This is a genomic window from Hymenobacter actinosclerus, assembly GCF_900111515.1.
GTDB lineage: Bacteria > Bacteroidota > Bacteroidia > Cytophagales > Hymenobacteraceae > Hymenobacter > Hymenobacter actinosclerus.
Genome location: NZ_FOHS01000002.1, coordinates 113,202 through 570,422 on the forward strand (window position 1 = coordinate 113,202; position 457,221 = coordinate 570,422).

At 63.2% G+C, this 457,221-nt stretch carries 388 protein-coding genes, 4 tRNA genes, 3 pseudogenes and 1 riboswitch (2 of these 396 running past the window's edge); of the genes and pseudogenes, 193 read left to right on the forward strand and 202 right to left on the reverse strand.

Annotated features, from left to right (window positions below):
• The 3 genes from BMY67_RS06870 to BMY67_RS06880 all read right to left on the reverse strand — a co-directional run.
• Positions 1–676, reverse strand: the 5' portion of a protein-coding gene (locus BMY67_RS06870) for an SDR family NAD(P)-dependent oxidoreductase (protein WP_177189730.1). 200 nt of this gene lie to the left of the window's left edge; only the first 676 of its 876 coding nucleotides appear in the window; it begins with the start codon at positions 674–676; the stop codon falls past the left edge of the window.
• Between the two features lie 186 nt (positions 677–862).
• Positions 863–2,203 carry a leucine-rich repeat-containing protein kinase family protein gene (locus BMY67_RS06875; protein ID WP_092769861.1) on the reverse strand — a complete coding sequence of 447 codons (1,341 nt, stop codon included), beginning with the start codon at positions 2,201–2,203 and terminating at the stop codon, positions 863–865.
• 193 nt (positions 2,204–2,396) lie between these two features.
• Positions 2,397–2,822: a DUF3127 domain-containing protein gene (locus BMY67_RS06880; RefSeq protein WP_092769863.1), complete on the reverse strand. Its 426-nt coding sequence runs from the start codon at positions 2,820–2,822 to the stop codon at positions 2,397–2,399.
• Positions 2,823–2,989: 167 nt separating this feature from the next.
• Between BMY67_RS06880 and BMY67_RS06885 the strand changes: the two genes are divergently transcribed.
• Positions 2,990–3,949 (forward strand): isoaspartyl peptidase/L-asparaginase family protein, encoded by a 960-nt coding sequence (locus tag BMY67_RS06885; protein WP_092769865.1) that lies wholly within the window; start codon positions 2,990–2,992, stop codon positions 3,947–3,949.
• A 173-nt stretch (positions 3,950–4,122) separates the two neighbouring features.
• Here the strand turns inward: BMY67_RS06885 and BMY67_RS06890 are convergent, their stop codons facing one another.
• Positions 4,123–5,061, reverse strand: coding sequence for a cyanophycinase (locus BMY67_RS06890; RefSeq protein ID WP_092769867.1), 939 nt, complete (start codon positions 5,059–5,061; stop codon positions 4,123–4,125).
• Between the two features lie 207 nt (positions 5,062–5,268).
• Positions 5,269–7,095, reverse strand: coding sequence for a M1 family metallopeptidase (locus tag BMY67_RS06895; protein WP_092769869.1), 1,827 nt, complete (start codon positions 7,093–7,095; stop codon positions 5,269–5,271).
• 332 nt (positions 7,096–7,427) lie between these two features.
• Between BMY67_RS06895 and BMY67_RS06900 the strand changes: the two genes are divergently transcribed.
• From BMY67_RS06900 to BMY67_RS19295, 3 genes are all read left to right on the forward strand, one after another.
• Positions 7,428–9,203: a L,D-transpeptidase family protein gene (locus tag BMY67_RS06900; RefSeq protein WP_092769871.1), complete on the forward strand. Its 1,776-nt coding sequence runs from the start codon at positions 7,428–7,430 to the stop codon at positions 9,201–9,203.
• A gap of 441 nt (positions 9,204–9,644) precedes the next feature.
• Positions 9,645–10,256 carry a helix-turn-helix domain-containing protein gene (locus tag BMY67_RS06905; RefSeq protein ID WP_092769873.1) on the forward strand — a complete coding sequence of 204 codons (612 nt, stop codon included), beginning with the start codon at positions 9,645–9,647 and terminating at the stop codon, positions 10,254–10,256.
• 913 nt (positions 10,257–11,169) lie between these two features.
• The gene (locus BMY67_RS19295) at positions 11,170–11,340 is read left to right on the forward strand and encodes a hypothetical protein (RefSeq protein WP_177189731.1); all 171 of its coding nucleotides are present in this window, start codon (positions 11,170–11,172) and stop codon (positions 11,338–11,340) included.
• Positions 11,341–11,433: 93 nt separating this feature from the next.
• Here BMY67_RS19295 and BMY67_RS06910 read toward each other — a convergent pair whose 3' ends face one another.
• Together BMY67_RS06910 and BMY67_RS06915 are read right to left on the reverse strand one after the other, a co-directional pair.
• Positions 11,434–11,916 carry a hypothetical protein gene (locus tag BMY67_RS06910; protein ID WP_092769875.1) on the reverse strand — a complete coding sequence of 161 codons (483 nt, stop codon included), beginning with the start codon at positions 11,914–11,916 and terminating at the stop codon, positions 11,434–11,436.
• A 221-nt stretch (positions 11,917–12,137) separates the two neighbouring features.
• Positions 12,138–13,562 carry a DEAD/DEAH box helicase gene (locus BMY67_RS06915; RefSeq protein WP_092769877.1) on the reverse strand — a complete coding sequence of 475 codons (1,425 nt, stop codon included), beginning with the start codon at positions 13,560–13,562 and terminating at the stop codon, positions 12,138–12,140.
• Positions 13,563–13,775: 213 nt separating this feature from the next.
• On the opposite strand from BMY67_RS06915, the gene BMY67_RS06920 reads away from it, so the two are divergent.
• The gene (locus BMY67_RS06920; protein ID WP_092769879.1) at positions 13,776–14,288 is read left to right on the forward strand and encodes an NUDIX domain-containing protein; all 513 of its coding nucleotides are present in this window, start codon (positions 13,776–13,778) and stop codon (positions 14,286–14,288) included.
• Between the two features lie 84 nt (positions 14,289–14,372).
• Here BMY67_RS06920 and BMY67_RS06925 read toward each other — a convergent pair whose 3' ends face one another.
• Complete coding sequence (locus tag BMY67_RS06925; protein ID WP_143069723.1) at positions 14,373–14,933, reverse strand: hypothetical protein; 561 nt, start codon at positions 14,931–14,933, stop codon at positions 14,373–14,375.
• A gap of 207 nt (positions 14,934–15,140) precedes the next feature.
• Here BMY67_RS06925 and BMY67_RS06930 point away from each other — a divergent pair, with 207 nt between their 5' ends.
• Positions 15,141–17,183: an OmpA family protein gene (locus BMY67_RS06930; RefSeq protein WP_092769883.1), complete on the forward strand. Its 2,043-nt coding sequence runs from the start codon at positions 15,141–15,143 to the stop codon at positions 17,181–17,183.
• An 18-nt stretch (positions 17,184–17,201) separates the two neighbouring features.
• Here the strand turns inward: BMY67_RS06930 and BMY67_RS06935 are convergent, their stop codons facing one another.
• Both BMY67_RS06935 and BMY67_RS06940 read right to left on the reverse strand, forming a co-directional pair.
• A complete protein-coding gene (locus BMY67_RS06935; protein WP_092769885.1) occupies positions 17,202–17,795 on the reverse strand; it encodes a TMEM175 family protein in 594 nt (197 codons plus the stop codon).
• A 321-nt stretch (positions 17,796–18,116) separates the two neighbouring features.
• Complete coding sequence (locus tag BMY67_RS06940; protein WP_092769887.1) at positions 18,117–18,401, reverse strand: hypothetical protein; 285 nt, start codon at positions 18,399–18,401, stop codon at positions 18,117–18,119.
• 359 nt (positions 18,402–18,760) lie between these two features.
• Here BMY67_RS06940 and BMY67_RS06945 point away from each other — a divergent pair, with 359 nt between their 5' ends.
• The 5 genes from BMY67_RS06945 (at position 18,761) to BMY67_RS06965 (ending at position 29,577) form a co-directional block, all read left to right on the forward strand.
• Complete coding sequence (locus BMY67_RS06945; RefSeq protein WP_143069724.1) at positions 18,761–25,126, forward strand: carboxypeptidase-like regulatory domain-containing protein; 6,366 nt, start codon at positions 18,761–18,763, stop codon at positions 25,124–25,126.
• Positions 25,127–25,302: 176 nt separating this feature from the next.
• Entirely contained in the window at positions 25,303–26,196 is an 894-nt protein-coding gene (locus tag BMY67_RS06950) for a hypothetical protein (RefSeq protein WP_092769891.1), read from the forward strand.
• Between the two features lie 4 nt (positions 26,197–26,200).
• Positions 26,201–27,139 carry a hypothetical protein gene (locus BMY67_RS06955; RefSeq protein WP_092769893.1) on the forward strand — a complete coding sequence of 313 codons (939 nt, stop codon included), beginning with the start codon at positions 26,201–26,203 and terminating at the stop codon, positions 27,137–27,139.
• 2 nt (positions 27,140–27,141) lie between these two features.
• Positions 27,142–28,350, forward strand: coding sequence for an adenylosuccinate synthetase (locus BMY67_RS06960; RefSeq protein ID WP_092769895.1), 1,209 nt, complete (start codon positions 27,142–27,144; stop codon positions 28,348–28,350).
• A gap of 270 nt (positions 28,351–28,620) precedes the next feature.
• Positions 28,621–29,577, forward strand: a complete 957-nt coding sequence (locus BMY67_RS06965) for an ADP-ribosylglycohydrolase family protein (RefSeq protein ID WP_092769897.1) — start codon at positions 28,621–28,623, stop codon at positions 29,575–29,577.
• A gap of 40 nt (positions 29,578–29,617) precedes the next feature.
• On the opposite strand, the gene BMY67_RS06970 is transcribed toward BMY67_RS06965, so the two are convergent.
• A tRNA-Asp gene (locus BMY67_RS06970) sits at positions 29,618–29,691 on the reverse strand.
• A gap of 531 nt (positions 29,692–30,222) precedes the next feature.
• Here BMY67_RS06970 and BMY67_RS06975 point away from each other — a divergent pair.
• Positions 30,223–30,489, forward strand: a complete 267-nt coding sequence (locus BMY67_RS06975) for a DUF1648 domain-containing protein (RefSeq protein WP_177189732.1) — start codon at positions 30,223–30,225, stop codon at positions 30,487–30,489.
• A gap of 59 nt (positions 30,490–30,548) precedes the next feature.
• On the opposite strand, the gene BMY67_RS06980 is transcribed toward BMY67_RS06975, so the two are convergent.
• Positions 30,549–30,622 (reverse strand) — tRNA-Asp (locus BMY67_RS06980).
• Between the two features lie 247 nt (positions 30,623–30,869).
• On the opposite strand from BMY67_RS06980, the gene BMY67_RS06985 reads away from it, so the two are divergent.
• The 5 genes from BMY67_RS06985 to BMY67_RS07005 all read left to right on the forward strand — a co-directional run bounded on the left by BMY67_RS06985 (position 30,870) and on the right by BMY67_RS07005 (position 35,157).
• Complete coding sequence (locus BMY67_RS06985; RefSeq protein ID WP_092769901.1) at positions 30,870–31,823, forward strand: acetyl-CoA carboxylase carboxyltransferase subunit alpha; 954 nt, start codon at positions 30,870–30,872, stop codon at positions 31,821–31,823.
• A 134-nt stretch (positions 31,824–31,957) separates the two neighbouring features.
• Entirely contained in the window at positions 31,958–32,806 is an 849-nt protein-coding gene (locus BMY67_RS06990) for an MBL fold metallo-hydrolase (RefSeq protein ID WP_092769903.1), read from the forward strand.
• Between the two features lie 161 nt (positions 32,807–32,967).
• Complete coding sequence (locus tag BMY67_RS06995) at positions 32,968–33,771, forward strand: patatin-like phospholipase family protein (RefSeq protein WP_092769904.1); 804 nt, start codon at positions 32,968–32,970, stop codon at positions 33,769–33,771.
• Positions 33,772–33,889: 118 nt separating this feature from the next.
• Positions 33,890–34,459, forward strand: coding sequence for a 1-acyl-sn-glycerol-3-phosphate acyltransferase (locus tag BMY67_RS07000; RefSeq protein WP_092769906.1), 570 nt, complete (start codon positions 33,890–33,892; stop codon positions 34,457–34,459).
• Positions 34,460–34,530: 71 nt separating this feature from the next.
• Positions 34,531–35,157 (forward strand): hypothetical protein, encoded by a 627-nt coding sequence (locus BMY67_RS07005; RefSeq protein ID WP_092769908.1) that lies wholly within the window; start codon positions 34,531–34,533, stop codon positions 35,155–35,157.
• Between the two features lie 103 nt (positions 35,158–35,260).
• On the opposite strand, the gene BMY67_RS07010 is transcribed toward BMY67_RS07005, so the two are convergent.
• Positions 35,261–35,935: a DUF4159 domain-containing protein gene (locus BMY67_RS07010; RefSeq protein ID WP_092769910.1), complete on the reverse strand. Its 675-nt coding sequence runs from the start codon at positions 35,933–35,935 to the stop codon at positions 35,261–35,263.
• Between the two features lie 157 nt (positions 35,936–36,092).
• Between BMY67_RS07010 and BMY67_RS07015 the strand changes: the two genes are divergently transcribed.
• The gene (locus tag BMY67_RS07015) at positions 36,093–37,550 is read left to right on the forward strand and encodes an RtcB family protein (protein ID WP_245744936.1); all 1,458 of its coding nucleotides are present in this window, start codon (positions 36,093–36,095) and stop codon (positions 37,548–37,550) included.
• Positions 37,551–37,802: 252 nt separating this feature from the next.
• Here BMY67_RS07015 and BMY67_RS07020 read toward each other — a convergent pair whose 3' ends face one another.
• Positions 37,803–38,543: a 16S rRNA (uracil(1498)-N(3))-methyltransferase gene (locus BMY67_RS07020; RefSeq protein WP_092769912.1), complete on the reverse strand. Its 741-nt coding sequence runs from the start codon at positions 38,541–38,543 to the stop codon at positions 37,803–37,805.
• Positions 38,544–38,699: 156 nt separating this feature from the next.
• On the opposite strand from BMY67_RS07020, the gene BMY67_RS07025 reads away from it, so the two are divergent.
• Positions 38,700–40,001: an SDR family oxidoreductase gene (locus tag BMY67_RS07025; RefSeq protein WP_092769914.1), complete on the forward strand. Its 1,302-nt coding sequence runs from the start codon at positions 38,700–38,702 to the stop codon at positions 39,999–40,001.
• Between the two features lie 124 nt (positions 40,002–40,125).
• Here the strand turns inward: BMY67_RS07025 and BMY67_RS07030 are convergent, their stop codons facing one another.
• Both BMY67_RS07030 and pckA read right to left on the reverse strand, forming a co-directional pair.
• Positions 40,126–40,911 carry a S1/P1 nuclease gene (locus BMY67_RS07030; protein ID WP_092769916.1) on the reverse strand — a complete coding sequence of 262 codons (786 nt, stop codon included), beginning with the start codon at positions 40,909–40,911 and terminating at the stop codon, positions 40,126–40,128.
• A 153-nt stretch (positions 40,912–41,064) separates the two neighbouring features.
• Positions 41,065–42,681 carry a phosphoenolpyruvate carboxykinase (ATP) gene (gene pckA, locus BMY67_RS07035; RefSeq protein WP_092769918.1) on the reverse strand — a complete coding sequence of 539 codons (1,617 nt, stop codon included), beginning with the start codon at positions 42,679–42,681 and terminating at the stop codon, positions 41,065–41,067.
• 258 nt (positions 42,682–42,939) lie between these two features.
• On the opposite strand from pckA, the gene BMY67_RS07040 reads away from it, so the two are divergent.
• On the forward strand, positions 42,940–44,559 hold the full coding sequence (locus tag BMY67_RS07040; protein WP_092769920.1) for a peptide MFS transporter: 1,620 nt from the start codon (positions 42,940–42,942) through the stop codon (positions 44,557–44,559).
• Between the two features lie 123 nt (positions 44,560–44,682).
• Here the strand turns inward: BMY67_RS07040 and BMY67_RS07045 are convergent, their stop codons facing one another.
• The 14 genes from BMY67_RS07045 to BMY67_RS07110 form a co-directional block, all read right to left on the reverse strand.
• Positions 44,683–45,522: an aldo/keto reductase gene (locus tag BMY67_RS07045; protein WP_092769922.1), complete on the reverse strand. Its 840-nt coding sequence runs from the start codon at positions 45,520–45,522 to the stop codon at positions 44,683–44,685.
• Between the two features lie 147 nt (positions 45,523–45,669).
• Entirely contained in the window at positions 45,670–47,316 is a 1,647-nt protein-coding gene (gene groL / locus BMY67_RS07050; protein ID WP_092769924.1) for a chaperonin GroEL, read from the reverse strand.
• A 53-nt stretch (positions 47,317–47,369) separates the two neighbouring features.
• The gene (gene groES, locus BMY67_RS07055) at positions 47,370–47,660 is read right to left on the reverse strand and encodes a co-chaperone GroES (RefSeq protein ID WP_092737305.1); all 291 of its coding nucleotides are present in this window, start codon (positions 47,658–47,660) and stop codon (positions 47,370–47,372) included.
• Positions 47,661–47,973: 313 nt separating this feature from the next.
• Positions 47,974–48,345 carry a preprotein translocase subunit SecG gene (gene secG, locus BMY67_RS07060; protein WP_092769926.1) on the reverse strand — a complete coding sequence of 124 codons (372 nt, stop codon included), beginning with the start codon at positions 48,343–48,345 and terminating at the stop codon, positions 47,974–47,976.
• Positions 48,346–49,845 (reverse strand): hypothetical protein, encoded by a 1,500-nt coding sequence (locus tag BMY67_RS07065; RefSeq protein ID WP_092769928.1) that lies wholly within the window; start codon positions 49,843–49,845, stop codon positions 48,346–48,348. It abuts the gene before it with no gap.
• Positions 49,846–49,991: 146 nt separating this feature from the next.
• On the reverse strand, positions 49,992–50,450 hold the full coding sequence (locus BMY67_RS07070) for an LptE family protein (RefSeq protein WP_177189733.1): 459 nt from the start codon (positions 50,448–50,450) through the stop codon (positions 49,992–49,994).
• Positions 50,451–50,580: 130 nt separating this feature from the next.
• Positions 50,581–51,903, reverse strand: a complete 1,323-nt coding sequence (locus tag BMY67_RS07075) for a sigma-54 interaction domain-containing protein (RefSeq protein WP_092769930.1) — start codon at positions 51,901–51,903, stop codon at positions 50,581–50,583.
• 155 nt (positions 51,904–52,058) lie between these two features.
• Complete coding sequence (locus tag BMY67_RS19830) at positions 52,059–52,361, reverse strand: four helix bundle protein (RefSeq protein WP_394333365.1); 303 nt, start codon at positions 52,359–52,361, stop codon at positions 52,059–52,061.
• Positions 52,362–52,401: 40 nt separating this feature from the next.
• The gene (gene miaB, locus BMY67_RS07085; protein WP_092769932.1) at positions 52,402–53,865 is read right to left on the reverse strand and encodes a tRNA (N6-isopentenyl adenosine(37)-C2)-methylthiotransferase MiaB; all 1,464 of its coding nucleotides are present in this window, start codon (positions 53,863–53,865) and stop codon (positions 52,402–52,404) included.
• A gap of 247 nt (positions 53,866–54,112) precedes the next feature.
• The gene (locus BMY67_RS07090) at positions 54,113–55,387 is read right to left on the reverse strand and encodes an anthranilate synthase component I family protein (RefSeq protein WP_092769934.1); all 1,275 of its coding nucleotides are present in this window, start codon (positions 55,385–55,387) and stop codon (positions 54,113–54,115) included.
• Between the two features lie 157 nt (positions 55,388–55,544).
• Complete coding sequence (locus BMY67_RS07095; protein ID WP_143069725.1) at positions 55,545–56,879, reverse strand: tetratricopeptide repeat protein; 1,335 nt, start codon at positions 56,877–56,879, stop codon at positions 55,545–55,547.
• Between the two features lie 228 nt (positions 56,880–57,107).
• Positions 57,108–57,860: a zinc ribbon domain-containing protein gene (locus BMY67_RS07100; RefSeq protein WP_092769938.1), complete on the reverse strand. Its 753-nt coding sequence runs from the start codon at positions 57,858–57,860 to the stop codon at positions 57,108–57,110.
• Positions 57,850–58,950, reverse strand: coding sequence for a Nif3-like dinuclear metal center hexameric protein (locus BMY67_RS07105; protein ID WP_218144604.1), 1,101 nt, complete (start codon positions 58,948–58,950; stop codon positions 57,850–57,852). The genes BMY67_RS07100 and BMY67_RS07105 overlap by 11 nt, the downstream gene beginning before the upstream one ends.
• A gap of 83 nt (positions 58,951–59,033) precedes the next feature.
• Positions 59,034–59,714: a uracil-DNA glycosylase family protein gene (locus tag BMY67_RS07110; RefSeq protein ID WP_092769940.1), complete on the reverse strand. Its 681-nt coding sequence runs from the start codon at positions 59,712–59,714 to the stop codon at positions 59,034–59,036.
• 199 nt (positions 59,715–59,913) lie between these two features.
• Here BMY67_RS07110 and lpxK point away from each other — a divergent pair, with 199 nt between their 5' ends.
• From lpxK to BMY67_RS07135, 5 genes are all read left to right on the forward strand, one after another.
• Complete coding sequence (lpxK, locus tag BMY67_RS07115; RefSeq protein WP_092769942.1) at positions 59,914–60,996, forward strand: tetraacyldisaccharide 4'-kinase; 1,083 nt, start codon at positions 59,914–59,916, stop codon at positions 60,994–60,996.
• On the forward strand, positions 60,989–62,971 hold the full coding sequence (locus BMY67_RS07120) for a putative porin (protein ID WP_177189734.1): 1,983 nt from the start codon (positions 60,989–60,991) through the stop codon (positions 62,969–62,971). Before lpxK ends, BMY67_RS07120 begins: the two co-directional genes overlap by 8 nt.
• A gap of 76 nt (positions 62,972–63,047) precedes the next feature.
• Entirely contained in the window at positions 63,048–63,638 is a 591-nt protein-coding gene (miaE, locus tag BMY67_RS07125; RefSeq protein WP_092769946.1) for a MiaE family protein, read from the forward strand.
• 105 nt (positions 63,639–63,743) lie between these two features.
• The gene (locus BMY67_RS07130; protein WP_092769948.1) at positions 63,744–64,211 is read left to right on the forward strand and encodes a hypothetical protein; all 468 of its coding nucleotides are present in this window, start codon (positions 63,744–63,746) and stop codon (positions 64,209–64,211) included.
• A gap of 64 nt (positions 64,212–64,275) precedes the next feature.
• Positions 64,276–65,055, forward strand: a complete 780-nt coding sequence (locus BMY67_RS07135; protein WP_092769950.1) for a DUF4261 domain-containing protein — start codon at positions 64,276–64,278, stop codon at positions 65,053–65,055.
• A gap of 88 nt (positions 65,056–65,143) precedes the next feature.
• On the opposite strand, the gene BMY67_RS07140 is transcribed toward BMY67_RS07135, so the two are convergent.
• Positions 65,144–66,421: an asparagine synthetase B gene (locus BMY67_RS07140; protein ID WP_092769952.1), complete on the reverse strand. Its 1,278-nt coding sequence runs from the start codon at positions 66,419–66,421 to the stop codon at positions 65,144–65,146.
• A 253-nt stretch (positions 66,422–66,674) separates the two neighbouring features.
• Between BMY67_RS07140 and BMY67_RS07145 the strand changes: the two genes are divergently transcribed.
• From BMY67_RS07145 to BMY67_RS07155, 3 genes are all read left to right on the forward strand, one after another.
• On the forward strand, positions 66,675–67,913 hold the full coding sequence (locus BMY67_RS07145; protein WP_092769954.1) for an ABC transporter permease: 1,239 nt from the start codon (positions 66,675–66,677) through the stop codon (positions 67,911–67,913).
• Positions 67,914–68,101: 188 nt separating this feature from the next.
• Complete coding sequence (locus BMY67_RS07150; RefSeq protein WP_143069726.1) at positions 68,102–68,677, forward strand: hypothetical protein; 576 nt, start codon at positions 68,102–68,104, stop codon at positions 68,675–68,677.
• Positions 68,678–68,819: 142 nt separating this feature from the next.
• Positions 68,820–69,731: a helix-turn-helix domain-containing protein gene (locus BMY67_RS07155; RefSeq protein ID WP_245744938.1), complete on the forward strand. Its 912-nt coding sequence runs from the start codon at positions 68,820–68,822 to the stop codon at positions 69,729–69,731.
• Positions 69,732–69,940: 209 nt separating this feature from the next.
• Here the strand turns inward: BMY67_RS07155 and BMY67_RS19595 are convergent.
• Both BMY67_RS19595 and mtaB read right to left on the reverse strand, forming a co-directional pair.
• Positions 69,941–71,020, reverse strand: a pseudogene (locus BMY67_RS19595) (aldo/keto reductase).
• A gap of 181 nt (positions 71,021–71,201) precedes the next feature.
• Positions 71,202–72,545, reverse strand: a complete 1,344-nt coding sequence (gene mtaB / locus BMY67_RS07165) for a tRNA (N(6)-L-threonylcarbamoyladenosine(37)-C(2))-methylthiotransferase MtaB (protein WP_092769960.1) — start codon at positions 72,543–72,545, stop codon at positions 71,202–71,204.
• Between the two features lie 138 nt (positions 72,546–72,683).
• On the opposite strand from mtaB, the gene BMY67_RS07170 reads away from it, so the two are divergent.
• Entirely contained in the window at positions 72,684–73,304 is a 621-nt protein-coding gene (locus tag BMY67_RS07170; protein WP_092769962.1) for a hypothetical protein, read from the forward strand.
• A 190-nt stretch (positions 73,305–73,494) separates the two neighbouring features.
• On the opposite strand, the gene BMY67_RS07175 is transcribed toward BMY67_RS07170, so the two are convergent.
• Positions 73,495–75,360: an LTA synthase family protein gene (locus BMY67_RS07175; protein WP_092769964.1), complete on the reverse strand. Its 1,866-nt coding sequence runs from the start codon at positions 75,358–75,360 to the stop codon at positions 73,495–73,497.
• Positions 75,361–75,666: 306 nt separating this feature from the next.
• Here BMY67_RS07175 and BMY67_RS07180 point away from each other — a divergent pair, with 306 nt between their 5' ends.
• The gene (locus tag BMY67_RS07180) at positions 75,667–77,856 is read left to right on the forward strand and encodes a glutamine synthetase III family protein (protein WP_092769966.1); all 2,190 of its coding nucleotides are present in this window, start codon (positions 75,667–75,669) and stop codon (positions 77,854–77,856) included.
• A gap of 130 nt (positions 77,857–77,986) precedes the next feature.
• On the opposite strand, the gene BMY67_RS07185 is transcribed toward BMY67_RS07180, so the two are convergent.
• From BMY67_RS07185 to BMY67_RS07195, 3 genes are all read right to left on the reverse strand, one after another.
• The gene (locus tag BMY67_RS07185; protein ID WP_092769968.1) at positions 77,987–78,406 is read right to left on the reverse strand and encodes a hypothetical protein; all 420 of its coding nucleotides are present in this window, start codon (positions 78,404–78,406) and stop codon (positions 77,987–77,989) included.
• 178 nt (positions 78,407–78,584) lie between these two features.
• Entirely contained in the window at positions 78,585–78,947 is a 363-nt protein-coding gene (locus tag BMY67_RS07190) for a hypothetical protein (protein ID WP_092769970.1), read from the reverse strand.
• A 120-nt stretch (positions 78,948–79,067) separates the two neighbouring features.
• Entirely contained in the window at positions 79,068–79,568 is a 501-nt protein-coding gene (locus BMY67_RS07195; protein WP_092769972.1) for a hypothetical protein, read from the reverse strand.
• 148 nt (positions 79,569–79,716) lie between these two features.
• Here BMY67_RS07195 and BMY67_RS07200 point away from each other — a divergent pair, with 148 nt between their 5' ends.
• The 3 genes from BMY67_RS07200 (at position 79,717) to ispG (ending at position 83,760) form a co-directional block, all read left to right on the forward strand.
• A complete protein-coding gene (locus tag BMY67_RS07200) occupies positions 79,717–80,691 on the forward strand; it encodes an NAD(P)H-quinone oxidoreductase (protein ID WP_092769974.1) in 975 nt (324 codons plus the stop codon).
• Between the two features lie 106 nt (positions 80,692–80,797).
• Positions 80,798–81,460 carry an NAD(P)H-binding protein gene (locus BMY67_RS07205; RefSeq protein ID WP_245744940.1) on the forward strand — a complete coding sequence of 221 codons (663 nt, stop codon included), beginning with the start codon at positions 80,798–80,800 and terminating at the stop codon, positions 81,458–81,460.
• Between the two features lie 227 nt (positions 81,461–81,687).
• Positions 81,688–83,760: a (E)-4-hydroxy-3-methylbut-2-enyl-diphosphate synthase gene (ispG, locus tag BMY67_RS07210; protein ID WP_092769976.1), complete on the forward strand. Its 2,073-nt coding sequence runs from the start codon at positions 81,688–81,690 to the stop codon at positions 83,758–83,760.
• 5 nt (positions 83,761–83,765) lie between these two features.
• Here ispG and BMY67_RS18860 read toward each other — a convergent pair whose 3' ends face one another.
• Positions 83,766–84,338, reverse strand: a complete 573-nt coding sequence (locus BMY67_RS18860; protein ID WP_143069727.1) for a DUF6642 family protein — start codon at positions 84,336–84,338, stop codon at positions 83,766–83,768.
• Between the two features lie 55 nt (positions 84,339–84,393).
• Between BMY67_RS18860 and BMY67_RS07215 the strand changes: the two genes are divergently transcribed.
• The 8 genes from BMY67_RS07215 (at position 84,394) to BMY67_RS07245 (ending at position 89,187) form a co-directional block, all read left to right on the forward strand.
• On the forward strand, positions 84,394–84,612 hold the full coding sequence (locus BMY67_RS07215; protein ID WP_092769978.1) for a hypothetical protein: 219 nt from the start codon (positions 84,394–84,396) through the stop codon (positions 84,610–84,612).
• A complete protein-coding gene (locus tag BMY67_RS07220; protein WP_092769980.1) occupies positions 84,609–84,875 on the forward strand; it encodes a Txe/YoeB family addiction module toxin in 267 nt (88 codons plus the stop codon). The genes BMY67_RS07215 and BMY67_RS07220 overlap by 4 nt, the downstream gene beginning before the upstream one ends.
• Before the next feature lie 58 nt (positions 84,876–84,933).
• The gene (locus BMY67_RS07225; protein ID WP_177189735.1) at positions 84,934–85,599 is read left to right on the forward strand and encodes an NAD-dependent epimerase/dehydratase family protein; all 666 of its coding nucleotides are present in this window, start codon (positions 84,934–84,936) and stop codon (positions 85,597–85,599) included.
• Between the two features lie 289 nt (positions 85,600–85,888).
• Positions 85,889–87,658 carry an AMP-dependent synthetase/ligase gene (locus tag BMY67_RS07230; RefSeq protein WP_092769982.1) on the forward strand — a complete coding sequence of 590 codons (1,770 nt, stop codon included), beginning with the start codon at positions 85,889–85,891 and terminating at the stop codon, positions 87,656–87,658.
• 89 nt (positions 87,659–87,747) lie between these two features.
• Complete coding sequence (locus BMY67_RS19300) at positions 87,748–87,921, forward strand: DUF6728 family protein (protein ID WP_177189736.1); 174 nt, start codon at positions 87,748–87,750, stop codon at positions 87,919–87,921.
• A 320-nt stretch (positions 87,922–88,241) separates the two neighbouring features.
• The gene (locus BMY67_RS07235) at positions 88,242–88,601 is read left to right on the forward strand and encodes an MmcQ/YjbR family DNA-binding protein (protein ID WP_092769984.1); all 360 of its coding nucleotides are present in this window, start codon (positions 88,242–88,244) and stop codon (positions 88,599–88,601) included.
• 30 nt (positions 88,602–88,631) lie between these two features.
• Positions 88,632–88,865 carry a hypothetical protein gene (locus BMY67_RS07240; protein ID WP_092769986.1) on the forward strand — a complete coding sequence of 78 codons (234 nt, stop codon included), beginning with the start codon at positions 88,632–88,634 and terminating at the stop codon, positions 88,863–88,865.
• Positions 88,855–89,187 (forward strand): type II toxin-antitoxin system RelE/ParE family toxin, encoded by a 333-nt coding sequence (locus tag BMY67_RS07245; protein ID WP_092769988.1) that lies wholly within the window; start codon positions 88,855–88,857, stop codon positions 89,185–89,187. Before BMY67_RS07240 ends, BMY67_RS07245 begins: the two co-directional genes overlap by 11 nt.
• Positions 89,188–89,281: 94 nt before the next feature.
• On the opposite strand, the gene BMY67_RS07250 is transcribed toward BMY67_RS07245, so the two are convergent.
• Positions 89,282–92,272 (reverse strand): leucine--tRNA ligase, encoded by a 2,991-nt coding sequence (locus tag BMY67_RS07250; RefSeq protein ID WP_092769990.1) that lies wholly within the window; start codon positions 92,270–92,272, stop codon positions 89,282–89,284.
• Between the two features lie 188 nt (positions 92,273–92,460).
• Between BMY67_RS07250 and BMY67_RS07255 the strand changes: the two genes are divergently transcribed.
• The 3 genes from BMY67_RS07255 (at position 92,461) to BMY67_RS07265 (ending at position 96,259) form a co-directional block, all read left to right on the forward strand.
• Positions 92,461–94,338 carry an SWIM zinc finger family protein gene (locus BMY67_RS07255; protein ID WP_092769992.1) on the forward strand — a complete coding sequence of 626 codons (1,878 nt, stop codon included), beginning with the start codon at positions 92,461–92,463 and terminating at the stop codon, positions 94,336–94,338.
• Positions 94,339–94,602: 264 nt separating this feature from the next.
• Positions 94,603–95,688, forward strand: a complete 1,086-nt coding sequence (locus BMY67_RS07260; RefSeq protein ID WP_092771601.1) for an AAA family ATPase — start codon at positions 94,603–94,605, stop codon at positions 95,686–95,688.
• Positions 95,675–96,259, forward strand: a complete 585-nt coding sequence (locus tag BMY67_RS07265) for a hypothetical protein (RefSeq protein WP_092769994.1) — start codon at positions 95,675–95,677, stop codon at positions 96,257–96,259. The genes BMY67_RS07260 and BMY67_RS07265 overlap by 14 nt, the downstream gene beginning before the upstream one ends.
• Before the next feature lie 198 nt (positions 96,260–96,457).
• On the opposite strand, the gene BMY67_RS07270 is transcribed toward BMY67_RS07265, so the two are convergent.
• Complete coding sequence (locus BMY67_RS07270) at positions 96,458–97,144, reverse strand: spheroidene monooxygenase (RefSeq protein WP_245744942.1); 687 nt, start codon at positions 97,142–97,144, stop codon at positions 96,458–96,460.
• 232 nt (positions 97,145–97,376) lie between these two features.
• On the reverse strand, positions 97,377–97,892 hold the full coding sequence (locus BMY67_RS07275; protein WP_092769996.1) for a pyridoxamine 5'-phosphate oxidase family protein: 516 nt from the start codon (positions 97,890–97,892) through the stop codon (positions 97,377–97,379).
• 149 nt (positions 97,893–98,041) lie between these two features.
• On the opposite strand from BMY67_RS07275, the gene BMY67_RS07280 reads away from it, so the two are divergent.
• Entirely contained in the window at positions 98,042–98,644 is a 603-nt protein-coding gene (locus BMY67_RS07280) for an acyl carrier protein phosphodiesterase (protein ID WP_092769998.1), read from the forward strand.
• Between the two features lie 79 nt (positions 98,645–98,723).
• Here BMY67_RS07280 and BMY67_RS07285 read toward each other — a convergent pair whose 3' ends face one another.
• Together BMY67_RS07285 and BMY67_RS07290 are read right to left on the reverse strand one after the other, a co-directional pair.
• The gene (locus tag BMY67_RS07285; protein WP_143069729.1) at positions 98,724–99,326 is read right to left on the reverse strand and encodes a hypothetical protein; all 603 of its coding nucleotides are present in this window, start codon (positions 99,324–99,326) and stop codon (positions 98,724–98,726) included.
• A 155-nt stretch (positions 99,327–99,481) separates the two neighbouring features.
• Positions 99,482–99,997, reverse strand: a complete 516-nt coding sequence (locus BMY67_RS07290) for an FKBP-type peptidyl-prolyl cis-trans isomerase (protein WP_092770002.1) — start codon at positions 99,995–99,997, stop codon at positions 99,482–99,484.
• A 207-nt stretch (positions 99,998–100,204) separates the two neighbouring features.
• Here BMY67_RS07290 and BMY67_RS07295 point away from each other — a divergent pair, with 207 nt between their 5' ends.
• Together BMY67_RS07295 and BMY67_RS07300 are read left to right on the forward strand one after the other, a co-directional pair.
• Positions 100,205–100,879 carry a Dps family protein gene (locus BMY67_RS07295; RefSeq protein WP_245744943.1) on the forward strand — a complete coding sequence of 225 codons (675 nt, stop codon included), beginning with the start codon at positions 100,205–100,207 and terminating at the stop codon, positions 100,877–100,879.
• Positions 100,880–100,981: 102 nt separating this feature from the next.
• Positions 100,982–102,142 (forward strand): SMP-30/gluconolactonase/LRE family protein, encoded by a 1,161-nt coding sequence (locus BMY67_RS07300; RefSeq protein WP_092770004.1) that lies wholly within the window; start codon positions 100,982–100,984, stop codon positions 102,140–102,142.
• 134 nt (positions 102,143–102,276) lie between these two features.
• Here the strand turns inward: BMY67_RS07300 and BMY67_RS07305 are convergent, their stop codons facing one another.
• The 4 genes from BMY67_RS07305 to BMY67_RS07320 all read right to left on the reverse strand — a co-directional run bounded on the left by BMY67_RS07305 (position 102,277) and on the right by BMY67_RS07320 (position 107,932).
• Positions 102,277–104,259, reverse strand: a complete 1,983-nt coding sequence (locus BMY67_RS07305; protein WP_317040327.1) for an AAA domain-containing protein — start codon at positions 104,257–104,259, stop codon at positions 102,277–102,279.
• Positions 104,260–104,362: 103 nt separating this feature from the next.
• On the reverse strand, positions 104,363–104,827 hold the full coding sequence (locus BMY67_RS07310) for a DUF6896 domain-containing protein (protein ID WP_092770008.1): 465 nt from the start codon (positions 104,825–104,827) through the stop codon (positions 104,363–104,365).
• 288 nt (positions 104,828–105,115) lie between these two features.
• Complete coding sequence (locus tag BMY67_RS07315) at positions 105,116–105,406, reverse strand: NifU family protein (RefSeq protein WP_092770010.1); 291 nt, start codon at positions 105,404–105,406, stop codon at positions 105,116–105,118.
• Between the two features lie 231 nt (positions 105,407–105,637).
• Positions 105,638–107,932, reverse strand: coding sequence for an efflux RND transporter permease subunit (locus BMY67_RS07320; protein ID WP_092770012.1), 2,295 nt, complete (start codon positions 107,930–107,932; stop codon positions 105,638–105,640).
• A gap of 257 nt (positions 107,933–108,189) precedes the next feature.
• On the opposite strand from BMY67_RS07320, the gene BMY67_RS07325 reads away from it, so the two are divergent.
• The 5 genes from BMY67_RS07325 (at position 108,190) to BMY67_RS07345 (ending at position 111,310) form a co-directional block, all read left to right on the forward strand.
• Positions 108,190–108,417, forward strand: coding sequence for a hypothetical protein (locus tag BMY67_RS07325; protein ID WP_092770014.1), 228 nt, complete (start codon positions 108,190–108,192; stop codon positions 108,415–108,417).
• A 112-nt stretch (positions 108,418–108,529) separates the two neighbouring features.
• On the forward strand, positions 108,530–109,642 hold the full coding sequence (locus BMY67_RS07330) for a type I restriction endonuclease (RefSeq protein ID WP_092770016.1): 1,113 nt from the start codon (positions 108,530–108,532) through the stop codon (positions 109,640–109,642).
• 177 nt (positions 109,643–109,819) lie between these two features.
• Positions 109,820–110,113, forward strand: coding sequence for a TIGR03643 family protein (locus BMY67_RS07335; RefSeq protein WP_092770018.1), 294 nt, complete (start codon positions 109,820–109,822; stop codon positions 110,111–110,113).
• 100 nt (positions 110,114–110,213) lie between these two features.
• A complete protein-coding gene (locus BMY67_RS07340) occupies positions 110,214–111,008 on the forward strand; it encodes a thymidylate synthase (protein ID WP_092770020.1) in 795 nt (264 codons plus the stop codon).
• A 77-nt stretch (positions 111,009–111,085) separates the two neighbouring features.
• Positions 111,086–111,310 carry a hypothetical protein gene (locus BMY67_RS07345; RefSeq protein ID WP_092770022.1) on the forward strand — a complete coding sequence of 75 codons (225 nt, stop codon included), beginning with the start codon at positions 111,086–111,088 and terminating at the stop codon, positions 111,308–111,310.
• A 29-nt stretch (positions 111,311–111,339) separates the two neighbouring features.
• Here BMY67_RS07345 and BMY67_RS07350 read toward each other — a convergent pair whose 3' ends face one another.
• The 3 genes from BMY67_RS07350 to BMY67_RS07360 all read right to left on the reverse strand — a co-directional run bounded on the left by BMY67_RS07350 (position 111,340) and on the right by BMY67_RS07360 (position 113,963).
• Positions 111,340–112,188, reverse strand: coding sequence for an aminotransferase class IV (locus BMY67_RS07350; RefSeq protein ID WP_092770024.1), 849 nt, complete (start codon positions 112,186–112,188; stop codon positions 111,340–111,342).
• Positions 112,189–112,301: 113 nt separating this feature from the next.
• Positions 112,302–113,429 carry a DNA-processing protein DprA gene (dprA, locus tag BMY67_RS07355; protein WP_092770026.1) on the reverse strand — a complete coding sequence of 376 codons (1,128 nt, stop codon included), beginning with the start codon at positions 113,427–113,429 and terminating at the stop codon, positions 112,302–112,304.
• Positions 113,430–113,603: 174 nt separating this feature from the next.
• Complete coding sequence (locus tag BMY67_RS07360; RefSeq protein ID WP_092770028.1) at positions 113,604–113,963, reverse strand: MerR family transcriptional regulator; 360 nt, start codon at positions 113,961–113,963, stop codon at positions 113,604–113,606.
• 251 nt (positions 113,964–114,214) lie between these two features.
• Between BMY67_RS07360 and alaS the strand changes: the two genes are divergently transcribed.
• The 5 genes from alaS (at position 114,215) to gatB (ending at position 121,182) form a co-directional block, all read left to right on the forward strand.
• Positions 114,215–116,899 (forward strand): alanine--tRNA ligase, encoded by a 2,685-nt coding sequence (gene alaS / locus BMY67_RS07365; RefSeq protein WP_092770030.1) that lies wholly within the window; start codon positions 114,215–114,217, stop codon positions 116,897–116,899.
• A gap of 156 nt (positions 116,900–117,055) precedes the next feature.
• Positions 117,056–117,730 (forward strand): energy transducer TonB, encoded by a 675-nt coding sequence (locus BMY67_RS07370; RefSeq protein ID WP_177189737.1) that lies wholly within the window; start codon positions 117,056–117,058, stop codon positions 117,728–117,730.
• Between the two features lie 24 nt (positions 117,731–117,754).
• Positions 117,755–118,726, forward strand: a complete 972-nt coding sequence (locus BMY67_RS07375; RefSeq protein ID WP_143069730.1) for an LIC11966 family surface protein — start codon at positions 117,755–117,757, stop codon at positions 118,724–118,726.
• A gap of 77 nt (positions 118,727–118,803) precedes the next feature.
• Positions 118,804–119,598 (forward strand): energy transducer TonB, encoded by a 795-nt coding sequence (locus BMY67_RS07380; protein WP_092770037.1) that lies wholly within the window; start codon positions 118,804–118,806, stop codon positions 119,596–119,598.
• Between the two features lie 123 nt (positions 119,599–119,721).
• Positions 119,722–121,182 carry an Asp-tRNA(Asn)/Glu-tRNA(Gln) amidotransferase subunit GatB gene (gatB, locus tag BMY67_RS07385; protein WP_092770039.1) on the forward strand — a complete coding sequence of 487 codons (1,461 nt, stop codon included), beginning with the start codon at positions 119,722–119,724 and terminating at the stop codon, positions 121,180–121,182.
• Positions 121,183–121,277: 95 nt separating this feature from the next.
• Here the strand turns inward: gatB and BMY67_RS07390 are convergent, their stop codons facing one another.
• Together BMY67_RS07390 and BMY67_RS07395 are read right to left on the reverse strand one after the other, a co-directional pair.
• Complete coding sequence (locus tag BMY67_RS07390) at positions 121,278–122,138, reverse strand: SDR family oxidoreductase (RefSeq protein ID WP_092770041.1); 861 nt, start codon at positions 122,136–122,138, stop codon at positions 121,278–121,280.
• Positions 122,139–122,308: 170 nt separating this feature from the next.
• A complete protein-coding gene (locus tag BMY67_RS07395) occupies positions 122,309–123,175 on the reverse strand; it encodes an AraC family transcriptional regulator (protein ID WP_177189738.1) in 867 nt (288 codons plus the stop codon).
• A gap of 215 nt (positions 123,176–123,390) precedes the next feature.
• Between BMY67_RS07395 and BMY67_RS07400 the strand changes: the two genes are divergently transcribed.
• Positions 123,391–123,903, forward strand: a complete 513-nt coding sequence (locus tag BMY67_RS07400; protein ID WP_177189739.1) for a peroxiredoxin family protein — start codon at positions 123,391–123,393, stop codon at positions 123,901–123,903.
• 165 nt (positions 123,904–124,068) lie between these two features.
• The gene (locus BMY67_RS07405; RefSeq protein WP_092770045.1) at positions 124,069–125,226 is read left to right on the forward strand and encodes a redoxin domain-containing protein; all 1,158 of its coding nucleotides are present in this window, start codon (positions 124,069–124,071) and stop codon (positions 125,224–125,226) included.
• 695 nt (positions 125,227–125,921) lie between these two features.
• Here BMY67_RS07405 and BMY67_RS19305 read toward each other — a convergent pair.
• The 3 genes from BMY67_RS19305 to BMY67_RS07425 all read right to left on the reverse strand — a co-directional run bounded on the left by BMY67_RS19305 (position 125,922) and on the right by BMY67_RS07425 (position 128,435).
• Positions 125,922–126,860 carry a hypothetical protein gene (locus tag BMY67_RS19305; RefSeq protein ID WP_177189740.1) on the reverse strand — a complete coding sequence of 313 codons (939 nt, stop codon included), beginning with the start codon at positions 126,858–126,860 and terminating at the stop codon, positions 125,922–125,924.
• Positions 126,861–127,069: 209 nt separating this feature from the next.
• A complete protein-coding gene (locus tag BMY67_RS07420) occupies positions 127,070–127,624 on the reverse strand; it encodes an acyl-CoA thioesterase (protein WP_092770049.1) in 555 nt (184 codons plus the stop codon).
• Positions 127,625–127,778: 154 nt separating this feature from the next.
• Positions 127,779–128,435 carry a protein-L-isoaspartate(D-aspartate) O-methyltransferase gene (locus BMY67_RS07425; RefSeq protein WP_092770051.1) on the reverse strand — a complete coding sequence of 219 codons (657 nt, stop codon included), beginning with the start codon at positions 128,433–128,435 and terminating at the stop codon, positions 127,779–127,781.
• A 187-nt stretch (positions 128,436–128,622) separates the two neighbouring features.
• On the opposite strand from BMY67_RS07425, the gene BMY67_RS07430 reads away from it, so the two are divergent.
• From BMY67_RS07430 to BMY67_RS07445, 4 genes are all read left to right on the forward strand, one after another.
• Complete coding sequence (locus BMY67_RS07430) at positions 128,623–130,044, forward strand: sugar transferase (RefSeq protein WP_245744945.1); 1,422 nt, start codon at positions 128,623–128,625, stop codon at positions 130,042–130,044.
• Between the two features lie 118 nt (positions 130,045–130,162).
• Positions 130,163–130,549 carry a GxxExxY protein gene (locus tag BMY67_RS07435; RefSeq protein WP_092770055.1) on the forward strand — a complete coding sequence of 129 codons (387 nt, stop codon included), beginning with the start codon at positions 130,163–130,165 and terminating at the stop codon, positions 130,547–130,549.
• Positions 130,550–130,658: 109 nt separating this feature from the next.
• The gene (locus tag BMY67_RS07440) at positions 130,659–131,249 is read left to right on the forward strand and encodes a riboflavin synthase (protein WP_092770057.1); all 591 of its coding nucleotides are present in this window, start codon (positions 130,659–130,661) and stop codon (positions 131,247–131,249) included.
• Between the two features lie 81 nt (positions 131,250–131,330).
• Positions 131,331–132,386, forward strand: coding sequence for a serine hydrolase domain-containing protein (locus BMY67_RS07445; RefSeq protein WP_092770059.1), 1,056 nt, complete (start codon positions 131,331–131,333; stop codon positions 132,384–132,386).
• A 12-nt stretch (positions 132,387–132,398) separates the two neighbouring features.
• Here BMY67_RS07445 and BMY67_RS07450 read toward each other — a convergent pair whose 3' ends face one another.
• Positions 132,399–132,962 carry a flavodoxin family protein gene (locus tag BMY67_RS07450; protein WP_092770061.1) on the reverse strand — a complete coding sequence of 188 codons (564 nt, stop codon included), beginning with the start codon at positions 132,960–132,962 and terminating at the stop codon, positions 132,399–132,401.
• Between the two features lie 175 nt (positions 132,963–133,137).
• Here BMY67_RS07450 and BMY67_RS07455 point away from each other — a divergent pair, with 175 nt between their 5' ends.
• Positions 133,138–133,728, forward strand: coding sequence for a hypothetical protein (locus tag BMY67_RS07455; RefSeq protein ID WP_143069731.1), 591 nt, complete (start codon positions 133,138–133,140; stop codon positions 133,726–133,728).
• 133 nt (positions 133,729–133,861) lie between these two features.
• A complete protein-coding gene (locus BMY67_RS07460; RefSeq protein WP_092770065.1) occupies positions 133,862–134,062 on the forward strand; it encodes a hypothetical protein in 201 nt (66 codons plus the stop codon).
• 90 nt (positions 134,063–134,152) lie between these two features.
• Here BMY67_RS07460 and BMY67_RS07465 read toward each other — a convergent pair whose 3' ends face one another.
• Both BMY67_RS07465 and hemF read right to left on the reverse strand, forming a co-directional pair.
• Entirely contained in the window at positions 134,153–134,743 is a 591-nt protein-coding gene (locus BMY67_RS07465; protein ID WP_143069732.1) for a phosphatase PAP2 family protein, read from the reverse strand.
• A complete protein-coding gene (gene hemF, locus BMY67_RS07470; protein ID WP_092770069.1) occupies positions 134,740–135,750 on the reverse strand; it encodes an oxygen-dependent coproporphyrinogen oxidase in 1,011 nt (336 codons plus the stop codon). The genes BMY67_RS07465 and hemF overlap by 4 nt, the downstream gene beginning before the upstream one ends.
• Positions 135,751–135,966: 216 nt before the next feature.
• Here hemF and BMY67_RS07475 point away from each other — a divergent pair, with 216 nt between their 5' ends.
• On the forward strand, positions 135,967–137,106 hold the full coding sequence (locus BMY67_RS07475; protein WP_092770071.1) for an MBL fold metallo-hydrolase: 1,140 nt from the start codon (positions 135,967–135,969) through the stop codon (positions 137,104–137,106).
• A gap of 181 nt (positions 137,107–137,287) precedes the next feature.
• Here BMY67_RS07475 and BMY67_RS07480 read toward each other — a convergent pair whose 3' ends face one another.
• Both BMY67_RS07480 and BMY67_RS07485 read right to left on the reverse strand, forming a co-directional pair.
• On the reverse strand, positions 137,288–137,824 hold the full coding sequence (locus BMY67_RS07480; protein WP_092770073.1) for a GNAT family N-acetyltransferase: 537 nt from the start codon (positions 137,822–137,824) through the stop codon (positions 137,288–137,290).
• A gap of 77 nt (positions 137,825–137,901) precedes the next feature.
• The gene (locus BMY67_RS07485; RefSeq protein WP_092770075.1) at positions 137,902–138,510 is read right to left on the reverse strand and encodes a DUF1877 family protein; all 609 of its coding nucleotides are present in this window, start codon (positions 138,508–138,510) and stop codon (positions 137,902–137,904) included.
• A gap of 134 nt (positions 138,511–138,644) precedes the next feature.
• Here BMY67_RS07485 and BMY67_RS07490 point away from each other — a divergent pair, with 134 nt between their 5' ends.
• A complete protein-coding gene (locus BMY67_RS07490) occupies positions 138,645–140,825 on the forward strand; it encodes an alpha-ketoacid dehydrogenase subunit alpha/beta (protein WP_092770077.1) in 2,181 nt (726 codons plus the stop codon).
• Between the two features lie 159 nt (positions 140,826–140,984).
• On the opposite strand, the gene tamL is transcribed toward BMY67_RS07490, so the two are convergent.
• The gene (gene tamL / locus BMY67_RS07495) at positions 140,985–143,597 is read right to left on the reverse strand and encodes a translocation and assembly module lipoprotein TamL (protein WP_092770079.1); all 2,613 of its coding nucleotides are present in this window, start codon (positions 143,595–143,597) and stop codon (positions 140,985–140,987) included.
• A gap of 20 nt (positions 143,598–143,617) precedes the next feature.
• Between tamL and BMY67_RS07500 the strand changes: the two genes are divergently transcribed.
• Positions 143,618–144,364 carry a TrmH family RNA methyltransferase gene (locus BMY67_RS07500; protein ID WP_092770081.1) on the forward strand — a complete coding sequence of 249 codons (747 nt, stop codon included), beginning with the start codon at positions 143,618–143,620 and terminating at the stop codon, positions 144,362–144,364.
• An 89-nt stretch (positions 144,365–144,453) separates the two neighbouring features.
• Here the strand turns inward: BMY67_RS07500 and BMY67_RS07505 are convergent, their stop codons facing one another.
• The 4 genes from BMY67_RS07505 to BMY67_RS07520 all read right to left on the reverse strand — a co-directional run bounded on the left by BMY67_RS07505 (position 144,454) and on the right by BMY67_RS07520 (position 147,872).
• Entirely contained in the window at positions 144,454–145,629 is a 1,176-nt protein-coding gene (locus BMY67_RS07505) for an outer membrane beta-barrel protein (RefSeq protein ID WP_092770083.1), read from the reverse strand.
• 122 nt (positions 145,630–145,751) lie between these two features.
• A complete protein-coding gene (locus BMY67_RS07510; protein WP_092770085.1) occupies positions 145,752–146,633 on the reverse strand; it encodes a hypothetical protein in 882 nt (293 codons plus the stop codon).
• Positions 146,614–147,201 (reverse strand): RNA polymerase sigma factor, encoded by a 588-nt coding sequence (locus BMY67_RS07515; protein ID WP_092770087.1) that lies wholly within the window; start codon positions 147,199–147,201, stop codon positions 146,614–146,616. The genes BMY67_RS07510 and BMY67_RS07515 overlap by 20 nt, the downstream gene beginning before the upstream one ends.
• Positions 147,202–147,512: 311 nt before the next feature.
• Positions 147,513–147,872, reverse strand: coding sequence for a CoA-binding protein (locus BMY67_RS07520; RefSeq protein ID WP_092770089.1), 360 nt, complete (start codon positions 147,870–147,872; stop codon positions 147,513–147,515).
• Positions 147,873–148,287: 415 nt separating this feature from the next.
• Between BMY67_RS07520 and BMY67_RS18865 the strand changes: the two genes are divergently transcribed.
• Positions 148,288–148,974, forward strand: a complete 687-nt coding sequence (locus BMY67_RS18865; RefSeq protein WP_143069733.1) for a hypothetical protein — start codon at positions 148,288–148,290, stop codon at positions 148,972–148,974.
• A 300-nt stretch (positions 148,975–149,274) separates the two neighbouring features.
• Here BMY67_RS18865 and BMY67_RS07525 read toward each other — a convergent pair whose 3' ends face one another.
• On the reverse strand, positions 149,275–150,864 hold the full coding sequence (locus tag BMY67_RS07525; RefSeq protein WP_092770091.1) for an NAD(P)/FAD-dependent oxidoreductase: 1,590 nt from the start codon (positions 150,862–150,864) through the stop codon (positions 149,275–149,277).
• A gap of 58 nt (positions 150,865–150,922) precedes the next feature.
• Positions 150,923–151,339: an acyl-CoA thioesterase gene (locus BMY67_RS07530; protein ID WP_092770093.1), complete on the reverse strand. Its 417-nt coding sequence runs from the start codon at positions 151,337–151,339 to the stop codon at positions 150,923–150,925.
• Positions 151,340–151,545: 206 nt separating this feature from the next.
• Positions 151,546–151,754: riboswitch (cobalamin riboswitch) on the reverse strand.
• Positions 151,755–151,919: 165 nt separating this feature from the next.
• Here BMY67_RS07530 and BMY67_RS07535 point away from each other — a divergent pair.
• Positions 151,920–152,486, forward strand: coding sequence for a DUF2911 domain-containing protein (locus tag BMY67_RS07535; RefSeq protein ID WP_092770095.1), 567 nt, complete (start codon positions 151,920–151,922; stop codon positions 152,484–152,486).
• A gap of 16 nt (positions 152,487–152,502) precedes the next feature.
• Here the strand turns inward: BMY67_RS07535 and BMY67_RS07540 are convergent, their stop codons facing one another.
• The 3 genes from BMY67_RS07540 to BMY67_RS07550 form a co-directional block, all read right to left on the reverse strand.
• Positions 152,503–153,327, reverse strand: coding sequence for a M23 family metallopeptidase (locus BMY67_RS07540; protein WP_092770097.1), 825 nt, complete (start codon positions 153,325–153,327; stop codon positions 152,503–152,505).
• A 145-nt stretch (positions 153,328–153,472) separates the two neighbouring features.
• On the reverse strand, positions 153,473–153,832 hold the full coding sequence (locus tag BMY67_RS07545) for a hypothetical protein (RefSeq protein ID WP_143069734.1): 360 nt from the start codon (positions 153,830–153,832) through the stop codon (positions 153,473–153,475).
• A gap of 51 nt (positions 153,833–153,883) precedes the next feature.
• Positions 153,884–154,870: a tryptophan 2,3-dioxygenase family protein gene (locus BMY67_RS07550; protein WP_092770101.1), complete on the reverse strand. Its 987-nt coding sequence runs from the start codon at positions 154,868–154,870 to the stop codon at positions 153,884–153,886.
• 213 nt (positions 154,871–155,083) lie between these two features.
• Here BMY67_RS07550 and sdaAB point away from each other — a divergent pair, with 213 nt between their 5' ends.
• From sdaAB to BMY67_RS07585, 7 genes are all read left to right on the forward strand, one after another.
• Entirely contained in the window at positions 155,084–155,764 is a 681-nt protein-coding gene (gene sdaAB, locus BMY67_RS07555; RefSeq protein ID WP_092770103.1) for an L-serine ammonia-lyase, iron-sulfur-dependent subunit beta, read from the forward strand.
• A gap of 172 nt (positions 155,765–155,936) precedes the next feature.
• Positions 155,937–157,460, forward strand: a complete 1,524-nt coding sequence (locus BMY67_RS07560) for a TolC family protein (protein ID WP_092770105.1) — start codon at positions 155,937–155,939, stop codon at positions 157,458–157,460.
• A gap of 124 nt (positions 157,461–157,584) precedes the next feature.
• The gene (locus tag BMY67_RS07565) at positions 157,585–158,973 is read left to right on the forward strand and encodes an efflux RND transporter periplasmic adaptor subunit (RefSeq protein ID WP_092770107.1); all 1,389 of its coding nucleotides are present in this window, start codon (positions 157,585–157,587) and stop codon (positions 158,971–158,973) included.
• Between the two features lie 140 nt (positions 158,974–159,113).
• Entirely contained in the window at positions 159,114–160,103 is a 990-nt protein-coding gene (locus BMY67_RS07570) for an NAD(P)H-dependent glycerol-3-phosphate dehydrogenase (RefSeq protein WP_245744946.1), read from the forward strand.
• A 301-nt stretch (positions 160,104–160,404) separates the two neighbouring features.
• Entirely contained in the window at positions 160,405–160,608 is a 204-nt protein-coding gene (locus BMY67_RS07575; protein WP_143069735.1) for a hypothetical protein, read from the forward strand.
• A gap of 22 nt (positions 160,609–160,630) precedes the next feature.
• On the forward strand, positions 160,631–161,116 hold the full coding sequence (locus BMY67_RS07580; RefSeq protein ID WP_092770111.1) for a DUF4259 domain-containing protein: 486 nt from the start codon (positions 160,631–160,633) through the stop codon (positions 161,114–161,116).
• A 1-nt stretch (position 161,117) separates the two neighbouring features.
• Positions 161,118–161,558 (forward strand): EamA family transporter, encoded by a 441-nt coding sequence (locus tag BMY67_RS07585; RefSeq protein WP_092770113.1) that lies wholly within the window; start codon positions 161,118–161,120, stop codon positions 161,556–161,558.
• Between the two features lie 226 nt (positions 161,559–161,784).
• Here BMY67_RS07585 and BMY67_RS19730 read toward each other — a convergent pair whose 3' ends face one another.
• Together BMY67_RS19730 and BMY67_RS07595 are read right to left on the reverse strand one after the other, a co-directional pair.
• Positions 161,785–163,809, reverse strand: a complete 2,025-nt coding sequence (locus tag BMY67_RS19730) for an ATP-binding protein (RefSeq protein WP_092770115.1) — start codon at positions 163,807–163,809, stop codon at positions 161,785–161,787.
• 188 nt (positions 163,810–163,997) lie between these two features.
• Positions 163,998–165,242, reverse strand: coding sequence for a carboxypeptidase-like regulatory domain-containing protein (locus BMY67_RS07595; RefSeq protein WP_092770117.1), 1,245 nt, complete (start codon positions 165,240–165,242; stop codon positions 163,998–164,000).
• Between the two features lie 193 nt (positions 165,243–165,435).
• Between BMY67_RS07595 and BMY67_RS07600 the strand changes: the two genes are divergently transcribed.
• The gene (locus BMY67_RS07600; RefSeq protein WP_092770119.1) at positions 165,436–167,925 is read left to right on the forward strand and encodes an MG2 domain-containing protein; all 2,490 of its coding nucleotides are present in this window, start codon (positions 165,436–165,438) and stop codon (positions 167,923–167,925) included.
• A 126-nt stretch (positions 167,926–168,051) separates the two neighbouring features.
• Here BMY67_RS07600 and BMY67_RS07605 read toward each other — a convergent pair whose 3' ends face one another.
• Positions 168,052–171,075 carry a chemotaxis protein CheB gene (locus BMY67_RS07605; protein ID WP_092770121.1) on the reverse strand — a complete coding sequence of 1,008 codons (3,024 nt, stop codon included), beginning with the start codon at positions 171,073–171,075 and terminating at the stop codon, positions 168,052–168,054.
• A 209-nt stretch (positions 171,076–171,284) separates the two neighbouring features.
• On the opposite strand from BMY67_RS07605, the gene BMY67_RS07610 reads away from it, so the two are divergent.
• Positions 171,285–172,295, forward strand: a complete 1,011-nt coding sequence (locus BMY67_RS07610; RefSeq protein WP_245745009.1) for a chemotaxis protein CheB — start codon at positions 171,285–171,287, stop codon at positions 172,293–172,295.
• A 28-nt stretch (positions 172,296–172,323) separates the two neighbouring features.
• On the opposite strand, the gene BMY67_RS07615 is transcribed toward BMY67_RS07610, so the two are convergent.
• From BMY67_RS07615 to BMY67_RS07630, 4 genes are all read right to left on the reverse strand, one after another.
• Positions 172,324–174,387: a tetratricopeptide repeat-containing sensor histidine kinase gene (locus tag BMY67_RS07615; RefSeq protein ID WP_177189742.1), complete on the reverse strand. Its 2,064-nt coding sequence runs from the start codon at positions 174,385–174,387 to the stop codon at positions 172,324–172,326.
• Positions 174,388–174,500: 113 nt separating this feature from the next.
• Complete coding sequence (locus BMY67_RS07620; RefSeq protein WP_092770127.1) at positions 174,501–175,052, reverse strand: TlpA family protein disulfide reductase; 552 nt, start codon at positions 175,050–175,052, stop codon at positions 174,501–174,503.
• Between the two features lie 33 nt (positions 175,053–175,085).
• Entirely contained in the window at positions 175,086–175,463 is a 378-nt protein-coding gene (locus BMY67_RS07625) for a cupredoxin domain-containing protein (RefSeq protein WP_092770129.1), read from the reverse strand.
• Positions 175,464–175,535: 72 nt separating this feature from the next.
• Positions 175,536–177,869, reverse strand: a complete 2,334-nt coding sequence (locus tag BMY67_RS07630) for a heavy metal translocating P-type ATPase (protein WP_092770131.1) — start codon at positions 177,867–177,869, stop codon at positions 175,536–175,538.
• Positions 177,870–178,147: 278 nt separating this feature from the next.
• Between BMY67_RS07630 and BMY67_RS07635 the strand changes: the two genes are divergently transcribed.
• The 5 genes from BMY67_RS07635 (at position 178,148) to BMY67_RS07655 (ending at position 185,617) form a co-directional block, all read left to right on the forward strand.
• The gene (locus BMY67_RS07635) at positions 178,148–178,354 is read left to right on the forward strand and encodes a heavy-metal-associated domain-containing protein (protein WP_092770133.1); all 207 of its coding nucleotides are present in this window, start codon (positions 178,148–178,150) and stop codon (positions 178,352–178,354) included.
• Positions 178,355–178,560: 206 nt separating this feature from the next.
• Positions 178,561–180,660, forward strand: coding sequence for a heavy metal translocating P-type ATPase (locus BMY67_RS07640; RefSeq protein ID WP_092770135.1), 2,100 nt, complete (start codon positions 178,561–178,563; stop codon positions 180,658–180,660).
• 258 nt (positions 180,661–180,918) lie between these two features.
• A complete protein-coding gene (locus tag BMY67_RS07645) occupies positions 180,919–181,443 on the forward strand; it encodes an ASCH domain-containing protein (RefSeq protein WP_092770137.1) in 525 nt (174 codons plus the stop codon).
• A 185-nt stretch (positions 181,444–181,628) separates the two neighbouring features.
• A complete protein-coding gene (locus tag BMY67_RS07650) occupies positions 181,629–183,263 on the forward strand; it encodes a sensor histidine kinase (RefSeq protein ID WP_092770139.1) in 1,635 nt (544 codons plus the stop codon).
• Between the two features lie 293 nt (positions 183,264–183,556).
• On the forward strand, positions 183,557–185,617 hold the full coding sequence (locus BMY67_RS07655) for a PAS domain-containing sensor histidine kinase (protein WP_092770142.1): 2,061 nt from the start codon (positions 183,557–183,559) through the stop codon (positions 185,615–185,617).
• A gap of 63 nt (positions 185,618–185,680) precedes the next feature.
• Here BMY67_RS07655 and BMY67_RS07660 read toward each other — a convergent pair whose 3' ends face one another.
• Positions 185,681–186,055 (reverse strand): DMT family protein, encoded by a 375-nt coding sequence (locus BMY67_RS07660; RefSeq protein WP_092770144.1) that lies wholly within the window; start codon positions 186,053–186,055, stop codon positions 185,681–185,683.
• Positions 186,056–186,418: 363 nt separating this feature from the next.
• Here BMY67_RS07660 and BMY67_RS07665 point away from each other — a divergent pair, with 363 nt between their 5' ends.
• From BMY67_RS07665 to BMY67_RS07685, 5 genes are all read left to right on the forward strand, one after another.
• The gene (locus BMY67_RS07665; RefSeq protein WP_092770146.1) at positions 186,419–187,246 is read left to right on the forward strand and encodes a universal stress protein; all 828 of its coding nucleotides are present in this window, start codon (positions 186,419–186,421) and stop codon (positions 187,244–187,246) included.
• 46 nt (positions 187,247–187,292) lie between these two features.
• Complete coding sequence (locus tag BMY67_RS07670) at positions 187,293–188,156, forward strand: universal stress protein (RefSeq protein WP_092770148.1); 864 nt, start codon at positions 187,293–187,295, stop codon at positions 188,154–188,156.
• Between the two features lie 115 nt (positions 188,157–188,271).
• Positions 188,272–189,189, forward strand: coding sequence for a universal stress protein (locus tag BMY67_RS07675; protein ID WP_092770150.1), 918 nt, complete (start codon positions 188,272–188,274; stop codon positions 189,187–189,189).
• A gap of 248 nt (positions 189,190–189,437) precedes the next feature.
• Complete coding sequence (locus tag BMY67_RS19315) at positions 189,438–190,046, forward strand: cation transporting ATPase C-terminal domain-containing protein (RefSeq protein ID WP_092770152.1); 609 nt, start codon at positions 189,438–189,440, stop codon at positions 190,044–190,046.
• Positions 190,047–190,149: 103 nt separating this feature from the next.
• Positions 190,150–192,036, forward strand: a complete 1,887-nt coding sequence (locus BMY67_RS07685; protein ID WP_092770154.1) for a pyruvate kinase — start codon at positions 190,150–190,152, stop codon at positions 192,034–192,036.
• Between the two features lie 322 nt (positions 192,037–192,358).
• Here BMY67_RS07685 and BMY67_RS18895 read toward each other — a convergent pair whose 3' ends face one another.
• Positions 192,359–192,703 carry a hypothetical protein gene (locus tag BMY67_RS18895; RefSeq protein ID WP_143069736.1) on the reverse strand — a complete coding sequence of 115 codons (345 nt, stop codon included), beginning with the start codon at positions 192,701–192,703 and terminating at the stop codon, positions 192,359–192,361.
• A gap of 260 nt (positions 192,704–192,963) precedes the next feature.
• Positions 192,964–193,305 (reverse strand): YbbN family protein, encoded by a 342-nt coding sequence (locus tag BMY67_RS07695; RefSeq protein ID WP_092770158.1) that lies wholly within the window; start codon positions 193,303–193,305, stop codon positions 192,964–192,966.
• Between the two features lie 206 nt (positions 193,306–193,511).
• On the opposite strand from BMY67_RS07695, the gene BMY67_RS07700 reads away from it, so the two are divergent.
• From BMY67_RS07700 to BMY67_RS07710, 3 genes are all read left to right on the forward strand, one after another.
• Positions 193,512–195,116, forward strand: coding sequence for a sensor histidine kinase (locus BMY67_RS07700; protein WP_092770160.1), 1,605 nt, complete (start codon positions 193,512–193,514; stop codon positions 195,114–195,116).
• A gap of 73 nt (positions 195,117–195,189) precedes the next feature.
• Positions 195,190–196,248 (forward strand): response regulator, encoded by a 1,059-nt coding sequence (locus BMY67_RS07705; protein WP_092770162.1) that lies wholly within the window; start codon positions 195,190–195,192, stop codon positions 196,246–196,248.
• A gap of 181 nt (positions 196,249–196,429) precedes the next feature.
• Complete coding sequence (locus tag BMY67_RS07710; protein ID WP_245744947.1) at positions 196,430–197,188, forward strand: cupin domain-containing protein; 759 nt, start codon at positions 196,430–196,432, stop codon at positions 197,186–197,188.
• Here BMY67_RS07710 and nhaA read toward each other — a convergent pair.
• The 4 genes from nhaA to BMY67_RS07730 form a co-directional block, all read right to left on the reverse strand.
• On the reverse strand, positions 197,185–198,543 hold the full coding sequence (gene nhaA, locus BMY67_RS07715; RefSeq protein ID WP_092770164.1) for a Na+/H+ antiporter NhaA: 1,359 nt from the start codon (positions 198,541–198,543) through the stop codon (positions 197,185–197,187). The genes BMY67_RS07710 and nhaA overlap by 4 nt on opposite strands.
• 61 nt (positions 198,544–198,604) lie before the next feature.
• Positions 198,605–201,175, reverse strand: a complete 2,571-nt coding sequence (locus BMY67_RS07720; RefSeq protein WP_092770166.1) for a cation-translocating P-type ATPase — start codon at positions 201,173–201,175, stop codon at positions 198,605–198,607.
• Positions 201,176–201,356: 181 nt separating this feature from the next.
• Entirely contained in the window at positions 201,357–201,674 is a 318-nt protein-coding gene (locus BMY67_RS07725; protein ID WP_092770168.1) for a hypothetical protein, read from the reverse strand.
• 36 nt (positions 201,675–201,710) lie between these two features.
• Entirely contained in the window at positions 201,711–202,544 is an 834-nt protein-coding gene (locus BMY67_RS07730; protein ID WP_177189743.1) for a universal stress protein, read from the reverse strand.
• A gap of 201 nt (positions 202,545–202,745) precedes the next feature.
• Between BMY67_RS07730 and BMY67_RS07735 the strand changes: the two genes are divergently transcribed.
• The 9 genes from BMY67_RS07735 to BMY67_RS07775 all read left to right on the forward strand — a co-directional run bounded on the left by BMY67_RS07735 (position 202,746) and on the right by BMY67_RS07775 (position 215,241).
• Positions 202,746–203,831 (forward strand): 2-hydroxyacid dehydrogenase, encoded by a 1,086-nt coding sequence (locus BMY67_RS07735; protein ID WP_245744949.1) that lies wholly within the window; start codon positions 202,746–202,748, stop codon positions 203,829–203,831.
• Positions 203,832–204,102: 271 nt separating this feature from the next.
• Complete coding sequence (locus tag BMY67_RS07740; protein WP_092770172.1) at positions 204,103–205,458, forward strand: sigma-54-dependent transcriptional regulator; 1,356 nt, start codon at positions 204,103–204,105, stop codon at positions 205,456–205,458.
• 413 nt (positions 205,459–205,871) lie between these two features.
• Positions 205,872–205,949 carry a potassium-transporting ATPase subunit F gene (locus tag BMY67_RS19835; protein ID WP_394333366.1) on the forward strand — a complete coding sequence of 26 codons (78 nt, stop codon included), beginning with the start codon at positions 205,872–205,874 and terminating at the stop codon, positions 205,947–205,949.
• A gap of 84 nt (positions 205,950–206,033) precedes the next feature.
• On the forward strand, positions 206,034–207,731 hold the full coding sequence (kdpA, locus tag BMY67_RS07750) for a potassium-transporting ATPase subunit KdpA (protein ID WP_092770176.1): 1,698 nt from the start codon (positions 206,034–206,036) through the stop codon (positions 207,729–207,731).
• Positions 207,732–207,883: 152 nt separating this feature from the next.
• Positions 207,884–209,926: a potassium-transporting ATPase subunit KdpB gene (kdpB, locus tag BMY67_RS07755; protein WP_092770178.1), complete on the forward strand. Its 2,043-nt coding sequence runs from the start codon at positions 207,884–207,886 to the stop codon at positions 209,924–209,926.
• Positions 209,927–210,158: 232 nt separating this feature from the next.
• On the forward strand, positions 210,159–210,722 hold the full coding sequence (gene kdpC, locus BMY67_RS07760; protein ID WP_092770180.1) for a potassium-transporting ATPase subunit KdpC: 564 nt from the start codon (positions 210,159–210,161) through the stop codon (positions 210,720–210,722).
• An 84-nt stretch (positions 210,723–210,806) separates the two neighbouring features.
• Entirely contained in the window at positions 210,807–211,907 is a 1,101-nt protein-coding gene (locus BMY67_RS07765) for a porin (RefSeq protein WP_092770182.1), read from the forward strand.
• Between the two features lie 201 nt (positions 211,908–212,108).
• Positions 212,109–213,263, forward strand: a complete 1,155-nt coding sequence (locus BMY67_RS07770) for a histidine kinase (RefSeq protein ID WP_092770184.1) — start codon at positions 212,109–212,111, stop codon at positions 213,261–213,263.
• A gap of 199 nt (positions 213,264–213,462) precedes the next feature.
• A complete protein-coding gene (locus BMY67_RS07775) occupies positions 213,463–215,241 on the forward strand; it encodes a HAMP domain-containing sensor histidine kinase (RefSeq protein WP_092770186.1) in 1,779 nt (592 codons plus the stop codon).
• 117 nt (positions 215,242–215,358) lie between these two features.
• Here the strand turns inward: BMY67_RS07775 and BMY67_RS07780 are convergent, their stop codons facing one another.
• The 11 genes from BMY67_RS07780 to BMY67_RS07825 form a co-directional block, all read right to left on the reverse strand.
• Entirely contained in the window at positions 215,359–216,468 is a 1,110-nt protein-coding gene (locus BMY67_RS07780) for a VWA domain-containing protein (protein WP_092770188.1), read from the reverse strand.
• Between the two features lie 101 nt (positions 216,469–216,569).
• Positions 216,570–217,109 carry a CbrC family protein gene (locus BMY67_RS07785; protein ID WP_092770190.1) on the reverse strand — a complete coding sequence of 180 codons (540 nt, stop codon included), beginning with the start codon at positions 217,107–217,109 and terminating at the stop codon, positions 216,570–216,572.
• A gap of 24 nt (positions 217,110–217,133) precedes the next feature.
• On the reverse strand, positions 217,134–219,437 hold the full coding sequence (locus tag BMY67_RS07790; RefSeq protein WP_092770192.1) for a DUF5682 family protein: 2,304 nt from the start codon (positions 219,435–219,437) through the stop codon (positions 217,134–217,136).
• Between the two features lie 35 nt (positions 219,438–219,472).
• On the reverse strand, positions 219,473–220,018 hold the full coding sequence (locus BMY67_RS07795) for a prolyl hydroxylase family protein (RefSeq protein WP_092770194.1): 546 nt from the start codon (positions 220,016–220,018) through the stop codon (positions 219,473–219,475).
• Positions 220,019–220,249: 231 nt separating this feature from the next.
• Positions 220,250–220,945 carry an SMI1/KNR4 family protein gene (locus BMY67_RS07800; protein WP_092770196.1) on the reverse strand — a complete coding sequence of 232 codons (696 nt, stop codon included), beginning with the start codon at positions 220,943–220,945 and terminating at the stop codon, positions 220,250–220,252.
• Between the two features lie 218 nt (positions 220,946–221,163).
• Entirely contained in the window at positions 221,164–221,643 is a 480-nt protein-coding gene (locus tag BMY67_RS07805; RefSeq protein WP_143069737.1) for a hypothetical protein, read from the reverse strand.
• 106 nt (positions 221,644–221,749) lie between these two features.
• Positions 221,750–222,331, reverse strand: coding sequence for an SMI1/KNR4 family protein (locus tag BMY67_RS07810; RefSeq protein WP_092770200.1), 582 nt, complete (start codon positions 222,329–222,331; stop codon positions 221,750–221,752).
• Positions 222,332–222,415: 84 nt separating this feature from the next.
• Complete coding sequence (locus BMY67_RS18900; protein WP_143069738.1) at positions 222,416–223,357, reverse strand: hypothetical protein; 942 nt, start codon at positions 223,355–223,357, stop codon at positions 222,416–222,418.
• Between the two features lie 37 nt (positions 223,358–223,394).
• Positions 223,395–224,480: an ATP-binding protein gene (locus tag BMY67_RS07815; protein ID WP_092770202.1), complete on the reverse strand. Its 1,086-nt coding sequence runs from the start codon at positions 224,478–224,480 to the stop codon at positions 223,395–223,397.
• 165 nt (positions 224,481–224,645) lie between these two features.
• On the reverse strand, positions 224,646–227,780 hold the full coding sequence (locus BMY67_RS07820; RefSeq protein ID WP_092770204.1) for a DUF5691 domain-containing protein: 3,135 nt from the start codon (positions 227,778–227,780) through the stop codon (positions 224,646–224,648).
• A gap of 256 nt (positions 227,781–228,036) precedes the next feature.
• A complete protein-coding gene (locus BMY67_RS07825) occupies positions 228,037–230,253 on the reverse strand; it encodes a catalase (RefSeq protein ID WP_092770206.1) in 2,217 nt (738 codons plus the stop codon).
• 474 nt (positions 230,254–230,727) lie between these two features.
• Here BMY67_RS07825 and BMY67_RS07830 point away from each other — a divergent pair, with 474 nt between their 5' ends.
• The 3 genes from BMY67_RS07830 to BMY67_RS07840 all read left to right on the forward strand — a co-directional run bounded on the left by BMY67_RS07830 (position 230,728) and on the right by BMY67_RS07840 (position 233,844).
• Positions 230,728–231,567 (forward strand): DNA/RNA non-specific endonuclease, encoded by an 840-nt coding sequence (locus BMY67_RS07830; RefSeq protein ID WP_092770208.1) that lies wholly within the window; start codon positions 230,728–230,730, stop codon positions 231,565–231,567.
• A gap of 354 nt (positions 231,568–231,921) precedes the next feature.
• A complete protein-coding gene (locus BMY67_RS07835; protein WP_092770210.1) occupies positions 231,922–232,872 on the forward strand; it encodes an IS481 family transposase in 951 nt (316 codons plus the stop codon).
• Between the two features lie 12 nt (positions 232,873–232,884).
• Positions 232,885–233,844 (forward strand): hypothetical protein, encoded by a 960-nt coding sequence (locus BMY67_RS07840; RefSeq protein WP_092770212.1) that lies wholly within the window; start codon positions 232,885–232,887, stop codon positions 233,842–233,844.
• 111 nt (positions 233,845–233,955) lie between these two features.
• Here BMY67_RS07840 and BMY67_RS07845 read toward each other — a convergent pair whose 3' ends face one another.
• Positions 233,956–234,702, reverse strand: coding sequence for a dolichyl-phosphate beta-glucosyltransferase (locus tag BMY67_RS07845; RefSeq protein WP_177189744.1), 747 nt, complete (start codon positions 234,700–234,702; stop codon positions 233,956–233,958).
• Positions 234,702–235,670, reverse strand: coding sequence for a radical SAM protein (locus tag BMY67_RS07850; RefSeq protein WP_177189745.1), 969 nt, complete (start codon positions 235,668–235,670; stop codon positions 234,702–234,704). Before BMY67_RS07850 ends, BMY67_RS07845 begins: the two co-directional genes overlap by 1 nt.
• Before the next feature lie 308 nt (positions 235,671–235,978).
• Here BMY67_RS07850 and BMY67_RS07855 point away from each other — a divergent pair, with 308 nt between their 5' ends.
• The 3 genes from BMY67_RS07855 to BMY67_RS07865 all read left to right on the forward strand — a co-directional run bounded on the left by BMY67_RS07855 (position 235,979) and on the right by BMY67_RS07865 (position 240,306).
• Positions 235,979–237,001 (forward strand): sensor histidine kinase, encoded by a 1,023-nt coding sequence (locus BMY67_RS07855; protein WP_092770219.1) that lies wholly within the window; start codon positions 235,979–235,981, stop codon positions 236,999–237,001.
• Positions 236,998–237,750 carry a LytR/AlgR family response regulator transcription factor gene (locus tag BMY67_RS07860; RefSeq protein WP_177189746.1) on the forward strand — a complete coding sequence of 251 codons (753 nt, stop codon included), beginning with the start codon at positions 236,998–237,000 and terminating at the stop codon, positions 237,748–237,750. Before BMY67_RS07855 ends, BMY67_RS07860 begins: the two co-directional genes overlap by 4 nt.
• Positions 237,751–237,834: 84 nt before the next feature.
• Entirely contained in the window at positions 237,835–240,306 is a 2,472-nt protein-coding gene (locus tag BMY67_RS07865; RefSeq protein WP_143069739.1) for a M1 family metallopeptidase, read from the forward strand.
• A 67-nt stretch (positions 240,307–240,373) separates the two neighbouring features.
• On the opposite strand, the gene BMY67_RS07870 is transcribed toward BMY67_RS07865, so the two are convergent.
• The 6 genes from BMY67_RS07870 to BMY67_RS07895 form a co-directional block, all read right to left on the reverse strand.
• Positions 240,374–241,297, reverse strand: coding sequence for a pirin family protein (locus BMY67_RS07870; RefSeq protein WP_092770225.1), 924 nt, complete (start codon positions 241,295–241,297; stop codon positions 240,374–240,376).
• A gap of 107 nt (positions 241,298–241,404) precedes the next feature.
• A complete protein-coding gene (locus tag BMY67_RS07875; RefSeq protein ID WP_092770227.1) occupies positions 241,405–241,713 on the reverse strand; it encodes a UBP-type zinc finger domain-containing protein in 309 nt (102 codons plus the stop codon).
• 149 nt (positions 241,714–241,862) lie between these two features.
• Positions 241,863–242,885 carry an MlaD family protein gene (locus tag BMY67_RS07880; RefSeq protein WP_092770229.1) on the reverse strand — a complete coding sequence of 341 codons (1,023 nt, stop codon included), beginning with the start codon at positions 242,883–242,885 and terminating at the stop codon, positions 241,863–241,865.
• Positions 242,886–243,105: 220 nt separating this feature from the next.
• A complete protein-coding gene (locus tag BMY67_RS07885; RefSeq protein ID WP_092770231.1) occupies positions 243,106–243,885 on the reverse strand; it encodes an ABC transporter ATP-binding protein in 780 nt (259 codons plus the stop codon).
• A 178-nt stretch (positions 243,886–244,063) separates the two neighbouring features.
• The gene (locus BMY67_RS07890; RefSeq protein ID WP_092770233.1) at positions 244,064–244,822 is read right to left on the reverse strand and encodes an MlaE family ABC transporter permease; all 759 of its coding nucleotides are present in this window, start codon (positions 244,820–244,822) and stop codon (positions 244,064–244,066) included.
• Positions 244,823–244,976: 154 nt separating this feature from the next.
• The gene (locus BMY67_RS07895) at positions 244,977–245,285 is read right to left on the reverse strand and encodes a hypothetical protein (protein ID WP_092770235.1); all 309 of its coding nucleotides are present in this window, start codon (positions 245,283–245,285) and stop codon (positions 244,977–244,979) included.
• Between the two features lie 590 nt (positions 245,286–245,875).
• On the opposite strand from BMY67_RS07895, the gene BMY67_RS07900 reads away from it, so the two are divergent.
• A complete protein-coding gene (locus BMY67_RS07900; protein WP_092770237.1) occupies positions 245,876–247,051 on the forward strand; it encodes an MFS transporter in 1,176 nt (391 codons plus the stop codon).
• A gap of 199 nt (positions 247,052–247,250) precedes the next feature.
• On the opposite strand, the gene BMY67_RS07905 is transcribed toward BMY67_RS07900, so the two are convergent.
• Together BMY67_RS07905 and BMY67_RS07910 are read right to left on the reverse strand one after the other, a co-directional pair.
• Positions 247,251–248,495 carry an amidohydrolase family protein gene (locus BMY67_RS07905; RefSeq protein ID WP_092770239.1) on the reverse strand — a complete coding sequence of 415 codons (1,245 nt, stop codon included), beginning with the start codon at positions 248,493–248,495 and terminating at the stop codon, positions 247,251–247,253.
• A 141-nt stretch (positions 248,496–248,636) separates the two neighbouring features.
• Positions 248,637–248,840, reverse strand: coding sequence for a hypothetical protein (locus BMY67_RS07910; RefSeq protein WP_092770241.1), 204 nt, complete (start codon positions 248,838–248,840; stop codon positions 248,637–248,639).
• 466 nt (positions 248,841–249,306) lie between these two features.
• On the opposite strand from BMY67_RS07910, the gene BMY67_RS07915 reads away from it, so the two are divergent.
• The 10 genes from BMY67_RS07915 to carB all read left to right on the forward strand — a co-directional run bounded on the left by BMY67_RS07915 (position 249,307) and on the right by carB (position 261,102).
• Complete coding sequence (locus BMY67_RS07915) at positions 249,307–249,465, forward strand: hypothetical protein (RefSeq protein ID WP_177189747.1); 159 nt, start codon at positions 249,307–249,309, stop codon at positions 249,463–249,465.
• 68 nt (positions 249,466–249,533) lie between these two features.
• On the forward strand, positions 249,534–250,568 hold the full coding sequence (locus BMY67_RS07920; protein ID WP_092770245.1) for a quinone-dependent dihydroorotate dehydrogenase: 1,035 nt from the start codon (positions 249,534–249,536) through the stop codon (positions 250,566–250,568).
• 738 nt (positions 250,569–251,306) lie between these two features.
• The gene (locus BMY67_RS07925; protein ID WP_092770248.1) at positions 251,307–252,287 is read left to right on the forward strand and encodes an aspartate carbamoyltransferase catalytic subunit; all 981 of its coding nucleotides are present in this window, start codon (positions 251,307–251,309) and stop codon (positions 252,285–252,287) included.
• A gap of 216 nt (positions 252,288–252,503) precedes the next feature.
• On the forward strand, positions 252,504–253,784 hold the full coding sequence (locus BMY67_RS07930) for a dihydroorotase (RefSeq protein ID WP_092770250.1): 1,281 nt from the start codon (positions 252,504–252,506) through the stop codon (positions 253,782–253,784).
• Between the two features lie 73 nt (positions 253,785–253,857).
• Positions 253,858–254,385, forward strand: a complete 528-nt coding sequence (purE, locus tag BMY67_RS07935; RefSeq protein WP_092770252.1) for a 5-(carboxyamino)imidazole ribonucleotide mutase — start codon at positions 253,858–253,860, stop codon at positions 254,383–254,385.
• Between the two features lie 23 nt (positions 254,386–254,408).
• Positions 254,409–255,617, forward strand: a complete 1,209-nt coding sequence (locus BMY67_RS07940) for a 5-(carboxyamino)imidazole ribonucleotide synthase (protein ID WP_092771615.1) — start codon at positions 254,409–254,411, stop codon at positions 255,615–255,617.
• A 177-nt stretch (positions 255,618–255,794) separates the two neighbouring features.
• Entirely contained in the window at positions 255,795–256,880 is a 1,086-nt protein-coding gene (gene carA / locus BMY67_RS07945) for a glutamine-hydrolyzing carbamoyl-phosphate synthase small subunit (protein WP_092770254.1), read from the forward strand.
• An 81-nt stretch (positions 256,881–256,961) separates the two neighbouring features.
• Positions 256,962–257,372: an Imm50 family immunity protein gene (locus tag BMY67_RS07950; RefSeq protein ID WP_092770256.1), complete on the forward strand. Its 411-nt coding sequence runs from the start codon at positions 256,962–256,964 to the stop codon at positions 257,370–257,372.
• A 44-nt stretch (positions 257,373–257,416) separates the two neighbouring features.
• Positions 257,417–257,707, forward strand: a complete 291-nt coding sequence (locus BMY67_RS07955) for a GIY-YIG nuclease family protein (RefSeq protein WP_092770258.1) — start codon at positions 257,417–257,419, stop codon at positions 257,705–257,707.
• 161 nt (positions 257,708–257,868) lie between these two features.
• Positions 257,869–261,102: a carbamoyl-phosphate synthase (glutamine-hydrolyzing) large subunit gene (gene carB / locus BMY67_RS07960; protein ID WP_092770260.1), complete on the forward strand. Its 3,234-nt coding sequence runs from the start codon at positions 257,869–257,871 to the stop codon at positions 261,100–261,102.
• Positions 261,103–261,318: 216 nt separating this feature from the next.
• Here the strand turns inward: carB and BMY67_RS07965 are convergent, their stop codons facing one another.
• The 5 genes from BMY67_RS07965 to BMY67_RS07985 form a co-directional block, all read right to left on the reverse strand.
• Positions 261,319–262,929 (reverse strand): MutS-related protein, encoded by a 1,611-nt coding sequence (locus tag BMY67_RS07965; protein ID WP_143069740.1) that lies wholly within the window; start codon positions 262,927–262,929, stop codon positions 261,319–261,321.
• Between the two features lie 289 nt (positions 262,930–263,218).
• On the reverse strand, positions 263,219–263,596 hold the full coding sequence (locus tag BMY67_RS07970) for an Arm DNA-binding domain-containing protein (protein WP_177189748.1): 378 nt from the start codon (positions 263,594–263,596) through the stop codon (positions 263,219–263,221).
• Between the two features lie 137 nt (positions 263,597–263,733).
• A tRNA-Thr gene (locus BMY67_RS07975) sits at positions 263,734–263,806 on the reverse strand.
• 160 nt (positions 263,807–263,966) lie between these two features.
• Positions 263,967–266,312 (reverse strand): DUF349 domain-containing protein, encoded by a 2,346-nt coding sequence (locus BMY67_RS07980; protein WP_092770265.1) that lies wholly within the window; start codon positions 266,310–266,312, stop codon positions 263,967–263,969.
• A 194-nt stretch (positions 266,313–266,506) separates the two neighbouring features.
• Positions 266,507–267,073, reverse strand: coding sequence for a YqgE/AlgH family protein (locus BMY67_RS07985; protein WP_092770267.1), 567 nt, complete (start codon positions 267,071–267,073; stop codon positions 266,507–266,509).
• A 234-nt stretch (positions 267,074–267,307) separates the two neighbouring features.
• On the opposite strand from BMY67_RS07985, the gene pdxH reads away from it, so the two are divergent.
• The 3 genes from pdxH to BMY67_RS08000 all read left to right on the forward strand — a co-directional run bounded on the left by pdxH (position 267,308) and on the right by BMY67_RS08000 (position 270,063).
• Positions 267,308–267,964 carry a pyridoxamine 5'-phosphate oxidase gene (pdxH, locus tag BMY67_RS07990; RefSeq protein WP_092770269.1) on the forward strand — a complete coding sequence of 219 codons (657 nt, stop codon included), beginning with the start codon at positions 267,308–267,310 and terminating at the stop codon, positions 267,962–267,964.
• Positions 267,965–268,139: 175 nt separating this feature from the next.
• On the forward strand, positions 268,140–269,462 hold the full coding sequence (locus tag BMY67_RS07995; RefSeq protein WP_092770271.1) for a DUF1015 domain-containing protein: 1,323 nt from the start codon (positions 268,140–268,142) through the stop codon (positions 269,460–269,462).
• Complete coding sequence (locus tag BMY67_RS08000) at positions 269,455–270,063, forward strand: Maf family nucleotide pyrophosphatase (RefSeq protein WP_092770273.1); 609 nt, start codon at positions 269,455–269,457, stop codon at positions 270,061–270,063. The genes BMY67_RS07995 and BMY67_RS08000 overlap by 8 nt, the downstream gene beginning before the upstream one ends.
• Positions 270,064–270,107: 44 nt before the next feature.
• Here the strand turns inward: BMY67_RS08000 and BMY67_RS08005 are convergent, their stop codons facing one another.
• The 4 genes from BMY67_RS08005 to parS (BMY67_RS08020) form a co-directional block, all read right to left on the reverse strand.
• A complete protein-coding gene (locus tag BMY67_RS08005; protein ID WP_092770275.1) occupies positions 270,108–270,752 on the reverse strand; it encodes a flavin reductase family protein in 645 nt (214 codons plus the stop codon).
• A gap of 191 nt (positions 270,753–270,943) precedes the next feature.
• Positions 270,944–271,516 (reverse strand): fasciclin domain-containing protein, encoded by a 573-nt coding sequence (locus tag BMY67_RS08010; RefSeq protein WP_092770277.1) that lies wholly within the window; start codon positions 271,514–271,516, stop codon positions 270,944–270,946.
• A 187-nt stretch (positions 271,517–271,703) separates the two neighbouring features.
• Positions 271,704–272,165: an RES family NAD+ phosphorylase gene (locus BMY67_RS08015; RefSeq protein ID WP_092770279.1), complete on the reverse strand. Its 462-nt coding sequence runs from the start codon at positions 272,163–272,165 to the stop codon at positions 271,704–271,706.
• An 83-nt stretch (positions 272,166–272,248) separates the two neighbouring features.
• The gene (parS, locus tag BMY67_RS08020; protein ID WP_092770281.1) at positions 272,249–272,701 is read right to left on the reverse strand and encodes a type II RES/Xre toxin-antitoxin system antitoxin; all 453 of its coding nucleotides are present in this window, start codon (positions 272,699–272,701) and stop codon (positions 272,249–272,251) included.
• Between the two features lie 137 nt (positions 272,702–272,838).
• Between parS (BMY67_RS08020) and BMY67_RS08025 the strand changes: the two genes are divergently transcribed.
• The 6 genes from BMY67_RS08025 (at position 272,839) to BMY67_RS08050 (ending at position 280,828) form a co-directional block, all read left to right on the forward strand.
• Positions 272,839–273,510 carry an HD domain-containing protein gene (locus BMY67_RS08025; protein WP_092770283.1) on the forward strand — a complete coding sequence of 224 codons (672 nt, stop codon included), beginning with the start codon at positions 272,839–272,841 and terminating at the stop codon, positions 273,508–273,510.
• Between the two features lie 29 nt (positions 273,511–273,539).
• Positions 273,540–274,250 (forward strand): HAD family hydrolase, encoded by a 711-nt coding sequence (locus BMY67_RS08030; RefSeq protein ID WP_092770285.1) that lies wholly within the window; start codon positions 273,540–273,542, stop codon positions 274,248–274,250.
• A gap of 50 nt (positions 274,251–274,300) precedes the next feature.
• Entirely contained in the window at positions 274,301–274,567 is a 267-nt protein-coding gene (locus BMY67_RS08035) for a hypothetical protein (RefSeq protein ID WP_143069741.1), read from the forward strand.
• Between the two features lie 215 nt (positions 274,568–274,782).
• Positions 274,783–277,395 (forward strand): DNA gyrase subunit A, encoded by a 2,613-nt coding sequence (gene gyrA / locus BMY67_RS08040; protein WP_092770289.1) that lies wholly within the window; start codon positions 274,783–274,785, stop codon positions 277,393–277,395.
• 96 nt (positions 277,396–277,491) lie between these two features.
• Entirely contained in the window at positions 277,492–278,631 is a 1,140-nt protein-coding gene (locus BMY67_RS08045) for a tetratricopeptide repeat protein (protein ID WP_092770291.1), read from the forward strand.
• Positions 278,632–279,781: 1,150 nt separating this feature from the next.
• Positions 279,782–280,828 carry a hypothetical protein gene (locus tag BMY67_RS08050; RefSeq protein ID WP_092770293.1) on the forward strand — a complete coding sequence of 349 codons (1,047 nt, stop codon included), beginning with the start codon at positions 279,782–279,784 and terminating at the stop codon, positions 280,826–280,828.
• A gap of 229 nt (positions 280,829–281,057) precedes the next feature.
• On the opposite strand, the gene BMY67_RS08055 is transcribed toward BMY67_RS08050, so the two are convergent.
• On the reverse strand, positions 281,058–282,650 hold the full coding sequence (locus BMY67_RS08055) for an ArnT family glycosyltransferase (RefSeq protein WP_177189749.1): 1,593 nt from the start codon (positions 282,648–282,650) through the stop codon (positions 281,058–281,060).
• 236 nt (positions 282,651–282,886) lie between these two features.
• Positions 282,887–283,852 carry a glycerophosphodiester phosphodiesterase gene (locus BMY67_RS08060; protein WP_092770297.1) on the reverse strand — a complete coding sequence of 322 codons (966 nt, stop codon included), beginning with the start codon at positions 283,850–283,852 and terminating at the stop codon, positions 282,887–282,889.
• Positions 283,853–284,103: 251 nt separating this feature from the next.
• On the opposite strand from BMY67_RS08060, the gene BMY67_RS08065 reads away from it, so the two are divergent.
• Positions 284,104–285,081, forward strand: a complete 978-nt coding sequence (locus BMY67_RS08065) for a GDP-mannose 4,6-dehydratase (protein ID WP_092770299.1) — start codon at positions 284,104–284,106, stop codon at positions 285,079–285,081.
• A gap of 64 nt (positions 285,082–285,145) precedes the next feature.
• Here BMY67_RS08065 and BMY67_RS08070 read toward each other — a convergent pair whose 3' ends face one another.
• From BMY67_RS08070 to hisF, 5 genes are all read right to left on the reverse strand, one after another.
• On the reverse strand, positions 285,146–285,841 hold the full coding sequence (locus tag BMY67_RS08070; RefSeq protein ID WP_092770301.1) for a lipid-A-disaccharide synthase N-terminal domain-containing protein: 696 nt from the start codon (positions 285,839–285,841) through the stop codon (positions 285,146–285,148).
• 17 nt (positions 285,842–285,858) lie between these two features.
• Positions 285,859–286,644, reverse strand: a complete 786-nt coding sequence (locus BMY67_RS08075; RefSeq protein ID WP_092770303.1) for a glycosyltransferase — start codon at positions 286,642–286,644, stop codon at positions 285,859–285,861.
• Between the two features lie 51 nt (positions 286,645–286,695).
• Positions 286,696–287,658, reverse strand: a complete 963-nt coding sequence (locus BMY67_RS08080) for a gliding motility protein GldB-related protein (RefSeq protein ID WP_092770305.1) — start codon at positions 287,656–287,658, stop codon at positions 286,696–286,698.
• Between the two features lie 65 nt (positions 287,659–287,723).
• Positions 287,724–288,362 (reverse strand): bifunctional phosphoribosyl-AMP cyclohydrolase/phosphoribosyl-ATP diphosphatase HisIE, encoded by a 639-nt coding sequence (gene hisIE, locus BMY67_RS08085; protein ID WP_092770307.1) that lies wholly within the window; start codon positions 288,360–288,362, stop codon positions 287,724–287,726.
• Positions 288,363–288,456: 94 nt separating this feature from the next.
• Positions 288,457–289,215 (reverse strand): imidazole glycerol phosphate synthase subunit HisF, encoded by a 759-nt coding sequence (hisF, locus tag BMY67_RS08090; protein WP_092770309.1) that lies wholly within the window; start codon positions 289,213–289,215, stop codon positions 288,457–288,459.
• Positions 289,216–289,276: 61 nt separating this feature from the next.
• Here hisF and BMY67_RS08095 point away from each other — a divergent pair, with 61 nt between their 5' ends.
• A complete protein-coding gene (locus BMY67_RS08095) occupies positions 289,277–289,711 on the forward strand; it encodes a hypothetical protein (protein ID WP_092770311.1) in 435 nt (144 codons plus the stop codon).
• 2 nt (positions 289,712–289,713) lie between these two features.
• Here BMY67_RS08095 and hisA read toward each other — a convergent pair whose 3' ends face one another.
• The 6 genes from hisA to hisG all read right to left on the reverse strand — a co-directional run bounded on the left by hisA (position 289,714) and on the right by hisG (position 296,296).
• Entirely contained in the window at positions 289,714–290,430 is a 717-nt protein-coding gene (hisA, locus tag BMY67_RS08100) for a 1-(5-phosphoribosyl)-5-[(5-phosphoribosylamino)methylideneamino]imidazole-4-carboxamide isomerase (RefSeq protein ID WP_092770313.1), read from the reverse strand.
• A gap of 119 nt (positions 290,431–290,549) precedes the next feature.
• Positions 290,550–291,143, reverse strand: a complete 594-nt coding sequence (gene hisH, locus BMY67_RS08105; RefSeq protein ID WP_092771617.1) for an imidazole glycerol phosphate synthase subunit HisH — start codon at positions 291,141–291,143, stop codon at positions 290,550–290,552.
• Positions 291,144–291,365: 222 nt separating this feature from the next.
• The gene (hisB, locus tag BMY67_RS08110; RefSeq protein WP_092770315.1) at positions 291,366–292,493 is read right to left on the reverse strand and encodes a bifunctional histidinol-phosphatase/imidazoleglycerol-phosphate dehydratase HisB; all 1,128 of its coding nucleotides are present in this window, start codon (positions 292,491–292,493) and stop codon (positions 291,366–291,368) included.
• A 148-nt stretch (positions 292,494–292,641) separates the two neighbouring features.
• Complete coding sequence (gene hisC, locus BMY67_RS08115) at positions 292,642–293,691, reverse strand: histidinol-phosphate transaminase (protein WP_092770317.1); 1,050 nt, start codon at positions 293,689–293,691, stop codon at positions 292,642–292,644.
• Positions 293,692–293,848: 157 nt separating this feature from the next.
• Positions 293,849–295,180 (reverse strand): histidinol dehydrogenase, encoded by a 1,332-nt coding sequence (hisD, locus tag BMY67_RS08120; protein ID WP_092770319.1) that lies wholly within the window; start codon positions 295,178–295,180, stop codon positions 293,849–293,851.
• A gap of 264 nt (positions 295,181–295,444) precedes the next feature.
• Positions 295,445–296,296, reverse strand: a complete 852-nt coding sequence (gene hisG, locus BMY67_RS08125; protein ID WP_092770321.1) for an ATP phosphoribosyltransferase — start codon at positions 296,294–296,296, stop codon at positions 295,445–295,447.
• Between the two features lie 576 nt (positions 296,297–296,872).
• On the opposite strand from hisG, the gene BMY67_RS08130 reads away from it, so the two are divergent.
• The 3 genes from BMY67_RS08130 to BMY67_RS08140 all read left to right on the forward strand — a co-directional run bounded on the left by BMY67_RS08130 (position 296,873) and on the right by BMY67_RS08140 (position 299,406).
• A complete protein-coding gene (locus tag BMY67_RS08130; protein WP_143069742.1) occupies positions 296,873–297,862 on the forward strand; it encodes a DUF2911 domain-containing protein in 990 nt (329 codons plus the stop codon).
• Between the two features lie 106 nt (positions 297,863–297,968).
• Positions 297,969–298,535, forward strand: coding sequence for a Crp/Fnr family transcriptional regulator (locus tag BMY67_RS08135; RefSeq protein WP_092770325.1), 567 nt, complete (start codon positions 297,969–297,971; stop codon positions 298,533–298,535).
• A 70-nt stretch (positions 298,536–298,605) separates the two neighbouring features.
• Complete coding sequence (locus BMY67_RS08140) at positions 298,606–299,406, forward strand: sterol desaturase family protein (RefSeq protein WP_245744951.1); 801 nt, start codon at positions 298,606–298,608, stop codon at positions 299,404–299,406.
• Between the two features lie 211 nt (positions 299,407–299,617).
• Here BMY67_RS08140 and BMY67_RS08145 read toward each other — a convergent pair whose 3' ends face one another.
• The 3 genes from BMY67_RS08145 to BMY67_RS08155 all read right to left on the reverse strand — a co-directional run bounded on the left by BMY67_RS08145 (position 299,618) and on the right by BMY67_RS08155 (position 303,361).
• Positions 299,618–302,197 carry a TonB-dependent receptor gene (locus BMY67_RS08145; protein ID WP_092770327.1) on the reverse strand — a complete coding sequence of 860 codons (2,580 nt, stop codon included), beginning with the start codon at positions 302,195–302,197 and terminating at the stop codon, positions 299,618–299,620.
• 9 nt (positions 302,198–302,206) lie between these two features.
• Entirely contained in the window at positions 302,207–302,905 is a 699-nt protein-coding gene (rpe, locus tag BMY67_RS08150) for a ribulose-phosphate 3-epimerase (RefSeq protein WP_092770329.1), read from the reverse strand.
• A gap of 135 nt (positions 302,906–303,040) precedes the next feature.
• On the reverse strand, positions 303,041–303,361 hold the full coding sequence (locus tag BMY67_RS08155; protein WP_092770331.1) for a hypothetical protein: 321 nt from the start codon (positions 303,359–303,361) through the stop codon (positions 303,041–303,043).
• Between the two features lie 435 nt (positions 303,362–303,796).
• Between BMY67_RS08155 and BMY67_RS08160 the strand changes: the two genes are divergently transcribed.
• Complete coding sequence (locus BMY67_RS08160; protein ID WP_092770333.1) at positions 303,797–308,425, forward strand: T9SS type B sorting domain-containing protein; 4,629 nt, start codon at positions 303,797–303,799, stop codon at positions 308,423–308,425.
• A 117-nt stretch (positions 308,426–308,542) separates the two neighbouring features.
• Entirely contained in the window at positions 308,543–309,514 is a 972-nt protein-coding gene (locus BMY67_RS08165; protein WP_092770335.1) for a PorP/SprF family type IX secretion system membrane protein, read from the forward strand.
• 141 nt (positions 309,515–309,655) lie between these two features.
• On the opposite strand, the gene BMY67_RS08170 is transcribed toward BMY67_RS08165, so the two are convergent.
• The 3 genes from BMY67_RS08170 to mnmA form a co-directional block, all read right to left on the reverse strand.
• Entirely contained in the window at positions 309,656–311,371 is a 1,716-nt protein-coding gene (locus tag BMY67_RS08170) for a S8 family peptidase (protein WP_143069744.1), read from the reverse strand.
• A gap of 100 nt (positions 311,372–311,471) precedes the next feature.
• Positions 311,472–312,245 (reverse strand): hypothetical protein, encoded by a 774-nt coding sequence (locus BMY67_RS08175; RefSeq protein ID WP_092770339.1) that lies wholly within the window; start codon positions 312,243–312,245, stop codon positions 311,472–311,474.
• 93 nt (positions 312,246–312,338) lie between these two features.
• Positions 312,339–313,481, reverse strand: a complete 1,143-nt coding sequence (mnmA, locus tag BMY67_RS08180) for a tRNA 2-thiouridine(34) synthase MnmA (protein WP_143069745.1) — start codon at positions 313,479–313,481, stop codon at positions 312,339–312,341.
• A 287-nt stretch (positions 313,482–313,768) separates the two neighbouring features.
• On the opposite strand from mnmA, the gene BMY67_RS08185 reads away from it, so the two are divergent.
• The gene (locus BMY67_RS08185) at positions 313,769–314,410 is read left to right on the forward strand and encodes a beta/alpha barrel domain-containing protein (protein WP_092770341.1); all 642 of its coding nucleotides are present in this window, start codon (positions 313,769–313,771) and stop codon (positions 314,408–314,410) included.
• Positions 314,411–314,606: 196 nt separating this feature from the next.
• On the opposite strand, the gene trmB is transcribed toward BMY67_RS08185, so the two are convergent.
• The 8 genes from trmB to BMY67_RS08225 all read right to left on the reverse strand — a co-directional run bounded on the left by trmB (position 314,607) and on the right by BMY67_RS08225 (position 325,786).
• Positions 314,607–315,278, reverse strand: coding sequence for a tRNA (guanosine(46)-N7)-methyltransferase TrmB (trmB, locus tag BMY67_RS08190; protein WP_092771623.1), 672 nt, complete (start codon positions 315,276–315,278; stop codon positions 314,607–314,609).
• A 93-nt stretch (positions 315,279–315,371) separates the two neighbouring features.
• Positions 315,372–316,673, reverse strand: coding sequence for a bifunctional folylpolyglutamate synthase/dihydrofolate synthase (locus BMY67_RS08195; RefSeq protein WP_092770343.1), 1,302 nt, complete (start codon positions 316,671–316,673; stop codon positions 315,372–315,374).
• Positions 316,674–316,794: 121 nt separating this feature from the next.
• The gene (locus BMY67_RS08200; protein WP_092770345.1) at positions 316,795–317,679 is read right to left on the reverse strand and encodes a hypothetical protein; all 885 of its coding nucleotides are present in this window, start codon (positions 317,677–317,679) and stop codon (positions 316,795–316,797) included.
• A 109-nt stretch (positions 317,680–317,788) separates the two neighbouring features.
• Positions 317,789–318,193 (reverse strand): ExbD/TolR family protein, encoded by a 405-nt coding sequence (locus BMY67_RS08205; RefSeq protein WP_092770347.1) that lies wholly within the window; start codon positions 318,191–318,193, stop codon positions 317,789–317,791.
• A gap of 110 nt (positions 318,194–318,303) precedes the next feature.
• The gene (locus tag BMY67_RS08210; RefSeq protein WP_092770349.1) at positions 318,304–319,038 is read right to left on the reverse strand and encodes a MotA/TolQ/ExbB proton channel family protein; all 735 of its coding nucleotides are present in this window, start codon (positions 319,036–319,038) and stop codon (positions 318,304–318,306) included.
• Positions 319,039–319,241: 203 nt separating this feature from the next.
• Positions 319,242–320,462: an HU domain-containing protein gene (locus tag BMY67_RS08215; RefSeq protein ID WP_092770351.1), complete on the reverse strand. Its 1,221-nt coding sequence runs from the start codon at positions 320,460–320,462 to the stop codon at positions 319,242–319,244.
• A gap of 210 nt (positions 320,463–320,672) precedes the next feature.
• The gene (locus BMY67_RS08220) at positions 320,673–322,358 is read right to left on the reverse strand and encodes a TonB-dependent receptor (protein ID WP_092770353.1); all 1,686 of its coding nucleotides are present in this window, start codon (positions 322,356–322,358) and stop codon (positions 320,673–320,675) included.
• A gap of 272 nt (positions 322,359–322,630) precedes the next feature.
• Positions 322,631–325,786 (reverse strand): tetratricopeptide repeat protein, encoded by a 3,156-nt coding sequence (locus BMY67_RS08225; RefSeq protein ID WP_092770355.1) that lies wholly within the window; start codon positions 325,784–325,786, stop codon positions 322,631–322,633.
• 269 nt (positions 325,787–326,055) lie between these two features.
• Here BMY67_RS08225 and BMY67_RS08230 point away from each other — a divergent pair, with 269 nt between their 5' ends.
• The 4 genes from BMY67_RS08230 (at position 326,056) to BMY67_RS08245 (ending at position 331,114) form a co-directional block, all read left to right on the forward strand.
• A complete protein-coding gene (locus tag BMY67_RS08230) occupies positions 326,056–329,058 on the forward strand; it encodes an Eco57I restriction-modification methylase domain-containing protein (RefSeq protein WP_092770357.1) in 3,003 nt (1,000 codons plus the stop codon).
• 138 nt (positions 329,059–329,196) lie between these two features.
• On the forward strand, positions 329,197–329,856 hold the full coding sequence (locus BMY67_RS08235) for a helix-turn-helix domain-containing protein (protein ID WP_092770359.1): 660 nt from the start codon (positions 329,197–329,199) through the stop codon (positions 329,854–329,856).
• Positions 329,857–329,916: 60 nt separating this feature from the next.
• On the forward strand, positions 329,917–330,336 hold the full coding sequence (locus tag BMY67_RS08240; RefSeq protein ID WP_143069747.1) for a hypothetical protein: 420 nt from the start codon (positions 329,917–329,919) through the stop codon (positions 330,334–330,336).
• 172 nt (positions 330,337–330,508) lie between these two features.
• Positions 330,509–331,114 (forward strand): 2,3-bisphosphoglycerate-dependent phosphoglycerate mutase, encoded by a 606-nt coding sequence (locus tag BMY67_RS08245; protein WP_092770361.1) that lies wholly within the window; start codon positions 330,509–330,511, stop codon positions 331,112–331,114.
• 17 nt (positions 331,115–331,131) lie between these two features.
• On the opposite strand, the gene BMY67_RS08250 is transcribed toward BMY67_RS08245, so the two are convergent.
• From BMY67_RS08250 to holA, 5 genes are all read right to left on the reverse strand, one after another.
• Positions 331,132–331,398 carry a hypothetical protein gene (locus BMY67_RS08250; RefSeq protein ID WP_092770363.1) on the reverse strand — a complete coding sequence of 89 codons (267 nt, stop codon included), beginning with the start codon at positions 331,396–331,398 and terminating at the stop codon, positions 331,132–331,134.
• Between the two features lie 87 nt (positions 331,399–331,485).
• Positions 331,486–331,938 (reverse strand): RES family NAD+ phosphorylase, encoded by a 453-nt coding sequence (locus BMY67_RS08255; RefSeq protein WP_092770365.1) that lies wholly within the window; start codon positions 331,936–331,938, stop codon positions 331,486–331,488.
• Between the two features lie 12 nt (positions 331,939–331,950).
• On the reverse strand, positions 331,951–332,421 hold the full coding sequence (gene parS / locus BMY67_RS08260) for a type II RES/Xre toxin-antitoxin system antitoxin (RefSeq protein WP_092770367.1): 471 nt from the start codon (positions 332,419–332,421) through the stop codon (positions 331,951–331,953).
• Positions 332,422–332,535: 114 nt separating this feature from the next.
• A complete protein-coding gene (locus tag BMY67_RS08265) occupies positions 332,536–333,033 on the reverse strand; it encodes a GyrI-like domain-containing protein (RefSeq protein ID WP_092770369.1) in 498 nt (165 codons plus the stop codon).
• 28 nt (positions 333,034–333,061) lie between these two features.
• Positions 333,062–334,138 carry a DNA polymerase III subunit delta gene (gene holA, locus BMY67_RS08270; RefSeq protein ID WP_092770371.1) on the reverse strand — a complete coding sequence of 359 codons (1,077 nt, stop codon included), beginning with the start codon at positions 334,136–334,138 and terminating at the stop codon, positions 333,062–333,064.
• A gap of 196 nt (positions 334,139–334,334) precedes the next feature.
• Here holA and tyrS point away from each other — a divergent pair, with 196 nt between their 5' ends.
• On the forward strand, positions 334,335–335,657 hold the full coding sequence (gene tyrS, locus BMY67_RS08275; protein ID WP_092770373.1) for a tyrosine--tRNA ligase: 1,323 nt from the start codon (positions 334,335–334,337) through the stop codon (positions 335,655–335,657).
• 271 nt (positions 335,658–335,928) lie between these two features.
• Here tyrS and BMY67_RS19775 read toward each other — a convergent pair.
• Positions 335,929–336,096: pseudogene (locus tag BMY67_RS19775) on the reverse strand (histone H1); the annotation flags it as partial.
• Between the two features lie 240 nt (positions 336,097–336,336).
• On the reverse strand, positions 336,337–337,587 hold the full coding sequence (locus tag BMY67_RS08285) for an aminotransferase class I/II-fold pyridoxal phosphate-dependent enzyme (protein WP_092770377.1): 1,251 nt from the start codon (positions 337,585–337,587) through the stop codon (positions 336,337–336,339).
• Between the two features lie 332 nt (positions 337,588–337,919).
• On the opposite strand from BMY67_RS08285, the gene accC reads away from it, so the two are divergent.
• Both accC and BMY67_RS08295 read left to right on the forward strand, forming a co-directional pair.
• Entirely contained in the window at positions 337,920–339,434 is a 1,515-nt protein-coding gene (accC, locus tag BMY67_RS08290; RefSeq protein ID WP_092770379.1) for an acetyl-CoA carboxylase biotin carboxylase subunit, read from the forward strand.
• A gap of 44 nt (positions 339,435–339,478) precedes the next feature.
• Positions 339,479–339,676 (forward strand): hypothetical protein, encoded by a 198-nt coding sequence (locus BMY67_RS08295; protein ID WP_092770381.1) that lies wholly within the window; start codon positions 339,479–339,481, stop codon positions 339,674–339,676.
• A 112-nt stretch (positions 339,677–339,788) separates the two neighbouring features.
• Here the strand turns inward: BMY67_RS08295 and BMY67_RS08300 are convergent, their stop codons facing one another.
• From BMY67_RS08300 to BMY67_RS08340, 9 genes are all read right to left on the reverse strand, one after another.
• On the reverse strand, positions 339,789–340,499 hold the full coding sequence (locus tag BMY67_RS08300) for a hypothetical protein (protein WP_177189750.1): 711 nt from the start codon (positions 340,497–340,499) through the stop codon (positions 339,789–339,791).
• A 281-nt stretch (positions 340,500–340,780) separates the two neighbouring features.
• The gene (gene bshB1, locus BMY67_RS08305; protein ID WP_092770383.1) at positions 340,781–341,506 is read right to left on the reverse strand and encodes a bacillithiol biosynthesis deacetylase BshB1; all 726 of its coding nucleotides are present in this window, start codon (positions 341,504–341,506) and stop codon (positions 340,781–340,783) included.
• Between the two features lie 119 nt (positions 341,507–341,625).
• Complete coding sequence (locus tag BMY67_RS08310; RefSeq protein ID WP_245744953.1) at positions 341,626–342,759, reverse strand: M23 family metallopeptidase; 1,134 nt, start codon at positions 342,757–342,759, stop codon at positions 341,626–341,628.
• Between the two features lie 133 nt (positions 342,760–342,892).
• A complete protein-coding gene (gene trxB, locus BMY67_RS08315) occupies positions 342,893–343,837 on the reverse strand; it encodes a thioredoxin-disulfide reductase (protein ID WP_092770387.1) in 945 nt (314 codons plus the stop codon).
• A gap of 305 nt (positions 343,838–344,142) precedes the next feature.
• Entirely contained in the window at positions 344,143–345,006 is an 864-nt protein-coding gene (locus BMY67_RS08320; RefSeq protein WP_092770389.1) for a sigma-70 family RNA polymerase sigma factor, read from the reverse strand.
• A 145-nt stretch (positions 345,007–345,151) separates the two neighbouring features.
• Entirely contained in the window at positions 345,152–347,311 is a 2,160-nt protein-coding gene (gene pnp / locus BMY67_RS08325; RefSeq protein WP_092770391.1) for a polyribonucleotide nucleotidyltransferase, read from the reverse strand.
• A gap of 193 nt (positions 347,312–347,504) precedes the next feature.
• Positions 347,505–347,780 carry a 30S ribosomal protein S15 gene (gene rpsO / locus BMY67_RS08330; protein ID WP_092770393.1) on the reverse strand — a complete coding sequence of 92 codons (276 nt, stop codon included), beginning with the start codon at positions 347,778–347,780 and terminating at the stop codon, positions 347,505–347,507.
• 140 nt (positions 347,781–347,920) lie between these two features.
• Complete coding sequence (locus BMY67_RS08335) at positions 347,921–349,354, reverse strand: LptF/LptG family permease (RefSeq protein WP_092770395.1); 1,434 nt, start codon at positions 349,352–349,354, stop codon at positions 347,921–347,923.
• A 115-nt stretch (positions 349,355–349,469) separates the two neighbouring features.
• Positions 349,470–349,883: an START-like domain-containing protein gene (locus BMY67_RS08340; RefSeq protein ID WP_092770397.1), complete on the reverse strand. Its 414-nt coding sequence runs from the start codon at positions 349,881–349,883 to the stop codon at positions 349,470–349,472.
• Positions 349,884–350,019: 136 nt separating this feature from the next.
• Here BMY67_RS08340 and BMY67_RS08345 point away from each other — a divergent pair.
• Together BMY67_RS08345 and BMY67_RS08350 are read left to right on the forward strand one after the other, a co-directional pair.
• A tRNA-Met gene (locus BMY67_RS08345) sits at positions 350,020–350,093 on the forward strand.
• A 176-nt stretch (positions 350,094–350,269) separates the two neighbouring features.
• Complete coding sequence (locus BMY67_RS08350) at positions 350,270–350,716, forward strand: hypothetical protein (RefSeq protein WP_092770399.1); 447 nt, start codon at positions 350,270–350,272, stop codon at positions 350,714–350,716.
• 98 nt (positions 350,717–350,814) lie between these two features.
• Here BMY67_RS08350 and rplT read toward each other — a convergent pair whose 3' ends face one another.
• The 8 genes and pseudogenes from rplT to BMY67_RS08390 form a co-directional block, all read right to left on the reverse strand.
• On the reverse strand, positions 350,815–351,159 hold the full coding sequence (gene rplT, locus BMY67_RS08355) for a 50S ribosomal protein L20 (protein WP_092770401.1): 345 nt from the start codon (positions 351,157–351,159) through the stop codon (positions 350,815–350,817).
• 165 nt (positions 351,160–351,324) lie between these two features.
• Positions 351,325–351,519: a 50S ribosomal protein L35 gene (gene rpmI, locus BMY67_RS08360; protein WP_092770403.1), complete on the reverse strand. Its 195-nt coding sequence runs from the start codon at positions 351,517–351,519 to the stop codon at positions 351,325–351,327.
• A gap of 234 nt (positions 351,520–351,753) precedes the next feature.
• Positions 351,754–352,311, reverse strand: a pseudogene (gene infC, locus BMY67_RS08365) (translation initiation factor IF-3); the annotation flags it as partial.
• A 202-nt stretch (positions 352,312–352,513) separates the two neighbouring features.
• Complete coding sequence (thrS, locus tag BMY67_RS08370) at positions 352,514–354,463, reverse strand: threonine--tRNA ligase (RefSeq protein WP_092770405.1); 1,950 nt, start codon at positions 354,461–354,463, stop codon at positions 352,514–352,516.
• A gap of 167 nt (positions 354,464–354,630) precedes the next feature.
• Positions 354,631–355,752: a tetratricopeptide repeat protein gene (locus tag BMY67_RS08375; RefSeq protein WP_092770407.1), complete on the reverse strand. Its 1,122-nt coding sequence runs from the start codon at positions 355,750–355,752 to the stop codon at positions 354,631–354,633.
• Between the two features lie 44 nt (positions 355,753–355,796).
• Positions 355,797–356,681, reverse strand: a complete 885-nt coding sequence (locus tag BMY67_RS08380) for a tetratricopeptide repeat protein (protein WP_177189751.1) — start codon at positions 356,679–356,681, stop codon at positions 355,797–355,799.
• Positions 356,682–356,864: 183 nt separating this feature from the next.
• The gene (locus BMY67_RS08385) at positions 356,865–359,798 is read right to left on the reverse strand and encodes a DNA gyrase/topoisomerase IV subunit A (RefSeq protein ID WP_245744954.1); all 2,934 of its coding nucleotides are present in this window, start codon (positions 359,796–359,798) and stop codon (positions 356,865–356,867) included.
• A 94-nt stretch (positions 359,799–359,892) separates the two neighbouring features.
• Positions 359,893–361,803, reverse strand: coding sequence for a DNA topoisomerase IV subunit B (locus BMY67_RS08390; RefSeq protein WP_092770411.1), 1,911 nt, complete (start codon positions 361,801–361,803; stop codon positions 359,893–359,895).
• 195 nt (positions 361,804–361,998) lie between these two features.
• Between BMY67_RS08390 and BMY67_RS08395 the strand changes: the two genes are divergently transcribed.
• The 3 genes from BMY67_RS08395 (at position 361,999) to BMY67_RS08405 (ending at position 365,510) form a co-directional block, all read left to right on the forward strand.
• Complete coding sequence (locus BMY67_RS08395) at positions 361,999–363,186, forward strand: AI-2E family transporter (protein ID WP_245744956.1); 1,188 nt, start codon at positions 361,999–362,001, stop codon at positions 363,184–363,186.
• A 125-nt stretch (positions 363,187–363,311) separates the two neighbouring features.
• A complete protein-coding gene (locus BMY67_RS08400) occupies positions 363,312–363,779 on the forward strand; it encodes a ferritin-like domain-containing protein (RefSeq protein ID WP_092770413.1) in 468 nt (155 codons plus the stop codon).
• Between the two features lie 216 nt (positions 363,780–363,995).
• Positions 363,996–365,510 (forward strand): exonuclease domain-containing protein, encoded by a 1,515-nt coding sequence (locus BMY67_RS08405; protein WP_092770415.1) that lies wholly within the window; start codon positions 363,996–363,998, stop codon positions 365,508–365,510.
• Here BMY67_RS08405 and BMY67_RS08410 read toward each other — a convergent pair.
• A complete protein-coding gene (locus BMY67_RS08410) occupies positions 365,503–365,931 on the reverse strand; it encodes a hypothetical protein (RefSeq protein WP_092770417.1) in 429 nt (142 codons plus the stop codon). The genes BMY67_RS08405 and BMY67_RS08410 overlap by 8 nt on opposite strands.
• 175 nt (positions 365,932–366,106) lie before the next feature.
• Here BMY67_RS08410 and BMY67_RS08415 point away from each other — a divergent pair, with 175 nt between their 5' ends.
• On the forward strand, positions 366,107–366,532 hold the full coding sequence (locus BMY67_RS08415; protein WP_143069748.1) for a hypothetical protein: 426 nt from the start codon (positions 366,107–366,109) through the stop codon (positions 366,530–366,532).
• A 172-nt stretch (positions 366,533–366,704) separates the two neighbouring features.
• On the opposite strand, the gene BMY67_RS08420 is transcribed toward BMY67_RS08415, so the two are convergent.
• Together BMY67_RS08420 and BMY67_RS08425 are read right to left on the reverse strand one after the other, a co-directional pair.
• Complete coding sequence (locus tag BMY67_RS08420) at positions 366,705–369,980, reverse strand: hypothetical protein (RefSeq protein WP_092770421.1); 3,276 nt, start codon at positions 369,978–369,980, stop codon at positions 366,705–366,707.
• Positions 369,981–370,127: 147 nt separating this feature from the next.
• Entirely contained in the window at positions 370,128–371,735 is a 1,608-nt protein-coding gene (locus tag BMY67_RS08425) for a hypothetical protein (RefSeq protein WP_092770423.1), read from the reverse strand.
• 245 nt (positions 371,736–371,980) lie between these two features.
• Here BMY67_RS08425 and BMY67_RS08430 point away from each other — a divergent pair, with 245 nt between their 5' ends.
• Positions 371,981–373,579 (forward strand): hypothetical protein, encoded by a 1,599-nt coding sequence (locus tag BMY67_RS08430; RefSeq protein WP_092770425.1) that lies wholly within the window; start codon positions 371,981–371,983, stop codon positions 373,577–373,579.
• A 190-nt stretch (positions 373,580–373,769) separates the two neighbouring features.
• On the opposite strand, the gene BMY67_RS08435 is transcribed toward BMY67_RS08430, so the two are convergent.
• Positions 373,770–374,882, reverse strand: a complete 1,113-nt coding sequence (locus BMY67_RS08435; protein ID WP_092770427.1) for a DNA topoisomerase IB — start codon at positions 374,880–374,882, stop codon at positions 373,770–373,772.
• 294 nt (positions 374,883–375,176) lie between these two features.
• On the opposite strand from BMY67_RS08435, the gene BMY67_RS08440 reads away from it, so the two are divergent.
• Together BMY67_RS08440 and BMY67_RS08445 are read left to right on the forward strand one after the other, a co-directional pair.
• Positions 375,177–375,986, forward strand: coding sequence for a M48 family metalloprotease (locus BMY67_RS08440; RefSeq protein ID WP_092770429.1), 810 nt, complete (start codon positions 375,177–375,179; stop codon positions 375,984–375,986).
• Between the two features lie 150 nt (positions 375,987–376,136).
• Positions 376,137–377,270: an App1 family protein gene (locus tag BMY67_RS08445; protein ID WP_092770431.1), complete on the forward strand. Its 1,134-nt coding sequence runs from the start codon at positions 376,137–376,139 to the stop codon at positions 377,268–377,270.
• 170 nt (positions 377,271–377,440) lie between these two features.
• Here the strand turns inward: BMY67_RS08445 and BMY67_RS08450 are convergent, their stop codons facing one another.
• Both BMY67_RS08450 and mtgA read right to left on the reverse strand, forming a co-directional pair.
• Positions 377,441–377,908: a YybH family protein gene (locus BMY67_RS08450; RefSeq protein WP_092770433.1), complete on the reverse strand. Its 468-nt coding sequence runs from the start codon at positions 377,906–377,908 to the stop codon at positions 377,441–377,443.
• Positions 377,909–378,079: 171 nt separating this feature from the next.
• Complete coding sequence (mtgA, locus tag BMY67_RS08455) at positions 378,080–378,826, reverse strand: monofunctional biosynthetic peptidoglycan transglycosylase (protein ID WP_092771629.1); 747 nt, start codon at positions 378,824–378,826, stop codon at positions 378,080–378,082.
• 207 nt (positions 378,827–379,033) lie between these two features.
• On the opposite strand from mtgA, the gene BMY67_RS08460 reads away from it, so the two are divergent.
• Together BMY67_RS08460 and BMY67_RS08465 are read left to right on the forward strand one after the other, a co-directional pair.
• Complete coding sequence (locus BMY67_RS08460) at positions 379,034–379,666, forward strand: LON peptidase substrate-binding domain-containing protein (protein ID WP_092770435.1); 633 nt, start codon at positions 379,034–379,036, stop codon at positions 379,664–379,666.
• 102 nt (positions 379,667–379,768) lie between these two features.
• Positions 379,769–381,004, forward strand: coding sequence for a metallophosphoesterase (locus tag BMY67_RS08465; protein ID WP_245744958.1), 1,236 nt, complete (start codon positions 379,769–379,771; stop codon positions 381,002–381,004).
• Here the strand turns inward: BMY67_RS08465 and BMY67_RS08470 are convergent.
• Both BMY67_RS08470 and BMY67_RS08475 read right to left on the reverse strand, forming a co-directional pair.
• Positions 380,976–381,911: a diacylglycerol/lipid kinase family protein gene (locus tag BMY67_RS08470; protein WP_092770437.1), complete on the reverse strand. Its 936-nt coding sequence runs from the start codon at positions 381,909–381,911 to the stop codon at positions 380,976–380,978. The two genes, BMY67_RS08465 and BMY67_RS08470, sit on opposite strands and share 29 nt — an antisense overlap.
• A gap of 113 nt (positions 381,912–382,024) precedes the next feature.
• Positions 382,025–382,834, reverse strand: coding sequence for a M48 family metallopeptidase (locus BMY67_RS08475; protein ID WP_092770439.1), 810 nt, complete (start codon positions 382,832–382,834; stop codon positions 382,025–382,027).
• A 176-nt stretch (positions 382,835–383,010) separates the two neighbouring features.
• On the opposite strand from BMY67_RS08475, the gene BMY67_RS08480 reads away from it, so the two are divergent.
• Complete coding sequence (locus tag BMY67_RS08480; RefSeq protein ID WP_092770441.1) at positions 383,011–383,205, forward strand: hypothetical protein; 195 nt, start codon at positions 383,011–383,013, stop codon at positions 383,203–383,205.
• Between the two features lie 103 nt (positions 383,206–383,308).
• On the opposite strand, the gene BMY67_RS08485 is transcribed toward BMY67_RS08480, so the two are convergent.
• Entirely contained in the window at positions 383,309–384,157 is an 849-nt protein-coding gene (locus BMY67_RS08485; RefSeq protein WP_092770443.1) for a murein L,D-transpeptidase catalytic domain family protein, read from the reverse strand.
• 129 nt (positions 384,158–384,286) lie between these two features.
• Here BMY67_RS08485 and BMY67_RS08490 point away from each other — a divergent pair, with 129 nt between their 5' ends.
• Positions 384,287–384,688, forward strand: coding sequence for a hypothetical protein (locus BMY67_RS08490; protein ID WP_143069749.1), 402 nt, complete (start codon positions 384,287–384,289; stop codon positions 384,686–384,688).
• 180 nt (positions 384,689–384,868) lie between these two features.
• Here the strand turns inward: BMY67_RS08490 and BMY67_RS08495 are convergent, their stop codons facing one another.
• Together BMY67_RS08495 and BMY67_RS08500 are read right to left on the reverse strand one after the other, a co-directional pair.
• The gene (locus tag BMY67_RS08495) at positions 384,869–385,267 is read right to left on the reverse strand and encodes a hypothetical protein (protein ID WP_143069750.1); all 399 of its coding nucleotides are present in this window, start codon (positions 385,265–385,267) and stop codon (positions 384,869–384,871) included.
• Positions 385,268–385,628: 361 nt separating this feature from the next.
• Positions 385,629–386,102 carry a DUF4199 domain-containing protein gene (locus BMY67_RS08500; RefSeq protein WP_092770450.1) on the reverse strand — a complete coding sequence of 158 codons (474 nt, stop codon included), beginning with the start codon at positions 386,100–386,102 and terminating at the stop codon, positions 385,629–385,631.
• Between the two features lie 287 nt (positions 386,103–386,389).
• Between BMY67_RS08500 and BMY67_RS08505 the strand changes: the two genes are divergently transcribed.
• Together BMY67_RS08505 and BMY67_RS08510 are read left to right on the forward strand one after the other, a co-directional pair.
• The gene (locus BMY67_RS08505; RefSeq protein WP_092770452.1) at positions 386,390–388,012 is read left to right on the forward strand and encodes an ABC-F family ATP-binding cassette domain-containing protein; all 1,623 of its coding nucleotides are present in this window, start codon (positions 386,390–386,392) and stop codon (positions 388,010–388,012) included.
• A gap of 122 nt (positions 388,013–388,134) precedes the next feature.
• Entirely contained in the window at positions 388,135–388,968 is an 834-nt protein-coding gene (locus tag BMY67_RS08510) for a hypothetical protein (RefSeq protein ID WP_092770454.1), read from the forward strand.
• 115 nt (positions 388,969–389,083) lie between these two features.
• Here the strand turns inward: BMY67_RS08510 and BMY67_RS18905 are convergent, their stop codons facing one another.
• On the reverse strand, positions 389,084–389,242 hold the full coding sequence (locus tag BMY67_RS18905; RefSeq protein WP_019946626.1) for a lmo0937 family membrane protein: 159 nt from the start codon (positions 389,240–389,242) through the stop codon (positions 389,084–389,086).
• Positions 389,243–389,583: 341 nt separating this feature from the next.
• On the opposite strand from BMY67_RS18905, the gene BMY67_RS08515 reads away from it, so the two are divergent.
• Both BMY67_RS08515 and msrA read left to right on the forward strand, forming a co-directional pair.
• Positions 389,584–390,471, forward strand: coding sequence for a 3-hydroxyacyl-CoA dehydrogenase family protein (locus BMY67_RS08515; protein ID WP_092770456.1), 888 nt, complete (start codon positions 389,584–389,586; stop codon positions 390,469–390,471).
• A 175-nt stretch (positions 390,472–390,646) separates the two neighbouring features.
• Positions 390,647–391,186 carry a peptide-methionine (S)-S-oxide reductase MsrA gene (msrA, locus tag BMY67_RS08520; RefSeq protein ID WP_092770458.1) on the forward strand — a complete coding sequence of 180 codons (540 nt, stop codon included), beginning with the start codon at positions 390,647–390,649 and terminating at the stop codon, positions 391,184–391,186.
• A gap of 109 nt (positions 391,187–391,295) precedes the next feature.
• Here the strand turns inward: msrA and BMY67_RS08525 are convergent, their stop codons facing one another.
• Both BMY67_RS08525 and BMY67_RS08530 read right to left on the reverse strand, forming a co-directional pair.
• The gene (locus BMY67_RS08525; RefSeq protein WP_092770460.1) at positions 391,296–392,093 is read right to left on the reverse strand and encodes a hypothetical protein; all 798 of its coding nucleotides are present in this window, start codon (positions 392,091–392,093) and stop codon (positions 391,296–391,298) included.
• A gap of 275 nt (positions 392,094–392,368) precedes the next feature.
• Entirely contained in the window at positions 392,369–393,193 is an 825-nt protein-coding gene (locus tag BMY67_RS08530; RefSeq protein WP_092770462.1) for a 2,3,4,5-tetrahydropyridine-2,6-dicarboxylate N-succinyltransferase, read from the reverse strand.
• A gap of 183 nt (positions 393,194–393,376) precedes the next feature.
• On the opposite strand from BMY67_RS08530, the gene BMY67_RS08535 reads away from it, so the two are divergent.
• The 4 genes from BMY67_RS08535 to mnmE all read left to right on the forward strand — a co-directional run bounded on the left by BMY67_RS08535 (position 393,377) and on the right by mnmE (position 398,052).
• Entirely contained in the window at positions 393,377–394,627 is a 1,251-nt protein-coding gene (locus tag BMY67_RS08535; protein WP_092770464.1) for a glycosyltransferase family protein, read from the forward strand.
• Positions 394,628–394,723: 96 nt separating this feature from the next.
• Positions 394,724–395,743 carry a 3-oxoacyl-ACP synthase III family protein gene (locus tag BMY67_RS08540; RefSeq protein WP_092770466.1) on the forward strand — a complete coding sequence of 340 codons (1,020 nt, stop codon included), beginning with the start codon at positions 394,724–394,726 and terminating at the stop codon, positions 395,741–395,743.
• Between the two features lie 116 nt (positions 395,744–395,859).
• Positions 395,860–396,519 carry a metal-dependent transcriptional regulator gene (locus tag BMY67_RS08545; protein WP_092770468.1) on the forward strand — a complete coding sequence of 220 codons (660 nt, stop codon included), beginning with the start codon at positions 395,860–395,862 and terminating at the stop codon, positions 396,517–396,519.
• Between the two features lie 141 nt (positions 396,520–396,660).
• The gene (gene mnmE, locus BMY67_RS08550; RefSeq protein ID WP_092770470.1) at positions 396,661–398,052 is read left to right on the forward strand and encodes a tRNA uridine-5-carboxymethylaminomethyl(34) synthesis GTPase MnmE; all 1,392 of its coding nucleotides are present in this window, start codon (positions 396,661–396,663) and stop codon (positions 398,050–398,052) included.
• Between the two features lie 11 nt (positions 398,053–398,063).
• On the opposite strand, the gene BMY67_RS08555 is transcribed toward mnmE, so the two are convergent.
• Positions 398,064–398,963, reverse strand: coding sequence for an aldo/keto reductase (locus tag BMY67_RS08555; RefSeq protein WP_092770472.1), 900 nt, complete (start codon positions 398,961–398,963; stop codon positions 398,064–398,066).
• Between the two features lie 245 nt (positions 398,964–399,208).
• On the opposite strand from BMY67_RS08555, the gene BMY67_RS08560 reads away from it, so the two are divergent.
• Positions 399,209–400,504, forward strand: a complete 1,296-nt coding sequence (locus tag BMY67_RS08560; protein ID WP_092770474.1) for a citrate synthase — start codon at positions 399,209–399,211, stop codon at positions 400,502–400,504.
• Between the two features lie 137 nt (positions 400,505–400,641).
• On the opposite strand, the gene BMY67_RS08565 is transcribed toward BMY67_RS08560, so the two are convergent.
• The 7 genes from BMY67_RS08565 to lepA form a co-directional block, all read right to left on the reverse strand.
• On the reverse strand, positions 400,642–401,007 hold the full coding sequence (locus tag BMY67_RS08565) for a hypothetical protein (protein ID WP_092770476.1): 366 nt from the start codon (positions 401,005–401,007) through the stop codon (positions 400,642–400,644).
• Between the two features lie 186 nt (positions 401,008–401,193).
• On the reverse strand, positions 401,194–401,562 hold the full coding sequence (locus BMY67_RS08570; RefSeq protein WP_092770478.1) for a hypothetical protein: 369 nt from the start codon (positions 401,560–401,562) through the stop codon (positions 401,194–401,196).
• A 339-nt stretch (positions 401,563–401,901) separates the two neighbouring features.
• Positions 401,902–403,851, reverse strand: a complete 1,950-nt coding sequence (locus BMY67_RS08575; protein ID WP_245744960.1) for an OmpA family protein — start codon at positions 403,849–403,851, stop codon at positions 401,902–401,904.
• A 26-nt stretch (positions 403,852–403,877) separates the two neighbouring features.
• Complete coding sequence (locus tag BMY67_RS08580) at positions 403,878–404,459, reverse strand: 7-carboxy-7-deazaguanine synthase QueE (RefSeq protein ID WP_245745010.1); 582 nt, start codon at positions 404,457–404,459, stop codon at positions 403,878–403,880.
• 269 nt (positions 404,460–404,728) lie between these two features.
• A complete protein-coding gene (locus BMY67_RS08585) occupies positions 404,729–405,637 on the reverse strand; it encodes a bifunctional 5,10-methylenetetrahydrofolate dehydrogenase/5,10-methenyltetrahydrofolate cyclohydrolase (protein WP_092770482.1) in 909 nt (302 codons plus the stop codon).
• A gap of 19 nt (positions 405,638–405,656) precedes the next feature.
• Entirely contained in the window at positions 405,657–405,878 is a 222-nt protein-coding gene (locus tag BMY67_RS08590; protein ID WP_092770484.1) for a hypothetical protein, read from the reverse strand.
• Positions 405,879–405,981: 103 nt separating this feature from the next.
• Positions 405,982–407,769 (reverse strand): translation elongation factor 4, encoded by a 1,788-nt coding sequence (gene lepA / locus BMY67_RS08595; RefSeq protein ID WP_092770486.1) that lies wholly within the window; start codon positions 407,767–407,769, stop codon positions 405,982–405,984.
• Positions 407,770–407,973: 204 nt separating this feature from the next.
• Between lepA and BMY67_RS08600 the strand changes: the two genes are divergently transcribed.
• From BMY67_RS08600 to BMY67_RS18910, 6 genes are all read left to right on the forward strand, one after another.
• Positions 407,974–408,324 carry a hypothetical protein gene (locus tag BMY67_RS08600; RefSeq protein ID WP_092770488.1) on the forward strand — a complete coding sequence of 117 codons (351 nt, stop codon included), beginning with the start codon at positions 407,974–407,976 and terminating at the stop codon, positions 408,322–408,324.
• A gap of 62 nt (positions 408,325–408,386) precedes the next feature.
• On the forward strand, positions 408,387–408,791 hold the full coding sequence (locus BMY67_RS08605; RefSeq protein ID WP_092770490.1) for a GlcG/HbpS family heme-binding protein: 405 nt from the start codon (positions 408,387–408,389) through the stop codon (positions 408,789–408,791).
• Positions 408,792–408,917: 126 nt separating this feature from the next.
• On the forward strand, positions 408,918–409,523 hold the full coding sequence (locus BMY67_RS08610; RefSeq protein ID WP_245744962.1) for a Uma2 family endonuclease: 606 nt from the start codon (positions 408,918–408,920) through the stop codon (positions 409,521–409,523).
• A 1-nt stretch (position 409,524) separates the two neighbouring features.
• Positions 409,525–409,968, forward strand: coding sequence for a hypothetical protein (locus tag BMY67_RS08615; protein ID WP_092770494.1), 444 nt, complete (start codon positions 409,525–409,527; stop codon positions 409,966–409,968).
• A gap of 93 nt (positions 409,969–410,061) precedes the next feature.
• Positions 410,062–413,559, forward strand: coding sequence for a methylmalonyl-CoA mutase family protein (locus BMY67_RS08620; RefSeq protein ID WP_092770496.1), 3,498 nt, complete (start codon positions 410,062–410,064; stop codon positions 413,557–413,559).
• A gap of 76 nt (positions 413,560–413,635) precedes the next feature.
• On the forward strand, positions 413,636–414,085 hold the full coding sequence (locus tag BMY67_RS18910; RefSeq protein ID WP_143069751.1) for a hypothetical protein: 450 nt from the start codon (positions 413,636–413,638) through the stop codon (positions 414,083–414,085).
• A 168-nt stretch (positions 414,086–414,253) separates the two neighbouring features.
• Here BMY67_RS18910 and BMY67_RS08625 read toward each other — a convergent pair whose 3' ends face one another.
• Complete coding sequence (locus BMY67_RS08625) at positions 414,254–414,697, reverse strand: helix-turn-helix domain-containing protein (protein ID WP_092770498.1); 444 nt, start codon at positions 414,695–414,697, stop codon at positions 414,254–414,256.
• A gap of 8 nt (positions 414,698–414,705) precedes the next feature.
• Positions 414,706–414,945 carry a type II toxin-antitoxin system HigB family toxin gene (locus BMY67_RS08630; RefSeq protein ID WP_245744963.1) on the reverse strand — a complete coding sequence of 80 codons (240 nt, stop codon included), beginning with the start codon at positions 414,943–414,945 and terminating at the stop codon, positions 414,706–414,708.
• 401 nt (positions 414,946–415,346) lie between these two features.
• Between BMY67_RS08630 and BMY67_RS08635 the strand changes: the two genes are divergently transcribed.
• From BMY67_RS08635 to BMY67_RS08645, 3 genes are all read left to right on the forward strand, one after another.
• Positions 415,347–417,179, forward strand: coding sequence for a peptidoglycan D,D-transpeptidase FtsI family protein (locus BMY67_RS08635; RefSeq protein WP_092770500.1), 1,833 nt, complete (start codon positions 415,347–415,349; stop codon positions 417,177–417,179).
• A gap of 177 nt (positions 417,180–417,356) precedes the next feature.
• On the forward strand, positions 417,357–418,310 hold the full coding sequence (locus BMY67_RS08640; RefSeq protein ID WP_143069752.1) for a hypothetical protein: 954 nt from the start codon (positions 417,357–417,359) through the stop codon (positions 418,308–418,310).
• 187 nt (positions 418,311–418,497) lie between these two features.
• Entirely contained in the window at positions 418,498–419,610 is a 1,113-nt protein-coding gene (locus BMY67_RS08645) for an OmpA family protein (protein WP_177189752.1), read from the forward strand.
• A gap of 96 nt (positions 419,611–419,706) precedes the next feature.
• Here the strand turns inward: BMY67_RS08645 and BMY67_RS08650 are convergent, their stop codons facing one another.
• The gene (locus tag BMY67_RS08650; RefSeq protein WP_092770506.1) at positions 419,707–420,246 is read right to left on the reverse strand and encodes a hypothetical protein; all 540 of its coding nucleotides are present in this window, start codon (positions 420,244–420,246) and stop codon (positions 419,707–419,709) included.
• Positions 420,247–420,526: 280 nt separating this feature from the next.
• Here BMY67_RS08650 and BMY67_RS19320 point away from each other — a divergent pair, with 280 nt between their 5' ends.
• The 6 genes from BMY67_RS19320 (at position 420,527) to BMY67_RS08675 (ending at position 427,759) form a co-directional block, all read left to right on the forward strand.
• Positions 420,527–420,664: a hypothetical protein gene (locus BMY67_RS19320; RefSeq protein WP_177189753.1), complete on the forward strand. Its 138-nt coding sequence runs from the start codon at positions 420,527–420,529 to the stop codon at positions 420,662–420,664.
• A gap of 265 nt (positions 420,665–420,929) precedes the next feature.
• Complete coding sequence (locus BMY67_RS08655; RefSeq protein ID WP_092771633.1) at positions 420,930–421,571, forward strand: BamJ family beta-barrel-assembly machinery protein; 642 nt, start codon at positions 420,930–420,932, stop codon at positions 421,569–421,571.
• Positions 421,572–421,633: 62 nt separating this feature from the next.
• On the forward strand, positions 421,634–422,326 hold the full coding sequence (locus BMY67_RS08660; RefSeq protein WP_092770508.1) for a hypothetical protein: 693 nt from the start codon (positions 421,634–421,636) through the stop codon (positions 422,324–422,326).
• Between the two features lie 130 nt (positions 422,327–422,456).
• Positions 422,457–424,391 carry a KUP/HAK/KT family potassium transporter gene (locus BMY67_RS08665; protein WP_092770510.1) on the forward strand — a complete coding sequence of 645 codons (1,935 nt, stop codon included), beginning with the start codon at positions 422,457–422,459 and terminating at the stop codon, positions 424,389–424,391.
• 224 nt (positions 424,392–424,615) lie between these two features.
• Positions 424,616–425,977 carry an IS4 family transposase gene (locus BMY67_RS08670; RefSeq protein ID WP_177189754.1) on the forward strand — a complete coding sequence of 454 codons (1,362 nt, stop codon included), beginning with the start codon at positions 424,616–424,618 and terminating at the stop codon, positions 425,975–425,977.
• Between the two features lie 186 nt (positions 425,978–426,163).
• Positions 426,164–427,759, forward strand: coding sequence for a S8 family peptidase (locus BMY67_RS08675; RefSeq protein ID WP_092770514.1), 1,596 nt, complete (start codon positions 426,164–426,166; stop codon positions 427,757–427,759).
• A gap of 122 nt (positions 427,760–427,881) precedes the next feature.
• Here BMY67_RS08675 and BMY67_RS08680 read toward each other — a convergent pair whose 3' ends face one another.
• Positions 427,882–429,693: a M61 family metallopeptidase gene (locus BMY67_RS08680; protein ID WP_092770516.1), complete on the reverse strand. Its 1,812-nt coding sequence runs from the start codon at positions 429,691–429,693 to the stop codon at positions 427,882–427,884.
• Between the two features lie 220 nt (positions 429,694–429,913).
• Here BMY67_RS08680 and BMY67_RS08685 point away from each other — a divergent pair, with 220 nt between their 5' ends.
• The 3 genes from BMY67_RS08685 (at position 429,914) to BMY67_RS08695 (ending at position 432,542) form a co-directional block, all read left to right on the forward strand.
• Positions 429,914–430,576: a C40 family peptidase gene (locus tag BMY67_RS08685; protein ID WP_092770518.1), complete on the forward strand. Its 663-nt coding sequence runs from the start codon at positions 429,914–429,916 to the stop codon at positions 430,574–430,576.
• A 728-nt stretch (positions 430,577–431,304) separates the two neighbouring features.
• Positions 431,305–431,742 (forward strand): DUF2147 domain-containing protein, encoded by a 438-nt coding sequence (locus tag BMY67_RS08690; protein WP_092770520.1) that lies wholly within the window; start codon positions 431,305–431,307, stop codon positions 431,740–431,742.
• 161 nt (positions 431,743–431,903) lie between these two features.
• Positions 431,904–432,542 carry a hypothetical protein gene (locus BMY67_RS08695; RefSeq protein WP_092770522.1) on the forward strand — a complete coding sequence of 213 codons (639 nt, stop codon included), beginning with the start codon at positions 431,904–431,906 and terminating at the stop codon, positions 432,540–432,542.
• A gap of 93 nt (positions 432,543–432,635) precedes the next feature.
• Here BMY67_RS08695 and BMY67_RS08700 read toward each other — a convergent pair whose 3' ends face one another.
• The 4 genes from BMY67_RS08700 to BMY67_RS08715 form a co-directional block, all read right to left on the reverse strand.
• Positions 432,636–434,654, reverse strand: a complete 2,019-nt coding sequence (locus BMY67_RS08700) for a M1 family metallopeptidase (RefSeq protein WP_092770524.1) — start codon at positions 434,652–434,654, stop codon at positions 432,636–432,638.
• 217 nt (positions 434,655–434,871) lie between these two features.
• A complete protein-coding gene (locus BMY67_RS08705; RefSeq protein WP_092771635.1) occupies positions 434,872–435,516 on the reverse strand; it encodes a cytochrome c oxidase subunit 3 in 645 nt (214 codons plus the stop codon).
• A gap of 169 nt (positions 435,517–435,685) precedes the next feature.
• Complete coding sequence (locus tag BMY67_RS08710) at positions 435,686–436,033, reverse strand: hypothetical protein (protein ID WP_092770526.1); 348 nt, start codon at positions 436,031–436,033, stop codon at positions 435,686–435,688.
• Entirely contained in the window at positions 436,026–436,271 is a 246-nt protein-coding gene (locus BMY67_RS08715; RefSeq protein ID WP_092770528.1) for a hypothetical protein, read from the reverse strand. Before BMY67_RS08715 ends, BMY67_RS08710 begins: the two co-directional genes overlap by 8 nt.
• A gap of 251 nt (positions 436,272–436,522) precedes the next feature.
• Between BMY67_RS08715 and BMY67_RS08720 the strand changes: the two genes are divergently transcribed.
• The 4 genes from BMY67_RS08720 (at position 436,523) to BMY67_RS08735 (ending at position 440,645) form a co-directional block, all read left to right on the forward strand.
• On the forward strand, positions 436,523–437,332 hold the full coding sequence (locus tag BMY67_RS08720; protein ID WP_092770530.1) for a TapB family protein: 810 nt from the start codon (positions 436,523–436,525) through the stop codon (positions 437,330–437,332).
• Between the two features lie 37 nt (positions 437,333–437,369).
• Positions 437,370–437,885, forward strand: a complete 516-nt coding sequence (locus tag BMY67_RS08725; RefSeq protein WP_092770532.1) for a DUF4920 domain-containing protein — start codon at positions 437,370–437,372, stop codon at positions 437,883–437,885.
• Positions 437,886–438,017: 132 nt separating this feature from the next.
• Positions 438,018–440,132, forward strand: a complete 2,115-nt coding sequence (gene ligA / locus BMY67_RS08730; RefSeq protein WP_092770534.1) for an NAD-dependent DNA ligase LigA — start codon at positions 438,018–438,020, stop codon at positions 440,130–440,132.
• Between the two features lie 78 nt (positions 440,133–440,210).
• Positions 440,211–440,645, forward strand: coding sequence for a rhodanese-like domain-containing protein (locus BMY67_RS08735; RefSeq protein WP_092770536.1), 435 nt, complete (start codon positions 440,211–440,213; stop codon positions 440,643–440,645).
• Between the two features lie 5 nt (positions 440,646–440,650).
• Here BMY67_RS08735 and BMY67_RS08740 read toward each other — a convergent pair whose 3' ends face one another.
• Complete coding sequence (locus BMY67_RS08740) at positions 440,651–442,030, reverse strand: glycoside hydrolase family 2 TIM barrel-domain containing protein (RefSeq protein WP_092770538.1); 1,380 nt, start codon at positions 442,028–442,030, stop codon at positions 440,651–440,653.
• A gap of 544 nt (positions 442,031–442,574) precedes the next feature.
• Here BMY67_RS08740 and BMY67_RS19325 point away from each other — a divergent pair.
• On the forward strand, positions 442,575–444,938 hold the full coding sequence (locus BMY67_RS19325) for a glycosyltransferase family 2 protein (protein WP_092770540.1): 2,364 nt from the start codon (positions 442,575–442,577) through the stop codon (positions 444,936–444,938).
• Positions 444,939–444,974: 36 nt separating this feature from the next.
• Here BMY67_RS19325 and BMY67_RS08750 read toward each other — a convergent pair whose 3' ends face one another.
• Positions 444,975–445,898: a polysaccharide deacetylase family protein gene (locus BMY67_RS08750; protein ID WP_092770542.1), complete on the reverse strand. Its 924-nt coding sequence runs from the start codon at positions 445,896–445,898 to the stop codon at positions 444,975–444,977.
• A gap of 136 nt (positions 445,899–446,034) precedes the next feature.
• On the opposite strand from BMY67_RS08750, the gene dapA reads away from it, so the two are divergent.
• Positions 446,035–446,904: a 4-hydroxy-tetrahydrodipicolinate synthase gene (gene dapA / locus BMY67_RS08755; protein WP_092770544.1), complete on the forward strand. Its 870-nt coding sequence runs from the start codon at positions 446,035–446,037 to the stop codon at positions 446,902–446,904.
• A 255-nt stretch (positions 446,905–447,159) separates the two neighbouring features.
• Here dapA and BMY67_RS08760 read toward each other — a convergent pair whose 3' ends face one another.
• From BMY67_RS08760 to BMY67_RS08775, 4 genes are all read right to left on the reverse strand, one after another.
• Positions 447,160–447,897, reverse strand: a complete 738-nt coding sequence (locus BMY67_RS08760; protein ID WP_092770546.1) for a (Fe-S)-binding protein — start codon at positions 447,895–447,897, stop codon at positions 447,160–447,162.
• Positions 447,898–448,045: 148 nt separating this feature from the next.
• Positions 448,046–448,900, reverse strand: a complete 855-nt coding sequence (locus BMY67_RS08765; protein ID WP_092770548.1) for a hydroxymethylglutaryl-CoA lyase — start codon at positions 448,898–448,900, stop codon at positions 448,046–448,048.
• A gap of 95 nt (positions 448,901–448,995) precedes the next feature.
• Positions 448,996–449,412, reverse strand: coding sequence for a response regulator (locus BMY67_RS08770; protein WP_092770550.1), 417 nt, complete (start codon positions 449,410–449,412; stop codon positions 448,996–448,998).
• Between the two features lie 66 nt (positions 449,413–449,478).
• The gene (locus tag BMY67_RS08775; protein WP_092770552.1) at positions 449,479–451,482 is read right to left on the reverse strand and encodes a sensor histidine kinase; all 2,004 of its coding nucleotides are present in this window, start codon (positions 451,480–451,482) and stop codon (positions 449,479–449,481) included.
• A gap of 169 nt (positions 451,483–451,651) precedes the next feature.
• Between BMY67_RS08775 and BMY67_RS08780 the strand changes: the two genes are divergently transcribed.
• From BMY67_RS08780 to BMY67_RS08800, 5 genes are all read left to right on the forward strand, one after another.
• Positions 451,652–452,980 carry a M23 family metallopeptidase gene (locus tag BMY67_RS08780; protein WP_092770553.1) on the forward strand — a complete coding sequence of 443 codons (1,329 nt, stop codon included), beginning with the start codon at positions 451,652–451,654 and terminating at the stop codon, positions 452,978–452,980.
• A gap of 276 nt (positions 452,981–453,256) precedes the next feature.
• Positions 453,257–453,739: a thioredoxin family protein gene (locus BMY67_RS08785; RefSeq protein ID WP_092770554.1), complete on the forward strand. Its 483-nt coding sequence runs from the start codon at positions 453,257–453,259 to the stop codon at positions 453,737–453,739.
• Between the two features lie 21 nt (positions 453,740–453,760).
• Entirely contained in the window at positions 453,761–454,789 is a 1,029-nt protein-coding gene (locus BMY67_RS08790) for an FAD:protein FMN transferase (RefSeq protein WP_092770555.1), read from the forward strand.
• A gap of 58 nt (positions 454,790–454,847) precedes the next feature.
• Positions 454,848–455,096: a DUF4266 domain-containing protein gene (locus BMY67_RS08795; protein ID WP_092770557.1), complete on the forward strand. Its 249-nt coding sequence runs from the start codon at positions 454,848–454,850 to the stop codon at positions 455,094–455,096.
• A 59-nt stretch (positions 455,097–455,155) separates the two neighbouring features.
• Positions 455,156–456,454, forward strand: a complete 1,299-nt coding sequence (locus BMY67_RS08800; RefSeq protein ID WP_092770559.1) for a DUF3570 domain-containing protein — start codon at positions 455,156–455,158, stop codon at positions 456,452–456,454.
• 360 nt (positions 456,455–456,814) lie between these two features.
• Here BMY67_RS08800 and BMY67_RS08805 read toward each other — a convergent pair whose 3' ends face one another.
• On the reverse strand, positions 456,815–457,221 hold the 3' portion of the coding sequence (locus BMY67_RS08805) for a hypothetical protein (protein WP_092770561.1). It continues 196 nt past the right edge of the window; only the last 407 of its 603 coding nucleotides appear in the window; the start codon falls outside the window, past its right edge; its stop codon occupies positions 456,815–456,817.

Sequence of the window (457,221 nt, forward strand, 5' to 3'; positions counted from 1 at the left end):
ACCACAGGGTCTTCATTACGGCCGAGGTATCCGGGCGCATCAGGGCCGTATCCACCATGCCCGGATGCAGGCAGTTGGCCGTAATGGACGTCAGGTCGAGGCGGTGGGCCAGCTCCTTGGTGAACAGAATGTTGGCCAGCTTGGAGTCGGCGTAGGCCGTCAGCCAGCTGTATTTTTCGGGTGAGTTGCGCACCTGCTGGTCGGGCTCAATCTCGCCCACCCAGTGCGCCACCGACGACACGGTGACTACCCGGGCCCGCGCGGCAGCTTCGAGCAACGGCAGCAGCAGATTGGTGAGGGCGTAGGGGGCCAGGTGGTTGGTGGCCCAGCTCAGCTCGTGGCCCTCGTCGGTGAGGGTGAAGCGGCCGGGCATGATGCCGGCATTGTTCACCAGAATATCCAATTGGCTGAATTCCTGCTGCATCTGTTCGGCCAGCGTATGCACGTTGCGCAACAGCGACAAATCGAAGCACTTCACATGCACTGCCGCCTCGGGCCCGGCCGCCGCCTGAATGGCCTGCTGGGCCCGGGCGGCCTTGTCAGGGTCGCGGCCGACCAGCACCACCTGGGCTCCCTGGCGGGCCAGTTCGCGGGCCGTTACCAGCCCAATGCCACTCGTAGCACCGGTTATAAGGGCCGTCTGGCCCGCCAGCGGCCGCAAGGAATCTGAACTCATACGAGGGAATAGGCTAAAATGCTCGGTAACCAAGAAGGGCCGGCGCGGTAGTCGGGCTGGGTAGCCAAACGGGCTGCATCCGGCCGGCAGCGCCCGAAGAGAAGTGCGCGCCGCCCGCCGGCTATCAACAATTGCGCCAGCGCAGATAGAACGTAGAAAACCCATCCCGGGGTTTCAGCCGGTCGGTCAGCCGGCCGGCTGCTGTTGCAATTCGGTTAGCCGCTGGCTTACCGTGGCTAGTAGGGGGCGGGCCGCCACCTGCGGCTGCTGGCAGCGAACCTGCCAGTCGCGTAGCTCGGTTACGGTGGCGGCGGTTTCGGGCCGGGGCGGGCAACGGTCGAGCAGCTCTTCCAGCAGATTGCCAAAGGCCCGGCTTTCCAGGCGCGGCAGCAGCTCGGCGGCTTGCGCATCATCGGTCGGCATGAAACCGGCCGCCCCAAAGTCGCCGAGCAGGGCCGCGCCCGCGCCGGTGGCCAGAATGTTGTGGGCGTACAGGTCGCCGTGCACAATGCCGCGGCCGTGCAGGTGGGCCGCGGCCGCGGCAATGCCACCGGCCAGCCGCAGCAGTTCGGGCAGCTCGAACCGGGTGGCGGGCGCGTACTCGTCGCGGGTGCAGCTGGCCAGGGTGGGCGGACCGGCCAGGTTGGCAAAGCCGGGCGCAATCAATTCCAGCACCAGCCCCTCGGTGCCGGTGGGGTGGCCGGTTAGCTGGCCCTCCACGGCAATCAGGTTGGGATGGAGGCCGGCGCTCAGGCAGGCCAGCATTTCGGAGTGCGGCAGTCCGTCGCTCGTTACGGCGCCCTTAAACAGCTTCAGGGCCACGGGGCGCGGCCCCGCCCCGCCCTTCTGCCATTCGGCGCGGTAAATCATGCCCGACGCGCCTTCACCCAGCAGCTGCTGGAGTTCCAGCTGACTCCAGGCAATGGCCGGGCGGGCGGGGTGGGCAGCAGCGGCAGCCTCGGCTTGGGCGGCCAGCGGGTTGCCGGCGAAGGCCAGCCAGCTTAGCCGGGGCATGGCCAGGAGCCAGGCGGGCAGCTTGGGCAGCTCGTTGGCGGCCAGGCGCAGCAGCTCCAGGCTGGTGCAGCGAGCCAGTTCGGGCGGCAGGCTGCGCAGCCGGTTGCCGGCCAGCATCAGCTTCTGCAAGCGCGGGCAGTTGCCGATTTCCGGCGGCAGCGCCTCCAGGGCATTGTCGGTAAGGATAAGCCAGCGCAGTTGCGGCGGCAGCGCGGCGCCCGGCAACTCCCGGATGCGGTTGGCCTTAAAGCCCACCATTTCCATGTTCGGGCACTGGCCCAGCACGTCGGGCACGCGCTCAAACTGGTTGTCGGAGGCAAACAGCACCCGCAGCCGGTGTAGGCGCGGCAGATCGGCGGGCAGCTCGCGCAGGGCGTTGCCCGAGAGGTTGAGCACTTCGAGCGTATCGGCCAGCGAAAATATTTCCGGCGGAAACCCGGTCAGGCCCTCGGCCAGGTCGAGGCGGGTAGCCCCGGCCAGTTCGCCGGCCCGCAGTTGCGTAAGCGTGTGCATAGGTTGAGTGGGGTGGGAGGACAGGCCGCGCAGCGGGCGCCGGGCGTCGGCGTCCGTTGCGCGGCCCGCACGAAAAAGCCGCTGCCAGGAGCGGCAGCGGCTTTTTGGGGAGGGGTTAAAAGGTAGAAGCTAGAACGGAGCCAGCATAAGGCAGAATATATTCTAACTCCTGGCTTCTATCTCCTAGCTTCTCCTAGAAGGGCAGGTCGTTGTCGTCGTCCGAGGCAATCGGGGCGGCCGAGGCGCGCAGGTTGGGGTTCTGGTTCTGGGCCGGAGCAGCAGCGGCGCGCGGGGCGGCCTGCTGGTAGCCACCACCCTGCTGAGGAGCGGCAGCGCCGCCGGCCGAGTTCTCGATGCGCCAGGCTTCAAGGTTGGTGAAGTAGAGCATCTGGCCGTTCTTGTTGAAACCGCGGCCGCGCAGGTTGAAGGAAACCTTCACCTCGTCGCCCACTTTAAACGGGTCGATGAGGGCCGTCTTGTCCTGCACCGTCTGGAACTTGATATGCTCGGGGTACTGGCCGTCGATGACCTCCAGCACAAATTCACGCTTGCGGAATTTTTCGCTCACCTGCTGTTCGTCGAAAATTTCGTGCAGGCGGCCGGTAGCTTCGTAAGCCATAGTAGTAGGTCTAGGGGAGTGTTGGGGATGTTGAAACAGTAAACCAAACCTACGAAAAAAAACGCGGTTGGTTCGGGCCCGTTTGGGGTCCCGGCCCGGCCGCCGGGCCCATCGGGCTGCCTACCTTTGCCTTGCGCTTTTACCCGTCCACCCAAATCTTTTTGCCCATGACCCCTTTCTTCTCCCTGGCCCTGCACGGCGGCGCCGGCACCATTTCGCCCGCCCTGATGACGCCCGAAAAAGAGCAGGCCTACCAGGCCGCCCTGCACGAGGCGCTGCGCGGCGGCTACGCCGTGCTGGCCGGCGGCGGCTCGGCCCTCGATGCCGTGGAGCAGGCCGTGCTCCGCCTCGAAGACCACCCGCTGTTCAATGCCGGCCGGGGTGCGGTCTTCACCCACGAAGGCCACCACGAAATGGACGCCGCCATCATGGACGGCCGCAACCGGGCGGCCGGGGCCGTGGCCGGGGCCCGGCAGGTGCAGAACCCCATCCGGGCGGCCCGCCTCGTGATGGAGCAGACCGAGCACGTGCTGCTGGCCTGGCCCGGCGCCGACGAGCTGGCCCGCGAGCATGGGCTGGCCCTGCAACCGGCCGAGTACTTTTTCACCCAGCACCGCTACGACCAGTTGCAGGAGGCCTTGCAGGAAGGCCGCATGCGCCTCGACCACTCGCAGGCCCAGCCGACGCATGATGAGGACCCGAAAAAGAAAATGGGCACGGTAGGGGCGGTAGCCCGCGACCAGCACGGCAACCTGGCCGCCGCCACCAGCACCGGCGGCATGACCAACAAGCGCTACTCCCGTATCGGCGACTCGCCCATCATCGGCAGCGGCACCTTCGCCGACAATCGCACCTGCGCCATCAGCTGCACCGGGCACGGCGAGTATTTTCTGCGCGCCATGGTGGCCCACGATATCAGCTGCCTGATGGAGTACCGGGGCCTGAGCCTGGCCGAAGCCTGCCGCGTGGTGGTACACGACAAGCTGGCGCCCATCGGGGGCGAGGGCGGACTGGTGGCTGTGGATGCGGCCGGCAATGTGGCGCTGCCCTTCAACTCCGAAGGCATGTACCGCGCCAGCCAGACCTCGCAGGATGCCGCGCCCTTCGTGGCCATTTACAAGAGCTGAGCAGCGCCGCTTTTCTGCGCCCTATATATAAGGAGTGGCCGCGCCGGCCGGCATGGCACCGTCGTTCGTCCTCAGGGCTACCAGCGAAGCGGCGAAAAGGCAGCCTGAATTAAAAACGAAAAAGCCTGTTTCCGCATGGATAACAGGCTTTTTATACATTTGGATAAGCTAGTTTACCTGACTGGCGCCGGCGCGTTGGCGGGCTGAGTCGCCTCAATCTGCGCCGATTCGGCCGCCTGCTGGCGAAGTTTCGTGTCGGGGTAGAAGCGGCGCTGCTCCACGTCGTAGAGGTTGCGCTGCACCAGCACGTGCAGCAGCATATTCTCCACCGAAATACCTTCGCCCTTATGGGCGGCGGCGGCGTTGCTGTGCTCCAGCTGATGCCCGTCCATAATCACCACCATGTTCGAGCCGATGGTTTCGAGCTGGCTGCCGCCGGTGATGAGCATGCCCGTATCCTCGCCCAGCCCGATGCCGATGAGCTTGGGGTGCAGGGCTACGGCCTCGATGAGGCGGCCGAAGCGCCCGCGCTTCACGAAGTGCGAGTCGATGATGACGTTATCAATCAGGCCCAGGCCGCTGCCCATCTTCACGGCGCCCTTCATCAGGGCATCGGGCACGCTGCCGCCCTTAATCATGGTTTTCGACATGGCCATGGCCCCGGCCGAAGTACCGGCCACCACGAAGTTGGGCGTCGTCTGGTAGCGGTGCTTGAGGGCGGCCAGAAACTCGGTGCCCCCGAAAATATCCACGAGCCGCGACTGGTTGCCGCCCGACATCATCACGATGTCGGCCTGGCGGATGCGCTCCACGTAGTCGGGCCGCAGGGCATCTTCGCGGGTGCGGATGTCGAGGATGTTCACGTTGTTGCAGTTGAGCATCGTGAACGAGGAGATGTAGACGCGGGCCACCTCATCGGGAATCATGGAGGCCGTAGTGATAACCTCGATGCGCGGGTCTTCCTGGCCCGATTCGAGCACGACACGCTTAAGAATGCCTAGCTCGAAGAAGTTGAGGTAGTATTTTTTCTTGGTGCGGGGATTGGGGTAGGTACCCTTGTCCTCGTTGCCACCAATGGCAATGAGCTTGCCGAGCGGTCTGACGTTTTTCAAAACTGAAAGCAACTTTAAACGACGGAAGAAACGGAATCCGGAGCCCGGACCGAAGCAAGGTTCGGGCCACGCCGGCTTCTTCCCGGAAAACAAAAGAACAAATATGCCCCCTGGCCGGGGAGCCCGGAGGCGCCGAAAGGTGGTGGGGCGAAGGGGTAATAAACAAAAAAGCGCCGAAAAGGGTCCGGTTTTTCGGAAGAAACTGCGTTAGGCGCCGGCCGGGCGGCCCAGCAGCGCATCGAGGGTGCTGGTGGCCACGGCGTGGTAGTTGGGCCGGGCCTCGGCGTAGAGCCGGCGGGCCCGGGCGGGGCCATCGGCGGGGGCGGCCAGCAGGGCTTTGTAGAGCGGGGTGAGAAACTTGCGCCGGCCCACGCGCGTCAGAAAGTCGTGCAGGGCCCCCTCGGCCGGGCCATAGCCGGCCGCAATGGTGCGCGGCAGCCAGGCCGCCAGCATTTCGGAGTTGCCCGAATTGGTAAAGCCAAAGGCGGCGTCCAGCTCGCCCAGCTGCGCGGCCGTGGCGCCGGCGGGCAGGTGGTGCAGGAAGCGCACCCATTCGTGGCTGCTCCAGTCGGCGGTGGGCAGGCGGCTGGCGGGGGTACCATCCTGCCAGCTTTGGCCGGCCGCATCCACGGCCGCAAACCGCGCCGAGCCGATGGGCGGCGCATTGTCCGGAATTCCGGGGCCGTAAATCCATTCCTCGGGCCGGAGCCGGGCTTCGAGGCCCGGGTGCCGGTCGAGCAGCTCGCGGCGCAGGTATACCAGAAACGAAGCCGTATCCATGCTCTGGAAAGCGTGGCGGGCGAAGTACTCCTTAATAAAGGTGTCGAGGGCGGGGCGGCCCACCAGCTGCTCCAGCGTCAGCAGGAAGTAGTCGCCCTTCTCGTAGGCAATATCGTTCATGCCCTCGTCGGGGTCGCGGCCGGCCAGGTCTAAGTACAAATGCGTGTCGGGGCTTTGGGAACCGAGGTCGGCCATCGTCTGCCCCAGTTCGGCGTGGCCCAGGGCCTGGAGCATGGCGGCGTAGGAGGGGCCGTAGAGGCGCTCCATGATGCGCCGCTCGAAGTACACGGTAAAGCCCTCATTCAGCCAGAAGTCATTCCAGGTGGCGTTGGTCACGAGGTTGCCGCTCCAGGAGTGAGCCAGCTCGTGGGCCACGAGGCTGGTCAGGCTTCGGTCGCCGGCCAGAATGGTGGGCGTGACGAAGGTGAGGCGCGGGTTTTCCATGCCCCCAAACGGGAAGGAAGGGGGCAGCACCAGCAAATCGTACCGCTGCCAGCGGTAGGGGCCGTACAGTTCCTCGGCGGCAGCTACCATCTGCTCCAGGTCGGCAAACTCATCCACGGCGCCGGGCAGCGTGGCCGGCTCGGCGTACACGCCCGTGCGCGCACTCAGGGGCGCAAACTGCAAATCGCCCACGGCCAGCGCCATCAGGTAGGCCGGAATGGGCTGCTCCATACGGAACTCGTACTGGCCGCTCGCACTGAGCTGCTGCGGATTGCTGGCGCTCATCAGGGCCAGCAAATGGGCGGGCACCGTAATTTGGGCTTCGTAGGTGAAGCGCACACCCGGCGAATCCTGGCAGGGCAGCCAGGTGCGGGCCAGAATAGCCTGCGACTGCGTGAACAGAAACGGCTGGGTACCGGCCGTCTGTTCGGGCCGCAGCCATTGCAGGGCCGCCGCGCCCGGCCCGGTGCGGTAGCGCACGGTTACGGTCGTGGTGTCGGGGCGGAGCTGAATGCGCAGGGCCTGGCCCAGCACCGGGTCGGCGGGGCCCAGCTCGAACTCCGTGGGTGTGCCGGTGTCGGCCTCGCCCAGCAGTACCTGTTCGATGAGCAGGTCGCGGGAGTCGAGCCGCAGCTCGGAGGCCGCGGCACCGGGCCGGTTCAGCTGCCAGGTGGCGTGGCCGGCCAGCGTTTGGGTGGCGAAGTCAACGGTGAGGTGCAGGGCCAGGTGCCGGACGCTGACTTCGGCGGGGCGGCTGTGGCTGTGCGGATCGGTAGGGCCGGAAGGCAGAGGGCCGGAAGAATCGGGCATAGGTTCAGGAGTTGAAAATCGAAGGCACGCACCAGCGCGTACCTGAAGTAGGAGCGGGGCCGGCCGGCCGCCGGGCGGGCGTGCGACCCGGCCGTGGCCGGCCCCCGCAACTGATACGCCTGCCGTGGCAGAATCGATGCCGCCGGCAGCCGCAACGGCAGCGGCGGCGGCCCGAGTCAGACGAAATCTGCTAACTTGCGACACTGGGAAAGATGCGCCTGAGTGGCAACTCCGCTGTTGCAAACGCAGTAGAAAGCCCGAACCCCGACGGCCGGCCTTGCTGGCATGAAAGTGGTTTGTGTTTCGCTGTTTCTTTCCCGATTTCCCTACTCATGATTCCATTCTCCCGTTCTTTTTTTAACACCGCCTTCGGCTTCTGGCTGCTGAGCCTGTTTGTGCTGACGGCCACCACCTCGTGCAGTCAGGACCAGCAGGCCCGCGTGAAGGAAGGTGTGCAGGCCGCGCTGCCCGATGCGCTGAGCAAGCCCGTTGGCCCCCAGCCCACGCTCGACAGCGTGTACATTGTGCAGTACATGACGGCTGAGCCCCGCTTTAAGCCGCAGATCGACTGGGCCAAGAAATTCTATAAGGCCCGCGACTTTCGGCTGGGCTGGTTCCGTAACCACGAGCTGGTGCCCCAGGCCGAAACCATGCTCGGCGTTATCGGCAAGGCCGCCGATGAAGGCCTGAACCCCAGGGATTACCAGGTCGTGAACTTCGATCCGCTGCTGAAGGAGCTGGAGGCCGCTAAGTCGGATACCACTCGCCGTAACGCGCTGGAAAAGAAGATTGATGTGGCCCTGTCGGCCACGTACTTCAACTACGCCTCCGACTTTTACCGGGGCACTGTCGACCCGCGGGCCGTTAAGTCCATCGACTGGGATGTGAAGCGCAACAAGGTGAAGCTGCACAAAGCCCTGATGACCATTCTCAAGGAGCGCGAAAGCACCTACGGCTACTACGATTTCGAACCCCTGCACCCCGAATACGACCGGCTGAAAAAAGCGCTGGCCGAGTACCGGGAGCTGGAGCGTAAAGGCGGCTGGCCCGTTATTCCGGCCGGTACCAGCCTCAAGCCCGGCGCCAGCTCGCCGGCCGTAGCCGCCCTGCGCGGCCGCCTCATGGGCCCTGGAGCCGCCGCTCCGGCCGCCGCCGAGACGCCGGCCGTAGCCGTATCCAACAAGCCCGGTCAGCCGGCTGCCGCGGCGCCGGCGGCTCAGAAGTACGATGCCGAGCTGTTTGCGGCCGTGAAGGAGTTTCAAAGCCTCAACGGCCTCAGGCCCGATGGGGTAGTGGGGGGCGAAACCCTGCGCGAGCTCAACGTGCCGCTGGGCCAGCGCATCCAGCAGATCATGATGAACATGGAGCGCTGGCGCTGGATTCCGAAGAAATTCGAGCCCGACTACCTGCTGGTAAACATCCCTGAGTACACCCTGCACGTGGTGGAGGACAACAAGGAAGTGTTCAAAATGCCCGTTATCGTGGGCAAGAAATTAAACGCTACGCCCATCTTCTCCGACAAAGTGGAGTTCGTGGTGCTGGCTCCTTACTGGAACGTGCCCTTCAGCATCATCGACAAAGAGCTGCGCCCGAAGCTGGCCGCCAACCCCCAGGGTACCCTCGACCGCCTCGATATGGAAGTGGTGAAAGGCTGGGGTGCCAAGGCCACGCCCGTCGACGCCAGCAGCATCGACTGGGCCAACCTGCAACAGAAGGACTGGAAGTACACGCTGCGCCGCCGCCCCGGCCCCAAAAACGACCTGGGCAACGTGAAGTTCATCTTCCCCAACTCCAACGATATCTACCTTCACGACACGCCCAACGACCAGCTCTTCAGCCAGACCAAGCGGGGCTTCAGCCACGGCTGCGTGCGCGTGGCCGAGCCGCTTAAGCTGGCCGAGTACCTGTTGCGCAACAAGCCGGGCTGGGATGCCAATACCATCGACGAAACCATTGCCACCCGCGAAGAGAAGTACGTAACGCTGCCCGAGAAGCTGCCCGTTTACCTGGTCTACTTTACCACCTGGGTGGATGACGCCGGCAAGGTGCATTTCCGCGACGACATCTACGGCCACGACAAGGCCCTGGCCAAGCAGTACTTCAACTAGCGCGCCGGTCCTGCTGCAGGGGCCGCTTGCCAAGCACCCTCAAACCCAAAGCCCCCACCCCGCAATAAGCGTAGGGTGGGGGCTTTTTTGCGGCGGTAAGGAGCAGCAGGGCTATTGGCAAGCTAGCACCCGCCAGGCACGCTATTAGGGTAAGGCATCAGGGGAAACAACAAGTGCGGCCCGCCCGCGTGGCAGGGCCAGCGTGCTTCCACTCGCTGCTCATGCGCGCAGTTTGCCAAGGTTCTTGCCCGCCAATAGGGATGAGTATAGAAATCTGCACGGGTAACAGTTGTTAACGGTTTATCGCTATTGTTTATAATTGTTTACAGGAGGAAACTACGCTTTACGTGCGTTAACAGGTGTAAAGAGCTTGTGACCTCTCGGCGGGCAATATTCTGGTTTACCTGAAATGGCTACATTTGTAAACCAGTCAAATTGCTTATGCTCGACCGAATTCAGGAGTTGCTGCAAGTGCGGGAGCTTAGTGCTTCACAGTTCGCCGATGCTATTGGCGTATCCAGGCCCGTAATGAGCCATATCCTGAGCGGGCGCAACAAGCCCAGCCTGGAAGTAGTGCAGAAGATTATTGCAGCCTTTCCTGACCTTTCTATTAGCTGGCTGCTGAATGGCGCAGGCCCCATGCTGGAGCGTCCGGCAGCCGCCGCGGCAGTAAAAGCCGGCGTAGCCCCTGTTTCGGCCATTCCTGCCACCTCTGCCAGCCTTACAGCGGTAACACCAGCAGCAGCGGCTCCGGTAGCGGCCCCGGCCCAGCCGGCTATCAGCGAACCGGCTGCGGTTGTTGCCTCAGCGCCCACCGTAGCGCCTGTGGCTACCCCCACGCCTCCCGCGTCCCCCCCGGAGCCCATAGAGCCGCTTAAACCGGCCAGTCAGCCCCGTGTGGCGGCCGCGCCCGTATCTTCCCCGGCTGCGGCGGCACCGGCCGGTGCCGACCTGGCCTACGCGCTGGCAGAGCCTGGCAAGACTATCCGCCGGATCGTGCTCTTCTATCAGGACGGAACGTTCGCCGATTTCCGGCCAGAAAACGGGGCGTAGCGCCTGAAGCAGCCGCTGTAATTCGCTCCGGCTATAGCCATGCCCACACCCGGGAGGTAATATCGCGGGTGGCCATACTAGTGCTTTTCGCGTCGGAATGAGTTCTGGAACTGGTTGTCTGCTAGATGCTTATTTCCAGTTAAAACGTCAGTGAAGCTGCTTGTATATGGCCGTGCGGGCATTGCTCATGCGTGCTGCCTTATTGGCTTGGAGTGGTAAACCAGCTACTGCTACTAGGGCCGTAGTGCAATTTGGCAGTAGGCGTTTCCAGTATGTGTTGGCCGGCGTAGTACTACCTCTATTTTATTGGCCAGCACTGCCCGGCGAAATACCCTCAATTCATGGAAATATCCTGATGAACTATCTGCTAACATCTTTACTAGATTCACTTATTGAGGTTGTGTAAAGTGCTTTTATTCAGATTGTAGGAACCGGTAGTGTGAACTGAAGATGAAGGTGGTAAGTTTTGGCAGCCATCTACTGGAGTATGCCAATAGCTACATCTTAAAAGGGGCAATTTTTACTTCCTGATTCCGATGTAGCATGGCTTCCGCTTGCTAATAGGTTTGTCGGGTGCCCGGGGCTGCAAAGTGCTACTTACCACTTTATCGGCGGCGCTAATGGACTTAGCGAAGCAAAGTTTCTTCCGGGCCGGTGTGGTTGGCGGCGGAGCTAGTAGCCAAGACGTGGTTGTTGACTGCAGTTAGCCACTAAAACCCATTGCGGAATCAATCATTTTTAAGAAGGCGCCTGTTGCTGATTGTAAACTGCCACACTGGCCGGCTACACCCGGCGCAGGAACTGCAGCTTGTTTACATTCGTTACAACGACTTCCTGCCAAGCCTTAAATAGTAAACGGAAAGCGGGTAAGGATGGATTTGCCCGGTTTGGGTCTGGTGCGTACCTTTGGGACATGAAAAATCTTCGTCTGCTCGTTCTGCTCGCCGCTGGCGCTTCCCTTGTTCTGTCGTCCTGCACCCAGGCCCCCGACCCGGCAAAAGACCCCAACGCCGATGCGGCCTATAAGCGCAGCCACCGGCCGCAGGAGTACCGCGAGGCGCAGCGTAGCAACGTCAACTACTAATACTTCTTCCGCTCCGGAAGTCAGGTTAAATGAAAAGCCCCGCCGGCAGCTGCCGGCGGGGCTTTTATGCTTCTGCTGGTGCCAGCTTAGGGGTTATGCCCCGGCCGCTACCAGCGTTGCGGTTGGTGTCGTCAGGCTAGGGAGTTCAATGGTGGCCAGCAGTTCGGCCTCCAGCAGCCCGGCCCAGGTGCGCAGGTACAGCACCACATCGTCGCGCTGGTTGTGGCGCAGCGCGTTGCGGCGCTCAAAGTCAATAGCCGCCCGGATGGTCGGGTCGGAGAGGCGCTCCAGGTGCGTAAGGTCGGCGCGGCTGAATCCCAGGGCCAGCATCTCATCGATGGTTTCATCGATGGGCAGGCCACTGGTGGGGCAGTAATCCTGAATTTGCCGCTCCCAGTCGCCGTAGCGCTGCATGGCCCGGGTATGGATTTCGGCCTTGGTGAGCCGGGTAACAGTTTGGGCCAGGTGGCCGCAGTTGCAGCTGCCCATGTGGCCCCACTGGTAGGGGGCCTGGGTAGCGAGGCGCTGGGCCGTATCGCGCAGGGCCTGAATGACGGGAAGGGTGCGTTGAGCCATAATCGAAGAAGAAAAACAGTCCTGGGAGCGTTTAATAATCGTAATAATAAGCTATCTGCCAGCTTTTTGTTTCTGGCAGCCCACACAAAACACCCGGGCCCGGCCTAACCGAGCCACAAACAAAGCGCCCCACTGCCGTCCGCCTGGCGGATAACAGTGGGGCGCCTGCTACTTAAGCTACCGGGCTGGCTGAAGCTGGGGTGGCGGCAACCAGAGCGTGCCTACCGGCTGCCGCCGCGGCCCCGACCGCTGCCGCTGCCGCCGCGCGACAGGCCGCCGCTGGCGGGGTTGCGCTGGCTTTCTCCGCGGCCGGCCTGGCTGCTGGTCTGGCTGCGCGGGCTGGCCTCGCGGCCCCCGCCACCGGCGGGGCGCTGGCCCTCCCGGCCGCGGCCACCACCACCTGGCTGACCACCTTCGCGACCCGGACGGGCGGGCCGACCGGCCGGACCTTTAGGGCGCTTAATGGGTGGTCCGCCAGTCAGGGGCACGGGCTGCACCGCCGACGTGGCGTAGGGGTGGCTCTGCACCACCGGCACCTGCCGGCGGATGAGCTTCTGAATGTCCTGCAGGTAGGCGCGCTCCTCATCCTCGCAGAAGGAGAGGGCCGTGCCGTCGGCGCCGGCGCGGCCGGTGCGGCCGATGCGGTGCACGTAGGTTTCGGGCTCGTTGGGAATCTCGTAGTTGATCACGTGGGTCAGCTCGTCCACATCAATGCCGCGGGCGGCAATATCGGTGGCCACCAGCACCCGGGTCGAGCCGGCCTTGAAGTTGGACAAGGCGCGCTGGCGGTGGTTCTGCGACTTGTTGCCGTGGATGGCTTCGGCCGGAATGTTGGCCTTAGCCAGCGTTTTTACCACCTTGTCGGCCCCGTGCTTGGTGCGCGTAAACACCAGCACCCGGCGGATATTCTTGTCCTGGAGCACATGTTCGAGCAGGTCGGCCTTGTCGTTCTTGTCGACCATGTACACGGCCTGCGTAACGGTTTCGGCGGTGCTCGATACGGGCGTCACGGCCACCTTCACCGGATTGGGCCGCAGAATGCTGCCGGCCAGCTCCTGAATCTGGCCCGGCATGGTGGCCGAGAAGAACAGCGTCTGGCGGCTGGTGGGCAGCTTGGGCAGGATGCGCTTGATATCGTGGATGAAGCCCATGTCGAGCATGCGGTCGGCTTCATCGAGCACGAACACCTCTACCTGGCGCAGATCAACGAAACCCTGGCTCATCAGGTCGAGCAGGCGGCCGGGCGTGGCAATCAGTACCTCCACACCCCGCTTGAGGGTCTGGACCTGCGGATGCTGGCCCACGCCACCGAAAATAACGGTGGAGCGCAGCTTGGGCAGATGCCGGCCGTACGATTTAAAGCTTTCCCCGATCTGGATGGCCAGCTCGCGGGTAGGCGTAAGAACCAGACAGCGGATACGGCCGGGCGCGTGGCGCTCTACCTGGGCCGTCTGGTGCAGAATCTGAAGAATGGGCACGGTAAACGCGGCCGTTTTGCCGGTACCGGTCTGGGCGATGCCCAGCAAATCGTGGCCTTCCAGCACCTGCGGGATGGCCTGCTGCTGAATAGGGGTAGGGGTAGTGTAGCCTTCCTCGTGCAGGGCACGGAGGATGGGCTCAATCAGGTTGAGTTCGTCGAACGACATCTAGGAAAAAAAAGCAGCCGCCACGCGGCGGCGAAAATGACTAAGGGAATATATCCGCCGGCAAAGGTCGGGCTTTTTAACTTACAGCGCCGATAAAGGCGTATAATGGGCCTTTGGTAGGCGAGCCGGCGCGGCACAGGACGTCCGGCCGCTGCGCCAGCTCGTCGCAAATAACCGGCCACCTTTTCTTAACCCTTTGATTTAGCGCAATTCATGCATATCATCGACCAGCAGACCGCCTACGATGGCCACTACAAGCTCAGCCAATTACGCGTTCAGGACGGAGATAAGGTACTTAAGCGGGAGCGGTTCGAGCCGGGCACGGCCGTGGCCGCACTGGTGCGCCATACTGGCAGCGGGGCGTATCTGCTGGCCCGGCAATACCGCATCGGGCCCGATAAAGAACTGGTAGAGCTGGCCGCCGGAATGGTTGACGGGGGCGAGGAGCCGGCCACGGCCATTCGCCGCGAGATTCAGGAGGAACTGGGCTACGACGTAGACCACCTGGAGCAGATTGCGCGCATCTTCCCCTCGCCCGGCAACAGCGCCGAAGTCATCACCGTTTTCTATGCCGAAGTCAGCCAGCAGTCGGGGCCCGGCGGGGGGCTGGCTTCGGAAAACGAACGGATAGAGGAAGTGCAATTCTCCGCCGATGAATTATTCTCGGCCGAGTTTGAAGACGCTAAAACCATCATTGCCGTGCAGTGGGCCCGGCTGCGGAAATAGGTTGATTACCGTATAGTCCAAATGTATAAAGCCCGTAATTCCTGGAGTTACGGGCTTTATACATTTGGGCTATACGGTAATCAGTTACTGGGCTTTGATGATGTATTCGAAGTTCTGGCGGGTCTTGGCATCGTTGATAGTCAGGGATACATCCTGCTCCCCCTCAACTTTAACAAATGGGATAACACGCTTGCTCATGTACAGGTCGCGGTTCCAGAAGCGGCCCTGGCCGGCGGGCAGCTCGGGCAGGTTAAGCAGCTCCTGGCCGGCCTTGTTTTTGGCCAGCAGGCTCAGGTAGCTGGGGTCGGCGTTCTTGGCTCCGCGCCGGTACATTGTTACCGTAAGCTGGCCGCCGGCCGGCAACTGGGTCAGGCGGCGCTGGTAGGTGGTATCGGCCCAGCTGTTGATGCGCTTCAGCTCATTGATCTGGGCCAGCAGATCGGCGTAGGGCAGGTAGGCCACGCGGGTTACGCAGGCATCTACCTCGGCCTCTTCGTCGGTGTTCTTGGTTACGTTGAGCACGTAGGTGCTTTCGTCGTCTTTCTTAGGAAAGGTGTATTTCTTGCGGGGCTTGCCGGCCATGTACTGCGCCGAAGCCGCCAGCGTACTGGTCAGCAATAAGGAAAGGAGAAGCGTTTTTTTCATATGGGTAAAGCTGGGGCGGCAGGTATTTTGCCGCGGGCAAGGCCGTAAAGGTAAGCAATAAACCTGCTGCCGGGCGGGCCTTATTTTGGCGGCCAGGGCTAGCCGCAGTGGCTCCTGGCGCCACCAGTCCGCACCCGCCGCCGCGCCCGGCGGCCTGCACCGGGCCGGCGCCGGCAACATCCGGCCGGGCTGCCTATTTTTGAGGCAATGACGTGGTTCGCACATTCGGCTTGGGAAAAGATTTGGCTGCTGCCACTACTACTACTGCTGCTGGCCGCGGCCGCGCCCGATAGCGCCCGGGCCCAGGGCAGCACCGCCGGCCAGGTCTATACCGATGCCCGCGGCGGCTACCAGCTCGGCTACCCGGCGGGCTGGCAGGTGATGCCCGGCGAAAACCACCGCACCACGTTCTACGTGGGGCCCGACTGGGAAACCACGCCCGCCACGGCCACCATCAGCCTGCACCCGCTGCCCGACGAGCGCAAGGGCCTCAACCTGCTGCAGGCCGGCCAGCTCGACTCGGTGTGGCGCTACGTAACGGCCGGGCGGCCCCGCGCCCGGGTGTACCGCCTCGAAGAGCGCGACGAAGACCGTTTCCAGGAGCTGCGCTACGACTATGCCTTCGACGATTCGGCTCGCGTTACCGGAAGTGGGCCCCGGCGGACGCGGGTGCTGGGCCGCCGGCTCTGGCGCGAAGGCTACGAGTACCGCCTCGAATACCGGGGCCCCGACGGCCCCGACCCCTACCGCGCCGCCGCCCAGCAGCTGCTGGCCTCGTTGCGGCTCGTGAGCCCCGGTCCGCCCAGCCGCCGCCCGCCGCCGCCGCCGCCCCAGGGCTGCGACGATAAGTTCTACGGCATTGCGGCCCTGCGCTACACCAACGACATCTGGGAAGACGACTGCCGCACGATTCACGAGTTTTCTAGCCTCGACCCGGCCCAGCCGCCCATCATCCACCGGCGGGTGCTGCCGTTTCAGTCGTATGCCCTAGCCAAAGGCTTCGATAACTGCCTGTACGCCGTGAGCAAGTCGCCCACCAACACCCCCGAGCTCGTGTACCGCTACAACCCGGCCACCCGCCGGGGCGAGTATACCAGCTGGCGGCTGCCGGCCCAGGGCCCCGGCGGCGTCTGGATTTCGGGTGGCACCGACGACCGGGGAGACCTGTACTTCAGCACTTCCGACGGCAACCTGCTGGTGCGCGTGCAGCCGGCCAGCGGCCAGGTCAGCACCGTCTGGAGCCAGGACCCGCTGCGGCGGGCCAGCTACTTCAAAGCCCTGGGCTTTGCCGGGGCCGGCACCCACGCCAACTTCTGCTTCGACGCCCGCCGCACCATCTACCAGGTGTACAGCACCGACGGCTCGCTGCTGCGCATCAACGTGGATAGCCGCCAGCCCGCCCCCGACATTCAGCCCCTCGATGGGCTGCCCGAGCGTGGCGGCTACAGCGGCATTCTGCTGCAGAACGACGAGTTTGGCAACCGCCGGCTGTTTCTGGCCGGGCCCAAGGCTATTTACCAGATCGATATGGACAGCAAGGTGGTGGCCCGCATCCGCCGGGGCGTGTACACCGACCTGGCCGGCTGCAACCTGTTTCGTAAGGCTGCCGACGAGCCGCTGAGCCCCGCGCCGGTGCGGGCGCCGTGGCGGGGCCGGGTGCTCGATGCCGTGACGCTGCAGCCGCTGCCCCGTGCTGGCCTGCGCCTGCGCCCGGTTACGGTTTCGGCCCGCGCCGATACGGCCCTGGCCCTCACGGCCGGCGGCGCGTTCAGCTTTCCGGCCCGCCCCAGCAACCTCTACGCCGCCCAGCTGCGCCTGCCCGGCTACGTGCCGCTCGACACCACGTTTGCCGCCGCCACCGGCCCCTACGCCCAGGATGTGCTGCTGCGGCCCCTGGGCGTGGGCGCCACGCTGGAGCTGGAAAACGTGCAGTTCGCCCGCGGCCAGGGCGAGCTGCTCACCACCTCGTTTCCGGCCCTCGATACGCTGGCCGCCCTGCTCACCTCTTCGCCCGGCCTCACCATTGAGCTGCGCGGCCACACCGACAACGTGGGCGACCCGCAGAAAAATGTGGAGCTAAGCCAGCGCCGGGTGGCCGCCGTGAAGGCCTACCTGGTAAAGCGCGGCGTGGCCCCGGAACGCATCAGCGGCGTGGGCCTGGGGGGCAGCGAGCCCAAGGCCAGCAACGCCCAGGAAAACACCCGCCGCCTCAACCGCCGCGTCGAGTTCCGGGTGACAGGGCTGCGGTAGGGGGGTGGTGGCTGGCGGTCAGACCTCGGTAGTGCCTTCTTGCGCCAGGCTGCGCCCGATGCGCGGATCGGGCACCAGCCAGAGCAGCGCCACCGCCACGTAAATCAGCCCTGCCACCTCCACATGCCAGAAGCTGGCCGCAATGCCCAGCGCGTAGAGCAGGGGCGAGATTTTGCCCTTCCAGTCGGAGCCCAGGGCGCGGGCCAGCCGCGAATCGGGCCCCTGGGCCCGGATGAGAGTGGTTTTCAGCAGGAAATATGCCAGCGCCGCCATCAGCAGCACGAAGCCGTAAATGGCCATGGGCAGCGGGGCAAAGTTGTTTTCGCCCATCCAGCCCGTAGAAAAAGGAATCAGCGAGAGCCAGAACAGTAGGTGCGAGTTAGCCCACAGCACGCTGCCACTGATGTGGTGGGCGCTACCCAGCATCAGGTGGTGGTTGTTCCAGTAGATGCCCACGTACACGAAGCTCAGCACGTAGCTCAGAAACACGGGCAGCAGGGGCCGCAGCGCCGTCCAGTCGGTGCCGTGCGGCACCTTGATTTCCAGCACCATGATCGTGATGATGATGGCCAGTACGCCATCACTGAAAGCTTCGAGTCGTCCTTTGGTCATAAAAGCAGTTAGCCGGTTTTGGAGTCGGGAAGTTAGAAAGGAAAGCAGATTCTGGCAGAACACAAGGATTTCTCACCCCACCGCGCCGCCCTACTGCCGGTGCGGTGCCTGTGTGGGTAGTCGGGCCGCCGAGCTGCTGAGTAGCCGCTGGTACCGTTGCGGCGGCAGTACCAAGCACAACCGTGCCCGTAAGGCATGCCGATGAAGAGCCGGCAAACCGCAAGCCGGATGCGGTCGGAACAGCCCGAAAAAAAGCAGTCCTTCCCCCGCTGAAGAGGGAAGGACTGCTTTGACAGGGCTACGGGCAACCGCCGCCTGGGGCTATTGGCTGTTGCCAATAGTGGTGTTGCGGGAGCGGCGCGGGGCGCGCTGCTCGGTTTTCTTGCGCTTGCGCCAGAACTGGAACCAGCGCTGCCGGTACCGGACGGTACGTTTCATGCGGGCTTTGCGGCCGCCGCCTTTATAGGTGCGGTAATTGGGCCGGTGCACGTACACTTTGCCGCGCATTTTGGCGCGGGCGGCCGGGCCGGGAGGGGCGGCCAGCGCCGGGCTGATGTCGGCCAGGCCCATCACCAGCAGCATGAAGAAGAGAAGAAAACGCGTCATATGAGTAAAAGGTAAAGCCGCAAAAGCCACACGAAGGTAAGGAGGGTGTTGGCAAGTATTCAGCCAAAAATGAAATCCTGCGGCAAAAAGCAGATTTTAGTTCCCCGGCGGGGGCCGCAAAGCAGGCGCCCCCCGGTTGCTGCCGGCCAGTGCGGAGTGGAAGTACGGCAGACAGGGGGCGGTTGATTCATCCAACCGGCCGGAATATGGCCCTTTACTGCAGGAAAGCGCTACCAGCGCAGATACGGCCATAAAAATCAATTCTGAGAAGTGAAATTGTCGGCCGGCATGTGGAATTTGCCGGGCCGGGGCATCAGTAGAGCAGGGGCCGACCTTGTTTTACCGCCCCGCTCCCGCCTATGCAACCACGCTTACCGCTGCTACTGCTGCTATTGGTTTTGTTCGCCGGCCCCACGTGGGCCCAGCCCCCGCTGGCCCGCGCCCGCCAGCAGAGCTACCTGACCAAGGTGTTCCGCCTCACCGATGCCCAGACCCGCCGCCTCTACGAGCACGGCCTGGGGGCCGCTCGGCCCGATTTTTTCGCCCAGCCCGTCGATTCGTTCCCGACGGGCCAGGCCGACAGCCTGGGGCCCCGGCGGCTGGCGGGCCGGCCGCCGGGCTACTACCTGGTGGCGCGGGCCGAGGGGCCGGAGCTGGTGTACTGGCTCTTCAGCCGCACCGGCCGCCAGCTTACGGTGCTCGACAACCAGCAGGATTTGAGTCTGGTGCTGCGCGACTCGCTGGGCCGGCTGCTGCCCCAGGCCCGCCTCAGGCTGCCCCACGGCCGCCGGGTGCCCTTCGATGCGGCCACCCAAACCTACCGGCTGGCCGGGCGCGCCAGTCGAGCCGGGCTGCTGGCCGTGGAAATCGGGGGGCGCACCACTTACCACATGCTGGAGCAGCGGTTGCCGAGGCGCCGCCGGGGTGGGCAGGGCCTGAGCTGGCGCGGGGCCTACCAACGGGTACTATACGGGTTCCCGCTGGGCTATCTGGGGCGGCCGGTGCGTAATCTGGTACGTGAGCTGCGCTACGCTTCCGAGGTCGATACCGGCCCTGTAGGGCTGCTGCGCTCCGTTTTTAATCCCGATGTGCGCGAGGACCGCCAGGACCGGCGGGCCGAAAAGCGGGCCCAGAAGGAGGCCGCCAGGTGGCGCGCCTACCTCGTGCTCAGCAAGCCCCGCTACCGCCCCGCCGCCGATACGCTCCGCCTCAAGGCCCGGGTGCTGAGTCGCCGGGGCCGGCCCTACCGCCGCCCGCTGGAGCTGTGGCTGAGCGACAGCCAGCAGCGCCAGCCCCGCCGCCTGGCCCGGCTGCGGCCCGTGCGGCCCGGCTCCTACGAGTTCACCCTGCCGCTACCCGACACGCTTAACCTGCGCCCCGACCAGCAGGTGCAGCTGAGTTTGCGGCCCGTGGGCTCCGGCCCCGAGGGCCCCGGGCTGGCCGAGGGCAGCTTTCGGCTCGAAGACTATGAGCTGAGCGCCACCCACTACAGCCTGCGCCCGCTGCAAACCACGCAATCAGCAGGAGAGCCCCAGGCCGTGTTTTTGCGGGGCCAGGATGCCAACGACCTCAACCTGCTCGATGCCCGGGTGCGCCTGCGGGTGCTGCCGCTGGCCGTGGGCCGGCTGGCGGCCCCGGCCGTGTTTGTGCCCGACACCCTCTGGACCCACGCCCAGCACCTGGACGCGGCCGGCGAAACCCGCGTGGCCCTGCCCGATTCGATGCTGCCCGCCGCCGAGCTGACTTATCAAATCGAGGCCGAATTTCTCAATGCCGACCAGGAGCGCCACCTCGAAAAAGCCACCGTCAGCTACCAGCCGCGGCAAACCGGCCAGCTCACCCTAGCCCTGCGCCAGGATTCGCTGCGGGCCGGCTACGCGGTGGCCGGGCAGGGCCGCCCCCGTCCGGCCGTGCTCGAAACCACCCGCCCCACGCCCGAACAGGGCCCGGTAATCAACACCGAAACCGTGCAGCTGCCCCTGGCCCGGCCCCTCGACCCCGCCGTGAGCCGCTACCGGCTGCGGGCGGGGGGCGGGCTGGAAACCAGCCTCGATTTGGACGCCGGCAACGCCGGGCTGCAGCTGACCTCGGAGCGCACGGCCGATTCGCTGGTGCTGGGCGTGGACAACCCGCGCCGGCTGCGGTTCTGGTACTACCTGTACCGGGGCAGCCGTTTGGTGGAGCGCGGCTACGATTCGGCGCTGACCCGGCGGCGGCCCGCGGCGGCGGCCGATACCTGGTACGTGTCGGTGCATTATTTCTGGGGCGGCCAACTGCGCACGGCCGAGTACCACGTGGCCCCGCCCGGCCGCCGGCTCTCTATTGAGGCCGAGCAGCCCGAGGTGGTGTATCCGGGCCAGAAGATTATGCTCTCCTACACCGTGCGCGACGAGGCCGGCCGCCCCGTGCCCGCCGCCGACCTCACGGCCTACGCCTACACCAGCCAGTTTGCGGCCCCGGCGGCCCCCGGGCTGCCCGATTTCACGCCCCAGGTAGTGGGCAGGGTGTCGCGGCGGCGGTTTGGGCTGGCGGCGGGCCTGGCCAACGAGCCCTGGCAGCCGGCCCGCCGGCCCCTGGCCTGGGGCGCATGGCGGCAGCGGCTGGGGCTCGATTCGCTGCGGTTTTACCAGTTTCTGTACCCCGCTGGCGGCACGTTCGCCGAGTACCAGTTGGCCCCCGGCGGCCTCACCCAGTTGGCCCCGTTCGTGGTCGATTCGGGGCGGGTGCAGCCCACCGTGGCGGTGTACGTGGATGGGGTGCCGGTTTTCGTGGCCCGCGTGAACGGCGACGAGCCCTTCGCGCTGGTGGCCGACACCGGCCGGCACGTGGTGGCCATCCGCACGCCCGACCGCCTGCTAACGCTGCGCGACGTGCGGCTGCGCCACCTGCACAAGCTCACGCTCAGCATCGACCCCAACCACGCTCGCCCCGACCTGAGAGTGGAGCGACGCGGGCCGCTGGCGGGGGCCGAGCAGGCCGATTTGCAGCGCTACCTGGCCCTTATCGACCGGGCCGCGCCCCTCGACCAGCTGCGCCTGCGCCAGGGCAACCGCCTGCAGGTGCTCGGTGCGGGCCGCCCCGCACTGCCCGGCCGGAATACGTTGCGTATTCAGTTGGAGAATCAATACGACTACAACCGCCACCAGCTAACCTGCCTGGCCGGCCCCTTCCGGCCCGATTCGGTGCTGCTGCGCCGGGCTTCGGATGGGTTGCGGCAGCGGTTTTTGTTTGAGCCGGGCTACCGCTATACCTTCGGCGCGGGCCTGCTGAAGATGAAGAGCCTGAGCAGCGGCGGCGGCGAGTATGGCGACCTGCGCCAGTCGGTAAGCTTCGCGGGCCGCCTGCCGCTGGCCGATTTCGCCCTGACCGAAGCCGACCTGCAGCCCTCGGCCGCTACTGGCTACTACCGCCCCGCCCCGCCCGAACCGGTGCTCGATACGCCCACTAAAACGCCCCCCGGCCAGGGCCGGCTGGTAGTGCGGGCGGCGGCCCCCGGCGCTGCTGGTGCGGGCAGTCGGGCCGGCTACTTAACGGGCCTGAATAGCCAGTACGGCCCCGGTAATGCCAGCGGGCCGCCGGTACTCTATACCCTGCTTACCCAACCTAATCAGCCCAATCAGTTCGGCCAGCCTGCGTTTCGCCGGCTGCTGCGCTACCTGCCCCAGCCCCTGCACGCCCTGCCGCCCGGCCGCTACCAGCTGGCCCTGCTGCGGGCTGATAGCTCGGTGCTGGCCCCCCGCCGGCCCATGCAGGTACGGGCCGGCGGCACCACCTACCTGCAGCTCGATTCGCTGGACCAGCAGCCCCTGCCCGAAGCCGCCGCCCGCCGTTGGCGGCAGCTTTTCCGCGAGCAAATAGCTGCCCACCGCTACCAGCCCGGCCCGCCCACGCAACTCGATTCGGCCACTGCCCGCCGCGAAATTCCCGTAGTGCCAATGCTGATGACGCCCGCCGGCTGGCAGCAGGTGCGCGGCCGGGTAATCGAACGCGCCACCGGCGAGGGACTGCCCGGCGTAACGGTGCTCGTGAAGGGTACGACCGTGGGCGTAAGCACGAATTCGGATGGCAGCTACGTGCTGCCCGTGCCGCCGGGCGGGGTGCTGGTCTACTCCTCGATTGGCTTCGTATCGTTGGAGCGGCCGGTGAACGGGACGGATGTGCTGGTGGAACTTACTACCGACAGCAAGCAGCTCAGCGAAGTGGTGGTTGCTGGTTTTGGAATGTCCCGCCGCTCGTCGCTGACGGGCTCCGTAAGTACCGTGGAAACTGCCCTGCAAGGCCGTCTGGCTGGCGTTGTTATAGAAGGACAACCCGGCAGCGCCCGCATCACGCTGCGCGGAACCCCGAGCATCACCTCCGGCAAACCACCTCTTATTATCGTGGATGGCTTACCCTACAGCGGTTCACTGGCTGACCTGAACCCGGATGATGTTCTCACGACAGAAGTGTTGAAACCTGAATCGGCCGCAGCCATATACGGCTCGCGGGCCGCGAGTGGGGTGCTTATCATCACCACTAAAAACGGCCGGGTGAATGGCCGGGCCACCGGCCCGGCCGGCCTGGCGGGTCCCGCGGGCCTGGCCGACGACTTGGCTTCGGCTCCCGGCCGCGACCCGCGCCTGGCGCTGCGCCGCCGTTTCTCCGATGTGGGCTGGTGGCGGCCCACGCTCGTTACCGACCAGCAGGGCCGGGCCCGCACCGAAGTTATCGTGCCCGACGACCTCACCGGCTGGGATACCTTCGTGCTGGCTTCCGACGACCACGCCCGCACGGGTTCCTTCACGCAGCGGCTGCGCTCGTTCAAGGCCCTGGCCGCCACGCTGGCGGCCCCGCGCTTCCTGCTTCAGAACGACCGCCCCCAGGTTATCGGCAAAATCCTCAACTACCTGCCCGACACGGCCCAGGTAAGCACCACGTTCCAGGTGGGCACCGGCCCCGAGCGCACCCTGCGCCACCGCGTGGCCACCGCCGTGCTCGACACGCTCAGCTTCCTGGCCCCCGCCGATGCCGATTCGGTGGCCGTGCGCTACAGTCTGCGCCGGGCCGATGGGTACGCCGACGGGGAGCTGCGCCGGCTGCCGGTGCTGCCGGTGGGCACCCGTGAGCGGGTGGGCACTTTCGTGGTGCTCACGGCCGCCGATACCACCCTCACGCTGCCCGTGCGCCCCGAGCTGGGTCCCGTGACGCTGCGGCTGGAAAGCGACCCGGTGCCGGTGGTGCTGGCCGAAATCCGCCACCTCCAGAACTACGCCTACCTCTGCAACGAGCAGCTGGCCTCCAAGCTGCGCGGGCTGCTGCTGGAGCAGCGCCTGCGGGCCGTGCTGCGCCCCGGCCAGCCCTTCGCCGGTACCGCCGATATCAACCGGCTCGTGCGGCTGCTGCTGCGGGGCCGGCCAACCGCGCAGCCGCTCTGGGGTACCTGGGCCACCGCGCCGGCCAGCGCCTGGGCCTCGCTGCATGTACTCGAAGCGTTGCTCGAAGCCGAGCAGCAGGGCTACAAAGTGGCTCTTGACAAGGAAATCCTACGCCAGTACCTGCTGCGCGAGCTGGATAACGCCTTCGCCGATGCCGCCGTCCGCCGCGCCCTGACTGCCGCTACCGCCGCCCCGGCGCGCAACTTCCCAACGGCCAGCGCCCCCTTCCACACCCCCGACGACCGGCTGCGGCTGCTTCAGCTGCTGCGCCACCTCAGCGGTCCGGTCAGCAGCAAAACTGGCGCCACAATTAGTGGCTTAACTGACGGCTCCCTGGGCAGCTCCGCACCCGATTTTGCCGCCCTGCTCAACCGGCTGGAGCGGGAGCCGGGCCGCCGGGCCCTCGACCAGCAGCTGGCCCTGCTGGAGCTGCGCCAGCAATTGGGGCTGCCCTACACCCTCGATTCGTTGCGCCGCTACCGTCAGGGCACGGCGCTGGGCAGCGTGTTTTATGCCGATACGCTGCGGGCCAGCACCTACTACCGCTACCTGCTGCCCGAGCGCCTGGGCACCACGCTGCTGGCCTACCGCCTGCTGCGGGCCCGGGGCGGGCCGCTGGCGGGCCGGGAGCTGGCGCGCATCCGGGCCTTTTTGCTGCAGCAGCGCGGCCCCAGCGGCCACTGGGCCAGCACCTACGAGGCCGGCCAGATTCTGGCCACCATCGGCCCCGACCTGACCGGGCCGGCCAGCGGGGGCCTGGTAGCCCGCGCCCAGCTCAGCGGCGGCCTTAATCAGCAGGTGAGCGAGTTTCCGTTTGAGGCCGTGCTGCCGGCCGGGGCGGGGCCGCTGGTGCTGCGCAAGCAGGGCGGGCTGCCGGTGTACGCCACGGCCTACCAAACCCGCTGGAACCCCGCGCCCGCCGCCGTGGCTACGCCCTTTAAGGTGCGCACCCGGCTGGCCGGGCAGGAGGGGAGCCGGGTAGTGCTGAAGGCCGGCCAGCCCGCTGAGCTGGAAGTAATCGTGGACGTGCCCGCCGAGGCCCACTACGTGTTGCTCGAAGTGCCCATTCCGGCCGGCTGCTCCTACGCCCCCGATAAAGCGCCCGGCAACGCCTTCGAGGTGCACCGCGAGTACCTGCGCCACCAGGTAGGCATCTTTGTAGATGAGCTGCCAGCCGGCCGCCACGTGTTCCGGGTGGCCCTGCAGCCCCGTTACCGGGGCCGCTACACCCTCAACCCTGCTAAAGCTGAGCTGATGTACTTTCCCACCCGCTTCGGCCGCGCCGCCAGCAAGCAGGCCGTGGTGGAGTAGGGGAAGCGTAGAACGACTTGGTTGGGGCCTTCTGCCGCATTGGGAAAAGCCCCGGCAAAACGGTCTGCACCGGGCATGCCGCCACAGGGGTTATGTATGGCCGAAAGGTGGCCAGCCGGCTGCGTAACAGCAGCTAACAGTTGGAGAAAATACTACCTTCGGGCCCACCGCCGACCATGAACAGCCCGCCTCCCGACATTCCGGCCCTGCTGGCCCGCATCCTGGCCTCGCGCCAGCCGGCCGACGTGTTTACGCTGCCCGACTACCGGCCGCAGTACCTGCTGTTTCTCAAGCTGCTGCACCCCGATGTGTGCGCCCTGCCCGGGGCCCACGACGCCGTAAGCCGCCTCAACCACTACGTCGAGCTGCTAACTGCCCGCCTCTCGTTTACCGACGATGCCGGCCCGGTGCGGGTGCTGCCCGACCACCGGCTACGCTTCGAGGGCGAGGCCGCCACGCTCCGCCAATCGGCCACCAACTACGCGCGGCTCATGGCCCTGCACGACCCGGCGGCACAGCATTTCAAGCAGTATTTACCCAGCGGGCTGGTTGCGGATGGGGCTGCGCTGCTGGCTACCCCGCCCGTGCGGGTGGTGCCGCTGGCGGGCCTCACGCTGCCCGTCGAGCACGTGGCCTGGGTGCTGAGCCGGCTGCTGGAGCTGACGGCCTGGCTGCATCAGGCCGGGTTCTGCCACGGCGGCTGGCAGCCCGAAAGCCTGGCCCTGGCCCCCAAAACGCACGGGCTGGTGGCCCTCTCATTCTACCACTTGGCCCCGCTGAACGGGCGTTTGCGCACGGTGTCGGGCCGCTACCGGCACTGGTACCCCGACGCGCTGTTCGTGGAAAAGCGCGCCACGCCTGCCATCGATTTGCTGCTGGCCCAGCGCACGGCCCTGGCCCTGCTCGGCGACGCCTCGGGCCACGGCGTGCGCCTGCGCGGGCGGGTTGACGAGCGTTTGCTTACCTTTTTGCTCCGGCCGCAGCACAACGCCTACGCCATGCTGGTGGCCTACCGCCAGCTGCTGCGCCAGCTCTTTCCTGTCCCGCAGTTTCACCCTCTAAACCTCTAACCCTATGGGCTATTCCCGCTGGTCAGACGATGCGTTTGACTTCCTCTCCAACTCCCGCGTGGGGGCCAACACCGACGACATTTTCGCCAACAACCGCCGGGGCCGCGCCAGCGACCAGATGCTGCCCACGGGCCTCAAGTTCCGCGAGAGCCGCGACTCCGACGTCCACCCCGAGTCGCTGGCCATTGCCGTGTTTCTGGACGAGACGGGCAGCATGGGCCGCATTCCCGAAATAATGGTGCGCGAAAAGCTGGGCCCATTGATGAACACGCTCATTGCCCACGGCGTCGAGCACCCCCAGATTCTGTTCGGCGGCATCGGCGACCATCACTCCGACCAGTACCCGCTGCAAGTGGGTCAGTTTGAAAGCGGTACCGATGAGCTGGACCAGTGGCTGACCGGCATCTACCTGGAAGGCAACGGCGGCGGGCAAAGCCGCGAGTCGTACACGCTGGCCTGGCTGGTGACCGCCCGCCACACGTCCATCGACTGCTTCGAGAAGCGCGGCGTGAAGGGCTTTTTGTTTACTATCGGCGACGAGGCCGCCTGGGACGTGCTGCAAGGCAAGGCGCTGCAAAAGCTGCTGGGCTACGCCGAGGCCGATGACGTGACTGACCGGCAGCTGCTGGAAGAGGCGCAGCGCAGCTACCACGTCTTCCACATCCACGTGAATGAGGGGGCTTACCGCGACGATGCCAACGTGCTGGGCTACTGGAAAAAGATGCTCGGCGAACGGCTCATCATCCTCAACGACTACAACGCCATTGCCGAAACCATTGCCTCGACCGTTGCCCTGGTCCACGGCGTGCAGCTGAGCGATATTCTGGCCTCATTCGACCAGAAAACCGCCGGCACCGTACGCCACGCGCTGGGCCCGGTCAACAGCAGCCTCATCACGCAGGCCAAGGGCTCGGCCAGTAAGGGTGGCGTGGTAAGCCTCTGAGCATGAGCGCGCCGCAAGCCTACATCGTGCTGGGCCTGGGCTACGGCGACGAGGGCAAGGGCCTGGCCACCGACTGGCTCTGCCGCCGCCTGCGCCCCGGCCTGGTGGTGCGCTTCAATGGCGGGGCGCAGGCGGGCCACACGGTGGTTACGGCGGAAGGTAAACACCACGTGTTCAGCTCCTTTGGGGCGGGCACGCTGGCCGGGGTGCCCACGCTCTGGTCGGCCCACTGCCCCTTTGCCCCCGGTCCGGCCCTGGCCGAGCTGGCGGCCTTGCAGCAGCTGGGAGTGGCCCCGCAACTGCTGGTAGATGCCGCCTGCCCGGTTACCACGCACTACGACGTGCTGTATAACCGGGTGCTGGAGAGCCGGCGCGGGGCCGGCCGCCACGGCAGCGTGGGCGTGGGCTTCGGGGCCACGCTGGCGCGGCACGAGGCCGGCCCGGCCGCGCGACTCACGGCCGGGCAGCTGCTGAAGCCCGGGGCCCTACCCGCGGCGCTGGCCCGCATCCGGGCCTACTACCGCGCCCGGCTGGCCACCGAAGCGCCGGAATTTGCCTTCGACAGCGTCGCCCACGACACGGGCGACGACCGGCTACTGGCGGCGGCGGATACGCTGGCCGGGCAGCACCGGGCGGGCGGCCCCGTGCGGTTTGGGGCGGGCGCGGCGGCCCTGGCCACGGTAGCGGCCCGCGGGCAGGCGGTGGTTTTCGAGGGCGCTCAGGGCATTCTGCTCGATATGGACGCGGGGGAATTTCCGCACGTGACCCGGAGCCACACCACGAGCCGCAACGCGCTGGCGTTGGTGAGGGCGCATCTGCCGGGCTACACGGCCCGTATTCAGTACGTTACCCGCGCCTACCACACCCGCCACGGGGCCGGCCCGCTGCCCGGCGAAGCGCCCCTGGCCCTGCGCCACTACGAGCACGAAACCAACCGGCCCCATCCTTACCAGGGCTGCTTTCGGCTCGCTCCGCTGTACCTGCCCAGCGTCCGCCACGCCCTGGCCGCCGACGCGCCCCACGCCGCCGGCCACGCCCGCCACCTGCTCATCACCTGCCTCGACCAAACCCCCGACCAGCACGTGCTGTGCTCCGAAAACGAGGTGCCCGGTTCAGCCGCGCCCGGTCAGCTCCCGGCCCTGCTCGGCGTGGCCTTCGATTCGCTGCAGCTGGCCTATGGGCCTACTGCCGCAACCGTTCGGTTGGGTTAGTAGGGTATTGGGAGTTGATTGGACTGGTGGTAGCAGTTTGGCGAATTACAGACGGCTGTTACGCACAGAACGCCGCAGGGGCGGGGCTTGCCCCCGCCCGCCGTTAAACGATTATCGTTGCAACGATACGCACGGCGGGCGGTATTACAGATTTGTAGAGACGCATCTTTGCGTCTCATCGTTGAACGGCACCGGTGAACGACGACGGAACAACGGCGCGCACGACCAGACGCAAAGATGCGTCTTTACACCCCTCTAAACTTCCATCCTATGCCAACCTCTTCCCTTGAATCCCAACTGCGCGCGGCCCTGCTGGGGCTGGCCGTGGGCGACGCGCTGGGCGTGCCCGTTGAGTTCCAGAGCCGCGCCGCCCGCCGCCTCGACCCCGTGGTGACCATGCGCGAATACGGCACCCACCACCAGCCCGCCGGCACCTGGTCTGATGATGCCTCGCTCACCTTCTGCCTGGCCCAGGCCCTGGCCGACGGCTTCACGCTCGGCAAAGCCGCCGAATACAGTCGCCGCTGGTACTACGAGCAGCTCTGGACGCCCCACGGCGTCGTGTTCGACATCGGCATCACCACCCGCGAGGCCCTGAGCCGCCTGCAGGCCGACGACGACCTTGTCCTGGCCGGCGGCACCGATGAATACAGCAACGGCAACGGCGCGCTCATGCGGATTCTGCCGCTGGCTTTTTACCAGGTTGATGCGCCCCTGAAAGAGCGTTTCCAGCTCATCCACGACGTTTCGGCCATCACCCACGGCCATATCCGCTCGGCGGTGGCGTGCTTCCTGTACCTGGAAATGGCCCGCCACCTGCGTGCCGGTCTGGCCCCGGCCGCTGCCTACGCCGAGCTGTGCCGGCAGGCCCCGACCCAGTTATATGAATTGCAGATTTCCGCAGCCGAGGCCGACAAGTTTGAACGCCTCCTCAGCGGCCGCCTGCCTGATGTTGCCGCAACGGCCATTGACAGCGGCGGCTACGTCATGCACACACTGGAGGCCGCCCTCTGGTGCCTGCTGCGCCACGAAACCTACGCCGAAACCGTGCTGGACGCCGTCAACCTCGGCGACGATACTGATACCACCGGGGCCGTAACCGGCGGGCTGGCCGGGCTGTACTACGGCGAAGCCGCTATTCCGCCCGAGTGGCTGGCCGTCCTGGCCCGCCGCGCCGATATTGAAGCCCTGGCGTCGGCCACGGCAATAGGGGCGGGGGTAAGCTGAAAAAGCAAAAGGCCCTTCAGACGAATCTGAAGGGCCTTTGCGGTCCGGACGGGACTCGAACCCGCGACCTCCGCCGTGACAGGGCGGCATTCTAACCAACTGAACTACCGAACCGGCTATCAATTCGGGGCGGGCCGTGTGCCTTTCCCTTTTGATGATGCAAATATAGCAGAGGCGATTTGACTTCGACAAGCCCGCCGCAATAAAAAACTGCTTTGTAAGGCTGTAAAGGACGTTTTGGAGATGATATAGTTCTGCTGGTAAATAGGATAGCCTCCGAAAAAAAACTTGCAGCTGCTGCTTTAAGAGAAGCGCGATATCAGCTCCTATATTGGTTTAAGAGGAAAAGGGCACGCGAGCTGGCCTGGCAGTTAAAAGACAGGAAAGAGGCATCAGGTGGGATAGGACCCTGGATGCAGTAGCCGCAAATCGGGGCTGCTTCGGGGCAGGACCAGCAAAAGCGGGACGCAGTTCAAGGAAAAACCAGCACTAAATAGCCTCCGGGGCCCCTGCAGGCGTATCAACTTTCTGCCAGCTAGCCCGAAAGACATGAACCCGGGCAGTACGTTATGTTACATTCATCCCCGGCTAATTAAAACCGACATGGAAGACAAGGCCCCTGCCACCCCGCGCTATTCCTTCATAGTGCAGCTACTCATATTTCTGCCCCTGGCCTGCCTGCTGGTGCGCTGGTCCAGGCTGCCGACGCTTGTCCCCGTGCACTTTACCAGCGAGAGTGCCGATTACTATGCCGATAAACGTACGCTGTTTATCTATGTGCTGCTGCCGGGGCTGATTTACTACACGGCGCCTTACCTGGATACTGAAAACCGGCGCCGCTCGCTTATAAGGGGAGTAGCCCTGTTTCTGAGCTTCGTGCTAAGCGTTTCGATTCTGGCCGCCGCCGCTTAACTCCTGACTGCTTGCCGGGAAAAGCAAAAGGCCCTTCAGACGAATCTGAAGGGCCTTTGCGGTCCGGACGGGACTCGAACCCGCGACCTCCGCCGTGACAGGGCGGCATTCTAACCAACTGAACTACCGAACCAGGTTGTTCTATTTCGCGGCTCAGGGAGCGTTGAAGTGGTGCAAAAGTAGCAGGCTGATGGCAGGTGCGCAAGAGCCGCCGCGAAAAAAGCGAAAAAAACCTGTGCCGGTCTGCGTGGCGGGCTGCTAGTCAGGCAGAAAGATTTTTCGTGCGGCCAGGATAAGAAGGGGCTGGCCGGAATCGGCCCCGTCGCTTACCTTTGCTATCTTCCGTTCTCCCCCTCGCACCTCCAAAACCCGCCTCTGCCGTGGCTCAGCTCCTCGATTTCGAACAACCCATTGCCACCCTCGAAGGCAAGCTTCGCGAAATGCAACAACTGGCCCTCGACAGCCAGGTAGATGTATCGGCTGCCGTAACGGCCCTCGAAGCCAAAATCAACGACCTCAAGAAGGAAACCTACCAGAACCTCACCCGCTGGCAGCGCGTGCAGCTCTCGCGCCACCCCGGCCGCCCCTACACCTTCGACTATATTCTGGGCATGAGCCAGAAGTTCGTGGAGCTGCACGGCGACCGGACCGTGCGCGACGACAAGGCCATGGTGGGCGGTTTCGCCGAAATCGACGGCCGGACCGTGATGCTCATTGGCCAGCAGAAGGGCCGCAATACCAAGGACCGGCAGTTCCGCAACTTCGGCATGCCCAACCCCGAGGGCTACCGCAAGGCCCTGCGCCTGATGAAGCTGGCCGAGAAGTTCAACACGCCCATCGTCACGCTCATCGACACGCCCGGCGCGTTTCCGGGCCTGGAGGCCGAGGAGCGGGGGCAGGGTGAGGCCATTGCCCGCAACCTCAAGGAGATGTTCCTGCTCAAAGTGCCCGTCGTCTGCATCATCATTGGTGAAGGCGCCTCGGGCGGGGCCTTGGGCATTGCCATTGGCGACCGGGTGCTGATGCTGGAAAATACCTGGTACTCCGTTATTTCGCCCGAGTCGTGCAGCAGCATTCTGTGGCGCTCCTGGGATTACAAGGAGCAGGCCGCTGAGGCCCTCAAGCTCACGGCCAACGACATGCTGGGCAACAAGCTCGTCGACGGCATCGTGCCTGAACCCCTGGGCGGCGCCCACACCGACGCGCCCGCCATGATTCAGACGCTCAAGCAAACCATCCTGAGCACTCTGGCCGAACTTGACGCCCTCTCGCCCGAAGACCGTATCAGCCAGCGCATCGACAAGTTCTCGGACATGGGCGTGGTCGTTGAATAATTTCGAATTTTAACTTAGGATTTTACATTCCGTTCATAAGAATTCTATCCAATAGCGTCTTGTTTTTCAGCCTGAGAAATAGCGGGTCAGGCTAATACATAATTTGAAATCCATAATTCAAAATTATCTGAAGAATGAAGGTTCATACGCTCGATACCGGCTTGTTTAAACTCGATGGCGGGGCCATGTTTGGGGTGGTGCCCAAGAGCATGTGGCAGAAGCTCAACCCCGCCGACGAGCACAATATGTGTACCTGGGCCCTGCGCTGCCTGCTGGTGGAGGACGCGGGCCGGCTGCTGCTCATCGACACCGGTATCGGCGAGAAGCAGGACGAGAAGTTCCGCGGCCACTTTTACCTGCACGGCGACGATACGCTCGAAAAGTCGCTGCGCCGCCACGGCTATACCGCCGCCGATATCACCGACGTACTGCTGACCCACCTGCACTTCGACCACTGCGGCGGCGGCGTGGTGCGCACCGCCGCCGACAAGCTGCAACTGGCCTTCCCCAACGCCACCTACTGGAGCAACGAGGACCATTGGAACTGGGCCACTGCGCCCAATCCGCGCGAAAAAGCCAGCTTTCTGAAGGAGAACATTCTGCCCATCCAGGAAAGCGGGCAGCTGCGCTTCATCGACCCGCAGGCCGGCGTACCAACCGAGCTGGGCAGCCTCCAGAACCTGATCTTCGTGGACGGCCACACCGAGAAAATGATGCTGCCGGTGCTGCGCCACAAAGGCCGCACCGTGGTGTTTGCCGCCGACCTGCTGCCCAGCGCCCACCACGTGGGCCTGCCCTACGTGATGAGCTACGACGTGCGCCCGCTGGTTACGATGGACGAAAAAGCCCGCTTTCTGGAACAGGCCGCCGCCGAGAACTGGGTGCTGGTGCTCGAACACGACCACCAGACCGAGTGCATCACCGTCGAGCAAACCGAGCGCGGCATCAAAGTAGCCGAGCGGTTCCGGCTGGAGGAGTTATAACAGTTAAGGGGTAGGATTAGATGAATTAATGGCGGGGTAGGGTGCGGGGCTTGTTCCTGCCCGCCGTTAGAACAACCACCGCTTGCACCGTTCAACGCGGGTGGGGACAAGCCCCGCACCCTACCCCGTTTTCTCATCTCGCTTTTTACAATCTCGTACTCATGTCTCAACATCACCTCGGGTTAGCACTTTCCGGGGGTGGGGCGCGGGGTATTGCGCATTTGGGCGTGCTGGCGGCGCTCGATGAGCTGGGGCTGCCGGTGGGGCGGTTGGCGGGGGTGTCGTCGGGGGCTATTGCGGCTACTTTTTACGCCGCCGGAGTGCCGCCGCGCGAGATTATGCGGCTCTTGCAGGGCATCAGCATTCCGCGCCTGACCCGGGTGGCCCTCAGCCGCTACGGCCTGCTACACATGGACGCGGTGGGTCGGCTGTTCGAGCAGCATCTGGGAGTCGGCGCCACGTTCGAGCAGCTGCGGCTGCCCATTACGCTGGTGGCAACCGATATTGAGGCGGGCGAGTCGGTGCGGTTTTCGAGCGGGCTGCTGGTACCGCCGCTGCTGGCCTCGTCGGCCGTGCCCATTCTGTACCGGCCGGTGCGCTACCAGGGCCGGCAGCTGGTAGATGGGGGCCTGCTGAATAACCTGCCCGTGGAGGCGCTGCTGGAGGCCGAGCACCCCGGTTTGCGGGTAGTGGGCGTGCACTGCAACCCGCCCAATCCGGCCGCCCAGGTCAGCAACATGCGCGGGCTGGTAGAGCGCACGCTCAACCTGGCCATTGCCGGCAACACGGTGCTCAGCAAGCAGCGCTGCCACCTGCTGCTCGAACCGCCCGAGCTGCGTGCCTACCGCACGATGAGCTTCCGGCAGGCCGCCGAAATTTTCGCCATCGGCTACCGCTACACGCTGGCCCAGGCCCCGCAGCTGGTGGCGCTGCTCGAAAACGAGCTGCCGGCCCAGCCGGACTGAGCGCCGAACCGCGCTTATTTGGGCTCTGCCGGCGCTTCGCTGCGGCAAATCAGCTAGCTTTGACCTCTGGCAGCCCGTAGGTGGCGCCATACTTCTTCGTTTCTCCTGTTTTCCGCTTATGGCGCGTCGGACTTCTACTTTCTGGTACCTGTTTTCGAAAACCCTGTTCTGGATTACCGGCTGGCGCCTGGGCTCGGTGGTGCCGCCCGGCATCAAGCAGGGAATGATGATTGCCGCTCCGCACACCAGCAACTGGGATTTCCTGTTCGCCCGGGCCGCGTTTTTCCTCATGGACATCGATGTGAAGGTGACCATCAAAAAGGAGTGGACCACCATCCCGGTACTCGGCGCCCTGGTGCGCAGCCTGGGCGGTTTGGCCGTGGACCGCAGCCGCAACAACAGTCTGGTCGATGGCATGGTGCAGCTGTTTAAGGAGCGCGAGGAGCTGGTAATTCTTATCACTCCGGAAGGCACCCGCAGCTACCAGCCCAAGTGGCGTAAGGGTTTCTACCACGCCGCCGTGGGGGCCGGCGTGCCCATCATGCTCGGCTACCTCGACTACAAACACAAGGAAGCCGGCGTGGGCCCCGTGTTCTGGCCCACCGGCGACTACGAGAAGGACGTGGAGGAAATAAAAGCCTACTACCGCACCAAAACGGGCCGCTTCCCCGAAAAAGGCGTACGTTAGGGCAACCGACTATTCCGCTCGGTGGTCGTCGGCTGATGGCTGCTTGCCCGCTGCGGTGCTAACTCTCTGGTATGGACGACTTCAAAGGATTTATCTGGATAATAGCGGCCATCGGCTTCTTTATCTGGCGCATGGTGCAGAAGGCATCCGAGAAGTTCAAGGAGGCGCAGCTGGAGGAGCAACGGCGCCAGGCCCGTACAAGTGGGGGCGGGGCCGCGCCCCGGCCGGCCCCATCGGTGCCGGCCGTGTCGTTTGAGGAGCTGCTGGCCCAGATGCAGCGCCAGAACCAGCAGGCTGCCCAGCCGCCCCTGGCCGAGCGCAATCCGCCCCAGGAGTGGGAGCAACGCCAGCAGCAATGGGATGAGGAGCAGCGGTGGGGCCAGGAGCCGCAGCCCGAAGCGCTGCCCGACCGCCCCAGGCCGGTTGCCCGCTTCGGGCGCGCCCTGGAAAAACCCGAAGAACTTTACTCTCAGGAACTCCCCGCCCCGGAAGCCCGCTCGCTCGAAGCGCCCAGGCGTGCGCTGCGCCGCGGCTCGGCGCTTCCCCGCACCAGCACCGAGCACGGCAGCGAGGATTTCTGGAGCCAGGAGAAGGTTTCGCCCAAGCAAACCCGCCGCACCGTCAACGAGCTGCTCCGCAACCCCGCCGACATCCGCGCCGCCTTCGTGCTCAGCGAAATCTTCCAGCGGCGGTATTAGCTGAAGTCAACGAGAAAAGGTCAAAAGCAAAAGCCGTTGAACGTCCACACTGGGCTTGTTCAACGGCTTTTCCTTTTGGCGTTTTCTCGTTGACTTTTCTGCGCTAATCCTGCGTAAGGGCGTAGGAAACCAGGTTGGCGCCCATTTTGAGGGCGGCTTCGTGGGTGGCGGGGGTGTCTTCGGGGTAGGTGCCCAGGTCTTCCCAGCCGTTGCCCAGGTCGCACTCGAAGCTATAGAAACACACCAGCCGGCCCTTATACAGCAGCCCGAAGCCCTGGGGGCGCTTGCCATCGTGCTCATGGATTTTGGGCAGGCCCCGCGGAAACTGGAATTTCTGGTGGTAGATAGGGTGGGTGAAGGGCAGTTCCACGAACTCCAGGTCGGGAAACACCTTCTTCATTTCGGGCCGGATGAACTTGTCGAGGCCGTAGTTGTCATCGATGTGCAAAAAACCGCCCCCGATGAGGTAGCGGCGCAGGTTGCGGGCGTCGGTGTCGGAGAACGTGACGTTGCCGTGGCCGGTCATGTGCACGAAGGGGTAGGTAAGCAACTCGGGCGAATCGAGCTCTACGGTGGCCTCGGCGGGCGCGATGTTGGTGCCCAGCGTCTGGTTGCAGAAGCGGATGAGGTTGGGCAGGCTGGTTTTGTTGGCGTACCAGTCGCCGCCGCCACCGTAGTGCAGCTTGGCAATGCGGAAGCTGGGAGCAGCTGCGGGCGGCGCGGCGGCCGTGAGCGAGAACAGCAGGAGTAGCAGCGCGACGAAGAAGTATTTGGGCATACGGGAATGGAAGCAGGGCAGAGGCAGGCGCCTCCCAGGCAAAGTAACGCAGAACCGGGAAAGTTCAGGCCACCAGCCAGTGCCGCCGGCCCGCCCCGCCCCAGACAGGTGCTGAACCTGCTTTATTTCGCTTTCTTGTTGACCAGATCCAGTATACATGCTCAACTACGACAGGAAAATGATAACGGGCAACGATTTAATTGCGCAGGGCCTACCGCCGGGCAAGTGGTTCAAAGAAGCCCTGGAGTACATCAACGCCCACAACCTGGAAGGCGAGGCCCTCACGGCCTACCTCGATACCGTAAAGCCCGCCCCCACCATTCCGCTGCTGGCCCAGCCGGTGGCCTTCCACGAGAACATCAGCGCCGATTCGCCCATCGAGCAGGATAATATTGACTACGTACGCAAGTCGATGAACCTGCTGATGCGCACGCCCACGGTAGTGGGCGGGGCCATTATGCCCGACGCCTGCCCGGCCGGCCCGCTGGGTACCATTCCGGTGGGCGGCATCGTGGTGGCCCGCCAGGCCATCCACCCCGGCATGCACAGCGCCGACATTTGCTGCTCGGTGATGCTGACCAACCTGGGCCCGGCGGCCGACCCCAGGCAGGTGCTCGACGCGGCCCAGCAGCTCACCCACTTCGGCCCCGGCGGCCGGCCCCGTGACCAGCAGTTCGCGCTGCCCGCCGACATCGAGGCCGAGTTCCGCGCCAACGCCTACCTCAACTCCCGGCGCAGCCTGAGCATGGCCCGCGAGCACCTGGGCACCCAGGGCGACGGCAACCACTTCCTGTACGTGGGCGTCTCGCGCAACACCGGCGACACCATGCTCATCACCCACCACGGCTCGCGGGGGCCAGGGGCGCTGCTTTACAAGGAAGGGATGAAGGTGGCCGAGCACTTCCGCAAAGCCATTTCGCCCGAAACGGCCCCCGCCAACGCCTGGATTCCGAGCGAGTCGGAAGAGGGCCGGCGGTACTGGGCGGCGCTGCAAACCATCCGCAAGTGGACCAAGCAAAACCACCTGTGCCTGCACGACGCCCTGGTGGAGCAGCTGGGGGCCCCCGTGCAGCAGCGGTACTGGAACGAGCACAACTTCGTATTTCGCGACGGCGAGCTGTACTACCACGCCAAGGGGGCCACGCCGCTCGACCCCAAGTTCATGCCCGACATCACCGGCCCGCGCATCATCCCGCTCAACATGGCCCAGCCGATTCTCATCGTGGAAGGCACCACGACCGCGAACAACCTGGGCTTCGCGCCCCACGGGGCTGGCCGCAACCTGAGCCGCACCGGCCACAAGCGCAGCAAGCTCGGCCAGACCAAGGAGGAAATCTTCGCCGAAGAAACCCAGGGCATCGACGCCCGCTTTTTCTTTAATCAGATCGACATCTCGGAGCTGCCCAGCGCCTACAAAAACGCCGCCGACGTGCAGCAGCAAATCCTGGACTTCGGCCTGGCCACGGTCATCGACGAAATCCGCCCCTACGGTTGCCTCATGGCCGGCGACTGGGAGCAGGACTCCCCCTGGCGCAAGAAAAAGCTGGCCAAAGCCGCTGCCAAACTAGCCGCCGAAGATGCGCAGGCCGACACTTCGGCGCTGGCAGCGGAATAATTAACCCAAGTTGCGCGGTAGGCTAGGACTAGCAACTAGCTCCCTTCCTTGGAAAGGAGGGGCTGGGGGTGGTTGATTAGCGTTGAACAGCCGCTAGAAACTAGCTCTAGTCATCGTTCTGCCGTCATCAACCACCCCCAGCCCCTCCTTTCCAAGGAGGGGAGCTAGTTTCTAGTCCTAACTATAGCTCACGCCAACTGCTCTAGCTTTAAAGGCTAAAAATTAGTCCCCCCGCTCTCCGAGGAGAGGGGGCTAGGGGGTGAGGTCCTCGCCAGAACAAACCAGTTCCCGCGCCACGTGTACGGTGTGTACGGCAGCCAGGGCGGCGGTTTCGGTGCGCAGGCGCGAGCTGCCCAGCGTTACGGGCCGGATGCCCAGGGCGAAGGCGGCTGCAATTTCGGCGGGGCTGAAGTCGCCTTCGGGGCCGATTAGGATGGTGCAGCCGGTGGCGGTGGCGGCCACGTGGCTTAGTGGGGTTCGCTCGCCGTCTTCCAGCAGGTGAGCGATGAAGGTGGTGGCCGGCTCGATGGTGGGCAGAAAATCGGCCAGGTTCGTCAGCTCCGTCAGGCGCGGCAGCCAGGTCTGGCCCGATTGCTTGAGGGCGCTGATGGCTATTTTCTCCAGCCGCTCCAGCTTCAGCTCGCGCCGCTCGGAGTGGGCGCAGCGTAGAAACGTGATGGTATCGACCCCAATTTCAGTGACCTTTTCCACCAGCCATTCCATGCGGTCGAGGTTTTTAGTGGGCGCCACGGCCAGGTGGATGGGAGCGGGGCGCGAGGCAAAGTGCGTGTGGCCGCTGATGCGTAGCGCGCAGCGCTTGGGGTTGGCGTCGGCTACTTCGGCCCCGAACACGTCGCCCCGGCCGTTTACCAGCACTACGGGCGCCCCGTCGGCCAGGCGCAGCACTCGCACGGCGTGCTTGCTTTCGTCTTCGGGTAGGGTGTGGGCGGTGGCGTCGGCTGCCAGGTCGGGGGCGAAAAAGGTGTGGGGCATGGGGCAAAGGTACGCGGCCGGCCGGCGGTTTGGGGACGTTTGGAAAGGGGAGGCCGGAATGGCAGGATAACGGCCCGCTGGTTTTTCGCGTAAGCCAGCCATATCCATCCCGCGACCCCGCGGCCCCTACCAACCACCTATTAATCCGCTAATCAGATGAAAGCCAAGCTCAAAAAACTCTCCGACCAAACCATTGTCATCACCGGCGCCTCGTCGGGCATCGGCCTCGTAACGGCCCGGCAGGCGGCCAAAGCCGGCGCCAAGCTCGTGCTGGCCGCCCGCAGCGAAGCGGCCCTGCGCCAGCTCACCGACGAGCTCAGCCAGCAGGGATGCGAGGTCATCTACGTGGTGGCCGACGTTAGCAAGCAGGCCGACGTGAAGCGCATTGCCCGCGAGGCCAAGCAGAAGTTCGGCTCCTTCGATACCTGGGTGAACAACGCCGGCGTGTCGATGTACGGCAAGGTGGTGAACGAATCCATCGACGACATGCGCCAGCTGTTCGAAACCAACTTCTGGGGCCTGGTATACGGTTCGCTCGAAGCCGTGGAGCACCTGCGCCACCGGGGTGGGGCGCTCATCAACGTGGGCAGCGTGCTGTCCGACGTTACAGCTATTTTGCAGACTATGTACAGCGCCAGCAAGCACGCCGTGAAGGGTTTCACCGACGGGTTGCGTACCGAGCTGGAAATGGAAGATGCGCCCGTGTCGGTTACGCTGATTCAGCCGGCCGCCATTGATACGCCCTACCCGCTGAACGCCAAGAACTACCTGGATAAGGTGCCCCAGCACGCGCCGCCCGCTTACGCCCCCGAAACGGTGGCCGAGGCTATTCTCGGTTCGGCCACTTCGCCCCAGCGCAATATTCTGGTGGGTGGTGCCGGCAAGCTGTTTAAGGGCATGGAGCAGTGGACCCCGGCCCTGCTGGATAAGTTTATGGAGAAGGCCTTCGCGCCCATGTCGAAATCCGACAAGCAGGACCACCGTAACCGCCCCAGCGGCCTCTACGAAGGTGCGGGCCAGTTGCAGGAGCGCGGCAACTACCCCGGCCGCACCCGCGAAATCAGCACCTACACCAAAGCCAAGCTGCACCCGGCCGCCACGGCGGCCATTGTGGCCGGCACCGGCCTGGCCGTGGCCGCTCTCGTGAATGCGTTCGGCCCGGATAGCAAGGACGGCAAGAACAAGGATGGCAAGAAGAAGTCGGACAAAGACGCGAGCAACGGCACCAGCCAACGCCCCGACCAGGATAAACAGGATAAAAAGCTGAAATCGAATTCCGATAAAGCCGCCAACCCAACGGCTGGCCAGGGCTCCGACAACGTGGAGGACACCGGCAAAGGCGCCAACGGCGACGGCCGCGCGCCCCGCGCCGGCTCGGCCGAGGCCACTCCCAGCGACGTCCGCGGCCCCGTCGCCGACAAGTCCAAGCAAGGCAAGCCATCAGGAAGCAAGAGCTAACCCATTCGCTGCCCTATAGCAGATAGTTTACAGAAAAAGCCCGTCTGGCAGTTGCCAGACGGGCTTTTTCTGTAGAAATAATTGGTTCTGGTTGCCCAATGCAAACGGCATCAAGCACTAAATATTAGCCCAGAAGGCCATTCAGCACCCCGGCCAGGCGCACGCCGGCTTCCTGAATGCGTTGGCGCATCAGCACGCTGTGGGCGGGGTAGTAATCGTACTTTACCTCGGTGCCGTTGGGGGTGAGGGGGTAGAGCTGCTCGGAGGCCTGGTACGACTCCCAGAGCCACTCGGCGGGTGGGGCGGCCTGCATGCGGCGCACAGCCGAGCGGGATATGCCGCAGTTGTACTGCTGGGCCATTTCGGTGTAGGTCAGGCCCTGGTAGTCGAGCAGGCCCGAGTCCCAGAGGCTGTGCAGGTTGGTGTCGCGGCCCCGGAACTTGAGCTTGATATCGTTGCCGCCCTTGTCGTCGGCGTGGCCCGTGTGCATGGGCTGGTGAATGTCGCCCACGATGTGGATGACGTACTTGAGCGCGTCGCGGCGCTGGGCCGGGGTCTTGCTCTTGTCGGCCACTAAGGCCATCTGGGTTTGCAGGGCGGTGTAGGCGTTGGGGCCCACCTGGGTGCGCAGCTCCGTCAGGTACTGGGCGTGGTCGAGGCCGGAGGGCGTGTTCACGTAGTGCCAGGGGCCGGTGTCCTTGCCCTCGGGGTAGTAGCGGATTTCGTCGGGCCAGGTGCTGACCATCGTCATGCTCTCGGTGCCCAGCAGCTGCTGCACCTGCTGGCGGGCGCGGCGCGAGAGGTGGTGCTCGGCAATTTTGGCAATGGCCCGGTGGCCGTCGGCGCCCCAGGCCCACAGGCTCAGCGGCGAGAGAAACAGAAACAGCAGCGGAAGCAGAAGTTTACGCATGGTGGGGCGGCAGTGAAGTGACGAATAAGGACGCAAAAGTAGCGCAAGTAAACGCAGCTAAATACCCGGCCGGCCGAAAAACCTTTCCGCCACAAAAAACCGCCCCGCCGGCACAAAGCCAGCGGGGCGGTTTTAAGCTAAAACAACTGCTGCCTAGGCGCCGGCGGCTACCTGCGCTTTCGGAGCGCCGGCCAGAATTTCTTCGTTGGCGTAGTCAGCGTACTTGCCGAAGTTGTTCACAAACTTCTCGGCCAGCGAGGAGGCCGTTTTATCGTACTCCTCCTTGGAGCTCCAGGTGTTGCGCGGGTCCAGAATTTCGGTGGGCACGCCGGGTACCGAAACCGGCACCTCCACCCCGAAAATGGGGTGCTTGGTGAATTCCACGTTGGTCAACTCGCCGTTGAGGGCAGCCGTAATCATGGCGCGGGTGTACGAGAGCTTCATGCGCGAGCCCGTACCGTACGAACCGCCGGTCCAGCCCGTGTTAACGAGCCACACGTTCACGTCGGGGTTCTCGTCCATCTTCTGGCCCAGCATCTCGGCGTACTTGGTGGGGTGCAGGGGCAGGAACACGGCACCGAAGCAGGCCGAAAAAGTCGTCTGGGGCTCGGTAATGCCCATCTCCGTGCCGGCCACCTTGGCGGTGTAACCCGACATGAAGTGGTACATGGCGTGGCTCTTATCGAGCTTGCTGATGGGAGGCAGCACGCCGAAGGCATCGGCCGTCAGGAAGAAGATGTTCTTGGGCGCGTCGGCCACCGAGGGCTCGATGGCGTTGTCGATGTAGTTGATGGGGTAGGCCGTGCGCGTGTTTTCGGTTACGCTCTTGTTGGCGTAGTCCACGGTGTGGGTGCCCTCAATGAAGCGGGTGTTCTCCACGATGGAGCCGAAGCGGATGGCGTCCCAGATCTGAGGCTCCTTCTCCTGGCTCAGGTCGATAACCTTGGCGTAGCAGCCACCCTCGAAGTTGAAGATGCCGGCGTCGGGCGTCCAGCCGTGCTCGTCGTCGCCGATGAGGCCGCGGTTGGGGTCGGCCGAGAGGGTGGTTTTGCCCGTGCCCGAGAGGCCGAAGAATACGGCCGTGTCGCCGTCGGCGCCCACGTTGGCCGAGCAGTGCATGCTGAGCGTGTTGTGCTCGTGGGGCAGCAGGTAGTTGAGGACGCCGAAAATGCCCTTCTTCATCTCGCCGGCGTAGGCCGTGCCGCCAATCAGAATCATCTTCTTGGTGAAGTTGATAATGGCGAAGTTCTTCTGGCGGGTGCCATCCACGGCTGGGTCGGCCTCGAAGCCGGGGGCGCAGATGATGCTGAAATCGGGCGTCCAGCTGGTGTCGGCACCCTCGGCGGGGCGCAGGAACATGTTGTAGCAGAACAGGTTGTGCCAGGCCATTTCGTTCACTACGCGCAGCTTCAGCTCGTAGTCGGGGTTGGCGCCGGCGTAGGCGTCGCGCACGAAAATCTCCTTGTCTTCCAGGTACTTCACCATCTTCTGGTGCAGCTGGTCGAACTTATCGGCGTCGAAGGGAATGTTGATATCGCCCCACCATACGCTGTCGGCGGTGTTGGCATCCTTCACCACAAACCGGTCTTTGGGCGAGCGGCCGGTGAAGACGCCGGTATCGGCCATCAGGGCACCGGTGTCGGTGAGCGTGCCTTCGTTGCGGCGCAGGGCTTCTTCGACCAGAGCGGCCGGCGAGAGGTTGAGGTGCACCTGGGCAGCGGTGGAAATACCCAGAGGGGCGAGGCGGGCGTTGGCGGCAGTATCTAGCATAGGGGGCCGAAAACGGGTGTGGGGTTGGGTGGAAAAATCCGTGGGAATACAGGGGCAAAAGTAGCGAAAAAGCTGACGAAAAACCCGGAAAAGCCAAAATGATAGCGAAAATTCGCCGTAAAACCACCCCTTCCAGCCGGGCGCCGGCAACGTCCCGCAACGGGTTTCGGGCGGGTTAGGAAACTTTTGTAGTTTTACCAACCCCATTCCGGTTGCAGCCGGACCGTTTCTCTTTTCCCCATCTATTAGTTACCCTTCATGCACTCACCCTCCGCTGCCCAGCAGCTCGTGTCAACCTCATCGTCGCACCCAAAGGGGCTGTACGTTCTCTTTGCCACCGAAATGTGGGAGCGGTTCAGCTACTACGGCATGCGGGCCCTGCTCATTTTGTACATGACGCAGGCGCTGGTATTCGACAAAGAGTACTCCTCGCTTATCTACGGCAACTACACCAGCCTCGTGTACCTGACGCCGCTGCTGGGCGGCTACGTGGCCGACCGCTACTGGGGCAACCGCCGCTCCATTCTCATTGGCGGCCTGATGATGGCCCTGGGCCAGTTTGCGCTTTTCTTCTCGGCCTCGATGTACGTGAGTGGTCAGGCCACCGCGCCCCAGATGCAGCTGATCCTCTTTCTGCTGGGCCTGGGCCTGCTGATTTTTGGTAACGGTTTCTTCAAGCCCAATATCTCCTCGATGGTGGGCTCGCTCTATCCGGCCGGCGACAGCCGCATCGATTCGGCGTACACCATCTTCTACATGGGCATCAACCTGGGCGCGTTCTTCTCGCCGCTGGTCTGCGGCACGCTGGGCAACACCGGCCACCCCGAAGACTTCAAGTGGGGCTTTCTGGCCGCCGGTATCGGCATGCTGGTGGGTTCGCTCACCTTCGAGCTGTTCAAAAACAAGTACGTGGTAACCGCCGACGGGTCCGCCCTGGGTGCCAAGCCCGAGCAGGCCGTGGCCCAGTCGCCGGTTGTGCCGGTGGATACCGACGGACCGGTGCGCGCCGAAGCCATCGACCAGCCCGCCGCCAAGAGCTTCGCCAGCAAGCTGCCCATGCTCATTGGCCTGTTTGTGGTCGTGTACGGCGCTATTGCCTGGCTCATGAGCTACGACTGGGTGGGGGCCTTTGTGTTCGCGGCCATGATTGTAACGCCCGTCGCCGTACTGGCCGACGACTCGCTCACGACCCGCGAGCGGCAGAAAATCTACGTCATCCTGATTCTCAGCTTCTTCGTGATTTTCTTCTGGGGCGCGTTCGAGCAGGCCGGCGCTTCGCTCACGTTCTTCGCCGACGAGCAGACCAACCGCCAGCTGGGTTCCTACACCGTACCGGCCTCGTACTTCCAGTCGGCTAACGCCCTGTTCATCATCCTGTTCGCCCCGGTGTTCGCGCTGGTCTGGACCTTCATGGGCAAGCGCGGCATCGAGCCTTCGTCGCCGCTGAAAATGTCCATCGGCCTCATGTTCCTGGCCATCGGCTACCTCATCATTGCCTTCGGTGTGAAGGGCGTGGATGCCAGCACCAAAGTGAGCATGTTCTGGCTGATTACCATGTATCTGATGCACACCTTCGGCGAGCTGTGTTTGTCGCCGATTGGCCTGGCGCTGGTAAACAAGCTGGCCCCGCTGCGCTTCGCCTCGCTGCTGATGGCCGTGTGGTTTCTGGCCACGGCCGCCGGCAACAAGTTCGCCGGCGTGCTGAGCGCCCTGTACCCCGAGCCCGGCAAGCCCGCCCCGTTCTTCGTGGGCTTCGAAATCACCGGCCTCTACGAGTTCTTCATGATTTTCGTGGGCCTCTCGGCTGCCGCCTCGCTGGTGCTGTTCGTCATCTACCGCAAGCTGACGCAGATGATGGCCGAGCCGGTTAATCACTAATTTTCGCGGATTAGCCGTGATTTCGCCGATTTTCCGATTGGCTGACACGGTAGCTTCGCGCCACATAAAAGCCCCGCCGGATTTTGGTCCGGCGGGGCTTTTTGGTTTCCGACAGCTGGCTGCTTACTTCGGGAAAACGTCCGGGTCGGGGCCGAGGCGCTCGTGGCGGTCCAGGCTGTCGATGTAGGCCAGCTCGTCGGCGGTCAGCTCGAAGTCGAACACGGCGGCGTTGCTGATGATGTGGGCCCGCTTCACCGACTTGGGAATCGTGACCACGCCGCGCTGTAAATCCCAGCGCACCAGAATCTGGGCCGGCGACTTGCCGTACTTGGCGGCCAAATCGTTCACCACGTCCTGCTCGAACACCTTGCCCTGCATCAGCGGCGACCAGGCCTGGTACTGGATGCCGTGCTGCCGGCAGTAGGCCTGCAACCCGGGCTGCACCAGCCACGGATGAAACTCCAGCTGGTCAACCATCGGCTTCACCTGGGCGTCTGGCAGCAGGTCTTCCAGGTGGTGTTGCAGGAAGTTGCTGACTCCAATGGCGCGCACCCGGCCGTCGGCGTACAGCTGCTCCAGCGCCCGCCAGGTTTCCTTGTATTTGCCGGGCACGGGCCAGTGAATCAGGTACAGGTCGAGCACGTCCAGCTCCAGCAGCCGCATCGACTCATCGAAGGCCCGCAGCGTCGAGTCGTAGCCCTGGTCCGTGTTCCATACTTTGCTGGTCACGAACACCTCCTCGCGCGGCACGCCGCTTTCCCGGATACCCTGCCCGACGCCCGCCTCGTTCTTGTACACGGCGGCCGTATCAATGTGGCGGTAGCCGGCCTCCAGGGCCCACTTCACCGCCTGCACGACCTCCGCACCGTCTTCGGCCTGCCACACGCCCAGCCCCAGGTAGGGTATTTCCACCCCGTTAGCCAGCGGCCACGTTCCTTTAATGTCAGTTATCTTCTTCTCCATTTTATCAAGCAAGTAGTAAGCACTGCTGCCCTGTACGCACGAAAAAGCCCCGCCGGACGAAATCCAGCGGGGCTTTCTGCTATTAGCTTCAGAACGGGTGACGTTCACGTCAGCGTAATCAGCGCAAAAATCAGCGCCAATCAGTGATTACATCATGCCACCCATGCCGCCGCCCATGCCACCCATGCCGCCGCCGGCAGCTGCGCCGCCTTTGTCGTCCTCGGGCTCATCGGAAATCACGCACTCGGTGGTCAGCAGCAGGCCGGCAATCGAAGCGGCATTCTCCAGGGCCAGGCGCGTTACCTTGGTCGGGTCCAGAATACCAGCCGACATCAGGTTCTCGTACTTGTCCTCGCGGGCGTTGTAGCCGAAGTCGCCTTTGCCTTCGCGCACCTTCTGCACCACTACCGAACCTTCGCCACCGGCGTTGGCCACGATGGTGCGCAGGGGAGCCTCCAAGGCCGTGCGGATGATGTTCACGCCGGTGCGCTCGTCGCTGTTGAGGGTGTCAACGGCTTCCAAAGCATCGAGGGCGCGCACCAGGGCTACGCCGCCGCCGGGTACCACGCCTTCCTCCACGGCAGCGCGGGTAGCGTGCAGGGCATCGTCTACGCGGTCCTTCTTCTCCTTCATCTCTACTTCCGTCGAAGCACCGATGTAGAGGATAGCCACGCCGCCCGAGAGCTTGGCGAGGCGCTCCTGAAGCTTCTCCTTGTCGTAGTCGGAAGTGGTGGTGCCGATCTGGGCCTTAATCTCGTTGATGCGGGCCGTGATGGTTTCCTTCTCCCCCTTGCCGTTGACAATGGTGGTGTTGTCCTTGTCGATGATGATTTTCTCGGCCTGACCCAGGTATTCCAGAGTAGCGGCGTCGAGCTTGTAGCCGCGCTCTTCCGAAATCACGGTACCGCCGGTCAGCACGGCAATGTCTTCGAGCATGGCCTTGCGACGGTCGCCGAAGCCGGGAGCTTTCACGGCCGCGATTTTCAGCGAGCCGCGCAGTTTGTTCACTACCAGCGTGGCCAGGGCCTCGCCGTCCACATCTTCGGAGATGATAACCAGGGCTTTGCCGGTCTGCACGACCTGCTCCAGCACGGGCAGCAACTCCTTCATGGTGCTCACCTTCTTGTCGTAGATGAGTACGTAGGGGTTCTCGAACTCGGCCTCCATCTTCTCCGGGTTGGTCACGAAGTAAGGGGAGAGGTAGCCACGGTCGAACTGCATGCCCTCTACCGTTTTTACTTCGGTTTCGGTGCCGCGGGCTTCTTCCACGGTAATCACGCCTTCCTTGCCCACTTTGTCCATGGCGTCGGCAATCATTTTGCCGATTTCCATGTCGTTGTTGGCCGAAATAGCGCCTACCTGGGCAATTTCCGACGAGTTCTCAATCTTCTTCGACTGAGCCTTGAGGTTGGCAACCACAGCCACAACGGCCTTGTCGATGCCGCGCTTCAGGTCCATGGGGTTGGCGCCGGCGGCTACGTTCTTCGAGCCAGCGGCGTAGATGGCCTGGGCCAGTACGGTAGCGGTGGTCGTGCCGTCGCCGGCCTGGTCGGCCGTCTTGCTGGCTACTTCCTTCACCAGCTGGGCGCCCATGTTTTCTACGGGGTCCGAAAGCTCAATCTCCTTGGCCACGGTCACGCCGTCCTTGGTGATGCTGGGAGCCCCGAACTTCTTGTCGATAACCACGTTGCGGCCTTTCGGGCCCAGGGTTACCTTCACGGCGTTAGCCAGTTTATCTACGCCGCGCTTCAGCTTGTCGCGGCCTTCGGTATCAAATTGGATGTTCTTAGCCATCTTATTTCTAGAGAATTAACAGTATTCAGAAAGAGAAAAAAACCGGCGTCGGCCTACAGGACGGCGAAAATGTCCGACTCCTTCATGATGAGCAGATCCTGCCCGTCGACGGTGATTTCGGTGCCGGCGTACTTACCGTAGAGCACCTGGTCGCCGGTTTTCACCTGAGGCTTGATGGTGGTGCCGTTGTCGGCTACCTTGCCTTCGCCCACGGCTACTACTTCGCCCCGCTGGGGCTTTTCCTTGGCCGTGTCGGGAATGATGATGCCCGATTTGGTTTTCTCTTCGGCGGCGGCCGGCGCGATGATAACGCGGTCAGCCAGCGGTTTGATGCTAAGCGACATAGTGTACGTTTTGGTTGAAAAGTTGAAAGAAACTGGAATTACCAGGGGTACCGGCCGTGCTACATCATCTGTGCCAGCCCGCTCAAACCTGACAGAATGGACGATTCCGGCCCGTTTTCGGCCAGATTTACCCCAAAGCGTGTCAGCCGTGGCAGAGAATGGCCAGCCGGAGCCGCCGGGCCGGACAGGTAGGCACGCCGGAGCCGGGCATTTCTACAGAATCCGGGCTGCCGGGGCCAACAAAAGCCAACAAAAAAAGCCGGTGGCTTCCCCAAGGAAACCACCGGCTTTCGAGCCGGATAAACGGGTGTACTTAGTTGGCCGGGGCGGGTGCCGGGGCTGGGGTAGTGGGAGCCGCTGCCGGGGCGCCGGCGGGCACCGGGGCCGAGGTAGCGGGCATGCGGGTTTCAAGGGCGCGCTGCTGGTTGATGCTGCGTACGGGGCCCGACTGCACGTGGCCGCCAACTACGTAGGAGCCCAGGCTGAGCACCATCAGACCGATGGCGAAGCCCCAGGTGAGCTTTTCGAGCAGGTCGCCGGTGCGCTTGACGCCCATCATCTGGGCCGCGCCGCCGCCCGCGCCGAACTGGCTGGACAGGCCACCGCCTTTGGGGTTCTGGGCCAGCACTACCACGGACAGCAGCACACAAATAACGAGAATCAGGGCAATGAGAACGTAATACATTTACTCCGGGGGTTGTTGCAGTTGTTGGATTTGCTCGGCAAAGTACGCCATTTTTTCGGGCTGCTTCGCCATCAGCCGCTCATATATTTCGATGGCCTTGGCCGTTTTGCCCTGCCGGACCATGATTTTGGCCAGGCTCTCGGACGCCAGAGCCGGCGCGGCAGCGTTGCTGCGCACCGACAAATCGGCCTGCTCGGCCGCGGGCAGCGCCACGCCGGCCATGCCCGCCTTGATGCGGGGCTGGGCTTTGAGGAAACGGTTGATGAGGTCGAGCGAGGAGGGTTTGGGGGCCGGCTGGTGGGCGCGGGCATGGGCCAGCAGCAGGGCATCGGGCTCAAAAAATGCCTCCAGTGGCAAATCAAGCGTGAAACCGTCAGAGGTGCGGGCCTGCAGGTCGTAGCCCAGGCGGCTGCCGCCGCTCAGGGCGTAGCCCAGTTCAGCATCGGCCCGGAAGGGGGCGGTAATGCGGGGCGGCGGCGGAGTCCGGAAGGTAGGCAGCTCATCTTCTTCCAGAACAGGGTCCTCGTCTTCCTCTTCGATGCCCGGCAATCGGTAGCCCGTGGGTTCGGGCAGGCGCGACTCGCCGAGGCCAAACTCGAAGCGGGAAATACCGGCGCCACTCGGCGGACGGATGGGCGGGGCTACAGCCGGCAGCAGCTCATCAGCAGTTTCAGCCGTCACCGGCGTCGACGCACTGGCGTCAGCTGCTATTGCGGGCTCCTGTGCTTCTTCACCAGTAGTTTCGTCTTCTCCCTGATCTGCAGCTTCACCAGGGGCTTCCTCAACGGGCTCGTCGGCCGTTGCCTCTGCTTCAGTGGTTACGGGCGCGGCAGCCAACTGTTCGTCCGGCCCGGCCTCCAACGCTTGGTATGCAGGAGTAGCCTCATCAGCAGGCATTTCTGTTGCTGAAGGCGTAAGCGCGGCTGTTTCAACTGCCTCCGAATCAGCTTCTTCAACGGCCGATTCTGTGCTTATCGGCTGCCCGGCGGCGTCATCCGTCAGCGGCGTTGCCTCGGTGTCCGGGGCGCTTTCCGGAGCAACGGGGAGGGGCAGGGGCTCGGGTTCAGCCGGCGTGTCAGCTGCCGGGGCGGTTGCCGAAACGACTTCTACCGCGAATAAATCGGTTTCCGGCGCTGAAACCGGTTCGGCCAGCACGGCTGCCGCCAGCACGGTTGGCGCAACTGGTGCTGCCGCAGTAGGGGCTGCTGTTTCGGCCGGGGGAGTTTGTGCCCTGGCACTGGCCGGAACTGGCTCGGTGATAGGGGCAACGGGGCGCTCCAGCAACTGGCGCAACAGCTCGCGGTCGGTGGCGTAGGTGGCGGCGCGGCGCAGGCGCTGGCCGGCCAGCATGCTGCCGCGGTCGTGGGCCGTTTTGGCCAGCAGCACGTGGGCCGTCTGGCAGTACGGAAAGGCCGCGGCCAACTGTTCCAGCTCCCGGATTTCATCATCGGAAATACCGTTTACGTGGTCCAGTATGCGTAAGAGCGACGCGCGGGTCATGCGAAATTGCGTAGTAAAGGCAGCCGGCTGAAGGCCCGGAGCGGGCTGCGGGCAGAAAAATAAAAGGGCGCAGTACCCGGCCGTGGCCGGTCAAGCGGGTTACAACAATACGGCAATTCGGGCATTAAAATGCAGCCCCAACGCAATTACCAGTTAGCCACCGACTTATTGAAGGCCTCGGTGATGAGGTTGCGAAAGAGCTCGTTGAGCGCCGTCTGGTCGCTGTTGACGCTGGCAATGTCGCGGGTGGCGGGGAAGGAGCGGGTCGTTTGCAGGGTCTGCTCGAAGTCCTGCTTGGGGTCTTTGCTGTTGGTGAATTTCACCCGCACCTGAATAGTAAGCTGGTTGGCGCCCGCCTGATCGACGCCGTTGGTCTGCTGGATGGCGGCTGGGGCGAAATCGTAGGCAATCAGCTGACCCTCAAACTGCAAATCCCCGTCGCGGGGCACAAGCTTGAGGCTGGTGTTGCGCTGGAAGTAGTCCTTGAAGCTCTCGGTAAACTGCTGCGACAGAAATGAAGGCCCGTTGCTGGCGTTATTGGCAAACGTGGCAATGGAAATCGTTTTAACAGTAGGGTCAATATTGGTCCCGCTGAACGAGTACACGCTGCAACCAGCTAAAAAGCTACAAGCTATCAGCTGCAAGCTGCAAGCTATGAGCCGCAACCAAGTCATGGGGATGGTAATCCGCGTGTTAGGGGCTTGCAGCTTGCAGCTTGCAGCTTGCAGCTCAAAATTACGCTTGTTCCAGATCATACTGCTTGAGTTTGCGGTAGAGGGTGCGCTCGGAGATGCCCAGGTCGTGGGCGGCGTATTTGCGCTTGTTGTGGTGCTTTTTGAGGGCTTTGATAATCATTTCCTTTTCCTTGGCCTCCAGGCTAAGGGTTTCTTCCTCCGTCTCGTGGGCAATGTCCTCCACGCGCTGCACTTCTTCCTCCTCGTACTCGGTGTCGTCGTCGCTTAGCTCGCGCGAGCTGATGATGTATTCGTTGCTGCCACCCTCCGAGCGCAGCGGCCGGCCGCCGGCCGCCTCGTAGGGTGTCATGGCCGTGGTGCTGAACAGGTGGCTGTTCTGGCGCAGCAGCTCCTGGGTTTCGTGGGGGCGCTGACCGGTAGCCAGCTCCAGCACCAGCTTTTTGAGGTCGGTCATGTCGCGGCGCATGTCGAAGAGCACCTTGTAGAGCAGGTCGCGCTCCGAGTAGCTGTTGCCGGCTCCGTCGGTGGCGCCGGTGCCAGCGGCGTGCACCAGCATGGGCAGGCGGCTGCTCTGGTCGGCGGGCAGGTACTGGCGCAGGCGGCGGGCATCCACCTCGCGGTCCGTCTCCAGCACCGACATCTGCTCGGCCACGTTCTTGAGTTGGCGGATGTTGCCGGGGAACCGGAACCGCTGCAAATCCTGCACCGCCTCGGGCGTCAGGCTGATGGGCTTGACGCGGTATCGGTCGGAAAAATCGGTGGCAAACTTTCTAAACAGTAAGTAGATATCATCGCCCCGGTCACGTAACGGTGGAACCGTAATCGGCACCGTGTTGAGGCGGTAATACAGGTCTTCACGAAAGCGGCCCTCGCGCACGGCGTCGAGCAGATTCACGTTGGTAGCGGCCACTACGCGCACATCGGTCTTCTGCACCTTACTGGAGCCCACGCGGATAAACTCGCCGTTTTCGAGCACCCGCAGCAGTCGGGCCTGGGTGCCGAGGGGCATCTCGCCAATTTCGTCGAGGAAGATGGTGCCGCCGTTGGTTACCTCAAAGTAGCCCTTGCGGGCCTCCTGGGCGCCGGTAAACGAGCCCTTCTCGTGGCCAAACAGCTCCGAATCGATGGTGCCCTCGGGAATGGCGCCGCAGTTGATGGCAATGAACTGCCCGTGCTTGCGGGGCGAAAGCGCGTGGATAATCTTGGAAAACGACTCCTTGCCGGAACCACTCTCGCCCGTTATCAGCACCGTCATATCAGTCGGGGCCACCTGCGCCGCCACCTGAATGGCATAGTTGAGCGAAGGCGCGTTGCCAATAATGCCGAAGCGCTGCTTGATAGATTGTATTTCGGAAGGTGTCAATTTAGTTGTCGGTTGTTAGTTGTCCGTTGTCAGTTTGGTATGGGACAGCATCCTCATGCGCTTGTGACGATGGTGCAAGCGTGCGGTAGTACCGAATGAATCCCTGCAGCAGCTTTTTGCAGTCCTGAATAGCTGTCAAAACAAGCTGCAATTGGTCAGTGGATATATTCAGTGGATATATAATGCTGGTCAGTTGCCAGATAACATTGCGTTTCCACTTCGAATAAGGAACCCCGGGCAATAAATAAGAACTGGAGAGTGTCACGGGTGTGTTGCCGTCCACAGCCTTCGGCGATGTTGGAGGGAATAGAAACAGCAGCCCGCCGCAGCTGATTGCTCAAACCGAAAAGTTCTTCCTTCGGAAAGCACTTAGTCAGTTCATAGACAGTACCAACCAAAGCCCTGCTTTTCTGCCAGACAACAAGCTCGGTGTAGGACCTTTCAGCGCTATTCTCCATATCCAAAGATGACTAACAACTAACAACGAGCAACTGACAACTATCCGATGGCTTCGCCCAGCAGCGTGTTGGTCGTCGACTCATTAACCAATACGTCAACGTAGTCGCCCTTCTTGTAGTGTTTTTTGGGGAAGATGATGACCTGGTTCTGGCTGTTGCGGCCGCTGAGGTGCTCGTCGCTGCGCTTGGAGAAGTTTTCGGCCAGCACGCGGTGCACCTGGCCCACGGCGCGGGCGTTTCGCTCGCGGCTGTGGTCTTTCTGCAGGGCAATTACTTCGGCCAGGCGGCGCTTTTTTACCTCCAGCGGCACATCGTCTTCGAGCTTGCGGGCAGCCAGCGTGCCGGGGCGCTCCGAGTAGAAGAACATGAAGGCCATGTCGTAGCGCACCAGCTCCATCAGGCTGAGCGTGTCCTGGTGCTCTTCCTCAGTTTCGGAGCAGAAGCCCGAAATCATGTCGGTTGAAATGGCGCAGTCGTCGCCCAGGATGCGGCGGATGGCCTGCACGCGCTCCTCGTACCAGGGCCGGTCGTAGGTGCGGTTCATCAGGGCCAGCACCCGCGAGTTGCCGCTCTGGGCCGGCAGATGAATGTATTTGCAGATATTCTCGTGCCGCGCCATGGTGTGCAGCACCTCGTCGGTAATGTCTTTGGGGTGGGAGGTGGAGAAGCGCACCCGCAACTGGGGGCTTACCAGGGCCACCTGCTCCAGCAGCTGGGCGAAGTTGACCTGCTCGGTGCCGTCTTCCGAGGCCCACTTGTAGGAATCCACGTTCTGGCCCAGCAGCGTCACTTCCTTGTAGCCGGCCGCTACTAGGTCCCGGGCCTCGCGCACGATGCTATGGGCGTCGCGGCTCCGCTCGCGGCCCCGGGTGAAGGGCACCACGCAGAACGAGCACATGTTGTCGCAGCCGCGCATGATGCTGATAAAGGCCGTGATGCCGTTGGAGTTGAGGCGCACGGGCGTGATGTCGGCGTAGGTTTCCTCGCGGCTCAGCAGCACGTTCACGGCTTTCTGGCCGCCGTCAATCTGCCGGATAAGCTGGGGCAGGTCGCGGTAGGCATCGGGGCCCACGACGAGGTCGACGAGCTTTTCTTCCTCCAGAAACTTGCTTTTCAGGCGTTCGGCCATGCAGCCGAGCACGCCCACCAGCATGCCGGGCCGGCGTTTTTTGTAGCTGTTGATTTGCGAGAGGCGCATGCGCACGGTCTGCTCGGCCTTCTCGCGGATGGAGCAGGTGTTAAGCAGCACCAGATCGGCCTGGTCGAGCGAGTCGGTCGTGTCGAAGCCCTCGTCGAACAGGATGCTCGACACGATTTCGGAGTCGGAGAAGTTCATCTGGCAGCCGTAGCTTTCCAGGTAAAGCTTGCGGGCGCGGCCGGTGCGGGTGGCCGGGTTCACACGCACCTCGCCCGAGGGCGTGTCGGCGTGGGTCACGGCGTCGGGGCTGGGCGCGGGCAGGGTGGGCGTGTCGAGGAAATCTAAGGTAATCAGCGGTTGGGCCATCGGGTAAGCCTTTTTCAGGCAGCAGCTTCACAATTCAGAGAACCGCAAAGGTAGGGTTTTCGGGGTGAAAAATGACAGAATGGCAGGAAAGGTGAGCTGGTGAAATGGTGAAATGGTGAAATGGTGAGATGGTGAGATGGTGAGATGGTGAGATGGTGAGTTTGATGTTCCAGGGGCCTGATTGCGCTACTTGCCCCATTAGGCCCCCAAAACATCAAACTCACCATTTCACCATTTCACCATCTCCCTATCTCACCTCGGCCCCCAGCACCTCCAGGATAGCCCGGGCTTTGAGCAGGCACTCGGCGTACTCGCGCTCGGGCACCGAGTCGTAGGTGATGGCCGAGCCGACCTGGAAGCTGAGGTGGCCCGTGTCAGAACGGTATTGCAGGCTGCGGATGACGACGTTGAAATCGAAGTCGCCGCTGGGCCAGATGAGGCCCAGCGAGCCGCTGTAGAGGCCCCGGCGGCGGTGCTCGTAGTGCTCAATGAGCTGCATGGCCCGGATTTTCGGCGCGCCAGTCATCGAGCCCATCGGGAAGGTGGCCCGCAGCACGGCGGCCACCCCGAGGCCGGGTTGCAGCCGGGCCGTGATGCTGGAAATCATCTGCCAGACGTGGCGGAAGGGGTAAAGGCCGAACAGCTCGGGCACCTGTACGGTGCCGGTCTGGGCCACCCGGGCGAGGTCGTTGCGCACCAGGTCCACGATCATCAGGTTCTCGGCGCGCTCTTTTTCGTCTTGCAGCAGGGTCTGGCGCTGGATTTCGTCTTGCTCGGCCGTGGCTCCGCGAGCAATGGTGCCCTTAATAGGCTGGGAAAGGAGCGCAGCGTCAGTGCGACGCACGAACCGCTCGGGCGAGGCGCAGAGCAGGTAGTGGCTTTCGTGCCGCAGAAAGCCCGCGAACGGGGCCGGCGAGGCAGCGTTGAGACGCTCGAACAGATCCACCGGGTCCAGCTGCCCGGCGTCGGCCGTGAATTCCTGGCACAGGTTCAGCTCGTATACCTCGCCGTTGAGAATGTCCTCGCGCACGGCTTCCACGGCCCGCAGGTAGTCGGCCTTGGGCATCCGGGGCCTCACGGCCGCCACGGCCGGGGGCGGCACCGGGGGCAGGGGAGTGGCCGCAATGGCGGCCAGCACGCCCGCCGTTTCGCCATGCAGGTGCAGGGCTTCCGCCTCCCATATCAGCCAAGTCTGGGGCCGAAAGAAGTGCAGGATGGGCCAGGCCAGGTCGCTGGGGTTGGTGCTGATAAGCGCCTCCAGCTCATCCTTTACTTCATAGCCGATAAATCCGCAGGCCGGTGCCACGCTGCCGGCGCCGTCGGCCAGCCAGGCCTCCAACTCACCCAGGTTGCGCGGGGCATCCGGCGCCGCCGCGGCCACGGCCAGCACCCGCCGGAACGGCCCACTCGGGTAGATCAGGTCGTTGGGCTCGTAATAGGCACAGTACGCGAAACCGGAAGCCCAGCGCAGGGCGCGGGCGCGGAAATCGGGGGGCAGCTGAGTAAGGGGGACGGTCAACAAGGCGTAAAAATACGATGGGGAGCGGGGACGAGAAATGCCCCCTCGCCGTCCCAGGGCTGAAGCCCAGGGCTATTCAGCGAACAGGAGCGAGTGACGGTGCGGCCCACCGGCTGCTACGTAGCCCAGGGCTTTAGCCATGGGACGCTGGACCCGAGTGCTATTTCAGCTCCGCCAGCGCCAGCTTGGCTTTGGTATCGGTGCTGTTCTTGTACTCATGTTTGGGGTAGCTCAACGCCTTTTGAAAGTACGCTTTGGCCGTGCTCTTCTGGCCTGCCAGCTGATACAGGTAGCCCAGCTGCAGCGCCGACTGGGGCGCGTAGTAGTAGGGCACCAGGCCGGCGCGGGCAATGGTTTGGGCGTAGAGCACGCGGGCCGAATCGGGCTGGCCGAGTAGGTGCAGGGCCCGGGCGCGGCGGTAAAGGTGCTCCAGCTGGTCGCGCAGGGGCGTGGCGGCGGTGGGGCGGAAGGTGGCCAGCGTGGCCAGGGCCGGACGGTAGTAGCCGCCGTCAATCTGCAGGCGGGCGCGGGTGAGGATGGCATCGAGCGGCTGCGGGTCGTCGAAGAACCGTTGGGCGTAAGTGTCCTCCTCCAGCACCGTGCGACCCTCCGACCCAATGCGGGCGCGGTAACGGGCGGCGGCCGGCGCATCGCCCCCGAGCCAGCAGGCCAGGTACAGCTTGAAATAGGCATCCTTCAGGTAGTGTCGGCCGCGGTACTGCCGCAAAAACAGCTCGTTTTCGCGGCGGGAGGCCGGGTACTGGCCCTGGTAGAGCAGCAGGTCGGCGGCCAGGTGGTGCAGGTAGGGCAGAGGCAGGTAGGCCGGGCCGCTGGGGCGGGCGCGGTAGGCGGCCAGCGCCTCGTCGGTGCGGTGCTGTTTTTTTAGCTGACTGACGAGCAGGAACGTAACCAGCTGGTTTTCGGGCTGCTCGCGGTGGAGGTTCTCCACCAGCGCCAGAGCGGCGGCGGGCTTCTTGTAGTAGGTCTCTTCGAGCAGCGCCAGCACCAGGCGGGCTTCGAGCTGGAAATCGTTGGGCTGGGTGGCCGCCCGGCGCAGGTTGGCCAGGCCGGTATCTACCGAGCCCGGCAGGCCCAGCAGCCGCAGAAACCAGCGGTAGCCCTCGGGCAGTGAGCCAATAAAAAACTGCAGCATGCCCAGGGTTTTGCGGGCCGGCAGGTAATTGGGGTAGCGCTCCGTTACGCGCTGCATGGCCTGGTAGCTGCGGCGCAGGCTCCAGGCCCCGCGTACTTCCTGGTTGAACACAACCTGGGCCGCCGCCTGATGCAGCCGGATTTCGGCCGCCGCGTACTCAGCCAGCGGGCCGGTTTGCTGCTCCAGCTGCTCCAGCCGCGTATCCTGGCTGGCCACGGTGCTCCCGAAGCGGGCGGCGTCCTGGCTGACGAGCAGCTCAGTGATGCTCAGGCAATCCTGCACCAGCAGCGTGCCGGCGTCGGTACCCGAACCCAGCAGGGCGCGGGCGGCAGCGGGGCGCATGTTCAGCACCTCGGCGTAGGCGCGGGTTTGGGCAGTAGTTAGTTTGGTAGCTGGTTCCCGCAGAGGTGCGCAGAGGCTTTCGCAGAGGTTCGCAGAGCAGAGCGCTACCAGCCAGCACGCTCTCAGCGCACCTCCGCGAAACCCTCTGCGCACCTCTGCGGGAAATTCCATAGGACAAAAAAAGAACGGCCCCCGTGAAGAGGCCGTTCTCATCAAAAGCAAAGTAAATTATTCGCCCCTAGCTTCCACATCGGCGAAAATCCGGCCGCAGTGCTCGCACACGATAATTTTCTTGTGCGAGATGATGTCGGCCTGGCGCTGGGGGGGCACCGTGTTGAAACAGCCACCGCAGGCGTCGCGCTTTACCTCTACCACGGCCAGGCCGTTGCGCACGTTGCCACGGATGCGGGTGTAGGCGGTCAGCAGGCGGTCCTCGATGGGTTTCACAGCCTTGTTGCGCTGGTCCATAAGCTTCTTCTCGTCGGCCTCACTCTCACCCACGATGGTTTCCAGCTCGCCTTTCTTGTTGTCGAGGTCCTTCTTGCGCTCAACCAGGCGCTGCTTGGTGCCGCTGATATCGTTGTTCTTCTGCTCAATCTGGTACTGAGCTTCCTTGATTTTCTTCTCGGCAATCTGGATTTCCAGGCGCTGAAGCTCGATTTCCTTGGCAATAGCCTCGTACTCGCGGTTGTTGCGCACGTTCTGCTGCTGCTCCTCGTAGCGCTTGATCAGGCCGTCGGCATCCTTGATGGCCTGCTTGCGCTGCTTGATCTGGTCGTTGAGGCCGGCAATTTCCTCATCAAACTTGCTGACGCGCACTTCGTAGCCGGCAATTTCGTCCTCCAGGTCCTGCACTTCCTCGGGCAAATCGCCGCGTACGCGCCGAATTTCGTCCAGTTGCGAGTCAATTTGCTGCAGGTGCAGCAGGGCTTCCAGTTTGCTGGCAACGGTAACTTCCGCGGCGGCTGGGTTAGAAATCATATCGGACGGGGTTGGTGAGGGTCTGTGCGATTAAGACCGCAAAAGTACTTCCAAAGTTCGCGGCAAGCAAATTCCGGAACAGTTCGCCGGTAAACTGCTCGCTCTCGAAGTGACCCACGTCGCAGAGCATCAGCCGGCCCTCGGCCCCGAAATATTCGTGGTACTTCAGGTCGCCGGTGACGTAGGCGTCGGCCCCGGCGGCGCGGGCCTTACCAATAAGAAACGAGCCCGCCCCGCCGCATAGCGCCACCTTTTTGATGGGCCGCCCGAAGTCGGTGTACTTCACTACCGGCACGCCCAGCGCCGCGCGCAGCCGCTGCCGGAACTCCTGGGGGCTCAGGGCCTCGGGCAGCTCGCCCACGAGGCCGGAGCCTACGTCCGGGTGGCTGTTTTCGAGCTTTACCAGCTCGTAAGCCACTTCCTCGTAGGGGTGCGCGGCGCGCAAAGCGGCCAGCGCGGGGCCCTGGCGGTGCAGGGGTAGCAGCACTTCCACGCGCTCCTCGGGGCCGGTGTGGGGCTGGCCGGGCTGGCCCGCAAAAGGGTTGGTGCCCGCGCCGGGCGTGAACGTGAACGTGCCCTCGGAGCGGAAGCTGCACCCGGAATACTGCCCCACCTGGCCCGCGCCGGCCGCATAAAGTGCCGCCAGCACGGCCGCGGTGTGAGTGGCCGGCACGTAGGTTATCAGCTTGGCCAGCAAACCCGGTTTGGGGTCGAGAATGCGGCCGTTTTCCAGCCCCAGCTTGTCGGCCAGCTGGCGGTTGACGCCGTGGGCCACGTTGTCGAGGTTGGTGTGGGCGGCGTACAGGGCCACCTCGTGCCGGATGGCCTTCAGCAGCGTCTGTTCCACCTCGTTGGCTCCGGTCAGGCGCTTGAGGGGCTTGAAGATGAGCGGATGATGGGCCACCACCACGTTGCAGCCGCGCCGGATGGCCTCGTCGACCACGGCCGGGGTGCAGTCGAGGGCGATGAGCACGCCCCGAACTTCCATCTGCGGGTCGCCGCACTGCAGGCCGGCGTTGTCGTAGCTTTCCTGGTAAGCCAGCGGGGCGGCGGCTTCGAGCACGCGCATCAAATCCTGGAGCTGGGGCATTGTTATGATGTGAAAATTAAAAGTTAAAAAGTGAAAATGCGGGGCTGCGGGCAATTCGTGGCACCACCCACATCTGTCCAAACTTAGGCCAAGCCGGCGGCCTGGGCCAGGACTTCCACGTAGTGGGCCACGTTTTCGGGCAGGCGGCGGCGCTGGTACTGCATGAGGTAGCGCGGGTGGTCGAGCACGTAAATCTGCTCAAAAAGCCCCAGCTCGTCGTTGAGGCGCTGGAAGAACCTGGCGTTGCGCCGGCCCAGGCACACGGCCGCTTGCCGCACTACGCCCACCTCCGTCACCAGCTGCTGCAGGTGCGCCTGCATGGTGGGCCAGAGCGCGGCCGTGACGGCCGGCGAGTCGTAGAAATTGTAGTTGCGGCCGTCGCGCAGCAGCACCAGCGGGTAGAGCGAGCCTACGTAGAACTGCTGGTAGAACGGCCCCGGCCCGCCCCAGGCCTCCACCACGGCCTGCATAAACTCGCTCGACGGCTCGCGGCGCGTCGGCAGCTCGTGGGCCAGGCCCCAGGCCGTGAGGGCCGGGCCGTCGGTGAAGGCCACGCCGGTGCGGCCGTTGCCCAGCCGGCCGGGGTTGATGCCCAGCACCGCCACCCGCGGCTGGTTGCCGCCGTAGTAGCGGCGGGCAAACTCCGTAAACAGCCCCTGCGGACCCGGCTCCTGGTAGGGGCTATGCGCCGTCACGGCCTCGGGCAGAAGCGGAGGCAGCGGAAAGTCGTGCAGCAGGTGGGTCAGGCGGTTGGCAAAGGACATGGGCGGATGTGGGAGTACGGGTTGGGGCGGGTGGGCGCGGAAGCGCAGAGGAAATAGAACTACGGCCCCGCTGGAGTAAAGGTGACTTTCCCATGCAAAGCTGCCGGCCAACCCGCCCCAACCCGCTACTTTTGTGGCGGCCGGCGCGTCCGTTGCGCCGCCAACGGCCGTTGTGTCCTCCGGATTTGCCCTCTGACTTTTGACTTTCAACCTACCCAAGCTCCTGCTGCTGCCCTTCAGCTGGCTTTACGCGGCCGTGCTGGCGGGGCGCAACTGGCTCTACGACCGGGGCTGGAAGCGCAGCGTGGCCTTTGCCGGGCTGCCCGTTATCAGCGTGGGCAACCTGCGGGTGGGCGGCACCGGCAAAACGCCCCATGTGGCCTGGCTGGTGGAGTGGCTGCGGGCGCGCGGGCAGCAGCCGGCCCTGCTCAGCCGGGGCTACGGCCGCCGCACCCGCGGCTACCGGCTCGCCACGGCCCTCGACTCGGCCGCTACGGTGGGTGATGAGCCCTGGCAGCAGTTCGGGCAGTTTGGCGGCGCCGTGCCGGTGGCCGTGAGCGAAAACCGGGTGGCCGGCATCCGGCAGCTGCTGGCCGAAATGCCCCGGCTAACGGCTGTGGTGCTCGACGATGCCTACCAGCACCGCCGGGTGCGGCCGGCCATTAATATCCTGCTCAGCGAGCAGCAGCGGCCATTTTACACCGATTTTGTGCTGCCCGCCGGCCGCCTGCGCGAAAGCCGGGCCGGGGCTGCCCGCGCCGATGCCGTCATCATCACCAAGTGCGCCCCCGACCTGAGCGAGGCCGCCCGCGCCGCCATTACCGCGCAGGTGCGCCGCTACGCCCGGCCCGAAGTGCCGGTGCTGTTTTCGGCCTACGAGTACGGCCCGCCGGTGCCCGTGCCGGGTACGGCGGCCGCCGGCGGGGCGTGCGCGCCGGGGAGTGGGGGCGAGGTAGTGCTGCTGACCGGCATTGCCCAGCCCGGCCCGCTGCTGGTGCACCTGGCGGCGGCCGGCTACCGCGTAGCGCACCATGCCCGCTTCGCCGACCACCACGCCTTTACGCCCGCCGAAATTGCCGCCCTGGCCGCACAATGCCAGCCGGGCCAGCGCGTTCTGACCACCCAGAAGGATGCGGCCCGCCTGCAGGAGCCCGCGCTGGCGGCAAGTGTGGCCGATTTGCCCGTATTTTACATTCCCATTACCGTCCGGTTCCTCGCCGACGGGGAGGCCCGGCTGGCTTCCCTGCTTGGCCCGTACTTTCCGCTTCCCGCCGTTGGCTGATTTCCCGTTGCTGTTCTTGTATAAAACGCCGTTGCGCGGGCTGCTGCTGGCGGCCCTGCTGGGGCTGGGCCTGCTGAGCCCGCGGGCCGGTCGTGCCCAGATTCTGGATGACTCGACCCGTAACCGCTACGGGGCGCACACCACCTTCGTATTGAAGGAGCGCGACCTGCTGCGCGGCGACACTGTGGGCCGGGTGGTGGACTCGACGCTCACGCGCCTGCCTCAGAACCGCTACTGGACCCACGACACCACGTTTCAGCAGACGCTGGGCTACTTCGGGGCGGCCTCGCGGCCGCTGCTCTGGGAGGCCAACCGCCAGCTGGGCGCCCGCCTGGGCCGCACCGTTTTCGACCAGTATGCCCGCGGCCCCGAAGACGTGAACTACTACGATACCCGCTCGCCCTACACGTTTTTTCGCTTTTTCCAGGGCAACCCCTACGAGCAGGTGTTCGAGCTGGGCTACGCCCGCAGCCTCAAAAAGCACTTCAATGTGGGCTTCAATTATGAGCGGTTCGGGGCCAACAAGGCCATTGCCGTCAACAACACCAAAACCGGCCAGGTCGAGCACAACAACTTTGTGTTCTTTGCCCGCTACGAGTCGCCCAACAACCGCTACCGCGCCATGGGCCACTTTGCCACGGCCCGGCACACGGTGGCCGAGCAGGGCGGTATCAAACCCCTGGCCACCGATACCATCAACGACGGCCAGCCGGGCTCCAAGTTCGACCTGAGCCAGCTCTTCGACTACCAGCGCGAGGAAGTGAACCTGACCAATGCCAAAAACCGCGACTCGCGCGACCGGCTGCGGCTGCTGCACAGCTACCAACTGCTGGGCCGGGGCCTCACGGCATATCACCTTATTGAGTGGAGCCGGCAACTCAACAAGTACGTCGACGAGCAGCCGTCGCCCAATGGCGTGCGCAACCCATTTTACCCCATCAACCGGCTCAGTACGGCCACCACCGACGACCGGGCCGAATTCCGGCAGCTCGAAAACACCGTGGGCGTGATGGGGCAGAGCCAGCGGGTAAGTTACCGGCTGTATGGTCGTTACCGCTACTATTCGCTCGAAACGCGCTCGGCTTTCGGAGCGCCCCCGGTGGTAAAAGATACGTTGGGCCGGCAAACTGGCTCGCAGCTGTTTGCGGGCGGTACGGCGGCGTTCCAGTACCGGCAGTTCGCCATCGAAACGGCCGGTGAAATCAAGCCCGACGTAAAGGATCCGCTCAAATTGGAATACTGGCTCAGTGGCCTGGCCCGGCTGGGCCCGCTGAGTGGCGAGCTGCTGCTGACCAGCGTGGCCCCCACGCTCACGGAGCAGCAGTTTTTTGGCAACCATTTCGAGTGGAAAAACGACTTCAAAAACGTGCAGGTGCAGCAGCTGCGGGTGCGGGCCGCCCAGCAGCTGGGCGTGCATTTTGTGGAGGTGGTGGGCACCGGGGCACTTCTGAACAACTACATCTACTACGGCACCAGCGCCGACGAGCGGCACCTGCGCGGCCCCCGTCAGGCCGATGACAAGTACGTGATTGGTAGCTTGATGGGCCACTACCGGGGCAGCGTAGGTAAGGTGTTTTTCGAGACGCAGGCCACGTATACGGCCGGCGCCAACGCCGATAACCCGGCCCTGCGGATTCCGGCCGTAGTGGGCGAGGGGCGGGTGTATTACCAGGGCTACCTGTTCAAAAAGGCGCTGTTCGGCCAGGTGGGCGTGCAGGGCTACTTCCAGTCGCGCTGGCAGGCCTACGACTACAGCCCCAGCACCCAGCAGTTCTTCGTGCAGGACCACTTCACCATCCGCAACGTGCCGGTGGCCGACGTGTTTGTGAATGCCGACATTAAAACGGTGGGCGTATTCCTTAAAATGGCCTATCTCAACCAGTTTGCCCCCCAGAACGGCTACTTCACCGCGCCCTACTACGCCGCCCTGCCCCGTCGCCTCGAATTCGGCCTGCGCTGGCAGTTCTTCAATTAGGGCTTAGGTACTTAGGCGACAGTACCTTTGTCCCAAAAAAAGCTAACGCCTAAGCCCCTAAGCCCTAAAACCTAAAATGAAAACCATCCTCAAGCTCAAGCTCAACACCGATCCGCGGTGGGTGGATATTGCCAGCAAAAACCTCGAAGATATTCTGGTTGACCACGCCTACTGCGAGCAGAAAGCGGCCAGCACCGGCATTTCGCTCATCCTCAAATACCCCGAGAAAACCCGGCTGGTAGAGGAGCTGACGGCCCTGGTGGCCGAGGAATGGGAGCATTTTGGCCGGGTGATGCAGGAGCTGCGCCAGCGCGGCTTCGCGCTGGGCCGCCCGCGCCGCGACGAGTACGTGGTGGCCCTGCTGGCTCACGTGCGCAAGGGCGGCCCCCGCGAGCGGCAGCTCATGGACCAGCTGCTGGTGAGTGCGCTCATTGAGGCCCGCAGCTGCGAGCGGTTCAAGCTGCTCTGGAAACACATTGCCGACCCCGGCCTGAGCCAGTTCTACTACGAGCTGATGGCTTCCGAAGCCGGCCACTTCGTGAGCTACGTGGAACTGGCCAAGGAATATGCCGATCCGCAAGAGGTGGATGCGCGCTTTCAGGAGCTGCTGCGCATTGAGGGAGAAATCATTACGAGCCTGCCCGTGCGCGACGACCGGATGCATTAGTCGAGCCACGGGGGCTGTTGGGCTAAAAAATTTGCCTTCTGTGCGGGTACTTTGTAGATTAGGCCCTGCGCATTTTGTTTTGCCTGGCCTGTCCAAGAATTACCCATGAAGAGTCTGCTATTTTTTGCGCTGCTGCTGGCGCTGCCTTTTGCTGGCCTGGCCCAGGCGCCGGCTGGCCCCACCCTCAACTTCTGCGGCCTCAATCTGCCGCTCGAAAACGGCTACACCGCTGTGTCGAGCAACGAGGTAACCGGGCCGGCCTACCAGCTGGCCTGGATGTACCTCGACTACAGCGTGATGCGCACTTATCCGCCCGAGCACCTGCGCCTGGCCAAGAAGAAGCGCAAGAACGTGGAGGTAACGCCCTTCACGTGCACGCTGCTCGACGGCCCACCGGCCCAGGGCACGCGCCTGGCCTATCCGACCGAGTCGGGCGGCATGGCTTACCAGTACATCGTGTTCGGCGTAGCCAAGGGCCAGCCCGTGCTGGTCGACCTGACGATGCCGCTCGACCCCGAAAAAACCGACGACCTACCCGACCTCGTGCAGCAGTTCATGCGGCTGGAGAAGTAGGCGGGGGTGCTCGGCAAGAGCCTTTAGCAGCTGGTATTACGCCTTGCAGGCGCTTGGTACATCTATGGAAAACCAACCCGAGCTATTGCCGGTCCGGCTGTTTTTTGCCGCCCGGCCCGAAGTAAATCAGGCTGCGCTGGCCGAAGCGTTGCGGCAGTCCGTCGGCCCGGTTGATACCCCCGACAGCGGCCAGGTATTCTTCTTTCCTACCTATGCGGCCAGCTTCGCAGATGCTCAGTCGGTGCCCACTTCCGTTATGCTGACGGCTGTTGCGCCGCTGAGCCAGGGCGAACAGCTGACCCCGGCCCGGCAGCAGAGCTGGCACTGGCCGGAAGTCGGAGCCACGCTGGCAACCTGCCAGTACGAAATCATCCTGACCGATTTCATGACCCGCGCCCTGCCCCACCTGGAGCGGGTAACGCTGTTGAATAAGGTGCTGGATGCGCTGCTTCCGGTTCTGCGGCCGCAGGTGCTGTACTTCCCGAGCAGCCAGAAACTGCTCGACCCGCAGGCTTATCTGGCCCGGGGAGCAGAGGCGCTCAGCGGCCTGCTGAACGTGCGCTTCTACAACATTGCCGACAGCGACGCGCAGGAAATGCTCATGGATACGCTGGGCCTGCACGCGCTGGGCCTGCCGGATTTCCAACTCCGCTTCGCCGACCTCGACCCCGGGCAGGTCGCGGGCCAACTGACGAGCTACGCCTATTACCTGTTCGAAAATGGCCCCGTCATCGAGGATGGCAACACCATCCAGGGCCTCACCCCCGAAGCGAAGTGGCACTGCTACTACGAGCAGGCCGGCGTAGCGCCCGCGCGCACAGTAATCGAACTGGAAGCCGACTAAGCGGCCAGGTGGCCCGGACTGCAATCCGGGCCACCTGGCCCGGCCGATTCCGGACGGTTTCTCACTTCTCACTTCTCACTTCCCGCCATCACGTCTTCTGCTTCTTCTTTTTAGCAGCCGGGAACAGGATGTTGTTGAGAATGAGCCGGTAGCCGGGTGAGTTGGGGTGCAGGCTCAGGTCGGTGGGCTCTTCCTCCACCATGTGCTGGTAGTCTTCGGGGTCGTGGCCGCCATAGAAGGTCCAGGTGCCTTTGCCCAGTGTGCCGTGCATGTAGCGCACCTCGCCCGAGGCCTTGTTTTCGCCCATTACCACCACATCGGGCTTCACCAGGCCCTGGCGGAAAGCCGTAGTCTGGCCCATAAAGCCCTTAATGGTGCGCTCATGGTTCTGGGTGAGCATGGTGGGTACCGGGTCGTACTTGGCCGAGAAGTTGAACAGGGCGAAGTAGTCGTTGTCCTCGTACACGCCCCGCTCGCGCGGGTCCATGTCGATGTTGGAGTACTCGTACTCGTAGGGGTTCATGCGCAGCTGGAAGTTCTGGAAGGCCAGCGTGCGGTTGAAGTTGAGCTTGCTTTGGGCCTGCGGGTCGGCCGGGTCGCCGTCGTACATGCTTTCCACCAGGTCTACGCCCAGGCCGGCCAGGGCAATGTCGTACGAGTCGGTGGCCGAGCACATGGCGAACATAAAGCCGCCGCCGGCAATAAACTCCTGCATTTTCACGGTTACCGCGCCCTTCATCTGGCTGACTTTGGCAAAGCCGTTGCGCTTGGCCGCGGCCTCGGCGTCGCGCTGCTGCTGCTGGTACCAGGGGCGGGCGCGGTAGGTGGCGTAGAACTTGCCGTACTGGCCCGTAAAGTCCTCGTGGTGCAGGTGCAGCCAGTCGTACTTGGGCAGCTCGCCGCGCAGCACCTCGTCGTCGTAGATGGGGGTGAAGGGGATTTCGGCGTAGGTGAGTACCAGCGTCACGGCATCGTCCCAGGGCATTTTGCCCTTGGGCGTGTACACCGCAATTTTGGGCACCTTCTCCAGCTTCATCACGTCCATGTTGGCGTTGGCATCGGCTATTTCGGAGAGGATGCCGGTGTACTGGGCCTCCGAAATCACCTGGTAGCTCACGCCCCGCACGGCCAGCTCGTTTTCGGCCCCCGGCACCACATCGAAGGCGAAGGCCCCGCCGCGGTAGTTGAGCAGCCAGTCCACCTCTACCTGCCGGCCCAGCAGCCAGTAGGCGGCGCCGTAGGCCTTCAGGTGGTCCTTCTGGCTTTTATCCATCGGGATGAGAATATGGTTGGCCCGGGCCGCCAGCGGCCCGGCCAGCGCGGCGGCCAGTACCAGCAGCAAACTCAGCAGACGAAGATTTTTCATGGCAAACAACTAAGAACGGGCCCGCAGCGCCGGCCCGGCGAAAGGTAGCAAATCGGGGCGGAGTTTCGGGCCAAACGCGCTACCTTGCACGTGCGCCCTGCCAGGGCCGACTGGCGGAAAGAGCCCCGGAAAACAGTTTTCAAAAGCTCAGCAGCCCGCCCGCGCATTCAATCAATCAGCGCGCTGCCGCTCAAATTCTGCCAGTCAGAACGAAAGCTACCCGCCAACCGCTATACGCTAACAGCTCAACACCATGCACCTGCTGGAAAACATTAAGGAGGCGTTTCGTTCCATTAGCAGCAATCTGCTGCGCACGGTTCTCACGGCGCTTATCGTGAGCATCGGCATTATGTCGCTGGTGGGTATCCTCACGGCCATCGATGCCATTAAGGCCTCGCTCAACTCCACGTTTGCCAGCTTGGGGGCCAACTCCTTCGAAATTGAAGCTAAAGGCTACAACAATGGCGGCCGGCGGGGCGGCGTGCAGGCCAAAACCTACCCGGCCATCACCTATCTGCAGGCCCGCCAGTACAAGGAGCAGCTGGGCGATGAGGCCAAGGTGGGCATTTCGGCCTTCGTGGCCGGGGCCACCGAGGTGAAGGCCAACGGCGAGAAAACCAACCCCAACATGCAGGTGGTAGCCGGCGACGAAAACTACCTGCTCATCCAGAGCTACAACCTCAAGGCCGGCCGGGGCTTCTCGCCCACCGAGCTCGATAACGGCAGCAACGTAGTAATCGTGGGCTCCGAAATCAAGGACAAACTCTTTCCCAAGCAGAGCCCCATCAACCAGTACGTGTACATGCTGGGCCGCCGGTTTCAGGTGGTGGGCGAGCTGGAGAAAAGCGGCAGCAGCATGGGCGGCGGCGGGGCCGACCGGCTCATGCTCGTACCGCTGGAAACGGGCAACCAGCTGCCCCGGCAGCGCGCCCTCACCTACGACATCAAAACGGCCACCACCGACGCCAGCCAGCTCAACTACCTCACAGGCGAGGCCACCGGCATTATGCGCGCCGTGCGCCAGGACCAGCTGGGCCAGCCCGACAGCTTCGAGGTGGAGCGCTCCGACTCGCTGGCCGGCAAGCTCGACGCGCTGTCGGGCAACCTGCGCATCGGCGGCTTTCTGGTGGGCTTCATCACCCTGCTCGGGGCCAGTATTGCGCTCATGAATATTATGATGGTGTCGGTAACCGAGCGCACCCGCGAGATTGGGGTGCGCAAGGCCATGGGCGCCACGGCGCTGCTCATCCGCCAGCAGTTCCTCATCGAGGCCATCGTGATTTGCGTGCTGGGCGGCTCGCTGGGCATCCTGCTGGGCGTGGGCATCGGCAACGCCGTGTCGCTGCTGGTGGGCAGCGGCGGTTTTATTATTCCCTGGCTCTGGATGAGCGTGGGCCTGATTATCTGCATCACCGTGGGCCTGGCCTCGGGCTACTACCCCGCCAGCAAAGCCGCCGCCCTCGACCCGATTGAGAGTTTGCGGTTTGAGTAGGAGAGAAGGATCGGTTGAACTGACGCCAAGCCGGCTGTTTTCTTCGGAAAGCAGCCGGCTTTTTCATTTGGTGCTATATTGCCGCCGCAATCAAACAACAGCTTTCAGCTATGGCAGCCCAAACAACGGTCGGACAACGTTTTACCCAGTTGATAAACCATTTGGGCTTATCGAAAAATGCCTTTGCCATGTCGCTGGACAAGACGGCTACTGTTATTCAGCACTTGGTAGACGAGCGGAATAAGCCCGGTTTCGACCTGTTGTGCAAGGTGTTTGAGGTGTACCCAAATGTGTCAAAAGACTGGCTGCTGGAAGGCCGCGAGCCGATGCTGACCGACGAAGCCGAAGCTGCTACGGCTACGCCCGAAGCCCCCGCGGAACCAGTACCTCAGCCCACCGCTCCGGCCCTCACCGCCGCGCCGGAGCCACGAACCGAGAAACCGGCCGCAACTGCGGCCCCTGCTTCAACAGCGGCCTCCACGGAAGCTCCGCCGCTGGCAGCCCCGGTTGCCGCGCCGGCTCCCGTTGCGCCCGCGCCCGTAGAAGCCCCAGTCGTGCCGGTTGCCGCGCCCCAGCCTGCCCCAGTGTCTACCGCCGCTGCCCCAGTGCCTACCGCCGCACCTGATGCCAGCTGGCAGACGGCCCTTTATACTCAGCAAATGGCCCACCAGCTGGCCATGGCCGAATTGCGCAACCAGCACCTGCAGGACCAGCAGCGGATGATGCAGCAGATGATGGACCTGATGCAGCGGCAGTTGGCGTAGTAGCGGCGGCGCGTTGCAGCCAGCCTTTGCCGGGAGCCAGTTGCGTTAGCTGGCATTTTGTGCGGCAGAAAGGGCAATTTGTATACTTGCCAACCAGCTACCGGCCCCGACCTTTGGAGCCGTCATTCAGCCGGCAATGTCTATGCAGGACTTCCATGTATTGGCCACGGTTACCGAATATACCCGCTTCTACGGGTTGCCCGCCCCGGCGCATCCGCTGCTTACGCTCGTCAGCCTGGGCGAAACCCGCGTTGCGCCCCCGCCGGCCCAATGGCTGCAACCAGTGGTGCTCCAGCTCTACACCGTGTTTTTGAAGCGCAACCTGGATGGCCCGCTCTACTACGGCCACCAGATTTTTGATTTTCGGGAGGGCGTAATGGGGTTTTCCGCCCCCGGGCAGGTCTTCCGGGCCGATGCCGCGTTGGCCGCGTCCGAGGTCAGCGGCTGGATGCTGGTCTTTCATGCCGACCTGCTCCGGCGGCAGCCGCTGGGCCAGAAGATTCACGGCTACGGCTTCTTTTCCTACCAGGTCCACGAGGCCCTGCATCTTTCGGCCCGCGAAGAAGCTCTGCTCGAAACCCTGCTCAGCGGCCTTCGCCAGGAAATCGAGAGCCCCACCGATGCCTTCAGCCAGGACGTGCTGGTGAGCCAGCTGGAAGTGCTGCTCAGCTACGCCAACCGCTTTTACCACCGCCAGTTCCTGACCCGCCGCCCGGCCGAGCATGATTTGCTGAGCCGGTTTGAGGCGCTGCTCACGGCCTACTTCACGGCTGCCGAAGAGCAGCCACTGCCCACCGTGCAGCACTTCGCCGATGCGCTGCACGTGTCGCCGGCCTACCTGAGCGACATGTTGCGCACGCTCACTGGCCAAAACACCCAGCAGCATATCCACCACGCCCTTATCGAGCAGGCGAAGCTGCTACTGCTGAGCACCTCGCTCACCGTCAAAGAAGCCGCTTTCCGGCTCGGCTTCGCCTATCCCCAGTATTTCAGCCGGCTTTTCAAACAGAAGACCGGCCTGACGCCCGCCCAATTTCGCTTCTCGCTGCAGTAAGCTAGCTTCCGGCACACTACTTACCATAGCTCGCGTCCGCTTGTCGAAGCACCTCTACCGAACAGAAGCTGACACGGAAATGGAAGGCTTAAGCTTGCAGCGCGAAGCTCCGGCTTCGCGTAGATATGTATATAATCATCTGGAAATCAGTGATAATATGCAAAGGTGAAGTTTCGCGCTGCGGCCGTTCGGCTTAAGTTCTAACCCGACTACTGCCAGCCCCGCACACTGGCCCCGCCGAAAACGGCCTGGCGGTTGATGGCGGGCTCGAAAATGGGGTAAGGAAAGGTAGGCGCGGGGGCGCTGGCCTGGGTTAGCTGCTCCAGTTGCGCAGGCGTGAAGCGGATTTCCAGCGCGGCGAGGTTGTCGTGCAGCTGGGCCGGGCGGCGGGCCCCGATAACGGGGGCGCTGACGCCGGGCTGCGCCGCCACCCAGGCCAGGGCCACCTGCGCCAGCGGGCGGTTCTGCTCCTGCGCCACCGTGCGTAGTACTTCCAAAATAGCCCAGTTCTGGTCCGTAAACTTGGTGTTGCCAAAGGGGTTACTGCCGGCCAGGCGGCCCGCGCCGTCGGCCTGAGGATTCTCGCGCGCGTATTTGCCGGCCAGAAAGCCCCCGGCCAGCGGGCTCCAGGGCATCAGGCTCAGCCCGAACTCGCGGGCCAGCGGCCGGTATTCGCGCTCCAGGGTGCGCTCGACCAGCGAGTATTCCAGCTGCATGGCAATCGGGCCGGGCACGCCGTGGGCCTGGGCCAGCGTGGCGGCTTTGGTGGTGAACCAGGCCGGCATGTCGGAAAAGCCGAAATAGCGGATTTTGCCGGCCCGCACCAGGTCGCCCAGCGTTTGCAGCACCTCCTCGGCCGGCGTCACGGCGTCTCACACGTGCAGCCAGTACAGGTCGATGTAGTCGGTGCCCAGGCGGCGCAACGAGCCTTCCAGGGCCTGGTAGATGTGCTTGCGGCCGTTGCCCCCGTTATGAGGGTTGGGCCGGCCCGTGTTGGCCCCGAAGTTGTCGGGCGAGCCGCCGAAGCCGAATTTGGTGGCCAGCACCAGCTCGTTGCGCAGCTTGCGCTGGCCGATGTAGCCGCCCAGCAGTTCCTCACTCCGGCCCCCGGCGTACACGTCGGCGGTGTCGATGAAATTGCCGCCGGTATTTGTGTACTCATTGAAAATGGTGGCCGAATCTTCATCGGACGACCCCCAGCCAGGGGTGCCAAACGTCATGGTGCCCAGCGAAAGAGGGCTGACAATCAGGCCCGAACGGCCCAGGGTACGGTAGTCGGTGAGGGGCATGGCGGTAGGGTAGTGGTTGAATGCGTCGTTTGGGCTTTGATAAGGCAAAGGTCGGGTGCAGACCCCGGCCGGAGCGTACACAAACCGCCGCTTCTAGCGCACAAAACAACGGCGCGAAACAACCGGCCCTGTCTGCCGATTGCTCCGCGCCGGAAATTTCAGTTACTTATAATAAAGCAGGTTACCCGAACACCTCCACGCCCATTTCCTCGGCTTCCATCAGGCCGGCCGGGTTCACGGTGGTCAGGCGCAGGGGCTTCAGCTCGCCCACCAGCAGCGGGTCGTATTTGGCTACTACGCGGATGTAGTTGGGCGTGAAGCCTTCCATCTGGCCGTTGGTGACGTCGTCTTCGAACAGCACCTGGGTTTCGAGGCTCGCGTGCTGCTCGTAGAAAAAGCGCTTTTTCTTCTCCGAGAGGCTGCGCAGCTGGGTGGTGCGCTCGTGGCGGTGGCGGTCCTGCACGCGGCCGGGCAGGGTGGGCGCCAGCGTGTTGGCCCGCTCCGAATACGGAAATACGTGCAGGTAGCTCACATCGAGCTCATTCAGAAATTGGTAGGTTTCCAGAAAATCGGCCTCGGTTTCGCCGGGGAAGCCCACGATTACATCGACGCCGATGCAGGCGTGGGGCATTACCTGCTTAATAAGTGCTACGCGCTCCTGGTACAGCTCGCGGCGGTAGCGGCGGCGCATCTGGCCCAAGATCTTGTTGGAGCCCGACTGCAGCGGAATATGAAAGTGGGGCATAAACCGCTTAGCCTGGGCCACGAAGCGGATAATTTCGTCGGACAGCAGGTTAGGCTCGCAGGAGCTGATGCGGAACCGCTCGATGCCGGCCACCTCATCCAGCGCCCGCACGAGGTCATAGAAATTCTCCGGCCGCTCGCGCTCCGAGCCTTGCACACCAAAGTCGCCGAGGTTGACGCCGGTGAGCACGATTTCCTTGACGCCGGTTTCGGCCAGCTTCTCCACGCGCTCCACCACGCTCTGCACCGAGCCCGAGCGGCTGGCCCCGCGGGCCAGCGGAATCGTGCAGAACGAGCAGGAGTAGTCGCAGCCGTCCTGCACCTTTAAAAAGGTACGGGTCCGGTCGCCGTAGGAGTGGGCGGCGTGGAACTCGGTGGCTTCCGCAATGGGCGAGGCGAACACCCGGCCCGGCTCGCCGGCGGCGGGCCGCGTGAAGCCGGCCAGGGTTTCGACGAGCTGGAATTTCTCGGCGGCCCCCAGCACGGCGTGCACGCCGGGGATGCTGGCAATTTCCTGGGGCTTGAGCTGGGCGTAACAGCCCACGATGGCCACGAAGGCCGCGGGGTTATGCTTGAGGGCCTCCTTCACCACCTTCCGGCACTTGCGGTCGGCGTGGTCCGTGACGGAGCAGGTATTGATAACGTAGATGTCGGCCGCGTCCTCGAAGGCGGTTTTCACGAAGCCCGCCTCCTCAAACTGCCGCCCGATGGCGGAAGTCTCGGAGAAGTTGAGCTTGCAGCCCAGCGTGTAAAAGGCAACTTTCTTGGTTTCCATATCCATAAGCAAGACCGCAAAGATACGGCGGAAGCGGCCAGCTTCCGGCAGTAGGGCGGCATACTTGGAGGATAGGCGTAGGAATGTGTATTTTTGGCTAGCCTGCTTTATGGAGAATCTTATGTTCTGACTCAATCATAACTTATGAAATACCTGTACCCTTTTGCTCTGCTTCTATTTTGCGCTACTGCCGGTCATGCTCAAGATTCGTCTACCTCAGAGAAGCCTAAGTTCTTAACCGATACTTCGCTCTTTGAAATCACCACAGTTGATACTGCTGTCAGTAGCAGCACAATGCCTGGTTTCTCAACAGAACTAGATAAGCGCTATGGCTTTCGAGGTCTGCGCTTCGAGACTCCACTTGCCCAAGTGAAGGGGCTGAAGTTTGTGGCTAATAGAGGTGGTAAAGCGGTTTACACGAAGCTCAACGAAAACAAAGTTCTAGGCAATGCTCATTTGAAGCAAGTTTTTTATTGCTTCTACAGAGGGCAACTCTCTGACATTCTATTTTCTGCTGCTGGCTCGTCTAATGCAGATGAAGTATTAAAGGTGCTTACACAAGCATACGGAATGCCTTTCGAGCAAGAGTTAACGGAGGATGAAATGGATGGGCACTTCTATTGGCATGGAAATAAAGCCACGGCTTTGCTATCGATACCCATTGATGAAGATGACTTTGATGTTATAATATCTAGCATCCCTCTGAAAGAGAAAGAGCAAAGGGACAAAGAGCTACGTGTAAAACGAGCTGCAGAGAAGCTGTAAAAACGGAAGGAGTCCTATAGATAGGACTCCTTCCGTTTTTATGGGAAGGGACGGGGTGAATATTGTGTGTGCTCCCCATCCGGTAGGCTAGCGAAAAGCATAGAAAAAAACACATCTGCCCATCACACCGCCAGCCGAAAACGAGCCCCGGTCTATTCATACCCTGGCTTTTACTCCACCAACCGCTCCCTCACTTCCCCAAGAAATCCCCGAACGACGCCTGCTCATACGCTTGCCCGAAGCGCAGCTGCTGCCGGGAAACGGCCGAATCATGCTCAATAACGCGGCGGGCCACGTTGTCATACGTCACCGTGCCGGCAGGAGTAGCGACGCCAAAGCCGTCGGTGAAGGAGTAGAAGGCGGCGCCGCCGGGCCAGGCGGGGGGGGCGGGGGCCAGCAGGTCGCGGCTCCAGGGGAAATTGGTGGCGGGTAGGTTCAACTGGTGCAACAGCGTGGCGGCTACGTCGGTTTGGGAGCCGTAGGTGAGCACTTGGCGGCCCCGGGCGGCGGGGGCCAGCGCGCCGCCGGTGAGCAGCAGCGGGATGCGGAACTTGGCCGGGTCGTGCACGGGCGAGCTGCCGGGCTGGGGGTGGCCGTGGTCGGCTACCAGCACTACCAGCGTGTTGGCCCACCAGGGCTGCTGGCGGGCGCTTTGCAGAAACTGGCCCAGCACGTGGTCGGTGTAGTACACCGAGTTGCGGAACTGGCTGGCCTCGTTGGAGCCCGCGAACCGGGTGCGCATGGGCACATCAAAGGGCTCGTGGCTGCTCAGGGTGAAGGCCGTGACGAAGAACGGCTGGGGCTGGCCGGCCAGCTCCTGGAGCATTCTGGCAAACAGCACGTGGTCGTGGGCGCCCCATTTGGCGTTCTGGTCCTGGGCCCGGAAATCGGCCCGCTCGGTGAAGCGCTGGTAGCCGGCCGTGACGAGGTAGCTTTTCATGTTGGCGAAGGCCAGCTCGCCGCCGTGGTAGTAGGCCGTGGAGTAGCCCTGCTCCCTCAACACCCGGGCCAGGTGGGGCAGCTGCTCGGTTTTGCGCGGGTACTTGATGATGCTGGTGGCCGGCTGGTTGGGGTAGCCCGAGAGCAGCGCCACGAGGCCCTTCTGGCTCCGGTCGCCGGCCGCAAACACGTTGCGGAAAGCCACGCCGGTGCGGCTCAGGCTGTCGAGGGTGGGCGTAACGCCCGGCTCGCCGCCCAGGTGGCCCACCAGCTTGCCGGTGAAGCTCTCCAGGATGATAAACAGCACGTTGGGCTGGCGCAAGCCGGGGCGTAGCAGCCGCACCGTATCGGGGCCGGCGGTTTGGTAGAGGCTGGCGGTGAGGCGGGCGGCCGTGGTGTCGGGCAGGAACTGGTAGGGGTTGCGGGTGCTGTTCTGCAGAAACAGCGAGTTGAGCACGTTCCAGGGCACGTTGATGGCCGCGTGGTTGGCAAACGGCACCGGCGAGAAGTATACGTCGCCCTGGTTGATGGGAATCTGCTGCAGACCCCCGCGCAGCGGCACCACCAGCAGCGCCAGGTACAGCAGCCCCGCCAACGCGGCGCGGCCCCGCCCAAAGCCCGCCGGCAGGTCAGGCAGGCGGCCCACCACTCCTTTATAGAGGCCCCAGCCCGCGCCCAGCAGCGCCAGCCACAAACCCAGTCCCAGCCCCAGCAAACCCGGAGTGGCTGAAGCCGCCGCCTCGCCCGGCGTGCGCAGGTACTGCAGCGGCGTGGCATCGAGCCGGAAGCCCCAGGGGCCGTACAGGGCCAGATCGGCCACCGTGAGCAGGGCCACCAGCGCCACCAGTACCGCCGTGAGGCCGCGCAGGCCCCGCGCCAGCCCGAACCGCGGCCCCAGCAGGCAGCCCACCACAAACAGCAGAAACGGCGCCAGGCACAGGTAGGCCGCCGCCGAGGCGTCGAGCCGTAGCGCGTGGCCGAAGATGCGCGGCACCGTGCCGGCGGGCAGCGCCGACGTGCGGGGCAGGTAGTAGACCAGAAACAGGGCCCTAACCAGCCCGAAATACAGCAGCCAGAACAGAAAGTAGCGCGGCTGAAACGCGAAGCGGCTTTTCACATCCGCAAAGGTAAAGCCCCGGCCCCGATGCCTCATTCGGGCGGCCCGGCAGGATACGGCTATGTTTTTTGGATGCCCTTGCAAAAGCAGTGGCCCTCGGTGAAAATAACTGATTATATGGGTAAACAGGGTGTGAATAGAAGGGGGTATCGATGCCAGATAAGCAGTTTTATATAAAATCAGGGTAAAAATTAGGGGGCGTTGATTAATTTCCTGAAGCCGGCTTGTATATTTGAGCCTGCTAATGGCACGCTGCCCTTAGCGGCGCCTGCTGCCTACACTTTCTGCCTAACCCCTCTGCCCCCGATGGCCATTCTCCGTTTCAAAGCCCTTGAGCAAGTTACCAAGCGCCAGCCGCTGACCGTCGTGAACACCGGGGAACGGCGCTCCGACAGCTTCGGCCGCAACGTCTTCAACCTGGAGGCCATGCGCGCCACCATGCCCGGCGACTATTTCAAAAAGCTGCAGGCCGCCGTCAAGCAGGGCACTCCGGTGGAGCGCAACGTGGCCGACGCCGTGGCCTCGGCCATGAAAACCTGGGCCATGGCCAAGGGTGCCACCCACTACACCCACTGGTTCCAGCCCCTGACGGGCGCCACGGCCGAGAAGCACGACTCGTTCTTCGACCTCAATTCCGACGGCCGGCCGGTCGAAAACTTCAAGGGCTCGGCCTTGGTGCAGCAGGAGCCCGACGCGTCCAGCTTCCCCAACGGCGGCATCCGCAACACGTTCGAGGCCCGCGGCTACACCGCCTGGGACCCCACCTCGCCCGCTTTCCTCATCGAAACCGGCGGGGCCAAAACCCTGTGCATCCCCACCATTTTCGTGGCCTATACGGGCGAGGCGCTCGACTACAAGGCCCCGCTGCTCAAGTCGCTCGATGTGCTCGAAAAAGCCGCCCTCGACGTGTGCCACTACTTCGACAAGGACGTGGCCCGCGTGACCACCACGCTGGGTATCGAGCAGGAATATTTCCTGGTGGATAAGGCCCTGTACGCCGCCCGCCCCGACCTGATGCTGACCGGCCGCACCCTGTTCGGCCACTCCTCGGCCAAGGGCCAGCAGCTCGACGACCACTACTTCGGCTCGATTCCGGCCCGGGTGCACGCCTACATGCTCGACTACGAGGAGGAAGCCAACAAGCTGGGCATTCCGCTGCGCACCCGCCACAACGAGGTAGCGCCCCACCAGTTCGAGTGCGCCCCCACCTTCGAGGAGGCCAACCTGGCCGTCGACCACAACCAGCTGCTGATGGACGTGATGGCCCGCGTGGCCGACAAGCACGACTTTAAAGTGCTGCTGCACGAGAAGCCCTTTGCCGGCGTGAACGGCTCGGGCAAGCACAACAACTGGGCCCTGAGCACCGATACCGGCGTGAATCTGCTCGCCCCCGGCCGCCGGCCCAAGGAAAACCTGCAGTTCCTGGCTTTCTTCATCACCACCATCAAGGCCGTGCACCGCCACGCCGACTTGTTGCGCGCCAGCATCGCCTCGGCCAGCAACGACCACCGCCTGGGCGCCAACGAGGCCCCGCCGGCCATCATGTCGGTGTTCGTGGGCTCGATGCTCGATTCGGTGATGAACGAGCTGGAGCGCACGGCCAAGGTGCCGCTTGATAAGGGCGACAACATCTACCTCAAGCTCGGCATCGATAAGATTCCGGCCATTCTGCTCGACAACACCGACCGCAACCGCACCTCGCCCTTCGCCTTCACCGGCAACAAGTTCGAGTTCCGGGCCGTGGGCTCGTCGGCCAACAGCTCGTCGGCCGTCACCACGCTCAACACCATCGTGGCCGACCAGCTCGTCGAGTTCAAGGCTTCCGTCGATCAGCTGATTGCCGACGGGCGCAAGAAGGAGGTGGCCATTGTGGAGGTGCTGCGCGAGTACGTGATCAGCTCCAAGGCCATCCGGTTCGAGGGCAACGGCTACTCCGACGAGTGGAAGGAGGAAGCCGCGGCCCGGGGCCTGAGCAACGTGCCCACCACGCCCCAGGCCCTCGACGCCATCGTGACGCCCGAGTCGGCCGCGTTGTTTGCGCGCCACCACATATATTCGCCCGTCGAGCTGCACGCCCGCCACGAGATTGTGCTGGAAGACTACATCAAGAAAATCCAGATTGAAGGCCGGGTAATGGGCGATTTGGCCCTCAACCACATCATCCCGACGGCCGTAGCCTACCAGACCAAGCTCGTCAGCAACGTGCGCGGCCTGCGCGAGCTCGGCCTCGACGACGAGTACACCAATGTCACTATGAACACCATCAAGGCCATTTCGCGGCACGTATCCATCATCAAAACCCAGGTGGAGGAGATGGTAAACGCCCGCAAAGCGGCCAACAAAATTACCGACAGCCGCGAGCAGGCCATTGCTTACTGCGACACGGTAAAAGTGCATTTCGACACCATCCGCCGCTCGGCCGACAAGCTGGAGCTGATGGTGGACGATGAGGACTGGCCCCTGGTAAAGTATCGCGAACTGTTGTTCCTGCACTAACACCAGGGCTGGAGTCGGGCCGGAGTTGGGTGGGAATTTTTCTCCGCGCCCCGATCTTAGAAAGGCCGCATCCGGGGGATGCGGCTTTTTTTGTGGAGGTAGGCTAAACCTGCGGAATATTGCTTACAGCTCACGCCGTTTCCCGCTGCGCCTGCCGCAGCCAGGCCCGGGCCTCGTCCACATCCCCGAACATCTTCATCTGGAGCCGGCCGCTAATGCCGATGTGCATGGCCTCGGCCGAAATGGCGGCCAGCGCCTCGGGGCTGACGACGTGGGCGAAGTGGGTGAGGCCCTGGCTGATGGCCCGCGGGGCCCAGTCGGTTACAATCCACTCCACGGCGTGGTCCCAGGGGCCGATAACCTCGCGGTTGTCGTTGAGCAGGTAGGGGCAGGCGTGCTCGCGCAGGGGCGTCAGGCAGGCGTCGGCCCCGGCCACAATGCCGGCATAGGTCTGGTAGCCCACCCAGTTGTTGTACACCCACTCGTTGGCCGGGTCGTAGGCAATGGTGAGGTACACTTTGCCGAAGCCGTTGGTGAGTTCTTGTGTCATGGAGCGGGGAGCAGGACCGTAGGGAGGGCCAGTTCCTCAAAAATGCGGAAATAGTACCAGCCCGCCAAATGCCGGCCACTTAGGCGCTGATGCTTAGCCGCAATAAAGCGCCGTTGGGTTTCAACTACCGCCGCCGCCGGCCACCCGGCGGCTTCAGGCAGAAAGCAGCGGCGCCGGCTCAGGCAAAGGGTACCAGCGCGGCCAGCAGGGTGGTGGTAATGCGGTGCCACTGCGGATAGGGCCAGCTGGTGCCGGGAGTCGTGCCGGCGTGGCCGATGTCGCGGCGGGCGGCGGCCACCCAGCCCAGCAGCACAGCGCGGGCCGGCAGCGGCTGGCCCGAGTGCAGGCCCGCGGGCCATTGATCGGGGGGCCAGGTGTCGAGCAGGTATTCGGCCTGGTCGGCAATGCGGGCTAGGCGGGCGGGGGTATAGGGGTCGGAAGAGGGCAGGTGGCGCACGGTGCGGTACAGTTCCCGCAGGGCGGTTCGGGCGGGCGGAAACCGGGTCGTTCCGTCCGCGGCCAGGGCAGCAGTATCTTTCATGTGGGCCCACTTACGACCCGGTTTCGGCGTTCGGATTTCCCGCAGGGGCATCGAAAAGGAGAAAAAAAAATAAAATTTCTACCCGGAATTATCTGCCCTTTAATCCGGTTTAAGGGCGGCTCAGGCCGACAGCTGCGCGGGCGGCTCGTGGTCGTCGGGCAGCCACTGGGCCCCGGTGCCGTGGTCGGGGGCCAGGCGTTTCCAGGTGGCGGCCCGCAGCTCGTCGAGGCGCCGGAGCGTGTCCTGCACCGTGGCGTGCCGGCCCACTTTCTCGAACAGGCCCGAGCTACGGCCGGCCCGCAGCAGCTGCTCGATTACCAGCGGCAGCACCCAGCCCACTACATTGGAAGCCAGGGCCCCGCGCAGGCCTATTTTCAGCAGCAGGCGGGCCGCCATGCGCTCGAGCAGCAGCGTGCGGGCCACGGGCAGGGCCTTGCCCACCAGAAAATCGCGCACCAGCTCGCCGTTGCCCTGCACCACTTCGGCCCGCAACACGTCCTGCACCGCGTCGAGGGCCGAGCGGGCGGCTTTGCGGAACAGCCGGCCGGTCTGCCAGGCGGCCAGGCGGCCCGTTTGCCCGGCCGCGCGCACAAACCAGGGAACGTGAAGCGGAATTTTCATGGGGTAAGTAAAACAGTAGTCCGGCAGCTGGCGCGGTTTGGGGCCGGGTTCCGGAAGCGCCACGGTACCTAAAAGGGCGTTTCGTGCGTAAAGTTCAGCTTACGCTTCGGCCGGCGCCCGGTTGCCGGCCTTATCTTACTTTATTGCCATGAACGCCATTGTTATCCAGCAGGCCGGTGGGCCCGAAGTTCTCGAACTGCAAACCCGGCCCCGCCCCGGGCCCGGCCCCGGCCAGGTGCTGCTGCGGGTGGCCGCTGCCGGCGTCAACCGTCCCGACGTGTTTATGCGCCAGGGTAAGTACGCCGGCGCCAACGATGCCGCCGGCCTCGTGCCGGGCCTCGAAGTGGCCGGCCACGTGGAAGCCTGCGGCCCCGACGTAAGCCGCTGGCAGCCCGGCGACGCCGTGTGCGCCCTACTGAGCGAGGGTGGCTACGCCGAATATGTGGTGGTAGAGGCCGGTCACTGCCTGCCCGTTCCGGCCGGCCTGAGCCTGACCGAAGCCGCCAGCCTGCCCGAAACGGCCTTTACCGTGTGGCACAACGTGTTTCAGCGCGGCCACCTGCAACCCGGCGAAACCCTGCTCGTGCACGGGGGCAGCAGCGGCATTGGGGTGCTGGCCGTGCAGCTGGCCCACGCCCTGGGCAGCCGGGTGGCCGCCACCGCCGGCTCGGCCGAAAAGTGCGCCGCCGTGGCCCGCCTCGGTGCCGATATCGTCGTCAACTACAAAGAGGAGGACTTCGAAAAAGTGGTGGCCGCTGCCGGCGGGGCCGATGTGGTGCTGGACATGATTGGCGGCGACTACACGCCCAAAAACCTGCGCCTGCTGCGCGACGACGGCCGGCTGGTGTTCATCAACGCCATGCAGGGCGCGCAGGCCGAATTCAACGCCCTCGATGTGATGCGCCGCCGCCTGACCATCACGGGCAGTACCTTGCGGCCCCGCTCGGCCGGGTTCAAGGCGGCCCTGGCCCGGGAAGTGGAGCGCCACGTGTGGCCCGTAGTGGCGGCCGGCGGGCTGCGGCCCGTTATTGAGCGCACGTTCCCGCTGGCCGAGGCCACGGAGGCCCACCGGCTGATGGAGAGCAGCAGCCACATCGGTAAAATCGTGCTGCTGATGGAGTAGGGCCGCATTCGAAACTATTACCCAACGAATGGCGGCGGCTGTCGTTAGCCCTGGAGTGGCTACGGCCGAGCTTGTTTTGTCTTCTGACTTCTAAATCACTCTTTGTATGGATACTGCACTTCTGATTGGGGCTACCGGCCTGGTGGGCGACTACCTGTTGCGCCAGCTGCTCGCCAACGACCAGTTTGAGCACCTCAAAGTTTTCACCCGCCGGCCCACCGGCTACCAGAACCCGCGGCTGGAGGAGCACATCGTGGATTTCGACCAGCCCCGCGACTGGAACCACCTGTTGCAGGGCGACGTGCTGTTTTCGAGCCTTGGCACCACCCTGCGCCAGGCCGGCAGCCAGCAGGCCCAGTACCAGGTCGATTACAGCTACCAGTATCAGGCCGCCAAGGCCGCGGCCGAAAACGGCGTACCGGCCTACGTGCTGATATCCTCGGCCGGGGCCGATGCCGAGGCCCTCATGTTTTACAGCCGCATGAAGGGCGAGCTGGAGCGCGATGTCAAGCGGCTGCCCTTCCAGCGCATCCATATTCTGCAACCGGGCATTCTGGCCGGCTCGCGCACCGAGAAACGCCCGGCCGAAAAGGTGGGCCTATGGCTGGCCACGGCCGCCAGCACCATGCCGCTGCTGCATAGCTACCGGCCCATCCATGCCCGCACCGTGGCCCGCGCCATGCGCCACGCCGCCCTCGACGAAACCCCCGGCGTGCACACCCACACGCTGGAGGAGGTGTTCACGCTGGCAGGAACGAAGGAGGAGTAGGTGAAGTGACTCGGTGAATGAGTGACTCGGTGAATGCGTGAATGAGCGAACCCGCCTGTCATCCTGAGCGCAGCGAAGGCCCTGGATAGAAGCTGACATCAGACTGTAGCTTCTGGATAGGGCCTTCGCTGCGCTCAGGATGACAGGCGGACCCCCGCATTCATCCCAGCACCGCTTACCTTTGTGGTGCCGCGCAACTTTCGGCCGCGGCCCCCGGTTTTCCTTCTATGAACAAGACGTATTGCCCCAGCCTGACCGAGTATAAGCGCCGCCTGAGCCGCGAGGTGAAGATTGGCGACCTGCCGATGGGCGGCCTGAACCCGATTCGGGTGCAGAGCATGACCACCGTGGACACCATGGACACGCTGGGCTCGGTGGAGCAGACCCTGCGCATGGTGGAGGCCGGCTGCGAATACGTGCGCATCACGGCCCCCAGCGTGAAGGAGGCCCAGAATCTGCTCGAAATCAGGAAGGAGCTGCGCCGCCGCGGCTGCACCGTGCCGCTGATTGCCGATATCCACTTCACGCCCAACGCTGCCGAGCTGGCCGCCCGCATCGTGGAGAAAGTGCGCGTAAACCCCGGCAACTACGCCGACAAAAAGAAATTCGACGTTATCGAGTACACCGATAGCAGCTACGCGGCCGAGGTGGACCGCATCCGGGAGCGGTTCCGGCCGCTGGTGCAGATCTGCAAGCAGTACGGCACCGCCATGCGCATCGGCACCAACCACGGCTCATTGTCCGACCGGATATTGAGCCGCTACGGCGATACGCCGCTGGGCATGGTGGAGTCGGCGCTGGAGTTTTTGCGCCTCTGCGAGGAGGAAAACTACTACGACGTGGTGCTGAGCATGAAGGCCAGCAACACCCAGGTAATGGTGCAGGCCTACCGCCTGCTGGTGCAGAAGCTCGACGAGGAGGGCCTGCAACCCTACCCGCTGCACCTGGGCGTAACCGAAGCCGGCGAGGCCGAGGACGGCCGCATCAAGTCGGCCGTAGGCATCGGCACGCTGCTCGAAGACGGCCTCGGCGACACCGTGCGCGTAAGCCTCACCGAAGCCCCCGAAGCCGAAGCCCCGGTGGCTCGCATGCTCATCAACCGCTACACCCATCGGGCGGAGGAAGCCAGTCCTATTTCAGTTGTCAGTTATCAGTTGCCAGTTGTTGGTCAGGAGAGTGATGCTGACAGCGCAAGCAGGAACGGCACTGACAACCAGCAACTATCAACCGACAACTCCCCAATAAATCCATTCCAGTATCACCGCCGCGATACGCACGAGGTGCTCAACTTCGGGGGCCTGAACGTGCCGCGGGTCATTACCGACCTGTCGCGGCTGCCGCGTTTGGAGTACGCCGATTTGCGGGCGGCCGGGCACCTGTACTCGTCGTTTCTCGACAAGTTTCAGATGAGCGATTTGGGCGCCGACTACATCTACACCGGCGAGCGGCCCGTTCCTTTCATGCTGCCCAACGGCCTGCGCGAAATCGTAACGCATACGGCTTGGCTCGATGCTGGCCGTCGTTCCGAGCACTACCCGTTGCTCACCATCGATTCGTACATGGCGGATAACCCGCAGCTGCATCCGGAGCTCAATTTCCTGCTGATGGACCTGGCTACCCTGGATGCGAAGCTGCTGGCGCAGCTACGGACCGAGCGGCGCGTAGTGCTGGTGCTGGAAACCACCAACGTGCACGCCATGCCCGAAATGCGCCAGGCCTTTTTCGCCCTCATCCGAGCCGGCGTGACCTCGCCAGTAGTCGTACGCCGGATTTACTCCATGAATAACCCGGCGCAAACCCAGCTCGACGCCGCCACCGATGTGGGGGGCCTGCTCATCGACGGCCTCGGCGACGGTATCTCGCTCTGCACCGACCTGCTGCCCGCCCACGACCAGGAGGCCCTGCTGCGCGACATCGACGGCTTCAATCAGCTCAGCTTCGGCATCCTGCAGGCGGCCCGCACCCGCATGTCCAAAACCGAGTACATCAGCTGCCCCAGCTGCGGCCGCACCCTGTTCGACTTGCAGGAAACCACCGCCAAAATCCGCCTGCGCACCGACCACCTCAAGGGCGTGAAAATCGGTATCATGGGCTGCATCGTGAACGGCCCCGGCGAAATGGCCGATGCCGATTACGGCTACGTGGGCGTGGGCAAGGGCAAAATCGCCCTCTACCGCGGCCAGGAAGTCATCAAGAAAGCCGTACCCGAAGAGCGCGCCGTGGACGAGCTGATTGAGCTGATGCGCGAAGACGGCAAGTGGGTGGATAAGGAGGTTTTGGAGGAGCCAGTGGCGGGGTAGGTGCCTTAAATGAAGCGAACTTTCAGCTTGGAGAATAGTAATTGGTCTTCACTTGACAACTTCTGCATTCTATTTTTAAAGGAGCCCACTTGTTCATAACGGCATAACTCACTGAAGAAGATCATTTCAAATATGGAAGACTCTATCCAACTTACTTTTGAAGAGTATCCTACTACTAGTGTGGCGTCAGTCTCTTCTTTAAATCTTTCCAGTTGCTTTTGGGAAGCGTAACTACCACAACTGCCGAATAAAACGATGCTGCCTGCTGCTTTTTTGCCTAATGTTTTTGCGATATCATCAAACGATATATATTCCTCATGACTATTGCCATATAGGCCATGACCGCTCCCATGAAAGGCAAAGTACAAGCAGTTCTGGTACACGCTTTTTGAAAATTTTATTTTACTTGCTCTTAAATCATCTTTTAACCTTTCGATTGTCTGACAAAGTTTGAAAGTATAGACAAGCTGTTTGCCTGCCGACAAATAGGCTCGTTCAAGTACGTGTATTAACGGGCGGATACTTAACTCGGAATGATTGTCCCATTCCCCCTCGAAACAATGTATTTTTACTTTCATAGGGGCAATATAAATAGCCGTTTGGTTTTACTTGTAGCTTCAACTCTTAAACCCTATGGAAATCACCTTTGAAGTGCCTGCCGAACGAGTTGCTTTTATGCTGGAAATGCTGCGAAGCCTTTCCTTTGTAAGCAACCCCCGCCCCATTAATCCTGCCGCTGTCGATACTACAGCTTATTTGAGCGCTTCGCCCGCTAATGCCGAGCGGCTACAGCAGGCTTACGAGCAATTTGATGCAGGGCAGCGCGTCGATTTTAGCTTCCCTGCCGAATGACGTATGCCCTGGCTTTCGTGCCGGTGGCGTGGGAAGATTACCAGCACTGGCAGCAAACCGACAAAGCCATCTTGAAACGGCTGCACGCGCTGCTAAAGGAGTTGCAGCGCAACCCACTCACTGGAACTGGTAAGCCGGAGTTACTGAAACACGAGCGAGCCGGCACTTGGTCGCGACGAATTACGGATGAGCACCGGCTGGTATACCGGGTGGAGGGAGAGGCCGTATGGATATTGCAATGCCGGTACCACTACGCCAAATGAGCATTATTCTTGAGAAGAACTCAAGAATCTGATGGTTTGTAGTGCACCCCCTCACCCCATGAAACTACGCGTAATCATCACCGGAGCCACCGGCATGGTGGGGGAGGGCGTGCTGCACGAATGCCTCCAACACCCCGGTGTGGAGCAGGTGCTCAGCATCAGCCGTCGGCCCAGCGGGCACACGCACCCCCGGCTGCGGGAAATCCTGCACGAGAACTTCCTCGACCTCGCGCCCATTGCCGACCAACTTACGGGCTACAATGCCTGCTTCTTCTGCCTCGGCGTGTCGTCGCTGGGGCTTAAGGAGGCCGAGTACAGCCGGCTTACCTATGATTTGACGCTGTACTTCGCCCGCACGCTGCTGGCGCGCAACGGGCCCGACCTCACGTTCTGCTACGTGTCGGGCGCGGGCACTGATGGCACGGGCAAGAGCCGGCAGATGTGGGCGCGGGTGAAGGGGCGCACCGAAAACGAGCTGCGGGACCTGGGCTTCCTAGCGGCATACATGTTCCGGCCGGGCTTTCTGCGGCCCACGCCAGGCCTGTGCAATACGCTGAGCTACTACCGCTACATTGGGTGGCTGTACCCGGCAATGCGTCGGCTGGCCCCGCGCTACTTTGGCACGCTGGCCGGGCTGGGGCAGGCCATGCTGAGCGTGGCGCAACGTGGCTACCCCCGCCCGGTGCTGGAGGTGCCCGACATCGAGCGGCTGGCCCGGCAGTAGGGCAGGAGTTGCGAAGTACAAAGGCGGTCATGCAGAGCGGAGCGAAGCATCTCGCGTGCTAATGTTGCAATGGTAGCTCAACATCAGCACGCGAGATGCTTCGCTCCGCTCTGCATGACCGCCTTTGTACTGATCATCCTTCCGCTCCAACTCTCTGCTCCCAGCCGCTGCCATTGGCGGCCGTAAGCAATAAAATTACGGCTTCTCGGCCCCAGAAAGCGTTGCCTGGTCTGGTTGAGCTATGTTTGTGGTTTGCCGCCGCTCCGTCGCTTTCCCGAATTCCCGCGCCATGACGTTTTTCCGCACCTTCGACTTGCTGGCCCACCTGGCCGAAACCACGCCCCAGGCCGATTGCCTGGTGGAAAAGAAGGACGGCCGCTGGCAGCCGCTGAGCGCCCAACAGGTGCAGCAAAGCAGCGACCAGTTCAGCCTGGGCCTGCGGGCCCTGGGCGTGGGGGCCGGCGACAAAGTGGCTATCATCTGCGCCAACCGGCCCGAGTGGGTGGTGGCCGATATGGGCATTGCCCAGCTCGGGGCCGTGAGCGTGCCCATGTACCCCACCATCACGGTGGAAGACTACCGCCACATTTTTCAGGATGCCGGCGTGCGGGTGGTGCTGGTGCAGGATGCAACGCTGCTGGAAAAAGTGCGGCAGGCCGTGGCCGGGCTGGAGGCAGGCCCCGAGCACCTCGTCACCTTCGACCCCACGCCCGGCGTGCCCTCCTACGCCGACCTGCTAACCCGGGGCGCCGCCGCCGACCCGGCCGCGCTGGCCCCGCTCAAAGCCGCCGTGCAGCCCGACGATTTGCTGACGCTCATCTACACCTCGGGCACCACCGGCCGGCCCAAGGGCGTTATGCTCAGCCACCGCAACATCCTCTTCAACTGCCAGAACCTGCTGACCTACCTGCCGCTGGCACCGGGCTCCAAAACGCTCAGCTTCCTGCCCCTGAGCCATATTTTTGAGCGCACGGCCACCTTCCTGTATCTGCAACTGAAGATGAGCATCTACTACGCCGAGAGCGTGGCGCTCATTGCCGACAACCTGCGCGAGGTGCAGCCCCAGGCCTTCACGACGGTGCCGCGGCTGCTCGAAAAAATCTTCGATAAGATTGTGGCCACCGGCCAGCAGCTGACCGGGGCCAAGCGCACGCTGTTCGACTGGGCTATGCGCCTGGGGCTGCGCTACGACACCCAGCAGGACCAGGGCTGGTGGTGCAACACCCAACTGGCGCTGGCCAACAAGCTGGTGTTCAGCAAGTGGCGCGAAGCCTTGGGCGGCGAGGTGCGCTACATCATCTGCGGCGGGGCGGCGTTGCAGCCCCGGCTGGCGCGGGTGTTCTGGGCGGCCGGCATTCGGGTGATGGAGGGCTACGGCATGACTGAGTCGTCGCCCGTTATTGCCGCCAGCCGGCCCGAGCCGGAGAACAACCTGATTGGGGCCGTGGGGCCGGTGTTGCCCAACGTGGAAGTGAAAATCGCGCCCGACGGCGAAATCCTGACCCGCTCGCCCTCCGTGATGCAGGGCTACTACCACCGCCCCGACCTCACGGCCGAGGCCATCGACGCCGAGGGCTGGCTGCACACCGGTGACATCGGCGAGCTGGTGCAGGGCAAGTTTCTCAAGATTACCGACCGCAAGAAGGAGATGTTTAAGAACGCCAACGGCAAGTACGTGGCCCCCCAGCCCCTGGAATCCAAGCTGTCGGAGTCGCCGCTGGTGGAGCAGGTGATGGTGGTGGGCGAAGGCGAGAAGTACACGGCCGCGCTGCTGGTGCCGGCCTTTGCCGAGCTGCGCACCTGGGCTGCCGGCCAGGGCCTGCCCGCCGAGCTGTCGGACGCGGCGCTGGTGGCCGACGAGCGGGTGCGGCAGCGCTACGACCAGCTGCTGCAAGAAGCCAATACCAACTTCGCCGACTGGGAGCAAATCAAGAAAGTGGCCCTGGTGGCCACCCCCTGGAGCGTAGAATCGGGCGAGCTGACGCCCACGCTGAAAGTGCGGCGCAAGATTATCCGCGAAAATAACAGCACGCAGCTCGAACAGCTCTACCGCGGCTAGTGCCGTGAATAATGCCGCTTTCTGGCTGGCCGGAAAATCTTTTTTTAGTGCCGGGTGTTATCTTTCCGAACCCGCTATTTCTACTTCTGATGCGTAAAAATCTGTTCGACCTCGGCCCCGTGTTCGGTTATTTCTTCCGCAAGAATGACCCCAGCCGGCCCTCCAACTTCAACCTGCGGACCATGCACTTCATCAATAAGCTGAGCATGTCCATGTTCCTGGTGGGGCTTTTGGTGCTCCTGTACCGCTGGTTTATCCGCTAAGCCTGCTACGTTAATCCACCTGTCATCCTGAGCGAAGCGAAGGACCTTATCCCGCAAAGACGACCGTAACAACGACTCGGCTTCACGTGATAAGGTCCTTCGCGTTGCTTAAAAGCTGGGTGAGCTAGTTTTTATAAGCTGCTGAACGATGTAGAGACGAAACATTTTGCGTCTCGTCGTTGCTGATGATGAACGTTTTTACGTCGGTCGTTCAACGACGAGACGCAAAATGTTGCGTCTCTACATCGTACTGATAGACTGGCTGGTTAATTCAAACAGCCACTCAGGATGGCAGCCTGTTTGTTTTCCGAATCAGCCCTATGCACATCGAAGACTTCCGCGACTACTGCCTGCTGAAACCCGGCGCTACCGAGGAAACGCCCTTCGGCCCCGACACGCTGGTGTTCAAGGTGGGCGGTAAGATTTTCGCCCTCACTGACCTCAACACTTTCGCCAGCATCAACCTCAAGTGCGACCCCGAGCGGGCCATTGAGCTACGTGAGCAGCACGAGTTTGTACTGCCCGGCTTCCACATGAACAAGAAGCACTGGAACACGGTGCTCATCGGCACGGGCATTTCGGGCGGGCTGCTGCGCGGGTTGATTGACCACTCCTACGATTTGGTGCGGGCGTCGCTGCCCCGGGCCGTGCGGGAGGAGTTGGATGGGTGGCCTTGGTAGTTGCAGCTAAAATGTCAGTATCTTCGAGTTATGCGCCAGCTAGTAGTAAGAGTACCCGATGAGAAGTATGGTTTCTTGATGGAGCTATTGGGTAATCTGTCGTTTGTTGAAACCGAGCCGGTGAAGCCCGCCGCGCTTCCGGCGCTGACATCCGGGCAGCAGGAACGGGTGGGTGAGCTGCGGGAGGCCCTACAAGAGGTTGAGCGGCATCAGCGGGGAGAGATTCAGCTACGCTCATTGGATGAATTGATTGATGAGCTATAAGATAGTTTTTACCGAGGGATTTTATCGTAAGCTGAAGCCACTCATTAAAAAATATAGCTCTATTAAAAATGACCTGATTCAGTTGCGCGCTGAATTACTGGCAGACCCCACTGCTGGCAATGCGTTAGGGCACAACTGCTACAAAGTGCGCATGCGAATTGGCTCGAAAAACACGGGCAAAAGCGGTGGGGCACGGGTTATTACGTGCGTTAAAATTGTCGATAATCAGATTTTTCTGCTCACGATTTACGATAAAGCCGACCAGGAAAGCATTTCCACGGCGGAGCTGGCAATGCTGCTGGAAGCGGCCGGCCTGCCATAGCCCGAGCCCGTAGCGCGCCGCCTCAACTTCTATCAAAAACAAGCAGCCCACTGGTGTACACCAGTGGGCTGCTTGTTTGGGAGAATGGTTTGCGCTACACCACAATATTCACCATCCGGCCCGGCACCACAATCACCTTCTTTGCCTCCTTGCCCTCGCCGAAACGGGCCAGGATATCGGTGGCGCGCACGGCGGCTTCAATTTCGGCGGCGGTGGCGGCGGCCGGGAACTGGAGCTGCTCGCGCACCTTGCCGTTGACGGCCACCGGGTAGTTCACCGTGTCCTCGACCAGGTACTGCTCGCGGAACTCGGGGTAGGGGGCCTGGCTGATGGAGCCGGGCGCGTGGCCCAGCTCGGCCCACAGCTCCTCGGCCAGGTGCGGGGCGTAGGGCGAGAGCAGCACCACCAGCGGCTCCAGGATGGCCCGCTTGTGGCAGGCTAGGGCCGTCAGTTCGTTGACGGTAATCATCAGGGCGCTGACGGTAGTGTTGAACGAGAACCGCTCGATGTCCTCCTCCACCTTGCGGATGGCCTTGTGCAGGGCCTTCAGCTCGGCGGGCTCGGCCGGGGCGTCGGTTACGGCCAGGGGGCCATCCTGGGGGTGGTAGAGGCGCCAGAGCTTTTTCAGGAAGCCCGCCACGCCGCTCATGCCGTTGGTATTCCAGGGCTTGAACTGCTCCAGCGGCCCCAGAAACATCTCGTACATCCGCAGCGCATCGGCCCCGTAGCGCTCAACTAAATCATCAGGATTAACGACGTTATGTTTGGATTTCGACATTTTTTCGATTTCCCAATCACATAGGTACTCATTGTTTTCGTTTCTGATAAATTCTGCATCCTTGTTCTCAGGTCGCCATGCCTTAAATTTATCAATGTTGAGAATGTCATTCTCAACATAAGAAACTTCTACATGCCTATTAAATACTCCATTGCTAGAGAATCGCACATGATTTAATTGAAGCTTATTTGCAATCTTATCGCCAATATCATTTAACTGTTTTTTGACATATTCAAGTTTGTCTTCACGCACTTGATACGAATCATCTATTAAATCAGATGAAATAAATATTTTTGGAAACTTAGGTTCAGTGTCCCCAGGGTGCCAAGTAGTATCGACACTCATCTGACGAACGAAGCTCGACCGGCCCAATATCATTCCCTGATTAATCAGTTTTTGAAATGGCTCGGGGGCGGTTACCAGGCCCAAATCTTTCAGGAACAGGTGCCAGAAGCGGGAGTAGAGCAGGTGGCCGGTGGCGTGTTCGGCCCCGCCGAGGTAGAGGTCCACGTTCTGCCAATAGGCTTCGGCCTCTTCGCCCACGAACCGCTCGGCGTTGTGCGGGTCCATGTAGCGCAGGTAGTACCAGCTCGAACCCGCCCAGCCGGGCATGGTGCTCAGCTCGTAGTCGTACTGGCCCTTATACTTCCAGTTTTGGGCGCGGGCCAGGGGCGGCTCGCCGGTTTCGGTGGGCTTGTAGGCGTCGATTTCGGGCAGCACCAGCGGCAGGTCGGCTTCGGCCACGCCGTAGGCTACGCCGTCCTTATAGTAAATCGGGATGGGCTCGCCCCAGTAGCGCTGGCGGCCGAAAATGGCGTCGCGGATGCGGTAAGTTACTTTCGGTTCGCCTACGCGGTTGGCCCGCAGGCGCAGGCGCAGCTGCTCGGTGGCCTCGTCGTAAGTCAGGCCCGTGATGAAGCCCGAGTTGATGTAGCGGCCCTCCTTGGTGGGGTCGGCTTGTTGGTCGAGGTTCTGCTGGGCATCCAGAACCTGGCGGATGGGCAGGGCAAAGTGGGTGGCGAACAGCCAGTCGCGCTGGTCGCCGCTGGGCACGCCCATTACGGCGCCGGTGCCGTAGCCGGCCAGCACGTAGTCGGCGGTCCAGACGGGCACGTACTCCAGCGTGAACGGGTTCTGCACATAAAAGCCGGTGGGCGCGCCGCTCACGGTTTTCACGTCGGTCTGCCGCTCGCGCTCCGAGCGGTTGACGGCCGTTTTCACATAGGCCTGCAACTCGCTCCAGGTTCGCGAGGCCGCGGGCGAGTAGTCGGCCTGGGCGGCGGCCCGCTCGCCCAGCGCCAGCGTCAGGTCGAGCTCGGGGGCCAGCACTAGGAAGGTAGCGCCGAAAATGGTGTCGACGCGGGTCGTGAACACCTCGATTTCCTCGGGCTGGGGCTTCATCTCGCCGCTAGCGTCGCGCAAATACACCGGGAAGCGCACGCTCGCGCCCTGGCTTTTGCCAATCCAGTTGCGCTGCATTTCCTTCACGGCGTCAGGCCAGTCGAGCTGGTCGAGGCCGGCGAGCAGGCGGTCGGCGTAGGCGGTGATGCGCAGGTTCCACTGGGGCATCAGCCGGCGCTCGACGGGGAAGCCGCCACGCTCCGAGAGGCCATCTTTTACCTCATCATTGCTGAGGACCGTGCCCAGGCCGGGGCACCAGTTCACGTAGGTGTCCTGCTGATAGGCCAGCCGGTAAGGGTGCACGGCCTGCAAGCGCTGCTTCTCGCTGAAGCTCTGCCACTGCCCGGCCGTAAACTCGTGGCGCTCGGCCTCGTCGCCGGCCGCCCGGATGCCGGCGCTGCCGCTCTGGGCAAACTTGGCCAGCAGGGTTTTCAGCGGCTCGGCTTGGTCCGTGTCGAGGTTGTACCAGCTATTGAACAGCTTGAGGAAAATCCACTGGGTCCACTTGTAGTAGGCGGGGTCGGAAGTGCGGATTTCGCGGCTCCAGTCGTAGCTGAAGCCCAGGGCCGAGAGCTGGCGGATGTAGGTGCTGATGTTCTGCTCGGTGGTAATAGCGGGGTGCTGGCCGGTCTGGATGGCGTACTGCTCGGCGGGCAGCCCGAACGAGTCGAAGCCCATGGGGTGCAGCACGTTGAAGCCGCGCAGCCGCTTGTAGCGGGCCACGATATCGGAGGCAATGTAGCCCAGCGGATGGCCCACGTGCAGCCCCGCCCCGCTGGGGTAGGGAAACATATCGAGCACGTAGTATTTGGGTTTGTCGGAGTGATTATCGGCCTGGAACGTCTGGTGGGCCTGCCAGAAGTCCTGCCATTCCTTCTCGATTTTTTGCGGATTATAGCCGGGCATTCGGTTGGTGTTTTGGGAGGGGGGGGGATTTCGCACGGAGTTAAAAGGAGTTAAAAGGGGAGCTTGGGGAGTTTGACCTCCTTATAAACTCCCCTTTAACTCGTTCTAACTCCGTGCGAAATAACACCCGAACAGGTAAGCGGGCAAAATTACAGAAATTTACCCCCGCCAATCCAACTCCCCAGCCTATGTTCACGCGCCAGAGCCTGAAAGCCGCCGCCAACACGACCAGCTACGAGCGGGGCCAGCAGTATTTCAAGCGGGGCTACGTGGGCAAAATCAGCCGCGAAAACAACACGTTCAAGGCCCGCGTGGAGGGCTCCGAGCGCTACAAGGTGCGGCTTACGGTGGACAAAACGGGCACCAGCTACCGGTGCAGCTGCCCCTACGACTACGACGGCATCTGTAAGCACGCCGTGGCGCTGGGCCTGGCTGTATTGCAAAAGTTCGGCTCGCCGGTTGAACCCCTGCCCATGCCCGACACCAGTGAGCAGGCGCTGCTGCAAGCGTTGTTAGACACGCCCGTTACAACCCAATTGGCGTTCCTGACCAACCTGCTGCGCACCCAGCCTAAGCTGCGGGAACAGTTTCTGCTGCACCTAACACCCGCCGCCGCAACAGTTGCTTCGGTTGCGGCCAGAAGTGTCCCCGCCGCCACCGCCGTCGTCGCCCCGCAAGAGCTGACGAGCATCGAGGAAGTCAGCACCGAAGTGTACGAGGCGCTGGCCGACCTGGTGTTCGACGACGACGCGCTATCGGAGCACACCGATTATTACGGCGACTATCTGGAAGACGAGGGCGACGGCATGCTGGAGCTGGCCGACGGAATCATCGGCGACGTGCTCCGGCCCTTCGCCCGCCTCGTGGCCGGCCACTTGGCCCAGGGCCGCCTGCCCCGCGCCGTGGAAGTCTGGGTTGGCGTGTACGAGGGGGCCACGGCCGCCACCGACCCGGCCGACGACGAGTATAGCCTGTTCAGCTACGAGGGCTACCCGGCGCGGGTGCTCGACTGCTGGGACCGGCTGCTAAACGAGCTGGGAGTGGATGCGCGGCTGAAAAGCACTGACTTCGGCGACGCCAAAACGGAGGCCGCCCTAACGCTGCTGTTCGACCGCTACGCCCCACAAGGCTACCCGCCCGACTACTTCGCCGACCTGCTCAATGACCTGACTCGCGGCCCGGCGGCGGCGCAGCGCGTGCGGGAGCAGCTTGAATCCTCGGGGCGGCCCCTAAGTCCCGATCAAGTACAGGCGCTGCTACACTCGGCCGAAAAGCTGGCCGACGACGCGCTGTGGCTGCGCACCGCCGAAGCCCACGCCGGCCAGGATTTTGGCCTGCTCCAGCGCCTGCTCGACCACTACCGCCAGCACCACGACCAACCCAACCAGCTGCGGCTGCTGCGCCAGCACCGGCAGCAGTTCAGCCCCCGGCTCGACCCCTACATCCTCGAACACCTGGCCCTGGCCGACGCCCCGGACCTGTACCTGGCGGCCCTGGAGCAGCGCTGCCGCAGCACCCAGTCGCTGGCCGACTATGAGCAACTGCGCCCGCACTGGAGCGCGGAGCAGCGGCGGCAGTTCGTGGATGAGCAGGTGGAGCGCCAGCGCAAGGCCTGGGGCGGCGACCCGCGGTTTGGGGCTGAACTGCTGGTGGCCGAAAACCGCGAGCCGGAGCTGCTGGCCTATCTGCTGGCCCACCAGTGGCTGAGAGCCGGCAGTATCCCGGAGCTGCTCACCCGCACGGCCCGCACCCAGCCCGAGGCCACCTTCGACGCCGTAATGGAGCGCACCGAGCAGGCCCTGAATAGCAGCCGGGGCCGCGACGTGTACCAGCGCATCGCCGCCTGGCTGCTGGCCCTCAACGAGTTCGAGGCCCTGCGGCCCCAGGTAGCCCTGTTCGCCACCCACCTCTACACCGAATACTCCCGCCTGAACGCCCTGCGCGAAGAGCTGCGGGCCGCCAAGCTGGTGAAAACCGAGCGGGTTGGCAAAACCTACCGCCTCGTGCCCCCCACCCCCGAAGACGACGAGCTGCGGGAGCTGCTGCGCGACCGGAAGAAACGGTGAGGGGAGGGAGGGGGACACCCATAATTGTGGCGGTTAGGCAACTCTGTATCAAAAACAACTATCAGCATCTCATGGGCGTATTGCCGTACTGCAAGAGCAGTTTCAAGTCGTGGGTGTCACTGGAGGCCTACGGTATAGTGCAGTTCCAGCCCCATAGCCTGAACCCGGCGTAGGCACAGTTTATCATCAATCAATAGCAAGGTGCCGGTTAACCCTTTTAAGAACAGAGTGGATTGAGCCACAATTATACCGTAGTTTTGAAATATGCTAAAACGCCTTCATCTCAGGAATTTTACCGTCTTTGCCGAGGCGAATTTTGAGTTTGGTCCAGGCCTAAATGTGATTGTTGGGACCAACGGTACCGGGAAAAGCCATGTGCTAAAGGTAGGGTATGCGGGTATTCGTAGTCTGATAGAGAATATTCATGATTGGAATGGATTTAATTCTGATTCGCCGCTTAGCTCTTTAGTGAGAATTTTTCGCCCAGTTCCTGAAGAGCTTTCAGAACTAATCAGGCGTCAGGCAAAGCCAATTCAAGCAATAGTACAGTATGAATTAGAGGATGAGCGCGTAAGTCCTGTTCAATTAATTCTGATGCCTGAATTATCGACAGAATCGCGCTTGGTAATTACTCCTCCATCGTCGCTAAATGAAATTCAGCACGTAAACACAGCACCTGTATTTATTCCTGCGAAGGAGGTTTTTACACAGAGTTGGATGCTTCCTGCTTCTGAGCAACTTAGATTGCGAATAGATGAGACATATCTCGATTTATTGAAACAGCTTAGAGGAATACCTCTAAAACTCATTGAGCCATCCTCCATAGCAGCCATCAACTCTTTATCAACGGTAATTGGTGGCGAAGTAGAGGAAGAAGATGGACGTTACTACCTGTCAGCATCCAAAAATAAGCGGATGGAGATGAACATGGTTGCAGAGGGTCTGCGCAAGTTTGGTACACTACAGAAACTACTGGCAAATGGAAGCCTCTCACCAAAATCTATTCTCTTCTGGGATGAGCCCGAGGCTAATTTAAATCCTGCCTTACTAAGAAAACTAGCAGCTATACTGGCGGAGTTGGCGCGGCAAGGCTTTCAAATTATTCTGGCTACGCACAGTATGAGTTTATTGAAAGAATTCCATATCCTGTCGCGTCAAAAAGATGCCACGCCGCTGCCAATAAAGTATTTCGGTCTGAATGCTGGTCCGGGCGAGGCTACCCGGATAGTTACCTCAGATAATTTCGAGTATCTGCCCGACGTAGTTGCCCTGGAAGCTGAACTGGAGCAAGCAGACGAGTTGGATGAAATTTTTGCCAAGGAAGACCGGGCGCATCATGCAAACCTTTAGAGAGAAAAAGCTGCTATTCGGTTTTCCTGATGACTGGCAAATAACTCACTACGATGTAAATGCTAACCCAGCTGCCAATACCCCAGCCGGGTTCTACCGTCGAATACTGACAAGCGGTGGGGTGAAGCATGTGCAAGCAGTTGACTTTATCTGCCGTTTCCCAGGTGTACCGACAAAGCTCCAGTTTGTTGAAGTGAAGGATGACCGGCTGGATGCGCGGGCGGAAGGAGAGCGTCGCAACCAATTATTTGAGGCCGTAATGAGCAAAAGTGCCAGTACGTTAGCTGGGCTCATTATCGCCGAGCGGCTAGGCGAGCACCTGGATGATGAGTTGCTACGGCCAATGGCTTGTTTGAGCGAACAGCCCATTATCGAAGTTGTCTTGTTCTGGGTAGAGCCGCCGGTCGTAGGCAGTCCGTTACGTCGGGTTGTCAAAAAAGGCGGTAGAACTGGTTTGCAGCAACGTCTCACGTCTAAGCTTCATCAGTGGGGACTGCGCTTCTCCTTATACAACTTAGCGGACGCCGACCGTTTAGCACCGGATTGGCAGGTGAGTGAGCTACAGCCGTAACGTCCCGCATCTGTTCACGAATTCGGTGAACTTATAATGGCGCTGAAGGCCTCATGGCGGTGCCGGGTAGCCATTGGCTCGTCTCGGTTGCACTTTTGGTGCGACAATCAGCATTCAGAGCAAGTTGACGAGGATAGTGAAAATTAGGTGTGGCAGACAACAATTACTGTGGTGTCTTAACAGAGTTAATCTGCTTCATTACAGCTCCAGCCCGTCCCAAACCCCCTCCGTGCTCAGCACCCGGAAACGGGCGAACAGCTCCTCGCCATACCAGTTTTCCTGGCGCGTGAGGCGGATAACTTCCTTGTGCTTTTCGTTGCGGTAGGCGTAGTCCTGCATGGCGCGGGCCGAGTCCCAGAGGCTGACGGTGGCCTGGCGCACGATGGGCAGTTCGCCCAGCCCGATGGCCGCCCTCACCCCCGGCGCGTCGGCGATGGTGGCGCTTACCGGGGCCACGTAGCGCCAGAAGCGGGGCGTTTTCAGCAGCCGGATGGAGGCCCGGGTGAGCACCAGCACCGGCTCATCGAGCGCAGCCGCTTCGGAGGCGTAGCCAAACGGGTCCGTGCCATCCCAGAGGCCGTGCGACTTGACGGGGGCCAGCCGGGCCGTCCAGATAGCGGTGGTGCGCCGCTGATATTGCTGCCAGAGTGGGTGCCGGGCAAAAAACTCATCAGCCGCTTGTTCCGAGTCCCAGACGGCCATGAAACCGTAGCGGCGCAGGTTGGGCAGGGCGCCGAAGCCGTTGGTGGCTCCGCTGCCCAGCAGCTTGGCAAAGCGCAGGCCCGCCACCCGCCGCAGGGGCTGCTGGGCCGTGCCCATCTGGGCGAAACCCCAGCGCCGCTGGTCGGGGAGGAGCGTGATGATGGAAAGGGTAGTGAGGGGCAAAGCAGCGGGGAAGCTAAAGCTGAAAACCAGCTCCCCTCCTCGGAAAGGAGGGGCTGGGGGTGGTTGATGATGGCAGAACACGATAACGGTCGGGGAGTCGTCCAGCGAAAGTCAACCACCCCCAGCCCCTCCTCTGCAAGAAGGGGAGCTAGCACTTAGCTCGTTCTGCCTGGTCAAAGCAACAAAAAAGGGCCGGAATTGCTTCCGGCCCTTTTTCTAAAAACGCAGAAACCTACTTGGCTTCTACTTTGGCGTGTTGGTTAACGTCGTCGGAGTCGCTCTTCTGGCCGGTGGCTACCGAGCGTACGTAGGCGTAGGCGCGGCTGAGCAGGCCGCTGGGCGAATCCCAGTACTCGCCTTTGTCAATCTCCACTTTCAGAATCATGATGTTCGGGTCGTCCTTGCCCTTGGGGAACCAGGCCTTCATATCCTCGCTCCACAGCTCATCGATTTTGGCCTGGTCGCGGTAGGCGTTGCAGCGGCCCGAAACCGACACGTACACGTTGTCGTCGGGGTTGCCGTAGCTCAGGCCTACGTGGCTGTCCTTCTTCACTTCGTATACCTTGGCCGAATCCTTGTCGGTCAGGAAGAGCAGGGAGTTGTCGGGTTCGGGCTTCTGGGTGGCCATCGGGCGGCTGCGCAACGACTTATCCTCGTCGGAGTAAGTCGTCATCATGCAGATGTTGATGTCCTTGATTTTTTCGAGCAGGGTTTTGATGTCGTTCGTTACGGGCGTCTTATCAGCCATGATAGTGCGGGTTTGGGTTGGGGTAAACGATAAAGAGCAAAGCGCCTCCGCAGTAGTTGGGGGCGCAGGGGTAATTACGGCCCGGCTACGGCTGGGGTTGGCCCCGCGGCCCGCATTGCCCGTATTTTACCGACCTTACCCCGTACTCCATGAACTTCCTGGCCCACCTGCTGCTCTCCGGCTCGCCCGGCACCACGCCTCACTACGCTGATGTAGTAGTGGGCAACTTCGCGGCCGAAGCCGTGCGGGGCCGGGCCGGCCTGCTGGCCTACCCCGAACCCGTGCAGCGCGGCATCCGCCTGCACCGCTTCATCGATTCGTTTACCGACGCCCACCCCGTCGTGCGCCGCACCACCGCCCGCCTGCGCGAGGCCGGCCTGGGCAAGTGGGCCGGCGTGGTAGCCGACATGGGCTACGACCACCTGCTGGCCCGCGACTTCGCCCGCTACCACCCCGCCGAGCCGCTACCCGATTTCGCCCAACGCCAGTACGCGCTACTCCACGCCCGCCGCACCGAAATTCCCGAGCGCCTCCAGCCCCTGCTGCACCACATGCGCCAGGGCGACTGGCTGACCGGCTACGCCCACCCCGCGGGCCTGCAACAAGCACTGCTGGGCCTCAGCCGCCGCGTGCCTGCCGGCGCCGTGATGGCCACCGGGGCCGAGGCCTTCCTGGCCGAGCTGGCCGCCTACGAGGCTGATTTCGCGGAGTTCTGGCCGGAGCTGCGGGCGGGAGTGGTAGGGGAGTTGTGAGGACCCCTATGCTTTTGGTTGTCCTACTTCGAGGAATAGTCTACAACCTCACATATACTTAGAATCCTTCAAGGAGTCTTTAGTACATTTTGCGGCATTTTAGAACAACCTGCTTGTGCGTGACCGGTTCGATAAGGTAAGGAAGCCCATTTTGGGTAGAATAGGTGATTTTCACTTTATCAGTCGGGAGAACGACTTCGACCCGGTGTTCGAGTAAAAAACCCATCTCATCAAAAGAATGGCTAAGGTTCATCAAATCATAGGCGCATGTGCCGCGTAGGTAAATAGCGGCCCCATCCTTTTTGTAAATTACTCCAAATTGGCAAAACCCCTTTCTGGCAAGGGGCAATCCTTGGGGCAGGTCGGGGCACGGTAGGGCATAATCAATTTCCATTTCACTGATTACATACATTTTCTCGAACTCAAACCCCACCACCCGGTGTAGTTCGACCGTTTGTGTGCCTCCGTCGGGCAAGTTCAGGCGTTTAAGTCTGGTTAAAACGGAATCCTGCAAGCCCCCATTATTGGGTAGCTTGACTTGGTCATTAAAGCTGCTTTCCTGAGACACGTTCTTCCCGTCGATCAGGCTGAAAATGTAAAGCCCCCCTAGGGCCAGGGTAATGAGGAAGATAAGCCCGATCGATACAAGAAGCTGAACCAGCTTGTTTTTTCCTTTACGCATACTCATTTCTCTTAGGAAGTGCACTTAATAAACCTTGGTATTATATACACCTCCTTTTGAAGTAAGCCAACCAAAAGTAACGGTCAAATCAGCTAACAAAAAAGCGGGGCCAGATGGCCCCGCTTCTCATTCCGGTCAAGTTAGGTGCGTGAAACCTAGTGCTGGTGGCCGCCTTCGCCGTGGACGTGGCCGTGGTCCATTTCCTCGGCGGTGGCTTCGCGTACGTCGGCTACTTTGCCGTCGAAGTGCATCACCATGCCGGCCAGCGGGTGGTTGAAGTCCATTTTCACGGTATCGTCGCTGATTTCGACCACTTTGCCCTGCATGTGGTGGCCCTGGTTGTCGGCCATAGGCAGGAAGTTACCCACCTGCAGCATGTCCTCGTCGGTCTGGCCGTCGATTTCAAATACGCTGCGAGGGATGTCAACTACGGCCTGGGCATCGTAGTCGCCGTAGGCCTGCTCGGGGGTGAGGCTGAAGCTGAACGCGTCGCCGGTGTTCTTGTCGGCGAGCTGGCGCTCAAACTCTTCGGGCAGGCCGCTCTGGCCGAACAGAAACACCATGGGCGCATCGGTATCGGCCGATTCTACGAGTACTTTCTCCTGGTTTTCGTCGGTTACGCTCAGGTCGTAGGTGATGGTAACGACTTTGTTGGCACTGATCTGCGTCATGGCGGGGAAGGATGGGTAGGCAAAAAGAATAGCTGCTAGTTACGGAAATACCGGCAAAAGGGACGGACGAAACGGATAATTTGAGACGCTGTATATTGTATTAAAGGGGTATAAAATTTAGGTATTCCAGTTAAAAACTGCAAGCTCAACCAGAACCCGGGGCGCTTAATCCGGTTTTAACTCCTGTACAATTCAACCCCTGCTTCTATGCATATCCTTTCTGCGGCCACTGCATCTCATGCCGTATTCCGTTCCCTGCTGTGCGCCGGCGCGCTGTGCGCCCTCACCACCTTTTCGGCCCAGGCCCAGCGCCGCACCCCGCCTGCCACCACCGACAACATGGGCACCACCGCGCCCATAAACGCGCCCACGCCGCCGCCGGCCCAGACCGGCCTCAACTACCGCAACCCCGCCGCCGACGAGCGGATTCCGATGGAAGCCGCCAAGCGCGACGCCGTAGCCAAGGAAATGCAGGCCACGGTCGCCGAGTTGCTCGAACTCTACCACGATGCCAAGCAAAGCCACTGGAACCTGCGCGGCCCCCTGTACTACCAGCTCCACGAGGTGTTGCAGGAGTACGCCGAAACCTACCTCAAGTACACCGATATCATGGCCGAGCGGGCCCTGCAGGTAGGCCGCCCCATCGACGGCCGCACCGGCGTAATAGCCGCCACGGCCGATTTAGGCGGCTACCCCGGCGGCTTCCTCGAAGACCGGCAGGTACTCGATTTGATGAGTAGCCGCGTGGATATCGTAGCCAAGCGGGTGCGCGAGCGAATCGAGCGGGTGGGCAAAATCGACGAAACGACCTCCAACCTACTCCAGGAACTCAGCCACGACCTCGATAAGCAGGCCTGGCAGCTGCGCGTAACCCAGCAGTAAATAACTGCCAGTTCGCTTAAAGCGCCATGCCCCGGCCGGCTGCTGCCTTCGGCGGCATGGCGCTTTGGCCGGCAGCCTCTTTACACACCTGTCTTTAACTGTATGAAATCCTTCCTGCTTCTACCGCTGAGCCTGGCCGCGCTGCTGGCCGGCTGCCAATCGAACCCGGCCGCCACCGAAACGGCCGCTACCACCGCGCCGCCGGCTGCTACCCCGGCCGCCAGCGCCCCGGCCGATACGATGGGCGTGCCGGCCGGCACCATCCCCACGGTGGGCAGCCCGCAGCTGCTGTTCACGCTGCCCGACACCCACAACACGCCCGACGGCCTGGCGCTAAGCCCCGAGGGCCGCATTCTGCTGTCGGTGCCCAATCTGGCCGACAACAGCCAACCGGCCTCCATTGTGGAAATCGTGGGCAACGCCTACAAGCCCTTCGCCCCCAACCTGCCCGTGGAGCCGACCACCCAAAAGGCCGCGCCCATGGACCTGGCGTTCGGGCCCGACGGCAACGTGTACTACGCCGAAAACCAGTACGAAAACAGCAAGAAGTACGTGTCGCGGCTCATGCGCATCAACATGCAGAATGGCCAGCCGGGCCGCATCGAAACCGTGGCCGACAGCTTTGCGCTGGCCAACGGCGTGGTGTGGAAGGACAATCTGCTGTATGTAACTGATAGTCAGTGGGACCTGCCCGGCAACGACAAAGGCTCGGCCATCATGCGCTTCACGCTTGATGAGTTGCAGAAGTCCGGCGGCCCGATTCACCTCCGGCCTAAAACCCGCGACCCGCACGTGCTGGCCCTGTTCACCACCAATGTGAACGAAACCGGCGTGGATAACGGGGCCGACGGCATCGACTACGACCGCCAGGGCAACCTCTACACCGGCTCGTTCGGCGACGGCACGTTCTACAAAATAAGCCTCAAGCCCGACGGCACCTTCGCCAGCCAGCAGGCCGTGCCCCTGACCGGCGACAAAATCACCTGCATCGACGGCTTCGTGATTGACCGCAAAACCGACAAGGCCTACATCACCGGGGCCCGTCAGAACGCCATTTTCGTGGTCGATTTGAAAACCAACAACGTGACGACCCTGGCCCAGAACCCCGACACCGACGGCGCAAACGGCAAAATCGACCAGCCCGCCGAAGTGCTGCTCAAGGGCAACCGCCTCTACATCAGCAACTATGACAACCCGGTGAAGCACTTCGTAAACACGAAGTCCGATGCTCCGCACACCGAGTCGTATGTGGAGTTGAAGTAGCTTGGCAGGGGCTAAAAGCAAGAAGAACGTCATTCTGAGCAGAGCGAAGAATCTCGCGTGCCATGCTAACTCCTAATGATAGGATTACTTTGGCACGCGAGATTCTTCGCTCTGCTCAGAATGACGTTCTTTTCTCAACCCTCCAGCTCCCAGGCCGTGCGGTAGGCGCCGATGCGCTCGGTGTAGTCGATAAAGGCTTTGTAGAAGGGGTGGGCGCCCAGCGTGGCCGAGTCGCCGATGAGCAGCAGCTTTTTGCGAGCCCGGGTCATGCCCACGTTCATGCGGCGGATGTCGGAGAGGAAACCGATTTCGCCCTGGGGGTTGCTGCGGGTGAGGCTGATGGCGATGATGTCGCGCTCCTGGCCCTGAAATGAGTCGACGGTGCCCACGCTCAGCATCCGGTGCTCCATGAGGCCCACCAGCTCGTCGTTCTCCTCGATGGCGTCTTTGAGGTAGTTGATTTGGGCGCGGTAGGGTGCGATGACGCCAATGGTGAGCAGGTCGGTTTCGTGGTCGACGGGGTCGTAGGGCTCCAGCAGCTGGGCCAGGCGCTTGAGCAGCAGGTCGGCTTCTTCGGGGTTGGCCGTCGAGCGGCTTTCCTCGATGGTGAGCTCCTGGAAGCCGAAGCCGGCCGTGTCGAGAAACTCCACGGCCAGGTCGGGGGCGAAGCGCGGGTCGTAGGCGGGCAAGTCGGCGTGGGCCACGGCAGGGGCGGCTTTGAGGCGGCCGTCGTAGAACTGCTGGGAGCTGAACTGCATAATCAGCTCGTGCATGCGGTACTGGGTTTCCAGCATGCGGGCCACGCCGGGCTGGCGCTTGATGCACTTCTCGAACAGCGTTTCGCGCAGCCCCTCGCGGGCCGCTTTTTCGCTTTTCACGGTGGGCGGCAGCTGCTGATGGTCGCCGGCTAGCACTACGCGGCCCGCCTTGGAAATCGGAATCCAGGAGCCCGGCTCCAGGGCCTGGGCGGCCTCGTCGATGAACACGGTTTCGTAAGTCAGGTGGCGGATGGCGCGGTTGCCGGCCCCCACCAGCGTGCAGGTTATCACCTGCACCTGCTCCAGCAAATCCTCGGTAATGTAGCGCTCCAGCTGGTCCGATTCCTGGAGCAGCTCGTGGGCCTGCTGCTTGAGCAGGCGGCGCTGCTCGCGCTCCTCCCAGCCGAAGTGCTTCTTGAACTTGCCGGCCGCTTCGCGGTACTGCTCAGCGGTCTGGCGCAGGCTCCGCAGCTCGGCGTAGCTCTTGTGATTCATAATCTGGGCATCGAGCGTGTGCTGCAACAGCAGGTCCGACACCCGCGAGGGGTTGCCCATCCGAATCACGTTCACGCCACGCTCGGCCAGCTTTTCGGTGAGCAAGTCCACGGCCGTGTTGCTGGGGGCGCACACCAGCACCCGCCGCTCGCGCCGGATGGTTTCCAGAATGGCCTGCACCAGCGTGGTGGTTTTGCCGGTGCCGGGCGGGCCGTGGATGATGGCCACATCCTGGGCCGCCAGCACGTGGCGCACGGCGGCCAGCTGGCTCTCGTTGAGGGGTGAAGGGTAGTAGAGCGTGGCTTCGGCCTCGGGCCGGAAGCGGGCCGGGCGGGCGCCCAGCAGCACGTCGCGCAGCTCGGCCAGGCGCGAGTCGTAGGCCCCCATCACCTTGCCCAGGGCGTAGTCCATCTCGCGGTAGCTCACCTCGTCGAAGGTCAGATCCACGCCCAGCTTGCCCTCGTCGGTCCAGTCGGGCAGGTCTTCCTTGGTGGTGCTGAGGCGGATTTTGTTGCGCTTAACGCTGGTAACTACGCCCGAAAGCGTGGGACGGTCGGAGGCGGCGCGGCCGGGGATGTTGGCAAACAGCGCGGCGTTTTTGCCCACCTGAAACAGGTGCAGCCCGCCCTGGCCCCCCTGGCGCTCCAGCTCCAGCACGAGCTTTCCGCCGAAGCCAATGTCTTCCTGAATTATCTTGACCGGGTACCAGGTGAGGCCCCGGCGCTGGCGCTCGGCAATGCTGGCCTGGGCGCTCTTGATTTTAAATTGCTCGTAGTCCTCCTGCTGCTCCAGCTTGAGAAGGGCCTGCACCTTGCGCAGCTCTTTTTCGAGGGCGTAGGGCTCGGTATAAGTAGGTTGTGTCAACAGATTCTATGCTTTTGGATTCGTTAGGCTAACAACGAAACCGGGCAAATGGTGGCCGTAAGGTCGGGAGGAAATTGGGAAACTAGCTCGCATGGCCGGCTAGTTACACTGAACGGAAAAGTCGACTCTTACTGAGCTTGTAATAATCATTTGTGTAGAAATATACATCATCGCTAGCCACTAACTCTCCTTCACTAAGCAATTTATAAATCGTTGCCATGATTAGCTTGTGACAAATATCCAAGTCATAGCATCCCTTCAAATCAAGACTTTGCAAATAGTGAGCTGCTAACCAAGGGTCTATACCAAAAACCGTATTACCCGCATCCCCTCTGAAGTCAAAATCAATGATTCTATCCTTGTATTTAACCCAGCATCCAATCCCGTGGAAATCGTATTCCAATTCCATTTCAGGAATCTCTCCTGATTTATACATGGCCTTCTGCCACGTTTGAGAAGTGCCTCGCTTTTCTCCCTCTGCTTTAAGAATGCCAACCACTAAAGTAACATCAGCCAGATATTGCTTTAATACAATATTGATAAAGATAGGATTTACATCGAAGGCCATATTGAGTGTCGTAGTCAGTATCTATTATACGTCTAGCTGTAGCGACGTTTACGCTCGCGACATAAGCACCTACTCATTGAAGCCCCAGCGGGGCGATACGAACAGTTCAACGATTGGGGTTTCCCCGCTAGCGCTGGCGCTTTTAAACATGCACTATAATCTTATGCTACCGATGTATCGCCCCGCTGGCGCTTCAGAATCCGAACTGGTCGTGGAACCACCGCGCCCCGCTTCCACCAATGAAACGGCGGGAGCGGGGCGCGACGAAAAAAGTGTTCAATAACAACCCTAGCGAACCTGGCCGGCGGGTTGCTCGCTCATGGGCGTGACGTTGATGGCTTCGACGGACCGGATTTCGGGCACGGCTTTCTTTACCGATTCCTCCACGCCGGCCTTGAGCGTCATCGGCGACATGGGGCAGGTACCGCAGGCGCCGAGCAATTCCAGGCGCAGCACCATGTCGTCGGTGATTTCGAGTACCCGCACGTTGCCACCGTCGGCGGCCAGGTAGGGGCGGATGCCGTCGAGGGCCTGCTCGATACGGGGCAGCAGCGGGTGAGAGTCGACGGATACTTCCATGAATTGCGGTTTTTGGGTGGTGCTTGAGCAAAGATAGCCTTTCTGGCGGGGCTACCGGTGTCAACCAGCGGAGCGGACAGGAAGTTCGGGAGTAGAGGAACGTCATTCAGAGCACAGCGAAGAATCTCGCGTGCTGACGTTGAATTAGCACACCGGCATCAGCACGCAAGATTCTTCGCTGCGCTCTGAATGACGTTCCTCCACTAACCACTAACCACTAAACACTCCCGCCTACGGCACGACCACTTCCTTGATAATAGCTTTGGGCTCGTGCTTATACAGCCACAGAATCAGGATAGGCAGCAGCGTCAGCTCGGCCACCACGCCGAACAGCAGCGTCAGGCCAATCAGGAAACCCACGTAGAAGGTGCCGTCGAAGGAGGAGAACAGCAGCGTGGAGAAGCCGCCCACCAGAATCAGGGAGGTGACGACGACGGCTTTGCCGGCCATCAGGTAGGTTTTGCGCACCGCCCGGAACAGGTTGTCTTCCTTGCCCAGCACCAGCTTGAGTTTGCTCATAAAATGGATGGTATCGTCGACGGCAATGCCGAAGGCGATGGTGAAGATGATGCTGGTGCTCACCTTCATGCTCACCCCGGCCAGGCCCATCACGCCGGCCACAATCAGGATGGGCACCAGGTTGGGGATGAGCACTACCACAGTCATACGCAGGCTCCGGAACAGGGCCAGCACGATGATGGTCACCATCACGATGTCGAGCGTCATGCCGGTAATCATGTCGCGGCTCAGGTTCTCGTTGTTCTTGTCGATGAGGTTGGCCGAGCCCGTGAGCCGGGTCCGGAGCACCGTCGGGTCGATGGCCGTGCGCAGGAACTGGTGCAGGCCGGTGTTGAGGCCGTGGATGCGGACGCTGCCCACGTCGGCCATGCGACCGGTGAGGCGGCCCTGGGAGGCATCGGGCAGGGCCAGGGCCCGGAACTCGGGCTTCTGCCGGAACAGCTTCACCTTGCGCAGCAGCCGCGCCAGCTCGGCCTCGTCGGCGGGCAGGCGGTACTCTTCCACCAGGCCGCCGTTCAGGGCCTTGCGCACCGATTTTATGATGGTAACCGGCGAGGCCACGAAGTTGAGGCCGTAGCTTTTCTGTAGATAATTTTCAATCTGCTCGGTTTCGCGCAGCACTTCCAGATCGAACACCGTGCGGCCGGGGCCGGGCTGCAGGGCCAGCTCAAAGGGCCGCACGCCGGCAAACTGTTCCTCAAAAAACCGGAAATCCAGCTTCACCGGGTCGTTTTTGGAGAGGTCATCCAGCAACGCCGAGTTAATGCGGATGGTGGAGGCCGAGGCCACCGACAGCACCAGCACCACGGCGCTGATGCCCACCACCCAGTGCCGCCGGGCCAGCACCTGCCGGAACAGGCGGCCCAGCACCCCGTCCCAGCTGTGGCCCTGCTCGCGCGGCACCCGTAGCTGGGGCTTTTTGAGCAGTGCCAGCATGGCCGGCAGCAACGTGAAGCTCAGCACAAATGTGAGCAGCACGGCAATGCCCGTAAACAGCCCGAAGTTGTAAATGGGCCGGATGGAGCTGGTCATCAGCGAGAAGAAGCCGATGCTGGTCGTCAGGGCCGACAGCCCCGAGCCGAAGGCCGACTCGCGCATGGCCACCAGCAGGGCCGTCTTTTTTTCGGCCCCGTAGCCCAGCTCCGTGATGTAGCGCGTGATGAGGTGAATGGTGTCGGACATGCCCACCACAAACAGCATCACCGGCAGCAGGGCCGTCATCAAATCAATGCTCACCCCGAAAGCCGACATCACGGCCAGTCCCCACAGAATGGCCCCCAGCACCACCACCAGCGGCAGCACCACGCCCCACCAGGTCCGGAACGTGAGCCACAGCAGCCCCGTCACGAGCAGCACCGACAGGCTCATAAACAGCACCAGCTCGCCCTGCAGCCTATCCACGAACACCGACTGGGCCACCTGCTTGCCGGCCAGGTGGTACTCGCTTTCGCCGAAGCCCTGGCGGCCCAGCTCGCGGCGCAGCGCGGCCAGCAGCGAGTCGCCGGGCGGCTTGCTCAGGTTGGGCGAGGTCTGGAACAGGATGGTGGCGGCGCGGGCATCCCGCGAAATCAGGTTGCCCACCAGCCCCGGCGTGCGGTAAATCAGGGCCGAATCGAGGGCGCGGCGGGCGGGCTCGCGGGGGTGCAGGTAGGGCAGGTTGAACACGCCCGGCCCCTCCACCACGGGGTTCACGGCGTTGGTCGGCGACGACACGCGCAGCACGTGGGGCCGGCCGGCCAGAAACCGGGTCAGCGAATCGAGCCGCACCAGAAAGTCGGGCTCGAACACGGTCTGGCCCGCGGGGGCCTCCAGGCCCAGCAGCACGTAGTCGTTGTCGTTGCCGAAGCGGTCCGCATACTGCTCGTAGTAGTCGAGGTCGGGGTCGCCGGCGGGGTAGAAGTCGTTGAAATTGTAGTTGAAGCGCAGCTGGGCTACGAAAAACACGGCCAGGGCCGTCAGCAGCCCAAGGGCCCACAAAGTCAGGTGCGCGTAGCGGCGAAGGGGCATAGGGTAAGGAGCGCAGCGAAGGCCTTGGCCGGCGTGGGCAGCACGGTGTTCGGGCCGAAGGGCATAGGGTAAGGAGCGCAGCGAAGGCCGGGAAATTAGGCTCCGGTTTTACGCATCGTGGCACAGTACAAGCTATTCGTTGATTAATCCTGTATAGTCGCTGGAATTTCGGCCAGCATTGCGTACTTTAGGGGCAGCCGAAACCCAACCGCTGCTTTCGGCCATTTGTTTCCCTCATGTCCATATTTCCCTTTCTCATGAAAAACGTCCTGCTTGCCCTCGCCCTGTTTGCTTTCACCGCCTCAGCCGCCACCGCCTCGGAAGGCGGCAAGGGCGACAAAGGTAAGAAGGCCAAAAAAGCTACTACCGAAGCCAAAGCCGAATGCGCTATGGCCAGCACGCCCTCGTGCTGCATGAAGAAGGACGCCAAAACCAGCACCGCCGCCACGACCCCGGCCGCCAAGCCTGCTACGAAGTCGTTGTAGGAATTCGTAAAGCCTATTTTTCAAAAAGACCACTCAAATCGAGTGGTCTTTTTGTATTTTCCGGGTAAGTACTTACATTCAGCCACTTTTACTTCTTATTCCTAAAATCTACATGGAGCTTATCGACCAACTTACTAATCTGGCCTCGCGGGTGCAGAAGCAGTTAGCACACATTCAAACCGAAGAGGCAACCAAAACGGCACTGGTAATGCCTTTTATCAATGCGCTGGGTTATAATGTATTCGACCCGACCGAAGTAGTACCCGAGTTCATCTGTGATATTGGCACGAAGAAGGGCGAGAAGATTGATTACGCCATCATGCGCGACGGCATGCCTATCATTCTCATTGAGTGCAAGCGCGTAGGCGGCGACCTGACCATTAACAACGCCAGCCAGCTGTTCCGCTACTTCCACGTTACGGAGGCCCGTATTGCCATTCTGACCAATGGCTCGACGTACCGGCTGTTTACTGATTTGGAGCAGCCCAACAAGATGGATGAACGGCCTTTCATGGAATTTGACTTGTTCAATTTTCAGGAAAACGACGTAGCCGAAATCAAGAAACTCAGCAAACCATCCTTCAACATTGAGGATATGCTGTTTGCCGCGCATAATCTGAAATACATGCGGGCTTTCAAGAGGTATTTCGACGAGCAGTTCACTCAGCCCTCCGCCGACTTCATCAACTTTGTGTCGAAGCAGGTCTACGACGGGGTGCTGACCCCAAAGCTGAAGGACCAGTTCAGCGCCCTGGTTCACCGCTCGTTTCATCAGTTTCTGAACGACAAAATCACGATGCGGCTGCGCTCCGCCATGGTCGATACCAACAGTAGCATGCTGGCTCCCGAGCTACCGCCGCCGCCCGCTACCGAAGTTGCCGGGTTGACTGCCGTAGAATCAGATGACAAGGAAATCGAAACGACGGTCGAAGAAACCGAGGGCTTTATGATTGTGCGGGCTATTCTGCGCAAGATGGTGGCCGTCAACCGGGTGGTCATGCGCGACGTGCAATCATATTGCGGTATCCTGCTCGATGACAACAACCGTAAACCCATTTGTCGCCTGCATTTTAATGGTAGCAAAAAGTACGTAACCATGTTTGACGTTGAAGGCGGGGAGCGGGTGAATATTACCTCGCTTGATGAGCTGTACGAACTGGCTACCCGAATTCGGGCCGCAGTTCAACGCTACGAGAAGAAGCCCGAACAGGCCCCTGCTGAGTAACCAGCCTGGCGTATATCACTGCCACGAAAGCCACTCACAAAATGAGTGGCTTTTTGCTGTTAAAGCCGGCCAGTGGCGTGAGGTACTGCCGTAGCAGGTGCCAGCGCTCAAAACATCGGCCCCCAGCCGGCCGTTGTACCGGCGTCGGATACTCTTGCCCGGCGCAACCCCTGCCGTATGTCCGCGACGCCCATTCCCGCCGAATTATCGCCCGAAGACATCAATCGCGTCATAGAAATGGGCTGGGAGGACCGCACGCCTTTCGAAGCCATTGAGGCGCAGTTTGGTCTGGCCGAGAAAGACGTTATTGCCCTCATGCGCCGCGAAATGAAAGCTTCCTCGTTCCGGATGTGGCGGGCGCGCGTGAGCGGCCGGGCCACCAAGCACCGCGCCCTGCGCTCCGGCGCCGTAAATGGTTTCAAAAGCAACCAGCAGCGCAGCATTTCGCTCAATAAAATCAGCAAACGGTAGGGGAGTAGCCGGCGTGCGCCGGCCGCCGCCAGCCAGGCAAAGCCGCCCCAGTCGGGCGGTTTTTCTACTTTTGGCCCTTCAACCCGCCTCTACCGCCCACATGCGCCAGTACCACGACCTGCTCCAGCACATCCTCGACCATGGCACCCGTAAAACCGACCGCACGGGCACCGGCACGCTCTCGGTGTTCGGCTACCAGATGCGGTTTGATTTGCAGGCCGGTTTCCCGCTGGTGACCACCAAAAAGGTGCACCTCAAAAGCATCATCCACGAGCTGCTCTGGTTTCTGCGCGGCGACACCAGCAACCAGTCGCTCGAAGACGTGGGCGTGAGCATCTGGCGCGAGTGGGCCGATGCGCACGGCGAGCTGGGCCCCATCTACGGGCAGCAGTGGCGCAGCTGGCGCGCCCCCGACGGCCAGAGCATCGACCAGATTGCCCAGATGGTGCACCTGCTGCGCACCCAGCCCGACTCGCGCCGCATGGTGGTGAGTGCCTGGAACGTGGCCGACCTGCCCCAGATGCGCCTGACGCCCTGCCACGCCCTGTTCCAGTTCTACGTAGCCGATGGCCGCCTCTCGTGCCAGCTCTACCAGCGCTCGGCCGACGTGTTCCTGGGCGTGCCGTTCAACATTGCTTCCTACGCCCTGCTCACGCTCATGATGGCCCAGGTAACGGGCCTGGAGCCCGGCGAATTCATCTGGACCGGCGGCGACACCCACCTCTACAGCAACCACCTCGAACAGGCCGCCCTGCAGCTCACCCGCGCCCCCCGGCCGCTGCCCGTTATGCGCCTCAACCCGGCCGTAACCGACATTTTTGCTTTTCAGTACGAGGATTTCACGCTGGAAAACTACGACCCCTGGCCCGCTATCAAAGCTCCGGTGGCAGTATAGCGCCGATGTAGAAAGCTGGAAATGTGCAAAATTTTGGCGGTAAAATCCGGCCTGCTGTTCCGGTCCGTACATGGGCGATGCTGATTTCACCATCTGCCCCCGACCCGAACGACGACGACCCTGATGCCCCGCTGGGGCTGTCGCGCAAGCACCGGGCCTGGGTGGCTCTTTATTCGCTGGAAAATCCGGCCTTCGACCGCCGCCAGATCCTGCGCCAGAACGATGTAACCGAGGCCGATCTGGTAAACCATCTCGAAAGCTGGATGCAGCTGCTGCGCCAGCACAATCAGAAACAGCGCTGAATGAGCCAGGAAAACATCAGCCCGCGCGCTTAGCTTCGGGTGGCCAGGTCGGCGGCCAGCAGCCGCAGCAGCAGCGGGTGTTGCGCCGAGTCGAACCTCCGGCCTTCCACCTGCTGCACTGGCCGCAACCCGGCCACGCTGGCCGTAAACACGGCCTCGGCCGCCAGCAGCGCATCTGGCTCGTACAGGCCCTCATGCCAGACCACGCCCAGCTGCGTCGCCACAGCGCGCAGGTGCGCCAGTCGCACGCTGCTCACGCCGCCCGCCGTTTCGGCCGGCACGTACACGGCATCCTTGCGCACCCAGCCCACGGCCGCCGCGCCCGCCTCGGCCACGTGCCCCGCCCCCGACAGTAGCAGCAGCTCATCGAGCCCGCGCTGCTCCCGCTCGCGGGCTGCCAGCACGTACAGCAGCGCATTAGGGCCCTTGCAGAATGACACCGGGCTAAGCTGGGTGCGCACCGTAGTGCCGAAACCAGCCAGGGCCACCGGCGCCGTGCGTTCCTCAAACGGCCGGGCCGTAACCAGCCATTCGGCCGTTATGGCCTGGCCAGTGGCCTCGGGGGGCGCGTAAAGGCCACCGCCCGGCCGCCAGAGCTGCAGCCGAAGCCGCTGCGGCGCGGCTGGCTGAGGCTGGGCTCCCACAAGCCGGGCCAGGGTGGCCGTTAAGGCTTCGAGCGTGGCCAGCGCCGCGGGCAACGGCAGGTCCAGGGCAGCGGCGGCCCGCTGCATCCGGGCCAGGTGCTGCGGGCCGTAGCGCAGGCCGCCATCAGCCCACACCAGCGTCTCGAAGAAGCCATCATTGAACTGCAGGCCGCGGTTTGGCAGCGGCAGCGCAAACGTAGATTCTGGGTGGAGCTGATTGTTGCAGAGGAGCATTTTATTGAGCTGTTAGCGTTTGGATGGCAGAGGACACTAGGCCGCCACACTACGGAGCACTACAGGAGGCATAAAGGACAAGGGCTGGAAGCGGACAGCTCTTGGCGAACAACTTAAATTAGCGCGAACCGCTTGCCGGGCAGCGCCTTTATCACCCCGCCGAATTCCAGGCTCAGCAATATGCCGGCCACCAGATGCACCGGCAGCTGGGCCTTCCAGGCCAGCGTGTCGAGGTGCTCTTCGCGGCCGGGGGTAGCTTGCAGCACGGTCAGCAGGCCGAATTCGTCGGCCGTAAAATCGAGCGGGTCGAAGGCTTTAGGTGATTTGGGTCGGCCGTGCAGGTGCAGGGCCAGGTCCCAGTTGAGCAGCTGCTCGATGTCGCGGGGCTCGGAGTAGAGGGCGGCTTTGTTGCTCTTGATGAGGTCGTGGCATCCCTCGGAGGCCGCCGAGCCCAGGGGCCCCGGCACGGCCAGCACGTCGCGGTCGTAGCCCTGGGCCAGGTCGGCCGTTATCAGGGCCCCGCCTTTTTTGGCCGCTTCCACTACCACCGTGCCGTCCGAAAGGCCGGCGATGATGCGGTTGCGGGCGGGGAAGTTGTACTTGTCGGGCGGAGTGCCGAAGGGGAATTCGGTGAGCAGGCCGCCCTGGGTGAGCATCTTCTCGGCCGTTTTGCGGTGCACAGCCGGGTACAGGACGTCGAGGCCGGTGGCCATCACGCCCACCGTTTCCAGCCCTTCCTGCAGCGCGGCGCGGTGGGCGGCAATATCAATGCCGTAGGCCAGGCCGCTGACGATGAGCGGGCGGTGGGCGGCCACGCCCTTGATGAGCCGCTCGGTTTGCTCGCGGCCGTAGTCGGTGGCCTGGCGGGTGCCCACCAGGGCCAGCGTTTTGGGGTGGTTGAGGTCGGCCGTGCCCTGGTAGTAGAGCAGGGCGGGGGCGTCGGGCAGCAGCTTGAGCCGCGCCGGAAACGCCTTGCTGGTGTAGAACAGCAGCTGCACGCCCTCTTTCTCGGCCCGCCGCAACGCCGTTTCGGCCTGGTTTAGGGCCTCGGTGCGGGGCTTGCCCACTAGCAGCTCCACCGTTTTCGGACCTACGCCCGGAATCCGCAGCAGCTTGCCCGGCGGCAGGTGCAGGGCGTTGCGGGCCGAGCCGGCGTAGCTCATCAGCTGCCGCGTGAGTTGCGGCCCCACATTCGGGAACAGCGTCAGGGCGACTTCGTGGAGCAGGGTGTCGTCGTTCATTATAGTCGCCTCACCCCCTAGCCCCCTCTCCGAAAAAGGAGAGGGGGAACTAGCTTCTAGTTTTTAAAAGCTGGTTTGGATTAGGGGCTAGAAATAATAGTTTTGAAAAGCTAAAAACTAGTTCCCCCTCTCCTTTTTCGGAGAGGGGGCTAGGGGGTGAGGCGCAACACCAGGCTATGAGGAGGCCTTGCCCAGCGCGTCCAAATCCTTCTTCATCGTCACCATAAACTTGCGGACTTTCTCCAGGCTTTGGATGACGTCGATTTTCTCCTTGAGCTGCGGGCCTTTCTGCTTGAGCAGGTCGCGGGCGCCGGGAATCGTGTAGCCGCGCTCCTTCACCAGGTGGTAGATGGTGCGGAAAATATCGATGTCCTGGGGCGTGTAGAGGCGGTTGCCCTTCTTGCTCTTGCGCGGGCGCAGCTCGTCGAACTCCGTTTCCCAGAACCGGATCAGCGAGGGTGCCACGTTGAACTGCTGGGCCACTTCGCCGATGGTGAAGTACTGCTTCTCAATTTCGCGGTCTTGGTAGGTCATGGGGGGGGGAGTGGTAGGGCCGGGCGGCGGCTTCGGGCATGACAGGCGGGCCAGCGGCCGACAGCGGATAAGGCAATGCCCGGCCAAAGGCGGGCGCTACATTTTTCCCTTTTGTCTCAGCCGGCTACCTTTACGGGTAGCGCCATGGGGTTTGATGGCGAAAAATAGCTAAAAACCCGGTTGCCGCCAATTCCCGGCGGTGGCTTCCTCTCTTCTTCACCGAACGGGCGCCCGCCGCGCGCCCCTGCCCAATGCTCCCAACCGCTTCTCACGTCCGCCAGCAGTTCCTCGATTTCTTCGCCTCCAAAGGCCACCATATCGTGCCCTCGGCCCCGATTGTGGTCAAGGACGACCCGACGCTGCTGTTCATCAACTCGGGCATGGCCCCGTTCAAGGATTACTTCCTGGGCAACAAGCCGGCACCCTTCAAGCGCATCGCCGATACGCAGAAGTGCCTGCGCGTATCGGGCAAGCACAACGACCTCGAAGAAGTAGGCTACGACACCTACCACCACACCATGTTCGAGATGCTCGGCAACTGGTCGTTCGGGGATTATTTCAAGAAAGACGCCATTGCCTGGGCCTGGGAGCTGCTCACCGAAGTCTACAAGCTCGACCAGGACCGCCTCTACGTTACCTACTTCGAGGGCGACGCCGGTGACGGCCTCGGCCCCGATACCGAGACCCAGGAGTTGTGGCGCACCTACACCACCGACGAGCGGATTCTGCCCGGCAACAAGAAGGATAACTTCTGGGAAATGGGCGACACCGGCCCCTGCGGCCCGTGCACTGAAATCCACATCGACCTGCGCGACGAGGCCGAGCGGGCCCAAAAGCCGGGGGCCGAGCTGGTGAATGCCGACCACCCGCAGGTGGTCGAAATCTGGAACAACGTGTTCATGGAGTTCGAGCGCCGGGCCGATAAGTCGCTGCTGAAACTGCCTCAGCAGAACGTAGATACGGGCATGGGCTTCGAGCGTTTGATGATGGCCGTGTCGGGCGTGAAATCCAACTACGACACCGACGTTTTCCAGCCCCTGATTCAGTTCATCGCCAAGGAAGTCGGCGTGGAATACCACGGCACCTCCCCGGCCACCGTCACCGACCAGCCGGCCACCGAGAACGAGAAGACCGACATTGCCATCCGCGTCATTGCCGACCACATCCGCACCATCGCCTTCACCATTGCCGACGGCCAACTCCCGAGCAACGTAAAGGCCGGCTACGTGATTCGGCGCATCCTGCGGCGAGCTGTGCGCTACGCGTTTTCGAGCCTGAACCAGAAACAGCCGTTTTTGTACAAAATCGTGCCGGTGCTTGCCGACCAGATGCGCGGCATCTTCCCCGAACTCAAGCAGCAGCAGCAGTTCGTGCAGCGCGTGGTGGAAGAGGAAGAAATCAGCTTCCTCAAGACCCTCGAAAACGGCCTGCGGCGGATTGACTCCCTTGAAGAAGGCTTCCGCCAGAACGGCAACCGCATCGACGGCCCCACGGCCTTCGAGCTGTCCGACACCTTTGGTTTCCCCCTCGACCTGACGGCCCTGATTGCCCGCGAAAAGGGCCTGAGCGTGGATGAGCAGGGTTTTCAGCAGGCCCTGGCGGCCCAGAAAAGCCGCTCGCGCAATGCCCAGGAAGCCGAGCAGAGCGACTGGACCATTGTTCTCGAATCGGAGGAGCAGCCCGCCTTTGTGGGCTACGACCAAGCCGAGGCGCCGGCCCGCATCCTGCGCTACCGCCGCACCGACCGCAAGGGAAAAACCGAGTACCAGGTGGTGCTCGACCAGACCCCGTTCTACGCCGAATCGGGTGGGCAGGTGGGCGACACGGGCTACCTGGAATCGGCCCTGAGCAAGGTGCGGGTAATCGACACCAAAAAGGAAAACGACCTGATTGTGCACACCGTGCTGGAGCTGCCCCAGGACCTGGAGGCCGAGTTTACGGCCCGCTACGAGCCCGCCCGCCGCGCCCAGATTATGCGCAACCACACCGCCACCCACCTACTGCAAGCCGCCCTGCGCGAGGTGGTGGGCACCCACGTGGCCCAGAAAGGCTCGCTGGTCAACGAAAAGCTGCTGCGCTTCGACTTCTCGCACTTCACCAAAGTAACCGACGACCAACTCCGGCAGGTGGAAACGCTGGTGAATGCCCGCATCCGCCAGCAGATTCCGCTGGACGAGCGCCGCAACGTGCCCATAGCCGAGGCCAAAAACCTGGGCGCCACGGCCCTGTTCGGCGAGAAGTACGGCGAGTTCGTGCGCGTCATCACCTTCGACCGTGAGTTTTCGGTGGAGCTCTGCGGCGGCTGCCACGTGCGCACCACCGGCGACATTGGCTACTTTAAAATCACGAGCGAAAGCGCCGTGGGCGCGGGCGTGCGCCGCATCGAGGCCGTAACGGCCGAGGCCGCCGAAGCCTTCGTGAACCAGCAGCTGGACCTGCTGGGCCAGGTGCGCGAGGCCCTAGGCAACCCCCAGCACCTGCTGCCCGGCATCGAAAAGCAGACCGAGGAAATTGCCGCCCTGCGTAAGCAAATCGACCAGTTTGCCCAGCAGAGCATCAACCAGCAGCGCGAGCAGCTGGCGGGCCAGGTGCAGCCACTGGGCGAAGTGAACTTCCTGGCCGCCCAGGTGCAGGCCACCTCGGCCGAGGGCCTGAAAACGCTGGCCTTCCAGCTCCGGCAGGCCGTGCCCAACCTGGTAGCCGTGCTCGGTGCCGAAATCGAGGGCAAGCCCCAGCTGGCCGTGATGCTGGCCGACGAACTGGTGGAAGCCGGCAAGCTCAACGCCAGCACCCTGGTACGTGAGCTGGCCAGGGAAATCCAGGGCGGCGGCGGCGGCCAGCCGTTCTTCGCCACGGCCGGCGGCAAGAACGCGGCCGGTTTGGGCGCGGCTATTGATAAAGCCCAGGCGCTGGTAGAAAAGGGGCTGGCGGGGTAAGAGAAGACCGTTGATTAACAATTCAGGAAAGAAGATCTGCAACCGATAACGTGTGCCTAATCCGACTGAATCAGCATGAATCTAAAAAACAAGTATGGGGGATTAAGCAGGGGCTTGTTAGCAGGTTTGCTGCTAAGCGGACTGGTGCCCTCCGCGGTGGCGCAATCACTCAACGAGTATTTCTCCCAGCACCCCGAAAGCCAGACGAGCGCTGGTTTCGACTCTAATTACGTCCGTACCGATACGTTGCAGGAAGCTGCCGGGTCCAAACGCTACATTCGCTACTATGCTTCCGGGCAAAAGCAGCTCGAGGTATTGACAAGGAAAGGCAAACGCCAGGGGCCCCAGACCCGCTGGTTTGAAAATGGCCAGATCCAGGCCGTGGAGGAGTTCACCGACAACCACCGCAATGGTCAGTTACTGAGCTATTACCCGAATGGGCAGCTCCGGCGCCGCGAGCAGTATAAAGCGGGTAAGCAGCGCGGGGCCGAGTGTTTTGCGCCTGATGGGCAGCCGCAGCCCTGCACCGAATTTCTGCGCTATCCGGAGTATCCGGGTGGGATCCTGCAGCTGCAGACAACTATCCAGGAGCGAACGACTTATCCGCCTACCCGCCTCCGGGCCCAAATTCAGGGCCAGGTGAAGGTGAAGTTTATTGTCGACAAAACCGGGGTGGTGCAACAAGCGGAGGTGGTTAAAAGCGCCGATCCGGCCCTCGACGCCGAAGCCCTGCGGGTGGTGAACAGCCTGCAGGGTTGGCAGCCCGGCCGCCTCGACGGGGACCCGGTGAACGTAGAGTTCACGCTGCCGGTCACCTTCTCCATCAGGTAATTTTTCCACCCTTTACCCTATTCTATGCGCCTTTCTACTTTGCTATTAACTGCCGGCCTGCTCTCGGCGGGCTTCACCCCGGCCGCCCGGGCCCAGACGTTTACCGACCCCGGCGCCTACAACAACTTCATCGTGGGCGAGCAGCGGGCCATGCTCAAGAAAAACCTGCGCTATATCAGCAAATCGGCCCACTCGACCAACGAGAAGAAAGTGGACGCCAAGCGCCAGGATTTGGTGAAGCAAACCGAACTCTCGCTGCAGAAACTGGCCAGGCTGCCCGCCTATAAAGACGACAAGGGCTTCAAGGAGCAGACCACGGAGGCCTTCTACCAGCTGCTGAAGGTGTACTCGGAGGACTACAAGGCCGTGGATTTGCTGGCCGCCACCCGCACGGCCACCGTAGAAAACATGGAACGCTACTTCCAGCTCCAGGAAGTGGCCGAGCGCAAAATGCAGGTGGTCAACGATTCGGTGGATGCCGCCCAGCTGCGCTTCGCCCGCCGCCACGGCATGACCATTTCCGAAGACCCCGAGGGCCGGCGGCTGGCCCAGTACATGCGGCAGGTGTCGGAGGTGAACCAGTACCAGCACCAGGTGTACCTGGCCCAGTTCCGGCTGGAAAAGGCCAGCGCCTGCCTCATTGATGCGCTCAACGCCCGCGACGCCGCCGGCTTCGAGCAGGCCCGCCAGCAGCTGGCCACCGATGCCCAGACGGCCACGGCGGCCCTGCAACCCATTGCGCCCTTCCGCGGCAAAGACGCCCGCTACCGCGACGCGGCCCGCAACCTGGTGAACTACTACGCCGGTTTCGCTACCACCCAGGCCCCTCAGATTCAGGAGCTGCTCACCCGCCAGGACCGTTTCACGAAGGCCGACGCCGACCGTATGAACGGCCTGGTAGGCGGCTACAACACTCAAAACGTGAAGCTGGTGAATGCCTACAACCAGGCCGGCAACGCCTTCCAGGCCACCTACATCCCGGTGTTCAACGACTAGGGAGGGTAGAAAGCACAGCCTTACGCTGCGTTTTATCAGGCTTTTCGCCGCCCTGCTTACATTTCCTGTTCCTTGCGATGAAGCACAAATTAGTACTTCTCCTCCTGTTGCTCCTCGTTGCCGCTGGTCCATTGCTGGCTGCTCCCGTGCCCGATAGTGCGCGCGTTACGCATAGCACCGAGTATCAGGACCGCCAATTTCGTCGCTCGACATCTGCTGAAGGGGCGGTTTATCGGGTAGAGACTACGCTGATTGACAGCATTCGGGGCATAGAAAGGCTCTATTCGCTTCCCAGCGGTAAGCTCTATTCTTACCAGGCTTTCATAATTGGAGAAGACAAAGTATGGCACGGCTCTTACCTGGAATTCTATGAAGACGGGAAAACGCGTCTGCAGCAAATCTATGTGCAGGGGGAGGTGCAGGGGGAGCGACGCACGTATTACGCGACCGGGGTGCTGCGCCGTAGGGAACAGCTAACTCCCGGCCAGCCTATTACCGGCGAATGTTTCGGGCCCGATGGGCAGCCGATTGCCTATTTCCCCTTTGAGCAGATGCCAGCCTACCCAGGCGGAACGGACGCTCTATTGAGAGACATAGGCCAAAAATTGGTTTACCCCAACCGGGCGCTAAGAGACCAGGTGCAGGGATTTTTAATAGTAAAATTTACCGTCGCTGTAGATGGCCACTTACAGCATGTGCGGGCCCTTGAGTTGCCTGCGGAGGCGCCAGCCAGCTTGCATCGTACTTATCTCTATCTGGGGGATGCCGCCGCGCAGTCTGTTCGTCGTCTCAGGCTTTTTGAACCGGGCAGGCGGGAGGGCGAGCCGGTGGCAGTAGCTTATGAGGTGCCGGTTTCATTCAGTATTCGGTAGCGCGAAAGCCTATTTGATCTGAGTACGCTGTCCTGCTAACTATACCAACTCCCCCGAACCTTAAGTATCTTCACGCCTGCAATCAGCGTAATCAGCCGCCCAATCCGCGGCAATCTGTGATTCATGGACGAACATATCAAAGCCAAATACCAGCCCGTCATCGGCCTCGAAGTACACGCCCAGCTGCTGACCCGCAGCAAGATGTACTCGGCCGACGAAAACGAGTACGGCGCCCTGCCCAACCATAACCTGAGCGTGATTACGCTCGGCCATCCCGGCACGCTGCCCCGCGTCAATCACTCGGCCATCGAGTTTGCCATGAAAATGGGCCTGGCCACCAACTGCCACATCCGGCGCGACAACCTGTTTGCGCGCAAAAACTACTTCTACCCCGACCTGCCCAAGGGCTACCAGATAACCCAGGACAAAACACCCATCTGCACCGGCGGCCACGTGGAAATCCGCCTCGCCGATGGCGCAACCAAGCAAATAGGCATCACCCGCATCCACATGGAGGAGGACGCGGGCAAGAGCATGCACCTGGCCGGCGAAACCGAAACGCTCGTGGATTTGAACCGGGCCGGCGTGCCGCTCATCGAAATCGTGTCAGAGCCCGACATCCGCGACTCGGAGCAGGCCTACGCTTACCTGGCCGAAATCAAGAAGCTGGTGCAGTACCTGGGCATCTGCGACGGCAACATGGAGGAAGGCTCGCTGCGCTGCGACGCCAACGTGAGCGTGATGCTGCACGGGGCCGCCGCGTTCGGCACCAAGGTAGAGGTGAAGAACATGAACTCGTTCCGCAACGTGCAGCGGGCCATTGAGTACGAGATTGAGCGCCAGATTGAGCTGCTCGAAGCCGGCGAGGTTATCGACAGCCAGACCCGCGGCTTCGATGCCCCAACCGGCACCACCGTGGCCCAGCGCAGCAAGGAAACGCTCAACGACTACCGCTACTTCCCCGAGCCCGACCTGCCGCCCGTCATCATCGACGACGCTTGGCTGCACCGCATGCAGGAGCAGATGCCGGCGTTGCCCCAGCAGCTATACGCCCGCTTCACCGGCGAGCTGGGCCTCTCGGACTACGACGCTTCGGTGCTGACGGCCGAGAAGGAGTTGGCGCTGTATTTTGATGAGCTGACCCGCCTGAGCCCCAACGCCAAGGCCGCCGCCAACTGGGTAACCGGCCCCGTAAAGGCTTACCTCAACGAGCGCGCCCTCACCCTAGCCCAGTTCCCGCTCACAGTTCAACACCTGGCCGACATCATCGGGCTTATCGACGACAACAAAGTGGGCCACTCGGTAGCCAGCAAGCAGCTGTTCCCGTACCTGCTCGAAAACCCCACCCAAAGCGCCGCCGCCGCCGCCGAGGCCCAGGGCCTGTTGCAGCAACCCCAGGACGCCGGGGCCCTGGAAGCCATGATTCAGCAGGTGCTCGATGCCAACCCGGCCAAAGTGGCCGAATACCGCGCCGGCAAAAAAAGCCTCACCGGCATGTTTATGGGCGAGCTGATGAAGCTGACCGGCGGCAAAGCCGACCCCAAGCTGGCCAACCAGCTGCTGCGCCAGCATCTCGACGGCTAAGCCGAGCCAATGCAATGAATGCGGCCAACGTAGTGGCCCACCCAAAAAAGACCCGCACAGTGGCGGGTCTTTTTTATGGCCAGCCAACGCTGCTGTTACAGTTGATACAGCAGCTTCACACCTTCTGTCAGTGCCGTGGGCTGATGGCCCAGGATGGTGGCCAGTTCGGAGCTGACCTGCGCTTCCTGGCCGTTTTGAATGTCCGTCATGAACCCAATGGTGCGCTCAATAACCACGGCCGGTACCCCGCGCTGCTGCATGCCCGCCGCGAAGCTGGCCTGCCCGGCGGGCGTGTATGCTACCGGCCGGCCCGAGGCTGCGGTGAGGGCCGCCGCCACATCGTGGAAGGAGTAGGCCGCGCTGCCCGTAAAGTGATACGTGCGGTTTGCACAGCCATCAGTCAGCAGCACATTGGCAATGGCTTCGCCCATTTCGCGGCGCAGGGCGTAGGCCACCCGGCCCTGGCCCGCCGGCAGATGAATGCCCGTTTCCAGCACCTGTGGCCCCGTAAATAGCGGCAGCGTATCCATGTACAGGGCGTTGCGGAACAGCACATAGGCCAACCCGCTCGCCCGGATGTACTCTTCCGTCTGGAAGTGGCGCTGCATAAGCTGGTTAACCAGGGTGGCCGGATTCTGGAGTGCCCGGCTGGTGTAGGCCAGGCAACGCACGCCGGCCCGTCGGGCAGCGTCAATCACGTTGAAATGCTCTTGCAGCGCCTCATCATCGCCGCCGCCCGATATGAGCAGCACCTTTTCGATGCCCTGCATGGCGCGGTCCAGCGCGGCCGGGTCGGCGTAGGTGCCCACGCGGATGTGCACGCCCCGGGCCTGTAAATCGGTTGCTTTGGCTTCGTCGCGCACCAGCGCCGCCAGTTGTGAGGCGGGCGTTTTTTGCAGGAGCGTGTGTAGTACGGCCGTGCCTAAGTGGCCGGTAGCGCCGGTTATTAATATCATGGTGCAAGGGGTTGTTGGTGGATGGCCAAGCAGCGCTGCATGGCCCTGGCTGGGCTATAGAAGCCTGCGCCGCGGGTTGGCCGGAAGTGCTGGCACAAAGTTGCGGCTCGTAGTCAGTCGGCAGAATGGCCACAGGGCGGCAATGCATGGCGAAAGGGCGCTAAACGAACTCAGTTTACCTGCCGGTAAGCGGTAGGCGAAAGGCCGGTGTGCTGCTTGAAAAACCGGCTGAAAGCGAACTGGTCGGCAAACTGCAGGCTCGCGGCCACCTGGCAAACCGGTATCGTGGGGTTCTGGAGCAGAGTTCTGGCTTCCAGCACTACTGCCTGGCTGATCCAATTGCTCGCGGTTCGGCCGGTGGCCTCCTTCACCAGGGCATTGAGGTACTTGGGCGTAACGCAGAGCGCGGCGGCATAGAACGTTACGCGCCGCTCGGTGGTACAGTGCGTTTGCACAAGCTGCCGGAAACCGGCCGCCAGCGCCTGGTTTCGGGGTGTGGCGGCCGGTGACGCGGCCAGCGGCTGGTCGTAGCTGCTGGCTACCTCATAAAGCAGGCTGATGAGAATGTTTTGCAGGATGTGGGTGCGCTGCACGTGGGGCGTGCGATACTTCTGCTGCAGGAAGCGAAGTGAGGCGCCAATGCTGGCCGCTTCCGGGGCCGAAAGCTGGCAGACGTGCGCAGCGGGAGCCACCAGAAAGCGGAGCCGGTTGGTAGCCGCGTGGTGGTGGGTGATGAATTCGCGGGTAAAAAAGATGGACAGCGTGTCGTAATCGTCGGTTACATGCTGCCACTGCTTGATCACCTCCGGCGTTGCCAGCAGCAGGCAGCCGGGCGTTACAACGTAAGGGGCCAGGTCGACGGTCAGTTCGGCCCGGCCCCGTAGGCAGAGGCTGATTTTGTAATAGTCGCCGCGGTAGGGCTGATGCAACGGAATCCGGGGCCGGCCGGTCGCATAATCGGGCACAAAAACATCGGGCGCGGCTTGCGCTTGGCAGGTAAACGCCTGTAGCTGGTAGGTTGGAATGGACGCTTTCATGAGCAGGCCGGTGGCAGTATGGCAGCAATGCGCCGGACGACAGCACGTAGCCCGACCCCCGAAGATAGGCCGCCGGATGGCGCCGGAAAGATGGTATGCACCGTACCTCGGGCCCGCCCGCGTGGAGACCATCAGGGAAAGCAGCCGGGCGGCCGATCTGTAGTGCGGGTGAAATCCGTAGATTGGCCGACAATTCACCTGCTCACGGCCAACCCATGCGCGCCTTCTACCTTGGACTCCTGTTGCTACTGCTGCTGGGTAGCTGCCAGCGGCTGGGCGCGCCGGCTACGCCCGGTGATGCTACCGAGAACCGCCGCGACAACCGCCCCGCCTCGCCCGATTTCACCCTGCCCACCACCGACACGACCCTGACGCTGCGCAGGCTGCGCGGTAGCTACGTGCTGCTCGATTTCCGTGCCCCCGGCTGCGCCGAGTGCGCGGCCCAGAATGCCAACCTGCGCAAAATATACGGTCAGTTCAGTAGCCGGGGCCTGGTTATGGTGAGCGTGTGGAACGCGGCCGACCCGGCCGCATGGCGCGCGGCGTTGCCCGCCGAGTCGCTGCCCTGGGCCCAGGCCCTGGACCAGTCGGGCGAGGTGAGCCGGGCGTATGGCGTGAAGCAGCCGCCGGTGGCCGTGCTGCTCGACCCGCGCGGCTACGAGCTGGCCCGCAACCTGCGCGGCACCGACCTGGGCCAGGAAATCTCGGTACACATTCCGCTGGATTAATTCTCGGCGCCGGGCGCCGGGAACCCCTGCCAAGCGGCAATGGTTGGACTGCCGACCAGGCAGGTTGATTCGTTTTCAAGTGAAATCGGCAACTTGCACCCTGTTTCCGGGTTCTTGCCCCGTACGCCGGCCTGCTTTCGGGCTGGTTCGCTTTCTGCCTAACCAATGAACATGAAGAGCCTGCTCTATTTTGGTGCCCTGCTGGGCATGACCAACGCCTGCAACAAAAACACAACGCCCACCACCAATGGCACCGATGCCAGCGGCTACGAGCTCAGCGGCCAGCTCCAGAATGCCCCGGCCGGCACCAAGGTGTACCTGGCCGAGCTGGGCGACACCCAGTTTGTGTCGCGCGATACAGCTACCGTAGATGAGAAGGGCCAGTTTGTACTGAAGGGGCCACTGACCGAAGCCGGCCTCTACCAGGTGAAAACCACCGACCAGAACCAGGCCCTGGTGGTGCTGGCGCCCGGCCAGCGCGTGCAGCTCGCCGCCGACGCCCAGCAGCTGCCCGCCACCTACACCGTGCAGGGCTCGCCCGATTCGGAGCTGCTGCGTCAGATAAACAAAGCCTCCGAAGCCAACCAGCGCGAGCTGCAGCAGGCCATGCCGCGGCTGGAGCAGCGCTACAGCGCCGCCGCCCAGGCCGGCCGCACCGACTCGATGCAGGCCATTCAGGCGCGAGCCGAAGCGTTGCAGCGCCGCGGCCAGCAGCAGATGCTGCAGCTGGTGCGCCAGAATCCGGGCTCCATCGTGTCGGGTTTCGTGGTGGCCAACGTGCTCAACCCCGACGAGAACTTCGCCCTGGCCGACTCAGTGGCCACGGCCCTGAAAGCCTCGGCCCCCAACTCGCGCTACACCAAGTCGCTGGTTACCCGCCTCGATGGGCTGCGCACGACGACTGAGGGGGCCACGGCCCCCGAAATCAATCTGCCCACACCGCAGGGCGCGCCGCTGGCCCTCACCAGCCTGCGTGGCAAGTACGTGCTGGTTGACTTCTGGGCCAGCTGGTGCGGGCCGTGCCGCCGCGAGAACCCCAACGTGGTGCGGGCCTACAACAAGTATAAGAACATGGGCCCCGGCTTCGAAATCTACGGGGTGTCGTTCGACCAGGACCGGGCCAAGTGGCTTAAGGCCATCGAGGCCGACGGGCTGGTGTGGAAGCAGGTCTCGGACCTGAAGGGCTGGGAGTCGGCCGCCGGCCAGACCTACGGCATCAAGGCTATTCCCTTCTCCATCCTGCTCGACCCTCAGGGCCGCATCGTGGGCAAAAACCTGCGCGGCGCCGAGCTGGATGCCAAACTGGCCTCGGTGCTGAAGTAGAAGAAGCAAGCCCACAACAGAAACGGCCAGTCGCATAAGCGGCTGGCCGTTTCTGTTGTGGGCTTGGCTCGATAATGAAACGCCCGATAGCAGCACTAGCTAGGCCTCATGGACGGATGAGAACCGGCAGTGGGGGCGGCGGAGCTATGCGGTTTAGGCCATGAAAATCGTTGAAAGCCACCTGCCTATCTATATGCACAATCTCTTGATCCTGCACATCAATGCGCCAACATCTAAAATGAGGGTGCCACATTTTGTCCTCGTTGGCTAAAGCAACTTCCCTTATCAGATGGTGATAGGTGGTGTCGCCACCTGAGGCTACTGTTTCTAAGCCGGTTAACACAAAGATGATTTCGCCGTCAACTTTCCAAGCCGTCAGAGGAAATGCTTTGATCTTCCCGCCAGAATTGTATTCGTCCAGCAGATGGATGGAAACTTATCCCGCAATAGTATCCGACCTGATGAATGCCACATGAATTTTAGGGTAATCGTTGAGCGTATCGGCGGCCAGAAACTGCTGTAATATTGAATACAACTCTGGCGAGGGAGTAACGGGGGGAGCGACTGAGGCGGCCGGGGTAGTGCCGCAAGAGAGCAGCAGCGGCATCAGCCACCCCGCTACTAAATGAGCAGCTCTGATTTTCATTGGTTGCGCTTTGGCTACGTAGGCAGGTTCATAAATCAATTTACGAATCCTACACCCCAAACATGCGCTGCACCGATTGCCAGAGCTTCTTTTTGCGGCCGGCGTCGTATTCGAGCATCTCAATTTCGCTGGCCCCGAGGAAGGCCGTGTCGCCGTAGAGTAGCACCGGCTCGTAGGGCTGGGTGGTGTACACGGCCACGTCGAGCAGGTTTTTGCCGAAGGCCAGAAACTGCCGGGCCGTCAGGTGTTGGCGCAGGCTGCACAGGGCCACCGGGTAGGAGTCGTGCTCCACGTTCACCAGCACCACATCCTCCATAATCAGGCGCAGGGCCTTGAGCAGGTTGTTGAGGAACACGTTGCGCGGCAGCTTGCGGAACTGCGCCTCGGGCAGCCGCACCAGAATAACCAGGCCGCCGAAATTGCTGCCCAGCGTGGAAAACGGGATGTGTGCCACCGGCGACTGTGTGGGCGTGGGCTGCACCCGGCCCGTCTGCGAAGGCGGCGCCGCCGGAGCCGCCGGCAACGGAGCCAGCGTGAGCGTTACGGCCGAATGGCCCACCGCGGCGGGCACCGGAGCCGCGGCCAGGGCCACAGGCGCTGCCGCTACTACCGGCGCCGGAGCGGGTGGTGCTGGCACGGGCGGAGTGTGTTCTGGCAGAGCCGCTGCCGGAGCCGCGGCAACCGGGATGACGGCCGGCGGCATGGGTGGGAGTGGAGCCGGCACGGGCCGGGCCGCAACTACCTGAGCAGCTGCAACGGGCGGCGCGGGCGCAGTGGGCGGCGCGGGCGCAGTGGGCGGCGCGGGCGCAGTGGGCGGCGCGGGCGCAACAGGCGGCGCAACTGAAACGGGCGGCGCAACCGAAACCGGGGGCGCTTCAGCGGCTGCCGTGGCAACTGCCGGGGGCGTGGTGGCCGGCTCCGACACTACGTAGAGCGAGGCTTCGGTGTAGAAATTCTGAAAAAAGGCGAGCGTGGCGGCGTTGTCCATGCGAAAGAGCAGCGTGAGGGCGCAGGGGCAATTTACGCATTCCCCGGCGCCGATAAAAAGACTTCAGCCCGCGAAACCAAAGGATTTCGCGGGCTGAAGCTGACTTACTTCGGCAACGGACCAGGCGGGATGCTTCGACAGGCGGACCGCAGCTGAAGCATCATGTTCCTTCTGCTAACCGCTAACCGCTAACCAGCAGCCGCCAACCGCTAACCTGCAGCCGTGTCGTCCTCGGCGGCCTGGGCTACGAGGTCGAATAGGGCCTTGAGCTCGGTGGCTTCCTGCGGGGCCATGCGGCCGCCCAGCACCAAGCGTAGCTGGCGGCGGCGCAGGGCCCCCTTAAACCACTCGTGCTCGGCTTCGGTTTCGGGCACCGCATCGGGCACGTCAATCGGGCGGCCCGACTGGTCGACGGCGACGAAGGTGAAGAAGGCTTCGTTGGACTTTACCTTGGTGCCGCTCGGAATGTCTTCGGCCCACACCTCGATGTGCACCTCCATGCTGGAGCTGAACGAGCGCGTCACCTGCGCTTCGAGCGTAATCACGCTACCCAGCTTGATGCCCTCGCGGAAGGACACATTATCGACCGACGCTGTAACGACGATGCGGTTGGAGTGGCGCTGGGCCGAAATGGCGGCAGCCACGTCCATCAGGTGCATCATGCGGCCGCCCATCAGGTTGTTGAGCGTGTTGGTGTCGTTGGGCAGCACCAGCTCGGTCATGCGCACGAAGGAGTCTTTAACGGGCTTGGGTTTGCGGGTCATCGGGGAAAGTTGGATTCGACTTAAGAGGGCGTAAAGGTAAGCGAGCGAGCGGTGAGGTGGTGAGTTTGATGCTCTGGAGGCCTGATTGTGCAAATAGCGCCTTTAGGCTACTCGAACATCAAACTCACCATTTCACCATTTCTCCATCTCACCGCTAGCCCCAGCCGGCTTTGCCCAGCAGCGGCACGAATCGGAACTCTTCCAGCTCCTGGCGCGAAAACTCGTCGTTGCTTTCGCGCACCACGCGCACCATGCGCTGGCGCTCGGCATCGCCGACCGGAATAACCAGCGCCCCGCCCACGCGCAGCTGCTGCAGCAGCGGCCGGGGCAGGGTGGGCGAGCCGGCCGTTACCAGAATCTTATCGAAGGGCGCGTGCTGGGGCAGGCCCAGCGAGCCGTCGCCGCAGAACAGCTGGGGCGGCTGGGGCAGCCCGGCCAGGTGGCGGGCCGTGCGCTCGAACAGCACCGGGTTGTACTCGATGCTGAACACGTGGGGCGTGAGCTGCAGCAGCACGCTGCACTGGTAGCCCGAACCGGTTCCTATTTCCAGTACCTTGTCGTGGGGGGCGATGCGCAGCAGCTCGGTCTGGTAGGCCACCGTGTAGGGCTGCGAGATGGTCTGGCCCTCGCCAATGGGAAACGCCTTGTCGTGGTAGGCATGGGGCTGGAACGCGGCGGCAAAGAACAGGTGGCGCGGCACGGCCCCGATGGCGGCCAGCACCCGCTCGTCGCGGATGCCTTTGCGGCGCAGCTCCTCCACCAGCGTGCGGCGCTGGCCCCGGTGGCGGTACGTGTCGGCGGCGTGGTGCATAGGAGGCGGCAGGGGAGAGGTGGCGGGCGCGGGTACCGGAGCGGGCTGACGGGTATTGCCTACCTTTACGCCGCTCCTCAACAACCGGCCCGGCAGCGGGGTCGGGGCAGGCGGAAGCGTAAAATTAGGCCTTCCGGGCCAGAACAATCAGCTTTGCCGCCAGTCGAACCGCTTACCTGCTTCGCTCTTGATTCGTACTCTGCAAAAAATGAAGCTGATAGGTGCCGACTTCGTGGCGGCGCTGTTGGCGTGGATGTGCTTTTTTCTGGTTCGCAAGTACCTGTTGCGCGAAATCAGCCCCGATGCCGACTACCATTTCGCCGCCGATGCCGCCTTCCTGGCGGGCGCGGCCCTGATGATTGCCGCCTTCTGGACGGGCCTGTACGCGCTGATGGGCGAGTACAACGACATTTTCCGCAAGTCGCGGCTGGCCGAGCTCATCCGGCTGGCCCGCGTGTCGGTGCTGGGGGCCGTGCTCATCTTCTTTGTGCTGCTGCTCGACGACCAGGGCGTGCAGAACTACCGCAGCTACTACAAAACCATTTCGGCCTACTTCCTGCTGCACTTTGCCATTACGGCCGTGCTGCGCCTCTGGGCCGTGCATAGCGTGCAGCGGCTGGTACGCGGGGGCGTTATCAGCTTTAATACGCTGCTGGTGGGCTCGGGCGCGCTGGCCCGCGACACGGCCCGCGACCTGGGCCGCACCGGCCGCCACCTGGGCCTGCGGCTGGTAGGTTTCACGCCGCTGGGCCCAAACGTCTGCCCCGAGCTGGCCACCGAGCTGCCCGAACTGGGCTCGTACCGCCGCCTGCCCGAGCTGGTGAGTGAGCGGAACATCGAGCAGATTGTGATTGCCATTGAGCCCGGCGAGCACCGCATCATCGAAGAAATCCTGACCCTGCTCGACGGCACATCCGCCCGCGTCAGCATCCTGCCCGACCTCTACCAGATTCTGCTGGGCTCGGTGAAAGTGAGCCACGTGTTCGGCACGCCGCTCATCGACATCAAGCAGGATCTGCTGCCGCTGTGGCAGCGGGTGGCCAAGCGCCTGATTGATGTGGTGGGTTCGGTGCTGTTTCTGCTGCTGGCCTGGCCGGTGTACGCTTTTACGGCCCTCATGGTCCGGCTCTCGTCGCCGGGCCCGGTATTCTACTCCCAGGAGCGCATCGGGCGCAACGCCGTGCCGTTCCGCATCTACAAGTTCCGCTCGATGTTCGTCGACGCCGAGAAGCAGGGCCCGGCCCTCTCCTCCGACCACGACCCGCGCATAACGCGCTGGGGCCGCTTTATGCGCAAGGTGCGCCTCGACGAGCTCCCTCAGTTCTGGAACGTCATCAAGGGCGACATGAGCATCGTGGGCCCGCGCCCCGAGCGCCGCTTCTTCATCGACCAGATTGTGGTGCTCGCGCCCCATTACCGCCACCTGCACCGCGTCCGGCCCGGTCTCACCAGCCTCGGGCAGGTGAAGTACGGCTACGCCGAAACCGTCGAGCAAATGGTCGAGCGCCTCAAATTCGACATCCTCTACATCGAAAACATGAGCCTGGCCATGGACTTCCGGGTGCTGCTCTACACGCTCAAAATCATCATCGAGGGCCGCGGTAAATAAATCACAGATGATGCAGATGAAGCCGCAGATGACGCAGATTCGTTCTGGATTTTGGATAAATTGGATTCGTTCTGCTGGTAGATTGGTTGTGTCAGATAAGTGATTTGACTTACTTGATATGGAGGAATACAAGCACAAGGAGCTGACCGGGAATATTATTGGGGCAGCTATGCGTGTGCATACGCAATTGGGGCTGGGCTTTCCGGAGGTGGTGTATCAGCGCTGTCTGGCCATTGAACTGCGGGAAAGTGGTTTGACTTTCGAGCGGGAACTGGAATTGCCGCTGATTTACCGCGGCGAACATGTTGGGAGCCGGCGGGTTGACTTTTTAGTGGAAAATACGGTATTGGTTAAGCTGAAAGCTCTAAGCGAAATTACCACCCTGCACCACGCTCAGGTTTTGAACTACCTGCACGCTTATCAACTTGAAACAGCGCTGCTGCTAAACTTCGGTGAGCACCGCCTTACGCATAAACGCTTCGTCAATACTCCGCGCGCCACTTAAAGGACAACTTCTTTAGCGCGTATTTCCTGCTCATCAGAACAAATCCTTTTCATCTCAACTCAGAACGAATCTGCGCTATCCGCGGCTTCATCTGCATCATCTGCGATTAATGTTCACTGGCATCATCGAAACTTTAGGCGCTATTACTGCCGTGCGCCGCGAGGGCACCAACATCCACTTTACGGTTGAGTCCGACTTCGCCTCGGAGCTGAAAATCGACCAGAGCGTGGCCCACGACGGCGTTTGCCTGACGGTAGTGGCGGTTGACGGCATGGCCGGCACCCACGTCGTTACGGCCATCGACGAGACGCTGCAAAAGACCAACCTCAGCACCTGGGTACCCGGCCGCCGCGTAAATCTGGAGCGCTGCCTGGCCGCCAACGGCCGCTTCGACGGCCACATCGTGCAGGGCCACGTAGATTTGACGGCCACCTGCGAGTCGGTGGAAGACCAGAACGGCTCCTGGCTCTACCGCTTCCGCCACGAAGCCGGCCCCGGCCGCGTAACGGTCGAAAAGGGCTCCATCTGCATCAACGGCACCAGCCTCACCTGCTTCAACAGCACCGACGACGGCTTCTCGGTGGCCATCATTCCCTACACCTACGAGCACACCACCTTCCAGCACCTGCAACCCGGCGACCGGGTGAACCTGGAGTTCGACATCGTGGGCAAGTACGTGGCCAGGCTGCTCGGAAAGTAAGGGCGCTTCGCTGGTAAGCAGGGGCTAAGCAGGGTTTTGCAACTCTGGGAATGTGCGGGAACATCGTACATTTCCGGCCCTATGCGCTACCTGCTGCTCCTGCCCTTTGTACTGTTGCTAACCCGGTCCGCCGCCGCCCAAACCCGCCTCGATTCGGTGCTGACGGCTGAGTACCAAGCCGGCCATTTCAACGGCGCGGTGCTGGCTATAACAAACGGCCGGGTGGTGGCTCGCGTCAATAGAGGCTACGCCAACTTGCAGTTTGCCGTGCCGATTACCGACAGCACCCGGTTCCCGATTGCGTCGATGACCAAGACGTTCACGGCCCTGCTAACGCTGCAATTACAAGAGCAGGGCCGGCTGAAACTGACGGATAAAGCGGCGGCCTATCTGCCCGAGCTGCCCGCCAACTGCCAGAACGTTACGCTGCTGGACTTGCTGACGCACTATTCGGGCCTGAAAAACGAGCCCGTGCAGGCCTACGCCGCCCGGCTGACCACCCTGGAATTCGTGCGGGCCTACGTGGTGCGGGATGAAACCAAAACCGCCCCCGGCTTCAACTACAACAACGTCGATTACATCCTGCTGACCCGGGTGCTGGAAGCCGTGAGCGGCCGGCCGTACCCGGCGCTGCTGCAAGCGCTTATTCTGACGCCGCTGGGCCTGAAAAATACGGGCGTGCTGACCGACCAGCGCATCATCGCCAACCTGGCCTACGGCTACCACAACTACTCTTTTGGGGAGAATAGTAAGCAGGAACCGTTGAAAAACGATAACCGGGAGCTGGCCAACTACGCCGGCGCGGGGGCCGTGTACTCCACGGCGGCCGACCTGGGCAAGCTCGTGGAAGCCCTGCGCACCCACCGGCTGCTGCGGCCCCAAACCACGGCCCAGCTGCTCATCAAGCCCCAGCAGCCCGCCTACCTCGACTATGCCCGGGGCCGCCCCAGCATCGGCTTCTACGTCAACAACCGCACCTTCGCGCAACCGGTGCTGGAGCGCCGCGGCAGCATCGAGGGCTTCAACTCGGCGCTGCTCGTCAGCCCCGATTTCCGCACGACCCTCATCATGCTCTGCAACACCGATACCGGCGACCTGGAGAAAATCGGCGACGCGCTGTATCCGCTGCTGAAGTAGCGCCGCAAGCTTTTAGGCATGCTTTATCGCGGGAGTGAAAAACCGCGTGGCCGCCTGCCACGCCGCCGCGTCCTGGCGCACGTCGCCGGGGCGCGAGCCGTTGCCGTAGAGGCCGCCCCCCCAGCGCATGCCCATGTAGGCGGCCGTGAGTTGCAGCGCATCCTGGAGCGGCCGGGCCTCGGCGGCCGGGCCGCTGCCGGCCACCACCGACCACAGCGCTTTACCCCGCATCAGGGCCCGGAAATCCAGGCCGGGCAGGCGCAGCCAGGCGCTCCAGTAATCGAGGTAGTGCTTGGCGGGCGTGGAGAGGGCGTACCAGTAGAGCGGCGACACCAGCACCAAATCGGTAGCGGCCAGGGTGGCGTCGAGCAGGGTTTTTTCGGGGCCGGCGGTGGGAGCGGAGTAGCCTTGGTCGTGGCGTAAATCCGCGAAGGGGGGCAGGGGGTAATCGGGCAGAAACCGCCACTGCTGCTCCACCGAAGCGGGCAGGAATCCGGCGGCGTGGCGGGCCAGCAATTCGCTGTTGCCGGCGCGGCGGGTGCTGCCCAGCAGGAAGAGGAAGCGGCGTTCAGGCATAGTTGCGCGGTGGTAGATTTAGGCAGATATTTAGCGCCTGCTTCCAAGGTAGTTGAATCGCAAATTCCTGCTCAACTTACTACCGCTCAACATTCCGCCACTCATGCGAAAACCGGCAACAACTCTCCTGTTACTCTGGGCCGTCGGGTTCAGCGCCTGTCAATCAGAAGATACGTTGCCCGCTGAGGGAGTAACGGCACCTACTATCAGCAGGTCGTTTGAAAAGCCCGCCCCGACCCCCGTACCGGCCGATACAGCCACCCCGCGCCCGGTCCCAAACCCCGCCATTGAGGCGGAGCAGATAACCTACAAAATGCTGGTGTTTTTCGGGCTGCCTTCCGAGCAGATTACTGTGTCGCAGCTCACGCGGCAGCTGGGCCAGCCCGACAGCGTAGCGCGGGGGGCCGTGGAGTGCGGCAGCCAGCTAAGCGACGATCTGCCGCTACCCGGCGATATGTGGTACTACGGCGGCACCCAGTATGAGGTAGCGGGTAACCAGGCGGCGCTGGGGGCAATGGATGTGCGCAATGGCCGGTTCAGCGGCAAGCTGGGAAAACTGGTGCTGAACCAGCACACTACGCTTCAGGATGTGGCGCGGGTATTTCCAAATGCGGTCCGTAGTGTCAGACCAGCCGCCATGTCGGCCGCCTTACAGGAAATTTCCTTTACCTACCTGATGGGCAACGGCGAAACAGCAGATGGGACGCTAAACCTGATTTTTGACCGCGGAAAACTAATTCTTGTCGAGCATTGGTTTCCGTGCTGAATCCGAAACCGGAAGTGCTGTGGTGATTGCAACAGTCTGATTCAATGCAATGTAGCGTGACGTGCGGAACGCAGGCAGTCAACTCCAGGCTTGGCTCTGCCGTACAAGAAACTGCACCAATACTCTCTCTACCATGTCGAAACGCGAACTAATCGAGCCCAACGAAGGCGACAAGCGCTACATCCGCCGCGACGAAGACGGCAAAATCAAGACCTCAGTCGACCTTAACCGCTCCCTTTCCCAGGACGACCGCCACAACTCCAAGTACACCAGCCAGCCCGGCCACGGCGACGAGGGCGACGGCCACACTGGTAACCGCCAGCCCGCCGAGTAAGTACGGCCCGCAGAATCTGAGATTGAAAAGGCCGCTGATGAAACCATCAGCGGCCTTTTCAGGTAGCGGCCTCTGCCTGGCAAGCGTAAATCAGGCGGCTTCGGCGGCCGTTTCCAGGGGCCACCAGCGGGCGGCCAGCCGTTTATAAGCGGTGGCGCAGGCCCAGGCCGTGAGCGAGCCCAGCAGGGCCCCGGCCAGGATGTCGGTGGGGTAGTGGGCGGCCAGGTACATGCGGCTGTAGCACACCACGGCGGCCCAAAGGAACAGCAGCCACTTGGCCACCCGGTAGCGCCGGGGCAGCACCAGGGCAATAAACACGGCCAGGGCAAAGGCATTGGCCGCGTGCGACGACAGAAAGCCGAACTGCCCGCCGCAGCCATTGGCCAGGTTAAGCGCGGCCGACAGGTCGGGGTCGTGGCAGGGGCGCAGGCGGGCGAAGTAGGGCTTGAAGAAGCGGCTGGAAATGACATCGGCCAGGGCGACGCTGGCGCCCAGCAGCGGCAGCAGCAGCAGGGCGCGGCGGCCGTAGAGGTAGCCCAGCACTATCAGCAGCACGAAATAGGCCGGAAACCACACGAAGCGCTCCGTAAAAAACACCATCCACTTATCGAGGGCGGGCGAGCGGTGGGAGTTGGCCGCCACCAGCAGCCAGCGGTCCAGGGCCTGCAACTGCGCTATCACTGGGCGGCAGTTTCAGCAGTGGTAAGGTCGGTTGTCGGACCCTGGGTTTCGGTGGCGTTCAGCCAGTCGAGGCCGGGGCGCAGCCACTGCTGGGTGGCGGCTTCGGCCGAGCCGGCGGCGGGCTGCAAATTGTAGTGCCACTCGGCCTGGGGCGGCAGACTCATGAGGATGCTTTCGGTGCGGCCCCCGGTTTCGAGGCCGAAGCGGGTGCCGCGGTCGATGGCCAGGTTGAACTCGGCGTAGCGGCCGCGGCGCACCAGCTGCCACTTTTTCTGGGCCTCGGTGTTGTTTTGGCCGGCGTTCTGGCGCAGCAGGGCGCAGTAGCTGCGGCCGTACACCTCGCCCACGGCCCGCACGAAGGCAAACAGGTGCTCGGCATCGGCCTCCTGGCCCACAATAAGCCGGTCGAAGAAGATACCGCCCACGCCGCGGGTTTCCTGGCGGTGGGGCAGGTAGAAGTACTCGTCGGCCCACTTTTTAAAGCGGGCATAGTAGCCGGCGCCGTGCTGGCGGCAGACCTGGGCAATCTGCTCGTGAAACCAGCGGGCCTGGGCCACATCCACGTAAATGGGCGTCAGATCGAGCCCGCCGCCAAACCAGGCCTCGCCGTTGCCGGCCTCGAAGTAGCGCACGTTCATGTGCGAAATGGGCGCCAGCGGGCTACCGGGGTGCTGCACCACGCTTACGCCGGTGGCGAAGTAGTCGGGCGAGGGCATGAGCAGCTGCCGGGCGGCGGCCTCGCTCATGCGGCCCTCCACGGCCGAGAAGTTTACGCCGCCTTTCTCGATGAGGGTGCCTTCGGTGAGCACCCGCGAGCGGCCGCCGCCGCCGCTGTGGTGAAGCCAGGCATCTTCGCGGAAGCGGCCGGTGCCGTCGGTGGCTTCGAGCTGCTGGCAGAGCCAGTCCTGAAACAGGCGCATCCAGGCCTCCACGGTGTCGCGGAAGCGGGGCAGGCCGGTGGGCGGGGTGGGAAAGGGCGAGGGGGCGGAAGCGGGCAAATCGGGCATTATGGCAAAGGTAAAACTTTCCGTTGGCCGGCTGCTTTATTGGAGTTAAGCAAGAACAGGGGAAAGACGTATTAGTTGACGTTTCCTCGGCGCTGCTGTTGGTGCTTATGGGTGCCGATCAACGACGAGACGTCAGCTAGTGCGTCTCTCGCCCGCTCCCCAGCCTGATTACACAACGTACAGTACACGGTACGATTCTTATTTGCCCCGAACCTGATGCCCAAATCCCGCCATCTCACCCGTAAAATAACATTAAGCCTGCTGGCCGCGCTGCTACTGGCTGGTGTGGCTTTCGCGGGGCTGAGCCCGCAGCTTGGCGGCACGCCCACCAAAGCCGAAAAGGCCGGCTACGCCCGCAGCGGCCATTATAAGGATGGCAAGTTCTACTACCCCTGGCTACCCACCGAACTCACCACGGGCCGCGGCATGGCGAGCGTGCTGTGGGAGTTTCTGTTCAACAAAACGCCCGGCCGCAAGCCGCCCGGCCCGCTGCCCATGCAGCTGCTCGATTCGCTGCGCCTCGTGGGCAAAGCGCCCGAGTTGCTGCGCGTAACGTGGTTCGGCCACTCGGCCAGCCTGCTCGAAATCGGGGGGCAGAATGTGCTGTTCGACCCTATGCTGGGCCAGGATATGGGGCCCGTATCGTGGGCCACGCCCAAGCGTTACAACCCCCGCGTGCCCATCTATGCCGCGCAGCTGCCGCCCATCACGGCCGTGCTCATCTCCCACGACCACTACGACCACCTCGATTACGAAACCATCCGCCAGCTGCGCCACAAAACCCGCCTGTTCATTGTGCCGCTGGGCGTAGCGGCCCACCTGCGGGCCTGGGGCGTCGATACGGCCCGCATCCGCGAGCTGGACTGGAACGACTCGGTGCGGGTGGCGGGCCTGACCATCGTGAGCACCCCGGCGCGGCACTTTTCGGGCCGCGGGCTCACCAACCGCAACACCACGTCGTTCAGCTCCTGGGTGGTGAAATCGGCCACCCGGCGCGCCTTTTATAGCGGCGACGGTGGCTACGGCCCGCACTTTGCCGCCATCGGCCGCCAGCACGGCCCCTTCGATCTGGGGCTGATGGAATGCGGGCAGTACGACCCACACTGGGCCGACATCCACATGCGGCCCGAACAAAGCGTGCAGGCCGCCCGCGACGTGCGCGCCGCCGTGATGCTGCCCGTGCACTGGGGCGCCTTCACCGAGGCCAACCACCCCTGGAACGAGCCGCCCCGCCGCGCCACCGCCGAAGCCGCCCGCCTGGGCCAACCCATTACCACGCCCGAGTTGGGGCAATCGGTGACGTTCGACGGCCGCCCGCTGCCGCAGCAAAGGTGGTGGGAGGCAGTGAATGAGTGACTTGGTGAATGAGTGAACCCACCTGTCATCCTGAGCATGTGGCCCATCAAGCCAGCGACGAAGGACCTTACTACGTTGGAGCAAGTCGTTATTACGGTCGTTCCAAGGTGATAAGGTCCTTCGTCGCTGGCTTGATGCGCCACATGCTCAGGATGACAGGTGGGTTCACTCATTCACCAAGTCACTCATTCACCACTTTCCGCAGCACCAGCAGTACCAGTGGCTCGGCCAGGAGTGGTACACCGAAGCGGGTATCGGTGGGGAAGGCCACGGTTTCAGAAGTGCGCGCATAACCCAGCCGCTCGTACCAGGCTAGTAGCTCGTGGCGCACGGAAATAACGGTCATGCGCACGGCGTGGCAGCCCAGGGCGCGGGCGTGGCTTTCGGCGGCCTGCACCAGCTGCCGGCCGATGCCGCCGGCCTGCTGGGTGGGCTCGACCGAGAGCATGCCCAAATACAGTTCGGGGCCCTGCTGCTGTAGAAACACGCTGCCCACCAATTCGTCATCCGTAGTGCGGTGGGCCAGCAGAAACTGCGCGCCGGGCTTTTCGAGCTGCTCGCGCAGGTCCGCTTCATCGGTGCGCTGGCCGGCGAGCAGCGCGGCTTCGGTAGTCCAGCCCTGTTGCGAGGTTTCGCCCCGGTAGGCCCGGTTGACGAGGCGGTTAAGGGCTGGCAGGTCGGCGGGGGTGGCTTGGGAGAATAGGAGGGTAGGGCTCAAGGCGAGATGGAAAATGGGTGAGATAGTCTGAAGTTCTCTGGGGTTGCTGCAACAAAGCGGTCGGCAAAGCGCAGGGCTCACACCAACTCAATTAGCATAAACGCCTCCGCCGCCTGTGCTGCCCCAAAAAAGGCCCGCAAGGCCGCGTATTCTTCTTCCAGGTAAGGCAGGTGCTCCGGGCGGGTCAGCTTATAGACGCCCTGTTCAGACAGCCGCTCGTAGTCGTAATGCCCCAGCAGGTCGGCAAATTTTGCCTGCCTCAGGATATGGTCAATGCCCTGAACTTGCGCGGGCCGCAAATAGTGGAAATACGCGTGCTGCCCGTTGGTATCAAGTGGAGTGCCGCTGTAAAAAACATAGTTGCCCAACTGGCGCGGCTGCCCGCGGGCTTGCAGCCAGGCAGCCAGCAAGTGGTCTAGTGTCGCGTAGCCCCGCGAGTAGCTGTAAAACTCGGGCGGCTCGGGCAGTGGCAGCGGCCGTAATTGCTCGGCATCGGCCAGCAGCTCTAGTAGCAGGGCTTCCGGGGTGCCGTTGGAGCTCCGGCGAATCATCACCAAGTGCTGTCGCAACTTGTCCGGCTCCAGAATCTTGTCAAATTCGGCGGCGTATTCGGCGCGGGCGCGGGCTTTGTCGAGGGCAAACCGGGCGGCAGCCGGCAGGGCAGTTAGGGTGAGGTCGAGAGCCATGCGGGAGAAGGCTTGCAAGCGGGTAAAGAACGAATGTACGCGGCTTGCCGGGACCAGCCAGACTTCGGAGTGGCCTGCCTACCATCCCCCTGCTTCCCCGTGCGTACCTTTGTGCCAGCACCCATCCTCCGCCCATGACCACCGCAACTGCTCCCACCCCGGAAACCGACTTTGCCACCACCCAGGCCCCCCAACCCGACCTGCTGCGCCGCGCCTACCGCCTCATGCGCACCGGCGACGAGCTGGCCCGCCTCTACGAGGAAAACAAGGCCGTGACGGCCAAGTACGTACACGCCACGGCCCGGGGCCACGAGGCCATTCAGCTGGCCGCCGCCACCTGCCTGGGCCCCCACGACTACGCCGCACCCTACTACCGCGACGACGCCATGCTGCTCGGCATCGGCATGCAGCCCTACGAGCTCATGCTCCAGCTCATGGCCAAGCGCGACGACCCGTTTTCGGGCGGCCGCACCTACTACTCGCACCCTTCGCTGCGCCGGGCCGGTTTCCCCACGATTCCGCACCAGAGCTCAGCCACCGGCATGCAGGCCATTCCGGCCACCGGCGTGGCCCAGGGCATCAAGTACCTGGAAAGCCAGCAGGTGGGGATGTTGCAGGCCGACCCGCGCGACTTCTACGAAAGCGGCCAGTCGGCACCCGGCCTGTACGGCGCGGTGCCGGCCAATGAGCACAGTGCCAACCCGCTGGTAATTTGCTCGATTGGCGACGGGGCCATGACCGAAGGCGAGGTGAGCGAGGCGCTGCAAATGGCCGCGCTGCACCAGCTGCCCATCCTCTTTCTGGTGCAGGACAACGACTGGGGCATTTCGGCCACCGGCCGGGAGATGCGCACGATGACCGCCTACGAGTTTGCCGCCGGTTTCAAGGGCCTGCACCGTTTGCAGACTGACGGGGCCGATTTCCTGGCCAGCTACGCCACCATGCAGGAGGCTGCCGCCCACGTACGGGCCCGCCGCGGGCCGGTATTGGTGCATGCCAAGTGCCCGCTGCTGGGCCACCATACCAGCGGCGTGCGCCGCGAGTGGTACCGCGGCGACGACCTGGCCCAGCATACCCTGAACGACCCGCTGCCCCGTTTCCATGAGCAGTTGCTGGCTTTGGGCTTCGCCGAAGACGAGTTGCAGCAGTTGGCCGACGAGGCCCGCGCCACCGTGCAGGCCGACTACGAGCGCGCCCTGACCGCTGCAAACCCCGACCCGGCTACCTTCGCCGACCACGAGTTTGCCCCGCCGGCCGTAACCCAGGAAACCGGCGAGCGGGCCCCGGCCGGCGCCGAAAAGGCCCTGATGGTAGATGCCGCCCTGCACGCCGTCGACGACATTCTGCGCGAGTTCCCGGAGGCCCTGTTCTACGGTCAGGACGTGGGCGGCGAGCTGGGCGGCGTGTTCCGCGAGGCCGCCCTGCTGGCTAAAAAGTACGGCGACGCCCGGGTGTTCAATACGCCCATTCAGGAAGCCTATATTATTGGCAGCACGGCCGGCATGAGCGCCGTGGGAGCCAAGCCCATCGTCGAAATTCAGTTTGCCGACTACATCTGGCCCGGCCTCAACCAGCTGGTGGAGGAGCTCAGTAAGTCGTGCTACCTGAGCAACGGGCAGTTTCCGGTGCAGAGCCTGATTCGGGTGCCCATCGGGGCCTACGGCGGGGGCGGGCCCTACCACTCGGGCTCTATTGAAAGCACGCTGCTCACCATCCGGGGCATTAAAGTGGTGTACCCCAGCAACGCGGCCGACATGAAGGGCCTGCTGCGCGCCGCCTTCCTCGACCCCAACCCCGTGGTGCTGCTCGAACACAAGGGCCTGTACTGGAGCAAGGTTCCCGGTACCGAGGAGGCCAAAACCACCGAGCCGGCCGCTGGCTACGTTATCCCACTGGGCAAGGCCAACGTCTTCCAGCAGTCCGATGCGCAGAAGCTCGCCAACGGCGAAACCTGCGTGGTCGTCACCTACGGCATGGGGGTGCACTGGGCCCGCACGGCCAGCCGGCAGTTCCCCGGCCAGGTCGAAATCCTGGACCTGCGCACCCTCAACCCCCTCGACTGGGACGCCGTGCAGGCGGCAGTGCGCCGCCATGGCAAAGCTCTGGTGCTGACGGAGGAGCCACTCATGAACTCCTTCGCCGAGAGCCTGGCCGGCCGCATCCAGCGCCACTGCTTCCGGCAACTCGACGCGCCGGTGTTCACGCTCGGCGCCGCCAACCTGCCCGCCATTGCCCTCAACGTGGAGCTGGAACGCCAGATGCTGCCCAACCCCGACAAAGTAGCCACCACCCTGGCCGAGTTGCTAGGATATTAGGTGAGTTGGTGAAATAGTGAGCTGGTGGGTTTGACATGCTGAGGTCCTGATGGCGCCGGCGCCACAAAGCCAGCCCTGACGTCTGCCACAACGTCTGTCACAGCGCTGAGCATAGAAAAGCCCGTCATCCTAAAGCAGGATGACGGGCTTTTTGGCCGTTTAGAACGGATACCCGATGCCCAGATTAAAGGCCGTTTGGTCTTCGCGGAAGCTGAAGTTGCGGATGGCCCACTTGCTGCCGGGGGCGGCGGGGTCGTACACCTTGGTGGCTATGTCGAGGCGCATAATCAGGAAGCTTAAATCGAAGCGGAAGCCGAAGCCCGAGCCCACCGCAAACTGCCGGTAAAACTGGTTGAACCGGAACTGCGCCCCCGGCCGCGGGTCGGAGCGGAGCGTCCAGACGTTGCCGAAATCGGTGAATACGGCGCCCTTGATGAAGTTGTAAAGCGGGAAGCGGTACTCAATGTTGCCTTCGAGCAGCAACTCGCCGGGCTGTTCGAGGTTGTAGTCGCGCACCCGCCGGCCATCTATAATCAGCGGCTGGGTGGGGTCTTTGGGGTCGAATTTATACTGGGTAAACGAGCCCGCGCCCAGCCGGCGCGGCTTCCAGGCCCGTACGCTGGAACTGCCGCCCGAGAACAGGTATTTGTCGTACGGAATCAGGAAGGACGTGCTGGTGCTCTGGCTGCCGTCGCGGCCAATGGTGGTTAGCTTGGTCGGGGTCAGGGCCGCCACGGCGCCCCCGGCCAGCCGGTACACCAGGTACGAGTCGGAGGTGAGCTTGTAGTAGCGGCGGTAATCGGCCGTGAGCTTGGCAAAGTCGTAGACTTTGAGGTCGCTCTTGCGCAGGTCGCGGGTATCGGTGAGCAGCGGCTGCTTCTGAAACAGGCCCCGGCTCAGGCCGCCCACTTCGGCAAACAGCCGCAGGTAGCGCGCGTCGCGGGTTTCGTTGAAGTCGTTGGAGTTGTAGAGCGAAGTGGCGTTGATGCTGGGGATGAACAGGTTATCGAAGCTGCGGAATAGCGGCGAGCCGTTGCGGATAAGCAGGTTCTGCAAAATGGAATCGAACCGGGCGCTGACGTTGGCCGTGCGGATAATGCTCAGGTCGATGGGCGTGAGCACGTACTGGTGGAAGGCCGAGCGCTGCCAGATGTAGTCGAACGTGCCCTCGGCATTGGTGCGGGTGTAGTCGGGCCGGTTTACATAGGTGTAGGAGGCATTGATGCGGGTGCGCGGGTTGTACTCGCCCAGCCGCGGCCCCATCCGCCAGGGCACCAGAAACCGCGGCAACACCAGGTTGACGTTGGCCCCGAGCTGGGTGGTCAGTTCGTGGGGCAGCGCTTTCTGGTCGCTTCCCTGCGTACCCGTAATGTCGTACTGGCCTTCAAAACCAGCCCGCACGCCGAATTCCAGGATTTCGGCCCCGCCAAACACGTTGCGGATTTTCAGGCGTACGTTGCCGAAAGGACCCACTTCCTGGGCCACGTAGGTGCCGCCGAATTCGGTGGTTTCCTGAAATTTCTTGGCCGGCGCGGCACTGACGGTGGCGTCGAGCAGGCCCTGGGCCGAGTCGGCGGGGGCCTCCGGGCCGCGCACCCGCCGGTAGGTGATGGTGGTAAAGCGGAACATGTCCAGGCTGCTGAGTTGCCGCTGCGTGCGCTGGGTTTTGAGGAGACTGTAGGGCTCGTTGGGCCGCAGCGCCAGCTTGCGGTCGAGGGCGCGGGGGCTGATGCGGTGGCGGTAGGCCAGGTAGTTCACCGAGTCGCGCACGAGCGTGTCGCGGGTACGGCCGAAGCGCACAATACCCGCGTCGCTGACGAAATCGACGTGGCGCAGCGTGTAGCGCTTGTGCTCACCGCGGGCCGGGTCGGCCACGAGCGTGCGCAGGCGCACGGTGGTGGGCCGGAAGCTGGTATCGGCCTCGAAGGTGATGTACTGCTGGCGGAAATCGTAGTAGCCCTGGTTTTTGAGCAGCGTTTCCAGCCGCCCGCGCTCGGCCCCGATTACCTCCTCGTCGTACTGGTCGCCCACCCGCAGCAGGCTCTGGGGCCGGGCCGCCCGCACCCGCCGGGCCACCAGCGAGTCGGCCACCTCATCATCGAGCTGCGAGTAGTGGAAAGCCGGCCCCTCCTGCACGTGGTAGGTAACCGTAACGCGCTGCGAGTCGGCGGTGTAGGGCGACTGCAGGGCCAGCAGCCGTAGCGGTGTAAACCGGCGCGTGGGCACGGTATCGGTAACGGTAACCGAGCTGCGGAAAAAACCCTTCGATTTCAGATAAACGCTCAGCTGCTGCACCGAGGCAGCCGTGAGCGAGGAATCGTAGACTACGGGCGGCTCGCCCAGGCGCATGATGGCGTTGCCTTTGTCGAGGGCCAGCTGGTAGCGGCGCTCCTTCTGCTCGCGCTTGCGCAGCAGCCGGCCCACCTGGGCCGAGTCGGTGCCGGCCTCGGCAATCTGGCGGGCGTAGCGGGCCTGGGTGTCGGCCAGCTTGCCGGCAATGCGCTCGGGGTTGTAAAACGAGCGGCCAAACTGGTAGATGGTTACCTTTGGCAGCGGGAAGGTGCTGTTGGGCTGCTGCTGCACCAGGGCCGCCAGCCGCTCGGGGTCGGCCTTCTCGGTGCCCTGGATGTCCACGTCGTCCAGCAGGCGCTGGCCGGGCTTCAGCAGCCGCAGCGGCGAACAGCCTACCAGTCCGCCGCCGGCCAGCAGCAGGCCCGCCAGGGCCAGCCGCCGCAGCCGGGGCAGTTTATTCAGCGTAAAATTTCGCCCCAACGGGGTTTCAAAAGGTGCCAATGGTTTCAAAAGCAGTAGCGAAATACGTGCACGCGCTGCACCTAAAGAAGTACCGCACCCGCCACGGCGCTTTCCTGGTGGAAGGTGGCAAGAGCGTGCGCGAGCTGCTAAGTTCCGGGATTCTGACCGAACGGCTGATAGCGACGCCCGAATTTGCCGATAAAATTGCCGCCGAGCTGCCCGCCACCGTCCCGCTCGACCTGGTTTCCGAGGGCGAGCTGACCCGCCTCAGCTCGCTGAGCACCAACAACACGGCCCTGGCCGTGGCCCGCCTGCCCGCCGAGCCGCCCCTGCACCCGGCCCCCAACCAGCTGCTGCTGGCCCTCGACGACGTGCGCGACCCCGGCAACGTGGGCACGCTCATCCGCCTGGCCGACTGGTACGGCCTGGCCGGCGTAGTCTGCTCCGAGAATTGCGCCGACCCCTGGGCCCCCAAGACGGTGGTGGCCACCATGGGCTCGTTCACCCGCGTGCCCGTCTGGCAGCGCGACTTGCCCGCCTGGCTGGCCACGCTGCCCGTCGGGCTGCCCGTGTACGGCGCCGACCTGCACGGCGACAACGTGCACCGCCTCACGCTGCAACCCAGCGGCGTGCTCATCATGGGCTCCGAAAGCCACGGTCTCACACCGCCCGTCGAGGCCTGCCTCACCCAGCGCCTGCACATTCCCGGCCGCGGCCAGGCCGAGAGCCTCAACGTAGCCGTGTCGGCTGCCATTCTGCTCGACAACTTCTTTCGAAACAGTTGAGGGTTGAGTTGAACAGTAAAAATGGCCACCTGAACGTCCTGTGTAAGGACAGTTCAGGTGGCCGTTTTTGCTGTGGAGCTTTTAACTTTCTATTGCAGAATCGAGAGGCCGAAGCTGATGGTGTTGGCCTGGGGGCCGCGGTTATCTTTGAACGTGTGGTTGAGGTTGTACTTGGCAAACAGGTCGATGCTGCGGATGCCGATGGTGCCCTGCACGCCGTACTGGAAGTCGGTGAGGTTGTAGCTGCCGCGGTCCTTGTCTTTCTTGGTGTTGCCGTCCTCCTCGTACTTGAGCTTGGTGTGCGAGCCCAGCCGGTAGCCTACAAACCCGCCGGCCCCGATGCGGAAGCTGTCTTTGCCCTCTTTGTCCCGGAAGCTGAGCATGGGCATCAGCGGCAGGTTGAGGCTGGAAACCGCCAGCTTGCTTTTCTCCAGATTACGGCCGGCTTCGGCGGGTTTTTGCAGCACCGTCACGTCCGGCTGGTTCACGCCCTTCTGGTTTACGAACTGGTAGTTGTTGTCGAGCATGTAGTTGTTGAAGGCCAGTTCGGGGCCGGTACGCAGGTAGAGGGGCGAACCCTTGCGGCCCAGCCGGATATCGTAGTGCCAGTTGAGGCTGATGTAGCGCGAGGCCACGGGCCGCAGGTCCAGCGAGTTGCCGTTGATGTCGCGCTGCTTGTTGGTCAGCGCGTTCAAACCCAGGTCGATATCGAAGTTGCTGTGCACGGCCCGGTTGGCCCTTTCTTCCTGCTTGGCCTTGCGCTCGGCCGTCCGGATCGAGTCGGACTTGGCCGACGAGCCCACCCGCACCGACACCCGGTCGTTGCCGTCGGTGTTGCTTTCCTCCACTGTCACGCCAAACACCCGGCCCACGCTCACGTCCACCCGGTCGCCCTTTTTGGCGGGCCGGTCGGTGGTCTGGTCGTTGTGCATCGTGATGCGGATTTGCTCGGGCACCTTCTTGCCGGGCTGGTCTTTAGCGGGGTAGAACTCCATCGTCACCTGCTCGGAAGTGGAGTTTTTGCTGGCCTTTTCGGCCTGGGCAATGTAGGTGTCGAGCAGCACCATGAGCGAGTCGAGCTTGTAGTTGCGCAGCTCGCGCAGCTGGGCCCGGTCTTTCACATACAGCGTCATCGTGGCCTGGTTGGGCAGGCGCACCACAATAGTGTCGTCGTTCAGGGGGGCGTTCAGGGCGCGGGCCGAGCCGGTCGTCGAAACCAGGGCCAGCAGCATCGTCAGCAGCGGAAGCAGGAGGAAGCGTTTCATGGGAGTTAGGTTTTAGGGCTTAGGGACTTAGGGCTTAGTTTTCGAGGATTTATGGCGAATTCGAATAGGTTGAATCCTACTCTCTTCTAAGCCCTAAACCCTAAGTCCCTAAGACCTGTCATCTATAGTTGAATGGTTTTAGTGAGGGTGCGGCCGGCCAGGCGGGCCTGTACGGTTACCGTTTCGGGCAGACCGGCGGCGGTCAGGCTCACCGGCTCGCCCTGCACCACATTGCGCACTTGCCGCAGCACGGCCACCAGACCGCGGCGGCGGGCAGGCGTCTCCGCCATGGGGGCATCATAAGCGGGCCGGACTTCCACCTCAATGGGGCCGGTAAGGGCCGCCGTGGCGGTGGGCAGGGCGGCGGGCCGCTGCTGGGCTACCCATTTAGGCTCGGGCAGTTCGGGCGTGGTGGCGGCCAGGGCCGTTACCGAGGCCGGCTCGTTTGCCGGCAGATGTGAAGCAACCGTTGCCGAACTGGTCGGGGGCCGGCGGTCGGCGGCCGGACCGGGTTGTACACCCCCGGGCCGGGCCGCCGCAGCGCGAACCGTAGTGGCCACTAAGGCGGCCGGCCCGGAGGCCGAAACGGTGGCAGTTGCTTCTGAGGGGCCAGATGGGGCAGCTGCCTCCGGCGTTGCCTGGGCCGTATTATTTTTTTCAGCGGCGGCCAAAAGTTCCTGCTGGTCAGCCGTATTTGTTTCGGCCGCGACCTCACCGGCTGCCGATGTGCCGGGGGCCGACCCGCGGGCGGGCTCCGGGGCGGGTGTCGTAGCGGCCAGCTCGGGCCGGGCCGCGGGGCCCGAGCCGCCACCCAGCAGCAGCCAGCCGGCCGCGCCCAGCAGCACCAGCAGCGCCACCGAAGCCGCCGCCAGCCACATCACGGGGCGGCGGCGCTTGGCGGGCTGGATTTCGGCCTCGATTTCGGCCCACACGAAGGCGGGCGGCGTGGGGGCGTGGCCCGCCAGCCGCTCGCGAAACAGCTTATCAATATCGTCCGGTTGCATACAGTTCTTTCGGTGAGGAGGTGGAAGCGGAGGGGCGGGCCTGGGCATTGGCCACCGCGAGGCGGCGCTGGAGCATACCGCGGGCCTTGCTGAGCTGCGATTTGCTGGTGCCCTCCGAAATGCCCAGCAGCTCCCCGATTTCGGGGTGCGAGTAGCCCTCGAGGGCATACAGGTTGAAAACGGTGCGGTAGCCGGCCGGCAGCCCCGCCAGCAGCGCCAGCATTTCGTCGGCCGAGAGCTGGCTTTCGGCCGTAGCGGCCACGGCCGGCACGTCGTAGGTCAGATCATCAATACCCATATGCAGCGGCTCCTTGCGGCGCAGCATCCCGAGGGCCTCGTTGACGACAATGCGCCGGATCCAGCCCTCGAACGAGCCCTCGTGCCGATACTGGTCGAGGGCGCGGAACACCTTGGTAAAGCCCACAATCAGGGCCTCCTCGGCATCCTCGCGCCTTCGTAGGTAGCGCAGGCACACCGACAGCATCAGGCCCGAAAACTGCTCGTAGAGCTGTTTCTGGGCCCGGCTGCTGCCCTGGCGGCAGGCGGCAATTAACTCGGTTTCCGTCACGGGAGCAGCGTAAAGTTCAGGTCAGAAGCAGTTCGTTTGGGGCGTCAGATGCAAGATAGAAGGTAAGGGTTGCCTGATGGGAAGTAAATTTTTAGCGGTTTGTAATGCACTTGCGCCAAAAGCCCCAGCGGGGCGGCATATCGGTAGCAACAGCACGCAAAAAAAACGCTAAAGCCCCAGCGGGGCGACACAGGCGGCTGAACGGCTCGTGTCGCCCCGCTGGGGCTTTAGCGTTTTGATGGTACTTAATCACTACCGATATGTCGCCCCGCTGGGGCTACCATGCAGTGTCATTAACAGACTCCTTAGAGCTAATACTGTCCGATGCTCAGCAGCACCAGCGTGCAGGCTTCTTCGGTTTGGATGCCGCGCTCCTGGGCCAGCTTTTCCAGCTCGGGGTTTTCGGTGCCGGGGTTGAAGATGATGCGTTTGGGCTTGAGGTCGAGCAGGTAATCGTACCAGCCGGGCTGGTTCTGGGGGCCTACGTAGAGCGTTACCGTGTCCACGCCCTCGGCGGCGGGCCGGTCGTTGCGGATATCGAGGCCGGCCACCTGGCCCTTGCGGATGCCCACCGGCACCACTTCGTGGCCGTGCTGCTTAAGCTGGTGAATGGCCCGGTAGGCGTAGCGGGCGGGGTTGTCGGTGGCACCTAAAACGAGGGTCTTTTTCATGGGGGAGGGAATTGTGGAGGACGGGGCGGGGCGGGAACTGGCCGGACGAATTAGCGGCCGATGCCTGCAAACCAACTAGCCTGTACGCAGGACCGGCCGTAAAGTAGCACGGGGCCGGAACGCTTACCGCTTGCTGAGGCCCCTAAACGCCGCGTCCAGCTGCTCGCGCGAAGCCCGGTGAGCCTGGGCGGCGGAGCTGGAGGCCGCATAGCATTGATCAGACGACCGTTTGGAAAACGTTATAAAGGCTATTTGCGCGCTGTAACGGGGGGACTAGCGCGTGAAAGATCTGCTTATTCGCTTTAATAGTACCAGTCTGCAATATTTGCCCCTTACGCCGTGTGGAATTCAGACGATATTGACATCAACAAACAGATAGTATTCCCACCAACCATCATCTTATTATGCCCCACCTGTGAAAACCCACTACTCTTTTCTGCTCCTATTCGCTATTGGCCTAACAGGTTGTGCGGTGAATGGTACCCTACCATCCGGTCGCTATTTGGAAACGCGCGGCCCGAGAGTTAGCTTATTTTCCTCCAAGGAATTGCGTCTCTTTCCTAACTGTCAGTTTGAGTACACTCAGTGGACCGATATGGTGGGCGTTGGACCACAAGGTAGGGGTAAGTATACCTTGCGGGGGCAGCAACTGCATTTGGTCTTTAATGGACAGTCGTTGGAACAGCTACCTTCCATCCAGACACATCTTTTACTGACTCAACCGGATTCAGATTCGGTGACCGTGAGCGTGGACCTACGAGTTGAAAAAGAGGCGGCCGATGGTCTGACGGTGTTGGCCTTTGATGAGACGGGCCGAACGCTCACTGCTGCCTCAAGTAATCAGGCTGGCCAGGCTCATTTACGCCTAGCTCGTACGCAACGTCCGCACCACTTTACCATTACGGGCATTGGCTTTCAGAGCGTAAAGCAACCTTGGCCACTTAATTCCTCTGAGTATAACGTACAACTCGCTGCTAAACTAGGCCCTGCTCACAAAGCAGGAGAAACGATTTCCTTCCGAGTACTTCAACAGTCGGCGGCTAAACTGGTGCTACGCCAAGGTGCCGATACAATTACATTAGCCGCAACCTCACGCCCATAAAACTGCGTGAATCCTTCTTGCCACAAAGAGACAACGTAGAAAAATGCCATCTCAATAACTTTGGAGAAATGATGTTAAAACCACTACTTTCTCAAGACTGCTCCGATAACCGCTTTTATGTAAAAGGACGATTCTCAGACGAAGGCGGGCGAATTAGCACTTCCTCACTACCCCTAAAATCCTGCCGCAAGAAATTAGGTTTATCGGAGTCAGCGCGGAGCCAGCGAAGCATCAGTAAAAGAGTAAATAGAAATAGCAAAGCTGCCTGCCACCGGCAAAGGGCCGCCCAGCCACGTTCCACTAAGCCCCCACAACGGCCCGCACGGCCTCGGCGCACCGCTCGCCGTCCATGGCGGCCGAAACGATGCCGCCAGCGTAGCCCGCCCCTTCGCCGCACGGAAACAGGCCCCGCAGCACCGGGTGCTCCAGCGTATCCCGGTCGCGGGGGATGCGCACGGGCGAGGAGGTGCGGCTTTCCACGCCCACAATCTGGGCCACGTTGGTGGCGTAGCCGGGTATTTTTCGGCCGAAGTTGGCAAAGCCCTGGCGCAGCCGCTCGGCCAGCGTCGCGCCCAGCACCTCATCCATAGCCACCGACACCAGACCGGGCTGATAGCTGGTTTCCAGCAGCTGGCTGGAGGTTTTCTTCTTCAGAAAGTCGCCCAATAATTGGGCTGGAGCCTTCTGGGAGTTGCCGGCCAGCTGACAGGCGCGCTGCTCAATTTGCTGCTGCAGGTGCAGGCCGGCCAGCGGGCCGTGCTGGCGCAGGTCCATGTCGCGCAGCTCCACGGCGGCCACGATGCCGGAATTGGCGAACCGGGAGTCGCGGCGGCTGGGGCTCATGCCGTTCACCACCACCTCGCCGGGGGCCGTGGCGGCAGGCACAATAAAGCCGCCCGGGCACATGCAGAACGAAAACACGCCCCGCTGCTCGTTATCCACCTGGGTCTGGTGCACCAGCGCGTACGAAGCGGCCGGCAGCGGTCCGCGGTCGGGGCGGCGGTACTGGGCCTGGTCGATGAGCTGCTGGGGATGCTCGACGCGCACGCCGAGCGCGAAGGGCTTGGCCTCGATGAGCACGCCCCGGCGGTGCAGCAGCTCGTAGATGTCGCGGGCCGAGTGGCCGGTGGCCAGAATCACGGCGTCGGCCGTCAGCTCCTCGCCGGTGGCCGTTACCACGCCGTGCAAGCGGTTTTCGGTGATGAGCAGGTCATCGACCCTCGTTCCAAACAGCACCTGCCCGCCGGCCTCCCGCACCGAGTCGCGCAGGGCGGCCACCACGGCCGGCAGCTTGTTGGTGCCGATGTGGGGGTGGGCATCGACCAATATATCGGGCGTGGCGCCGTGCTGCACCAGCAGCCGCAGAATGCGCTGCACGTCGCCGCGCTTGGTGGCCCGGGTGTAGAGCTTGCCATCCGAATACGTGCCGGCCCCGCCCTCGCCGAAGCAGTAGTTGGAATCGGGATTGACGAGGTGCTCCTTGTTGATGGCCGCCAGGTCGCGGCGGCGGGTGCGCACGTCCTTGCCGCGCTCCACCACAATGGGCCGGATGCCCAGCTCAATGGCCCGCAGCGCCGCGAACAGCCCCGCCGGCCCGGCCCCCACAATCAGCACCGTGCGCCGGGCCTGGCTGACGTCAGCAAATGTAAACCAGGGCCCGAACAACTCGGCGGGCGGGGCCTGGCGGTAGATATCGGCCCGCAGGCGCACCAGCGGCTGGCGGCCCCGGGCATCCACGGAGCGTTTGCGCAAGTGCACGAAATCGGCCTGGCCGGGCCGCAGGCCGGCGGCGGCCAGCAGGGCCTCGTAGCGGGCCAGCTCGTCGTAGGCCTGTTCGGGGGGCAGCAGCAACTCAATTTCCTGAGCGCTGGAAGCAAGGGGGGAGGACATAAGGCAGGGGAAAGGGAGTTATCCTTTTACCCCGCAAAGATACGCGCCCGCGGCCGGCCTACGCTACCGGCTCCGGCCGCATTTCGGCGGGCAGAATGGCCACCGGGCGCTTGTCCTCATCAATGGCCACAAACGTAAACAGGCCCGACACGGCCCGGTGGCGGTCTTCGGAGTACATCTGCTCCACAAACAGCTCGACGCGCACCTTGAGGCTGGTGCGGCCCACGTGCTCGACGCGCCCGATGAGCTCGACCAGCGTCCCGCCGGGAATGGGGTGGGTGAAATCGACTTTGTCGGAGGACACCGTCACCATTTTCAGGCGCGAAAACCGGGTGGCCGTGATGAAGGCTACCTCATCCATCATATGCAGGGTGGTGCCGCCGAACAGGGTATCGTAGTGGTTGGTGGTGTTGGGGAAAACCGCCTTGAAGATGCGGGTTTCGGCGCGGCTGATTTTTTCGGCGAGCGTGAGCATATGCAGGAAAGGGTAGAAAGGGTGGTGGAAAAAGGTCCTTCCCGGCCCGCTTTTCGGCGCGCCCCTGCTACCCGGTTGTGCCTGCTGCATACTGCGCCCGCCCGCCGACTCCGCCGGAGCCGCTGGCTGCCCGGCCAGGGGCCGGCCGACCGCCCGAAACGGGCCGCCGCAGTACGCAACAAGGCACCCGGGTCGCGGGGCAGCCTCGTCATTACAAGCGGCGGGCAGGTCTCCTGACTCGGGCCCGCCTCCCCGCCCTTCTCACCCGGCTAAGCAGGCAATGGGCCAGGTGGGGAGGCGTTGGCGGCGCCGTAGCGGCCGGCCCTCACAGTAGCGCGTCTGTCCGGGAGTTGCACCCGGTTCCCTTTTAAGGCCCCGCCCGAAAGCCAAGGCCACCAACCGCTCATCTGACCTGAAAAACAGACAGAGAACGGGGCGAAGGTAGGAGGAAATCGGCTGGCCCGACCGGTCCGGTGGCGGGCGCGAGCAACCAATCGGCCAACTTGGGGTATACTTATTGCTGCAAGCAGAACCGTCGGCCACTGGGGCCGGCACCCCGCGTTTCACCCGACTGCCTTCTATGCCCGCCATTTGTATGCCTTCCGGGCGGATTTTTCTGACCTCACTGCGCCTCCCGGCACTGGGGCTGGCCCTGCTGCTGGCGGCCTGCTCGGAGTCCGATACTCCGGCCGGCGCCGAAAAAACCGCCCGCCCCAGCCCTGCTGCCACCGTGTCGGCCACGGTGGCCGGCGGGGCTACGTTCAGCATCCGTTACAGCCGCCCCTCGGCCAATGAGCGCAAAGTAATGGGCGGGCTCGTGCCCTACGGCCAGGTGTGGCGCACGGGGGCCAACGAGGCCACCACGTTCACCGTCGACCGGCCCGTGCGGGTGCAGGGCCGCCCGCTGCCGGCCGGCAAGTACGCCCTGTTCACCATCCCGCAGGAAAAGGAGTGGACCATCATTTTCAACAGCCAGCCCAACCAGTGGGGGGCGTATGAGTACGACGCCACCCGCGACACGCTGCGCGTGCCGGCCCCGGTTTCGGCGCTGGACCGCCGCCTCGAACAGTTCACCATCACGGCCGACAAGTCGGGGGAAGTAAGCCTGGGCTGGGAAAATACCCGGGCCACATTTAAAGTAGAGTAGCCTCCGGGTTTTCGGCTTACCGGCCGTAGCTCGTGCCGGACACTAACTCGGCCAGGGGCTGGCCGTTGATGCTGAAGGTAACCGGCACCGATACCGACATTGGCTCGCCGGGTACATCGACCTGAAAATGCAGGTGCGGCCCCGATGACCAGCCCGTGTTGCCGCTGTGGCCCAGCGGCTGGCCCGCCGCCACGCGCTGCCCTACTTCTACCAGGCTGCCATGGAGGCGCAGGTGCACGTATTTGGCAAAGCTGCCGTCGTCATGAAAAATGGTGATGTAGTTGCCCTGGTCGGCGCAGTCGCGGGTGAGGCAGCCCGTGTCCGAATCCTGCTTAACCTGGCTGACAATGCCGGCCCGCGCGGCGCATACCACCGTGCCTTCGGGCATCGAGAAATCGAAGGCGTACTTACCGGCGTGCGAGAAAGGGCCATTATTGCCCTGTATCAGCCGGTAGGGCTGGCCCGCCTCGAAGGGCAGTTGGTAAACGAAGCCGCGGCCCGTGGGCGGGGCCAGCGTGTTGCCCAGGTAGGTGTTGTACTCGGAGCGGTATTGAAAGCGCTGGCCGGGGCTGGGCGTGAGGCGGACGAGTACCACTTTCTTCTTGCCCGGCTCCACCACTTTACGGATCGGTAGCTTGGCGCTGGGGTACATGTTCAACAGGTCAAAGTTGATCAGTACGGTGTAGGGCACGGCCGTGGTATTGCGCGCCTCAACCAATACGGCATCGGGGTATTTGGTCGTCGTTATTTCAACGGGCCCCGGATTGCTCTGGCTCCAGCCCAGGTGGCTGGCAAGAAGTAGAAGGGGTAGAACTAACCGGTGGCGCGAAGCAGGTAGCATAGCTATAAGAGGTTTGGGCAGCAAGATAGCCGCAGATCAGATACGACCTGCGGCTATCAGCCAAATCCTGCTCCAGCTTAACCAGCAGTCCTCACTTCATCATCAGTGCAGCTCATCAGTGCAGCTATAGCAGCGCAGCAGCTGCCTATTTGGTTGGATGAAAAGCAGAAAACTGATGCGTTTCTAAATCAAACGTGCACGCCGTGTCATAGGGGCTGAATTCGCTGCTGTGCAATACGACTGTTTGGTAGCGCTTACCCTGAACGAACCATACGGCATATACTCCTGCCACTTCCTGTTTTAGCCTGGGCATAGCGGGGCAGGCTTTCCCGGAGCCATCCGCCTGGTAGAGGCACAGGTTGTTACTACCACTTTCGCGGATATCGGACTGCACCAATACCTCATCCAGGTAGTGCACGTGGTGAGCATGCACTTCGTATTGGAAGTGCAGCGCTACTTCGCGCCCGGCGTTTTTCCACGAAACAGTCCGTTGGTCGGGGCTCACGCGGAAGTGGCTGATCATCCTGCGGCACTAAAAGGCGTAGCGGGCCAGCGCTTACTCGCCGCCCAGCACGCTTTCCACCCAGGCTTTGCCCCAGTCGGCCAGTTCCTGTTCGGTCCAGAGCTGGGGGTAGAAAATGCGGCGCTGGAACTTGGGAGGCAGGTACTGCTGCCAGTTGGTGCCGCCGGTAGCGGCAATCGAGTCGGGGTTGCGCTCGAGGTAGCGCACGGCCGACTTGTAGTGCATCAGGGGCCAGTTGACGTTTACGTTCACATCGAGCTGGCGCATTTGGCGGAGCAGGCGCGGGTGCTGCTGGCCCTCGGGGCCCTCGGGCAGGCGCTGCACCACGGCCCAGAGGTTGCGCTGGGCGTACTGGCGGGCAAACTCGCTGAGCTGGGCGGTGTACTTCTTCTCGAATTCGGTGAGCGTAAGGGCCTTGGCACCGGTTTCGACCACCGTGGCGCCCGATTTCCAGTAGATGCAGCCCAGCAGCTCGTCGTGGGCGGCGGCGTCGCCCAGCAGGCGGCGGCGCTCCTCGGGCACAAGGTTGCTGAGGCTGGTGCTGGCCAGCTCAATCATGCGGTACTGCGCGCTCTGGAAGCCCGAGGCCGGCATGAGCGCCAGCCGGAACTGCAGAAACTGGTGCTTGTCCATGCCGTCGACCATCACGTCGAACGAGTCGATCAGGTTCTCGAAGTAGCGGTTGATGCGGCCCACGCGCAGCGTTACTTCCGCGGCCGTGGGCGCTTGCAGGTCGCCGAGCTGCTCGTACTCGCAGAGGCAGAGCTTGAAATACAGCTCCGTAATCTGGTGGTAGATGATGAAAATCCGCTCGTCGGGAATTTCGGTGCGCGGGCGCTGCAGGCTCAGCAGGGTTTCGAGCTGGATATAGTCCCAGTAGCCGAGGTAGCGGGTGTGGTAGTAGCCTTCGAGGTAGGAGGCCAGGTCCTGGTCGTCGGCGCTGTAGCGCTCCTGCAGGCGTTGGAGCTGCGCGAGTACGGCGGGCGAGAAATCGGTAGGGGCGGGGGCGGGAGTTTCCATAGGCAGGAACAAAGGTAGGATTTATGGAGAAGCTAGGAGATAGAAGCTAGGAGCTAGAAGTGAGAAAGAACGTCATTCGAGCAAAGCCGAAGAAGCTCTACTGCTTCGTTGCAGGTATCGGGGCTCCGGTTGCGGAAGAGATTATTCGGCTTCGCTCAAAACGACATTCCAGCATCTGTCTCCTAACTCCTGGCTTCTCCCTACTTTTACCGCATGGCAGAAAAATCGAGCATTTTTGATATGATTGGGCCGGTGATGATCGGGCCCAGCTCCTCGCATACGGCGGGCGTGGTGCGCATTGCCCGGGCCGCTATCCGCATTCTGGGCTCCGTGCCGACGCACGCCGTCATCACGTTCTACAACTCGTTTGCCCGCACCTACGAGGGCCACGGCTCCGACCGCGCCATCGTGGCCGGGCTGCTGGGCATGAACACCGACGACGTGCGCATCCGCGAAGCCTTCGACCATGCCCAGGCGGCCGGCCTGAGCTACACCTTCCAGGGCGTGGGCAACGCCTCGACCATGCACCCGAACACCATAAGGCTGCAGCTGCGCGACGAGCGCACCGGCGGGGCCGTGGAGGTGGTGGGCCAGAGCCGGGGCGGCGGCGTTATCCGCATCGTGGAGGTCGATGGCTTTCCGGCCGATTTCTCGGGCTCGCTGCACACGCTCATTATCGATGCCGACGACGAAGTAGGCTCCATTGCCTTCATTGCCTCCGTCATCTCGCGCGACGACTGCAACATTGCCACCATGTCGGTTTCGCGGCGGGGCAAGCACGAGGCGGCCCGGCAATTCATCGAAATGGACTCCGACCTGCGCCCCAGCACGCTCGACTACCTGCGCCAGCTGCGCTGGGTGCACCGCGTGATTGATATTACGGCCCTTGACTAACCGCTAACCGCTAACAACAAGGTATTAAAGGCCGGCTACGGCGCGTTGGTTGATTGGTTTGGTCGATATAGCGGGCAATCAATACCTTTGGCCCAACGGCTTCGGGCCGGGGCCCGCAGGCCGCGCCGGGTTGTAGTTCGCTTTTTGCCTTCCTCCTTTATCCTGTTTGTTTATGAAGCGTTTCTACTGGCTCTTGCTGAGTGCCGCCGCCGTGGCCCCACTGGTGGCCCGGGCCCAGACTACGCCGACGCAGCCGCCCGCCGGCGCGCTGGCGGCCCCGGCCCCCACCGGCCCCTGGAGCCTGCAGGCGGCCGTCGACTATGCCCTGACCCACAACCTGAACGTGCGCCAGAGCCAGCTGCAGGCCCAAAACGTTGATGCGGCGCTGTTGCAGAGCCGCGCCGCCCTGCTGCCCTCGGCCAACCTCAACGGCAACCAGAACTGGAACTACGGTACCAACATCAACCCGCTGACCAACGTCTTTCAGAACCAGACCACGCGCACCAACAACTTCTCGGCCAGTTCGCAGGTAACGCTGTTTGCCGGCTTCCAGCTGCGCAACACCATCCGCCGCAACGTGCTCGACTACCAGGCCGCCCTGAGCGACGTGGAGCAGGCCCGCAACGATTTGTCGCTCAACGTGGCCTCGGCCTACCTGCAGATGCTGCTGGCCCAGGAGCTGGTGCGCACCAATCAGGTGCGCGAGGCCAGCACCCAGCTGCAGGTCGAGCGCAGCCAGAAGCTGCTCAAGGCCGGTTCGGTGGCCGAAGGCAACGTGCTCGACAGCCAGGCCCAGCTGGCTACCGACCAGTTCAACGTCATCACGGCCCAGAACCAGCTGGCTATTGCCAAAATCCAGCTGGCCCAGCTGCTTAATCTGAGCGAGGGCGCCAGCGAGGCGCTGACCATCGAAACGCCCGCGCTGGCCGACCCCACCGAGGGCGCCCTGGCCGATGTGGCGCCGGCCGAAGTGTTCATTACTGCTCAGGCCCGCCAGCCCGAAATAAAGGCCGCCGACCTGCGCGTGCAAAGCAGCATGCGCAGCCTCGACCTGGCCCGCGGCGCCTACTATCCGCGCCTCACGTTCGGGGCCAACATCTTCACCGGCTACTCCTCGCTCTACACCAAGCCCGTTACCAGCCTGGACTCGGCGCGGGCGGTGCTGCCGGTATTTCCGATTGACCCCGTAACGGGCCAGCCGGGCCCTACGCCGGCCCCGTTCGCCGTTTTTACGCCCTACCAGCCCATACTGCGCCGCACTTCCGAAAATGTATCGTTCGGTACCCAGCTCAACAACAACCTGGGTAAGAGCCTGCAATTCAACCTGCAGATTCCGATTCTCAATGGCCTGCAGGCCCGCACCAACGTGCAGCGCGCCAAAATCAATCAGCAGCTGGCCGAGGTACGCGCCGAGCAGGCCCGGCTGGTACTGCGCCAGACCATTGAGCAGGCCTACGCCGACGCGCTGGCCGCCCAGCGCCAGTACCTGGCGTCGAGCCGGCAGGTGGAGGCCCTCACGCTGGCCTACCGCAACGCCGAAATCCGCTTCAACAACGGCCTGCTCAACGGCACCGAGTTCAACATTGCCAAAAACAACCTCACGGCCGCCGAATCGAGCATGATTCAGGCCAAGTACAGCTTCGTGTTCCGCCGCAAAGTCCTCGATTTCTATCAGGGCCGGCCGATTGCTTTGTAGGGTTTAGGGACTTAGGTATTAGGGCTTAGGCTGACGTTCTGACAAGTAAAGAACAGTGTCGCTGAGTCCTGATACTTAAACCCAAAACCCAAAATCTAAGCCCTAACTCCCTAAGCCCTAAAGAATGAAAAAGAATCGTACGCTTTATATCCTGCTGGCCGTGCTGGCGGTGCTGCTCGTCGGTTACGTCGTGGCCAAGAAGCAGGGCTGGATCGGCCAGCCGGCGGGCACCGAGGTGCTGGCGGCTACGGCCGCGCCCACCACCATTGTGGAGAAGGTGAGTGCCTCGGGCAAGGTGCAGCCCGAAACAGAGGTGAAAATCTCGCCCGACGTGTCGGGGGAAATCACGGAGCTGTACGTAGAAGAGGGCGATTCGGTGAAGAAAGGCCAGCTGCTGCTGCGCATCCGGCCCGATAACTACCAGGCCATGGTGAGCCAGCAGAACGCCGTGGTGGGCACCCAGCAGGCCAACGTGGCCCAGACCCGCGCCCGCCTGCAACAACTCATTGCCAGCGCCCGCCAGACCGAGCTGACCTACCGCCGCAATGCCTCGCTCTACAAGCAGAAGGTGATTTCGCAGGCCGACTACGAGGCCAGCAAGGCCGCCTACGATGCCTCGCAGGAGGAAATCAACTCGGCCCGCCAGAGCATCCGCGGCGCCCAGAGCAGCGTGCGCTCGGCCCAGGCCGGCCTGGAGGAAGCCCGCCGCAACCTCGACAAAACCACCATCTATTCGCCCGTCAACGGCACCGTCAGCAAGCTGAATGTGAAAAAAGGCGAGCGGGTAGTGGGCACCAGCCAGATGGCCGGTACCGAAATCATGCGCATTGCCAACCTGCGCGAAATGGAGGTGCGGGTGAGCGTGAATGAAAACGACATCATCAACGTAACCCTAGGCGACTCGGCCGACGTGGAAGTGGACAGCTACGCCAGCCAGGACCAGCGCTTTAAGGGCGTGGTAACCAGCATTGCCAACACGGCCAAAGACGCGCTGACGGCCGAGGCCGTTACCGAGTTCGAAGTGAAAATCCGGCTGCTGCCCACCTCCTACGAGCACCTGCTGCAGGCCAAGCCGGGCCGCCGGGTGGTGCCCTTCCGCCCCGGCATGACGGCCTCGGTCGACGTCATCACCAACCGCAAAAGCAACGTGCTGAGCGTGCCGCTGGCCGCCGTAACCACCCGCACCGACAGCACCAAAACTGCCGGCCCTGCTGCCAAGGACGGCGCCAAAGCCGCCGCGAAAACCGATGCCCCCGCTGCCGGGCTGCAGGCCGCACCCCAGGAAGTGGTTTTCCTGATTCGCAACGGCAAGGCCGTGATGACGCCCGTGAAAACCGGCATCAGCGACTTCCAGAACATCGAAATCCTCAGCGGCATCCAGGCCGGCGACCAGGTGGTGAGCGGACCGTTCCGGGCCGTATCGAAAACCCTGAAAGACGGCGAAGTGGTTGTCATCAAGGACGCCAAAACCCTCAATAAGGAAGCCCTGAAGGAGGACGCGCCGGCCAACTAGGCCGCTTGCTGACCACCTAAACGCCTGTCATTCTGAGGCTGTCGCGCAGCAAGCGGCACACTCGGGATGACAGGTTTTTATTTGCCAACTTACCGGTCTGTTATCCCCTGGGGCACCTCTTACCTAGCACTCACCCAATCTTGGAAAAAATAGCCATGCTCGGCGGCGGCTCCTGGGCCACTGCTCTCACCAAAATTCTGTCGGAAAACGGCAGCCGCGTCCACTGGTGGATGCGCGGCAAAGACGACGTGCAGCACCTGCTGCGCACCCGCCACAACCCGCGCTACCTCTCCTCGGTGGCCCACGACCTGGACCGTGTGCGGCCCACCACCGACCTGAAGGAAGCCGTGGCGGCCGCCGACTGGCTGGTGCTGGCCGTGCCCGCCGCCTTCGTGCAGGGCGCCCTCGACAAGCTCGACCGCGACGCGCTGAAGGGCAAGCGGGTGATTTCGGCCATTAAGGGCATGATTCCGGGCAAAAATGTGCTCGTGACCGACTACGTGGCCGAGCGGTTCCGGCTGCCCCACACCCGCCTGGGCGTGGTGGCCGGCCCCTGCCACGCCGAGGAAGTGGCCCTTGAAAAGCAGAGCTACCTGACCATCGGCTCGCCCGATGCCGAGCTGGCCGAGGACTTCTGCCGGCTGCTGCGCAACCGCTACGTGAAGGCCAACCCCGCCTCCGACCTCGACGGCATCGAGTACTGCGCCGTGATGAAGAACATCATTGCCCTGACCGGCGGTATTGCCCACGGCCTGGGCTACGGCGACAACTTCCAGGCCGTGCTGGTGAGCAACGCGGTGCAGGAAATGCGCCGCTTCGCCCACGCCCTTAACCCCCAGCCCCGCGACCTGTCGGGCTCGGCCTACCTGGGCGATTTGCTGGTAACGGCCTACTCGCAGTTCTCGCGCAACCGCACCTTCGGCAGCATGGTGGGCCGGGGCTACTCGGTCAAATCGGCGCAGCTGGAGATGAACATGATTGCCGAGGGCTACTACGCCGTGAAAAGCATCCACGAAATCAACCGCAAGCTGCAGGTAGCCATGCCCATCACGGCGGCGGCCTATAATATTCTCTACGAGAAGATTGCGCCGGCCATCGAGATTGAGCTGCTGAAGGAGAAGCTGAAGTAAAATGGTGTCACAACGAGGAGCCAGCTGGTGGTACGCGGCGCTAGGAGCCGGCGTAGTATCATTGAGTATTATCGGAGTCGCCTACCTTGGAGCTGATGCTGGTTACTGGCTCCGCTATGGCTCTTTGAAAGGCTGGACTATTTATCCGCCGCTTGGGGCACTGCCCCAAGCGGTAGCTTCGACTCCTGACTACGTTAGCAATATTCGGTACGGCGGTCTGCTGTCGGCGGCAGTAGTAGCTACGGCAATAAGCGGTTTGTGCTGGCTGGTGAGCGTGGCGCGGAGTTGGGGACCGGGTACGTTGCGGCCGCTCCGCTGGCTGCCGCTGGTGCTGGCGCTGCCCGCCGCCGTGCACGCCGGGGCCGACCTGTACCACTTCCACCAGCCTTACGACCCAACTAGCCATCCGCTGCCTAACATCGACTCCCTGCGGGCCGAGCTGCGGGTAATAGATTCGCTGGAAGCCCTGGAGCCCTCTCCAGAGGCCGCTGAATTAAATCAGTAAGGCCACCACAAATAACTCGGCCGTGAAGAAGTCAGCTATTATTTCCTTTTTTGCGCCGCAGTTCATCACCAAACCACCAAAACACCACCGCACCATGGGAGCCTGGGGCTACTATAACTTCGACAACGACACGGCCGCCGACTTTGCCGAAGATTTCAAGGCCGAACCCTCGGCCGGCGTGCTCGAGCAGGTCCTGGCCGCCGTGCAGCAGGCCGCCGACGACTACCTCGACGCCGAAGTGGCCAGCGAGGCGCTGGCCGCGGCCGAAATCGTGGCTGCCATCCTGGGCCGGCCCGCCCGCAACTTCCCCAACGATTTGCTGGGCATCATCCCGCGCCTCGACCTGAGCCACGTCGAGCCCCTGCGCAAGCCCGCCCAGCAGGCCGTACGGGCCATCATCGGGCCCGAATCGGAGCTGCGCGAGCTGTGGGAGGATTCCGACGAGTTTGAGAACTGGGAGGGCCTGCAGCGGCAGCTGCTCAAGCGCCTCGATAAGCCCGGCGCCTAGCGTGGCGGGGGCGGGCAGCTGGCTGTGCCTGGCCATGCTGGCGGCGCTGTGCCTGGCCGGCTACAACTTCTTTATCAAGCTGGCGGCGGGCCATATTGCGGCGGCGGCTGGTGCCGTGGTGCTGCAGCTGGTAGCCGCCGCGCTGGGCGGTATCTGGCTGCTGAGCCTGCACCTGAAGGGCACCCCGCTGCCCATCACGAGCCGGGGCCTGGGCCTGGCCGCGCTGGCGGGCCTGGGCGTGGGCCTGGCCGAAATCATCACGTTCGTGGTGTTCGAGCGGGGCGTACCCGCCTCGGTTGGCACGCCCATTATCGTGGGCGGCTCGGTGCTGCTAACGGCCCTGCTGGGCGTGCTTGTAGCCCGCGAAACGCTGGCCTGGCCCCAGGCGCTGGGGCTGCTGGCCATTGTGGGTGGCGTGGTGCTGCTGGCGAAAGGTGAGTAGTAAAATGGTGAGATGGTGAGTTGATGTTTTGGAGGCCTACAGCAATTTTCAGGTTGCGGTACAGGATGTAGAGATGCAACATGTTGCGTCTCGTCGTTGAACGGCTCAGTAGAACAGCATCAGCAACGATGAGACGCAACATGTTGCGTCTCTACATCCTGTTCATGAACTCGAAATTTGCGCTAGTTGCGCCGGTTGGGGCCCAAAACATCAACTCACTATTTCACTATCTCACCAGCTCACCCTGAAGCGGCAACTCAATTTCGATGGTGGTGCCCTGGGCGGGGGCTGAGGTGATGAGCAGCGTGCCGCCCAGCAGCTCGACGCGGTTGCGGATGCCGGCCAGGCCGATGCCGCCGCTGGCGGGCACCGGCGCGGGCACGAAGCCCACGCCGTCGTCGAGGATGCGGATGCGCAGCTGGCCGGGCTGTTGGGCCACGAGCAGCCTTACCTGGCGGGCCTGGGCGTGCTTCATCACGTTGTTGAGCAGCTCCTGCACAATGCGGTAAGCAGCCATCTGCACCGGCGGGGGCAGCGGAGCGTCCTCATCGGCCAGCCCTTCCAGCTGTAAGCTCAGGCGCAGCAGGCTGACGGGCACGCGGTCGGCCAGCTCGCGCAGGGCAGTGGGCAGGCCAAAGTCTTCCAGAATGCGGGGCGTGAGCTCGAAGGAGATGTTGCGGGTGGCCCGGATGGCTTCCTGCAACAGCTGCTGGCCGGCGCGCAAGGCTTCGGAGTCGGGTAGTTGGGTGAGGTGCAGGCGGGTGGCGTAGAGCAGCTGGCCCACACCGTTGTGCAAGGCTTCGGCAATGCGGCGGCGCTCCTCTTCCTGGGTGGTGAGGATGGCCGAAAGTACCAGCTGCTGCTGGCGCAGCTGCAGCCGGGTGGTTTCGGCCCGCTGCTGCTCGGGCTCGGTTATGTCGAGGGCAAACACCACGGCCTCGTTGCGCTCGGTGTCGAAAAAGCCGTAGCAATGGTAGTACACCTGCTCGCCGTCGAGTTCCGTCGTGCCCACAAAGTCAACCGACTCGCCGGTCAGCAGCCGGCGGTTGTGCTCACTGATGGTCGGGAAGCACTCGAAAACCGACTGGCCAACCAGCTCGTTGTCGGCCAGGTGCAGGCGGCGCAGGCCCGCGCCCACCAGCTCGCGGTAGCGGCCCTGGGTATCGAAACGACCCAGCAACACCGGCAAATGGCTCAGAATGCGCTCCAGCATCTGGGTTTTGTAGCTGAGCTCCTGCTGGGTGCGGTGGTGCTGGGTCCGGTCGCGCACCAGCCCCAGCAGGCAGCCCTGCGGGTGGGCCGGCCCGGGCGCCAGCACATGGCCCGTCAGGCTCAGGTGGCGGTCGGGCGCGCCGGCCTGCGGCAGGCGCAGCTCCAGGTCAACGTCGGCGGTGCGGGCCGTGGGCAGCTCCGCCAGCTGCCGGAGCCGGGGGCGATCGGCGGGGTGCAGCAGGGCGGCCAGCGTGTCGGCGGGGCGGGGGGCGGCGGCGTAGGGCAGCCCCCAGATGGCCTGGGCGCGGACATCGGCCTGCCACTGGTCGGTGGCAAAGTCCCAGCTGACTACGCCCATGGCGGCCGCGTCGAGGGCCTGGCGCAGGCGCTGCTCGCTTTCGGCCAGGGCCCGGGTGGCGCGCTGCTGCTCCGTTACGTCGAGCAGCGCCAGGCGCACCAGGGGCTGGTCGGTGAGGGCGTGGTGGGCGCTGCTGGCTTCGAGGCGCAGCTCCAGGGGCTGGCCATCGGGGCGCACCAGGGTTAGCGTAACGGCGTGGCGGGCCGCGTCGGCGGGGTCGGTGGCCAGCACCCGGGCCAGAAAGTCGGCGAATTCGGGGCGCTGCCGGGGCTCCACGAACAGGGCCAGCCGGCGGCCCTGCAGCTGCTGGCGCACCAGGCCCAGCAGCTGGGCCGTGCGCAGGTTCAACTGGCGCAGCGTGCCGGCCGCATCGAGCGTGCAGTAGCCCACGGGTGCAAATTCGTACAGGTCGAGGTACTGGGCGCGGCTGGCTTCGGCTTCGGTTTGGGCCAGCAGCAGCTCCTCGTACTGCATTTCCAGCTCAATCTGGTGCACCTGCAGCTCCTGCACCAGCCGCTGCATCTCGGCCGGCGTTTCGGGCGGCGGGCTCTGCGTAACCAGCCGCCGCCGCTCGGCCCGCGCCCGCAGCTCGCGCAGGGCCTCGCCCGCCGCTGAAGAAGCCGGCTCTAATGCATCGTAGTCAGCCCCGGAGTCGGCGGGATAAGGCGGTAAGTTGGACACTGGGGCACGGGCTAGGAAGGCGGGGGTATAAGTAAATATACGCCTATCCAAGTCATGCTGAGCAGCCAGTCAGGGTAAAATACGTCTGGATGACCGTCGCAATCAGGTACCGAGGAGGAATGGGCGGCAACGCCGCTGCCCGCCACGCGCCGCTGCGGCCGGCTGTATATTTAGCGTGGCCATGACCCTCAGCGAAGCTGGGCGGGAGAATAATCTAGGGGCAGTGCTTCACCAACCCTCTCGAAGGCCCAATACCCGTCAAGTTTCACGCTCAGCGGATTAGTTAGGTAGCCATTGGGCTGAATGATGGCGGCCGGTCCCAACTGGCGCAGGTCCGATACCTCCAACACGGGGCCATTTGGTTGCGCTTTGCGCGCAACCGCAGCACTCAGATTGGGCTGCAATTGATTGCTGGCTGCCTCCCGCAACGCGGCGTGGCTGGCGGCCAGCGTTAGGGCCACATACTGGGCATCGGGTTGTTCGCCCTGGTAGGTTACCCGCAGATCGGAGTTACTCCGAAATCGCACCTTCCCGGTAGCGGCCAACGATTCGGCTTGGCAAATTTGAGCGGCGCTTAGCGCCTGCTTGTAGACGAAGGCTACCACGCCCGATGCGGGCGTAAAAACGGCGGCCAGCGAATCAGATGCCTGCTTAAGCCGAAGCTGAAGTGGTGCTGAGTTGGGCTCGGTTACCAACCTCTGCACCAGAAATCCCTCCTGGGCAATCTGGTCTTCGCGCACGCTTCGCAGAAAGTGCGGAAATGAGCCGGCATAGGCTTTGCGCCGGTTGGCTTCCCAGCGCTGCTGTTGGTCATTTGTGCCTTTCAGTTCTTCAAATACCGGCGCGGCTACAAATGTGAGGCGGCTGCTGGCGTAGTTGACTTTGAAATCGAAGCGGTGGTAGGTAATGCGGTAGCCCAGGGCCTGGTTGATAACCGCCAGCTGCCGGGGCGCTATGGCGGCCAGCTCCTGCTGGGCTGCGTCGAACACCACCACCACATCGTCGGGGTTTTCGATGCGGCACTGCTGGGCAAAAGCGCTGGACCCGAAAAACTGCTTGGTGAATCGGCGGTAGTCGGCCGGCCGGTTTTTGGTAGGTCGGATCACTACCTCGCTCAGGCTCGCAGAAGGCTTTAAGCTGGGAGCGAGTGTAGTGGACTGCTGCAGGGGCAGGGCTTTGGTATAAAGCTCGTAGCCGACGTATGAAACCGTAAACTCGTACTGCCCGGCCGGCATTCCGGCCAGCACGAAATGGCCCGTCGAATCGGTGGTGGTACCATAGGTGGTATTGGCCAGAAACACGGTGGCAAATGGCAGCGGCTGCCGGGTAAGCGCATCGCGCACCTGCCCGTCGAGCCGGAGCTGGCTCCAGGCGGGCTGCTGAACCAGCAGCGTGAGCAGCAGCAGGCCCGTAGTAATAAATGATAAGCGCATAGCAGACGGGGAGTAAGGAAGAAGGGAAGCAATTATACAAAAAAATGCTGCTTCTTTGGCCCGCCGGATAGCCGGCCCGCTAATATCCGGTGGCCGGCCCAGGGCACCTGCCCAGGCAAGCTGGGCCCTGTCATTTCTTACCGGTTTCCTGCCCAATTATCGTTACATCTACACCTTACAACTGGCCATCCGCATGCCGCTACCGAAACGTAACCGCTTAACCGGCTGGCTGGCGGGTTGCGCCTGCCTGCTTACCGTTGCCGCTTTTCAGCTGCCATCCCAGGACAGCCCCTTCCGGCAGATTATAAAAAGCCTGGCCAATTTCTACGCAACAACGCTGCCCGAAAAGGTGTACCTGCACCTCGACCGGCCGTACTACGCCAGCGGCCAAACGGTCTGGTTTAAGGCCTACGTGGTCGAGGCCGACTCGCACCGCCCCGACACGTTAAGCAAGATTCTCTACGTAGAGCTGGTATCGGCCCGGCAGGCTGTTGTAGCGCGGCGCCTGCTGCGCCTGGAAGCCGGAGTGGCCCCCGGCGACCTTGCCCTGCCCGACACGCTGCCCGCGGGCACCTACCAGCTGCGCGCCTACACCAACTGGATGCGCAATGCCGGCCCGGCGTTTTTCTTCAGCCGGCCGCTGGCGGTGCTCGACACGCGGGGCAGCCTGCCTGCACCGCCAGCCACGGCCGCTAAAACCGACCTGCAGTTCTTTCCCGAAGGCGGTAATTTAGTGGATGAGCTGGAAAGCGAAGTAGGCTTTCGGGCCGTAGACGCGCAGGGCCGGGGTGTAGCCGTGCAGGGTACCATCCTGGATGCACGCGGGCAGGAGGTGGCCCGCTTCCGGAGCCAGCATGCGGGTATGGGTACTTTTCGGCTGACTCCCGCCCCGGGCCAGCGCTACCGGGCGGTGGTAACCGGCCCGGGCGGCACCCGGGCCGAGTACGCGCTGCCCGCCAGCGAGCCTGCCGGCTACGTGCTGCGCGTAAGCGAAACGGACGCCGATTTTATGGTAACCATCCGGCGGCGGCCGGCTCCGGGCGAGGCCCCGCCGGCGGGCCCCGCCCTGCTGCTGGGCCAGGTGCGCGGCCAGGTAAGCTACGCAGTGCAGGTGGCGGGCGCCGGCGCTACGCCCGTAGCCGTCCGCCTGCCCAAGGCAAAATTTCCGGCCGGCCTCGCCCACCTGACCCTGTTCGATGAGCAGGGCACGGCCCAGTGCGAGCGGCTGGTGTTCGTGCCCAACCCGCCCGGCGTGCGCCTGGCCCTAACTTCCGACAAGCCCACATACGGCCCGCGCGAAGCCGTGCGCCTGCGCCTGAAAGCCACCGACGCCGCCGGCCAGCCGGTAGCCGGGCAGTTTTCGGTGGCCGTTACGGCTGGCTCGCCCACGGAAACCACCGGCCCGACCATTGTTTCGCACCTGCTGCTGAGCTCCGACCTGGTGGGACCGGTAGAAGCGCCCGAGTATTACGTCCAGGAGCCGCAGACGCCCGAAATCCGGCAGGCCCTCAACGCCCTGCTGCTGACGCAGGGCTGGCGGCGCTTCGTGTGGAAGGCCCTGCTGGCCGGCCCGCTGCCGGCGCCCGGGTTTCTGCCCGAGCAGGCCCTGACCGTGAGCGGCCAGGTGCTGACTGCGGCCGGCCAGCCCGCCGTGCGTACCGTTTCGTACCTGCAGACCAACCCCACCCGCGAGGCCCGCATGCAAACGGAGGCTGACGGGCGCTTCCGGTTCCGGGGCCTCGACGGCCTGGATACCACCCAGGTAATGCTGCGCGCCCAGACCGTGAAGGGCGAGCGGGAACTGATGATCCGGCTGCTGGCCCCGCCGGCCATCGAGCCGCTGGTGCCCGCTACGCCGCTGGCGGCCCCGGGCAGCCCGGCAGCCGCCGCCCTGGCCGCTTACGCCCGGGCCAGCCAGCAGCAGCGCGCCGACGAAAAACTCGTTGTTAAAGGAGCCGTTGCCCTGGGCAACGTGGATGTGCGCGGCAACCGGGTTAAAGTAACCGATGATGTTATCCGGCCTTACGCCGTTAATAGTGCTGCGGTGGTGCTGGATGTGAGCGACCTGAAGGCCAAAGGCGACAGCCGCACCGTGATGCAGTACCTGCAGGGACGCGTAGCCGGGGTAACCATTACCGGCGGGCACGCCAACATCCGCAACGCGCTGAACTTGGCCGACGGCAGCAAAATCGAAGCCCTGTATGTAATTGACGGGGTTATTGTTCCGGCCGAAGTGATTGCCAACTACCCCATCGGGGAAGTGCAAAGCATTGATGTCATGAAGCAAAGCGCGGCTGGCCTTTTTGGTACTCAGGGTGCGGGCGGCGTTATTGCGGTGCATTCGCGCACGAAAGGCATATTGCTCGACCCGAACCCGAAAGATGCCTTTATGGCGGCCCGCACCGGCGTGCTGTCGGTGCAGGTGCCCGGCTACTACCGGGCTCGTGAGTTCTACGCCCCGCGCTACGAGGCGGCCGCATCGGCAGCCAAGCCCGACCCGCGCTACACTACGCTCTACTGGGCCCCGATGGTGCAAACTGATGCCAGCGGGCAGGCGCAGCTATCCTTTTATACCTCCGACGCGGGGGGCAGCTTCAACGCAATTGGCGAGGGCCTGAGCACCCAGGGCACGCCCCTGCACGGCAGCACCAGCCTGAACGTGCAACTGCCCGCCGCCCGCTAGCGCCGCCTTATCCGGCCGGCGCGGTTGCCAGAGCACCGGCCAGCAAGACGCAGGCCCAGCAGGTTGCACCAGACTTGTGCGGGCGGGCGCTCGCACAAGTCTGGTGCAAGCGCCCTGGTCCAGCCGTTAGTCAATCACCTCCAGCCCCAGCAGCACGTGGCCGGTGGGCTGGCCGGCACTGATCAGGCGGCGGGCAAAGGCGCGCACGGGCCGGCCGGTGGGGCCCGGCAGGCGTAGGTTGTCGAAGGCCTCGCCCGTGCCGCTGAACAGGGCCTGCAGCTGCTCACTGAGCGCGGCATGGTTCCAGTCGGCGGGGCCGAGGGCTGCCAGGGGCTGGCCCCGCAGCCGGGCCGCATCGAGCTGAAACTGCTGAGCCAGCGTCTGGCTCACCGTCTGGATAGTGAGCGTGCTGTCGAGCACCAGCAGCGGCTCATGCATGGTTTCGATGATGCTTTCGGCCAGGCGGGTGCTTTCGCGCAGGCGGGCCTCCAGGTGCTTGAGGCCCGATACCTCGGTAAACGTGAGCACGGCTCCGCTGATGTAGTTGTCGAGGGTGCGGTAGGGCAGAATGCGCATCGCAAACCACTCGTTGGCCGTCGTTTCGATGGTCGCCTCCACGCTGGTCAGGCGGTCGATTACCTGGCGCACGTCCTGGGCCAGCGTTTCGTAGCGCAGGGTGCTGGCAAAGTGCGTGATGGGCCGGCCCACGTCGGCGGGCTGCAGGTGCATGATGCGGTTCATGGTGGGCGTGAAGCGCTTGATGACCATGTCGTTGTCGAGGAACACGGTGGCAATTTCCGTGGCATCGAGCAGGTTCTTCATGTCGTTGGCGGCCTGGCTCAGCTCCTCGGTCTTGCTCAGGTACTGCATGTTAAGCGTCATTAGCTCCTCATTCAGGCTCTGCATTTCCTCCTTGTTGGTCATGGCCTCCTCGTTGGTGCTCTGCAGCTCCTCGTTGGCGCTCTGCAATTCCTCGTTGGTGCTTTTGAGCTCCTCCAGGCTGCTTTCCATCTCCTCGATGGTGGTTTGCAGGCGGTGCTTGGTGTACTTGAGCTCCTTGTCGAGGGCCTCCACCACGCCGTCGCGGCCGGCCTCGGTGGGGCGGACTTTGGCCGTGCGGATTTTTTTGGGCGTGGGCTGGTCTTCGAAGGCCACCAGCAGCAGGCCGGCCAGCTGCTCGGGCTGGTCGAGGTAGTGCACCGTGAGGCGCAGCAGCTGGTAGCCGGCGTCGGTTTTCACCTGCACCTGCTCGGCGACCACCGTCTGGCGGGTGGTGCTGGCCTGGTGCACGGCGGCGCTCAGCTCGTAGTTGAGCTCCTCGCGGGCCATTTCGAACAGGTTGAGCCCGCCCAGGCCGGGGGCCGGTTCGAGGTAGCGGCCGGTGCGCCCGTTCACGTACAGGATTTCGCCCTTGGTATTGATGACCACGGCCGGGGGCGTGTAGGTGCGCAGCAGGGTTTTCTGGACCAGGGCGGCGAAGGGCCCGCTTTTGCGGGGCGACGAAGAGCTCATAGGAAGGGTAGCACCCGCGGCCGTGGCCGGGTGTTGCGCGAGGCCGAAGGGGAAGTTGGCGAGCCGGCTAATGGAAGCCGAGGCGTCGTTGCGCCGCGAAATTTTCCACTTAATATCCAGCGGAATAAACAAATCCTGGTAGCCGGTCAGGTTTTCGCTGGGGCCCAGAAACAGCAGCGCGCTGGGGTTGAGGGCGTAGTGAAACACGGGCAGCAGGTTTTTCTGCAGCTCGGCCGACAGGTAAATCAGCAGGTTGCGGCAGCAGAGCAGGTCGAGCTTGGTGAAGGGCGCATCCTTGGTCAGGTTGTGCACGGCAAAAATCACCACGTCGCGCACTTCCTTGGTTATCTGGTAGCTGCCGTCGGGCTGGCGCACAAAAAAGCGCCGCAGCCGCTCCGGGCTCACGTCGGCCGTGATGCTGGCCGGGTAGAGGCCGGCGCGGGCAAAGTCGATGGCCGCCGGGTTGATGTCGGTGGCGAAAAGCTGGATTTTGAGGTACTGGGTGGGGGCAATGCTGTCGAGGCCTTCGAGCAGCAGCATGGCCAGCGAGTAGGCCTCCTCGCCGGTCGAGCAGCCGGGCGCCCAGGCCCGCACCACGCTGTCGGCGGGCTTGCCGCGCAGCAGCGGCGGCAGCTGCCGCTGCAGGGCCTGGAAGGCGTCGGCGTCGCGGAAAAACTTGGTGACGCCAATCAGCAGCTCCCGGAACAGGGCCTCCACCTCGGCCGGATTTTCCTGCAGGTAGCGCACGTAGTGGGTGAACTCCTGAATCTGGTGGGCGTTCATGCGCCGCTCGATGCGCCGGAATACGGTGTTGCGCTTGTAGAAGCTGAAATCGTGGCCGGTCTGGGCCCGGATCAGGACAAATATTTTCTGCAGGGCGTGGGCCGGCTGCGAAACCGATTCGGCCTGCTCGCGGCGGGGGCGGGCCAGCAGGGGCTTGTGCAGGTACTCGATCAGTTTGGCCGGCAGCTGGCCGGCGGGCAGCACATAATCGACGAATTCGGTGGCAATGGCCGAGCGGGGCATGGCGTCGTACTCGGCCGTTGCGGGGCTCTGCACCATCACCATACCGAAATTTTCCATCACCATTTTCAGGCCCAGCGTACCGTCGGCGCCCATGCCCGAGCAGATAATGCAAATGGCCCGCGCGCGCGCATCCTTGGCCAGGCTCTGGAAGAAAAAGTCGATGGGCAGGCGGTGGCCCCGGGCCTGGATGGGCTGAAACAGCAGCAGCGTGCCGTGCAGCAGGCCCAGGTCGCGGTCGGGCGGAATTACGTACACGTGATTGGGCCGCAACTTCAGGCCATCGGTGGCTTCGCGCACGGGCATGGGCGTGAAGCGCTGGAGTACGGCCGGCAGCTCGCTGGGCTGGTCGGGGGCCAGGTGCATTACCACCACGAAGGCCATGCCGGGGGCAGCGGGCAGGGCCCGGAAAATGGCTTCGAAGGCCTGCAGCGAGCCAGCCGAGCCGCCCAGCCCCACAACCGGAAATTTGTCGGCCGCGTTTTCCTGGCGCTGGGCCAGGCGCAGCTGCCGGGGGCTTACCTGGGTTTCCACGGGCGGCGCCTCCACGCCAATGGGGGCCTTGGGGTCCTGGTTTTCCTGGTCTTCGGCGTAGGCGGGGGCAGCATCGGGCATGGGCGGGCACGAACCGGGAAGAAGGGGCGGGCCCGGCCATGCCCAAAGCTAAGCAGGATGGTAGGGAGTTAGGCGTTGCAGGTCTTGAGCTGAGGGGTGAAAACACTGGTTGGGCAAGCGCCACCATAACAAAGCCGGCGGGGGGCAACGTATGCGAAAAGGGTACGGACAGCCCGTATCGGCTCTTTTTTCTGTCTTCTGTGGATTATATGCTTCCGGAAAGCCCTGCTTATCTGATGGTTATTGGCACTTCGGCGGGCGGCATGCCCGCCCTGGTCCGGCTGGTAGGCCAGCTGCCGGCCGATTTGCCGGCCGCCGTGCTGGTGGTGCAGCATTTGGCCCCGCATTCGTCGGGCGAACACCTGGTCGAGCGGCTGGCCGCCGCCACCCCGCTGGCCTGCTCGCTGGCCGCCGACGGGCAGGCGCTCGAAGCCGGCCACCTCTACCTGGCCCCGCCCGACCGCCACCTGCTGGTGCGCGACGGGCACCTGCTGGTAACCAAGGGCCCGCGCGAAAACAACTTCCGGCCCGCCGTCGATGCGCTGTTCCGCTCGGCGGCGGCCCACCACGGGGCGGCCGTGGTGGGCGTGGTGCTCACGGGCCTGCTGCACGACGGCACGGCCGGCCTCGAACAAATCAAGCGGGCGGGTGGCCAGGCCGTGGTGCAGGACCCGCTGGAGGCCGAATTCCCCAGCATGCCCGAAAGCGCGTTGAGCAACGTGGAAGTCGATTACGTGGCCCCGCTGGCCGAAATGGGCGCGCTGCTGACCCGGCTCGTGAGTGCCCCGCCCCGTCCGGCCGGGCCCATTCCTGAGGATATCAGGCTGGAAGCCGCCATTGCAGAAAGAATTGTGGGCACAACCGAGCAGATTGCCCGGCTCGGCACGCCCGCCCCGCTGAGCTGCCCCGGCTGCGGGGGCGCGCTCTGGCAGCTCAACGAGGGCAACATCACGCGCTTCCGCTGCCACACGGGCCACGCCTACACCCTGGGCACGCTGCTCGACGATTCGCGCCAGAGCCTGGAGGAAACCCTCTGGGTAGCCATGCGCATGATGGAGGAGCGCAAAAACCTGCTTCGCAACCTGGCCAACCAACCGGGCGCCGCCGGGGCCAGCGAGGCCCAGCTCGAACGCATTGCCGAGCTCAAAAACCACGTCAACCGCCTGCGCGAGTTCCTGCTGAACGGCTCTGGTTCTGGCCCTGACTCAGCTGTCAGCTGATAGCTATGAGCTGTTAGCTTCCGTTCACTCAGCTATCAGCCGGCACTGCCGGCAGCGGCAGTACGATGCAGTACTCGGTGCCGCGGCCGGGCTGGCTGCTGACGCTGAGCGTGCCGCCGTGGCCGCGGGTAATCAGGTCGTGGCTCAGGGCCAGGCTGAGGCCGTTTTCGCTGCCGCCCGGGAAGCGCTGGAACACCGTCAGCAGCGTTTCGGGTGGCAGCCCCTCGCCGTTGTCGCGCACTCTTATTTCGACGCTGGCCGCCGTGCGGCGGGTGGTCAGCTCAATCTGGGGCACGTAGTCTTCGTCGGGCTGGCGCTGGCGCTGCGCCACGGCCTGCAGGGCCGCGCTGAATACGCCCACCAGCGCCCGGCCCAGGTCCTGGCGCACCACCATCAGGCGCTCCAGCGTGGGGTCGGGGTGCAGCAGCAGGGCCGCGCTGAAGTAGCGGTTCTTGGCGCGCAGATCGTGGTATACCAGCCGCAGGTACTCCTCGGCCAGGGCGTTGAGGTCGGTGAGCTGCCGGGCCCCGCCGCCGCCCTGCGAGTACTCCAGCATGCCGCGCACCACCGAGTCGGCCCGCTGGCCATACTGCACAATGTGGCTCTGGTTCTGGTGCAGCGAATCGAGCAGCTTATCGGTTGCCACCTGCTGCTCGGGGGGCAGCGGCAGCTGGTTGAGCTGCTGGCGCAGCTCGTCGCAGAGCTCCGTGCTGGCCGCCGCGTAGCGCCGCAGCAGGCTCACGGGGCGCTGAATCTCGTGGGCCACGCCCGACATCAGCTCGCCCAACGAGGCCATCTTCTCGCGCAGCACCAGCTGGCCCTGGGTTATTTTGAGCTCCTTCAGGGTCTGCACCAGATTGTCGCGCTGGGTGGTCAGCTCGCCGGCCTGCTCGCCGAGCTGGCGGTGCAGTACCTCGAGGCGGCGGGTGGCGTGCCGCTGCTGGCGGTTGCGCCGCCACAGCAGCAGCAGCGCCAGCAGCAGCAGCCCGGCCCCAACCCCCAGCGCGCCAATGCGCAGGCGGTCGAGCAGCTCGGCGCGCTCGGCTTCCAGCTCCAGCAGCCGGGTGTGCTCGTTGAAGGCAATGGCATCGAGCTGCTTGATGCGTCGCGGATTGAAAAGGCTGTCCTGGGCCGCCAGCAGCACGTGGGTGTAATACAGGGCGCTGTCGGGCTGCTGGCGGGCTTCGTAGGCCTGCATGAGCATGCTGCTGTTGCGGACTACGCCCACCACGTAGGGCAGGCTGGCGGCCAGCACCAGGGCCCGGCGGGCATACCAGATGCTGGAATCGCGCTGGCCCTGACCGGCATACAGCTCGGCCAGGTACTGGTAGGCCCTGCTGACACTGCGCTGGTCGTTTTCGGGGCCGGCGGCCTGGGCGCTGCGCCGGTAGTAGGCCAGGGCCGCCCGCGGCTGGTTCTGGGCCAGCTGGAGCAGGCCCAGCTCGCGCAGCACGTAGGGGGCGGGGTCGCCCCAGCAGCTCCAGGTCTGGCGGCGGTGGCCGGTGGTCAGCTGCCAGGCCTGGTTGAGGTAGAAAGCGGCCGAATCGTAGCGGCGCATGCCCTCGTAGCTGGCCCCCAGGTTGGTTATCACGCTGATAAGCTGCGAGGTATCGGTGGTGCCGGCCTGCTGGTAGTGGCGCAGGGCCCGGACCGAGTAGCGCAGCGAAGGGCGGTAGTCGTCGAGGGCAAAGTAGAGCAACCCGGTTTGGTTGAGCGTGCGGGCCGTGCCCTCCAGGTCGTGGGCCGCTTCGTTGAGGCGCAGCGCGGCCAGGTTCAGGCGCAGGGCCTGCGGCAGGTTGCCCCGGTCGCCGGGCAGAATGGCCAGCCGCGACAGGCAGCGACCTTCGCCCCGCATGTAGCCGATGTGCCGGGCCAGGCGCAGGCCCTGGTGGGCGTAGTAGCTCACCGAATCGAAGTGCGAGTAGCGGTAGGTGGCAGCTAAATCGGCCAGCAACAGCACCCGGGCCGTGTCGGTGGTGGCGCGGGCCAGGGCCAGCTGCAGCGGCCGGGTCTGCGGACTCTGTGCCAGCCCGGCCATTGGCCGCAGTAGTAAACCCGTTAGCAGGAAAGTCCACAGGAAGGAACGGAGCATGGGGAAAGGTAAGTTTCCTGCCGGCATTATCCTAATGGCGAATCAGCCCGAATCGGCCTCCCGCGGGGTCAGAGCCAGTAAACTGCTCATCAGCAGGGCACTGCCTGTCGTTCTTACCGCTGCGCCGCCAGCCGCGCCAGCGCCTGCCGGAACTCGGGCGTATCGTAGTCGACCTGGCCTTCGTAGCGGGCCGCCACCCGCCCATCCGGACTCAGAATAATAGTAGTCGGAATGATGGGTGAGTTGAAGGGTGGGGGCAGGGGCGCGGCCGGGAAGTACACCGGCAGCCGCAGGCCGTGGCGCTGCCCGAATTTGAGGGCCTTGGCCGGGTTCTGGTCCAGTGAAATCAGCACGAAGGCTATTTTGCTGGTATCCACCCGTGCGGCCAGGGCCTCAATGCCGGGCAGCTCGGCGCGGCAGGGCGCGCACCAAGTGGCCCACAGGTTCACGAACACGGCCTTGCCCCGGAATTTGTTCAGGTCGAGCGGCCGGCCATCGGCCGCGACCAGCTGCAAGCCGCCCACCGCGGCATGGCTTCCGGCGGGCCCTATGGGCGAAGCTGAAGCCGCGCCTACGACGCCGGACCCCACGGGCGGCAGGCGGGTGAACGAAAGCAGCAGCAATGCCCCCAGAGGCAGCCAGTTAAGCAGGGCTTGGCGAGTCATCCGCAAAATCTGAAGAATAAGAGGTGGCCCCGGCTACTTCACCACCAGACTGCCGCGTAGCATGCCCATGCCGCAGGTAAACGGGTAGGTGCCGGCCTTGTCGGGCCGCAGCTCAATGGTGGTGGTCTGGAAAGCCGGCAGCTCGCGGCGGATGCCGAAGTCGGGCAGCAGCAGCTCCTCCGAACAGCTGGCCGTTTCGTCGCGGTAGAAGTTGAGCTGCACGGGCTGGCCCTGCTGCACCTCAATCGTGTCGGGCGAGTAGCCGCCTTTCACCTTTATATCTACCTGCTGCATCCCGCCGCTGCCCGCCACGGCGGTGGCAGTCCGGTGCGGCGCGGCAAAGAAAAACCAGCCCACCAAGCCAATCAGGCCCGTGCCGAGCAGGGTAACGATGATTTGGGACGTGTCCATTGGTTGAAGTCGAAAGAGGAGAAATAGGCCGTCATGCTGAGCACCGCCGAAGCATGACCGGTAGCATACTGATTACTGCACCTTAAATCCGCGCAAGCGCAGCGAGTTGGTGAGTACCGATACCGAGCTTAGGGCCATGGCGGCGGCGGCCAGCATGGGCGAGAGCAGCCAGCCGGTGAAGGGGTAGAGCAGGCCGGCCGCAATCGGGATGCCCAGGGTGTTGTAGACGAAGGCGAAAAACAGGTTCTGGCGAATGGTGCGCACGGTTTGGCGCGAGAGGGCAATGGCCGTGACTACGCCCTGCAAATCGGAGCGCATGAGCGTGATGCCGGCCGCCTCCATAGCCACGTCGGTGCCGCCGCCCATGGCCAGGCCCAGGTCGGCGCGGGCCAGGGCGGGCGCGTCGTTGATGCCGTCGCCTACCATGGCCACGGTGCGGCCCTCGGCCTGCAGCTCCTGCACTTTACTGGCTTTGTCGGCGGGCAGCACTTCGGCGAAGAAGCGGGTGATGCCGACCTGCCGGGCTACTTTCTCGGCCGTCTGGTAGTTATCGCCGGTCATCATCACCACTTCCAGGCCCTGGCTCTGCAACTGGTGGATGGCCGCCGCCGAAGTGTCGCGCACGGTGTCGGCCACGCCCACCAGGGCCACTGCCCGCCCGTTTGTGGCGGCATACAGCACGGTGCGGGCCTGAGCCAGCAGCCCGGTGGCGGCCTGCTCCAGCTCGGAACTCAGCGTGATGCCGTTCTCTTCGAGCAGGCGGCGGTTACCAATGAGCACAGTCTGGCCGGCTACGGTTGCGCCGGCCCCGCGGCCTTGGTGGGCCACAAAGTCGGTGGCTTCGGCGGGCCCGGTTGGCGCCTCGCTCTGCTGCTGGCCGGCGTAGCGCACCAGGGCAGCGGCCAGCGGATGCTCGCTGCGGCGCTCCACGGCCGCCAGCAGCGGCAGCAGGGCAGGGGCTTCGGTACCGGCGGCGGTAATGAACTCGGTTACTTCGGGCTCGCCTTTGGTGATGGTGCCGGTCTTGTCGAGCAGCACGGTATCTACCTGGTAGGCTTTTTCGAGGGCCTCGGCGTTGCGGATGAGCACGCCGTGGCTGGCGCCCAGGCCCGTGCCCACCATAATGGCCGTGGGCGTGGCCAGGCCCAGCGCGCAGGGGCAGGCAATAATGAGCACCGACACGAAGCTAGTGAGGGCCAGCGGCAGGCGGCGGGCGGGGTCGGCCACATCAAACCAGACCACGAACGTGGCCAGGGCCAGCATAATCACCACCGGCACAAACACGGCGCTGACTTTATCGGCCAGCCGCTGAATGGGGGCGCGGCTGCCCTGGGCATCTTCCACCAGCTTCACAATCTGGGCCAGCACGGTGTTGGTGCCCACCTGACTCACGCGGAAGCGGAAGGCCCCGGTTTTGTTGATGGTAGCCCCGAACACGGCGTCGCCCACCGATTTATCGACCGGCAGACTCTCGCCGGTGAGCATGGATTCGTCGAGGGCCGAGCGGCCTTCCAGGATGATGCCGTCGGTGGCCACCTTCTCGCCGGGACGCACCAGCACCTCGTCGCCGGGGCGCACCTGCTCCAGCGGCACGTCCACTTCCTGGCCGTTGCGCACTACACGGGCCGTTTTGGCCTGCAACCCGATGAGGGCCTTGATGGCGGCCGAGGTTTTGGCCTTGGCGCGGCTTTCGAGCACCTTGCCCAGCAGAATCAGGGCAATGATGGTGGCCGTCGTGTCGTAGTAGACATCGGGCGCGAGGCCGTGGCGCTGGAAGAAACCGGGCGCCACGGTGGCGGCCAGGCTGTACAAAAAGGCTGCGCCGGTGCCCACGGCAATCAGCGTATCCATGCTCGCGGTGCGGTGGCGCAGCCCGTTCCAGGCCGACACGTAGAACTCGCGGCCGCTGTAGAGCAGGACCGGAAGCGTGAGCAGCAGCAGCCCGTAGTTGAGCAGTGGCATCGAAATCCGGGCCATCAGCGCGGGCCAGAGCATGAGCATACTCAGCGGCATGATGACCACGGCCAGCCCTACGGCTACCTGAAAGCGGCGCTTGAGGTCGTGGCAGGCCTGGGCTTTGCGCTCAGCCAGTTCCTCATCGGCGGCCAGCACGTTGGGGGCGGCCGGGGCCTGGGGCTCGAACACGCGGTAGCCGGCCTGCTCGACGGCCGCCTTCAGGCCGGCGTGGTCGATCTGGTCGGGCGCGTACTCGACGGTGGCCTTCTCGGCGGCCAGGTTCACGGTGGCCTGCACCACGCCGGGCGTGCGGCGCAGGGCCTTCTCCACGAAGTTGGAGCAGGAGGCGCAGGTCATGCCCTCGATGTTGAGCGTTTCGGTGCGCGGGGCCGGGCCGGCAGCGGGCCGGGGCGGGGTGCCGGCGGCCGGGGTGGGGGCAGAAGTATCCAAGGCAGTTAGGCTAAAGCGGGGGAAAGGCCGGGCGCCCGGGGGCGAGCGGCTACTCTATAAACCCCGAATCACCCCCAAAAGATGTACACGATTTGCCTTTCCGCCCCATAACATTCGGTGGCCAACGCGCCGGCGGGGCGGGGCGGCGGGCCGGGGCAGCCCCGGGTTTTGCGGTCTGGCGGAGGGAATTCTGTACTGCCGGCCGTCGTTGAATGCCGTATCCTTGTAGTACGTCCGGCCCGCTTAGCGGCCGGATTTCACTTTCCACTGCCTTCACTATGAACACGCTGCAATTCAACACCACTATCAACTGCGCCAACTGCGTGCGCGCCATCACCCCCGTACTCAACGGCGAAAAGGCCATCAGCAGCTGGCAGGTCGATACCGATAATCCCAACAAAGTGCTGACCGTCAGCGGCGACCTGTCGGCCGAGCAGGTGGTGGCCCTGGTAGAAGAAGCCGGCTTCGAGGCCCGCCCCGCGTAGTGGCCGATTGAGCCCCGGCCCGAAGGCCGCCCGGCAGCAGAACCGACCTGCTGCCGGGCGGCCTTTCTGGTTGCCGCACCCTGCCTGCCCAACCCGTTCGGGCCCGGCGGCGGCCCGGCAACCTCCGCCACGGCTCGCCGTTTCGGAAAACAACGCGCCCGGCCACTGTTGGCCGGGCCCGCTTCTGCTTCAACCCCCTGATTTATATGGCCGACCCGCGTTCCGACAGCACCAACGAGCCCCTCAACACCGCCAAGCAGGTCGACCTGGCCAACGTGGGCGCCCTCAGCCGGCAGCAGCTCACGCCCGAAGCCGCCACCGCCCCCCGCGGCCAGGACCACCCACCCACCGACCCGGCCGACCACCAGAACGAATCGGCCGCCGAGCACGCCGGCCACTCGCACGACAGCCTCGCTGGCGGCCACGAGGGCCACGACCACGGCCCGGCCGGCGAGCGGCCCTACCTGTGGCCGGCCGTGAGCCTGGCGCTGCTGCTGGGCGGCATCGCGCTGGATTATTTTGACGTGCCTTTTTTTACGGGGCTGGTGCGGCCCATCTGGTACGGGGTGGCGTTTTTGCTGGTGGGCTGGAAGGTGCTGCGGGCGGCGGCCGTGAGCCTGCCCACGGGCAACGTGTTCAACGAGTTTCTGCTCATGAGCATCGCCACGCTCGGGGCCTTTGCCATCGGCGAATACCCCGAGGGCGTGGCCGTGATGCTGTTTTACACCGTGGGCGAGCTGTTTCAGGACGCCGCCGTGAACCGTGCCAAGCGCAGCATCCGGGCCCTGCTCGAAATCCAGGCCACCGAGGTAACCATCGTGCGCGAGGGCCAGAGCCTGGTCGTCGACCCCAAGGCGGTGCAAATTGATGACCTGATGGAAGTGCGCCCCGGCGAGAAAGTGGCCCTCGACGGCCTGCTCGAAGGCACCCCGGCCTCCTTCAACACGGCCGCCCTCACCGGCGAATCGGCTCCCCAGACCAAGCAGCCGGGCGATATGGTGCTGGCCGGCATGATAAACCTGGACACGCTGGCCCGGGTGCGCGTAACGGCCGCCTTCGCCGATACCAAGCTCAGCCGCATTCTGGCCATGGTGCAGGACGCGGTGGGCCGCAAGGCCAAAACCCAGCAGTTCATCACCAAGTTCGCCCGCATCTATACGCCCATCGTGGTGGCGCTGGCCGTGCTGCTGGTGCTGGTCCCCTTCTTTGTGGTCGATGACTACGTGTTCCGCGACTGGCTGTACCGGGCGCTGGTGTTCCTGGTCATTTCCTGCCCCTGCGCGCTGGTTATCAGCATTCCGCTGGGCTACTTCGGCGGCATCGGGGCGGCCTCCAAGAACGGTATCCTGTTCAAGGGCTCCAACTTCCTGGACGTGCTGCGCGAGATTGACACCGTGGTAATGGACAAAACCGGCACGCTCACCGAAGGCATCTTTGCCGTGCGCGAAGTGGTGGCCGCCCCCGGCCTCGAAGCGGCCGAACTGCTGCGGCTGGTGGGCGCGCTCGAAACCAAATCAACCCACCCCATTGCCAAGGCCGTAGTGCAGCACGCCGGGGCCGCCGCGCAGGGCGTGCCGGTGGAAAGCGTGGAGGAAATTGCCGGCCACGGCCTGCGCGGCCGGGTAGAGGGCCGCGACCTGCTGGCCGGCAACACCAAGCTGCTGCGCAAGTTCGACGTGGCCTACCCCGCCGAGGTGGACGACGTGGTCGACAGCATCGTGGTAGTGGCCCTCGACGGGCAGTACGCCGGCTACCTCACCGTGGCCGACGCCCCCAAGCCCGACGCCGCCCGCGCCGTGCGCGAGCTGCGCGCCGACGGTATCAGCAAGCTCGTCATGCTCTCGGGCGACAAGGACAGCATCGTGCAGCGCGTGGCCGCCGAGCTGGGCATCAGCGAGGCCCACGGCGGCCTGCTGCCCGAAGACAAGGCCCGCTACGTGCAGCAGTACCTGGATGCCGGCCGCAAGCTGGCCTTCGTGGGCGACGGCGTGAACGACGCCCCCGTAGTAGCCCTGGCCGACGTGGGCATTGCCATGGGCGGCCTGGGCTCCGACGCCACCATCGAAACCGCCGACGTCGTCATCCAAACCGACCACCCCAGCAAAATTGCCACCGCCCGCCGCATTGCCCGCGCCACCCACACCGTGGTGTGGCAGAACATCTGGCTGGCCTTCATTGTGAAGGGCGTGGTGCTGGCGCTGGGCGCCGGCGGGCTGGCCACCATGTGGGAAGCGGTATTCGCCGATGTGGGCGTGGCCATGCTGGCCATCCTGAACGCGGTGCGGATTCAGCGCATGAAGTTCTGAGTAACAGGGAGCTAAAGGAGGCCCTGCGGCTGGCAGCTGCGCAACGCGAACCAGAACGCCCCGCGCCGGTGTTAGGCCGGCATGTGTGCGCATCATCAACCCAAAAAGCAGCTCCAGCGCTTCGGCATCTACCTGGCCCTGGGCGTCCTCGTGCTTCTGAGCCAGCTGGCTGGGCTGTAGCCTGCCGGCTCTCTGGGGCCGCCAACGGGGCGCTGGAATGCGCCCGGCCCGTTCCCGTCAAGCCCGAAAATTCTGAGCATGGATGTTGCCGTTTCCTTCAGCCCGCCCTTGCTGGAGGCCGTTCTGGCCGGGCGCAAAACCGTTACCCGCCGCCGCTTTGCGGGCGTGCGCGGCCTGCTTGAGGCGCCGGACCATTACCGCTTCTGCGGCCTCGATGCTGCCGGGGCGCACTTCGAGGAAATAGCCACCGGGCGCCGCCTGCCGGTTCAGGCGTACCCGTTTGGCGGCCTGGGGGCCGGGCCGTTGGGGGTAGCAGGCGCACCGGGTTTGCGGCTGGCGGTGGTGGCCATAAGGGTAGAGCGGGTGCAGGCTATTACGGCGGCCGGCGCGCGGGCCGAGGGCATCCGGCTACGGCATCCGGCCGCCGCCGCTGGGGCCGGAGCCGCCCGGTGGGGTGGGGTAGAGCCCGACCCGGCCGGTGGTTTTCGTTGGTACGATGACCCCGTGACGGCGTTTGCCCACTTGCTGACCACCTTCTACCCCGCCGCCTGGACGCTCAATGCCTGGGTGTGGGTGATTGAGTTCCGGCACTTCGGGGCGTAGCCGGAGCCGCTTCGGCCAACAGCCCCGGCCCCGCCCGCCGTGCGGGCCAGACGTTGAAGGGGGGCAGGCCAGGCCGTAATTCTGCCTTGCCGGCGCACGTTTGCCGCGGCCCGTCTGCCCGCCGAAAGTTGCGCACCTTGCCGAAAGCCTCGCTAGCTTTGGTCCTTCACCCCGCCGCTTTGCCCATGCTTTCTCCCGCCGCCGCGCTTGCTCCCGATGCCGTCCTGCTGCGGGAGCTGCTGGCCGTTTCGCTCACGGGCGTTATCCTGTATTCGCCTGTCTACGACCCGGCCGGCTCGGGCGAAATCGTCGATTTTACCTTCGAGTACCTCAACCCCGCCGCCCAGCGCATGATGGCCATGCCCGAGGTGCCCACCGTAACGCACAACCAGCAGTGGCCCCACAGCCGGGCCCACGGCACGCTCGCGTTTCACATCGACGCCTTCGAGTCGGGTGAGCCCCGGGAGTACAACGTCAACTACCAGGCCGACGGCTACGATAATTACTACCGCCTGGCTGCCCGCCGCGCCGGGGCCGGCCTGCTGGTGAGCTTCACCGATACGGCCGACCAGCCCCGCTCGCCCGTGGAGGTGGCGCTGCGCGAAAGCCAGGCGGCCGAAAAAACGGCCCGCGCCGAGGCCGAAGCCCAGCGCCAGCGCTTCTACGAGGTGCTCATGCAGCTGCCGGCCTACGTGGCCGTTTACCACGGTCCCGACCACGTCTACCAGCTCGTCAATCCGCCTTACCAGAGCCTGTTTCCGCACCGTTCCTTCATGGGCCGGCCCTTCCGCGAAGGCACGCCCGAGGCCGGCGCGCTGGGGGTGGTAGCCCTGTTCGACCAGGTGTACCAGACCGGCGAGCCTTATTACGCCCACGAAATGGAGGGCTGGTTCGACTTCCAGGGCAAGGGCCAGCCCGAGCAGGTGTTTCTCAACCTCTACCTGCACCCGCTGCGCGACCCGCACGGTCGCATCGACGGACTGCTGGACTTCTCTTACAACGTAACCGAGCAGGTGCGGGCGCGCCAGCAGGTCGAGCAGCTCAACCAGCAGCTGGAGGCCCGGGTGCAGCAGCGCACCGAGGAGCTGATGGCCACCAACCGCCAGCTCACGCGCACCAACGTCGACCTCGACAACTTCATCTACACGGCCTCCCACGACCTTAAGGCCCCCATTACCAACATCGAAGGCCTGCTTCACCTGCTGCGCGCCGAGCTGCCGGCCGCGGTGGCCGCAAGCGAGTACGTGGCCCCGACCCTGCAACACCTGTTCGACGCCGTAGACCGCTTCATGCGCACCATCGAGCACCTCACCGAAGTGTCCAAGCTCCAGAAAGAGCACACCCCCGACCTGGTCGCCGTCGACCTGGCCGCGGTGGTCGAAAACGTGCGTCTCGACCTGGCCCCGCAGCTGCGCGACACCAGCGCCCACCTTACGGTGGCCGTGGCCGACTGCCCGGCCGTGCTGTTTTCTGAGAAGAATCTGCGCTCGGTGGTCTACAACCTGCTCAGCAACGCCCTCAAGTACCAGCACCCCGCCCGCCGGCCCCGCGTAGAGGTGCGCGCCCGCGTGCAGGGCCCGTTTGTGGTGCTCGAAGTCCACGACAACGGCCTGGGGCTCGATGCTGCCCATTTGCCGCGGCTTTTCACCATGTTCCAGCGCTTCCACTCCCACGTCGAGGGCACCGGCATCGGCCTGTTCATGGTGAAGCGCATGGTGGAGAATGCCGGGGGGCGCGTTGAAGTGCGCAGCACGCTGGGGGAGGGCGCGGCCTTTTTCGTTTACCTGCCCCACGCCCCCGCCGGCCCGGCGGCCGCGTAGCTTTTCCTTTTTTCATTACAGACCGCTGCTGAACTGACCCCTGCTGACGAGCGGGCCACCGGGTCTGCTCGTCGGCAGCGGGGGCTATCCGGTTCGTTTGCTGCGGATTCCGGTTATTGTTGCGTTAATCCCGTATCTTCCAGTTACCGGGTCCGCGTGGACGTCTGCCCGGCCTGCTTCCTGCCCCGGAGGCCCTTCTCCCGCCGCCGCGCGGCCGTTGGCACAGTACCCGCCCGCAGCTACAGCCCCTGCTTCCCTGGCCGATTTTTTCCCCTGGCGCGTTTCGCGCCGCTATGCCTGCTACCCCCTCCGGACTTCCGCTTTCCCCCAACGCCCCCGATACCGATACCTTGCAGGCCAAGCTGCTGGCCGCCACCCGGCAGCTGCTCCAGGAGCGCGAGGCCTTCTACCAGGTTTTCGAGCAAACCCCCGCGCTGGTAACCATTCTGCGGGGCCCCGACCACCGGTTTGCCTATTTCAACCCGGCGCAGGAGCGCATGTTTCCGGGCCGACAGCTGCTGGGCCAGCCCCTGGCCACCGTGCTGCCCGACGCCGCCACCCAGGGCTTTGTGGCCCTGCTCGACCGGGTGTACGCCACCGGCGAGCCGCACGTGGGCGTCGAGGTGCCGGCCTACCTCAACCAGCCCAACGGCCAGCCGCCCCGGCTTCACTACTTCACCTTCGCCTACCAGCGGTTTGAGGAGGACGGCCGGCCGGCCGGCATCTCGGTGTTTGGCACCGACGTGACCGAGCAGGTGCGGGCGCGGCAGGAGCGCGACGTACTACAGGCCCAGGTGCTGGCCGCCGCCCAGCGCCGGGCGCAGGAGCACGAAACCTCCTACCAGCTCTTCGAGCAGAGCCCGGCCCTGATTGCGCTGCTGCGCGAGCCGGGGCACCGCATCGAGTACTACAACGCCGCCTACCGGCAGCTGTTTCCCGGCCGCGAGCTGCGGGGCCGCCCCCTGGCCGAGGCCGTGCCCGAAGTGGTGGCGCAGGGGCTGCTGGCCCTGCTGGATGCCGTGTACCAAACCGGCGACACCCATTTTGGCAGCGAAGTGCCATTGGTGGTAGCCGCGGCCGACGGCGGGCCGGCCCACGCCCTGTATCTGAACTTCACCTGCCAGGCCTACCGCGAAGCCGGGCGCATTGTTGGGGTGAGCCTGTTTGCCTACGACGTGACGGAGCAGGTGCTGGCCCGCCACGAGCACGAGGCGCTGCAACAGCGGCAGCAGGCGCTGTTCGAGCAGGCGCCGGTGGCCATCGGCGTGTTTGCCGGCCCCGCGTACGTGGTGGAAATCTGCAACCCCGGCCTGCAGGCCATCTGGGGGCGCACGGCGGCGCAGGCCCTGCACCGGCCGCTGCTGGAGGTGCTGCCCGAAGTCCGCGACCAGGGCTTCAAGCAGCTGCTGGATGAGGTGCGGGCCACGGGCCGGCCCTACGTGGCCCAGGAAAGGCGCGCCGAGCTGCTGCACCAGGGCCAGCTTATCACGGTGTACCTCAACTTTGTTTACCAGCCCCTGCGCGACGAGAACGGGCTGGTGACGGCCGTGGCGGCCGTGGCCACCGACGTCACCGAGCAGGTGACGGCCCGCCAGCAGGTGCAGGCGCTCAACGACGAGCTGACCATCACCAACCGCCAGCTCACGCGCACCAACACCGACCTCGACACGTTCGTCTATACGGCCTCCCACGACCTGAAAACCCCGGTTTCCAACATCGAGGGGCTGCTGCTGGCCTTGCTGGAAGAGCTGCCGCCGGAAGTCCGGCAGGCGGGCGTGGTGCAGCTGCTGCTCGACCGTATGCAGGGCGCCGTGGAGCGGTTTCAGCTCACTATTGCCCAGCTCACCGATGTGGCCCGGCTCCAGAAGGCCCAGGCCCAGCCCGCCGAAGTGGTGGACCTGGCCGTGCTGGTCGAGGATTTGCGCCTGGACCTGGCCCCGCTGCTGGCCACCAGCGGCGCCCGGCTCACGCTCGACGTGGCGGCCTGCCCCCAGGTGTCGTTTGCCCCGCAGCACCTGCGCAGCATCGTCTACAACCTGCTCAGCAACGCCGTTAAGTACCGCCACCCCGACCGGCCGCCCCACGTGCAGCTGCGCTGCCGCAGCACCGAGGCGCTGGTGGTGCTGGAAGTGGAAGACAACGGCCTGGGCCTGAGCCCCGACCAGCAGGGCGAGCTGTTCGGCCTGTTCCGCCGCCTGCACGACCACGTAGAGGGCTCCGGCCTGGGCCTGTACATGGTGAAGCGCCTGGTCGAAAATGCCGGCGGCACCATCAGGGTGCAGAGCGAGGCCGGGCTCGGGTCTACGTTCACCGTTACGCTGCCGCGCACCGCCAGCAACTGCCCGGTAGGGTAGGAGCGGGCCCTCCGGCCTGCTCGCCCGTAGCGGCCGGGGGCCGCGCCATCGGCGGCCGGGGGCTTACCACTTCCTGAAAATAACGTACACCGCCGCCACCAGCAGCCCAAACCCTACTACGTGGTTCCAGGCCAGCTTGTCGGTTTTGAACACGAACACGGCGCAGAGCGTGAACACGGTGAGCGTAATCACTTCCTGAATCACTTTAAGCTGAAACAGGCTGAACGGTCCGCCGTTTTCCTCGAAACCCAGCCGGTTGGCCGGCACCTGAAACACGTACTCGAACAGGGCCAGCCCCCAGCTTACCAGAATCACGCCGCCCAGGCCCAGCTTGGCAAACCAGGCCATCTTCTTGAACAGGTGCAGATGCCCGTACCAGGCAAACGTCATGAACAGGTTGGAGACAGTGAGCAGCAGCAGGGAATACACACCTTTCATGGCAGCAGGAAAAATAGCGGGGCAGGCGCAAAAGTAGCAACGAGTTGCGCCGGCCGGTGCTGGCCCACGGCTGTTTTCCCGCCACCGTTCCTGTTCGGGCGCCGGCCGGCCGCGGCCCGCCCGCGGGCGGGCCATTTGACGGATATCATGCAGTCAGGCAATTCTCGTCATGGGAACCGGGGGCGGGTCAGCGCACTTTTGTAGTATTCCAGCTTTTGATTGACCCACCAGGCTCCCGGCTCAGGCCCGGTTGGTCGGGCCGCTCGCCCCGAACTCCCTGCCAGCAGCGGGCCGGGCTGCGCTGCGCGAGGCTCCGGCAACCTGCTTTCCGCTCTTTCTTCCCCTTTAAAATTCTTCCCGGTTATGGCTTCTCCCCTCGTCGTACTCACCGATTTCTACGCCGTCACCAACCGCGCCTTGTCTTACGCCGCCGGGCTGGCGCTGCCCCTGGAAACGGAGCTGGTGCTGCTGCACGCCCGCTTCGATGCGCTGCTGGCGCCGCTCGACGATGGCACGGATGGCGCCTACACGCCCGTCAGCGACCAGGCCACCGACCAGGCCCTGCAAAAGCTGGCCGACCAGCAGCCCGTGCCCACCCAGGTGGAGGTGTCGGAGCGGGAGCTGCCCGAGGCCGTGCGCCAGGCTATTCGCCAGCACAACCCGCTGCTGCTGGTGCTGGGCCGGCCCGGCGGGGCCAGCACGCCCGTCGACGTCATGGTCAGCACGGCCAAAACTCTGCTCAGCACCGTGCCTTACCCGCTGCTGCTGGTGCCGGCCCTCAAGCGGGAAACCTTCCCGCCGCGCCGCCTGCTGCTGGCCGTCGATGGGCAGCCGTTTGTGCTGCACCAGTACCAGGATGTTATCCGGCAGCTGCTGGGCGTTTCGGGCGGCACGCTGCACGTGGTGCGGGTGGCCGACAACATCCACACCGGCATGGCGCCGGCAACCATCCTGGACACTGTGGCCGCCAACAACCTGGCCGACGAGCTGGCCCCCGAGCAGCTCTCCGAGGTGTACAACCTTTCCATCGTGGAAGGCGTGCTGGCCGAAGCCACCCGCCAGGAAGCCGACCTGCTGGTGGTGGTAGCGCGCCGCCACAGCCTGCTGGGCCGCCTGTTCCACCGCAGCGTTACGGCCCAGCTCATCGAGCAGTGCGCTATTCCGCTGCTCGTGCTGCCCGCCCGCGACTAGCCTGCTTGCCTGGGGTCCGTAAACGCTTCTTTTTCTAATTTTCGTCATGCAGCCTTCCTTCGTTGTTTTGGTTGATTTGTCGGCGGCGGCCGAGCGCGCTGCGCACTACGCGGCCCTGCTGGGCGCGCCGCAGCAGGTGCGGCTGGCGCTGGTCAACGTCTGCCAGGTGCCGGTGCTGTCGTCGGAGCTGGCCTTTGTGCCGGTGCCCTACGTGCCCCAGCTGCAGGCCGATACCGATGCGGCCCTGCAGGCCCTGGCCGCCCGCCTGCCCGCGCCAGCCGAGGCCATCGTGCTGATGGCGCCCCTGCCCGACGCCGTGCAGCAGGCCATTGCCCGCTACCAGCCGCTGCTGCTGGCCATGGGCCTGAGCGCCGAGCCGGGCCTGCTGGCCCAGCTGCTGCGCAACCAGGCCCTGCCGGTGCTGCAGGCCACCCACCGGCCGCTGCTGCTGGTGCCCGAAACCGGCCCGCCACCCGGTCCGCCGCGCCGCGTGCTGGTGGCCGTCGATGGCGAGCATTTTGCCCTGGGAGCCGCCGCCCGGGCCCTGGCCCCGCTGCTGGCCAGCTGGGCGGCCGCATTTTCGGTGGTGCATGTGCGGTCGGAGGGGGGCGCAGCGCAACAGCCGGGCCAGTATGCGCGGGTGGGCGAGCCGCTGCGCGAGCTGCTGCCAACGGCCGCAGCGCCGCAGCTCTACCAGGATGCCGGCCACGACCCGGCCGCCACCATTCTGCGGGCCCGGGCCGAGCTGCAGGCCGATCTGCTGCTATTGATTGCGCGGCCCCGCAGCTTTCTGGGGCGGCTGTTCCATCGGAGCGTAACGGCGCGGGTGCTGCACAGCTGCCCCGTGCCGGTGCTGCTGCTGCCCGCCCAGGCCCCGGGCGTACCCGACTGGATGCCTAACCTGAGCTAAGGCGCCGCCCTCAGCCACCTGCCCGGGCCGGCAGGGCAGGGGCCCGCCGCGCCACCGCCCGGGCCGCGCCACCGCGCCGCCCGGTTCACCATCAGTCAACCCAACCCGCTTGCCCATGGATCTTTCCCTCATCGTCTTTGCCGGTTTCTACCCGCCCGCCCGCCGCGCCATTCAGTATGCCGATGCCCTGGCGCAGGCCGTAGCTGGCCGCCTGGTGCTGCTGCACATCAACCGCGCCTCGCAGTTTGACCCCTACGAATCGGTGGCGGAGCGCTACCACCAGCAGGAGCTGGCGCGCAAGTCCGACATGGCCGCCATCCTCTACCAGCAAGCCGGGCGCCTGCAAACCCCGGCCTCGCTGGAGGTGGTTACGGACCTGCTGCCCGCCGTGGCCCAGGACCTGGCCCGGCGCTACCAGCCGGCCCTGTTCGTGCTCAGCCAGGCCGATGAGGGGGCCCCGGCCGCCACCACTCTGCTCACCTCGTGCGTGGATATTCTGCGGGGCGGCAGCTACCCGTTGCTGGTGGTGTCGGCCGCGGCCCCGGCCCGGCACCCGCCGTGCCGCATCCTCATTGCCGCCGACCGCGAGTCGTTTATGCTGGCGCCCGCGGCCCAGGCCCTGCGGCCGCTGCTGGCCCTGCCGGGCGCTGAGGTGATGGTGGCGCATATTTCGAGTGGCGTGGAGGACGATGAGGGGTGCGCGCTGGCGCTGCGGGCCGTGCAGGCCAGCGGGCTGGTGCAGGGCCTGCCCACGCCGGAGCTGCGGGGCTATCAGCACGAGAGCCACGTGCAGGGCGTGCTGGCCGCCGCCCTCGATATGCGGGCCGATCTGGTAGTGGTAGTGGCCCGCCAGCGTAGCTATTTAAGCGACCTGTTTCATCGCAGCGTCACGGCAAACCTGCTGCACACCTGCCCGGTGCCGGTGCTGGTGCTGCCGGCCGCCGCGCCCGAGCCCGCGCCCGAAGCGCCCGGCATGGCCATGGCCGCCGGCTACGCCAACACTGTACTCACCGGCCTGCTGCCCGCTTCCTGACGCGCAATGCCCTCACCCCCGATGCCCTCATCCCCGAGCCGGTGCCGCTCAGGGGCGGGGGCATCAGGGGTTATCGGCCCGGCCGGTGAGCTCATGCGTCACGCCTTTTCTTCGAGTTGCTTCAGCCTTAAATACCCGCCGGCAAACCACTGCGGCGCCTTCGGCAACGGGGCCGCTGACCGCCTCAGCCGCTTCAGCCGCAGCATCCGGGAGCAAACGCCATAATTCCTCATCGCCCGCCCTGCCTTATGTCTTTTGCCAGTCAGCCTGCCACATCCGGCCTCTGCACCGAAGCCGTGGCCGCCGCCCACGGCCGCAACGTGCTGCCTGCCAGCGCGCAGTCGGGCCTGCTGGCCACGCTGCGCGACGTAGTGCTGGAACCCATGTTTCTGCTGCTGCTGGCGGCCTGCGCGGTGTACATCGGGCTCCACGAATGGGCATTGCAGCGGCGGTGCCGGAGGGTGCTGCTTTTTTATGCGGCAGGGTGCGGCCCCGGAGGTGGTGAGCACGCTCACCTTCGCCACGCTGGTATTCAGCAACCTGCTGCTCACGCGCTGGTCAACCGCTCATTCACGCAGTCGGTATTCCGAACCCTGCGCGTGCCTAACCGCATTTTGTGGCTGATGCTGGGCCTCACGCTGGCGCTGCTGCTGCTGGTGACGCTGCTTGTGCCGGCGGCGCGGCAGTGGTTCGGGTTCGTGCCGGTGCCGGCCGCCGCGCTGGTGGGCGTGGGCCGGGTGGAAGTATACAAGGCCATTGTGGGCCGGCGCAACCCCCGCTGGCCCGTGCCGCTGCGGCCGGCGCAGGGGGCACGTATCGGGGCTTCAATTGCCGGATTTTTAGTAACTCTCTGTTAAGCTTGTTTTTACCCGTCTTTTTGGGCTCTGAGCCGGCGTATTCTCTCTTCATCGGCCCGCTCACCAACTCCGGTGCCCGCGGCCGCTGCTTTCTTTTTTCCTCATGTCTGAACTTGTGCTTTATCCTCCCTACGCCCACCGCCACGCGCCCGCGCTTACCACGCTGCTGGCCGAGCTGACTGCCCTGCGCGCCGACATGCTGGCTCTGGCCGGGCAGGCCACCGACCAGCTGCAGGCCGTGCATCCCAACTTCGGGCCCAGCGCCCGCAACCTGCTGCACTACCTGGCCCTGCGCCAGCACGACCGGCGCGACCTGCAACAGCGGCTTGCCGCGCTGGGCCTCTCCTCGTTGGGCCGGGCCGAGGCCCACGCCCTGGCCACCGTCGAGGCGGTGCTGGCCATCGTGCAGGCGCTGCTGACGCCCGCCGCCGCCGAAACCGACCCGGATAATGCCCCCGATTTCGAGAGTGGCCCGCGGCTGCTGGCCGAGCACAGCGACGCCTGCCTGGGCCCGGCCCCGGCGGCCCACAGCGTCCGGATTATGGTGACCATGCCCGGCGAGGCCGCCACCAACTACGAGCTGGTGCGCGAGCTGCTGCGCGAAGGCATGAACTGCATGCGCATCAACTGCGCCCACGACGATGCCGCGGCCTGGGGCCAGATGATTGCCCACCTGCGCCGCGCCGAGCAGGAGCTGGGCAAAACCTGCCGGGTGAGCATGGACCTGGCCGGCCCCAAGCTGCGCACCCAGGGCCTGCCGCCCGCGCCGGCCGTGCTAAAGGTGAAGCCCCACCGCGACGCCCGCGGCCGGGTGCTGGCCCCCGCCCGGCTGTGGCTGACGGCGCAGGAGCAGCCGCAGCCGGCCCCGGCCGCTGCGGCCGCTACCCTGGCTTTTCCGGCGGCCTGGCTGCTGGGCCTGCGCCCGGGCAGCGCCGTGTTGTTTGAGGATGCGCGCGGGGCCCGGCGCAAGCTGCGCGTGGTAGGCGTGGAGGCGCAAGGGTGCTGGGCGGAGCTGCGCAAAACGGCCTATATCACGCCCCTCACCCGTTTTCTGAGTGCCAGCGGTGCCGCGGCCAGCCCCGATGCGCTGCCCGCCAAGTCCTCGTTTCTGCTGCTGCGCCCCGGCGACCTGCTCCAGCTCGTCCGCCAGCCCCTCGCCCGCCGGGCTCCGCCCGAGTCCGCAAGCGGGGCTGAGGCCAAGGCTGAGGCCGGGCCGGCCGTAATTGGCTGCACGCTGCCCGAAGTGCTCGATTCGGTGCAGCCCGGCGAGCATATCTGGTTCGACGACGGCAAAATCGGTGGCGTGGCCGAGCGGGTGGAGGCCCAGGCGGTGCACGTGCGCATCAGCCAGGCCCGCGCCGAGGGCGACAAGCTGCGCAACGACAAAGGCATCAACCTGCCCGACAGCCAGCTCGCCATTCCGGCCCTGACGGAAAAGGACTTGCAGGATCTGGTGTTCATCGCCCGGCACGCCGATGTGGTGGAACTGTCCTTCGTGAACAGTCCGGCCGATATAACGCTGCTGCGGCAGCAGCTGGCCCAACTCACCGACCGGGTGCTGCCCATCGTGCTCAAAATTGAAACCCGGCGCGGCTTCGAGCAGCTGCCGGCGCTGCTGCTGCGCGCCATGCAGGCCGAAAGCTGCGGCGTGATGATTGCCCGCGGCGACCTGGCCGTGGAGTGCGGCTTCGAGCGGCTGGCCGAGGTGCAGGAGGAAATCCTGTGGCTTTGCGAGGCGGCGCACGTGCCCGTTATCTGGGCCACGCAGGTACTGGAGAGCCTGGCCGGCGGCGGTATGCCGGCCCGCGCCGAAATTACCGACGCCGCCATGGGCAGCCGGGCCGAGTGCGTGATGCTCAACAAAGGCCCCCGCATAGTAGCCGCCGTGCAGACGCTGGGCGGCATCCTGCGGCGCATGGAGGCCCACCAGAGCAAGAAAAGCGCCCTGCTCCGCAGCCTGCACGTAGCCGGCCTGTGGCGGCCGCAGTAGTGCGAGGGCCAGCTTCCGGCTGCCATTGCCTGAACAAACTAGCGCAATTTTCAGGTCAGTATACCCGTAGCGCACGTAGCGCGAAGTTTGTAGTTCGCGTCCCCGCGTCGTTCAGGCGGCTTCAATGGCACGGGGACGCGAACTACAAAGTTCGCGCTACAGCCGGCCAGAATTTCAAACCGTACCCTCAGCTGAAAACCGCTCTAGCGGGCCATTGGCCGGGAACAGGCACTGCCGCCTGCTCCCGGCCAATGGCCTGCTGGTTATGTTGCCAAAGCTCCCAGGAGACTGGTTGAGCTGGTCGGGCGCGATGCGGCTGGCGCTACTCCGGTGTCGGGCAGGGTCCGGGAAACCATCCAGGCCCGGCTTCACGCTTACCGCTGCCAGCAGATGTGCGGGTCTTCCAGCGGCACGGCAATGCCCGCGTAGGCGGGCCGAACGCGGGCCGTGAAATCGGTGGCGGGGGCGCGGTGGTGGCCAGGGCCTGGTAGAGGTAGTAGCCGGCCGCATCGGGGGCCGTGGCCGGTTGCAGCGGAATGCGCTGGGCCTGGGCGCCGTCCTGCGGGGCCTGGGCGTAGAGCTCCACCAGCACCTGGTGGGGCAGCAGGGCGCCCAGCCGCAGGGCCCCGTGAAACCGGTAGCCGTTGGCGACGGTTTCTGGGTGCACTTCGCCGAATTCCAGCTTGTCCCACTCGCGGGCAATCAGCTGGCGCTGCTGCTCGATGGCCGCGCCGCCCGCGCCCTGGTTGGCGGCGCGCCGCGCGTAGTTGGCTGAAATCGGGGGTATTCGCGTGCATGTTATCGGGTGGGAAATACAAAAAGGGCAGTTGTGCCAGGGCCGCTGCCGCCGTTTGCGGCGCCGGCCGCCGGTCGGGGAAAGAAGCTGGTGCGTTGTGCTACGGCCGCTCCGGCGGCCGGCCCGAAGCGTTACGGGCCCGGCCCGGTCAGCTTGCTCAGCAGCAACGCCGCCATGGGCTCGCCCTCGGGCAGGCCCTGCTGCCGCCACAGCTCGGCGCCGTCGCGCAGCAGCACGAAGGCGGGCACGCCGCGCCCGTCGAAGGCCTGCACCACGGCGGGGTGGGTGCCCTCGTCCACCTTCAGCACATGGATGGCGGCGCCCAGCGCCAGTTGCAGATTCCGCAGCAGCTCATTGGTGTGCGCACGTGCGAGCGGGGTAGCCTGCCGGGGGCCGGGGCCCACGGTGGGCAGCAGCACGAGCAGCATGGCCGGGTGGGCCGGCAGCAGCGGAAGAATGGCAAAAGGGAACATGGGCCAGGGGGAAAATGTAGCTCCTCCGTAGCGGAGAGCTAAGCTCGACAGAATAAGTACCCGTAAACTTACCGCAAGCCGCTGCTACTGCGTATGATGGCTATCAGGGCGCGGGCTTGACATTCGTCAAGTCCATTCGCACAGGGCCTGCGCGTGCCTGCTGCCCCCCCCCCGGGCATCCGCGCGGCCCGCTTGTTGCCACGCCTATGCTTCCGGTTGCCTACACCGCTGTTTTAGCCAACTTACTCTACACCCACTCCGACGAAATGGCGGGCGTGTACGACCTGGAGCTGGGCTGGTTCACGCACGTCAACCCGGCCGGGGTGCGGCTGCTGGGCTACCCTTCGGAAGAAGCCCTGCTGGCCGACCCCAACCGCTCGCTGCGCCTGCCGCCCTGGACACTGCCGCAGCGGCAGCGGCTGCGCGAGCAAACCCGGCGCGAAGGCCACCACGAGCTCGAAGCCGACATCCGCCGCCACGGGGGCGAGCCGTTTCGGGCCTACGTGAAGCTGACGTATGTGGAGGTGGCGGGCCGGGACCTGCTGCTGGTTAACATTGCCGAGCACAACCGCCTGCAACGGGCCGAGCGCGCCCTGGCCCACAGTGTGCGCCGCTTCGAGGCCGTGTTTACCAACGCCACGCTGGGCATCATCGTCTGCGACCAGCCGGGGCGCATGGTGTCGGCCAACGCGCAGGCCGGGCAGCTGTTTGGCTACGCGCCGGCCGAGCTGCTGGGCCAGCGCATTGAGGTGCTGGTGCCCGATGCCGCCGGCCGCCACCACGCCGGGCTGCGCGCCTCCTACAACGCCGAACCGCAGGTGCGCGACATGGGCCACGGCCGCCCGCTTTCGGGCCGGCGCCGCGACGGCACGGTGTTTCCGGTGGAAGCCAGCCTGAGCTATTTCTACCTCGATGAGGAGCTGTATGTGGTGGCCTACCTGCTGGATTTGAGCGCCAAGCAGGCCGCCGAGCAGGAGCTGCGCACCCAGCACCAGCGCGTGGCCCGCCTCAACGCCGAGCTGGAGCAGAAAGTAGTGGCCCGCACCAACGCCCTGCTGCTCACGCTGGAGCAGCTGGAAAAGCGCGGCGACGAGCTGGCCCTGGCCCTGCGGGCCGAGCAGGAGCTGGGCGAGCTCAAGTCGCGCTTCGTGAGCATGGCCTCGCACGAGTTCCGCACGCCCCTTACGGCCGTGCTCACCTCCGCCGATTTGATTGAGGAATTTCCCGAAGCCCATCAGCAAGCCCAGCGCCTGAAGTACGTGGCCCACATCCGCACCTCGGTGCAGCACCTGAACAACATTCTGGAAGAGTTCCTGTCGGTGGGCCGCATCGAGGAAGGCAAGATGGCCGCTCATCCCGGCAACCTCAACCTTGACAGCCTGCTGCGCGACACCGTGGCCGACATGCAGAGCCTGGTCAAGCCCGGCCAGCACATCGACTGGCAGGTCGATTGCCCCGTGCCGGTGCGGCTGGACGCCTCGCTGCTGCGCAAAATCCTGATGAACCTGCTCTCCAACGCCCTCAAATACTCGGCGGAGCACACCACCGTTTGGGTGCGCGCCGGCTGCCAGGGTTCCGAGCTGACGATCAGCGTGCAGGACCAGGGCGTGGGCATTTCGCCCGAAGACCAGGCCCATCTGTTCGAGCAGTTTTTCCGGGCCCCCAGCGTGCTCACTGTGCCCGGCACCGGCCTGGGCCTCTACATCATCGTCAAGTACCTGGAGCTGATGGGTGGCACCATCGCCCTGCAAAGCGCGCCCGGCCAGGGCACCACCGTCACCATCGCGCTGCCCCTGACCAAGCCCGATTAGGAGGTGGCGCACGTGAGGCGCACCACCAGCACGACCTGCCTGGCAGCAACCACACTAACTTCCTTCCCCTACCATGTCCCTTATCCTGCTTATTGAAGACCATCAGGTCATCCGCGAAAACACGGCCCAGCTGCTGGAGCTGGCCGGCTACACCGTGCAAACGGCCGCAAACGGCGAGCTGGGCGTAAAACAGGCCCTGGCAAGCCGACCCGACTTGGTCGTCTGCGACATTATGATGCCCGTGCTCGACGGCTACGGGGTACTCCAGATTTTCAACCAGCACCCCCAGCTGACGGGCGTGCCGTTCATCTTCCTCACGGCCAAAACCGACTCGGCCGACCGCCGGCGCGGCATGGCCCTGGGCGCCGACGATTACGTGAGCAAGCCCTTCGAGAAGGCCGATTTACTCAGCGCCGTCAGCGGCCGGCTCAGCCGCTTCCAGCAGTTGCAGCCCGAGGCCGGCGCGAGCGGCGAGCGGCTGCATCAGCTCCTCGACGAGGCCCAGCACACCGGTAGCCTGGCCAGCCTTTCGCTCGACCGCAAAGCCCACCTGATTCGCCGCCGGCAGGATATTTACCTGGAAGGGGAGGAGTCGGCCCGGCTGTACTTTGTGCAGAGCGGCCGGGTGAAAACCGTGAAAACCACCGCCGGCGGCAAGGAGCTGATAGTGGGTTTGCACGGCCCCGGCGAGTTTTTCGGCTACCTGCCGCTGCTGCAAAACACGCCTCACTGCGACTCGGCCATTGCCGTAGACGAAACCGAGCTGCTCTACATCCCGAAGGACGACTTTATGGCCCTGCTGCTGCGCAACCCCGAAGTGGGCCGGCAGTTTGTGCAGCTGCTGGCGGGCCAGGTGAGCGGGCAGGCCGAACTGCTGCTGGCCCTGGCCTACAACTCTGTGCGCCGCCGCGTGGCCGACACGCTGGTGCAGCTGCACGAGCAGCAGGCGGGCACCGCCGCCGCCGAGGTGGGCATCCAGCTCACCCGCGACGACATGGCCGCCATGGTGGGCACGGCTCCCGAGTCGCTGAGCCGCACGCTCAACGAGTTCCGGCACGATGGCCTGGTGGAGCTGACGCCCAACACCATCCGGGTGCTGGAGCCCGAGAAGCTGCGCCAGGCGCCCTGGTAGGCGGGGCCAAGCGCGGCATCTTCTTCTGACAAAACTCATCCCGTCCGCATGAGCATAGTCATGGAAAAATACCGCGGGCGGCCGTACCTTGACCAGGCAAGCCGCAACGGCCCCGGGCCCCCTGCCTGGCCGCCGCCGGCGTACTACAACGACCCTACTTTTCCCCTTATTTCCCATTCCGATGACCCAGATGACCCAAATGACCACTGTTTCCCAAGTATTGGACCGCCTGCAAAAGGAAGGCTACACCGTTGACTTCAACCTGCAGGACAACTGCCTGATGTGCCACGGCAATGCCCTGCAGATTGCCCCGAGCGAGTTTCTGGTGGACAAGCACTACCGCTTCGAAGGCATGTCGGACCCCGGCGACGCGGCCGTGGTGTACGCTATTTCCTCGGAGCGGCACGGCGTGAAAGGCACGCTGGTAGACGGCTACGGCATTTCCAGTGAGGCCCTGAGCCCGGAGATGATTCAGGCGCTGCGCGAGAACCCGGCCTTCACGGCCGCCCCCGCCGAAACTCCCGCCGAAACCCCGGCCCCCGCCGCTGCCGCATCGAACGAGGCCACGCCCCAGCGCCCGGCCGGCACCCGCCCGCTCGATGCGCCCCTGCTCGTGCTCGACCTGCCTGCCCTGCTCGCCCAGGTCCGGCAGGAGGCCACCTACCACTCGGCCGACCGGAATGCGCTGACCCTGCTCAAGACCGATAGCATGCGCCTGGTGCTGCTGGCCCTGCACGCGGGCGCGGAGCTGAAAACCCACACGGCCCCCGGCGCCATCAGCGTGCAGGTGCTCGACGGCCAGCTCACGTTCCGCACCGAAGACCAGGCGGCCGAGCTGGGCGTCGGGCAGGTGCTGACGCTGCACGCCGGCATTCCGCACAGCGTTACGGCCGTTACCGAGGCGGCCTTTCTGCTCACGCTGGCCCTCGGCAAGCCTTAGCCGGCGGGCTGGCCCGGGGAGGCCGGGGCGGCGCGGGCAGCCTCGGCCGGCGGCTTCAGGGTGCTGCGCAGCAGCGCGTAGCCCAGGCTGCTGGCCAGGGCCGAGGCCAGCAGCACCGCCAGCTTGGCCGTGTCGGTGGCGGGCGAGTGTAGGCCCAGGGCCAGCAGGGTGATGAAGATGGACATGGTGAAGCCGATGCCCGCCAGGATGCCCGCCCCCCACACATGCCGCCAGCTCACGCCCGGCGGCAGCGTGGCCCAGCCCAGGCGCACGCTCAGCCAGCTCAGGGCGCCAATGCCCAGCGGCTTGCCCACCAGCAGCCCCAGCACAATGCCCAGGCCCAGCGGCGAGAGTAGCCCGCGCACGGCGGCCGGCGCAATCACCAGGCTGCTGTTGGCGAAGGCAAACAGCGGAATCACCCCGAAAGCCACCACCGCGTGCAGCTTGCCTTCGAGGCGGCGGGCCGGCGAGCCGCTGCCGCTGCCCAGCACTTCCAGCGCGGCCCCAATGTCATGCGGGTCGGCCTCGGGCCGCCGGGTGGCCGCGCCCAGCCGGCCGAGGCGGTGGCGCAGGTGCCGTAGCATGGCCGGGCGCGGGTAAGCGGCCCGGAACGGAATGGCCACCGCCAGCAGCACCCCGGCCAAGGTGGTGTGGATGCCCGATTCGAGCATGAAAAACGTGAGCAGCAGCCCCAGCGGCAGGTAGGCCCACAGGCTCCGCAGCTGCAACCAGTTGAACAGCAGCAGCACGCCCCAGGTACCCAGGGCCAGGTACACGTAGCTCAGGTGCAGCGTGCTGGTGTAGAAACCGGCAATCACCACCACCGCCGCCAGGTCATCGACGATGGCCAGGGCCGTGAGAAACACCTTGAGCCCCAGCGGCACCCGCGGCCCCAGCAGCTGCAACACGGCCAGCGCAAAGGCAATGTCGGTGGCCATCGGGATGGCCCAGCCATTGGCCGTCGCCGTGCCGTAGTTGAGGGCGGTGAACAGCAGCGCCGGCACCACAATGCCCCCCGCGGCCCCGGCCAGCGGCAAAGCCGCCTGCCGCAGCGAAGTCAGCTCGCCGCCCAGCACCTCGCGCTTCATTTCCAGGCCCACGAGCAGGAAAAACACGGTCATCAGTCCGTCGTTTATCCAGTGCAGCAGCGTGTGGTCGAGCACCAGGTTGTGTACCGTGATGCGCAGATGCTCGCTCCAGATGGCCGGGAAATGGTGGGCCACGCCCCAGCTGCTATTGGCCAGCACCAGGGCCAGGGCCGTGCTGGCCAGCAGCAGAAAGCCGCTGGCCGCCTCGTGGCGGAAAAACCGGATAAAAGGCCGCGTGAGGGGGCGCAGGAAGCGGGGTGCGGGCATAAAGGAAGGGGAGCTAAGCGGGAAAGCAGACAGGCCACCGACACCCTAACCGGGAAGCCCGCTACGGCCGGCGCCGGATAATAAGTTTCTGCACCTCCACCACCCCAAACACCACGCTGGCCACGGCCGCGGCAATGGCCAGCTCGGCTACGGTAAGCGGCTGGGTGCTAAACAGCTCGTTGCAGAAAGGTACGTAGATAATAGCCAGGTGCAGCCCCACGGTGAGTACCACGGCCCCCAGCATGGCTTTGTTGGATAACAGGCCGATACTGAAAATGGATTCGCGGCCCGAGCGGATGGCCAGCGCCAGGCCCAGCTGGCTGAAACAGAGCACCGTGAAGGCCATGGTTTGCCAGTGCGGCAGGCCCCGGGCAATGGCCCAGGCCTGCATGCCGATGGTGAGGCCCCCAATCAATAGCCCGATACCCAGGATAAACCAGCCCAGCCCGGCGGCAAAAATGGTCTGCCGCGGAGCTATGGGTGGGCGCTGCATGGTGCTCTTTTCCGCCGGCTCGTAGGCCAGGGCCAGGCCGGGCAGCCCGTCGGTTATCAGGTTGATCCAGAGGATATGAATGGCCAGCAGCGGCACGGGCAGGCCAAAAAAGGGCGCGCAGAACAGGGCCGTAATTTCGCCCACGCTGCCGGCCAGCAGGTAGCGGATAAACTTGAGGATGTTGTCGTAGATGCGGCGGCCGTGGCGCACGGCCTCCACGATGGTGGCAAAGTTGTCGTCGAGCAGAATCAGGGCCGCCGCCTCCTTGGCTACTTCGGTGCCGTTGATGCCCATGGCAATGCCGATATCGGCGTTTTTAAGGGCCGGCGCGTCGTTCACCCCGTCGCCCGTCATGGCCACGAACTGGTGGCGGGCCTGCAAAGCCCGGATGATGCGCAGCTTCTGGGCCGGGTCGACGCGGGCGTACACCCGCACCCGCTCCACCACGGCCGCAAAGCCCGGCTCGTCCAGCGCCGTCAGCTCGGGGCCGGTCAGCACCAGCTCCTGTTCCGACGAAATGATGCCCAGCTTTTCGGCAATGGCCTGGGCCGTAAGCTTGTGGTCGCCGGTAATCATGACGGGGATGATGCCGGCCGTTTTGCACTCGGCCACGGCCTGGCGGGCCTCCTCACGGGGCGGGTCGATCAGGCTGGCAAAGCCCAGGAAGGTAAGGTCGGTTTCGATGGTGGCCGGGCTGAGGTCGGCGGGGAGTTCGGGCAGCAGCCGGGCCCCGTAGGCCAGCACCCGGTAGCCCTGGGCGGCCTGGGCATCCACCCGGCGCTTGAGCTCGGGCAGGCTGGCCTGCTGGCTGGCCGCAAGCTGCTGATACAACGAGCCGGCGGCCCCTTTGGTGAGCACCAGCACGCCCTGCGGGGTCTGGTGCAGCGTGCTCATGCACTTGCGCTCCGAATCGAAGGGCAGCTCGGCCAGGCGCGGAAACTGCGCCTCCAGCGCCGGGCGGGCGTAGTCGTGCCCGGCCGCGTATCGGGCCAGGGCTACCTCGGTCGAGTCGCCGAGCCACTGCTTGTCGGGGCCGCAGGTGGCGTCGGTGTTCAGGGCCAGGGCCGCGAGCAGCGGGTTGTGGCCGCCGAGGCCGGGCAGCGTTTCGGCCGGCGCTTCGTAGAGGTCCTCCACCGTCATCTGGTTGAGGGTGAGCGTGCCGGTTTTGTCGGTGCAGATGTAGGTGACCGAGCCCAGCGTTTCGACGGCCGGCAGCTTGCGGATGAGGGCGTGGCTTTGCATGAGCCGGCCCGCGCCCAGCGCCAGCGACACGGTAACCAGCGCCGGCAGCGCCTCGGGCAACGCCGCAATGGCCAGCGAAATGGCCACCAGCAGCAGGTCCTGCCAGGGCTCACCCCGCAGCCAGCCCACGGCAAAAAACAGGGCCGCCACCACCAGCACTGCCCCCGACAGGCGCTTGCCCAGCGTGCCCAGCCGCTTTTGCAGCGGCGTCACCACTTCCTTGGTCTGGATGAGGGTGGCAATTTTGCCCAGCTCGGTGGCCATGCCGGTGGCCACCACGTAGGCCGTGGCCCGGCCGTTGGTAACCGAGGTGCCCTTATAGCCCAGGTTCAGCCGGTCGCCGAGCGCGTAGTCGCCGGGCGGCAGCGCCTCCACGGTTTTCTCCACGTTGCGCGACTCGCCGGTCAGCGACGACTCGTCTACTTTCAGGGCGTGGGTTTCCAGGAAGCGCACGTCGGCCGGTAGCACGTTGCCGGCTTCGAGCAGCACCACGTCGCCGGGCACCAGCGCGGCCGTGAGCACCTGCTGCGGCAGGCCGTCGCGCAGCACCAGGGCGTGGCTGGCGGCCAGTTGTTGCAGGGCCTCCAGCGCCTTGTCGGCCCGGTACTCCTGCACGAAGCCAATAACCGCGTTCAGCCCCACAATGGCCAGAATCACGTAGGCCGACTTGGCCTCGCCAATGAGCACCGACACGCCGGCGGCGGCCAGCAGCACCAGAATCATCACGTCGGCCAGTTGGTGGAGCAGCAGCTGCCAGACCGATTTCTGGCGGGAACCGCTCAGCTCGTTGGGCCCGTGCTCGGCCAGGCGCTGGCCGGCCACAACGGCGCTCAGGCCGGCCGGCGAGGTAGCCAGCGCGGCGGCCACCTCGGCCACGGGGGTTTGGTAATAGGGCATCGACAAGGGCCGGAGTGGGCTGGAGCGCGTGGACAGTTGCAGTTTGAAACAGCGAAAAGAACGTCATGCAGAGCGCAGCGCAGCATCTCGCGTGCTAACGTTGGATTACTATTGCAACGTCAGTACGCCAGATGCTTCGCTGCGCTCTGTATGACGTTCTTTTTACCAACTGTCCACAACTCTAGGGCAGCAGCAGGCGGGCGTGGCAGGCGTGGCACTCGGCCTTGGAAGGGTGCGTGGAATAGCGCGCCGCAATGGCGCCTTCCATGGCCTTATGCAGGGCGGCCAGCAGCTTGCGGCGCTCCTCGTCGGGCGTGTGCTCCAGCACCTGCTCGAAGGCCGTGCGGTACACGTGCGCCATAAAGCTGGCGCCGTGCGCGATAAACAGCAGGTCGTGCCGGGTGGCAAACGCCGCTTTCTCCGTGGTCGAAATCGTGAGCGACAGCGCCTGCCACTGCTTCGCGTTTTCATCCAGGCTTTGTTGCAGGGCTTCGTTCATGGGCGAGGGGGTTTTAGCAGGAGAAGGTGCGGGGCATCAGGCCAGCGTCGGGAGCACCAGCACGGGCACGGTGCTGTGCAGCAGCACCTGGGCCGTTACGCTGTTATGAAACAGCTTCCCCCAGAAGCTGCGCGGCCGCGCCAGCACTACCACCAGGTCGGTGTCGCGGGCCTGGGCGGCCTGCAAAATACCGTCGGCCGGCCGGGCGGCCACCGTGCCCTGGAAGCGGATGGGGGCCGGCAAATCGATGCCCAGCCCCGTGCGCCGCACCGAGTCCAGCACCTGCTGCTCCGACACCACCCGCGCGGCGGCGGCATCGGGCGGCGTTACGTGGAGCACCGTCAGGTCGGCGCCCAGCAGGTGCAGCAGCTGCCGAAAGGCCCCGGCATGGGCTCCCAGCGTGAAATCGTCGCCATCGACGGCCAGCAGCACGCGCCGGGGCAGCTGGCTGCTGGCCACCGTGTGGGGCACAATCAGCATGGGGTAGGGGGCGGTGCGCAGGATGTCGAGCGCGGTGGTTTGCACCAGCTTGTCGGGCGTGGCCGAGTAGTCGGGCCGGCCCAGCACCACCAGCAGCGGCTGGTGCCGGCTCACGGCATCGGCCACGGCAAAGGCCACGCGGCCGTGCCCGATTTCGGCCACCACCGGAATGGCCAGGTTGTCGGCCACCCGGCTCAGGGCCAGCGTGGTGGCTTCCCTGCTCAGGTCCGACAGCTCGCCGGTGAACATTTCCGGGTCGAGGATGGAGTTGCGGCGCACGTGCAGCAGCACCAGCCGGGCGCCCAGCGGCTCGGCCAGGTTGGTGGCGTAGTCGAGGGCCTGGTCGGCGGCGCGGAAGAAATCGGTGAGAATCAGCAGCGAAGGAGTCATGCGGCGGGGCCTGAAGTAGGAACAGTGGCAGTGACAAAGAACCGGGCCGCGGGCCGCAAATACCATGAGCAACGTCATGCCGGGGGCGTGACGTTGCTCAACTAAACCGCGGAGCAGACGGCGTACTCTTGTAGGGCCCGGCAGCCGGCCGGCTTTGCCCGGCGGCCTGCTTCGGGTGCCCCACCTTCTTTTCTGTTTGCCATGACCATCACCATCACCGTTTTCAGCGCCTACCCCTTCGAGCAGCCCTACCTTACTGCCGCGGCCCAAAACCGCTACCGCTGCCACTTCGTGGGCGCGGCCCTGACGCTGGAAACCGCCGAGCAGGCCGCTGGCAGCACGGCGGTGGCGGTTTTTGTGAACGATGATGCCTCGGCGCCGGTGCTCGAAAAACTCCGGGCCCTGGGCGTGCGCTACCTGCTGGTGCGCGCCGCCGGCCACGACAACGTGGACTCGGCCGCCGCCCACCGCCTGGGCCTGCGCGTGGCCACTGTGCCCCACTACTCGCCCTTCGCCATTGCCGAGCACGCGCTGGCCCTGATGCTGGCCCTCAACCGCCACCTGCACCAGGCCGACGCCCAGGTGCGCCGCGGCGACTTCCGGCTCGATAACCTCATCGGCTTCGATCTGCACGGCAAAACGGTGGGCATTGTGGGCTGCGGCACCATCGGCGGCACGCTGGCGGGTTTGCTGCACGGCTTCGGCTGCCGCCTGCTGGGCCACGACATCGAGCCCGACGCCGAGCTGACCCGGCGTTACGGCCTGGAGTACGTGCCGCTGGATGAGCTGTGCGCCCGGGCCGACGTGGTTTCCCTGCACGCCCCGCTCACGCCCGCCACCCGGCATCTGTTCAATGCAGCCCAGCTGGCCCGCCTCAGGCCCGGCGCCATGCTCATCAACACGGGCCGCGGCGCGCTGCTGGACACCGAGGCGGCCCTGGCGGCGCTGGAATCGGGCCACCTGGGCTATCTGGGCCTCGATGTGTACGAGCACGAAAAAGGCCTGTTTTTCAACGACCACTCGCACAAGCTGCTGCCCGATGTGCTGCTGGCCCAACTGCTGGCCCAACCCAACGTGCTGGTCACCGGCCACCAGGGCTTCCTGACCCGCGAGGCGCTGACGTCCATTGCCACCACCACCATCGAATCGTTGGACAGCTGGCTGGCCGGGCAGCCCACGGCCAACGAGCTGCTGCCCGCCGCCGAGCAGCCCGCTGCGGCCGCCGCCGCCCAGGCCGCCGTCGTGCCGGCCGGCTGGGGTCTGCGCTACGGGCTGAACACGGCGTAGCCCGGGCTGCGGGATGGTTGGGGCGTGCGCCGGTTTCGCTGTGGCTGGTAGGGGTATAAGGAAAGCCAGCCGACGAAATCCGGCAGGTTCAACTTTCTGCCGGCATTGCTGCTAAAGCTCAGGGCTGTAGAAAATACCGCGGCCTGACCGGGGGCTACGGCCGGTGCCGGCATGCTCGGTCGGCAGGCCGAGTGAAGGGTAAACTGAGTAGCTTTCCGGCCGTGGAAACCGAAACCGGCCCCGCCCACCACCCACCCGCGCCCTCAGCCCCATGCCCGACGGAACCCTGCTCATCATCGACGACGAAGCGCCGCTGCGCCAGGCCATTGCCCGCATGCTGGAGCTGGAGGGCTACATCGTGCGCCAGGCCCCCGACGCCCGCCGGGGCCTCGAAGACCTGGCCCAGCACGCCGACGAGGTGCTGGTGGTGCTGTCTGATGTGAAGCTGCCCGACGGCTACGGCCTCGACCTGCTGCCGCGCTACCGGGCCAAGGCTCCCCTGGCCGAAGTCATCCTGCTGACGGCCTACGGCACCATTCCCGACAGCGTGCGGGCCATGCGCGAGGGCGCCTTCGACTACCTGACCAAGGGCGACTCCGACGACCAGCTGGTGGTCGTCGTGGATCGGGCTGTGGAAAAGGCGCGGCTGCGGCGGCGGGTGGCCGAGCTGGAGCAGCAGGTGGGCGCCCAGTACACTTTCGAAAGTATGATTGGCAACTCGCCGGCCCTGCGGGAGGCCCAGCGCCTGGCCCGCCGCGCGGCGCCCACCGACAGCACCGTGCTGCTCGAAGGCCCCACCGGGGCCGGCAAGGAGCTGTTTGCCCAGGCCATCCACCAGGCCAGCGCCCGGCGCGGCAAGCCCTTTGTAGCCGTCAACTGCTCGGCCTTCCCCCGCGATTTACTCGAGTCGGAGCTGTTTGGCTACAAGAAAGGGGCCTTTACGGGGGCGCTGGCCGATAAGAAGGGGCTGCTGGAAGCCGCCAATGGCGGTACGCTGTTTCTGGACGAAATCGGGGAGCTGGAGCTGAGCGTGCAGGCCAAGTTCCTGCGGGTGCTCGAAACCCGGCAGTTCACCAAGCTCGGCGACACCCGGCCCACCACCGTGGACGTGCGACTGGTGGCCGCCACCAACCGCAACCTGCAACAGGAAGCCGCCGCCGGCCAGTTCCGGCCCGATTTGTACTACCGGCTGGCCGTGTTCACGGTGCCGGTGCCGGGCCTCAACGAGCGCCGCGCCGACGTGCCCATCCTGGCCGATTACTTCCTTCAGTTCTTCGCCGCCAGGCTGGGCCGCCGTCTGCGCGGCCTGGAGCCCGAGGCCCTGGAGCAGCTGCGCCGCCACGACTGGCGCGGCAACGTGCGCGAGCTGCGCAATGTGCTGGAGCGGGCCGTGATTCTGGCCGACGGCGAATTGCTGACTACCGACGATTTGCCCGCCGAGTTCCACCACTTCCAGCCCGACCCCGCCACGGCTGCCGACGCCGACGACCGCACCCTGCGCACGATGGAAAAGCAGCAGATTGCCCGGGTGCTGCACGAAACCGGCGGCAACAAAATGGAAGCCGCCCGCCAGCTGGGCATCGGCACCAAAACGCTGTACCGCAAAATCCAGGAGTATGGGCTTTAATCCGCCAGCTTCCCAGGTGTCCCAGGGTTAAAACCCTAGGCTACGTAGCGCTCAACCTGCTCCGCTAACTAGCCCAGGGCTTCAGCCCTGGGACGCGCCCGCCACCCCCCCCAGCCGGGTTGTTCTGACCACCGCACCGGGTCAGAACGACCCGGTTTTTTGCGTGCGGGCCAGCCGCGCCGGGGCGGGGAATAAAATTTGGGCCTGATAAACAGTTGGATAGGCCCCCACAAGTGGCCCGGTGCCGAAACCGGGCCGGGATTGGCAAGCGGGCTGGCACACCAAATTCAACGCTTCCCTATGTCTGCTGCCCTGCTGCTTCCGCTGCTGACGGCCACCGGCCTTGCCGGCTTCTGGCTCTTCTACAAATCGGTCGACTTTTTCGACCACATCTAACCCGCTCCCTCGCCATGATGATTGCCCTGCTGCTGCTCGGGCTGGCCACGTTCGCCTACCTCGGCTACGTGCTGCTGCGCCCGGAAAAATTCTAATTCTGTTGCCAGTTTTCAGTTGCCAGCGCGCAACCCGCATCCTACTGAAAACTGACAACCAAAAACCGCCAACTACCAACTGATATGTCTGAACTTCTTGGCATTGCCGTCATCTTCGGCGCGACGGTGCTGCTGGCCATTCCGCTGGGCCGCTACCTGGCCACCGTGTACCGCGGCGACCGAAACTGGTCCGATTTCCTGGCGCCCCTGGAGCGCCTGCTGTTCCGCGCCGGCGGCATCGATGCCGGCCGGGGCATGAGCTGGCAGCAGCACCTGGGCGCTTTGCTCACCATCAACTTGGTGTGGTTTCTTTTCGCCCTGCTCGTGCTCTGCACCCAGGGCAGCCTGCCGCTCAACCCCGACGCCAACCCCTCAATGGCGCCCGATCTGGCGTTTAACACCGCTATTTCGTTTCTGGTGAACTGCAATTTGCAGCACTACTCGGGCGAGTCGGGCCTGTCGTACCTCTCGCAGGTGGTGGTCATTATGTTCCTGCAATTCGTGTCGGCCGCTACCGGTATGGCCGCCTGCGTGGTCGTGTTCAACGCCCTCAAGGAAGGCAGCACCGACAAGCTGGGCAACTTCTACGACTACTTCGTCAAGAGCCTCACGCGGGTGCTGCTGCCCATTTCGCTGCTCGTGGCGCTGGTGCTCGTGTTTCAGGGCACGCCCATGACGTTTGCCGGCAAGCAGCCGCTCATCACGCTGCAGGGCGACACCACGGCCGTGAGCCGCGGCCCGGTTGCCGCCATGGTGGCCATCAAGGAGCTGGGCACCAACGGCGGCGGCTTCTTCGGGGCCAACTCGGCCCACCCGCTCGAAAACCCGACCTACCTCACCAACATGGTCGAGAACTTCGCGCTGGTCCTGATTCCGATGGCCATGGTGTTTGCCCTGGGCTTCTACCTCAGGCGCCGCCGGCTCTCCTATATGGTATTCGGGGTGATGACGGCCGGTTTCTTCCTGCTGCTGGCCCCCACCGTTTACTACGAGATGCAGGGCAACCCCGCCATTGCCCGGATGGGCGCCGACATGCACCTGGGCGCCATGGAAGGCAAGGAAATCCGGCTGGGCGCGGCCGCCTCGGCCTACTGGGGCATCACCAACACCATCATCTCGTGCGGCTCGGTCAACTCCATGCACGACTCGCACATGCCGATTTCGGGCCTGAGCGAGATGCTGGGCATGATGACCAACGCCTTTTATGGCGGGGTGGGCGTGGGCCTGCTCAACTTCTTCGTGTTCGTCATCATTGCCGTGTTCATTTCGGGGCTGATGGTGGGGCGCACGCCCGAGCTGCTGGGCAAGAAGATTGAGGCCCGCGAGATGAAAATTGCCCTCATCGTGGCCCTGCTGCACCCCTTGATGATTCTGGCCGGCACGGCCCTGGCCGCCCACCTCTACGTGGGCAACCCCACCGAATACGCCGGCTGGCTGGCCAACCCCGGCTACCATGGCTTCTCCGAAATGCTCTACGAGTACACCTCGGCCGCCGCCAACAACGGCTCGGGCTTCGAGGGCCTCGGCGACAACACGCCCTTCTGGAACATCAGTACCGGCGTGGTTCTGCTGCTGAGCCGCTTTCTGCCCATCATCGGCCCGGTGGCCATAGCAGGCTTGCTGGCCCGCAAAAAGTACACCCCCGAAAGCGCCGGCACCCTGCGCGTCGACACGGCCACCTTCGGCCTGATGGTCTTCTTCGTCATCTGGATTATCGCCGCCCTGGCCTTCTTCCCCGCCCTGGCCCTGGGCCCCCTGGCCGAGCATTTCAGCATTTATTAATGAAGAAGCTAGGAGCCAGAAGCTAGGAGCTAGAAGAGCGGTATTAATACGGTAAAAACCTGCTTTTCTATTCCTGGCTGCAACTGCCCTTTATGCGCTACAACTTCTAGCTCCAAGCTCCTAGCTTCTAACTCCTAGCTCCTCAAAATCCCATGTCTACTAAAAATTCTTTGTTCCAATCCGCGCTGGTGGGGCAGGCCGTGAAGCAGGCCTTCGTCAAGCTCGACCCGCGGGTGATGGTGCGCAACCCGGTCATGTTTACCGTGGAGCTGGGCACTGTGGTGATGCTGCTCGTCACGCTCGGGCTGCTCGTGCGGCCGGATGCCGCGCAGGGCAGCTTTGGCTACAACTTCACCGTGTTTATCGTCCTGCTGCTCACGCTGCTGTTCGCCAACTTCGCCGAGGCCATTGCCGAGGCGCGGGGCAAGGCCCAGGCCGAAAGCCTGCGCAAAACCCGCGAAGAAACCCCCGCCCGCCTCATCGATGAGCGCGGCGCCGAAAGCCGGGTATCGTCGTCGCAGCTGCGCAAGGGCCAGTTTTTCCTGGTCGAAGCCGGCGAAATCATCCCCACCGACGGCGAAATAGTGGAGGGGCTGGCCACCATCGACGAGTCGGCCATTACCGGCGAGTCGGCCCCGGTTATCCGCGAGGCCGGCGGCGACAAATCCAGCGTCACGGGCGGCACCCGGGTGCTGTCCGACCGCATAAAGGTGGTGGTGAGCACCGAGCCGGGCGAGTCGTTTCTGGATAAGATGATTGCGCTGGTGGAAGGGGCTTCGCGGCAGAAGACGCCCAACGAAATTGCCCTCACCATTCTGCTGGCCGGCTTTACGCTGGTCTTCATTATCGTCTGCCTCACGCTGCAGCCCTTCGCGGCTTACGCCAAAACGCCGATTGCGGTGGCCTCGTTCATTGCCTTGTTTGTATGCCTGATTCCGACTACCATCGGCGGGCTGCTCTCGGCCATCGGCATTGCCGGCATGGACCGCGCGCTGCGGGCCAACGTCATCACCAAGAGCGGCAAAGCCGTGGAAACGGCCGGCGACATCGACGTGCTGCTGCTCGACAAAACCGGTACCATCACCATCGGCAACCGCAAGGCCACCCACTTCTGGCCCGCGCCCGGCGTGGCCATGACGCGATTCACGGAACTGGTCGCCCTCAGCTCGCTCACCGACGAAACGCCCGAGGGCAAGAGCATCGTGGAGCTGGCCCGCGACAACAAAGTGGACCCCGCCCAGCTGCAAACCCGCCTGGCCGGGGCCGAGCTGATAAAGTTCACGGCCGAAACCCGCAGCAGCGGCGTCACGCTCTCCGACGGCACCAGCCTGCGCAAGGGCGCCGCCGATGCCATCCGCCGCCTCTCGGAAGCCGCCGGCCGCACCTATCCGGCCGAGGTGGCCACCCGGGTTTCCACGGTGGCCAGCAACGGCGGCACCCCGCTGGTGCTCAGCCAGAACGACGAGGTGCTGGGCGTAGTGGAGCTCCAGGACATCATCAAGCCCGGCATTCAGGAGCGGTTTGAGCGCCTGCGCCGCATGGGCATCAAAACCGTAATGGTGACCGGCGACAACCCGCTCACGGCCAGGTTTATTGCCGAAAAGGCCGGCGTTGATGACTTCATCGCCGAGGCCAAACCCGAGGACAAGATGCACTACATCCGGCGCGAGCAGGAGCAGGGCCGCCTGGTGGCCATGATGGGCGACGGCACCAACGACGCGCCCGCCCTGGCCCAGGCCGACGTGGGCGTGGCCATGAACTCGGGCACCCAGGCCGCCAAAGAAGCTGGCAACATGGTCGACCTCGACAACGACCCCACCAAACTCATTGAGGTGGTCGAAATCGGCAAGCAGCTGCTCATGACCCGCGGCACGCTCACGACTTTCAGCATCGCCAACGACGTGGCCAAGTACTTTGCCATCGTGCCGGCGCTGTTCATGGTGGGCATTCCGGCCCTGGGGGCGCTCAACATCATGGGCCTGCACTCGCCGCAGTCGGCCATCCTGAGCGCCGTGATTTTCAACGCCCTGCTGATTCCGGCGCTGGTGCCGCTGGCCCTGCGCGGGGTGGCCTACCAGCCGGTGGGCGCCTCGGCGCTGCTGCGCCGCAACCTGCTCATCTACGGCCTCGGCGGCGTGGTCGCGCCCTTCGTCGGCATCAAGCTGATTGACCTGGTGGTAGGGCTGTTCGTGTAATTCCACCAAGCCGTTCTGACTACCCCGCCGGGTCATTCTGACCCGGTTCGGGCCGCCCTTGCCAATTGCCTGGCACCGGCTGGTAATCCTTTCGAGCTGATAATCAGCCTGAACACCGCCCGGCGGCTGTGCCGACGGGGAATCGGGCCGGGATTGGCAATAAGAACTGTAGCCGGCCGGTAGGCGCCGGCCCGTCATTTATTCCGGCCTTGCGCCGCTCAGTTTCAAGATCATGAAAAACAACCTCGTTTCCGCTTTTCGATTGACGTTGGCCCTGCTCGTATTGTGCTGCGGCGTGTATCCGGCCCTGGTGTGGGGCGCGGCCCAGGTGGCGCCCGGTCAGGGCCAGGGCGTGCAGGTTGCCCATAAGGGCCGGGTGGTGGGCTTTCTGAACGTGGGCCAGAAGTTCGACCGGCCCGAGTACTTCAACTCCCGCCCCTCGGCCGTCGACTACCACGCCGACGGCTCGGGCGGCTCGAACAAAGGCCCCAGCAACCCCGCCTACCTGGCCGAAGTGCACACCCGCGTGGCGGCCTTCCTGGAGCAAAACCCCACCATCCGGCCCGGCCAGGTGCCGGTGGAGCTGGTCACGGCCAGCGGCTCGGGCCTCGACCCGCACCTCTCGCCAGCCGGGGCCTACACCCAGGTAGCGCGCGTGGCCCGGTTGCGCGGCCTGCCCGTGGCCAGGGTGCGGGCCCTGGTGGCCGCCCACGTGCAGGAGCCCATTTTCGTCCTGCTCGGCCCTTCAAAAGTCAACGTCCTGCAACTCAACCTGGCCCTGGATTCCCTGAAATAACCGCTGAATAGCTTCCCGCCTTTTTCGCAGAGAAATCGACCGGAAAAGACGGGCAGCCATCAGCTAACTGCTAGTAGCTAAAAAATGAAAGCACTTCTCACGCTGAGCCTGGCCCTGCTGGCCGCCGGCGGGGCCTCGGCCCAGACTACTGCCGCCCCCGCCGACTCGGCGGCGCCCAATCCACTCACGGTTTACGGCTTCGTGGACGGCTACTACGGCTACGATTTCAAGTACGCGCCCACCAACACCCGGCCCGCGTTTCTGTACTCGCACAACCGCCAGAACGAGTTCACCATCAACCAGGGCCTGGTGGGCCTGCGCTACGACAACGGGCAGGTGCGCGGGGCCATCGGGCTGCACGCCGGCTCGTACCCGTCGGCCAACTACGCGGCCGAAGACCCGGTGCTGCGGCACATCTACGAGGGCTACGCCGGCTTCCGGCCGTTCAACAAAGCCTGGCTCGACGTGGGCATTTTCGCCTCGCACATCGGGTTTGAGTCGGCCCTGAGCAAGGACAACTGGACGCTGACCCGCTCGCTGATGGCCGAAAACTCGCCCTACTACGAGGCCGGCGCGCGCTTCACCTACGAAGTGGCCCCCAGGCTCACGCTCACCGGGCTGGTGCTCAACGGCTGGCAGAACATCCGCGAAACCAACCAGGGCAAGGCCCTCGGTACGCAACTCCAGTGGCGGCCCACGGCCAAGCTGCTCATCAACTCCAGCACCTTTTACGGCAACGAGCAGCCCCCGGACTCGGTGCGCCGCCGCCGCTACTTCCACAACTTCTACGCCACCTACGCCGCCACGAGCCGCCTGAGTCTGGCGCTGGTGTTTGATGTGGGCAAGCAGGAAAGCGAGCGGCGCGGCGGCAAGGCCGATACCTGGCACACCGGCGCGGCCTTCGTGCGCTACCAGCTGGCTCCGCAATGGTCGGCCACGGCCCGCGCCGAGTACTACCACGCCGACCGCGGCGTGCTCATCGGGTCGGGCTCGCCGCGCCCCGGCGACCCCGGTTTCCGGGTAAAAGCGGCCTCGCTCAACCTTGATTACGCCCCCGCGGCCAACGTGGTAGTTCGGGTAGAAGGCCGCCTGATGGACGCCAGACGGCCCATTTTCGAGCAGCGCAACAGCCGCAACGCCGACAGCTACGGCAACCTCACCAGCAGCATCGCGCTGTCTTTCTGAGTTGTTTGAATAAGAGAAAAGAACGAGTCATGCTGAGCGAAGTCGAAGCATCTCTACTGCAATGCTAACCCTAACAGTAAAGTAGCATTATAACGAAGCGGTAGAGATGCTTCGACTTCGCTCAGCATGACTCGTTCTATTTTCCTCCCTACCGCCCAAAAAAGCTAACAGCCAGCAGCTATCAGCTAAAAGCTTAAAAAAATGGATGAGCGCGACGAGTCGGCCGAGCGGTTTCTGCGCCTGGTGCAGCAGCGGCGGCGCGGGCGGCTGAAGGTGTACCTGGGCCTGGCCGCCGGGGTGGGCAAAACCTACCGCCTGTTGCAGGAAGCCCACGAGCTGCGCCGCCAGGGCGTGCACGTGGTACTGGGCTACGTGGAAACCCACGGCCGCCCCGAAACCGTGGCCCAGGTGCGCGACCTGCCCGAGGTGCCCCGCAAAACGCTGTTCTACAAGGGCCGGGCGCTCGAAGAAATGGACCTGGAGGCCATCATCCAGCGCCGGCCGGCCGTGGTGGTGGTCGATGAGCTGGCCCACTCCAACGTGCCCGGCTCGAAAAACGAAAAGCGCTGGCAGGACGTGGAAGACCTGCTCAAAGCCGGTATTTCGGTGCTCACGGCCCTCAACGTGCAGCACCTGGAAAGCCTGCACGACCAGGTATTCAAAATAACCGGCACCGACGTAACCGAGCGGGTGCCCGACCAGGTGCTGCGCGAGGCCGACGAGGTGGTGAACGTGGACCTGACCGTGGGCGAGCTGCGCGCCCGGCTCGAAGAAGGCAAAATCTACGACCCGGCCAAGGTGCCGGTGGCGCTCAACAACTTCTTCCGGGCCGATAACCTCTTGCAGCTGCGGCGGCTGGCCGTGCGCGAAGTGGCCCAGCTGCTGGGCCAGCAGGTGGAAACCGAGGCCGGCGGCGCCGACCCCGTGCCGGCAGTGCGCCGCAACGCCGACCGCCTGCTGGCCTGCATCAACACCAACGAGCCGGCCGCCCGCGAAATCATCCGCAAAGCCTCGCGCCTGGCCCAGCAGCTGGGCGTGGCCACCTGGTACGTGCTGTATGTGCAAACCCGCCGCGAAGCCGCCGACCGCATCAACCTGGCCACCCAGCGCCACCTGCTGCGCAACCTGCAACTGGCCACCGAGCTGGGCGGCCAGATTCTGCGCGTGAAAAGCGACGACGTGGTTTCAGCGGTGCTCACTGTCGCCCGCGAAAAGGAAGCCACCCTGCTCATGTGCGGCATCACGGGCGACAAAACCGCCTGGCAGCGCCTGAGCCGCCGCGGCATCACCCAGGACCTCATCCGCGCCGTAGCCCGGCTGGAGCAGGACATGGACATGTACCTGGTGACGTATTGATTGGTAGTATTGAGACGTGAGAGAAAGAAGACCGTCATGCTGAGCGCAGCGCAGCGAAGTCGAAGCATCTCTACCGCTTCGTTGTAGCGGTAACCAAGCGACAGGCTTACCATTGCGGTAGAGATGCTTCGACTCCGCTGCGCTGCGCTCAGCATGACGAACCTTTTACCAACTCCCCAGGAAACCAAAGCCCCCAACCATGACCTTTAAAACCAAAATCACCCTGGGGTTTCTGGCGCTGCTGGCCCTGCTGCTGGCCCTGGGCGGCTACGCCTTCTACACCGTGCGCCAACTCGACCAGAGCGCCAAAAGCATTCTGAAGGACAACTTCTATAGCGTGCAGCTGGGCCAGCAGATGCTGCGCGCCCTCGACGGGCTGGCCCAGCGGCCCGACGAGGCCGCCGAGCTGGCCCGGTTCCGCGAAAGCCTGACCCGCGAGGCCGGCAACATCACCGAGCCCGGCGAGCAGGAGGTGGTGGACAGCCTGACCGAAAACCTGGCCCGCTACGAGCGCCTCACCGACGCGGCCGGGGCTGCCGGCCGCGGGGCCGTGGTGCAGCAGCTGCGCGGCCAGACCCACCGCATGGTGCAGCTCAACATCACGACGCTGCAAGCCAACAACGACCGGGCCACGGCCACGGCCACCCGCGCCGGCTACTACCTGCTGGCCGTTATCGGGCTGAGCGTGCTCACGGCCCTCACGTTTGTGGTGCGGGTGCCGGCCGCCGCTGTGGCCCCGCTGCGGCGGCTGGCCGTCAGCATCGAACACGCTACGAACCAGGACTTTTCGGCCACCATTCCGGTCGAGAGTACCGACGAGTTCGGGCAGGTGGCGCGGGCCTTTAATCAGCTGCTGGGCCAGCTCAACGAGTACCGCAACTCCACCCTGGCCCAACTGGTAACCGAGCGCAACCGCGCCGCCAGCATCGTCAACGGCCTCGATGAGGGCCTGCTGCTGCTCGACCAGCACCGCACCATTCTGCTGGCCAACCCCGTGGCCTGCGAGCTGCTGGGCCTCGAAGCCAGCCAGCTGCTGGGCCGCCCCGCCGAGGAGGTAGCCCGCGAAAACGATTTGGTGCGCACCCTGCTGCGGCCCCTGGAACCAGCCGGCGCCAGGGGCGGCGGCAGTGGGAGCGGGGCCGCCGAGGCGCCGCTGCTGCACATCACCCAGCGCGGCGAGGAAGCCTATTTCCGGCTCGATGTGCAGGATTTGCTTTCCTTCAACGAGGCCCTGAACCAGAAGGAATTTGCGGGCCAGATACTGACGCTGCGCAACGTGTCGGACTTCAAGCGCCTCGACCAGGTGAAGTCCAACTTCCTGGCTACCGTTTCGCACGAGCTGAAAACGCCGCTTTCCAGCATGAACATCAACCTGCGCCTGCTCCAGGACGAGCGCCTGCCGGCCGATGAGCGCCAGCGCGTGACGGCCAGCATCCGGCAGGAAACCCAGCGCCTGCAGCGCATGGTGGGCGAGCTGCTCGACGTCTCGCGCCTCGACGCCGGCGCCGGCATCCGCCTCGACCTGCAACCCACCAACCTGGCCGATGTGGTGCGCTACGCCACGGCCACCGTGCAGGCCCAGCTCACCGACAAGCAGCTGCACCTCGACCTGCAACTGGCCCCCAACCTGCCCGCCGCCCGCGCCGACGTGGAGAAAACCACCTGGGTGCTCATCAACCTGCTGGCCAACGCCATCCGCTACTCGCCGCCCGGCCAGGCGCTGCTGGTGCGCGCCGATGCCCGCGGCCCCAAAGTGCAGGTGAGCGTGCAGGACCACGGCCCGGGCATTGCCGCCGAGCACCACGAGCGCATCTTCCAGCGCTTCGCCCAACTGCCCGACCCCAGCGGCTACCGCGGCGGCTCGGGCCTGGGCCTGAGCATCGCCCGCGAGTTTATTGCCACCCAGGGCGGCCGGCTGTGGGTGGAAAGCGAGTTGGGCGCGGGCAGCACGTTCTGCTTCACGCTGCCAGTGGCATAAAGTAGAACGTGCTGTCTGCGCCTTCAGTCAACCGGATGGTTGACTGTGAAAACCAGCTTATGCGTTTGTTTAACTAAGTAATGGCATTCTGCCTTGCAACCCTTGGGGTCAGGCTATTCAGGCTTCCAGCTTCTGCCCCTGGATGGCGGCGGCCATCAAGTCCGGGAAACGGGCCGGCGTGCAGGCGAAGCTGGGAATGTCGAGCGCGGCCAGCTGCCCGGCCACCCGGCGGTCGAAGCTGGGGGCGCCGTCGTCGCTGAGGGCCAGCAGCACCACCAGGTTTACGCCGGAGGCTTTGAGCGCGGCCGCCCGCTTTAGCATCTCCTGCTCGTTGCCGCCCTCGTACAGGTCCGTGACGAGCACCAGGATGGTATCGGTGGGGCGGGTGATGAGCTGCTGGCAGTAGCTGAGGGCTAGGTTGATGTCGGTGCCGCCGCCCAGCTGCACGCCGAACAGCAGGTCGACCGGGTCGCGCAGGTTTTCGCTCAGGTTCACCACGGCGGTATCGAATACCACCATGTGGGTTTTCACGGCCTGCAACGAAGCCAGCACCGCCCCGAACACGCCCGCGTACACCACCGACGAGGCCATCGAGCCGCTCTGGTCTACGCACAGCACGATTTCTTTCAGGGCCTGCCCGCGCCGGCCAAACCCCACCAGTCGCTCCGGAATGATGGTTTTGTGCGCCGCCTGGTAGTGGCGCAGGTTGGCCTTGATGGTGGCCCCCCAGTCGATTTCGCGGTAGCGGGGGCGGGGGTTGCGCACGGCCCGGCTCAGGGCGCCCTGCACGGCCTGGCGCAGGGGGTTGGCCAGCTTCTTTTCCAGCTCGCGCACCACTTTGGTTACCACTTCGCGGGCGGTGGCCTTGGCCTTCTGCGGCATCACCCGGCTCAGCGACAGCAGCGTGCCCACCAGATGCACATCGGCCTGCACGGTGCGCAGAATTTCGGGTTCGAGTAGCAGCTGGTTCAGGCCCAGGCGCGTCATGGCGTCCTGCTGCATGATGGCTACTACTTCGGTGGGGAAGTACTCGCGGATGTCGCCCAGCCAGCGGCTCACCCGCGGAGCCGAGCCGCCCAGCCCGGCTTTGCGCTCCGCCTTGTCGCCGTCATAAAGCGCGGTCAGCACGTCGTCCATGCGGCCGTAGTCGGGCGGCAGGGGCACGGCGTTGGCCGCGTCGGCGGCGCTGCCCAGCACGAGTTTCCAGCGGGTTTGAGTGGTGGACATGGGAAGGGAGCTGAAAGTTTTGCAGCAGGCAGCTGCAAAAGGGAGGGGAGAAGATTGAGTTGGCGACTGAGAGCAAGCAATAAACCGTTGTTTGCTTATCCTCAATTGGCGTCGACGTGGAGCCGGTGCTGGCCGCAGTGCTGGCATCGGAACAGGTAGCCGGTCATGTTGCCGTCCTTGTGCATATGGTCCCGGATGTTTTCCTCGCCCCAGCCGCTGGCCACGGCATCGGGCTGCACTTCGTTCCAGATGGGGGCCAGCTCCTGGCTGCCGACGTAGCCCAGGAAAATACAGGCCTCCCCGCAGTGCCCCAGCCAGACATCATCCTGCCAGGAAGCGTAGCCCGGCGTACGGCTGCTGACCTGTGCCGTGGAGGCAGCGGAGAGCTGGACGCTGGCTTCATTGGGATTGGGATTTATGCCTTCGAAATCGGCCACGAATGAGCCGTCGTACTTCGCGGCGGCCGTGCCGTCGGCAATGCACCAGGGGCAGAGGTCATCGGGGTCGGCTTCACAATACAAATTCCCCGTGTAGCGAAAGGGCCGCGTTTTGCCGCAGCATTCACACACAATGGTTTGTGCTTCGATGATGCCGAGCTTGTACGCATTCGGATTATAGAAGAAGACGGGAGGAGTTTCCACTGGTTGGTTGACCGGTTGGTTGCGTTAGAGGGCTGGTTCGGCGGGAGTCAGCAGCGCCCGCAGCCCCGGCAGTACCCGGCTGCCGCGGCCCCAGTTGAACCCGGCAGAGGCGGAATCGGCCACGGGTGCGGCTTCGGCGTGGGTGGCCAGCTCCAGCAGCTGCTGGCGCTCGGGCAGCGAGAAATTCGTGAAGGCGCGGCGTAGCAGCGGCACGGTTTCGCGGAAGGCATCCTCGGCCAGGCCGCCCAGCCAGGTATCGAGCAGGCCAAACAGCTCCCGGTGATGAATGAGCAGCAGGCCGCTGCCGCGCAAAAAGCCCTCAATCCAGGCCGTGGCGTAGTCGGTGGGCTGGGCAGGGGCCAGGGCCAGGCCGAGGGCCCGGGCCGTGGTGTCGGCCGGGGCCTGCTGGGCATCGAAGAGCAGGCGGGCGGCGGCGCCGGCCAGCAGGCCGTTGCTGGCCGCGTTGCGCCGCACGGCCGCCAGGGCGGCGTACCAGTCGGCTTCGTGCTCGGCATCCTGGAGCAGCCGGATGGCCTGGTGGGTGGCCTCGATGCGCGCCAGCAGCGGCCGGGCCGCGTCGTAGTCCAGGCCCGTGCCGGCGGCGGGCAGGCCAATGCAGAGGCGCGGCACCAGCTGCCGCACCACCTGGGCCACCTGGGCCGTGTCGGTGCGGCGCACGTTGCCGTAGCGCAGCACCTGCACCAGCGGGGGCAGGGCGGCCAGCAGGTGGGTTACGTCGCGGGTGTCGGCCCCAATGGTTTCGAGCCGGGCCACCAGCGCCGGAATGGCCGGGCCCAGGTCGGCGCGCAGGGCCTGTTCGAGCAGCTCGCTCACGGTTTCCAGACTGGTGGCTTCGGCGGCCCGGGCCGTGGCGCGGGCGGCGGCGGCGCTCAGCACGGTGTTGCCCCAGCGGCCGGCCTCAACCACGGCCAGCGCCAACTCGGGGTCCCAGCGCAGGCGCCAGATTTCGTGGAAGGTGCCGCTCTTGCCCGCTACCGCTTCCGGCTCGCCCCAGTTGATGTCGAGCAGGCGCAGGCGGTGCAGCAGGTGGCTACGGTCGAGCTGGGCGGGCTGGCGCAGGTCCAGATCCAGCGGTTTGGGCAGGGCCTCGGGCTTGAGGCGCAGGGTTTTTTGCTGCTGGGCCAGGTCCTGCTGCAAGGGCGTGGCGGGCAGCCCGGCGGGTACTTCGCCCAGCTTCACGCCAATCACCAGCTCCTGGTGCACGAGGGCCAGCGGCTCGGCGTAGCCGCCACCCAGCAAAGCCACGGCGGCTTCCTGCAACTCCTGAATGCCCGGCAGGGCCAGCCCCCGCACGGCGGCCAGCGCCGAGGCCAGCCGCACGCCCTCAATGGCGTGGGCCGAGGAGGCTGCCACGTCCTGCTCGCGCAGCAGGCGGGTGGCGCGCACCATCCAGTGGGTGAGCACCTCGGCGCGGGGCTGGGCAAACAGCAGCTCGTACCAGGCCGGCGAGAGCACGCCCGCCCCGTAGCCCGAGCTGAACGAGAGCCGCTCGTAGGTCCAGGGAATCCAGGTGGTTTCGGTGGGCACTTTCCGCAGGCCTTTCAGCCGGGCCTTGTCTTCCTTTTTGAGCAGCTCGGGGCGCACTACCGGCGCGTGCCAGGCCCCGCACACCACCGCCACCCGCTGGTAGCCCTGGGCCAGGGTGGCGCGCAGGGTTTCGCGCATGAAGGCCTCGCGCAGCAGGGTTTCCTCGGTTTCGGGCCGGGCCAGCTCCTCGCGCAGGGCCGTCATCAGCTCCAGCACCACGGCGAAGGTGTCGGCGTTGCCGGGCGCGTGCTCCAGGTGGGTTTCCCACCACTGCTCCGAGTCGGTGTAGCCGGCCAGCCGGGCAATGTAGGCCACGGGGTCGGTTTCCAGGTCGACCTCACCCCCCGGCCCCCTGTCCTCAGGAGAGGGGGAGCCAGCCGATTTTTCGGCCGGTTCCAGTTCGGAAGTGGGCGAAACTGGTTCCCCCTCTCCTGAGGAGAGGGAGCCGGGGGGGGAGGTACCAAACCGCAGGCTCATCGGCAAATCCATGCAGCGCACGTGGGCCTCGTGGCGGGCGCACCACTGCACGGCCTGCCACTCGGGCGAGAACTCGGCAAAGGGCAGAAACGAGGCCTGGCCCTGCTGCCTGGGGTTGTACACCAGCAGGGCCACCGGCGGCACTAGCTCGGGGTGGGTAGCGGTGGCCAGGGCCGCTTCGGCATCGGCGGGGCACTCCAGCAGCACGATATCGGGCCGGAAAGCGTCGAGCGCCGCCACGAGGCTGGCGGCGCTGCCGGGGCCGTGGTGGCGGATGCCGAAGAGGCGCAGGTCGGTGGGCATGGCGGGCAGTTAAAAGCGGAGGTGGAATGACGGCGCTACTCGCCCTGAAAAAGAACGTCGGTGCGCAGCACGTATTTGCGCCCGCTTGTTACGGCGCAGCCTTTGTGCCGCAGCTCATGCCGGAAGCAGAGCGCGGCCCCGCGCCGGGGAGCCACGGTAAGAGCTTCAAATTCCGTTTCCCCACCCATGAAATCCGCGTTCAGATACAGCAGAAAAGTCCAGCGGCTGGCCACGTCGGCGCTTAAGTGAGTGCGGCCGTCTTTGTGCTTGTTGAACCGCTCGCCTACGTCGTAGCGGTAGAACCGTAGCCGCTCGTGCAAGCCCACGGCGGGGGCACCGTCGGGCTCGACGGGCAGTAAGGGCCGGAGGCGCTGCCACAGGGTTTCGGCCAGCTCGGCAGCGGGGTATTCCAGCCGGTAGTTGTTGCGAATGCCCTTGATAAGTTGGGCGCTGCTGCCCGTGTTCACGCCCGCTTCGGTGTAGCCCAGCTGTTCGCTGCGAGCAATAAGCTCGGTGCACTCAGCGGGCGACAAAAAATCGGTGATTTCAAAGATGGAATCAGTGAGGCGGTGCAAAAGCATGGTGGGTGATTTAAGTGCTTAGCCATTAGCTTTCAGCCGATAGCTAGTAGCTTTTGTTTTGACAGTTAATGGATTGAGCCGAAAGAGATGTCGGTGTAATTCAGAATAAGCACTTATAGGAGTTTAGCAAACCGTATGAGTCGCCAGATGGAGAGACGCATCGTCGCGTCTTGTCATGGCCGATGTTGTTTTAGTAGCTTGTTTACCTGTATCCCGGCACCTATGAGCCGCTTACTCCGGGAAATGCTCGAAGGTGTGGTCTAAGTGTTCGAATGGCATTTCCCGCCGCACTGTTTCCTCAAATTCCGCCTCTGGCAGCAGCGCATCAATGGTATACTGCCGGCGGGGCAGCACCACCGTTTCCTGCCGAAGCGGCCGGGCGTATACCTCGGCCAGTAGCGTATTCCATTCCGGTTTCAGGTAGGGGCTGATGGATTGGGCGGCGCGCTGCAAATCGGCCCGCAGGTCTTCGAAACCGGCGTAGCCCGCCAGGTCGTACTCGTCGAATGAGGTGGCCCGCGCCAGCATTTCCCGGAAGATAAAGGCTGCCAGTGAAGGTGCCAGCACGGTAGTTTCGTTGCTGTCGTGGCGCGACAGGGTAATGGGCGTTTCGCCGTTGGTGGCCAGGGTGGGGCAGAAGGCGTACAAATCGCCGCCGCCCGTGTGGCCCAGTGGCACAAACTGGTAAGCAGAGCCCCAGTCCTCCTGCTCTAACAACAGGGCCGGTACCGTTTCGGGGGCGTATAGCTCGAAATCCTGCGCGAAAAGCAGCATGGGCGGCTTCTTTCGCAAAAGGGGAAACACATTTGCGTGCCAGTTGGGTTGCGCATTCCCCCAATCCAGCATGCCATCGTGGTACAGCCGTTTGTAGAGCGCTGGCAGCTCGAAGTTATACGCTTGCTCAATGGCCGTAATTGGGTCTGGCATAACAAAAGGAAGAGGATATAAAGAAGCAAGATACCGCGGAGCTTCGGCCGGCAGCAACACCGGCGGGCAGCATCGGTTAATAGATTGGAGGCGCAGGGCGACACTGGAATGGATTACAGGGCGCTTTCCTATCAAAGAAGAACCTGCCGCTTTGTAGCTTATTTTCTGCTTCCTGAAAAATAAGCTACAAAAGCTGAAGGAAAAAGCGCAGAAACGGTTTAGGTATCGGCAATGCCGCCAATAGTTACCAGCACGTTGGCTACGAATTTGGCTTCCAGGCCGTGTTCCGGGTCGAGCTCGTAACTCAGCACCAGGCGCAGGGTCTGCTCGTCGGTAACCCGGAGGTACTTGATTCCGGACAGGTAGCCGGCGTGGGCGGCGGCCGTGGTCAGCCCCAGCGCCGGCTCGCCCGACTGGGCCGGGTTTTCGTACCAGCGGGCGTACACGCGCTGGTACCGGGCAAAGGACTGCTCCTTCAAATCGGCCAGCTGCTCAGAAGCCCGCCCCATAAAGGCCTGCAAAGTCGCGGCATAGGCATCGAGCTGGGCCGGGGTCGGAGCGTATTCCTCGTCCTCGTCGTCCAGCTCCTCGCCCAGGAATACCTCCACGGGTTGCTCGAAACCGGGCAATACGACGTCGTGCTCGGCTACCAATCCAGCCCAGCTTTCCTCTACCCGACCCCAAAACGGATGCTGCATACGTTGCGGTTTAAAGTGCATTAGTAACTGGCGTTATGCAGCGCTTTGTAGGGTGCGGGGCTTAGCTTCGCTGTCCTTCGGTTACCCCGCACCCTACCGCTACAAACTATTCCGCCCTGAACTCCAGCGGGAAGCCAGCCGGTGAATTCAGTTCCAGGTCCTCCGCCTGCTCGTCGGTGAGGCGCTTTTGGCCCACAACGGCCGCTTCGTAGGCCTGAACTACGGCCGCGAGCCAGGCCGACAGGCTGGGAAATACCACCGTGCGCTCCGGGCCGTCGTGCCAGTGCTCGATAAGCTGGCCGGGCCGGCCGGTGAAAGTGCCCTCCGGGTCGAGGCAGAGGTGGTCGCCGCTGCCGTTGGTAAGAAACGGCAGCCACGCGGGCTGCCACCAATAAGGCGCGAAGTCGCCATCGGCCAGCAGTTCCCGGTTGATGCGCATGGTGGCGGCCATATCCTCCAGCGACGGCCAGCTGTACATGCCCACCAGCGCCTCGAATAGCTCCGGCGGCTGCCCATCGTGCCAGTCCAGCCACTGGCGCAGCCCGGCCGGCAGCCGCAGGTCGAACTCCGCCTCGAAGGCCGCCACCGCCGCCGCCGAAACGGGTGGCCGCAACGCCGCGTGGTAGGCGGGCCGGTACTGCCGCAGCAGCGCATCGAGGCGGGTGATTAGGGTAGGGAAAGTGGGCATGGGGTGGGGGTTTGGCGAGGTAGCTAGCGCTATTGGGATTATGATAGCTGCCTGAATTAGCACAGGCCGATTAATATTATTAGGCTAAGCAGTTCTTTTAAATATTTCTCCAGCTTTGAACGCAGCAGCGAGTGTATGTAATTCATCTCTGGTAGAGCTTCTGGCATTGTGTAATTTATTCATGTAATTTTCTTTCGTTTCTTGTTGCGGAAATGGAATGGTATCTTCGGCTGTGTCTCTTATCTCCGCATCTAATGCAGCAACACTGTATGCCATGCTTATAAGAGAAGATATCGATGATAAATATTGTTCAGTATACCAGAAATCATAATAAAATTGTTCTATAGGAGGATTTATTTTATCGGCCGTGTCTATGTTAGGCATGTATTCTAAAAGAATATCTTTCGAATTTTTTAAATATCCTGCTTGATGCTTTGATCTATTATTAATTTCTTTGATAATATGAATGCGCTTATGATACGTCTTTGATTTGCTGCCAATCTGCGCGAGGTCGTTAAATGTAATATCTTCCTCATTAAGTATAGGTTCATAATCAACGAATTGGTTATTAGAATAAAGCACTCCCAAAGACTCCCCTTTAGAATGCTTCTTTAGCATTTCGACTAATGCTTCAATCTTATGATACATTGAGGAATAGCCTGATAGAATCATATCATAGTAGGGAGTTGTGAAAAAGCTATCTTCGAAAGTTATTGATTTATTTGCATCTGGCAACATGATAGGTTTAAAGTCATTTTGCACACTGTTACCCCACCTGATAGCACTTGTAATAACCTCATGTCTAAAAAAATGACGTAGTATACTAAGCTCCCATTTGAATTTCCAAATGATGCCATGAAGCTGTTGTATTGCAAAGTATCTTTCCTTAAGGCTATCTTCTGAACCGGAATATTTGCCGCTGGCAAATCGTGCGGCACGCATAGCAATTTCAAAATCTACGCGAATATTTTTGAAAACTATATCGAAATAATTTTGACCTGATTCGCCTCCTATGTTATTCTCCATGGGACAAGATAAATTGTAAGTTTTGAATTGAAATACCCTACTCCACTACCTCCCGGCACGAGCGGTACAAATCCTTCCAGCCGTCGCGCTCCTTTACTACGGTTTCCAGGTACTCCAGCCACACCACCCGGTCGGGGCCGGGGTCCTTGATGACGGCGCCCATCAGGCCGGCGGCCAGGTCGTGGGCGCGCAGGGTGCCGTCGCCGAAGTAGGCGGCCAGCGCCAGGCCCGAATTCATCACCGAAATGGCCTCGCCGGTGCTCAGCGTGCCGGTGGGCGACTTGAGCTTGGTTTTGCCGTTCTCCGTCAGGCCCGACCGCAGCTCGCGGAAGATGGTGACCAGGCGGCTGATTTGCTCCAGCGCCGGGGCCTCCACCGGCAGTTGCAGGGCCTGGCCCTGCCGGGCCACCCGCGTCTGCACGATGTGCACTTCCTCGGCCAGCGTGGCCGGCAGCGGCAGCACCACGGCGTTGAAGCGGCGGCGCAGGGCGCTGCTCAGCTCGTTCACGCCCCGGTCGCGGTCGTTGGCCGTGGCAATCACGTTGAAGCCCTGCGTGGCCTGGATTTCGGTGCTCAGCTCGGGGATGGGCAGCACCTTTTCCGAGAGCATGGTCAGCAGCGTGTCCTGCACGTCGGACGGGATGCGGGTGAGCTCCTCGATGCGCACCAGCTGGCCGGTTTCCATGCCTTTATAGAGCGGGCTGGGCACCAGGGCCCCCAGCGAAGGGCCCTCGGCCAGCAGGCGGGCGTAGTTCCAGGAGTAGCGCAGGCTGTCTTCGGCGGTGCCGGCCGTGCCCTGCACCAGCAAGTTGGTGTGCCCGCTGATGGCGGCCGTCAGGTGCTCGCTCACCCAGCTTTTGGCCGTGCCGGGCACGCCCAGCAGCAGCAGGGCGCGGTCGGTGGCCAGCGTGGCCACGGCAATTTCCATCAGCCGCCGCTGCCCGATGTACTTGGGCTCGATTTCAAACCCGTTATCGAGCTTGCCGCCCAGCAGGTAGGTCACCACGGCCCAGGGCGAGAGTTGCCAGCCGGGCGGCTTGGGCCGGTCGTCGGTGGCTTTGAGGGCCGCCAGCTCTTCAGCGTACAGGTCTTCGGCGTGGGGGCGGAGCAGTTCAGCGGCCATAGTAGTGGTGAGTTTTTAGGTGGCAGGTGTTAGATGAGGACTTGGGGGCGGTCAGGCGTCAAAAGCTGTGTAAAGACGCATCTTTGCGTCTTGTCGGCCGCGCCGTTCGACCGGTTTCGTTCAACGACGAGACGCAAAGATGCGTCTCTATATCGGGCTGACGGCTCACTCCCGCAACGACGCCTCCAGGCCGGCCTGGAAGCGAAGCAGGTCGGTAAATTCCTGGAGCGCCGGCTGAAATGCGCTGTTCACCCGCGGGATGGCCTCGACCTGCGCAATGGCCCAGGCAACATCGGCCGGGGCGAGGTGGGCCGCCACGGTTTCGGGCAGCAGCCAGGCCAGCTGCCGGGACCGCATGGGCACATGGTCGGACTGATTGGGGTGGCCGGGCTGGTCGGGGGCGGCGGTGTTGGCCAGCTTGTCGGCCACGACGGCCAGCACAGCGGCGCTCAGCGGCCGGGGCCAGGGGGCGGGCACGAAGCTGATGTCCTCGGGCCAGTTGCCCTCCCGGCGACGCACCCGGTCGAGCACGGGCTGCAACACCAGCTGCTGCCGGGTGGCGGCGGGTAGCAGCGCCGCCAGCTCTGCCCAGTTGAGGCTCCGGTCGAGCTGCGCTTTTTTCAGGGCCGGCCGCTGCGTGAACCACAGGTGCAGGAAGGCGGCGGCGAAATCGGCATCGTAGTGGAGCAGCGTGCTTTCGGCCCAGGCGGGCAATAGCGGCTGCGCCCACTCCGAGGCCAGCGCGGCGGCCAGCAGCTCGGCGGGCGGCAAACCCAGGTGGGCGCTCCAGCGGCCGGGCGGCAGCAGCGTCAGCAGGTTGGCCAGCCGGGCCGTGGCCGGACCGATGGGCGTAGTGAAACCGGGCCCCCGCACCGACAGGAAGCGGGCGTTTTTCTCCTCAATGCCGTCGAGCAGCCAGGTTTTGTCCCAGTCGGTGGGCAGGGTTACCTCCAGGCTGGCGGCCCCCAGCCCCGGCAGCTTGCGCCGGACGCTGAGCAGCGGTGCGGCCCGCGCCCACAGCCGCTTGGGCAGGGCCGCGCCGGGCAGCCGCACCAGCAGCTCGGAAGCCAGCCGCCGCACCTCCTGGCCCCGCGCCCGGAGCAGGTTTTCAAGCACCTTTTCCAGGGCTGGTTCGGTGGTGGCGGGCAGATGGTCGGCCAGCAGCTCGAGCAGCGGCTGCTGCACTTTGGCGGGCTCGGTGGGCAGGGCGGCCAGCAGCAGGGCGCGGGCCGCGTCGGCATCCTGGCCGAGGCGCTGTTCCAGCCAGGCCAGCCGCTCGGGCAGCGTACCGGTTTCCCAGGGGCCCAGGTCGTGGGCCGCCACCGTTTCGGGCGCGACGTGCTTTTGCAGCAACCGGCTCCAGCTGGGGTGGAGGGCGGCCAGCCAGCGGCCGCGCTGGCCCAGGGCCGGCCCCAGCGCGGCCGCTACGTCGGTCGAGCGGGCGGCCAGGTGCAGCAGCGGCACCAGCCCGGCGGCCGGCACCCGCCGCCCCGCCTCGCCCACGCGCACCAGGTAGTCGGGCAGCAGGGGTTGCAGCTCGCCCTGACTTAGCAGCTGCCGTAGCGAGTCGGCCCCCAATGGGCCCAGCGGCACCCGCGTTTCGGCAGCGGCCGGGGCAGGGGGCGGAACCAGGGCCGTGGGGGGCTGGAAACCGGCTTTTTGCAGCAGGGCCAGCGTGCCGGCGGCCAGTAGCAGCTGCTGCTCGCGGGTATCGGCCGGGGTGGGGAAGGGCGGCAGCGGCTCGCTGCTCTGGCGGGTGCCCAGCAGCGCAATCCGCAGCAGCGCTTCGGCCCCCAGGCCCCGCTCCGGCGGTGCAGCGGCGTTTATGGGCTGGTCGGGCTGCGCGTTTTCAGGAGTAGAAGGCAGGCCTTGGGTTTCCGAGGAGGCGGGGGCCGTAGCGTCGTGGGGCGGCGCGGGGGCGGTGATGGGGAGGTTGGCGGGCAGGGTGTCGAGCACCCGGAAGGCCTGGCCGTCCCATTCGCCAAACAGGGTCAGGGGCTGACCACCGCTTTCCGCCAGCAGCAGCCAGGGCGCGTCCTCGTCGGCGAAGCGCAGGGGCAAAGCCGCATCCTCGGCGGGGTGGGTGAGGAGCCAGCCGCCGTCGGGCTGCGGACCCAGCACCACGTCGGTCAGCACCGCGGGCCACTCGCGCAGCCAGGGCTGGCGGGCCAGCGCGTCGGCGTAGCCCTCCAGCAGCTGGGCTATGTGCTGGCCCGCCAGTCCTGGCTGCGCGGCGGGCGGGGCGGCCCCGTGGTAGGCCAGGCCGACGGGCGCGGCGCGCAGGGGCAGCAGGCCGGGATAAAACACCAGCTCGCCCCGGTAGCTGGCCCGGGGCAGCAGCGCCGTGGCAAAGGCCTGGCCCCCGAAGGCGAATTCCAGCACCAGGGCCAGCCGGCCGCTGGCGCGCCCGTGCAGCCAGCTGCGGCGGGCCGTCAGCCGATCCTCTTCCCAGCTAAACTGTCCCAGCACCAGCCACTCGTCGGCCACGGGCGTGGTAGTAGTCAGCAGCGCCTCTTTTTTCAGGCTGATGCCCACCAGTTGCAGCACTTCCAGCCGGGCCTCGGCACTCAGGCCGGGCAGGTTCTGGAAGGCCCGCACCAGCAGGTACAACTCGCCCAGGCGGCCCAGCAGCCGGGCGGGCCAGTGGTGGGCGTAGCTGTGGCGCACGGTAGCCAGCTCGCGCACGGTGGCCGCCAGGCCGGGCAGCTGGTTGTCTACGAGCCGGGCGGCCTGGTTTTCCCAGAATTTTGGGGGCTGCTGGTCGAGCGTGGCCAGGCCGGCACGTAGCAGGTCTTCGAGCCAGGCGGCCAGGTCGGCCGCCCCGGTTTCCATGCGGGCCAGGCGCCGAGCATCTACCCCGGGCCCGGCCGCGGCTTCCGCTTCGGGTGCCTCGGTTTCGGGTGCGTCGGGGGCGGCGGCGGGCTTGGGGGCTTTCGGCGCGGCGGCCTTTTCGACCTTCTTTTCCTGGGTTTGCTGGCGCTTTTCCAGCCACTCCATTAGCCAGGCGGGCGGGACGTTTCCGGTAAACGTGTCGGGCTGGCGGGCCAGCAGCAGCAGCAGGCCGGCCCCGTGCTTGCACGGGAACACCCGGCTCGGGCAGCTGCACTTAAAGGCAGGCTCGGTCAGGTCGATGCCCGTGAGGTAGGGCTTGGCGCCGCTGCCAGCGCACTCGCCCCAGGCGGTGCTGTCGGTTCGGCCCAGGTTGCCCCACTTGGTGGCCTGAGCGAGCTGCTGGCCCCGCTGCAAAGTGCCCGCATCAGTCACGAATGCCCGCGCCTGGTCTTCAGAATAGGAAATCATGCGGCAGAACGGGGATGAGGGCGGAAATTTGAGCGCAAAATAGCAACTGCCCCAGCATCGCCAAGCACCCCGCGCCGGTTTGGTCGGCAAGCAGCGGCGCTCATCCGGGCCGGGCGGCCGGTTGAGCACTGCTGACAAATGCCCGGTAGCAAGCCTAGCTCCCGTGCAGAGCGGCCGCTAGGTCACGGCCACGCAAAAGTCCCCGCACCGGCCAGGGCCAGGGCGGGGACTTGCTTTGCCAGGAACTCGCGTTGTCTTAGGCCGGCATGGCTTTCAGCTCCCGGTTCCAGAAGCGGTGTTGGGCAATGGCGGCCATGAACTCGGTGGCCAGCTTGGCAACCGGCGGCTCGCTGCTGGTCACCACGCCTTCCGCGCCCAGGATGTCGGTGGCGCCGGGGTAGGCGGCGGCTTTCAGCAGCTCGATGCCCTCGGCGGAGGCGGCAATGGGCTTGCAGTGGCGGTAGGCCTCGTTTACGAAGCGCACGGCGTCGGCATCGGTCTTGAGCCTGGCTACGCTGGCCGCGCCGCCGGCCACGTACACGGCATCGTAGAGCACCGAGGCGGTCGACTGGAACGTGCCGTTTACGAGCATCTGCTGGCCGTTTTCGCCTTTGATGGCGCCCAGGTGGGTGGCCACAATGGCCGTTTGCGCGCCCTGGTCCATCAGGGCCTTCATCAGGTCGGCAATGGCGGCTACATCGGCGCCGTCGGTGGCCAGAATGGCTACGTGGCGGGTTTTGATACCGTCTTTGCCGGCGTTGGCTTTCGCGTCAGCGGCCATGCTCAGGGCCGAGTCGCGGCCCGTATCGGCTTTGGCGGGGCCCGACTGGTAAGGGGCCGGGTCGGTATCGGCGCCCACGTTCAGGTTTAGCTGCACACCTTCGGCCGAGGGCACCGGCATACCCAGCCCTTCGGCTACGCGAGCGGCCAAATCATCCGACACCTGCGCCAGCAGGATGAGCATACGGCTGCGCACCGACTCCTGCATGACGTGCCCCAGCTCGAAGCGCAGGGCCTTGACGATGTGCATCTGCTCGGCTGCGGTCTGGCTGTTCCAGAACAGGCGGGCCTGGCTGTAATGGTCGCCGAAGCTCTTGCTGCGGGCGCGCACCTTGTGGCCTTCCACTCGCTCGGGATAAGAGGCGAAACCGCCCTCGGCCTTAGTGGCCTGCTTGGGGAAGTTGTCGTTGAGCAGGTTGGGGCTGTAGCTGGTCTGGCCCTTGTTAATGGCCTGGCGCATGTGGCCGTCGCGCTGCCCGTTGTGGATGGGGGCCACCGAGCGGTTGATAGGAATTTCGTGGAAGTTGGGGCCGCCCAGGCGCTTGAGCTGGGTGTCGGTGTAGGAAAACAGGCGGCCCTGGAGCAGCGGGTCGTTGCTGAAATCGATGCCCGGCACCACGTGGCCCAGGTGGAAGGCCACCTGCTCGGTTTCGGCGAAGTAGTTATCCACGTTGCGGTTGAGCACCATCTTGCCCAGGGGCTGCACGGGCACCAGGTCTTCGGGAATGAGCTTGGTGGGGTCGAGCAGGTCGAAGTCGAATTTCATTTCGTCCTCTTCCTCCACCACCTGCACGCCCAGCTCCCACTCGGGGTAGGCGCCCATCTCGATGCAGTTCCACAGGTCGCGGCGGTGGAAGTCGGGGTCTTTGCCCGAAATCTGCTGCGCCTCTTCCCAGACCACGCTGTGCACGCCCAGCAGCGGCTTCCAGTGGAACTTGACAAACCGGCTTTTGCCGGCGGCGTCAATCAGCCGGAAAGTATGCACGCCGAAGCCCTCCATCATGCGCAGGCTGCGGGGTATGGCCCGGTCCGACATCACCCACATAATCATGTGCATAGACTCGGGCGTGATGGAAATGAAGTCCCAGAACGTGTCGTGGGCCGAGGCGGCCTGCGGAATTTCGTTGTGCGGCTCGGGCTTCACGGCGTGCACGAAATCGGGAAACTTGATGGCATCCTGAATAAAGAACACCGGCATGTTGTTGCCCACCAGGTCGAACACGCCTTCTTCGGTGTAAAACTTCACCGCAAAGCCGCGCACGTCGCGGGCCAGGTCGGTGGAGCCGCGCGAGCCGGCCACCGTGGAAAAGCGGGTGAACAGGGGCGTTTTGACGCCGGGCTGCAGGAAGGCGGCGCGGGTAAGAGGCGCGTTGTTGTCATAGGCCTCGAAGTAGCCGTGGGCGGCCACGCCGCGGGCATGCACCACGCGCTCCGGAATCCGCTCGTGGTCGAAGTGGGTCATCTTCTCGCGGAAGAGAAAGTCTTCCAGCAGCGTGGGGCCCCGGTCGCCGGCTTTCAGCGAGTTCTGGTCGTCGTTGACGCGCAGGCCCTGGTTGCTGGTCAGGAACTGGCCGTGGCCGTTCTCGCGGTTCTGGTCCAGATCCTCCAGCTTGGCATTGCGCACGGCCTCGCGGGGCGTGGGCGTGGCGGGGGGCGGGGTTGGTTTTGGCTTGGTTGGCTTTGACTTACTCATGAGCAAAGGATAAAGGATAAAAGGGGGGGGGGGGCGCCATACGGAGGCCCCGCTGTTTACGCAGGAAACCGGTTGCCTGCCGGGAAATCAGCTTAAAATTCCCGGATAAATAAGGGCCGCAAGGGCCGGCGGAATTTCAGCGCCAGCTACGGTTCAGCTTCCCGGCCCGGCCTGCGCCCTCCGTTGCTTCCGATGCCCCCGCTAACCGCCGGCTGTGCTGCGGCCCCTCCTCCCCAAACGCCCCGCAAGCAGGGATGTAGCAGTATGGTTGGATGCAACCAGCTCGTTTTGCCCGCTTATCGGGCCCGGAAACGGCCCCATCCCCGCGCTGCATTACCAGTTGCTCAACAGCTGCAGCTGGTTTATCTGCTGGCTGTGGCAAGTTCCCGCTCACGCCCGCGGCCACCGCCGGGCCGGCCACCTCCAACGGGCCGGCGAGCACCAGATTGCGGCCCCAGGCTTACCTTTCGGCCAATGAACCGACTTCACCTGCCGGCCACGCTGGCCCTGCTGCTGCTGGCCACCGCCTGCTCCACCACCCACGACCCCCGCCCCAAGCTCTCCGAGCACCTGACCCTGGGCAACCCCAGCGGCGCCACCACTGACGCCGGCCAGCCCACCAACTACCTGCTCAGCAAGCCCCAGTACGCCCTGAGCTACCACCGCGACCGGGGCATCCCCACCTGGGTGAGCTGGCACCTCGACGCCACCTGGCGCGGCAGCGCTGCCCGCCAGGACGACTTCCGCGCCGACAACACGCTGCCCGCCGGCTGGTACCAGGTAGGAGGGAGCAGCTACTCCGGCTCCGGTTTCGACCGGGGCCACCAGTGCCCCTCGGCCGACCGTACCAGCACCGTGGCCGACAACTCGGCCACCTTCCTGATGACCAACATGGTGCCCCAGGCCCCGCGCAACAACCAGCAGACCTGGGCCAACTTCGAAAACTACACCCGCACCTTCCTCAGCGCCGGCAACGAAGTCTACCTGCTCTGCGGCAGCTACGGCAAAGGCGGCACCGGCTCCAACGGCTTTGCCACCACCCTCGACCAGGGCCGCGTCACTGTCCCCGCCCGGCTCTGGAAAGTCGTCGTCGTGCTGCCCGTCGGCGACAACGATGCCACCCGCCTCAGCCCCAGCACCCGCGTCATTGCCATCGACACGCCCAACGACAACGCTCTGAGCGCTGATTGGAGCCAGTATCGCGTCAGCGTCGACGCCATCGAAGCTGCCACGGGTCTCGACCTGCTCTCGGCTGTGCCCACCTCCGTGCAGCAGGTGCTGGAAGCCAGGGTGGACAACGGCCCGACGGAATAGCCCCAACGCCGGCCCGAATCTTCTGCTGTGCTAAAAATGCTCCTCCTCACCGGCTCGCTGCTTTTGGGCAGCTTTACCGCGTCCCGGTCCGATGGCTTAGCGGGGTAGCTCGTGAAGCTACGCCCAGGCCCGAAGTGAACCGGGAACATTGCTACGCCTGGTTTCAGTAAAATGCGGGCTCAACCGCTGTAGTACAAGGGTGGTGAGGGCTAGGGCGCAGGGCAATGCGCCCACTGGTAACGGGCGGGCTGCAAAAGGGAACTACGGCAGAACACACTTACCAGGCAGCGATGCTAAATGTATAGTCCCAGAGAGAGGTGGTGTATTTTCCGGGCTGGAATTTCGCACTAACCTATGGGACAAGTACTCCACAGCAGCGCCCGCACAACGCAGGCAGTACGGCGCGCTATCCAACACAGCCAGGAAAGCCTACAGAGCCTAGCCAAGCGCTATAGCATCAACCCGAAGACGGTGGCCAAGTGGCGCAAGCGGCCCAGCGTTCAAGATGCTCGGATGGGTCCCGAACCTGCCTCGACGGTGCTCACCGCCGAGCAAGAGGCCATCGCCGTGGCCTTTCGCCGGCACACCCTGCTGGCGCTGGATGATTGCCTCTACGCGCTGCAGGCCACGATTCCGCACTTGTCACGCTCGGCACTGCACCGCTGTTTCCAGCGCCATGGCATCAGCCGCCTGCCCCTGAATGAAGGCGGGCAAAGCCCGCCAAAAAAGAAATTCAAGGATTACCCCATCGGTTATTTGCACATCGATTTTGCCGAGGTCCAGACCGAAGAAGGCCGCCAGTACCTGTTCGTAGCCATCGACCGCACCAGCAAAGTGGCGTTTGCCGAGCTACATCCACGCGCCAAACGGGTCGTGGCAGCCGAATTTCTGCGGCGCGTACTCGACAAGCTGCCTTACAAAGTGCACACTGTGCTGACGGACAACGGAGTGCAGTTCACGTCCCAGCCCCACCAATTTCTGCCGGGCGGGCACAGCTTTGACCGTATCTGCCGCGAATACGGCGTGGAGCACCGCCTGACCAAACCGGCCCACCCGTGGACCAACGGCCAGGTCGAGCGCATGAACCGCACCATCAAAGAAGCTACTGTCAAGCGCTTCCATTACCAGAGTACACAGGAACTCAACGAGCACCTGCAAGCCTTTTTGCTGGCTTACAACCACGCCAAGCGCTTGAAGACGCTGCGCGGGCTAACCCCGCACGAATTTGTTTGTGCCCAGTGGCAAAGGAACTCCACTATCTTTACCCGTGACCCGGCCCACCTCACAATGGGACTATACAGCTAAATGGTCTAATATATGCGCTTTACTAGTCTGCTGACGATTACCCGCTTCACCTGGGTCGTGGGCATCTTAGGGTCTGTTAGCTTCGCTTCGGGCAGCGGCTCCGCGCTGGCACAGGTGTTAGAGCGGCACCCGGCTTCCCTGCAGAACAGCCCCGCGGTTCAATATCTGCTCATAAGTGCAGCCGATTTCGCGGCCGCGCACCTGGTGGAAACGGAACGTCCCCTGGGCCGGCAAACCCAGCAGGTGGACATTGTGAACCTGCAGGTGCCACTACCGTCAGCCTTCCCGATGGCGCCACAACTCGTCGCCTCCGGTACTATGCTTATAACGCTGGTGGCGCTTCCTGACGCCACGAGTGGGCAACTCCGGTGGCAGCCCATCTGGCCAGACACGCTGGCGCCCGCGCGGCGTATAACGGCCGCAGCCTTCACCGATACCTGCCTGCAGCGGCTGGCCCGGTATCATCGTAAGGGCGGCCGGTTAGGGGAGGACAACGCTTTGACCCGAAGCGCCGATATCAAGCCCATTATCTGGCGGGACGGGCGCTATTGGACGCCGGCGGGCTATACCCTAACGGAGTTATTTCTGGTTTGTCCGGTTCCCTTTACGCTGCCGCACCAAGCGGATAACGTAACCATCAGCCTAAAGGCCCGGCCTTTCCCGCTGGCGCAGTTTGAGCAGGAGTGGCAACTCGGGCAGCGCTTCTACCCGAGCGGACGGAGGGCTGGCCTGGCACAGGTACTGGCCTCCAAACTCTTCCTCGAAAAGAAGCTGCCCGATGGAACCTATGAGTTTTACACTGCAGCGACAAATATCATGGATGGTGGCTCTTTCTACGCCGGGGCAGAAGATTTTCGCTACCGACCGGGCATCGGTCTGGTTTCGGGAAAATACAGCACCCATTTTAGCCTGGGAAGCCAGGATACAAGAAATATATTCTTCACAACGAAACGCATCCTGGCTATTGAATAGCTGATTCGCTTCGTCAACCCAGCCTGCGCCGTTTCCACCATCTTCTTGCCGGCCCGGCCAAACAGCAGGCCCTGCTTGGCCGGGTGTTTGGCCACTATCCCTCCGGACCCCCTACTGTGCCTGGTGCTGGGCCGGGCCGCCGGCCTGCCTAGCTGCTTGCCGGAGCTGCTTGCGGAGGCGGTACACGTGCCGAAACTCGCGCGGGAGCTGCCGGAGGCGGGCTTTGCTGCGCTCGTCGTTTTCCCAACGCACGGGCACTTCCTGGATGCGCAGCCCCTGGGCGCGGGCGCGGGCCAGCACTTCCAGATCAAACGACCAGCCGTCGACGGTGCAGGCCGGGAAGGTGCGCGCGGCGGCCCCCGCCGTGAAGGCCTTGAAGCCGCAGTGCGGGTCGGCCACGCCGGGCAGCAGCACGCGCTGCACCACTTGGTTGACGAGCCGGCTCCAGACCCGCCGCCACCAGGGCTGAGGCCGCGTAACCCGGGAGGCGGCCAGGTACCGGGAGCCAATGGCAATGTCGGCCCCCGCGGCCAGCGCCCGCAGCAGCGGCTCCAGCTCCTGGATGGGGGTGGAGCCATCGGCGTCGGAAAACAGGCAGATTTGGCCCCGGGCCGCCGCCATGCCCTGGCGCACGGCGTGGCCTTTGCCCCGGTTAGCCGCACAGCCCAGCACCCGCAGGCCGGGCAGCTCGCCGGCCAGGGCCTCGACCAGGGCCACCGTGTCGTCGGTCGAGCCGTCGTCGACCACCAGGATTTCGAAGCAGCCGGGACGAGTGGCCAGAAAGGCGTGGAAGCGCCGCAGCGTGGGCCCGATGCGCTGCGCTTCGTTGAAGGCCGGGATAATCAGGCTCAGCTCCATCAGGCCTGCGCTTTTTGCTGGCCCCGGAAGCCGTCGAGCCGGCTGCCCAGGTGGGCGTAGGCAATGGGGCAGCGGGCCGCGCACGTTTTGCCGCAGTCGAACTGGGCGCGGATGTCGGCCACGGAGTACTCGGCCAGGGGCTTGGCCGGCGCGCCGGTGCGGGGTTGGCACAGGTGCACCAGGCCCGCCCCATCCACCTCGAAGTGCCGCGCCCCGGCCCGGCATTTCCAGGGGCTGTTTTCGCCGCGGGCCAGCGGCAGCTGGAAGTTGTCGTTGAGCACCCGGGGCAGGCGCCCTTTCATCGCCCGGATGCGCAGATAGGTCTGCAGGGCTTCCTCGCTCAGGGGCAAGGCCTGCCCGCTGCTGTCGCGCATCAACGAGCACTGGAACCCGAAGCCGAAGCCCACCACGACCCGGGCCACCTGCTCCATCTCGGCCGGATTGCCCGAGCCCAGCACTCCGTTGATGCGCACCTGGAACCGGGCGTGCTCGCGCAGCAGCTCCAGCTTGGGCCGCAGCCGGCGCATGCTTTTTTCGGTCACCTCGTTGTCTTCCAGGCTGTCGCAGCTCAGCTGCATGCCAAACAGGCCGGCCTCGTTCAGGCTGCGGATGAGCGGGGCCCTGAGCACGTGGCCGTTGGTGTTAATCATGGGCACCATGCCGGCTTCGGCAATGTAGCGGACCAGCTCGGCGATGTGCGGATGCAGCAGCGGCTCGCCCCCGTTGAGGGTCACGAACACGGCCCTGAGCTTGCGCAGGGCATCCACCCGTGCCTTGAGCTCGGGCAGGGGCACGGGCTTCGACACCTTGTCGTATTCGTAGCAGTAGCCGCAGGCCAGGTTGCAGCGGCGGGTTACCACAATTTGCACCAGCACCGGCCGGTCCCGGTCGAGGGCGGCCTTGGTTAATTTCCACAGCACCCGGCGCCGGGAAATACGAATCGGATACTCAAAAGCAGGCAAACGCATAGAAAACGGGGAATAGGATGGAACGAAAGGCAGCCGCTGGCTGCGAACAGGATGGGGCAAAGCTGCCGCGCTTTTCCCCGCGCAGGAAGCGTTTTCTGCCCAAGGCGGATTCCGGGGCATTGAATCGGGCTATGAGCCGGATGAATTGGCGGGCCGGATGCGGCTTTTTGGCTTATTAGCTGGTAATTTGGCTTGGTCGATGAGCGGGGGCAGCCAGCCCCCGGCGCGACAAACGGGGGCCGGCTGCCCCCGCTGGCTTCTTTCGCCGACCCTTGCCCCGGCGCAGGGCGGCACCTCAACCCGGCCCCATGATTCGAAAAATTGCGTTGGCGGCGCTGGCCGCCGTGGGGGTGTTCCATGTGGGGGTGTTCATCCAGGCGGGCACGCTGTGGGTGGGCACGCTGGCCGGCTACAAGGAGCTGGTGCGGGTGTTCGCCTTTCTGCTGCCCACTTTCTGGGCCCACGCGCATATTGCCCGCCTGTTTGGGGCCAACCGGCTGACCAGGCTGCCCACCTCGGCCAAGGCCCTGTTGGAGGGGCTGTGCGTGGTACTGGTGAGCCTGGTTTTCTGGGGGGTGTTCTTCTCTTTTCCGCAGCAGTACCTGGTGCCCGTGGTGGAAATTTCGCCCCGCGCCCTGCGCCTTTCGCTGGCGGTCAATGCGGTGCTTTCCCTGTTTTTCTACTACTTCGTGGAGCGCGAGCACAGCCGCAAAAACCTGCAGCAGGAAGTGTACCGGGTGGCGCAGCTGCAGAAGGAAACCCTGCAGGCGCAGCTCGAAGCCCTGAAAAACCAGGTAGACCCGCACTTCCTGTTCAACAGCCTTAACGTGCTCGGCTCGCTTATTCAGCTCGACCCCGACCGGGCCGGGCAGTTCCTGGGCCAGCTGTCGGAAGTCTACCGCGCCCTGCTCGATGCCGGCGCGCAAACGCTGGTGCCGCTGCGCAGCGAGATGGCGCTGGTGCGGGCCTACGCCCACCTGATGGAAACCCGCTTCGGCGCGGCCCTGCGCGTGGAATGGGACGTTGCTCCGGCCTGGGAGCAACTGCTGGTGCCCCCCACGGCCGTGCAGATGCTGCTCGAAAACGCCATCAAGCACAACGGCTCCACCGTCCGCAAGCCCCTGCGCATCAGGGTGTCGGCCGCCGCCGGCCTGCTGGTGGTCGAAAACAACCGGCAGCCCCGCACCGACGTGGTGGCTTCCACCCACACGGGCCTGCGCAACATCCAACGCCGCTACCAACACCTGACGGACCGCCCCGTGGAAATCCTGCCGACGCCGGAGTCCTTCGTGGTTCGCCTGCCGCTGCTTCACTCTGCTCCCGCCGCATGAATATCGTTGTCATCGAAGACGAGCCCCTGGCGGCCCAGGCCCTGGCCGCCCTGCTGATCCGCCTGCGGCCCGCGGCGCGCATTCTCGCCTGCCTGGGCTCGGTGGAGGAGGCGGTGGAGTGGCTGCGCGAGCAGCCGGCCCCCGACGTGCTTTTCTGCGATATTCATCTGTCGGATGGCAACAGCTTCGATATTTTCCGGCAGGTATCAGTCGGCGCGCCCGTTATTTTTACCACCGCCTACGACGCCTACGCCATTCAGGCGTTTGAGGTGAACAGCGTGGACTACCTGCTCAAACCCCTGCAGGCTGCGGCGGTGGAAAGAGCCCTGCAGAAGTACGATGCCCGCCACCCCGCCACCCCGCTGCCGGCGGCCGTCGAGAACGTGCAGCGCCTGGTCCGGACCGCGCCCCGCGCACGCTTCCTGGTGAAAGCCGGCCCGGCCCTGAAAGCCGTGCCAGTGGACCAGGTGGCTTATTTTCTGGCCGAAGAAGGTGTCGTTTTCCTCGTTACCCACCCCGGCAAACGGTTCATCATCCCCGACACGCTCGACCAGCTGGAAGGCCAGCTGGACGCCCGGAATTTCTTCCGCATCAACCGGCAGGTTATCCTGAGCATCGGCGCGGTGCAGGAAATCCGGCCGTACTTTAAGGGCCGGCTGGTGCTGCAGGTGGCGCCCGCAGCCGCGGGGGAGGCGCTGGTGGTAAGCGCCGGCCGCGCGCCGGCCTTCAAGCAGTGGCTGGACCATTAACCCGTGGCGGGCCTATCGGCCATCCTTAACCATCAGGGCCCGGCACGAGCGTAAAACCACGGGTTCGTGTACCTTGCCGGCTATATGCAGAAGTTTCTATTCTTGATTTTGTGGCTGGCCATTGGCCGCCCGGCCCTTGCCCAGCAGGTTCCGCCGCCAGCTGCCACCACCTACCGCGCCGCCGCCCGCCAGGTAAACCAGCTTGTGCACACCAGGCTGGCCGTGCGCTTCGACTATGCCAGGCGCTACCTCTACGGCCAGGCAGAACTGACGCTCAGGCCACACGGCGTTGCCACCGATTCGTTGCGGCTCGATGCCAAGGGCATGGTCATCAGCGCGGTGGCGCTGCGGCAGGGGGGAGCCACCACGCCGCTGAAATACAGCTACAACCAGCAGCAGCTGCTCATTCAACTGCCGCGCGCTATTGCCGCCGGCCAGGCCTACACCGTGGCCATCGACTACACCGCCCGGCCCGACGAGCTGGATGCCAGGGGTAGCGACGCCATCGGCCCGGCCAAGGGCCTGTTTTTCATCAACCCCGACAGCGCCGTGGCCGGCAAGCCCGTGCAAATCTGGACCCAGGGCGAGACGGAATCCAACTCCGCCTGGTTTCCCACCATCGACCGGCCCAACCAGAAAACCACCACCGAAATCAGCCTCACGGTGCCCGCCAGGTACGTTACGCTCAGCAACGGCCGCCTGACCAGCCAGACGCCCGCCGGCCCCGGCCTGCGCACCGACACCTGGCGGCTCGACGAGCCCTGCGCGCCGTATCTGGTGATGCTGACCGTGGGCGACTTCCACATCAGCCGCGACACCTGGCGCGGCAAGGAAGTCAGCTACTACCTCGAGCCCCGGTACGCCGCGCAGGCCCGCGCCATTTTCGGCCAGACGCCGGCCATGCTGGAGTTCTTCTCGCAGCGCCTCGGCGTGGATTTTCCGTGGCCCAACTACCGCCAGATTGTGGTGCGCGACTACACGGCCGGGGCCATGGAAAACGCTACGGCCTCGCTGTTCGGCGAGCAGGCCCAGGGCTCGGCCCGCGAGCTACTCGACTGGGAATACGCCGGCACGGAGCGCGAAATTGCCCACGAGCTGTTCCACCACTGGTTTGGCGACTACGTGACGGCCGAAAGCTGGAGCAACCTGACCATGAACGAGTCGTTTGCCAATTTCAGCGAGGTGCTGTGGGCCGAGCACGCCCACGGCCCCGATGCCGGGGCCGAGCACGCCGAGCGCAGCCGCCGCAGCTACCTGCGCTTCGCGGCCAACTACACCCGCCCGCTGGTGCGGTTCGAGTATGATAACCAGGAGGATATGTTCGATGGCGTGAGCTATCAGAAGGGCGGCAGCATCCTTAACATGCTGCGCGCCGAGCTGGGCGAGGAGGTTTTCTTCAAGGGTTTGCAGCGCTACCTCACCCAAAATGCCTTCGGTACCGGCGAGGCCCACCAGCTGCGCCTCGCGCTGGAAGAAGCCTCGGGCCGCGACCTGAACTGGTTTTTCAACCAGTGGTACTACCGCGCCGGGCACCCGGTGGTAACTATTGATTACCACTGGGATGCCGCCCGCCAGCGCCAGGCCGTGGTGCTGCGCCAGACGCAGGCCGGCGCGCCGTTCGTGCTGCCGCTGCAGGTGGATGTGTACGCCAACGGCCGCGCCCGGCGCTACCCCGCCACCCTGCGGCACGCCGTCGATACGCTCTGGTTTCCCGCCGCCACCCGGCCCGATTTAGTGAACGTGGACGCCGAAAACGTGCTGCTCTGGCAGAAGCAGGACCACAAGAGCCTGGCCGAATTTGCCTACCAGTACCGCCACGCCCCGGGCTACCTCGACCGCCGCGAAACGCTGGCCGCCGCCAAAGCGGAGCCAGCCAACCCGCTGGCCCGGAAGCTGCTGGTGGCCGGTCTGGCCGATAAGTCGCCCGCCCTGCGCCAGCTGGCCGTGGAGTCGCTCGACCTCCAGAACGCCCCCCTGCGCAAAGCCGCCGAGCCGCTGCTGGCCCGGCTGGCCGCCACCGATTCGGCGGGGACGGTGCGGGCGGCCGCCCTTACGGCCCTGGGCGGGCTGAAGCAGAAGCGCTATACTACGCTGTTTACCAACGCCCTGGCCAGCCAGTCGTACCGGGAGCAGGGCGCGGCGCTGCAGGGCCTGCTGCCGCTGGCGCCCGCCCAGGCGCTGGCCCGCGCCGCGGCCTTCGAAGCTGATAACAAAGGCGCCCTGACGGGGGCGCTGGTGGCCGTGTACGGCCAGGCCGGCGGGCCGGCGCAGTGGCCATCCATGCTGGCCAAGTACGATGCCGCCGACCCCAATGGCCGCTTTGGCATGCTGGACGCTTTCATCAACATCCTTGGCCGCCTTGATGATGCCGCGGCGCTGGAGCAGGGCCTCACCCGCCTGCGCGACCTGACGGTGAAATACAAGCCCTACGTCGATTCGGAGCGGATTATCGGGCTGTTGCGGCAGGTGCAGCAGCGGCAGGCGGCGCGCCCCCAGGCGGCACAGGCGGCGGCCCTGGTGGCGCAGGCCGTAGCGGCAATTGAGGCCGCGAAATAGGCGGCCTTTATTCTGCAGCAAGCAGCCAATAACGGGTTGCGGAGCCTGCCGGCTGCTGCGGGCCGCGCTACGAGAGGGCCTGGGGGGCCGGGTCGGAGCCGCTGCCGGCCGGGCGGCTCTTGTCGGTTGGCAGCGGCACGAATTCGGCGTTGTCGTTGGGGGGCAGGGCGATGCGGCCGGCCTGCCAGTCGGCTTTGGCCTGCTCGATCCGCTCGCGGCGCGAGGACACGAAGTTCCACCAGATAAACCGCTCGCCCAGCGGCTCGCCGCCCAGCAGCATCAGGGTGCAGGGCTCCAGGGCCAGCAGCACGGGGTCGTTCTGGGGGCCGAACACGAGCAACTGCCCGGCGCCGTAGCGGCGGCCTGCTACCTCTACCTGGCCCTTGGCGATGTAGGCGCCCCGCTCGCTGTGGCCCCGCGGCAGGCCAAACCGGGCGCCCGGCTGCAACACCACGTGGGCGTAAAACAGGGGCGAGTGCGTGCGCACGGCATTGCGCAGCCCGTAGGCCTCGCCCGCAATCAGCCGCAGCCAGACGCCCGGCTCGGTGAAGATGGGCAGCTCTTCGGGCTGGTAGTTGGTGAAGGCGGGGGCGGCTTCCTCGTCGGCCTCGGGCAGCGCCACCCAGGTTTGCAGCATCTCCAGCGCCCCGCCGGCCAGCGCGGCCGGGTCCTCGAACCGCTCGGAGTGGGAGATGCCCGAGCCGGCCGTCATCCAGTTCACTTCCCCCGGCCGGATAATCTGCTCCACGCCCAGGCTGTCGCGGTGCGTCACTTGGCCGCCAAATAGGTAGCTCACCGTGCTCAGCCCGATGTGCGGGTGCGGCAGCACGTCGAGCGACGACAGCTGCGCGGGTGCTACCTGCACGGGCCCGGCGTGGTCCATAAAAATGAAGGGGCCCAGCATGCGCTTCAGCCGGTAGGGCAGAATACGCTTCACCTCAAACCCGGGGCTCAGGGCCGCCGGGCGGGCGTCAATTACTAAGTCAAGCATAAATAGTGGTTTACGCCGAGGAAGCCTGCGCCGGGGCCGCGTTGCGTACTTCAGGGCCGGTACAGCGGGTGGGAAAAGGAAGCGGTTGGTTTGCCTTTCAGCTGCGGCTAGTAAGCTGCCAGCCCCTTGTCGAGGTAGCAGAAAGCCCAATGGTCGCCTGGCTCGGCCGACGTTATCAGCGGGTGTTGGGTGGCCTGAAAGTGGTGCCGGGCGTGCTGGTTCTTCGAGTCGTCGCAGCAGCCCACGTGGCCGCATTGCTGGCAGATGCGCAGGTGCACCCATTCGTCGCCCAGGGCCACGCATTCAGGACACACGTGCTCATTATCCTGCCTGAGCGGGGTTTCCTCAAGAGCCAGCAGGTGCGAGCAGAGGGGTTGCAGCGGGTAGGCAGCGGATTTTATTGGCCGGATTTTCATAGCCGAAAGTAAAATTATTTCGTCAATCCTGCTGCTTAAGCTGCCGGTGTAATCCTGCTATGCCGTGCTGGCAGGCGCGGTGTTGCTGGGGCATGAGGCCTGCCCGTTTTCCGGATCAGCTGCCGGCGCGGCAGCCGGCACCAGCCAGGCTAGCGCATCGGGTACACTTGCTTCAGCGAGTCGGCCTTGGCGCGGGCGGCTGCGCAGGCGGCTTCGTGGGCCTGCTGCCTGGCTTGGCGGCGGAAGTAGCCGCGCAGCAAAAAGTTGCTTTGCAGGGCCGTCATGCTCTCGTTGAGCTTGGCCGTGCTCTGGGCCGTGTTGCGCATGGTCTGGCGCAGCTGGCGGGCGGCGGTAGTATCGGTGAGCAGCGTCTGGACCGGGCCGCCGCCGCGCTCCAGCTGGCGTTGCAGGCCGTTGAGGGTGGCGGCCAGCGTGTCGGATGTGCCGGCCAGCTGCCGGGCGGCGTGCCCGATTTGGTCGGCGAAGGTGTCGTCGGTGAGCAGGTAGCCCAGCGGCCCCTGGCCCCGGCGCACCCCGGCCGTGAGCTGGCGCACATCGGTAGCGGCGGCGTTGAGCTGGGCCGTGGCGGCGGCGGCGTTTTGCGCGCTCCGGCGCACGTCGGCCGGCAGCTGCTCGTCGCTGAGCAGCTGCCAGAGGGCCTTGCTGTCGTTGAGCTTGTCGGTGACGGCGCGCAGGCCGGTAGTGATGCCCACCAGGTTTTTGTTGGAGATGTCGAGCGTGGCCAGCATGGCGTCGATGCTGGCCTGCTCGCTGGTGGGCAGCACGTCGCCCGCCTGCACCGCCGGGGCCGCACCAGGACGGGCCGTGAGGTTGATGATGGTGTTGCCCACCAGCCCGTCGGTGCCGATGCTGGCCACCGCGTTGCGGCGCACGAAGGCCCGCACGTCCTGGTTAAGGTTCAGCTGCACGCGCACGGTCGTGTCGTTTATAATGGTAATGTCCTTCACCGTGCCCACCGTAATGCCGCCCAGCCGCACGTTGTTGCCCTTGAGCAGGCCCGATACGTTGCGGAAGTCGGCCTGCACCGGCAGGCTGCGCTGAAACAGGTTCTGCTGGCTACCCAGCAGATACAGGACCACCAGCAGGCAGCCCACTCCCACCACGACGAACAGGCCGAGGCGCACTTGATTGCTGGTGGAGTTACGAGGCATGGCGGAGGGGAAATTGGGGGAGGTATTGGAATAAAAGAGCGGTCATGCTGAGCGAAGGCGCAGCCGTAGTCGAAGCATCTCGCGGGCAACACTAAACCTGTCGACTGGCTCCCCCTCTCCTTTTTCGGAGAGGGGGCCGGGGGGTGAGGCGCGACGCCAGAACGAAGCGGTAGAGATGCTTCGACTCCGCCTCCGGCTTCGCTCAGCATGACACCGTTCTTCAAACAAAAAAGTCATTCACCCGCGGGTCTTCGTGCCGGGCCAGCTCCTCGTAGGTGCCCTGGGCGTAGCAGCCGCCGTCGGCCAGCAGGGCGATGCGGTCGGCTACGAGGCGCACGCTGTCCATGTCGTGGGAAATGATGAAAGCGGCCGTCTGGTACTGCTGCTGCACCTGGCGGATGAGGCCGCTGATTTCGCGGGCCGTGATGGGGTCGAGGCCGGTGGTGGGCTCGTCGTAGAGAATGATTTCGGGCCGCAGGATGAGCGTGCGGGCCAGGGCAATGCGCTTGCGTTGCCCGCCCGATAGCTCGGCCGGCATCTTGTCGATGGTGTTGGCCAGGCCCACGTCTTCCAGCGCCTGCTGCACCAGGTCGGCTTCCTGGCCCCGGCGGTTGGCCAGCCACTGCCGGCGCAGCGGAAACAGCAGGTTCTCGCGCACCGTCATCGAGTCGTAGAGGGCGTTGCTCTGGAACAGGAAGCCCAGCTTGGCCCGCAGCTGGTCCATTTCTTCGTGGTCGAGGGTACTGATGTCCTGCCCCAGCACCGTGATGCGGCCGGCATCGGGCCGCAGCAGGCCAATCACGCACTTCACCAGCACCGATTTGCCCGAGCCCGACTTGCCCAGCACCACCACATTTTCGCCCCGGTGCAGGTTCAGCGAGAAATCCCGCAGCACGTGGTTGTCGCCAAACGACTTGCTGATATGCTCCAGCGTCAGCACCACCTCGGCAGGAGCGGTAGTAGAAGCAGGAGCAGCGGTAAGTTCGGTGAGGGTTTGCATGAGATTTGAGGACTGTGAAAAAGAACGGTCATGCTGAGCGTAACCGGAGGTGAAGTCGAAGCATCTCTACCGCAATGCTAATCCTGATGATTGCCACTGCAACGAAGCAGTAGAGATGCTTCGACTGCGGCTGCGCCTCCGCTCAGCATGACTGTTCTTTTATCCCGTTTAGTCAGAATCAATTAAAGCCCAGCAGGCTGGTAATCTGCACGGCCAGCAGGTCGAGAATGAAGATGAGCAGCGACGACACTACCACGGCCGAGTTGGCCGCCGCGCCCACGCCGGCCGTGCCTTTGCTGGCGTAGTAGCCTTTGTAGCAGCCAATGAGGCCCACCGCGAAGCCGAAGAAGAAGGTCTTGAAAAAGGCCGGCAGCACGTCGGCGAAAGTCAGGCCACTGAGGATGTTGTTGGTAAACAGCGCCAGCGTGGTGGTGCCCTGGGCGTTGATGCCCACGTAGGAGGCGAACAGGCCGATGGCATCGGCCAGGATGGTGAGCAGCGGCAGCATGAGCGTGGTGGCCAGCACCCGCGTCACAACCAGGTACTTAAACGGGTTGGTGCCCGACACTTCCATAGCGTCAATCTGCTCGGTTACCCGCATCGAGCCCAGTTCGGCCCCGATGCTGGAACCGATTTTGCCCGCGAAGATGAGCCCCGTGATAATCGGCCCCATCTCGCGGATAATGGTCAGCCCCACCATCGTCGGAATCCACGATTCGGCCCCGAACTGGGCCATGGTGGGCCGGGTTTGCAGCGTGAGCACGAGCCCCATGATAAAGCCCGTGATGCCCACCATCGGCAGCGACTGGTAGCCCACCACGTAGCACTGATAAAAAAACTCGCGCACCTCGTAGCGCGGCCGGAACCCCTCGCGGAAGAACCGCCCGGCAAACTGGGCAATGGCGCCAGTTTCGGCAAGAAAGGGACTGTTGAACACGAGGCGAGGGGTGAGACGTAACCGATGGGGACAGTGGTCCGCCACAAAGGACCGGCGTTGCGCCGGCAACGGGTATGCTAAAGGTCAAATCCGGCCCATGACATTCATCAAAGGATGAGCCCGGAGAAGTTGGCTTCCTTTATCAGACCCGGCCCTATATTGTCTGCTCCCGGATGGCGTTGATAATCTGGTCGGCGGCCTCGTCGCTGGATATGCCGTAGCCGTTGACCAGCGTGCCTTTAAGGTTGAAGCGGGCCGAGGAAATGGCATACAGCACGGCCGAGTCGGCCGGGTCGCTGGCGCCCTCGAAGCGGAAGTGCTGGTCGACCACGAACTCGTGGGGCGCCAGCTGAATGGCCGAGCGCTGGCCGGCCAGGTAGGGACCGTTCAGGTTGAAATCCTCGGTGTAGCCTTCCTTTTTGAGCAGCGCCAGGGTTTGCGAAAGGGTGCGGAGCGTGTGCATGAATCGGGGGGTAAAAGAGCAGTCAAATCCGGGGAAAGCTTCCGCCGTTATCCGCCCGGCGCCATCGGTTGGGCCGGCAAAAACGGCCCTAGCCTGGCGAAGAGCAGTTGACAGCAACAGCCGCCCCGGTAACCAGAGCAGTAGCGGCTCCCAGGCAACAAGAGTAAAAGTCGGCCCCCGCGCTCGGCTTCGGCATGATGAGAATCACGCGTTCCGGCAATTCTCATCATGCCGGGGTTGATTATGTTCGCCGACTTTTACTCTTGTTGCCAGGCATTGCACGCCGCTCCCTGCCCCGCCTTCCGGCTAATAGAAGGGTGAAAGGCCCCCGTGAGGGCAGGGCAGGGCAGGGGCCGGCCCGCAGCAGCGGCGGCTTAGGCACCGATAGGCTTCGGGGCCGTAGTAGGGTAGATCCGGGCTGCCGTTTGCAAAGCCGGTAAAAGCCGGCTGAATTATGATCTGTAAAAAGCTCGCTCCGCACCGCTGCTACTCAGTGAAAGCAGTCACGATACCTCACCTGGTCAATGCGTCTGGCCAGCGTGACATTCACTGCAATTCCCGGAATTCCAACACCTAGAAACCACCGCGCCATGAGTGAAAAAACCGCTGCCGAAAAAACCACCGGCGTATTTCCGTGGCTGCTCATGCTGCTCATGTCGTCGGTCACGTTCGTGGGCATATTGTCCGAGCTGATGCCTTCGGGAGTGCTGCCGCAAATGATGGCCGACCTGAAGATCAGCGAAGCCCAGGGCGGTAATCTGGTGGGCTACTACGCTATTGCGTCGGCCATTTTCGCCATCCCGCTCGTCTCGCTCACAATGCAGTTCAACCGTAAAACGCTGCTGCTGATTTTGCTCGGCGGATTTGCGGTTTCCAACATTGTGGCCGGCTTCCTGGATAGTTACGGGCTGATTATTTTCCTGCGCGTTATCGGCGGCATTTGCGCCGGGGTGATGTGGCCGATGATTGCCGCCTACGGCATGCGGCTGGTAAGCGAGCAGGCGCACGGCAAAGCCATTGCCGTTATTATGGCCGGCAACACCCTGGGCATCAGCCTGGGCATGCCCCTCATGACGTATATCGGCAACGATTTTGGCTGGCGGATAGCGTTTATCGCGCTGGGCGGGGCCATCTTGGTTATTGCCCTGCTCAGCGTTTTCGCCCTGCCTTCCACGCCCGGCGAAAAGCTGGCCCCCACCTCGTCGCCCCTGGCCCTGTTTAAAATTCCATCCGTCCTGATTATCCTGCTGCTTACCCTGCTGGGCGTGGTGGCGCACTACGGCGTGTATGTGTACATCACCAGCCTGGTCGATGAAATCCGGCTGGCCGGCGGCATAGAACGAGCCCTGCTGCTTTTCGGGGCAGGGTCGCTGATTTCGGTGTTGCTGGCCATAAAGTACACCGACGAGCACCTGCGGCTGCTGACCATCGCCATGTTTGCCTTCCTGATTATCTCGATGACGGTGTTTCTGCTCTTCGGCCGCACGAGCGGCATAGCGCATTTCGCTTTCTTCCTGTGGGGCCTCTCGTTTGGCCCCCTGGTAACGCTGTTGCAGGCCGCCGTAAGCCGGCAGGTAGAAACGGCCAAAGACGTGGCCACCTCGGTGCAGTCGTCGGCCTTTAATTTATCCATCATGGTGGCCACCTCCGCCGCGGGGCTGCTGCTCGGCCTGTATTCCCCTATGAGCCTGCTGTATCTGGCCATTGCCCTAGCTGTTCCAGGTTTACTTATTTCCTTTTTTGCAAAGAAAGCATTGGGTCACTAAAGAACGTCATGCTGAGCTTGCCGAAGCATCTCTACCGCTTCGTTGGACGACTGCTACGAAGCGGTAGAGATGCTTCGACAAGCTCAGCATGACGTTCTGAATGAATCCAAATAGTTATACCATTTCCAAAATACAGAAGGCCGTTATCAATATTGATAACGGCCTTCCTTTTTCCTTCAAATGCCAAGCAGAAACGAATCTAAAACTTCAGCGGAATATCGTACGCCGGCTCCTGGCGGCGGAACAGGAAATTGCCGTTGCGCACGGAGGCCAGCACATCCACTCTTTTGCGAATGGCTTCAAACACGGATGACTCGTTGAGCACGATGAAGTTGGCGGGCTTGCCTGCTTCCAGGCCGTATTCCTTGTCCAGCATCATGGTTTTGGCGCTGTTGTAGGTAATCAGATTAAAAGCAGTTTCCAGTTCCTCGAAGGAGGCCACCTGCGACAAATGAATACCGTTGTCGAGGATGTTCATCAGGTTGCCGTTGCCCAGCGGATACCAGGGGTCGTTGATGGAATCCTGGGCGAAGGAGACGTTGATGCCGCCTTCTAGAAACTCCTTTACCCGCGTCAGGCCCCGGCGCTTGGGGTACGTGTCCTGGCGGCCTTGCAGGTAGGCGTTTTCGGTGGGGCAGGCAATGAAATTCATCCCACTGGCTTTAAACAGGCTCATCATGCGGAACGCGTAGGCGTCGTCGGCACTGCCGAAGGAGCAGGTGTGGCTGGCCGTCGTTTTGGGGCCGATGCCCTCGATCATCACCAGGGCATTGAGCAGTTCCACGAAGCGCGCCATGGGGTCGTCGGTTTCGTCGCAGTGCACGTCAAACATTTTGTCGTGCCTGAGGGCCAGCTCCACGATGCTGTGCACCGACTTCTCGCCGATTTCGCGGGCCCACTCGAAGTGCGGGATGCCGCCCACGCAATCCGCGCCCATCTTCAGGCCTTCCTCCACCAGCTCGTAGCCGCCCTTGTAGGCGTACATGCCTTCCTGCGGAAAAGATACAATCTGGATGGTGACGGTGTCTTTCAGCTCCTCGCGCAACTCCAGCATCACCTCCAGGCCCAGCAGCTTGGGGTCGGTTACGTCGATGTGGGTGCGAATAAACTGCACGCCCTGCGAAACCTCTTCCCGGATGGCCGCCAACGCCCGTTCCCGGGCATCTTCCCTGGTCTGGGATTTCTTGATGTCGTGCCAGCGGGCAATGCCTTCAAACAGCGTCCCGGACTTAATTTTCCCGCCGTCGTTACGGCCCGTGTACACGTAGTCGAGGTGCAGGTGCGGGTCGACGTAGGGCGGCAGCACGAGTTTGCCGCCGAGGTCGATTTCCTCCTCGCACTTGGGCAAACCAGTTCCGATATGCGTTATTTTTCCGTTTTCCACCACCATTTCGGTGGCGTCGTCGTGGCGATAAAACTTCGCGTTGAAGAATTTCTTTTTCATCGGTGGGTTTTTTAGGTGAACAGTGAGTTGCAAGCGTAATCGGGGTGACTTTAAAGTCGGTGTACAGGCCCTAAAGACGAAACTCTTTGCGTTGCATCGTTGAACCCTGCGCAATAGCAGGCTTCAGGTAGGCCTAATCGGTTAGTCGACTGCGGGCAAACGAGGCGAACCGGTGTAGTAGGGGCCTTTATCCAGCGTCATGGTCGCGTCGGCCTCCCGTTCCAGCTGCTGGCTGGCCGGGTCGAGGGCGGGCAGGAACTCCATCGGGCGCGGGAACGGGGTTTTGAGGGCTTTGGAAGGGGGGTGGCCCGGGGGGCGCTGGGATACGGGATGGGTAGTTTTCATCGTGCGGAAGAAAGGAGGGCAGGGGAGCAGCAACCGGCGCGCAGGGGGCGCGCGACGGGCAAAGACCGGGTGGCAGCAGGGTATGGTAAAGAACCTCATTCGCGGGCCGGGATTCCATGACGAGGGTTCCGGCAACGGATGATATGTGTCAACTGCCTCAATAGCTGCCCCTCACCCGCCCGCTGGCCCGCGCCGGAGCAGGCTGTGCGGCTGGGCGAGGAGCAGCGCCGGCCCGGAAACCGGGCGCAGAGGCCACGGGTGCTACCGCGCCGCATGCAGTGCTTGGCAGGCTGCGTTCGGGGCAAATCCCCTTTCTTTGTGGCATACCTCCATATCCCCAAACCGCTGACTGCATCCGGCAGGTACTCGCCGAATAGTTCGCCGACAAGCCCGTGCGGCAGGCGCAGGTGTATGGCACATGCAGCAGTTTCTGCGAAGCAAAATGATGGCCGGCCTGGTTTTTTACATGCTGCTGCAAACCGGCCTGAAGCGGCAGTTTGAAACGCTGAGCCGGGCTGCCACGCACGTGTCAGCCGAAACGCCGACGCTTTGGACCAGCATGAGCCGGCTGGTTACCAACCGTTTTCTCAAACCCCACCGCACCCGAAATTTTCCGGACTGCTAGTTCCGGCCTACCACTGGTTTTGGAGAAAGTACCTGCCACCCCTGACCGCCAATTTGCCCCTGCTGCCAATGTATAAAACCCTCGTTAAGCCGCTGCTTTTCAACCTCGATGCGGAGCGCGCCCACCACCTCGTTTTCGACAACCTACGCCGCGCCGCGCGGGTGCCGGGCACGCCGGCCCTGCTCCGGGCACTCTACGGTTTCCAGCACCCCAGCCTGGAGCGCGAGGTTTTCGGGCTGAAATTTCCCAATCCGGTGGGCCTGGCCGCCGGCTTTGATAAGAACGCGGCCCTGACCGACGAGCTGGCTTCGCTGGGCTTCGGCTTCGTGGAAATCGGGACGGTGACGCCCCGGCCGCAGCCCGGCAACCCCACCCCGCGCCTGTTCCGGCTGCCGCAGGACGAGGCCCTGGTGAACCGCATGGGCTTCAACAACGAGGGAACGGCCGTGGTGGCGGCGCGCCTGGCCCGGCGGCGCAACCGGCAGCTGCTCATCGGCGGCAACATCGGCAAGAACAAGGACACGCCCAACGAGCGCGCCGCCGACGATTACGTGGCCGGCTTCGAGGCGCTGGCCGAGCTGGTCGACTACTTCGTGGTGAACGTAAGCTCGCCCAACACGCCCGGTCTGCGCGAGTTGCAGGAAAAAAAGCCGCTCATTGAGCTCTTGCAGCAGGTGCAGGCCCGCAACCTGGCCCGCGCCACGCCGCGCCCGCTGCTGCTCAAAATCGCGCCCGACCTCACCGATTCGCAGCTCGACGACATTCTGGAAATAGCCCGCGAAACCCAGCTAAGCGGCCTGGTGGCCACCAACACCACCATCAGCCGCGACAACCTGCGCACCGAGTCCGGCCACGTGGCCAGCCTGGGTGCGGGCGGCCTGAGCGGGCGGCCGCTACGGGCCCGGGCCACCGAAGTCATCCGCTACCTGCACCGCAAATCCGACGGCGGGCTGCCCATTATCGGCGCGGGCGGCATCCATTCGGCCGCCGATGCGCAGGAGAAGCTGGCCGCCGGCGCGACGCTGATTCAGCTGTATACCGGCTTCATTTATGAAGGCCCGGCGCTGGTGAGCCGGATAAACCGCAGTCTGGTGCGGGGCTAACCAGGGCGGCGTGTGTTGCCGTGGCTAGGCCGCAGCTGAAAGCCGACAGTCCCTCCGGACTCGGGTAAACTACACCACCCGATACCACTGGTGCCGGCCGGAAATCAAACAGCCCCTGGGCTACCGGGTAGTTCAGGGGCTGTTTGCCGCCGCGCCAGGGCGGCCCGCTGCCTAAGGCCGCGGAATAAAGAGCTAAAGTTAAGGGGGATTGTGCCTGCCAGGCAACTGGTGGCGCAAGCCATAATTTTTTTGGTGGCTAAAAAGAAGCGCAAAGAGTGCGTCGTTTAGCCCGTTAGGTTAAAAAACAAAATCTGAGAAAAGCGGCCCAAGAAAAATTAACCTTGCCGATGAGTCGCCAAGCGTAACAATGCCGTAGCTTTGCAGCATGCTTCAACCAGAAAAACTGTTGATGAAGTGCGGAACCCAGCACGACTGGGAACCGCGAGTGGACCGGAAGGCCCTCGGCCCCATCGGTTTTCCCGATTCCGTTACTGGTATTTCCGTTGTTTCCAGATATTGCCCCGCTACCGTTTCGGATTCCGAAACGGTTTTTTTATGCCCGCTAAGTTTGGCAGTTGCTGCTCCGCGGCGGCCGCTGCCACCGCCCTGGGTCACGCCGGCCGCCGCAACTCCGGGCTCAGGCCGTTGTCGCTCCGCAAAACCGGTGAACTGTTGAACGCTAGGGTAGCCCTTCCGGCTCGTAACTACTGACTACATACTTAATTGCTCCAACCTGGTATGGCACGTAAAGACCTGCTCGACATTGCATCCCTGCACCGCGAGGAAATCGAGTTTCTGCTCGACCAATCCACGTCCTTTAAAAAGCTGTTCACCCATTCGGTGAAGAAGATTCCCGCCCTGGAGGGCAAGTCCGTGCTCATGCTGTTCTACGAGGCCAGCACCCGCACGCACTCCTCCTTCGAGGTGGCGGCCAAACGCCTCTCGGCGGAGGTTACGAATTTCGACGTCGCCCACTCCTCCATCTCCAAGGGCGAGTCGGTGCGCGAAACGATTGAAACGCTCCAGGCCATGCGCACCGACTACATCGTGGTGCGCCACAGTCACCCCGGCCTGCCCGGCATGATTGCCCGCCAAACCACGGCCTCGGTTATCAACGCCGGCGACGGGGCGCACGAGCACCCCACCCAGGCCCTGCTGGACGCGTTTACCATCAGAGAAAAATTCCCCGACCCCCGAGGCAAAAAAGTCCTCATCATCGGTGATATTCTTCATTCCCGCGTGGCGCGCTCCACCAGCACGCTGCTGCAAAAGCTGGGCATCGAGGTGGCGTACCTCGGGCCGGGCTCGCTGGTGCCCAAGTACGTGCCGGAAAGCATCCGCCGCTTCACCGACTACGAGGCGGCCATGGCCTGGGCACCCGATGTGGTGTACCTGCTCCGCGTGCAGATGGAGCGCCAGGACGTGCAGTTTTTCCCCAGCCTCCGCGAATACCACCGGGTGTACGGTATCACCACTGCCCGGCTGGCGGAAATCAGCGACCTGGGCCTTTACATTATGCACCCCGGCCCCGTAAACCGCGGGGTTGAGCTGTGCGACGCCGTGATGGACTACGAGCGCAGCCTTATCACCAACCAGGTCGAAAACGGCATCTCGGTGCGCATGGCCGTGCTCGACTGGCTCAAGCCGGGCGGGGATTTCCCGCGGCAGGAATCGTACGTAGCACGGCAGCGCGCCGACTCAACGGTGCTTACGCCCTGATTAGAACGTCATGCTGATGCTGAGTGACTGTCATGCTGAGCGAAGGCGCAGCCGTAGTCGAAGCATCTCTACTGCAATGCTAATCCTGTCGACTACAACGAAGCGGCAGAGATGCTTCGACTGGGCCCCGACCCTGGCTTGATGCGCCACATGCTCAGCATGACCCGTTCTTTTGTATTTCGATTACTTTCTGAATAACCACATCATACCTCCTTCATGCTTCTCCTGCAAAACGCCCGCATCGCCTCCGAAAACTCACCCGCTTTGCTCGAAAGTGATGTCCTGATTGTCGAGGGCAGGATTCAGGAAATCGGCAGCGGCCTGGCGGTTCCCGAAGGGGCCCGGGTTATCGACGCGCGCGGCCGGGTGCTGATGCCCGGCATGTTTGACGCCCACGTCCATTTCCGCGCCCCCGGCTTCGAGAACAAGGAAACCATCACCACGGGCAGCGAAGCGGCCATCAACGGCGGCGTTACCGGCGTGGTGATGATGCCCAACACCCGCCCAGCCCTCGACTCGGCCACGGCGGTAGCCACCGTGCTCGACAATGCCCGCGACCGGTCGCGCATTCCGGTGTACACCTCCGGCTGCGTTACCAAAAACCGCGAGGGCAAGGAGCTGGCCGAAATTGAGGGCATGCGCGAGCTGGGGGTGAAAATGCTCACCGACGACGGCGACACTACCGCCGACCCGGCCGTGCTGCTGCGGGCCATGCAGTACGGCACCGAGTTCGGGATGTTTTTCGCCAGCCACTGCGAGGTGCCGGAACTGGCCGGGCCGCGCGCCCTCAACGAAGGCGTGATGAGCTACCGGCTCGGCATCAAGGGCTCGCCCGCCTGCGCCGAGGAAATCATCATCGACCGCGACATCCGCCTGGCCCACGCGGCGGGCGCGCACGTGCACATCCAGCACGTTTCCAGCAAGCTCGGCATGGAAACCATCCGCTGGTGGAAATCGCGCGGCGATGTGAAGGTGACGGCGGAAGTATCGCCCCACCACCTGCTGTTCATCGACGAACACATCGGCGACTACGACACGAACTACAAGATGAACCCGCCGCTGCGGACCCAGGCCGATCGTGACGCGCTGCTCGAAGGGCTCATCGAAGGCGTGTTCGACCTCATCGCCACCGACCACGCGCCGCATACGCCGTTCGAGAAAGCCCAGGACTTCATCAGCGCCCCTAACGGCATCACCGGCCTCGATACGGCCCTGGTATCGCTCTATCACCACTTCGTGGAGCCCGGAAAATTTGGCTGGGACCTGGTGATAAAGCGCTACTCGGCCGAGCCCCGCCGCCTGATGGGCCTGCCGGTCGCCGCCATCGAAGTCGGCCAGCAAGCTGAATGCCTGCTGTTTGATACGGAAGCGGAAACGACCTTCACGCGGGACTTCATGAAATCCAAATCCCAGAATACGCCCTTTCTCGACCAGACGTTGAAAGGCCGGGTAGACCTGGTAATTTTGGGCACGGAAATCCTGCTGGAGCGCGAATAGGCGGCGAGTAAATAAGCTGATAAAACCAACGTCATGCTCAGCATGACGACCAAGAATCGACCAAACAATTTTCATGAGTACCCCTTCCAATCCTAACACCCCCAGCACCGACCCAGCCAAGCCCCTGGTTGGCGTGGTGATGGGCTCCAGCAGCGACTGGGACACCATGCAGCACGCCGTGCAGCTGCTCACGCACTTTGGCGTGGCCCACGAGGCGCGCGTTGTATCGGCCCACCGCATGCCCGACGACCTGTTTGCCTACGCCGAACAAGCTGGCCCGCGGGGCTTGCAGGCCATCATTGCCGGGGCCGGGGGGGCCGCCCATCTGCCGGGCATGATGGCGGCCAAAACCGCGCTGCCCGTGCTGGGCGTGCCGGTGGCCAGCCGGCATTTGCAGGGGGTTGATTCGCTGCACAGCATCGTGCAAATGCCCAAGGGCGTGCCCGTGGCCACGTTCGCCATTGGCAGCGCCGGGGCGGCCAATGCCGCGCTGTTCGCCGTGAGCATGCTGGCCCTGCACGACCCGGACCTGGCCGCCAAGCTCCAGGCGTTTCGGGCCGAACAAACCGAAGCCGCCCGCGCCATGACGCTGCCAGTATGAACGACGGAACGCACAACGCAACCATGACGCCTATTTACCCAGGCAGCGTAGACGCCGCCGGCCGGCCGGCGACCCTGGGGGTGCTGGGCGGTGGCCAGCTGGGCCGCATGTTTGTGCATGCCGCCCAGCGCCTGGGCTACTTCACTGCCGTACTGGAGCCCGACGCGCAAAGCCCGGCCGGGCTGGTGAGCCACCACCACATCCAGACCGACTACAATGACCCGGCCGGGCTGGCGCAGCTGGCCCGGCTGTGCCAGGCCATCACCACCGAGTTTGAAAACGTGCCCGCCCAGGCCCTGCAAATGCTGGCCCGCACCCGCCCCGTGGCCCCCGGCGCGGCCGGGGTGGGCATCGCGCAAAACCGCATCGAGGAAAAAGCCCACTTCACGGCCTGCGCCAACCTGTCGGGGGTAACATGCGCGCCCTACGCGGTGATTGAAACGCCCGCCCAGCTTCAGGCCGTGCTGGACGACCGGGCCGATTTGCTGCCCGGCATCCTCAAAACCGCGCGCCTGGGCTACGACGGCAAGGGCCAGGTGCGCGTGCGGACCGCCGCGGAGCTGGCCGCCGCCTGGGCGGAAATGGGTAGTGTGGCCTGCGTGCTGGAAAAGCTGCTGCCGCTAACCGCCGAGTGTTCGGTGCTGGTGGCGCGCGGCTGGGACGGGCAAGTCGTGAGCTTCGCGGCCCAGCGCAACGTGCACGTCGATGGCATTCTGGCCGTGACCCACGCCTACGAAGGCAATATGCCGCCCGCCCTGGCCACCCGGGCCCGCGCGGCGGCCGTTTCGCTGGCCCAGCATCTGGACTACGTAGGGGTGCTGTGCGTCGAGTTTTTCGTGGTGGGCGAGGGTGAGCACGCCGACCTAATCATCAACGAGATGGCCCCGCGCCCGCACAACAGCGGCCACTACACCCTCGACGCCTGCAACGTGTCGCAGTTTGACTTGCAGGTGCATACCCTGGCGGGCCTGCCCTTACCGGAGCCGCGCCAGCATTCCCCGGCCATCATGCTTAACCTGCTGGGGGAGGTGTGGCTGGATGCCAGCGGCCAGCCGCGCGAGCCCGACTGGGCCAGCGTACTGCGCCTGCCGGGAACCCACCTGCATCTGTACGGCAAGGCACAAGCCCGGGCCGGCCGCAAAATGGGCCACCTGACCATCACCGGGCCGGATGTCGCCAGTGTGCAAACCGTGGCACGGCAAGTTGCTGGCTTGCTCGGCTTGCCGTTCTGACGGTGCGCCTCACCCCCTGGCCCCTACGCCGCTCGATGGGCGGAATGAAAAGGAGAGGGGGGACTGGTTTCTAGTTTTTAGCTTTGCCTTTTCTTATTCGAACGCATCCATCAGAACGCCCCCCTCTTCGTTGAGGAGAGGGGGGCCGGGGGGGGAGGCGCACACTAGCACGACCACATGAATCAAGTAAAACTCATCCTCGAAGACGGCACCGAAATTCAGGGCGAATCCTTCGGCGCGCTGACCTCCGTCGCCGGCGAGGTGGTGTTCAGCACGGCCATGACCGGCTACCCCGAAAACCTCACCGACCCGTCCTTCGCCGGCCAGATTCTGGTGCTCACCACCCCGATGGTGGGCAACTACGGCGTGCCCGGCGAGGAGCTCTACGAGTCGATTTCCCGGATTTTCGAGTCCGACAAAATCCACATTGCCGGGCTGGTGGTGAGCTACTACTCCGAGGAGCACAGCCACTGGCACGCCGCCAAAAGCCTCGGCGACTGGCTCAAGGAGTACAACATCCCCGGTATTTTCGGCGTCGATACGCGCATGCTTACCAAGAAGCTGCGCGAGAAAGGCGCCATGCTGGGCAAAATTGTGGCCGACGGGCAGGATGTGCCCTTCCACGACCCCAACTTGGACAACCTGGTGGCCCAGGTGAGCCCCGCCGGCGTGCAACACTACGGCCACGGCCAGCACAAAATCGTGCTCGTGGACTGCGGCACCAAAACCAACATCATCCGCTGCTTCCTGGAGCGCGACGTGGAGCTGATTCGGGTGCCCTGGGACTACGATTTCACCCAGCTCGACTACGACGGCCTGTTCCTGAGCAACGGCCCCGGCGACCCCAAAATGTGCGAAGCCACCATCCGGCACCTGCAAAAGGCCCTGCAACAGGACAAGCCGATTTTCGGCATCTGCCTGGGCAGCCAGCTCATGGGCCTGGCGGCGGGCGGCGACACGTTCAAGCTCAAATACGGCCACCGCAGCCACAACCAGCCCGTCAAGCTCACCGGCACTCAGCACTGCTACATCACCAGCCAAAACCACGGCTTCGCAGTGGACACCGAAACCCTGCCCGCCGAGTGGAACATGCTGTTCGAGAACCTAAACGACGGCACCTGCGAAGGCATCAAGCACGTGTCGAAACCGTTCTTCTCCACCCAGTTCCACCCCGAAGCCGCCGGCGGCCCGCAGGATACGGAGTTTTTGTTTGATGACTTTTTGGAGGCGGTAGTGAAGTATAAGGAGGTTCAACCGAAATAAAAGTGTCGTCATGCTGAGCGGAGCGCAGCGAAGTCGAAGCATCTCTACCGCTTCGTTGCACGGCATCATAACTTGAACATCATGTCAGAAAAGCAGAATCCTGCTATTGCTAGAATAATTAACGCCAAAGTTATTCACGAGCATTTTGGATACTGGCCAGGTTTCCATGATGCTGAAATAACTAAAGTAACTCTGGAAGCGCATCCCGGTTACTGGCCTTCAGCAACTTTTGTAGTCGCATCTTTTGAGATGACTAAAGAGCTTGATGAAAAAGGCTATTATAAGCATACCAAGCAATGTGATATCGAATTCCAATTCACTGGCATACAAGAAATAGAGTTTGATTATTTCAATCACCAAAATGTGATTTTGAATTTGACATTTGAAGAGAGCGGTGATTTTATCAAATGCACCTTTGACCCTTCTGTCGGTTTAGATGCGGTCATTATCGCTGAAAAAATCGCAGTAAGCCTTATCCCAAAGAAGCGGTAGAGGTGCTTCGACTTCGCTCAGCATGACGTTCTAAATTCACCAGCATGTACGTTTACATCCTGACTAACCAAACCCAGACTGTCCTGTACATCGGCGTCACCAATGACCTCACGCGGCGACTTTACGAACACAGCAGCGGCCGGGGCGACGAAGGGAAATTCACCGGACGATACCAGACGGATTTACTGGTCTATTTTGAAATAGCTCCCGATGCAACGCAGGCCATTGCGCGGGAAAAGCAGTTGAAAGGCTGGACCCGCCGCAAGAAAGACGCCTTGGTTACCGCGTTTAATCCGACGTGGCAAGCCATCGACTTAGAAACATGGGAAGGCTGATGTGGCAACGAAGCGGTAGAGATGCTTCGACAAGCTCAGCATGACGTTCTTTTTTAATTGCATACCTCTACAACGAAGCGGTAGAGATGTTTCGACTCCGCTGCGCTCCGCTCAACATGACGTTCTGATTGCTCCTAGCAATCTGTTACCTAACCCTTAGCATGACCAAACCCAACAAAGTCCTCATCCTTGGTTCCGGCGCCCTGAAAATCGGCGAGGCCGGGGAGTTCGATTATTCCGGCTCGCAGGCCCTCAAGGCGCTCAAGGAGGAAGGCATCCGCACCATCCTCATCAACCCCAACATTGCCACCGTGCAAACGTCGGACAACATCGCCGACGACGTGTACTTTTTGCCCGTGACGCCCTACTTTGTGGAGGAAGTCATCAAAAAGGAGCAGCCCGATGGCATTCTGGTGGCCTTTGGGGGCCAGACGGCCCTGAACTGCGCCGTGGCCCTGTACCGCGCCGGCGTGTTAGAGAAGTATAACGTGCAGGTGCTGGGCACGCCCGTGCAGGCCATCATCGACACCGAGGACCGGGAGATTTTCAAGGTGAAGCTCGACCAGATTGGCGTACTCTCGGCCCGCAGCGTGGCCTGCACCACCCTGGACGACGCGCTGGCGGCGGGCGAGCAAATCGGCTTCCCCATCATCGTGCGGGCCGCCTTTGCGCTGGGCGGACTGGGCAGCGGCTTTGCCAACACCATGGACGAGCTGCGGGCCCTGGCCCGGCGGGCTTTCACGACGTCCGACCAGATTCTGGTGGAGGAGTCGCTCAAGGGCTGGAAGGAAGTGGAGTACGAAGTGGTGCGCGATGCCTATGATAACTGCATCACGGTCTGCAACATGGAGAACTTCGACCCCATCGGCATCCACACCGGCGAGAGCATCGTGGTGGCCCCTTCCCAAACGCTGAGCAACCGCGAGTACCACAAGCTGCGCAGCATCGGCATCCAGACCATCCGCCACCTGGGCATCGTGGGCGAGTGCAACATTCAGTACGCCCTCGACCCCGCGTCGGAAGATTACCGGGTGATTGAGGTGAACGCGCGCCTGTCGCGCTCCTCGGCTCTGGCCTCCAAGGCCACGGGCTACCCGCTGGCCTTCGTGGCGGCCAAGCTCAGCCTGGGCTACTCGCTGGCCGAGCTGAAAAACAGCGTGACGCAGACCACCACGGCCTTTTTTGAGCCGGCCCTCGACTACGTGGTCGTGAAGCTGCCGCGCTGGGACCTGGGTAAGTTCGCGGGTGTGAACCGCCAGATTGGCTCGGCCATGAAGAGCGTGGGCGAGGTGATGGCGATAGGAAAATCGTTCGAGGAAGCCATCCAGAAAGGCCTGCGGATGCTCGACACCGGCAAGCGCGGCTTTGTGGCCAACCGCCCCGAGCAGGACCTGGACCGCGCCGCCATCGACCAGCTGCTGAGCGAGCCCAACGAGGAGCGCATCTTCGCCATCAACCAGGCCTTTGAGGCCGGTTACTCGCTGGAGCAGGTGCACCAGCTGACCCGGATTGACCACTGGTTTTTGCAGCGCCTGCACACCGTTTTTGGGCTGGGCCAACAGCTGGCCGCCGGCCGCGCCACCGGCCTCGACGGGCTGGAAACCAAGCTGCTGCGCGACGCCAAGAAGGCTGGTTTTTCGGACCAGCAGATTGCCGTGCAGCTGCTGGGCGAGGGCGACGTGAAGGCCGACGAGCTGCTGGTGCGCGCCCGCCGCAAGGCCCTGGGCGTGCTGCCCGTGGTCAAGCAGATTGACACGCTGGCGGCCGAGTTTCCGGCTAAAACCAACTACCTCTACACCACCTACCACGGCACCGAAAACGATTTGGCGCCCGAAACCGAGAAGTCGGTGCTGGTGCTGGGCTCGGGCGTGTACCGCATCGGCTCGTCGGTCGAGTTTGATTGGTGCGGGGTGCAGGCCGTGCAGACGGCGGCCCAGGAGGGCTACAAAACCATCATCATCAACTACAACCCCGAAACCGTTTCGACCGATTACGACGTAAGCGACCGGCTCTACTTCGAGGAGCTGAGCTTCGAGCGGGTGATGGACATCCTGGACTTTGAGCAGCCCGGCGGCGTGATTCTGAGCACCGGCGGCCAGATTCCCAACAACCTCGCCACCCGCCTCGAACAGGCCCAGGCCCCCATCCTGGGTACCTCGGCCGCCCGCATCGACGAGGCCGAGAACCGCCACAAGTTCTCGCGCATCATGGACGAGCTGGGCATCGCCCAGCCGCGCTGGCGGGAGCTGACCTCGCTAGCAGCCATGCAGGAATTCGTGCAGGAAGTGGGCTACCCGGTGCTCATCCGGCCGAGCTACGTGCTCTCGGGCGCGGCCATGAACGTGGTGTCCAACAACTTCGAGCTGGAAGCGTTTCTGCAAACCGCCCAGCAGGTCAGTGCCGAATACCCGGTGGTGGTGTCGGAATTCATGCAGGAAGCCAAGGAAATTGAGCTCGACGCGGTGGCCGACAAGGGCGAGATTGTGAGCTACGCCATCTCCGAGCACGTGGAGTTTGCCGGCGTACACTCCGGCGACGCGACCATGTACTACCCGCCCCAGCGCGTGTACGTGGGCACCATCCGCAAGCTCAAAATCATTGCCGAGAAAATTGCCCGCCGCTACGAAATCAGCGGCCCGTTCAACATCCAGTTCCTGGAGAAAAACGGCGAAATCAGCGTGATTGAGTGCAACCTGCGGGCCGCCCGCAGCTACCCCTTCGTCTCGAAAATCTCGGGCAACAACCTCATCAAAAAGGCCACGCAAATCCTGCTGGGCAAAAAGGTGGCCCGCGACGAAAGCGAGCGGGTGTACGATTTGCCCTTCGTGGGCGTGAAGGCCCCGCAGTTCTCCTTCACCCGCCTGCCCGGCGCCGACCCGGTACTGCGCGTGGACATGGTGAGCACCGGCGAGGTGGGCTGCCTGGGCGACACGGCCGAGGAAGCGCTGCTGAAAGCCATGCTGAGCGTGGGCTACAAAATCCCGCAAAAATCGGTGCTCATTTCCGGCGGCCCCATCCTGTCGAAAGTAGCGCTGCTCTCGGCCACCGAGCTGCTGGTGCGCAAGGGCTACCAGATTTACGCCACCCAGGGCACGCACCGCTTCTTCGCCGAAAACAACATCCCGAGCCGCCTGCTCTACTGGCCCAGCGACGCCCAGGAGCCCAACGTACTCACCTACCTCAAGGAAAAGAAAATCGACCTGGTCATCAATATCCCCAAAAACCTGTCGAAAGGCGAGCTGGACAACGATTACCAGATCCGCCGCACCGCCGTGGACTCCGGCATCGGGTTGCTGACGAATGCGCGGCTGGCCAAGGCGTTCATCAAGGCCTTCTGCACGCTGGAAATGAAGGATTTAAAGATCAAGAGCTGGAGCGAGTACAAGGCCATGTAGCCTGGAGTTTGAAGTCCGGGTACAGCTCCCTATTGTGCAGATTGTCTATTGGCCTTCCGCGGTCTGATTGCCGATTGCCGGGCATCGCCTGGTAATCGGCAATTAGCGGTTCCTTTTGCTGTCCGCATCTGGTAGCGGGCGGTGGGAAAATAGAAGCCTTACTTATTATCGGGTAATGGGTTTTGCATGAGTGGGTTACCCGAATGTATTCTCCTGTCATCTGGTCGAATCAGCCAACGAGCTAAGTTCTGCCGGGCTGGACGGGCGCGCCCGGATAGAGAGCGTGGCACTGAGCGCCTGTGCGTCGGTTATCACCTGCGCCGGGTAGTGCAGGCGCGCCAACAACCGAATGGCGTTGCGCGTGGTGAGCGGACCGGCTTTGAGCAGATAGTCGAAATACCAGTCGTCCTCCGTGACCGTCTCGCAAAAGTGGTATTCAACAAAGCACGAATTCAATAGCGCGCCCAGCTCCCCATCGTGGGTGGCTGCCACTACCCAGCTATGGGGCTGCAGGTAGGCCAGCACGGCCTTAGTAGCGGCAATGCGCTCCTGCGTATTCGTGCCTTTGAACAGCTCATCGAGTAGCAGCAGGTAGCTGCCGGGGGCCGCGTCGCAGGCCAACAGCAGCTGCCGCATGGTTTCAGCTTCGACCAGGTAATAGCTCTTGCCCGTGGGCAGGCTGTCGGCCAGGCTGAGGCTGGTGAGCACCCGGCAAAAGGGAGCACGATAGGCGGTAGCCGGGCACGTAGCTATGGTTTGGGCCAGCAGGGCATTTATGCCCAGCATGCGCATAAAGGTGGTTTTGCCCGCCATGTTCGAGCCGGTGAGCAAGACCCCCTGCCCGGAGAGGGTCAGGTCGTTGGGCACGCACCCCGGCACCAGCGGGTGGTAGCCGGCTTGCAGCCGGATACCCTCGGCAGCGGGCCCAAAGTGCGGCACGCAGGTGACGTAGCGCTGGCGGAAGCTGGCCACCGCCAGCGCGCAATCGACGTAGCCGACGGCCTCAAAGACCGTCCGAATGGCGGGTGCCTGCCGCTGCACGGCTGCCCGGCAGCGATGATACACCAGCTGGTCGAGCAGCAGCAGCATCTTAAGCAGTTCCAGAACCCCCGAGTTATCGTCCAGCTGAAAGAAAGTTATTTGCCGCAAGACCCCCCGCAGCCGGGCCAGGGGCGCGGCCAGCGGCTGAAGCGGCCGCAGGGGCAGCGCCGCCCGATGCAATTTCCGCCCTGCCCGGTGCAAGCGGCCCAATTGCATCAGCGGGCGAACCATACGCTGAATTCGCGTACGCTGCCGGAAATGAAACACCGCATTGAGGAGAGCAAACGCCCCTGTGCCCATCCAGAGAACGGGGAGCCAAAAGCCCCCGACCAACGTAGCCAACAGCCCCAGCGCGAGCAGCGGCACGAAGCGCGCGCCGGGCAACGCGGGGAGCGGCTCCCCACTAATCAAATCGGCCAGGAAGTACGTCTCGTCGGCCGTCAGCTGGTCGAGGGCGAGCAGGGCTTGCCCGCGGGCCCCGGGCTGCTGCGCCAGCAGAGTCGCGGCCGCATCAAACTCGTGCAGGGCGGCCTCGTCGGCGAGCGGGCTGCGCAGGCGGTGATACAGGCACTGCTGGCCCACCCGGCTCACCGTCGCATCGAGCAGTCCAAAGAGCGATTCGCCGTTCAGGTCCTCCCAGGTTTGGTCGGGCAGGCGGTGGTACGCGGGCTCGTGTTGCACAGCGTCATAGTAGCGGGCCACCCAGGGGAAGTTTGGGGAGTGCGAAGCCGGCTGCTGCCAAGCCGCCTCCAGGCGGTGTAAGCGCTTGCGGGAAAAAGTCCACATAAAAAACAAGGATAGCTACCAGGGCGGGACCAGTAAGCTAGCGCAAATTTCGAGTTCAGGTACAGGATGTAGAGACGCAACATGTTGCGTCTTATCGTTGCTGACGTTGTTCTACTGAGCTGTTCAAAGACGAGATGCAACATGTTGCGTCTCTACATCCTGTACCGCAACCTGAAAATTGCTGTAGGTGTGCTGGTCACTATAAGAAGCGTGGAAGGTAACTAAGTGAGGTGGTCCATCGAAAACAGACAACGAGCTAAGATAGGCGGATTTTCAGGTCGCGTTCAAATCAATGGCATGAGTCGTACATGCAACTCCGCCCGCGCAGCACGCCCCGAAACTTGTGCATCAGTACCACCAGACTCTGCTCGCGCACCACCGGGGGCGGGGCGGGGGCCAGGCCCCCCCTCGGGCTGACCGGAGTAGGGGTGAGGCCCTCGGCCCGCTGCCAGCGTTGCGCCTCGGTCAGCCGGGCGGCCAGCAGCTCGTTGGCTTCCTGGTAGCCCGGGTACGAGCGCCGGAACTGTTGCTTGCGCTCATCCCATTGCGCCGACAGACACTTCTCGCCCGTACTTACGCGCAGCCGCTCACCCCCAACCCGGGCCAGCAGGTAAATAGCCGGAACGGTGGCAGCATCGGGGTTCCGGAGGTAGAATTGGACATTCATAAGTGTGGCTAAAACTGTGGCTGAAAAGAGTGCTTATATCGGCTCACAAAGGGGATTAGACCAAACGCAAAACGCCCGAAAAACCGCTTCTGTTGCCAGATGAGCGACTTTCCGGGCGTTCCGGGTGTGCAAGAATGAGCCTCCTGTCGGGATCGAACCAACGACCTACTGATTACAAGTCAGTTGCTCTACCAGCTGAGCTAAGGAGGCGGGGAAGTGGCACAAAAGTAGGTTTTGCCCACGAACCCGCCAAGTAATCGGCTTATTTTTCTGGTGGCGTTCTACTAACTGCCTAACCTGCCGAAACATAAAAACACCCCGCTGCCCGAGGCAGCGGAGTGTTTCGGACAAAATCAGGCGCTGTTACAGCTTAGCTGCGCACGGCTTTCAACTGCCGCTTCAGATTCTCGATGCGCACCTGGGCCTCATCCACGCGGCCCTGGTACTCCTCGCGGAGTTGGGCGGCGTTTTTCGAGCGGGCAAAGAATTCCAGGTTGGTCTGCAGCGTCGAAATGTCGTTTTCCAGCTCGCTGATTTCCCGGCGCAGGGCCTGCTCCTTTTTATAGAGCAGCTGCTGGGAATCGGGCGAGGCCTTGAGGCGCTCTACCTGCAGGCTGAACAGCAGGTCGGTGCGGTCCTGGTAGGCCAGGTCGGGCACCTGGGTCAGGTACTGGGCCATCAGCTTCTGGAAGCGCTCCTCGGCCTGGGGGCGGGTGGCGCCGTCGAAAGCCCGCCAGCCGGCTATCTGCTCGCGGAAGCCTTCGAGCGTACCGGGCTGCTCGGCCGAAAGGCCGGCTACGGCCTCAGCCACGGCGGCCAGGTGGTTGGTCTGGTCTTCGCTGAGCTGCTGCACCTGCTGCTCGCGCTGGCGGCCCTCCTCTTTTTTGCGGTCGAAGAAGGCGTCGCAGGCCGTGCGAAACCGCTTCCACACCTTGTCCGACTGCTTTTCGGGTACCCGGCCGACGAGCTTCCACTCTTTCTGGAGCTGGATAACGGTCTGGCGGCTGGCTTCCCAGTCGGGGCTCTGCAGGGCGGCTTCGGCCTGCTCGCACATTTCGAGCTTGCGCTTCAGGTTCGTGCTCTTCTCCTCATCGAGGGCCTTGAAGAACTGGTTTTTCTTCTGAAAAAAGCCCTTGTAGGCGCTCCAGAACTGCTTGTTTACCTGCTCGGCCTGCTTGCGCGGCACCAGGCCGGCGGCATCCCACTGCTGCTTGAGTTGCTGCAGCTCGTCGGTTTTGCCGCGCCACTCGTTTACGCGCTCCGTCTCAAACTCGCCGAAGGGCATGATCTGGGCCAGCAAAGCGGTTTTGCGCTCCAGGTTGGCGGTTTCTTCGGCGTTGCGGGCCGACGAAGCCTCCTGCCGGCGGCCGTGCACCAGCTCGGAAGCCTGCAAAAAGCGCTGCCACAGCGGCTCGCGCTGCTCGTTGGGCACCGGCCCGATGTGCTTCCACTCCTCGTGCAGCTGGCGCAGTTCCTGGGTGGCCTTGTTGATGTTGGTTTGCTCGGCCAGGGCCTCGGCCCGCACAATCAGGACCTCTTTGGCTTCCTGATTGCGGCGGCGGTCGAGTTCCTTCATCTCGAAGAACAGGCCGCGGTTGTTGTAGTAGATGTCGAGCAGGGCGTGGTAGCTGTTCCAGAGCTCCTGCGAGTCGGTCTGGGGCACGGGGCCGGTGTTTTTCCAGTCGCTTTGCAGGCTCTTGATGCGGGCCGAGCTGTCCTCGGTTTCGGCCGACTCCACCAGCTGGCGCAGCTGCGTGAGCAGCTCCTGCTTGCGGGTCAGGTTCTTGCCGCGCTGCTCGTCCTCGGCCTTGGCGTCGCGCACCTTGCTGGCGCGGAACTCCTGGTAGGTCTGCTGCAGCTCCTGGTGCCCCGCCGGGTCGGTAGAAGTGAACTCTTCGGCCGTGCCGCCGGCGTCCACAAATTGCTGCCGCTGGCTGGCGCGGTCGGCTTTCAGGCCGGTTTCGTAGCGGCGGTACAGGTCGGAGATGGACTGGCGCTTCTTGCCGGCGCCCGCCTGGCCCAGCAAGCCGCGCAGGTGCGCAGCCTGAGCGGCTAAGTCGAGGCTGTCGAAATCAACGGCCGGGGCGGCCGGCTGAGCCGGCGTTGCGGCGGCCGCAGGCGCATCAGACAGGGCCGGGGCGGCGGGCTGGTGGGCCATGGTGGTGGTGCCCGGACTGGCCGGCGAGTCGGAAGAAGTGGGCAGCGAGCCGACGCCGGGCGTGGCTTCCAGCGCCTCGGCAACGGTTTCGCCGGCCGGCACATCCACCACGGGCGTTACGTGCGGCGCCTCGGCGGCAGGGGCTTCAGGGGCCGGCTGCATGGGCGCGTCCTGCGGCGTGGGGGCGTTGGTGGGCTCGGGCATTTCGGCCGGGGGCGTGAAGGCAGTAGGCGCGGGGGGCACCGGCACGCTGGTCGGCAGCTGTTCGGCGGCCGCGGGCGGCGTGTTGGGCTGGTCGGCGGCGGCGTGCGTGGCTTCGGCTGCCTCAGTGGCGGCGGCCGACGGCTCGGCCGTACCGGCTCCGGCCGGCTGGTTGGCGGGCAGGGGCGTGCTGCCCTGGGCCGGCTGCTCGGTGATGTCGGCCGGGGCCGCATCAGCCGTTGCATGAGTAGCGGCGGGCTTGTCGGCGTTCAGCTCGGCCAGGCGGCGGGCCAGAATCTGCTGGGGCGATTCGGCATTGGCGTTGGCGCCAGTGGGGGTCGGTTGGTCGGGGTGCATAAGGGTCAGCGAAAACTCCCCGCAGCGGGCGGGGCAAAGGGTGTGAAGTTAGCTGTTAGCCAGTAGCTGACAGCTGTTAGCGCTTAGTTGCGGGTGGCTCTCTAGGGCTGGATTGACAGAAATCTAGGTCTGAACGAGTACGTATCGTTGGTTGCTGAACAAAAGGCTGTTAGCTAGCCGCTATCAGCTAACACTTAATTAAGACGTGGGTCGGTGGGGTAGTTGGACAGCATCCGGTAGCGGCCGCCTTTCTCGCGCAAAATGGCCTGCCAAAAGGCATCCGTAGTCAAAGTAAACACTTTCGCGGCAGCATCGGGCTCCACAATCCATACTTTCTCGGCTACCTCGTCGGCCAGCTGCCCGTTGGTCCAGCCCGAATAGCCAATATACAGCCGCACTTCGGCGGGGGGAAGCTCGCCGCTGATGAGCAACTCAAGCAGCCGCCCGAAGTCGCCGCCCCAGTACACGCCCCCGCCCAGCGCCACGGCGTCGGGCAGCTCGGCGCGCTGGTGTATAAAGTGCAGCGTATCGGGCTCCACGGGCCCGCCCAGCCCCAGGGGCGTGGCCGCCGCCGGCAGGGCCTCACCGCCGGGCAGCGTGAGCACGTCGCTGAGCTGCACGTTGGCCAGGCGGTTGAGCACGAGCCCAAACGAGCCCTCGGTTTCGGAGTGCGCGCACAGCAGCACTACGCTGCGCTCGAAGTTGGGGTCGCCCAGAAAGGGCTGGGAAATAAGCAGGCTGCCAGGACGAAGACGGGACATAGCGGACGGGAGCTGTGAGCCTTTAGCCGGTAGCTATCAGCTTTTTTTCGGAGAGTGCCGGGAACAAGAACCGGCAAAATGGTTCTTACGGCCATCGGGGGGCGCAGGGTTCCGGCCCCGCCGCATTGTACTACCTTTGTTTTCAAGCTGCCGGCCACAAGCTGCCGGCATGTTCAAAAGGCTAACGGCACTTGGCCTGTAGCTTGTAGCTTATGGCTTGTAGCTTTTTCAAAAATGAACGACCAGCAACTGGCCGATTTGCGCCAGACGTATTCCCAGCGCACCCTCACCGAGGCCGATGTACTGCCCGCGGGGCCGGTGGCCCAGTTCCGGGTCTGGCTCGATGAGGCCCTGGCCGCCCGCCTCGACGAGCCCACGGCCATGAACCTGGCCACCGTGGACGCCGCCGGCCAGCCCGCCGCCCGCATCGTGCTGCTCAAGGGCCTGCCCGCCGACGAAGGCTTTCTGTTCTATACCAACTACGACTCGCGCAAGGGCCGCGAGCTGGCCGGCAGTCCGTTGGCGGCCCTCACGTTCTTCTGGCCCGGGCTGGAGCGGCAGGTGCGCATCGAGGGCCGGGTGGAGAAGGTGTCGGAAGAAGAATCGACCGCCTATTTCCAGAGCCGCCCGCGCAGCAGCCAGATCGGCGCCTGGGCCTCGCCCCAGAGCCAGCCCATAGCGAGCCGCGAAGCCCTGGAGCAGCGCGAGCACGAGGTGGAAGCCCGGTTTGAAGGCCAGGAGCCGCTGCCGCGCCCGCCGCACTGGGGCGGCTACCTGCTGCGGCCGCACCGCGTCGAGTTCTGGCAGGGCCGCCCCTCGCGCCTGCACGACCGCATCGTGTACGAGCGCACGGCCGACGGCCAGTGGCACCTGAACCGCCTGGCCCCATGAGCGCTACGCTTATTTAAAAGTTGAAAACGGAAAAGTGAAAGTTGGTCCGGACGGCTACCCGTATTGGCTGCCCATGTTTTATGCTGGTGCTTCCGGGCGGTATGCTCCGCCGTATTTAAACGGCCCGGCTACTCCTTTTTAACTTTTGATTTTTACCTCTTAATTCCTTCCCTTCTTGGCTGAAATTCAACCCATCCGGGGCTGGCGCTACGGAGCCGGACTAAGCGCCCAGATTGACCGGCTCGTCTCGCCGCTCTTCGATGTGGTGTCGCCGCGGCAGCGCGAGGCGCTTTACCAGAACCCGCTCAACAGCATCCATCTCTCGGTGCCCCGCGGCGACGACCCGGCCGGGCAGGCGCTGGCGCGGCTGCGCGAGTGGCAGCAGGCCGGCGTGCTGCGGCAGGACGAGCTGCCGGGCATCTATGTGTACTACCAGTATTTCCGGCTGCCGGGCAGCCCGCGCGAGTACTGCCGCAAGGGCTTCATGTGCCACATCAGGGCCACCGACTGGGCCGAGAACGTGGTGCTGCGCCACGAAAACACGCTGCCCGCCGCCGTGAACGACCGGGCCGAGCTGCTGGCCCGCACCGAGTTTGAGTCGAGCGCCACCCACGGCCTGTACCGCGACGAGGACTTCGACCTGGAACCTTACCTGGATGAGGCCATGCGCAGCCCGCTCTACGAAACCGAGGAGGACTACCAGGGCGCCCGCGACGTGCTGGCCGTGATTCAGGATGCCGACGTTATCCGCCATTTTCAGCGGGTGCTGGCCGCCCGGGAGGTGATTCTGGCCGACGGCCACCACCGCTACGAAGGCTCGCTGGCCTACCGCCAGGCCCGCCGTGCGGCCGTCGGCGACGCCTACACCGGCCACGAGGCCTGGAATTTCCACCTCATGTACCTGACCAACGCGGCCGCCGACGACCTGCGCATTCTGCCCACCCACCGGCTGCTGCTCGATCTGCCCGGTATTGCCGACGCGGCCGAACTGCTGGCCCGCCTGGAGCCCTACTTCACCATCATCACCCTCGACGACCCCTACGACCTGCCCGAGCGCATTGCCGGCAAGCCGTGGGCCTTTGGGCTGTATCTGGGCGAAGGGGAGGTGTATAAAATCCGCCTCCGCCCCGAGGTGCACGCCCAGCTCGACTGGCCCACGACGGAGGAGGTGAAGAACCTCGACCTGGCCGTGCTGCACTTTTTCGTGCTCGAAAAAGTGCTCGGCATCGTCGGCTCGGAGGCGCAGCGGCAGTGGCCCGGCGTGGCCTACGTGCGCAACTTCCCCGAGTGCCTCACCCGCGTGAACAAGGGCGAGGCCCGGGCGGCCTTCATCACCAACGAAGTGAGCATGGCCGAAGTAGAACGCGTCTGCCACTCGGGGGCCGTGATGCCGGCCAAATCCACGTTCTTTTTCCCTAAAACCATCGGCGGCTTCCTGTTCAGCAGCATTGCCGACGAGGAAACCAACGCGCCGTTTACCGACGTTTTCCGTGCCTGATTCTGCCTTGAATACCGCCCCGCCCACCACGCCGCGGCTGGTGCTGGCTTCCGGCTCGCCCCGCCGCCGCCAGCTGCTTTCCGATCTGGGGCTGGACTACGAAATCCGGCTGCGCGAGGTCGATGAGAGCTTCCCCGACCACCTGCGCCGGGCCGAAATTGCCGAGTACCTGGCCGCCCACAAAGCCGCCGCCTACGCCCCCGACCTGGCCCCCGGCGAAATCGTGCTCACGGCCGATACCATCGTCTGCCTCGACGACGAGGTGCTCAATAAGCCCGTCGACGAAGCCGAGGCCGTGGCCATGCTCCAGCGTCTGCAGGGCCGCGCCCACGAGGTGTACACCGGCGTCTGCCTACTGGCCGCCGATGGACGCCAGGTAGTTTTTGCCGATGAAACCCGGGTGCACTTCCGCCCGCTTACCACCGCCGAAATCGAGCACTACGTCCGCCACTACCAGCCCTTCGATAAAGCCGGCTCCTACGGCGCCCAGGACTGGATTGGCATGGTGGCCATTACCCGCCTCGAAGGCTCGTACTTCAACGTCATGGGCCTGCCCGTGCACCGTGTCTGGGAAGAGCTGGCAGCGTTTGGCGTGGTGTAGCAGAGCAAGGAGCGTAGTCTGTCGCTCAGGATGACAGTCACTTCTCATATCTCCAACTTTTCCAGCTCCTGATGGGGTCGGGCGTAGCCGTAGCGGGCTACGGGGCGGGCTTCGTAGTAAGTGTCGAGGCCGCTGAGGGCCACGGTACCGGCGGCGGCCAGGTCGAGCGAGCCGTCGGGGCGAAGCACGCCGGGGGTGTCGGGCAGGTACAGGTGCTGCACCCGGCCGATGAGCAGCACCGTGCCGTTGGCCTCGATGGGTACTTCCTGCAGCAGCTCCAGGCCGATTTGCAGATGGCTTTCCTGCACGTATGGCGCCGAAAAACCGTCGTGGTAAGCAGGCGTGAGGCCGCAGGCTTCGAACTCCGACACCTCCCGCGGGAAGTTCGCCGAGGTATAGTGCGCGGCCCGGATGATGCCCTCATGCACGTGGTTGAGCGTGTAGCGGCCGGTGGCCCGGATGTTGTCGTAGGAGTGGCGCTCGACGGAAGGCGGGCGCATCACCAGCCCCAGCAGGGCCGGGTTGGAACCCAAATGCACCACCGAGCTGATAATAGCCAGGTTCGTGCGCCCCTCGGCGTTGACCGTGCCCAGCAGGTTGGCCGGCTTGAAGCCCGTAATGGCGTTGATGAGGTTGAGGCGGTAAACCTTTTCGAGCTGGCCGAGGTCGGCGGCGGTAAAGTGGCGCATGGGCGGGAGATGGAACGGTAGGAGTGAGGATAACCACCATGGTGCCTAAAAGTCACGGGCGGCCCCGGTTGCGGGCTGAATTCCTTTAATAAATAAACTCGTTTTGGACGCCTGTTTATTAAAAAAAAGCGAGTCTGCCCCGGTATATTTTATACCGGGGCAGACTCGCTTTTTAATTTTAGTTATGCCAGTTAAGGCATCAGCACTTTGTCAATTACGTTAATCACACCGTTGCTCTGCATCACATCGTAGGTGGAGATACTCGACATGTTGCCTTTCTCATCCTGCAGTACAATGTTTTTGGGACCGTTCATCATGGCCTTAAGCGTGCCGCCACTCACCGTTTTGAGCGTAGCCGTACCCTTGCCCGACTTGATGGCGGCCATGATTTTATCGGCCGTCATATTGCCGGCTACCACGTGGTAGGTGAGAATTTTGGTGAGCGTAGCCTTGCTCTCGGGCTTTACCAGCGTTTCAACAGTGCCGGCGGGCAGGGCGTTGAACGCCGCGTTAGTGGGGGCGAAAACCGTGAACGGACCCTTGCTTTGCAGGGTTTCTACCAGGCCAGCCGCCTTTACGGCCGCCACCAGGGTGGTGTGGTCCTTGGAGTTAACGGCGTTTTCAACGATGTTCTTGTTCGGGTACATCGCCATGCCGCCGACCATTACGGTGCCGGGCGTCATCTTGGCCTGGGCCGAAGCGGTGGTAGCGGAAGCGCCGCCCAGCAGGGCCACGAAAGCGAGGGAAAGAAGTTGCTTTTTCATCGGAAGTAAAAAGGAGTTTGGAAGTGTCGATTGAATCAATCTGCCCTCACTTACGCCTCTTTGCCGCACCCCGGATTTACTACCTCTGAAAATAAAACTATGGGTAGCAATAGTGGATAATTATTGCTCTGTTACGGAAGTTTTTATGGGTGAAAAATAATTGTTTTTTGGAAGCCAAAAACGTGGCTTATTTGCTTTGTTTCAGCCGCTCATCAAACGGGTGCGGCTCCACGCTCAGCACGCGTAGGTGCCGGCTGTGGTCGGGGTGCAGTGGGTTGAGCAGGTAGTTCCATTCGGCCGGGGCGTGGGCCGAGGGCACGCGCAGCACCCAGTGGGTGCCGGCCTCCAGCCAGGCCCGGCCCAGCTCGGCCAGCTCGGCAGGGTAGGGCACCTGTTGCCAGTTGGCGGGCAAATCGGCCGGCCCGTATTCCAGAAATGGCGTGTCGTCGGGGATTTCCAGCGTCAGGGCGAAGTAGTGGCGCGGCAGCACCGGCGAGTTGGCCAGCACTTCCAGCTTGGCCAGCGACAAATGCTCGGCCGTGTACAGAATCTGCCGCCCCACCGTGTGCCAGCGCCCCCCGTAATACAGCCCGCCCTTCCCCGAAGTATCCGATATATAGGGGGCCTTGCCCAAACGGTAAAGCTTCATATTTTGAGCTGCAAGCTACAAGCCTCAAGCTACAAGTCCGTTCAAAAAGCTTGCAGCTTGAGGCTTGTAGCTTGCAGCTTTTTTTAAGAAAAATGTCCGTGCTCGATGCGGCCGAGGATGTCATGGACCTGACCGCGGCCGATAACCGAGTAGAGCAGGTCCTTGGGCTTCTGGCCGCCCAGGGCCGGAATGGGGGAGTTGAGCCAGAAGTGCAGATCGGCCTCTTCTTCGAATACCTCCATGCCCTTGGCCAGCACGGCCGAGAGCTGAATGGCCTTCTCGCCTTCGTCGAGCGTGAGGGGCTTTTGGGTTTGCTCGCGCCGCGTCAGGGTGCTTTCCGACACACCCAGCACGGCGCTCATCTCCTTATTGGAAAAGCCCAGATGACGCTGCAAAGCCCGCACGGCCTGCACCGACAGCCCCTTGATGGCCACGCCCAGCAGGTCCATCTCGTTGCGCACCAGCTGCGGAATAACGGCCCGGCCGCCCATCAGGGCCACCATATCGGCGACGGAAGTGTTGCGAACCATGGTCATTTGCGTGTTTTTAAAAGGTCATTTGAAGGCAATATACGGTAAACTCCGGTAGTGGGTAAGTAATTCCCTGTATTCTCTGCCGGCGGCTCGGCTGGTTCGTTCTACTTTTGCCGGTAACCTGTAGTAGTCCCTTCCCAATGCCGCTTTCCTCCACCGATTCCCAGCTTATCACGGCTACGGCCGAATTCATCCGCGAAAAGTTCCTGCACGAAGGCACGGGCCACGACTGGGAGCACATTCGCCGGGTGTGGCAGGTGGCCCGCCGGCTGGCCGCCCAGACCCCCGCGGCCGACCCGCTGGTAACCGAGCTGGGCGCCCTGCTACACGACGTAGCCGACTGGAAATTCCACGATGGCGATGAGGAGGCCGGCCCCCGCGCCGCCCGCGCCTGGCTGAGCAGCCAGGGAGCCGCGCTAGCAGTAATGGACGCGGTGGAGGCCATTATCCGCGAAATCAGCTTCAAGGGCCTCGGCGTGCCCACGCCCATGAGCTCCATCGAGGGCGAGCTGGTGCAGGACGCCGACCGGCTCGATGCCATCGGGGCCATCGGCGTGGCCCGGGCCTTTGCCTACGGCGGCCACAAAAACCGCCCCCTGCACGACCCCGCCGTGCCGCCCGTCCGCCACGATTCGTTCGAGAGCTACAAGCAGAATACGGCGCCCACCATCAACCACTTCCACGAGAAGCTGCTGCACCTGCGCGAGCGGATGAATACCGATGCCGCCCGCCGCGTCGCCGACGAGCGCCACGCCTATATGGAACAGTTCCTGGCGCAGTTTCTGCGCGAGTGGGCAGGGGAGGACGTTTAAGTATAGCTGCTAGCTAACGGCTCACTATAATGACGACCATCCTCTTCGACCTCGATGATACGCTCTACGACCACACGGCCACGGCCCGGGCGGCGCTGGCGGCCACGCTAGGCGGTCGGGCCAGTCTGCGCCAGGTGCCGGCCGAAGTGCTTTACCAGCGCTACAGCGACCTGCTGGAAGAAATGCACCCGCGGGTGATGCGTGGCGAACTGGACTACCTGACGGCGCGGGAGCTACGGTGTCAACTGCTGCTGGCCCCCTACGAGCCGGCCCCGTCGGCGGGTGCGTTGGCCGAGCTGGCCGAGGAGCACTACGGCCACTACCGGCAATTCCGGCAGCCGGTACCCGGGGCGCTGGCGCTGCTGCGGCGCCTCAGGGCTGATTTTCGGATTGGCGTGGTCACCAACAATCGCACCACTGAGCAGGAAGAAAAGCTCGACTTTCTGGGGATGAGCGGGCTGGTCGATGCGCTGATTACCTCCGAGGCCGTGGGCGTGCTCAAGCCCGACCCCGCCATCTACCACGTGGCCCTGGAGCGCCTGGGCGCGCGGCCAACTGAAACCGTGATGGTGGGCGACAACTGGGTGGCCGACGTGGTGGGGGCGCAGGCCGTCGGTATCCGGCCGGTGTGGCTGAACCGCACCGGGGCAGCGCCGTTGCTGCCGGGAGTGGCGGAGCTGGGCAGCCTCGAACCGCCGGAGCAGGTTTACGCGCTGCTGACGCAAGGAGCGGGGCGCTAACGGCGGCCGGGCGGCTTCTTCGCTTCGTCATATTTGGTACCTTTACGCCAATGACTACTCCCCGTTTGCTGCTCTCCCGCCTTCGCCTGCCGGCTCTGCTGGTAGGCGCCCTGCTGGCCGTTTCCTCGTGCCGCACCTGCCCCATGCAGGCCTGCCACACCCGTAAGGTGCACATGCACAACGGCACCAAGTTCCGCGGGCAGCCGCTCTGGAAAAAGCAGAACCCGGCTATCGGCGAGAAAATCAAGGTGTACAAGCCCGATGATGTGAAGCGCAACAATGACCGCCGCCGCACCATCAACGACCGCGCAAACTAGGCCGGGTTGCCGGCCGCAGCCAGGAGGCTGTTGCGTAGGGGCGGGGCGGTCCCGCGGGCCACTGGCAGGGAGTACCCCGCAGGTCCCGCAAAGCGCGGTTCTGGCTAGCTAAAGCGGGCTTTTTTGCGTATCTTGCAGGCTTCAACGAAGTTCATTTTCACGGGCCCGTAAGCTGCTCCTTAACCGCAGTTTTACGGGCCGACTATCAGCTCCCTATGGCGGAAGGCGAAAAAATCATTCCGATTAACATCGAAGATGAGATGCGCGGGGCCTACATCGATTACTCGATGTCGGTTATCATCTCGCGGGCGCTGCCCGACGTGCGCGACGGCCTCAAGCCCGTGCACCGCCGCGTGCTTTACGGCATGTCCGATCTGGGCGTCTCGTACAACAAATCCTACAAGAAAAGCGCCCGTATTGTGGGCGAAGTGCTGGGTAAGTACCACCCGCACGGCGACTCCTCGGTGTACGATACCATGGTGCGCATGGCCCAGGAGTGGAGCCTGCGCTACCCGCTGGTGGATGGCCAGGGCAACTTCGGCTCCATCGATGGCGACTCGCCGGCCGCCATGCGTTACACCGAGGCCCGCCTCAAGCGCCTGGCCGACGAGCTGCTCGGTGACCTGGACAAGGATACGGTGGACTTCCAGCCCAACTTCGACGATTCGCTCGAAGAGCCCTCGGTGCTGCCGGCTAAGTTCCCTAACCTGCTCGTCAACGGCACCACCGGCATTGCCGTGGGCATGGCCACTAACATGGCCCCTCACAACCTGACGGAAGTCGTGGACGGTATCGTGGCCTACCTGGCCAACCCCGACATCACCATTGCCGAGCTCATGGAGCACGTAACGGCCCCCGACTTCCCGACGGGCGGCACCATTTACGGCTACGAGGGCGTGAAGCAGGCCTTTGAAACCGGCCGCGGCCGGGTGGTGATGCGGGCCAAGGCCCACTTCGAAACCACCGCCACCGGCAAGGAGCAGGTCGTCATCACCGAGATTCCCTACATGGTGAACAAGGCCTCGATGATCGAGAAAACGGCCGCGCTCATTAACGACAAGAAGATTGAGGGCATTGCCGACCTGCGCGACGAGTCGGACCGCGACGGCATGCGCATCGTGTACGACCTCAAGCGCGACGCCATGCCCACCGTGGTGCTCAACAACCTCTATAAGTACACTCAGCTGCAAAGCTCGTTCGGCGTCAACAACGTGTGCCTGGTAAAGGGCCGCCCGATGACGCTTAACCTCAAGGAGCTGATCCATTACTTCGTCGAGCATCGCGCCGATGTAGTGGTGCGGCGCACCCGCTACGAGCTGGCCGAGGCCCAGAAGCGGGCCCACATCCTGGAAGGCCTGCTGATTGCGCTTGACCATTTGGATGAAGTCATTGCCCTGATCCGCAGCTCGCGCGACGGCGAGGTGGCCCGTCAGCAGCTCATCGAGCGTTTCTCGCTGAGCGAGGTGCAGGCCCGCGCCATTCTCGACCTGCGTCTGCAGCGCCTTACCGGCCTGGAGCGCGACAAAATCGTGGCCGAGTACAACGAGCTGATGGCGCTGATTGACCATCTGAAGGCCGTACTGGCCTCCGATGAGATGCAGCGCGACATCATCCGCGCCGAGCTGGCCGAAATCAAGGACCGCTACGGCGACGCCCGCCGCACCAACATCGAGTACGCCGGCGGCGACTTCTCGATGGAGGACATGATTGCCGACGAGAGCATGGTCATTACCATCTCGCGCGAAGGCTACATCAAGCGCACGGCCCTCGATGAGTACCGCAGCCAGGGCCGCGGTGGGGTAGGAGCCCGCGGGGCCGCTTCCAAGCAGGACGACTTCACCGAGCACCTGTTCGTGGCTACCACCCACGAATACCTGCTCTTCTTCACCGAAGCCGGCCGGGTATTCTGGCTGAAGGTGTACGAGGTGCCCGAAGGCGGCAAAAACACCAAGGGCCGCCCGATTCAGAACCTGATTGAGATTCCGCGCGAAGACAGCATCCGTTCGGTGCTCAACGTGCGCGGCCTGCGCGACCCCGATTACCTCGACAACACCTTCCTCATGTTCTGCACCGAGCAGGGCACGGTGAAGAAAACCCCGCTCGAAGCCTATTCGCGCCCCCGTACCGCCGGCATCAACGCCATCAGCATCAACGAGGGCGACCGGCTGCTCGACGTGCAGCTGCTCAACGGCAACGACGAAGTAGTGCTGGCCCTGCGTTCGGGTCGGGCTGTGCGCTTCCCCGAGCACAAAGTCCGCTCGATGGGCCGCACCGCCGCCGGCGTGCGCGGCATCACGCTGGCCGACGATCTGCCCGGCGGCGACCGGGTAGTGGGCATGGTCTGCCTCGACAAGGAAAGCGAGCAGGAGTTGCTGGTGGTATCGGAGAATGGTTACGGCAAGCGCAGCCCGCTCGACGAGTACCGCATCACCAACCGCGGCGGCAAAGGCGTGCGGGCCATGAAGCTGACTGAAAAGACGGGTCTGCTCGTGTCTATTAAAGCCGTGACTGATGAGGATGACCTGATGATTATCAACAAATCGGGCATCACGATTCGGCTGCGCATGAGCGAGCTGCGCAGTATTGGGCGGGCCACGCAGGGAGTACGGCTGCTGAAAATCAGCAACGGCGACGAAATCTCGTCGGTTGCCAAAGTAGCGGCCGAGGAGAAGGTAGAAGACCCAGAAGGAATAGAAGGAGTGGCGCTGCCGGAAGGGGCGGAAGGAGTGGAGCCTAACGGCAGCGACACGGGAGAAGCACCCGCTGCCGCCACCCCGGACGACGACCTGACCGGGCTCACCGACCCGGACACGCTCAGCGCTAATTAAGCACTTGCTAACTTGCGACGGCAGAACTTCCCCGGAAGTTCTGCCGTTTGCGCTCATATTCCTTTCCCCAAACCGCAGCTTCTTCAAGCAACTATCATGAAGAAAATCATCTTGACCTTAGTGGCCGCCGCGGCCCTGCATACGGCTTCGGCCCAGAATTCGGCCGTTACCAACGCCATTCTCTACCAGCGCCAGGGTACGCTGGATAAAGCCAGAACGGAAATCGATAAGGCCATTACCAACGATAAAACGTCGGGTAAAGCCAAAACCTGGTTTACCCGGGGCGAAATCTACGAGGGCATGGTTAACAGCCCCATTTATAAGAAAAGCCTGGGCACCGAGGACGGCGGCAAAATTGCCTTCGAAGCCTACAATAAGGCTTTAGCCCTGGACGGTAAGGACGGCGAGTACGGCAAGCAGGCCGTTGCCAAACTCGATGGCCTGTATGGGATGGCCCTGAATGCCGGCGTGGAGAGCTACAACAGCAAGGACTTCGCCAAGGCCATGGACTCGTACCGCATGGCCCAGCAGATCAAGCCCCAGGATACGACGGCCTATCTGTACGCGGCCTACGCGGCCGAAGCCAATGAAAACTTTGCCGGCGCCAAAGAAATGTACGGCAAACTCCAGGGCATCGGCTATCAGTCGCCCCAGATGTACAACCGGATGCTTCAGATTGCCCGCCAGCAGAAAGACGATGCCGCGGCAATGAAAGTACTGCAGGACGCGCTCAAGGTGTATCCTAACAACAAGGGGTTCATGCTGGACGAACTGAACATGTACCTGAGCGCTGGTCGCGGCAAAGAGGCCCTCGATAAAATCGACCGTGCTATTGCTGCCGATCCGACCAACTCAAACCTGTATGCCGTGAAGGGCTCGATTCTGGACTCCGATAAGAAGCCGGCGGAAGCCTTGGCCGCTTACCGCAAGGCCGTGGAAATCGATCCGAATAACTTCGATGCCAACTTCAACCTGGGTATCTATAACTACAACAAGGCCGCCGATTATTACACCCGTGCCAGCAAGATGAGCCTGGCGGATTACCAGAAGTCGGGCAAGAAGCTGGAAACGGATGGCAAGAAGTATTTCCAGGATGCGTTGCCATACTTCGAGAAGTCGCTGGAGCTACAGCCCGATGACCGCGCAACTATGAGCGCACTGCAGAAAGTGTACCTGCGTTTGGATCGTAAAGCCGATTCGCAGCGCATGATGAACAAGCTTGACGCCAGCAAATAGGCTGGTGCAACGTTTTGCCCTCTTCGTTTTCGTCATAGATAGTAAGCGAAGGGGAGAGTCCTAAACAAGGTCGGTTGCCAAGCCGGCCTTGTTTCTATAAACATCACTTAACATAATATAAATTATAAGACAAAAGAATATTGGATTTTCATGTGCTTATTTTAAGGGAGTTGCTACTGTCTAGCCATATCTCAAGCTTTCCTACGGTCCCCGCAAAACTATCAAGAAGGCCCTGAATTAGAGGCACGCCAACTTACAACATACAGCAATTTTCAGGTTGCTATTCAATGATGAGCCGCCAGATGTTGCCTCTCTACATCCTGTTCCTGAACTCGAAATTTGCGCTAGTCACTCCGGCAGCCTGCTGCTTCAGCAGCTTCAGCAGCAGGCTGCCGTCAAAACTAGCTGTCTCAAAGCCTGGCATTTTACCGGCTCTTATCTACCAAGCTTACAAAACGCAACTTGGGGCTCAACACCGTCATCCTACTAGCGCAAACATAGCGGTTGCAGCATGCGCCTGAGAGTTTCTGAAGCAACTCGCTATGGGTGGTTGGTCTCCCGTGTCGTTCCTACTGGCCAAGTTCATTGCTGCAATAGATCAGTCCACTTAGCTCATTTGGTGCTGCTATTGGTTTGCGTCGGGTTTGTGGCCAGCTATTTAGAGCAAGGCTCAAAGCTTAGGTCAATTAGCTTATCGAAATCAACAGCCAAGTCCGGGCCGATGCTCTGAGTAAGTTGGAGGAATTGTTGGAGAACTCCACTCCTATTGAGTTGACGTAAATTTTAGCAGCAACTGAACCGCACGCCGCATTAGGGTATTTAATAGACTCTTACGGGACCCTTGGCTCTTTTGGGCTGGAGTGATTGTTCAGCCCTAAAGCACGTTTATAAACACTCCAGGAGGCTTTTACCGGTCTGTTTACAGCTGCCTCGCCCCGGCTTGCTCCTTTGTAAGAGGGTATTATAATTATACTTATGGTAGGTATTTGGTGGGGTGATTATTAAACAGAATGCATAAAGGTAAATAAAAGCATAAAAAGTATAAGAAAGTTTTACTTTTATATACTATATACTGCTATTAATTACTTTATGCTGTTTTTCTATTCACCTAATACTATTACGTTTGCTTTATCTTCATCACCACTTTTGTATGCCAAAGACTATTGACTATCCGAGGACTTCCTACCAAAGCGCTTGGGAAGTTGCTGAAGTTGTTGATGACACTGGAGGGAAGTGTGCCATCGACACGGCTGCCCGTAAGCTAAATCGAAAGGTTAGTGGCTCCTTTAAGGCCATCATTGGCTCAGCCGTAAAGTTTGGACTCCTGACCAGCAAGCGGGAGCTGCTTACTACAACGAACCTGTTTCGCCGTATTAAGAATGCTTACGATAAGCAGGAGGAACGCATCTATGAGCGGGAGGCTTTCCTGCACCCGCCCCTGTTCACCCAGATATGCCGCAAGTTCCGTAACCGCGAACTGCCGGTACATATGTTCGATGTAATGCTGGTGCGGGAGTTTGGGGTCGAGGAAATCAATGCCCAGTCCGTTACCAAAGCCTTCGTAGACGGGGCCCGGATGGCTGGCATTCTCAATGAGCAGAACATTATTGCCGATATCGACCAACTGGCGGCCCAGCAGCAGCCCCGGCGTGAACTAGCCAGTACCGAACTTCCCCTTAGCCGCTTCCAGCCCCCGGCAGAGCCTGCAGGTACTAACCAACCCAACTCCAGAGCAGCAGCGGCAGGTGCACCAGCCACCGCTGCCGCAACCGGTATATCAGCAGAAGCGCCGGTTGTACCCCAGAGTAGACTGCAAGCAGCAACGGCCCCGCGGCTGCCCGACGCCGTATCCAGCCTGTTTGGACTTGATACAGACGATATAGAAGTACAAGCAGCGACGACAGCCGTTTCTCCTGGTATCCCCACATCCCCGGGTATAACGAAGCCTGCCGACCTTGTACCCTCGGTATCCCCGGATGGGCCACTAACCCCGGGTACTACCGCTACCACAGTCACAACGCCTGTTGCGGCACCAGAGAGTGCGATGACCGTCCCGGAGCCGGCGGCCACGGCAAACACGTTCGCCATTCATCTGCACGGCCCGGGGCTCAACACCCACCTTACAATCGAGCATGTCGACGACCTGGAGCTGGTTCAGGCTTTACTAAACAAGATAAAACGACAACTGACTGAGTAAGCAGCCAGCATAGCCTCAGCAAATCGGACCGGGCTGATACTGCCTCGCCATAGCAAGCGAGTAGTATCAGCCCGGTCCGATTTGCTGGTAGCTTATTCATCATTACTTCCTCTCCTGAACAGCACAGACTACTCCCCCTATTGCAAATTGGCATCAATATTATGTATGTTAATTATTATGTTAAATAATAATTATTGTAAGTCATTGGAATCAAGTAGGTTATTGTAAACTATGGTACTATCTCAATTGGATCTAACCGAGATATGAACCATACGGCCGAATTCCGGTCCCGATCTAAATAGAAGGAGTCCTGGTGGCTGATGCGGACCTGAGTGGCCCAGCCAGCAGGTAGCGCCTTCGCTACTGGCCGAGCCGCAACAACTACTACGGAGTGAGGCAGTCCGGCCAGCTGGGCCACGGTGGGGTGCCAGACAGGGACGGCCCGTCCGGCGGCCCATACCTGCTTTACATGCAGCGTATCGAGACTGCGCCACTCTCCTACCCCCCGGAAGCCCGGAAGCTCCCGGGCCTGCCGCAGATGCAGCCGGCCGGGAACGTCGCGCCGTGCTTCCCAACGCGGATAAACCGGCATCACCAACACGATGATAAGTAGCACCGCCGCCAGAGTACTGCCAATCAGAAACCCGGTTCGCCGACGCCCGATGCCTTCCCGGACCAAACCCACCCCTAAAACCAGCACAGCTACCCCCATCAGCCCGAACCGAAGCGAGCCGACCCCGTAGCCGGGGAAACCGGTGAGCCCCATGGCAACGGGCAGCGCCAGCAACAGTACCAATAACAGCGCACTCCAGGCCCGGGGCAGCCAGGCATCGGGCTGGCTGCCAGGGCGGGCCGGGTACGGCGGCTGGGTTTGCCAGTAGCGCAACAGCCCTGCTACCAGCAGCGCCAGTGGAGGCATCAGGGGCAGCATGTAACGTTCCTTCTTTTCGGGGACGATGCTTAACAGCAGCAGGCCCGCCAGCACCCACCCCAACGCCACCCCATACGGCACAAAGGCCCGCAGCCGGGGCCGGGCAAAGGGCCATACCAGCGACGCCAACGCCACCAGCGCCCACAGCCCTGTGAAGGCAAAAAACGGCCAGTAGTACCAGACAGGCTGCACGTGCCGCTCGCCCCACGACGCCATTTCGATGCGGGCCACCGCGCGGGCCACCGGGGCGACCTTCAGCCAGATATACAGCGGCCAGCTCCCCCCAATGATAACGGCCAGCCCGGCCCCCAGTACAGTGGCAAGGGCACGCATCCGCAGCGCCTGGCGGTGGGCGGGCTGCCCAACCAGATAAGCCAGCAGAAAGGGTAGCACCAGCGCATAGAGTGGTACCGGGCCTTTGCTGAGCACGGCCAGCCCCAGCAATACCCCCGCCCCCAGCAGCCAGCCATACGCCCACCGCACCGGCTGCTGCCAGCCCCGGGCCAGTAGCCAGAGCCCCCCCATCGCCAGGCTGTTGGCAAAAATGTCCCACTGTCCTTCCCGCCCCGTAGTAATTACGAGCAGGCTGGTGGCCAGCACCAGGGCGGCCAGCCAGGCCGTGCGGCCTGGCGCCGCTCCTTCGGCCGCCTGAGGCCGCGTCAGCTCGCGGGCCAGCCCCCAGAAAAAGAACACAAAGAGAGTGGCCGCCAGCCCCGCCGGCAGCCGCAGCAGCGCCAGGTTTTCGGTAGGGCCGGTCAGGCGCTGTAGGCCCGCAACGGCCCAGGTGGGTAGCGGGGGCTTGGCCAGCCGCAGCTCGTGGTTCATAGTCGGAACCAGCCACGAGCCCCCGGCAACCATCTCGCGGGCCGCCACAAAGTTGCGACTCTCCATCAGGCTGACTTGCGGAGCGCCGTTATACAGAAAAAAACACACCCCACACACCAGCCCCAACAACAACGCCTGCGCCCACCGGGAGTCGACTATACGGCGCAGAAAGGAGAAACGGGGATGGCGAGAACCAGCGGGCAGCAGCATGTAGAAAGCGAAAAAAAGGCCGGTCAAACGGCTGAGTACGGGGAACGAGCAGATACGAAAACACGGCCGGCCCAAAGCAGGCGTGCCGACAGTTACTGGGCCTGCTGGCGCTGGCGCCGCAGCGTGCGTTGCAACTGGCGCAGGTTATCAACTTCGTAGGCATCGGGGCCGGTGGCTACCACCCGGCCTACGGCCCCGGCCGAGCGCCCCCCGAACACCACCACCTGCCGCCCGAGCGCGTGCAGCTGGGCCAGGCGCTCGGGGGTAAAGGCATCCTTGTGCAGAACCACGGCCCCCACGCCGGGCAGGCGGTCTAGTTCAGTTATGGCACTCGGATAGTACGCATCGTCTACCTCCAGGCCCAGGCCCACGGCCGGCAGCAGCTGGCCCAGGTGCCGGAGCATGGCCGGACGGCTACTGATTATAGTGACCCGTCCGGGCGGCACCCGGTAGCGGCTCAGCAGTTGCCGGAGCTGCCGGGCCAGGGCGGCGTCGCGGGCGGGGTTGTTGGTGGCGCAGGGGTCATCCTCGTGCAGGTCGAGGTGCAGGTAAGGAAACGTTGGCCGCCGGCCCAGGTAAACCAGCAGGCTGTCGAGCCGGCGCACGCGCTCCTGGGGCTGAAACCAGCGGTAGGGCCAGCGGACCCGGTAGTCGAGCCGGGTAAGGGCCCGCACCGGGGTCTGGCTCACGCAGCCCGCGCCGGTGGTCATCGATTCGAGCTGGGGGTCGTGGTAAAGCACGGCCACGCTGTCCTGGCTCAGGCGCACGTCCACCTCTACCCCATCGGCCCCGCGGGCCAGCGCCCGCCGGATGCTACGCCGGCTGCTGGGCGGCAGCGGGTTGAAAGGTCGCAGCAGTGTCAGGAAGCCCGAGCCGGCGTGCCCGATAGCCAGAGGGCTATCCACCGGCGGCTCCGGTGGCTGCCAGCCGGCCGGCCTCTGGCCCAGGGCCTGGCGGCTGCACAAGAGCAGCAGAAGCGGCAGCAGCAAACCGGCCGCCAGACGGGGTAAAGGGGGATAGTAGGCCGTGGGGGGCCGCTTACGGAAGCGCAGGTGCATAGAGTAGAGGGAGCGGCGGCCGCACGCGCAGGCAGCTAGCAGAATACGGGCGGGCGGCCGCGCAGTTGTATGGGCTTACGGTTCGGCTAACGGCACCCGGTATTGCGCCGCCACCTCGGCCAGGTGGCGGAGTCAGGCAAAGAAGTCTGCCGCCGCTCCGGACAATGGCCCGCCACCGGCCGCCGAAATCGGTTTACATTTGCCTGACTGGGCCCGCCGGCCGCAGTTTGCTTCTCCCCTGCCTTTCGTTCATGGCTTCTATTCTGCTTACGGGCTGCGCGGGCTTCATTGGCTCGCACCTGGCCGAACGCCTGCTCCACGACGGGCACCGCGTCATCGGCCTCGATAACTTCGACCCTTTCTACGACCGCCCCCTCAAGGAGCGCAACCTGACCGCCTGCCGGGCCCACCCGCGCTTCAGCTTCCACGAAACCGACCTGCGCCGTGGCCCCGACGCGCTGGTGGACGCGCTGCCCGCCGACCCGGTGGACGTGGTAGTGCATCTGGCGGCCAAGGCCGGCGTGGGGCCCTCGGTGCGGGAGCCGGCCGCCTACCTGGAAAACAACGTGCTCGGCACGGCCCACCTGCTGGAATGGATGCGCCAGCGCGACATCAAAAAGCTATTTTTTGCCTCCTCTTCCTCCGTGTATGGCAATACCCGCGAGCAGCCGTTCCGCGAGGACATGAATCTGCTGGCCAGCTGCATTTCGCCCTACGCCGCCTCCAAGCTCAGCGGCGAGCAGCTCACGGCAACCTACCACCACCTCTACGGGCTGGATGTGCTCAACGCACGGTTCTTTACGGTGTACGGCCCCCGGCAGCGGCCCGACCTGGCCATTCATAAGTTCGTGCGGCTGCTGCGGGCCGGCGAGGCTATTCCGGTGTTCGGCGACGGCAGCACGGCCCGCGACTATACCTTCGTGCTCGATACCGTGGATGGCATTGCCCGGGGCGTGGAGTATCTGCTGGAACACCAGGGCGTGTACGAAACGCTGAACCTGGGCAACCACCAGCCCGTGGCCCTGCTGGAGCTGATTGCCGCCGTGGGCCGGGCCGTGGGCCGGGAGCCGCGCCTGGAGCGGCACCCCATGCAGCCCGGCGACGTGGACATCACCTACGCCGACATCAGCCGGGCCCGCCAACTGCTGGGCTACGCGCCGAAAACCAACCTGGACCAGGGCCTGCGGGCCTTCGTGGACTGGCTGGTTGACCAGCCGGTGGAATCTTAGTAGCCTGCTTCCTTTAGCAGTCAGCCGTTGCATCCGCAGCAATTGAAACCGACAGCCATGAATGCTACATCGGGGCCTGAATTTCCGGGCCGTCGTTGAGCTGCGCCGGCTCCTGCCGCAGTTGCCGGCGCAGCAGCACAATGTTGCGGGCGTACACCACTGTTCCGAAAAGGTTGCCGATAAACAGCACCAGGTCGCGGCGCAGGATGGCGTAGGCCAGAATCAGCAGCGAGCCTACCAGGCTGATAACCCAGAAGCTCAGCGGCAGGCTCGACTCGCCCCGGCGCTCGGAGTAAATCCACTGGTACACGAAGCGGAGCAGGAAAATGCCCTGGCCAATGGTGCCCAGCAGCAGCAGCCCGCCCGGTATTTCGGTACCCAGCATGGCCCGCAAACTGAAATGGCGGTTGCCGGCCACAAACCAGCTCAGCAGCGCCACCGGCAGGCCGTAGGCCGCCACCCTGAACCAGCCCGGCAGCTTGCCCCACTCGCCCAGCAGCTGCAGGTTGCGCACGTAAATGGCGTAGCTGATGAGCTGGGCCCCCAGAATCACCGGGTCGTGGCGCAGCAGCCCGTAGACTATCATCAGAAACGAGGAAACCAGGCTGATTTGCCAGAACAGCGTGGGCACCAGCACCCGCCGGGCCCGCTCGCTCTGAATCCATTGCAGCACAATGCGGCTCGAAAACAGCAGCTGCGACACCAGCCCGATAACCAGCGCCACGTTGGCCGTCGTCAGCAGCGCTTGAAACTTAAGCATCCCCACTTCCGGCCCGATTAGCGGTTGTCACCCGTGGGCCCGACCGGCGCGGCGGGGGCACCCACGTACTGCTCGCCGATTTCGTAGTTTTTCCAGCGGCTGCGGATCCAGCGAAAACCGAACGTGTCGACCAGCGGCTTCCAGGCCCGGTTCCAGAGGTTGTACTTGGCCGTGCCGGCAAAGCGCGGGAAGTGGCGCACCGGCAGCTGCTTCACCCGGCCACCCTGCAGCTGCACCAGCGCCCCCAGAAAGCGGTGCATGCCGTGGAATAGCGGCAACCGGCGGGCATACTCAGTCTTGATGATTTTCAGCGGGCAACCCGTATCCTGAATCCCATCGTTGATGAGCGTGCGGCGCACCCCGTTGGCAATTTTGGAGGAAAGCTTTTTTACCAGCGTATCCTGGCGCTTGGCCCGGATGCCGTTCACCATATCGAACTCGGGGAAGAACTCGAAAAAGCCCAGAAAATCGAGCGGCGTGGTCTGAATATCGGAGTCGATGTAGCCGATGAGCGTGGTGCGGGCGTGGTCGATGCCGGCCTTGATGGCCGTGCTCAGGCCCCGGTTCTGGCTCAGGCTGATGAATTCGTAGCCCGGCTTACTGCCGCACACCTGCCGCAACAGGGCCAATGAACCGTCCGTGGAGCCGTCGTTCACGAACAGCACAGTGGTGGGCACGGGAGTCTGGGCCAGAAATTTGTCCATCTCCACCACGAACTGCCCCAGGCTCTCCTCCTCATTATAAACAGGCACGAGCACCGTCAGGCTTTGCTGGTTAAGGTAGGCAGGGTTGGAAGCGGACATACGGGCAGGCAGCAAAAGAGAGCGATAAAACGGGCCGGCAAGGTACGACGGCTACCGGGAAGTCATTTTCGCGGCGTACCCGCTTCGGTCCAGCAATGCCTTGAAATCCTTGGTTTCGAGCAGTTCCGCCAGAGCTTGCCGCTTGTCGGTGGCTTGAGCATAGTAGGCCTGGCAGATGCGGTAGCCCACGTAGTAACCCAGGTCGCAGGGCCGCTCGGCCGTTTCCTGTTTCGAATTCGCCAGCCAATTCCGGGGGTCGCGGCCGTGCATATCGGGCACGAACTGGTTCCATAGTTCCCGCTCGTGGGCGTTGCCGTAAACGTGCAGGCGCGCGTTGCTTCCAGGCTGGCCCGTTACCAGCTCCGCCACGAAATCAGCCATCCCCTCCCGAATGATGCCCCCGAGCAGCGTCCCATCGTGGGGTTGCTGCACATTATGCACCATCTCGTGGGTAATCACGGCCGGCAAGTCGGTTACAGCCCCACACCGGTTGCGTTGCACCAACGTTAGCTCCGAGCTATCAACGCCCGGGCCGCACGCGGTTTGGTCGGCCTCAATCAGCAAGCCCACTGGCTGGGCGGTGCTGCCTGCAAACCCGCCCACAACAAAGTACACCTCATTGAACCGAACCGACGGATACAGCTGCTGAAGCCGATGAAAGGCCGCCAGAATTTCGGGTTTCTGACCGGCTATGGCCAAAGAGGTGGCTCGAATGGAGTTGTAAAAGCGCGGCCGCTGGGTAATGTTGCGGGCAAACCGCCGAGCGTCGCCTTGGTATTTACGCGCACAATAATCCCGCAGCCCCGCCGAACCCTTGGCAAAGTACTGCTCGGCGAATACCTTGTCGGCCTGGGCCGTATCGCGCATTGCCGCCGGATAGGCCGCCCAGAACAGGTCAATATCGGTGGTCGTGAGTTGCACCTGCTCCACGTTGGCCGTGCGGCGGGCACTCGTGCACTGGCCCAAAGCCAAGGTCACGAGGGCCCCGGAGCAAAACAGAAAACGTGGGCGCATATAGCTACATTAAGCGTTTTAGATAGAACCTGCTCCAGCGTTGTCGGCTACAACGGCCACCCCGGTTACTCCCGCCGCACGCCCCCGGAAATGGTGCTGTGCCGCTCGCGTAGCACGCCCACCACATCTTCCAGCGACAAATCCGAGGCCGTCAGCAGGACCACCAAATGGTATAGCAGGTCGGCGGCCTCGCCCTTCAGGCCGGCCACGTTGCCGCCCACGGCGTCGATAACCGTTTCGACGGCCTCCTCCCCTACTTTCTGGGCGATTTTTGGCATGCCCTTGCGGAAAAGCGAGGCGGTGTACGACTTCGGGTCTTCGTCGGGAAACTGGTGGCGGCGCTGCACCAGCCGCTCCAGCTCGGCAATAAAGCCCACGGCCGGGGCCGGGTAGGCCGTCTGGTTGGGCTGCTCGAAGCAGCTGACGGTGCCCCGGTGGCAGGTAGGCCCGTCGGGCAGGGCGCGGATGAGCAGCGCGTCCTGGTCGCAGTCCTCGTGCTCGCTCACCACGGTGAGGTAGTTGCCGGAAGTTTCGCCCTTGGTCCAGAGGCGCTGCTTGGAGCGCGAGAAGAACGTCACGCGGCCCGTTTCGCGGGTGACGCGCTGCGCCTCCTCGTTCTGGTAGCCCAGCATGAGCACCTGGCCCGTGGCGGCATCCTGCACAATCACGGGAATCAGCCCATCGGGCATTTTGGCAAAGTCCATTTGGTAGTTGTCAGTTGATAGTTGTTGGTTGTCAGTGGTAGGGGTTCCATTTATCAATCCTGACAACTGACAACTACCAACTGAAAACTGAATATTACAGCCGGACCGGAATGCCGTCCTGGCGCAGGTGTTCTTTCAGCTCGCGGATGCCGATTTCGCCAAAGTGGAAAATGCTGGCGGCGAGGCCAGCGTCGGCGCGGGCCTGCTGGAACACCTTGGTGAAGTCCTGCATCGAGCCGGCGCCGCCTGAGGCAATAACCGGAATGGGTACGGCCCGGCTCACGGCCCCGGTGATGTCGAGGGCGAAGCCGTCCTTGGTGCCGTCGTTGCTCATGGAAGTCAGCAGGATTTCGCCCGCGCCCCGGTCGGCGGCCTCGCGGCACCAGTCCACGGCGCCCCGGCCGGTGTTGTGGGTGCCGGCGCGAGTGTATACCTGCCAGCCGTCGGCCGCATTAAAACGGGCATCGGCGGCCACCACGATGGCCTGGCTGCCAAAGCGGGCAGCCAGCTCGTTGATAAGTTCGGGCCGGGCCAGCGCGGCGGAGTTGATGCTCACCTTGTCGGCCCCGCTGAGTAAAAGCGCCTCCACATCGGCCACCGACCCAATACCGCCGCCCACCGTGAACGGGATGTCCAGCTCGCGGGCCACGTCGCGCACCAGGGCCACCAGCGTGGCACGTTTCTGGTTGGTGGCCGTGATGTCGAGAAACACCAGCTCGTCGGCGCCTTCGCGGGCGTAGCGGGCGGCCAGCGCCACCGGGTCGCCGGCGTCGCGCAGGCCCTCGAACTGCACGCCCTTCACGGTGCGGCCGTCCTTTATGTCGAGGCAGGGAATGATTCGTTTGGTCAGCATCGGGGTTAGTTTTGGTATATGTCTGTCTTCCTTACTTTTGACAAATGCTACACCTATCCAAATGAGAGAATTTAACTGGCAGAAAGCTTATCCTGATTTACGCTTGCTGGATGAAACAGACAGTTTCCTGCTAGGCCATACATATGAGGATGCGCTACTTATCCGTAAGAGAAACGGCGAACATGTAATAGAAGACGATTTCTACGGCGACCCAACCTGCGGCTATATAAGTCGCCAAGATGACTGGGCAGTAGTGGCCGGTGAACATGTTACCACCTGGCATTCGAAGCGCGGCAAACAGATTGTTCGTTTCGAGAATCACCAGTGGGTACAAGCACTCCGCTATATCGAAAACGCCTGCATACAGTTACTGGTTGACTCGTTTGGAAAACACGGTGCCATCTGGGAGCTAGATGTTCAGCGTAATTCTTTGCGCAGGATTCGTGAATTCCAAGATTACCGGGAGCAGCCATTTACGGAAGATATCATCTGGTAAGCCTACAGCCAAGGCCGCAGTTGCTCCAGCGTAATCGTGCCCTCATAGATGGCTTTGCCGATAATGGCCCCGTGCATGCCGATGGCGGCCAGCGCCTCCACGTCCGCAATGGTCGTGACGCCGCCGCTGGCGATGAGCTCGGCGGTGGGCAGTTGCTCGCGCAGCTCGGTGTAGGTGGCCAGCGAGGGGCCCTGGAGCTTGCCGTCCTTGCTCACGTCGGTGCAGATGAAGGTGGTGGCCCCAGCGGCCAGGTAGTCGGCCACGAACTCGCGCAGGGTCCGCTCGCTTTGCTCGGCCCAGGCGTTGATGGCAATGTGGTGGTCGCGGTAGTCGGCCCCGATGATAATGCGGTCGGCCCCGAACGTGGCCAGCCAGCCAGCTACGGTTGCGGGTTCGCGCACGGCAATGCTGCCGGCCGTAATCTGCCGAGCCCCGGCGTCGAAGGCCTGGCGCACGGCGTCCTCACTCTGCAGCCCACCCCCGAAATCTATGTGCAGACTGGTGTGGCGGGCAATTCGTTCGAGCACCGGCAGGTTCACCGGCTGCCGGGCCCGGGCTCCATCTAGGTCCACGAGGTGCAGGCGCTTGACGCCGGCCGCCTCAAAGCGCTGGGCCACGGCCAGGGGGTCGGCGTCGTAGGTGGTCTGCTGGGCAAAGTCGCCCTCCGTCAGGCGCACGCACTGGCCGTTAATGAGGTCGATGGCGGGGATGATATGCATTATTTGCTAGGGTTTAGGGACTTAGGTATTAAGGCTTAGGGACTTAGGTAATAGGGCTTAGTTGGGCAAAATGAATCTGAGCCCTAAGTCCCTAACACCTAAGCCCTAAGCCCTAAAGCTTACAGCCTGATAAAATTTTCCAGAATGCGGGTGCCGACGGGGCCGCTCTTCTCGGTGTGGAACTGCACGGCGTAGAAGTTCTGGTGCTGCACGGCGGCGCTGAACGGCGCGGGGTACGCGGCCTCGGCAATGGTGTATTCGCCCACCGGCGCATAGTAACTGTGCACGAAGTACACGTAATCCTCGGCCCGCAGGCCCTCGAACAGCGGGCTGCTGAGCTGTTGCAGGTTGTTCCACCCCATGTGCGGGATTTTGTGCTCCGGCCCGGCCGCCGCAAAGCGCACCACGTCGAAGGGCAGAATACCCAGCATATCGGTACCGCCTCCCTCCTCAGTGTGGCGACCCAGCAGCTGCATACCCAGGCAGATGCCGAGAAATGGTTGCGTAAGCGTCGGCAGCAGCTCGTGCAGGCCCTTGGCCCGCAGCTCGCGCATGGCCGAGGCGGCCTCGCCCTCGCCGGGGAACAGCACCTTGTCGGCCCGGCGCAGCACGTCGTGGTCGGCCGTGAGCGTGGCCTGCACGCCGAGGCGCTCCAGGGCAAACAGCACCGACTGCACGTTGCCGCCCTTGTAGTCAACTATGGCTATTTCCATTTGAATATTCCGGTTGAAAAAAACATGCTTACTCATTTGTTAAACCATTTGTATAAACAAGTTGTGCGCTTCAGCCCGCTTGCAGCTCGGCTCTTTGTTAGTCTAGCCAATCAATCGAATGGCCAGCATGCCCAAACTTGTTATAAGTGCCATATCAGCAACGGCTGAGCACATTAACCTGGCAAGATGATCTCTATCCATTTGTTTATGCAAATGGATAACTTATAAGATACCCTTGGTACTGGGGATTTCCATGCGCCCGGCGTCGCGCACCAGCGCCATTTTAATGGCCTTAGCCACGGCCTTGAAAATGGCTTCAATCTTATGGTGCTCGTTCTGCCCCTCGGCCTTAATATTGAGGTTGCAGCGGGCCGCATCGGCGAAGCTTTTGAAGAAATGGTAGAACATTTCGCAGGGCATATCCCCTATTTTCTCGCGCTTGAACTCGGCGTCCCACACCAGCCAGGGCCGGCCTGAAAAGTCGATGGCCGCCTGAGCCAGCACGTCGTCCATGGGTAGCAGGAAGCCGTAGCGGGCCAGTCCGCGCTTGTCACCCAGGGCCTGGTTGAAAGCTTCGCCCAAGGCAATGGCCGCGTCCTCGATGGTGTGGTGCTCGTCGATGTGCAGGTCGCCCTGCACTTCCACTTTCATATCCACGCCCGAGTGCTTGCTGAGCTGGTCGAGCATGTGGTCGAAGAAGCCCAGGCCGGTGTGCATCTGGGGGCGGCCCTGGCCATCGAGGTTGAGCTCGATGCGGATTTTGGTTTCGTTCGTGTCGCGCTGCACCACGGCGGTGCGGGCGGGCAGGCGCAGGAACTGGTATATTTTCTCCCAGCTCATGGTCGTAAGGGCGGCGCGCTCGTCGGCCCCCTCCCCTTCCGGCGCGGGTTCCGGCTGGAGCAGGATGGCCTGACAGCCCAGGTTCTGGGCCAGCTCCACGTCGGTCAGCCGGTCGCCGATGACGAAGGAGCCCGGCAGGTCGTAGCCGGCGCCTTCGGCCAGGTACTGCTGCAACATGCCGGTGCCGGGCTTGCGGGTGGGCCGGTTCTCGTGCGGGAAGCTCCGGTCGATGTGTTCGCGCACGAACTCCACGCCTTCCGAGCGCAGCACGTCGAGCATCATGGTGTGGGCGGGCCAGAAAGTATCCTCGGGGAAACTCTCGGTGCCCAGGCCATCCTGGTTGCTCACCAGCACCAGCTCGTAATCCAGCTCGCGGGCAATGCGGGCCAGGCCGGTAATGGCACCGGGTACAAACTGGAATTTTTCCCGCGTCAGCGCGTCGACCTGAAAATCGGTTGGCGGCTCGACGAGGATGGTCCCGTCGCGGTCAATGAAGAGTACTTTTTTCATGTTTGATTTAAAAAGTCATTCATTGTCATGCTGAGCATGTGGCGCATAGAGCCCGGGTGCGCAGTCGCAGCATCTCTACTGCAATGCTAGTTCTACTGACTGTAACGAAGCGGTAGAGATGCTTCGACAAGCTCAGCATGACGTTCTTTTAAGCGTTAAACTCGGCCAGCGCCCGCAGCAGCAGCTCGTTTTCGGCGGCCGTACCTACCGTGAGGCGGAGCGTGCCGGCGCAGCCGGGCTGGGTAGTGCGGTTGCGCACAATAATGCCGCGGCCCACCAGGTGGTTGTACACGGCCGTGGCATCGGGCTTGAAGCGCACGAGCAGGAAGTTGGCATCCGACGGGAACACCTCCGCTACGATGGGCAGCGCGGGCAGCCGCTCGGCCAGCCAGTCACGGCCGGTTAGCAGCTGCTGGCGCAGCAGCTCGAAGCGTGGCGCATCGCGCAGGGCGGCCAGGGCATGCTGCTGGGTGGCTTCCGACACATTGTAGGGTGGCTTGATTTTGTTGAGGTAGCCCACGATTTCGGGCGCGGCGAAGGCCATGCCCAGCCGCAGCCCGGCCAGGCCCCAGGCCTTGGAAAAGGTCTGCAACACTACCAGGTTCGGGAATTCCGCCAGCCGGGTCGTCCAACTCGGAGCCGGGGTGAAGTCGGCATAAGCCTCATCCACCACCACCAGCCCCTGGAAGCCGCGCAGAATCTGCTCGATGTACTCGGTGTGCAGCAGGTTGCCGCTGGGGTTGTTGGGCGAGCACAGCCACACGATTTTAGCTTTGGAAGCCAGCACCCCGGCCACGATTTCGGGCGAAAGCTGGAAGTCGGAAGTAAGCGGAATACGCTCCACGGCCACGTCGTTCAGGTTGGCGGCCACCTCGTACATGCCGTAGGTGGGCGGCAGCACCAGCAGGCTGTCCTGGCCGGGCACGCACAGCAGGCGCACCAGCAGGTCGATGGCCTCGTCGGAGCCATTACCGAGGAAAATCTGCTCGGGCGCTACGCCTTTCAGCTTCGCCAGCTCAGCCTTCACGGCGCGCTGCTGGGGGTCGGGGTAGCGGTTGAAGCGGGCGGGGCCGGCGCTGCCCAGGCTGTTCTCGTTGGCGTCGAGCATCACCTGGGCCTCCCCCTGGAATTCGTCGCGGGCCGAGGAATAGGGCTTCATGCCCCGGATGTTGGGCCGCACTAGGTTGTCTATACTCATCGCTGATTTGCGCTGATTAGGGTGATTACGCTGATTTTTTCTTCTGTCAGCCTGCGTATGTTGCGCTTTGAGCAAGGACCAAGGACCTATATAGAGGCCAATGCTTGATGCTAGCTTCTGTACATAATCCTTCCTCGCCGCTTGATGCGCGGAATACTCAGGATGACACGCTTTTTTCTTTGCGCTGCTCCTCAAGATTCAACGACTCCAACCGCAGCGTCACGGCGCGGGCGTGGGCGCGCAGGCCCTCGGCTTCGGCCATAACTTCCGTGATGGGGCCCACGTTGCGCAGGCCTTCAGCGGTGAGGCGCTGGAAGGTGATTTTTTTCAGGAACGAGTCGAGCGAGACGCCGCTGTAGTTGCGGGCGTAGCCGTTGGTGGGCAGCGTATGGTTGGTGCCCGAGGCGTAGTCGCCCACGGCTTCGGGCGTGAGGTGGCCCAGGAATACCGAGCCGGCGTTGGTGACGCCCGCGGCCAGCTCCTCGGGGCTTTCCACGGCCAGAATCAGGTGCTCGGGCGCGTACTCGTTCGAGAAATCCAGCATCTCTTCTACGTCGCGCAGCAGAACGGCGCGGCTTTCGGTCAGGGCCTGGGCGGCCACTTCGGCCCGGGGCAACTCTTGCAGTTGGCGCTGCACTGCGGCCTGGGTTTGCTCCAGTATATACAAGGAGTCGGAGAGCAGGATGACCTGGGAGTCGGGGCCGTGCTCGGCCTGGCTGAGCAGATCGGCCGCCACGAAGGCCGGGTTGGCGGTGGCGTCGGCCATAACCAGTATTTCCGAGGGGCCGGCGGGCATATCGATGGCCACGCCGTAGCGGGTGGCCAGCTGCTTGGCGGCCGTCACGTAGCGGTTGCCGGGCCCGAAAATCTTGTCCACGGCCGGCACCGATTCGGTACCGCCACTAAGCGCGGCCACAGCCTGGGCCCCGCCGGCTTTCACTATCGTATCAATACCCAGCAACCGGGCCGTAAACAGGATAACCGGGTTCACCGAGCCATCGGGCTGGGGCGGCGTGCAGAGCACGATGTGCGGGCAGCCCGCCAATTTGGCCGGCACGCCCAGCATCAGCAGGGTGCTGAACAGCGGCGCCGTGCCACCCGGAATGTACAGGCCCACCCGCTGCACGGGCACCGCCCGCCGCCAGCAGCTCACGCCGGGCATGGTTTCCACCTGCTCCGGCCGCGGCACCTGGGCCTCGTGGAAGCGCAAAATATTGGCGTGGGCCTGCCGGATGGCCGCCTGGAGCTCCGAAGAAACCTGGGCCCCGGCCGCCGCCAGCTCCTCGGGCCCCACGCGCAGGCCCCCGGCCCCCGACAGGTCGGCGCGGTCGAACTGGCGGCCGTAGTCTACCAAAGCCGCGTCGCCGCGCTGGCGCACGTCCTCGAAAATCTGCTGCACCCGCTGCTCCACTTCGGCACTCTGCTGCTGGGCCGCCCGCTGCTGCAAGGCCGCCCACTCGGGCCGGGAAGGGTATTGAAAGATGTTCATTTTTTTGGGAAGCTAGGAGTTAGAAGCTGCTTCGCAGAAGCTAGGTGAACTGACAGATTAAGTTGGTAGGCAGAACGTCATTCAGAGCGTAGCGAAGAATCTCGCGTAAAATCGTTCAACAGTTGTTCAAGCGAGATTCTTCGCTGCGCTCTGAATGACACGCCGTACACCAATTTAGCTTGTCAGTTCACCTAGGAGTTAGAATGACGGAGAACAAATTCTATCTTCTAGCTACTATCTTCTAGCTTCTGCAAAGCCGCTTCTTCACGAAATCATTTTCTCAATTGGCAGCACCAGAATCCCTTCGGCGCCGACGGCTTTGAGCTGGCTGGTGATGTGCCAGAAGTCGTCCTCATTCACTACTGACTGCACCGACACCCAGCCTTCCTCGGCCAGCGGCGTGAGGGTGGGCGACTTGATACCGGGCAGCAGCTTTTTTACCGCATCCAGAGCCGCGACGGGCGCGTTGAGGATGATGTATTTGTTGCGGCGGGCCCGGCGCACGGCCTGCATCCGGAATTGCAGCTGCTCCAGCTGCTCCTGCTTTTCGGCGCTCAGGGTTTGGTTGGCAATGAGCACGGCCTCCGAGCGAAACACGGTTTCCACTTCGCGCAGACCGTTGCCGAGCAGCGTCGAGCCGCTGCTCACGATGTCGCAGATGGCCTCGGCCAGCCCGATGCTGGGGGCAATTTCTACCGAGCCGCTGATGGTGTGCAGATTGGCCCGCACGCCCTGCCCGGCTAGGTAGTCGCCCAGGATTTTTGGGTACGAAGTGGCAATGCTCACGCCCTGCAAATCCTGGATGGAGTCGTAGGCGGCGGCACGGGGCACGGCCAGGCTCAGGCGGCACTTGCTGAAGCCCAGGCCTTCAACTTCCAGCTCCGGAAAACCGGCCTCCACCAGCACGTTCTGGCCCACGATGCCCAGGTCGGCCACGCCATCCTGCACGTAGCCGGGAATGTCGTCGTCGCGCAGGTACAGGATTTCAAGCGGAAAGTTGGTGGCTTCGGTTTTGAGCTTGTAGGAAGCCGAAAGGAAGTTGATGCCGCATTCCCGAATCAGATTCAGGGAGTCTTCACTTAAGCGGCCGGATTTCTGGATTGCCAGACGGAGCATTTCTTTTTAATTAAGGATTTGAATTAAGAATTAAGAAATGGCCGGTTTGGCGGTCTTAATTGATAATCCGAAAAAGACAGAGTGGCGGAATGGGCGGGGACTATAGCGCCGGTTCAGAAGTTGGATGTGCTGGCGGGCCCTGCGCAGGTTGGGAAAAGGCCAGAGGCCGGCCGGACCCCCACTTTTCCGGGGGCCGGGGAGCCGGTTGCGGCTCGCCCAACGGGTCAATATGATGCGTTCATTCCTCTAGAAAGAGGAATGGTGCCCGTGATGATGCCAGGTGGCAGACTCAAACGCGCCGGCCCCGGCCGGGCGGCCCGCTACGGGGGCGGCCGGATGGCTTAGGGCAGTAAAACGAGGCGCGGAGAAAATCATAAGGGCTAGGTAGCGGGGCAAATGTACGAGCAGACCAACAGGATGAAAACTTTTCCCCAAAAAAATTATCAAAAAACCGAGAACTTCACGTTTCCCGTACCAGTCCTACCCACTTTTGGCATCATTGTTACTGACTACCCGGCGGTGCGGCTGCCGTGCCGGCTATGTTACAGTTTCCTGCCCCGCTTTGTTTTTGTCCTTATGCTGACTGCCCGCTCTCTTGCCCTTCGTTTCGGACTCCTGTTTGCCCTGACCACCGGTAGCACGCTCGCGGCCCGCGCCCAGACAGCACCGGTAGCCGCGCCCGCCCCGGCCGCTACTCCCCCGCCCCTGGCCGGCGAGGCCGCCCCCGCCCCGCTGCCGCCCCCCACCACGGGCGTGCCCACGGGCATCGAGCTGCTGCTGCCCCAGGCCAGCCCCCGCGCTTTGGTGGCACAGGCCGTGGGCCTGACCGACGTGACGGTGGAATACCACTCGCCTTCGGTACGGGGCCGCAGCGTGTGGGGCGGGCTGGTACCGTATGACCAGGTATGGCGCGCCGGAGCCAACGAAAACACGCTCATTCGCTTCTCGACCCCGGTGCTGCTGCACGGCCAGAGCGTGCCCGCCGGACAGTATTCCTACTACGTAATTCCCCATCAGGACCGCGACTGGGAAGTGGCGCTCAACCGCGTAACCACCCACTGGGGCACCGACGGCTACGACCCGCAGCAGGACGCTATCCGGGTGCCGGTGCAAACCGAGCCGGCCCAGTTCCAGGAAAGCCTGCTCTACTGGTTTTCCAACGTGCGGCCCAACGGCGCCCACCTCAACCTGACCTGGGAGAAGCGTACCGTGGTGCTGCTGTTCGAAGTGGAGGTACACAAGCAGGTACTGGCCGGCGTCGAGCAGGCCTTGCAGCAGCAGCCCAACAACTGGGAGCTCCTGGCCCAGGCCGCCGACTACCTGGTGCAGAACAACCTTCAGCCCGAGCGCGCCCTGGCCTGGATCAACGAGTCCATCCGCCTGCAAAGCGAGGTCAGCAATAACTGGATAAAGGCCCGTCTGCTGGCCCAGCAGCAGGATTACGGCACGGCCATCGTATACGCCCGCAAAGCCATCAAAATGGGCGACAAGGATGATGAGGCGTTCAAGTCGCGCCTGCCCAACATGCGCCTTTCCCTCACCGAGTGGCAGGCCCGGGCGTATTAGGGATTAGGGATTAGGGATTAGGGATTAGGGATTAGGGGTACATGTATTTCAGGAACAGCCGTTGCCGTTTGCAGCGGCTGTTTTTTTGTGGTTTATCTTGGCCCTCATGGAAGATTTGCTGGCCGTATGCCGCGCTATCCAGGCGCTTTCTGAGGGCCTGGAGGCCGAATTGCGCCGGCTGGCGCGGCTGGAAACCGTGCCGGCGCGCACGGCGCTGCTTGAGCCCGGTAGCATGGCCCAGCGGCTGTTCTTTCTGGAGTCGGGTTTGGTGCGGGGGTATTACCTGAAGGAGGGCAAGGAAGTGACGTCGTGGTTTATGCCGGAGGGCCACTTTGTGATTTCCATTCTGAGCTTCTTCTCGCGCCAGCCTTCCCACGAATACCTGCAAACGCTGGCCGAATGCCGGCTCTGGTCGCTTACCCACGCGCAGGTGCAGGCCCTGTACCGGCAGTTTCCCGAGTTCAACTTCATCGGCCGGGTGCTGACGGAGCGCTACTACGTGCTCAGCGAGCAGCGCGCCCTCGACCTGCGCATGCTGCCCGCCGCCGAGCGCTACGCCCGCCTGCTGCGCGACTTCCCCGACCTGACCCAGCAGGTCCCGCTACACATGCTGGCCTCGCACCTGGGCATTACCCCCGAAACCCTGAGCCGCCTGCGCGCCCACCGTTCTTGATAAATGTCAAGGGGTAAGGGCAGCGCGGCCCGCACCTTTGGAGCATGGTTTCACGCTTAACCCTGCTATTATGAATACGTTGTTTTTGCTGCCGCTGCTGGACTGCGGCGTAGTTCTGCCCCGGTTGAACGCGCCTCCGACGCTGGTTATTATTTTCGAGGCCTTTGCGTTCTACTTCGTGCTGGAGCGCGTGGTGCCGGGCTGGAGGCTGCCGCGGGTGGCCACCTGGCCGCTGCGGGTACTGCTCATCAATGGGGCGCAGTTGCTGGTAGTGGTGGTGGCGGGCCTCACTTGGGAAAAATGGTTTTCGGCCTACTCGCTGCTGCACCTGTCGCGGCAGCTGGGCCCGGTGGCGGGCGGGCTGCTGGCCTACGTGGTGGCCACGTTTGTATTCTACTGGTGGCACCGCTGGCGCCACACCCAGGATTTTCTCTGGCTCCACTTCCACCAGATTCACCACAGCCCCCGCCGGCTCGAAGTCATCACCTCCTTCTACAAGCACCCGCTCGAAATGACCGTTAACTCCCTGCTGGGCGGGCTGCTGGTGTTCACCGTGTTGGGCCTGAGCCCGGCGGCCGGGGCCGTGTACACGCTCTGTACGGCGCTGGGCGAGTTTTTCTACCACACCAACGTGCGCACGCCGCGCTGGGTGGGCTACATTTTCCAGCGCCCCGAAATGCACCGCGTCCACCATCAGTACCAGCAGCACAGCCACAACTACGGCGACCTGGTTGTCTGGGACTACCTTTTCGGCACCTACCGCAACCCCGCTACCTTCGAGGCCACCTGCGGCTTCGACCCCGAAAAAGAGGAAAAGCTAACCGACATGCTCCGCTTTAAAGACGTGCATGCGGAGGAGGTGGTGGAGTGAGGTGATGAGGTAAGGAGGTGTCATTCTGAGCAGAGCGAAGAATCTCGCGTGCCAAAGTAATCCAGACGTCAGAGGCTAGCATGGCACGCAAGATTCTTCGCTCTGCTCAGAATGACACCTCCCTACTCCATCACCTCCTCACCCCATCACCTCCTTACCCCATCACCTCCTCACCTCCTCACCCCATCACCTCATCACACCATCACCTTCCCTAAAACCGGGCAATCACCCTTAGATTCACCAGCCGGTTCGAGAGGAAATTGGGCACGCTGTAAGTCAGGCCGTTCAGGTCCTGCACGTAGTTGTAGCCGGCCAGGTTGCTGGCGCCGAGCACGTTGAGCACTTCCAGGCTTAGCCACAGGGTTTGCAGCTGCACGGTGCGGCCGCGGGCGGCCAGCTCGGTGGCGGTGCGCAGGCCCAGCACTTTGGTAAAGCCCAAATCGACCCGCTTGTAGGAGCGCGTGAGCTTGCTGGTCCCGCGCAAATCGGGCAGGTAGGGCGGGCTGAACGGCAGGCCGGTACCAAACACGAAGTTCACGTAGCCCTTCACCGAAGGGTCGCCGGGCAGGTTATCCTGCAGGAAAATACCCAGGTTCAGGCGCTGGTCGGAGGGGCGGCGAATGTAGCCCTTGGACTTACGGCCGAAAACCTGGCCCTGCGAGTCGAAAACGTTGAGCGAGTCGCCCGTCAGGTTTTCGCGGGTCGTGAGCACGCCCAGGCTAAACCACGATTCGGTACCGGGAATGAACTCGCCGCTCACCCGCGCATCGAGACCGGCGGCGTAGGCTTTGGCGTTGTTGTTGGCCTGGTAGCGCAGGCGCACGTTGTCGATATCGTAGGGCACTACGTCGGTGAGGTACTTGTAGTAGGCCTCGCCAGTGAAGCGGAACGGCCGACCCCAGCTGCGGAAACGCAGCTCGTTGCCCACGATAAAGTGCAACGAGCGTTGGGCCCGCAAAGCAAGATTGAGCGCCCCTTCCTGGCTTTGCGGGGCGCCGGTCTGGTAGCGCAGCTCGCGGTAGAAAGGGGGCTGCACGTACACCCCGGCGGCCGCTTTCCAGGCCAGCCGCGGGTTGCGGGCACTGCGGAACGCGTACTGCACCCGCGGGCTCACCGTCGTCTGCCCGTTCACCGTCCAGTAGTTGAGGCGGGCCCCGTAGGTGAGCGTGCGCAACGAATCGAAGCGGATGGTATGCTGGGCGTAGCCCTGGGTGCGGGTGCTGGTCAGGTCGAGGTTGGAGCGCAGGCGGGTGCGGCGGTAGTCGGGCACGTAGTCGGCCGAATCGACGAAGCTGTACTCGTCGAGCACGTCGTTGATCTGCTCGCGGCCCGTTTTCAGGCCCCAGCGCACCGTGTGGCGCAGGCCCGGCGTCCAGGTGCCGCGGGTTTCAAGCGAGGCCACGCGGGCTTCGAGCGTGTTGCGCGAGTGCTTGAAGAGCCTTCCTACTCCCCGCCGGTTTAGGTCCATGCCAAAATCGGGCGACTTCGGGTCGCGGTTGATTTCGGCAATTTTATAGTCTGCCTCCACGTCGCGGTACTCGAACTCGCGCGAGTAAAGTAGGCCACCGAGCAGCTCCAGGCGCAGGTTGGACCGCAGCTGGTGGCTCAGGCTCAGTCCGCCCTGGTAGGTATCGTACTGCATCCGCTCGCGGCCCTGGTAACCGATAATGAGGCGCGAAAACTGGTTGACGCCGGTGCTGAACGTGCTTTCGCCGGTTTCGGGGTTGAAGCGAAAATCGTTGTGGGCGTAGGTATTCAGCAGGCTCAGCGTCGTGCGGTCGAGGTTGTCTTTGGGGCCCAGGGCCACCGTAATCAGGCTCTGCCCGTCGTAGAAAGTGGGGTTGTAGCCGCCCTGCTGCTGCTGGAGCGAGTTGAACACGTAGGTGGCGTTCTTGTAGCGCACCCCGGCCAGGTAGCTGATGCGGCGGTTGGGCGAGTTGGCCTCCACGTGGGCCGTGCCGCCCACCAGGCTGGCCGTGGCCGAGGCCCCGAACCTGAGCGGCCGCTTGTAGTCAATGTTGAGCACCGACGAAAGCTTGTCGCCGAACTTAGGCTGCCAGCCCCCGCTCGAAAACTCAATGGTATTCACCAGATCAGGGTTGACGAAACTCAGGCCTTCCTGCTGGGCAGTGGTCACCAGAAACGGCCGGTACACCTCGAAGCCGTTTACGTAAATCAGGTTTTCCTCGTAGTTGCCGCCGCGCACCGAGTAGGTGCTGGTCAATTCGTTGGTGCTGGTTACGCCGGGCAGCGTTTTGAGGATGGCCGAGAAGTCGCCGAAAGGCGACGGGATTTCCTTGGCCGCCCGCGGCTCCAGCTTCATAATACTCACCTGTTCGCGGGTATCGGTGGCATCCTGGCGGCCGCGCACGGTTACGTTGTCCAGGGCCCGGCCGTCCTCTGCCAGCGCCACGCGCACTTCCGGATTCTGGCTCAGATCGAGTTTCAGCCGCTCGGGGCGGTAGCCGAGGCGGCGCAATATCAGCACCGGAGCGGCGCCACCGGCCGCGGGCCGCAGCACGCTCAGCGTAAAGCGGCCCCGCTCGTCGGTGTTGGTGCCGCCGGTCTGGCCTTCCACGCCCACTGTCACGTCCTCGAGGGGCCGGCCAGTGACGTCGCGTACTACGCCCGTTACCGTTGTCCGGCTGGTTTGGGCCAGCGCCGGAGCAGCCAGCCCGGCCAGCAGCAGTGCCGCCGCGGCGGCGCCCGACCGGGCAGCCGGGGTCGTGAGCAGCCGCAGCCACAAGCGGGTTGGAACGGAAACGGGAAACACGCGGAAAGAAAGCAGCATCCGCGGGGCTTAGTCGTTGGTTTCGAGGGCTTCGGGCGCCAGTTCGGCCCGCATGCGGGCCAGCGTGCCCACCGGGTCGCCATCCTTGAATACAAACGAGCCGGCCACCAGCGCATCGGCGCCGGCCGCCACCAGAGCGGGCGCGTTGTCGAGCGTTACACCACCGTCTACTTCAATGAGGGCCGACGAGCCACAATCAACCAGCAGTTCTTTCAGCTGAGCCACCTTGCGCAGCGTGTTCGGAATAAAGGCCTGCCCCCCGAAACCGGGATTTACCGACATCACCAGCACCACGTCGAGGTCGGCGGCAATGTCTTCGAGCAAACTCACGGGCGAGTGCGGGTTGAGGGCCACGCCGGCCCGGCAGCCCAGCTGCTTGATTTGCTGCACCACCCGGTGCAGGTGGGTGCAGGCCTCGTAGTGCACCGTGATGATGGCGGCCCCGGCGTCGCGGAAGGCGCTCAGGTAGTGCTGGGGCTCCTCAATCATCAGGTGCACATCGATGGGCTGGCGGGCGTAGCGGTGCACGGCTTCCAGCACCGGAATACCGAACGAGATGTTGGGCACGAAGCGGCCGTCCATCACATCAAAGTGCAGCCAGTCGGCAGCCGAGTCGGCCAGCATTTCGGTTTGCGCCTGCAGGTTGCCGAAGTCGGCGGAAAGAAGCGAGGGGGCCAGCAGCGGGGCCTGGCGACGAGTCGGGTTCATGCCACGAAAGTAGTGATTAGCGGTTAGTGATTAGCGGACAGTGAAGATTCTCCTTCTTCGTCTTTGGCTTGATGCGCCACATGCTCAGAAGGAGAATCTTCACTGTCCGCTAATCACTAACCGCTAATTTCTCCTCTAAGCCGGCTTTTCGTACGCCCGCCAGTCGAGCTTACCGTCTTCGGTTTTGCGCAGGAATACGGTCTGGTCGTCGTCCTGGCGCTTGCCGAACGTAACGTCGCCGCGGCAGTCGAGGCAACGCAGGCTGGTGTATTTGAACTTGCCCTGGGCCTCACGGGCGGTCAGGTCGAGGTTGTCGGAGCCGCAGAGGCCGCACTTGGCCACATCGGGGAAGCTAAGCCGGTCGTACTCGGCCACCGTTTCGTGGAAGGTGGCTCCCTGAACGGTAAAGTGAAACTGGCGGCGCCCGAGGCGCTTGGAAACCATCATTTGCAGCATAACAGCAGAAAAAAGAAGTGGACTTGATAAAAGGCGCCGTGGAGCTACTCCAAACCTGGAACTCCGCCGGCAACCTACTCCAACTGGAAATCAATGCCAAATTACTAATAATTTTCGCATCACGAAAACTAACTTATTTGGCAATTTACATCCGCCGCCTTAGCCCGCAAAAATGCCCGGGGCGTACGCCGGCTAAGGCATTGATATAGGCAAACTTGCCCCGAATGAGCTTACCGCGGATACTTTTCTGCTGTTTGGTCAGCAACTGCTCTAAACCTGAGCGGCAGTATGTAGCTTTATGAAGTACTACTGGTAGTTTTTCTAGAGGAACTGTATTATCTAGCAGCCTGTGTCTGTTGGTAATGCTGCGGAAGGCTTCGATTGAAACTTTCTAACTGCTTGCTTTTGAGTGCCTGTCTACTTGCCCGCCCCCCTATGCCCGCAACGCTTCGACACCCTGCCCTGACTGCCCCCCGAATTCCTGCTCCGCCGGTGGCTGCTTTAAGCCGCCGGGCGGGCCGACTCCGCCGCTATCCGGGCGGCGGGCGGAAGCAAGCGGCAGTGGGCTGGCTGCTGCTGTTGCTGGTGCTGCTGGGAAGCGGGGCGGCCACAACGGCCCACGCCCAAACCGGCCCGCCCAAGTGCAGCGAGGATGAGAAGTTTGCCAATACCTGGTATTTCGGCTATAAGGCGGGGCTGGACTTCAACGCCGCCACCGATTCCATTCTGCCCACGGTACTCACCAACGGCGCCATGGACGCACCGGCCGGGGCGGGCGTTATGTCGGACGGCAACGGCAAGATTCTCTTCTACAGCAACGGCGAAACCGTCTGGAACGGCGACGGCAGCATTATGGAGACTGGCCTGAACGGCAGCCGCTTTACCACCGATGGCCCCCTGCCCATCCGGATGCCGGGCAGCCCGCCCCCGAGCACGCCGACTGCACAGACGCGTTACCTGCTCTTCACGCAGGATGCCAAAGGTGGTGCCAAGGGCCTGAGCTACTCGGAAATCGTTATTCCGGCGGGCGGAGGGGCGGGTACGGTGGTGGCCGCTACCAAGAACACCCCGCTTACCCAAGGCACCGCCGAGAAAATGACGGCTGTTTTTCATAAAAACGGCTGCGACATCTGGCTTATCGTGCACGGCTGGGGCAACGCAACTTCGGGTAACGCCAACCGTGGCGACGCCTTTCTGGCCTACCGCGTGCGGCCGGCCACCGGTATGAGCATGGGTCCGCCCAATATCGACCCGCCGATTATTTCGGCCGTTGGCAAGCTGCACGCCCCGAGCGTGGCGGCCCAGGGCTACCGCGGGCAGATGAAAATTACGCCCGACGGCCAGCAGCTCGCCGTGGCCCGCTACAGCGAAATAGCGGGCGACAGCAGCAGCACTGTGGAGCTGTTCAGCTTCGATACCGAAACGGGTACGGTCAGCAACCCCAAAGTCATTGATGCCCAGCAGGGCGGCTATTACGGCGTGGAGTTTTCGGCGGGCCGCAGCCGGCTGTACAGCACGGTGCTGGGCGCGGCGCCCCGCCTGCCCCAGCTGCTGCAGTTTGATATCAGCAACATCGGCAGCGGCAGCGGGCCGGTGGGCCGCGAGGTTATTCCGCTCAAGCAGACTACGCCCGTGAACCTGGGCTCCATGCAAACGGCCCCCGACGGCAAGATTTACGTGGCCCGCGAAAACCAGTCGGCCCTGGGTTTTATCTCCTACCCCGACTCGCTGGGCGCCGCCATTGCCTACGCCGACGACAGCCTGCAGCTGAGCGGCCGCCTGAGCGGGCTGGGCCTGGTCAACTTCAACCAAAGCTCCCTGCTCCGCGTGGGCTTCGGAGGCGAGTCGACGGCTTGCCTAGAGTTTACGTTCACATCCCCGCCCATCGATTTTGACAATACAGCCTATGCCTGGGATTTTGGCGACGGCACCACTTCAACGGAGAAGGACCCCAAACACACCTACGCCGCCCCCGGCGACTACACAGTAAAGCTACGCATCACGACGAACTGCTTCTGCCGCGAATCGCAGAGCCTGGTTCGGGTACCGGGTGCCCCTACCCCGGGCACTATTGCCAAGGACCAGGCCATTTGCGCCGGCGATACTGCGGGCGTGCTCATTAGCTCGGTTCCGGCGGGCGAAGGCACCGGACAGTACACGTATCAGTGGCAGCAGTCGGCCGATAACAGCACCTGGGCCGACATTGCCGGGGCCACGGCCGAAACGTATGCGCCGGGCAGCGTGAGTGTCACGACCTACTTCCGGCGGCTGGTTACCTCGGGCTTCTGCGCGCCGCGGACGCCTACCGCCTCGGTTAAGATTACCGTGACGCCGAAGGTTGTGCCGGGTACTATTGCCGCCGACCAGACCCTGTGCGAAGGCAGCACACCAGCCCCGCTCACCAGCGCAACCGCCCCCACGGGCGGCACCGGGCAGTTTGCCTATCAGTGGGAATCGTCGCTCGATAACGTTGCCTGGACGCCCCTACCCGGGGCAACCCCAGCAACCTACGCGCCTGGCCCGCTTACGGCCACTACCTCTTTCCGCCGCCGCGTCACTTCGGGTACCTGCGCGCCGGTGTTATCCAACGTAGTCACCATTACCGTGACGCCCAAAGTGGCGGCCGGCACCATTGCCGCCGACCAGGCCATTTGCGCCGGAGTTGCGCCGGCCCCGCTCACCAGCGAAACCCCGGCCACCGGCGGCGCCGGCACCGTGGCGTATCAATGGGAATCGTCGGCCGATAACGCCACCTGGACGACCGTTGCCGGGGCCACGGGCCCCACCTACGCGCCCGCGGCCCTTGCGGCCACCACCTACTTCCGCCGCCAGGCCAGCTCGGGCGCCTGCGCCAGCGTGCCGTCCAACGTGGTCACCATTACCGTTGCCCCGGCCCTGCTGGCGGGTGCTATTGCGGCCGACCAGTCCGTATGCGCCGGCAGCCCCGTAGCCCCGCTCACCAACAGCGCGGCTCCGATGGGCGGTACCGGGCAGTTCGTTTATCAGTGGGAATCCTCGCCCAACAACACCACCTGGACTCCCATTGCCGGGGCTACGACGGCTGAGTACGCCCCCGGCCCCCTTACGACTACCACCTACTTCCGCCGCCAGGTAAGCTCGGGCGCCTGCGCCAGCGCGCCCTCCAACGTGGTCACCATCACCATAACGCCAACGGTGACGCCCGGCACCATTGCCGCCAACCAGACGCTGTGCGCCGGCACTACGCCGGCGCTGCTTACCAGCAGCGTGGCGGCCGCGGGCGGCACCGGCACCATTGCCTACCAGTGGGAATCATCCGTTGATAACGCCACCTGGGCAGTTGTTGCCGGCGCCACCGGCCCGACCTACGCGCCCGGTCCGCTCGCGGCCACCACCTACTTCCGCCGCCGGGCAACCTCGGGGCCGTGCGGGCCGGTGGTATCCAATGTGCTGACTCTTACGGTGACCCCGGCCCTGCTCGCCGGCACCATCGGCACCGACCAGACGCTGTGCCCGGATGCTACCCCCACCCCCTTAACCAGTACCACCGGGGCCAGCGGCGGAACGGGCACGTTCGCCTACCAATGGGAATCGTCGGCGGATGGGACCAACTGGACGGCCGTGACGGGGGCTACCGGGGCTACTTTCGCCCCCGGCCCGCTGACCACCACGACCTACTTCCGCCGCCAGGTAAGCTCCGGCCCCTGCGCCAGCGTGCCGTCCAACGCTGTTAAGCTGACGGTACTGCCAACACTTACCGCTGGCAGCATTGCGGCCGACCAGGATGTGTGCGCAGGTACGGCGCCCGCACCGCTCACCAGCGCCGGCGCAGCCAGCGGCGGAACGGGCACGTTTGCCTACCAGTGGGAATCATCCGCAGACAACGCGACCTGGACGGCCATCGGCGGGGCTACCGGGGCCAACTACGCGCCCGGACCGCTCACGGCCACCACCTACTTCCGCCGCCGGGTAAGCTCGGGCAGCGGCACCTGCTCGACGGGCATTTCCAACGTAGTCACGGTGCGGATTCAGCCCCAGGTAACGCCCACCGTAACCCTGGCCACTCCGCCAACGCTATGCCCCGGCACGCCCCTCACCTTTACGGCCGTTGTGAACGACGCGGGCCCCGCGCCAACTTTCCGCTGGTTTGTCAACAACATCCCCGTAGCCAGCGGGCCGACGTTCATCAGCAGCACGCTCGTTACCGGCGACCAGGTGCGGGTGGAAGTAACGGCCGGGCCGGGCCTGTGCAGCACCGGCCCGGCCACGGCCACAGTTACCGTAACGCGCACCCCCACCCCCGCCCCAACCCTAACCATTGCCGTGCAGCCCGGCGCCCCGGTTTGCGCGGGCGAACCGCTCACCTTCAGCGCCACCAATGTGACGAATGCCGGGCCGAATCCGGTTTACCAGTGGCTGCTCAACGGCAACCCGGTGGCCGGCGCGACGGGTCCGGTGTTTACCAGCTCTACGCTGCGCGACGGCCAGACCGTAACGCTGCGCCTGAGCACCACCAACAGCTGCGGCCAAGCCTTAACGGCGGTTTCCAACGGCGTGGCCGTGCGCATTCAGCCGCCGGTGAAAATCAGTGCCGGCCCCGACAAGGAGATTATCCTCGGTACTTCGGTGGTGCTGGAAGGCACGGCCGATGGGACGTACCCCGTTACCTGGACGCCGGCGACGGGGCTGGACTTCTCGGGCAACAACCCGCTGCGGCCCACGGCCTCGCCCAAAGTCACCACCACTTACCGGCTTTCGGCCGGAGAAGGTGGCTGCGCGGCCTTTGACGAGGTGACGGTAACCGTGCGCGAGGCCATCCGGATTCCTAACGCCTTTACGCCCAACGGCGACGGCCGCGACGATACCTGGCAGATTGAGTTTATCGAGGATTTCCCCAACAACACCGTCACCGTCTTCAACCGCTGGGGCACCCAGGTTTTCTCGGCCCAGAACTACAGCCGGGCCAACGAGTGGCGCGGCGACATCAACGGCAAGCCCGCACCGGCCGGCACCTACTACTACGTGGTCGTGACGAAGGGCCCGCTGGGCAAGTCGTATAGCGGCTCGCTCACGGTACTGTATTAAGAAGCTGCCAGCGTCGGGTTGCCCGTTGCCAGACTGTTCTAACACGGACAACCGGCAACCCGATACTGGCAACCCGACTCTGGCAACTGAACGCTGAAAACTAACACGCTTGCGGTTATGAAAAGAGCTTCCCTCACCCTGCTACTGCCCCTGCTGCTGGCCGCCGCGCCCGCCCTGGCCCAGCAGGAGGCGCAGTACAGCCAGTACATGAACAATAATTACCTGCTCAACCCCGGCGCCACGGGGGCCGAGGACTACATCGACGTGAAGTTCAGCTACCGTACCCAGTGGGTGGGTCTGGAGGGAGCTCCCCGAACATATTACGCCAGCGTCAACTCCTCGCTGGGCAAGTGGCTCACCACCAACAAGCGCACCCGCCACGACCTGCGCCGGCCGTTTCATGCCATTGGCGGCTACGTGTACCGCGACGAAACCGGGCCCATCAGCCGCACCAGCGCCTATGTTTCGTACGCCTACAACGTGGTACTGACACCTAAAATCCGGGCCGCGCTGGGCATGTCGGTGGGCGTGCAGCAGTTTTCCGTTGATGGCTCCAAGCTGAAATTCTTCACTGACCCCGACATGGTGCCGCCCAGCGAAGCCTCGCGGGTGCTTGATGGCTCGGTGGGGTTGTGGGTATATAGTCCCAGCGTATTTGTCGGGGTGTCGAGCACCCAGCTGCTGGCCAACAAGCTCGATTTCTCCTACGGCATCAACCAGCTGGGCGGCAACGTGGGCAACTCGCTCCGGCGGCACTACTTCTTCACGGGTGGCGTGCGGCTGCCGCTCACCGACGACTGGTCGGTGGTGCCGTCGGTGCTGGTGAAAGCCGTTAGCCCGGCTCCGCTTTCCGTCGATGTCAATGCCAAGCTCAAGTACCAGGATTTGCTCTGGGCCGGCGTATCGTGGCGCACCAAAGACGCCGTGGTGGCCATGGTAGGCTTCAACTACGAGCAGCTGGCCGTGGGCTACTCCTACGATACCGGCATCTCGCGGCTGACGGGCTACCACGGCGGCAGCCATGAAATACTGGTGGGCCTGCGGCTGAAGAAAAAGGCGCAGGTAGTGTGCACCAACCGGTTCTGGTAGTGAATACGCAACTCGGTGAATGAGGGAATCCGGCTGTCATCCTAAGCCCGGCCAAGGACCTATACAGAAGCTAGCATTAACAGTCAGCCTCTTTACAGGTCCTTCGTTGGGCTCTGGATGACAGCCGGATTCACTTCTTTCCTATTGACTGACAACGAAGCGTACCATCTGCCGCTCTGGGCCCTGCCCGACGAGGCAGGTGAAGAGCCCCGGCCGCAGTCCGGCCGTTTCGAGGCGCACGGCGCCGGTAGCGCCCGGCGCCACCTGCTGCCGGGCTACCAAGGCCCCCCGGGCGTCGTAAACGCTGATTTCGAGGCGGGCCGCGCCGCGCTGCCCGGGCAGTTGCAGGTACAACGGCTCGTGGGGGCCCACCGGATTGGGGTAGGCGTACAGGCCGGCCAGCCCGCGGGCCGGAGCGGCGGCCGCTAGCGGCGTGCCGGGGTTGGCCAGGTTGTAGGCGCGCACGAAATCGGGAATACCGTAGCCCAGGTCGTTATCGGGCGCGGTGGCCTGCGAGCCGGAGCGCTGCAGCAGCTGGATTACCTGCTGGGCCGTGAGGCGGGGGTTGGCCTGCCAGAAGCCCGCCGCCACGCCCGCCAGTACCGGACCGGCAAACGAAGTGCCGTTGCCCCGCGAGATGGAGCCGTCGGGGTTCACGACGGCCGTAGCCACCCCCATTGCCGATAGATTGGGCTTGATCCGGCCGTCGGCCGTGGGGCCGTGCGAGCTGAAGCCACCTAATACCCCCAGTGAGTCGGCTGCGCCCACCGTCATAATCGAATCAGCGTCGGCCGGGGCCGTGATGTAGCGCCAGGCCTTGTTGCCTTCGTTGCCCGCCGAGCAGACCACCAGCATGCCTACGCGGGCGGCCACCGTGGCGGCGCGGGTCGAAAGGGCGGTGCGCCCGTTCATATCGGCGTACGTGTAGTCGGCCGAGGGCGCGTCGAAGGTGTTGTAGCCCAGCGAGGAGTTGATGATATCGACCCCGGCCGAATCGGCGTATTCGGCGGCTACCAGCCAGTTCACTTCTTCCAGCGGATGTTCCGTCGGGGCATCTTCCGTGATAAACAACCGGAACGTGGCCCGGGGAGCAATGCCAAGGTAGCGCCCCGGCTCGTTGCCCGCTATAATGCTCAGGCAGTTGGTGCCGTGGCCGATGCTCTGAAACACATTGGCCGACTTATCGACTACGTTGAAGGTGCTCAAGAGCCGGTTCTCCTGGTTCAGGGAAGTAAAAACCGACGCCGTATTCACGCCCGGGAAGCCGCCATCGAACACGGCAATCTGCATGCCTTCGCCCCGGAAGCCGGCATCGTGCATCTGCACGGCTCCAACCTGCCGGGCCTGGGCATAGGCCTTGCCGTACTGGCTGCGGGTGCCGGCCGTCTGGTCGGGGGCAGGGGCAGTGGGCGTGAGCTTCGGCTGGGTACTACCCCCAATTGGCCCGCGGTTCAGCGTACGGGCTTGCTGCACGAAGGGCAACGCCTGCACCAGCGCCAGCGTGGCCGAGTCGCAGGCGACTACGGCGGCGTTGAACCAGCGCGAGGTGTACCAGAGCTGCACGCCGGGCACGGCCTTCACCTGCTGCACGTAGGCGGGGCTCACCGGCAAATCGCGGGGCAGCACGGCAATCTGCTGGCGCTGCCGCCGCTGCAGCGCCCGCCCCGACAAAAACTCCTCGGGCCGACTGACGCTGAAGGGCGTACCGGTTTTGTCGCGGAAGTAAATCAGGTGCCGGCGCACGGTGTTGCGGGCTTCGGTTGGCCCAACCGGCTTTGGGGCGGGCGGAAGCAGGCCAGCCGCGAGGGTGGGCAGGCCCAGGCCCGCCAGCAGTCCAATCAGTAGAAAACGGCGCATAAAATGAGCTGGTGAGTTTGACGTTCCGAGGACCTGCTGTGTCATTCGAGCCGCGAGGCCCCCGGGCGTCAGCTCACTGTTGCGCCACGCACTGGGTGCGCTAGTTGCCGCTTTCAATCAGCACCTGGTTGCGCGACTGGCCCAGGTAGCGAACAAAGGGCACCCGGCAGCCTTCGGCCCCCGAGCAGTCGTTCTTGTAGCTGCGGCTGACGCGGTACACCGGCCCGACGCCCGGCGCGAAGGTGGTGCGCTGGACGATAAGCTTGGTAGCGTTGTTATTGCTGCCGGTTTTAAGGTCGTTGATGGTGGTAACGGTATTAGCGAAATCGTAGGTTTTGCCGTTGCGCACAATGCTCAGCGGCTTGCCTACCTGCTCGTAAAAACGCGTCACGACCGATGCCGAATCCTGGCCATCGGAGGCATTGTAGTTGCTGTTGAAGGCGTGGTAGCTCCAGCTTTTACCCTCCACGGCCGGCAACACCAGCGCCACGGTGCGGCGGTTGTTGAACTGCTCGGTTACGTTGAGCGGGACCACCGTCACGGTCAGTACCGAGTCGGGCCGCCAGGCTTCGGCGGCCGTAGCCCGGCGCGAGCGAACCACCTGGTACACGGGCTGGCCGGCGGCGTCGGGCTCCGGGGCGGCCAGCACCTGCTCGCGGAACTGAAAGTGGCTGGCCGTGGGCACGTTGTTGCGCCACGTCGTATCGGTTACGTCGTAGATGCGGTAGCTGCCCACGCTGAGCGGGTAGTAATCGGGCAGCTGCCTGGGCAGCACCTCGGCGTTGTCGCCGCAGCTGGCCAGCAGCAGGGCCGCCGCGGCCGACAGCCCCAGCAGGCCAGCCAGCCCTTCCCGGCGCAGATAGTTCTTGTTCATCGGTTGGCAGCTTGGCAATTGATATGGGGAAGATAGCAGGTGCTGATGGTTCTGGCCGGGGCGCCGGCAACGCGATGCACCGGGGCCAGGCCACTACGCGCTCAGCTCGGCCAGCGGCTCGGGCAGCTCGCCAATGGTGTGGCGCTCAATCCAGCCGCCGCCCAGCACGTCGTCACCGTCGTAGAACACGGCGGCCTGGCCGGGCGTTACGGCGTGCACGGCCTCCTCGAAGTACACGTAAATTTTGTCGCCGCGCTGCTCCAGAAACGCCGGCGAGCCGTCGTGGTTGTAGCGGATCTTAACCGTGCTCGGCACCAGCCCGCGGCCTTCCAGCGAGGCAAACTTGCCCATGTTCAGCTGCCCGACCAGCGTGCGCGAGCTGGCCAGCTCCTCGAAGTTGCCCAGCACCACGCGGTTGGTATCGGGGTCGATGGCCGTCACGTAGGCCGGGAAGCCCAGCGCAATGCCCAGGCCCTTGCGCTGGCCAATGGTGTAGAACGGGTAGCCCTCGTGGGTGCCCACCACCGTGCCGTCGCGCAGCACGAACTCGCCGCCGGCCACGCGCGCTTCCAGGCCCGGCACCCGCCGCCGCAGGAAGCTGCGGTAGTCGTTGTCGGGGATAAAGCAGATTTCGTAGCTCTCGGGCTTGTTCACGAGCTCGGTGAATCCCCGCTCGCGGGCGAAATCGTAGATGGCCGACTTGCGCAGCTCGCCCAGCGGAAAGCGCGTGCGCGAGAGGCTCTCCTGGCTTACGCCCCAGATGGCGTAGCTCTGGTCCTTGTTCTCATCAACGCCCTTGCTGATGACGAAACGGCCGTTTTCCTCGCGCACCTGGGCGTAGTGGCCGGTGGCAATGAACTCGCAGCCCAGCTGGTCGGCCCGGCGCAATAGCGCGTCCCACTTGATGTGGGTGTTGCAGAGCACGCAGGGGTTGGGCGTGCGCCCGGCCAGGTACTCGTCGGTGAAGTTGTTGATGACAGCCTCGCCGAACTCGTCGCGGATGTCGATGATGTAGTGCGGGAAGCCCAACTCGACGGCAATCTGGCGGGCGTCGTTGATGGAGTCGAGCGAGCAGCAGCCGGTTTCCTTCTTGCTGCCGCCCGCCGAAGCGTAATCCCAGGTTTTCATGGTCATGCCGACCACTTCGTATCCTTGCTCGTGCAGCATCACGGCTGCTACCGAGCTGTCGATGCCGCCGCTCATGGCTACCAGCACCCGTCCTTTCGTTGTGTTCATACCAGTTGAATTGCGCCCGGAGCGTGAAAGGTTCCGGCCGGAGCAGTGAATGAGTGACTCGATGACTCAGTGACTCGGTTTGCAAAGGTACGCGTTGCATTCCGGCATCTGCTCAAGGCCAGATGAGGAAGGCAGTTGGCGGATAGTCGCCGCCCGATAAACGGATTGCCTCGCGGCCAGCAGCGGCAGGATGGCCGTATCTTTGGCCGCTTATTCAGCTAGCCTCCTTCACCGAGTCACTCATTCATTCACTCATTCACTCATTCACTCATTCACTCATTCACCTTATGCCCCTGCTCCTCCCCGTCCTCGTCCGTGGTATCAACAACCTCTCCGATGCCCGCTACTGCGCCGGCATGGGCGCCGACGGCCTCATCTTCACCCTCGACCCCAGCCTGCCAGGGGCAGTGGACGCGGCCACAGTAAAGGAGTTGGCCGGCTGGGTGGCGGGCGTAGAAATCATCGGCGAGTTCGGCGGCGCGATGCCCGTTTCGGAAATCAACCGGCTGGTCGAAGAATGTGGCCTGGGCCGGGTGCTGCTACGGGATTCGCCCCAGCCGGTCACCGGCTATTCTTCCCTCACCGTGCCGGTCATTATGGAGATTCCGCAGATGGTCGCTTACGATGGCGAGTACCACCGGCAGGCCCATAAAATGTTTACGTCGGCCCTGCCGGCCGGCTTCGAGCTGCTGACCCGGGCCCTGGACTCCGGCCCCGGTGCTAGCGCAGGTGAAACCTATGAAAGCATGGCCGGCGCGGCCGCTACCACGCCGCTGTGGCTCAGCGGTGACTTCACCCCGGAAACCTTGCCCGCGCTACTAACCGCCGTGTCGCCGGCCGGCCTCGTTCTGCAGGGCGGCGATGAAATCAAGCCCGGCATCCGCAACTTCGATGAGCTCGAAGCGCTGTTCGAGGCGCTGGAGGAGTAATGAGTGGCAAATGGCTGAACGGATGTGGTGCCACGACTTTTTTGTCGTGGTACCACTATTGTTGAACGAGGTTGTGTGCGGATATCAGCAACGATAGTGGTACCACGACAAAAAAGTCGTGGCACCACACCTGCGCATCCTACTCGCCCACGCAACGAGGACCCCGGCACATCAGACTCACTATTTCACCACCTCACTATTTCACCTCTCCCAACTCGAACTGCACGTACTTGATGGGCACGCCCTGCTCGCGGTATTTGCGCTCGAAGGTGGTTTGGATGTCCTCGGCGTGGGGCAGCAGCTCGGGCGTGGCGTACAGGTCGCGGGTCTGGGCGATGATGGTGGCGCCGGGGCGCTGCCGCAGGGTTTCGAGGGTGTAATCGAACAGGTCGGCGTTGTCGGTTTTCAGGTGCAGGCGGCCGCCGGGGCGCAACACACGCTGGTAGAGGTCGAGGAAGCGCGGGTAGGTGAGGCGGCGCTTGATGTCCCGGTCGCGGGGGCGCGGGTCGGGGAAGGTTATCCAGATTTCGTGCAGCTCGCCGGGGGCGAAATGCGCGGCCAGCTCGTGGGCGCGGGTTCGCAGCCAGCCCACGTTGCTCAGGCCTTGCTCCAGGGCCAGAGTGCTGCCCTTCCAGATTCGGTCGCCCTTGATGTCGAGGCCCAGGAAGTTGCGCGCGGGGTAGCGCGCGGCCAGCCCCACGGTGTACTCGCCCTTGCCGCAGCCCACTTCGAGCGTAATCGGATGGTCATTTTTAAAAAAGTCGGCGTGCCAGCGGCCGGCCAGTTGCTCGTATGTGGCCTTTCCCGGCTCGACAATGGTTTCGCGCTCGGCGTTGGCGGCAAAGCGCCGGAGTTTACTTCTGCTCACTTTTCGTTTTTCGTTATTGGTTTTTCGTTTTTCGTTGCTGAATTCCTTTTCCGTTGGAGCCGAAAAACGAAGAACCAACAACGAAAAACGAACCTACAGCTCCTCAATCTCGGCCACCACAAAGGTACTGCCGCCGATGAAGACCACATCATCCGCTTCAGCAGCAGCGCGGGCGGCGGCCACGGCGGCCGGCACCGAGGCGTAGGTGGTGCCCGTCAGGCCCAGGGTGGCGGCGCGCTCGGCCAGCTCGGTGGCCGGCAGGGCCCGCGGAATGGTGGCCTGGCAGAAATAGTAGGTAGCCTCCCGGGGCAGCAGGGCCAGCATCTGGCTGATGTCTTTGTCCTGCACCACGCCCAGCACGAAGTGCAGCCGCCGCTTCGGCAGGCGCGCCAGCTGGGCCACGATGAAGCGGATGCCCGCCTCGTTGTGGCCCGTGTCGCAGACTACCAGCGGCTGGCGGCCCAGGATGGTCCAGCGGCCCCGCAGGCCGGTCAGGCGGGTTACGTCGCGCAGGCCTTCGCGCAGGTGGCGTTCTTCGATAATAAAGCCCTGGCGGCGCAGCTCGGCCACCGTGGCCAGCACGCCGGGCAGGTTCAGGCGCTGGTAGTCGCCCACCAAACCCAGCGCCACCTCCTCCAGCAGCACCTGCTTTTCGTGCCAGATGCGCAGGTGCTGCACGGCCTCATCGGCGGCCGGCTCGCGCAGCAGCTCGGCGCGGTAGTGCTGGTCGGCAAACAGCAGCGGGGCTCCCTCCTGCTCAGCTTTCTGCCCGAACACGGCCGCCACTTCGGGCTGGGCCTGGCTGATGATGGCGGGAGTGCCGGGCTTGATGACGCCGGCTTTTTCGGCCGCAATCAGCGGCAGCGTGGCGCCGAGCAGGGCCTGGTGGTCGGGGCTGATGTTGGTGATGAGCGAGACGAGCGGTTGCAGGATGTTGGTTGAGTCGAGCCGGCCGCCCAGGCCCGTTTCCACCACGGCCACGTCTACTTTCTGCTGGGCGAAGTAGTCGAAGGCCAGCGCCACGCACACCTCGAAAAACGAAGCTTCCACCTGCTCGAACGTGGACCGCCAGCGCGCCACCCACTCCACCAGAAACTCCGGGGCCAGCGGCTGGCCATTCAGGCGGATTCGCTCGGTGAACTCCTTGAGGTGGGGCGAGGTGTAGAGGCCAACGCGGTAGCCGGCCGCCTGCAACACCGCCGCCAGCAAATGGCTGGAGCTGCCCTTGCCATTGGTGCCGGCCACGTGCACACTCCTAAACTGCCGCTCGGGGTGGCCGGTAGCCGCCGCCAGCGCCTCGGTGCGCTCCAGCCCCGGCTTGTAGCCCGCCGCCCCCACCCGCTGAAACATGGGCAGCCGGGCGTAGAGGTAGTCAAGAGTTTGCTGGTAGGTCATGACGCGGGCCGGTTGGGAGCTGCAAAGGTAACGGGAGCATCGCTCCACACGCAAACCGCCGCCCCAGTATCCCGGAGCGGCGGCGGTTTATTTGGCTGCAACTGGGCCGCTAGACAGCGGCTTAGCGCACTGTAAATTTGAACGTGTAGAAGCCGGTGGCACCGCCGTTAGCCGAGTTGGTGCGGCGAAACTCAGCACTTTCCAGCGCGTCGCGGCAGGCTTTCTCCTGGGCCGGCGACACGTTGCCCGACACCTTACGCACGGACTCCACCTCGCCATCGGCGTTTACCTTGATGCTAAAGCGGATGAAGCCCGAGGTGTTGTCGATGGCCGGGGCGGTGGGGCGGTTGACGAAGGCCCAGCCGGCCATATCGAGGCCGCCGCTGCCGGGGCTGGTGCCGCGGCCGCCGCTACCGGGCTCGCCCGAGTAGGCTTTGCCGTCGTAGGTGCCGCGCGGGTCGCCCTTGTCGCCCACGGTGCCGGGGTTGTCGCCGTTGTTGTTGCCGGTGGGCGCGTTGCTGCTGCCGTTTACGCCGTTGCCGCCCCCATCGGCCTGGTTGGCGCGGGGCGTGAACACGGCACGCTGGTCGACCTTGGGGCGTACGGGCTCGGGCGTGGGTTTCACTTCCTCACGGGGCGGGGCGGGCTTGGGCGTCGGGGGCACCGTTACGGGGCTTTCCTCGGCCTCACTGGTTACCACGCGCTGCTCGGTAGGCGGCGTGCGGTCGGGTTGGGCGGTGGGCTGGGGCGGTGTGGGGTCGGGCTGGGCGGCCGGCGGGCGGCTGTCCTCGCGGTTCCTGGATTCGTTGGCCGGGGCCTGGCTCTGGATGTCGCCCGAGCCCACCTCGTCCACCCCGTAGTTCAGCTCCACCCCGTCGCCGCCCAGCGTATCAAGCGGCGGGTCGGGGCCTTTGAACACGGCGAAAAAGAACAGCACGGCCAGGGCCACGTGAAAAATCACGGTTCCGATAAACGCCTCGCGCCGGTGCTCTTCGCGGTATTCCATGGTAGTTGTAAGTACTTAGTTGTCAGTTGTTAGTGAAGAGGGGTCTGCTGGTCGTTGTCAGTAGGCATTCGCTAAACAGCCTGACAACTAGTAACTGACAACTAACAACTCATTTTCCCTGCTGGGCCTGGGTGGCCATCACCATTTTGATTTTCAGGCGGTTGCCGATTTCGAGGATATCGACCAGCTTCTGTACGTTGAGCGAGGCATCTACCCGAAGTACGGCGGTGGGGCTTTCGAGGCCGGCGATGCGCCGGGCCAGCTCGGGCTCCAGCTCGGTGGGCGTGATGGGCGTGCGGTCGAGGAAGTAGGTTCCGGCCGCATCAACCGAAATGGTGATGGGCTGCTTCATGGCCTGCTTGCCCGAGCGGGCATTGGGCAACATGAGCTTGATCACGTTCGGGTTCACCATCGTCGACACAATCAGGAAGAACAGCATCAGAAAGAACATGATGTCGTTCATCGAGCTGGTCTCGACGTGCGAAGAAAGCTTACGGCGCCGGCTGAGATTCATAATAGGTTGTCAGTTGCCAGTTATCAGTTATCAGTTGTTAGTTGTTAGTTGCCAGTTGTCAGGTCTAATTCTTCTGACCTGACAATTGGCAACTAACAACTGATAACTCATTAATTATCCTGCAAAATATCCATGAACTCGATGGCGGAGTTTTCCATGCGGAAAACCATGCGCTCGACCATGATGCTGAGCCAGTGGTAGCCGATGTGGGCAATGATGCCGATGATGAGGCCGGCGGCCGAAGTGACCATTTTAGTATACAGACCGCCCGAAATCTGGGCAATGCCGAAGTCGCCAGTCGAGCTGATGGCGTAGAAAATCTTGATTACGCCGATAATCGTGCCCACAAAGCCTAGCATGGGCGCGATGCCGGCCACAATGCCCAGCACGTTGATGTTCTTTTCGAGGCGGGCAATTTCGATTTTGCCCACGTTTTCCACGCTGGCTTCGATTTCGTTCAGCGGCAGACCAACGCGGCGGATGCCCTTCTCAATCATGCGGGCCAGCGGCGTGGGGTTCTGGGCGCACAGCATTTTGGCGCCCTGCAAGTCGCCCTTCACCATGAGGTTGCCGATACCGGGCATAAACGATTCGGGCACGGCCCCGGCCTTGCGGATGGTGAGGTAGCGCTCCAGCATGATGTACACCGTGAGGAAGAGCAGCAGAAACAGCGGCACCATAATCCAGCCCCCGGCAATTACCAGGTCAATCAGCGAGAGGCCCGAGGCTTCGGCGACGGCCTGGTTGGCGGCCGTTACGGCCGAGTCGGCGGCGGCCGGCGAGCCGGCGGGTATGGCGGTCGGGTCGCCCACCTGGAGTTGCAGAAACAGAGACAGAAGCGTCATTTTTAGGGCTTAGGGACTTAGGTAATAGGGCTTCGGCTGATGAAACTACGGAGTGCAAGGCTGAGCGGGCGGTAAAAGAACGTCATCCTGAAGAAGGCAGTATTCCCAGGCCGCAAATTCGTCGCAAGGACTTCTGCCGCCGGGGAAAATATTGCCTTTTTCAGGATGACGAATTTCTACGCACTATCAGCTAAGCACAAATACTAATACTGTTTGATCCACAAATCGCCCATGCGCTTGCGCAGGATGGTGGCCTGCCGGTCGGCGGAGGTGCGGTCGGGGAAGTCGGCGGCCGAAAGCATGAACTGCCGGCTACCGGGCGCGGGCAGCAGCACGCGAGCCGGATGGCCCAGCCGTACCAGCGCCTGCCGCCCCTTCTCGGCGTTGACCAGCGTGGTGTAGGAACCGGCAATGACGTAGTAACGGCCCGTGCGGCTACTAACAGTCGCGGCCGAAGCCCCGGCGGTTGCATTGGTGGCGGCGGCTTTCTCCCAGCCCGGCGGCTTGGCCTTAACGGGAGCCTTCGTGGCCGTTTTCGCAGCGGCGGGCTTTGTGCCCTGGTCGGGCGTACCGGCAATCGTCAGCGCGGGCCGGATGGCCTTGGCCGGCACGGTTGGGGCGGCGGATTTTACGGCGGCCGGGGCAGCCGCGGGGGCCGCCGTTGCAGTAGAGGTTTTCGCGGCGGACGCGCTCAGGCCCGCATCGGTGGCTACGGCGTCCCAGTCATTCTGGGATGCGGCGGCCGGGCTTTCGGTGAGGCGGGTGGCGGCGCTGCTCAGGCTGGCCTGCTGACGGGCGGGCGCGGGAGCCGGGGCAGTGGGCCGGGCCACTGGCAGGCCCCGCCAGGCCTCGGGCAGGTAGCCCGTCAGGTCGGCAAACATGTAGTTGGCCGACAGCACCAGACCGGCAATGGCCGTAGCGCCCAGCGTGCGCCAAACCCAGCCCAGGCGGCGGGTGCGCAGTTGCGGCGCGGCGGCGGGCCGCTCGCGGGCCAGCAGCGCATCGGTGGCCCGCACGGGCCGCGACACCAGCTCGGGCAACCCAAAGCTGGCCCCGAGCAGATTCACGGAGCCGGTGTACTCGAACTCCAGCCCGCGCCCGGGGGCCTGCTGGAAAGCACCTACCCCACTCAGCTCGGTGCGGTGGCTGGCGGCCAGCTCCTGCTGCATGCGCTGCACAGCCTGCTGCACCAGTTCGCGGGCCTGGGCCGTGCTCACGTTCAGCCGGGCGCTCAGCGCATCCACCAGCAGCCCGTCGTTGCGGGTCAGGCTCTGGTTGAAGGCCACGCGCTTGGCCGGAGGGGCCAGCGTGTGGCGCACCGGATGAATACGGGCCGGGGCATATTCGGCAATCAGCCCCCCAAAATCGGGGATGATTACGCAGTCGTGGTGCTGGAGCAGGGCGCGGATATGGTCAGCGAGCATAGGCTTAGGAGTCGGACAGAGCAGGCAATAGAAGTCGAAATGTACGGAATGATGACTAGATATACCGCTTTTTCGGAATGTCGACCGGGTTTTCACTGGCTATTCTGCCAAAGAAAAGGCCTTATCTCCCTGACACGAACCGTGGTTACGGTTGCGCCAGCGGGATAAGGCCCTTGCCTGAGCAGGAAGATAAGCCGGATTTGCTTCAGCCTAAAACTGGTAGCTCACGCCGCCCAGCACATTGATGCCTTTTACCGGGTAGTTGAGGTACTGCATATTGCTGCGGCCCAGCAGATTGTTGCCCATCAGAAACACCGAAAACTGCTCCGTCAGCTGGTAGTCGCCGCGCAGGTTCAGGTCGATAACGGTGTCGGTGAGGCGGGGCTCACGGTTCAGACTGCCGCCGGGGAAGCTGCCGGCGCGCCGCCCGCTGCCGTAGCTGGCGCTGAGCGTGTACAGCTCCAGGCCCACACGCAGCTTGTCGTAGAAATTGTACGAGCCGAACAACGTCGACTGGAACTTGGGCCGGTGGAAGGGCTGAGCGAGGGTTTTCACGTTGTAACCGTTGTAGTCGGCCTTCAGGCCCAGGCGCAGCTGCTCGGCAGCATTGTACACCACCTCGCCGTGCAGGTTGAACAGCTGGGTCGACTTCTTATCATATACCAGATCGAACTTGGTGGTATCGAGGGCCGAGTTGTTGTAGAAGTACAGGTTCCGGTCGTTGGATAGCGTCACGCGGGCCTTTACCTCCAGGGCGCGGGCGGGCGTGGCATCGAAGCCGAAGTAGAGCGTGGGGCCGCGGCGGGTGTCGGCCACGCGCACGTTGGGGGCCAGCCAGGGGTTTTCAGTGCTCAGGTCGTACAGCGTCACGCGCTGCAAACCGCCGCCCAGGCCGGCGTACACCACAAACTTGTCCTCGGTAACGGTGTAGGCGGCCCGTAGAGCCGGCAATACGTTGAACTGGCGGGCATCGGTAATGGTGTCGCCGGTGTAGCCCAGCGTGGCGCCCACGCGCAGGTTGAGGCGGTTGAGGGTGGTTTCGAAGGCCGGCGTCACCTGGAAAAAGGGCCGGGTGTCGGTTACCGCATCCTTGTGAGAAATGAACGACAGGTCACCATCGACCCGCACCTGGCTGGTTTCGGTAAGCTTGTAGGTCGAGCGCACCGTGGCGTACAGGTTGCTTTCGCTGGCTTTAAAAGCGTCGGACCAGTAGTTGTAGCCCAGGCCCACATCGTACTGGAAAGCGGCGTCGCGGGCGCGGTTGCGGGCGTACACCAGCACGCCGGCCCGCTTGAACACCTGCTTGAGGCTGTCGGACTTGGGCAGCTCGATAACGTTGCGGTTGTAGCCGTAGAAATTGTACCGCTCGCGGCCCAGGTTCACCTTGGCGCCCAGCACCAGCGGGCCGCTGTAGGTTTCGCCGTTCAGGCCCAGGCTGGTCTGGCTCTGGCGCGAGTTCTCGCGGTCCACGGGTCCGCGGCTCGACGAGAGGTGCTTGAAATCGAGGCCGTAGCTGGCGTTTTCTGAGCGGGTGTTGTGCAGGTAAGCCCGACCGTAGGCGGTGCCGTAGTTGCCGATGCCGGCCTTGAGGTAGTTGCCCGTCAGCTCGGGCAGCTGCTCCTGCCGGATGGTGAGCACGCGCACCGTGGGGTTGAGCTTGTCGGCCGGCAGCCGGAAGTCGGGGTAGGTGTAGGCGGGGGCCGTGGTGGTTTTGGCCGGGGCCTCAATCTTCACCTTCTCGAAGTTGCGGGTGGCGGTGGGCAGCTCGTTCACCCGCTCCTTCACAATCTCAATTTCGGCGTCCTCAATCGTGCCGCGCGTTTTCTGGGCCCGGGCCTCAAAGGCCGGGACGGCAACGGTAAGCAGGGCGGCGGCGGCCAGGAGTTTATGGGTCATGGTTAGGGCTTAGGGACTTAGGAGTTAGGGCTTAGGCTATCGTTTCTGATAACCTGGTTTCCTGACGCCTCTCCCCTGTTTTAAAGCTGATTAGTAGATTGATGCGACACCTTGGCTAAATCATCGATGTAGAGACGCGACCCTTCGCGTCTCGTCGTTGAACAGCTCGTTGGCCGGTTGCCGGAACCTGGACAAGCGGCCCGTTTGGTGGCCGGCCGTTCAATGGCAAACCGTTCAACGACGAGACGCGAAGGGTCGCGTCTCTACACCCGTTAACGGGGCGTGGCCGTGGTGTCGGTGGGGGCCATGAGGGAGTTGCGGGCGGGGCTTTTGGGCTTGGGGATTTTGGCGGGGGCTTTGCCGGTGGGTGCGGGCGTGGCGGGGGCCGCGGGGGTGGCGTCGGCGGGCAGGGCGGCGAGGCGCTCTTTAGCGCCGGCCACCACTTCGGCCACCGGGAATTTGTTGTCGATGATGGAGTTGAGCGTGGCGCGGGCCTGGAATATTTCGCCCTGCTCCTTATAGATGTCGGCAATCAGCAGGAAGGCGCGGCCCAGCCACAGGTCGTAGGCGGCGAAGTCGGCGTTGCTCTTGTAGGCCGCGTCGAGGGCTTCGGGGTACTTCTTCTGCTGAAACCGGGTCTGGGCCAGCAGGTACTGGGCTTCGGCCCCGCTCTCGTCCTTGGCCGTGGTGGCGGCCGTGGTCAGCTCGGTGGCGGCCTGGTCGAGGTTGCCGGCTTTCAGGCTGGCTTTGCCCAGATACAGCAGCGCCAGGTTGGTGGCGTTGAGCGCGGGGCCGCCCTGGGTTTGCAGCTCGCCGGCCACGCGGCGGGTGGTTTCCAGGTCGCCGGCCTCGTAGGAGCTTTTCAGCAGCCCGATGCCGGCGTTGGCCACCTCGCGCTTGTTCTGCGACACCTCGCGGAGGCGGGCGTAGTACTTGGCGGCCTCGGCGTAGTTCTTGTTTTCAAACTCCAGATCGGCCAGCCGGCCCACGGCGCGGTTCACGAACTCGCTCTTGTTTTCCTCTACCACGGCCTTCAGGCGCGGCAGGGCCTCGGCCTTGCGGTCGGTGCGCAGGTAGGAGTCGGCCAGGAAGTAGCGGCCGTCGGCGGCCAGCACGGTGCTGGGGTACTGCTTGAGGTAGCCTTCGAGGCGCGGGATGGCCTGGGCATACTTCTCGGCCAGGTACAGCGACTTGGCGGCTTCGAACTCCACGCTTTCGGCGGCCTTGCTGTCGGGGTTCTGCTGGCGGAACTGGGCCAGGTACTGGTCGAACTCCTCCGTTTTGCCTTGGGCGCTCAGGCTTTCCTGCAGGCTATAGATGGCGCTCTGGGCCGACTTGGTGCGCGGAAACTGGCTCAGCACCCGCTTGAAATCGTCGGCCGCCTTGTCGTGCTGGTTGAGGTTCTGGTAGGCAATGCCGCGCTTCTGCAGGGCCTGCGGAATGAGCGGCGAGTTGGGCCGGTTGGTAATCAGGCGCGAGAACCCATCGACGGCGGCCTGGAACGAGCCGGCCTCGTAGTCGAGTTGGGCCTGCTGGTACACCGCGTCGTCGGCGTAGCGCGAGTTGGGGTTGGTTTTGAGCAGGGTGCTCAGGCTGGCGGCGGCCTCGTCGCGGCGGCCCATGAGGCCCAGCACCACGCTTTTCTGGTAGTAGGCGTAGTCCTTGTCGGCGGCGTTGGCCTTTATCACCTGCTCGTACTGCTCCAGGGCCTGGGGGTACTGCTTGGCCAGGTAGGCCAGGTCGCCCAGGCGCAGGGTTACGTCGTAATAGTTGGCGTCGGCGGGTTTGGCTACCGGGTCGCGCAGCCAGGCCTGGAACTGCTGGCGGGCCTGGGCGTAGTCCTTGGTGTTGTAGTAGGCGTAGCCCAGCCCGTAGCGGGCCTGCTGGTCGTAGTCGGTATCGGCCGCGCCCCGGCGCCGGCTGGTGCGGGCCGCGGCCTGGTAGGCCGTAATGGCGGCCGGGTACTGCTGGCCGTACGAGTAGATGTCGCCCTTGAGCACCTGGGCGCCGGCGCGCAGCGCGTCGTCTTCGGGGTAGCGCAGGCTTTTGTCGAGCAGCGGCAGCGCCTCCTGGTAGCGGTTGTCGTTGAAAAGCGTGGCGGCCTGCAAAAAGGCCACCCGCTGGTAGGTGGCATTCAGCTTGGCGCTGCGGTCGTCGAGCTTGTCGAGGTAGTTGAGGGCCTGGGCGTAGTCCGAGGAATTCAGGAAACTCTCGCTCAGCAGCTCATCGACGGCGGGCTGGTTTTTGGAGCGCGGAAACCGTTTCTGGAAGTCGCGCAGCGCGGCCACCGTTTCGGCCGAGTTGCCCAGCTCGTAGTTTACCTGGGCGTACTTGAGCGTGGCGTTTTCGGTGATGTTCTTGTCGAAGGTGAGCTGGCGGGCAGCCCCGAACGAATTCAGGGCTAGCTGCTTCTGGTTGGTTTTCAGGTAGCTCAACCCCAGGTGGTAGGCCGCGTTCTGGCCCAGCGAGTCGCGGCGGGCGGCCACGCCCTTGAAGCTGGCAATGGCCCCTTTAAAATCGCCCTGCCGGAAGTTGGCGTAGCCCACCTTGTACTGCACTTCGGGCTCGATTTTGCGGCGGCCGGCGGCGTACTTATCGAAGTAGCCGGCGGCCTCCTTGAAATCCTGCTTCTGGTAGTAGGCATCGGCCAGCAGCAATTGTATCTCGTCGGCGCTCTGGGGCGGCGGGGTCTGGCGCAGGGCCTCGGGGGCGTAGGCAATCAGGCCGTCGTAGTCGCCCTCCTTGTACAGAATCTGGGCCATGAGCGCCGGCACTACGGGCCGGTAGGCGTCGTTCTGCTCGGCCACGGCCAAGTCGCGCCGGGCACCCTCGAAGTCGCCGGCCCGGTAGGCCAGGTAGCCGGCGTAGTAGGCGCTGGCGTAGCGGTACTGGTGCTGGCCGGCCTTGTTGCGGTCGAACTGCAAACGGGCCTTGTCGAACTCTTTCTGGGCGAAGTAGCTGTAGCCCAGCTTGAATTCCGACTCGGCCCGCTGGTCGTCGCTCAGGTTGTCGGGCCCCACCTTCTGCAGGTAGTCGATGGCGCGCACGTAGTCCTTCTTATTGAAGTAGAAGCGGCCCAGCTCGAAGTAGGCCTGGCTAGCCTTGGGGTGGGCGGGGTTGTTGGCGGCAAACGACAGGATGCGGTCCTCGGCATCGGGGTGCAGCAATTGCAGGCCGGCCACGGCGTCGTAGTACTCGGCATCGGCGAGGCGGCCGGGGGCCAACTGGCCGGCGCGGCGCTCCACCTGGCCCTGGTACTGCCGGAAGGCCTGCTGGGCAGCCCCGTACTTGCCCTTGTCGAACAGCTCCAGGCCTTCCTGAAAAAAGCGTTCATCAGACGTAAATACCTGCGTTTGCTGGGCCAGGGCGGCCAGCGGGGCGGCGGCGCCAAGGGTGGCAGCCAGCGCCAGACGGGGGAATAGGTTCATCAAGGAGGAGTTGCGCAAGAAAGGTCCCGCGCCCGGTTGGCGGCGACGGGCGGAAGCCAAAAGTAGCGAAAAGTTCGGGCGGGGTTGCCCCGGAATGGGCATTACTGGCGGTTTTAACGCGGCAGGCGGGTGGTTTGGTGTACTGGGGGAGCTGGTTTTAGCCTTTTATCCCCCTTTCATCACCCGCCCCAACTTGCCCCGTAGTGCGGCTATGCTTAGCTTGGCTCCGGCGCGGCAGTTTCGCCCGGCGCTCCTACCCTATTCACTGCATGTTTCAACCGCTATCCAAAGAGCAGGCCCGGCTCGAAATTGCCCGGCTCGTCGAGAACTTTACCCACCAGCTGCCCGACTACAAGCGCGGCCGATACAGCGAAACCGAAGTCCGGATTCACTACATCAACCCCTTCTTTAAAGCCCTGGGCTGGGACGTCAACAACGACAACGGCGCCTCCTCGGCCTACTGCGAGGTGGTGCACGAAGCCAAAGTGCGGGTGGGCAAAGCCACCAAGGCCCCCGACTACCTCTTCCGGCTGCCCGGCGGCCAAAACCTGTTCTTCCTGGAAGCCAAAAAGCCCAGCGTCGACATCAAAGACGACGTGCAGCCCGCCTACCAGGTGCGCCGCTACGGCTGGAACGCCAAAATGGCCCTGAGCCTGCTCACCGATTTCGAGGAGCTGGCCGTCTACGACTGCACCGTGCAGCCCGACCCCAAAGACAAGGCCCGCAAGGCCCGCCTGCACTACCTCACCTTCGATGAGTACGCCGACAAGTTCGATTTCCTCTGGGACAACTTCAGCAAGGAAAGCGTGCTGCGCGGCAACCTCGACCGGTTTGTGGCCAGCGGCTCCAACCGCCGGGGCAAGGAAACCGTGGATCGGGCCTTTCTCGATACGCTGGAGCAGATGCGCGCCGCCCTGGCCCGGGGCCTAGCCGCCCGCAACCCCCGGCTCGATGCCGAGCAGCTCCGGTTTCTGGTGCAGATGCTGCTCGACCGGCTCATCTTCCTGCGCATCACCGAAGACCGCGGCGTGGAAGCCTACGGCGACCTGCAGGCCGTGCTCAAAACCAAGGGCAAAGACGGCAGCATTTATAAAGCCCTGCTCGGCCGCTTCCGCGAGGCCCAGAACCGCTACAACTCCGGCCTCTTCGACCTGGGCAAAGACGAGCTGTCGGCTAAGGTGCAGCTGGGCGACGACGTGCTGACGCCCCTCATCAACGGCCTCTACTACCCCGAGTCGCCCTACGAATTCTCGGTTATCGGGGCCGACATCCTGGGCTCGGCCTACGAGCGGTTCCTGGGCAAGGTCATCGAGCTGCAGGCCGACGGCACGGTGGTTATCGAGGAGAAGCCCGAGGTGCGCAAGGCCGGCGGCGTGTTCTACACCCCCGCCTATATCGTCGAGTACATCGTGAAGCAAACCGTGGGCAAGCTCTGCGAGGGCAGCAGCCCCCAGCAGGTGGCCAGGCTGCGCATCGTCGACCCGGCCTGCGGCTCGGGCTCGTTCCTGCTCGGGGCCTACCAGTTCCTGCTCGACTGGCACCTCAACTACTACCAGACCCACCCCAAAGCCGCCCTGCCGCCCACGCTGGCCCCGGCCGGCCCGGCCAAAAAGGGCGGCCCGGCCGCCCGCCCCCCCGGCAGCGGCAAGGCCCTCACCCCCGACGGCCACCTGACTACGGCCGTCAAAAAAACCATTCTGCTCAACAACCTCTACGGCGTCGACCTCGACGAGCAGGCCGTCGAAGTCACCAAACTCTCGCTGCTGCTCAAGTGCCTCGAAGGCGAAACCTCGGCCAGTATGCAGCAGAGCCTGGGCCTGGAGCGGGTGCTGCCCACCATCGACCAGAACATCCGGGTGGGCAACTCGCTGGTCGATATTGATTTCTACGACGGCGAGCTGGACTTCGCCCCCGGCACCGAGCGCGCCGTGAAGCCCTTCAGTTGGCGCGACGAGTTTGCCGACGTGTTCCGGCAAGGTGGCTTCGATGCCGTGATTGGCAACCCGCCGTATGATGTTCTGGAAAAAGAACGCCTTGGTTCTGATTCACCTCATGAACTGATACATAAGTACCTTATAGAAAATAAAAAATATAAAGATGCACTAGGCGGTAAGTTGAATTTATTTCGATTTTTCGTCATTAAGTTCATAGACCTATGCAAGCCTTCGGGACAATTTGGTTTAATAATCCCCTTATCCATTTTGGCCGATATAAGCTGCGCTAAAAGCAGAGCATTCGTCTTTAAGTCAAGCCGAGACTTATCAATTGATTGCTTTCCTCAAAAAGACAATCCTATAAATCGGATATTTCTTGAAGCTAAGTTATCAACCGTAATTCTAATAGGCACCAAAGACATCATTAAGCCTGCAAAAAAGTTTACAATTAATACTTATCCTGGCAACAACCTTAACGAACAGCACAAGGCTGCTACTATTCAATTAAAAGAATTAAAAAAAGTTGACAGCAAGAATTTACCTGTTCCTTTGATTGATGAGCTGGATTGGAGTATTCTAAAGAATATTTACTCTAATGATGAAGTGGTGAGATTTGATGACCACAAAACTGGCTTCAAAATAACTCGTGGTGAAGTCAATCAAACTATACTTAGAAAGTACATAGATCAAACCCCTAATAAAGCTAGAATGCTAAAGGGGGTCGAAGTAGGCAGATACATACAAAATAGTAAACTGAGCCAAGGATTTAGAGAATGGTTTGATGAAGAAGAATTTTTAATACACAACAATCCTAAAGCAGTTGTTAAGTTACAGAGGATAGCTACTCAACGCATAACAGGCGTAGACGAAAAACTAAGAATTGTTGCCACTATCATTGAACCGGATTGTTATTTTGCAGATTCTACTAATTCAGTAGTCAAAGTTAAATCAGGCCAATATGATTTATCATATGCGCTTGCGCTACTAAATTCTAAACTATTTCAATGGAGGTTCAAGCTAACTAGTACAAATAACAATGTTGGTACTAACGAGCTTGAATCTTTACCATTCAGATTACTAAAAGACACTGACCAGCAGCACCACGATACCATCGTGGCCTTTGTCGGGCAGCTGCTGGCGCTGCACCCGCAGCTACGGGCGGCCACCGGGGCTACGGCGCAAAGCCAGCTGCAAGCCCGCATCCGCCGCCTCGACCAGCGCCTCGACCACCTCGTGTACCTACTCTATGGCCTGAGCTACGCCGAGGCCCAGGTGGTAGAGCCGGGCCTGGCCCAACGGCTTTCGGAGGCCGAGTACGCCGTCTGGCCCCAGGCCTGACCGGGCCGGGCGCGACTGGGGCCCGCCGGCCCTTTGCGCTGTTTTCAGGCAATTATTTTTAAAACAGCGCACCATAGCCTGGCTATGGTGCGCTGTTTTTCGTTTAAGTTACCAGAAACAGCGCAACTGCCCTTTCTCATGTCCCGTTTACCCCCGCCTGATTCGCTGATAGCCCGCGTACGGGCCTGGTTTGGCCTCACGCAGGCCGAGCTGGCGCTGTACCTGGGCATCAGTGCGCCGCTGGTGCGCGACCTGGAAAGCGGGCGGCGGCCTCTGTCGGCGGCCGTGCGGGTGGTGCTGCTGCCGCTGCTGTTGCAGCTGCCCCCGCCCGCCGTGCCCGCCCACCCCGGCCCCGGCGCGGCCCTGCCCCCCTTCACGCCCGCCCCCGAGGCGGCCGACCTCGACTTCCGGCAGCGGGTGTGCCGCCACCGCGCCGAAGGGCTGCTGGCCGAGGCCGACGCGCTGGCCGCCCGCGCCCACGTAGCCGCCCGCTGGGCCGCCGCCCTGCCCGCCCTGCTCCCGCCGCCCAACCCCGCCGCGCCCCCGGTCGCCGCCCCCGATACGCCCGCCGCCCAGGCCCTGGCCGCGGCCCTGGCCCAGGCCGCCGACCCCACCGACCCGGCCCGCGCCCTCGACCACGCCCGCTGGCTGCGGGCCTGGCTGGCGCATCGCGCCGCCCCCCTTTCCGCTGCCGAAGTCGGGCGCTACCACCGCCTGCGGGCCCAGGCGGCCGGCCTGCTCGCCGAGGCCGAAGCCCTGGCCACGGCGCTGCTGCCGGCCTACTTGCAAACGAATTAGCCGCCGCCTATATTTAGCGCAGTAACCTTCTTTTCATTAATCCTTTACCCCCTTATGCCCATGAGTCCCGATTACAGCCTGCTCACCACCTGGGCCGAGTGCGACGCGGCCACCGCCGACGTCAATTTCGAGCTTAAAACCTACAGCTACCGCGACACCGGCCTCGACCTGGCCGACGAGCGCGCCGACCGCAGCCAGGCCAGCGGCGCGGCCGCCCTGGCCAAAAAAGACGGGGAGATTCTGACCGCTCAGGGCCAGGCCGCCCTACCCGGCCTCACGCCCCAGCAGCAGCAGGATGCCCTCGACAACCTGGAGCTGCTCCAGGCCCAGCGCAAGAAAATCATGCGCAGCAACCGCAGCACCGCCGGCACCGACCGCTTCCTCAAAACCGTAGACGCCGCCCAGGTGCAGGGCCAGGTAGATGTGCTCACGGCCGCGCTGGCCGGCATTGCGGCTCATCGCGCTACCCTCGGTGCGTAAACGGCGCCAACTGCAGGCTACGCCCCCCCTCCCCAATACCCCGGCACGTTGTGTCGGGGTATTTTTTTGGACTACTGCCCGCTACGCTTCTCTACGTTGCCGTTACTTCATGCGGCCGCCATCTGCCGGGTGGTAGGTTGCCGGCAGCCTCAGCTCACACATCCCCGCTTCAATGGCTCAGCTCGTGCTTGTGCGCCACGGTCAGTCCGTGTACAACCTCCGAAACCTGTTCACTGGCGAGCTGGACGTGGAGCTGACGCCGCTGGGCGAGCAGCAGGCCCACGACGCGGCCACCAGGCTCCGGGGCTTCCGCTTCGATGTGGCCTTTACCTCGGTGCTGAAGCGGGCCAACGAAACCCTGCGCCTGATTCTGGAGGACCTCGGCCAGACCGCCCTGTCCATCCACCGCAACAAGGCCCTAAACGAGCGCAACTACGGCCAGCTGCAGGGCCTCAACAAGGCCGAAACCGCCCGCCGGTACGGGGCCGAGCAGGTGCAGCAGTGGCGGCGCAGCTACAACCTGGTGCCGCCCGGCGGCGAAAGCCTGGCCCAGACCCGCGAGCGAGCCGTGGCCTACTACGAAGCCCACATCCGGCCCCACCTCGCACACGACCAGCACGTACTGGTGGTAGCCCATGGCAACTCGCTCCGCGGCCTGGCCATGTACCTCGAAAACCTGAGCGCCCAGCAAGTCCTGGACCTGGAAATCCCGACCGGCGGCGCCCGCGTCTACGACCTGACGGCCGATTTGCACATTGGGCAGCTACGGGTGCTGTAACTGCACTTCTCCCAATTCTACTGCGCCGGCAGCACCAGCGTCACCTCGTCGCGGGTGAAATCGAACCCTTTCCGGTCGATGCGGCCCCGGCACATCACCACGCCGGGCGGGGCCAGCTTGCCTTTCTGGTCGGCCTCGGTAGCGGCCTGGCCGGTTACTTCCACGGTGGCCACCAGCTCGCCGTTGCGCCGCAGCTCCCAGGGGCCGGGCCGCAGCGTTTCGGATGGGTAGCCCACCAGAAAGGTTTCCTGGGGCGAGATGGCAATGATGTCGAGAACCTGCATAGGTGGGGCGTGAAGAAGCGGCAAGGTACTACCCCGTGGCAAGACTGACTCCATAGCCCATGGCTTCAGCCGCAGACAAACCGGACGCTACGCCTGCTTGATGCGCGAATCAAACCGAAACTCCTCGCGGGCCACGATGCGGATGCGCTTGAAATCGGGGTGGCGGCTGTGCAGGATGTAATTGAACTCCTGGGGCACAATGGACGAGGGCACCCGCAGCACGGCCGAGCTCCGCCGGCGGTACCAGGCGTCGCCCAGCGGCTGGCATTGGGCGTAGCGGCTGGCCTGCTCCCACTGCTGCGGCAGCTGCGCGGGCGTAATCTCCTCGATAAGCAGGTCGTCGGGAATTTCGATGATGAGCACCCGGAACTGGTCGGTGAGGCCTTCGCCGCTGCGGTGAACTACGTTTTCGAGGCAGGCCAGGGCGCGGGTGGCGGCCGAATAAATCACGAACTGGTCGCGGTAGTTCCAGCGCGCCCGGTAGCCCGAGGCAAACAAATCGTCGGCGTACTTGGCCAGACAGATGCGGTATACCAGCATACGGCGGCCGCGCTACGAGAGGTCGCCGTAGGCGATGCGCGTCAGCTCTTCGCTTACCAGATCGATGCCGCCGCTGGTTTCGAGCAGGCGCAGCGGCACCTCCTGGTCGAGGCCGTGGGCGGGCTTATCGAGCCAGCGCAGAAACGCGGCGGCCTCCCCGAACACCTCCACCCCCAGATTGTAGAGGCTGATGATTTTAAGCGTCTTTTCGCTGCGGGCGGCGCTGAGCGTTTTGTTTTCCTGCGAGTAGGTGCGCAGGGTTTTGGTCGAGAGCTCGTAAATGGCTTCCAGCTCCTGGGCCTGCAGCTGGTAGGCCGCCGCCACTTCGAAGGCCGTAGCGGCCGGCACGCCCTTGCGGGCCTCCATCACCAGGGCGTAGGCATCCTGTCCGGTCCGGCCCCAGGCCGCCCACTTCTTGCGCACGGCCGCGGACAGAGCAAGCACGATAGGCGGTTGGGTGGTAGTGGTAGTGGCAGCAGGCATGGCAGTAGAATTGGCTCAGTGAAGCTAGGGAAATATTTCCACTTAACGCGGAAATATTTCCGTTGGTTCGATGCCCTGCACCCCTTGCCTCGGGTAGGCACTTGGGTAAAGAGCCTAAAGTGGCCGAATGGGCAGCCAGATTTCCTCCTCCGAATTGGGGTCGGCGTTGCGGTAGCCGGGGCCCAGCACCTCCAGATGCGGCCGGCTGTTGTCGAGCAGCACGCCCGAAGCGGGCAGCCATTCCGTGAAAATAGCCTGAAAGATGCGCGTGTCGAGGCTGGACCCCTGATAATCGAAGATGGCGTAGCGGCCGGCGGGCACCGTCAGGGCTTCCATATCCGCCGGCACCGCGGTTCCGGCCGGCACTTCCACCGCCGCCCATTTGCAGAATGCAGTGCTAGGCGAATAGGCCGCAAAATACGCGGGCGGATACTGCGTCACCGCAAACAAATCGGTGCCGACAGCCTGCTCAATGTCCCGGCGCCGCGGCATAAAGGCCCGCCACAGCTCCGGCGTCCGGTCGTGCTCCCGCGACATAACCAGGCGCTGCCCCAGCAGCCGGCGGGCGGGCGCATCGAACAGGCGGGGCTGCAAATTGGGGAAGGCCGACATAAGGGAATCAGTAGAAGACAGCAGGCCCCTAGCCCGTTACGGCGTGCAGCGGCACGGGGTGCAGAATCAGCCAGACCAGCTCGCGCAGGATTTCACCGTCGCTCATCGAGCCCGATTCTATTCCCTTGCTCTGGGCGTCGGCGCGGCGGATGAGGTGTACCAGGTCGCGGCAGCGGCCGAAGTCGAAGGCCTTGAGGCCGGTTTGGTAGTCGCGGCGCTGGATGGGAAAGCGCAGGCCCATTTTCAGCCAGTCGGCCTCGCTGGGGTTGCCGACCTGGTGCAGGGCCAGCAGCCGCGCGAAAAAGTTGAACAGCAGCGTGAGGTTGGGAATGATGGGGTTGTTCTTGGGGTTGGCTTCGAAGTAGAGCAGAATGCGGTTGGCCTTGAGCACGTCGCGGCGCACCAGGGCGCTCTGCAGCTCGAAAATGTTGTACTCCTTGCTGATGCCCACCATGCGCTGCACCAGGTCCTCGTCGATGCTGTGGCCGGGCAGCAGGTTGAGCAGCATCTTATCCACCTCGTTGGTCAGCCGGCTCAACTCGCCGCCGATGTATTCGGCCAGCATGTTGGTGGCCTGGGGCGTAATCTGCTGGCCCTTGCTGCGCACGTACTGGCTCAGCCAGGGAATAACCTGATTGTCGTAGAGCTTCTTGCTGGTGAGCAGTACGGTGCCGGCCGGGGCGGGCGTTTTCTTGTCGCCGGCCAGCAGCTTGCCCAGCTTCTTACGGGCGTCGAGGGTTTTGTGCTTGTAGCAGAACACCAGCACGGTGCTTTGCAGCGGGTTTTTGAAGTAGGCTTCGAGGAAAGGCCAGGTTTTCTCGTTCTCCAGATCGGCCACGGCCTGGGCTTCCTTCACAATAACCACCGAGCGCTCGGCCATCATGGGGTAGCGCTTGGCCTGGCCCAGAATACCGGCCACGTCGGTGTCTTTGCCGTAGAGCACCACCTGGTTGAAGCCCTTGTCGGCCTCGGGCAGCACGTGCTTTTCGAGCAGGTCGGCCACCAGATCAATGTAGTACGGCTCCTCGCCCTGCAAAAAGTACACGGGCGCGAACTGCCGCTGCTTGAGCTGGGCCAGGATTTCGTCGGGCGTGGAAACAGGCATAATGGGTTATCAGCTGGTAGTTGTCAGTTGTCAGGCTCGCGCAGGAATTTGCGGACACCAGCGCGCCAGACGTGACAAAGGTACCGCCGAGCCGCTACCTTTGCGCCCTATCCGGACACTTACCACAGCGGGCACCCCGCCCCGGAGCGGTATTGCCTGCCTGACAACTGCCAACTACCCCCTGACAACTCTTTCCATGGACCTGATTGAAGAACTGCGCTGGCGCGGCATGTTTCACGACATGATGCCTGGCACCGAAGAGCACCTGGCCACGGGCCAGCCCATCACTGGCTACATCGGCTTCGACCCGACCGCGCCCTCGCTGCACATCGGCAACCTGGCCACCATTATGCTGCTGGTGCACTTGCAGCGCGCCGGCCACCGCCCCCTGGCCCTGGTGGGCGGCGCCACCGGCATGATTGGCGACCCCTCGGGCAAATCGGCCGAGCGCAACCTGCTCGATGAGGCCGCCCTACGCCGCAACCAGGCCGGCATTCAGGCCCAGCTGGAGAAATTCCTGGTCTTCGACGACTCGCCCACCGGCGCGCTGGTGGTCAACAACTACGACTGGTTCAAGGACTTCGGCTTCCTGGGCTTCCTGCGCGAAGTGGGCAAGCACCTGACCGTAAACTACATGATGGCCAAGGATTCGGTGAAGCGCCGCATCAGCGGCGACGAAAACTCGGGCGCCGAGGGCCTGAGCTACACCGAGTTCAGCTACCAGCTGCTGCAGGGCTACGATTTCGTGCACCTGTTTCGCACCTACGGCTGCACCCTGCAAATGGGCGCCTCCGACCAGTGGGGTAACATCACGACCGGCACCGAGCTGATCCGCCGCATGGGCGCCGGCGAGCCGGAAACAAACAGTGAGCAAGTCCCGAAGGCCTACGCCCTCACCGGCCAGCTCATCACCAAGGCCGACGGCACCAAGTATGGCAAGAGCGAAACCGGCACCGTCTGGCTCGACGCTTCGCTGACCAGCCCCTACCAGTTCTACCAGTTCTTCCTCAACGCCGCCGACGCCGACGTGCCCCGCCTCATCCGCGTGTTCACGCTGCTGACCAAAGCGGAAATTGAGGCCCTGGAAGCTGAGCACGCCGAGGCCCCCCACAAGCGCATTCTGCAGAAGGCCCTGGCCGAGCAGGTAACTACCCGCGTGCACGGCACGGCAGCCTACGAAGCCGCCCTGGCCGCCTCGCAGGTGTTGTTCGGCGGTGGCGAGCTGGCTTCCCTCGACGAGGCCACCCTGCTCGACGTATTTGCCGGCGTGCCCCAGGTGGAAGTGCCCCGTGCCGACCTAACCGAGATGAACGTCGTCAGCCTGCTGAGCGAGGCCACCGGCGGCGTCGTGTTCCCCTCCAAGGGCGAGGCCCGCAAAATGATGCAGGCCGGCGGCGTGAGCCTGAACCGCGAGAAGATGGCTCCCGAGCAAATGGCCAACGACGTAACCCCGCTGCTGGGTCAGTACCTCGTGGCCCAGAAGGGCAAGAAGAACTACTTCCTGCTGAAGCTGGTGTAGCTTTTTAGAAGGTTAGGTTAGTTATGAGAGCATTGCCATCCTGAGCATGTTGCGCTTTGAGCAAGGATGACAATGCTTCTTGCTTCGCTTCATGCTCAGTTTTTACAAAAAGAAGCCCCGCCGAAGTTCGGCGGGGCTTCTTTTTGTAAGGCAAAAGGCCGCACAGCGGCCCGATTGCTTACTTCTTCTTGGCAGGAGCGGCCTTCTTGGCAGCACCAGCGGCCGGAGCGGCCTTCTTGGCGGCACCAGCAGCCGGAGCAGCTGGGGCATCGTTCTTCTTGTTCTGCACCTCGGTGCGGATTTCCTGGGCCATGTTCTTCAGCTCCTGCATGCCTTTACGCACGCGGGTACCGGCGGCCGAGTTCTGCTTGTCATAGAATTTCTCGAAGTCACCTTCGAGCGACATTACGAGGTCCTTCAGTTTGCTAAAATTGCTCATCTGGGAGGGGTTATGGGGTGTGGAAGAGAAAAGATTCGGCTCCAATATACAGGGATTTCAAATACAAGCAAGTTGTAAAGTTTATTTCTCAAACCCCCGCTACGGCCCCATGAGGGCCTTTTTGACCTTATACCCCACCCCAATGCCTCCAGGCAGCGGCAAGCCGTTCTTTAAAATGTGCTAAATGCAAAAGCCAGCTCCCGGACCGGAAGCTGGCTTTTGCATTTAGACGGGGCAAAGCTAGTCTGCCAGCCCGGCAGGCACTTCGGCTTTGGAATAAACGCCTTTCGCCAGCTTCTCCTGCACAATTTCGAAGGCCTTGATGGTCATCTCCACATCATCGAGCGTGTGCACGGCCGTGGGAATGAGGCGGAGCATGATGACGTCCTTAGGCACCACCGGATACACCACAATAGAGCAGAAAATGCCGTAATTCTCGCGTAAATCGAAGGTTATCTGCACCGCGTCGCCAATCTGGCCGGCCAGCATTACCGGCGTAACGGGCGAAGTCGTCGTGCCCAGGTTGAAGCCTTTCTCGCGCAAACCGCTCTGCAGGGCCCGCACGATGGTCCAGAGATTTTCCTTGAGCTCGGGCTTGGTGCGCAGCAGCTCCAAACGCTTGAGCGCGCCCACTACCAGCGGCATGGGCAGGCTTTTGGCGAAAATCTGGCTGCGCATGTTGTAGCGCAAATATTCAATTACGTTCTCGGGGCCCGCTACGAACGCGCCGATGCTGGCCATGCTCTTGGCGAAGGTCGAAAAATAAAGGTCGATGCCGTCCTGCACGCCCTGTTCTTCGCCCGTTCCGGCGCCCGTAGCGCCCATCGTGCCGAAGCCGTGGGCGTCGTCGACGAACAGGCGGAACTGGAATTTCTCCTTCAGCTTGAGCACCCCGCGCAGGTCGCCCTGGTTGCCCGACATGCCGAATACGCCCTCGGTAATGACGAGGATGCCGCCGCCGCTGGCGTCGGTGATGCGCTGGGCCCGCTCCAACTGCTTTTCGAGGCTGGCCATATCGTTGTGCATGTACACAAAGCGCTTGCCGGCGTGCAGGCGCACCCCGTCAATAATGCAGGCGTGCGACTCGGCGTCGTACACAATGACATCGTGGCGGCCCACCATGGCGTCGATAATCGACACCACGCCCTGGTAGCCGAAGTTGAGCAGCATGCACTCGGGCTTCTTGATGAACTCGGCCAGCTCGTTTTCCAGCTGCTCGTGCAGGTTGGAGTTGCCGCTCATCATGCGCGCGCCCATGGGCAGGGCCATACCGAACTCGGCAGCGGCGTCGGCGTCGGCGCGGCGCACCTCGGGGTGGTTGGCCAGGCCCAGGTAGTTGTTCAGGCTCCAGGTAAGTACTTCCTTGCCGCGGAAAATCATGCGGGGCTTGATTTCGCCTTCCAGCTTAGGAAATGCGAAATAGCCGTGCGCGTAGTGCGAGTGGCTGCCCAGCGGGCCGCGGTTGGCGGCAATCTTTTCAAATAGATCCACGAGGGAACGGGTTGAATGTGAAACGGAAACGACGGGTATGATTGCGACCTTAACCGCCGGAATATGTGCAAAGTTATGGCAATCCGCAAAGGTAAGCAGTTAGCGGTTGCCAGCGGCCAGTTTTTTGGTGCGGCCGGAAGGTCGTTTCTTTGGGTGTTAAAATGGTTGCCGTCAGGAAAACAGAACGTCATGCTGAGCTTGCCGAAGCATCTCGCGTGCTGACGTTGCCCTACTAATACACCGTCAGCACGCGAGATGCTTCGGCAAGCTCAGCATGACGTTCAATCTCTGGTTTATTTCACCCGCCATCCACTCCCTGCCCCTCCCACCCCATGACAAAAATTAAAAAGCTTCTCGTAGCCAACCGTGGCGAAATTGCCCTGCGCGTGCTGCGCTCGGCCAAGGAAATGGGCATCCAGACCGTGGCCATCTTCTCGGAAGCTGACCGCAACGCCCTGCACGTGCGCTACGCCGACGAGGCCGTGTGCGTGGGCCCGCCCGCCAGCAAAGACAGCTACCTGCGCGGCGACAAAATCCTGGAAGTGTGCCGCGAGCTGGGCGTCGATGCCATTCACCCCGGCTACGGCTTTCTGAGCGAAAACGCCGAATTCGCCCGCCAGGTGAAGCAGGCAGGGCTGATTTTCGTGGGTCCCTCGCCCGAGGCCATGAACATCATGGGCGACAAGCTCTCGGCCAAGCAGGCCGTGCAGGCCTATAATATCCCGCTGGTGCCCGGTACGGCCGAGGCCATTTCCGACGTGCCCACCGCCCGGCGCATTGCCGCCGAGGTAGGCTACCCCATTCTGATTAAGGCTTCGGCCGGCGGCGGTGGCAAGGGCATGCGCCTGGTACACGCCGATGAGGAGTTTGAGGAGCAGATGCAGCTGGCCATCAACGAGGCCGTGTCGGCGTTCGGCGACGGGGCCGTGTTCATCGAAAAGTTCGTCACTGGCCCGCGCCACATCGAGATTCAGGTACTGGGCGACGAGCACGGCAACATCGTGCACCTGTTCGAGCGCGAGTGCAGCATCCAGCGCCGCCACCAGAAGGTGATTGAGGAAGCCCCGTCGTCGGTGCTCACGCCCGAGCTGCGGGCCGAAATGGGCCGCTGCGCCGTGGATGTGGCCCGCGCCTGCCAGTACGCCGGGGCCGGCACCGTGGAGTTTCTGCTTGATGATAAGCACAACTTCTACTTCCTGGAGATGAACACCCGCCTCCAGGTAGAGCACCCCGTCACGGAGCAAATCACCGGCCTCGACCTGGTAAAAGAGCAAATCCGCGTGGCCGAGGGCCAGCCCCTGCCCTTCCGGCAGGAAGATTTAACGATTACCGGCCACTCGCTGGAGCTGCGCGTGTACGCCGAAGACCCGCAGAACAACTTCCTGCCCGACATCGGCACGCTCACGACCTACGTGCGCCCCCAGGGCCCCGGCGTGCGCGTCGACGACGGCTTCGAGCAGGGCATGGACATCCCGATTTACTACGACCCCATGATTGCCAAGCTGGTCGTGCACGGCGCGACCCGCCAGGAGGCTATTGCCCGGATGCTGCGCGCCATCGAGGAGTACCAGATTACCGGCATCCAAACCACGCTGGCCTTCGGAACCTACGTGCTGAACCACCCCGCCTTTGTCAGCGGCCACTTCGACACCAACTTCATCCGCGACCATTTCCCGGCCGACGCCCTGCAGCCCCCCGCCCCCGACGAGGCCACGGCCCAGGTAGCCGCCGTGCTGGCCGCCATGCTGCTCACCGAGAAAAAGCCCGGCGCTACCGTTGCCACTACTTCGGAAACGCCGGCCGTGGCTGGTTCGGCCTGGAAGCGCAACCGGCTGGGCGTGCGGTAGGGCTTGGTAACTGAAAACACCTTCTACTTCTACCGTGCTACGTTATGAAAATTCATCACCCTCTGCACTTGGGCGTGCTGCTGCTCATCCCCTTTCTGTCAGGGTTTATCATCAGGGGCATAATTGCCAATAATACCGCGCACGTTACAACTGCCTGGTCGATGTATTTACTGTTGGCAGGCTGCCTTCTTGGCCTGGCGTCAGCCGTTGCATTGCTTTTTAAGAAGAGCCTGAGCCAATAATCCGAGTTCAGTTCACCCCTACGCAAAGCGCCCGACCACACCAGGCCGGGCGCTTTGCGTACTGAGTAATCATCCTTCTTTAAAGTACATTTTGCCGCACTATCTGGGTCATTCAGGCTGATTTGGCACGAATACTCCTTCCCCTATCCCCCACCCAGCTCATCACTACCTCATCCGAAACGTCCGCCAATTTCGGGGCCGGCCAGCGGCGCAGGGCCCAATGGGTGGGCAGGTAGATAACGACCAGCAGCGTGAGCAGCCAGCCAACGAGGTAGAGCGGGGCGGGCAGCCAGGTCTGGGGCCGGGCATCATCGAAGCCGAAGACGTAGTTGATGTTGACCGGGATTTTGGGGTCGGGCATGATGGTACCGGCGGCGGGCAGCCAGAAGTAGGCCACCAGGCACAGGCCCCAGGCCAGCAGCGTCCAGGCGGGCAGAGCGCGCCGGTCGTAGCCCAGGCGCTTCACCAGAAACAGCAGCAGAAAGGGCAACCAGCCGTGGAAGAACGAGAGCCCCCGCAAAAACAACGAGCGGTTGGGGTCGAACATGTAGGACGTCATGCCCAGCAGACGCCCGCCCAGCAGCTCGCCCACGAAGTCGGTGCACCAGAGCACCTGGGGCAGCAGGATGCCCACGGCGGCCATGGAGGCCGGCAGGCGGTGGCCGGTCCAGATACTGATCAGGCACAGCAGCAGCGCCACGTCGCAGAAGTACAGGAAGTTGGTGGGGCCGTAGTTGACCCAGTACACCGGCACCATCACGGCCAGAAAGGCCGTGAACAGCAGTTTCAACCCGAGCGGAATGGGAGCGGCAGCATTTTTCATGGGATGAGGCATTGGTTGGCGTGATGAGAGGCAGAGCAGCCGGATGAGCCTGGAAAGGATGCCCGAAATAACACCCGCCCAACGTGGCAACCTGACCATTCCAACGCTTTATCAGACTTTAGCCATCCACATTAAATCCAGCATTCAGGCATCTGAGACGGAATTCTACGCTTTCGTACCGGACTTTACCCGCAGTCAGAATCATAAAGAAAAAGACCTTCCGGCTAGCCTTTTAAGCTAGCCGGAAGGTCTTTTTTAACCTTAATGAGAAGTACGATTCGCTAAATCAGCTCCGTGACCTCGCGCACGCCAATCGGCCGCTCGCGGGTAAAGCCTTCGCCGTATTGCGCGCCAATGAGGTGGCCGAACTCGCGGGCCCGGGCCTCCATAAAGTCGCTGAAAGCCGGCGTAGAAAGGTACGTGGTGGGCTCGTCGATGGGGCTTTCGGCGGTGTGGAACTGGGTTTTGTAGGCCTGAATGGATTCCCACTTCTTGGGCCAGTGCGCGGTGATGTCGACCACGAAATCGGCGGGTAGCTGGCGGTCCTGGATGTAGTGGTACACCACGCGGGGGCGCCAGGGGGCCTGGGGCTGGCCATCCTCGCCCAGGGTCTCAATCATGCGCAGGCCCGCCAGAAAGCAGGCCTCGGTAGCCAGCTGGGCGGCGCGGCCGTGGTCGGGGTGCCGGTCGTTGATGGCGTTGCAAAGCACCACGTCGGGCTGGTAACGGCGCAGGGCGGCCACCAGTAGCAGCTGGTGCTCCCGGTCGTTGCGGAAGAAGCCGTCGGCCATGCCCAGGTTTTCGCGCGCGTGCAGGCCCAGGATTTTCGTGGCCCGCTCCGATTCTTCGGCCCGGGTCTGGGGGGTGCCGCGGGTGCCCAGCTCGCCGCGGGTGAAATCGACGATGCCAATGGTTTTGCCCGCCGCCGCCGCCGCCAGCAGCGTGCCGGAGCAGGACATTTCCACATCATCGGGATGCGCCCCGAGGGCGAGTACGTCAATTTTCATTTTTAGGAACTGGGTTGGTTGGGGTCTGGAGAACTGAGAAGACAAGCTAACAGCCCGTCATTCAGAGCATGTGGCGCATCAAGCCACATGCTCTGAATGACGGACTACCAACCTCACTGCTACTTAATCCGCAACATGCGGCCGATGCGCAGGGTGCCGGTGCCACCGTTGAGGCGGCGCAGCTGGGCCTGCGAAACGCCGTATTTCTGAGCAATGCCCGACAGGGTTTCGCCGCTGCGGATTTTGTGCGTTACCACCTTGCGCGCCTGGGTGGGCCGGGCCTTGCTGCTGCTACCACTACCCGCCCCCGGCACACTGCCGCCCCGGTAGCGGAGCGACTTGCTGTAATAGTCGAACAGGGCCGACGTAATCTGGAAGTTGTCCTTGATGAGCTTGTAATCGGGAAAATCGTAGAGCTCATTCGGGTTGATGGGGTTGCCCTCGTAGCGCACCTCGAAGTGCAGGTGCGAGCCGCTGCTGCGGCCCGTGCTGCCACCCCAGCCAATCAGCTCGCCGGCCTTCACGAAGGTACCGGGCGTTACCAGCGCCTTTTGCAGGTGGCCATAAAGCGTTTCGATGCCGTTGTAGTGGCGCACCAGAATATAGTTGCCGTAACCGCCGCCGTCCCACTTCACCAGCCGCACCACGCCATCGAAAGCCGTTTTCACCGAGTCGCCGGTGTTCAGGTCGAGGTCGGTGCCGTAGTGCCAGCGGTAACCGCGGAAACCGAAGCCCGACGTGATGGGGGTACTCTTGAGCGGCATGCGGGCGTAGCGCTGCTTCTCGGGCTCGGTGAGTCGCAGGTTGAGCGTATCCTTGATGCGGCGGCCATCCACCCGGTAAGGGTTGATGTTCTGGGTGTCCCAGATGGCGTAGTAACCGGCCACCTGAATCCAGCTGGAATCAATCCTGACCTGCTCCTTTACTTCCACGATGTGCTGCTCGCCCTCGTTGAGCGAAGTAGTGTCTTCGCTCACCATCGAGAGCTTGCGGGCCGGGTTGAAGAAGATGGACTTGGCCGCCTCGGAGTTATCGTCGGGCAGCTCCTCGGTCTGGATGAGCACCGTGGTGTCGGGCCGCACGTAGCGGATGGAGGGCGTTTTGATGCGGAAGAAGTCCTTTCGCTTACCGGATTCGCCGGCTTTGGTTTTGGCGGGCACCTTACGCCGCTGGGCCAGCAGCTGGCCGGGCAAGCCTAAAAACAGCCCGATCAGTAGCAGCGGTAGCAGCCAATGTTTAGCAAAATTCAGCAAGAGCAAGAAGTTAATGAGTGAATGAGTGAATGAGTGAATGAGCGAATGCCGCAGGGTCAACGCCCCACCGAACCGGCTGGTATACCCCGTAGGCTCAGCCGATTCACACATTCACTCATTCCCTCATTCACCGCTAGTCGCCCAGCGCGGCCAGGTAGCGTTCGGCGTCGAGGGCGGCCATGCAGCCGGTGCCGGCGGCCGTGACGGCCTGGCGGTAGGTGTAGTCCTGCACGTCGCCGCAGGCAAACACGCCGTCGACGTTGGTTTTGCTGGTGCCGGGGATGGTTTTGAGGTAGCCCTGCTCGTCGTGGTGCAGGTAGGGCTGGAATATTTTGGAGTTGGGCTCGTGGCCGATGGCCACGAAAAAGCCTTCCACGGCCAGGTCGCGGGTCGTGCCCTCCACCACGTTCTTCACGCGCACGGCCTCCACGGCGTGCTCGCCCAGGATTTCGTCGGTTATCGTGTTCCAGAGCACCTCAATCTTGGGGTTGTCGAGCACCCGCTTCTGCATGATTTTCGAGGCCTTCATCTCGCCCTTGCGCACAATCATGTACACTTTCGAGCACAGGTTGGCCAGGTAGGTAGCTTCCTCGGCGGCCGTGTCGCCGGCGCCCACAATGGCTACGTCCTTGCCGCGGTAGAAGAACCCGTCGCACACGGCGCAGGCCGACACGCCCGAGCCGTTCAGGCGCTGCTCGGAGGGCAGCCCCAACCACTTGGCCGAAGCCCCGGTGGCAATAATCACGGTGTCGGCGGTCAGCTCCAGCTTTTCGTCGATGGTAATGCGGCGCGGGTGGGCCTCAAAGTCGACGGCCGTGGCAATGCCGTAGCGGATGTCGGTGCCGAAGCGCTCGGCCTGCTTTTTCAGGTCCTCCATCATCTCGGGACCCATCACGCCATCGGGGTAACCGGGGAAGTTCTCCACGTCGTTGGTGATGGTAAGCTGGCCGCCGGGTTGCAGGCCCTGGTACATAACGGGGTTCAGACCGGCGCGGGCGGCGTAAATAGCGGCGGTGTAACCGGCCGGACCGGAGCCGATAATCAGGCAGTGAATGTGTTCGGAAGTCGTAGGAGCCATAGAGTGGAAACGGCGGCAGACCGGGCCCGCGCCGGGATGAGTTGAGTTTGGAACTACAAAGGTAACAAGCCGGCCGGGTTGGGTTGTTTCGGGTCGATAGGCCAGCGGGCTAAATGAACGGTGTGGTGCCACGACTTTTTCAGTCGTGGCACCACTATCGTTGCTGACTTCTGGTGCTTAGCCGTCCAACGATAGTGGCACCACGACTGAAAAAGTCGTGGTACCACACCCGGTGACTGGCTCACTCCCATCAACAAAAAACCCCAACCAGCGGGTCAGGGTTTGATGCTTCAGGAGTAGAAAATCTACCCCAGGTAGGGTTTCAGGGCTTTGCTGCGCGAGGTGTGGCGCAACCGGCGGATGGCCTTTTCCTTGATCTGGCGCACCCGCTCGCGGGTCAGGTTGAACTTCTCTCCGATTTCCTCCAGCGTGAGCGAGCTTTCGCCGTTCAAACCAAAGTAGAGCGTGATGACGTCAGCTTCGCGCTTGGTGAGCGTGCTCAGGGCGCGCTGCACTTCCTTGCGGAGCGAGTCGTTCATCAGGCCCATGTCGGGGCTCTCCTCGTCCTCGTTTTCGAGCACGTCGAGCAGGCGGTTTTCCTCGCCCTGCACGAAGGGAGCATCTACCGATACGTGGCGGCCCGAAATCTTGAGCGTGTCCACTACTTCCGAGGTGGTCAGCTCCAGCACTTCGGCAATTTCCTCGGGCGAGGGCTCGCGCTCAAACTTCTGTTCCAGCTCCGAGAACGACTTGCTGATTTTGTTCAGCGAGCCTACCCGGTTCAGGGGCAGACGCACGATGCGCGACTGCTCGGCCAGCGCCTGCAGAATCGACTGGCGAATCCACCAGACGGCGTAGGAGATAAATTTGAAACCGCGGGTTTCGTCGAAACGCTTGGCGGCTTTAATCAGGCCGAGGTTGCCCTCGTTGATGAGGTCGCCCAGGCTCAGGCCCTGGTTCTGGTACTGCTTGGCCACCGACACCACGAAGCGCAGGTTGGCTTTCGTCAGCTTTTCCAGGGCCAGCTGGTCGCCTTCCCGGATGCGTTGCGCCAGCGTTACCTCCTCGTCGGGGGTGAGCAGGTCCACTTTGCCAATCTCCTGGAGGTATTTATCCAGCGACTGGCTTTCGCGGTTGGTAATCTGCTTGCTGATTTTTAACTGTCTCATTGCGGGCGCGAGAGAATGAAATGAGTGATGCGTGTGCTTGTTAACGTCGTTTTTCGATTCGTCGGGCGAATCCCCCCGTTCAACGGGTACCGGGCTCAGTTTAATGCAACGGCCCGGTACCCGCTAAAGTTCGGCACCGGCTGTTTTAAGCGGCACCGTTGGAGTCGGCCGCCCGCTCGGGCTTAGCCATAAGCACCTTCCGCGAAAGGCGGTATTTGCCCGTTTTCTTGTCGATGTCCAGCAGCTTCACGTCAATCTCCTGTCCTACTTCGAGCACACCTTCCAGCGAGGCCAGCCGCTCGTGCGACACCTCCGAAATGTGCAACAGCCCGTCTTTGCCCGGCATGATTTCCACGAAGGCACCGTAAGGCTGGATGCTGCGCACCTTGCCCTTGTAGGTCTCGCCCACTTCCGGTGTAGCGGCAATGGCGTTGATGCGGTCGATGGCGGCCTGCATGTCTTCCTGGTTGGAAGCGTAGATGCTTACGTGGCCCTTCTCGTCCTTCTCCTCGATGATAACCGTGGCGTTGGTGTCCTTCTGAATCTGCTGGATAACCTTACCGCCGGGTCCGATTACGGCGCCGATGTACTCCTTGTCAATCAGCATCTTGTGCGAGCGGGGCGTGTGCGGCTTCAGCTCGGCAGCGGGCTGGCTGATGGTCTTGGCCATCTCACCCAGAATGTGCAGCCGGCCTTCGCGGGCCTGGTGCAGCGCGGCGGTCATAATCTCGGCGCTCAGCCCCTGGATTTTGATGTCCATCTGGCAGGCTACGATGCCTTTCTCGGTGCCGGTTACCTTGAAGTCCATGTCGCCAAGGTGGTCCTCGTCGCCCAGAATGTCGGAAAGCACGGCGTACTCGCCGGTTTCCTTGTCCTGCACAAGGCCCATGGCAATGCCCGACACGGCAGCGCGCACCGGAATACCGGCGTCCATCAGCGCCATCGAGCCGGCGCACACCGTGGCCATCGAGCTAGAGCCGTTCGACTCCAGAATGTCCGACACAATGCGCACGGTGTAGGGGTTCTCGTCGTCCGAAGGCATTACCTTCTTCAACGAGCGCAGGGCCAGGTTGCCGTGGCCGATTTCGCGGCGGCCGGGGCCGCGGTTGGGCTTCACCTCGCCGGTCGAGAAGGCCGGGAAGTTGTAGTGTAGCATGAACTTGCTGTAGCCCGACGTCATGGCCGTGTCGATGATCTGCTCATCGAGCTTGGTGCCGAGGGCAACGGTGGTCAGCGACTGGGTTTCGCCGCGCGTGAACAGGGCCGAACCGTGGGCACCGGGCAGGTAGTTTACTTCGCTCCAGATGGGGCGGATTTCGGTGAGTTTGCGCCCGTCGAGGCGGGTGCGCTCCTTGATCATCATGTCGCGGATGCCTTTCTTCTCCGCCGAAGCGTAGTAGCGGCCGAACATCTTCTGGTCGAGCTCGGGGTTTTCGGCGAGCATCTTTTCCAGCAGCGGCTTCTTGATGGCCCCGAAGGCCTCCTTGCGGCCGGCTTTGCTGGTGTTGCCCGACTTGGCCACATCGTAGGCGCCCTGATAAACGGCGTCGTTGATTTGCTTTTTCAGCTCCTCATTCTCGACGTACTTGGGGTAGTCGCGCTTTACTTTCGACTTTTCTACTTCAGCGGCCAGCTCCTGCTGCACGCGCACCTGCTCCTTGATGGCCTCGTGGGCGTAAGCAATGGCTTCCACCATCTCCTCCTCGCTCACCTCGTCCATTTCGCCTTCCACCATGGCCACTGAATCGGCCGTGGCACCCACAATCAGGTCGATGTCGGCGCGGGCAATGTCGGCGGTGAGGGGGTTGATTTGCAGCTTGCCGTCGATGCGGGCTACGCGCACCTCCGAGATGGGGCCGGCGAACGGAATGTCGGAAATCGAGAGGGCGGCCGAGGCGGCCAGGGCGGCCAGCGCGTCGGGCTGCACGGTTTTGTCGGCCGAAATCAGTGTAATCATCACCTGCACCTCATAGTGATAATCCTTGGGGAACATGGGGCGCAAAATCCGGTCGACGATGCGGCAGACCAGGATTTCGGCGTCCGAGAGGCGGCCTTCGCGGCGCTGGAACGAGCCGGGGATGTTGCCGGCCCCGCCGAACTTCTCCTGGTAGTCAACCGACAGGGGCAGGAAATCCACTTCGCCGCGCGCGCTGGGCTGCGACACGACCGTGGCCAGCAGCATGGCGTCGCCGAGGCGCACCACAACGGCGCCGTCGGCGAATTTGGCCAGCTTGCCGGTTTCGAGGGAAATCTGCCGACCGTCGGGCAGGGTGATGTGCTTGGTAATGGCGTGGTAGTTGGGCATCGGGGTGCTTTAAGGGAAAGCGTGCAGCGGGCGAGCAGCCGAAAAAACCGGACCGGCAATGGCCTGGTCTTGCTCTAAAAAAGACGATTCGGAATCTAAACAACAAAACCGGCGGAATAATGCGGCCGGCTTTGGGCAAAAAAAGAGCAGGGAACCTTCCAAGTGAAAGGCTCCCTGCTCCGGGGAAGGGGGCTTACTTACGCAGGCCCAGCTCCTTAACAATCGCGCGGTAGCGGTTGATGTCCCGCTGCATGAGGTAATCCAGCATGCTGCGGCGCTTACCTACCAGTTTGAGCAGGCCCAAACGGGTCGAGAAATCCTTCTTGTTCACCTTGAGGTGCTCCGTCAGGTCCAGAATACGCTGGGTGAAGAGCGCAATTTGCGACTCGGCCGAACCGGTGTCTTTAGAGGTTTTCTGGAGGCTGTTTTTCTCGAAAATAGCCTGTTTTGCTTCGGTGGTCAGTTGCATCGGCAGATAGGTTGCCCCGTCTTTGATTAAAAAAAGAAAAGAAGATTCACCCCGCACCTCGGGGTGAGCGCAAAGGTAAGGATTTAATGCGGGGAATGCGGGCAGAGAATAGGATAAATGTGCGAACGGCCCCGATTGCCCTATACCGCCTTCTTGTAGCCCCGTAGCGGCCAGCGCAGCCAGCGGGGCACCAGGCGGCCCCAGTTGATGTCGAGCAGGCCGGAGTCGTGGCGGGCCTGGTAGAGAAAGAACAGGCCGATGGGCAGCAGAATGGCGGCCGACATCCACATGCCCACACTCACGGGCATTACCTGCTCGCGGCCGTACTTCTCGCCCATAATCGAGAAGACGTAATAGATGATAAAAAACACGATGGACACCAGAATTGGCACGCCCAGCCCCCCCTTTTTGATAATAGCGCCCAGTGGCGCCCCAATCAGGAACATGAGCAGGATGGCGGCCGACTGGGTGTACTTGCGGTAGGTTTCGATGCGGTAGTTGGCCGTTTCCTTGGTCAGGTTGGTCAGCCGCTCCTCGGTGGTTGTGAGGGACGACAGCACGTTGCGGGCCCGGTTGGCCGCTTGCTGGGCGATATTCTTGGTATCGGGTGGCAGCCGCTTGGCGGGCACGGCCCAGGCGGCCACGCGCTGGTCGGCGGCCTGGCCCAGCGTGTCGAGGCGCAGGTAGGTGTAGTAGGGCGTGAGCTGCCGCACCACCTGCCGGCGCTCCTGGCTCAGGCGGCTCTGGAGCGAGTCGGTATAGTGCCTGAGCTGGCCCAGGTTGAGCATCATCTTGTTGGTGTTGAACAGCTCTTTCTGGGTGCGGTCGAGACCGAACGATTTCAGCGAGAAGGTAATCAGGTTCTGATCGAAGTTCTGGCGGATAAAGCTGGCCCCGGCCGTGCTCTGGGTGTTGGGCTGCTCGGTGTAGGAGCGCCCCCGAAACAGCTCCAGGCCCAGGTACTGCCCCCCGAAACGGGTAAACATGCGGCCCGAGTCGGCCAGAATGACGGTGCTGCCGCCGCGCCCGCCGGTGTGGTCGTAAATCATTACCCCCTTCAGAATGTCGCCATTCTTGCCCTCCTTCTCATCTACCTTAATCGTGAAGCCGGGAATACCGTTGTAGAACACGCCCTCGCGGATATCGAGGGCCAGTTTCTGCTGGCGCACATCCCAAAGCAGGCTGAAGGCTTCGAGGTTGGCCATGGGCACAATGGTATTGTTGAACCAGAACGCGCCGCCGGCCAGCAGCAAACTTACCAGCAGCACCGGCCGCAGAATCCGGGTAAGCGAAATACCGGCCGTTTTGATGGCCGTCAGCTCGTGGTGCTCACCCAGCGTGCCAAAGGTCATGAGCGAGGAAAGCAGCACGGCCAGCGGCAGCGAAATGGGCACAATCAGCACGCTGAAAAAGAACAGCAACTGCAGAATGACGCCCAGGCCCAGATCCTTGCCCACCAGATCGTCCATGTATTTCATCATGAACTGCATCAGGAAGATGAACTGCACCACGGCGAAGGTGAGCAGAAACGGCCCGGCAAAGGCCTGCAAAATCAGCTTATCAAGTTTTTTCATAGAAGCAGCCGCCCGCCCCCGGTCCGGCGGACCCAAAAAACAACGGGGAGCAAACGCGAAACGAAGATACGGCTCGTTTCGCGTCTGCTCCCCGGATTGCGGGCTATAATTAGGCCTAGCCGCCCACCTGCTCGCGCAGCTTCTGGATCAGGCCGGCCCACATTTCCTCCAGCTCCTCGGTGTCGGTTTCTTCCGAATAGTCGACCACCCGCAGGTATACTTCCTGGGTCAGCTCCGACTCTTCAATCAGAAAGTCGAGGTAGTTGGCGTCGGCTACGGTCTTGCGCCGCTCATCCAGAAAGCAGAAGCGCACCGAGCGGTTGGTGCGGTGCGAGCTCATTTCGGCATAGTGGGGCTGGTTGTCCCACACGAAGTTGAAGTGCTGCGAGCCCTCGACCTGCACGCGCTGGCAAAACCACTGTTCGAGGCCCGAGGCCGTAGCCAGGTAGGGATACAGAATCTTGGGCGAGGCATTTATGGGATATTCTACCGAAAAACGGTGTTTCTGACGAGTAGCCGAAAGGGACATAAGCAGTACAGGGTAAAGAATTTAGGACCGAAGGGCCGCCGGGCGGCTCCCACGGCAGCCAATATACGCGGCTTTTTTTTCCTTCCCCCCTTGCACCGCTTCAAAACTTGTGCCTACCTTTGCACCACCAAAACAGGGCGGGATAGCTCAGTTGGTTAGAGCACAGGATTCATAACCCTGAGGTCACGAGTTCAACTCTCGTTCCCGCTACTTGCAAAAACCGCGTCGGATACCTTCCGGCGCGGTTTTTTGCTTTTATCTCGTCCCGCAAGCCCACCCGGGTTTATCTATGGTTCTGCTTTGCCAGAAGCGCCGCTAACCGACAATTCGGCGCCATTAGTCTAAATAAGTAGGACGTTGGGCGAGAAATATGCTCCTTTGGGCCCATGCGGCAGCAATTCCAGAACCCTACGGGCACCACGTTTCTCATCACCGAGTTTGATCAGCAGAATAACTGGATTTACAACAACTGGCAGGGGTTGCTGACCATGGAAAATATTCAGCAGGGCTCGTATGGAATTCTCGATATCATCCAGCAAAGCCAGTGCCCCTACCTGCTCACCGACAACACCCACCTGCTCGGTTCCTGGAAGCACGGCAACGACTGGCTGGAGAAGGTCTGGATTCCGCAGGCCCTGGCGGCTGGCATGACCTACTACGCCCACGTTAAAGCCCCGGGCGTATTCGGTCAGGCCTCGGTAGAGGATATGCACCTGCGCGTAGGTTCCCGGTTGCCGCTACAGCTTTTCGATGAGATGGAGGATGCAGTAGCCTGGCTGCGCGAAATGCAGGCCCTGGACGCCAAAAACCAAGGCCCCGTCAGCCTCATTTGAAGGCCGGGTTTATCCCCGGACATTTTCCACCGGACTACAAAAAAGCGGCTGCCCCTTTCGGAGCAGCCGCTTTTTTTATGGTCAGTAGCCGCGGACGGTTACTTCATTTTCTCCACGATGCCCTTGAAAGCCTCGGGGTGGTTCAGCGCGAGGTCGGCCAGAACTTTACGGTTAAGCTCGATACCGGCCTTCTTGAGGCCACCCATGAACTGCGAGTACGACAGGCCGTGCTCACGAGCGCCGGCGTTGATACGCTGAATCCAGAGGGCGCGGAACTCGCGCTTCTTTACTTTCCGGTCGCGGTAGGCGTAGAGCAGGCCTTTCTCAACGGCGTTCTTGGCAACGGTCCAAACGTTTTTGCGACGGCCGTAGTAGCCTTTCGCCAAACGCATGATTTTCTTCCGACGGTGGCGCGAGGCCGCGTGGTTTACACTTCTTGGCATAACCTGGGTTGTTTTTGGCGGCCGGCGGCGGACTTACTGCCGCAGCTTGGGTTCCTACCGGACGCCTGGTTTTTGGTTTTTGAAATTATGAATTATAGATTCTGAATTTTGAATTACTCCTCGAAGCCGATGCTCCACTCATAATTCCTAATTCAAAAATCATAATTACATGTTAAGCATGTCCTTTACGCGGTTCATGTCGGCCGAGCTAACCAGCGTCACGTGCGTAAGGTTACGCTTCTGCTTGGTGGTCTTCTTGGTCAAGATGTGGCTCTTGTAGGCGTGCTTACGCTTGATTTTGCCCGTGCCGGTCAGCGTGAAACGCTTCTTGGCGCCGGACTTGGTCTTCATTTTCGGCATTGTGGTGGTAGAAAAGGGTGAAACATGCGGCGGTCGGCTGCCTAGGGCCGGTGCGCCAGCGAAAAGACGGAGCAAAGCCCCGGGGTAAGTGCGTTACTCGGCTCCCTGGTCGGCAGCGGAGACTTCAGCCGTGGCCGTTTCCTGGGCTTTGGCCTCGGGGGCCGGGGCAGCCGTAGCGGGCTTGGCGGCTTTGTCGGCGGGCTTGGCCTTATCAGTCTCCTTGGGGGCCACCTTTTTGGGCGGAGCCACCACTTTCGGAGCCAGATACAGGAACATGCGCTTGCCTTCGAGCTTGGGCAGCTGCTCTACTTTAGCCAAATCCTCGAGGGCCTGGGCAAACTTGAGCAGCAGGATTTCACCCCGCTCCTTGAAAACAATGCTGCGGCCCACAAAGTGAACGTAGGCCTTGATTTTCGCGCCCTCCTTCAGGAATTCCTGGGCGTGCTTGAGTTTGAAAGCAAAGTCGTGGTCGTCGGTGTTGGGTCCGAAGCGGATTTCCTTGATGACAACCTTGGTTTGCTTGGCCTTCAGCTCACGGGTTTTCTTCTTCTGCTCGTACTTGAATTTCGAGTAGTCGATAACCCGGCACACGGGGGGCGTGGCAGTGGGCGAAATTTCTACGAGGTCCAGGTTTTGGTCCTGCGCCATGCGCCGGGCCTGATCGGTGGGGTAGATGCCTTGCTCCACGTTGTCGCCAACGAGGCGCACTTCACGGGCCGTAATCTTATGATTGATTTTGAACGGCTCCTCGACCTGGGCGCGAGGGATATAGCGGCGGTTAGGGGTAGCTATGGCGGTTTCTCCTTAAGGTGAAAGTCGATTTTGACTAGAACTACAACCACACCGGGCGGACCCAATGAGTTCAGCTAGCGGGCAAATATCCGCCATTTTTTCCAAATCCTCACCAAAACCTATATAAAAAAAGGCCTTTGCGGGCAGAAAAAGTGGCGGTTTTAGCGGGACCCGACCAGCAGCCGGGCCCCGCCAAGGCCCTTTACTGGGCCGCGCCGTCCATCAGGGCGGCCACCTGCGTTTCGAAGCTCTTGATAAACGAGTCGATGGGCATCGAGCCCACGTCGCCCTCGCCGTGCTTGCGCACCGACACGATGCCGTTTTCCTGCTCCTTCTCCCCCACGATCAGCATGTAGGGCACCTTCGACACTTCGGCGTCGCGGATTTTGCGGCCGATTTTCTCGTCGCGGTGGTCGACGGTGCCGCGCAGCTCGGCGGCCATCAGGCGGTCGTACACCTGCTGGGCGTAGTCGTGGTACTTCTCCGAAATGGGCAGCACGGCGAACTGCTCGGGCGAGAGCCAGAGCGGGAAGTTGCCGGCGCAGTGCTCAATCAGCACAGCCACGAAGCGCTCCAAGGAGCCAAACGGGGCCCGGTGAATCATGACGGGGCGCTGGCGCGAGTTGTCGGAAGCCACGTACTCTAGGTCGAAGCGCTCGGGTAGGTTGTAGTCGACCTGCACCGTGCCCAGCTGCCACTTGCGGCCCAGCGCGTCGCGCACCATAAAGTCGAGCTTGGGGCCGTAGAAGGCGGCCTCGCCCAGCTCCGTTACGGTGGTCAGCCCCTTCTCGGCGGCCGACTCGATGATGGCCTGCTCGGCCTTGTCCCAGTTCTCATCCGAGCCGATGTACTTGGCCTTATTTTCGGGGTCGCGCAGGGAAATCTGGGCCGTGAAATCCTGGAATCCCAGTGCCCGGAAAACATAGAGCACCAGGTCGATAACCTTGGTGAACTCTTCCTTTACTTGATCGGGCCGGCAGAAGATGTGGGCGTCGTCCTGGGTGAAGCCGCGCACCCGCGTGAGGCCGTGCAGCTCGCCGCTCTGCTCGTAGCGGTACACCGTGCCGAACTCGGCCAGGCGCACCGGCAGGTCGCGGTAGCTGCGGGGCTTGGTCTTGTAGATTTCGCAGTGGTGGGGGCAGTTCATGGGCTTGAGGAAGAACTCCTCGCCCGGGTTCGGCGTCTTAATGGGCTGGAACGAGTCGGCCCCGTATTTCTCGTAGTGGCCGCTGGTCACGTACAGCTCCTTGGAGCCGATGTGGGGCGTTACCACGGGCTGGTAGCCGGCCTTCACCTGGGCGCGGCGCAGGAACTGCTCCAGCTTTTCGCGCAGCATGGTGCCCTTGGGCAGCCACAGCGGCAGCCCCGCTCCTACTTTCTCCGAAAACGCGAACAGCTCCAGCTCCTTGCCCAGCTTGCGGTGGTCGCGGCGCTTGGCCTCTTCCAGCTTTTCGAGGTACTCGGTCAGCTCCTTGGCCTTGGGGAAGGTGATGCCGTAGATGCGGGTGAGCTGCTTGTTTTTCTCGTCGCCGCGCCAGTAGGCGCCGGCCACGTTGAGCAGCTTCACGGCCTTGATGGTGGCCGTGTCGGGCAGGTGCGGGCCGCGGCACAAATCCACGAAGTTGCCCTGCTGGTAAAACGTGATGGAGCCGTCATCGAGGCGCTCCAGCAGGTCCAGCTTGTAGGGGTCGGCCTTCTCGGTGAAGTAGGCCACGGCTTCGGCCTTGGATACGGCGCGGCGCTCGAACTTGCTTTTCTGGCGGGCCAGCTCCAGCATCTTCTTCTCGATTTCCGGGAAATCCTCGCTCGAAATCGTGCGGCCTTCGCCCAGGTCGATGTCGTAGTAGAAGCCGTTTTCGATGGCCGGACCGATGCCCAGCTTCACGCCGGGGTACAGCGCTTCGAGGGCTTCGGCCAGCACGTGGGCCGAGGAGTGCCAGAAGGCCATCTTGCCATCGTCGTCGTTCCAGGTCAGGATAGCAACCTGGGCGTCGTGCTCGATGGGGCGGTGCAGGTCGCGCACTTCGCCATCAACGCGCACGCCCACGGCGTTGCGGGCCAAGCCTTCGCTGATAGCGGCGGCGACATCGTAGCCCGTGGCGCCATCTACAAACTGGCGCACCGAGCCATCGGGGAGGGTGATATTCAACATAAAAAAGGGAGCGTAATGGCTATACAAACAGCCGTGAGGCCGCAAGTTACGGAAATGGTGAGATGGTGAGGTGGTGAGATGGTGAGTTTGACGTGCCAGGGGCCTGATTGCGCCACTTGCGTCAGTAGGCCCCTGGCACGTCAAACTCACCACCTCACCATTTCACCTCAAAGCCCCGGCTTAAGCACGCTCAGCGGCTCGATGGCCTCAACGGGCGCGGGGCGCGGGGTTTCGTCGACGATGATGCCGCGGGCGCGGTTGCCTATTTTCCAGACTTTATAGGTCCAGCGGCGGTTGCCCGGGTTTTCGGCCACCAGCAGGCGGTACTGGTCGGCGGCTTCGGCCCATTTTGCCTGGCTTTCGAAGCTTTCGGCCAGCATGGCGCGGGCCTCGGGCAGGCGCGGGGCGCGGCGCAGGGCCCGTTGCAGGTAGGGCACGGCCTGCGGGTAGCGGCGGGCCTTGTAGGCGGCCAAGCCCAGGCGGTAGTCGGCACGGTAGAAGGTGGAATCGAGCCGGCCCACGCGGGCGTAGCTGCGGAGCGCCTGCTCCGGCTGGTTTTGGAGCTCGAACTGCCGGCCGTAATCATACCACAGCGGCGCGTAGGTGGAATCCAGCTTCAGGCCCCGGGCGGCGTAGATGGCCGCCTGATCGGGCCGCCGGTAGGCGTTGGACAGGAAGGCCAGCTGATGCAGGATTTCGGGCTCGCGCGGGGCGCGGGCTACGCTGGCGCGCAGGTAGTCGAGGGCCTGCACGGTATCGGCCAGCCCCACGAAGGCCAGGCCCTTGTAGAACAGAGCGGCGGCCAGGTCGGGCTCCTGCTGTAGGGCGCGGTCGAGCTGGTCGAGGGCATCCTGGTAGCGGCGCGAGGCCAGGTGCATTTCCCCTACCAGCAGGTTGAGCTCGGGCGAGGCAAAGCCGCGGCGGGCGGCCTGGTCGGTGGCATCGAGGGCAGCCTTGATAAAACCCTGGGCCCGCAGGGCGCGGGCCTTGGTGAAGTAGAACTGGCCCGGCGAATCGTCGAGGGCCAGGGCCTGGTTGATGTCGCTCAGGGCCGCGTCGGTCTGGCCGGCATCGAGGCGAAAAGCGGCGCGGCGGGCGTACAGCGAAGCGTTGCGGGGCTGCCGGATGATGGCGCCGTCGAGCTCCTCGGCCTGCACGCGCGGGCCGCTGGCCACGGTGCGCAGGTCAATCATGGTATCGGGCCGGGCCGCCGGGGTGGGCTCGGCGCAGCCGGTCAGCAGGGCGGCCGTAGCCAGCCCGGCAAGCCACCAAAATTGAGAAACCCGCAAAGTCAGCAAAAGTAAAGTGAGGCCCCAAAGATACGCGCCGCTGCTCAGAGCGTCAGGCGCAAACGGGAGTGCTGCCGGCGCTGGCGGCGGTTGAGCTGCTCGAGCAGCAGCTGGCAACGTCGGCTGATAACCAGCTCCTCGGCCGTAACGGGCGTCAGCTGGGCGGCTGCTTGCAGCACATTCCGGGCGCGGGTATACTGGCTGCGGTTGAGGTAAACCCGGGCCAAATCGTAGGCCACCTCAATGCGCTGCGAATCCAGCTCGTAGGCCCGGCGCAGCGCCTCGATGGCCAGCAGCGTGCTGCCGCCCGCCGGCACCCCGCCCAGAAACAGCCGGCTGTAGAGGCGCTCGGGCAGGCTGTAATGGTCGACGCGGTAGTGCCAGCGGCCCAGCTGCTGCCAGGCCTCGGCCCAGTCGGGCCGCAGCTCGGTGGCCCGGTACACGTGGGGGCGCATTTCGCGGTAGGCCAGCAGGCGGCTGCGCAGGGGCCGCAGGGGCGCCTGGGCCGCCAACACCCGGGCGGCCGCATAATGGCCCTCGGCCCCGTCGGGGCACACGACCAGCGCCCGGTTGGCGTAGAGGCGGGCGGCGGTGTAGTAGGCAAAGCGTCGGCTCTCGTCGGTGTAGCGGCTGCCGATGCGCACGCTCAGCACGGCGGCCTGCCAGAGTGCCTCGTAAGTAGCCGGCGCCTGCGCCAGCACCTGCTCGTAGCGGCCCAGCGCCTCCGATTCGCGGTAGGATTTCAGGAGCTGGCCCGCTTCGGCCAGCCCGGCCCGCAGCGCCGGACTGGTGGGCGGTGCCCCGCAGGGCGGCGCCAGAACAGTTGCCGCAGCAGCCTTTTCGGCCGCCGAGCGTTTGGGCCGGAGCTGGGCCTGCGCTTGCTCCGGGCACATCAGCACACCGGCCCCGGTCAGGAGCAGGCTCAGCAAGGCACAACGAACCAGGGGCAGACGATACAACAGCATATACAACCAACGACCCGGCGGCCAGAATCCATCTACCAACGCAAAAATGCGCAATCCGGCTCACATGCGGGGCAGCGCCAAAACGCGGAGGGGAGCAGCGCCCTGCTACGGTGCTACTCCCCTCCGCGTTTTGGTAATTGGCCTGTCCTAAAAAAACTTCAGCTGCGACTTGGGCGTCTTGAGCACGGCTTTGGCCTGGGCCACCTCATCGGCCGAGATGTTGAACTCGTCGGTGCGGTCGGGCAGCGGCTCGTGGGGCGCGTTGGCGTCGGCGGCGACTGGTGGGGCCGGGGCGGCTTTTTTCTTGGCCGATTTGCGCTCGGGTTCGGGGCCTTCGTCGGTGAGCAGCGTGAGGGCGTGCAGCTTGTAGTAGTTGAGCTTGTTGCCGCGGGCCTTCCAGCCTTTCACATCGATGAACTCGTGGAGCAGCAGCTTTTCGGTTTCGCGCTCGGCCTTTTTGTCGCGTTGCAGCTTGATATCCACAACCGGCTCGGGGTGAGCCGTGGCCACCAGCAGCTTCGAGCCCTTGGCTTCGCTGATGAAAGTAAAGCGGTTGGCCAGCGTGCTGGTTTCGATGCGGAAACGCTTGACGAAGTGCAGCTTGGTTTCGGCATCGAGGTACACCGCGCTGAGCACCGTGTTGGGGTCGAACTTGCGCAGCAGCACCAGGTTGGCCACCACGAAATCGATGGCCGGGTCGGGCGCGGTCAGCTCGTAAGTACCGTCCTTGTACACGGCCAGCACGTTGTCGTCGGTGTCGAAGGTGCCCAGGTAGCGGCCGTGGCCGTTGGCGTTTAGGCGGCCCACCACGCTGTCGAAGAACATTTCGCGCCCGCCCAGCGTCGAGTCGCCCAGGGCTTTCTGGACTATTTTCTTGATGGGCTGCTTGGTGACGATGTTGCCCATCGAGCCCTTGCCCTTGATGGCCAGGTCGGCAAAGTCGAAATCGAACTGCTTGACCCGGGCCACGGCCTTGTCGGCGAGCTGAATGGCTACCAGCTCCGACTCGGAGTTGGGGTTGGCCGTGAGGTAAAGCGTTTTGGTGCCCTTGGTGCCCTTGGTCAGGTCGTAGGTTTTGTCGCGGGTAATGCCTGACACCAGGAAGCGCTTGGCGAAGCTGATGCCCGAGGCCCCGTCCTGGTAAATCATGTTGTACACCAGCCGGTCGTCGTTCTTGTTGTACACGCCAGCGTGCAGAATGTCCTTGCCGACGAAGGTTTTCTCGGCGATGCGCGTAACCATGAACGTGCCGTCGCGGCGGATGGCGATGATGTCGTCGAGGTCGGAGCAGTCGGTGACGGCCACGGCTTTTTCGTCCTTTTTCAGGCCGTAGCCCACAAAGCCGTCGGCGTAGTTGACGTAGAGCTTCTGGTTGGCTACGGCTACTTTCTGGGCCGTTACCACCGAGAAGGCGCGCAGCTGGGTGCGCCGCTCGCGGCCGGCCCCGTACTTTTTCAGCAAGCCCTCGAAATAGCCAATGGCGTAGCGCGTGAGGTTGGCCAGGTGGTCGGCCACCTCGGCCAGCTCGGCTTCGAGGCGGGCAATCAGCTCGTCGGCCTTGAAGCCGTCGAACCTGCTGATGCGCTTGATGCGGATTTCGGTCAGCCGGGTTATGTCGTCCTCCTCGATGGCGCGGGAAAGCACGATGCGGGTGTCGTTGGGCTTTTCCTTCTCGCCGGCCACCCGCGTAAATTTCTTCAGGCCGCCTTCAATGGTGAGCAGGATTTCGTCCCAGGTTTCGCACTCCTCGATTTTGCGGTAGATGCGGTTCTCGATGAAAATCTTCTCCAGCGAGGCCGAGTGCCACTTTTCGCCCAGTTCGTCCTGCCGGATTTCCAGCTCGCGCTCCAGCAGCCGCACCGTTTTCTGGGTGCTCAGCCGCAACATATCCTCCACGGCCACAAAGCGCGGCTTGTCCTCAATAATAACGCAGGTGTTGGGCGAGATGCTGATTTCGCAGTCGGTGAAGGCGTAAAGCGCGTCCATCGTCAGGTCGGGGCTCACACCGGTCGGCAGGTGCACCTGCACCTCCACCTCGGCGGCCGTGTTGTCGACCACCTTCTTGATCTTGATTTTATTCGCCTCCGAAGCCTTCACGATGCTTTCCATGAGCGCCGTGGTGGTGGTGCCGTACGGGATGTCGCGAATGACGAGCATGGTTTTGTCGGCCTTCTCGATGGTGGCCCGCAGCCGGATTTTGCCGCCCCGCTGCCCGCTCTGGTAGTTGCTCACGTCGGCCAGGCCGCCGGTCGAAAAGTCGGGAAACAGCTGGAACTCCTTGCCCTTGAGCACCGCCACGCTGGCCTGGCACAGCTCGCGGAAGTTGTGGGGCATAATCTTGGTGCTCAGGCCCACGGCAATGCCCTCCACGCCCTGGGCCAGCAGCAGCGGGAATTTTACGGGCAGCGTGGTGGGCTCGCGCTTGCGGCCGTCGTAGCTCATCTGCCACTCCGTAATGTCGGGGTTGAACACCACGTCCAGCGCAAACTTGCTCAGGCGGGCCTCAATGTAGCGGGGCGCGGCGGCCGAGTCGCCGGTGCGGATGTCGCCCCAGTTGCCCTGGGTTTCAATCAGCAAGTCCTTCTGGCCCAGGTTCACCATGGCGTCGCCGATGCTGGCGTCGCCGTGGGGGTGGTACTGCATGGTCTGGCCGATGACGTTGGCCACCTTGTTGAAGCGGCCGTCGTCCATTTCCTTCATGGCGTGCAGGATGCGGCGCTGCACGGGCTTGAGGCCGTCCTCGATGGCGGGCACGGCCCGCTCCAGAATTACGTAGGAGGCGTAGTCGAGAAACCAGTTCTGGTACATGCCGCGCACCGTGGCCACGTCGTGAATGGTTTCGCCAGGCGCAAATTTGGCCTCCTCCTCTTCCGTGGCCGACAGTTCGTCTTCGGGAATGGCTTCGGGCTCAATAATGGCCTCTACATCGGCCCCGGACTCGGCCAGGATTTCGTCGGTATCAGCCGCTTCGTTGGGGTCGGCGCCGCCCAGCTCTATCGAGTCGCCGGCGGCGTACAGCTGCTCAGCGGCGTCGGATTCAGAAGTTATCGGGGCGGCCTGGGGGTTCAGTTCTTCGGACATACGGGGTGCGGCTCCGGGCCGCGCTTATTTGTTCTTGTACCACTCTCCGCGCCGCTGAAAGCAGCGCGAAGGACTGTTTATGCACGGTGCGGCGCTAGGCCAAATCCTCTTCCGCTACCTCGGCTACGGGCAGCACGTCGGAGGTAATCAGGTCTTTTTCCAGGCGCAGGTTGTCGATGATGAATTCCTGGCGGGCGGGCGTGTTCTTGCCCATGTAGTAGGTCAGAATCTGCTGCACCGAGCGCTCGGCCTGCAAAATGACCGGTTCCAGCTTGATGTTCTCGCCGATGAACTTGCCGAACTCGTCGGGACTGATTTCGCCCAGGCCCTTGAAGCGCGTGACTTCGGGGTTGCGGCCGAGCTGGCGCATGGCGGCCTGCTTTTCCTGTTCGTTGTAGCAGTAGATGGTGGTTTTCTTGTTGCGCACCCGAAACAGCGGCGTTTCCAGGATATACACGTGGCCGTTGCGCACCAGATCGGGAAAGAATTGCAGGAAAAAGGTGAGCAGCAGCAGCCGGATGTGCATGCCGTCCACGTCGGCGTCGGTGGCGATAACCACGCGGTTGTAGCGCAGGTTCTCGATGCCTTCCTCGATGTTGAGCGCGTGCTGGAGCAGGTTGAGCTCCTCGTTTTCGTACACGATTTTCTTCTTCAGCCCGAAGCAGTTCAGCGGCTTGCCGCGCAAACTGAATACGGCCTCGGTCTGTACGTTGCGGCTCTTGGTGATGGAGCCCGAGGCCGAGTCGCCCTCGGTGATGAACAGCGTCGTCTGGTCCTCCTCCTCGTGCTTGCCCTCGCCAAAGTGGAAGCGGCAGTCGCGGAGCTTGCGGTTGTGCAGGTTGGCTTTTTTGGCGCGCTGGTTGGCCAGCTTCTTCACCCCGGCCATATCCTTGCGCTCCCGCTCGCTCTGCTCGATGCGCTTTTGCAGCGCCTCCTTTACAGCGGGGTTGCGGTGCAGGTAGTTGTCGAGGTGCTCCTTGATGAAGTCGAGCACGAAGTTGCGCACCGTGGGGCCGTCGGGCCCCATGTTCAGCGAGCCGAGCTTGGTTTTGGTCTGGCTCTCGAACACAGGCTCCTGCACGCGCACCGAAATAGCGCCAATCACCGAGGCCCGGATGTCGGCAGCGTCGTAGTCTTTCTTATAAAACTCGCGCACCGTTTTCACGATGGCCTCGCGGAAGGCCGCCAGGTGGGTACCGCCCTGGGTGGTATACTGGCCGTTCACGAAACTGTAGTACTCCTCGCCGTAGTCGTTGCCGTGGGTCAGGGCCAGCTCCATGTCCTCCCCTTTCAGGTGGATAATGGGGTAGCGCAGGGTTTCGGGGTCGGCCTTGCGGGCCAGCAGATCGAGCAGGCCGTGCTCGGAGTAGTACTTCTGGCCGTTGAAGTGGATGGTAAGGCCGGCATTCAGGTAAACGTAGTTCCAGATCTGATTTTCGAGGTACTCGGGGTAGAACTTGTAGTTCTTGAAGATGGACTCGTCGGGCTCGAACACCATCAGCGTACCGTTGCGCTGGCTGGTTTTCTGGGGCTTGGGGTCCGAGGTCAGCATGCCCTGCGAGAACTCGGCCGACTTCATCAGCCCGTCGCGCACACTTTGCACCAGAAAGTAATTGCTGAGCGCATTAACCGCTTTGGTGCCCACCCCGTTTAAGCCCACAGACTTCTGGAACACCTTGCTGTCGTACTTGCCGCCCGTGTTAATCTTGCTCACCACGTCCACCACCTTGCCCAGCGGAATGCCGCGGCCGTAGTCGCGCACCTGCACCTTGTCCTCCGAAATCTTGATTTCGATGGTGCGGCCGTGGCCCATTACGTGCTCATCGATGGAGTTATCGATAACTTCCTTTACCAGCACGTAAATGCCGTCGTCGTAGGCCGAGCCGTCGCCGAGCTTGCCGATGTACATGCCGGGCCGCAGCCGGATGTGCTCGCGCCAGTCGAGGGAGCGGATGCTGTCTTCGGTGTAGCCGTGGGTGGCCACGGAAATCTGTTCTTCAGCCATGCCGGGAGGTTGCCAATCAAATGTTGAGGTAAAATAACGCAGAAAACTGACCTTTTCCGCGTTTCATTTCACTAGTAAAGTTAGCAAAACCTCCGCACTTATCCCAAACAACCGCGCAATCAGCCCGCATTTGGCTTCCTGCCACTTACCCCGCCGTGATAACCCGACTTTCCCTCTCCCAATCATATTAGCAAAATGAATTCACCTTTAAGCCCCCACCGCCTGCCCACCACCACGCCCCAGCCCCCGCCCATCGTGAAGCAGGTAGCCAGCGTGAAGTTTGCCTTCCTGCTGCTGTCGGCCGTGCTGCTGGTGTACACGCTCAATAAGCTCGACGATATTCTGCTGCCGCTGCTGTTCGGGGCGCTGTTTACGCTGCTGCTGCTGCCCATCTGCCAGTGGCTCGAAGACCATAAGGTGCCGCGCATTCTGGCCATTATCCTGTGTCTGCTGCTGGTAGTGGGTCTTTTCGCGGGGATAATTCTGGCCTTTGGCTCGCAGCTCACGCAGTTCCAGGACGAGCTGCCCAAGTTGCAGGACAAAATGATAGAATTTTTCCGCGACGGTCAGGAGTGGGCCCAGCGCAAGTTCGGCTACCAGCCCATGAGCCTCAACGACCTCAAGGATTCGACGATGAAGGCCCTCAAGAAGTCGGGCGGCACCTACCTGGGCACCACCCTGAGCACGACCACGGCCGTGCTCAGCAACCTGGCCCAGGTGCTGATTTACATCTTCTGTTTGCTGCTCTACCGCGACCATCTGCGCCAGTTTATGTTCCGTTTCGTGTCGCCCGACAAGCGCACCGAGGTGCTGCACACCGTCGACAGCATCCAGACCGTGGTGCAGGCCTACATTTCGGGCTTGTTTAAGGTGATTGTGATTGTGTCCATCCTCAACGGCATCGGGCTGCTGGTGCTGGGGGTGAAATTCGCCATCTTCTTCGCCATTTTTGCCTCGGTGCTGGCCGTTATTCCCTACATCGGCATCCTGATTGGCGCGACCATTCCGGCCATTGTAACGCTGGTGGAAACCGGCTCGCCGTTGCAGGCCGCGCTGGTTATCGGCGTGTTTGTGTTCGTGCAGTTTCTGGAGGGCAACTTTATTACGCCCATGATTACCGGCTCGCAGGTGAGCATCAACCCGCTGGCCGCCATTCTGGCCCTGATTCTGGGCAACGAGCTGTGGGGCACGCCGGGCATGATTCTGAGCATCCCGCTGATGGCCGTGATAAAGGTGGTGCTCGATGCCAACAAGGCCACCGAGCCCTGGGGCTTTTTGCTCGGCGACACGGCCGAGGGCGACGACTCGCTTAAGCCCGAATCGGCGGAGCCGGGCGGGCTTAAGCGGCTCTGGAACCGGATGCTGGGCCGCGACTCGGCCTAACCCGGCTGGCGCGGCGCCGGGTCGGCCCCTAATTTTATACGCAACCCGGCCTCGGCTGCCGGCAGTATAAGAGGCCAGTTGTCGCCGCGCAGTGCGGCGCTTATTTTTCTCTAACCTTCCCTCCCATGGCTACTATCACCGGCGAAACCGCCCGCGCGTACAACGACCTCGTAGAACTCAACAAAACGGCCGCCAAAGGCTACCAGGAAGCCGCTGAAGGCATCAGCAGCCCCGATCTGAAAGCGAAGCTGAGCCAGTTCAGCCAGCAGCGCGCCAAGTTTGCCTCCGAGCTGAGCCAGCACGCCCAGCAGTTCGGCATCAGCCCCGAGCAGGAAGGCACCGTGGAAGGCGCCCTGACCGATGCCGCCGCCGCCGTGCACCGCGGCTGGATCAACCTCAAATCGGCCATCACGGGCCAGGACGACTCGGCCATTCTGGGCGAGTGCGAAACCGGCGATGCCACGGCGCTCAAAGGCTACGAAACGGCGCTCAGGTCGAACGAGCTGCCCGCCGAGGCCCGCAACGTCATCGAGCAGCAGCACAGCGAAATTCTGTCGACCAAAAACTGGATTACCGAGCAGAAAGGCCGCTAGGCTTTGGTAAGCTGTTCGCTTTTTTTGAAGGAGCCCACTTTAGTTGTGGGCTCCTTTTTTTAGTGCTGGTTTACGCTTATTTATGGGGCCGGGGAATTGTGCAACCTTCGGGCGGGGTATCTTTGTTACCAATCTGCTTAGCCAACTAAGCCCCGCTACTCTATCACCCGAAGCTATCAGCCAGCAGCTAATAGCCAACAGCTCAAAAAACCGCCGTTGTACGCCATCATCGACCTTGAAACCACCGGGGGCCAGCCGGCCCAGGACCGCATCACCGAAATTGCCATCTACATTCATGATGGCGAGAAAGTGGTCGACGAGTTCAGCTCGCTCATCAACCCCGGCCGGGCCATTCCGTTCTTCATCACCCAGCTCACGGGCATCACCGACGATATGGTGCGCGAGGCGCCCAAGTTCCACGAGGTGGCCCGCAAGGTGGTGGAGATGACTGAGGGCTGCGTGTTTGTAGCCCACAACGTGCGCTTCGACTACTCGTTTCTGAAGAAGGAATTTGGCGATTTGGGCTACAACTACTCGCGCAAAACGCTGTGCACGGTGCGCCTGAGCCGCTCGCTAATGCCCGGCCAGCCCAGCTACAGCCTGGGCAAGCTCTGCCAGAACATCGGCATTCCGCTGGAGGGCCGCCACCGCGCGGCCGGCGACGCGGCCGCCACCGCCATTCTGTTCGGCCGGCTGCTCAACATCAGCCAGGAGCAGGAAACGCCGGCCGCGGCCCGGGGCCTGAGTCCGGCCGATGCGCTGGCGGTGGTCGATGCCAATGCGCCCTCGGGCCGGCGGCCGGCCACCGGGGCCGCGCCGGGCACCGTTGTGGCGACCAAGGCGCCTTCGGCCCGCAAGATGAAGGCCGTGCAGGAAGCCATTAAAACGGCCCTGTTGCCGCCCAACATCACGCCCCAGCACGTGGCCGCGCTGCCCCACGAGGCGGGCGTGTACTACTTCCACAACGAGGCCGGGGAGGTGATTTATGTGGGCAAGAGCATCAACATCTACAAGCGCATCCAGCAGCATTTCGCCGTCGATTACAAGTCGCGCAAGAGCATCGAGTTCAAGAACTCGATTTCGGAAATCACCTGGGAGCTGACCGGTTCGGAACTGGTGGCGCTGCTCTACGAGTCGCACGAAATCAAGCGCTTAAAGCCGCTCTACAACCGGCAGCAGCGGCGGTCGGTGTTTCCGGCGGGCATTTTCCTGCGCACCGACGAGCAGGGCTACAAGCGCCTGTACTACGGCCGCGCCGACGACCACGCCGAGTCGCACCCGCTCATTGCGCTGGGCAACCAGTTCAAGGCCAAGGGCTTTTTGTTTCACAAGGTGGCCAAGTTCAACCTGTGCCAGAAGCTGTGCGACCTGTACAAAACGCCCGGCGCGTGCTTCGACTACCAGGTGCACCGCTGCCAGGGCGCCTGCCTGGGCCTGGAGCCGGCCGAGGAGTACAACAAGCGCGTGGAGGAGGCCATTGAGTCGTTTACCTACGAGCACGGCTCGTTTGTGGTGATTGGCGCCGGCCGCCGGGCCGATGAGAAGAGCCTGGTGGTGGTAGAAAACGGCCGTTACCTGGGCTTTGGCTACATTGATGAGACGTTCTCGGCCCGCCGCTTCGAGGACTTCCGCGACGCCATTACCCGCTACAACGACAACAAGGACGTGCAGCAGATTATCCGCCAGTACCTGCGCACCAAGCACAAAGACAAGGTGAAAGTATTCAGCTAGCCACCTGCTGCTGCTGACGCAACCAACTCACGGCCTGCGTTTCGTCGTTGAAGCGGCGCATAAAGTAGCCCTGGGCCGGCCCCTGTTGCTCGGCCTGGTGAAAGGCCTGCTGGTTGTCGGTGAGCGAGTGATAATCGGGCGAGAGCAGCTGGCTCATCGACACGGCCTGGCCCAGCGCGGCGCCCAGCTGCGGGAAAAACTCCTCGAGGCCCCAGCGGGTGGTAGCGGGCTCGGCCGGGCGGCGGCGGCGACCGTCGAGCAGCCAGTACGGGCAGTGGCACTCGCGGGCTGCCGCCAGAATCAGCGTGTAGCCCTGGCGCATTTCGGCATCGGAAACCGGGCGCATCCAGCGGGCCACCAGAAAGTTCAGGTCGGCGCGGTATTGTAGGGTGAGGTAGTCGGGGGCGGCGAAATCGCGCATCGATAGTAAGTATATTAGCAAAGGTACAACGGGCTTAGCATCTGCTCAACCGGAGTGGCCTATTATTTGTGGCCCCTCAAGGCCGCCGACTCCCTAGCTCGACCGTTCAGGCAACTGTTCGGCGGCCGGGCCGTATCTTTGGCACCTTCGAGTTGCCTTGTACCCCCGTTTGCGCATGCCTGCTGATACCCCTTCCCTCACCATTACTTTCCGTTCCGACCTTAATTTGCTTATCGTTCGCTGGCTCCGCGATGTATCGACGAGCGAACTGCAACAGGGCTACACCGAAGTGTTGCAGGCGGCCATCCGGCACCAGGCCAGCGGCTGGCTCGTAGACTCGCGCCGCCGCTCCCAGTCGAGCACCGAAATGGTAGACTGGCTTTCCCAGGAATATCTGCCCGAGCTCAGCCCGGCCCTCAACAACCGGCCCGTGTACCTGGCCTGCCTGGTGGCGGCCACCTGGCAGCCCGGCACGGCGCCCGCCACGCCCCTGGCGGTACTGGCCCAGACTTCGGCCATGGCCTCCCGGAAAGAATATCAGGTGAAGCTTTTCAGCGACGAAGGCGCCGCCACAAGCTGGCTGGGGCAAGCCGATAAGTAATAGCCCCATGGGTTAGCAGCAGTTTGCGCTAGCTTTGCTGAAATTTAGAATGCCCACCTATTGCCAAGACGCAGAATCCAGCGTCTCGGCAATGGGTGGGCATTGTTCCAGCAGGCCAACAGGTCAACGATGAGCCGCTAAGCAGTGCGTCTGCATATCGTTTCAGAGTAACTCAGACCGCCTCCCGGATATTACCGGGCGCTGGTTCCTGCAAGGGTGGCGGGAACGTGAACTGGGCGGCAGCGGCCACGAGGGCAGCCGGATCAGTGCCGTACTGGGCCAGGCGCGCACGCAAAGCCGTGGTCCAGCCGGTGGGCTGGGTGGCTTGCGCCAGCAGCGCGGCCAGGGCCAGGCGCCGCAGGCGCGCATCAGAGCTGGCCGCCAATGCCCGCTCAAAGGCGGCCAGCGAATTAGCATCCGACGGCTGGCCGGCGCTCGGGCCGCTTCTGGCAATGGCCTCCGCGGCCGTCAGCAACGATTCGGCGTCCAGCAAGTCGGTGGCTGCCAGGTTGGTCAGGTAGGCAGCCAGCTCGTTCCACGGCAGGCCCGCCACAGCCAGCTGCACCTGCACCCGCACCGTCAGCGGATCGGGGTGCAAAACGGCCAGCAGGCCTTGTACCAGAGGTTGCAGGCGGCTCCGGTTGCCGGGCAGGGCAGCGCGCAGGGCGTCGAGCACCGCTTGCAGCACGCGCCGCTCGGGTAGCACCAGAGCCACGGTTTCGACGATGGCGGCGGGGTGCGGCACGGCGTAGGTAGCCAGCACAGCACGGGCGGCGGCGTGGTATTCGTCGGGCAGTGGCGAGTGCAGGCCGACCAGCAGCGGCGGCAGCAGCACCTGGTTGGGGTCGGCAATCGGCAGCTCTACGCACCGGCCCAGCACCTGCACCCGCAGCGCGGCATCGGGGTGGCCGAGCAGGGTAGCCAGTAGCGCCAGAAGCAACTGCTGCTCGGGGGGCGTGAGCCGGTCGGTCGGAATCCAGGCCACGCCGGCGGCCACGGCCGGGTCGGGGTCGGCGGCGGCCGCGCGCAGGATGGGCCAGGTTTCGGGACGCGCCAGGTGGCCCCACAGGGCCCGGAGCAGGGCCACGCGCACGTCGCGGTGCAGCGGGCGGGCGGCCATGTCCAGCAGCAGCGGGTAAGCGGCCGGCGTGTCCAGGTCGCCCAGCAGGCGCAGCACCTCCTTGGCCACCGTCACTTTTTCGGTGGGGGCAGCTTGTAGCAGGGCCAGGGCGCGGGGGGCGGGCATTTCCAGCAGCGTCGAGCGCAGGGCATAGATGGCAATGCGGGCGCGGGTGTCGGCCAGCGCCTCCATCAGCACGGGCACGCCCTGCCCGCCATCGAGCCGGGCCAGGGCGCGCAGGGCCGTGTCGCGCACGGCTAAACGCTGCATGCGTGCATCAGCCAATACAAACAGACGCGTGGGCACCACCGCCGGCAGCGCGGCCAGCTGCCGGATGGCCTGGAACAGGGCGTACGTGTCGCGCTGCCCATCCCGCGTCAGTTCCGTCAGGGTGTCGGCAAACAAGTGCTGCTGGGTTGCGGTCCAGCGGTAGAAGTGCGTAAACAGCGGCAGCACGAAGCGCGTGTTGCCCGTCGAAAACCGCCCTTTATAGGCCCGCTGCCCCAGAAAGGGCGTGAGCAAGTCCTGCCGCTGGCGGTGCAGGTAAGTGTACACCGGATGCAGCGTAATCACGCTGGGGTCGCTTTGCAGCAGGGCCGGAATGAGCGTGCGGAAGCGGGCCGGCTGGTATTCAGCCAGCAACTGAAGGCTCTGCGCGGCTACGTAATTCTGCCGCGTGGTGGCCAGCAACCCGGCCAGCAAGTCGGCCAGCTCGGGGAAGGCGCGCAGCCGTGGGCCCAGGCTGAAAGCGACCTGCACCAGGAAGGATTCTCGCTCGCGGGTGGCCCAGGCTTGCAGCACCGGCAGCAGCGCGGGCGCGATCCGGCGCACGTCGGCATCATTCAGTTGGTCGGCGATATTGGGCAGATACAGTACCCCGCGCGACTGGGCCAGCTCGCCCAGCCACGTCGCCGCCCACGCGGGCTGAAACGGCACCAGCGCCACCACCAGCTGCTCGGCGTAGCGGGCGGTGCCGGCCGATAAGTCGGCCGCGTTCAGCGCGTCGCGAATAATCTGACTTAACTCATCTAACTGAGCGGTTTGCCAGCGCGCCGGGGGCAGGCCGGCCAGGGCAGCCAGCATAGCCTGGCGCACGGGGTCCTGCTCGTTGGCGCGGGCGCGCACCAGGGCCAGGATGGCCGGCAGCCGGGCGCGGTGGTAGCGGGCGAGCTCGATTTGGGTGGTCAGGGCTACGGTCCGCAGGTCGGCGTCGGGGTTGCGCACGTAGGGGTCGAGCAGGGCGCGGGCCTCCTCCCAGGGCAAAAAGGCGGCGTAGGGCAACCGCTGCTCCGGCCGGGTCGCCAGGGCGGGCAGGGCCAGGTGACGGCGGGCTTCGGCGGCCCGCAGCGGGCCGGGTAGTTGGGCTACTAGGCTCGCGGGCACTACGCCTTCGGCGTTGCGCCAGCCGTTGCCGGCAACCTCAAAGGCCGCCTGGCGTACCGACGGCGGCACGCGGTGCAGCCAAGCTTCGCGGTTGGCCACCAGGGCGGGGCGCTGCTGAAGCGCGGCCAGCAGGCGAGCCTCGGTGAGTTGGGGGGCGAGCCGGCTCAGATCGAGCCGCACGCCCGCGCCATCCGCGTGCTGGAGCAGCAAATCCACTACCTCGTTGGGGCGGCGCCGGGCCACGGGGAGCAGGTCCAGGCGAACGGGCGACTCGTGGCGGAATAGCTCCCGCAGCAGCGCCAGCGCCTGGCCGGGCTGCTGCTCGGCCAGAACGGGCAGTACGGCATTGACGTGGTGAAGCAGCCGCGCATCGGGGGCCGTCTGGGCGAGCTGCTGGCCGTGGAGCCGGGCAAAGGCCAGGGCCGGGTGGTACTTGGCCAGCCGCTGCCAATCGATGCTTCCCCAACCGGGCAGCACCGCCGCCAGGTGCTTTTCCACCAGGTCCGCAGTTCCGAAATACAGGAACTGCGCCAGCCGCGCCGCCGAATCGGCCGCCAGTTCTTCCAGCAGCGCGTCGACGACGCCCGTTCGCCCCTGCTTCCGCAGGTTGCGCAGGAGCTTGGGCTGCATCCGGCGGGGCAGCGCGGCAAATGCCGCCCGCGCCTGCGCATCGGTACAAACGTGGGCCACCAGATTAAGCGCCAGGCCCCGCAGCAGGCGCGACTCGTCGCCCAGGGCGGCCAGCACCCGCGCCCCGTCGGCGCTGCCGTAGCAGGCCAGCAGCGCCAGCTGGCGCTCGTAGAAGCTGTCGGTGGAAGCCAGGTTTTGCAGCAGGGATGCTACCCCGGCATCGGTGCGGGCCTGCCGGCCCAGCGCCACCATGCGCTGCACCCGTTGGTCGTAGGTGGCAGTTTCGAGTTCAGTCAGGAGCGTAGCGTTAGTCATAGAATGGTCGTTAGGCAGGCAAAAGCTGTCTGGAAGTTGCCTGCTAAGCCTGCCAAAGTATCTCTACTGAACGATTTGATTCAATTTAAGCGGCAGAGATATTTCGGCAAGCTCAGTTGACGGCCTTTTTGTAACCGTCCACACAGCTCAATACAGCCGGTGGCGCAGGAGCCAGCCGGCGCCGTCGAACTCCTGGGCCTGGGGTTGGTAGAGTTTGGTTTTGTACTTGCCCACCCGCAGCGTGTTGCCGTCGCCGCTTTCGTAAATGATGAGGCGGCTGCCGGGGCGTTTGGTGGGCGGCGGCGTGGCCTCAATCAGGTCCTGGCCCGCACCGTCGTACATGCTCAGGCGGATGCGGCCGGTGGGCTGGCCGCGCAGCTCGAAGGCATCGTTGCCGCCCAACCCAAACAGCTTAATGGAGCGGGTTTCGGTGGCTGAAAAGGTGCGCTGGTGCAGCAGCGAATCGCCCTGCGGAGTGCGGCGCAGCAGCTGCACCCGCACGGCATCGGGGCCGGCGGGCTCCACCACGAACCGCTCGGCCTCGTCGGTGCCGGGCAGCTCCACGTCGCGGGCCAGCAGCTGGTAGAACTTGTCGGCCACGGCGGGCAGCTGGTCGCGGCGGGCGCGGAGCTTGCGCGTGAACTCGGCCTGGCTCAGCGCCTGCACTTCGGGCGGCCACACGGCCAGGGCGCGGGCAATTACGTCGTCCGACAGGGCCCCACGCAGCGAATCGGCCACCTGCCGGAACTCGTCCCGGGTCAGGTAGGGCAGCAGCGACTTGTCCATGGGCCGGGCGGCACGGTTGAGGCCCTCCACGTCGGCGAGGCGGATTTTGTCGTGGAAGCTCTGGTAGTTGGTTTTCACCCAGCCAATCATGTGCGTCAGCAGGCCATCATCAAACTTGAAAAAGGCGTGGTCCCGGTCGCGCGGAATGGCTTGGTAGGTGGTGCCGCCGCCGGCTGCCGGGAAGCTGGCCCAGCGCCACTGGTCTTCGCGCCGGCTCCAGTCGCCCAGAAACATATCGAACAGGCGGTTACGCAGGTACTGGCGGGCATCCACCTGGTAGCGGGAGCTGGCCAGCAGGTTGGTGAACACCTTGCGCGAGCTTTCCACCCTGGCCGAATTGCCGAAGCTGGCCACCGTGGTCTGGTCGCCGTCGGGGCGTTCCTCGAACAGGTAGAGCGCGTAGCCAAAGCCTTCCCGGAACTCGCCCAGGGCCGGGTCGTCGGCCACGTACACGAGGCGCGGGTTGGTGTGGTAGAGGCCGGCGGCCCGGGCCAGCGGGGCGGCAATGTAGGCCCCAAACGGATGAATAACGCTGGTCTGGTCCTTCATGATGCGGCCAATGGCGCCCTCGCGCAGGCCCTCGGGCAGGGCGCGGGTGGCGTCCTTATCCACCGAGCGCAGCACGTACTCGCGGCCGCGCTGGTCGACGAGGCGCAGGTTTTTGGTCTGGAATGAGCCGCCCTCCTTGATGGGCGTGAGGCCGCCCGGCACGGCGGTGCGCAGGTTGAACACCGGCACCCGTACCGGCAGCTTCCACAGGTCGCGGTAGTGGGTGCCCCAGAAAAAGCGGTGCACCGCGCCCCGGTCGTACTGGGGGCCGGCGGCTACCTGCACCGTCGAATCGGGGCCGATAATGGGGTGGGCGGCCGGAACAACGTCTGGGTTTTGAGCCGGCGCCGAGCACGAGAGCAGCAGCAGGCCGCTGCTCAGGCCGGTTATCAGCCAGGCCGAAGAGAAGAAGAAAGACACAATACGAGAACAGGATACCCTACCAAGCGGCCGCCGCCAGGCGCACCGACTGCCCTTATAGCGCAAAGCCGGGCCCGGCGGTTGTGGATTAGGGATTAGGGATTAGGGATTAGGGATTAGGGATTAGGGATTAGGGATTAGGGATTAGGGATTAGGGATTAGGGAGGAACGTCATTCTGAGCGCGGCCGTTAACCACCACCCCTTATCTCCGTTGAAGGAGCCTAGCCGAGAAACCCTATTCTGCATGAATCACCGTTACGTCCTGCCGCTGCTGCTGCTGAGCGCCGCTGCCTGTAACCGCAAGCCCTTCTTCCAGCCCGATGCCCGCCTGGCCTACACCACGCCCCTGCCCCCCGATGCCGACAGCGCCCTGGTAACGGCCGGCCGCCACTACCAGCGCGGGCCGCTGGGTCGTTTTGTGCTGGGCCCGCATTACCGCCGCGCCTGGGCCGAGCCAGTTATGCTGCCCGTGCTGCGGCCCGCCCAGCTGGCTCCGGGCGGACTGACATTTGTGAAGATGGGCGGCGGCTTTCAAACCACCAGCCTGACCATGGCCGACTCGGCGGGCCGCAGCTACGCCGTGCGCACCATCGACAAAAACCCCGAAAAAACCCTGCCCAAGGTTTTGCGCGCCACTTTTGTGTACGGCGCCGTACGCGACGCCACCTCGGCGGCCATGCCCTACGGGGCCTTTGTCGTTCCGCCGCTGGCCCAGGCCGCCGGCGTGCCCCACACCAGCCCCCACCCCTACTACGTGCGCCCCGACGAAACCGGCCTCGGGCCCGGCTCCGAGCGGTTTCAGGGCCGGGTAGTGCTGGTGGAGCGCAAGTACGAGGGCAAGGCAAACATCGACGGCCCGGTGGCCGGCGCCACCGACCTCGACGAGACGGAAGACGTGCTGCCGGCCCGCTACCATAACCAGCGCGACCAGCTCGATGGCGCGGCCTTCGTACGGGCCCGGCTGCTCGACTTGTGGCTCGGCGACTGGGACCGGCACGAAGGGCAGTGGAGCTGGGCGGGCTACGCGCAGCCCAGCCGTCAGCGCCTCTGGAAACCCGTGCCCCAGGACCGCGACCAAGTGTTTTTCCGGTTCGATGATGGCTGGGCTTCGTGGGTGATAAGCAAACTGGTGGGCAAGTTCCGCACTTTCGGGCCCCGCTACGAAAGCATTGAGGGCTACACCCGCAATGCCCGCTTTATTGATAGCCGGGCCCTGCCCGCCGTGCCCCGCGCCACCTACCTGGCCACGGCCCACGAGTTGCAGCAGCGCCTCACCGATGCCGTAATTGAGCAGGCCGTGCGCCAGGGCCTGCCGCCGGCGGTGTACGCCTACGAGGGCCCACGCATGGCCGCTGCCCTCAAGGCCCGCCGCGCCCGGCTGCCGGCCGTAGCCAACGCATTCTACCGCCTTCAGGCCGAAGAGGTGACAGTAGCCGGCACCGACGAAAAGGAGCGGTTCGTGGTGGAGCGCCGCAACGACACGGCTACCGTGGTATCGGTCTATTCACTTGAAAAAATACCCGCCGGCCAGGCGCAGGGCCGGCTGCTGTACCGCCGCCGCTTCAACCCGCGCGAAACCAAAACCGTGCGCCTGCACGGCCTGGAAGGCAAAGACGAGTTTCTGGTATCGGGCCGCGTGCGCCGCTCCCCGTTCATCGATATCTACGGCGGCCCCCACGAGGACCTGGTGCGCGACTCGTCCCGGGTAGCCGGCCTGCGCAAGCGCACCCGCTTCTTCGACACGGCCCGCAACAACGAGCTGTACGGCGGCCCCGAAACCAAGAACAAAACCGCCCACAACGTCCTCTCCCACGCCTTCGACCGGGACGGCTCGGGACGGTAGAGGTGAAATGGTGAGGTGGTGAAATGGTGAGATGGTGAGGTGGTGAGATGGTGAGCTTGATGTTCCAGGGGCCTAGCGGCGCTAGTTGCGCAGTCAGGCCCTTAGAACATCAATCTCACCATCTCACCATTTCACCACCTCACCACTTCACCATCTCACCATTTCACCACCTCACCACCTCACCAAATCACTATTTCACTTCTTCAAGCATTTCCAGCACCATGTGTTCGGTGGGGGTTAGCAGGTCGTTCTGTTTGGGGTCGGCGTCGTGGCGGCGGAGGTAGTCGAGGAGCTGGTTGGAGTTGAACAGCTCGATAACCTGGGGGTGGATGTAGTATTTGGAGCACACGGTGGGCGTGTTGCCCAGGTTCTCGGCCACGTCCTTGATGGCCCGCTTGAGCGTTTTGGGGCGCGGAAACTCCGGCTCCTCATCTAAAATCCGCTCCAGGGCCTGCACCATTTTCACGGTGCCGCCCCAGGTTCTAAAGTCCTTGGCCGAGAGGCTCAAGCCGGTAGCCTCGTGCAGGTAGTCGTTCACGTCGCCCGATTCCAGCTCGTGGCGGTGGCCGTCGGGGGCGTAGTACTGGAACAGGTGCTGGCCCGGAATTTCCTTGCACTTCTGCACCATGCGGGCCAGCTTCCGGTCGTGGATGGTCAGGTCGTGGGGCACGCCCTTCTTGCCCACGAAGCTGAAGCGCACGTCGGCCCCGCTCACCTGCACGTGCTTGTCGCGCAGCGTGGTCAGGCCGTAGGTCTTGTTTTTCTTGGCGTACTCCTTGTTGCCGACCCGGATAAACGACTGGTCCATGAGCGTGAGCACCAGGGCTACCACTTTGGTTTTGTCGAGCTGGGGCCGCGCTAAATCCTTGTGCATGCGGGCCCGCAAACCGGCCAGCTGCTCGCCAAAGGCCCGCAGGCGGCTGAACTTGGTGAGGGCCCGGGCCTGGTCCCAGGCGGCGTGGTAGAGGTACTGCTTGCGGCCCTTGGCGTCGCGGCCGGTTACCTGCAAATGGGTGTTGGGCGAGGGCGAAATCCAGACGTCGGTCCAGGCCGGCGGAATCACGAAGCCCTCGATGCGGGCCAGCGTTTTTTCGTCCTTCAGCAGCTCGCCCTTGGCCGTACGGTAGCGCACTTTGCCGGCCTTAGTGGTTTCGCGGGTCAGGCCGGGCTTGCTGTCGGTGAGGTAGCGCAGGCCGGCCAGCTCGGCCTGGCGGGCGGGGTCTTTGTAGAGCTCGTGGGCAGCGGGCAGCGGGGCGAGGCGTTTTTTCTTGGTTTTGGGGCGGGCGCTGGCAGTGGTAACCATAGTAGCTTGAACGGGGAACAAGGCGCGCACCGGAACTGGCGGGCGGGTTTTGCTCTACGCAGAAAGCCGGCGGAAGGTGGCCGCCGCTTGCCCCGCCAAACGGCGCCAACTGCACCGCTCACCAGTTTCTTTGAGCCTGATTGCTGGCTTGCTGAGCACCTGAAGCCTATTTTTGCGCCCCGGCAAGCAACACCCCAACCGGTTGCACCGTTAGGAAGCCGCTAACCCTGGCACCGTTTTTTCTAGGCGACTTTAAAATCTCCTTTTTTCAACCACTCAACTTACCTGCTCTACATGCGGAATCTTCTGCAAAAAACCGGCCTGCTGGCCGGCCTGGCACTTACCCTGGGCGGCGCAGCCTCCTGCTCCAAAGACGGCGACGGCGTGCTGCTGTTCTCCATCGAAGACGACAAGGCCCTGGGAAAACAAGTAGCCGCCCAGACCGACTCCACCTTCCGCGCCAAGGGCCAGCTGCTGGAAACCGCCAACAACCCCCAGGCCTACGCGGCCCTCAACAAAATTGTGCTGCGGGTGCTTAACTCGGGTAAGCTCCAGTACCGCAACGAGTTTCCCTGGGACGTAAAAATCATCAAGGACGACCAGACCCAGAACGCCTTTGCCACGCCCGGCGGCCATATTTACGTGTATTCGGGCCTGATTAAGTACCTCGACAACGAAACCCAGCTGGCCGGGGTGCTGGGCCACGAAATTGCCCACGCCGACCGCCGCCACACTTCCCGCCAGTTGCAGCAGCAGTACGGCATCAGCGTGCTGCTGAGCCTGGTGCTGGGCGACAACCAGAACACGCTGGTAGACGTGGCCAATAGCCTGGGGCAGCTCAAATTCAGCCGCGACTACGAAACGGAGGCCGATGCCTACTCGGTGGAATACCTCAACGGCACCAACTATTACGCCTGCGACGGGGCGGCGGGCTTCTTCATTAAAACCCAGAACGACGGCCAGGCCAGCCCCCCCGAGTTCCTGAGCACCCACCCCAACCCCGGCAACCGCGTGCAAAACATTCAGGCCAAGGCCGACCAGCTTAACTGCCGCAACCGCACGGCCGGCTCCGACGACTTCAACCAGCTGAAAGGCGCGTTGTAAGCGCCCATTCAGCCGCAACTTTGAGGCTCCCGGCAATTTGCCGGGAGTTTTTTTGTGGCTGACTCTGAGCCGCTCCCTGCAGGGCAGCAACACCGCAGGCGGGCTCCTGCGTAAGCAGGCCGTTGGCAAACCCCTTTCTTTGCTCCCGCTATGCCTCCTATCCGCGAAAAACTCCACGACTGGGCCGAAAGTGCCGACGAATCGCTCACCCGCCTGCGGGCCCGCCTCGGGCTGCTGCACCCGCTTCAGCTGGTGCCCTACCGCAGCTACGGCACGACCGGGCGCCTCTACGTAAAGGGCCGCCTGCTCACGGATAAGGGCATCGGCGAGCCCGACCCCGACGACTCGCGCTGGCACAACCTGCTGAACATGTACCGCCGCTTCGACAGCAACGAAATTGCCGGCGCCCAACTCAGCATCCGTCCCGCCGACGGCTCCTACCACCCCATTCTCACCGACGAGGAAGGCTACTTCACCCTCAACCTGGCCCCGCAGCTCCTGCCCACGCCGGTCGATTTTCTGTGGTATCCGGTTGAAGTGGCCCTACTGCAGGCGCCCGCCCCCTTCCCTACTCCGGCCGGCCTGCGCGCCAACGCCATGGTGCTCATCCCGCCGGTCGACGCCGAGTACGGCATCATTTCCGACCTCGACGACACCGTAATCCAGACTTCGGCCACCGATTTGCTGCGCATGGCCCGCACGGTGCTGCTGCGCAACGCCCGCTCGCGGCTGCCCTTCGCGGGCGTGGCCGAGTTCTACCGCCAGCTGCAACTGGGCCGCAACGGCCGGCGCAACAACCCCTTCTTCTACGTCAGCAGCTCGCCCTGGAACCTCTACGACCTGCTCGACGATTTCCTGGCCCTGAACGATATTCCGCCCGGCCCGCTGCTGCTGCGCGATGCCGCCCTGAAGCGTCAGTCGGCCGCCGCCAGCAGCCACCACGCCCATAAGCTCCAGGAAATTGACAACCTGCTGCTCACCTACCCGCTGCTGCCCTTCGTGCTCATCGGCGACTCGGGCCAGGAAGACGCCAACATCTACCGCGAAGTGGTGCGCCGCCACCCCGGCCGCATTCTGGCCATCTACATCCGCGACGTAAACCGCCCCGACCGCGCCGCCCTCGTCGAGCAGGTGCGCGAGGAGCTGCGGGGTGACAAGGTGGAGCTGCTGCTGGTGAAGGACACCTTACAGGCCGCCGAGCACGCCGCCGCCACCGGCCTCATCTTCCACCAGGCCATTCCGGCCGTAGCCGAGGAGAAGGTCAAGGATGAAGTGGAGGATTAGGGATTAGGGATTAGGGATTAGGGATTAGGGATTAGGGATTAGGGATTAGGGAAAGAACGTCATTCAGAGCGCAGCGAAGAATCTCGCGTGCCAAAGTAATCCTGACGTTGGAAATTACTTTGGCACGCGAGATTCTTCGCTGCGCTCTGAATGACGTTCAGTCCAGGCCCCTAACTCGAATGGTCGGCCACGACCACCCACTTGCCCGCAACCCGGCGCATGACCAGCAGGAAATGCCCCTGCAAGTCGCCGGCGGCGGGGCGGGCCAAGTGCCAGCGGCCGATAACCTGGGCCGCATCGGGGCCGAGGGAGTGGATTTGCAGCTTGCTGAAATCGAGCTGGCCCATGGCGGCCGGGTTGGGGTAGCTGCGGCGGTAGTTGTCGAGGGTGGGCTGCCAGCCGTAGGTGAGGCCGCTTTTGCCGATGAATACCAGTGAATCGTTCTGCCAGTAGCCCTGCATGAAGCCGGCCACGTCGCCCCGGTTCCAGGCGGCCGTCTGGGTGCTGAGCACCGCCAGAATATCCTGGCGCGCGGCGGCCTGGGCCGCCGGCGTGAGCGAGGCCGACAGCCGCGGCGAGCAGGCGGGCAGCGCGGCCGACACCGAGGCCAGCAGCAGCGGAAGAAGCAGACGTTTCATGGGGAGGCAGGGTTGAGGACTCGGGGAAAGGGTAAGGGAATCGAATGGCAGTAAAAACGGTGTCTTGCGGAGCGGAGTCGAAGCATCTCTACCGCTTCGTTAAATTCGTTGGAGTTAGCATGGCACGCGCGCTACCTCGGCTCCGCTGCGCTCAGCATGACAATCAGCCGCTTACTCCTGCTCCATCAGCTCCCGCACGTAGTCGGTGCCGCGCAGGGCGCGCATGCGGCGCAGCACCCGGCGCTGCTTGGCGCGGGCTACGGGCCCCGGGTTGCTGGCCCGGAAACGGAGCGGATTGGGCAGCACACCGGCCAGCAGGGCGGCCTCGGCGGGGTTCAGCCTGGCGGCAGCTTTGCCGAAATAGGCCTGCGACGCGGCCTCGGCCCCGAAAATACAGTCGCCCATTTCGGCTACGTTCAGGTACATTTCCATGATGCGGCGCTTGTCCCAGAGCAGCTCGATGAGCAGCGTAAAGTAAGCCTCGGCGGCCTTGCGCACGTAGCTGCGGCCCTGCCACAGAAACACATTTTTGGCCACCTGCTGGGTAATGGTGCTGCCGCCGCGCAGCTGCTTGCTGCCACTTAGATTCGATTTGGCCGCCTTTAGCAGCGCGTCGCCATCGAAGCCGTGGTGCAGCAGAAACCGCTGGTCTTCGGCCGCCACCAGGGCCAGCGGCAGCTGCGGCGATACTTCTGCGAGGCTTTTGAAACTGTACTGAATGCGGCGGTTGTCTTCGCGGATGCCGTGGTAGCCCTTGCCCACCGGGGCGTGGGCCCGCCGGTCGAGCATGAGCCAGGTGGCGGGCGGACTCACCCAGCGGTACAGCAGCACCCAGGCCACCGACGTCAGGAAGGCCACGGCCAGTACCTGAAGGGCTATGCGGCCCGTGCGGCGGGCTATCTGCTTGAAATCTCTCACGCGCTCAAAGGCTTTATATAGGCGGGCACTCCGGTGGTGGAGCGCCGGCAAAAATAGCGGCTCTTCAGGCTAACCCCGCGTCTGGCCGGCCCCAAGCCTCAAAAAAAGCACCGGCCGGGCCGGGAAGATTTGGGGCCCGGCGTTGTTATTACGCCCGGGGGCCCGTAGCTTCCTGCTCCTGCACTGCCCCTGCTTCCCGTTTGCCTTATGCGCCAACTCGCTCTGTTTCCGCTTAATCTGGTCGTCTTTCCCGGCGAAAAGCTCAACCTGCACATTTTCGAGCCCCGCTACCGCCAGCTGGTGCGCGACTGTTTGCAGGACGGCATCACGTTTGGCATTACGCCCTACCTGAACGGCGGCGTGAGCCGGCGCGGCACCGAGGTTCGCCTGCTCGATGTGGAGAAAAACTACCCCTCGGGTGAGCTTGATATCCGTACCAAAGCCATTGGCGTGTTCGAGCTGGAGGACTTTCAGCGCGAGCTGCCCGGCAAGCTCTACGCCGGCGCTACCGTGCGCGACCTGCCCGACGATGCGGCCGCCGACCCGGCCCTGCACGAGCGCGCCCGCGAGTTGATTGAGCAGCTCTACGGCATTCTGGGCCTGCGCCGCCTGTTTCTCGACCTGCCAACCAACTTCCGCATCTACGACGTGGCCCATCAGCTGGGCATGAGCAGCGAGCAGGAGTACGCCCTGCTGGAAGCCGATACCGAGGCCGAGCGCCAGCTGCTGGCCCTTAGCCACCTCGAACGCATCCTGCCGGTGCTCCAGGAAACCGAGCGCCTCAAGGAGCGGGTTCGCCTCAACGGCCACTTCAAAAACCTCACCCCACCGACTTTTTAATGCCCCGTGCGTAGTTGATAGGGCACTGCGAAAGAATGTTTTGCTTCGATATCCGCTTCACTTAGCACAACTCTTTCTCATCCGTGCGTTCAGCACTCCCTGATGCCCCTCAACAACTACCTCCTATACGCCCTGGTATTGCTGGCCGGGCTGCTGGCCCTGTGGCTGGTGCGGCGCTACGTGCGGGAGCGGACCTACCGCCGCCACCCCTATGTGGCCCCGGCCGCGGCCGGCTGGGCCACGCAGCCCCTGCCCCGCCACCCGCCCCGCCACCGCGTGGCCCTGCTCGGCGACCCCGGCGCCGTAGCCACCGACGGCTCCGACCCCGTGCTCCAGCTGCTGGAGCACTGGCAGCAGGAAACCGGCCCTGCCGGCACCATCATCCTGCTCGGCGACAACATTTACCCGGTAGGCCTGCCGGCGCCCGACCACCCCGGCCGGGCCGCCGCCGAGGCCCGCTTCAACGCGCTGCTGGCGGCGCTGGGCCGCTTCGAGGGCCGCGTGGTGCTGCTCAGCGGCAACCACGACTGGAACAAGGGCCGCCCCGACGGCTGGGAGTACCTGCGCCGCCAGGAGGCCTACGCGCACGAGCACCTGCCCACGGCCCATTACCTGCCCCCCGATGGTGCCCCCGGCCCGGTAAGCGTGCAGCTCGCCGAAGGCCTGCTGCTGCTGATCATCAACACCCAATGGTGGGTGCAGCAGGGCGCCCGGCCGGTTGCCGACTCGCGCCAGCCCTTCCGCGAGTTGCGGGCGTTGCTGGAGGCCAACCGCCATCAGCAGGTGCTGGTGGCGGGCCACCACCCGCTGTACTCCAATGCCCTGCACGGGGGCAAGTTCACGGCCAAGCAGCACGTTTTTCCGCTGACGACGGTGAACAAGCGAGCCTACCTGCCGCTGCCGTTTATTGGCTCGCTGCTGCCGCTGTACCGCAAAACCGTGGGCGCGGCCGAAGACATGGCCCACCCCCGCTACCGCAAAATGCGCCGCCGCCTGCTACGGGTGCTGCGCGACTTTCCCGGCGTCATCTACGCCGCCGGCCACGACCATAACCTCCAGTACTTCGAGCGCGACGGGGGCCACTACCTCGTGAGCGGGGCGGGCAGCAAAACGGCCTTCGTGCAGGCCGGCGGCCGGGCCACCTTCGTGCACGAGCACCAGGGTTTTTTCGGGCTCGATTTCTATGGCCCCCGCGAAACCTGGCTTCGGACCTACGAGCCGCCCACCGGCAAACCCGAAGTGTTCCGCCTTCAACTCAGCCCCGCCCCTGCCACCGCCCAGCCCACTACCGGCCAGCCGGCCAGCGGTGCTACTGGCGCGACGGTGCCACGGCCGTAGCGGGCGGCACCAGCACCCGCAGGTTGCGCGGTTGCAGGCTGATTTCAACCGGACAGGGCATGGTATACGGCTCGCCGTCAAGCTGCACCAGTACGTCATCGGCGCCGGCCACCGCAATGCGGGCGCGACGGCAGCTTAGGCGGCGGGTGTAGTCCGAATCATCGAAATTGCTGGTGTAGAGGCGGTAGAGCAGGCCCGGCGCGGCCAGACCCGGAAAAGGCGCAATCAGGCAGATTTCAAACTGGCCGTCGTCCAGTTCGCGGTCGGGGTTGATGACCACATTGCTGCCGAAAGTGTTGGCGTTGGCAATCGTAAGCATAAAGGCCTCGCCCTCCCAGGTTCCCTCGTCGGTTTCGATGCAGTAAGCGGCGGGTTTGTAGCTGGGGTATTCCTGGGTGGCAATGCGCACGTAGGCTCCCGGCCCCCGCACGTCGCCCTCGTTGAACCGCTGCACTACCCGGGCATTAAACCCCATATCGGCCAGGTGCACCGCAAACTGGCCACCCACCCGCAGCGTGTCCAGCTGCCGCTGCTCGTGCTGCCAGGTAAGGGCCAGGGCCTCATTCAGAACCAACGGAATAGCCAGGTCTTTAGCCAAACCGTTGCCCGAACCCAGGGGCAGAATGCCCAGGGGAACCGGGCTGCCGGCCAGCGCCTCGGCAACCATGCTTACGGTGCCGTCGCCGCCGGCCGCAAACACGGCATCGGGCGGCGGGGCAGTGGCCAGCAGGGTTTGCAGGCGGGCCAGGTCCTGCCCGCCGGTAGTTTCGAAGAACTCGGCCTGACGCCCCCGCTCGGCGCAGTACGCGGCAACGGTGGCCCGCAGCTGGCTTTTATCGATGTCGCCCGAGATGGGGTTGAGCACAAATAACAGCCGCCTTAGCGAGCCGGGAGAAGCATTTTGCATAAGCAGCAGTGGCAGCGGAGGGCGGCTTACGGGTATCGGGCCGGCTCAGCCTTAAACGAGTATAGCCGACCAATGGCCGGCTATACTACTAAAACCACACTGACGGGGGTGAGTCAGGGCTTGAGGCCGGCCGGCAGCCCCTGCGGGAAGTCGGCGGCAATATCGCGCTGGATTTCCTGGATGCGGTTGCCGGGGTTGGGGTGAGTGCTCAGGAATTCGGGCGGGTTGGAGCCTTTGTTTTCGCGGTCCAGGATTTCCATTACCTGCAGCATGGCGCGCGGGTCGTAGCCGGCAGAGGGGGTAAAGTCCACGGCCAGGCGGTCGGCTTCCAGCTCATCCTCGCGGCCGTAGCGCATGGTCAGCAGCTTGCCCACCATGGCGGCCCCGGCGGCGGCGGCGGCAGTGCCGGGCCGCTCGGGGTCGTAGAGGCCGATGGCGGCGGCGCCGGTCAGGCCGTTGGTCAGGTTCGATTTAGCTACCTGCTCGGCCGAGTGCCGGGCCACTACGTGCCCGATTTCGTGGGCCAGCACGCCGGCCACCTGGCCTTCGGTGGTCAGGTTTTTCAGCAGGCCGGCCGTAATGAAAATCTGGCCGCCGGGCAGGGCAAAGGCGTTAATCGTGTTTTCATCGGCCAGCAAATGAAACTGGAACTGGTAGGGCGTCTCGCGGGCCTTGGTGCTTTGCACAATCTGCTGGCCGATGCGCTGCACTGCTGCCTGCGCCTGCTGATCGGGGTGCAGGCCCCCGTACTGGGCCGCCATTTCGGGGGCCGCCTGCAGGCCCAGCGCAATTTCCTGCTCGGCCGACATATTAACGTGCTGTACCTCACCGGTCACCTCGTTTTTCTGGGTGTTGCAGTAGTAGGGTATGAAAGCAAAGGCGGCCATCAGCAGGGCCAGCAGGTATCGAAAATTACCACGCATAGCGAAGAGAAAAAGGGAGTGGAAGAAAGGGAGGGTATTGGCGTTTCGTAACGCGACCGGCAGGCTAGGGTTGCACGGGTGGCCGAAACCCAACAATCCGTACTCCACGTATCAGGCTCCATACCGGCCTCTTTCCCTGATTGGTCTTTCTTCTCTCACCACTCTTCCCCTTGATTATGAATCAGAAACGCACTTTCGGCAGCATCCTCACCATTCTGGGCATCATTGGCATTATATGGGCAGCGCTGGCCTTCCTGCAGATTGGCGGGTTGGGCCTGAGCAAGATGAACTCGCTCGTCCCATTTGTTGTGGGCCTGATTTTCTTCTTCGCCGGCATCAACCTGGTGCGCACTACCAGCGACCGGGCCTGAGCACCAGCCCGGTTTAGCTACCAATCACAAGGCCGCGGCCGGTACATACCGGCCGCGGCCTTGTGGGTTTACGAGAGAAGACTTTCTCGCCTGCAGGCCACCGCTAGCCCGCCCGCGAAGGCAGCCCCTGCTGCTCGCGGGCGAAGGCCAGCAGGGCGGCATCCAGCTCCAGCAGCGAAGAACGGTAGCTGACCTCGGACGGGCCATGAATATAGAGCACCGAACCACCCTTAATGGTGCGGATGATGGCGGCCGATTCGGCTGCCGGCAGGGCCGGGCAGCCCTGGCTCCGGCCCAGCCGCCCGTGCCGGCTCACGAAGTCCTGGCTTACGTAATCGGCGCCGTGCACCACTATAGACCGGCTCTGGGCATTGGTATTGTAGCCCGCATCAACGCCGCGCAGCCGCAACGACAGGCCGTGCTTGCCCTGGTAAGTGGGACCGGTAACGTAGAAGCCGAGGCTGCTTTTCTCGGACCCCTCGACGTTGGAAAAGCTGCGGGCGTACTCCTCGCCCGTGTTTTTGCCGTGCGCCACCAGCGTGTGGTGCAGCAGCCGGCCCGCGGCCACATCCACTACCCAGAGCCGCTCGCGGTTGCTCGACTGGCTGAAATCGGCAATGCTGAGCGTGTGGCAGCCGGCCCCAATGCGGCCCTGCTGTTGCAGGTTGTAAAAGCCCAGCAGCGCCTGCCGGTACACGGGCAGCGGCAGCGCGGCGGCCGTCAGGCCCGCCCGGATGTAGGTGCGGGCCACGTGCTGCTCGAAGGCGGCCAGGTAGCTGGTGCGCTCGGCCGGGTTCAGCAGCGGAGGCGCAGAGGCCAGCCGGGCCACATCCGGCTTGGTGGTGGCCGTAGCAGGCGCGGCCTTGGGCCCGGTGGCCACCCGCGTGGCGGGCGTGAAGCCGCTAAAAAGGGTCAGGAGAAATCCGGCAGTCAGTGTCGGGAACTTCAGCATGGGCCTGGGATGAGCGCTGCGGGAAGCAGATGATTTGGGGGTAACTTGCAACGGCCCCTAGTCGGGGCCAGACCAAATCTAGCATTTTCTCCGCAAAGCTCCCGCCGGCTGCCTGGCTTTTTTCTGCTTATGAAACTTCCTGCCCTACCCCTTTTCCGGCTGATGCTGCCCGCGGCCATGCTCGCTTTCACCAGTTGCGGCCACGCGCTGCCAGGCCTGCCCGGCTTCGATGCAGCTGCCTGGAAAGCCGACCTCTACGGCTGCAGCGGCCAGCGCGCCAAACTCATTCCGGTGCTCGAAAAGAACCGTGCCGACCTGTTTGAGGCCCGCATCAACGACGTGACCAAGCTCCTGGGCCACCCCGATGAGGAAGAGCTGGGCGAGCAGAGCGACAAGGTATACATCTACTATGTGGCCCCCGGTACGCAGTGCGCCCCCGGCCATCCGCGCGCTACGCCCAACCGCGTGATGCTGCGCAGCGGCGCAACCGGAACCGTTACGGAAGTTATTCTGCCCGTGCTGCCCAAATAAGCCAGTAGCACTATTCATCTATATAGCTGTGCTGGTTACCGCCGGTTACCCAACAAATCCGCTGTGCTGGCACCACCGGCGGCAGCACCAATAGCCCCTAAAAAGCCCCGGCCGCTCCCAAACTGAATCGGGAGCGGCCGGGCTTTTTGTGGTTTTGGGTGTGGCAGGCAACGGGCGGGTTTAACCTAAGCCACCTTCTGTATCTGATACCGGTGCCGGTTCGGTGGGCTGCGGGCCGCGCATCAGGCTTAGCTGCGAGGGCGTGAGGATACGGCTGCACTCAGAATCGTAGTACGACTGCAGCTCGGAAAGGGCCTGCCGCATCTGGGCCGGGTTCTCGTGGTACTGCCACTGAATGTCGTCGGTTTGGGCAAGCTTGATGGCGTTAACCCGGTGCAGACGCGCAACCTGCCCTTCGTTGAGCTTGAGCTGGGCGGTCATCAGCCTGGTTAAAGCTTCGGCCTGGGCAATGGTTGGGTTGCCTCCTTCGGGCCGCTCGGCGTGGTATTCCTTCATCTGGGCCTGAGCCATCGAGCCCAAACCACCAAGGAGAATAAGAGTCAGGAGAAGCGCTTTCATGGTACTAGGTGCTAGGCTGCAGGAAGACAAAACGGAGGGGTTGGCGCCAGAACCAACAAATTCACTGAAAAATTCCAACCGCCTCACTTCTATGATGCAATATTATACATAAAAAGCCATATTGTAAAATATTTACATCAATTTAAACTAATTATATATTGAAATAATATAGTTATTATATACTTACCGAAGCCATTCCACCAAGCCTGACAATGGTGGTTACCGGGTCGGTTATGGCAGATAACCATTTATAAACAAGCCTTTTACAATCATCGAAGCCAAAGACAAACCAGAACCCAGGACAAGAAAGAGCCCTGCTAAGTCATGCCTAGCAGGGCTCTTTCTTAAATCCGGGCGGTTTTTACTCGATGCCCGTGATGGGTTTGTGGTCGGGACTCTTATAGTACTGCATGGCAATGAGCGAGATAATCATGCCCCACATGGCTCCCTGCAGGATGATGGCCAGGAAGGCAATGGTTACTGACAGGTCGTAGCCAAACAGGTCCTGGGCCTGCAGGCCATCCATGATGCTGCGGTTGATAACGCCCGCGTAGAGGATGAAGAACAGGCCGAACGCAATGGAGGCCACAAGCGCCGTAATAATACCCGTGCCAAATCCCGCCAGATAAGGCATCCGGCCGTTGCAGATGCGCTTGTAGCGTACAATGGCAAAGCAGACCCCGACGGCCAGGATTATCCCGTTCAGAAAGCTGAATTCTATCCGTTCGGCTAAGTTGATGAACGAGGCCGCTACGAAGTAGACCATCATTCCTATCGACGTGTAAAGGCCGTAGCGGACACCGTTGGTTTCGGGGGTAATCTTAGAGTCAGCCATAAAAGGAGCGTGAAGAGTACGATGGAAACAACAGAAACGGGCGGCACGGCGCCGGAACCAGCAGGGCCGGGTAGGGTGTTGGCTTACTGCGCCTTGGCAGGAGCCGCTTCACTTTATACAATCCAGGTGGGCGGGGGGTTGTCATTTGCCGCCATTTTTTACCTGCTCCGCTCGTCGTAACTTCTGATAGTTCAACGGCGAGGGCAATTTCCGTACTTTTGCGGCTGGCCAAGCGGTGCCTGGCACTGCGGGCCGCCTGTTGCTTTCTTTTTTGCCTACTCCTTTCTATGATTAGCACCTCCAACGTAAGCCTGCGCTACGGCAAGCGCGTTTTGTTTGAAGACGTTACCATCAAGTTCATGCCCGGCAACGTGTACGGCCTCATTGGGGCCAACGGCGCCGGTAAGTCCACGTTCCTGAAAATCCTGTCGGGCGAAATCGAAGCCAACACCGGCTCGGTGGATATGCCCAAGGGCTCGCGCCTGTCGGTGCTCAAGCAGGACCAGTTCGCGGCCGACGCCTTCCCGGTGCTCCAGACCGTGATTATGGGCCACACCCGCCTCTGGAAGGTGATGGAGGAAAAGGACGCCCTGTACGCCAAGCCCGACTTCTCGGACGCCGACGGCGAGCGGGCGGCCGAGCTGGAGGGCGAGTTTGCCGACCTGGAGGGCTGGAACGCCGAGTACGAGGCCGCCGAGCTGCTTTCGGGCCTCGGCATCTCGGAAGACAAGCACCAGACCCTAATGGGCGACCTGGGCACTTCCGATAAAGTGCGGGTGCTGCTGGCGCAGGCCCTGTTCGGCAACCCCGACGTGCTGCTGCTCGACGAACCCACCAACGGCCTCGACGCCGAAACCGTCCTGTGGCTCGAAAACTTCCTCGACTCGTTCCAGAACACGGTAATTGTGGTGAGCCACGACCGCCACTTCCTCGACGCGGTGTGTAACTACATGGCCGACCTCGACTTCTCGAAGATTACCATGTACCCCGGCAACTACTCGTTCTGGTACGAGAGCAGCCAGCTGGCGTTGCGCCAGCGCCAGGATGTGAACAAGAAAACCGAGGACAAGCGCAAGGAGCTAGAGGAGTTCGTGCGGCGCTTCTCGGCCAACGCCTCGAAGAGCAAGCAGGCCACCTCGCGCCAGAAACTGCTCCAGAAGCTCACGCTCGAAGAAATCAAGCCCAGCTCGCGCAAGTACCCCTACATTGCCTTCAAGCCCGAGCGCGAGGCCGGCAACCAGCTGCTGACGGTGGAAAACCTGAGCGCCAAGGTCGACGGCCAGACCGTGTTCCGCAACGTGTCGTTTATGCTCGACAAGGGCGACAAGGTGGCCCTGGTGAGCCGCGACGACCGGGCCCCTTCCCTGCTGTTCGATATTTTGTTCGAGCAGGTGAAGCCCGCCACCGGCACCTTTAAGTGGGGCACCACCATCACGCCCAGCTACTTCCCCAAGGAAAACACCGAGTTCTTCGACACCGACCTGAACCTGGTAGACTGGCTGCGCCAGTACAGCACCGAGAAGGACGAGTCGTTCATTCGCGGCTTTCTGGGCCGGATGCTGTTTTCGGGCGAGGAGTCGCTCAAGAAGAGCAACGTGCTGAGTGGCGGCGAGAAGGTGCGCTGCATGCTGAGCAAGATGATGATGGAAGGCGGCAACGTGCTCACGCTCGACGACCCCACCAACCACCTCGACTTGGAGAGCATCACGGCCCTTAACAACTCGCTGCAGGAGTTCAACGGCACGCTGCTGTTTGCCTCGCACGACCTGCAGGTAATTGAAACGGTGGCTAACCGCATTATCGAGCTGACGCCCGACGGCATTATCGACCGCCGTATGACGTACGAGGAGTACCTGGCCGACGAGAATATCCGCGAGCAGCGCCGCCGCATGTACCAGCTGGTTTCGTAGTTTTAGCGGTAGTACTCAGCCGGAATACGGGATAGGTGAAATGGTGCGTTATTGCAAAGCAGTGACGCACCATTTCACCTTTTTGTCCGTTTCAACTTACTCCATTCCAATCTTCGCAATCCATGAAACAACTCCTGTTTTTGCTGCTGCTGGGTGGGGCCGGCGCCACACTGGCTCCGGTTGCCGCCCTTGCCCAGACGACGCCGGCCGATACCACCCGCACTACCGTGAAGCCGCAGCTAAACACGGCCCCGCCCGGCTCGGCCCCGGCCCGCCGGGCGCCGGCCAAGGCCCCCACCGAGCCGCAGCCCGCCCCTACCGCGCCGCCCGTGTACCAGCCCGACCCCAACGTGCCGGCCTCGCGCGCCCCGACCTACGACCCCAACCGGCCCTCGGGCATGGATTTGCCCCAGCGCCCGGGCGTGGCCCCGCCCCCACCGCCGCTGCGCAAGTACTTTCTGTACACCAACTTCGGGCTGGGCTACAGCAGCTACGCCGGCGACGGGCAGTTCAACGTGAGTGTGGCCCCGGCCATTGGCTACCGGGTGTCGGAGAAGTTTGCCATCGGGCCGGGCATCAGCTACTCGTACATCAACGTCAGCTACTCGCCCTACAACCAGCAATTCGGCTACCCCGAGAAAATCCAGTACAACAACCTCGGCTTTAAGGGCTTTGCCCAGTACATCGTGTACAAGCAGTTTTTTCTGCACGCCGAATACGAGGTAACCCGCCTACGCGGCAAGGCCACCGACTCGTTTGGCAATGTGTACACCAGTAACACCACGGCCACCACGCCGCTGGGTGGCGCCGGCTACCGCAGCCAGTTTGGCGAGCGGTTCGCGGCCGATATCGTGGTGCTTTACAACTTCAACGACGGCATCGACAGGCAGGGCAACCGCAACTCGCCCTACGGGCAGCCGGAAATCCGCTTCAACTTCCTCTACGACCTGAAATAGAGAGTAGCCTCAACTGATATACTACGCACAAAAAATCCCCGTCCGGTTTGCCGGACGGGGATTTTAAGGTTTTTCGGATGCCGGTATTTCCAGCCGGCTGGCACGTAGGCGGTGGTTATACCGCGCTACCGCCCCTGATGACGCGCAGCAGAATAACGATGATGGCAATTACGAGCAGAACGTGAATGATGCTGCCGGTGAAGAAGCCACCGAAGAAGCTGATAGCCCAGATGATGACCAGAATGACGGCGATGATGTACAACAGATTACCCATGGTTGAAAAGGAAGAGAGTGGGAAAAAAGGGGAGAGAGAAAAAGAGTGTTTCCGGTTCGCTGCGGATGATTTGCGGGTCCGGAAGCCATTCTGCGGGTTTGTACGCGCACCTTTGCCTAAAAGGTTTTATTAGGCTTCACCTATTTTTCACTTTCCGCAGCTAAAGCCCTGTTATACGACTGCCAGGGCCGCTTTTTAGATTGCAAAAAAACAACGCCGCCGGCCTCAGCCCGGGCCGCTCAATTGGGCGGGGCCGGGTTTCGATGTAGCTTTGCAAAGGCTCGTTTACCCCCGGTTGGGGCGCGGCGCCGTTTCTTCCCACCCACTTTTTACCCACCTCTATGAACGTTGCCGTTATTGGCTCGGGCACGATGGGCAATGGCATTGCCCACGTATTTGCCCAGCACGGATTCGCCGTTTCGCTTATCGACATCAACCAGCCGGCCCTCGACAAGGGCCTGGCCACCATTGGCAAAAACCTCGACCGCCAGGTAAGCAAAGGCAGCCTGGCCGAAGCCGACAAAACGGCCACCCTGGGCCGCATCACAACCTACACCAGCCTCTCCGAAGGCGTGCTCCAGGCCGATCTGGTAGTGGAAGCCGCCACCGAGAACGTGGAGCTCAAGCTCAACATCTTCCGCGAAATCGACCAGTATGCGCCCGAGCAGGCCATTCTGGCGTCCAACACCTCCTCTATTTCCATCACCCGCATTGCGGCCGCTACCAAGCGGCCGGCGCAGGTTATCGGCATGCACTTTATGAACCCGGTGCCGGTGATGAAGCTGGTGGAAGTCATCCGGGGCTACGCCACGTCCGACGAGGTGACGGCTAAGGTGATGGACCTGTCGCGGCAGCTGGGCAAAACTCCCACCGAGGTCAACGACTACCCCGGCTTCGTGGCCAACCGCATTCTGATGCCCATGATCAATGAGGCCATCATTACGCTCTATGAGGGCGTGGCCGGCGTGGAGGAAATTGACACGGTGATGAAGTTGGGCATGGCTCACCCCATGGGCCCGCTGCAACTGGCCGACTTTATCGGCCTCGATGTGTGCCTGGCCATTATGCGGGTGCTACACGACGGCCTGGGCAACCCCAAGTACGCCCCCTGCCCGCTGCTGGTGAACATGGTAATGGCCGGCCGCCTGGGCGTAAAGTCGGGCGAAGGCTTTTACTCCTGGACCCACGGCACCAAGGACCTGGTGCTGGCCGACCGGTTCAAGCGCTGATTTCCGCTGCTTGGTCGTGATTACGCTGAGGTAGGTAGCGGGCAGCGGATGCGGGCCAAACTGTTCATCATGCAGTTAACCGGATTTGTGAACAGCCGCGGGTGCTTGTGCGTTATAGGAGCGGCGCTGAACAAAATCAGCGTAATCACGACTAATCAGCGAAAATCAACGATTTATGGAACAAGCTACATTTGGCGGCGGCTGCTTCTGGTGCACCGAGGCCGTATTTCAGAACCTGAAGGGTGTGGAGAAAGTCGTGTCGGGCTATACCGGCGGGCGCATCGCCAACCCTACCTACAAGGAAGTATGCAGCGGCCTGACGGGCCATAACGAGGTCATTCAGGTCACCTACGACCCGGCCGTTATCGGCTACGAGGAGTTGCTGGAAATCTTCTGGAAAACCCACGACCCCACCACCCTAAACCGCCAGGGCAACGATGCGGGCACCCAGTACCGCTCGGGCATCTACACCCACTCCGACGAGCAGCAGCGCCTGGCCGAAGCCTACAAGCAGAAGCTCACCGAGGCCAACGCCTTCGACGGCCCCATCACCACCGAAATCCTGCCGCTGCCGGAGTTTTACCCCGCCGAGGCCTACCACCAGAACTACTACAACCAGAATAGCACCCAACCCTACTGCCAGTTCGTGGTGAAGAGCAAGGTGGACAAGGTGAAATCGGTGTTCGGTGATAAGCTGAAAAGCGAGGCGGCGTAAATTTAGAAGTGAGGTATAAGAAGTGAGAGGTGAGACTTTCGTGCTGACGACCCTAATTGATTGGGCTGTCAGCACGAAAGTCTCACCTCTCACTTCTTATACCTCACTTCTAAGCTCCCGCCATTTCAATCTGGAAGGGGCCCTGGTCGCGGCCGAGGGCGTAGAACGTGGCCACCTGGTTCATCAAGGTGCGGGTGTAGAGGTCAAGGTCGCGGGTTTCTACAATCTGGTCGTTGCGCACGATGATGAAGCTCACCAGCTCGCCGGGATAGGCGCCGTCTTCGCCTACTTCGGGCAGAGCCTCGAAGGGCGAGTGCGAGCGAACCGGAATGAATTCCTGCTTGGGCAGGCTCATCAGGGTTTTATCGCCGTAGGGCACGAAGCCCTTGATGGGCGAGTAGTGGTAATGCGGGTTCCAGACCCAGCTGCCATTGAAGATGTAATACTCGTCGGTGCCCAGGCGCAGAAACTCGCGCAACGACACGTTCACGGCTACGCGCCAGTTGCTTCGCTCCTGCAGGCTCTGCTTGATTACGGCCAGCCGCGTGGGGTCGGGCACGTCGGTAAGTGTTTGGGTGAGGCGGGCGTGCACTACCAGCTCGCAGCCGGCATACAGGTTGAGCAGCTGCTGGCGCCAGGCATTCTGAGCACCCAGCTGATACGCATCGGCGCGGCTGAACTCGAAGAAATTGTGAGTATAAGGCCCAGCCAGCGCCACGCCATCACGGCCGTTGGGCTCGGCCCACTCCACCAGGAAGCAAGGCCGGGTGCGGCCATCCACCCAGGGCAGCTCGCGGTTGAAAACCACGCGGGTCTGGACTGTTTCAGGGTCGAGGCTCAGTTCCTGAGCCACGTAGTCGCGCACTTCCTCGCGGGCCTGGGCGGCCGATACAACATTCTTGATCACGGATTAGCGCGGATTTAAACGGATTTCACGGATTTTGTAGACGGGCCCTAAACCAGCACCTAACAGTGCCGGACACACCGAGACGGTGGCCCATCAACTGCGAATATACTATTCCTATGCCGTCCGGCGGTTATTTCGACTCGTTGCAGACTCCTACCGAACAGGAACAGATGTTGCCAGGCGACATCGGGCCTAAATAAGCGCAGAGACTGACCTGGCCATGAGTTGTCTACAAAATCCGTGAAATCCGTTTAAATCCGTGCTAATCCGTGATCCTAGATGGCCACGTTGTGCTCGCGCAGGGCGTCGTTGAGGCTGGTTTTGAGGTCGGTGCTGGGCTTGCGCTGGCCGATGATGAGGGCGCAGGGCACCTGGTACTCGCCGGCCGCGAACTGCTTGGCCACCGTGCCCGGAATCACCACCGAGCGGGCCGGCACGTGGCCGCGGTACTCCTTGGGTTCGGCACCCGTCACGTCGATGATTCGGGTGCTGCCGGTGATGGTCACGCCGGCCCCGATAACAGCTTCTTTGCCCACAAAACAGCCTTCCACCAGAATGCTGCGCGAGCCCACGAAGGCGCCGTCCTCGATGATAACCGGGGCAGCCTGCACGGGTTCCAGCACGCCGCCGATGCCCACGCCGCCGCTCAGGTGCACGCCGGCCCCAATCTGGGCGCACGAGCCCACGGTGGCCCAGGTGTCGACCATCGTGCCCTCGCCCACCCAGGCACCAATGTTCACGTAGCTGGGCATCATAATCACGCCCGGGGCCAGGTAGGCGCCGTAGCGGGCCACGGCCGGCGGCACCACGCGCACGCCCTGGCCCTGGTAGTCGGTTTTAAGGAGCATTTTGTCGCGGAACTCGAAGGGGCCGACTTCGATGGTTTCCATCTGGCGAATGGGGAAGTAGAGGATGACGGCTTTTTTCACCCAGTCGTTTACCAGCCAGCCGCCCTCCTGGTCGGGGGCGGGCTGGGCCACGCGCAGGCGGCCTTTGTCGAGCTCTTCGATAACGTGCTCGATGGCTTGCAGGGTGGCGGGCTGCTGGAGCAGGTTGCGGTCGTTCCAGGCAGCTTCAATCAGGGGTTGCAGGTCGGTCATTTTCGGTTTTCGTTGGGCGTTGTTCGTTATTCGTGATTTGGTTGCCGGATTTGCAGCCGGCCCAAAGGTAGCAGACGAGGCGCGCCGGGCACAACGCCGGGCGCAGACAGCCCCGCGCCCTTCGCCACCACCCCGAACAACGAACAACGAGCATCGAACAACGAAACACGAGCATCGAACCCAATGCCCGACCTCACGATTCTTCTGGCCTCCGTGCTCAAGCCCCTCGATGATACGCGGATGCTGGGCAAGTTCGGGCGCACGCTGGCCGGGCGGCCCGGAACCGAGGTGCACGTGGCCGGCCGCGCCGCCCCGCTCCCCCCCAACCTGCCGGCCAACCTGCACGGGCACGAGCTGCTGCGCGGTGGGCGCCTGAGCCTGGCGCGGCTGCGGGCGCAGGGGCGCTACTGGCGGCTGCTGCGGCAGCTGCGGCCGGCCGTGGTGTTTGTGCACGCCCCCGAGCTGCTGCCGGCCACCGTACTCTGGCAGTGGCTGGGCCGGGGCCAGCGGCGCTTCGTGTACGATGTGCGCGAGAACTACGCCCTCAACATCCAGACCCAGGCCGTGTACCCGCCCTGGGCCCGCTACCTGCTGGCCGCGCTGGTGCGCCGCCTCGAAACGCTGGCCGCCGCCCGCGCCGCCGCCGTGCTGCTGGCCGAGCGCAGCTACGCCGCCGAGCTGCCCTTCGCCACCGGGGCACTGCCAGCCGAATCTGCAACGGCGGCCGAAGCAGCCGCGCCGCTGCTTCCGGGGCTACCCCGAACAACGAAAAACGAGCAACGAAAAACGAAAGACGCCGCTCCGGTGCTTATTATCGAAAACAAGTACCAGCCTTATGATGCGCAGCCGGCCGTCTGGCCGCGCCGGTTGCCGGACTTTTCGGAGCCGCTGCGGCTGGTGTACTCGGGCACTATATCGGAGCTGAACGGGGTGTGGGAGGCGCTGCGGTTCGCGGCTTACCTGCGCACGGTCTGGCCCCTGGCTCACCTCACCATCATCGGGGCCTGCCAGCAGCCGGCGCTGCTGGCGCGGCTGCAAGCAGCGGTGGAAGCAGCCAACGGGGCTGTAACCCTGCTGGGCGGCGCGGCGCTGGTGCCCCACGCGGCCGTGCTGGCCGAACTGCGCCGTAGCCATCTGGGGCTGCTGCCCTACCGGCCTCACCCCAGCACGGCCCGCTGCGTGCCCACCAAGCTGTTTGAGTACCTGGGCCTGGGCCTGCCGCTGGTGCTGCCGCCCAACCCGCTCTGGCAGCCGCTGACCGACGCTGCCGGCGCGGGCCTGGTCTTCGATTTTCAGCAGGTCAGCTACCCGCCGGCCGCTGAGTTGGCGGCGGTATTGCGGGCGCGCACCTACTACCCGCAGGGGCCACCGGCGGCGGCTTTTTGGGCATCGGAAGCTGAAAAGTTAACGGCCCTGCTGGATTCTTTCCGGTAACTGTCCCCCTTGATACCCCGTTTACAAAACCAGAACCGATTTTCTTTACCTTCGGGCCTTGTTTTCTCCCGTACTGCTCCGCAAATCCCTCCCCTGATGATCAACTCTCTCCGCAACTCCGAAATTGCCGGCGTCGGCCACTATGTGCCCGAGCGCGTGGTTACCAATGCCGACCTCATCACCCTGATGGATACCACCGACGAGTGGATTCAGGAGCGCACCGGCATCAAGGAGCGGCGCTGGTTTACGGAAGGCACCGATACCACCGCCAACATGGCCGCCAAGGCATCCCGCCGGGCCCTGGAAATGGCCGGCCTCGAACCCGACGACGTGCAGATGATTGTGTTTGCCACGCTCTCGCCCGACTACTTCTTCCCCGGCTCGGGCGTACTGTTGCAGCGCGAGCTGGGCATCAAGGCTCCCGTACCGGCCTTCGACGTGCGCAACCAGTGCTCGGGCTTCGTGTACGCGCTGAGCATGGCCGACCAGTTCATCAAGACCGGCATGTACGACAACGTGCTGGTAGTGGGCTCCGAAATCCATTCCTCGGGCCTCGATATCAGCACCCGCGGCCGGGCCGTCTCGGTTATTTTTGGTGATGGCGCCGGCGCCGTGGTGCTGCGCCCCAGCACCCTCGAAGGCCACGGCGTCCTCAGCACCCACCTGCACTCGCAGGGCGAGCACGCCGAGGAGCTGATTGTGAAGGAGCCCAGCTCCAACCGCCAGAACCGGACTGCGTTTATCCAGAACCTGGAAAACGAGGTCGACCTCTACCCCATCATGAACGGCCAGAACGTGTTCAAGCACGCCGTGGTGCGTTTCCCGCAGGTTATCAAGGAGGCGCTCGACGCCAACGGCTACCAGCCCCAGGACCTCGATATGCTTATTCCGCACCAGGCCAACCTGCGCATCACGCAGTATGTGCAGCAGAAAATGGGCCTCTCCGACGACAAGGTATTCAGCAACATCCAGCGCTACGGCAACACCACCGCCGCCTCGGTGCCCATCGCCCTGAGCGAGGCCGTGCAGGAAGGCCGCATCAAGCGCGGCGACCTGGTGTGCCTGGCCGCCTTCGGCTCGGGCTTCACCTGGGCCTCGGCCCTGATTAAATGGTAGATTATTAATTCTGAATTATGAATTATGAATTATGAATTGGCCGTTCAACTGCCACTTGGCGAGCTGTTGAACGGCCAATTCATAATTCATAATTCATAATTTATAATTCCAAATGAATGCCCAGCTTCACCGAGGAAAACTACCTGAAAGCCGTTTACAAACTCTCGGAGTTTCAGCCCGGCGCGGAGGTGAGTACCAACAGCGTGGCCGAGGAGTTGCAGACCCGGCCGGCATCGGTAACCGATATGCTGCGCCGGCTGGGCGAGAAGGGGCTCGTCAACTACACCCGCTACCGGGGCGTCACGCTCAGCGAGGCCGGGCGGCGGGTGGCCCTTACCACTATCCGCAAGCACCGGCTCTGGGAGGTATTCCTGGTGGAGCACTTCGGGTTTCACTGGGATGAGGTGCACGACGTGGCCGAGCAGATGGAGCACATCGACTCGGAGCTGCTGGTGCGCCGCCTCGACGAGTTCCTCGGCTTCCCGCAGCTCGACCCCCACGGCGACCCGATTCCGACGGCCGAGGGCGTGCTGCACCGCCCCGAACACCGCCTGCTGGCCGACCTGCGCCCCGGCGACCAGGGCCGCGTGGTGGCCGTTCGCAACACCTCCGCGCCCTTCCTGCAATACCTCGACAAAGTGGGCGTCGGCCTCGGCACGCACATTGAAGTACTGGATAAGATTTTGTTCGATAGCTCGCTGGAAATCAATATAAACAAAGCGAACCGGCAACTCATTTCCGCCGAAGTAAGCCGCAACCTGCTGCTGACGGATTGAGCCTTGAGGGCCAGGAGGGAAAGCAAAAAGCCAAAGCCGTTGAATGAATCCTAAGGGCTCATTCAACGGCTTTGGCTTTTTGCTTTCCCTCCTGGCCTTCCAACCTGCCGTACCTTTGCGGCCCTACTTACACCAACCGCCGTGGCCGCCGACCTGCCTCTCTCCCTTTCTGATACCATTGTTGCCCTCTCGACCCCGCCCGGGGCCGGGGCTATTGCCCTAGTGCGCCTCTCAGGCCCCCGGGCCATTGCCATCACCGACGAAGTGTTTCATGGCAAGCGCCTGGCCGAGCAGCCCGGCCATACGCTGCACTACGGCACCCTGCGCGACGGCGCCCAGGTGCTGGATGAGGTTGTCGTATCGCTCTACCGCGGCCCCAACTCCTACACCCGCGAAGACGTGGTGGAAATCAGCACCCACGGCTCCGACTACATCGTGCGGCAGGTGCTGGCGCTGCTGCTGCGCCACGGCGCCCGCCTGGCCGAAGCGGGCGAGTTCACCAAGCGCGCCTTCCTGCACGGCGCCCTCGACCTGGCCCAGGCCGAAGCCGTAGCCGACCTGATTGCCGCCGACTCGGCCCTGAGCCACCAGGTGGCCCTGCGCCAGATGCGGGGCGGCTTCTCGCGCGAGCTACGGGAGTTGCGCGGCCAGCTGGTGCACTTCGCGGCGCTGCTGGAACTGGAGCTGGACTTTGGCGAGGAGGACGTGGAGTTTGCCGACCGCACCGGGCTGGTGGTGCTGCTCCAGCAGGTGCAGGCGCTGGTGCGCCGGCTGCTGCGCTCCTTCGAGCTGGGCAACGTCATCAAAAACGGCGTGACCACCGTTATTGCCGGCCGGCCCAACGCCGGCAAGAGCACCCTGCTCAATGCCCTGCTCAACGAAGACCGCGCCATCGTGTCGGAGGTGGCCGGCACCACCCGCGACCTGATTGAAGACGAGGTGAGCATCGAAGGCATCCGCTTCCGGTTCGTGGATACGGCCGGCCTGCGCGACACCACCGACGTAGTAGAAGCTATGGGCGTAGAGCGTACCCGCCAGCGGGTGCAGCAGGCCGCACTGGTTTTGTATCTGTTTGATCTTACGACAACTTTACCAGCTGAGCTTCAAGCAGAGGTTGAGGCTCTGAACCTGCCCGCCGGCGTGGGCGTGCTGGCCGTGGGCAACAAGCTCGACCTGGCCTCCGAAGCCCAGGCCGCCCCCTTCCGGCCCCGGCCCGACACGCTGCTGCTGGCCGCCGGCCCGGGCATCGGCATCGAGGAGCTGCGGGCGGCCCTGCTGGCCCGCGTGCGCCTAGCCGGCCTCGACCAGACCGGGGCGAGCACCATCGTCACCAACCTGCGCCACGCCCGCAGCCTAGAGCAGGCTGACCGCCACCTCGACGCCGTGCTGGTGGGCCTGAGCACCAACGGCGGCACCGAGCTGCTGGCCGCCGACCTGCGCCACGCCCTGAACGCGCTGGGCCAGATAACCGGTGAAATCAGCTCCGACGACCTGCTCACCAGCATCTTCACCCAGTTCTGCATCGGCAAGTAAGTGCCCCGGGCTTAGCGGTGCGCCTCGTAAGTGTTGGCTGGCGCCGCCCGCAACAGCTCCTGGCGGGCTTCGGGCGGCAGCGGTGCACTCCGGGCCAGTTGCAAGGCCTCTGCCAGCTGCGCCGGAGTCCGGATGCCGAGTACGGCGGCCGTTACGCCCGGCGTATCGAGCACGAAGCGGCCGGCCACCTCGGCGGGCGGGCGTTGCAGGCGCGCGGCCACCGCGGCCACTGCCGTGGCGGCGGCCTGCACAGCTGCGGCCGGGTGGCCCAGGTATTCCCGGTTGGGCTTGCCAGCCAGCAGGCCCTGGGCCAGTGCCCCGCGGGCCAGCACACCTACGCCGTGGGTGGCCAGGCGGGGCAGAACGGTTTCCAGCGGGCGTTGGTCGAGCAAACTCAGCTGTAGCATAACGCTGCTGAGCCCGGTGCCGGGCACGTAGCGCCGGATGACGTTGGGACGGATGGAGGAAATGCCGTAGTGCCGGATTTTACCCTGCTCCCGCAGCCGCTCGAAGGCTTCTATCACCTCCTCATGCGGGTCGGCGAGCGTGCCGCCGTGCAGCTGGTAAAGGTCGATGTAGTCGGTGCGGAGGCGGCGCAGGCTGGCCTCGGCGGCCTGCCGGATGTAGGCGGCCGAGGGGTTCCAGTCCCAGCCCTGGCCATCGGGGCGCCACTGGTTGCCCACCTTGGTGGCCAGCACCACCTGGGCGCGGCAATGGCCGAAAGCGGCCCCGAAAAGCTCCTCGTTGCGCCCGTGCTCGTACAGGTCGGCCGTATCGAAAAGCGTGATGCCCCCGGCCTGGGCCTGCGCGAGCAGACGGCGGTCGGCGGCCGCATCGGCCCCCAGCGACATGCCGCCGAAACCCACGCGGCTCACCCGCAAATCAGTGGTACCCAACGTGGCGTAGTGCATGGCTTCAAGCAGAGAAAAGGATACGGGACGTGATTGGCAGGAAGCAAAAAATGCCGGTGCGGGCTGTAAAAAAACCGGATTTATGCCGCACTTGTCGGCCTGGTGGCGTTTCTTTGCGCCGGGCGGATTGGCAAACAACCACCCCACCCGGTTTGTACTATAGTCAGTAACCGCCGGCCGGGTTGTCGGCTTGCCGGTTAATTCTTTAATTTCGCCCTGTACCCCCACTTTTCAACCTACGCTTTATGGCAGAATCTGCTGAACTGACGCTCAACGGGCAGTCGTATACGCTCCCCGTTATTGAAGGCACTGAGCACGAGAAGGCTTTCGACATCAGCAAGCTCCGCGACCAGACGGGCTACATCACCCTCGACCCCGGCTACAAGAACACCGGAGCCTGCAAAAGCGCCATCACCTTCCTTAACGGCGAGGAAGGCATCCTGCGCTACCGCGGCTATCCTATCGAGCAGCTGGCCGAAAAGTCGAGCTTCATTGAGGTAGCCTACCTGCTGATTTATGGCAAGCTGCCTACCCAGGACGAGCTCAAGAACTTCAGCAGCCAGATCACCCAGCACACGCTGGTGCACGAAGACGTGCGCAAGATTTTCGACGGTTTCCCGACGGCGGCCCACCCCATGGCCATCCTGAGTTCCCTCATCTGCTCGCTGACCGCCTTCTACCCCGAAAGCGTGTCGCCCGACCTGAGCAAGGAGGAAATCGACCTGAACGTGATTCGGTTGATGGCCAAGATTTCGACCATCGCGGCCTGGACCTACAAGAACAACATGGGTCACCCGCTCAACTACCCGCGCAACGACCTCGACTACTGCTCCAACTTCCTGTACATGATGTTCAGCTTCCCTACGGAGAAGTATGAAATCAACCCCGTGGTAGTACAGGCGCTCAACAAGCTGCTCATTCTGCACGCCGACCACGAGCAGAACTGCTCAACCTCGACGGTGCGCCTCGTGGGCTCGGCCAACGCCTCGCTCTACGGCTCGGTTTCGGCCGGCATCAACGCCCTGTGGGGCCCGCTGCACGGCGGTGCCAACCAGGAGGTGGTGGAGATGCTCGAATCCATCCAGCGCGACGGCGGCGACACCCAGAAGTGGATTGATAAGGCCAAGGACAAGGATGATTCGTTCCGCCTCATGGGCTTCGGCCACCGGGTGTACAAGAACTTTGACCCTCGCGCCACCATCATCAAAAAGGCGGCCGACGACGTGCTCAAGGCCCTGGGCCTCGAAGACAGCCCCCTGCTCAAGATTGCCAAGGAGCTGGAGCAGGCTGCCCTCACCGACGAGTACTTCGTGCAGCGCAAGCTCTACCCGAACGTCGACTTTTACTCGGGCATCATCTACAAAGCCATCGGCATTCCGACGGAGATGTTCACGGTGATGTTTGCCCTGGGCCGTCTGCCCGGCTGGATTGCCCAGTGGAAAGAGATGCGCACCAATAAGGAGCCCATCGGCCGTCCCCGCCAGATTTACGTGGGCGAAACCGAGCGCGACTACGTGGCCATCGACCAGCGCACGGCCTAAGCAACGAGCCGGCCGGCTGGCCCGGCCGGCTTGTCGCCTACCCGCTGCCTCATAAAAAAAGCCCGCTTATGCGGGCTTTTTTTATGGGCAATTTATTCGAGTGCTGCCTTAGGCGGCGCCCGGTAAGCTGCTGCCAGTCAGCGAATATTGGCAGCCGTGAATTCAGATTTAAGACCGTCGTAGACGGCGAGTTGCTTGGGTTGTAGCAGGGCGGCTACATCCCAGTCGTAGCGCTGTTGCAAATCGGCCAGGGCCTTGTCGAGGTTGGCAGGCTCGGTTTTGAGCGTATTGCGCAACGAGGCCATTTCGGCAAGCAGGCTCAGGTTGAGGCGGCGCAGTTTGATGTACTGGCCTTCGCTGAGCTGGGTACGCTCGGCAATCCGCCAGGTCATGGCCGTGGCCCGCTCACCTAATGTAATACCCCCGCCATCGGCCTGGGCTACGGTAGGGGTGCCAGAGGCCATCAGCGTTGCGAGGGCCAGTAAAGTAAGTACGTTCTTCATAGTTGTAGGAGGTTTGGTGGAAAAATCAGGACCGGTCCAACTTCACTATCTCTGCACTATCCAAAACTGTCTTGTCAAGATACTACAGAAATATGATATAAGCAATATAAAATTTACCAGAGGCGCAACTTTCAGCCATAGCCCACGGCCCAACCCCGGCGGGGCCGGGCCGTGGCAGCTTAGCCCCTACTTCGACAGCGTACCGAGGGCCGTCATGCTGGCGCGGTGCTGGTCGAACAAGGAGCGCTGCGCCGGGCGCAGCATGTCGAGCAGGGCCATTTCGTAGTACAGCTGGGCATCGGCCAGGCGCTGGTCGAGAATGGGCTGCTCGGCGGCGAAACGGGACTTGAGGTCTTCCTGCTCGCTCAGCATACGAATGTTGAGTTGCTTGAGGCGCAGGTACTGGCCTTCATCAAGCCGGATGCGGTCGGCAATGGAACGGGTAAGGGCCGTAGCGCGGGCCGTGATGCTGGTAGGGTTATCGGCCCGCGAGGCGGCGTAGATTACCCCTGGGGCAGCAATCAGCAGGCAAACGAAAAGTGCAACTTTCTTCATGGTGAAAAGGGAGAAAGGGTTGAAAAGAGAAATGCTTAGGGCTTTTGGCAGCGAAGCGCCTCCTAAAAAGGACTGCTGCCGCTACTCCCACAAGCGCCGGCTGCTTTGTGGGAATAATCAAATGTACCCCAAAATATTAAACTATAAAATGTTTTTTTATCACTATTCTGATCAATAACTTTTATCACTTATCACTATATAGCTCATTATCAGAATTCTGAATGTGCTATGAAAAAGAAAAACTCCAATCGAAAAAAAATGCAACTACTCGCGTAATTGTCCTTTTTTCGATTGGAGTTGGCGGTTGTCGGCCCTATTCGGGCCCGGGCCGGGCAGGTTCTACAGAATGCGTAGCTCGATGCGGCGGTTCTGCTGGCGGTTGTCTTCGGAATCGTTGGGAGCCAGCGGGCGGGCCTCGCCGTAGCCCTTGTAGCGCAGCCGGGCGGCTTCCACGCCCTGGCTCAGCAGGTAGCGATACACCGATTTGGCCCGGTTCTGCGACAGCAGCAGGTTGTCGTCGTCGGAGCCCACGTCGTCGGTGTGGCCCGATACTTCCACCTGAATGGTGGGGTACTGCTTCATGAAGCTCACCAGCCGGTTGAGTTCGGTGCGCGACTTGGGCTTGAGCTCGTACTGGCTCACATCGAAGAACAGGTTGTTGAGCACCACGCTGCGGCCCGCGCCTACCGGATCGAGGTAGAGGTCGAGCGTAAGCGGGTTGAAGCTGCGGCGGCTGCTGTAGTCGAAGCTCAGGCTGCGCATCAGGTATTTGTCGGCGGCGGCGTACATGGCATACTGGCGCCCCTCGTTGAGCACTACGGTGTACTCGCCGGTTTCGGCGTCGGAGTTCACGTACTGCACCAGTTCGTTGGTGTTGAGGTCGTAGAGCTGCACATCGGCGGCAATGGGCTTTTTGGTGGCGGCGTCGAACACCCGGCCCTGGGCGTAGGTGCTGGTTTCGCGGGCGCGCACGCTGCTGGGGGCCTCAAACGAGTACAGCTCCACGGGCTGGTCGCGCAGGCGCTTTACGCCCGGCTCGGCCGTGCGCCAGCGCGAGCAGAAACCCCGGCGGTTGTCGGAGCTGATAAACAGCGAGGCTTCGTTTTCGAAGGTATTGAGCGGGTAGCCCAGGTTACGGGGCGCTTCCCATTTGCCATCGGCCGCCAGCTCGCAACGGTAAATATCGAGCCCGCCCATGCCCACCAGCCCGTCGGTTACATAGTAGAGCGTGGTGCCGCTGGCATGAATGAAGGGGGCCATGTCCTTGCCGGGCGTATTCACGGGCGCGCCTACATTGCGGGCCGGCGTCCACTTTCCCTGCTCGTCGAGGGTAGTCACGTAGATATCCTCCTGGCCCTGCCCACCGCGCCGGGTGCTGGTAAAGTAGAGCGTACGGCCGTCGGCCGAGAGCGTGGGCTGCGAGTCCCACTCGGGCGAGTTGACGTTGCGGCCCAGGTTTTCGGGCTTGCTCCAGGCATTGCCGGTCCGGCGCGAGATGTACAGGTCGCAGTTGCCCACCGAGTTGGCCCGGTCGCAGGAAGCAAATACCAGCGTTTTACCGTCGCCGGAAATAGCCCCCGCCCCTTCGTTGAATGAGGTGTTGATGGCCGGCGAGATGGAGGCCGGCTCGCCCATGGTGCCGTCGGGGTTCTGGCGGCTCACGTACAGGTTTTCGTCGCTGGCGGCGGTGGGCCGGCCGGTAAAGAGCAGAAAGCGGCTGTCGGCGGTAAGCACCGGGAAATACTGGAACCGGAAGGTGTTGAGCGGCTCCGGCAGGCGGGTGGGTTCGGGGCCGGTAGGCGCGGCCAGGGCTTTCACGGCAAACGCGCAGTTGAGCAGCTGGCGCCGGGCCTGCGGAATATTGCGCTGGCTTTTGGGGGCCGTTTTGAGAAACTTCTGGTAGGCGTCGGCCGCCGTGGCGTAGTCGCCGAAGCTAATAGCCAGCTCGCCCAGCATAAAGTAGTCGTTGCTGCGGGCCGCGTCGACGGGTAGCTTGGGCAGGCCGGTACGGTAGGCTTCAAAGGCCGCCTGGTTTTCGCCCATCGCCTTGAGCAAGGAGCCCTTCAGCAGGTAGGGCTCGCCCAGGGAAGGAAACTTCTGGGTGAGCTGGTCGAGCGTTTCGAGCGCCTTGGTAAAGTCGCGGCCTTTGGCGTGCGCCTGGGCTTTTTCCCAGAGGCTGCGGGCCTTGGTATTGGTGGAGCTGAGCGGCGCCTGGGCGGCCGCCGGCCGCGGCGAAAGGCCACCGGCAGTTAACAGCAGCACCAGCGGCACGAAAAGCGAACGACGCATACGGAAGGGGCTAAAACAGGTGGGCGCTAAGGAATATCGAGGTACTTATGGGTCTGCAGCGACACCTGCCAGCGCGGGTTATTCTTGACATACTCCACGATAAGCGGGGTCATGGCGGCGGCCTTGCTCCACTCGGGCTGCAGGTACAGGCGGCAATCGGGGCCCACCAGCGCGGCGTGCTCCTCGGCCCAGGCAAAGTCGCTTTTATTGAACACCACAATTTTCAGCTCGTGGGCCGCCGCCAGCACCGCGGGCAGTGGGGCCTTGAACTTCTTGGGCGATACGCAAATCCAGTTCCAGTTTCCGCTCAGCGGGTAAGCGCCGCTGGTTTCAATCCAGGTCTGGCAGCCGGCCTGCTGCAGCGCGGCCGTAAGCGGCCCCAGCTCGTGCATGAGCGGCTCGCCCCCGGTTATCACCACGTTGCGGCCGGGGTGCGCCGTTACGGCTGCCACCAGGTCGGGCAGGGCGTGGCGCGGGTGGGCATCCAGGGGCCACGACTCCTTTACATCGCACCACACGCAGCCCACGTCGCAGCCGCCAAGGCGGATGAAGTAGGCGGCGCGGCCCGTGTTGTAGCCCTCGCCCTGAATGGTATAAAACTGCTCCATCACGGGCAGCGTAGTGGCGGCCTGCGTAGCTGGAGTAAGCGGAAGTTGGTGCAGCAAAACGGGTAATCTTCTGAAAAAAAACAAGTCGGGCCGCCGGGAAATCCAATTACCGCAGTAACTGGCGCTTTTCCCGGCGGACCGACTTTAAAAGTACTACAACGCCCCGGATTCTGAAAGCCCCGGATTGGGCTAATTGGATTTTAGGGACTTGGAAGCGAAGGGGTTCAATGCAAGACTATCATCCTGAGCTGTAATCCTGAACCGCTCTGCTAACCGTACACCTCGCGCTTGGCAGCCCGCAGCGTATTGAGCAGCAGCATGGCAATGGTCATCGGGCCAACGCCACCGGGCACGGGCGTGATGTAGGAGGCCAGCGGGGCCACCTCGTCGAAGTTTACGTCGCCCTTCAGTGCCCAACCGGCCTTGCGGCTGGCGTCTTCTACGCGGGTCGTGCCCACGTCAATAACCACCGCGCCGGGCTTCACCATGTCGGCCGTTACGAAACCCGGCCGGCCCAGGGCCGCCACCAGAATGTCGGCCGTGCGCGCAATTTCGGGCAGGTTTTGGGTGCGCGAATGGCATAAAGTAACGGTGCAGTTACCGGGCTCCAGGTTCTTGGCCAGCAGGATGCTAACCGGCGTACCCACAATATTGGAACGACCGATAACCACGCAGTGCTTACCGTCGGTAGGCAGCCTGTAGCGGCGCAGCAGCTCCACGATACCCGAGGGCGTAGCCGGCAGCAGGGCCGGCAGCCCGGCCACCATGCGCCCGATGTTCATCGGGTGGAAACCGTCCACGTCCTTGTCGGGCCGCACCGCCTCAATCACCTTGTTGGTGTCGATGTGGCGGGGTAGCGGCAGCTGCACAATGAAGCCGTCGATTTGCGGGTCCTCGTTCAGCTCAGCCACCTTGGCCAGCAGCTCGGCCTCCGTGATGGAGTCTTCGTAGCGCAGCAGGGTGCTTTCGAAGCCGACCCGCTCGCAGGCCAGCACCTTGTTGCGCACGTAGGTTTCCGAGCCGCCGTCGTGGCCCACCAGAATGGCGGCCAGGTGGGGCGTTTTGTGGCCGGCGGCCTTACGCTCGGCTACTTCGGCCGCAATTTCAACTTTGATGTCCTCGGCGGTTTGCTTGCCGTCGATGAGGCGGTAGGTCGTGGCGTCGGGGGCAGTGGTCATAGCGAAGGAAAGGGGGTGGTTAGGCAGAAGCGGGTGGCGTATCCGTGGCAGCCGAGGCCGGCGACGATTCGGTGGCAACCGACGCTTCGTAGGCGGCAATGGCCTCGGCACCGGCGGCGAGCAGGGCTTTTTCCATCACGGGCCAATCGTCGCGCCAGCGGAACTTGCGCTCCTGGCCCCGGCGGATTTTTTCTAGCTGGTCGAAACTGCGACAGTTCTTAACGAGGTGATGGTCAGACATGGGATGAGGGGAAGCAACACACGCCCGGTTAAGAAGTGCATCAGGTGAAAAATGAAGAGGTACGCGCAAAAAAAACGCGCCTATGAAAGGCGCGTTTCACTCATCAATCCAGTTTCAGAACGGCCAGGAAGGCCTCCTGAGGTATCTCCACGGAGCCAACCTGACGCATACGCTTCTTGCCTTCCTTCTGCTTTTCGAGCAGCTTGCGCTTGCGGCTGATGTCGCCGCCGTAGCACTTGGCAATTACGTTTTTGCGCAGGGCTTTCACCGTTTCGCGGGAAATAATCTTCTGGCCAATACTGGCCTGAATGGCAATTTCGAACTGCTGGCGGGGCAGCAGCTCGCGCAGTTTCTCGCACAGCCGGCGGCCCCACTCGTAGCTCTTGCTGCGGTGCACGATGGCCGACAAAGCATCGACCTTCTCGCCGTTGAGCATGATATCGAGCTTCACCATATCCGACTCGCGGAAGCCAATCAGCTCGTAGTCGAGCGAAGCGTAGCCGCGGCTGATGGTTTTAAGCTTGTCGAAGAAGTCGAACACGATTTCCGACAGCGGCAGCTCAAAGGTCATCTCCACCCGCTCAGAGGTCAGGTAGCTTTGGCCCTTGATGATGCCGCGCTTGTCCATGCACAGCGTGATGATGGGGCCCACGTAGTCGGCGGCCGTGATGATCTGGGCCTTGATGTAGGGCTCCTCGATATGCTTGATCATGTTCGGCTCGGGCATTTCGCTCGGCGCGTTGATGGTCAGCAGCTGGTCCTTGGTGCCGGTAGCGTGGAACTGCACGCTGGGTACGGTGGTAATCACCGTCATGTTGAACTCGCGCTCCAGGCGCTCCTGCACGATTTCCATGTGCAGCATCCCCAAAAAGCCGCAGCGGAAGCCGAAGCCCAGGGCTACCGACGTTTCGGGTTCCCAGACCAGGGAGGCGTCGTTGAGCTGGAGCTTTTCCATGCACGAGCGCAGCTCTTCGTACTCGGTAGTATCAACGGGGTAGATGCCGGCGAATACCATCGGCTTCACGTCGGCAAAGCCCTTGATGGCTTCTTTGGTCGGGTTGGCAACGTTGGTAATCGTGTCGCCCACTTTCACTTCGCGGGCTTCCTTGATGCCCGAGATGAGGTAGCCCACGTTGCCGGCCCGCATTTCCTGGCGCGGCTCCTGGCTGAGGCCCAGGATGCCGATTTCGTCGGCGCCGTATTCCTTGCCGGTGGCCATGAAGCGAAGCTTGTCGCCCTTGCGCATGGTGCCGTTCTTGATGCGGAACAGCACCTCGATGCCGCGGTAGGAGTTGAAAACCGAGTCGAAAATCAGGGCCTGCAAGGGCGCCTCGGGGTCGCCTTTGGGCGCTGGCACCCGCTCGACAATGGCGTTGAGGATGGCTTCGATGCCGAGGCCGGTTTTGCCGGACGCGTGCAGGATGTCGTCGTGGTCGCAGCCGATGAGGTCCACGATTTCGTCCGAAACCTCCTCGGGCATGGCGTGGGGCAGGTCGATTTTATTAAGGACGGGGATGATTTCCAGGTCGGCGCCGATGGCGAGGTAGAGGTTGGAAATCGTCTGGGCCTCGATGCCCTGGGAGGCATCGACAATCAGCAGCGCGCCCTCGCAGGCGGCAATGCTGCGGCTTACTTCGTAGCTAAAATCGACGTGGCCGGGCGTGTCGATCAGGTTGAGCGTGTAGATTTCCCCTTTGTAGGGAAACTGCATCTGGATGGCGTGGCTCTTGATGGTGATGCCCCGCTCCCGCTCCAGGTCCATGTTATCGAGTAGCTGGGCCTGCATGTCGCGCTTGGCCACGGTACTCGTGAATTCGAGCAGGCGGTCGGCGAGGGTGCTTTTGCCGTGGTCGATGTGGGCAATGATGCAGAAATTGCGGATGTTCTTCACAGAGGGCAGTTTTTTCTAGCTTCAAAGGTACGCAACGACGCCCGGATATGCCAGCGGCCCGCCCCACCAGCCCCCGGCAAGCTCCACCTAACCCCCGCCCGCGCCCTGAACGTATATATAAGCTCCGTAGCCGGCCGGCCCCGTACTGGCACCCGGCAGCCCGGCCCCCATTTTCCACATTACCCACATTCTAACTCATCCGCTATGTCAGTCAAACTCAATTCCGCCGCCGTCAAGCATGCCAAACAGCTTATAAAAGACGGCAAAATCAAGAACGACTCGGGCCACTGGAGCCAGCACAACCCCGACACCGACGCCGAAAACCAGTTTCTCGATAAGCACGACTACCAGGAGTACGCCAAGTGGCACCTGGGCGAAGACACCAGTATGAGCGAAGACACCAAGGGCCGCTACAAATTCCCGTTCGGCGACTTCAAGACCGTGCATCGCGACGGGCTGCTGGCCGCCAAGGAGCGCGCCGCCCAGCAAGGCTACCACGACATCGAAAAAGCCGCCGACGAGCTGGAAAAAGAGCTGGAGAAAAAGGCAGGGTAGCCGCCGCCGGTTCACCCTTCCGGCGCCGGACCCGTATTGTTAAGTTCACCAATGCTAACATCATGAACGGTATCACCCTCCAGCAAGCCCAGCAAGCCGTAGCCGCCGCCCAGCAAAAGGCCCGCGACCTGAACCTGAAAATGAACATTGCCGTGGTCGACGCCGGTGCCAACCTCACGGCCTTCGCCCGCATGGACGGCGCCTGGCTGGGCTCGGTGGACATTGCCATCAAAAAGGCTAAAACCGCCCGCTACTTCGATATGCCAACCGGCGACCTGGGCCAAGCCTCGCAGCCCGGCGGCTCGCTGTTCAACATTGAAGTATCGAACGGCGGCCTTATCACCTTCCCCGGCGGCCTGCCCATCAAAAACGCTCAGGGCGACATTATCGGCGCCATCGGCGTGTCGGGCGACTCGGTGGAAAACGACCACACCGTAGCCGAAGCCGGTATGCAGGCGCTGCAGTAGCCGTTGCTGCTGTCGTTCTTACTAGAAGCGCCGGGCCTCCGTGGGGGTCCGGCGCTTCTGGTTGATGTGAAAATCAATATTGCGGCGGCCTGAGTATCTTTAGCAACACCCGTTTCCCTCCTTCTTATGCAAATTCATCTTCCAGATAAAGCTCCTGTGCTACTGAGTGGCCCCAATCTGGTGGCCATGACGGATGAGGAGTTTTTCGACTTCTGCCAGCAGAATGCCGACCTGCGCATTGAGCGCACCGCCAACCATGAAATCATCATTATGTCGCCTACTGGCAGCCGCTCCGGCAAGCGCAATTCCCGCCTGAATGGCCAGCTTTATATGTGGTGGGCGCAACATGCCAACCTTGGCGAAACCTTTGACTCCAGCACTGGCTTCACGCTCCCGGATGGCGCAGTATTGTCGCCGGATGCCTCCTGGGTATCGGCCGCGAAATGGAACGCGCTGACCGCTGAACAGCAGGAAATATTCGCGCCGGTTTGTCCCGAATTCATCATTGAGCTAAAATCGGCTAAAGACTCGCTGAAGGTGTTACAGCGCAAGATGCAACAGTGGCTGCGGGCTGGGGTGCAGCTGGCTTGGTTGATAGTTCCTCAGAAAGAAACAGTTTACATCTACCGCGCCGGCCAGCCGGAGCCGGAAATCGTGCAGGGCTTCGAGCAGGAGCTATCCGGGGAAACCGTGCTGCCAGGGTTTCGGCTGCGGCTGGCGGAGTTGCGGTAATATGCACATCCGTACATTTCTATTCCTTTCGGTGTTTATGCTGGCGTGTCAGCCCATTCGACAAATCGGCGACACTGAATTTACCGACCAGCAACGGGAACGGCGTTTCAAGCTAACCCCGGCAAAACTGGCAGTCCTACGCCGGGCTGCCAATGACCGTCTGCCACTAAAATATCAGGACCCAGAGGTATTAAAGCGCTATGACTATTGGCCTCAGATAGTCGACCATAATTTTCGGGGGTTGTGGCACATCGACAATTATTCGCACCGCGGCCCACTACTCGTTATCAATGGCAAGCATATAGTAACCGTCGTTCCGATCATGGAAGACAATGCAGATGGACTTGACTCACTTCACACCGCACTGCGCAGGTATCCAGTATCAGAAATCAGCTTACAAGTTCGCGACAGTATTATAAAGCACTTTAAATTTATATATCGATAGCTCAGCCCCGACTTCTCAGAATGCCCCGCGCCTCCCCCGCCGGGGCTTTTTCGTACCTTTAGCCTACCAAACCCCACCCAACGACCCGCCCTTATGCAAGCTCCCGCAGCTCCTTATAAACCTAAGAACCACGTCCGCATTGTTACGGCTGCCGCCTTGTTCGATGGGCACGATGCCGCCATCAACATCATGCGCCGCATCATTCAGAGCAGCGGGGCCGAGGTTATCCACCTGGGCCACAACCGCTCGGTGCAGGAAATCGTGGATTGCGCCATTCAGGAAGACGCCCAGGCCATTGCCATTACCTCCTACCAGGGCGGCCACAACGAGTACTTCAAGTACATGCACGATTTGCTGGCAGAGCGCGGCGCGGGCCACATCAAGCTCTTCGGCGGCGGCGGCGGCGTGATTCTGCCCTCCGAAATCGAGGAGTTGATGGACTACGGCATCACCCGCATCTACTCGCCCGACGACGGCCGCGCCCTGGGCCTGCAGGGCATGATCAACGACCTGCTCGAACAGGCCGACTTCCCCACCGGCCAGAACCTCAACGGCGAAGCCGCCCACCTCCAAGACAAGAACGCCCGCGACATCGGCCGCCTGATTTCGGCCGCCGAAAACTTCCCAGAAGAGTTTGAGCGCGTCCGCGCTCAGTTGTCAGTTGTTAGTGGTCAGTTGTCAGGCGAAGACCATGACAAGCAGAACAAACAGACAACTGACAACCAACAACTAACAACTACCCAAACGCCCATCCTCGGTATCACCGGCACGGGCGGGGCGGGCAAATCCTCGCTGGTGGATGAGCTGGTGCGGCGGTTTCTGCTGGACTTTCCGGAGAAAACCATTGCCATCATCTCCGTCGACCCCAGCAAGCGCAAGACGGGCGGGGCGCTGCTCGGCGACCGGATCCGGATGAACGCCATCAACTCCCCCCGCGTGTACATGCGCAGCCTGGCCACCCGCCAGAGCAACCTGGCCCTGAGCCGGTACGTGCAGGACGCCGTGGACGTGGTGCGGGCCGCCGAGTTCGACCTCATCATCCTCGAAACTTCCGGCATCGGCCAGTCCGACACCGAAATCATCGAGCACTCCGACGCCAGCCTCTACGTGATGACGCCCGAATACGGCGCGGCCACCCAGCTGGAGAAAATCGACATGCTCGATTTCGCCGACGTCATTGCCCTCAACAAGTTCGACAAGCGCGGGGCCCTCGACGCCTTGCGCGACGTGCGCAAGCAGTACCAGCGCAACCACGGCCTCTGGGAGAAACCCCTCGACACCATGCCGGTGTTCGGCACCATCGCCTCGCAGTTCAACGACCCCGGCATGAACCGCCTCTACCGCGCCGTGCTGAGCGTACTGGAGGAGAAAACCGGCCACGCCTTCGCCTCCCAGCTCGAAACGTCGGGCGTCGATTCCGAGAAAATCTACATCATTCCGCCGCACCGCACGCGGTATCTTTCCGAAATAGCCGAAACCAACCGCCAGTATGACCAGTGGGTTCAAAAACAGTCTGCCACAGCGCAGCAGCTCTATGGAATCCGACAAGCCGTCGGAGCCGTTGAAAGCCTCGCCGGAAACGGCGGCGGCGGAGGAGTTGGTAACGGCGGCGGCGCAAGCCCGGCCGGAATCGAGCCCGGAGCACTTTTGGCCGGCCTGGAGAGCACCTTCGAGGAGGTCAAGCTTCGGCTGGACGGGCAGAACTGGAAACTCCTGGAGACCTGGCCGCAAACGGTAGCCGCCTATAAAGCCCCCGAGTTCGTGTTCCGGGTGCGCGACAAGGAGCTGCGGCTCCAGACGCACACCAAGAGCCTTTCGGGCACTCAGATTCCGAAAGTAAGCCTGCCGCGCTACACGGCCTGGGGCGACCTGCTCCGCTGGCAGCTCCAGGAGAACGTACCCGGCGAGTTCCCCTACACGGCCGGCGTGTTCCCGTTCAAGCGCGAGGGCGAGGACCCCACCCGCATGTTTGCGGGCGAAGGCGGCCCCGAGCGCACCAACCGCCGCTTCCACTACGTGAGCATGGGCCTGCCCGCCAAGCGCCTGAGCACCGCCTTTGATTCGGTGACGCTCTATGGCGAGGACCCCGACGTGCGGCCCGACATCTACGGCAAAATCGGCAACGCCGGCGTGAGCATTGCCTGCCTCGACGATGCCAAGAAGCTCTACTCGGGCTTCAACCTGGCCAACCCCAGTACCTCGGTGTCGATGACCATCAACGGCCCCGCCGCCACGCTGGCCGCCTTCTTCATGAACGCCGCCATCGACCAGCAGTGCGAGCTCTATATTAAGGAGCACGGCCTGGAAGAAGAAGTCAGCCAGAAAATCGACGCCATTTACGCGGAATACGGCCAGTCCCGCCCCCGCTACCAGGGCCCCCTGCCCGAAGGCAACGACGGCCTGGGCCTGCTGCTGCTGGGCGTAACCGGCGACCAGGTGCTGCCCGCCGACGTGTACGCCGGCATCAAGGCCCGCACCCTCACGCAGGTGCGCGGCACCGTACAGGCCGATATTCTCAAAGAAGACCAGGCCCAGAACACCTGCATCTTCTCCACCGAATTCGCCCTGCGCCTGATGGGCGACGTGCAGCAGTACTTCATCGACGAGAAAGTCCGCAACTTCTACTCGGTGTCGATTTCGGGCTACCACATTGCCGAGGCCGGGGCCAACCCCATCACCCAGCTGGCCCTCACGCTCAGCAACGGCTTCACGTTCGTGGAATACTACGTGAGCCGGGGCATGGACGTGAACGACTTCGCCCCCAACCTCTCGTTCTTCTTCTCCAACGGCATCGACCCCGAGTACGCCGTGATTGGCCGCGTGGCGCGCCGCATCTGGGCCAAGGCCATGAAGCTCAAGTACGGGGCCAACGCCCGCTCGCAGATGCTCAAGTACCACATCCAGACCAGCGGCCGCAGCCTGCACGCCCAGGAAATCGACTTCAACGACATCCGCACCACCCTGCAGGCCCTGTACGCCATCTACGACAACTGTAACAGCCTGCACACCAACGCCTACGACGAGGCCATTACCACCCCCACCGAGGAGTCGGTGCGCCGGGCCATGGCCATTCAGCTCATCATCAACCGCGAGCTGGGCCTGGCCAAGAATGAGAACCCGCTCCAGGGCTCGTTCATCATCGAGGAGCTGACCGACCTGGTAGAAGAGGCGGTATTGCTCGAATTCGACCGCATCACGGAGCGCGGCGGCGTGCTGGGCGCGATGGAAACCATGTACCAGCGCGGCAAGATTCAGGAGGAGAGCATGCACTACGAGATGCTCAAGCATACGGGCGAGTACCCCATCATCGGCGTGAACACCTTCCTCTCCTCCAAAGGCTCGCCCACGGTGGTGCCCGCCGAGGTTATCCGCGCCACCGAGGAGGAAAAGCAGTACCAGATTACGATGCTGCAAGCCCTGCACGCCCGCCACGCCAACGAGGCCCCGGCGCGCCTCAAGCAGCTGCAACAGGCGGCCGTAGCCAACGAAAACCTGTTCGGCGAGCTAATGGAGACCGTCAAGTTCTGCTCCCTGGGCCAGATTACGAATGCCCTGTTCGAGGTTGGGGGGCAGTACCGGCGGAATATGTAGGTAGTTGATTTGGCCGAATAAAAAAGGGTGCTACCTTGCTGAGGTAGCACCCTTTTTTATTCTACAGTTTTCATACATGACACGAACCTATATTTCTTATGCCTTAACACTCCTCTCAGGATTATTAGTCTATTTCATGTTTGCTGCTGCATCATCAGTAGCAGCCGGTATTACATGGATACCGGCTGCCAGCTTTGTGGGAAGCATACTGCATATTGGGATAAGTAGTTGGTTATTTCTTGCCTTTCCTAAACCTGGGAAAATCACTTCTTTTATTACCACTACTTTAATTTGTTTCTGGCCAATTACTGCGTGCATTGGAAGCATGAGAATCTTTGACTTTGAAGCACTTATATTTTATACCTTACCTCTTATTATTAGTGGTTTCGTGATATGGAATCACCTTAAATCTTTTCAAGACAAAGAGAAAAAATCAACTAAAACACAGATAGTTTTATCAGCTTTGCCGTTAGCTTTTTTAATATACATGTTTTGCTTCTATTATGCTCTGTTTACTCAAGCATAGAATTAAATTATTGAGGGCCAGTTCCTAACCCAATATCCTGACCTCCAAACCTTGGGAGGGCAAGATATTGTGAGTGGTACCCTCCTCTACTTATAATCAGCCCGCTATTCATAGTCGTTCAAGCTTCGGCAGCTTCGGGTGGGGCCGGGGGCGGTTCGTTGAGAGCTCCTAAGCTGCGGCCTTGGCTCCCTGATGAATCACCCGCGCATTACGGGGCAAAGAAGCGGCCGCCACCACCAGCTCGTAAGGCCGGTTGAAGGCCTCCTGAGAGACCTGGAAATAGCTGGCGAGGCGGCGGATAACCTCTTTCGACAGGCCCCGCCGCCGGTTCATGATATCCGAAACCGCGCCTTTGCTCAGGCCCAGCGCGGCCACTAGGTCCTTGGCCAATAGGTTGCGGCCCGCCATCAGGGAGCGTAACAGCTCGATGGGGTCGGCTTCGGGCAGCGTGGCGTGGGCCTGGTCCCAGGTTTCGATGAGCAACGTGAGCAGGTCGATTTCCTCCTGCGTGGCCGTGGAGGCGGGTCCTTCGGTTGCTAACGCTTCCAACTGGCGGCAATAGTCCTGGTACTGCGGCTCGGTTTTGATGACGGTGTATTTGAGCGTTTTCATAGGTTAGGCTAGTAGAGGTTGATGGTGTATTGCTGGCTTTTGGCGCAGATTTTATCGTACTCAGCATGCGTACCCAGCCAGCAAACAAACAGGTGCACCTGCCGCTGGCCAAAGGCGTAGCGAGCAATCAGTCGGTAGTTGTTGCCCCCAATGTCGAATACCACGCGGTTGCTGCCGTTGCCCAGTAAGTCTGCCGCACCGAAAGTCTGCTGGATATCAGCAGGCGTGTTCCAGTCAGCGTACTTCACGGCCGTTCACCACAGCGCAAAAGCGGCGCGACTCCGGGCGTGGCGGGCCGCAAAGTCTTCCACGGTTTGCCGCTTGATGAGATGAACTTTCATAAGAGGACGTTGGGGGCACGCTATAAGTTCGCAATATGCGAACTTATAGCGTGCCTTTTTATGTAGCGCCACACTTCCAAATAGGTATGACTCCGTGTGGCACACCTGTTTCCGCCGCTACTCCCGGCCCGTCGTGGCCGTTACGCGCCGCTTCGGGTGGGGCCGGGGGCGCATGGCGGGGCGGAGGGGGCCGGAAGTAGGGCCAACATCAGTTCGGCGAACGGCCCGGCACGCTCATTCATAGCGCCAATTGCCCTGTTCATCGGCTCGCTGTTTATCCGCTCCGGGCAATTAGCTAGCTTTACCCCATGCGCATAGTTCCTTATAAGTGGAAGTTAGGGTGGCCGCTCTTGCTGCTGACCGTGCTGGCCGCCTGCTCCTCGCCCGCGTCCGAAGTAGCCGCGCAGGATACGCTCCCTACCGAAACCTTTGCCCACCGCCGCGTGGTAGTAGGCGCCGACTCGCTCGTACGTGGCCGGCTGCTCGACCGCCACGACTCCGTGCTGGTGGCTACCGGCACGCTGCACCTGCTCAAGCTACCGCGCAAGGCCCCCCTCGATACCACCGCGCTGGGCCAGCTGCTGGGCTGGGGGCCGGCCACCATCAGGCAGCGCATCGCCCAGGCCCTGCCCTACGACAAGGCCCCCGCCGGCTTCCCAGTGAACCTGCGCCTGACGGCCGCCGAAGCCGCCCGGGTGCGCAAGGCCCGCCAGCAGTGGCCCACCCTCACACTCAGCACCGAAGTGGGCCGCCGCTACACCACCTCCGCCGGCGCCGCCGTGCTGGGCTATCCGGCCGCCGAGGCCCAGGCCTTTTTCACCCAGGCCCGGCGCATCAAGCGCGGCCGCTTCTACCAGCTGCGCAACGGCGGCGTCGAGGGCTACTATAATGGCCTGCTCACGGGTCGCGTCGGCTACCGGCACCCGCTCATCGATTCGCTGGGCCAGACCCGCGGCTCCTGGGCCGCCGACACCGCCTTCCGCCAGGGCCAGGACCTGCACCTGACCATCGACCGCAACCTGCAGGCCTACGCCGAGCAGCTCATGGGCAACCGCAAGGGCTACCTGGTGGCCCTCGACCCCAAAACCGGCGAAATTCTGGCCTACGTATCGGGCCCCATTTACGACCCGGCCACGCTCACCGCCCCCGACCAGGCCAAGGTGCGCTCGGAGCTGCTCTACGACGAGAACCGGCCCCTCATCAACCGGCCCGCCATGCTGGCCAACCCGCCCGGCTCGGTGTTCAAGCTGGTGAATGCCGCCGTGGCCCTGCAGCTGGGCGCCATCACCCCCAGCACCGGCTTCAAGTGCGACCAGACGCTGATTAAGTGCGTGCACCGCCACCCCGTGCCCGGCAGCCTCACGGTGGGCCTAAAGTACAGCTGCAACCCCTACTTCTACCAGACCATGCGCAACCTCATCCAGCGCGTGCCCGATAGCCTGGTAGCCGACACCGTGGCCGCCCGCCACGCCAACCTGGCCGAGTGGCGGCGCTACGTGCGCTCCTTCGGCCTCGATTCGGTGCTGGGCGTGGACATTCCGCGCGAGGCCCCCGGTTTCCTGCCCACTCCCGCCTACTACGACAAGGCCCGCAAGACCCGCAACTGGACCTACCGCTCCATCTACTCGCTGAGCGTGGGCCAGGGCGAAATCAATATGACGGGCCTGCAAATGGCCAACATGACGGCCATCATCGCCAACCGCGGCTGGTACTACCCGCCCCACCTCGTGCGCAGCATCGGCGCCGATGGCCCCCTGCCCCGCTTTCTCGAAAAGCGCTACACCCTCATCGACAGCACCCATTTCGCGGCCCTGCTGCCCGGCATGATTGGGGTAATGCAGCGCGGCGGCACCGCCGAAACCTCCAGCCTCGCCGACGTGGGCATTACAGTAGCGGGCAAAACCGGCACCGTGCAGAACGGCGGCGACGAGGATGACGACCACGCCGCCTTTGTCGGCTTCGCCCCCGCCGACAACCCCAAAATAGTAGTGGCCGTGTACCTCGAAAACGCCGGCTTCGGGGCCACCGCCGCCGCCCCCTGCGCCGTGCTGGTAATGGAAAAGCACCTGCGCGGCCCCATCGCGCCCAAGCGCAAGAACTGGGAAGCCCGCATCAGGCACCGCGCCCGCAACGGCTATTAGGCCGGCCGGTTGGTGGTCTTCATACCGCATCCTGACCGCCTGGCTACCCTCTTCGGCCAACCAACTGTCCCTGCCCTGTTTTTCGGTACTGCGCCGGCAGTAAGTACCCCGAGGCTGTTTATTAGGACATATCTATATAGATTGCGGAGATTTATTCCATCTTTCGTTCAGCTGGCCATGCGTATCAGTCGTTCCGTTGCGTTCTGCGTGTTTCCGTTTGCCGCCCTGCTCCTGGCGGCGGGTTCTTCTCCGGCACCCACACCGGCCCTGCCCCCCAACTTCACCCAGGGCATCATCACTACCCGGGTATCGCTGCCGGGCAACCCCTACGATAAGCTGCTCAGCCAGATCGACCCCGCCAAGGGCAATGTGCAGGCCCAGATGCAGCAGCTTGCCCTCCGCATGACGCCGGCTGAGCAGCAGCAGTTTCAGGCCGAGGCGGCCCGGCTGAGCCCGGCCCTGGTCATGGGTGCCATGATGCTGCCGCGCAAAGGCACCATTTACTGCCGGGGCCAGGAAGCCCGGGTAAGCACCGACGGGCTGTCGTACCACCTGGAAAACTACTTCGACAGCGCCAAAAACGCCGGTATCCTGCTGCTGGCTGCCCAGGCCAGCCCCGAGCGGGTGGCCTATACCTACAATGCCGCCACCATGAAAACCCGGTGGCAGAGCATTGTGGTAGCCGAGGAGGACTACACCCTCAAAACCAGCCCTGAAACCAGCCTGGTAGCCGGCTACCCCAGCCAGAAAACCACCTATACATTGAAGCCGGGCGCGGGCACACCCGCTCCGGCCGAGGCGGGCGCCATGAGCCAGAAGCCCGTAGCCCTGGAGGTCTGGACCTCTGCCCAGATACCGCAGATGCTGAATTTTGCGCACCCGGTATACGTCCAGCAGCAGCATGGCATCACCAAGCTGCTTGTCTATTTTGATAAGGAGCGCCGGCAGAAGCTGCTCTACGAGTTTGCCGGGGTCCAGGTGAAGCCCGTTGCGGCCCAGGACCTGAAAATCAACGCCAACACGCCCCTGCTCGACTATGCCAAAGACGAGCTGCAGATCGGCATGAAGTCGTTGGCCATCATGCTGGGCGGCGGCCCCGGCTCGCCGGGCAAGCCCAACACCGACGACTAGCTTCGCGCAGCCTTCGGTCCTTCTGCCCCGGCCCGCGCCTGCTCAGGCGCGGGCCGGGGTGCATCCAGGGCGCCCCTACCCCATTAAATCCGGCTTTCCGAACCGCTTGACAGGGTACAAGGCCTCTAAACGCAACCTTTTAGCAGTCAGTCATCGTCTTAGCGGCAACTGTTTTGCTGGCTGAATGATGAATTGCAAACTGCTTCTGTTGCTGCTACTGTTGCTCACCACCGCGCCCGTTGCCCGGGCCCAGTCGCTCACGGGCAGCTGGCAGGGCGTGGAAACCGACCCCGGCGAGCGAAGGGGGTACTGGCCCGCCGAGCTGCGGCTGCAGCAAAGCAAATCGGGCAGCTTGCTGGGCGTGCTGTATCAGCAGGATGGGGATGGGGCCGAAGTGAGCGTGACGTTTCAGGTGCGGGGCCAGCGCACGGCCACTGGGCTGCGGCTGGAGCACGGCCGTAAGCTGCAGGAAACCGGCCAGTCGCTGTTCAGCTACTGGTGCTCGGGCAGCGTGGTGCTCAGCTACGACGCGGCCGAGGAAAAGCTCACCGGCCGCGCCGCCTACCAGCCCGTCGGCGACTGCGACATCGGCAATTTCACCTTCTACCGCGTTAAGCTGAAATCGGCCCCCACCGTGCCCGCCGGGGCCGAAACCACCCTGCGCGTGTCGGGCCGCAACGTGCTCTGGTACGCCGACGCCGAGGCGCAGCAGCCGCTGGCCAGCGGCAACAGCTTCCGCACCCGCCTGCGCCAGACCACCACCTTCTACCTGGCCCAGGGCTACTACCCCACCGCCCAGAGCACCCGCGTCCCCATCACCATCCGCGTTAGCGGCCAACCCGCTCCCACAGCAACCCGCCCCGCGCCTCCCGAGTTGTTGGCGCCGCTGCCCGTGCCACTCCGCCGGCCGTCACTGGCCAGCCAGCTGCCCGCCACCGTGCGGCCGCAGCCGGCCAGTCCGGCGCTGGCGGCTACGCCCACGGTGCTGCCCACCGTGCTGTTCCGGCTGGGTACGGCCCGGCTGCTGCCCGAGGCCTTCCCGGCGCTCAACCAGCTGGCCGCCACGCTGCGCACCAACCCCGGGCTGCGGGTGGAAGTAGCCGGCCACACCGACCGCATCGGCGAGCCGGGCAAAAACCAGCAGCTCTCCGAGCAGCGGGCCGCCGCCGTCCAGAAGTACCTGATCCGGGCCGGCATTGCGGCCGGCCGCATCAACGCCGTCGGCTACGGCGACACCCGCCCGCTCTACCCCGCCCCCGACGAGCGCAACCGCCGGGTAGAAGTGCGGGCCGTGGAGTAAGGAGCGGAGCGGCAGCCAGGCGCGCCCGCCAACGAAACGCCCGCTCCTGACTGGCAGAAGCGGGCATTTGCGCAACCGTCCGGCAAAATGCACTGGCTATTTGCGGCCCCGGGGTTTGGGCTTGGGCTTGGCCACCGGTGCCGGGGCCGTGCGGCGGGCTTCTTCGCGCTGGTAAAAGGCCACCTCGTGGTGGTAAGCCGAATAGTCCCAGGAGGGCCGGGCTGCGGCGGCCTGGCGGGCGGCCGTGCGAATGGCGTCCAGCTGCGCGGCGGGCATAAACGACTGCGCCGAGTCGGCCAGCAGGGCCTGGTGGGTTTGCTCCAGCACCGCTTCGAGAGCCATGATTTCGGCGGAGCCCTTGCCGGAGAGCGTACCCGGCGCGGTGCGCTGGCGTGCCACACTCTGGCCCTGATAGGTGAAGGCACTGTTGGACGTGGGCGTCGGGATGACTACCGGGGCCGAGGCCGGGGTTTCCTCGGCCACAGCGTTGGTCTTTACTTTGGCTTTAGCCTTGCTGTTGCGGGCGGCCATACCACCCAGCTGCGTGGCAGCCCGCATACCGCCGAGCAGCAGGCTGGTCTGGGCCTGCGCCAGGTGCACGCTGGCAAGGAAAAGAAGGGTAAACAAGTACTTCATCCGGAAAATATTATAGTTAGAAGACAATGCGAAAGTAAGTAACGAAGCGCAAATGGCCGGCGCGGAATTCATATCCTGCAACTATCAGCTGGTTACCCCGTTGAACTGGCAGTCAGTCCAATCTACCTATAATACCATACTGGTTTTTCAATAGTAAATTAGGACGCCCTTCATCCTTTCCATGCGCAGTAATTTATTAGGCTTGCATAACACTTTACTGAACTTTGCGTAGTACCTTTGCAGCCAATCAGCTGATTGACACTTATCTAATCACAGTACCATGAAAAAGAGCACCGCCACCTTTTCGTCGCTGCTGCTGCTGGGCAGCTTCGGTTCCTTCCGCTTCCTGGCCGCCCAAATGCGCGACCTGAGCCTGCACTTCGACCTGCGCGACGAGGAAGAGCTGCACTTCTGCTAAGCTTCCATCGTCCCTTACTTTACCGCAAGCCCCGCCCCTCCGGCGGGGCTTGCGTGTTTTAGGGGCTTAGAAACCGGGCTTCATTTTCAACGCCTTAGCCGCGGGGTCAGAAAAAACAACATCCATTCGCGGCGGTTTTCGGTACTTCACAGTAGCATCGGCCCGTGCGGGCCGCGCACCTATTATTCACCAGTTGATTTTCAAAACCGATGCTGCCGTAAAAAAATCAGCGGCATCAGCGGAAAATCAGCGCAAATCAGTGATTATGGATTTGAATGGCTTGAAAGAGCAAATCAGCTACATCATTGGCCGCGACATGGCCAACAACTTCTCCCAGCAGGGCCTCGACCTCGACATCGATATCTTTGCCCAGGCAATGAAGGAGGCCCTTACCAACGAGCCCAGCCGCCTCACGCCCGAGCAGATGCAGAGCGCCATGCAGCAGCTTCAGGAGCAGCTCGGCGGCGGCATGGAAGACGACAACGACGACGACAACCAAAACTCCAGCGATATGGGTAACAGCAAAGCCGAAGGCGAAGCCTTCCTGCAGGAAAACACCAACAAGGCCGGCGTAACCACCCTGCCCAGCGGCCTGCAGTACGAGGTCATCACCGAAGGCAACGGCCCGAAACCCGGCCCCGGCTCGTCGGTTACCACGCACTACCACGGCACGCTGCTCAACGGCACGGTGTTCGACAGCTCGTACCAGCGCGGCCAGCCCGCCACGTTCGGCGTAAACCAGGTAATTGCCGGCTGGACAGAAGCGCTGCAGCTGATGCCCGAGGGCTCGAAGTGGCGCCTCTACATTCCCTCCGACCTGGCCTACGGCAAGCGCGGCGCCGGCCGCGACATCGGCCCCGACACCACGCTCATCTTCGACGTGGAGCTGCTGAAGGTGAACAAGTAATGGGGGCGGCGATGAAATGACGTTCTTGTCGCTTCATCGTATACCCCTGCCAAAACCAACCCATGCAAGCCCCGCTGCCTCCCCTGCGTCACGTTCCGCCCTCCTGGGTGCGAACCAGTACGGGCGGCGGCGGGGCTTTTGCGGCCCCGAACCCCGGGCCCGGGCCTGAGCCGGCGGCCACCCCCGCCCCGGTCGAGGCCGAAGTACCGGTGGCGGCCGAGTTCGTTTCTGAAGCTGCCGAGCCGCTGTTGCCCCCGCCGCCGCCGCCCGAAATTTTTGATACCCTGCGGAGCGAGGATGGCCGGCTGGCCCTCACCAACGACCGCCTGGAGCTGCAGGACGAGCAGTTTGCCTGGCGCGAGCTGGAGGGTGTGGATGTGCAGCCGGTGCGCTGGCTGCTGGGCGTGCTGCTGGGCGCGTTCGGGTTCTGCGGCTTCCTGCTGGCTTACCTGCAGTTCTGGCTGAAAACGGCTCCGACGGTGCTGGGGCTCGGGCTGGGCCTGGCGCTGCTGGCCTGGGGCCTGCGCGGCACCAACCGCTGGCGCGTACACCTGCCGGGCCGGCAAACCCGTTATTTCTCCCTCGGTGGCCCCGCCCGCGGCTGGCAGGCGCTGGCCCGGGAGGCCAACCGCCGCATCGGGCAGCGCCACCACGAAACGGCCACGGCTGCCGGCTACTGGTACCAGCAGGCCGCCTTGATGGCCCCTGCTGACGCTACCGAAAAAGAACAACCCGACGCTCCTCCACCAGCCTAATCAACCGGCTGCGGCCGCACGTGTGCGGCCGTTTTGCATGTGCGCCCCGGCCGCCGGGCCGTCAATTCAGGGGGGGGCTGTTACCTTCGGCCCCGCTTCTTGCCATTTGCCCTCTTCTACCAGTTTCTATATGGACGCTAAAAACCAGCATTCAGCCATTTCTACGGCCGGTTTGCTTATTGCCCTGGGTATCATTTACGGCGACATTGGCACCTCCCCGCTCTACGTAATGAAGGCCATTGTGCCGGGTCAGATTGACCCGCTGCTCGTGTACGGCGGCATTTCCTGCGTTATCTGGACGCTCACGCTCCAGACCACCGTTAAGTACGTGCTGCTCACGCTCAATGCCGATAACAACGGCGAGGGCGGCATTTTCTCGCTCTACGCTTTGGTGCGCCGCCGTGGGGCCTGGCTGTCGGCGGTGGCCATTATCGGGGGCGCGGCCCTGCTGGCCGACGGCGTGATTACGCCGCCCATTTCGGTATCGTCGGCCATTGAGGGGCTCGAAACGCTGTATCCGGGTATCCCGACGGTGCCCATCGTCATCGGCATTATTGCGGGGCTGTTTCTGCTCCAGAGCTTCGGCACCCAGATTGTGGGCAAGGCCTTCGGACCGATTATGTTCGTGTGGTTTGGCATGCTGGGCGTGCTGGGCGTGAACGGCGTGATGCACCATCCCGAAATCCTGAAGGCGTTCAACCCTTATTACGCCTATAACCTGCTGGTAAACTACCCCGGCGGCTTCTGGCTGCTGGGCGCCGTGTTTCTGTGCACCACCGGAGCCGAGGCGCTGTACTCCGACCTGGGCCACTGCGGCAAGGGCAACATCCGCATCAGCTGGGTATTCGTTAAGAGTTGCCTGGTGCTCAACTACCTGGGCCAGGGCGGCTGGCTGATGTCGCAGCAGGGCCAGCAGCTGGCGGGCCGCAACCCGTTCTATGAGCTCATGCCCGAGTGGTTTCTGCTCATTGGTATCTGCGTGGCTACGCTGGCGGCCGTTATTGCCTCCCAGGCCCTCATTACGGGCTCGTTTACGCTCGTGGCCGAGGCCATCCGCCTCAATATGTGGCCCAAAGTGAAGCTCAACTACCCCACCGACGTGAAGGGCCAGCTGTTCGTGCCCAGCATGAACCGGCTGCTGCTGCTGGGCTGCATCGGGGTGGTGCTGTACTTCCGGCGCTCCGAGAACATGGAGGCGGCCTACGGCCTGGCCATCACCCTCACCATGCTCATGACCACGATTCTGCTGAGCCAGTGGCTGCGCTCGAAGCGGGTGCCGCTGGCCGTAATCGGGCTGTTTGTGCTGGTGTACGGCACCATTGAGGGCTCGTTTCTGGTGGCCAACCTCATCAAGTTCCCGCACGGCGGCTGGGTGTCGCTGCTGATTGGCGGAATCCTGGTGAGCGTGATGTACGTGTGGCTGCGCGCCTACTACATCAAGCGCCGCCTCACCGAGTTCGTCAAGATTGACCCCTACATCGAACCGCTCAAGGAGCTGAGCGCCGACGAGTCCATCTCGAAATACGCCACCCACCTCGTGTTCCTGACCTCGGCCGAGCGGCCGTCGGAAATCGAGTCGAAAATCATCTATTCCATCTTCCAGAAGCGCCCCAAGCGGGCCGATATCTACTGGTTTGTGCACGTCGATACCACCGACGAGCCCTATACCATGGAATACAAGGTGACTGAGCTGGCCCCCGACGACGCCTTCCGCATCACGTTCCGGCTGGGCTTCCGGGTCGAGCAGAAAATCAACCTCTATTTCCGCAAGGTGATTGAGGAACTGGTGCGCAACAAGGAAGTGGACATTACCTCCCGCTACGAGTCGCTGAGCAAGCAGCACGTGACGGGCGACTTCCGCTTCGTGGTGATGGAAAAGTACCTCTCGGTGGAAAACGACTTCCCTACCGTGGAGAAAATTGTGATGCAGGCCTACTTCTACATCAAGCAGTTTATTGCCTCCGAAGACAAGTACTTCGGCCTCGATACCAGCTCGGTGAAAGTGGAGAAAGTGCCCCTCGTGATTTCGCCCGTCCGCGAGGTGGCCCTGGAACGCACGTTTTAAGTTGCCCGACTCCGGATGGTTATTACATAAGTGAAGCCCCGCTGCCCGGCAGCTTGTCCTTACCCAAAACTTAGAAAGCGCCGGCCGGTAGGTTGGCGCTTTTTTGGCGCTTGGCCGTAGCTTTCGAGCATGAGCATTTCCGACACCTTCGGGCAAGCGCAGCAGTGGGCGCAAACGCATTTTGGGGGCGTGGCCCTGGGCCACGCCTGCCGTAACGCCGGGTGGTGCGCTTGGCCGCCGGCTGGGTGCGCGAGCCGGGGGCGAGCATTCCGCGCCTGAGCCAAGGTAACGCCTACGCCAGCAAGGCGGCCTACCAGCTGCTGGGCCATGCACAGAGCACGCCCGACGCGCTGCAAGCGCCTCATCGCCGGCACGTGGCCCAGCAGCTGCAGGCCCCCGGCAGCTACCTGCTCATCGAAGACACGACGGAACTGAGCTGGCCCGAGGCGCTGGAGCGCCGTGCGGGCCTGGGCCCCGTCGGGCAGGGCAAGGCCACGAGCCAGGGCGTGCTGCTACACTCGCTCGTGGCCGCCGCCTGGCCGGCCCAGGACCCTGACCCGGCCGCCAAACGGCCGGCCCTGCCGCTGCTGGGCCTTTTAGATCAGCAGTATCACGTGCGCCAGCCCGTGCCCGCGGCCGAGCAAGCGGCCCCACAAAAGGGCTCGCGCCTGCGCAAAAGCCGGGCGCGCGAGTCGGCGCTGTGGAGCCAGAGCCTACGGGCCGTGGGCCGCCCCCCGGTGGGCACGCGCTGGGTGGTGGTGGCCGACCGTGGGGCCGACATCTACGAGCATTTGCAACAGTGCCAGGCGCAGGGTCTGGGCTTTGTGGTGCGCGCCGCCCAGGACCGGGCCCTGGTGGCGGGGCCCGCCAAAACGCCGGCGGGCCGCCTCTTCGAGCAGGCCCGTGCCCAGCCCAGCGCCGGCCGCTTTTCGCTGGCCCTGCGCGGGCGGCCACGCCAGCCGGCCCGCGAGCTGATGCTACAGGTAAGTTTCAGTCCGCCACTGGCTTTACGGGCCCCACAACGGCCGGGCGGAGCCACGGGCAAGGGCGACCCCGTGCCCGCTAGCGTGGTACGGGTGTGGGAAGAAACGGGCCCCGACGCAGCCCCCGGCCTGGAATGGCTGCTGCTCTGCGACCAGCCCGTCACCCACTTGGCCCAGGCCCTGGCTTGTGTGCGCCAGTACACGAGTCGCTGGCTGATAGAGGATTTCCACAAGGCCCTCAAGACGGGCATGCGCGTCGAGCAACTCCAGTTGCAGACTGCTGCCCGGCTCTTTGCCGCCGCCGCCTTGCTGAGTGTGGTAGCGCTGGCGCTGGTGGACCTGCGCGAGAAAAGCCGGCTCGAACCCGACTTGCCGGCCGAGACGGCGGGGCTCACGCCGACCGAGTTACGGGTGTTGCGCCACCACAGCCGCCGGCCCGTGGACACGGTGCGGGCTGTGTATCTGGCCCTGGCCGCGCTGGGCGGACACCTGGGCCGCACGGGCGATGGCCCACCGGGCTGGCAAACGCTGTGGCTGGGGCGGCGCAGCTTACGCTTGCTGGTCGAAGGAGTGCTGCTGGCCGCGCAACTACCTGACGAGTAAACACTAAAAAACGCCGACCTACCGGCCGGCGCTTTCTAGGTTTTGGGTAAGGACAAGGTTGCCAGTTGGCAGCCGGGGCTTTTTTGTGGCCGCCAATCAGCTGCTCCACGGCCCGGCTATTGGATATGCGTGAAATTCTATGTTGCTTATACCCTTGTTCTTCCCTTCACCACAACCCACCATCCTATGCGCAGATTTACCCTCGCGCCGGCCGCCTTACTGGCGCTGGCCTTCGCCAGCTGTCAGGTTGATAATGACCGCCTGGCCAGCCCCCTGCCCGACCCCAAAGTGGCCCTGACCAGCGCGCAGCTCGACGAGCACATTTTCAGCACCCTGCGCCAGCGCGGCGAGTTCGACTGGAACGCCGCCCCGGCCCACACCGTCTGGAGCGCCCTGGAGCAGTCCGACCATGTGCTGTCGGTGGGCTACCAGCCCACCGGCGGCCAGGCAGGAGCCACCCTACCCGACGATGCGCGCCAGCTGCCCGCCTGGCAGCAGGCCCGCGAGCAGGTACTGGCCCTGATTCTGGCTGAAGAACAGAAAGCCAATCCGGGCCTGACCGCCGACAAGCTGCGCGTGTTCGAGGCCAACTCCCTGCCGGTGCTCACGGTAACGGTGCGCCAACTGCGTACCATTCAGGCCCTGCGCGCCTCCGGCCTGGTGCGCTACGCCGAGCCCATGGGCTACGAGCCCAACGGCCAGCGTCCCGTAACCGACGGGGCCAATTCCGAGCCGGGCACGGCCAACCGCAGCGGCCTGCTCAGCAGCGGCTGCGGCAACAACACGGCCACCGCCGGCCTCACGGCCGGCCCCGACTATACGGTGCTATCCGGCGGCGCCAAGTCGTCGTGGAATCAGCAGGACCAGTACCACGGCATTCGGGCGGCCTGGAGCCAGAGCACCGGCCAGGGCCAGAAGATTCTCATCATTGACACGGGCGCCTCGGGCGAGCAGGAGAACCTGGGCTCAGCCTTCAACCAGGGCCAGAGCAGTGGCCGCACCGTGGAGCGCCTGGTTACGTACCCGCGCGCCACCATTTTCGGCATCCCTTACGGCGACACCGAAACGCCCGACGACGCGTGTGGCCACGGCACCAGCATGGCGGGCGCCGCGGCTGCCCCCCGGGGCACCGACGGCGCCGCCGTAGGCGTGGCTTACAACGCCAATCTGATAGTAGTGCGCGCCGCCACCGACGTGTTTCTGGACGCCAGCCGCGAGGTGCAGGGCGTTACCGACGCCTACCTGCTGGCCGCCAACCGCGCCGATGTGCGCATCATCAGCATGAGCATGGGCCGGCTCACGTCGTCGGGCCAGATGCGCGACGCCATCCGCTACGCTTCCGACAAGGGCAAGCTTATTTTCTGCGCCGCCGGTACGTCGTTCGATTGGTCGGCCGGCTGGGTGGGCGTCATCTACCCCGCCTCGCTGCCCGAAGCCGTGGCCGTAACCGGCATGAAGGACGACCTGAAAACGCGCTGCGACGAGTGCCACACCGGCGCAGCCGTGGAGTTCACGGTAGTTATGCAGCGGACGGCCAACGACCGGCGGCCCCTCACGCTGGCCATGAGCGGCGACGCGCCCAGCACCGTGGGCGGCTCGTCGGTAGCCACGGCCAGCATGGCCGGCATGGCCGCCGTGGTGTGGGCCCGCTACCCCACCGAAACCAGCACCCAGATTCTGGCCCGCCTGGTGGCAGCCAGCTCCAACCGCAGCCGCCGCGACGCCAGCTTCGGCTGGGGCCGCGTGAACGTGGCCACCGCCGTGGGCGCCCCGGCGCTGTAGCGGTTCTACCCAACCAGCCCTACCACCTCCCACAAAAACGCCCCCACCGGAATCCGGCGGGGGCGTTTTGCTTTCAAACATGAAAGCTAACAGCCAACAGCTATAAGCTAACGGCTGAAAATCTAGCTGCGCACCGGCAGCCACTTATCAAACACGCGCTGCTGCTCGGCCGTGGGGTTGGGCTGGCGCTCGATGCGGTAGCGGCGGGCGGCGCTGGCCAGTAGCGGGATGCTCAGCTCCTGCACCCGGCCCTCGCGGGTGACGAGCACCTTGATGGTCGAGCCCACGGCCCGGCCGGCCAGCAGCTTGTTCAGGTCGTCGGTTACGCGCACGCCGTCGAGGCTCAAGATTTCGTCGCCCACGTTCAGGCCACCCTGCCAGGCGCTGCCGTCGCGCGTTACACCGGCCACTGTCTGGCGGCCCCCGGCGGGGCTGATGCGGGCGCCCAGGTCGGCCTCGGTGGCCGGCGTGGGCGTGATGCTCAGGCGCAGGCCGGCGTAGCCCAGGGCCTGCTCGTAGGGCAGCATTTCGGTGCCGTACACGTGTTTGGCGAAGAACTCATCGAAGCGCTGGCCGGCTATTTTGGCCACGGCATCCTGGTACTCCTGGTCGGTAAAGCCGCGGCCCTGCTTGAGGTAGTACTGGTCGTAGAGGTAGCGCATCACGTCGTCGAGGCGCTTTTCGCCTTTCGTGGCGTTGATTACCATCAGATCCAGCGTGGCCAGAATCACCTCGCCCTTGTCGTAGTAGCTGATGGCGGTGTTGCCCGAGTTTTCGTTGGGCCGGTACTGCTTGATCCAGGCATCGAAGCTGGCGTCGGCGGCCGACTGCACCTTGTTGCCGGGCGTGTTCTCGACCCGGTTGATGCCGTTGCTCAAATCGCCCAGATACTGGTCGGGGGTGAGGAAACCGGCCCGCTGCACAATCAGGTTGGAGAAGTACTCGGTGCCGCCCTCGCTCAGCCAGAGCATACGGGTGTAGTTTTCCTTGTCGTAATCAAACGGCCCCAGCGCCACCGGCCGGATGCGCTTCACGTTCCAGAGGTGGAAATACTCGTGCGCCACCAGCCCCAGGTAGCCCTTCCAGCCCGCCTCGGTGGCGTAGGCGTTGCGCGAAACCGACAGCGTGGTAGAAAACAGGTGCTCCAGGCCGCCGGTGCCCCGATCAATGTTGTGCACAATGAATACGTAACGGTCCAGCGGGTTGCGGTCGACTACTTTGTGGGCCTCCTCGCACACGCGCTGCATGTCGCGGGTCAGGCGCTGCTCGTCCACTACCGGGTCGCCGTACATGGCCACCGTGTGGGGCGTGCCGTTGGCGGTGAAGGTGTAGATTTTCTGGTTGCCGATTTCAATGGGCGAGTCGGCCAGCTCGTCGTAGTTGCTGCTGCGGTACGTGAACGTGCCGCCTGCGGGCTTGAGGCTGGTGCTTACCTGGCTCCAGCCGGCGGCGGGCTTCACTTCCAGCTGGCTGGGCAGCTGCTTGTTTTCGGCTGGGTACATGAACACGCTCGTGCCGTTCACGTAGCCGTGCGAGGCGTCGATGAAGCTCGTGCGCACGCTCAGCTCGTAGGCGTACACCTTGTAGCGCACCGCGAAGTTGCGGGCCTTGGGGTGGTAGATGCGCCAAGTGTTCTTGTCCATCTTTTCGGTGCGCAGCGGCTGATTGCCGGCGGTGGCGCCGAAGTCCTCCACGTTGCGCTCGAACTCCCGGATCAGGTAGGAACCGGGGGCCCAGACGGGCATTTTTACGTCGGTGTAGGCTTTGTTGAAGCCGTCGAGGTTCATCTCGACCTCAAAATAATGGGTTTGCGGGGCCGGCATGGCCAGCGTGTAGCGCAGCGTGGGCGCGGCCAGGGCCGCCGGGGCCGCGTGGCCCAGCAGCACACCCAGGGCCGCCACCGCCAGGCGGCGGTGAGGAGCAGTCAGGAGCATTCAGAGTGAAAAAAGGGTGGGCGAACAGTTAACTCCAGCCCCGCAGGCTGGTTGGGCAAAGAACGGGGAAAACCCCGAAAAGCTGCAACCGCTCATCAATCGTCCCGACTTTTGCGCGCCGAACCGGCCTTTTGCCGGCCGCTTGTAACCGCCACGGCCCGCCGGCCGGAACCTGCACCGTAGCCCGGCCGTTAAGCAGGCACTACTTCACATTTACCCCATGCGCTACGTCTGGTCGGTTTTTCTGCTGCTGATTGCCCTGCTGGTAGGCCGGGCGGCGTGGGTGCGGCTGCGGGCCCCGGCACCCCCCACCCGGACAACTGAAGTGGCGCTGCTCACCCCAACCCGCCCAACGGCCTACCGAACCACGGCTCCGCCTGCCCGGCGGCCCCGTGTGGGCGTATCCACGGCATCATCCGCGGCCCGGCACGAGCCCGCTCCTCAACCCACCCCAGTGCCCGGCCTGGGGGCGGCGGCGCCGACCAGCAAAGCCGACAGCATCGTGGCCTTTGCCCTGCGCCAGCTGGGCACGCCCTACGTCTACGCCGGCGTTTCGCCCAAACTCGGCTTCGACTGTTCGGGCTTCGTTATGTACGTGTTTGCCCGCTACGGCGTGCCCACGCCCCACTCTACGGCCATGCTCATTGATGTGGGCCGGCCAGTGGCCCGCGCTACCGCCCGCCCCGGCGACATTGTAGTGTTTACCGGTACGGCCGCCACTTCTACCACGCCGGGCCACGCGGGCATTGTTATCAGCGCCCCCGGCGAGCCCATTCGGTTCGTGCACGCCTCCTCGGCCCGCCGCGAGTCGGGCGTCAAAATCAGCCAGGTAGAAGGGACCGACTATGAGCGCCGCTTCATGCAGGTGCGGCGGGTGCTTTGAGGTGAGCTGTTGAGTGGTGAGATGGTGAGTTTGACGTTCCAGGGGCCTAACGGTGCGGTTTGCTAATCAGGCCCCTGGAACGTCAAACTCACCATCTCACCACTCACCAGCTCACCTTAAACGCAGCGATGCCCGGTTGCCTGTGCAGACCTCCTTATCGAGGCTGCTGGGCAAACCGGGCATCTAATCCTTCAAATCTTACCAAGCGACTGAGCTGGGGTACAGCTCCGTCATCTAATTGTAAGACCTTGCCAGAATGCGGGAACCCGCCCTGAAGGGCTAACAGGATTCCGCGCGAAAGCTGTTGTTAAGCGCGTCCGGCGGTGAAGCGGACTACATTCGACAGGCTTGGCAGGATTTGGTTGGGACTACTAGACATTTTGTACCTCCTTTCTTTAGATCCGACATAACCCCTGCTTCGCTACCCAGCACCTTAGGGTGGCCCGGCGGGGGCTGTAGCACTCGCTACGCATGGTAAAGTTAAACGCTAAGGGGTTGGTTCAAAATAAAAACAGCTTTTTTTACCGTGCAAACCCAATATTTATTCCATCTCCCTGACTTTCACAGGCTTTTAACCTCTAAAAACTTTCGACCAACTGGCCTGGGCGGATTCTGGCCTCATACTTGCAATCCCCGGTGCGAAGCTAAAACCGGGCGAAGTAGCTTATTCAGCCGGATTTAGTTATCTTTTCCCACGAATCAACTCCCACTTCTCCATCACCAATTCCATGAAAAAATTTGTTCTGTTAAGCATCGTCTTCCTCTTCGGCCTGCTTGGGTCGGCTTCGGCTCAGACCCTGTCGCCGCTGGGCGTGTGGACCAATGCCGAGAAGAAGGCCACCTTCGAGATTTACAAGTGCGGCACCAAGCTCTGCGGTAAAATTGTGTCGCTGACCGTGCCCAACGATGCGGCCGGCAAGCCCAAAACCGACACCCAGAACCCCGACCCCAAGCAGCGCAGCCGCCCCCGCCTGGGCATGGTGTTCATGAACGGCTTCGAATACGATGAGGGCAATAAGTGGGATGATGGCAAAATCTACGACCCGGAGACGGGCAAAACCTACTCCTGCTACATGAAAATGCTGAATGCCAACACCATGGAAGTAAAAGGCTACATCGGCTTCTCGCTCATCGGCAAGTCGCAGACCTGGACCCGGGTTAAATAGGGTACCCAGGCCCACTGGCTTCGGCGGGGTTTCCGGCAACGGGAACCCCGCTTTTTTGGGCCCGAGGGGTGGTAATTGGCTCGTTGTTTGAATCGGGCCACGCGCCGGCCGGCAAACCATTTGCCGGGCCTGTGGTTACCCCTGAAACTCTACCACCTATTTTGCTCGACCTGCTCAAACAGCTTTTTACCGGCTCCATGCCCGATTCGGGCGAGTGGCGGCCGCTGCACCGTACCCCGGCGCAGGAGCGGCTCCGGCAGCAGTGGCTAAGCCAGCAGGTGTACCTCAACTGGGCCGGCCCCTACTTCAAGGCCTATCATTACCAGAAGGCCGGTTTGCCCGGGGCGCGGTTTCGGGTGCAGCTGGCCCGCAAGGAAGGCCAGCGCGGGGCCGTGTTCCTGTACGACCCCAGCATGGGACCGGGCAACTTCCAGCACTTCTTCGACTTTATCCGCGACCGGGTGCTGGCGCTGGGCTACCAGTTGGGCGCCGCCGACCAGCGCACCCTGCACCACGAGCGTTACGCCGAAACCACCCAGAAATATTTCCTCAAGCCCCAGCCCCAGGACTGCGCCGCTACCGGCCGCTGCAACCAGCGCTTCGGCAACGTCACCGTCGATTTGGTGAGCGTTAATGGGCAGCCCGGCTTCATCCGGCTCGCCAACGACCCGTTCGCCGACGCTATTTTCACGCCCGCCGCCAGTTTCGATGCGCTGGTGGACGCGGTTTTCAACCTGCCCCCTGCCCCACCCGAGGTAGAAGAGCTGATTGGCAATTACTGGAAAGCAGCCAAAAAATAAGAAGAAAAAAAATAAGAATCCGCAAATAAAAAGGCCGTTGAGTTTCTCCAATAAGGAGGCTCAACGGCCTTTTTACTTGCGAATTCCTGTTTGCTACTCCTGCTTCACGAACCGGGCACGGGCAACCGTCCCGTCGGGCCTGAGCAGGCGCAGGTGGTAGAGGCCGGGGGCGAGCAGGGCGGTTTGCAGCACGGGCCGGGCAGCAGGCACGGTCTGGCGCAGTACAATGCGGCCGGCGGCATCAGCTACCTCGGCCTGAACGTTTGAGCCGCTGAAATCGGCCAGACGCAGCTGCTCGCGGCAGGGGTTGGGATACACGCTCAGCTGAGCCAGGCGCGCCGTATTGGTGCCCGTGATGATGCCTGCGTCACGCACTACCGTGCCCGACCCGTTGAGCACCCATTGGTCGGGGTCGATTTCAATGCTGACCACCGCCCGCGATTCGCTTACAGACAACGTGCGCACGGGCTGCGTCTGGGCAAAGCGGACGGTGCGGGTACTGTTATCGGCAAAGGTCAGGCGGTAGTCGATATCGGTCTGGAAGAAAGGCGTAACTGCGGGCATCGAGGCCGTTTGGGTGCTCTGCAGGTACATCTGGCCGCCCGCCTGGTTCCAGCGCAGGGCAAACGTGGGGTAGCCTTCGCCCCGGAACCACTGGTCGAAGAAGTACTGCAACGACTGGCCGGCCTCGGCCTCGAAAAGCCGCTGCAGGTCGCGGGTGCGGGCCGTGCTGCCGCGGTAGGTGCTCTGGTAGGTGCGTAGCACCCGGAAGAATTTGGCGTCGTCGTTCAGCAGGTAGCGCAGCATGTGAATGACAGCAGCCCCCTTCTTATAGCTGAGCCGCGAGCTGAAGATGCGGTCCACGTTGCTGGTATCACTCACGAACAGGCTGCCGCCGGGCTGGCTCAGGGCCGAGTTGTGAGCCTGGTCGAGCCAGCTGCGGGCCGCGGTGGGCGTAGCAAACGCGTTCAGCGAGAGGTACTCGCCGTAGGAAGCGAAGCCCTCGTTGAGCCAGATGTCTTCCCAGGCCCCGCAGGTCACGTTGTCGCCGAACCACTGATGGAACAGCTCGTGGGCCGTAAGCGTGAAGTTGAAGCCGTCCTGGGTGGTCATGGTCTGGTGCTCCATGCCGCCACCAATGGGCGCCATGCTGTGCCCGTACTTCTCGTTGGCAAACGGGTAGAGGCCTACCAGGGCCGAGTAGTTTTCAATGAAGCCCGGCGTGCGGTCGATTTCGGTGCGGTAGAAATTGAGGGCGGCCTGGTTGTAAACGTAGTTGACGATGGGAATGCGCGGGCCGCCCACGGGGTTGGCGTAATTCACATACTCGAGGTAGGGGCCCACGGCCACCGAAATCAGGTAATAATCAATCGGGTGGCGCGATTTCCACTCGTAGCGCACCTGGTTGCCGGGCAGGCTGGTTACCCGCTCCAGCACGCCGTTGGAGCCAACCTTGTTGGTGGCGGCGGTCGTCACCCACACGTCGGTCGAGTCGGCTTTATCGGTGAGCGTCTGCTTGCAGGGCCACCACTCGTAGGCGTTGTAGGGCTCCGACAGGCTCCAGGTGGTACTCACGTTGTAGGTGCGTGCCACGGCCGTATTCAGGGCATTGCCAATGGCGGCGGCGTTGCCATTAGGAGCCGTACCGCGGTAAGTAATGCGGGCCTCAAAAAGCGTGTTGGCAGCCACGGGCTGCGCCAGGCCGGCCGTTACGTCGCCCAGGCCTTTGCGGCGCAGGCCGGTGTCGGCCCGCCCATCCACGACGACCGATTCGATGGTAAAGGTGTTGTAGAGCTCGAAAGCCAGCGAGTCGAGCGGCTGGCTACCGGTGCGGGCCCTGATGGTGACGGTGCCGCCCACGTCGCGGCTGGTGTTGCTGAGCCGGATATCGAGCTTGTAGTACTTCACGTCGTAGCCGGCCATTTTTTGGCGGTGGCTGAGGCTGGCGTAGGTGGGGCGGGCAGCGGCCCCGGTGTGTACGCGGGCGCAGGCATCGGCCGCCGAGCCATCGAGGTCAGCCGCAACAGGCCGGTAGGCGGGCAGCTGGGCCGTTGCCGACAGGCTGCCCGCCAGCAGGCCGCCCATAGTCAGCAGGAAAGTAGAAAGACGCATATAGTTGAAAAGGGTGGAAAAACGGATGCGGAGCCCAAGGTACGGCCCGGCAGCTCATAACCAGCACTTTGTACGTACTACCCGCCACGCATTTTTCGTCCCGGCCCCGGCACCCCGCAAAACGGGCAGCGGACGGCCCGGTGCCACAAAAAAACCGCCCCCGCTACCTGTGCAGGCAACGGGGGCGGTTTGTGGCTCAGCAGTGGGCCGGCGGCGCTTAGTACAGAAACAGAAACGCCGCGAACAGGGCAATCCAGAGGGCATCGATGAAGTGCCAGTAGATGGTGACCATGCGCAACTGAAGGCGACGGTAGGGGTTACGGATGAACACGAGCGTGCGCACGGCATCGGTGGAAGCGTAGTGGGTGCGTAGCAGCAGCACCAGCAAAAACAGCATGCCGCCCAGCAAATGCGCTACGTGCAGGGCCGAAAGCAGGTACACAAACGTGCCGCTGGCCATGCCATCGAAGTAGATGCCATGGGCCATCAGCTCGCGCCAGCCCAGCACCTGCAGGCCGGCAAAAACGCAGCTCAGCAGCAGCGTAGCCCCCAGGCAGCGGCGCAGGGTGGGCAGGTCGTCGTGGGCATAAATGCGGCTGGCCTGGGCAATAACGTAGCTGCTGGCCAGCAGCACAATGGTGCTGAGCGAAAAGAAGCGCGGCAGCCCGTACACCCCGCTCACCGCGTCGGCCCGGAAGTGCGTGAAAGCATAGGCCCCCACCAGCACCGCGAACAGCACCGTAATGCCGGCCAGGCCCACGTAAAGCATCATCAGCAGCGGCGGCACCCGCTCCATGCGCTGAAAGGCGGAAGGCGGGCGGTTGGAATCCACCTTTTTAGGAAAATTGTGGTCGGAGCTCATGAGCAGGAAAAACAGGCGGGCATACGCAGTGCAAACCAATCGGCGGGGCTTTGGTTCCGGTGGGCCAGCTGCAGGTGCCCGCCCGCCGGACCATTACCAGCGTACGCGAAGCAGCACTTTTTATCCGTACGTTTTTCGGGCCGGTTTTCCCGGTATGTTCCTCCTGTCCTTACAGCTTGCGAAAAAAGGAGCCGATTTTTCCGAACACCGCATTGATGGTGATTTTCGGACTATTTCCGGCCCCGAATGTGACGTGGGTTTTACCGGCCACCCGCAAATCGAGCACCAGGCCCAGCTGCCGGGCCAGGTTGTTGAGCTGCTGCAATGGGTCGGCGCCGGGTGGGCCTTTGGGCTTGGGCGGGGCGTGCGGGTCTTTGGGCGGGCCGGCCGTTATCTTGTCGAATACGCGCTGGCTGGGGAAGTTGATAATCAGGTAGCCGCCCGTGCCCGCTATCTGCACTTCGTCGCCATCGAGCGACACCACCAGCTGCGCCTCAATATCGAGGCCGCTAGCCAAGAGTACCGGAGCTGGAGTTAGCGTTGGCGGGCGGCAGGGCCCCGGAGGGTGGGTTTTCGCCCCGGGTGCGGATGCGCAGCGCCCCGTTGAGCCGCCAGGTGGTAGGGGTGCCGGGGTTTTGGGCGTTGGGTACCTGCAGCTCCATCTGGTCGAAGTTCAGGGCCAGCTCGACCCCGCCCGAAAGCTTGGAAAGCAGTGAAGCGGCTGTATCGGCCCAGGAAGTAGGTTGTTCAGGCATGATGTAAGGGGGATGGGTGAGATGTGATGGGGTGAAACCGGTTGTCATTCTGAGCATACTGCACTTAGAATGACAGTTCTTCGGCAACCGGCAACCCTGCAAACGCCGTTGCGGGGCCCAAGTTACATGTTTGGGCGGGCACGGCTTTTGCAATCGGGGTTGTGGGCCCGGCAAAATCCAAACGGGCCGGCCTGCGTATGCAGGGCAGGCGGCCGGTTTTGCCGGGTCGGTGTCTCATTTCGCTCCTCCCTATGTTCCCCACTTATTTCGTGGCCCTGGCCACCGGCCTGCTGGCCTCCACTGCCCTACAGGCCCAAACGCTTCCTACCGCCCAGGCCGCTACCCCGGCCGCCGACTGCCCCCACCCCTTCGGCCTGGCCGACAACACGGCCCGCACCTTTACGCTGCAGGACAGCCGGGGCAAAACCACGGGCTACGTGCACCAGCGCGTGGTGAGCCTGGGCACCGAGCAGAACAAGAAGAAGACCCAGACCACCAACACCGTGCTGCTCAAAAGCGGCGCCTACGACACTAAGGGCCGGCTGCTCTACCTGCGCGACCTGACCTTCCGCTGCCGCCAGGACACGGCCTTTACCGATGGCCTCGACCAGCTTAAACCGGCTCAGCTCAGCTCGTTCCAGGACCGGATTCTCACTTACTCCCCCACGCCTCTGGCCTGGCCCAACCAGCCAACCATCGGTTCAGAGCTGCCCGGGGGCGGCGTTTCGGTTGATGTACGCAGCTCGGCCGTGCACATTGCGCAGGTGTACTCCCATGTTGGCAAGCGCCGCGTAACGGGCCGGCAGACGGTTACAACGCCGGCCGGCACTTTCGAATGCTATAAGGTAGAAGGCGAACTGGAAACTGCCACCGTCGCCCGCGCCGACCTGAAGCTGGCCACTACGGTGCGCATAGTGGAATATTATGCCCCCACGGTGGGCCTGGTAAAGTCGGAGCTGTATGACAAGAAGGGCCGCCTGGACCAGGTACGGCTGCTGACGGGGCTGGACAAAACGGCAGGGGACGTGAAGCAGGAAAAGAATAAGAGCAAAAAGTCATAAATTCCGACTTTGTCACGCTTTTCTCACTCTCCGGCTTATGCGCCCTCTCCTTCTTCTGCCTGCCGCGCTGCTGCTATTAGGCGCCTGTCAGCAAACAGCCCCAACTACGGCCAGCTCCTCTGCCCCTACTGAGGCCGCCCCGCCAACTGCCACGTCGGCCCAGGGCAAAACCTACGGCGCAACTATTACCAGCGAGGGTGCCCAGCCCCTGTCGGCACTGCCCACGCTGCTCGGCACCCAGGATTCGGCCCAGGTGAAGCTGGTGGGCTCCGTGCAGGAGGTGTGCCAGGCCAAGGGATGCTGGATGACCATGAAGCTGGCCGACGGCCGCGCCATGCGCGTCAAGTTCAAGGATTACGCCTTTTTTGTACCCAAGGATATTAGCGGCAAAACCATCGTTATCAACGGCTGGGCCCACCGCGAAATCGTGCCCGTGGCCGATTTGCAGCACTACGCCCAGGACGCCGGCAAGTCGGCCGCCGAAATTGCCGCCATCACCGAGCCCCAGCAGCAGCTGAATTTTGAGGCCGACGGGGTATTGGTGCAGGACTGAGAGAAAGTCAAAGAGAAAAAGTCAAAAGTAAAAGCCGCTCAACTAGCCTTTGCAGGAGTTGAGCGGCTTTTACTTTTGACTTTTTCTCTTTGACTTTCTATTTAGCTTGCGGCCCCAACCTGCCTTGCCTCTATGAGTCCCGATATCGAAGCCCGCATAATTGCCCTTACCGAGCAGCTGCACCACCTCAACTACCAGTACTACCAGCTCGACCAGTCCGAAGTAACCGACCAGGAGTTTGATGCGCTGCTGGCCGAGCTGGCCCGGCTGGAGGCCGAGCACCCCGGGCTGGCCCGGCCCAACTCCCCTACCAAGCGCGTAGGCGGCACCATCACCAAGCAGTTCCCTACGGCCGAGCACCGCTACCCCATGCTGAGTTTGGGCAACACCTACTCGGAGGCCGATTTGCGCGAGTTCGACGAGCGAGTGCGCAAGGGCCTGGAGGGCGCTGAAATGCAATATGTCTGCGAGCTGAAGTTCGACGGCGTGGCCATGAGCCTGGCCTACGAGCACGACCAGCTGGCCCAGGGCGTTACGCGCGGCGACGGCACCCGCGGCGACGTGGTAACCAACAACGTGCGCACCATCCGTAACCTGCCGCTGCACCTGCGGCCCGCTGGCCCCACCCGGCCGCCCGGATTCGAAGTACGGGGCGAAATCTTTATGCCGCTACCCGTTTTTGCCGAGTTGAACGAGGAGCGCGAGGCCAACGGCGAGGCCCTGCTGGCCAACCCGCGCAACGCTGCCAGCGGCGCCCTCAAGCTCCAGGACTCGGCCCAGGTGGCCGCCCGCCGGCTGCGCTTCTACGCCTACTCGTTTCTGATGCCCGGCCGCTCACAGTTCGATACCCACAGCTCCGCGCTCGAAGCGCTGAGTGCCTGGGGCCTGCCCGTGTCGGACACCTGGCGGCGTTGCGCTACTATTGAGCAGGTGCTGGATTTTGTGCACGAGTGGGACAAGAAGCGGTTTGAGCTGCCGGTAGCCACCGACGGCATTGTTATCAAGGTGGACGATTTCCGGCAGCAGGAGCTGCTGGGCTATACCTCGAAAAGCCCCCGCTGGGCCATTGCCTACAAGTACCCCGCCGAGGCCGGCCGTACCCGTTTGCAGGCCGTTCAGTATCAGGTAGGCCGCACCGGCGCCGTTACGCCCGTGGCCATGCTGGAGCCCGTACCGCTGGCCGGCACCGTGGTTAAGCGCGCCTCGCTGCACAACGCCAACCAGATTGCCGCCCTCGATTTGCACATCGGCGACATGGTATTCGTGGAGAAAGGCGGCGAAATCATCCCCAAAATAACGGGCGTCGACCTGGAGGCCCGGCCCGAGGGCAGCCAGCCCATCGTGTATCCCACCGAGTGCCCGGCCTGCGGCACGCCGCTCATCCGGCCCGAGGGTGAGGCCCACTTCCGCTGCCCCAACGACCGGGGCTGCCCGCCCCAGCTCAAGGCCAAGCTCGAACATTTTGTGTCGCGCAAGGCAATGGATATCGACGGGCTGGGCGCCGAAACCGTGGGCCGCTTCTTCGACTTGGGCCTGGTAACCGACGCGGCTTCGCTCTACGAGCTGCCGGCCAAGGCCGAAGAGTTGGCCCAGCTGGAGCGCCTGGGCGAAAAGTCGGTGCAGCGCTTGGTGGCGGGGCTGGAAGCCAGCAAGCAGGTGCCCTTTGATCGGGTGCTGTTTGGGCTGGGCATCCGCTACGTGGGCGAAACCGTGGCCGAGAAGCTGGCCGCCCACTACCGCACCGTGGAGGCGCTGGCCGCAGCCACGGCCCCCGAGCTGGCCGCCGTGCCCGAGGTGGGCGGTGTTATTGCCGAGTCGGCGGCGGCCTGGTTCCAGGAGCCCGCCAACCTCGACCTGGTAGCCCGCCTGCGGGCCGCCGGGGTGCAGCTGGCCCTCACCGGCGAGGCGCCCCAGCCCCAGAGCGACCGGCTGGCGGGCCAGACGTTCGTGCTCTCGGGCGTGTTTGAGCAGCACAGCCGCGACGAGTTGCAGCACCTGATTCAGCAGCACGGCGGCAAAGTCACGGGCAGCATCAGCAAGAAGCTCAGCTTTCTGGTAGCCGGCGACAAAATGGGGCCCGCCAAGCGCGAAAAAGCTACCGAGCTGAAAGTGCCCATCATCGGCGAAACCGACCTGCTGGCCATGCTGCCGAAGCCCGGCGAAACCGAAGCCGCCGCCGCTGATGAGGCAGCGGCTACCCCGCCCGATGCTGATTCGGGCACTCGCGCGCAGGGTTCGTTGTTCTAAGGCACCTCGGGTCTGCCACGCAACGCAACGGGGTTGGTCTGGCCGCGGTCTTATACATCTCTCACTGAAACCTTTACTATGCTCCGCCACCTGCTCATTACTACCCTGGCTCTCGCACCCCTGACCCTGTTGGCACAAACGCCTCTGCCTACCGCTCCCACCCCGGCGCCTATGCCGCCGGTTACCGGCGCTATTTCGGTGGCCACTGTACCCGTAACGCCCGTGGCGGAGGTGAAGAAGGCGCTTGGCCAGCCTAATGTAGTGCTGCTTGATGTGCGCACGCCCGAGGAGTACGCCACCGGCCATCTGCCCGGCTCTGCCAACCTCGACTTCCGCGCCCCCGACCTGGCCGCGCGATTGCATAAGCTCGACCCCAAGAAAACCTACGTGCTGTACTGCGCCTCCGGCAACCGCAGCAACAAAACCGCCGTGCTGATGCAGGAGAAAGGCTTTAAGCACGTCATCAACGCTGGGGCCTACACGGATTTGCGAGCTGCTGAGGTTGGGCAGTAGTCGGTTTATTGCTGCAGAATTCTTTTTTTAAAGCTCAGCTCTGCTTGGCGGCGGTCGAGCCTCTCCTCGGCGGTCGGCCGTCCCACATAAAACGGAAAGCTGTGGGTAGCGACGCTACCATGCCCATCGAAGGCGGTTACCAGCAGGCGATAAGGTCCTTTTTGGGTTGGGGCGCGCAGGAGTGCTCGTTGGGGCCCATCCGGGCGCACAGCACTAGGTAGGGCCTGGGGGGGCGTGCGGTGCTGGGGCAGAGTAATGTACTCGTTTACCTCGGGCACCACCTCCCACACCAGCCGGAGCGAGTCCTGCTCCGGGTCGGTGGCCCGGACGGAAGCACGGTAGAGGCGGCCGGGCTGAAGCAGGGTGCTGGCCCGGGCAGGAAGGCCGGCCAGGCGCAGGTCGGCCAGCGCAGGAGCCCGGTTGGCAACCTGCCGGCCGGTCCATAAAGAATGAACCACATCGACGACCGCCGTTTTTTCGCCATTGGCCGTGAACAGGCTAAACCACATAGGGGTTTGCTCCTGACGCTGGCCCCAGTAGAGAATGTAGCTACCCAGGCACTGCCGCCGCTGCTTGCGAATGCCCTTCTCGTAGCGCAGACGCATAAACTCTGCTTTCGCGTTGCTGCTCTGGTCGATGGGGGCCTGCCAGGACGTAACGGGCGACTCCCACCAGCCGCGTGCTCCGTACTCGCCCACGATGTAAGGCTTCACCCAGCCTGCAGCCTTAATGCTTTCCTCGATATCGGAGAGTTGGCCAAACATGTTTATGGTTAGCAGGTCCAGGTCGGGGCAGAAGCGGCGGACCAGGATTGTGTTGCCCACGTTGCTGCTCAGGGTGGTCGTTACGGGATGGTAAGGGTCCAGCTCGTGCACCATGCGCACCATTTCGTTGAGCACCTTGAATGTTTGCGGGCTGGTGATGTGCAGGTCGAGTTCGTTGCCGATGTTCCACATAAGCAGCGCCGGATGATGACGGAAGCGCAGCACCTGCTCCCGTAGTTCCGCACGTTGGCGGGCTACCTTCTCCTGATCGAAGTAATCGAAATGCTCGTATTCCGGGGTCATCCACAGGCCCAGCATCACGGTCAGGCCCTGCCGCTGGGCCTCGTCGAGGAGGGTACCGGCATAGTTGGTAGTGTAGAGGCGCAGCGAGTTGCCACCCAGAGTCCGCACCCGATCGAGCTGTTGGGTGCCCGCTACTCCACGGATATAATAAGGCTGGCCGTCCCGTAGCAGCTCGTACCCCCGCGCCGTGCGTTCAATGCGCACGGGCAGCACTCCCGGCGGTGGTGGCGGCAGCAGCGGTGGCGAAGATGATCCGCCGCAGTTAACCAGCCCTAAAACGAGCGGCAGCAGCACTCGAAGCTTGATCCATAAAAGCATGACAAGTGGCAAATAGTAGCTGCTGATGCAGTTTAATCATAAAAGTATTAAGAAAATTTAGCATTTTTACAGATAATTCCCATTTTTTTTATTAACAAAAAGAGTTAGGTTTGAAATATTCTAATCCATGATCACACCCTAGGTTTTCCTGAATCCAAATCCAAAGGGATATAACCAGGGTAGGCTCTGTAACTTATCCTTGGTTGCCCGGTGTTCTTTTTTTCCCCTACTCATATAGCCTATAGAAGCTGTTTGAGTTAGTTGAAAATGGCATAGCGACGCCATAACCAGCGTTTTGTCATGCAACTGTCAATCGGTTTGATTGCGCAATGTCAGCAACGATGAGCTGTCAGCTAGGACGTTTCTATACCCCGCATAATGACTTCGCTTAATAGTCCTTAGCTGGTCTCTCACCTGCCTACTTATCCAGTGAATTACGATGCGGCCTACCCAAGCTTTCTCTGCTGAAGCAGAACACCGCCCCCCGCCCTGCGCGCCCCCCGCGCCGGTTGTGGGTTATTCGCTGGTAAGCCAAAGCCGGCAGATGCGCGTTCTGGTCGCTATTGGACTGGCCCTAACGGCTTACTTTCTGTGGTGGTTTGCCACCAGCAACCCGGTGGGCTCGCCGGTGCTGTTTTGGCTGCTGGTGGTTTCGCTGGCGTTCAAGCTGCTGCGCATGTTGCACGAGTGGTACCACTACGTGGCCATCAGCCACCCCGTAGTGCCCGCTGCCGCGCCGCCCGCTTACACCGTCGATATGCTCACGACGGCCTGCCCTGGGGAGCCCCGCGATATGATTATTGCCACCCTGCGGGCCATGCAGGCCGTTACGTATCCGCACACCAGCTACCTCTGCGACGAAGGCGACGACCCGGTGCTGCGGGCCGAGTGCGCCCGCCTGGGGGTCGTGCACGTAACGCGGCAGCATAAGATCAATGCCAAGGCGGGCAACATCAACCACGCCCTGCAGCAGGCTACCGGTCAGCTTTGCGTGGTACTCGACCCCGACCACGTGCCCAGTCCCGACTTTCTCGACCACGTGCTGCCCTACTTTGCCGACCCGGCTGTCGGCTACGCGCAGGTGGTGCAGGCCTACGGCAACCAGGCCGAGAGCCTCATTGCCCGGGGCGCGGCCCAGCAGACCTACCATTTCTATGGCCCGCTGATGATGGGCATGAACACCTACAACACGGCCCAGGCCATCGGGGCCAACTGCACCTTCCGCCGCGAAGCCCTCGACAGCATTGGTGGCCACGCGGCGGGCCTGACCGAGGACATGCACACGGCCATGCGGCTGCACGCGGCGGGGTGGAAATCGGTGTACGTACCCGTTATCGTGAGTCGTGGGCTGGTGCCCGCCACGCTGGCAGGCTACTACAGCCAGCAGCTGAAGTGGAGCCGCGGCGCTTTCGAATTGCTGCTGCACGTGTACCCGCGGCTGTTTGCCCGCTTCTCCTGGCGGCAACGCATTCATTACCTTACGCTGCCGCTCTATTTCTTTTCCGGGGTTGTAACCCTCATTGATGTGAGCGTACCCGTAACGGCGCTCCTGACGCTGGAATATCCCTGGCACTTGTCGCTGCCCGAATTTGCGCTGCACCTCACGCCGGTGCTCGTGCTTTCGCTGCTGATCCGCTACAACGCCCAGCGGTGGCTGCGCGAACCCCACGAGCAGGGGCTGCACCTCACCGGTGGGCTGTTGCGCATCAGCGCCTGGTGGGTATACCTGCTGGGCTTTGTGTACACGCTGCTGCGCGTGCGCGTACCCTACATTCCTACGCCCAAAGACGGGGAGTTGGGGAACGAATGGAAGCTCAGTCTGCCCAACCTGATAGCGGCCGGCATTTGCGTAGGGGCCGCCCGCTACAACCACTACTTCACCCACACCCCCTATGCCCTGCTGATGATGGGCATGGCCCTGACCAATGCCAGCATTCTGCTGGCGGCGGTGCTTATGGGCCAGCACCGCCTGCTCGGCTATTTCACCCGCCTGCTCACCGGCCCCCGGCCGGGCCGGCGGCTGCTGGGCTGGGCCAGAAACTGGACGGGCCGGCTGTGGGCGGCCCTGCTGTGGCGGGTTCAGACGGCGGCCCTGCTGATGGCCGCACTGGTGTTTGGGGCGCATGCGCTGCTCACGGTCGGGCTGCAGAGCTGGCGCAACCAGAAGGCCCCCTCTACGGCGCTGGTATGGGCGCGCACGGGCGTGGGCAAAGTGCGCGTAGGCGTAGGCGCGGAAGACGCGACCACGGCCGCGGCAGGATCAGCGGCCCGGCCAGTGCTGGCCAGCTACCGCAGCGCGGGGCTGGAGCCCACCACCGCCGGGCTGGCCGAGGTATTTCTGCCAGCCGTCCCGACGGCTTCCGGGCTGCAAAAAGCATTGGAGCCGCTTGATAAGCAGGGCAGTATTCCGCTGCTAAGCTGGGAAGTAACCGACGTAGTCCGGCCAGTGGCCGGCTGGACGCCGGCTATCGAGCTTATCCGCCGGCGCAACAAGCCGCTGCTGCTACGCCCCCTCATTAAGGCCACCAACCCCACCGCTTACCGCACAGCCTGGCGGCAGCTGGTAGCCCGTTTCCAGGCCACCGGCGATACCAGTGCCGTCTGGGTCTGGACTCCCAACCACCCCGATTCGCTGGCGGCCTATTTCCCCGGCGCGGTGTACGTTGACTGGGTAGCAGTTGACTGCCGGCAGGCGGCGGCCCAGGGCGCCAGTTCTGCTGCCCGCTACGCCGACTGGCGCCTGCCGCTGGCCCAACGCGCCGAGCTAAGCAGCAAACCAATTTTGCTGCTGCTTCCGCTCCCAACGCAGCAAACCCCGCATGCCACCACCCGGCATCTTATCAGCCATTATCCCGAAGTAAAAGCCTGCATATTTGATGGAGCTTCTTTCCTGACTGCTGGTCGGTAGGTAGTTGACGCCGGGCCCGACGCCTTTGACTTCAGCCTAGAAGCTCTGCACCATGCTGTTGTGCAGGGTGCGGGGGCTCCAGTAGCCGCTGGCGATGATGCGGCGGATGGTATAGAGCGGGTCCTGCTGGTCGCGCTTCTCGGCCAGGATGAAGGCCGCGTCCATGCCGCGCTTCTTCAGCTCCGGAATGGCCTCCTGGTTCCAGAGGCCGAAGGGGTAGGCGAAGTAGTTGACTTTCTTGCCCGTAATTTCTTCGAGCTGCTTGGTGGGCTTCTCGATTTGGGTCACCCAGTCCTGGCCCTGGTACTTTTTCACGTTGTGGTGGTCCCAGGTGTGCGAGCCGATGACGTTGCCCTCGTCGGAAAGCTGCTTGACCTGCGCCTTGCTCATGTAGCGGGGGCGGCCCAGGCTCACGGTCATAATGAAGTAGACGGCCTTGAAGCCGTGCTTTTCGAGCGTGGGGCGGGCCACCGTGAACTGGTCGAGGTCGGTGTCGTCGAAGGTGAGCATGACCGGCTTGCTGGGCAGCGGGGCACCGGTGGTGAGGTAGGCGTAGAGCTGGTCGGGCAGGATGGCGTGGTAGCCCGAGTCGGCCAGCATCTGCATCTGGGCCTTGAACTGAGCCACCGGAATGATGTAGTCCTTAGCGCCTTTGGAATCCTTGGCCGTCCAGTCGCGAATCTGGTGGTAGCACAGAATGGGCACCTGGGGACGGGCGATGATAGTGGCGGCATCGGCGCGCTTGCCAGCCGGAATAGTGGCCGGGCTGCCATTGTTAAGGCTGGCGGCCGTAGCGTTGCCGGCGGTGGGTGTGTTGGCCGTTTCGGCCGAGTCGGCGGCTATTTCAGCAGTGGCGGCAGCGGCTTCGGTACCGGCGGCAGATTTGGTTTCGGTGCAGGCGGGCAGCGTGGCCAGCGTTGCCAGCGCGGCGGCCAGCAGGGGGTACTTCGTAAACTTCATGGATGATGGGGGTGCGGGCCGCTAAGAGGCGGACCGCAGGGGGAAACGCGGTGAAAGAAAATCAGGTGGAGCTTCGGTCCGGCGGCCGTATCTTGCCACCGGTCTTCCTACTACAAAGCAACCGCTTATTTCCCGCATGGACAAACTCCGTGGCACCGGCGTCGCCCTGGTTACGCCCTTTCTGCCCTCCCCCGACCGCGCCGTAGATTATCCGGCCCTGCGCCGCCTCATCGATTTCCAGCTCGAAAACGGCACCGATTACCTCGTCATCAACGGTACCACCGCCGAATCGCCCACCCTGACCACCGAGGAGCGCACCGAAATCCGGCGGGTAGCCAAGGAGCATACGGCCGGCCGCGCCCCGCTGGTGTACGGCCTGGGCGGCAACGATACGGCCGCGCTGGTGCGCAGCCTCGAAAGCACCGATTTAAGCGGCTACGACGCGCTACTCTCGGCCTCGCCCTATTACAATAAGCCCAGCCAGCGCGGCATTATTGCCCACTACCAGCGCCTGGCCGATGCCTCGCCCCTGCCGGTGCTGCTCTACAACGTGCCCGGCCGCACCAGCTCCAACCTCACGGCTGCCACCACCCTGGAGCTGGCCCAGCACCCCAACATCATCGGCATCAAGGAAGCCAGCGGCAACCTGGAGCAGTGCATCGCCATTGCCGCCCACAAGCCCGCTGATTTCCTGCTGATTTCGGGCGACGATATGATAACGACTTCGCTCATCAGCTTCGGCGGCGCGGGCATCATCTCGGTACTAGCCAATGCCTTCCCGCAGCGCTTCTCAGCCATGACCCGCGCCGCCCTCAACGGCGACTTTGCCGGGGCCAGCCAGCTGCTGTTCGGCTTCGCCGAATTGAACCCACTGATGTATGAGGAAAGCAACCCCGTGGGCGTAAAAGCTGTCCTGGCTGCCCAGGGCCTGTGCGCCGATGCTGTGCGCCTGCCGCTGCTGGAGGCGTCGGCCGACCTGACCGAACGGATTGGCAAGCTCCTATAAAAGCCATCAGTCACTACTGCTATTCAGCCCCAGCGGGGCGACTATGGGTAGTGATAAAAGCTCCTAAGAATGCTAGAGCCCCAGCGGGGCGACACTGACCGTTGTACGATTGGTGTCGCCCCGCTGGGGCTTTAGCACTTTTTACTTACCACTGGCTACCGATATATCGCCCCTCTGGGGCTGGGTAACAAGCAGCAACTCACCGACCGGTCAAGAAATCAGCGAAATCACGGTTAATCAGCGAAAATCAGTGATTTACCAGCCGCTAGCCAGCACGTCGGCCACATGCAGCGTCTTTATCGGCTTTTTCTCGCGGCGGATATAGGCATCGAGGTGCATCAGGCAGCTCGTGTCGGTGCTGATGAGGTAGTCGGCGCCGGTGGCCAGGGCATGTTCTACTTTCTGCTCGGCCATGGCTACTGATATGGCTTCGAACTTCACGGCGAAGGTGCCGCCGAAGCCGCAGCAGGTTTCGGTTTCGGCCATTTCGAGGCGCTCCAGGCCTGCCACGGCGTCGAGCAGCTGGCGCGGGGCCTCGCGGATGCCGCACTCGCGCAGGGCGGCGCAGGAGTCGTGGTAGGTGTATTTGCCGCTCAGGCTTGCCCCGGGGATGCTGGTGATGCCCAGCACATCGACCAGAAACTCGGTGAGCTCGAAGGCCCGACGCTGTACGCCGTGGTAGCGGCCGGCGTCGGGGGTGCCCTCGAACAGGTCGGCGTAGGTGTTGCGCACCATACCGATGCAGGAGGCCGAGGGGCTCACAATGTAGCGCTCCTGCTCGGTGGGGAAATCCGTGAGGAACTTGCGGGCCACCTCGCAGCTCTCGGTTTTGTAGCCCGCGTTGTAGGCCGGCTGCCCGCAGCAGGTTTGATTGGCGTTGTAGTGCACCTCGCAGCCTACGGCCTCCAGCACCTTCACCATGTTCATGGCGGTGTGCGGGAAAAGCTGGTCAACGAAACAGGGAATGAAGATATCGACTTGCGGAGCAGGCATGGGGTAGCAGAACGGTTGAGCAGGCGAAAACACTTGTCATCCTGAGCTTGCGAAGGACCTATCCAGAAGGCAACATCAAGCATTAGCCTCTGGATAGGTCCTTCGTCCTCGCTTGATGCGCGACATGCTCAGGATGACAGCATTTGCTTTAATGCCCCGCAAAGATGCGCTGATTCAGCCGTACGGCCTCGCCCAGGGCCTCCAGGTTCACGCCGGGCTCCAGGCCAACCTGGGTGGAAAACTCCAGCAGCCGCTCGGTGGGCATGTTGCCGGTGAGCTCGTCGGCGGCCATGGGGCAGCCGCCGTAGCCGCCCAACGCGCCATCGAAGTGGCGGCAGCCGGCCTCGTAGGCGGCCGCCACTTTCTCGTGCCAGGTGTCGGGCGTGGTGTGCAGGTGGGCCCCAAAACGGATATTAGGGTAAGCGGCCGTCAGCTCGCGGAAAGCCGGGCCGATGGTGGCCGGCGTGCTGGCCCCGATGGTGTCGGACAGGGCCACGATGCTCACGCCCAGCCCATCGAGCTTCTGGGTGAACTCGCCCAGCACGGCCGGGCTCCAGGCGTCGCCGTAGGGGTTGCCGAAGCCCATGCTCAGGTACACCACCTGCTGCTGGCCGGTGCGGGCGCAGATGTCCTGCATCCGGGCCACATCATCGAGGGCCTGGACAATGCTTTTGTTGGTGTTGCGCTGCTGGAATGTTTCCGACACCGACAGCGGAAAGCCGATGTAGCGGATTTGCGGGTGGCTGGCCGCCGTTTCGGCGCCGCGCAGGTTGGCCACAATGGCCAGCAACATAGTGCCCGACTGGCTCAAATCCAGGCCTTCGAGCACCTCGGCCGTGTCGGCGAGCTGCGGAATGGCCTTGGGCGAGACGAAGGAGCCGAAATCGAGGGTGCTGAAGCCTACCTTGAGCAGGGCGTTGAGGTAGTCGATTTTATCGGTGGTCGGGATGAAGGTGGGCCAGCCCTGCATGGCGTCGCGCGGGCATTCGGTGAGGTAGAGCATACTATAGAGGTGAGAGGTGAGAGGTCAGAACTGAGAAGTGAGCAACCAGAAGTTAGCGGCGAATATCTCGCTTCGCACTTCTGATGGCGCACTTCTCATTCAGGTAAAACCAGGCCGAAATGCTGCTGGAGAATGGCCGCCAGCTTCTCGCGGGTCAGGGGTTTGGTCAGGAAGCCGGCTACCGGCAGCTGCTCGGCCCGCTGCCGGTCGGTGGCCAGCATGGAAGTTGTCAGCATCACGATAACCGTGTGCTGGCGCGTTTCGGCGGGCAGCTGCTGGTAGGCCTCCAGAAACTCAAACCCATCCATTACGGGCATGTTCACATCGAGCAGCACCAGGGCCGGGCAGGCGGCGTCGGCCGTGGCGGGGCAGCGCTGCTGCAACTGTCCGAGCGCCTCGGCGCCGTTGAGGGCCACCACAATTTCCTCGCTAACCCCCAGGCGGTTGAGCAGGCGGGTACTGAGAAAGTTGGTGGTCGGGTCGTCGTCGACGAGCAGAATGGCAGGCAGCATAAAGGGCAGAACGGGGCAGAAAAGAGCCGACAGAACCGGAAAGTCAGTTCTCTGAGAAAAGCGGGCTCAGGTGGGTAGCTCTACGGAAAAAACCGAGCCGACGCCGGGTTCACTGCTTAGCTCCACCCGCCCGCCGGCGTTGTCGAGAATCTTCTTCACCATGTACAGCCCCAGCCCGGAGCCCTCCACGTGGTCGTGCAGGCGCTGGAACATGTCGAACACCCGGGGCTGCTGGGCCGGCGTCAGGCCCAGGCCATTGTCGCGCACTTCCAGCGTTACCCCGCCCGTAGTGCGCCGGGCCCGGAGCGCCACCTGCACCGGGCGGGCCGGGTGGCGGTACTTGATGGCGTTGCTGAGCAGGTTATAAACGATAGAGCGCAGGTTCTTTTCGGCAAAAACCACCGTCAGGTCGGCGGGCACGTCCACAAGCAGCTCACCGCCGGCCGCCACCAATTCAGGGGCCAGGTCGAGGCGCACGTCTTCAACAATCGCAGCCATCCTGAGCGGGGCCAGCTGGCTGGCGTGGGCCTTCTGGAGCTTGGTAATGTCGGTGAGCTGGTCGATAGTCCGTTTGAAGCGCTCCACCGCATCCTGCATCAGGTCGAGCAGGGCCGGCACATCGGTCTGGGCCGGGGGCGGCAGCAGCAGGTCTTCGCGCAGGGCCGTCACCAGGGCTTCGATGTTGCTGATGGGCGCTTTCAGGTCGTGGGAAGCCGTGTAGATAAAGTTGTCGAGGTCGGCGTTGGTGTAGGTGAGCTGCTGGTTGGCCAGCAGCAGCCGCTCGTTGGTCAGGCTCAGCTGCTGGCGGGCCAGCACCTGCTCGGTTACCTCGGTGGCCACGCATACAATGCCCGTCAGCTGCCCCTCGCCGTCGCGTAGCGGTTCGTACACGAAATTGTAGTAGCCCGTTTCTTCGGGGCCGTGGTGCGCCAGCCGCAGGGCTTTTTCCTGCACCACGTAGGCCTGGCCGCTGGTGCGCACCTCATCGAGCACCAGCACCAGCCCCTGCTCGGCCAGCTCGGGCAGGGCTGCGGCAAACGGCTGGCTCAGCAGTTTTTCCAGCGGCCGTTGCAGAATATCGAGCATCAGCGAGTTCACGATTTCCAGCACGTAGTCGGAGCCCCGAAACAGGCAGATGGCCACCGGCGACTGGTCGAACAAGGCCACCAGCTGCTGCTGCTGCTCTTCGCGGAGCTGGCGCGAGAGCACCTGCCCGGTTACGTCGTAGGCGAAGATGGACACGCCCACGATAACGTTGTTTACGCGGTAGGGCTGGTAACTGAAATCGAAGTAGCGCTGCTGCGGAACCGGCGAGGTGGGCGAAGCCGTGGAAACCGGCAACTCGGTGCCATAAAACGTGCGGCCCGTGGCGTACACGGCATCCAGTTCGGCTATCAGCCCGTGGGCTACAATTTCGGGCGAAACATCGGCGTAGTAGTGCCCCGTAAGCTCGCGGCCGGGGAACAGCTCCCGAAAAGCCGGGTTGCAGTACTGCAACAAATGGCGGGGCCCACGCAGCATGCCCACAATCACGGGGGTCTGCTCGAATACCTGATAGAAGCTTTCCCGCTCCCATTCATGGGCCTGGGCAGCCGTTTCGGCCTGCGCCAGCTGCCGCCGCAGCTCGCCCGATTCGGTGGCCAGCTGGCGCATGCGCGCCACCAGCCCCCCCGGACTCATCGCCACATCTACCCCGCAGCCCATCAACAGGCGCCCGTCGCTCACGGCCCGAAACGTGAGGCGGTAGCCGGGCTCGTCGGGGCCGGCGGGGGGCAGCTCGTAGTGGCCCGGCTCGCCCGTTTGCAGCGCAGTCCGGCAGACTTCCAGCAGCCAGCCCGTGGTGGGCAGGCGGGTAAGCCAGGTGGCATCGGGCCGGGCCGGCAGCCCGATAACCTGCTGCGCGGCCGGGTTGAGGTAGTCGAAGGCCAGGTCGGTGAACTCGGCCGGGTGGGTGCCGGGCGCATGCAGCGGCCGCAGCAGGCCCATAGCGGCCGGCGACACGTCGAGCAGCGCAATCAGGTCGTCGGCGGTAGAAACACCGGGAGCAGCGGCAGACGAGGAAGCGGGCATAGCGCAGATACAAGGGTGGGAGTCGGCGCAGTAAACTTACGGCTTGCCGGCTACTTCTGCTGCCGCAACAAGCCCCCGGCGTTTCGTTCCCCAACCGAACTACCCGGCACGTTTTGAGGTTTAGGCAGGCACTGCCGTTACCCTCCCGCCTTTGCCGCCCGCCCGTTTGATGCCGCACCGCCTTCGCGCCCTGCCTTTTCTGTTGTTGCTTGCCCTGCTGAGCGCCTGTAGCCAGACCCAGACCCTGCGCGGCCTGTTCGAGCCAACCACGCCCCACGAAACCTACGCCCGCCGCCTGCGCCAGGCGGGACTCGCCGAAACGGCCCTGGGCCGCGACTGGCTCCGGGCCGCCGACCAGGCCCTGCACGACTCGCTGACGGTGCAGCTGCCCTACCACGAATCAGGCTTTTTCCCTTCTGACCGGGCCGTGGCGCTGGGCTTGCGCTATAGCGTGCGGGCAGGCGAGGCCATCCTGGTCAGCCTTACGCTGGCGCCCGGCACCACCCCGCCCCGCGTGTTCCTCGATGCCTTCGAGCTGCGCCCCGACCAGCCCATGCCCCGCCTCCTGCTCTCGGCCGATACGGCCAGCCTCTCGTTTCGCTACGTGGCCGAAACCGACCGCCGGCACCTGCTGCGGGTGCAGCCTGAGCTGCTGCGCGGCGGCCGCTACACGCTCAGCATCCGCCGCGAGCCTAGCCTGAGCTTTCCGGTGCAGGGCAAGTCCGATAAGGCCATCGGCTCGTTCTGGGGGGCGGGGCGCGACGGCGGGGCCCGCCGCCACGAGGGCGTGGATATTTTTGCGCCCCGCGGCACGCCCGCCGTGGCCGCCGCGGCCGGCGTCGTTACGCGGGTGCAGGAAACCCCGCTGGGCGGCCGGGTGGTGTGGCTCTCGGCTTCCGGTTTCAATGCCCACCTCTACTACGCGCACCTCGACCGGCAGCTGGTGCAGCCCGGCCAGCGCGTGCAATTGGGCGACACGCTGGGGCTGGTAGGCAACACCGGCAACGCCCGCACCACCCCGCCGCACCTGCACTTTGGCGTGTACCGCAACGGCGCCCTCGACCCGCTGCCCTTCGTGCGCGGAGCCGATGCGCCCGCCGCCACGCCCAAAAAACTACCAACCGAGTTGGGCCAGTACGTGCGGGCCCGCGCCCCACGGCTGCCGTTGCGCCGGGCACCGGCCACTTCGGCCGCCACCCTGGCGGGCCGCACGGCCGAGCGCACCTCTCCCCTGCTGGTGCTGGGCACCGTGCCCGGCTGGCTACGGGTGCAGCTGCCCGGTGGCAGTAGCGGCTTCGTGCCCGCCCCGGCCGTGCGCCCCGCCGCTCCGCTGCGCCGCGAGAAGCTGGCGGCCGAAGCCGAGCTACGGTCCTTCCCGCTGCCCGGGGCGCCCGCCGTGGCGGCCCTACCGGCCCAGACAGCCGTGGCCGTGCTGGGCGAGTTCGGGGCCTACCGCCTCGTGCGCCAGGCCAGCGGCCGCACGGGTTGGGTGCTGTGAGCCGGTGGTTTTTGGGTGAGTTCTTCTTTTAGGATCTGGGGCATCTCATGCGTTCTTTTCAGCTTTGTTCAACGGAAAACCAGCAACTAAAATGAACAACGCCGGTGTTTCTTCATTTAGCCTTCATGCATGCCCCCGTACGTTTGAGCTGGTGATTGGAGTAAGAACGCGGGATGGCTTTTTCGGAAGCTATTCCGCGTTTTATTTTGCCCCGGACAGGCCGTTTTCTCGTATGTGGCTCCGCTCCCTGCGGCTCACCTCTTCCATTCGCTTGATATGCGCGTTTTCCTTTTAGCAGCGGCTTTGTTCCTGACTGAGGTAGGCGCGGCGCCGGCCGGTTTCGCGCAAACGACTACCACCCCGGCCCGGCCCGCCGATGCCTGGGTAACAACCCTGGATGCGGCCATGCAGCAGGCCAAGGCCACCAACCGGCCCGTGCTGGCCGTTTTTTCGGGCTCCGACTGGTGCAAGCCCTGCATCATGCTTAAGCAGGAAGTCTTCGACCAGCCCGCCTTCGCGCAGTTTGCCCGCGACAAGTTTGTGCTGGCCCGGTTCGATTTCCCGCGCAGCAAGAAAAACAAGCTGCCCGCCGAGCAGGTAAAGCAAAACGAGCTGGCGGCGGCCAAATTCAACCAGGAAGGCGCCTTCCCGCTGGTGGTACTGATTTCGCCCGAAGGCAAGCTGCTGGCCAAAACCGGCTACCGGCCCGGCGGCGAGGCCGCCTACGAGGCCCACCTCAACGCCCTGCTGGCCCGCTAACCCACCTGTTTCCCTGCCCCGATGCGCCTGCTGCTGCTTTGCCTCTGCTGTTTGCTGCCCCGCCTGGTTTGGGCCGGGCCGGGCCCCCTGCGCAACGTCACCCAGGAAGCCCACCTGATGGGCTCCCACTTCACCTACACGGTAGTAGTTGACAGTGATTCGCTGGGCCACCGGGCCCTGAATGCCGCCGTGGCCGAAACCCGCCGCATCGACCGGCTCATGTCGTTTTGGGATTCCACCTCCCAAATCACGCAAATAAACCGCGCCGCCGGTTTGCAGCCGGTGGTGGTGGATGCGGAGGTGTACGAGCTGATTGCGCGCACCTTACGGATTTCGGCCCTGAGCGGCGGCGCCTTCGATATCACGTTTGCCTCGGCCGATAAAATCTACCGCTTCGACCGGCAGGAGCACCCGCTGCCGCCCGAGGCCGTGCGCCGCGCCGCCGTGGCCCGCATCAACTACCGCCACGTGCTGCTCGACCCGGTGCGCCGCACCGTGATGCTTCAGGAGAAAGGCATACGCCTGAACCTAGCCGGCGTGCTCCAGGGCTACGGCATCCGGCGGGCCCGGCAGGTGCTCGATAAGCTGGGCATCAAAGGCGGCCTGCTCAACGGCTCGGGCGACATCCTGTGCTGGGGCCGGCAGGCCGACGGCTCGCTCTGGCGCGTGGCCATCGGCGACCCCGACCACCCCGGCAGCCTCTCCAGTTGGGTGCAGGTAACCGACGTGGCCGTGGTAACGGCCGGCAACTACGAGCAGTATTTCACCTCGGGCGGCCAGGTGTACGGCCACATCATCAACCCCGCTACCGGCCTGCCCGCTACCGGCCTGCGCTCGGTCACCATCATCTGCTCCGATGTGGAGCTGGCCGACTGCCTCGATGAAGTGGTCTTCGTAAAAGGCCCGGTGGAAGGTCTGGCCTTCATCAACCAGCTCAAAGGCGTCGACTGCACCCTGATTACCGACGACAACCGCACGCTGGTTTCCAAGAACATGCAGGTCAACTACTACCGCAACGGCGCAACGGCGCCTTCGACTGCTCAGCCTTAGCCCGGCAGTGCACCGACCCGTTCCTCTATTTTACCGCCCACTTTTTCACCGCCTTGTCATGCTGACTTCCCTGCCTTTTATTCGTCTGCGCCGCCCCCTGCTGGGCTTGGCGGGCCTGCTGCTGGCGGCGGGCAGCCTCGGGGGCTGCGTGTCGGTGGCGGCCTACCAGAAGGTGTATCTCAACGATGAGGACATGAAGCTGGCCAACAAGAAAGTGGAGGTGTACGAAACCAACTTCGAGTCGTACCGCGAAGGCGCCGGCGGGGCCAACGGCGGCAAAGTGGGGGGCGGCTGCGGTTGTAATTAGAAGTGAGAAGTGAGAAACGGTACGCGGGGGCGTTTTGGGGTAATTTTTTCGGTTTCTGTATGTGTTTGAAGTTTACTGAGAGAGCATTATTCCAGCGGTTGCGGCTGGTGGCCTGCGGGGTGCTGCTGCCGGGGCTGGCCTGGGCGCAGGGCGGCGTTACGCCCAACCGCCTCGACGGCTCCGGGGTGCCGCTCACGCCCCAGACCAATGCGGCCAGCGCCGCGGTGGGCGAAACCGAGCTGAACATCCTGGGCAGCTACTACCAGCAGGACGGTACCCACGGGGCCGTGCAGGGCGGGCGCGGCACCGAGTACCTCACCGACGTCACGCCCACCATCATCCTCAACATCCCGCTCGATACCGTCAGCCGCCTCACCGCCAACATCGGGGCCGACTTCTACGCCTCGGCCTCCACCGACCGCATCGACGGCGTGCAGGGCTACTACCTCTCCACCCCCTCGGCCCACGACACCCGCTACCACGCCGATTTGGGCTACTCGCGCGAAAACCGGGCGAAGCGGCGCGTGCTGGGCATCGGCGCGGGCGTCTCAACCGAGTACGACTACTTCTCGGTGAACGTGGTGGGCTCGGTGGCCAAAACCTCGCGCGACGGCAACCGCCAGTTCAGCGCCGCCGGCCAGGTGTATATCGACCAGGCCAAGCTCATCTACCCCATCGAGCTGCGCACCGGCCAGCAGCTGGTACCCACCAACAAGCGCCAGAGCTACAACCTGTCGCTGGTGTACTCGCAGGTGGTAAATCAGCGCCTGCAAGTGGCCCTGAGCACCGAGCTGGTGTACCAGCACGGGCTGCTGAGCACGCCCTTCCACCGCGTGTACTTCCGCGATTCGGCCCCCGACCTGCCCCGCGTGGAGCAGCTGCCCCAGCAGCGCTTTAAGTACCCGGTGGCGCTGCGGGCCAGCTACTTCGCCTCCGATTTCATCCAGCTGCGCGGCTTCTACCGCTTCTACAACGACAACTTCGGCATCATGGCCCACACCTTCGAGCTGGAAACGCCGCTCAAGCTGACGCCCTTTTTCGTGCTCTACCCCTTCTACCGCTACCACCACCAAACGGCCGCCAGATACTTCGCGCCCTACGCCCAGCACTCACTCACCGACGAGTTCTACACCTCCGACTACGACCTGTCGGGCTTTGCGGCCAACAAGTACGGCCTGGGGCTGCGCTACTCGCCGGTGTACGGCCTCAGCCGCTTCAAAACGCCGTTCGGCAACGGCCAGGGCGGCCGCCGCATCGCCAGGTTCAAATCCATCGACCTGCGCTACGCCTACTACCAGCGCAACACCAACTTCACCGCCAACATCGTCAGCTTCGATATGGCGTTTGTCATGCCGTAGATTAGGGATTAGAACGCTTGGTGTGAGTTAGAGTTAGCAGCTAAAAAACTAGCTCCCCTCCTTGGAAAGGAGGGGCTGGGGGTGGTTGATGCACGTTGAACGGAAGCTAGAAACTAGCTCTAGTTATCGTTCAGGTGCCATCAACCACCCCCAGCCCCTCCTTTCCAAGGAGGGGAGCTAGTGGCTAGTTTTTAACTCACACCAAGCGTTAGGGATTAGGGATTAGGGACGAAACGGGTTTCGGGGATTACAGAAGCCTGTTTTGGTTGTTTTCTTCGTTTGACTACCCTCGTTCAACCCCAACAGAAAGCGCCGCCGGATTAGCTCCGGCGGCGCTTTCTGTTGGGGTTGAACGAGAAATTATTCGGCAATAACTACGGCTCGTTTCAGGGATTTGGAGTAGGCCAGACGACGCTCCCGGCCGTCGGCCGAGGGGTAGTCGAAGCCGATGGCGCGGCTATCGGCTTTCACCGACGACCACGACTGCGCATCTACGTTTTCGGGCTGCACGCCCGTTTTGGGCACGGCGGGCTGCACAAACCGGTCGTCGCGGAAGAAGCTGTTCATGCCCTGCAGGATGGCAATTTCCTTGTCGCGCACCGTGGCCGCCTGCGGGTCGGTCAGGTCCTGGTCGCGGATGAGGGCCGTAGCCGGCATCACTTCCTGGCGCAGGGTGTCGCCGGCGCTGTTGAGAACGATGAAATGGGCCTGCGAAGAGGCAATTTTGGGCCCACGCAGCTGCAACACAAAGGTATCCTTGGTTTTAA

What these genes read in the sequence shown, in the direction of transcription:
- BMY67_RS07910 (WP_092770241.1), bottom strand. Translation starts at nt 248,840, where the DNA reads ATGAAAACTACCCATCCCGTATCCCAGCGCCCCCCGGGCCACCCCCCT.
- BMY67_RS07655 (WP_092770142.1), top strand. Translation starts at nt 183,557, where the DNA reads ATGCCTGCTACCCCCTCCGGACTTCCGCTTTCCCCCAACGCCCCCGAT.
- kdpB (WP_092770178.1), top strand. Translation starts at nt 207,884, where the DNA reads ATGTCTACTAAAAATTCTTTGTTCCAATCCGCGCTGGTGGGGCAGGCC.
- BMY67_RS06910 (WP_092769875.1), bottom strand. Translation starts at nt 11,916, where the DNA reads ATGGCTCAACGCACCCTTCCCGTCATTCAGGCCCTGCGCGATACGGCC.
- BMY67_RS08625 (WP_092770498.1), bottom strand. Translation starts at nt 414,697, where the DNA reads ATGAAAACGCTCAAATACACCGTCATCAAAACCGAGCCGCAGTACCAG.
- BMY67_RS07600 (WP_092770119.1), top strand. Translation starts at nt 165,436, where the DNA reads ATGCCGCTACCGAAACGTAACCGCTTAACCGGCTGGCTGGCGGGTTGC.
- miaB (WP_092769932.1), bottom strand. Translation starts at nt 53,865, where the DNA reads ATGGCCCAACCGCTGATTACCTTAGATTTCCTCGACACGCCCACCCTG.
- BMY67_RS07420 (WP_092770049.1), bottom strand. Translation starts at nt 127,624, where the DNA reads ATGACCCGCAAACCCAAGCCCGTTAAAGACTCCTTCGTGCGCATGACC.
- gatB (WP_092770039.1), top strand. Translation starts at nt 119,722, where the DNA reads ATGGACGAACATATCAAAGCCAAATACCAGCCCGTCATCGGCCTCGAA.
- BMY67_RS08555 (WP_092770472.1), bottom strand. Translation starts at nt 398,963, where the DNA reads ATGCACTACGCCACGTTGGGTACCACTGATTTGCGGGTGAGCCGCGTG.
- hisH (WP_092771617.1), bottom strand. Translation starts at nt 291,143, where the DNA reads ATGGAAATAGCCATAGTTGACTACAAGGGCGGCAACGTGCAGTCGGTG.
- BMY67_RS08775 (WP_092770552.1), bottom strand. Translation starts at nt 451,482, where the DNA reads ATGCCCGCTTCCTCGTCTGCCGCTGCTCCCGGTGTTTCTACCGCCGAC.
- BMY67_RS08650 (WP_092770506.1), bottom strand. Translation starts at nt 420,246, where the DNA reads ATGAAGTACTTGTTTACCCTTCTTTTCCTTGCCAGCGTGCACCTGGCG.
- rpe (WP_092770329.1), bottom strand. Translation starts at nt 302,905, where the DNA reads ATGAACCCGACTCGTCGCCAGGCCCCGCTGCTGGCCCCCTCGCTTCTT.
- rpsO (WP_092770393.1), bottom strand. Translation starts at nt 347,780, where the DNA reads ATGCAACTGACCACCGAAGCAAAACAGGCTATTTTCGAGAAAAACAGC.
- BMY67_RS06990 (WP_092769903.1), top strand. Translation starts at nt 31,958, where the DNA reads ATGAAGGTTCATACGCTCGATACCGGCTTGTTTAAACTCGATGGCGGG.
- BMY67_RS07775 (WP_092770186.1), top strand. Translation starts at nt 213,463, where the DNA reads ATGACCTTTAAAACCAAAATCACCCTGGGGTTTCTGGCGCTGCTGGCC.
- pdxH (WP_092770269.1), top strand. Translation starts at nt 267,308, where the DNA reads ATGAACGACCAGCAACTGGCCGATTTGCGCCAGACGTATTCCCAGCGC.
- BMY67_RS07700 (WP_092770160.1), top strand. Translation starts at nt 193,512, where the DNA reads ATGCTTCCGGTTGCCTACACCGCTGTTTTAGCCAACTTACTCTACACC.
- BMY67_RS08045 (WP_092770291.1), top strand. Translation starts at nt 277,492, where the DNA reads ATGAAGAAAATCATCTTGACCTTAGTGGCCGCCGCGGCCCTGCATACG.
- BMY67_RS06920 (WP_092769879.1), top strand. Translation starts at nt 13,776, where the DNA reads ATGCATATCATCGACCAGCAGACCGCCTACGATGGCCACTACAAGCTC.
- BMY67_RS07930 (WP_092770250.1), top strand. Translation starts at nt 252,504, where the DNA reads ATGCTTCTCCTGCAAAACGCCCGCATCGCCTCCGAAAACTCACCCGCT.
- dprA (WP_092770026.1), bottom strand. Translation starts at nt 113,429, where the DNA reads ATGAACGACGACACCCTGCTCCACGAAGTCGCCCTGACGCTGTTCCCG.
- BMY67_RS08580 (WP_245745010.1), bottom strand. Translation starts at nt 404,459, where the DNA reads ATGGAGCAGTTTTATACCATTCAGGGCGAGGGCTACAACACGGGCCGC.
- BMY67_RS07615 (WP_177189742.1), bottom strand. Translation starts at nt 174,387, where the DNA reads ATGCTCCGTTCCTTCCTGTGGACTTTCCTGCTAACGGGTTTACTACTG.
- BMY67_RS07670 (WP_092770148.1), top strand. Translation starts at nt 187,293, where the DNA reads ATGCAGCCTTCCTTCGTTGTTTTGGTTGATTTGTCGGCGGCGGCCGAG.
- BMY67_RS08765 (WP_092770548.1), bottom strand. Translation starts at nt 448,900, where the DNA reads ATGCTCTACCTCACCGAATGCCCGCGCGACGCCATGCAGGGCTGGCCC.
- BMY67_RS08465 (WP_245744958.1), top strand. Translation starts at nt 379,769, where the DNA reads ATGCCCCTCAACAACTACCTCCTATACGCCCTGGTATTGCTGGCCGGG.
- BMY67_RS08610 (WP_245744962.1), top strand. Translation starts at nt 408,918, where the DNA reads ATGCAAATTCATCTTCCAGATAAAGCTCCTGTGCTACTGAGTGGCCCC.
- kdpA (WP_092770176.1), top strand. Translation starts at nt 206,034, where the DNA reads ATGTCTGAACTTCTTGGCATTGCCGTCATCTTCGGCGCGACGGTGCTG.
- BMY67_RS08565 (WP_092770476.1), bottom strand. Translation starts at nt 401,007, where the DNA reads ATGAAGAACGTACTTACTTTACTGGCCCTCGCAACGCTGATGGCCTCT.
- rplT (WP_092770401.1), bottom strand. Translation starts at nt 351,159, where the DNA reads ATGCCAAGAAGTGTAAACCACGCGGCCTCGCGCCACCGTCGGAAGAAA.
- BMY67_RS08490 (WP_143069749.1), top strand. Translation starts at nt 384,287, where the DNA reads ATGAAACTTCCTGCCCTACCCCTTTTCCGGCTGATGCTGCCCGCGGCC.
- BMY67_RS07510 (WP_092770085.1), bottom strand. Translation starts at nt 146,633, where the DNA reads ATGCAACCGGACGATATTGATAAGCTGTTTCGCGAGCGGCTGGCGGGC.
- BMY67_RS07255 (WP_092769992.1), top strand. Translation starts at nt 92,461, where the DNA reads ATGTTCACGCGCCAGAGCCTGAAAGCCGCCGCCAACACGACCAGCTAC.
- alaS (WP_092770030.1), top strand. Translation starts at nt 114,215, where the DNA reads ATGCTCCCAACCGCTTCTCACGTCCGCCAGCAGTTCCTCGATTTCTTC.
- BMY67_RS07275 (WP_092769996.1), bottom strand. Translation starts at nt 97,892, where the DNA reads ATGGCTGATAAGACGCCCGTAACGAACGACATCAAAACCCTGCTCGAA.
- BMY67_RS07475 (WP_092770071.1), top strand. Translation starts at nt 135,967, where the DNA reads ATGCCCAAATCCCGCCATCTCACCCGTAAAATAACATTAAGCCTGCTG.
- BMY67_RS07850 (WP_177189745.1), bottom strand. Translation starts at nt 235,670, where the DNA reads ATGCGTTTGCCTGCTTTTGAGTATCCGATTCGTATTTCCCGGCGCCGG.
- BMY67_RS08350 (WP_092770399.1), top strand. Translation starts at nt 350,270, where the DNA reads ATGCGGCAGCAATTCCAGAACCCTACGGGCACCACGTTTCTCATCACC.
- hisC (WP_092770317.1), bottom strand. Translation starts at nt 293,691, where the DNA reads ATGAGTATAGACAACCTAGTGCGGCCCAACATCCGGGGCATGAAGCCC.
- BMY67_RS07845 (WP_177189744.1), bottom strand. Translation starts at nt 234,702, where the DNA reads ATGGAGCTGAGCCTGATTATCCCGGCCTTCAACGAAGCGCAGCGCATC.
- BMY67_RS08245 (WP_092770361.1), top strand. Translation starts at nt 330,509, where the DNA reads ATGGCTCAGCTCGTGCTTGTGCGCCACGGTCAGTCCGTGTACAACCTC.
- BMY67_RS08050 (WP_092770293.1), top strand. Translation starts at nt 279,782, where the DNA reads ATGCCAAAGACTATTGACTATCCGAGGACTTCCTACCAAAGCGCTTGG.
- BMY67_RS08720 (WP_092770530.1), top strand. Translation starts at nt 436,523, where the DNA reads ATGTTCCCCACTTATTTCGTGGCCCTGGCCACCGGCCTGCTGGCCTCC.
- BMY67_RS08080 (WP_092770305.1), bottom strand. Translation starts at nt 287,658, where the DNA reads ATGCGCCCACGTTTTCTGTTTTGCTCCGGGGCCCTCGTGACCTTGGCT.
- BMY67_RS08075 (WP_092770303.1), bottom strand. Translation starts at nt 286,644, where the DNA reads ATGTCCGCTTCCAACCCTGCCTACCTTAACCAGCAAAGCCTGACGGTG.
- BMY67_RS07215 (WP_092769978.1), top strand. Translation starts at nt 84,394, where the DNA reads ATGGAAATCACCTTTGAAGTGCCTGCCGAACGAGTTGCTTTTATGCTG.
- miaE (WP_092769946.1), top strand. Translation starts at nt 63,048, where the DNA reads ATGAAAACCATCCTCAAGCTCAAGCTCAACACCGATCCGCGGTGGGTG.
- BMY67_RS08385 (WP_245744954.1), bottom strand. Translation starts at nt 359,798, where the DNA reads ATGTCCGAAGAACTGAACCCCCAGGCCGCCCCGATAACTTCTGAATCC.
- BMY67_RS07875 (WP_092770227.1), bottom strand. Translation starts at nt 241,713, where the DNA reads ATGAAAATCCGGCCAATAAAATCCGCTGCCTACCCGCTGCAACCCCTC.
- BMY67_RS08335 (WP_092770395.1), bottom strand. Translation starts at nt 349,354, where the DNA reads ATGAAAAAACTTGATAAGCTGATTTTGCAGGCCTTTGCCGGGCCGTTT.
- BMY67_RS07560 (WP_092770105.1), top strand. Translation starts at nt 155,937, where the DNA reads ATGAAGCGTTTCTACTGGCTCTTGCTGAGTGCCGCCGCCGTGGCCCCA.
- BMY67_RS08760 (WP_092770546.1), bottom strand. Translation starts at nt 447,897, where the DNA reads ATGCCTGCTCCGCAAGTCGATATCTTCATTCCCTGTTTCGTTGACCAG.
- BMY67_RS07855 (WP_092770219.1), top strand. Translation starts at nt 235,979, where the DNA reads ATGATTCGAAAAATTGCGTTGGCGGCGCTGGCCGCCGTGGGGGTGTTC.
- BMY67_RS06880 (WP_092769863.1), bottom strand. Translation starts at nt 2,822, where the DNA reads ATGGCTTACGAAGCTACCGGCCGCCTGCACGAAATTTTCGACGAACAG.
- BMY67_RS18910 (WP_143069751.1), top strand. Translation starts at nt 413,636, where the DNA reads ATGACACGAACCTATATTTCTTATGCCTTAACACTCCTCTCAGGATTA.
- BMY67_RS06965 (WP_092769897.1), top strand. Translation starts at nt 28,621, where the DNA reads ATGCCAACCTCTTCCCTTGAATCCCAACTGCGCGCGGCCCTGCTGGGG.
- BMY67_RS07905 (WP_092770239.1), bottom strand. Translation starts at nt 248,495, where the DNA reads ATGAAAAAGAAATTCTTCAACGCGAAGTTTTATCGCCACGACGACGCC.
- purE (WP_092770252.1), top strand. Translation starts at nt 253,858, where the DNA reads ATGAGTACCCCTTCCAATCCTAACACCCCCAGCACCGACCCAGCCAAG.
- BMY67_RS08515 (WP_092770456.1), top strand. Translation starts at nt 389,584, where the DNA reads ATGAACGTTGCCGTTATTGGCTCGGGCACGATGGGCAATGGCATTGCC.
- BMY67_RS08445 (WP_092770431.1), top strand. Translation starts at nt 376,137, where the DNA reads ATGCCTCCTATCCGCGAAAAACTCCACGACTGGGCCGAAAGTGCCGAC.
- BMY67_RS07460 (WP_092770065.1), top strand. Translation starts at nt 133,862, where the DNA reads ATGTCGAAACGCGAACTAATCGAGCCCAACGAAGGCGACAAGCGCTAC.
- kdpC (WP_092770180.1), top strand. Translation starts at nt 210,159, where the DNA reads ATGAAAAACAACCTCGTTTCCGCTTTTCGATTGACGTTGGCCCTGCTC.
- BMY67_RS07390 (WP_092770041.1), bottom strand. Translation starts at nt 122,138, where the DNA reads ATGATATTAATAACCGGCGCTACCGGCCACTTAGGCACGGCCGTACTA.
- BMY67_RS08500 (WP_092770450.1), bottom strand. Translation starts at nt 386,102, where the DNA reads ATGGCTGACTCTAAGATTACCCCCGAAACCAACGGTGTCCGCTACGGC.
- pnp (WP_092770391.1), bottom strand. Translation starts at nt 347,311, where the DNA reads ATGCCCAACTACCACGCCATTACCAAGCACATCACCCTGCCCGACGGT.
- BMY67_RS08230 (WP_092770357.1), top strand. Translation starts at nt 326,056, where the DNA reads ATGTTTCAACCGCTATCCAAAGAGCAGGCCCGGCTCGAAATTGCCCGG.
- BMY67_RS08585 (WP_092770482.1), bottom strand. Translation starts at nt 405,637, where the DNA reads ATGACCACTGCCCCCGACGCCACGACCTACCGCCTCATCGACGGCAAG.
- BMY67_RS07780 (WP_092770188.1), bottom strand. Translation starts at nt 216,468, where the DNA reads ATGTCCACCACTCAAACCCGCTGGAAACTCGTGCTGGGCAGCGCCGCC.
- BMY67_RS07815 (WP_092770202.1), bottom strand. Translation starts at nt 224,480, where the DNA reads ATGGCCGCTGAACTGCTCCGCCCCCACGCCGAAGACCTGTACGCTGAA.
- BMY67_RS06935 (WP_092769885.1), bottom strand. Translation starts at nt 17,795, where the DNA reads ATGACCAAAGGACGACTCGAAGCTTTCAGTGATGGCGTACTGGCCATC.
- BMY67_RS08060 (WP_092770297.1), bottom strand. Translation starts at nt 283,852, where the DNA reads ATGCACCTGCGCTTCCGTAAGCGGCCCCCCACGGCCTACTATCCCCCT.
- parS (WP_092770367.1), bottom strand. Translation starts at nt 332,421, where the DNA reads ATGCCTGCTGCCACTACCACTACCACCCAACCGCCTATCGTGCTTGCT.
- BMY67_RS07435 (WP_092770055.1), top strand. Translation starts at nt 130,163, where the DNA reads ATGGAGGAATACAAGCACAAGGAGCTGACCGGGAATATTATTGGGGCA.
- BMY67_RS07920 (WP_092770245.1), top strand. Translation starts at nt 249,534, where the DNA reads ATGTATAAAACCCTCGTTAAGCCGCTGCTTTTCAACCTCGATGCGGAG.
- BMY67_RS07235 (WP_092769984.1), top strand. Translation starts at nt 88,242, where the DNA reads ATGCACATCGAAGACTTCCGCGACTACTGCCTGCTGAAACCCGGCGCT.
- BMY67_RS07295 (WP_245744943.1), top strand. Translation starts at nt 100,205, where the DNA reads ATGCATATCCTTTCTGCGGCCACTGCATCTCATGCCGTATTCCGTTCC.
- BMY67_RS07400 (WP_177189739.1), top strand. Translation starts at nt 123,391, where the DNA reads ATGCGCGCCTTCTACCTTGGACTCCTGTTGCTACTGCTGCTGGGTAGC.
- BMY67_RS07110 (WP_092769940.1), bottom strand. Translation starts at nt 59,714, where the DNA reads ATGTCCTTTGCCAACCGCCTGACCCACCTGCTGCACGACTTTCCGCTG.
- BMY67_RS19830 (WP_394333365.1), bottom strand. Translation starts at nt 52,361, where the DNA reads ATGGAGAATAGCGCTGAAAGGTCCTACACCGAGCTTGTTGTCTGGCAG.
- BMY67_RS08740 (WP_092770538.1), bottom strand. Translation starts at nt 442,030, where the DNA reads ATGCTTTTATGGATCAAGCTTCGAGTGCTGCTGCCGCTCGTTTTAGGG.
- BMY67_RS07335 (WP_092770018.1), top strand. Translation starts at nt 109,820, where the DNA reads ATGTCCGCGACGCCCATTCCCGCCGAATTATCGCCCGAAGACATCAAT.
- BMY67_RS07865 (WP_143069739.1), top strand. Translation starts at nt 237,835, where the DNA reads ATGCAGAAGTTTCTATTCTTGATTTTGTGGCTGGCCATTGGCCGCCCG.
- BMY67_RS07485 (WP_092770075.1), bottom strand. Translation starts at nt 138,510, where the DNA reads ATGGCTCTCGACCTCACCCTAACTGCCCTGCCGGCTGCCGCCCGGTTT.
- BMY67_RS07300 (WP_092770004.1), top strand. Translation starts at nt 100,982, where the DNA reads ATGAAATCCTTCCTGCTTCTACCGCTGAGCCTGGCCGCGCTGCTGGCC.
- BMY67_RS08510 (WP_092770454.1), top strand. Translation starts at nt 388,135, where the DNA reads ATGAAACAACTCCTGTTTTTGCTGCTGCTGGGTGGGGCCGGCGCCACA.
- BMY67_RS08070 (WP_092770301.1), bottom strand. Translation starts at nt 285,841, where the DNA reads ATGCTTAAGTTTCAAGCGCTGCTGACGACGGCCAACGTGGCGCTGGTT.
- BMY67_RS08655 (WP_092771633.1), top strand. Translation starts at nt 420,930, where the DNA reads ATGGATTTGAATGGCTTGAAAGAGCAAATCAGCTACATCATTGGCCGC.
- BMY67_RS07830 (WP_092770208.1), top strand. Translation starts at nt 230,728, where the DNA reads ATGAACCGACTTCACCTGCCGGCCACGCTGGCCCTGCTGCTGCTGGCC.
- BMY67_RS08195 (WP_092770343.1), bottom strand. Translation starts at nt 316,673, where the DNA reads ATGACCTACCAGCAAACTCTTGACTACCTCTACGCCCGGCTGCCCATG.
- gyrA (WP_092770289.1), top strand. Translation starts at nt 274,783, where the DNA reads ATGGCGGAAGGCGAAAAAATCATTCCGATTAACATCGAAGATGAGATG.
- BMY67_RS07425 (WP_092770051.1), bottom strand. Translation starts at nt 128,435, where the DNA reads ATGCACCACGCCGCCGACACGTACCGCCACCGGGGCCAGCGCCGCACG.
- BMY67_RS08785 (WP_092770554.1), top strand. Translation starts at nt 453,257, where the DNA reads ATGCGCGTTTTCCTTTTAGCAGCGGCTTTGTTCCTGACTGAGGTAGGC.
- BMY67_RS08725 (WP_092770532.1), top strand. Translation starts at nt 437,370, where the DNA reads ATGCGCCCTCTCCTTCTTCTGCCTGCCGCGCTGCTGCTATTAGGCGCC.
- BMY67_RS06905 (WP_092769873.1), top strand. Translation starts at nt 9,645, where the DNA reads ATGCTCGACCGAATTCAGGAGTTGCTGCAAGTGCGGGAGCTTAGTGCT.
- BMY67_RS07330 (WP_092770016.1), top strand. Translation starts at nt 108,530, where the DNA reads ATGGAGCTTATCGACCAACTTACTAATCTGGCCTCGCGGGTGCAGAAG.
- BMY67_RS07650 (WP_092770139.1), top strand. Translation starts at nt 181,629, where the DNA reads ATGCTTTCTCCCGCCGCCGCGCTTGCTCCCGATGCCGTCCTGCTGCGG.
- BMY67_RS06925 (WP_143069723.1), bottom strand. Translation starts at nt 14,933, where the DNA reads ATGAAAAAAACGCTTCTCCTTTCCTTATTGCTGACCAGTACGCTGGCG.
- BMY67_RS08495 (WP_143069750.1), bottom strand. Translation starts at nt 385,267, where the DNA reads ATGAAAGCGCTTCTCCTGACTCTTATTCTCCTTGGTGGTTTGGGCTCG.
- BMY67_RS07205 (WP_245744940.1), top strand. Translation starts at nt 80,798, where the DNA reads ATGGATACTGCACTTCTGATTGGGGCTACCGGCCTGGTGGGCGACTAC.
- BMY67_RS08010 (WP_092770277.1), bottom strand. Translation starts at nt 271,516, where the DNA reads ATGAAAAAGCAACTTCTTTCCCTCGCTTTCGTGGCCCTGCTGGGCGGC.
- hisF (WP_092770309.1), bottom strand. Translation starts at nt 289,215, where the DNA reads ATGCTGACCAAACGAATCATTCCCTGCCTCGACATAAAGGACGGCCGC.
- BMY67_RS07140 (WP_092769952.1), bottom strand. Translation starts at nt 66,421, where the DNA reads ATGAAAAATCTTCGTCTGCTGAGTTTGCTGCTGGTACTGGCCGCCGCG.
- pckA (WP_092769918.1), bottom strand. Translation starts at nt 42,681, where the DNA reads ATGCTAGATACTGCCGCCAACGCCCGCCTCGCCCCTCTGGGTATTTCC.
- BMY67_RS08590 (WP_092770484.1), bottom strand. Translation starts at nt 405,878, where the DNA reads ATGTCTGACCATCACCTCGTTAAGAACTGTCGCAGTTTCGACCAGCTA.
- BMY67_RS07520 (WP_092770089.1), bottom strand. Translation starts at nt 147,872, where the DNA reads ATGAAAAAGACCCTCGTTTTAGGTGCCACCGACAACCCCGCCCGCTAC.
- BMY67_RS07950 (WP_092770256.1), top strand. Translation starts at nt 256,962, where the DNA reads ATGTCAGAAAAGCAGAATCCTGCTATTGCTAGAATAATTAACGCCAAA.
- BMY67_RS06950 (WP_092769891.1), top strand. Translation starts at nt 25,303, where the DNA reads ATGAACAGCCCGCCTCCCGACATTCCGGCCCTGCTGGCCCGCATCCTG.
- BMY67_RS08170 (WP_143069744.1), bottom strand. Translation starts at nt 311,371, where the DNA reads ATGCGCCGTTTTCTACTGATTGGACTGCTGGCGGGCCTGGGCCTGCCC.
- BMY67_RS08200 (WP_092770345.1), bottom strand. Translation starts at nt 317,679, where the DNA reads ATGGAATACCGCGAAGAGCACCGGCGCGAGGCGTTTATCGGAACCGTG.
- BMY67_RS07565 (WP_092770107.1), top strand. Translation starts at nt 157,585, where the DNA reads ATGAAAAAGAATCGTACGCTTTATATCCTGCTGGCCGTGCTGGCGGTG.
- rpmI (WP_092770403.1), bottom strand. Translation starts at nt 351,519, where the DNA reads ATGCCGAAAATGAAGACCAAGTCCGGCGCCAAGAAGCGTTTCACGCTG.
- trxB (WP_092770387.1), bottom strand. Translation starts at nt 343,837, where the DNA reads ATGGCTCCTACGACTTCCGAACACATTCACTGCCTGATTATCGGCTCC.
- BMY67_RS07065 (WP_092769928.1), bottom strand. Translation starts at nt 49,845, where the DNA reads ATGACCCGCGCGTCGCTCTTACGCATACTGGACCACGTAAACGGTATT.
- BMY67_RS07790 (WP_092770192.1), bottom strand. Translation starts at nt 219,437, where the DNA reads ATGCCCACCGACCTGCGCCTCTTCGGCATCCGCCACCACGGCCCCGGC.
- BMY67_RS07350 (WP_092770024.1), bottom strand. Translation starts at nt 112,188, where the DNA reads ATGCTCCTCTGCAACAATCAGCTCCACCCAGAATCTACGTTTGCGCTG.
- BMY67_RS08185 (WP_092770341.1), top strand. Translation starts at nt 313,769, where the DNA reads ATGCCCCTGCTCCTCCCCGTCCTCGTCCGTGGTATCAACAACCTCTCC.
- BMY67_RS08460 (WP_092770435.1), top strand. Translation starts at nt 379,034, where the DNA reads ATGCGCCAACTCGCTCTGTTTCCGCTTAATCTGGTCGTCTTTCCCGGC.
- BMY67_RS07320 (WP_092770012.1), bottom strand. Translation starts at nt 107,932, where the DNA reads ATGCCCCTTCGCCGCTACGCGCACCTGACTTTGTGGGCCCTTGGGCTG.
- BMY67_RS07705 (WP_092770162.1), top strand. Translation starts at nt 195,190, where the DNA reads ATGTCCCTTATCCTGCTTATTGAAGACCATCAGGTCATCCGCGAAAAC.
- BMY67_RS06945 (WP_143069724.1), top strand. Translation starts at nt 18,761, where the DNA reads ATGCAACCACGCTTACCGCTGCTACTGCTGCTATTGGTTTTGTTCGCC.
- BMY67_RS06955 (WP_092769893.1), top strand. Translation starts at nt 26,201, where the DNA reads ATGGGCTATTCCCGCTGGTCAGACGATGCGTTTGACTTCCTCTCCAAC.
- BMY67_RS08440 (WP_092770429.1), top strand. Translation starts at nt 375,177, where the DNA reads ATGCGGAATCTTCTGCAAAAAACCGGCCTGCTGGCCGGCCTGGCACTT.
- BMY67_RS06960 (WP_092769895.1), top strand. Translation starts at nt 27,142, where the DNA reads ATGAGCGCGCCGCAAGCCTACATCGTGCTGGGCCTGGGCTACGGCGAC.
- BMY67_RS07970 (WP_177189748.1), bottom strand. Translation starts at nt 263,596, where the DNA reads ATGAATGTCCAATTCTACCTCCGGAACCCCGATGCTGCCACCGTTCCG.
- BMY67_RS07980 (WP_092770265.1), bottom strand. Translation starts at nt 266,312, where the DNA reads ATGCACCCCGACCAACCGACCCCCACTGGCGCCAACGCCAATGCCGAA.
- BMY67_RS08130 (WP_143069742.1), top strand. Translation starts at nt 296,873, where the DNA reads ATGCTGACTGCCCGCTCTCTTGCCCTTCGTTTCGGACTCCTGTTTGCC.
- BMY67_RS07550 (WP_092770101.1), bottom strand. Translation starts at nt 154,870, where the DNA reads ATGGAAACTCCCGCCCCCGCCCCTACCGATTTCTCGCCCGCCGTACTC.
- BMY67_RS07490 (WP_092770077.1), top strand. Translation starts at nt 138,645, where the DNA reads ATGACCACCGCAACTGCTCCCACCCCGGAAACCGACTTTGCCACCACC.
- BMY67_RS07805 (WP_143069737.1), bottom strand. Translation starts at nt 221,643, where the DNA reads ATGCAGCATCCGTTTTGGGGTCGGGTAGAGGAAAGCTGGGCTGGATTG.
- BMY67_RS08265 (WP_092770369.1), bottom strand. Translation starts at nt 333,033, where the DNA reads ATGTCGGCCTTCCCCAATTTGCAGCCCCGCCTGTTCGATGCGCCCGCC.
- BMY67_RS07825 (WP_092770206.1), bottom strand. Translation starts at nt 230,253, where the DNA reads ATGAGTAAGTCAAAGCCAACCAAGCCAAAACCAACCCCGCCCCCCGCC.
- BMY67_RS07695 (WP_092770158.1), bottom strand. Translation starts at nt 193,305, where the DNA reads ATGTTCCCTTTTGCCATTCTTCCGCTGCTGCCGGCCCACCCGGCCATG.
- BMY67_RS08770 (WP_092770550.1), bottom strand. Translation starts at nt 449,412, where the DNA reads ATGCTGCCTGCCATTCTGCTCGTCGACGACGACCCGACCACCAACTTT.
- BMY67_RS07800 (WP_092770196.1), bottom strand. Translation starts at nt 220,945, where the DNA reads ATGCCAGACCCAATTACGGCCATTGAGCAAGCGTATAACTTCGAGCTG.
- BMY67_RS08790 (WP_092770555.1), top strand. Translation starts at nt 453,761, where the DNA reads ATGCGCCTGCTGCTGCTTTGCCTCTGCTGTTTGCTGCCCCGCCTGGTT.
- BMY67_RS08435 (WP_092770427.1), bottom strand. Translation starts at nt 374,882, where the DNA reads ATGGTTACCACTGCCAGCGCCCGCCCCAAAACCAAGAAAAAACGCCTC.
- BMY67_RS08540 (WP_092770466.1), top strand. Translation starts at nt 394,724, where the DNA reads ATGATCAACTCTCTCCGCAACTCCGAAATTGCCGGCGTCGGCCACTAT.
- BMY67_RS07345 (WP_092770022.1), top strand. Translation starts at nt 111,086, where the DNA reads ATGCTGATTTCACCATCTGCCCCCGACCCGAACGACGACGACCCTGAT.
- BMY67_RS08545 (WP_092770468.1), top strand. Translation starts at nt 395,860, where the DNA reads ATGCCCAGCTTCACCGAGGAAAACTACCTGAAAGCCGTTTACAAACTC.
- BMY67_RS07290 (WP_092770002.1), bottom strand. Translation starts at nt 99,997, where the DNA reads ATGACGCAGATCAGTGCCAACAAAGTCGTTACCATCACCTACGACCTG.
- BMY67_RS08175 (WP_092770339.1), bottom strand. Translation starts at nt 312,245, where the DNA reads ATGAACAAGAACTATCTGCGCCGGGAAGGGCTGGCTGGCCTGCTGGGG.
- BMY67_RS07045 (WP_092769922.1), bottom strand. Translation starts at nt 45,522, where the DNA reads ATGGAGAAGAAGATAACTGACATTAAAGGAACGTGGCCGCTGGCTAAC.
- carA (WP_092770254.1), top strand. Translation starts at nt 255,795, where the DNA reads ATGAATCAAGTAAAACTCATCCTCGAAGACGGCACCGAAATTCAGGGC.
- BMY67_RS07525 (WP_092770091.1), bottom strand. Translation starts at nt 150,864, where the DNA reads ATGTCCTCCCCCCTTGCTTCCAGCGCTCAGGAAATTGAGTTGCTGCTG.
- BMY67_RS07595 (WP_092770117.1), bottom strand. Translation starts at nt 165,242, where the DNA reads ATGCGCTTATCATTTATTACTACGGGCCTGCTGCTGCTCACGCTGCTG.
- BMY67_RS07440 (WP_092770057.1), top strand. Translation starts at nt 130,659, where the DNA reads ATGTTCACTGGCATCATCGAAACTTTAGGCGCTATTACTGCCGTGCGC.
- BMY67_RS06995 (WP_092769904.1), top strand. Translation starts at nt 32,968, where the DNA reads ATGTCTCAACATCACCTCGGGTTAGCACTTTCCGGGGGTGGGGCGCGG.
- BMY67_RS08235 (WP_092770359.1), top strand. Translation starts at nt 329,197, where the DNA reads ATGTCCCGTTTACCCCCGCCTGATTCGCTGATAGCCCGCGTACGGGCC.
- BMY67_RS07535 (WP_092770095.1), top strand. Translation starts at nt 151,920, where the DNA reads ATGCCCGCCATTTGTATGCCTTCCGGGCGGATTTTTCTGACCTCACTG.
- BMY67_RS08705 (WP_092771635.1), bottom strand. Translation starts at nt 435,516, where the DNA reads ATGAGCTCCGACCACAATTTTCCTAAAAAGGTGGATTCCAACCGCCCG.
- BMY67_RS07280 (WP_092769998.1), top strand. Translation starts at nt 98,042, where the DNA reads ATGAACTTCCTGGCCCACCTGCTGCTCTCCGGCTCGCCCGGCACCACG.
- BMY67_RS08485 (WP_092770443.1), bottom strand. Translation starts at nt 384,157, where the DNA reads ATGCTGAAGTTCCCGACACTGACTGCCGGATTTCTCCTGACCCTTTTT.
- BMY67_RS08605 (WP_092770490.1), top strand. Translation starts at nt 408,387, where the DNA reads ATGAACGGTATCACCCTCCAGCAAGCCCAGCAAGCCGTAGCCGCCGCC.
- BMY67_RS18905 (WP_019946626.1), bottom strand. Translation starts at nt 389,242, where the DNA reads ATGGGTAATCTGTTGTACATCATCGCCGTCATTCTGGTCATCATCTGG.
- BMY67_RS07395 (WP_177189738.1), bottom strand. Translation starts at nt 123,175, where the DNA reads ATGAAAGCGTCCATTCCAACCTACCAGCTACAGGCGTTTACCTGCCAA.
- ligA (WP_092770534.1), top strand. Translation starts at nt 438,018, where the DNA reads ATGAGTCCCGATATCGAAGCCCGCATAATTGCCCTTACCGAGCAGCTG.
- BMY67_RS08735 (WP_092770536.1), top strand. Translation starts at nt 440,211, where the DNA reads ATGCTCCGCCACCTGCTCATTACTACCCTGGCTCTCGCACCCCTGACC.
- BMY67_RS19315 (WP_092770152.1), top strand. Translation starts at nt 189,438, where the DNA reads ATGTCTTTTGCCAGTCAGCCTGCCACATCCGGCCTCTGCACCGAAGCC.
- BMY67_RS19305 (WP_177189740.1), bottom strand. Translation starts at nt 126,860, where the DNA reads ATGGACAACGCCGCCACGCTCGCCTTTTTTCAGAATTTCTACACCGAA.
- groL (WP_092769924.1), bottom strand. Translation starts at nt 47,316, where the DNA reads ATGGCTAAGAACATCCAATTTGATACCGAAGGCCGCGACAAGCTGAAG.
- BMY67_RS08470 (WP_092770437.1), bottom strand. Translation starts at nt 381,911, where the DNA reads ATGCAAAATGCTTCTCCCGGCTCGCTAAGGCGGCTGTTATTTGTGCTC.
- BMY67_RS08030 (WP_092770285.1), top strand. Translation starts at nt 273,540, where the DNA reads ATGACGACCATCCTCTTCGACCTCGATGATACGCTCTACGACCACACG.
- ispG (WP_092769976.1), top strand. Translation starts at nt 81,688, where the DNA reads ATGAACAAGACGTATTGCCCCAGCCTGACCGAGTATAAGCGCCGCCTG.
- BMY67_RS07405 (WP_092770045.1), top strand. Translation starts at nt 124,069, where the DNA reads ATGAACATGAAGAGCCTGCTCTATTTTGGTGCCCTGCTGGGCATGACC.
- BMY67_RS08025 (WP_092770283.1), top strand. Translation starts at nt 272,839, where the DNA reads ATGCCGCTTTCCTCCACCGATTCCCAGCTTATCACGGCTACGGCCGAA.
- BMY67_RS08415 (WP_143069748.1), top strand. Translation starts at nt 366,107, where the DNA reads ATGCCTGCTGATACCCCTTCCCTCACCATTACTTTCCGTTCCGACCTT.
- BMY67_RS08065 (WP_092770299.1), top strand. Translation starts at nt 284,104, where the DNA reads ATGGCTTCTATTCTGCTTACGGGCTGCGCGGGCTTCATTGGCTCGCAC.
- BMY67_RS08225 (WP_092770355.1), bottom strand. Translation starts at nt 325,786, where the DNA reads ATGAACCTATTCCCCCGTCTGGCGCTGGCTGCCACCCTTGGCGCCGCC.
- BMY67_RS19320 (WP_177189753.1), top strand. Translation starts at nt 420,527, where the DNA reads ATGAAAAAGAGCACCGCCACCTTTTCGTCGCTGCTGCTGCTGGGCAGC.
- hisB (WP_092770315.1), bottom strand. Translation starts at nt 292,493, where the DNA reads ATGAAAAAAGTACTCTTCATTGACCGCGACGGGACCATCCTCGTCGAG.
- BMY67_RS07145 (WP_092769954.1), top strand. Translation starts at nt 66,675, where the DNA reads ATGCACCTGCTGGAAAACATTAAGGAGGCGTTTCGTTCCATTAGCAGC.
- BMY67_RS08640 (WP_143069752.1), top strand. Translation starts at nt 417,357, where the DNA reads ATGCGTATCAGTCGTTCCGTTGCGTTCTGCGTGTTTCCGTTTGCCGCC.
- BMY67_RS07675 (WP_092770150.1), top strand. Translation starts at nt 188,272, where the DNA reads ATGGATCTTTCCCTCATCGTCTTTGCCGGTTTCTACCCGCCCGCCCGC.
- BMY67_RS08395 (WP_245744956.1), top strand. Translation starts at nt 361,999, where the DNA reads ATGAATTCACCTTTAAGCCCCCACCGCCTGCCCACCACCACGCCCCAG.
- BMY67_RS07665 (WP_092770146.1), top strand. Translation starts at nt 186,419, where the DNA reads ATGGCTTCTCCCCTCGTCGTACTCACCGATTTCTACGCCGTCACCAAC.
- BMY67_RS07625 (WP_092770129.1), bottom strand. Translation starts at nt 175,463, where the DNA reads ATGGACACGTCCCAAATCATCGTTACCCTGCTCGGCACGGGCCTGATT.
- msrA (WP_092770458.1), top strand. Translation starts at nt 390,647, where the DNA reads ATGGAACAAGCTACATTTGGCGGCGGCTGCTTCTGGTGCACCGAGGCC.
- BMY67_RS06915 (WP_092769877.1), bottom strand. Translation starts at nt 13,562, where the DNA reads ATGTCGTTCGACGAACTCAACCTGATTGAGCCCATCCTCCGTGCCCTG.
- BMY67_RS07645 (WP_092770137.1), top strand. Translation starts at nt 180,919, where the DNA reads ATGGATGTTGCCGTTTCCTTCAGCCCGCCCTTGCTGGAGGCCGTTCTG.
- BMY67_RS07840 (WP_092770212.1), top strand. Translation starts at nt 232,885, where the DNA reads ATGCGCTTTACTAGTCTGCTGACGATTACCCGCTTCACCTGGGTCGTG.
- BMY67_RS07130 (WP_092769948.1), top strand. Translation starts at nt 63,744, where the DNA reads ATGAAGAGTCTGCTATTTTTTGCGCTGCTGCTGGCGCTGCCTTTTGCT.
- BMY67_RS07015 (WP_245744936.1), top strand. Translation starts at nt 36,093, where the DNA reads ATGCTCAACTACGACAGGAAAATGATAACGGGCAACGATTTAATTGCG.
- BMY67_RS07105 (WP_218144604.1), bottom strand. Translation starts at nt 58,950, where the DNA reads ATGCCCCAGCTCCAGGATTTGATGCGCGTGCTCGAAGCCGCCGCCCCG.
- BMY67_RS07265 (WP_092769994.1), top strand. Translation starts at nt 95,675, where the DNA reads ATGCAAACCTTTAGAGAGAAAAAGCTGCTATTCGGTTTTCCTGATGAC.
- BMY67_RS07500 (WP_092770081.1), top strand. Translation starts at nt 143,618, where the DNA reads ATGGTTTCAAAAGCAGTAGCGAAATACGTGCACGCGCTGCACCTAAAG.
- hisA (WP_092770313.1), bottom strand. Translation starts at nt 290,430, where the DNA reads ATGCATATCATCCCCGCCATCGACCTCATTAACGGCCAGTGCGTGCGC.
- BMY67_RS08155 (WP_092770331.1), bottom strand. Translation starts at nt 303,361, where the DNA reads ATGCTGCAAATGATGGTTTCCAAGCGCCTCGGGCGCCGCCAGTTTCAC.
- BMY67_RS07315 (WP_092770010.1), bottom strand. Translation starts at nt 105,406, where the DNA reads ATGGAAGTATCCGTCGACTCTCACCCGCTGCTGCCCCGTATCGAGCAG.
- BMY67_RS08795 (WP_092770557.1), top strand. Translation starts at nt 454,848, where the DNA reads ATGCTGACTTCCCTGCCTTTTATTCGTCTGCGCCGCCCCCTGCTGGGC.
- BMY67_RS08250 (WP_092770363.1), bottom strand. Translation starts at nt 331,398, where the DNA reads ATGCAGGTTCTCGACATCATTGCCATCTCGCCCCAGGAAACCTTTCTG.
- BMY67_RS08535 (WP_092770464.1), top strand. Translation starts at nt 393,377, where the DNA reads ATGCCCGACCTCACGATTCTTCTGGCCTCCGTGCTCAAGCCCCTCGAT.
- BMY67_RS08205 (WP_092770347.1), bottom strand. Translation starts at nt 318,193, where the DNA reads ATGAATCTCAGCCGGCGCCGTAAGCTTTCTTCGCACGTCGAGACCAGC.
- holA (WP_092770371.1), bottom strand. Translation starts at nt 334,138, where the DNA reads ATGCCTGTTTCCACGCCCGACGAAATCCTGGCCCAGCTCAAGCAGCGG.
- BMY67_RS07340 (WP_092770020.1), top strand. Translation starts at nt 110,214, where the DNA reads ATGCGCCAGTACCACGACCTGCTCCAGCACATCCTCGACCATGGCACC.
- BMY67_RS08680 (WP_092770516.1), bottom strand. Translation starts at nt 429,693, where the DNA reads ATGCTCCTGACTGCTCCTCACCGCCGCCTGGCGGTGGCGGCCCTGGGT.
- BMY67_RS08530 (WP_092770462.1), bottom strand. Translation starts at nt 393,193, where the DNA reads ATGACCGACCTGCAACCCCTGATTGAAGCTGCCTGGAACGACCGCAAC.
- BMY67_RS07820 (WP_092770204.1), bottom strand. Translation starts at nt 227,780, where the DNA reads ATGATTTCCTATTCTGAAGACCAGGCGCGGGCATTCGTGACTGATGCG.
- BMY67_RS08135 (WP_092770325.1), top strand. Translation starts at nt 297,969, where the DNA reads ATGGAAGATTTGCTGGCCGTATGCCGCGCTATCCAGGCGCTTTCTGAG.
- BMY67_RS07220 (WP_092769980.1), top strand. Translation starts at nt 84,609, where the DNA reads ATGACGTATGCCCTGGCTTTCGTGCCGGTGGCGTGGGAAGATTACCAG.
- BMY67_RS06885 (WP_092769865.1), top strand. Translation starts at nt 2,990, where the DNA reads ATGACCCCTTTCTTCTCCCTGGCCCTGCACGGCGGCGCCGGCACCATT.
- BMY67_RS07940 (WP_092771615.1), top strand. Translation starts at nt 254,409, where the DNA reads ATGACGCCTATTTACCCAGGCAGCGTAGACGCCGCCGGCCGGCCGGCG.
- BMY67_RS07285 (WP_143069729.1), bottom strand. Translation starts at nt 99,326, where the DNA reads ATGCGTAAAGGAAAAAACAAGCTGGTTCAGCTTCTTGTATCGATCGGG.
- BMY67_RS08055 (WP_177189749.1), bottom strand. Translation starts at nt 282,650, where the DNA reads ATGGAGAGTCGCAACTTTGTGGCGGCCCGCGAGATGGTTGCCGGGGGC.
- BMY67_RS07380 (WP_092770037.1), top strand. Translation starts at nt 118,804, where the DNA reads ATGAAGCACAAATTAGTACTTCTCCTCCTGTTGCTCCTCGTTGCCGCT.
- BMY67_RS07185 (WP_092769968.1), bottom strand. Translation starts at nt 78,406, where the DNA reads ATGACACAAGAACTCACCAACGGCTTCGGCAAAGTGTACCTCACCATT.
- BMY67_RS08800 (WP_092770559.1), top strand. Translation starts at nt 455,156, where the DNA reads ATGTGTTTGAAGTTTACTGAGAGAGCATTATTCCAGCGGTTGCGGCTG.
- BMY67_RS07620 (WP_092770127.1), bottom strand. Translation starts at nt 175,052, where the DNA reads ATGACTCGCCAAGCCCTGCTTAACTGGCTGCCTCTGGGGGCATTGCTG.
- BMY67_RS07310 (WP_092770008.1), bottom strand. Translation starts at nt 104,827, where the DNA reads ATGGCCTTCGATGTAAATCCTATCTTTATCAATATTGTATTAAAGCAA.
- parS (WP_092770281.1), bottom strand. Translation starts at nt 272,701, where the DNA reads ATGACCATGGTTCGCAACACTTCCGTCGCCGATATGGTGGCCCTGATG.
- BMY67_RS07240 (WP_092769986.1), top strand. Translation starts at nt 88,632, where the DNA reads ATGCGCCAGCTAGTAGTAAGAGTACCCGATGAGAAGTATGGTTTCTTG.
- BMY67_RS07900 (WP_092770237.1), top strand. Translation starts at nt 245,876, where the DNA reads ATGAGTGAAAAAACCGCTGCCGAAAAAACCACCGGCGTATTTCCGTGG.
- BMY67_RS07505 (WP_092770083.1), bottom strand. Translation starts at nt 145,629, where the DNA reads ATGAAACGCTTCCTCCTGCTTCCGCTGCTGACGATGCTGCTGGCCCTG.
- BMY67_RS07020 (WP_092769912.1), bottom strand. Translation starts at nt 38,543, where the DNA reads ATGCCCCACACCTTTTTCGCCCCCGACCTGGCAGCCGACGCCACCGCC.
- BMY67_RS07195 (WP_092769972.1), bottom strand. Translation starts at nt 79,568, where the DNA reads ATGAAAATTCCGCTTCACGTTCCCTGGTTTGTGCGCGCGGCCGGGCAA.
- BMY67_RS08220 (WP_092770353.1), bottom strand. Translation starts at nt 322,358, where the DNA reads ATGACCCATAAACTCCTGGCCGCCGCCGCCCTGCTTACCGTTGCCGTC.
- BMY67_RS08400 (WP_092770413.1), top strand. Translation starts at nt 363,312, where the DNA reads ATGGCTACTATCACCGGCGAAACCGCCCGCGCGTACAACGACCTCGTA.
- BMY67_RS08690 (WP_092770520.1), top strand. Translation starts at nt 431,305, where the DNA reads ATGAAAAAATTTGTTCTGTTAAGCATCGTCTTCCTCTTCGGCCTGCTT.
- BMY67_RS07000 (WP_092769906.1), top strand. Translation starts at nt 33,890, where the DNA reads ATGGCGCGTCGGACTTCTACTTTCTGGTACCTGTTTTCGAAAACCCTG.
- BMY67_RS06895 (WP_092769869.1), bottom strand. Translation starts at nt 7,095, where the DNA reads ATGCCCGATTCTTCCGGCCCTCTGCCTTCCGGCCCTACCGATCCGCAC.
- BMY67_RS07765 (WP_092770182.1), top strand. Translation starts at nt 210,807, where the DNA reads ATGAAAGCACTTCTCACGCTGAGCCTGGCCCTGCTGGCCGCCGGCGGG.
- bshB1 (WP_092770383.1), bottom strand. Translation starts at nt 341,506, where the DNA reads ATGAAAATTGACGTACTCGCCCTCGGGGCGCATCCCGATGATGTGGAA.
- BMY67_RS08620 (WP_092770496.1), top strand. Translation starts at nt 410,062, where the DNA reads ATGCAAGCTCCCGCAGCTCCTTATAAACCTAAGAACCACGTCCGCATT.
- tyrS (WP_092770373.1), top strand. Translation starts at nt 334,335, where the DNA reads ATGGACCTGATTGAAGAACTGCGCTGGCGCGGCATGTTTCACGACATG.
- BMY67_RS18900 (WP_143069738.1), bottom strand. Translation starts at nt 223,357, where the DNA reads ATGGAGAATAACATAGGAGGCGAATCAGGTCAAAATTATTTCGATATA.
- dapA (WP_092770544.1), top strand. Translation starts at nt 446,035, where the DNA reads ATGGACAAACTCCGTGGCACCGGCGTCGCCCTGGTTACGCCCTTTCTG.
- BMY67_RS08750 (WP_092770542.1), bottom strand. Translation starts at nt 445,898, where the DNA reads ATGAAGTTTACGAAGTACCCCCTGCTGGCCGCCGCGCTGGCAACGCTG.
- BMY67_RS08480 (WP_092770441.1), top strand. Translation starts at nt 383,011, where the DNA reads ATGAATCAGAAACGCACTTTCGGCAGCATCCTCACCATTCTGGGCATC.
- BMY67_RS08715 (WP_092770528.1), bottom strand. Translation starts at nt 436,271, where the DNA reads ATGCCTGAACAACCTACTTCCTGGGCCGATACAGCCGCTTCACTGCTT.
- BMY67_RS06940 (WP_092769887.1), bottom strand. Translation starts at nt 18,401, where the DNA reads ATGACGCGTTTTCTTCTCTTCTTCATGCTGCTGGTGATGGGCCTGGCC.
- BMY67_RS07150 (WP_143069726.1), top strand. Translation starts at nt 68,102, where the DNA reads ATGTCGCTGGACAAGACGGCTACTGTTATTCAGCACTTGGTAGACGAG.
- BMY67_RS06900 (WP_092769871.1), top strand. Translation starts at nt 7,428, where the DNA reads ATGATTCCATTCTCCCGTTCTTTTTTTAACACCGCCTTCGGCTTCTGG.
- BMY67_RS07860 (WP_177189746.1), top strand. Translation starts at nt 236,998, where the DNA reads ATGAATATCGTTGTCATCGAAGACGAGCCCCTGGCGGCCCAGGCCCTG.
- mnmA (WP_143069745.1), bottom strand. Translation starts at nt 313,481, where the DNA reads ATGAACACAACGAAAGGACGGGTGCTGGTAGCCATGAGCGGCGGCATC.
- BMY67_RS08165 (WP_092770335.1), top strand. Translation starts at nt 308,543, where the DNA reads ATGAAAAGAGCTTCCCTCACCCTGCTACTGCCCCTGCTGCTGGCCGCC.
- BMY67_RS07725 (WP_092770168.1), bottom strand. Translation starts at nt 201,674, where the DNA reads ATGAACGAAGCCCTGCAACAAAGCCTGGATGAAAACGCGAAGCAGTGG.
- BMY67_RS07915 (WP_177189747.1), top strand. Translation starts at nt 249,307, where the DNA reads ATGCTGCTGCAAACCGGCCTGAAGCGGCAGTTTGAAACGCTGAGCCGG.
- BMY67_RS18860 (WP_143069727.1), bottom strand. Translation starts at nt 84,338, where the DNA reads ATGAAAGTAAAAATACATTGTTTCGAGGGGGAATGGGACAATCATTCC.
- BMY67_RS07260 (WP_092771601.1), top strand. Translation starts at nt 94,603, where the DNA reads ATGCTAAAACGCCTTCATCTCAGGAATTTTACCGTCTTTGCCGAGGCG.
- BMY67_RS07375 (WP_143069730.1), top strand. Translation starts at nt 117,755, where the DNA reads ATGCGCCTTTCTACTTTGCTATTAACTGCCGGCCTGCTCTCGGCGGGC.
- BMY67_RS08635 (WP_092770500.1), top strand. Translation starts at nt 415,347, where the DNA reads ATGCGCATAGTTCCTTATAAGTGGAAGTTAGGGTGGCCGCTCTTGCTG.
- BMY67_RS08340 (WP_092770397.1), bottom strand. Translation starts at nt 349,883, where the DNA reads ATGTCCCTTTCGGCTACTCGTCAGAAACACCGTTTTTCGGTAGAATAT.
- BMY67_RS08675 (WP_092770514.1), top strand. Translation starts at nt 426,164, where the DNA reads ATGCGCAGATTTACCCTCGCGCCGGCCGCCTTACTGGCGCTGGCCTTC.
- BMY67_RS08255 (WP_092770365.1), bottom strand. Translation starts at nt 331,938, where the DNA reads ATGCTGGTATACCGCATCTGTCTGGCCAAGTACGCCGACGATTTGTTT.
- BMY67_RS08390 (WP_092770411.1), bottom strand. Translation starts at nt 361,803, where the DNA reads ATGGCTGAAGAACAGATTTCCGTGGCCACCCACGGCTACACCGAAGAC.
- BMY67_RS08430 (WP_092770425.1), top strand. Translation starts at nt 371,981, where the DNA reads ATGAATCACCGTTACGTCCTGCCGCTGCTGCTGCTGAGCGCCGCTGCC.
- BMY67_RS07685 (WP_092770154.1), top strand. Translation starts at nt 190,150, where the DNA reads ATGTCTGAACTTGTGCTTTATCCTCCCTACGCCCACCGCCACGCGCCC.
- BMY67_RS08475 (WP_092770439.1), bottom strand. Translation starts at nt 382,834, where the DNA reads ATGCGTGGTAATTTTCGATACCTGCTGGCCCTGCTGATGGCCGCCTTT.
- BMY67_RS19295 (WP_177189731.1), top strand. Translation starts at nt 11,170, where the DNA reads ATGAAAAATCTTCGTCTGCTCGTTCTGCTCGCCGCTGGCGCTTCCCTT.
- BMY67_RS08615 (WP_092770494.1), top strand. Translation starts at nt 409,525, where the DNA reads ATGCACATCCGTACATTTCTATTCCTTTCGGTGTTTATGCTGGCGTGT.
- BMY67_RS08215 (WP_092770351.1), bottom strand. Translation starts at nt 320,462, where the DNA reads ATGCTCGCTGACCATATCCGCGCCCTGCTCCAGCACCACGACTGCGTA.
- BMY67_RS07135 (WP_092769950.1), top strand. Translation starts at nt 64,276, where the DNA reads ATGGAAAACCAACCCGAGCTATTGCCGGTCCGGCTGTTTTTTGCCGCC.
- BMY67_RS07030 (WP_092769916.1), bottom strand. Translation starts at nt 40,911, where the DNA reads ATGCGTAAACTTCTGCTTCCGCTGCTGTTTCTGTTTCTCTCGCCGCTG.
- BMY67_RS08450 (WP_092770433.1), bottom strand. Translation starts at nt 377,908, where the DNA reads ATGAAACGTCTGCTTCTTCCGCTGCTGCTGGCCTCGGTGTCGGCCGCG.
- BMY67_RS07730 (WP_177189743.1), bottom strand. Translation starts at nt 202,544, where the DNA reads ATGACTCCTTCGCTGCTGATTCTCACCGATTTCTTCCGCGCCGCCGAC.
- BMY67_RS07985 (WP_092770267.1), bottom strand. Translation starts at nt 267,073, where the DNA reads ATGTCCCGTCTTCGTCCTGGCAGCCTGCTTATTTCCCAGCCCTTTCTG.
- BMY67_RS08015 (WP_092770279.1), bottom strand. Translation starts at nt 272,165, where the DNA reads ATGAAGCTTTACCGTTTGGGCAAGGCCCCCTATATATCGGATACTTCG.
- BMY67_RS19325 (WP_092770540.1), top strand. Translation starts at nt 442,575, where the DNA reads ATGCGCGTTCTGGTCGCTATTGGACTGGCCCTAACGGCTTACTTTCTG.
- carB (WP_092770260.1), top strand. Translation starts at nt 257,869, where the DNA reads ATGACCAAACCCAACAAAGTCCTCATCCTTGGTTCCGGCGCCCTGAAA.
- BMY67_RS07810 (WP_092770200.1), bottom strand. Translation starts at nt 222,331, where the DNA reads ATGCCCACTTTCCCTACCCTAATCACCCGCCTCGATGCGCTGCTGCGG.
- BMY67_RS08560 (WP_092770474.1), top strand. Translation starts at nt 399,209, where the DNA reads ATGGCAGAATCTGCTGAACTGACGCTCAACGGGCAGTCGTATACGCTC.
- BMY67_RS08575 (WP_245744960.1), bottom strand. Translation starts at nt 403,851, where the DNA reads ATGCGTCGTTCGCTTTTCGTGCCGCTGGTGCTGCTGTTAACTGCCGGT.
- BMY67_RS08645 (WP_177189752.1), top strand. Translation starts at nt 418,498, where the DNA reads ATGAATTGCAAACTGCTTCTGTTGCTGCTACTGTTGCTCACCACCGCG.
- BMY67_RS07095 (WP_143069725.1), bottom strand. Translation starts at nt 56,879, where the DNA reads ATGCGCCCCGCTGCCGCCCGCGCCCTGCTGGGTTCGGGTACCGACGCC.
- nhaA (WP_092770164.1), bottom strand. Translation starts at nt 198,543, where the DNA reads ATGCCCGCACCCCGCTTCCTGCGCCCCCTCACGCGGCCTTTTATCCGG.
- BMY67_RS07870 (WP_092770225.1), bottom strand. Translation starts at nt 241,297, where the DNA reads ATGCTTGACTTAGTAATTGACGCCCGCCCGGCGGCCCTGAGCCCCGGG.
- BMY67_RS07610 (WP_245745009.1), top strand. Translation starts at nt 171,285, where the DNA reads ATGCTTCCGGAAAGCCCTGCTTATCTGATGGTTATTGGCACTTCGGCG.
- BMY67_RS07965 (WP_143069740.1), bottom strand. Translation starts at nt 262,929, where the DNA reads ATGTGGACTTTTTCCCGCAAGCGCTTACACCGCCTGGAGGCGGCTTGG.
- BMY67_RS07835 (WP_092770210.1), top strand. Translation starts at nt 231,922, where the DNA reads ATGGGACAAGTACTCCACAGCAGCGCCCGCACAACGCAGGCAGTACGG.
- BMY67_RS07885 (WP_092770231.1), bottom strand. Translation starts at nt 243,885, where the DNA reads ATGCAAACCCTCACCGAACTTACCGCTGCTCCTGCTTCTACTACCGCT.
- BMY67_RS08300 (WP_177189750.1), bottom strand. Translation starts at nt 340,499, where the DNA reads ATGAAAAATGCTGCCGCTCCCATTCCGCTCGGGTTGAAACTGCTGTTC.
- BMY67_RS07040 (WP_092769920.1), top strand. Translation starts at nt 42,940, where the DNA reads ATGCACTCACCCTCCGCTGCCCAGCAGCTCGTGTCAACCTCATCGTCG.
- groES (WP_092737305.1), bottom strand. Translation starts at nt 47,660, where the DNA reads ATGTCGCTTAGCATCAAACCGCTGGCTGACCGCGTTATCATCGCGCCG.
- BMY67_RS07005 (WP_092769908.1), top strand. Translation starts at nt 34,531, where the DNA reads ATGGACGACTTCAAAGGATTTATCTGGATAATAGCGGCCATCGGCTTC.
- hisIE (WP_092770307.1), bottom strand. Translation starts at nt 288,362, where the DNA reads ATGGACTTTGCCAAAATGCCCGATGGGCTGATTCCCGTGATTGTGCAG.
- BMY67_RS07660 (WP_092770144.1), bottom strand. Translation starts at nt 186,055, where the DNA reads ATGAAAGGTGTGTATTCCCTGCTGCTGCTCACTGTCTCCAACCTGTTC.
- BMY67_RS08600 (WP_092770488.1), top strand. Translation starts at nt 407,974, where the DNA reads ATGTCAGTCAAACTCAATTCCGCCGCCGTCAAGCATGCCAAACAGCTT.
- BMY67_RS07740 (WP_092770172.1), top strand. Translation starts at nt 204,103, where the DNA reads ATGCCCGACGGAACCCTGCTCATCATCGACGACGAAGCGCCGCTGCGC.
- BMY67_RS07230 (WP_092769982.1), top strand. Translation starts at nt 85,889, where the DNA reads ATGACGTTTTTCCGCACCTTCGACTTGCTGGCCCACCTGGCCGAAACC.
- BMY67_RS19835 (WP_394333366.1), top strand. Translation starts at nt 205,872, where the DNA reads ATGATTGCCCTGCTGCTGCTCGGGCTGGCCACGTTCGCCTACCTCGGC.
- BMY67_RS06875 (WP_092769861.1), bottom strand. Translation starts at nt 2,203, where the DNA reads ATGCACACGCTTACGCAACTGCGGGCCGGCGAACTGGCCGGGGCTACC.
- BMY67_RS07200 (WP_092769974.1), top strand. Translation starts at nt 79,717, where the DNA reads ATGAACGCCATTGTTATCCAGCAGGCCGGTGGGCCCGAAGTTCTCGAA.
- BMY67_RS07530 (WP_092770093.1), bottom strand. Translation starts at nt 151,339, where the DNA reads ATGCTCACGCTCGCCGAAAAAATCAGCCGCGCCGAAACCCGCATCTTC.
- BMY67_RS08420 (WP_092770421.1), bottom strand. Translation starts at nt 369,980, where the DNA reads ATGACTAACGCTACGCTCCTGACTGAACTCGAAACTGCCACCTACGAC.
- BMY67_RS08035 (WP_143069741.1), top strand. Translation starts at nt 274,301, where the DNA reads ATGACTACTCCCCGTTTGCTGCTCTCCCGCCTTCGCCTGCCGGCTCTG.
- sdaAB (WP_092770103.1), top strand. Translation starts at nt 155,084, where the DNA reads ATGGCAGAAAAATCGAGCATTTTTGATATGATTGGGCCGGTGATGATC.
- BMY67_RS07795 (WP_092770194.1), bottom strand. Translation starts at nt 220,018, where the DNA reads ATGCTTTTGCACCGCCTCACTGATTCCATCTTTGAAATCACCGATTTT.
- BMY67_RS07155 (WP_245744938.1), top strand. Translation starts at nt 68,820, where the DNA reads ATGCAGGACTTCCATGTATTGGCCACGGTTACCGAATATACCCGCTTC.
- hemF (WP_092770069.1), bottom strand. Translation starts at nt 135,750, where the DNA reads ATGCCCGATTTGCCCGCTTCCGCCCCCTCGCCCTTTCCCACCCCGCCC.
- BMY67_RS08660 (WP_092770508.1), top strand. Translation starts at nt 421,634, where the DNA reads ATGCAAGCCCCGCTGCCTCCCCTGCGTCACGTTCCGCCCTCCTGGGTG.
- BMY67_RS07710 (WP_245744947.1), top strand. Translation starts at nt 196,430, where the DNA reads ATGACCCAGATGACCCAAATGACCACTGTTTCCCAAGTATTGGACCGC.
- BMY67_RS07245 (WP_092769988.1), top strand. Translation starts at nt 88,855, where the DNA reads ATGAGCTATAAGATAGTTTTTACCGAGGGATTTTATCGTAAGCTGAAG.
- BMY67_RS07955 (WP_092770258.1), top strand. Translation starts at nt 257,417, where the DNA reads ATGTACGTTTACATCCTGACTAACCAAACCCAGACTGTCCTGTACATC.
- BMY67_RS07925 (WP_092770248.1), top strand. Translation starts at nt 251,307, where the DNA reads ATGGCACGTAAAGACCTGCTCGACATTGCATCCCTGCACCGCGAGGAA.
- BMY67_RS06930 (WP_092769883.1), top strand. Translation starts at nt 15,141, where the DNA reads ATGACGTGGTTCGCACATTCGGCTTGGGAAAAGATTTGGCTGCTGCCA.
- hisG (WP_092770321.1), bottom strand. Translation starts at nt 296,296, where the DNA reads ATGCTCCGTCTGGCAATCCAGAAATCCGGCCGCTTAAGTGAAGACTCC.
- BMY67_RS08295 (WP_092770381.1), top strand. Translation starts at nt 339,479, where the DNA reads ATGAAAATTCATCACCCTCTGCACTTGGGCGTGCTGCTGCTCATCCCC.
- BMY67_RS08240 (WP_143069747.1), top strand. Translation starts at nt 329,917, where the DNA reads ATGAGTCCCGATTACAGCCTGCTCACCACCTGGGCCGAGTGCGACGCG.
- BMY67_RS07640 (WP_092770135.1), top strand. Translation starts at nt 178,561, where the DNA reads ATGGCCGACCCGCGTTCCGACAGCACCAACGAGCCCCTCAACACCGCC.
- mtaB (WP_092769960.1), bottom strand. Translation starts at nt 72,545, where the DNA reads ATGGATATGGAAACCAAGAAAGTTGCCTTTTACACGCTGGGCTGCAAG.
- BMY67_RS07770 (WP_092770184.1), top strand. Translation starts at nt 212,109, where the DNA reads ATGGATGAGCGCGACGAGTCGGCCGAGCGGTTTCTGCGCCTGGTGCAG.
- BMY67_RS07325 (WP_092770014.1), top strand. Translation starts at nt 108,190, where the DNA reads ATGAAAAACGTCCTGCTTGCCCTCGCCCTGTTTGCTTTCACCGCCTCA.
- hisD (WP_092770319.1), bottom strand. Translation starts at nt 295,180, where the DNA reads ATGAACATCTTTCAATACCCTTCCCGGCCCGAGTGGGCGGCCTTGCAG.
- BMY67_RS07735 (WP_245744949.1), top strand. Translation starts at nt 202,746, where the DNA reads ATGACCATCACCATCACCGTTTTCAGCGCCTACCCCTTCGAGCAGCCC.
- accC (WP_092770379.1), top strand. Translation starts at nt 337,920, where the DNA reads ATGACAAAAATTAAAAAGCTTCTCGTAGCCAACCGTGGCGAAATTGCC.
- BMY67_RS07225 (WP_177189735.1), top strand. Translation starts at nt 84,934, where the DNA reads ATGAAACTACGCGTAATCATCACCGGAGCCACCGGCATGGTGGGGGAG.
- BMY67_RS07250 (WP_092769990.1), bottom strand. Translation starts at nt 92,272, where the DNA reads ATGCCCGGCTATAATCCGCAAAAAATCGAGAAGGAATGGCAGGACTTC.
- BMY67_RS08140 (WP_245744951.1), top strand. Translation starts at nt 298,606, where the DNA reads ATGAATACGTTGTTTTTGCTGCCGCTGCTGGACTGCGGCGTAGTTCTG.
- BMY67_RS07540 (WP_092770097.1), bottom strand. Translation starts at nt 153,327, where the DNA reads ATGCTACCTGCTTCGCGCCACCGGTTAGTTCTACCCCTTCTACTTCTT.
- BMY67_RS07895 (WP_092770235.1), bottom strand. Translation starts at nt 245,285, where the DNA reads ATGCACACGCTCCGCACCCTTTCGCAAACCCTGGCGCTGCTCAAAAAG.
- BMY67_RS08320 (WP_092770389.1), bottom strand. Translation starts at nt 345,006, where the DNA reads ATGAGACAGTTAAAAATCAGCAAGCAGATTACCAACCGCGAAAGCCAG.
- BMY67_RS07360 (WP_092770028.1), bottom strand. Translation starts at nt 113,963, where the DNA reads ATGACCTACCAAGACCGCGAAATTGAGAAGCAGTACTTCACCATCGGC.
- secG (WP_092769926.1), bottom strand. Translation starts at nt 48,345, where the DNA reads ATGTATTACGTTCTCATTGCCCTGATTCTCGTTATTTGTGTGCTGCTG.
- BMY67_RS19300 (WP_177189736.1), top strand. Translation starts at nt 87,748, where the DNA reads ATGCGTAAAAATCTGTTCGACCTCGGCCCCGTGTTCGGTTATTTCTTC.
- BMY67_RS07880 (WP_092770229.1), bottom strand. Translation starts at nt 242,885, where the DNA reads ATGCCTCGTAACTCCACCAGCAATCAAGTGCGCCTCGGCCTGTTCGTC.
- BMY67_RS07605 (WP_092770121.1), bottom strand. Translation starts at nt 171,075, where the DNA reads ATGCCCGATGCTGCCCCCGCCTACGCCGAAGACCAGGAAAACCAGGAC.
- BMY67_RS08210 (WP_092770349.1), bottom strand. Translation starts at nt 319,038, where the DNA reads ATGACGCTTCTGTCTCTGTTTCTGCAACTCCAGGTGGGCGACCCGACC.
- BMY67_RS07025 (WP_092769914.1), top strand. Translation starts at nt 38,700, where the DNA reads ATGAAAGCCAAGCTCAAAAAACTCTCCGACCAAACCATTGTCATCACC.
- BMY67_RS07100 (WP_092769938.1), bottom strand. Translation starts at nt 57,860, where the DNA reads ATGATTTCTAACCCAGCCGCCGCGGAAGTTACCGTTGCCAGCAAACTG.
- BMY67_RS07180 (WP_092769966.1), top strand. Translation starts at nt 75,667, where the DNA reads ATGGCCATTCTCCGTTTCAAAGCCCTTGAGCAAGTTACCAAGCGCCAG.
- BMY67_RS08570 (WP_092770478.1), bottom strand. Translation starts at nt 401,562, where the DNA reads ATGAAGAAAGTTGCACTTTTCGTTTGCCTGCTGATTGCTGCCCCAGGG.
- BMY67_RS08160 (WP_092770333.1), top strand. Translation starts at nt 303,797, where the DNA reads ATGCCCGCAACGCTTCGACACCCTGCCCTGACTGCCCCCCGAATTCCT.
- BMY67_RS08145 (WP_092770327.1), bottom strand. Translation starts at nt 302,197, where the DNA reads ATGCTGCTTTCTTTCCGCGTGTTTCCCGTTTCCGTTCCAACCCGCTTG.
- BMY67_RS08095 (WP_092770311.1), top strand. Translation starts at nt 289,277, where the DNA reads ATGAGAGAATTTAACTGGCAGAAAGCTTATCCTGATTTACGCTTGCTG.
- BMY67_RS07445 (WP_092770059.1), top strand. Translation starts at nt 131,331, where the DNA reads ATGCGCTACCTGCTGCTCCTGCCCTTTGTACTGTTGCTAACCCGGTCC.
- BMY67_RS07635 (WP_092770133.1), top strand. Translation starts at nt 178,148, where the DNA reads ATGAACACGCTGCAATTCAACACCACTATCAACTGCGCCAACTGCGTG.
- BMY67_RS07450 (WP_092770061.1), bottom strand. Translation starts at nt 132,962, where the DNA reads ATGCCTGAACGCCGCTTCCTCTTCCTGCTGGGCAGCACCCGCCGCGCC.
- BMY67_RS08780 (WP_092770553.1), top strand. Translation starts at nt 451,652, where the DNA reads ATGCCGCACCGCCTTCGCGCCCTGCCTTTTCTGTTGTTGCTTGCCCTG.
- BMY67_RS08505 (WP_092770452.1), top strand. Translation starts at nt 386,390, where the DNA reads ATGATTAGCACCTCCAACGTAAGCCTGCGCTACGGCAAGCGCGTTTTG.
- BMY67_RS08665 (WP_092770510.1), top strand. Translation starts at nt 422,457, where the DNA reads ATGGACGCTAAAAACCAGCATTCAGCCATTTCTACGGCCGGTTTGCTT.
- BMY67_RS07190 (WP_092769970.1), bottom strand. Translation starts at nt 78,947, where the DNA reads ATGAAAGATACTGCTGCCCTGGCCGCGGACGGAACGACCCGGTTTCCG.
- BMY67_RS07010 (WP_092769910.1), bottom strand. Translation starts at nt 35,935, where the DNA reads ATGCCCAAATACTTCTTCGTCGCGCTGCTACTCCTGCTGTTCTCGCTC.
- BMY67_RS08700 (WP_092770524.1), bottom strand. Translation starts at nt 434,654, where the DNA reads ATGCGTCTTTCTACTTTCCTGCTGACTATGGGCGGCCTGCTGGCGGGC.
- BMY67_RS07720 (WP_092770166.1), bottom strand. Translation starts at nt 201,175, where the DNA reads ATGCCCTATTACCAAACCCCCGTGGCCGAGGTGGCCGCCGCGCTGGCT.
- thrS (WP_092770405.1), bottom strand. Translation starts at nt 354,463, where the DNA reads ATGTTGAATATCACCCTCCCCGATGGCTCGGTGCGCCAGTTTGTAGAT.
- BMY67_RS08005 (WP_092770275.1), bottom strand. Translation starts at nt 270,752, where the DNA reads ATGCGCCACTTTACCGCCGCCGACCTCGGCCAGCTCGAAAAGGTTTAC.
- BMY67_RS07170 (WP_092769962.1), top strand. Translation starts at nt 72,684, where the DNA reads ATGAAATACCTGTACCCTTTTGCTCTGCTTCTATTTTGCGCTACTGCC.
- BMY67_RS08410 (WP_092770417.1), bottom strand. Translation starts at nt 365,931, where the DNA reads ATGCGCGATTTCGCCGCCCCCGACTACCTCACCCTACAATACCGCGCC.
- BMY67_RS08685 (WP_092770518.1), top strand. Translation starts at nt 429,914, where the DNA reads ATGCGCTACGTCTGGTCGGTTTTTCTGCTGCTGATTGCCCTGCTGGTA.